A 461,373-nucleotide genomic window follows, 5' to 3' on the forward strand; every position below is an offset into this window, starting at 1 on the left:
TTACGACCAAAGAATGATGAAAGCGCAGGGAAATATAAAAGTACAGCAATCACTAAAGGAAACAGATATCTCAAGCCAATACTGGTACAGGTTGCCTGGGCGGCAAGCCGCTGTAAAGGCTCCTATTTTAAAGACAAATTCAACCGTCTAAGTATAAGAAAATCCTCGAAAAAGGCCCTGATCGCTATCGCACGAAAAATATCCGTTGTTGTATGGAATATCCTAAAAGACTTAACCCCTTATAATCCGGCACTACAGGTGATCTACGAACCAGCCAAACTAGATGCCAGGATACGGTATCACCAAAAAGAAATGGAACGCATAGCGAAACTTAAACCATAACAATTTTTTGCGTAAAGGCCGGGTATCTTTATGGTGGCTAAAAGACCCCGTTTTTAAATTGGCCAATGCAAATGCCTATAAAAGGCTATAAGTACACAAGCATGAGTTAATGCCAGCCTTACGGCTGACCAAACTCGAAGAGGAAAATCGCAAAACCCAATGCGCAAGGGGACTGTATTATAGTTAATTTATAGAGGAAAAGATTCAGTATTTTAACACCGGTTTTATTATTTTTGCTATGGTTGGACCAATGAAATACCACTTCAAGAACACAACAATGAAATTAAGCCTATTGACTAAAGCAATTTTTACTATAGTATTCTTATTTTTAACAAAGAATAATATTTTCGCCCAAACCAAATACCAAAAGGATTTTTATGAGTTTTGGTCTGATATCAATAAACATTATGCTTATTTAGAAAGGCAAAATATCGACTGGAATAAAGTCAAAGAAATTTATTCTTCACAAGTAGAAAAAGTTACAAATGACAACGAGTTTATTCAGTTGCTTGAAAATACGTTGAATGAGCTGTACAATGGACATTCGTCGTTAAGCACAAATCTTAATACATCAAACAGGATAATCCCATCATGGTCCGACCTACGTGTCGAAAAAAATGGAAACAAATATTTAATAAAAGACTTAAGAAAAGGTTTTGGTGCAGATTTAGCTGGGTTAAAAATTGGTATGCAAGTAACTCTTTTCAACGGAAAAGCAATCGATGAACAGTTAAAAAGTTTCTTACCTCGATTTACAGATCATTACAGTCCAAAGATGTATCAGTATGCTTTAGATATGCTTTTTGCGGGAACTCATGATAAGAAACGCGTGATTACTGTCGTTGAAAACGGCGAACGTAAAACATTTGAACCGGTAAGCTATGGCAATCGGAATGAATTGTTGTATTATAAAATTATAAATGGAAACACAGCCTATATCAAAATCAATAATTCACTGGGAAATAATAACTTGATCGCTGAATTTGATAAGACGCTTGACAGTTTGATTTCTAATAAAAACCTTATTTTGGATTTGACTGAAACTCCTAGCGGTGGAAATTCAACGGTTGCGAGGGCCATTATGGGGCGGTTTGTCAATAAAGGTCTACCTTATCAAATTCACGAATTTGATGAGAAGGATTATGACACAAAACGACATTGGGTAGAGTATGTAAGTCCACGTAAGGAAATCTTCAAGGGTAATGTGTATATCCTCGTGGGACACTGGACAGGAAGTATGGGCGAAGGGATAGCTATAGGTTTTGACGCGCTTGATAGAGCGACAGTTATTGGCACACCTATGGCCGGGCTATTAGGCGCAATTTCAAACTTCCGTCTCACAGAAACAAAAATTGGATTCCAATTCCCAACGGAAAGATTGTATCATATCAACGGAATGCCAAGAGAGGATTTTATTCCCAAGATTTTGTGTGAAAATATCGAAGAAACATTAAAAAAAGCGAAGGAAATAGCTTGGTAGGTTAGATAGGAGATGATGGCTCAGTTTGCCTGAAAACTCATGGAGCAATGTTAGGATCAATGTGAACAACTAAAGAGTATATGTTTAGTGAAATTAATAAAACCTTTATCCTTCTTGTGCTTGTACTTGTTTCCAACTACAGCAAAGCACAAACCGGATATAAGAATTTAAATATACCTGCATCAGTTGAAGGATCTAACTTTTTTAATACGGATAAAAGGAATTGTATAACGCTTCCATTTGGGTATTCAAATATTTCAAAACAACTACCTGTCGATTCCGTATTGTCGGCTATGCAAGATCACCGTGGTTTAGGAAATCGCTATGCATTAAAATTTGATCAATCAATCAAAAACAATCTCGTAACGATACCCGAAGCATATGATGTTTCTTTTCCATTTGAGCAAGATATCGGCAAAGAATATAATCAGATTAAACTTGCCTCCAATTTCCTCCGTTATGGGGATTATTCGCTTCATTTTCTGGCCATTTATAACGCTGTCCGCTATAGTGAACCATTCATAGAAAAAATATATTTAATTTCAGTAAAGAATGGGAAGCCGTTTGATATAAGAAGAATTTATCTTCATCATGAGGGAGAAATGGGATTCACAGACTATACACTATTCTATATCGATAAAAATTTTATAATCTCATTGCGGGATTATGAATTTAATGAGAATCCCTTTAGGCAAAAACCTGTTTATCAATTTCAGCTCTTAAGCAACGGAACATTTGTCAGATACTATGATCAGAATGGATTATATAAAACAGATGAAGAACAGGGCTCAATTAAAAATCACCATAAAGAAGGAAAATGGATCGAATTTAAAACAAATCGGTTTGTGGACTTACAAGAATATCCATCATTTACAGATTCGTATACGTACTTGGAAGCAAAGTATAAAGGAGGTCTTCCTGATGGCGAATGGAAATGTTATAAATTATTGCAGGAATATAATGAAGAAACGGGGGAACCAATAATTAACACAAGAAAAAGAGGACCGTTGATTTATACTGAACTATACAAAAATGGATTATTGGAAAAACGAGAGTTCCATATTCTTGATAAGTAGCCCCTTCGTTATAAGTGATAAATATGTAACTTGTAGAAAAGGTGAAAAAGGCTCCGAAGTTCCTTCTTATTAGAACTTAAAATATGAAAATAATACTACAGTTGCTATGCGATTTGTAGTTTGTCAACAGTGGATCGAGCCCGAAAGAGGCGGAATAATACATGCAGAATATTAATTATGGAAATAATCATCAGACAAGCAAAAGAAAGCGAAATCAATGTGTTAATTGAGTTTGAACAAGGGATCGTTGAAGCGGAACGACCTTTTGATAACACATTAAAGCCAGGCGAAATTCATTATTATGATCTCCTCGAATTGATCAAGTCTAGGGAGGCTGAAGTCCTTGTTGCAGTTGTTGACGATCAACTTGTCGGATCAGGATATGCGAAATTATTGGATTCAAAACCTTATCAAAAGTATGAAAAGTATGCTTATCTTGGTTTTATGTACGTTAGGCCAGAATATCGAGGTCAGCGTATCAACAAGATGATTTTACACCGATTGATCGATTGGGCAAAAGAAAGAAATATCTCGGAAGTAAGACTTCAGGTTTATGAAGAAAATACCAGTGCAATAAAGGCCTATGCAAAGGCAGGATTTAAACCAAATCTTCTGGAAATGCGTATGGAAATCGATGACAGATAATAGTGAAAATCCAATGAGATAATATCTATAACAAGTAAAAAAGACTTCTTTTAAAACTTTAAAAGAAGTCTTTTTTTTATTGGTAAGGCATTACACACTCATTTTAAACCGATTTATTCGTTGTTATGCTCAATTTCGGCAATGATTTCTTTGGCAGATTTAATCACCTGATCATTCAGCTGAATAATCATATTTGCTTGAGATGCTGCATTGATAAGAATCCCTTTTACTTTTGGCGATGCGTTAATTGCTTTGTACATTAAATCAGGATTGATATTTGCATTGGGAACGGAGACCAGCTCATCTGCGAGATTAAAAACCAATGAGTTATAGTAGGTTTGCCAATCGTCTTTTGATGGTACTACGGTTTGATAATATTCCAAAATTCCTGTTTTTAATTTTCGATCCTTAATGAGACCGATTTTTCCACTAGATCGAAATCCTTCATAATTTCCAGTATTTCTGATCTTAAAGGTCGGATTAAGGTTCATCTTAATACGGTCATTTGGGTTGACTTTCACCAAGCTATCAATTTTTTGTTGGTTTAATTCCCCGTAAAATTTACATCCTTCCGCTGTGTTCGTTAGGTAGGAATTTTGCTTTTCTAAGTCGTGGACATCTTTTTCGAGATCGACTTTTAGGTCCTCCAAAAATTCTTTTACTTCTTGTTGTTCATGCCTATGCTCACTCCAACCGTGAAGCCATATCGAAAGTGATACTGCAAAAACGATAATGAAGATCTCAATGGATATTTCTTTCAATTTTTCGGTGAGACTATGCTTTGGCTCCTTTGCGGTTTTATAAATTTTCTTCGTGTGCTTAATGATCTCGTCTTGTATTTTACAGCTTTAAGTTAATATAAAGGTGATTTGTTAAATATTGGTGCTAATACGCAAAGATGCAAAAGTTTGGTAAAACACACAAATTAATAACTTATCTATTACCTCTTTTATGGCAGAAAACACCTGTCAAATTGTTTTATCGGGTATATACCATGGATTATACTAAATAGTGACTGGTTTAGAACAGAAAAATTCCGTATATTTAGGTTCGTAAATTAACTGAAAATAGACTTTATATTATGAGAATTCGGGCAGGATTGCTAGTAGTGGCTCTTACGCTTCCTTTCTTCGTTTGTGGGCAAAATCGCTATCAAATTAATGGCACAATACCCCCACTGCAGGATGGTGCTAAAGTATTTTTGATCTACGAAATAGAAGGTAAGTCTGTCGTGGATTCCACTTTTTCCAGAGGAGGAAATTTTTCATTTTCGGGAACCGTAGACTATCCTGTTTCATCATCGTTATATCTCAATAAAAATCCATATGTAAATAGACCAGCTCGCAACGAGCAAATGGATTTTTTTCGTTTTTACCTTGAGCCTGTGACTATGGAAATGCGAGCAAGCGACTCCTTGAAGAACATTGTAATTAGCGGGTCTCAAATTAATCTCGACCAAGATGCTTTAAAAAAAATGCGAAGCGTTGTAGATGATAAATTTACAGCACTTAATAAAGAATTTTATGCACTTTCAGCTAATCAACAGAGCGATCCTAAAGTACGGGAAGCTTTTATTGATCGGGAAAAGGGATTAATGGATGACCTGTATAGCGTTCATTTAGCATTTGCTCGCCAACATCCATCGTCTTACCTTAGTTTAATCAGTTTATCCTTTGTTGCTGGACAGGAGAAATTTATAGAAGAGGTTAAAGGGATATACAGCGGTTTAGCGGAGGAGCTCAGAAGCTACCCTTTGGCCAAAGAGATACCCATGCAATTAGAATCGTCGATCAGGACGAAAGTTGGACAGATTGCCCCCGATCTTGAACTACAAACGCAAATGGGTACGAGTCTAAAACTAACTGAATTCCGAGGAAAGTATCTATTAGTAGACTTTTGGGCTAGTTGGTGTGGACCATGCCGTGAGGAAAATCCAAATCTTGTAGCGCTTTACAATAAATACAAAGATTCGGGATTCGAGATCTTAGGAGTATCCCTGGACAAGGCGGCTCAACGCGAACAATGGATGAAAGCAATTGCAGATGATAAGCTCAGTTGGCCACAAGTATCTGATTTAAAAGGTTGGGATAGCCAAGCAGCAAAAAGTTATGGCATAAATTCCATACCAGCAAGCTTCTTATTGGATCCCACAGGAAAAATTATATACCGCGACCTCAGGGGAAAAGATTTAGAAGAAAAGTTAAAGGCGATCTTTTCCGATAAAGACGATCATAAATAGTGCGTTTAGTAGTGTGTCCGATAAGCCGTATTAAGACTGGAGTATTCTTGTTAGGCCCGGAACGTAAATGCAAAATGTACTAAGAAGAAAGCTGGTAATAAATAGGCTGATCAAATCACTGATTCATCTAATCTGTAAATAAATTCCTCGATTTCGATTTGGCGTGCATTAGCAAAACCTCGGTCTGTACCAACCTTAACAAAACCACAATTTTCCAGTACTTTTTGAGAACCGATATTATCGAAAGCGACACGCCCATAAATCGGACGGCTTGTTTCAAATGAAAGAAGTTCTTTAAGCGCCTTTGTTGCAATTCCACGTCCCCAGAATTTCCGGTCAATCCAATAAGTGATCTCAGCATCACCATCAATAACAAACTTCGCAATACTTCCTACAATTGTCCCATCAACCAGAATCGTTTGATTGTTTATACTTGGCTCATTGAGAAATTTAGCATATTTCTCAAGGTAAGCTTCTTTGTCTGAAGAAGTACTTGAGGTAAATGCGGCGAGATAATTTGCTTCTTCATCAAGCTGAAACTGATAATGTGTTTCTAAATCCGTGTATACTGTCGGTCTAAGTGTAAGTTGAAAGTTGAGGGCATCCATGCTTTTTTAGTTCGGTTTATTCCCAAATATAGTAATAAATACACTATTGTTTAAACTCGCCTCAGGTATATGTGGATATGAAGCAAAAAACAAATTCTATCGTCTTCGAATTGGGCGTTTATATCTTTCCAACCTATATTGTCATTGACCGAGATGGCAAGATCATCTTTAGAGATTCATCCGAGGGTCTTGCCCGCATAAAAGATATTTTACTAAAATAATGATTATAATAGGCCAAAGTTATTATAATCGTTGTGGTAGTAATAATATCTATCGCTTAAAAAGATCAACCATTTGGAACTGCAGTAAGTATGAATATGAAAGTTTTCATCAAAGCCAACTCAAAGTCCAGCTGAGGAAAAGCCGAACAAAGGTAGAAGTTGGTCAGGTCAAGAGCCTTTAAATTTAGACTTCTCCTTTTATCGAAATTTAAGTGGGTATGATGTTCCTTCACTGAGCCCATACGGGGAGAGATGTAGATACCTCGATTCCTAAAGCATTATCTTGGTATTTAAACACAGTTTCAGGTACTATGTGGTTTTCGCTTATATCCACCCCCTTAACAGAGGAAAAGAGATTTAGATGTCTTTTCACAAGCGGCATGGTATGAATATATGAACGGGTTATTTTGTCAGGGTCGGAGTCGCAACTACTATTTTTCTTAGCCTTAGACCTCGCTTGGCATATGTACATATTATCGGTGTAAAAAAAGATCATTTCAATCTTATTTTCAGGATACAAGGCTTTAATGTCTTGTAGCATTTGAAGATGCACCTTATTAACGATATTGACCTCAACAGCAAAATCTTCGTCATGACTCAGCAGCCCCAACAGCTGTTCCTCAAATCTCCGATATCCATCTTTTAAACCTAGTTCAGCATAGCTTTGAACAAAGAGATTTGGGTCAAGTATCTTAATCCCTTCTGGGATGAAATACTGACCACAAGTACTTTTCCCAATGTAAGGGGGACCGGTTATCACATATATTGTCGCCATGATCAAATACTTTGAATCGTGCCATCGCGATGCTCTTCAACCATTTGCCCATCCTTGTTATAAACCAATGGCTGTTCGCGAGAAAATAAATAGGAACGAATGCTCTTTTGCAATTCTTGCCTCCATTGTATCTTTTCATCCGCAGACATAGTGAGCGGATCTTTTTTCATCTTTCCAGTTTTGACAAGTTCTTCTTCTTGAATTATCCTTTTCATTTAAAACTTAATTAACATTAGCTTGTACGATTAATTAAATATAAACATATATTAATATATTATAAAAAAATATTAATATAAAAAACGCCAATAATTTGATGAATTGACTTTTGATTGGCAACAAGATCCATTAATAAAAATTGACTGATGTTGTTAATTCTCTTGATCAAGAAAGCCTACGAAAGAATTATACAGTTCATAGGTAAAGTTATGTGCCTACTTCAATATCTTAAGGTAAAATTTAGACAACTAACAAAATGTAGAGCGATAATGTAAAACTTTCGAACTCATTAATCTAGCTCAGAATCTCGTATTCATAAACGACTCTCCAGTCACCGGATTTGGCTCTTATTACACGTGGGATTTTGTAAGATGAAGTTCTCATAAAACGTTTCCTCCTTTGGTTTGAATTTGGATCATGTACAAAAGTTGTGGAGGGGATAAAAAATAATTAGATATTTGTGCTTTGATATTTATACAGATGCACGAATCTTTCAACGCGTTAATGCCCTTAATTATTCCCGAAGGAGTTTCCGATTATTTTGAGATGACCCACTATTCCAAAGAAGAAAAAAGACTGGATATCTTTCTGGAGGAACTCAATAATACACCTGAAGAATATCAAGGCCAGAAGTTGATTTCCAAGGGGTTTTTCGAACCCGTTACCCTTCAAGATTTTCCTATCCGTGGCATGCAGGTCTATCTTCATGTCAAGCGCCGCAGGTGGCTCAACCAGGATACCGATAAAGTAGTCTACAGAAATTGGGAACTAGTAGCCAAAGGGACGCGCATCACACAGGATTTCGCAGCTTTTTTAAAAGGTATCAGCGGACAACCAGGCTCATAGCATTCAGACCATCAGTTCATTCTATGGGATATCAGCCAGTAAACTAAGGAGATACTACCGCAATAAACTGAGCGGTTTCCAGGATTGGGAGCATCGCGAAAATGCGCGAGATGGATTGACCTTCCCACAGAATGTCAGCGGCCATCTTTCTATTGACGAGACCTGCCTATCCCATGGCGAGCTCTATACCGTTGTCACCAATAAAGAAGCACGGGGCAAAAAAGGGACCATTGTAGCCATACTGAACGGGACAAAATCAGAGAACATTATCCCGATCCTTCAAAAGATCCCACAGAGATTACGAAATAAAGTTCAAGAGATAACGCTTGATTTAGCCGGTAATATGGGATTGATAGCCAAAAGATGCTTTCCCAATGCTGTTCAGGTAATAGACCGTTTCCATGTTCAGCAACTTGCTAACGAAGCGCTTCAGGAAATAAGGATAAAGCACCGCTGGCAGGCCATTGACTATGAAAATCAGGCAATTGACCAAGCACGAAAGAATAAGGAAACCTATTTTCCGGAAGTCCTATCCAACAGTGAAACCATCAAACAGTTACTTGCAAGAAGCCGATACCTGCTTTATAAAAGTGAACATAAATGGACTTACGAGCAAAGAGAAAGGGCTGCTGTACTCTTTGAGCGATATCCCGATATTGAAAAGGCGTACAGGCTATCCCAAGAACTCTCTTGGATATTCAACACCACCATAGATAAGATCTACGCCTTTACAAGGTTGGCAAAATGGGCGGATAAAGTGGAACAGGCCGGCTTCAAGTCATTCAACACCGTCTCCAGAACCATAAATATCCATCACAAAAAAATATTGAACTACTTCGACAACAAGAGTACAAATGCTTCAGCAGAATCTTTCAATGCAAAGATAAAAGCTTTCAGAAGTCAGTTTAGAGGTGTAGGTGACATCAATTTCTTCCTGTTCAGATTGACCAAATTATTTGCGTAGTCCACAGGTTTTGAAACTGATCCTTGAATTTGGTGCTGTTTTTGGTGCTGGTATAATACTTAAAACAGAAAAACCGTTTTTAACAGTGTTAAAAACGGTTCGTTTTGCGGAAAGGGAGGGATTCGAACCCTCGATACAGTCATCCCGTATACAGTCTTTCCAGGACTGCTCATTCGACCACTCTGACACCTTTCCGTGTTTCAGTGCACAAATGTAGTAATTTTTTAATTTATTGCAACCTTATTCGTATTATTTACCATCCAATTTATTATATTCTATTGAGCCTAAGCCTATTGTTTTTATTTTTTAATGAATAAAACTTATTCCTTATTTTTCGGAATGACAAATAATTATTTCGACATAAAAGGGGAGGTCCTTGAGATAGCGCTAAAACGCACCAAGGAACGAATTACAATGATAGAATCTGCTTTGGAAACCGCACGGGATTCAAGTAATGACGATACAAAAAGTAGTGCTGGAGACAAATATGAGACGTCACGTGAAATGATCCAACAGGACATTAATCGCTACCAGAAACAACTCGTGGAAGCCAATAAAGATCTGCAGCAACTGATCAGTATAGAATCATTATCAAATGATGTAATTGATGTCGTCAGATTAGGAACACTTGTTCAAACCAATGTTGGACTATATTTGATCGCCACAAGTATCGGAGCTGTAAAAATAGGGACCAATAATATCTTCGTTATCTCGCCTGCATCTCCAATTGGACAACTACTTATCGGGAAAAAAATAGGTGATAGTTTTGTTTTTAATAACGTTAATCAAAAAGTTATTGCAATTTACTAGGTGATGAAAATACCGAAAAATTAAACAATATGCCGACGCATCTGTTCTTATTTAGTACAGAAACAAAGAATGACATGAAATTCAATAGTTTACTTTTAATCTTCTTGCTTGGTGCTGCACTATTTATTCACTCTTGTAGATCGCCCGAGTCGGACGAAAAACTAAGATCAAAAATCGAGACAGCGTTGGAAACTACTGCGGGCATCGGAGTCGATGTCGAGGAGGGTAATGTAACCTTGAATGGACAAATAGGTTCAGACTCTCTCAAGCAGGACATAGAAAACAAAACAAAGCTAGCCGGAGGAGAGGATATCAAATCCATTCACAACAATATTGTCGTAAATCTTCCTGAACCAGAAGATGCCCGTGAAAAATATCATGAAATTTTGGGCGGCGCGATAGATTCTACCTTAACACGAGATGTTAACCTTGTTCTGGAAGATTTTCCGACCATTACAGCACAGGTTAAAGAAGGGATTATAATTGCAACGGGTAATCTTGAAAAATCAAAAATAGATACACTCAAGAAACGATTGGAACATATCAAGCCCAAAGGTATTGATATAAAAGGGGTCACAAGCCGATAGCCTAAGAAAAAAAGAAGCTACCGTCAATTGGCAGGCAGCTTCTTTCATTTCTTCATATGTTTATTTAATACCTAAGTTAAGCATTTTCTATTAAATCTCGTATAGCAACAGAAGCTATTGCCCCACCAAAAGCCGCTGGTAGATAGGACATGGTGCCATAAGCGGACTTTTTAAAATTACTCCCATCGGTATACAATAATGAATCCTTGTTTGGAAGTTCGGTTGAAAATGCCACTTTCACTCCATCACGTATACCATGTTTGCGCAATTTCTTACGGATATGTTGGGCCAACTTACAATTATAAGATTTACCGATATCAGCAATTTTTATTTTTGTCGGATCCACTTTGCCACCGGCACCCATTGAACTTACAAATGGTATATTGGCTTCTAACGCCCTCCGAATGAAAAATAGTTTCGGTGTAATACTATCAATGGCTTCCACACAATAATCTGGCGCCAAATCTAATAAAGCGGGTATCTTTTCTGGAATGATAAAATCTTGTATTACGGTTAAATCCAATTCAGGATTAATGGCCAACAATCTTTCCCGCATAATTTCAGCTTTTGCTTCACCATGATTAGTTGCCAAGGCAGGCAATTGTCTATTACGGTTAGACGGATCCACTGTGTCTCCATCGATAATGGTCATTTTCCCAACTCCCGCTCGGCATATAAATTCCGCAGCAAAGGATCCAACACCACCTAATCCCAAAACCATCACATGTGAATTTGCCAATTTTTCAACCGCTGATCGACCTATCAATGCTTCGGTACGTGACAGCCAACTTAAATCTTTCATCTATCTAAATTTGTTTTTTTATATTTTCATGAAACCTTATAGCTATCCGACAACGTGAATAAACAGACTATGATGGCCTCACTTATTAAATACTTTCTTATAATTTTGGTATAAAGCCCGCTTTAGCTCCTCCAACTCGATCGATCTGATCCGAGCTACGTATTGATAAAGCGTAGTAATTTCTACGGTCGTATCTGTATCCGTTTCTAGAAACAATTGACTGAGTGAAATATTTTCCAAAAGCTCGTCTTGACTTCCATTTAAACAATGTCCACCTATTGAAAGATAGTACCCCTGATCAATTAATTGCCGAGCTAGTGTCCAATTTTTCCGATAGCCATGGAAAACAACAGCTTCGTTAAAATTCACTTTTTTTAAACAACTGACAATCTCCTGAAAAGCTCGAACACAATGAATAATCAACGGTTTTCGATAAACTTGAGCCAGTTGAACCTGTCGATCAAAGACCTGCAGCTGCTGGATGAGGGGAATAGCAATATTTTTATCCAAACCGCATTCGCCTATCGCCAAAACTTGAGCCTGTTTTAATCCTCCTTTCATTAAGGCTAAAGCAAGTTCAGAAGTCCCGTCTATATACCATGGATGTAACCCTATGGAGCAATCTGTTTCAGTGATTTCTTCAGCATGATTCAATGCGATATTCTTCACCGAGAGAATCGCGCGCTCTTTGATCGGATAATTCCGATGAGTATGTAGATCGATATAAGGAACTTGTGGTACCAATGGGACAAAGGTCGAAAAAATACTTGAAGCAAAAAATATTCTCTACAAATTTAGTATAGTTTTATTCTTTCAACTTTGCATCTAAAGCTTCAAGGATGGCGGAAGCTTTCAAAAGGCATTCTTGATACTCCTGATCTGCAGCAGCCTGATTGGTAACTGCTCCACCAGTATGAAAGGAAAGGTACCGTTTTTGTTTATTATACAGCAGTGAGCGGATGACTACATTAAAATCGAACTCATCATGTACAGTGTCAAAGTATCCGATAGACCCTGCATAGATACCTCTCTTTCGAGCTTCAAGCTGATCGCAAATTTGCATAGCTGCAATTTTAGGAGCACCTGTCATCGAACCTGCAGGAAAGGTATTTCTAAATACATCCACATTGGCGACTTTTGGGTCTTGCATGCAGGTAATGGTAGAAATCATTTGATGCACTTGTTCGAAGGATTGAATCTCAAAAAGGCGAGTAGCCTCAACTGTTCCAGGAAGAGCACTTCGTGTCAAGTCATTACGCACCAAATCAACGATCATCACATTTTCCGCAATCTCCTTTTTTGACCTCAACATATCAGCTATAATCTGTCGGTCCTCTTCCGGGCTTGTTCCTCTTCTAGCTGTCCCTTTAATCGGTTGAGAAATCAGCTTTCCCTGCCTTTTCGCTAAAAATCGCTCCGGAGAAGCACACATGATAAAATGATGTCCTACTCTGAAGAATGAACTAAATGGGGTAGGTGATAGGCTATTTAATTGATGATAAACTTCGAGCGGCGAGATGTCGGCGTTCTCCGCATAAAATTCCTGACAAAGGTTAACTTCATAAATGTCTCCACGTTGAATATGCGCTTGCACATCTTCAAATGCTTTAACGTATTCACTTTTTGTCCAACGCGATTGTACTTGCACTACGATTGGAGCTGCTAAAGGAATCTTCGTATCGGAAATAGCTTGATAGATTTTAACTGGATCTTCAGCCTCTATATGCACTTGATTTGCCGTCCATCGGAGCGTAATCGCTGGCACGAAGAAATAAGTTTCCGGAAATTCGAGCTGATCCTTTCCCGTTGTCTGTAATTCCTCTATCTCATTCTTGAGGTCGTAGGATAGAAATCCAGGGATAAACTGAGATTGATGTAAATTCAAAAATGTATCGAGCTGATCAAATACATTTTCATTTGCACGGAAGGAGAATAATGCCTTGACAGCCAAAACTTGCTCATATCTTCCCCATTGATCGGACATCCCATTACTATTAAAGAAAGAAATTTCATCAAATTGCCCCGACCAATGCAGGGCTTTTTGATGAAATTTATCTTTAGAATCGAGAAGATCAAAACTTTCGATCCGCATAGTTTATTTTGATAAAGCTAATGTTTGTTTACGATCAGGACCTACCGATAGGATTGTGATAGGTACTTCAAGAGCTTTCTCTAAATAAGAAATGTAATTTTTTAATGCTTCAGGTATCTCCTGTTCAGACGTTATACCAGTCAAATCTTGTTTCCACCCATCAATTTCTTCCAAGATAGGTTCGGCTTGATGTGTGATGATTTCATAAGGCATATAATCAATCACTTCACCATTATATTTATAATGTGTACATGCATAAATTTTGTCGAAGGTATCCAAAACGTCGGCCTTCATCATAATCAAGTCTGTTACGCCATTAAGCATAATAGCATATTTCAAGGCAGGAATATCAATCCAACCTGTACGGCGAGCACGACCAGTAGTTGCTCCAAATTCATGACCTAATTGACGTAATTTTTCGCCAGTTTCATCGTGAAGTTCAGTAGGGAAGGGACCACCACCTACACGAGTCGCATAAGCTTTAAAGATACCATATACCTTGCCGATTTTATTTGGTGCAATACCTAGGCCTGTACAAGCTCCGGCTGTTGTGGTATTCGATGAAGTTACAAATGGATAAGAACCAAAATCAACATCCAACAGCGTACCTTGCGCGCCCTCAGCCAACACACGTTTGCCTTCTTTCAGATATTGATTCACCAAATGCTCTGAATCCACATGTGGGATAGATTTAATGAATTCGATAGCATCTAAAAATGCCTTCTCTTTTTCACTGAAATCAGGTATCTCACCATAGTGCGAAAGAATGCTTAGGTGTTTTTCTTTCAACTTTTGGTAACGCTCTTGAAAATCCGGAAGTGTCGTATCACCTACACGTAAACCATTTCTACCGGTTTTATCCATGTAAGTTGGACCGATACCTTTCAAAGTGGATCCAATTTTTCCTGCACCCATTTTTGATTCTGAGGCAGCATCCAATAATTGGTGTGTAGGCAGGATAAGGTGTGCTTTTCGCGCTAAAACTAAATTGCCTTTACCCACCGGATCAAAACCAGCTGTCTTCAGGTTGTCTAACTCTCTTTTTAAGATAATCGGATCGATAACGACACCATTACCAATAAGATTTAGTGTACCTTCATTGAAGATACCAGATGGAATTGTGTTGAGTACGAATTTCTTGTTATCGAATTCCAACGTGTGTCCGGCGTTAGGGCCGCCTTGGAAACGAGCGATTAAATCGTATTTTGGACAAAATACGTCTACGATTTTACCTTTACCCTCGTCACCCCATTGTAAGCCCAAAAGCACATCAACTTGCATAGCTTTTAAAGTATAGTAATTAAAATGTTATTAATAAAAATAGACTCTATTTAAAAATAAAATGTTCAGGAATTTTCCCCTGAACATTCCTGAACAAATGTACTATTATATTTAAGAAAATATAAGATTAATTTGAAATAGCTTCGTGAGCGACGGTCTCTTCTTTTTTGTTCTTAAGTTGACAGTCTTGACATACACCATACAAATTGAGTGAGTGGTGCTTAATATCAAATTTTAAAAGATCTCCCATGAGACTCTGAATTTGGTTGATACGTGGATCACAGAATTCAACAACCTTATTACATTCAATACAGATCACGTGATCGTGTTGTTTGAACCCATATGACTTCTCAAATTGTGCCATGTTCCTTCCAAACTGGTGTTTTGTAACCAAGTCACAAGAGACCAAAAGTTCTAGGGTATTATAAACTGTAGCACGACTGACACGATATTTCTTGTTCTTCATATGGATATACAAAGACTCTACATCAAAGTGATCAGTACGTGAATAAATCTCTTCCAAAATCGCATAGCGCTCTGGTGTTTTTCTTAGATTTTTATTTTCTAAGTAGGCTTCAAAGATTTTTTTTACAGTTGCAAAATTTTCAGCTTGATTCATAGTAAAAATATTCTTGTACAAATTTACCAATTAAGATTGATATTTCCTCTATTAAAAATAGTGCTTAATAGTAGTCGCCTTAGCGTAATTTTCAATCCAACGGTTGGCTACTAATTTTCCGATTCATATCGATTGACACCTGTTATCCCCCTGACTTGCTTTAAATTTCTCATCAAACTTTCAAGCTGAGCAGTATCATTTACATACACCATAATATTACCATCAAAAATACCTTCGTTACTTGAAATTGATAAGGATCGAATATTAACAGCAAATTCTTGAGAAATAACAGTTGTAAGTTTATTTACTAATCCTACATCATCTATGCCAACGATATGTAAACCTGTCAAAAATGCAGAATCCTTTGTAGAAGCCCAGCGTGCTTTTAAAATTCTATAGCCATAATTTGCCATCAGCTTGGAGGCATTTGGACAGCTCGTACGGTGAATTTTTATACCATCATTAACTGTCAAAAAACCGAAGACATCATCACCAGGAATAGGATTACAACAGGGTGCTAAAGTATAATCAACCTTCTGCATATCATCGCCGATCAAGATCGTGTCGAATTCTTTCTTATTTATCTTTTCAACTAGCCCACCTATATGGGTATTAAATTGATTTCCTGATGAAGAACTTACATTAATTTCAACCGCTTTCTCATGCGCAACATATTCTCTCAGTTGCCTGATATCAACAATGCCCTTGGCAACATTATAGAAAAGGTCCTGCGAACTGGGATATTTTAAAAAGTTGGCAATTTTGTTAATATTATCCGTATTGTAAGTAACTTTTAGCGATTTCAACTTACGTTCCAAAATTTCTTTCCCATCTTCCGCTACTCTTCTCTTTTCTTCTTTTAGAGAAGATCTGATTTTGGATTTGGCTTTCGCAGTCACAACAAAATTCAACCAATCCTCTTTAGGTGACTGCTTGCTTGATGTAATAATCTCTACCTGATCTCCATTTTGCAAAATATGGCTTAAAGGAACAAGTTTGTGATTTACTTTGGCGCCAATACAACTTGCACCGATATCAGAGTGAATCTCAAAGGCAAAATCTAAAGCAGTGGCATTGTTGGGGAGTTGAATCAGTGTTCCTTTGGGGGTGAATATAAAAATCTCATCGGAGAAGAGATTCATCTTAAAATCATCCACAAAATCCATCGCATTCTGATCTGGACTGCTTAAGACGTCACGTACTTTTTTGATCCATTGATCCAAGCCAGAATCTGAATTTGATTCTTTGTACTTCCAATGTGCTGCAAATCCTTTTTCGGCAATTTCATTCATCCGTTTGGTTCGAATCTGAACTTCTACCCATTGCCCTTTAGGCCCCATCACCGTAGTGTGTAAGGACTCATAACCATTTCCTTTCGGAGAGGAGATCCAATCCCGAAGACGGTCGGGGTTAGGACGGTACAAATCAGTGACAATAGAATAAACTTTCCAACATTCTGTCTTTTCTTTCTCATCCACAGCATCTATTACAATACGTATAGCAAACAAATCATAAACCTCCTCAAAAGGAATCGATTTTTTTCGCATCTTATTCCAAATAGAATGGATTGATTTAGGTCGCCCAAATACGGACGCCTTAATACCCTGTTCCTCCAATATCTCTTTGATTGGACCAATAAAATCGCCTATAAATTTTTCACGCTCAGCTTTTTTCTCATTCAGTTTTCTAGCGATAAATTTATAGGTATCCGGATCAGTAAATTTCATCGAGAGATCTTCCAATTCGGATTTTATCGCATACAGCCCAAGACGATGTGCCAATGGCGCATAAAGGTAGCTTGTCTCTGAAGCAATTTTCAGCTGCTTATCCCTGGCCATAAATTCCATGGTGCGCATATTGTGGAGCCTATCTGCCAATTTAATGAGAATTACACGAACATCGTCGGCCAATGTGAGCAACATTTTCCTAAAGTTCTCCGCTTGCATAGAGCTGTTTGGATCGAAAATTCCTGAAATTTTGGTAAGCCCATCGATAATTCGGCGAACTTTCTTACCAAACATTTCTTCAATTTCATCCAGAGTAACATTGGTATCTTCAACTACATCATGGAGCAAGGCGCATACAATAGATGTCGTCCCTAAGCCAATCTCTTCAGCAGCAATTTGGGCAACAGCAATTGGGTGATAGATGTAAGGCTCCCCTGATTTACGTCGCATCTCTTTATGACTATCCAACGCCAAATCAAATGCCTTGCGGATCTCTTGCTTGTCCCCGCGTTGTAAAGTTGGTTTACAGGCGCGTAACAATGCTCGGTAACGTTTCCTTATCTCTTTGTTTTCTGCTTCAATATCAATCACATAATCTTTCATAAACGTTGCAGGTAAATGATGTTTTTTGAGTAAATTTGTGTAATTTAGTTATTGTATTCTTGAATACTAATTTTCAAGCTAACTATTTTGTAATAAATCTACCAAAATATTATAGCATTGACAAATTAAAAAGCGTTATATAATTGCCCAAATGAAGACGATATTATTTTGTTTGCTATTCCTCACAGCGACTCTGTCCGGATGGGCGCAGTCTCAATCACTCACTCTTCCTTTGTATGGAGAGGGGGCACAGGAGACCGTAAACAGTTATATGACAACAACCTTGGCAAACGGAGAGGTATTACCCTGGTTTCCGATTCCACAGGTCACTGTTGTGGCCAAAAGGACCTGGTCAAGTGAAGAAGCACGAAGAGAATATCTCCGCTTTAGAAGAAATGTCCTCAAGGTTCTTCCTTATGCAATCTATGCGCAAAAAAGATATGATCAACTTGACAGAGACCTAGCGCTGACTTCGGACAAGAAGGAACATAAAGCATTGGTTGAAAAATGTGAAAGTGACGTAAAACAGATGTTTGACCGAGAAATCAAAAATATGACTATTTCCCAAGGCAAAATACTCATTAAATTGATCGATCGTTATACAGGACATACCGGCTATGAAATGGTAAAGGAAATGAAGGGTGGGATTTCCGCTTTTTTTTATCAGGGAGTCGCGAAAATATTCGGTCACAACCTAAAGTCAACTTATGACCCAAAAGAAGACTTTGCCATTGAAAATATCATTAGGGAATTTGAGAAATCGAGACCCCAACCTGTCATGTGACCAATCAAACTAAAACCAGATGAAAACAGTATACGACTTTGACGCACTTCAGTTTAATGGTAAAAAAAAATCTCTCGCTGATTTTGAAGGTAAAGTTTTACTCATCGTCAATACTGCTAGTCAATGCCTCTTTACCAGACAATTTAAATCGCTCGAAAAACTCTACCAAAGATATAAAGACCAAGGTTTCGAAATCCTGGCATTTCCGGCAAATAATTTTCGTAACCAGGAACCATTAACCGGTGGTACGCTAGAGACATTCTGCCGGATCAATCAACAGGTGAGTTTCCCTATTTTTAAGCGTAGCCACGTTATCGGCGAATACACAACACCCTTATACAGTTTTCTTTCAAGCAAAGATCAGAATGGACATATTAACAGTAAACCTTCCTGGAATTTTCACAAATACCTGATAAACAAAAAAGGAGAGGTCATTGATTTCTATTATCCGACTACTTCGCCATTATCAAGTAAAATTTGCCGCAATATCGAGCGTCTTTTACAAGAGTAACCCATAAACTGCTTACCTTTGCCGCGGCTTTCACAACGTCAATTTAATCGTATATCGACTCAGGAACAATAGTATATTGAAGCTGTCTATAGCATCTCAGTAAAATTGTTCGTTGATTAAATGGAATGATTTGTCATTGAAGAGCCAAATAAAAAGAGAGATATCATATGTTAAAATTAGATCTACTTATCATTGCTGTACATCCTGATGATGCTGAATTAGGCGCAGGTGGAGTAATGGCAAAATATGTTGCTGAAGGAAAAAAGGTTGGAATTGTTGATTTGACTCAAGGCGAGCTTGGCACACGCGGCACAGCAGAAACCAGGGCTCAGGAAGCGAAAGATGCTGCCGAAATCCTAGGACTGGCCGCTAGAGAGAACCTGGGCTTAAGAGATGGTTTTTTTGAAAATGCCGAAAGAGAGAAAATGGCAGTAATAAGAGCTATCCGCAAATATCAACCCGAAATTATTATTACAAATGCCATCACAGACCGCCACCCGGACCATGGAAGAGCGGGGCAGATGGTCAGTGAAGCTTGCTTTCTTGCTGGCTTGAGAAGAGTGGAAACTTTTGATCAGGACAATGTTCCTCAGGAGGCCCACCGCCCCCGATTGGTACTGCAATTTGTACAGGATTATTATATAAAACCAGATGTTGTTATCGATATAACAGATTATTACCATGTTAAAGAAAAATCCGTTTTAGCCTATAAAACTCAATTTTACACAGGAGAAAACGTAAATCCTGATGAACCACAAACCTACATTTCCAATCCGGATTTCATGGAATCAACTGCTGCCAGAGCCCGAGAATTTGGACGATATATCCAAGCGAAATATGCTGAAGGATTTACTTCCAAGAAGATACTTGGCGTTGATGATTTATTCCACCTGAAGTAGGAAATAGAGTCTATCTGATACCATGATAAAATAAATGCGGGAGTATTCCTATTTTAAACCTGAATGCTCCCGCATAATTTCTTAAACGAAGTTACGGACTGATTTGATGGAAACAATATCGGTCATATGCTGATTTTGCTAATGTTTATCCCAACAAAGCAATCGTCTTCACAATTATAGGGAAGATATCCCACAGTAGAAATTAAGCCTTTGGCTTATTCTTTTTATCAGCCAATCCTTATTGCTTTCTCATAAACTTCATCCAGCGTAGATACTTCTTAACCTTCTAGGAAATAAATCCCTTTACATACTGTTTTGTGATTTCATTCTGCGGATTCAATAAAACCTGTTCCGTCGGTCCAAACTCAAGAATTTCTCCACCATAGACAAACAGAATATAGTCAGACACCCGTCTTGCCTGCCGTAAAATATGCGTTACCAATACGATGGTATAATCTTTCTTCAATTCAATTAGTAATTCCTCAATTTTAGCAGTTGAAAGCGGATCTAACGCTGATGTCGATTCATCTCCAAGTATAATCTCAGGTTCTACAGCCAAACCTCTTGCAAGACAAAGCCTTTGCTGCTGACCGATGGACAATCCGCTAGCGGAATGTCCGAGACGGTCCTTGACTTCGTCCCATAACGCCACATTTCGCAATTGCGTTTCCACAATTCTGTCCAACTCCTTTTTGCTTCGAGTACCATGTATGCGAGGACCGTAAGCCACATTATCATAGATCGACATTGGTAAAGGATAAGGTTTTTGGGATAAAAGTCCCATTTTCTTACGGATATGTGTTACTTCAGCATTTCTACCATAAATATCCTCACCATTAACAAGTACAGATCCCGTTATTTCAACCCCCTTGGTATCATCTACTAATCTATTGAGTGTCTTTAAAAGCGTCGTCTTTCCGCAACCTGAAGGACCAATAATCGAAGTTACACTATTGTTAGGAAGGGCGAGATTAATATTTTTAAGTATATGTCGGCCGTCAATATAGACATTAAGATCCTTGATTTCAATGTGGGGATTGCTCAAAGGACTTATTATCGACGATTTTTTTGTTTCGATTGAAGGATATGAGTGCATACTACAATAATTAAAATAATGATTGTTAAAACTAAAGCTGAAGCATAAGCGCGCCCCTGAACTTCAGGAATAGGACTACTTAGCTGAAAAAAAATGGACAATGGCAACGTTGCCGCTGGTTCATCAATATATTTTGGAAGATTGTCACTAAAACCTGTTGTCAATAAAACGCCCGCAACATCACCAATAGCACGCCCAAAAGCAAGCAAAATCGCGGTAAGAAGCCCTGATCGGATGCTTCTTAGCATGACCTTAGCCAATTCCCAGCGTGTGGTCCCAAGGGAAAGAGTGACATTCTTTAAATCGTCAGGAATTGTTTTTATCAATTCATCAACCGTGCGAACCACAATTGGAATGGTTAACAGTGTCACTGTAATAATTCCCCCCAATAACGAAGCTCGAATACCTAAATAAACCATAATACCAAAACCAACCGCTCCATAAACAATAGAAGGAACACCATACAAGACATCAAACAACAATTTAGCAAGCTGTGTCACTTTTGATTTCGCCCCCAAATAAACGTTAAGGTACAACGAAATCGGAATACCTATAATTGCGGACAAGGCTGTCGCTACACCTGCTAGATAGAGGGAGCCCAAGATTGCGTTCAAAATCCCACCTTCCTTTCCAATATAAAATCCACCTTTTGGCAACTGGCTAACCATCTCCCAACTGAGATAAGGAAGCCCTTTATACAAGATGGTTCCTACGATAAAAAACAAGGAAGCAGTCACGGTTATCCCAGAGAGATGCATAAAACCTTTCGCTACTTTTTCACTCAATAACCGTCTTTTCGTATTATCCATGCTGAGCTCCTTCCAGTCGTCTCAATATAAGACGAGATATTAAATTAAAAACAAATATGATCACAAACAGCAACAACGCAGAGAACATTAACGCAGATTCATAAAGTGGAATTGACATCATTTCCCCGAAATTATTGGCTATTAATGCTGGAATTGGGTATCCGGCATCAAATACCGAAGTAGGGACTTTTGCAACGTTGCCACAGACCATCAACACCGCTATTGTTTCACCAAATGCCCTCGATGTTGACAAAACAATTGCAGCAACAATGCCAGGTCTAGCCTTCTTCAGAATAACATGCTTAATGGTATCCCATTTTGTTGCACCTAAAGATAGCGAAGCCGCTTTTAGCTCATAAGGTATCGTTTGCAGCACCTCCACCATAATGGAAATCATAATGGGAAAGATCATCACTGCCAATACAATTCCACCGGCAAGCACTGAATAACCCGATGTAACAACCCCAAAGATGGGAGCGATATACAGCTGAATTAAAGGTACAATAAACAATACCCCCCAAACACCATACAGAACCGGCGGTATCGCTGCTAAAATATTGACCAACGGAAACATCATATTTTTTAAGGCATCCGAAGCATATTCAGTCAAATAAACCGCAGTCAGTATACAAAGCGGAATCGCAATAATAAGAGAAATCAAGGTAACAGCAAGCGTACCTGCAATAAAAGGCAAAAAGCCAAACGATCCTTTCATTGGTGACCAAACCTTGTCGGTCAACAGTTGAAAGATATTACTGTATTCAAATAACGGAATCGATTTTATAGTTAAACCAATCGCAATAATCACCACAACTGAAAGTGAAATCAGTAGCAGGAGCAAGGTGGATCGCTTGACCAGAGAATCTTTAACGAGACGAGTATTTAGCATGCTATAACTTATTAAGTTCTTCTTTTATCAATGTTTCATTTAGTGGGACATAACCATTCTCAAGGAGTTGCGATTGCGCCTGTTTTTGAAGCACAAAAGAAATAAATTCTTTCAAGAGAAGGGATTCGGTCTTATTGCGCGTTACAAAAGTTAGTTCTCTTGAGGGGGGAGCTGGGTATTTTCCTGTAGCGACGGCCTCTGTCAAATTAGATAGAGTGCCATAAAACTGCTCATCATCCTCAATGTGCCCATTTTTATTGAGATCCAAAGGAACAACCGCAATACGATCAAACACGTTATTGGTTTTCAGATTATAGACGTAGTTAATGTTATTGAATCCAATCCCGTGAGTATCATCTTTAATGGCCTGAGCAATCCCAGGGTCACCAAAAATGCCAATACCTTGCAGATCCTCCTGCTTATGACCAAAAAATTTAGCCCATGTTTCAGCTGCTCCGGCAGCATCCGAACGTACATAAACGTTGATAGGATCCGCCGTAAACTGAGGATCAATTTCTTTCCAGGTCTTAAACTTTCTATTTACAAAAATATTCAGCAATTCTTCGCGGCTCAGACCACGCTTCAAAATAGCGGAATAATTAGGGTTACCGGGATTAATCGTACAGATAACAGCGTCTTTAGCAACAATAACTGGAACAGCCCCTTTTTTTATTTCCTGCTCGTGTAGGTCTCTCGACACCATTCCAATATCAACCATACCTGTCAGAACATCGGCGATTCCTTTTCCAGCACCTCCCGCTGAAATATTGAAACGAACATTAGGGTGTATTTTTTTAAAATCTTCACTCCAAACTACAGCTAAAGGATAAAGGGCAAAGGCACCGGACAAAGAAATATTACCTTCAAAACCATGTTCCTTACTATAACCATTTTTGACTTTTCGCGCACAGGAAGTCATTTTAAATACGATTACATAGCTTAAAATCAAGATTATAAAAAACTTTCTCATCATTACACCTAAAAGTCTACAGGTTTTATATATTAAATTTTATAGGGCAAATATATATTAATTTGGTAGATATTATAGAATATTAAAAAAATATTTTTACATTTGACATCGAGAAAAGAATACTAAATCAATAGATTTTATTTGTTATATGCAAAGCTTCCGCACAGAATTAGAAAATCCTATCGTGGAGAAGGAAATTATCGAACTTGAAAAAAAGATTCGATTGTTCCACGAGGGCAAAATTGCCGACGAAAAATTTAGATCGTTGCGTTTGGCTAGGGGGGTATATGGACAAAGACAACCTGGAGTTCAAATGGTTCGTATAAAGCTTCCGTTTGGAAAGGTTACGTTTAAGCAATTGAACAAAATTGCAGCAATATCAGACGAATACGCAAGCCGTAATCTGCACCTGACCACACGTCAAGATATACAGATTCATTACGTTAGTCTTGACCGTACACCAGAACTTTGGTCCAAATTGGCTGAAGACGATATTACATTACGCGAAGCTTGTGGAAATACAGTCCGTAATGTCACCGCTTCTCCAAGTTCGGGAATCGATCCAAAGGAGCCATTTGATGTTTCGCCATATGCTCAGGCGACCTTTGAATATTTTTTGCGCAATCCAGTATGTGCGGAAATGGGACGAAAATTCAAAATGTCATTTTCTGCCAGTGATGAAGACACTGCGTTTTCCTATATTCATGACCTTGGTTTTATTCCAAAACTAAAAATTGTTGATGGTGTGGAAGTTCGTGGTTTTAAAGTGTTATTGGGTGGGGGATTGGGATCTCAGCCTTTCTTAGCATCAGTGACAAGCGAGTTTTTACCAGAAGATGAATTGATCCCTTATATCGAAGCGACACTTCGTGTCTTTGATCGTTATGGTGAAAGAAATAACCGAAATAAAGCTCGATTCAAATACCTTATTCAGAAACTAGGGTTAGAGGAAGTGCTAAGTTTAATTGAAGCCGAGAAAATCGCCACGAAGGTGAAAAGCTATCCGATCGACCGAACCAAAATCGAACAGCCAATACCACCGGACGACAATCAGCTATCAACGATTAACCTAGATAGTGATCTAAATTATCAAGTTTGGAAGGGCACCAATACATTCGAACAAAAACAAAAAGGATATTACGGTGTCTATGTGCGGGTATCCACCGGTGATATAGGTACAGATAAAGCACGCGCGTTGGTCGCAGGTTTGAAGGATTTGGTCGCGGACGATATCCGTATCACACAAAACCAAAGCCTACTGCTAAAATACGCAACAGAGAAGTCACTGCCACATATTTATCAACTACTTAAATCGTTGGATCTAGCGCAGGTAGGTTTTGGTAGTACTGCTGATGTAACAACTTGCCCTGGTACGGATACCTGTAATCTAGGCATTTCAAACAGTACTGAAATGGCGCGGGTTATCGAATCTTATATCGCCGAATTTCATCAGGATTTTGTCTTTAATCGGGATTTAAAAATCAAAATTTCGGGTTGTATGAATTCTTGTGGCCAACATGGTCTGGCACATATCGGCTTTCATGGTAGCTCGGTTAAAGCGGAGGGCAAAGTGGTCCCTGCAGCCCAAGTTATGCTTGGTGGCGGGACAATTGGTAATGGTGAAGGACGTGTTGCCGAGCGTATTATTAAAGTGCCGACAAAAAGAGTCTTGCATGTTGTAGAATGGGTGCTGAATGATTATAAAAAAAATGCGGAAGCAAATGAAAACTTCCATGCTTACTACGACAGACAAAGTAAAAATTACTTTTATAATCTTTTAAAGCCTCTATCGGATTTGACCAATCTTGCTGAGGACGAATTTGTCGACTGGGGACATGAAGGAACTTTCCAAACGGCAATCGGAGTTGGCGAGTGTGCAGGCGTGGTGATTGACTTGGTTGCTACGTTGATCTATGAGGCGGAAGAGAAATTACAATGGGCAAATGAAACATTTCGGGAATCCAAATTCTCGGATGCGATTTATCATGCTTATAATGCCTTTGTACAAGCAGCAAAAGCCCTACTATTGGATAAAGGGATTAGCGCCAGCACGCAAAATATTGTAATCAACGAATTCCAAACACATTTCGTGGAAACAGGTGAATATAATTTTGAACAAACGTTTCCAGAATTAGTTCTACAGATTAGTAAAAATGAACCAACGGAGCATTTTGCAATCAACTACCTTCAGGAAGCAACGAAGTTTATCAATGAAGTCTATCAACGGAAAAATTTAAAACCAGTATTGGTATAGGAGGGAATAGGTATGTCAATAAAAGCAAAAGTAACATTGGTAGGAGCAGGCCCTGGTGATCCGGATCTGATCAGCCTAAAAGGCATCAAAGCAATAGAAAAAGCAGATGTCATTTTATACGACGCCTTGGTGAATGATGAACTACTGGATTATGCACAGGCTGAATGCATCAAAATATATGTTGGAAAACGAGCCGAACAACTCTCTACTTCACAGGATGAAATCAATCGCCTTTTGGTGGATTATGCCTTAAACTATGGCCATGTTGTACGTCTAAAAGGTGGTGATCCCTTTGTTTTTGGCCGTGGTGGCGAAGAAATTGACTACGTACAGCAATATGGTATTGAAACTACCGTTGTGCCAGGTATTTCCTCCGCAATTGGACTTACCGGACTACAGCAACTTCCATTAACTTACCGGGGAATCAGTGAGAGCTTTTGGGTCATCACAGGCTCCAAATCGGACGGTTCACTTTCAACAGATCTTTATCTGGCGGCAGAATCCAAGGCCACTGTCGTTGTCTTGATGGGATACGGAAAATTGGCAGAGATCGTGGAAATCTACCGCCAAAGAAATCTTCATAATTTACCAATAGCCTTGATTCAAAATGGTTCATTGCCTAATGAAAAAGTTGTACTAGGTACTATCGATAATATTCTTGACGAATCAACAGAGAAAAGGGTCGGTGTCCCAGCGATTATTGTAATCGGCGAGGTCGTTGCCAAGCATCGTTCATTCCAACACATTAAAGAAAAAGCTTTAGCTTTATAGATATGAACCAGCTATTTCCAATATTCGTCAAATTGAATCAAATTGACACCTTACTTGTTGGAGGCGGGAAAGTTGCATTGGAAAAATTTCAAGCTTTAATTTCCAATGATGAGGGATTAAAACTGACCATTGTGACTCGGGAAATCATCCCGGAATTTAAGGAGCTATTACAAAATTACACACAAATTCAGCTCCACATGCGTCCGTTTAGACCAGACGACCTTACGGACAAACAACTTGTTATTGCAGCAACCAATAACATGGAGCTCAACGAGCAGCTGCGTAATTTAACAGGGCAAAATAACATACTGTTTAATGCCGCGGACAAACCCGAATTATGCGACTTCTACCTGGGGTCCATCGTAAAGAAAGGCGACTTGAAAATAGCTATTTCCACCAATGGCAAATCACCGACGATTGCCAAAAGGGTGAAGGAACTATTAAATGACTTGTTACCTGAGGAAATTGACGAAACACTATCACTCATGAGTGCTTATCGAGAGCAGCTTCGAGGAGATTTTGAATACAAAGTAAAGCAGTTGAACGAGCATACCAAAAATATATTACGTTATGAACGTTAAGGAAATTAAAGAAATTATTGGCGAAAAAAAAGGAGTGGAGCTCTTACAAACAATAGCCTCACTATTTCCTAATGAGGTAGTTTTTTCAACCTCTTTCGGTATTGAGGATCAAGTAATCACGGAATGGATCGGTAAAAATAATATTAATATCGACATATTCACACTGGATACTGGAAGACTGTTCAAAGAAACCTATTCCCTGTGGAGCCGCACCTTGGAGCGTTATCAGTTGCGTATTAAGACATATACTGCGGATACAACATTGTTGGAAGATTTTATCAGCAGAAAAGGTCCAAACTCCTTTTATGAGTCGGTTGAGAATCGGAAGGAATGTTGTAGGATAAGGAAAATTGAACCTTTACAACGCGCGATTAAAGGGAAAAAAATTTGGGTAACGGGCATCCGATCAGATCAATCCATCAATCGCCACGACATGGACTTTATCGAATACGATGAAACGAACCAAATCATCAAAATCCATCCTTTATTTGACTGGACTTTTGAGGAAGTTAAAAATTATTGTAAAGAGCAATATATCCCGTACAATGTGCTACACGACAAGGGTTTCCCAAGTATCGGTTGTCAACCTTGTACAAGAGCAATACAAGAAGGAGAGGACTTCCGCGCTGGTAGATGGTGGTGGGAAGATCAAAGTAAAAAAGAATGTGGTTTGCACGCCGTTAAATCATAAAATAGCGAAGTAGAAACCCAAATTCATTAAAATCAAATTTTATTATTTCAGAGAATGGACTATTTAGATCATTTAGAAGCGGAAGCAATATATATTTTAAGGGAGGTAGCCGGACAATTTGAAAAACCAGCGCTATTATTCTCTGGTGGTAAGGACTCCATTACACTTGTTCACCTAGCAAAAAAAGCATTTAGACCTGGTAAATTTCCTTTTCCACTAGTTCATATTGACACTGGTCACAATTTTCCCGAGACAATTACGTTCAGGGATTCATTGATTGAAGACATAGGAGAAAAACTTATCGTTGGTTATGTTCAAGACAGCATTGATCAAGGAAAAGTCGTTGAGCAAAAAGGAAAAAATGCAAGTCGGAACGCCTTGCAAACAGTTACCTTACTCGATACAATCGCAAAACATGGTTTTGATGCCTGTATCGGTGGCGCACGTCGGGACGAAGAAAAAGCGCGTGCTAAGGAAAGAATCTTCTCCGTGCGTGATGAATTTGGACAATGGGATCCGAAACGCCAAAGACCTGAGCTGTGGAGCATCTTTAATGGCAAAATAAACAAAGGCGAAAATGTACGGGTGTTTCCTATTTCAAACTGGACCGAGCTCGATGTTTGGAACTATATTAAACGTGAACAGATTGCATTGCCATCGATTTATTTCAGCCATGAACGGGATGTTATTACCCGCAATGGGCAACTGATGGCTGCTGCCTCATTCTTAAATATCGATGCAGATGATATCATAGAACGCAAATCTGTACGTTTCAGAACTGTAGGCGACATGACTTGTACAGCAGCTGTAGATTCAACAGCAACGGAGTTAGATGATATTATCGCCGAAATCAAGGCCTCAACGGTAAGTGAACGTGGCGCTAGAATGGACGATAAGGTATCGGAAGCAGCCATGGAAGAACGTAAAAAACAAGGATACTTTTAATTCAAATCAAATACCTGATATTGACAACAATGAATATATTGAAATTTATAACGGCCGGTTCTGTAGATGATGGTAAAAGTACCTTGATTGGCCGATTACTATATGATACAAACTCCATTTTGGACGACCAATTGGAAGCTATACAGCGTGCCAACCGGAAAAATGACGATGGGACGGTAGACTTGGCCATATTGACTGATGGACTTAAAGCTGAACGTGAACAAGGCATAACAATTGATGTAGCCTATAAATATTTCCAGACTGAACACCGAAAATATATTATAGCCGATGCTCCAGGACATATCCAATACACCAGAAACATGGTAACTGGAGCTTCCAATTCAGATCTCATAATCATTCTGGTTGATGCACGCAAAGGCGTAATAGAGCAAACAAAACGTCATTCTTTCATAGCCAAATTATTGGCCATGAAACAAGTCTTGGTCTGCATAAACAAGATGGATATGGTCGATTATAGCGCTTCTGTTTTCGAACAGATCAAGGCTGATTATTTAACTTTAGCTAACAATCTCGGACTTAAGGATATTGATTTCATACCTGTTTCAGCCTTAAAAGGAGACAATATTGTCCATAAGTCAGAAAGAATGAGCTGGTATGCAGGCGAATCTTTATTGGATTACCTGGAAAATGTAGAAATTCACGAACAGGAAGTAGCCAGTTGGAGGTTTCCCGTCCAATGGGTTGTAAGACCACAAACCGATGATTTACACGACTATAGAGGCTATGCAGGCCGAGTACTAGGAGAGGGGCTGACGGTTGGTGACCAGGTTATTGTTTATCCAGCAGAAACATATAGCACAATTCAAGCGATTGAATTAAACGGGCAACAACTTCAACGGGCTGAAAACGGACAATCTGTCATTGTACACCTCAGTGACGATGTCGACATTAGTCGCGGCGATACCATTGCAAGTGTAGAACAGCCGCCAAAGTTTGAGCGCAATATTCAAGCAAACTTATGTTGGTTCGACAATAAGCCTTTGGATACTTCGCAAGTTTATCTTGTCCAAAGCCACAGTAAATTAACCAAGGTTAAGATTGTAGATGTGTTATACAAATTTGATATCAATACACAGGAAAAAATATATAATGATCCAATCAAACTAAATGATATTGGTCGAATAGCCATTAAGTCCGCTGAGAATCTAGTATTTGATCTACAGCAGGAAAATCCGGCAAATTCTCAAGCGATTGTTATTGATCCACGGACAAATCTAACCGTTGGTGCTTTAATGATTCAGGCAATCGATTAATATTTTTTTAAACGTAAATATTCAACCTAAATATTATTCAAGGAACTCAGGCATTGTTTGGGTTCCTTTTTTTTATGAAGTTGAACTTATACACCACAGAATCTATTTTAAAGAACCAAGCTTAAAGATCAACTGTATAGAGAGGGCACACTCGGATATTTACTATTTAACATAATATAAATTATAATCACCAAATATATAAAGAAAATAGGGGTCATCTACATTTATCAAATAGTCAGAAAAAAGAGCTAAACATTAAATATTCATCAATTGTAATGAGTATTCATAGCTATTTTATCAAAAACGAAAATGATTCTATCTTTTAGATTTAGTTTCGAATAAAATACTGTTAAATGGTCATTATGCCTTCATTTCGCTATTGATTAGTCTGTTTGAAATAATTTTAAAAAATATGAAATTTCATTAAAAAAGACCAATAATTGTAAATAATTAACAAATATTGGTTTTTTATTAAAAATTATATAAATTAGTGCCAGCCAAAGGGAAATTTTACTAATTAAAACATGTCAAAAAACTTTAACGAGTTCATTTCAATCGTTGAGAAACGCAATCCAAATGAACCAGAATTCTTACAAGCTGTAAAAGAAGTTACTGAGGATTTATTTCCTTATATTACTGAAAATCATCCTGAATTTTTCGACCAAAAAATTCTCGAAAGACTTACTGAACCTGAACGTATTATATCTTTTCGCGTAACTTGGTTGGATGATAATCACCAAGTACAGGTAAATCGTGGTTATCGTGTTCAAATGAACAGTTCAATCGGTCCATATAAAGGTGGCCTTCGCTTCGCTCCTTCTGTCAACCAAAGTATTTTAAAATTCCTCGCTTTTGAACAAGTATTTAAAAATAGCTTAACAGGACTACCAATTGGTGGTGGTAAAGGAGGTTCTGATTTTGACCCTAAAGGTAAATCAGATAATGAAATTATGCGTTTTTGTCAAAGCTTTATGACAGAACTTTATCGTCATATTGGCGCAGATACAGATGTTCCTGCAGGAGATATCGGAGTTGGGGGACGCGAAATAGGCTTTTTATTCGGTCAATTTAAACGACTTCAAAACAATTTTACAGGGGTTCTAACGGGCAAAGGTGAATTATGGGGTGGATCATATATTCGTCCTGAAGCTACCGGCTATGGGCTCCTATATTTTGTTGACTGCATATTCAGATATCAAGGAAAATCTTTACAAGGTAAAGTAGCTACAGTATCTGGTGCTGGCAACGTAGCCTTTTACGCTGTTGAAAAGGCTGTTCAACTTGGCGCCAAAGTAATTACTGTATCAAATAGCTTGGGCACACTTTACGATCCTGATGGTTTTAATGCTGAAAAAATGGCATTTGGGGCTACTTTGGGAAGAAACCTCGATCAATATCCTGCTCGCTATCCAAACGCCAAATTCTTACCTGGTCAAAAGCCATGGCAATTTAAATGTGATATCGCTCTGCCATGTGCAACACAAAATGAATTAGAAGAATCGGATGCTAAAGCGCTTGTAGCAAATGGTTGTATCTGCGTAGCTGAGGGTGCAAATATGCCTTCTACTGCAGAAGCTATTAAAGTTTTTCTAGATGCAAAAATCAGTTTTGCACCTGGCAAAGCTGCGAATGCTGGTGGTGTTGCTGTCAGCGGCTTGGAAATGTCTCAAAACTCAATCCGTACACAATGGTGTACAGAAGAAGTTGACAATCGCTTAAAAACCATTATGGAAAGCATTCACGAAACTTGCTTGAAATATGGCCAAGACAGTGGATTCGTTAATTATCTGAAAGGTGCCAATATTGGTGGTTTTATAAAAGTCGCTAACGCGATGAAAGCACAAGGTATCGTATAACACGCCTTTTTCTAATCATATCATAATCCTGAGCGCTCAAATGCATTGCATTTGGGCGTTTTTTTATACTTTTATGCTAATTTTAAAAAACACAAAATTTAAATGAGATTAATAGCTGAACTCCCCCATCCCGATTGCAAGATTTCAATCTTTGGTATGAATCAAAAATTCATTATTAAATTTGAACAAGGAAACTTAGAACAATCTTATAAAATTGCAGAAATGGATATAATTGGAGGTGTAAATGGGGTCTTTGATTTACTTGACGAAGAATTTCTGAAGAGTGTGATCGATCAATTCGCATTGATGCGCCAATCTTTTAATAGTGCTTATAGTAGATACGAATAAAAAATCCATGCTGAACTATATATATTTTGTGGCATTTTGGGCCTGTCAAATTATTTCATCTATCCTGTTTAAACTTGGCGGGATACATCCAAAGTATAAATGGACAACTTTAATTATAGGAAACATTATTCTTTTATCAGCAAGTTGGTTTCTTGTGCAGTTATTTAAGAACGTCTCTCAACCTATCGTAATAGCCTTATGTTCTGGTGGCACATTTCTGACTGTCCAATTGGCGATGGCGCTATATTTTAAAAGTTCATTGAGCTGGCAGCAGGTACTGGGTATGTTTGTCATCATTTCAGGTATGGTTTTGATTACTTTCGGAGGTAAAGAAACGACTTAAGCTACAATGAGGTTAGTTATAGATGTGTTTATTTGTTATAATAAAACTCATCTATAACTAATGAACCTGCCAATTGTTGGTTAAAACGATCTAAATCGGTCATTTTCCCAGAAATATCATACATTACTTCTAACTTACCACTAATCTTTTCAATAACACGCCTGGTAGCTTTAATCTTAAAATCCAATGCCAATTGTTCAAACTCATGTAAGTGATAAAACTCATTGGAACTAAACTTTACGTGTAGAGAACGGACTAGGTAGTAACGAGCCAAAAGAATTTCGATCCGCTGAAAAAGCGCGAGTATTACCACCATAAAAACAGCAAAGGAAATCGCATAAACCAGTTGCCCCAATCCGGCAAACATGCCAATACCAGCTGTCGCCCAAATAACGGCCGCTGTTGTGAGACCACTAACCGATAGTTTGCCTTTAAAGATCACACCAGCACCAATAAAGCCTATACCAGTCACAATATTTGCAGCAACGCGATCAGTACTATTGCCAATAAACAAACAGGAAACAATAGTAAACATCGCCGAACCGAAACAAATAAGCACTACCGTCCGAAATCCAGCAGATTTATTCCTATACTCACGTTCAAAACCAATTAAACTCCCACACAGAATTGAAGTGAGAGCGTTTAACAAAGGCTCACTAGTCAAAAAGTTAATGATATTCTCCATACCGAACTTTACAGAAAGATGAAACACGGAGCTTCGAACATGCTCAGCTCCATGAAATTAAGACTATAGATAAGCGTAAGTTATACCATCGCCCCCACGATCTTGATGTTCGTCCTCAAAACGGCTTACATGACTATATTTACGAAGGTAATCGCGAATAAATTTGCGCAAAATACCATCACCTTTACCATGAATAATTTTTAAGGACGGATAACCTATCATGACGGCCCGATCCAAAACACGTTCTAATTCATGCAGTGCGTCTTCTGTGCGCATTCCTCTTAAATCAAGTTCTGGCTTGAAATCAGCTACACTGCCAGAAGATAATGATCTTGATAGACTTTTTGCAGACTTCTTCCCTTCCCGCCCTTCGAGTTTAATCACATTCTTTCGCTTTTGAACAGTGCGAAGTTCCCCCATGGCAAGAATAAGGTTGTTCTTTGCAATTTCGACAATCTGCGCTTCAGCACCATTATCTATAATCTGTACCCAATCCCCAATATTTAATATGGTAGATTCAGGCGTTTTTTCTTTGACGATTTGCTTCGCCGGTTTTTGCTCTTTGGGAAGAACAGCTTGAAGTGCCTGATCCAAATTGCTGCGCAACTCACGAGTTTTCTCTTTATCCGCTTTTGCAGATTTGATCTGCGCTACCGTATTTTCGATTAACTTATTCGAACTTTTGATAATCTGTTGCGCTTCCTCTTTCGCCTTTTTCAAAATTACGCGCTTATTTTCTTCCAAATAACTTTGTAATTCCAAATACTCCGATTTAATCAACTCCAGTTCCTTCTCGCGCTTATTAATAGCAACCTTTGTATCAAATACCTCTTTCTTTTCTCGCTCAAGATCGATCAATAATGTATCTACCTTCTTCTGTTGAACACCAATTTTACTTTTAGCAGATTCCAAAATATCCTTACCTAATCCTATTTTCTGCGCGATTTCGAAAGCATAAGAGCTTCCTGGCTTACCAATTTGTAGGATATACATCGGTTTCATCTCGCGATTATCAAATAACATTGAAGCATTTTCCAGACCTGTCGTATTGTTGGCAAAAACTTTGAGATTTGAATAGTGGGTGGTCACAACTCCCCTGATTTGTTTTTTGTTAAGGGATTCCAATACAGCCTCAGCAATAGGTCCGCCAAACAAAGGGTCGGTACCGGTTCCAAACTCATCGATCAGTACCAAAGTACGTCCATTTGCAAATTCCGTAAAATATTTCATTTTGGACAGATGAGCACTGTATGTACTCAAATCACTTTCAATGGATTGATCATCGCCTATATCTGCAAATATCTGCTTAAAAACACCGACTTTACTTGTCGGTTCCGCTGGTATTAATAAGCCCGATTGCACCATGATTTGCAAAAGACCAACCGTTTTCATACATACCGATTTTCCGCCGGCATTAGGACCCGATACAACAATAATACGTTGAATATGATCAATTTGAATGTTTAAAGGAACAACAGTATGATGCTGATTCAGCAATAGAAGCGGATGTCGACCATTGACCAAATTAATTTCAGCCTCCTTCGATAATTCAGGCATTTCTGCCTCAATATCCAAGGCAAAAAGTGCTTTCGCTCGCACAAAATCTACTTTGGTTAATAGGCTGTGATAGGAAAGCAAGAGCGGAATATGTGGCCGGACCTTGTCCGTTAGTTCGACTAAAATACGGATGACCTCACGCCTACGTTCAAACTCCAGGTCCCTAATTTTATTATTTAACTGAAATACTTCTTCAGGCTCTATATAAGCAGTTTGCCCCGTAGCGGACTCATCATGAATCAAACCTTTGAGCTTTCTTTTATTTTCCGAAAGAATAGGAATACAGAGCCTTCCATCCCGTATCGTCAGATTCCCATCCGCTGTCCATCCGCTGTCCTGTGCGCTCTTAAAGATACTATTGATACGTTTTAGGGCCTCCTGTTCCGCCCGTTGAATTTGTTGGGTTATTTCCAACAGTAATCGGGAAGCATTATTTTTAAGCTTTCCACGCTCGTCAATGACCATTTCGATATCGCGAATAATCCCCTTCTCGATCGGTAAATGCTCAAACAATACCTCTAAATATGGATAGAGACCTTCCCGTTCATTAAAATAACGGATAATAGCGTAAACAGTCTTGAGGGATAGTAATACCCGAAAAAATTCATCCTCGAATAAGAACGCGCCCTCTACTCGAGCTTTCTCGATAATGGATCTAAGCGGAAAGAAATTTTCAACAGGAAATGCGCCATCATTCATCAGAAGATCCTTAAACTCGCTGGTCTGTCTTAGAAATCGGTCGATTTGGTCAAACCGGGTCTGAGGTTGAATTTTTTCAACTAGCTCACGCCCAGGCTCGCTTAGGCATTTTTGTTTTATTTTATCTTTTATCTCGGAAAACCCGAGTTTATCAATTGCATTTATTGGATATACCATAGAAATTATATTCTTTGATGGTTAAAGTTCCGTCGGCGGCTTGATGTGACGCGGCGGCGTGAGAATTGGTCTTTTTTCCAATTCATTTGTTGGTAATTGTGGCTCCACATGGTTTTGTACCACAAGAGTATCCTTGACTGAAGTACCAGGTGTTTTCAGTTGGGAAACCGTATCTTTCTGTGGAGAAGGCGATTCAATTGGTAAATTTGAATTACCGACCGACAATTGGTTCATGAGATAGCCGTTCATGTTTATACCAGTCTTTGTTTGAAAGTTCGTATTAAACAAGGAAGAAGCTTCTCTAAAGTTGAATTTCGTCTTATTTGGCAAATAATGTATAAGTGCTGCAATTCGTTCCTGATAAGACTGTTGTGCACGCATAACGCGATTGGTGCTATCTTGAATACGCATATTCTGGATTGAATCGCGCGTTCGAATTGAATCTTGCTTTTTCCGTTCTATATCGGCGTAAACCTTATTTTCCTTCGTTAAATTATCCTCCACTTTTTTATAAATCGCAGACATCACTTCAGCATCCTTACCATAATAGTCTAAGTTCTTTCGAAAAGAAACCGAATCCAATCCATATTTATCAAAGGTCACTTGATACAAAGGCAACATTACTTTACGTGCGCTGTCAATGGGCAAAATATTAAGATAGGAGTCTGTCAGTTGAATTTCGGTCAATGCATCCACAAACTTACTTTGAGGGATAATATCTTTCCCCCCAGTTCCGATACAAGAACCAAATAAAAAAATCACTGCAAGTAGATTCAGTATTAATCGTAGCATTTCGTAGTTTTGTACAAATTTACAAAAAGCACCGACATTTGGCGCTTTTTACATCATCAAAACTATATCGGAAATGAGTATTGCTCGTAATTTAGAAGCGTTAAGATTGGAAACCGAGGCTGTTGGGGTACAACTTGTAGCAGTTTCAAAAACAAAATCCAATTCGGACATTATGGAAGCCTATGAGGCAGGACAGCGTATATTTGGTGAAAATCATGTTCAAGAATTAGTTGAAAAAGCAGCACTTTTACCTAAAGATATTCAGTGGCATATGATTGGTCACCTTCAAACTAATAAGGTTAAATATATTGCACCATTCATCAGCTTAATTGCGTCAGTTGATTCATTAAAATTATTAAAAGAGATTAACAAACATGCGCAGAAAGCGCAACGTACAATCGACTGTTTGTTACAAGTATATATTGCAGAAGAAGAAACAAAATTCGGTTTCGACCATGCTGAACTAATCGAACTTCTTCGCGACGACGAGTTTCTTGAATTAAAAAATATTCGGATCTGTGGCTTAATGGGCATCGCATCCAATACAGATAATGAAAAAGTCATTAAAGCCGAATTTTATGAGTTAAAAATGTTATTCGATGGAATTAAGGTAAGTTTCTACCGGAAGGAAGAGTATTTTAATATCCTATCCATGGGAATGTCTTCAGACTATAAGTTAGCGATTGAAGAAGGTTCGACAATGGTGCGGATTGGAAGCACAATATTTGGCAAAAGAGTAATCAAACACTTCAAAAACAATGATTAAAACAACGATACGAGAGGCAATTGAAAGTGATTGCACCCAAATGCTCGAGCTAATTAAAGAATTGGCTATTTTTGAAAAAGCACCGGACGAGGTCACCGTGTCGCTTGAAGAATTTAAAGATGCAGGATTTGGAAAGAATCCCGTTTGGGGTGCATTTGTTGCCGAAGTGGATGGCGAAATTGTCGGAATTTCATTATATTATGTCCGATATTCAACCTGGAAAGGTAGAAGACTCTATTTGGAAGATTTGATTGTTACCGAAAGAATGCGAGGTTTAGGGATAGGCAAGCTGCTTTTTGATAAAACTTTAGCTTACGGCAAACAGTGTGGATTTCATGGCATGGTGTGGCAGGTCCTCGATTGGAATGAGCCAGCTATAAAGTTTTATGAAAAATATAAAGCAAACTTCGATGCCGAATGGATTAATGTGTCAATCACGTATTAAATAACGAGAATCATCAATTCAATGCGATTTTACTTTTTTTTAATAGTATTATTTATTAGCTGCGTTCTGTCCGCTTGCAGTGACCACAAAAAGGCCGCTATAGCGAAACAGCCCACAGACACACTTTCCTATAGTCAAAAAATCATCGATGAGCATAGTAATTATTTTCTAAAAGAAGATGATCGCTTGGACACAACTTATTTTCGCGCAAAATACCCGATTTTCCAAGAAAATAAAATCAATACCCTCATATCAAGTATTGTTCATCTTGAAGGCGACACAAGCATGGCAGATGCAGCACATCGCTTTATAAATTCATACAACGAATATGTGGAAGACAATAATGGCAAATCTACATCAACCTGGAGTCGGGATCTACAGATTGATGTGATCGTCAATACGCCTGTTTTCTTGGGTGTAAGAACCAAACAAGAGGAATATACTGGTGGAGCGCATGGGGACCATTTCACGCTGTACTCCAATTTTGATCGTCAATCTAACAGTGCAATTACAATCAATGATATCATTCAGGAAGAGAACAAAAATAAATTCGTTCAAATCGCCGAGCAATACTTCCGTAAGCAAGAAGGATTAAATGCTGATGATTCCCTAAATGGAAAGTACTTTTTTGAAGACGGTAAATTTTCTTTGGCCGATAACTTCACTTTTGAAAAAAACGACATCCTGTTTTACTACAACGTATACGAAATCAAATCTTATGCTGAAGGAAATACTGAATTACGTATTCCCTATACAACATTTAAACATCTGATTTCAGAAAAAGGATTACACTATATTAATAGTATCAACTAGCAATCAACTAAACTAATAAATAAATGCAGGTTTTTAAATTTGGGGGTGCATCAGTAAAAGATGCTGAAAGTGTCAGAAATTCGGCGCGGATTATTTCTAAATACAAAGGCGACGCCTTGTTAGTCGTCATATCCGCCATGGGAAAGACAACAAACCTTCTAGAGAAATTGACCAAAGAATATTTTAACAACACGGGGAACCAATTTCAGACACTTGAAGAGGCGAAAGCATTTCACTTTCAAATCCTTCAAGAATTATTCCCTGAAGCTGAACATCCTATATTTGATGAGATTTCCAACTGCTTTGTGGAGATCGAGTGGATTTTAGAGGAAGAACCTCAAGATTCATATGATTATCTTTTCGATCAAATTGTTTCGATGGGTGAACTTATCTCCACCAAGATTGTTGCAGCCTACGTTGCATTCATTGGTGAAAAGGTAAAATGGCTAGATGCACGAGATTATATATTTACGGACAACACCTATCGCGAAGCTGTCGTAGACTGGAACAAAACGGAAGAAAAAATCCGTGCCGAACTGCCAGCCATCCTAGACGAGTATATTGTAATTACGCAGGGATTTTTAGGTTCTACCTCTGAAAATTTCACAACCACTTTAGGCCGTGAAGGTTCCGATTACTCTGCGGCAATTTTTGCTTCTTGTCTAAATGCCGAAAATGTAACTATATGGAAAGACGTTCCAGGTGTACTTAATGCGGATCCGAAGTGGTTTGAGAAAACCGAGTTGATTCCTGAGCTATCTTATACCGATGCTATAGAGCTTACCTATTATGGGGCTACGGTTATTCACCCGAAAACAATCAAGCCGCTTCAGAATAAAAAGATCGCATTAAATGTGCGATCCTTTGTGGACCCTGACTCACCTGGAACAATGATAAAGAGTACAAACCAAACTTTACCTGTGCCCTCCTTCATCTTTAAGGTGAACCAGATTTTTATTTCCATCTCCCCGAGGGATTTCTCATTTATCGTTGAAGACAATCTGAGAGACATCTTCAACCTATTTCATGAACATCGTATTAAAATTAATATGATGCATAATACGGCGATCAACTTTACGGTTTCCGTCGATGATACTGGAAAAAATCTAGTCGACTTAATTAACGAACTGGAGCAAAAATTCAAAGTCAGGTATGAATCTGGGCTAGAACTCATTACAATCCGTTATTATAATCAAGAAACCATTGATCGCGTTTTGGTTGATAAAGAAGTTATTAGCGAACTAAAGGATACCTATACTTGCCAACTTCTCGTTAAGAAAATATAAATGAACACATTAATCCTTCAAGAGGAGGCTCAACAGTTTTTAGAACGAAACAAACTGGAGTCTCCGACTAAAATCGCTTTAAAAAAATCTCCTTTTGAAGGAATATCATCTTCCGAGCTCGCGGCACAACTCGATGGTAGACAACGGGCGAGCGGCAAAATTCCACTATGGGCCGAAACAGCAGGGATTTACTTCCCCACCAAACTCAATCTCGAACAATGTTCTTCCGAGAAAACCGGATTATTTAAAAGTTCACTCATCGAAAACAACAGCCATTTAATTGATGCTACCAGTGGCTTCGGTGTTGATAGCTTTTACTTCTCTAAACGGGCAAAGCAAGTAACATCCTGCGAACTCAATCCCGAACTCGCTGCAATCACCCAACATAATGCAAAGATATTGAAAGCAGAAAATCTTCAGATCATTGCGGCAAATGGAGTTGAATATATACTAAACGATCCAAAGAGAAGATTTGATTATATCTATTTGGATCCTTCAAGAAGAGTTCAAAACAAAAAAGTGTTTCTACTTGATGAATGTGAACCTAATTTGGTTGCCTTGCAAGATGAATTTTTCAAACATACCAACAAAATAATAAGTAAGCTAGCTCCACTATTGGATATTTCTGCAGCAATACACATGCTGCAACATGTTAAGGACGTTTATGTCGTCTCTTTGCAAAATGACTGCAAAGAACTTATCTTCGTGCAGGAGAAAGGATACGAAGCTGAACCTTGCATCCACGCGGTCAGGTTATATCAAGAACAACAGCAGATTATATCTTTCACTTACGAAAATGAACGTGCAATTTCAAATGACTACAGTAGGCCGCTATCCTATTTATACGAACCGGATGTAGCTCTCTCCAAAGCCGGAGCATTTAAGACTATTGCCGAAGTATTCAACGTAAAAAAACTCCATAAAAATACCCATCTCTACACCTCCGATCAAAAGATCGAAAATTTTCCCGGTAAAACATTCATCATCAAACAGGTGGAATCATTTACAGATTTTAAGAAAAATAAAAGAGCATTGAATTCCGATATCATCGCCAAAAATTTTCCCTTGAAGACCGAAGAGATCAAAAAGAAATTTAAAATCAAAGACGCTAGTGATTCGTTCACATTTTTCACGACAACCGTGAATGATCAATTTAGTGTCATACATACACAACGCATTTTAGAATAGACATTTTCATTACAATTGTCGAATAACTTCTCCGTAATTTTAATGCATGGATAAAATAGCGTTATCAGCATTGGACTTGGCTCCGATCAAAAAAGGAGAAAATACAGCAAGCGCGTTGGCTCGCACCGTAAAAATAGCCCAACATGTAGAAAAATTAGATTTTGAAAGGATATGGGTTGCCGAACATCATAATATGGAATATATTGCCAGTTCAGCAACCTCACTCCTCATACAACATATCGCATCAAACACCAGTTCTATACGCGTGGGTTCTGGTGGGATCATGTTACCAAATCACGCTCCTTTAGTCATTGCAGAGCAATTTGGAACATTAGAAACCTTGTTTCCCGGGCGTATTGACCTCGGTTTGGGACGTGCACCGGGCACTGATCAATTGACCGCAATGGCTTTGCGCAGAAACAACTTGAATACAGCCTTTCAGTTTCCACAAGAGGTAAAAGACTTACAGCGCTACTTCAGTGGAGACAACTACGACGCAAAAGTACGTGCGTTTCCAGGAGAAGGATTGGACATCCCACTCTATATCCTCGGGTCAAGTACCGATAGTGCCTATTTAGCTGCTAGCTTAGGTCTTCCATATGCTTTTGCAACGCATTTTGCTCCGGCACAGTTTGCCTCAGCAAGCATGATCTATCATCAAAATTTTGTTCCTTCTAATACCTTAGAAAAACCATATTTCATCTCTTGTGTCAATGTTATCGCTGCCGATAGTACGGAAGAAGCCAATTTCTTAGCAACAAGCTTCTATAATCTATTCGCTGGTATTGTGACAAATACCAGAAGACCACTTTCAGAACCTACTCAAGAGGTAATCTACAAAGGCATTCCCGCGATAGAGCAAGCTGTGCAAAGTATGGCTTCCTGTGCATTTATTGGCGATGGCCCTAAAATCCTTCCCGAAATAGAAAAATTCGTAAACGATCACAAAGTGGACGAGATCATGGCGACTTCCTATATCTTTGATGATGAAAAGTGTCTCCATTCATTATCATTGTTGAAAGAAATTCTTACTTAAGAATCCAAACTACTTTATATACGGTGAATTTTATATATTTAAGCAAAATTCACCGCATATGAATGTTTTTTTTTCCTTCAGCCTGATATTGGGTTTGCTCTCCCTGCAGGCATGTTCAAACCAGACAACAAAACAACAGCAAGATCGACCTGATGCAAAAATAGTATCAGACAGTTTAGCGGTATCGACTGTGGATGACACAACATCCTCTATTTACCAAAAAGCAGACCCTGCTAAAGGTCAGATTTTCCTTGTTCGTAGTTACCGTATCTGGGAGAAGGAAGATCCAACGGCTGTCTTAAATAAAGAATGGTATGATCTTTACAAAGAAAGTGGACAATATTACTTGGCAAAGGCGGATTATGTGATTAAAGATGGTTTTGACGAGTGTGCTCCGGTACCGTCTAAGAGTGTCGAATCACGCAGAAATTCATTGTTATTCTTGAAGTTAAGCGGACTTAAGCCTGGTCTCATTGAACATGTCAAAATAAATCAAGCCGAAATCTGGCCAAAAGAATCTGTCCAGTATACTTTTAAAAACCAAAAAGTTGCCCTCAAAGCAATGGGTGATATTAGATCGACTGAAGTGCAAACCGACGAAAACGGTCACGAGAAAGTATTTCATGAGGTTGCCAATTATAAACTCAACTATAGCGCAACCAATGGAGGTAAAGAAAAGACACTTTTCCAGGTAGATCAATATGACCATGTATTTATGAGGACATTATTTGTTGGAGATATTGACCGGGATGGCGCGCTGGATTTTATTTTTTCCAATCCAAGGAATTATGAGGAAGAGGCACTATTACTGCTGCTTTCCAATCATGGCAATCCATTGATTTTTGATGCAGAAGAACAGTTTGATTGTTAATAGAACTGAAATGGGAAAAATAAACTATTACCTACATCGAATGCAATCCATTCATAGGGCAATGATTTCGGTCTGTATTTTTTTATTGATCTACTTCATCTCTCCCATTAAAACCATCCCCTTGCTCAATTTAATGTTGTGCTGGTTTGGTTTTTGTCTTGCCTACGTTTCTATATCTTGGTATACATTCTACACCACACCTATTTCTACCATTGCGCGCAAAGCACAGCAAGAAGATGGTAGCCGTCTCTTTGTATCCCTTTTTATTATTTTAGTGACCATAGGCTGTTTTATTTCAGTATTAATGATTATCATATCAAGTAAGGATAAACAGCTGAATGATGCTTACATTATCATTATTTGTATGCTGGCTATGTTGGCTTCATGGATATTGGTTCACACCATATACACCTTTCATTATGCGCGATTATACTACGAACATCACGCAAATGGAGCTGGACTGGAGTTTCCAGGAGATGACAATCCAGATTATTTAGATTTTGCTTATTTTTCATTTGTGATGGGCTGTACCTTTCAAGTATCTGATGTGGAAATATCGTCAAAAAAAATAAGAAAAGTAGCATTATTTCATGGCCTCCTCTCCTTTGCTTTAAATACGTTTGTCGTTGCATTGACCATTAACATCATTTCTGGATTGATCAATTGAGATTTTGGCCAAAAAAGCTTATTTTAGCACAAAAATTACACACATGAAGTTGTTTAAGCCTTTAGTCTCGCCCGTTTTATTCGTTATCTTATTTATCTCGTGTAAAAAAAATGAAAATACAGGTGGTGCTGCGGACGCTTCCGGCAGCTTTATCGGTCGTGTTAAATACCAAGGCAATTCCATTGAAGTGGACCGGGATAATCGCCTGATACGGGTGCTTCGTGATGGTACCGATACTTATAAAATTGAGTTTTTCACAGGCATCCCAAATATTACAGGCGTTCGATTTGATAAAACCAATGATAGCACTTGGACTTCTACTGATACAACACTCTTAAAAGACGTGAAGATCGAAGGAAAGTTGCTGAAAATTAATTATCAATCCAATAGCCAATCTTGGGTTGTGGATAATGCAGTACGTAAATAATAATCAATCTAAATTGTCATATTAACTTCATTTTCTGTTTGAAAATTATCTCTTTCTCCCTATATTTAGGTAAGCATAAAGGAAAAGAGAAATGAAAAAAATAAATAAATTAGGTGCAATTGTATCTGTGTTTGCTATTGCCATTGCTTTGAGTGCATTTAGCTTCCAACAGGAAAAACCTAAAGAAGAACCAAAACCGACTAATCTCAAAGTTCTTCCCAAAAATATCTCCCACGATGAATTAATTTCCACTATGAAGGAATTTAATGTCGCATTGGGTGTAAAATGTGGTTTCTGTCATGCACCGTCGAAGGAAGATCCCAAAAAAATGGATTTTGCGAGTGATGATAACCACAAAAAAGAGATTGGACGAGCGATGATTAAGATGACCCAAAAGATAAACAAAAAGTATTTTAATCGAAGCTGGGATAGCTCGCCTGCCAAAGCTATTTCCTGTAAAACCTGTCATGGCGGAAAAGAAGAACCAGAAATGGTCTTAGCAAAAAACTAATCAAACCACATATTCATGTAACACCATAATACGCTGTATTGTGGTGTTTTTTATTTCTATTACATTTTAATGGAAAAAAGTTTTAGAACCAGAAGAATAAGACCATTCATTTTGGAAATGAATAAGGAACCGCGCGAAACTACGGATCATACCGAAAGTTTGGGGGGTAAAGTTTTTAAGCATACAGTTTCATTACTCTATATAAGAAGAATGTGGTGTCTCTTACGCCACGAAAGACACTCCTGAAAGCTTTGAGCTTTGCATTGAAAGATTCTGCTGAAGCATTGGTGCTTCTGTTGTCGAAGTAGTGTAGGATATATTGATGATGTGCCGCAATGGATCTTGCTACGCTCTCAAAAGAGGCGATGCCCGCATTCTCAACCTGATTATGCCACAGTCCCAGCTTGGTAAATGCTATCTTTTTGTCTCTGCATTTATTGAATATGTCACCCAGGGCAATTCCAAGGTCATAAGCGAGCTTTAGTTTGGGAAACCGTATGAACAACTGTTCAGCTCGGTGTTTCTGGTTTTCGGACCATCGGCCTGGATGCTTGAACAAGAGGTGTCTGGATCTAGCCAGTAGCTGTTTGAGCGTGTCTCCATTAGGTAACAACTCGGGTTCATATGGGATTCCTCGCTTTCGAGATTCCATTATCTTCTTGCTTTCCGCATCCAATACTTCCCAACGATACCTGATACGGAGTTCCTGCACTGCATCGTAAGCTAACTTTTGGACATGGAACCGATCGACCACACGCCTGGCATTCCTGAAACATCTACGGATTGCCTTAGCCATGTTCGGTGCCATATCCATGGTCACCTCCTTTACCTTATTCCTTGAACGTAAAGGTATTCGCTCAAGAACAGTCATGATATCCTCAGCCTTTGTGCCCCTGATAGTTGCCAAAATCGTCCCTTTACGCCCTTTTGCCGATTTACTGCTAACAATGGTATATAATTCACCGTTGCTAAAACTGGTCTCATCGATGCTCAAGCGTTCGGAGATATTCCCGGGAAAAAGAGTCCATCGCTCTGCATGTGGCTTTTGGCCCCAATCATGGAAGTCACTGAGATGGTTCTTGTATTGATCCTGAAGTTGCTTGCCGTCCATCTGGAAGAATAATCCTACCAATTGGGCACTTACAGGATAGTTATCCAAATATCTTCTTTAAAAAAAGCCCGAATTCAGTTGTCATTCGGGTACCTTCACGGACCAGGTTCCAATCTCTTGTGATAATCTGTCCCGTATCTAAGACTGTTCAGCGACGACGGCGGATATGTAATGTAACTTTCTGACCTCTAATGGGAAAGTCGGAAATCTCTGTAGAAGGCATAAAGCCCTTTGACTCCAGCTTGCTGTTCTCATAGCCTGTTGGAGAAATATTAAGCTCGTCTAAATAAATGTGGAGTTGATTGTCAACCTGATCGACTTCTAAAATCTGAAAGTATTCTAAAAGCCCTTCGGGCATCAATAGCGATAGTAATTTACGTTCGGCGTCTTGCAAGGGATATCTGTATTAAAGATGCTAAACTAGGAAATTTTTGATATTCCCCCAAGAAGTCTGCTTGGTCCGAAACTAGGATCATGTACAAAAGTTGTGGAGGGGATAAAAAATAATTAGATATTTGTGCTTTGATATTTATACAGATGCACGAATCTTTCAACGCGTTAATGCCCTTAATTATTCCCGAAAGAGTTTCCGATTATTTTGAGATGACCCACTATTCCAAAGAAGAAAAAAGACTGGATATCTTTCTGGAGGAACTCAATAATACACCTGAAGAATATCAAGGCCAGAAGTTGATTTCCAAGGGGTTTTTCGAACCCGTTACCCTTCAAGATTTTCCTATCCGTGGCATGCAGGTCTATCTTCATGTCAAGCGCCGCAGGTGGCTCAACCAGGATACCGATAAAGTAGTCTACAGAAATTGGGAACTAGTAGCCAAAGGGACGCGCATCACACAGGATTTCGCAGCTTTTTTAAAAGGTATCAGCGGACAACCAGGCTCATAGCATTCAGACCATCAGTTCATTCTATGGGATATCAGCCAGTAAACTAAGGAGATACTACCGCAATAAACTGAGCGGTTTCCAGGATTGGGAGCATCGCGAAAATGCGCGAGATGGATTGACCTTCCCACAGAATGTCAGCGGCCATCTTTCTATTGACGAGACCTGCCTATCCCATGGCGAGCTCTATACCGTTGTCACCAATAAAGAAGCACGGGGCAAAAAAGGGACCATTGTAGCCATACTGAACGGGACAAAATCAGAGAACATTATCCCGATCCTTCAAAAGATCCCACAGAGATTACGAAATAAAGTTCAAGAGATAACGCTTGATTTAGCCGGTAATATGGGATTGATAGCCAAAAGATGCTTTCCCAATGCTGTTCAGGTAATAGACCGTTTCCATGTTCAGCAACTTGCTAACGAAGCGCTTCAGGAAATAAGGATAAAGCACCGCTGGCAGGCCCTTGACGATGAAAATCAGGCAATTGACCAAGCACGAAAGAATAAGGAAACCTATTTTCCGGAAGTCCTATCCAACAGTGAAACCATCAAACAGTTACTTGCAAGAAGCCGATACCTGCTTTATAAAAGTGAACATAAATGGACTTACGAGCAAAGAGAAAGGGCTGCTGTACTCTTTGAGCGATATCCCGATATTGAAAAGGCGTACAGGCTATCCCAAGAACTCTCTTGGATATTCAACACCACCATAGATAAGATCTACGCCTTTACAAGGTTGGCAAAATGGGCGGATAAAGTGGAACAGGCCGGCTTCAAGTCATTCAACACCGTCTCCAGAACCATAAATATCCATCACAAAAAAATATTGAACTACTTCGACAACAAGAGTACAAATGCTTCAGCAGAATCTTTCAATGCAAAGATAAAAGCTTTCAGAAGTCAGTTTAGAGGTGTAGGTGACATCAATTTCTTCCTGTTCAGATTGACCAAATTATTTGCGTAGTCCACAGGTTTTGAAACTGATCCGCTTTTATCTTTGCATTGAAAGATTCTGCTGAAGCATTTGTACTCTTGTTGTCGAAGTAGTTCAATATTTTTTTGTGATGGATATTTATGGTTCTGGAGACGGTGTTGAATGACTTGAAGCCGGCCTGTTCCACTTTATCCGCCCATTTTGCCAACCTTGTAAAGGCGTAGATCTTATCTATGGTGGTGTTGAATATCCAAGAGAGTTCTTGGGATAGCCTGTACGCCTTTTCAATATCGGGATATCGCTCAAAGAGTACAGCAGCCCTTTCTCTTTGCTCGTAAGTCCATTTATGTTCACTTTTATAAAGCAGGTATCGGCTTCTTGCAAGTAACTGTTTGATGGTTTCACTGTTGGATAGGACTTCCGGAAAATAGGTTTCCTTATTCTTTCGTGCTTGGTCAATTGCCTGATTTTCATCGTCAATGGCCTGCCAGCGGTGCTTTATCCTTATTTCCTGAAGCGCTTCGTTAGCAAGTTGCTGAACATGGAAACGGTCTATTACCTGAACAGCATTGGGAAAGCATCTTTTGGCTATCAATCCCATATTACCGGCTAAATCAAGCGTTATCTCTTGAACTTTATTTCGTAATCTCTGTGGGATCTTTTGAAGGATCGGGATAATGTTCTCTGATTTTGTCCCGTTCAGTATGGCTACAATGGTCCCTTTTTTGCCCCGTGCTTCTTTATTGGTGACAACGGTATAGAGCTCGCCATGGGATAGGCAGGTCTCGTCAATAGAAAGATGGCCGCTGACATTCTGTGGGAAGGTCAATCCATCTCGCGCATTTTCGCGATGCTCCCAATCCTGGAAACCGCTCAGTTTATTGCGGTAGTATCTCCTTAGTTTACTGGCTGATATCCCATAGAATGAACTGATGGTCTGAATGCTATGAGCCTGGTTGTCCGCTGATACCTTTTAAAAAAGCTGCGAAATCCTGTGTGATGCGCGTCCCTTTGGCTACTAGTTCCCAATTTCTGTAGACTACTTTATCGGTATCCTGGTTGAGCCACCTGCGGCGCTTGACATGAAGATAGACCTGCATGCCACGGATAGGAAAATCTTGAAGGGTAACGGGTTCGAAAAACCCCTTGGAAATCAACTTCTGGCCTTGATATTCTTCAGGTGTATTATTGAGTTCCTCCAGAAAGATATCCAGTCTTTTTTCTTCTTTGGAATAGTGGGTCATCTCAAAATAATCGGAAACTCCTTCGGGAATAATTAAGGGCATTAACGCGTTAAAAGATTCGTGCATCTGTATAAATATCAAAGCACAAATATCTAATTATTTTTTATCCCCTCCACAACTTTTGTACATGATCCATAAAAGCTTTCAGAAGTCAGTTTAGAGGTGTAGGTGACATCAATTTCTTCCTGTTCAGATTGACCAAATTATTTGCGTAGTCCACAGGTTTTGAAACTGATCCGAAACTAGGATCAAGCTGAATTCTTGGGGGGAATGTCAAAAATTTCTTAGTTTAGCATCCTTAATACAGATATCCCTTGCAAGAAGCCGAACGTAAATTACTGTCCCTATTGATGCCCGAAGGGCTATTGGAATACTTTCAGATTTTAGAAGTCGATCAGGTTGACAATCAGCTCCACATTTATTTAGATGAGCTTAATATTGCTCCGACAGGCTATCAGAACAGCAAGTTGGAGTCAAAGGGCTTCATGCCTTCCACTGAGATTTCAGACTTTCCCATTCGAGGCCAGAAAGTTACGCTACATATCCGCCGTCGTCGCTGGACGGTCCTGGATACCGGAGAGATCATCACAAGAGATTGGAATCTGGTGCGTGAGGGTGCTCGAATGACTACGGAATTCGGGCTTTTTTTAAAGAAGATATTTGGATAATCATCCTGTAAGCGCCCAATTGGTAGGTCTGTTCTTCCAAATGGACGGTAAGCAACTACAGGATCAATACAAGAACCATCTCAGTGACTTCCAGGACTGGGACCAAAAGCCACACGCAGAGCAATGGACCCTTTTTCCTGATAACATATCGGAACACCTGAGCATCGATGAGACCAGCTTTAGCAACGGTGAACTTTACACGATCGTAAGCAGTAAATCAGCAAAGGGCAGGAAGGGAACCATATTGGCTACCATAAGAGGGACAAAGGCGGAAGATATTATTGCTGTATTAGAGCGCATTCCACTTAAACTAAGGAACAAAGTTAGGGAAGTAACGATGGATATGGCCCCCAATATGGCAAAGGCTATCCGTAGGTGTTTCAGAAATGCCAGAAGGGTTATCGATCGGTTTCATGTACAAAAACTTGCTTATGATGCTGTTCAGGAACTCCGTATCAAATACCGATGGGAAGTCTTAGATGCAGAAAGCAAAAAAATAATGGAATCGCGAAAACGGGGTATCCCATATGACCCCGAGTTGTTGCCTAATGGTGATACGCTCAAACAGCTATTAGCTAGGTCGAGACACCTCCTGTTCAAGCATCCAAGTCGATGGTCGGAAAGCCAAAAACGCCGTGCAGAACTGCTGTTCATCAGGTTTCCCAAGCTAAAACAGGCTTATGATCTTGGAGTTGCCTTAGGTGACATCTTCAATAAATGCAGGGATAAAAAAGTTGCTTTCACAAAGTTAGGACTGTGGCACAACCAGGTTGAGAACGCGGGTATTGCTTCATTCGAGAGTGTCGCAAGATCCATTGCAGCACATCATCAATACATTCTCCACTACTTCGACAATAGAAGCACCAATGCATCCGCAGAGTCCTTCAATGCAAAACTCAAAGCTTTCAGGAGCGTCTTCCGTGGAGTAAGGGATACAACATTCTTCCTGTACAGAGTGATGAAATTGTATGCTTAAAAATGATTACCCCCCAAACTTTCGGTATGATCCAATTCTTGGGGGGAATGTCAAAAATTTCTTAGTTTAGCATCCTTAATACAGATATCCCTTGCAAGAAGCCGAACGTAAATTACTGTCCCTATTGATGCCCGAAGGGCTATTGGAATACTTTCAGATTTTAGAAGTCGATCAGGTTGACAATCAGCTCCACATTTATTTAGATGAGCTTAATATTGCTCCGACAGGCTATCAGAACAGCAAGTTGGAGTCAAAGGGCTTCATGCCTTCCACTGAGATTTCAGACTTTCCCATTCGAGGCCAGAAAGTTACGCTACATATCCGCCGTCGTCGCTGGACGGTCCTGGATACCGGAGAGATCATCACAAGAGATTGGAATCTGGTGCGTGAGGGTGCTCGAATGACTACGGAATTCGGGCTTTTTTTAAAGAAGATATTTGGATAATCATCCTGTAAGCGCCCAATTGGTAGGTCTGTTCTTCCAAATGGACGGTAAGCAACTACAGGATCAATACAAGAACCATCTCAGTGACTTCCAGGACTGGGACCAAAAGCCACACGCAGAGCAATGGACCCTTTTTCCTGATAACATATCGGAACACCTGAGCATCGATGAGACCAGCTTTAGCAACGGTGAACTTTACACGATCGTAAGCAGTAAATCAGCAAAGGGCAGGAAGGGAACCATATTGGCTACCATAAGAGGGACAAAGGCGGAAGATATTATTGCTGTATTAGAGCGCATTCCACTTAAACTAAGGAACAAAGTTAGGGAAGTAACGATGGATATGGCCCCCAATATGGCAAAGGCTATCCGTAGGTGTTTCAGAAATGCCAGAAGGGTTATCGATCGGTTTCATGTACAAAAACTTGCTTATGATGCTGTTCAGGAACTCCGTATCAAATACCGATGGGAAGTCTTAGATGCAGAAAGCAAAAAAATAATGGAATCGCGAAAACGGGGTATCCCATATGACCCCGAGTTGTTGCCTAATGGTGATACGCTCAAACAGCTATTAGCTAGGTCGAGACACCTCCTGTTCAAGCATCCAAGTCGATGGTCGGAAAGCCAAAAACGCCGTGCAGAACTGCTGTTCATCAGGTTTCCCAAGCTAAAACAGGCTTATGATCTTGGAGTTGCCTTAGGTGACATCTTCAATAAATGCAGGGATAAAAAAGTTGCTTTCACAAAGTTAGGACTGTGGCACAACCAGGTTGAGAACGCGGGTATTGCTTCATTCGAGAGTGTCGCAAGATCCATTGCAGCACATCATCAATACATTCTCCACTACTTCGACAATAGAAGCACCAATGCATCCGCAGAGTCCTTCAATGCAAAACTCAAAGCTTTCAGGAGCGTCTTCCGTGGAGTAAGGGATACAACATTCTTCCTGTACAGAGTGATGAAATTGTATGCTTAAAAATGATTACCCCCCAAACTTTCGGTATGATCCCGAAACTACGCTAAGCTAAGTATAAAAAATAGTCAGTAAATAAAAAAAGCTTCTCGATTGAGAAGCTTTAGTACCCGGAGCCGGAGTCGAACCGGCACGGTTTCCCACTGGTGTTTGAGACCAGCGCGTCTACCAATTCCGCCATCCGGGCATATCCGTTTGGGATGATGCAAAAGTAAGTAAAGTTTTAATTATTCCAAATCACTATACTGATCATTTTTAAAACTCATTGAAAATGAATGAGAAAATTTTAAAAAAACTTTTCATTGCCCTATAGAACGATTGAAAACGACCTTTTTTACGTATTTTTAATCAGAAAACAATCAAATGATCATGGAAAAAGTAAAACTCGGAAACAGTGAAATTGAATTCAAACCTCTTGTTTTCGGTGGAAATGTATTTGGCTGGACCGTCGATGAGAAACAGTCTTTCTCCCTGTTAGATGCTTTTATCGATATGGGATTCAGTCTTATTGATACATCCAACAACTATTCACATTGGGTGCCGGGACACAGTGGGTCAGAATCAGAAACAATCATTGGCAAATGGATCAGCAAAAGAGATATTCGCGATAAAATTCAGATTGCAACAAAAGTCGGCGGACGTCGAATAGACAATAGTAAACCTAATCTTAAAAAAGAGTATATTATTAAATCTGTGGAAGATTCACTCCTGCGATTGAATGTAGACACAATCGATCTTTATCAATCTCATCACGATGATCTGACAACTGGAATCGATGAAACACTGGAGGCTTATCATCAACTGATACAGAATGGAAAAATAAAATGGATCGGTGCTTCCAACCTAAGTCCAGAACGGATTTCAGAATCCCTTCGTATAGCCGAAGACCACAATTTACCGTATTATATCGCTATCCAGCCCGAATATAACCTTTACGACCGGATGAAATACGAAGAGCAGTATGAACAATTGGCCCTCGATAATCATCTTGGCGTCATCAGCTATTATTCACTTGCCAGTGGTTTTCTGTCGGGTAAATACCGCTTTATTGATGACATCAAAGGTGCCAAGCGTTATGACGCACTAAAAGACAAGTTTAACACCCGCGGCCTGCGCATTTTAGATGTTTTGGCTGAGATAGCACATACACAACAAGCTAGCATGTCAGCTATAGCATTAGCCTGGAGTTTACACAGGACTTCAGTTACAGCGCCTATAGTGAGTGCAACTAGTATCCAGCAGCTCGAAGAACTTAGCAGAGCTATAGAAATCAAGCTGACACCGGAAGAGTATTACCTCTTAAACCAAGCAAGCGATTACTAGACCAAAAGCACAAAAAAAACAATCTAGTATATTGAAAATAAGAACATTAAAAATATACTAATCAAGTTACCAAATAATATTTGGCTATACGGTATAGGAGAAAGTGAGCTGTTCTAAAATAAAGAAAACAGATGATTTAGATAACGAATATAAACACCTGTTTTTCAACAACTTTTTCCCAGCCCGAGGCAACTTATCTTATTTTTTCATTCAGCAAGGATAAAATGGAAACAGGCACCATCGCACTGATATCTCCTCCATTAAACCACACGTCTCTAACAATGGATGAAGAAATATGTGCCTTTCCAGATCTACTCATTAAAAAATAACTTTCAACATCATTATTGAGCAACACATTATTTTGAGCAACAGCATTTTCAAATTCAAAATCATTGGTATTTCGGAGCCCACGCAATATAAAACGTGCTTTAACTTGCTTACAGAAATCTACTGTAAGACCTTTATATTTATGCACCTCAACCCTACTCACATCGTTAAAAACACGGCTAATTGAATCTACCCGTTCGTCGTGATCTAACATTCCTTTTTTATTGGCGTTATAGCCCACTGCAATAATAATTTTATCAAATAGCGGCATTGCTCTCTCAACAAGATCTTGATGAGCTAATGTAAAGGGGTCAAAAGAGCCCGGAAAAACAGCAATTTTCATATTAGATAGTCTTAGCGTAAAAAGAAAATGATGAATACCCGTATTTTCTAGTTTCTATAAAATTTGGATGATCTTCCATTTGTCTTGTTGACGGATGCTCAACAACAAGGAGCCCATGTTCATGCAGCAATTCCTGTTCAAAAATTAATTTTGGCAATTGTGGCAATTTAGGAATATCATAAGGTGGGTCTGCAAAAATAAAATCATAGGTATTCTTACAGCTGGCAATAAACTTAAATACATCGGCTTTCCTTGCTTTAATTTGCTCCAGTTTCATCTTCCCGGCTGTTTCATTGATATATTGCACGCATTTGAAATGAAGATCTATTGCATCTACTGATTCCACATCCCGCGATGCGAGCTCAAAACTAATATTTCCTGTTCCTGCAAAAAGATCCAGACACTTTAAACTATCAAAATCCAGTCGGTTCTGTAAAATATTAAACAGCGCTTCCTTAGCGATATCCGTGGTTGGCCTCACAGGTAAATTGGTTGGTGGGTTCAGCCTTAAACCACCTAAACGACCTCCGATTATTCGCATAGTATAGAATCAAACAATACATTATACGGGGCCAAATTTGACTCGATCTCGCTATCCGCCAATACGACTTTTGTCTTCAAATCCAATATTTCGATATCACCCGCATAAGTAGAGATACGTTTATAATAGGATTCATTTGGAATTTCTCCTGAAAGGAGCACTTTATTGATGGAGTCCCCTAGATTGAATTGTGTTAAAATATTAAGGACATAGTAGCTGATATCATCAAGATTATGAATTTCAAAACTATTATAAAGCTGAAAAACCCCGTTTTTAAACAGATAAAAATCAACTGTATTTTCAGCTACAAAATGAAGCCCCAGCACACTCCCTCTAATAGATACACGCTCCTGGGCACGATCAAGCACAACCGCAAATTCGGGAAGTATAACAGCATCAGGAAACAACCGCTTCCACCTATTTAATAAAAGCCCATCAAACTGGTATACAGCAACTAAATTAAGATTATCTAAAGAATAGCTAAATGTATTTTCAAGATCAGTTGTACCTAAAAACTGTAGGTAATCGCTGATATTTTCGCTCAGAAAAAATTCTTTTGGAATAAACGTAAAAGTTTGATGTGGTATCACAACGCGGACAAATCGAAACGGAAGGCTCATAATCCGTGTGGCATCAAAAATTGGCTCCTCAGACGGATACTCGATCAAAATCGGTGCGATCGACTTTTTATCAACCACCGCCAAGACATCCTTCTGAAAGCCAGCCTTGACCAAAAGATTGTACTCCGGTAAATAATGAATATTAAATTGTTTTGAAATATAATTCATTCGCTGAATTGTAAAAATTAAAACTTCTTAGAGCAAAAATAGCTTTTTCTAGAGGATAAGACAAACCTTTTAAATAACTTTGAGGGTGTTCATCAAAAATCTGTTAATACAGCAATTCCCATGGCAAGCCACCGAACAGCAGTTGGAGGCTTTCGAATTATTGCAAGAATTTCTTCTCGCTTTTGACAAGCAATCCTGCTTTGTACTTAAAGGATACGCTGGTACGGGAAAAACAACATTAATTTCGGCGCTGGTTAAAGTGCTGCCTGCATTACGGAAAAAGGCTATTCTGCTGGCACCAACAGGCAGGGCGGCAAAAGTGATCACCTATTATTCTGGTCGCAAAGCACTGACAATACACAAAAAAATATACCGAAAAAAATCTGCTGTATCATTTCAGCTGGATTTCACCTTGGCGGAGAACCTGCACGAAGACACTTTATTTATCATCGATGAAGCTTCAATGATATCCAACGCACCTGTGAATGCATTTTCGGCAAGCCTGTTGGACGACTTGATCCGTTATGTACAATCGGGGAAGAACTGTACCCTATTATTTGTTGGAGATACGGCTCAATTACCTCCTGTAGGACTCCTAGATAGTCCTGCCTTAAACCCAAGCTATCTCGAAAGTGAATTTCATCTTTGCGTTTATCCTTTTGAGCTAACCACGGTTGTCCGCCAATCCAAAGACTCCGGTATATTGTACAATGCAACCAAAATACGCGAAGAGATAACCTCGGCAGAAGAAGATCAAGACGACTTCCCTTTTCCAAAATTCATAACAAAAGGATTTAAAGATCTTTACAGAATGACAGGTGAACGGTTAATCGAAGGTATAAACTATGCATATGACAAATATGGACTCGAAAATACAATGATTATCTGCCGTTCAAATCGATCTGCAAATTTATACAACCAAAATATAAGGAACCGAATTTTGTTCCGGGACGAGGAACTGACGGGCGGAGATTATATTATGGTTGTAAAAAACAACTACTTCTGGTTACAGGAAAACAACATGGGCGATGGATTTATTGCAAATGGCGATATGGCCAAAGTACGAAAAGTAAGTAACATCCACGATCAGCATGGATTTCGATTTGCAGATGTCACATTTGAATTTGTAGACATTGACGAAATAGAACCCATCACCTGCCGCGTTATCTTAGATAGCCTCTATACAGACGGCCCCAATCTGCCCTATGAAAGCCAAAAAGCTCTCTACGAAGAGATTGCCTTGGATTATGCCGATATCATGGATAAGAAGGACAGGCTCGAAGCAATCAAAAAAGACCCTTATTATAATGCGCTTCAGATTAAATTTGCATTTGCAATTACCTGCCATAAAGCACAAGGCGGTCAATGGCCAATCGTGTTTGTTGACCAGGGCTATATAAACGATGATATGTTGGATCTTGAATTTTTAAGATGGTTATACACTGGGGTTACCCGAGCAACAAAGGAACTTTTTCTGGTCAATTTCAATGAAAACTTCTATCCATCATAGGATTATTACACGAATCATTCGCAAAAGAACCTAATAATAGATATTTTTACGTTCAGAACCATTATTATACAATTATCTATATTATTAATGCATAAGTACTACTTAATCCTAGCGGCGAGCTTATTGCCCTATGTTAGCACTGCACAACAGGCGAAGGAAGCCCCTATAAAGTCAAATTATCAGCTGGCTGCAAAATTCTCCCCTGAAAAATTAAAGAAAATGATTTTTTCGACCAGCATCAAACCAAATTGGATCAATTTTTCCGATCGCTTTTGGTATGATTACGCAAGTCCGCAGGGAAGAAACTGGTACATTGTAAACCCTGCGCTGAAAAAGAAAGAACTTCTTTTCAATAACGACAACCTCGCCGCACAAATTACTAAAATCGTTAAAAATCCTGTAGATGCACAACATTTGGAATTACAGGGCCTTCGATTTACCAAAGATGAGAAAAAATTGAGGTTTCAGATTCAGAGCACCAAAGATACGGTGAAATCCAAAGATGAAATACAAAAGCTCAAGAATAAGTCCGATACCACCAAAAAGAAACTATTTTATCTGGAATATGACTTAGCAGCACAGTCTGTGGTAGAAATCAGCGACTCGACAAAGGTAAAACCGCCATTGGGTTGGGCGACATTCTCGCCTGACACCAATACAGTCTATTTTGCGAAAGATTACAACTTGTATTGGATGGACAAATTCAACTATCTTAAAGCGGTAAAGGATGAAAAAGACAGCACCATTGTTGAGCACCAGATAACAAAAGACGGGGTGCAATATTATGCTTGGGGCGGTGATGAATATAGCACAACTACGGGTGAGGAAAAAGATAAAGACAACGATACTAAACGCAAGCGGGTATGGATCAGCTGGTCTCCGGATGGACGTTATTTTACCTTGACCAGAAAGGACAACCGTTCTCTAAAGCCCTTATGGGTAATCAATAATGTTGGCTCATCCCGGCCGACACTTGAAACTTATAAATACCAAATGCCAGGCGAAGTCGATTCGACAGAAACTGAACTATATATCTTCGACGCGGCAGCAAAAACTCCACGCCGCATCAATATAGCTGCGTTTAAAAATCAGACCGTCTCTACCTGGACAAAAACACCGGATAAAAATTCTTATAAAGAGGATTATTTTACCAACTATTGGCTGGGCAATAACGAAGAGTTTTACATTTCACGCTCTAGCCGCGACCTGAAACGAATTGATCTCCTAAAGGTCAATATAAATGGTACGGTAAACAATATTATCCAGGAGCGTTCCAATGTATATTTGGATGTTCAAAAACCATTCCTGATCGAAAACAAGAAGCAATTAGTTCATTGGTCGGAAAGAGATGGCTGGGGCCACTACTACCTCTACGACACAAATGGAAAATTGATTAATCAAATTACAAAAGGAGCTTTTCATACGGAGGAAATTACCGGTTTTGACCCTGCTTCCGGAACATTATACTTTACAGCATCGGGACGTGAGAAAAACGAAGACCCCTATTATCTACACCAGTACAGTATAAATACAAATGGCTCCGGAATTAAATTATTGAATCCAGGAAACTTTGACCACCAAGTGGAAGTGAGCGAATCTTCCCGATATTTTGTCAATAATTCCTCCAGAGTAAACACGACTCCTGAATCCGTCTTATACAATAGCAATGGACAGAAAATAATGACACTGGAAAAAGCTGACCTATCCTTGCTATTTGCTGCAGGTTACAAATTTCCAGAACCTTTTAAAGTGAAAGCTGGGGATGGCACCACGGATCTCTATGGGGTCATGTACAAACCATTTGACTTTGACAGTACCAGAACTTATCCAATTGTGGAATATGTATACCCTGGGCCTCAAACCGAAGCTGTCAATAAATCCTTTGGAAGAAGCATGGACAGAATCGACAGGCTAGCGCAGTTTGGCTTTATCGTCATCACAGTTGGTAACCGTGGTGGACATCCTTCACGCTCGCAATGGTATCATACCTATGGATATGGCAATCTGCGCGATTATGGTTTGGAAGATAAAAAAGTAGCGGCGGAACAGCTCGCAGATCGTTATAAATACATCGACATTAACCGCGTTGGTATAACTGGTCACTCCGGCGGTGGTTTTATGTCCACAGCAGCGATGCTTGTTTACCCTGACTTCTTTAAAGTTGCGGTGTCTGGCGCCGGAAACCATGAAAATCAGATTTACAACCGCTGGTGGAGTGAGCGTCATCATGGAGTGACAGAAAAAGTATCCGCTAAAGGCGATACAACATTCTCCTACCAAATCAATAAAAATACAGAGCTCGCAAAAAACCTAAAAGGCAGACTACTTATCGCTACCGGAGACATTGACAACAATGTGCACCCGGCAAATTCAATTCGCATGGTAGACGCATTGATCAAGGCTAACAAAAGATTTGATTTCCTGCTATTACCTGGACAAAGACACGGTTTTGGCGATATGACGGAGTATTTCTTCTGGAAAATGGGCGATTACTTTAGCCAATATCTATTGGGTGATTCCAAGATGAACGAAGTTGACATGACTGAAATGAATCGAGAAAAACCACAAAAATAACGGTTAAATGACCTACAATGAAAAATTAGCATTTTTATCCGTTACCTTGAGATCTTTCGAGGTAACGGATTTTTCTTTGGAGATGCTCCAAGGAATAACCCTGGCTGATCTGCTGAACATCTCCTTAGAGAAGGATAAAAAGGTTGCCTTTCGCGCCGCATGGGTATTTGAAACCATCGTTTTAAAGAATACAGCGTTGCTAAAATCTGTTCTCCCGCAATTCTTGAACAATTTAAAAAAACAAAAAAACTGGAGTTGTCTTAGAAGCTATACTAAAATTCTATTATTTTTAACGTCTAAAAAAAATAAAGAATATACACTTCAAAATGAGATAGAAGAAGAAATTATCGAGCATTCCTTCCAATGGATGATCGAACCTGCATGTCCTGTCGCTGTATTGGTCAACTGCCTGGACATCTTAAATAACCTACGAAAAAAGTACCCTTGGATACATGAGGAGTTACAGGCTCAGATAAGCTATTTTCAACGAACAAAACCGAGTCCAGCCCTAATGAGCCGGACCAATAAAATTATTCAGCAGAAAAGTTAAAGTATCGTTTCTATTCGCGATTAAAACAATGTATTTCCTTTCGAGTGATTGACACGGCCCAAATGCTTATAAGCAGCCTCTGTACATTCGCGACCCCGCGAGGTCCGCATAATGTATCCTTCTTGAATCAGAAAGGGTTCGTAGACTTCCTCAATCGTACCTTCATCCTCCCCAACTGCTGTGGCTACAGTTTTTAAACCGACAGGTCCACCTTTAAATTTGTCTATAATAGTCGTTAAGATTTTGTTGTCCATCTCGTCTAAACCATTTTCATCCACATTAAGCGCGTGCAAAGCATATTTCGCTATTTCTTTATCGATGCTTCCGTTACCCTTTATCTGTGCAAAATCCCGTGTACGGCGCAGTAAAGCATTGGCTATCCGGGGTGTACCTCTGCTCCTTCGTGCAATCTCATAGGCACCTTCATCAGAAATCGGTGTGTTTAAGATATGTGCCGAACGCAACACGATAGTTGTTAGGAGTTTCGCATCATAATATTGTAGGCGCGAATTAATTCCAAAGCGTGCACGCAAAGGGGCTGTCAAAAGTCCTGAGCGCGTTGTTGCCCCGATCAGGGTAAACGGATTAAGGGAGATCTGCACAGACCGTGCATTCGGCCCTGTTTCCAGCATAATGTCGATTTTAAAATCTTCCATTGCCGAATAGAGATATTCTTCTACTAAAGGGCTTAAACGGTGGATCTCATCGATAAACAAGACATCCCCTTCTTCGAGATTTGTCAATAATCCTGCAAGATCACCCGGTTTATCCAATACAGGTCCCGAAGTAATTTTAATGCCAACACCCATCTCATTAGCAATGATATGGGATAACGTCGTCTTTCCTAAGCCTGGGGGGCCATGTAGCAAAACGTGATCCAGCGCCTCGCCTCTTAGCCTGGCTGCCTTCACAAAAATATTGAGGTTCTCTAATATTTTAGCCTGACCTGTAAAATCTTCAAAAGCCTGAGGCCGCAATGCCCGTTCAATATCACGATCTGTGTTGCTCAGACGCTCTGGATTTGGATCTAAATTCTCGTTCATTGTAGCGATCTTTTAATTTCTCTTGTACCGCTTTCCGATACTTCCTAATTTCAATTGGATAACTCCAAAAAAAGCTTCCTTAAAGATACTTGTGCTCATCTTTGATGTGCCTTCGGTCCGATCTGTGAATATAATGGGTACTTCGACTACATCAAAGCCATATTTTATGGCGGTGAATTTCATCTCAATCTGAAAGGCATAACCCACAAACTTAATTTTTTCAAGGGGGATTGTCTGAAGGACTTCTCTGGTAAAACAAACAAACCCCGCGGTCGCATCCTGGATATTAATTCCGGTTATAAAACGAACATATACCGAAGCGAAATACGACATCAACACCCGGCTCATCGGCCAATTGACTACATTCACGCCTTTGATATAGCGCGAACCTATACTCATATCAGCACCAGCCACACAAGCCTGCCGTAAACGAAGCAGATCCTCCGGGTTGTGACTGAAATCTGCATCCATTTCAAAAATATATTGGTAATGTTCGCGCGATAGCGCCCATTTAAATCCATGGATATATGCCGTTCCCAACCCCAGTTTCCCGATCCGTTCTTCGATAAACAAACGGCCGTCAAACTCATTAAGCTGTAAATTCTTAATGATGGTAGCCGTTCCATCCGGGGAACCATCGTCTACAATTAAAATATCAAATGCCTGTGATAAGGAAAAAACTTTGCGAATGATTTTTTCAATATTTTCCTTTTCATTATATGTTGGAATGATAACTAAACTATCCGTCACTTTTTTATATTTAAGACCAGTAAAGGTAATCATTTGCGTTAAATTCTAATGCAGGAATTCGATGAAATATACGGGATAATCAACATTGCTCCACTGAAAAAGCAGTAATCCCTTCAAGCTCAAACCAACACATCGGAATCATAAATAAACGACATTCAGTAGATTGCCCGCTAAAAAAAAGAAAAGCCCGTTACTTTGGGAGTAACGAGCTTTCATTAACCAATTATAAACTTAAATTATGAGACTGCAAATATGATTAAAATTGCGCTCATTTACAAATTTATTTGCGTTTTCATGCAACATTTTCAATACAATACACCTTTTAAATGTGCTAAATCGTTTATAAAACATGCATACTACCGCAGATTAGCGATCTACCTCACCCAGAACAATATCAATAGAGCCCAGGATCGCAATCAAATCAGCGATCAGCACGCCTTTTCCAATTTCCGAAATCACCGATAGGTTATTAAAACTCGGCCCCCGCGACTTTACACGCAATGGAATATCTGATTTATCTTTTGTGACAAAGTAAAAACCCAATTCTCCTTTCGGATTTTCAGCACGGACATAATAATCCTGCGCTTTCAAATTTACTTTTTTCGGAACCAGCGCTCTCGGATCGAATTCAGCTGTACGTTTAAAGTCTTTCTGTAATCGTTCAAGACATTGCTCAACAATGCGAACAGATTCCTTGACTTCGTCTACCCTAACTTTATAACGGTCCCAGCAATCGCCGATTGCGCCCATTTCTCCTTTTCCGACAGGTATCTCAAAATCAATTTCTGGGTAAACCGAATAGCCATCTATGCGTCGTAAATCCCATTTTATTCCTGAAGCCCGAAGCATAGGTCCCGATACACCATAATTTATCGCAACGTCAGCAGGAAGTATACCTATTTTAGCCGTACGGGAGATAAAGATTTGATTCTGAGTCAATATCTCATCCAGTTCGACCAATTTAGGTTTGAAGTAGGTAATAAATTCTGCACAGCGCTCTTCAAAGCCTACAGGCAAATCATAAAACAAACCGCCTACCCAGATATAGTTGTACAACATCCTGGAGCCAGAAGCCCACTCGAGCATATTCATAATGTGTTCACGGTCACGGAAGCACCAAAGAAACGGCGTTGTTGCACCGATATCAATACCATATGTTCCAATAGCAATCAGGTGCGACGCAATTCGGTTGAGTTCACAGACCAGTACACGGATATACTCTATCCTTTTAGGTATTTTACGATCAAGACCAAGCATGCGTTCGACACCCATCACGAAAGCATGACTATTATTCATCGAGGCGAGGTAATCTAGGCGATCAGTAAAAGGAATTGTCTTTGCGTAATTTAACGATTCGGCATGCTTGTCAAAACAGCGGTGCAGATAACCCAAATGTGGAACAACCTCTTTCACAATCTCTCCGTCAGTAATCAGCTGAAGCCGGAGCACCCCATGCGTTGATGGATGCTGAGGCCCCATATTTAACACCATTTCCTCACTGGATATCGTTGTAAGGTGTTTTTCATACCGCACTAATGCCTCTTTATATTTTGGATTCGCCATTTCGATCAATTAATATGGATGCCATGATATGTTTCTGCCTCTTGATAATCCTTGCGCAGAGGATGCCCTTCCCAATCGTCGGGAAGCAGAATCCTTCTAAGGTCCGGATGTCCCTCAAAATAAATCCCCATTAGGTCAAATGCTTCGCGCTCATGCCAGTCTGCCGTACGCCATACCGAAGTAAGCGAAGGAATCTCTGGTAATTCGTCCAGCGAACGATTACCTGACAGCTCAACTTTTAAGACCAAACCGTGTTGATAAGGCAATGAATTGAGATGGTAGACAACGGTAAAATGCGTTTGATAGTCCACCGCAGTAAGATTGCTCAAAAAATCAAAATACAGCCCCTCCGTATCCCGCAGGAATAAACAGACGGCTACGATATCCTCCTTATCAACAAATAATGCTGGCTGCAGCCCATTGCGATCTTCATTAACAATAATTTGGGTTCCAAATCGGGAAACAAGCGTCGATTTAATTTCGTCAAATGTCATATTTATGGGGCTATACGCGTAATCGTCCAGGAGTCGGACACTTTTTTGTAAACGATACGATCATGCAGCCGGCTTGCACGTCCCTGCCAGAACTCGAAATAAATCGGTTTCAGCAGATAGCCACCCCAATGTGATGGTCTAGGTACAGTGTCGATTCCATTATATTGGCGTTCGAGTTCTTCCACCCTGTTTTCCAAAAAACTGCGGTTTGGAATTTCGTGGCTCTGCGGGGAAGCCAGTGCGCCGATACGGCTTCCTTTAGGTCGTGATTGAAAATATTCATCCGAATCGGCCCCACTTACAAAATCAATAACGCCTTCGATTCGGACCTGCCGTTGCAATTCAGGCCAGAAAAACAATAATGCAGCATGCGGATTAGCTTTCATCTCCTCCCCTTTACGACTCTCATAATTTGTAAAAAAGACCAAACCTTCTGCGACAATATCCTTCAATAGAACAACTCGCGAGGACGGCAAATGATGGGAAGATACGGTTGAAAGCACCATAGCATTGGGTTCGTTCACCTCGCTGTGGATAGCCGCATCAAACCATTTTTTAAACTGGTGGACTGGATCTCGATCCACATCCGATTCAGATAGGCTACCTAATACGTAATCCTGTCTGATTGCTGCAATATCTTTATGTTGAATGGACATAGAAACCTATTTTTATGTCCTACAAACTTACTAAAATCATTGCTTTTTCTCTATAAAGTTAGTAGAAATTGACAAAATCCCAATTTTGGCACAAATCTCGCATAGTTCTAATTAAAAAAGATTAGATCAACAACTCATTAAAATACGCGCTATATGTTTACCGAACTTGATCCTCAAAAAGGAAGTTTACTAATTTCCGAACCGTTTATGTTAGACCCTAGATTCCTCAGATCCGTGATATTGCTATGTGAATATCATACGGAAGGATCGCTCGGGTTTGTTTTAAATAATCAAACCAATGTTCGCATTGGCCAATTATTGGAATCTATACCGGATTGCAATTTCCCCATCTATGTGGGTGGCCCCGTGGCTCAGGAAAGCCTCTTTTTTGTACATAACCGTTTTGATTTGTTGCTGAGTGGCGAAGAAGTTGCTCCTGGGATCTATTTTGGTGGCGATGAAGAGAAGCTTATCGAAGCCATCCAGACGGATAGCATAAAAGCTGACGAATTAAAATTCTTTATCGGCTATTCGGGATGGTCTGCAGGTCAACTTGAGGCTGAAATTAAAGAAAATAGCTGGGCTGTACAGAACAAATACCACCATCAGCTTATTTTTGAAGGGAACGGTGAATTGCTATGGAAAGATGCCATTATTGGACTTGGCCCCAAATATGCACATGTTGCCAACTTTCCGCAGAGCCCTAGTTTGAATTAGGCTAAGAGGCTTTCGATTGCTGACAGCCTACTACAAGATCCTTTTAACGAAATACACGCACTTATGACAAAATAGGACGTTTTCTGCCATCATGTCTTATAGGAGGTATTTGGAACATAGATTGTATGTTGTAAACAAATCATAAATTTAAAAAATAGCGACATAAAAATTATGAATCCAGAAAAAGGTAGTATTTCAATTCACACGGAGAACATATTTCCCGTAATCAAAAAGTTCTTATATTCCGATAATGAAATTTTCTTGCGTGAACTGGTATCTAATGCCGTTGATGCTTCTCAAAAAATCAAACGCCTGGCTTCTTTAGGTCAATATCAAGGTGAAACAGGTGAATTGATTGTAGACGTAAAATTTGATGAAGCTGCCAAAACCATCACTATTTCCGACAATGGTATTGGTATGACAGCAGAGGAAATAAAAAAATACATCAACCAGATCGCTTTCTCCGGAGCGACAGAGTTTATGGAAAAATTCAAAGAAGCAAATGATGCAAACGAAATCATTGGCCGTTTTGGTTTGGGCTTCTATTCCGCATTTATGGTGGCCGATACGGTGGAAATCGAATCCTTATCCTATCAGGATGGAGCAGAACCAGCCCATTGGACTTGCGATGGTAGTACATCTTACGAAATCTCTACAGGCACAAGAACCACACGTGGTACTGATGTCATTCTACATATTAACGAAGAGTCCACTGAATTTTTAAGTCAGGCACGTTTACAGAATATTTTAGATAAGTATGCTAAATTTCTTCCCGTTCCAATCCGTTTTGGTACAAAAACAAATTCTGAGCCGGATGGTGAAGACGAAGAAGGAAAACCAAAATACAAATCTGTAGAGGTAGACAATATTATCAATAATACTTCTCCAGCATGGACAAAGTCACCGTCTGAATTAAAAGATGAAGATTATTTGGCATTCTACCGCGAGTTATATCCTTACTCCATGGATGAGCCTTTGTTTTGGATTCACCTCAACGTAGATTATCCATTCAACCTGACCGGTATCCTTTACTTTCCTAAAGTTAAAAATGAACTTGAGATCCAGCGTAATAAAATCAAACTTTACTCGAGACAAGTGTTCATTACCGACGAAGTGAAAGATATTGTTCCAGAGTTCTTGATGTTACTTCACGGTGTAATCGATTCTCCAGATATTCCGTTGAACGTTTCCCGTTCATTTTTGCAGGCGGACAGCAACGTTAAGAAAATCAATAGTTACATCACCAAAAAGGTGGCTGACAAATTGAACGAAATATTTAAGACTGACCGCAAAGGCTTTGAGGAGAAATGGACGGATATCGGCTTATTTATCAAATATGGTATGCTAAGCGATGAGAAATTTGCTGAAAAAGCAAATGACTTCTGTTTGGTAAAAAATACGAAAGACGAAAGTTTCACCATCAAAGAGTATTACGAAAAAGTCAAAGATATCCAAGTAGATAAAGATGGAAACATTATCTACTTATATACGCATGATGCTGCTCAACAAGATGGATTTATCCAAACTGCATTAAACAAAGGTTATGATGTACTGACACTCGATGGTCCACTAGATACGCACTTTGCGGCTTATTTGGAGGAAAAGGGTGGCGAAAAGGTGCAACTGAAACGTGTAGATGCTGACGTTATCGATAAATTGATTCAGAAAGATGAAAAGGTCGACCTGGCTCTTTCGGAAGAAGAATCTAAAAAAGCGCTGGAAGTTTTCGAAAAGGCAATTTCACGCCAAGATATGAAAGTTGAAGTTGATGCGTTAAATGAGGGTGATCTGCCTGTATCGGTAACGATTGATGAATTTATGCGCCGGATGAAAGATATGGCTAAGACAGGTGGCGGTATGAATTTCTATGGTTCATTGCCCGACAATTATAAGGTAACTGTTAACGGTAACCATCCACTGATCAAAAGAATTTTATCAGCATCGGACGAAGAAGGCTCTAAACTAGCAAAACAGGCTTTTGATTTAGCACTCTTATCCAGAGGTTTATTGTCTGGAGCCGATTTAACATCCTTTGTGAAGAGAAGTGTAGAAATGATATAAGGGCAATCCTTTTACTAAGAAAAAGCGGTTTCGGTAATAGAAACCGCTTTTTTTTAGTAAAAATTGGAAGCAAATGGTAGCCTTGGTAGTAGCGAATTGCATATCAGCACTGCTATGGACGGGTTACGAGGTTTTTTATTAAAATTTAATAAACTAATCTTCACCTAGTTGGCTTTAAACGCTGTTTTTTTTCAGTCAAATATTTGGAGGGAATAGGGTTTAATCGTACTTTTGTATCATCAAAATCACGGTAGGTATAGCTCAGTTGGTTAGAGCACTAGATTGTGGTTCTAGGGGTCGTCGGTTCGAGCCCGATTACTTACCCAAAAAGGCAGATCAAATGATCTGCCTTTTTTAATTTGATAAGTTCTCAGCCAACTAAACAAATGGGGGATCAAGGGATCAAGCTGAATTCTTGGGATCAAGCTGAATTCTTGGGGGGAATGTCAAAAATTTCTTAGTTTAGCATCCTTAATACAGATATCCCTTGCAAGAAGCCGAACGTAAATTACTGTCCCTATTGATGCCCGAAGGGCTATTGGAATACTTTCAGATTTTAGAAGTCGATCAGGTTGACAATCAGCTCCACATTTATTTAGATGAGCTTAATATTGCTCCGACAGGCTATCAGAACAGCAAGTTGGAGTCAAAGGGCTTCATGCCTTCCACTGAGATTTCAGACTTTCCCATTCGAGGCCAGAAAGTTACGCTACATATCCGCCGTCGTCGCTGGACGGTCCTGGATACCGGAGAGATCATCACAAGAGATTGGAATCTGGTGCGTGAGGGTGCTCGAATGACTACGGAATTCGGGCTTTTTTTAAAGAAGATATTTGGATAATCATCCTGTAAGCGCCCAATTGGTAGGTCTGTTCTTCCAAATGGACGGTAAGCAACTACAGGATCAATACAAGAACCATCTCAGTGACTTCCAGGACTGGGACCAAAAGCCACACGCAGAGCAATGGACCCTTTTTCCTGATAACATATCGGAACACCTGAGCATCGATGAGACCAGCTTTAGCAACGGTGAACTTTACACGATCGTAAGCAGTAAATCAGCAAAGGGCAGGAAGGGAACCATATTGGCTACCATAAGAGGGACAAAGGCGGAAGATATTATTGCTGTATTAGAGCGCATTCCACTTAAACTAAGGAACAAAGTTAGGGAAGTAACGATGGATATGGCCCCCAATATGGCAAAGGCTATCCGTAGGTGTTTCAGAAATGCCAGAAGGGTTATCGATCGGTTTCATGTACAAAAACTTGCTTATGATGCTGTTCAGGAACTCCGTATCAAATACCGATGGGAAGTCTTAGATGCAGAAAGCAAAAAAATAATGGAATCGCGAAAACGGGGTATCCCATATGACCCCGAGTTGTTGCCTAATGGTGATACGCTCAAACAGCTATTAGCTAGGTCGAGACACCTCCTGTTCAAGCATCCAAGTCGATGGTCGGAAAGCCAAAAACGCCGTGCAGAACTGCTGTTCATCAGGTTTCCCAAGCTAAAACAGGCTTATGATCTTGGAGTTGCCTTAGGTGACATCTTCAATAAATGCAGGGATAAAAAAGTTGCTTTCACAAAGTTAGGACTGTGGCACAACCAGGTTGAGAACGCGGGTATTGCTTCATTCGAGAGTGTCGCAAGATCCATTGCAGCACATCATCAATACATTCTCCACTACTTCGACAATAGAAGCACCAATGCATCCGCAGAGTCCTTCAATGCAAAACTCAAAGCTTTCAGGAGCGTCTTCCGTGGAGTAAGGGATACAACATTCTTCCTGTACAGAGTGATGAAATTGTATGCTTAAAAATGATTACCCCCCAAACTTTCGGTATGATCCAATTCTTGGGGGGAATGTCAAAAATTTCTTAGTTTAGCATCCTTAATACAGATATCCCTTGCAAGAAGCCGAACGTAAATTACTGTCCCTATTGATGCCCGAAGGGCTATTGGAATACTTTCAGATTTTAGAAGTCGATCAGGTTGACAATCAGCTCCACATTTATTTAGATGAGCTTAATATTGCTCCGACAGGCTATCAGAACAGCAAGTTGGAGTCAAAGGGCTTCATGCCTTCCACTGAGATTTCAGACTTTCCCATTCGAGGCCAGAAAGTTACGCTACATATCCGCCGTCGTCGCTGGACGGTCCTGGATACCGGAGAGATCATCACAAGAGATTGGAATCTGGTGCGTGAGGGTGCTCGAATGACTACGGAATTCGGGCTTTTTTTAAAGAAGATATTTGGATAATCATCCTGTAAGCGCCCAATTGGTAGGTCTGTTCTTCCAAATGGACGGTAAGCAACTACAGGATCAATACAAGAACCATCTCAGTGACTTCCAGGACTGGGACCAAAAGCCACACGCAGAGCAATGGACCCTTTTTCCTGATAACATATCGGAACACCTGAGCATCGATGAGACCAGCTTTAGCAACGGTGAACTTTACACGATCGTAAGCAGTAAATCAGCAAAGGGCAGGAAGGGAACCATATTGGCTACCATAAGAGGGACAAAGGCGGAAGATATTATTGCTGTATTAGAGCGCATTCCACTTAAACTAAGGAACAAAGTTAGGGAAGTAACGATGGATATGGCCCCCAATATGGCAAAGGCTATCCGTAGGTGTTTCAGAAATGCCAGAAGGGTTATCGATCGGTTTCATGTACAAAAACTTGCTTATGATGCTGTTCAGGAACTCCGTATCAAATACCGATGGGAAGTCTTAGATGCAGAAAGCAAAAAAATAATGGAATCGCGAAAACGGGGTATCCCATATGACCCCGAGTTGTTGCCTAATGGTGATACGCTCAAACAGCTATTAGCTAGGTCGAGACACCTCCTGTTCAAGCATCCAAGTCGATGGTCGGAAAGCCAAAAACGCCGTGCAGAACTGCTGTTCATCAGGTTTCCCAAGCTAAAACAGGCTTATGATCTTGGAGTTGCCTTAGGTGACATCTTCAATAAATGCAGGGATAAAAAAGTTGCTTTCACAAAGTTAGGACTGTGGCACAACCAGGTTGAGAACGCGGGTATTGCTTCATTCGAGAGTGTCGCAAGATCCATTGCAGCACATCATCAATACATTCTCCACTACTTCGACAATAGAAGCACCAATGCATCCGCAAAGTCCTTCAATGCAAAACTCAAAGCTTTCAGGAGCGTCTTCCGTGGAGTAAGGGATACAACATTCTTCCTGTACAGAGTGATGAAATTGTATGCTTAAAAATGATTACCCTCCACAACTTTTGTACATGATCCCAAATGCTCCTTGACCAGCTACCCATCATCCGAACAAGCTTCAAAGGCAACTTCTTCCCTTTTACAGTTCAGGCACAGGATCCATAAGCCCTGGATGGCGCGGATCATAAATAGCCACAGCAACTTTAGAGTCCGCACAACCATAATATAAAAACCATTTTTGTTTAAAAAAGACCAATCCTTCGATAAAAACCGTTCCATCTATATATTGTCCACTTTTTTCGAAAGATTCCATGGGGCGTAAAAACGGAACATCCATTCGAGCCAATACGCTTGTCGGATCTCGTGGACTAAATAAAACCTGTCCAGCGGAATAGGTATTTTTATTAAAACGCACATCCCCTTTCTCAGCATGATTCTTACCATTGTATAGCAATACAATTCCTTTATCAGTCAAAACTGCTGGAGGACCGCACTCTGTCAACGAACTATCAAAGTAACCATCCCTCGGCGAAATGAAGGCTTTCAGTGTACCTCTATTATCTGTTACGGGTTCCCAGTCAATCAAATTATCGGATGTGGCGCCATAAACACCATGTTCTCCCCAGTACAACCAATATTTCCCATTGATTTTAGCTATAACCTGTTTGTTACCTTTCAATGTAGTCACAATAGAAGCCGATTTATGCGGTTCATTGACTAGAGTGCGCCTATTTCTCGAGTTCTTAAAAATAGGACCGTATTTAGTCCAGTGTTTCAGATCAGTGGATATTGCTACACCAAGCCGCGGTACCTTTCGGTTCCATTGGGTATAAAATAGCACAAAACGCCCATCCTCAGTCTGTGCTATCCGAGGATCTTCTGTCCCGCCAGGCCACTCGTTATCTTGCTGCTCATCAGGCCCCGGATAGAATATAGGCGTTTTCAGTCGTTCAAAATGAATACCGTCAGCACTAGCTGCTAACCCCAATCGGGAGGTCCGGTGGCCAATAGCTTTTCCTGTCCGATCTTCTGCACGATAAATGACATAGATACTATCTCCCCTTACTACTGCAGCAGGATTAAAAGTGTCGTTGTCCTCCCATCGAATTTCTTTCTTCAGCATTGGATCATAAAATACGGAACTCGTATCGGGCTCAATAATTGGATTGACACCTTTGGGCCGTTCAAAGCCTCCTAATACCCATTGTTCTTTTTTAAGCTTTCCAGCAGGCTGCACGCTGCAGCCGCATAAAAAGACGAACAGAATAGAGCCTGCAATTTTTACGATAATATTCATATTTTAATTGATTTCTATGGTTTTACATGTAGTAGCAAACAACAGCCTGTAAAAGTGAAAATTATAAATTGGTTACCACTGAAGAGCGATCGAAACTATTATTGATCATTCACAAATATAATGCTAATAGAAAAAAGTACCGCAAAAACAAGTTCAACAAAATTGAATTGGGATCAAAACTAAAAAACACAAATAAACAATTCAACGATAAATAACTCGAAATATTGCAATATATCGCAATACTACAACGATTATAATGACAAATATTGCAGCATATAGCACAAAAACACTACATTTATAGCATGATATCCAAAGAAGAACGTCACGATTTTATATTAGTTAAAATCAAAAAGGAAAGGAAATTAGTAATGACAGAGTTAGCGGCCGAACTTGGTGTCTCTGAGCATACCGTCCGACGTGATCTTAAAGAACTATCTGACGCTGGCTTGCTCCGCGCTATTCGAGGGGGAGCCACGTTACGGTCAAACTTACCATTCGATATATACTACCGAAATAACCTTGATGTTATGGAGAAACAAGCCATAGCAGAAAAATCGATCACACTATTGAAAGATCATCAAGTCGTCTTTTTTGACGGTGGCACAACAACACAGGCAATTGCTGGCAACATTCCAGATAGCCTAAACCTTACTGTGGTCACACATAGTCTCCCGATAGCCAATATACTTGCAAACCTCCCAAACATCAGCTTGATTTTCGCGGGTGGCGCTTTCTGCAAATCATCTCTTACGATGCAGGGACAGCAAACTATTTCTACCTTTGAAGAAATATATGCGGATGTCAGCTTCATAGGTGTATGTAGCCTGGACCCCTATCGTGGACTTACGGCAAGAACTCGCGAAGAAACAGCTATCAAAAGAGTACTATGTAAAAATTCAATGAACATTGTTGCTGCCACAACGAGCAATAAGCTCGATACCCTGGCATCTTTTCTAACATGCCGCGCATCTGATATCAGTTATTTAATTACAGAAAAGGATCCTTCTGATCGCATTTTGCAGCCTTATGTCGAACAAGGTATTACAATTTTATAAGTTTACCATTTATGAACAATCTCAAACAGGAAGCCGCCAAAGCTGCTCTTCAACTTTTAGAACCTGATCAATTCATTGGACTAGGTGTTGGATCAACAATAGCTTATTTCATTGAATTAATTGCCAGTAGGGTCAGTTTTAAATCCAGCCTGAAATTTACATCGCCTTCTTTGGAAACCAAAATACTGCTCCAAGAAAATGGTCTTATTTGTATTGATAACAGTACCATAGCAACGCTGGATTATTATTTTGACAGCTGTGATCAGGTGGACATTCATTTAAATGCGTTCAAAAGTGGCGGCGGCGTACATACAGGTGAAAAGATTATGGCGAATATGGCAAAGCAATTTATTCTCTTGGTCGATGGCGCAAAGATGGTCGATAAACTGACCACAAAATATCCGCTATGTGTTGAAATTATTCCCGACGCCTGGCTATCGGTACTTAAAGAACTAAAATCAAGCTATTCTTCAGCGATATCAAACATTGTATTACGAAAATCTGAACAAAAATCGGGGCCTCTACTATCTGAGAGAGGTAATTTCCTGGCAGACATTTATTTTTCTAAACTGCCTGATATTTTTGATTTGAATAAACAAATCAAACTCATTACAGGCGTTGTAGAACATTCACTTTTTTATCAACTGTGTTCGGTATGTCTTCGAGCAACAGAAGATGGCGTAACACATCACTTTGCAAACCGCATTGTAGAATCGAACACGGACAAAAAAAGCACGCAATAGCATTAAATTTTATATTGAAGTCCAACAAGTAGCAAGACTGCGCTAAAATATTTTAAATCAACATGAAACACACTCAAATTAACACAGGAATACTAAGTTTTGGCATGTCAGGACGTGTTTTTCACGCGCCATTTATACATACCAATCCACATTTCAATCTCAGCGCTGTTGTAGAACGGTCGAAAAAAAACGCACATGAATTTTATCCGGCAATAAAAAGCTACGATAATATAACTGAATTACTAGCGGATGAAAGCATCGAACTGGTCATTGTGAACACACCAAACTATACCCATTTCCAATATGCAAAAGACGCCCTAGAGGCAGGAAAACACGTTTTGATAGAAAAACCTGCCGTTGATGATTCTACACAATTCGATACGCTTCTTGCCATCAGCAAAAAACAAGGAAAAGACTTATTTTTCTATCAAAACAGACGATATGATAGTCACTTTTTAGACATTAAAAAAGTGATCGAAAGTGGAGAATTAGGAAAGCTGATTGAAGTGCATTTCAGATTTGATCGCTATAAAATGGAATTGGGACAAAAATACTTTAAGGAAGATACGCAGTATATTTCCAATGGTATCACTTATGACCTAGGTCCGCACCTTATTGATCAGGCAATCTCACTTTTTGGAAAACCGGTTAAATTTACCAAGACAACATCCATCAACAGACCCGATTCTAAAGTTGCAGATTATTTTCACTATCATCTTTATTATCCAGCTGGACTGAACGTGTATTTAACAGGCAGTTTACTTGTCGCCTCTCCGCAGCCCGCCTTTGTCTTACATGGTACAAAAGGGAGTTTTATCAAGAATATGACGGATGTGCAAGAACAGCAATTGCTAGATGGTATGTTGCCCGACGATCCATCTTATGGCCTTGAGCCAGCCGGCCTCGAGGGAAAACTTGTTACGATAGACGTATCAAATCAAAAACATGAGTCTTTAGTAACGCCACATACAGGAGATTACAATCAGCTGTTTGAAGCCATTTATGAAAGCTTAAGAAATAATATCGATTACCCTATTAAAGCGGATCAGATTAAATGGCAGATTCAATTGCTTGAAGCTGAAAACACCTAAGTTTTTAAACAATCAAATGGCAGCACGGTTCAAGAAAAATAATAGGTGCTGCCATTTTTAATTTGATTCCCAAAGGCATTCGTCCGGTTCAATATGGATCATCACATGACCAAGATCAGGAATATGCGCAACCAAGTGGTCTTTGAGTTTATGCGCCAGCTCATGCCCTTCTCTTACCGTAATTTCACTATCGACAATAGCGTGCAGATCGACGTGATATTTAGCCCCCGATTTGCGGACAAAACATTTTTCCGTGGCTTTTATCCCATATACTTTTAATGCTTCTTGCCGGATATTGTCAATGACCTCATCGTATACATTTTCATCCATGATCTCGCCAAGCGCCGGTCTGAAAATATGGTAACAGTTATAAAGTATAAATCCAGCGGCAAATAATGCCGCGTAGTCATCCGCATTTTCATATCCCTTTCCGAGCAACAATGCAATAGATATCCCAATGAAAGCTGCAACTGACGTTATCGCATCGCTTCGATGATGCCAAGCGTCTGCACGAAGTGAAGAACTATTAGTTTCTTTACTTTTCTTCATAACGATCCTATAAGAAATCTCTTTCCACACAATGATCCCACCCAGAACAAATAAGGTCCAAGGCTTTGGCAGGTCATGTGGCGTTCCTATATTCTCAATACTTTCATAAGCGATTATGGTTGCAGAAACAATAAGAAAACCAACGACAATAAATGTAATGAGTGGTTCTACCCGACCATGGCCATAAGGGTGATTGTCGTCGGCAGGTCGTTGCGCATATTTTAAACCGAGGAGCACTAGAAATGAAGAGAAAATATCTGCCGTTGACTCAATTGCATCCGCTATCAGCGCATAAGAGTTTCCAAAGAAACCAGCTAACCATTTTAATAATGCCAGTGATGCATTACCTACAATACTAAAATAAGTCGTTCTGACTGCAGTCTGCTCTTGAAGTTCGGACATAGCTATAAATTAACTTGACACCGCGAAAATACTGTTTTTCTTTTCAAATTCTATTCTCCAGCTATAGAAAATAGTGATCACAACCTTCGAGCTTTAGCTACCGCTCGCGATATCCTCCAATGCTTTTTTTATCTCAGGGGCCCCATAGTCACGGCTTCCTTCCAGACGCTCTACGATCTTACCCGCTTTATCCAAGATAACCGTTGTTGGTATGGACTGTCCTAAGAATTCTGCAGGAATTTCACCCGCTGCTATGTAAAGTGGTAGATCATACTTGTTTTCGGCCATGAATGCTGAAGACTTTTCCATGTCGCCATCAATATCTACCATGAGAAAAACGATATCTTTATTATCTTTAAGCGATTGCCTAAGCTGGTCAATAGAAGGTAGTTCATGAATACATGGGGGACACCAGGTCGCCCAGAAATTAATAAACACGACCTTACCTTTTAAAGCACTTAATTGAAGAACCTTACCCTCTTTATCCTTAAAAGATAACTCCTGCGTTGTGGTTGCAGTGTCAGCAATAGCTTCAGCAGGTCCCTCTACCTTTTCGGCCTTGGCCTCATTTTTAGTGCCTGTGTTTCCACAGCCAAAAAATAAACTGGTCGATAAAGCCGCAAGACCAAAAAAAATAATTCCTTTATTATACCTAATATTCATCGTCTTCTGTTTCATTAAATTATGCTATTTACAAATATATTACTGTCCACCAATCGCGGAGACCTCGTCTATCCAATCCTTCTGGGAGAAATTTCTCAAAACATTAGCTAATTTAACCTTAATTATTCAAGACCACAAGTATTACACACAACTCCACAACATAAACCATTGATCAATAACAAAATAAGCAACAATAAAAAAAAAATAACAAGAACTTTTCCGACATTTAAGCGCGTGAACATATCGTTGATCAAAAGACAATTAATTGAATACACCATGAATCTCCCAGCAAATCATTTCAAAAAATGCGTATCAATATGTTTCCTGTTATTCATCACCATCCAGCTTAATTTCGGACAATCCAACTCAACTAAATTCAACAAACTATATCAGCTAATAGCATCAAAAGATTTCTTCACTGCCCGCGACCTGTTTAGGGTAAATAAACCTTTCTTAAACGCCAATGAGCAAGTTTTTATTTTGGCAATACTCGATAACGCCTTTAACAAACCCATCGCTTCAAACAAAAAAATAGCACTATTGAGCGCAGCAACAGAAGAATTACCCGACACACTGCGACTAAAATTATGGCGTGTTCAGGAAGATAATTTTGTCAAACTGAAAGATTACGCGGGGGCAAAACAGACAATCCAGAAAATCCTACTCGACTTCGATCCTTTGCTGTCAACAGATACAAGAGCGGATCTCAGAAACAATCTAAAAATCTGGTCAGCACTTGAACATGTGCGGCCACAGCTTATAGAGATCAACGCCGATACCCGTCTTAAAATGACGAAAGATAAAGCCGGGTTGAAGAATCTAACACTAACAGTCAACGGCGATACGGCAAGTTTTATATTTGATACCGGAGCAAACCTATCGACAGTCACAGAGTCCGTGGCCAAACGTCTTCATATCGATCTTATCCGTGCAGATATTGATGTAGACGCCGTTACCGGTGTTTCTATCAAAGCCGATTTGGCCGTTTGTAAACAATTAAAACTTGGTAGCATCAACATTTCAAACGCAATATTCCTGGTTTTCCCAGACAGCGCACTTTGTATCCCGCAAATTGGCTATCAGATCAATGGTATAATAGGCTTCCCTGTTATTGAAGCACTGCAAGAAGTACAGCTTACACAGGATGATTTTTTTATTGTGCCCAAGATACCTACAGTTTCATGGAAAGCATCAAATCTTGCAATAGATGGGTTATCACCGCTTATTGCCATTGACGGAAAGCACTATACTTTTGATACAGGAGCTGAAAAAACAATCCTTTATGCACCATTTATCCAATTTAATTAACAGAAAGCTAAGTTCGGTTTAGTCTCATCACAATACCCCATAAAAAACCCCTAAAGGTTGGAGAAAACTTTTAGGGTGTTTTTATGGGGTTCTATAGATTTATTGAACAATTAGGCGGAGCAGGCCGTGGCATTAAAGCCCTTCTTTTTGATAATTTCAATGATTTCTTCCTCCGAAACGCCTTCAGCTTTTACAGTCAGAATTTTGTCTGCATTTGTGGTGTCAACATTCCATTCATAGATACCGTCTACACTATCCAGATCAGCGCTTACTTTGGACACGCATCCCCCACAAGTAAGGTTTGTTTTAAATTGAAATTCTTTGCTTTCCATGTTATTTAATTTTAATGTTATTAATCTATTTAATTATCTATACAAATATCCCTTTAATTCGATGGGTTGTACTTACAGTTTTTCTATTTTGTTTTGCAATATTTACCGTTTAAGATGAGGTCTAGACCTCAACCATAGTTAGCTATTTTTTCCAGCGAAGTCGCAAGCTATTACTGACAACACTTACACTACTCAATGCCATTGCAGCTCCAGCTATCATCGGGTTTAAAAGGAAACCATTGAATGGATACAGAATACCTGCAGCGAGGGGAATCCCAATTAAATTATAAATAAACGCCCAGAACAAATTTTGTTTAATCGTCGCGACCGTTTGTTTCGAAAGTCGAATGGCCTGCGGTATCTTCGTCAAATCAGATGAAATAATTGTCATTTTTGCTACATCCATTGCAATATCACTTCCCTTCCCCATTGCAATACTGACATCGGCCGTTGCTAAGGCTGTACTGTCATTAATACCGTCCCCAACCATAGCGACCACCTGCCCTCTTTGCTGCAATTCTTTAACAAAATCAGCTTTGTGCTCTGGCAATACTTCCGCTTTGTAATGCTGAAGACCTGTTTCCGCGGCAATGGCCCTAGCCGTAGCCTCGTTGTCACCAGTCAGCATATATAGCTCAATGCCCATGGCCTGCATCTCCTTGATAGCACGCACAGAAGTTTCCTTAATCCGGTCCGCAATGGCTATTACCGCTAACGCAGTATGACTGTTGGCAAACCAGATCACTGTTTTGGATTGATTTTCCCACTGGGTGCCATGTTCCATCAAATCCGTCGGAATTGTAATCCCATTCTCATCCAACAACCTGCGATTACCTACAGAGTACGTTTCGATTCCATCACTGCCTTTAACACCTTTCCCAGTAATACTTTCGATAAAGGATATTGGAGTAGCTTTTACATCTTTAAAATACCCGACTACAGCTTCTGCCAATGGATGCTCTGACTGTTTCTCCAGGCTCAACAAGATACCTTTCAAACTATCCTCATCATTTTTCCAATAAAGGTCAGTGACCACAGGCTTTCCTTCCGTAATGGTGCCGGTTTTATCCAAAACAACTGTATTTACCTTTTTGGCCAGCTCCAGACTTTCCGCATCTTTAATTAAAATACCCTGCTCAGCTCCCTTACCCACTCCAACCATGATTGCTGTGGGAGTTGCTAAACCTAGTGCGCAAGGACAAGCAATAACCAAAACCGTTACTGCCGCCATTAAACCCTGTACCAGATGGTTTTCTCCACCTAAAGTAAACCACAGTAGAAAAGTTAAAATAGCAATACCAATGACAATAGGAACGAATACAGCAGCAATTCGATCGACCAGTTTTTGCACAGGGGCCTTGCTTCCTTGTGCATCCTGTACCATTTTAATGATTTGGGCAAGCATTGTTTCCCGGCCAACTTTTGTAGCTTTGAACTGAAAACTGCCCTTCTGGTTGATCGTCCCTGCAAATACCTGCTCATTGCCCATTTTTAAAACAGGGACCGGCTCTCCGCTTAACATACTTTCGTCAACATAGGAATTTCCGCTGATAACAACCCCATCAACGGCGATCTTCTCCCCTGGTTTCACCAGAATAATATCGCCAGTATTAACGGCTTCTATAGCGACCTGACGCTCTGTTCCATCCGATTGAATGACCATCACCGTCTTAGGCTGCAGGCCCATTAGCTTTTTAATGGCGGATGAGGTGTTACCTTTAGCCTTCTCTTCCAGTAGTTTACCCAATAAAATAAAAGCAATGACGACTGAGGCGGCCTCAAAATACACATGTGCATGCAAGCCACGCTGATGCCAAAATTCAGCAAAGAGCATATTAAACATACTAAAGATGTAGGCTATTCCCGTGCTTAACGCAACAAGCGTATCCATATTGGCCGAACGATGTTTTGCCTGTTTCCACGCGTTGACAAAAAAGTCCTTGCCCAGCCAAAGAACTACTGGCGTGGAAAACAGCCACATAATAGGATTTGCGTACGGCATATCCATAAAGAACATACCTATCACGACCACGGGAAGCGAAAGTATTACTGCCCATCGAGTTTTGATTTTAAGCTTACGGAATTTCTCGGCGTGAATAGCCTCCAACGTTTTCTGCTGAGTAGATTCATCTTCGATTAATAAATCATAGCCACCAGCCTGAACCGCTTTCTGGATTTTTAAATGATCCGTAATATTAGGCAAATACTCCACCGTAAGGTTTCCTGTTGCAAAATTTACAGACGCATTGACAACCCCTTGTTCATATTTCGCCATACTTTCAGCGCTACTGGCGCAGGAGGCACAAGTCATCCCAAGAACTGGAAATGTTTTGGTTAATGTAGAAACACCATAACCAAGATCTTTGATCGTTTTTACACTGCTAACAACGGCTTCACTATCCTTCGGTACGATAGCAGCTCTGTGGTTATTCAATTCCACCCGATAGCTCGCTAGGCCTTTAACTTGGGCTAGTCCTTTTTCGACAATTGATGCACAATGTTCGCTTTCAACATCTTCTAAAGGTAGATAAACCGTATCCTTATAAATATCTGTCGCCATAACTTATTGTTTAATTTTACACAACAAATTTGGCCACAAATAAGATTAAAGTCATTACACAATTAAGGAATTGATTTGTAAAATTTACTCGATAATAAAATACGAAAGGTCAAGCTCAATGGAAAAATCATATGGAGAACTCTTCTTTAGCTTTCAATTTTCTCAACAAAACCATAGATAATGTAATCACCCCGTTCTTCGAGTTTAATCTTTTCCATTCCACTCCAGCCGGATGCACTGGTATCTTCATCGATAAAATTTTGAATTCTGTCAAATGCGACACCGATCTTTGTTTTCCCATCTCCATAGATTTGATATCTCGCAGAGGTCTGCCAGCTTACTTTTTTTCTAAATAACCGTAAACCTTCTCTTTTCAAAAAACCATACATTTCATTAGATAAATTCATATTCTCATTTGTTTTACGCGCCCACACTACTCACCTATTTTTTTGGTAGATGCTTTTTTGGTTTAAGGAATTACCTCAAGCCCTCTCGTTGGTTTATCTATTTAAGCTACATGGCTTTAATGGCTAAAGAAATGGTTTTTTGATGCTAAAATAGACGAATCTAAGATAACGAACCAGATGGAATACTACAATGAAGCTACTGCTGTTTCATCGTACTCAAATGCTATTTCGTCGAATTTTCCAATAGCATACGATGGACCTTCTTTCAATGCTCATTATAATCTGGCAGACTATTCGAACAGCATCTAATACACGGCGAACAGAAATAGGAACAGGCGCTATTTTTTCGTCGAATAGATTCTTTAGTTCGTCCGATTCATTTTCAATTCTATCGATATTTTTCGTTGTTCTTTTCCATAGACAGCACATTTGTTTACAATTTAAACGTATAACTATGGAAAACATTGAAAATTTTTTAGCGGAGGATTTTGTATTGGATGTACAAACTGTCTGCGTGGTCGAACCGATCTCATTTTTTGATTTTGATGATATGGAACTGGTAACTATTAAGACAGTTGCATCTTCAAAAGTAATATAAAAGAGGATAATGCTGTGAAGGCGTTCTGGTAGGCGCCTTTACAGCAATCGTCTTTATTGACTACTAAATAAAAAAAGAACCGAGTATATGACTTCACCCAAGCTTAAATGTATTCTCATTGAGGATGAACCCCTGGCGACAAAAAAGATAGTTGAATACATTCACATGTTTCCAGATCTTCAATTGATAAAGATGGTTGAAGACATTGAAAATCCAGCATTATTTAGTCATGATCTAAAATCTGCAGACATCCTATTCCTCGATCTCATTGTTAGCGGCGGTAATATTAATACACTTGCCGAATTGATCGCTGATATTCCTATCCTGATCATTACGTCCGCTGTGTCACGCTGGCATTATCCGGAATTTATCAAAAACAGAAAGCATTTTGCGCTACAAAAACCAATTTCGCCCGAAATGTTTCAGTCCAGTATAAAACAAGTCATGCAATACTAGTCCTACTAATTCATGTCTTTATTCCACTTATCCGATTACTTTCTTCTGCGTACGCCGCTGCTTCCAGCTGCATTTGCCGTTGATCTTTTAACGATTAAAGAGAGACATGAAATAGAAGAGAAACTGCGTCATTTGTTTCAAAATGAGCAATTAAAAGAAGCCCTATTTCTGGCAAGCCCAGCCTTCTCGGTAGAAGTTCAAAAATAGCTTGAATACAAGAAAGAGAGCAGCTCAAAAATGATCGCTTCACTACTCAAATATGCGATTAGGATGAGCACCAGAAGTACGCCTTTCGGTTTATTCGCAGGGGTATCTTTTGGAAATATTGCCGTCTCCGAAAAAAAGGTATCGTTAGTTAGGACTAATGCGAATAAAGCTGTATTAAAACTGGACGCCACCATTTTGACAGGAATTATTGAACAGCTATCAAAAGACAAAAGAATTTACAGTCAACTCTATTATCGTATCAATCCGACCTTATACTTAGATGGTAAATATTACAAATATTATCAAAAAGTGAAAAATGGGAAGAAAGGACAGCATATCCTGAAACGCATAAGGCTTACCCCAGTTTTGGATCGAGTCATCCAATACTTTGAACGTAATAAGAGAACCAGCCACTATCAATCGTTAATCGATCTGCTGCAAGGTCTTGGAGCATCAACAACCCATGCGCCCCTATTCGTCAATAACCTCATCAGCCTTGGAATCATATCTTCTGAATTACAGCCCAATGTAATTGGCCGAGGTTATCTGGATAGCCTGATAACGACGCTTGAAAGAGTGGATAAGGCGGAAAATTATTTAAATCCTTTATTAACGATAAAAAGATGGCTTCATAGTTCTCAATCTATCATTGAGACCAGAACCGCCATCCTTAAATTATTGCAGCCTTTGGCTCCAGATCTCGATATGACCAATTCGTTACAGGGGGATCTCCTCATGGGGATGGAAGAAAATAATTTATCAGATACCGCATTAAATCACATAAGAGATCAATTTCAGGATTTACTACCACTTTGCAGCCAGGCTAAGTTAACAGATTTTGACCAGTTTAGAGCTGCGTTCTCTGTTAAATATGAAGATAGAATGGTCCCGCTAACGACAGCTCTAGACCCCGATATTGGGATTGGTTACGGACGTCAAGAAGGTGTTTACAATATAACGGATGAAATACTCGGGGATGTTAAAAACATCACTCCGACGGGCGAAAAAAAATATGGGGACCACCATTATCAAGATCTGGTCATTGAAAAATTTGTAGCAAGTGTAAAAAATCAATTCACCGAAATTCGGCTGACCGGCAAAGATCTAGATCATATCGCTAAACAGCGTAAACGAACAGTTCATACTATCCCTTCTTCATTCTATGCCATCGGCAATCTCCTTAGAAGTTCATATCAGGAAAATTTATTCTTCAATCTAGGTACTATTGGTGGTTCGTCATCAGGAAACTTAATTTCCAGATTTGCACATTTGGATGAAGAATTGCATAACAAATTAAAAGAATCGGCCAACAAAGAGCAACAGCAGTTTCCCAATGCAATACTTGCCGAGATTTGTCATTACCCAGACAATAATGCTGGTAATATAATTTATAGACCTGCGCTGCGAAAGACATCAATTTGTCTAAGCCCAACAATCGACGAAGAACAAGAGCAAATTGATGTTAATGACTTATACCTGTTCCTTAAAGAACAGCGTCTAATCTTGTGGTCCAAGAAATTCAATAAAATGGTTATCCCCCGTTTGACGACGGCCCACAATTTTGAACAAGGTATGAATATTTACAAGTTTCTCGCAGATTTTCAGTTCCAAAATAATAGGTTGGATCTTTCCTGGAATTGGGGAATTATGAAAGAGCAGCGGAGGCTCCCAAGAATAAGCTACAAAAATATTATCTTGTCTAGAGCCCAGTGGCGAATTCAAAAAATAGCGAAATACCCCAGCAACCCTCAGGCTTTCATAAAAAATATACAAGCGGAGTTAGCAATCCCTGCAATGGTCATCATCAGCAGCGGCGATAATGAACTGTTGATAAATTTAGACAATCCTTTTTGCATAGAAATCATATTGGATCATATGTGCAAAAGAGAGACCATATTAACCGAATATATCCTGAATGACTATTCATCAATAGCCAGGGATAAAGATGGACATATTTTTGCCAACGAAATCATTATTCCAATAGAATCACAACAGGAGACTTTCACAAATGAATCAGCTCCGCAAGACAATAACCTAAAAAGATGCTTCCCTTTGGGCAGTGAATGGCTTTACGCCAAGATCTATTGTGGTTTACATTTTGCAGACACCTTGTTAAAGGAAGTTTTCCCCATTATCGTAGCCACAATTAGTCAACAAAATGTCCTAAAAAAATGGTTTTTTATACGGTACAACGATCCATCGCCCCACATTAGGTTTAGAGTTGAGCTTTCAGATCCAAGCCAGTATTATTTCGTTATATCCACGCTTAATACCCTACTGGAACAGTTTATTAAAGATGGCCAGATATCAACGCTATCCTTTGACACTTATACACGGGAGATTGAACGCTATACCCCATTTTGTATGGAACTTAGTGAGGAGCTATTCTATCAACAGAGCGAAACGGTACTGAAGGTTATTCAACAAAGTACTTCAATCAATGATCGATGGCGCCTGGCTTTCGAAAATATTGAGTCGCTATTAGAAGCTGCAAAATTTACACTGATCGAGAAAAGAGATTTCTGCCTACAGATGAATACCCTTTATCAGCAAGAATTTGATAATAATAAAAACCTTTGGATTCATCTCAACAATAAGTTTAAAGAGAAAAAAGACTGGTTCGACAAACCTTTAGACAACCTAGAAGAATCGAAAAAGAAACTAAATGCACTTCAATACAGCATATTTAACACCTTACAGAGCCATAACGAGCAAGATGAATTCAAGTCGGCTCGGACATCGTTACTATCAAGCTACATTCATATGTTTATTAATCGATTGTTCATGTCTGATCAACGCTTACATGAACTTGCCGTTTACCACTTTATGCTTGGCTATTATAAAATGCAAATTGGGAAACAGAAAGAACGTATGAATCCGATAAATTATAAGAGTCCCATCTTCGCGAAAAGTTGATTACGATATTGTAAACCTATACCGAGTTCTGTCCCATTTTTCAGAATGACTTTACTTGCCTCAACACCCTTGATCTGTTTGATATTGACAATATAGGACCGGTGCATACGAGCAAACATATCCCAAGGCAGTTCTGCTTCCATATCTTTCATGGTAGACAGCAACGTTTGCATACCTTCTAACGTATAAATTTGAATGTAATCCCCCCAGGCTTTTAGATAGAAAATATCCGCCGGATCTATAAAAATAGTTTTGTTCCGATCCTTTATCTTAATAGCCTTTCTTTCACCCTGTGGGCCCCTTCTAGAAAACAAAATTGCCTTTTGGACTTTTTCAATTGCCTTGATCAAGCGCTCTTCCGTCAGGAGTGGCTTTAAGATATAATCGATCACATCCAGCTCAAATCCATCGACCGCATACTCATAATGCCCAGTTATAAAAACAACAAATGGTGGATGAGCAAGTCCTTTGAGAAAGGTAATTCCGTCCATTTCAGGCATATCTATATCCGACAAAATGAGATCTACCTCGTGCTGCCTTAAAATGTCAATTGCTTGCAATGGGCTCTCGAATACACCCAATACTTCGATCAGGCCTAATTTGGAAACTAATTTCTCCAGGCGACCTCTCGCAATAGGCTCATCTTCAATAAGGATAGTTTTAATTCCATTCATAAGTACTTCGCAACCCGTTGCTTTGGTGCTACGGCTCTGTTTCCGAATGTAAAGTTACAACAAGATTAACACTAAATACACCCTCCTGCGACTTTATTTCCAAATTGTGATTATGAGGATAATGAAGTTCCAGTCGTTTTTTTACATTTTCTATCCCTAATCCGCCGATATAATTTTCTGGTTTTGAAAGTTCTCTATACGCATTAGCCACGTGCATATATACCGTATCATCCTTCACCTTAATGTCTATGGATATCCATCCCGCCGAAGAACTTAGCCGAGGGCCGTGTTTGAATGCATTTTCTACAAACGGAAAAAAGATCAAAGGAACCATCATGCAGTTTTCGTCATCAGCTGCTAAATTTAGACTGATCTGCACGGTCTCGCTATAGCGTAACTTTTCCAATTCAACATAATCTTTTAGCAATTGAAATTCGCGACTAATTTCTATCCTGGGTTGATTACTTTCATGCAGTAAATACACCATAATACTACTTAAACGCATCATATTTTCGCCGCCTCTTTCATCATGATCGGATACCAGCACATAGATACTATAAAGTGTATTAAGTAAAAAATGTGGGTTAATCTGGTATTTTAGAAAGGCAAGTTCCAACTGGACATTGTTCAATTCCAGTGCTGAATTTTTCAATTCGAGTTTCATTTTTGAATTTCTGACAGACATAAATGCCTGTACAATTTTTACAGTCAATGGCAGCGCCACCAAAAAAATAAAATCCAACAAATAATCGCTAATGGAAGAAAGACGAAAAGCACCAAAGATTCCTTGACTTAATATTATTTCAAGATAGCTTGACAGGCGAACATCTGGTGTTAGATATTTCAACGTTAATAGGGCAGCAAAGTAACTTAGAAACGACCACCAGGCGTAAATAAACAACAACCATAATATACATAATACAAACTTCCCTGGAATAAACCACCGCGGAATGATGATATATGCTGTCACATAAAATATTGTCAACAAAGAAAAGACGTCCTTTACAAACAAAATCCAGGAATTATCAATATCTATCCGCTGATAGGAAATGAATTGCATTCCCAAAACCAAAAACCAAAAACCAAAAACACAAATGAAGAATAATACGTTTCCCCGTATTGTAATTTTGGAAAAACCTGTTCATAGATAGCATACTTTTCAATAATATCAGTCTAATATAATGATATCCTTTAGTTTGTGGTAGTCTGACTTTTCAAGTGATAACGCAAAAAGACATTTCTGCGACAAAAAACAACAACCTTTAACGCTAACAATCTGAATATATCCCTATTAGGATCTGAGCAAATCAAAAAAACAGAAATACGCACAAAACAATAAAATTGTAACAAATATATTGCTTTAAAATGAATATGATTTTTAGCGTGCCCGCAACAGCTCGTTCATCCAGCAAATAAAGTAATTTGCTATATTATCAATATAGAAAAGCGTTATCTATAATTTCAATTTAGTTGGTAATTTTCAAAACTTACCTAATAAGGTAAATATAATGCGTAGCAATCACTAAAATATTTATTTACAAACATAAGTTGTCCATAAATGAACGATTGGTGGGGTTTGCAAAAAATTATTGCGATCTTCCGTATATTTAATTTTATAGAACCCACATAAACAACAATTAGATGTCAACTACTTTTATGCAGCTTTGGTTATATAATAACTGGGCCAATACAGCACTACTGGATAAACTGAAAAGTGAAGGCGAAAAAGTACCTCATTCTTGCAAACGGCTCTTTAGCCATATTGTCAATGCTCAGATTATTTGGTTAAGTCGATTAACTGGTGAAAAACCGCCTGTTGGTGTTTGGGATGAGCACAGTATCATTGATTGCCAAAGGTATCACGATTTAGCTTCAGAAGGATTTGGGCAGCAGATTCAGCGCAGAAATGATATGGACGATGAAATTGTCAATTATACAAACACACAGCATCAGGATTTTCATAATAAGGCCAACGACATTCTGTTACACGTCTTTAATCATGGCACCTATCACAGAGCGCAAATAGCAAGCGAAATGCGAAAAAATGGGATTGAGCCTATCAACACAGATTATATCACTTTTGTTCGCACATAACAGTACTGTAATCAGACGCTACTGTAGTCTGATTACAAACAAAGTAGTTTATTGAACCGCCGATTTGTTCCAAATGATAAATATAAAATTTTGATCTAGTCAATTCGACCTATCCTACACATCCTGTAATTGGCGGACTAGACCTTCTATAATATTGGAGAATACCTTAAATTTGAAACATAATGAGTTACAAACATATCTTTAAAGCGTCCTTAACTTGGAACCATCCTGAACAGCCAAGTGCTATGGGTTCAAAAATTTATACAAAGAGCCATCACATCGCGATCGAAGGGAAAGCTGACCTGCAAGTTTCCGCAGCAAAAGCATTCAAGGGTGACCCCGCATTGTACAATCCGGAAGATTTGCTACTTAGCAGCCTGATTTCTTGCCACATGATGTCCTATTTATACGTCTGCTCGAAAAATAGCATCGAGGTTTTATCCTATACGGACAATGCTATCGCTACCCTTGAAACGGATGGAGATGGAAGTGGTCGTTTTACAGAAGTTACATTACACCCCGAGGTTCTCATCACAAATGAATTCCAGATAGAGCTTGCTTTATCGCTACATGCCCAAGCAAATAAACTGTGCTTTATTGCGAATTCATGTAATTTCGATATACAACACCGTCCCAAATGTAAAGCCATCTAGTCAAAAAAAAGCCGGCACTTTTACGATGTGGGATTGCCCATCAATCATGTAAACACACGAAAAAAACTAGTATCCTCTACTATAGCAGCATAACGTACAAACACGTATTGAATGCTTCTCAACAAAAATGGGATTAGCATAGAACTTATTGAAAGAAAAAAGCCCCCTAATATCGGTTTGTTAACACAACCGAAAATATAACACGCAGCACAAATTAGTAATTAAATAACAAACAAGTTTTTAAGGATTTCATTACTTTTGAATCATGATGGAAAATTCCAAGAAAAAAGCAGCAATCGGATTCATATTTATTACACTACTAATCGATATTACGGGTTGGGGAATCATTATTCCCGTTGTTCCAAAACTTATCGAGGAATTGATTCATAGCGATGTCAGTGAAGCTGCAAAATATGGCGGCTGGCTTGGCTTTGCCTACGCTTTCACACAATTCATCTGTTCTCCCGTCGTTGGTAACCTCAGTGATAAATATGGCAGAAGGCCAATTATTTTGATCTCACTTTTTGGGTTTGCTGTAGACTACATCTTTCTTGCCCTCGCGCCAACTATAGGTTGGTTATTCTTAGGACGCGTCATCGCCGGATTGACAGGTGCCAGTTTTACAACAGCAAGTGCATATATTGCCGATATATCTACAGATGAAGATCGGGCAAAGAACTTTGGCTTGATAGGCGCTGCATTTGGTCTAGGCTTTATCATTGGCCCAGTTATCGGCGGTCTACTCGGTCACTATGGTGCCAGGGTTCCCTTTTATGCGGCCGCAGGACTGTGTATGCTAAACTTCCTGTATGGCTATTTTATCTTACCTGAGAGCTTAGATAAAGAAAAACGTAGAGCTTTTGAATGGAAACGCGCAAATCCAATTGGATCCTTTAAGTTTCTTGGAAAACATCCAGAAATATCCGGATTAATCGTTGCCTTAATTTTAATCTATATCGCAGGCCATGCAGTTCAAAGTAACTGGAACTTCTTCACCATGTATAAATTCGACTGGACAGAAAGAATGGTGGGTATCTCATTAGGTGTTATTGGATTATTGATTGGATTGGTTCAGGGTGTTTTAATTCGATGGACAACACCCAAACTTGGTGAACAAAAAAGCATTTTCTATGGATTGACCCTGTATGCCATTGGACTACTGTTATTCTCATTTGCAAGCGAAGGATGGATGATGTTCGTCTTCCTTATCCCCTATTGCTTGGGTGGTATTTGTGGACCAGCTCTTCAGTCTGTTATTACCAAAAATGTCCCCTCAAACGAACAGGGTGAACTTCAAGGTGCACTAACGAGCTTAATGAGTGCAACATCGATTATTGGTCCACCAATGATGACAAACCTATTTTATTATTTCACCCATGACAAAGCACCATTTAAATTTTCTGGCGCGCCGTTTTTCTTAGCTTTTATCCTGATGACGATTAGTGTGATCATTGTCTATAATACTTCTCGCAAAAGAGAAATCAGCAAATAAATCTTTAAACCTGATTGATCAGTCTGCACTATTTTCATCTATCTTCCTCTGAAACTCAACTGGCCTATGCATCGAAGAACTGCATAGGCCAGTTGAGTTTTAGAGCTTTGACTTTAAACGGCTCAAGGTCTCCTGTGAAATATTCAGATAGGAAGCAACTATTTTATTGGATAGCCTTCTGACAACCATTGGATTTTCATCCAACAATAAACGATATTTTTCAAGGGCATCTTGCATTAAAAATGACATCAGACGCTTTGTATTTGTTACATAGGCAATTTCCAAATAGATACGGTAGAACTTCTCCCATTGTGGAATAAGGTCCAACAAATGATAAAAATCCTTATGATTGATATAGTAGATTTCAGTAGGTTCCAAAGCCTGAATAAATTCTTCGGACTCTTCTCCTGTAATAAAACTGACTAATGCGGTTGCAAACTGATTCTCAAAGGCAAAGTAGCGTGTTGCTTCTTGTCCAGACTCATTAATAAAAAAAATACGTAAACACCCCTTGGTCACGAAAAATGAGCGTTGGCTTATCTCACCATTGGCCAACAAAAACTCATTTTTCTTTAGCTTTAAAGGTTTAAAATATGAGCGTATTAGATGTAATTCATCTTCCGTTACCGTAATTTTACTCGTGATATAGGATATCAATGGCTCATCCATTTTAATTACTGTTCTAAATTAATTTCCTGCAAAACTAATAAAATTAGATTAACAGTAACTAATTCAAGAACTAGATCGGCTCATTTAAATTCATAAGTTCACTTTCTGCATGCCCCGCTCTCCAGTATGCGCAGGCATATAGGTCGTGTGAAGTTCTCCCTTTTTCCTCCCGAAAGTGATGCCGTAATTCTTTCACAATGGCATACTCCGCAGCAATAATGATATAACTCGATTGATCATCCGCCCTAAAGTCGGCTTTCTTAACATATTCAGCGAGATTACTCCCTTGTTCTGGTGTCTGATTATAAATAGCTATATCGGATTAATAGCTGGTGTAATCTTAATTGACCTGGGTTTACAATCAATGCATATCAGCAATCAATCTGCTTTCTTTGCCTTAAATCTAGGGGCAACCAACCGACTAAATACAGTCTATATGTTTAGTTACTTTGCGGGTGGATGATTGGGTAGTTACTTGGCCTCGCTCGCCTGGAAATACTTTCAATGGAATGGCGTGATATTGACAGGCTTTTGTTGTACACTACTGGTTCTCATCATCCATATCTGCTACGACAGACGGCCAAAAAACTTTTCTTAGTGGTGCCGAGCTATTGCGATAGTCTCATTTTATACCAAAATACACTATGCCCCTTCGGGAATTTTATACATTAAATTCGGGATAAGGAAAACCCTTTCCTTTTTCACAGAAAAATTTTAAACTCCGGAAAAATAGCGCCCAATCAAAACTGCAGGAAGCAAATTCCGCACTATAATTTGCCCAGCCATCATGGTGAAACAGCAGCATACATCCCTTTTGCTGAGGTTCAAGTTCAAAGGTCAGTGTTGTTCCAATCCATTCCTCAAATGCCTTAACACAGCGCCACTCGACCCTGGAATAAGGCTTTAGCGAAATAACTTCCATATTTTTAAAATAGCTGGGACCAAATCCAAAGCGCAGGATCGCACCAATCTCCGGCTTTGCCTTCGTATCTGGTGTCCACCAGCCTGCTAGTCCTTCCGCCGTTGTAAGCGCCTTGTAAACAGTCTCTACAGGAGTTTCAATCAACAGTCTATGGTAGATACTTTTTGTCCCAGGATCATGTGGTATGCGATTCTCTTCCATAGCCCCCAGCGCTATTTCCTCCTTTGGAGTAGGCTGTCCCAGCCCCATTAAAATCAATTGTCTTAGGCTGTCCATTATATAATACGTCCAGGCATCATGACATACCTGATAACATTCCATCTGGGAATTAAGCCCACGATGAGTGAAATGTAATGTAGTTGTACCCGCATCTTCCACAATATCGAAGATAATGGAACTATTAGTCCATTCCCGTTCATCCTGGGTGAATTTAAAATAGTTTTCGAGGACCTGCCAGACTACTTTACGATCTGTTTCCATCGTTTCTATCCGTATTCGACAACGATGTACGTCCTGATAATGATATATAAACTCATCATGCAAAGCAGCGGTTGGCCCTTCAATATTTTGAGACCACCATCCGCGGACATTATTGATTGCTTCAAATACGCGTTTAGCACCTGCTTCAACGGTAATGCTTATTTTAAAATCGTCCTTTTTCATCATTCATCGTATTTTATAACGTTAACTCATACTTCTTATATTCCTATACCTCAATCGAATCAAATATGTAAATCTGAACATCATGAACATGAGGTGCCAAGATTCTCCGGTCAACTGCACAAGCCTTTCCTTGTTCAGACGCAAATGCTATTTTAATCGCTGCTAAACTTTCAAAATATAAAGTTCCAATACAATACACATCGTCGTGTCCAGTCGTAGACATAATTCCACCTTTGGCCACTTCATAACGAATAAGTCCCGGAAGCGTTTTTGCCAAGGGAATATGTATCTCAAAATAGTGATTGTCAAAAAACTCCCTATTCGTAGGAGTCTTGTATATTGCGATCATTCGTACCATCTTGTGGTATTAATTTAAATTTATAGATCAAATATAGCGGACTTCAAAACACAAAAAGGGGTGTAAAATAGACATTCTCAGCGGTTGATTTAGACAAGTCGTTTCGGTATATTTGAATAGCATCAAATAAGCGTATTATCGTTTATTCAATCTTATAAACTTTCAACATGAAACATCTAACGATTTTAGTTCCAGACAGTCAGACAGGCCCTAATACCATATCGTGCATTGTTGGAACATACCATGTATTCACAGAAGCGAACCGCTATTACGATCAACTGAACAGGGAACCTATATTTAATATAGAATTGGCAGGAGTTTCCAAACAGAGTAACTTTGTTAATGGATTATTAACGGTCATGACGCAGAAAGATATCGCTACAATTCAAAAGACCGACCTCATTATTGTACCCGCTGTCATTTCCAATTTTAGTGCGATAGAAGCTGGTAATAGCATGCTCTCAGCATGGATATTAGACCATTATACCAAGGGAGCAAATGTTGCAAGCATTTGTACCGGCGCATATCTGCTCGCATCCACGGGGCTTCTGGATAACAAAAACTGCTCTATCCACTGGAAATCAGCGGCCAATTTTCATAAGCTCTTTCCAAATTTCAACTTAAAAACAGAACAAATTATTACTGATGAGCAAGGAATCAATACCAATGGTGGCGGTTATTCCTTCCTTAATCTCCTCCTTTACCTGGTCGAAAAGTTCTACGACAGACAGACGGCTATTTATTGCTCCAAAATATTTCAAATTGATATTGCCAGACAAACACAGTCCGATTTTATGATCTTTAATGGTCAAAAATCACATGGAGATGAAATGGTCATGCGTGCACAGGACTATCTCGAGAATAACTTTTCAGAAAAAATTTCCATGGAGAAATTATCTGAAAAATTCACTGTCGGACGTCGGAATTTCGACCGTAGATTTATTAAGGCGACAGGCAATACGCCCGTGGAATATCTTCAACGGATAAAAGTAGAATCGGCAAAAAAAGAGTTGGAAAGCTCGAGGAAAACGGTAAATGAAGTGATGTACACTATTGGATATACAGACATCAAGGCTTTTCGCGAGATATTCCGTCGGTTTACAGGACTCTCTCCCCTTGAATATAAAAACAAGTACAATAAAGCAGCAATAAAATAGTACCAAACACTCTGCGGCTATTATCTTCCTTCTTTGGGAGAAGGCCTTATTGTTGCCAATGAACAAGCTGCAGGAATGGCATTGTTAAAAATGTATTTAATGCAAAATTCCAAAGTTGTGCTGCCGAAAGAGAATACAGCTGCCGTTTCCTTTCTATTGAACCAAGGATATCCAATAAAACGCCAGGCCAAGCGCATGTACCTGGGTGAAAATATCGATGTTAAATTTCAGTCCATCTTCAATAGAATTGGTGGAAATCTAGGGTAACACCAATTCTATACGTTATATTTTTAAAACCGATAGCAAATTTCATGACAACATAATGGACGCTACGAAAGCTGACCTACCGCATCCTCAAGAACCTTTTTGGCAACTACAGCCGGTTGCTTTTTGCTTCGTTGGATATAACATAAGGAAATTACGATTCCTAAAGCGGCCATAACCGCACCAACCAAGGCCGGAGAAGCATAACCATAGCCTTGATTAATGGGTACACCACCTAAAAAGGCACCCAATGCATTTGCAATATTAAAACAAGCAGGTCCTAAAGAAGCAACCAACATTTCAGCATCACTTTTTACCGAGTTAAGCAATAATAAGGTTAACGAAGGTACCAGCGCAAAAGTTGTGACTCCGGTTAAAAAAGTCATCACCAAGGATACCCAAACGTTGTCAGACAGCCCGTAAATAACCAACATACATAAAATCTGAACCACCAGTACGGCTACAACCACCTTTGTTGAAGAAAAAGCGTCCGTCAACTTCCCTCCGATCAAATTCCCAACAAACATACCTAATCCAGCCAGGACCATAATATAAGGCAGGTATTTATCAGCAATACCAGACACTTCAGTCATCAGCGGGGCTATATAACTTATCCAGGCAAACAACGCTCCTGGAGCTACTGAAAATAACAAAACCATAAACCATACATTCACATTCCGAAAAATGCCAAAGTCCTTCCAAGGATTATTTTTAGGTGCTGCTTTCATCTTAGGCATCCACAACTTTAAGGCTAACATGGTCAAAATACCGACGATAACAATCAATAGAAAAGTATAACGCCATGAAAAATGATGTCCAATATAGGTCCCCAATGGAACCCCAAATAAATTGGCAACTGTCAATCCGGAAAACATCGTCGCTACAGCCTGCGCTTCTTTACCAGGATCGGCCAATCGACTGGCAATAACAGACCCTACTCCGAAGAAAGCGCCATGTGGCAATCCCGAAATAAAACGCGAGACTAATAAAAGACCATAGTTTGGAGCAACCACAGACAGTCCATTAAATAGGGTAAACAATCCCATGAGGATAATCAAAGTCTTAAGTGGCGAGAATCGATTCATAAAAACCACCAACAGTGGGGCACCGATAACTACACCTAAGGCATAAGCTGTAATGAGATAACCAGCTTCCGGAATTGAAACTTGCAAACTTTCGGCAACGTCCGGTAGCATCCCCATCATACTAAATTCGGTAATTCCTATCCCTAATCCCCCCAGTGCAAGTGCTAATAAACTCTTCTTCATATATAAGTGAAATTATTAATAATGCAAATTTCTATCAGAATAATTTAATAAACAAATCATTTAAATAGTACAACCTATCATTAAACTAATAGCACCGTCTTTGTCTCAATGAAAACACCTATATTAGCCTGAGGTAAAGTCGTTCAGCATAATACATTCAAACCTTAACCATGAAACTGCATCATTATATACTTACTTTCACCTTGTACACCCTTGTACCTTTTTGGGCGTTGGCCCAAAAAGGCCATGCAAAAAAGCATCCAAATATTGTATATATCATGAGTGATGATCATGGTTATCAAGCGATAAGCGCTTATGGTTACGGACTGAATGAAACGCCCAATATTGACAGATTAGCAAAAGAAGGTGCCATTTTCACATGTGCGACCGTGACAAATTCCTTATGTGCGCCCAGTCGGGCTGTACTCCTCACTGGGAAGCACAGTTATATGAATGGGAAAATTGATAATGAGGCAAAATTCAATTGGAATCAGGACAACTTTGCCAAGATTCTCCAAAAAAACGGGTATCAAACGGCATTAATCGGTAAAATCCATATGGATGGCCTACCCCAGGGATTTAACCACTCAGCGGTACTTATTGACCAAGGCGAATATTATAATCCAAACTTTATTATCAATGGTGTAAAACAACAAATACAAGGCTATGTATCGGATCTTACCACCGATATGACCCTAGATTGGATCGCTAAAAGAGATACCAGCAAACCTTTCTGTGTGCTCTATCATCAAAAAGCGCCACACCGAGAATGGCTACCGGCTTTGCGACATCTTCAACAATATACGTCAAAAACCTACAAAGAACCGAATAATCTATTCGACACCTACGAAGGAAGAGGAACTGCTGCTAAAACCGCTGAAATGAATATCCTTAAACACATGAACTGGGCTGGTGACAACAAGATACCTCCTGCGCTAATGGATGAATTGGGACTAAAAGAATATCTATCCTGGGATAAAGCTGCCTTCAATGGAAACCTAGGAAGAATGACTGCAGCGCAGCGCGCAACATGGGATTCCATCTACAACCCAATCATGGCAGATTTTAAGATGAAATATCGCAACATGTCCAAAGAAGACCTGATGCGCTGGCGATATCAACGCTATATGCAGGATTATCTGGGTACCGTTGCTGCGGTGGACGAAGGTGTCGGACGTCTATTGGAATTTTTGAAAGACAATGGACTCGACGAAAATACAATTGTCATTTACACCTCAGACCAAGGGTTCTATCTGGGTGAACATGGTTGGTTTGACAAGCGTTTTATGTATGAAGAATCGCTCCGAACCCCCTTATTGATCCGCTATCCAGCAGAAATTAAAGCTGGCCAATCCTCAAAAGCACTTGTTCAGAATCTTGATTTTGCCCCCACAATCCTAGATTATGCAGGACTTGCAATCCCGAAAGATATGCAGGGAAAATCTTTTCGTGGTCTACTCAATGGAAAAGAAACACAATGGCGCGATGCCGTATATTACACCTATTATGAGTACCCTTCCATTCATATGGTAAAACGACACTATGGAATTCGTACCGAAAGGTACAAACTGATCCATTTCTATTATGACAAAGATGAGTGGGAATTATACGATCTAGAGAACGATCCACAGGAAATGCAGAATGTATACAATGTACAAGCATACCAAAAGATACGTGAAGAAATGCATCATAAACTGGACGAAGCCCGAGCCTACTATAAAGATTCCGATGAGAACGACAAAAAGTTCTTACCGACGGTAAAATAATAATTTACTGGCTTAGTAGACCAGTAAATTATTGTTGTTAAAAACCGAAACAGGGTTGAGTTTGAAGTAACGTCTCAAGATACGTCTAACGTCTCTGTTTTCCGCTTTGAAGATGATGGCTTCTCGCTTTTTCTTTTCGCTATATACACGCTTATTGCAGTAGCCAAATCCTTTATACCGACCATCCAACAAGTAAACAAGTCCCTTTTCTTTGGGATTACGTCCTAAGAGCTCCAAAAATATCTCGCCCATCGGAAGCTCCGAAGAGGCTACAAATTCCTGCACTCTTCGATTATAGTCTTCTGGAAGCTCCTGCCCAATACATGCCCCTTTGCAGGTCTTCAACATATATTGAAAACAATGTTTCGTATACGTCTGTAATTTGTTTATTTTTTGGCAGAGCTGATAAACTTCCACAATATTGAATAATTGCTCGCGCCCCTCTTGGTAACTCGAAAAGGTCATCAGCTCTTCTCGCTCGGGATCAAGCGCCTCAACTTGAAGAACTTGATAGCCCGATGGGTTCACTGCTAGATAAAGGCCAAATCCGTAGTAGGTTCGACGCTGCGCCCGATTATAATAGGGTTGATATTTTTTGATCAGGTCAGATTCATGCAATAGCGCTAGTAATTCATGACCTGTCAGTTCAAATCCAACTCTGCAGGCTGCTCCTTGGATTTTGCGTTCCTTAAAATCTGTGCTTCTAAAATGCTGCAATAACCTATTTCTAATATCGATACTCTTGCCGACATAAATTAGCACGTCATGCTTATCATAAATATAATATACGCCGACTGCAGAGGGTACTCCTTCAAGCAATTCGGCAATTTGCTCTTTCGTCATCACTTTAACTCCAGGTAATACCTTACAAAGGTAATTTAAAAAATAGGCTATTCACTTCGTGGACCTACACGTTCAAATATACTAATATTTTTAGTATTTTAAATAGTAGCGAATAAAAATAGGAATACACCCGCCCTTCATTTCGTCCAATGAAAAGGGCGGGTGTAAGTTAGCGCCAGTTGTTAAAATTTCATTTTTTGAATTCTAATGGCATTCAATATCGCAATTAACGATACGCCAACATCGGCAAATACAGCCTCCCACATTGTTGCCAAACCTCCAGCTCCAAGAATCAACACGATTCCTTTGACTATAAAAGCAAGGCCAATATTCTGATAAACAACTTTTTTCGTTTGTTTCCCAATGCGAATGGCCATTGGAATCTTCGAAGGTTTGTCATCCTGTATCACGACATCTGCTGTCTCGATCGTCGCATCACTGCCCAGTCCACCCATCGCTATTCCAACATCACTCAATGCAACAACCGGAGCATCGTTAACACCATCCCCAACAAAAGCAACAGATTCGTTTACCCCCTTTATTTCCTTGACCTTATTCACTTTATCTTCCGGAAGAAGGTCGCCATAGGCCCGATCTATTCCAAGTTCCTTGGCAACATAGGCCACTACCGTCGTCTTATCCCCGCTCAACATCGTTGCTTTTACACCGAGCTTATGCAGTAGCTGAATTGTAAGCGCGGCATCTGCTTTAATGCTATCAGCGATGGTCATGAATCCTACAAATTTACCGTCCAACGCGATGGCAATGGTCGTATATACGATACTATTCGGATCGATATCATAGGCTACATTAAATTTGTCCAGCAATTTAAAGTTACCCACCAGCAACTCTTTGCCTTCAGTAATTCCTTTTAATCCATGTCCGGCGATTTCTTCTATATTATGGAGATTAATAGACTCGTCGATCGCACCTGCGTATTCCCTAATCGCTGTTGCAACTGGATGGCTGCTATGGCTCTCTATTTTATTGACGAGCTTTAAAATTCTTGCCTCGTCGTAACCAGCCTGTAGCTTAATTTCCTGCACCTTAAAAACGCCGGCAGTCATTGTTCCGGTTTTATCCATCACCACATGCCGGATATCTGCCATCGCATCCAAAAAATTACTGCCTTTAAAAAGTATACCATTTCTACTCGCGGCACCGATTCCACCAAAATACCCCAAAGGGATTGAGATGACGAGTGCACAGGGACAGGAGATCACTAAAAATACGAGTGCTCTATACAACCAGTCGCTAAATACATATTGATCGACAAACAAGTAAGGCAGGAAGCAAATTCCAATAGCCAAAAACACAACAATTGGGGTATATATCTTAGCAAATTTGCGGATAAACAGTTCCGTAGGTGCTTTTTGAGCTGTTGCGTTCTGTACAAGCTCAATGATTTTACTCAGTTTGCTATCTTGATAAGCTGTTGTCACCCGAATTAGGCTCACCGTGTTCATATTAATCATTCCTGCCAGCACAACATCACCTTTCATTTTTGTGTCTGGCTTGCTCTCGCCAGTCAGCGCAGCAGTATTAAATGCGCCTTGTTCAGAAAGCAATTCACCATCGAGCCCGAGCTTTTCGCCAGGTTTCAGCTGAACAATCGCTCCGATACCTGCGTCTGCGGCTTTGATTACTTTGCTCTTTCCATTCTCCAAAATGGTCACTTCATCCGGACGCTGATCCAGTAGTGCCTTAATATTACTTTTAGCTCTACTCACCGCCAAGGTCTGAAATACCTCGCCTACGGCGTAAAATAACATCACCGCTACAGCTTCTGGGTATTCTTTGATCGCAAAAGCTCCTATCGTAGCGATACTCATTAAAAGAAACTCCGAAAAGATTTCCCCTTTAGCAATACTCTTTAGGGCATCTCTGATTACAGGATACCCAACAGGTAGATAAGATACGATATACCAGCCCGAACGAACCCAATCCTTAAACCATGTTTGTGCAATCCAATTATCCATCGCTATTGCCGCAATGAGCAAAATAAAAGAAATTAGCGCGGGTAGAAATAACTGCATCTGACTAGCCCCTGCCGTTGAGTGATCGTGACCGTCCTCATCATGGCTATGATCATGACTATGACTGGAAGCTGGAGCTTTCCCAATAAGGTCTTCAGCCCCCGCCTGACTATATATTTTTTCTGTCTGTGTACAACAAAGCTGTCTGCCTTGTGCATCATAACTATGTTGATGTTCCATAACATGCTTTGATTATCTTAACAAATACTGTCAATTAATGTTCGTGCCCACCTGTATTGCTCATTTTAGCATTGATAAAAAAGGCACCCTTTACAACAATTTTCGTTCCGGCAGGAACTTCGGTAACCGGGGTAATCGCCGTATATCCCAAAGCAGACACGCCTTTTTGAATCTCTATTTTTTCAAAATTGATGTTTTTAGCCTGTTCTTCGCCATGCTGCCCAGCTTCTTGCTCATTTTTATGCGCATGTTTTGCTTCACCTTCATCGTGCGCATGCCCGTGATCGTCGTGCCCTTCTTCATGCTCCTCAGGTTTCTTGTCTGTCTCCACAAAAATATAATACTTGCCGTCAGCCTCCACGATTGCATCATTCGGAACAGCCGGAGTCCGTACATTATTGACACCGATCATACCCGTGATGTTCATCCCATCAATCAACCCTACTTTGCTGCCCACAACCGTACTGTGCACAGCGATGGTCTTGCTATCATTTTCAAAGGAAGATCCAATCGTAAAAACTTTGGCGGTATAGGTCTTATCCGGGTTGTTGGTCAGTTGAAAGTTGATTAGCTGTCCGACTTTAACCAAAGGTAGATCCTTTTCAAACACCTGCAGATCCAAATGCAACAGACTATTATCGACAATCTCGATCACTGGCGAAGAGACATCTACATAACTCCCAATTTTCGCAAAAACATTACTTACTGTTCCATTGATAGGGCTTATTACGGCTAATGAGGTCCGCATATTAGAAAGATTCACGCTATTGGGATTAATGCCCATCAATTGGATCTGTTGTTGCAAAGAGGCCTTTCGAGCCCGTAAACTGTTGAAGTCTGCTGTTGCTGCCTGCAGATTTTTCCGTGCGCCCGCATTACCTTCATTGAGTTCCTGTTGCCTTGCCATTTCTTGTTCAGCTAAGGTAATCTTACTTGCAAGGGATACATATTCCTCCTGCAACTGTACAAACTGGGGGTTGGTGATCGTAGCGATCACCTGCCCCTTGCGTACGTGATCACCCAGCTGCACGTTTAATGTCTTTACAACACCACCGTAAAGCGCCGTTGCATTCGCTTTATTGTTATTGGGGACACTTAAAAGTCCATTGGCCTTGATTGTAGCCGTTAGTTCCTTATCTTCAATACCTCCAAAAACGATGCCCACAGCTTTTATTTGCGCAGCACTCAGTACCGCTACAGTAACCGGACCTTCCTCATGCCCCTCTTCGGATTTAGGCGCTTCCTTTCCCTCCGGTTGACCTTTAGGCTCCGACTCATTAGAACCGCAACCGTAAAAAACAGTAACGGCTATACATACGATAAATATCTTTATGAAAACTTTCATTGCTGACTTATTTGTTATTGAAGTAATTATATTGAATTGCTGATTGATTATACTGATTGAGGACTTCTAAATAATTCTGGCGAATCCCAATGGCCTGACTTAAAAATTGACTTAATTCAGCAAAATTGATCTCCCCTGTCCTATAACCCAAACTAGCCGCCTTAATGATGGCATCAGCTTGTTTTAAACCCGAAGACTCGTAAAATTGTAGTAACGCACTATTCTTGTCAATTTCAGCAAGTGCATTCCCTTTATTTGTCTGGAATACCTGCGTCTCATATTCCAACTTACGCTGTTGAACTTCCATTTCAGCGTTGGCAGCCTTCACTTTACTTTTATACGCGCCTAGGCTAAAGACCGGAAAAGATGCGGAGACCGAAAATCCCGATAAGGGATCCTTGGCTCCCCAAACACGTTGGGAGAAAAAACGACCCGAGAACTCAGGCTTATTTGTATTTTTCTGAACACTGATATTTGATGAAGCGATATTTACATTTTGCTGCTGCAAAACAAGTAAAGGATGGGCTGTTTCCGCAGCTGGACTGGCATTCACGACGATCTTCTCCAAGGGCTGATCCAAAGGGAGCATCCACTCGTTACGGTCCAACAAGAGCATAAGTTGCTGTTGCTGAATGACAATGTCCTTTTTGTTTTGAACAAGCTGCGCCTGCAGTTCCTTCAGTTTTGCCTCAGCTGCGATCTTGTCCAGCGCAGCCACGTCACCCGTTCTAAAGCGAAGTTCAGTTGCTTTGAACATGGCTGTATAGATGCTATCCAGCTCCATATACAGCTTTTGGCGATCCTGGAGATACCAAAGTTGAAAATAGGCTGTCCTTACGTCTTTGGTAATTGCAGTTTTTAATACATCCGTATTTAAATTCGCATATTTTAGTTGTTGTTTAAAATACTCCTTGCGCGCGGCATAGAGCCCGGGCCAGGCAATACTTTGTGTTATACCAATTTTCAATAAGCCGGCCTTATCCGTAGGACGGTAATCTTCATTTTCTGCAAAAATACCGGTCTTGGGAATTTCGGTCGCCGTTTTAACATTGAAACCAGCGCCTACGATTTCAGCCTGGTTGATCTGAAACTGACGATTGCTCTTCAGCGCAGTTTCCACAGCTTCTGTAACAGAAATGCGCTCTTGGCCAAACACCTGAGATGCCAAGGCCATAAATAAGAAAGCAAGTACTGTAACAAAGGTCTTAACACCCCTACTTCGTTTCATATTCAATTTAGAATTAAAGATTATATACAATAAAGGCAGCACAAACAACGTCAGGAAAGTTGCCGTTATCAATCCGCCAATAACAACCGTTGCCAAAGGTTTCTGAACCTCAGCACCAGCACTTGTACTTATTGCCATCGGTAAAAAGCCCAGGGAGGCCACTGTCGCTGTCATTAGTACAGGACGTAAACGGGTCAAAGTACCCTCTTTAACACGTTGAAAAATATCATCGACACCCTCTTTTTTCAACTGATTGAATGTCCCAATTAAAACGATACCGTTGAGTACGGCCACACCAAACAAGGCAATAAAACCAATACCGGCACTAATACTGAAAGGCATGCCGCGCAACATCAATGCAAATACGCCGCCAATAGCGCTCATAGGAATTGCAGTAAAAATTAACGTGGCTTGCTTAAAGGAATGGAATGTGAAATACAACAGCATAAAAATAAGCAATAAAGACACTGGTACAGCAATCAGCAGGCGCGAACTCGCTTTTTGCAAATTCTCGAACTGACCTCCGTAGGTGAAATAATAACCCGCGGGAAGTTTTACATTTGTAGCCAATTGTTGCTGAATATCCTTTACTACGGTTTGAACATCACGTCCTGCCACATTAAATCCAATCACAATTCTTCGTTTACCAGCTTCGCGACTGATTTGGGCCGGCCCCAATTTATAATCAATGGCAGCAACCTGAGAAAGCGGGATCTGCGTACCCGTATCTGTAGGAATCATCAGATTACGAACGTCATCAATACTGTTTCGGTGCGTTGTATCTAACCTGACGACCAGATCAAAGCGACGTTCATTTTCATAGATCTGTCCCGTACTCCGACCGGCAAAGGCAGTACTCACCACATCATTGACGTCCTGAATAGTCAATCCATAATTTGCGATACGGGTGCGGTCATAAACGATATTAATTTGCGGGAGACCCGATACACGCTCCACCTGTGGAGGAGTTGCCCCTTGAACAGATTGAATCTGAGCGGCAACCACATTGGCGTAAGCGGCCAGTGAGTCGATGTTTTCACCGAAGATCTTTACAGCAACATCCTGACGGATACCCGTCATTAACTCATTGAAACGCATTTGAATAGGTTGATTTTTCTCAAAGAAGACACCCGGAATTACTGCTAGCTTCTCCAGAATAGCACTCCCCAGTTCTTCATAAGAACGGCCCGACTTCCACTCTTTTTGAGGCTTCAATACCACCATAATATCTGTCGCTTCAGGTGGCATAGGGTCTGTCGGCACCTCCGCAGCTCCTGTTTTACCGACAACCATTTTCACTTCATCGAACTCTTTGATAATCCGGGAAGCCTGCATAGAGGTTTCAATACTTTGCGAAAGCGAGCTTCCCTGAGGAAGTATGCAATGGAATGCATAATCGCCTTCCTGCAATTGTGGAATAAACTCGCCCCCCATATTCTTAAAAAAGAAGGCCGACAAAGCAAAAATGGCAACAGTTAAACTCACGATCAGGTATTTAAACCGAATGGCTTTTTGTAATAAAGGCTCATAAATACGTTGCAGTCCTGCAATCATCCGGTCACTCAACGTTTTCTTGTCGCTGTATTTTTTCGGCAGAAACAAAGCACACATCATGGGGATATAGGTTAACGAGAGAATCAATGCCCCGAAAATGGCAAACCCAACTGTTTGCGCCATTGGACGAAACATTTTCCCTTCAACACCCACCAATGTTAAAATTGGAATATAGACAATAAGAATAATAATCTCACCAAAGGCTGCACTGGTACGAATCTTTGAAGCAGACTCAAATACCTCATGATTCATTTCGGCCTGGGTCAATTTCTGGGTTGACTTTCGTAAGCCTAAGTGATGTAGCGTAGCTTCCACCACAATGACGGCTCCGTCCACAATCAAACCGAAATCTATCGCACCCAAACTCATTAAATTGGCGCTTACGCCGAAGACGTTCATCAGTCCAAGTGCAAACAGCAGCGCCAGTGGGATCGCCGAAGCAACGATAAGACCTGCCCGCAAGTTCCCAAGAAATAATACCAGGACAAAAATTACGATCAGGGCGCCTTCAATCAGATTTTTTTCAACGGTACTGATCGCACGCCCAACGAGATCTGTCCGGTCCAAATAAGGCTCTATGACCACATCATCAGGCAAAGACTTTTGAATAGTCGGTAGTTTTTCTTTCACACGATTGACCACCTCATTGCTGTTTTCACCCTTTAGCATCATGACAACACCACCCACAGCATCTACCTCACCATTGTATGTCAAGGCTCCATAGCGCACAGCATGACCAAACCGTACATCTGCAACATCTTTTACATAAATCGGTATAGACCCTGATTTTCGGATAGCGATATTTCTGACATCTTCCAAAGAGGTCGCCAGTCCAATCCCCCGGATAAAGTATGCATTCGGTTTTTTATCAATATAGGCACCACCTGTATTTTGATTATTTTTCTCTAAAGCAGTAAATATCTCAGGGATCGTGATATTCATCGCTTTAAGTCTATTCGGATCAACAGCTACTTCATATTGTTTAAGCTCACCACCGAAACTATTGACCTCGGCAATTCCAGGAGTTCCATAAAGCTGACGGGCAACAATCCAATCTTGCATGGTTCGCAAATCTTTTGCGTTGTATTTCTTTTCGCTTCCCTTTTTGGGATGGATAATATATTGATATACTTCTCCCAATCCGGTACTTACTGGAGCCAACTCAGGTTTACCAATACCCTGTGGAATCTGATCCACCGCTTCTTTCAAACGCTCACCGATCAGCTGACGGGCAAAATAGATATCTACATCATCATCAAAAACAACGGTAATGACAGAAAGACCAAAGCGTGAAATACTCCTGATCTCCTCAATTTTGGGTACAGTTGCAATACTTTGTTCAATTGGAAAAGTGACCAATTGCTCTACTTCCTGTCCGGCAAGAGTTGGACAAGAGGTAAAGATCTGGACTTGATTATTGGTAATATCGGGAACGGCATCTATGGGTAGTTTCGTCGCACTCCATGCCCCCCAAATGATAAGCAACAAGGTCATTAAACCGATAACGATCTTGTTCTTAATGCTAAATTTTATAATATGATCTAACACAATATACGTGATTAATGCTTAAATAATAGCTCGTTAGAATATCTTCAGCGCTTGTCGTAATAAAATACAACAAACGGATTCCGAGCACAAAGCTGAATAAAGAACAGCATAGCGCGCTCTATCAGATTTGTTTTTAGAATTTTTACGAAAAATTAAGCATTAACTTTCGGCGGCTGCCAGATGCTTCCAAAATAACTGGAAACAATCGCTGTATTGTGTAAAGGATTACGATTATCAAAATAAATTGATACCGGGACACCATCTATCTGCGGAAATTGATAGGCATAAGCCGTTATATTTCCACTGCAACAATTGCAATAGCAGAAAATAGAACAGGCATCAGATGCATCATCACTATGGTTATGCGTTTGGTTTAATTGTGTTTCCATAGCAGTCTGCTCACAGCGATTGCTAGAATCACTGCAGGGAACAAAAGAAAGTCCCATAATATAGGCTATCAATATGAAAACAATTAACCTCATGAATACGCAAATCTAAAAAAAATAAATCATAATCTCCCCTTAACATCGGAAATCTATTGATTCGCATCATCTCCAGTGCCTACTATAAAATAAAGAGACAGGCGCTCTCAACCGAGCGTTTTTTTTATCCCCCCTAGGCCTCACAAAACCGCACAATCCTACACAGCACTACTACCCGACACACGCATTAATTATAAGTAAATTATTATTCAAATAAAACGAATTGTAATTAACAGAAAAACGCACAAAACATGTTTAAACAGTGTTTTATACACAAAACAACACTATTGTAGATGTTTCTCTACAAGAAATATAAGATAACATAAATACAGCATATTAAGTAAAATGCTATTTATATAATTGCATCGATAAAAAACAAAAGCAACAAAAAAGCAATGGTATACCACATTTTAAACACAAATAGGCATACAACTGCAAGAGTTTTTGCGACACAAATCAACAACGAAATCAAATAATCAAAAATCAATAACAAAACAAAATGTCAATTAACATGAATCTAATCCCCCATCGCCGACTGACAAACCTGTTCATGCTAGGCTGCAGTGCTTTTGCACTTAGCCTCTACTCATGTAACAAAAGTGGAGAAAACACCACATTAACAGGAGAAACTGTCGTTAAAATCAATCTATCGGGCGTAGAAGCTTACAATGAAACAGACAACAATGCTGTTCAAAAGCAAGCATCTGCAAACGCTTCGCATTCATCAAGCAATGCACCTGATGTACAGGAAATGACTGTACCGTTAGAAAACGGAGGCTCGGTTGACGTTGTCCTAACAAACAATTCAGCGGTTGCAAAAAGCCTCGTTGCTTCATCCAACCCCAAACTAGCGGCTGTCCAAACACAAGAGAAGCCATTGGACAAAAACGTCAAGTATAAAGTTGTTGTCTATGACAACCAAGGAGCTTACGTAACAGAAAAGGATTATAGCTATGGGGAGGAAGCTACTGCCGCAGGCATCGCTCTTGACGCTGGAAAATCATATACGTTCATTGCTTATTCGATCAATAGCACAACAGTATTACCGGGTATTAACAATCGAAATACACTGTCCGCTGCCAGCTTAACAACATAAGTGACGACTTAATGTATTACACAGGCACATTAACGTTAAAAAATGGTGTAAACAATTTAAATGTTGTATTAAAACACAGATTTAGCCAAATCACCACAACATTGACCATGGATCCAAGTATGACCGGAGCCATCACTCAAATAGGGACTGCAGTATTAAAACCTAGTCACAGTAGTGCAAATTTGAAATTTTCAGACCAAACATTAATATACAATGGCTTGAACAACGCAGGTGTGACTACGCAATTCCCGGCTTTAGGAAATGGCTTACGTACTGTAATTAGTAACCCAGCGATATTGATCCACCCCACAACTAGCAACGGAACATTGATGCTCGGCAGTCTAACCCTTGATGGTGAGACCAAAACAAACATCACCATTCCAAATGTTAAAATCAATCCCGGACAAAAATACGATCTGAAACTTAACTTCAGAACCTGTACACAAGATGTAACCAGCAATGGTTTGGACTGGAGCTATCCAGCAACAACATCGGGTGGCAAAACCGGTATTATGAAAGACGGTAAGTTCTATGCCAATGGAACTGCCATTGACAGAAGCTTTACCGCTCCAGCAGCAGACTATGGTTTTGTTTTCGACATAACCGAACTGGACAATGCATTCAATCTGGAAGTAAATGGTGTCAAATTAGCAAAACAGGAAATTCAATTTCAATCAAATGCGGTTGCCTCTACGCAAAATATCCAATTTTTCGACGGGAGCAAATATGCAGGCAACAATATCGAAACGGGCAAAAGAATTGACGAAGTGTACAACATGAAAGGTACCAGTACAAATCCGCTGGTTAAGGTCGTGATTAGCAGAGCTGGTCAGGTAACCATGTTTGGTAGCAAAACATCCGGCGGTCCTTTATATGAACTTAAACTCGTGAATGGCAACAGCTTCAACACATTTCCTTGGAGTGCAACACAAAGCAATATCGTGAAAGTAACCCAACTTGTTGATGGACGTACTATTATCAAGGGTGTAGGTCCTGGAAAGAAAAAAATCCCTTGCCAATAATCAATAAATAGATCAATTGACCTATTCCTTTAAGCAATAATCATATTATATTGTTCTGGTTTATGGCAGATCATCCGATATACTAGGTTGTCAAAAATATTCCCTTTCATAAAACTTCTGTTGAATCGATAGGTATATTCATTAATATATTCCTGTAGATCTCCAACGTGATGGTACATTCCTCTCAACCAGCTTTTAAAGGTCATGATAACCCTGTGTAGTTCTGGGAAGTTCTCACCTTTCTTACCAGATTTGACACGCTCCATATTTTCGAAATCTTTCAATATCGGCTTATAACCTGTCCATTTGTCGGTGGTCACCTTAGCCTGTGGCTCTATGTTTTGCTTCATGAAGCTACCTAAGTTGATCGCATCGGCTTTGTCTATCACCTTGGCGTAAAAGCGCGAAACTCCGTTGCCTTTCTTTTCTATAGCAACCACCACAAGCTTCTTCTTTCCTTTTTTACGTCCTTTGGAATTTTCATCCTGACCGCCAACAAATGTTTCGTCAACTTCCACAACTCCACGCAAAGGAAATTTACCGCTGCTCTCCATCGCTTTCATCTCTTTGCGTTTGAATAACCATGCTACTTTTTGCTTGATCCCTAACTTCCTGCCAAGCTCGGTACTGGCAATACCCTTTTTGTTTGTACTTATGAAGTATACTGCGTAAAAGGCTTTAACTAAAGGAAACTTAACCTTATGGAATAGGGTGCCTGCTGTAGGAGATTCCAAATAACGGCAGCGATTGCACTGACGGTCATGCTCTTTTATTCCCTTGCAAAAACTCCCGTAACCACATTTCTTACATTTGTAACCATCTTGCCATTTCAAAGCCGATAAATAAGCTAAACAATCAGCATCACTGCTAAATTGCGACTGAAAATCGAACAAACTCAACTCTTTTTCTTTATTGCCTACCATACCTAAATTTAATCACCTAAAGATAAGAAAACTAAATTATTTAGCAAAAGGATAGGTCAATACCAGAAAAACCATAAATGCAATTGGAAAAAGTATCCAGCGTTCTTTGATCTCGTCGCGACGTTCCTTATTCAAGAGCGCCAGCAGACCGACCAGGCAGGAAAGGGTAGCAATGACAAGAATCAACCAACGTTCCGATCGTGAAGGTTGAAGCACGAGGTTATCTAATCCGGCTAAAATAAAAAGGGTCAGAATGGAAAGCCATATCGCCATCCAATACCCTGTTATTGCCGGTCTAAAAACGAGGGATAAAAAGACCGAGGCAACAGTCAATATGGTGATCGTAAACACAAAAGGTGGTGCGGGAAATATAAATTGCATGACGCACAGTCCGATGATTAACCCACTCAGAAGCGGTCGGTGCAACAACAGACTTGACTGAACCGTATTTTTATCGTTGATCCTCCCGCGCAATACATAAACATAGGAAACGACGACCAGGGTTGCCAGAAAAAAGAAAAGCAGTTTTCCCAGATGCGCTCTCAAATAATAGAAATAGAGCCATTTGCTTTCACGAATGAGAAGAAGAGGATTTCATTCATCGGTCGCTCAAACTTACTTGGGACCCAAATATTGACAAAGTTGCGAGCTATCGTTCGGTTAGAGAGCCGGTTCTGGAAGTAGAGCACCTCCTCCATATCCGATTCCAGCCGTGTCAGCTCGATATTAATTTTATTCTGCAGTTCGTGGACACTGTTGATCCGCTCTGCCAATTTCAGCGTAATGGGTGAAATCTCCCTTGCGATCACCCGAATCCTGTCCATATACCGGGCAAGATTAGCAGAATCCTTGGAGATGACAAAAAGTGCGGGGTCATTGCTCAACGAGTCGAGATCCAATTGATAATTTGTGATCCTATCCTGATAACGGTCCATATCGCGTTTTAAACTCCTTACCTCTATGGAAAGTGCGTTCAAGATGTTGAAGGTCACTGTAAGATTACGCGATGATTGGGCAGAACCCTTGTTTTCAAAGACACCATCTTTTGCAATATCATGTAAGACGATCAGCTCCTTCAGCTCCTGGTCCACGTTCAAGGAATCGAAACCTTTGCGCAGAAAGGAACGCGATTGACTCGCTAATAACTTAATATCCTCCAATACCCGATTTTGGCGGATGGCTGCACGGTCCATTTCCAAATCCCGGACACTCCTTTTAGCCGATTCTTTAAAAAATCGTTCCGTCTTGGCGACAAATCCCTGCTGAACAGAATCTTGGGGATTACCAAACAGCCCCCGTGAAAACAATATGATGAAGAAACATGCTAAAAATTTCCTGCGCATTGCCATTGAAGTTTATTTTTTTCCTTTAGGTATTTAAATTGTACTATGAACACCTAAATGTACATATATCGCTTTAATATTGTTTCATCATCCTTCATTTAACAGCAAGATATTTTATAGTTACCCACCCCTCAATTCGATCTTTCACAAAGCCAAAGCCGCTTCGGTCAAAACGCGATCAGTAGCCTAAAAACACGTCCGGGATCATTCAACCATGATTCCAAGGCCAATTGTGCATCCTTCGCCCGATAAATAGCCGTTATCAGTTCTTCGATCGGGCAGGTTTTCATTTTCAAGTAATTCATTACCGCAGCAAAATCCTTTGCCGTGGCATTGCGCGACCCGCTGATATCCAGTTCCTTTTTGACAAAAAACTGTGTATCAAAAGGAATCGCTTCCTTTGCATACCCGATATACAGCACTCTGCCTGTATATGCAGCGGCAGCAATGGCCGCCAGGTATGTTTCCTTTCGGCCAACGGCTTCGATAACAACATCAGCTCCCATGGACTGAGTCAACACATCCAACCTCGCAAGCAGATCTTCCGTAGCGCTATTAATCGTATACTTTGCACCTAGTTTTTTCGCTAGTTCGAGCTTTTCAGTACTCACATCGACAGCAATGACTGTAGCTCCCCGTAATGCTGACCGAATGATCGCCCCCACTCCGATCATACCACATCCAAATACCAATACAATATCGCCGTCTGTTACCGATGCTCGGTCAACGGCGTGGAAGCCCACACTCATAGGTTCCACAAGAGCCAATTCTTTGGATGAAAGCTGTCCCCCAGCGATGATCTTTTCAACAGGTAAGACAAGATATTCGGTCATGGCGCCATCGCGCTGTACACCCATAGTCTCGTTGTAACGGCAAGCGTTGGGCCTATTATTTTTACATGCGGTACAAACACCACAGTTGGAATACGGATTTACTGTAACTTTTGTACCAACCTTAAGATCAGTTGTCACATTAGTCCCCAATTCCACGACCGTTGCCCCAATTTCATGCCCTGGTATGACCGGCAAATTGACCAATGGATTCAACCCCCGAAAGGTATTCAGATCTGAACCGCAGAATCCAACATAGTCTACCTAAGACCGTTGCAAAATAATGTTGATATTTTCTGATCGGTTATTTTTGCTTTTTTTTGCAGTTTTTTCCGATTTGGATTCGGAAATCTAGTTGCGTTTTCTTGAAAAATCCTCTTTTTGAGGCCTTTTCAACTGCTTAATTTGTGTTTTTTATTGCATTGAACACAAGTATCCCAGGTGATCTGTAAAGATTGTACGCCATGGCTTCCATTAGATTTTGTGTATGCATTTTGGCGATCACCTTATACCTTGCACAGCTTGAGTTGAACCATCGCCGGATGCTCCCGAAGGTCCGTTCAACTTTGAACCTGATCTTGCCGATCAGTTTGTTTCTTAACTTCTCTCTTTCGGTTAACGCTGTTCCTTTCTTTGCCTTATGCAAGATCCTGCTTTTTAGCTTTCCTGATTTGATCAATTCCTCATTTTTAGAGGAACGATATCCCTTGTCAGCATAGATATGGATGCCCTTTGGAAGGTCAGCCGAAGATATTACCTGTTGAAGATTGGCAATTTCATTTACATTTGCTGGAGTGGTTACCACGCCCAGAACCAGGCCTTCTGTATCGGTGACATAATGCTTTTTATAGCCATAACCTGTTTTCCCAGCCTTCTTTATCCAACGAGCTTCATGGTCAACACCCGGGCTCTCTTGTTGGATCAATAACTGTTCACTATTCTCTTTATCCAGCTCAGAATCTTCGCGAGGATGTTCACTACGGTCACTTTCGATCTCGTAAATAACTTTGCCTTTTGGTTTTAGCGGAGAATCAACAATACTGGCATCAACGATAGCTCCACGTTTTACCAATATTTTATGTTTATTCAACTGCTTGTTCAGCTCCTTGAATAGATTCTCATAAACACCCTTTTCTGTCAGCGAGCTGCGAAAACGGCTAATAACACTGTGATCGGGAACCGAATCGTCCAAACTGATGCCAACAAAGCGACTAAAGGAGATACTGTCGTTTATACGGTCTTCTACTTCGTAGTCACTCAGACCATACCAGGTCTGTAGAAGTGTCATTTTGAAGAGGACAAGACCAGAATAACTAGGGCGTCCCATTTTGCTTTCCCCTTTGTGGTAATGCTTGTTGATAATATTTGAAATCGGATGCCAATTTACCAATGTATTGATCTGATCGAAGAATTCCTGCTTGATTTTCCGTCTTTGAACCATGTAATCAACAAAGCTAACTTTTTCTGTCTTTTCCATACCTTAAATATAACGAAAATCAACAAGAAACAAATTAAAAACTTGAATATCAATAAAATAAAAACCAAACACTTTTGCAACGGTCTTGGTCTGTATATCCAGCTTCTTACCCAGGTCAAGAGCTACCCAGGCCGGTCCTTGATTATTTTTGGCCCGCCATAGTGTTCCATTGTTGTTGTCGACTAAGAATGCAGGCCTAAAATCTGTATTGTAGTAAGAGGAGGCCTTCACCGTTTTCCCAAAAGCCAAATCGACTGGCCCTGTAACTGTTGGAAGCAAATCTGGCACACCAGCATGTGTGGGCCGCACCGGCTCAATATCGCCGTCAGGCCTAAAGAATAGCTCGTCCATGGCAACCTGACGGTGGAAGCCACCCCCAGCATGTGGATTGTTATGCCTGTGATAGACGATGAAATAACGATTATCCTGTTCAAGAATACTATGATGTCCCGGACCGTGAATACTGCCATCCTCGTTTGTAATCAATATCGGATTGGCCGATGGATATTCAAAAGGTCCCATGGGACCGATTTTACTTTTAACATATTGCACACGATAAGTACCATCTTCACAATGCCCCGAGGAGTACATCAGGTAATAGATGCCCTTACGCTTAAACATATAGGGCGCCTCAAAAAAGTCCTTTGCCACCGTATTGGGAATCAATGCTGTTTTTTCGAACGTTTTCATATCCCTGTTGAGTATCCCCACCCCACATCCATGATCGGGGTAGATTCCCCAGATTCCCCAAAATAGATAGATGCGACCATCATCATCCCGAAAGGTTTGCCCGTCCAGGGTAATCACACCTGGAACCATATAGTTCGGGATCATCGATTTGCCACCGGCTACCAAAGGTTCCCATGGGCCTGTGGGGCTGTCGGCCACCGCCCCAAAAATTTCTACAGGCTGACTATAATAGAGGTAATATCGTCCGTCGTATCCCTGCGTCATATCAGGAGCCCAGTACCAGTGCGTATTGGGCCAGTTCATGGGTTGAATGGTCCAGTTCTTAAAATCCCTGGATGTCCATACCTGTGATGGCCCTGCTCCCCAGCCATTACCATCGGTGGTCGCATAAATATAATACGTATCCGCAATTTTCTTGATGCTCGGGTCCGCAAAATACCCGGGCAGCAGTGGATTCAATACATTAGGCTGTTGGTAGGGTTTCAACGGCTGTGCCACCAGCCCTGTAAGCGACATAACCAGTACAGCCAAAATAGCGAAAGAAAAATAATGTTTCATGATAACACAAAGTTTACAGGTACATAAAAAACGATATCGCCATTCAATTGACTTTATAACAAATAAAATCTACGATAAATGTCTATTTAACATTAAATTTATAACTTAGATCATCGCATTACAAATTTTGAGGGCTAATAGGTTAAAAATGGGCTATTGAAGGTTAAAATCTACCCATAAATCGAGGGTACAATCCTTCATCTTTGTAAGAACAATGATCATCGGCGTATTAAATGAGCAATAACATGTCTAAAATGAATCTTAAAAAAAGCTATTGGATCCTATTTGCGCTCGTATTCACACAGTTGCCAAGCAGCGTATATAGTCAACAGGACGAACACCCCGTATGGAAAGCAGTCAAAGCACAGCAAGCCACTTTAGGTGTTGAAGAGGGTGCCAAAAGCTTTACCCTCAAAAACCTCCATGTAGCTATCCTCAATGCATCGCAGACGCTATCTTCTTTTCGCCCCAACGGCAGCGAAAAAGATTTTGACTATACACCTGTTGAGCTCCTGAGCAAAAGAGACCGCAATAAGTTTTTTCATATCGGTGATATCAATATCAGTTTGCGCCGTCAGGGTGATACCCCCTGGACTTCCTACTCATCGGCGGCAGACCGTAAGCATGTCATCCCGATAAATCCCGCTAAAAACGATCTTGCAAGTGCAGATATCAGCCCTACGCTCAACAATATTCCGTTGAAGGTTGTACGCAGCTGGCGAGATGACGGAGGCGATCTGATCCTGAGTTTTGAGGTTTCAAATCCCAACGATTATCCCATCGAAATCGGCGCGCTGGGTATCCCACTTCCCTTCAACAACAACATGGATTGGAAAAATCTCGATCAGGCACATGCACAGAATGTCTTTTTCGATCCCTATATCGGCCAAGATGCGGGTTATCTACAGGTCAACCGCCTACATGGCAATGGGCCGAGTCTGTTGGTATTGCCCTATAAAAATGCAGGCTTTGAAGCCTACAATCCGCTCAATACAGACCCTACCCCCCGAAGTATTACCTTTGAGGGATTTCATGAATGGATGATCCACAGTAAGGCCTATGCCGAGACTGATTGGAAAGGCGTAGAACAATGGAATACACCGACTTCTACCCTCTTGAAACCACATGAATCAAAGACCTTTGCCTTAAAATTTGTCCTCGCACCAAGTATCCGGCAAATTGAATCGGAGTTATTGAAAAACAATAGGCCTGTCGCTGTTGGACTTCCCGGATATGTTGTCCCCATGGACAATCCCGCCAAACTCTTTGTTAAGCACAACAAAGCGGTCAAAAGTGTCAGTGTCTATCCCGAAGGTGCATTGACGCTGACAAAAAAAGGAAGCACAGCTCAGCAATGGACCGAATACGAAGTGAAGGGCAACCGTTGGGGACGTGCACGGCTTACCATCAACTACAGGGATGGCATTACGCAGACGATCCACTATAAAGTAATCAAATCCGAAAAAGAAGTTGTACAGGATCTGGGCCATTTCCTCACCACCAAGCAGTGGTATGAAAATGACAAGGATCTCTTTGGCCGTTCACCATCTGTCATATCCTATGACTATGAAGAACAGCAGCCCATCACCCAAAATAGGAGCGCCTGGTTTGCAGGCCTCAGCGATGAAGCCGGAGCAGCAAGCTGGCTTGCCGCCCTGATGAAACAAGTACTGCAGCCCGATCAACAGGAAATAGCCAAATTGAAACGTTTTGTCAATGAGACCCTATACGGTCATATCCAGCATAAAGAAGGCGACAAGGAATATGGTGTTGTCAAAAGCCTTTTTTATTATGAACCAGATTCAATGCCAGCCGGTACCTATCGTTCGGATATCAACTGGAAAACCTGGTCTGCCTGGCCCAAAAAGGAAGCCGATGACATTGGACGATCCTACAATTATCCACATGTTGCGGCAGCACATTGGGTGATGTACAGGCTCGCCCGCAACTACAACAATCTGGTCAATGAGGAAACCTGGGACAAGTACCTCGAACGGGCTTACCAGACCAGTATCGCCATGGTCGAAAAAGCGCCTTATTACGCGCAGTTCGGTCAAATGGAAGGCAGTATCTTCCTTATCGTCCTCAATGATCTCCGTAAGGAAGGATTAACAACGATGGCCGACAAGCTTGAAGCCGCCATGCGCAAGCGAGCAGAGCATTGGAAAACCCTCAATTATCCATTCGGGAGTGAGATGCCATGGGATTCTACAGGTCAGGAAGAGGTATACCTCTGGTCGCGCTTCTTCGGCTTCGACGAAAAAGCTGAAGTGACGCTCAATGCCATCATTGCTTACATGCCTACCGTGCCGCACTGGGGTTACAATGGCAGTGCACGCCGTTATTGGGATTTTGTCTATGGCGGCAAGCTCTCCCGTATCGAGCGGCAGCTGCACCATTATGGTTCGGCCCTCAATGCCATTCCTGTCCTTACAGCTTATCGCGACCATCCGGACGACTTCTACCTGCTCCGTATCGGACATGCAGGTATGATGGGGGCCTTGGCCAATGTCACAGCCGATGGCTTTGGCCCGGGAGCGTTCCACTCCTACCCGTCCACACTAGCCAATGACGGCATCTCGGGCGATTATGGAACCGGCTTTTATGGTTATGCCGTAAATTCGGGGACCTACATTGTCGAACATTCCGAATTTGGCTGGCTGGCTTTCAGCGGTAATCTAAAAACCGAAAAACAACAGGTCAAGGTTGCCCTGACTACAGCCTCCAAGGGACGTGTCTTCCTGGCAAAGGAAAACCTTTGGTTGACCACAGATGCCGGAGAAATTGTTGAATTATATTACGATCAAAAGGACCACAGCGTCACGCTGATCTTCAATAATGAAGCAAAACAAAACAGCGCAAATATCCTGCTCAATGTAAATCCCGAAAGCCATTATGAGGTGGAAGGAATAAACAAAGATCCGTTGAATCGCTATGTAATACCCCTATCAACAAAAACGGTAAAATTGAAAAAGCTGAAGTAGAAGAGATCCACACAACGGCCTACCAAAACCTCGCCTATATCTACACCAGCATCCATGCGGGAAACATAAGTGATCATAAGACACAAAAAAATCGGGCTTTCATTTAGATGGAAGCCCGATTCAAAACAAAAGGCTATTTTTTTACAGCACTATTTAGCTCAGCAGTTTTTGCTGAAATGCAAAACGGATCAGATCGGCCGTATTTTTGCTTTTGGTTTTGTCCATCAGGTTCTGACGGTGTCCTTCGACAGTCCGTTTGCTCAAAAAGATTTTATCCGCAATTTCTACAGCCGTAAACCCCTGTGCTATGAGTTCCAGTACGGCAAATTCCCGTTCTGTGATTTCATACTGCGACAGCCGTGAAGTAACATCTACGGCCCCACTATTCTCAGCATCAAAGTTTTCCATAAACCGTAAACCGAAATTGGTCATCAGATATTTATGCCCATGCGATAAACGTAACAATCCAAATAAGATTTCATCATAATCCCCACCTTTAGATAGATACCCGTCTGCGCCACTCCGAAAAGCTTCGGCTACATCAACCGGATCTTCAATCATGGAAAGCACAGCAAACCTAAGATCAGGATATATTTTTTTGGCCATTCGGATGAAACTCACACCATCCATGCCCTGCATATTCAGGTCCGTTAAAACCAGATCCGGCAATGCATTTTGTTCAAGATAGATTAATGCATCCTCTGCACTGTCTACTTCTCCTACCACCGAAAGCTTGTCGTGGGTATCAATAATCAAGCGTATCCCATTTCTTACAAGTCGATGGTCATCAACTAAAAGAATTTTAGTCATTTTTCCTCCAATCCTACTAAGATACTTTATTTTTTTAAATAAGTTAATTTTTTAATACTATCCAGTTAAAAAAAAGTAGTCCATTCTACTTGACCTTGCGCCATATTTTTTCGTTTCCTACCTGATCATAGTTGGGTGCCAGCGCAGAGAAGCGCAGCGTCTCTTGACTGCCTAAGGCAAGGTAACCAAATGTCTCGAGGCTTTCATCAAAGAGCGATAATACCCTGGCCTGCAGCTCTGTGTCAAAATAGATCAGCACATTGCGACATAGAATCAGCTGAAAAGCATTAAAAGAAGCATCATTCACCAGATTGTGCGAAGCAAATACAATGCGTTCCCGCAAGGTGGGATTGAGTTTCACCCAGTTATAATTCGCGGTATAGTACGATGAAAAATCAGCTTTACCACCTGAAAGCTGATAATTTTCGACATAGGATTTTAGATTTGCCATCGGGATGACGGCCTTCTTTGCCTGCTCGAGCACTGAGGGGTTGATATCGGTGCCATAGATCAGTGATTTGTGCAAAAGATTCTCTTCTTGCAATAGAATTGCCAGTGAGTACGCTTCCTCACCTGTTGCGCAGCCCGCTATCCAGATGCGGATAAACGGCGAAGTGCGCAATTTGGGAAGAATTTCATGACGCAGATTTGCGAAAAAGCTTGGATCACGAAACATTTCGGTCACATTCACGGTCATCTTTTCAACAAATCGCTGCACATATTCCCGATCGTGAACAACGCGATAACGCAGTTCGGCGAAACTCGTAAAATTATCCAGCAGGCAAAGCTGGTTGATCCGCCGCGACAAGGATGCTTTCGTATAGTGGGTAAAGTCGTAACCATAGAGACGCTCCACATCCTCCATCAGGATCATGACCTGCTCTTGGCTGACAATTTTTTTCCCTGTGGTCATCCAGCAATTTTTCTTATCATCTGCACAAGCAGTTCAATGTCGATCGGTTTCGAGATATAGCCATTTGCTCCTGCAGACAGGCATTTTTCACGATCACCGGTCATAGCTTGTGCCGTTACGGCGATGATAGGCAATTCACTTGCATTCCATGATTGACGGATCAACTTGGTGGCTTCATAGCCGTCTATCTCGGGCATCATCATATCCATGAGGACAAGGCCTATGCCGGCATGATCCCGTAACTGAGCAAGTCCCTCTTCAGCAGACAGGCAGCCTATCGCTTGAAAACCTCTTGACTTCAGGGCCAATTTCAATGCAAATATATTGTTCTGATCATCGTCGATAATCAATATGATTTTGTTCTTATCCATGCAGTTTTAGTATCCCCCTATTGTCTATATATAACACCTTACTAATAATAGATCCATACATCATCCTTATATACCTATTATCCATACATCCATACGCGAAGTAGGGACAAAAGCTGATCAATATCCACCGGTTTGGATATATAATCAGACGCTCCTGCGGCAATACATTTTTCCCTATCGCCCATCATTGATTTGGCTGTAACAGCAATAATGGGCATGTTTTCGTAGCGCTGATCTTTCCGGATCGAAGCAATGGTTTCGTAACCATCCATTTCGGGCATCATCATGTCCATCAGGATCACCGCTACATCCGGATTATCTTCCAGCTGTTTCAGCGCATCTTTTCCGTCCGTTGCCGGGACCACGGTCATCTGATATTTTTCGAGCGCCTTGGTGAGCGAGAAGATATTTCGGATATCGTCGTCCGCTACAAGCACCTTTTTACCCTGCAGAACATCCTGCAAAAAGCCAAGTCTACCCGGAGATTTGGTAGAAGGACCACTATTTTCCTCTACGAGATGTAAAAATAAACCCACTTCGTCCAAAATACGCTGATAGGAATTAGCCGTTTTTACAATAATAGAATCCGCATACCGTTTTAATTTCATTTCCTCTACCTGCGAAAGGTTCTTACCGGTAAAAACAATAATCGGCAAATTTTCAAGACCCTGATTTCGTTTTACAGCTTCCAATGTCTCGTAACCAACCCGGTCTGGAACCCCCATATCAAGTATCACACAGTCGGCAGTGTCTGAGCTCAGCGCCACAATGCTATCATCTACGTTGCTCTTGATCTCCGAGGCAATGTCAAAACTTCCGAGGAAGAGCGACAGCGCTGCCGCATGTTTGGGATTTTCTTCAACAATAAGTACTTTTTTTGGATGCCGCGTGAGGGCATCTTCTATTTTACGGAACATATCACCCATCTGCTCCAATGCCATTGGTTTATTGATAAAGTCTATGGCGCCCTGCAGCAGACTTTCTCTCTTAACCTGTAAAGAAGACATAATATGCACCGGTATATGTCGAGTCTTGGGGTTTTCCTTGATCTCAGCCATTACCTGCCAGCCATCTTTGAGCGGAAGCTGAATATCCAGCAGAACGGCTAGCGGCATATAACGGGCCACCATCTCAGCCGCGATATCACCACGGACGACCACGATACCCTTGTAGTTTTGCTGGCGCGTATATTTCAGCAGAATCTTTGCGAATTCAATATCATCCTCAACAATCAAAATGAAGCGGTCGCCTGCGACGATACTATCGCGATCATCAGGAATATCGGCTGGGATAGGTATCTCCAGTGTCTTTTTGGCAGGCAAGTTCACTGTTTCCGAAGTCTGCACTCCAGCTGTAGATGCTTCTTCAGCGAAGTCTAGCTCTATCGGCAACAATTGCACCGTGCCGAAAGCAGCTGGCGTGGCATCCGAAATCTGCTCCGGAAGGATGAGACGGAATACACTGCCTTTATTTTCTTCACTATCCAACAAGATTTCGCCTCCGAGCAGACGCGCCAGTTCCCGACTGATCGAGAGCCCCAGTCCAGTACCGCCAAATTTGCGGCGCGTCGAACCATCAGCCTGTTGAAAAGCTTCAAAAATCAGATGCTGCTTGTCTTTTGGTATTCCTATTCCCGTATCGCGCACTTCAAATACGATACGGTGTCTCTGCGACTGTTCGCGGTCAATATGCAAGGTAACCTTACCCGAAGCTGTAAATTTGATGGCATTCGACAATAGATTACGTAAAATCTGATCCAGGCGCTGCTTGTCTGTTTCGAGCTGCATCGGCAAACCCTCCGCGGCGCTCATTCCTAATCCGAGCTGCTTGTCGGCGGCGATTGGTGCGAACATAGCCGTCAGCCCGTTCAATATATCGGCAAAAAATACAGGCTGTACATCCAGATCCATTTTTCCGGATTCTATTTTGGAAAGATCCAGAATCTCGTCTATCAAGGTCAGCAGGCTCTTTCCCGAACTCTGGATCACAGCTGCCGATTCCATCTGTTCTTCATTCAGGTTACCATCCGAATTTTCGGCCATCAAGCGTGAAAGTAACAGAATTGAATTGAGCGGTGTACGCAGTTCATGCGACATATTGGCCAAAAATTCAGACTTATAGCGTGTACTCTGTTCAAGCTCCGCCGCCTTTTTCTGTATTTCCTGATTGCGTTCGGCAATCTCCACATTTTTATCTTCCAGCAATTTTGAGCGCTCTTCCAATTCACGGTTAGACTGCACCAATTCTTCCTGCTGTACGCGGAGTTCCTCTTCCGAAGCCTGCAGCTTATGGGTATGCATCTCGAGGCTCGAATTAAGCGATTCCAGTTCGGTATGCTGTGCCTGCAATTCTTCGGTCTGTGCCTGCGTTTCTTCCAATAAATTCTGTACTACCAGCCTGGCTTGGGCCGCCGCAAGTGTCGTACCCACCTTTTGCACCGCATCCCTAAAAAACGCCAGCTGAATGGAAGAAAAAGGTTGTAGTGAGCCCAGCTCCATCACACCGATACATTGGTTACCATCAAAAACAGGCAAGATAAAAAGGTTGTTCACCTGCACCTTTCCGCTGGCAAAACTGATAACATAGCTGCTATTCTCGAGGTTTTCAAATAACTTTTCTTTCTCGTCTTTAAAGACCTGACCGACCATGCCTTCTCCTGGAGCGAAGCGATTATGGTCGGGATTTTCGAGTCCATAGGATCCCCTTAAGACAAGTTCATCCTGTTCCATCAGGTAAATGGCACCATTGACACAGTTGCCATATTTTGTTAGATGGCCGAGCGTAACGGCTGTGAGCTCTTCCTGCTGTTTATTACCCATCAAGAGGTTGCTCAGCTGGGTTAGTCCGGCCTGATGCCAATTGTTATTACTGAGTTCTTCAAATGACGTTTTGAGCGACCTGGCCATTTCGTTGAGGGATCCCGTCAAGCTGCCCAGATCATCCTGTTCGCCATCCTGAATCTGCATTTCATAATTGCCGGCAGCAATCTCCCGCGCTATGCGCTGGGTAATGCTCAGTCGGCGCTGGATCTCTTCATCCTTGCGTTTTAGGTCATTCTGCAACTCCTCGCGCTTAAAGAAATCTGCCCTGAGGCGGAAGTAAAAAAACAGTGTAATCAGCAACGAAACTGCCGCAGCCAATAAAACAAATATGGAGGTGTAGCCCGAAGAGCGTGTAAGCTCATCCGAACGTCGATTGAGCAACGATTCTTCTTTATCTATGATTTTGCTGATCAGCAAACGGCAACTGTCCATATAGGTTTTGCCTTCTTCGAGCTGGGCAACAGAGACCATACCACCTCGTTTTTTGATGTTCACCAAATTCTCCAATCGATCCAGTCGAGACTGAACAAGTGTTGACAGGGTATCAATCACCTGCTGCTGCGCTGGATTATCAGCCGTAAGATCGTGCGCGCGGCTCAGCGATTGAGGCAAGGACTGAAGACCATTTTTGTAGGGATCGAGAAACTTTTCCATCCCCGTCAGCAAGTACCCACGCTGGCCCGTTTCTGCATTCTGCAAATCCTGTAGAATTTTATTGACACGGCTCATGACCCGGCGGCTGTGGTCAACCATCGTACTATTGTGGATCTGCTTACGGATACTCACATAAGAAGCCGTTGAACTCGCTAACAGGATCAACAGTGAAATTCCAAAACCTACCTGCAGGTTTCTTAAAATAGTTTTAGGCATGCTTTTCAACAATTGAGTTAAGACAATGCCAACTGATGGTCTAGATGGCCGCCAAATATAGCAATAGGGAGCTTAAATTAAATCCCGTGTCGCCCGGCCCCAACCATCTTACCGTATTTTAACAAAAACTTACGTATTTATCCCCCTTCAGCAATCTTGCTGGCAATGATAGCCGAGGTAGCGGCGCAAAAATCTAGGCCCGAATAATCCGGATTATAGCCGCCCATGTAAGGTACAGCCATCATGAAAAGACGTTGACTGGCGTTACTGTTGTGATCTACCAGCCGGAAGCTGTCGTCTATCTTTACCCCGGGCACCTGCAAAAAAATGGCACCATCCGGAGCTACAAACATATGGTCGTTGCCTGCCAGCATTTGTTCTTTGGCCTGTTCCACTGAACGAAATCGCAGGTAAGCTGGACTGACATTGCCATTGTCGACTAAACTCTTGAAAGGAAATTCTTCAAAGTTCAAGGGGCGCTGTCCTACACAGTCCACAAATGTCTTATAATAGGTTTTTACTTCTATCCCAGATTCATCGGTATAAAAATAGTTAGCGCCGCGGTCGCTCGCAGGTTCAACCCGACTGTCCGTACCCACATTGACCACTTCCAGCCGACCAGCATCGTGTAGTGCGAGGAGCTCACGACTGGAACTCTGCGGCACAAAAGCGATGACAATGGAAATCAACGGCATCAGTACTTTTTTTAAACGCAGCATATCTTCGGCAGACATATATTTGGCCGGGTAATTCAGGGTAAAGCTCAAGGCAGAAAGCACTTCTTTCCAATAGATAGACTGACGCCTTCTGATAGATTTCAGCGCTTGTTCGTGCTCTTGGCGAAATCCCTCGAAGGCATCTTTCTGTTCCCTTAAACTGAGTACTGCTTCTACAAAGTCTTCCAGGCTGAGCTTTTCCACGATCGCATAAAAGTCGGGATCCTTTTCTTTAAACTGCGCTTTAAAATTACGATCGAACAGAAAATCCAACGACACGAAACCTTCATTTTCAAGTCTGTTAAGCATGAGTTCCTCTTTGGAGATCAAGAGCTTGTTGGCTAGGAAAGGTTCTTCCTGATGGAATCGGATCGCAGGCAGAAGACCACTGCGGGTATGCATCAATAACTTAAAATTTTCACTTCCCGGGTCGATCTGATATCTTAACTCACCTGTCTCCAGCGCCTCAAAAGACCCATTGTGGCGTGCCAGTGTACGGATAGCATCGATTGCCGTGAGCGAAGCGCCACGTAAGCCTACTGCATGATCTGTTTTTAAGGCGAGCTTTGACGGTGGATAGGGTGATTCAAAATAATGCTCTACATTGCCCTCATACCTGGTTGGCCATTTATGTCCGGTACAGATGACTACCTTGTCTACGATATAGGTATCGGTGCTGCCCACCGTGATTTTAACCTGCGCTTGGCCTTCGAGGTCAATAATATCAGTAACCTGGCTAGCGAGGTGAACCTGTGTTTCAATGCCCTGTTCATCCGCCATCCGCTTCAACAACATAAACTGCTCCGACAGGTAGCGGCCGAGGAGCAGCCGTGGAACCACTTTGTAGCGATTAAAATCGTCCACATCGATTCCATAAGTACGGAGCGTGGCCTCCGATAGGGATTGAACATAATCCTCAATCGTCGTGACCAATGCGGGGATTTCATGATCCGATACATTAGTTAGATGCTCAGGTGTAGCACCTTCGTAGCTGTAAGGCATTCCTGCCCCCAATTGTTTTCGGGATTCGAAAATAGATACCTTGAGACCGGCGATATTCCTTTCGATCAATCTTTTGTACATAAACAGGCCACTGGGTCCACCCCCGATAATGGCTACATGAATGTTTTGTTGCATAGTTTTCGTTGCCTGCCTAGTGGACAGTATTCGGTTTTAAGAACAAGGATAAATTGCAGAAAGTTTTAGACAGATTTATTCCCCTGCAATAAAAAATGGGATAAATACGGGCTACGATTTAAATACCTGAATCTCGAATTCTGCAAACGATCATGCAACGCCTGCTGTTTTTCGAATAAACAAAAATGATAACAAATAACAATATTATGGAAAACAACATCAACAATCCGGAGATCATCAACGATATTATCAAAATCAACAACGACCGCATCGAAGGTTATAAAAAGGCAATTGATCTAGCAACCAGCCACGGCTTGGATAGACTAGTACCAACATTTCAAAAATTTATCGGACAGTCGGAAGAATTTATAGCCGAATTGACACCTTATGTTGAGCTTGAGGGCAAAGAACCGACAGACAGCACTATGCTGAGCGGTAAGCTTTTCCGCGCCTGGATGGGAATAAAAGTAAATATTACGGGAGATGACGAAAGAAGTCTGCTAGAAACCTGTGAGCAGGGCGAAGATGCATTCAAATCGACCTATCAAACAGCTTTGGCTGAAGGATCGGAAGAGCTTTCGCAAAATGTGCATAGTTTGATCAACACGCAGCTCAGCAAGCAGCTTGAAGCGCACAATATCATTAAGATGCTGCGTGACAGCAAAACCATCTAACTTTAAATTGTAATTTTCTTTTTCACAAAAAATACCGAAGTGTATATTGCTTCGGTATTTTTTTATGTTTAGACTTCATCATTGACTCATCTTAGCCAAGAATGTAGCGCCGCCTTTGCTGATTGCTTCCATTTCTCCCGAACAGAGATTCCAGTCGACAGATTTCCTGCTTGGCTATGTACCGAAATATGATACAGACCGGGCTAAACTTACCTTAACGCTGCGTCAATCGTATACACCGTGGAAAATTAAACTCAATAAACAGTTTACTTATCATCCCTTGCGTACCGGTGCTTATCTCAATACGACATTGGGTAAACAATTTTGGTATAAAGAACCTGACAAATACCCGAATAGCTATTATCGGTTTTCGACCAGGCTACGCATCAATATCTTTGTAGGACAGGACTTCAGTTATAAAATAAAATCCAGCAACTCTTATTTTGAAGGCGTAAAATTCTATTATGATCTTCATACCAGCGATCTTTACCTCGTTAGCGCCGTACAGAAAAAGTATCTTAAATTTGATGATTATATTGGCCTCGGCCTAGGTGTCAAGCTACAGATTAGGAGAAAATAATGCACAAGAAAGGCTAGATCGATATCGATCTAGCCTTTCTGTTAAAATACAATCAACTCACTAACTTACTTAAGGTATCATTTAAACAAAAGCTACGGTCAAAACGTTTTAGAATTTACGGTCTGTACGTTTAATACCCCCTCTTTTAAACCTTTGCATTTCGCCTTTATCTGAATCTTTCCCGATTTTTCGCCTGCCTGAACAATCAAGGTAAGCTGTCCATTGAATAAATGCATCTGCGGTTTGTGAAAAGCTTCTAGATTCGTTGGATCACCGTTAGCCAAGGCTTTAAATGTACCATCGCCAACTACGTCAAATTGGATCAGTTCTGCGGCCCGTGGGCAGAGGTTACCCGCTTTGTCCACTGCTTTGACACGGATGTAGGCTAATGCACGGCCATCAGCAGAAATGGAATCATGAACTGCATCCATTTCAATCCTGAAGGGTTTTCCCGCCGTCCGGATTATTTTTTCGGCCGCTGGTTTTCCAGATTCATCGTAAGCTACGACTTTGACTTCTCCGGGTTCGTATACCGTATTCATCCACATGAGGCGGTAACGCTCCTGTAAAGAAGCCTTACTCTTGCGCTGTATTCCCTGACTTTTCCCATTGATAAAAAGTTCGGCACTTGGATAATCTGTATACACGAAGACAGGGGTTTCTTGTCCCTCACGCTCAGGCCATGTCCAATGTGGAAGTATATGCAGGGTATGCTCATTTCTATTCCATAAACTTCGGTACAGATAATAACGGTCTTTGGGAATGCTCGCCAGATCAATAATACCGAACATGGAACTATGGTTGGGCCAGGCATCTGTATCGTAAGGGGAAGGTTCGCCAAGATAATCAAAGCCTGTCCAGACAAATTGCCCCATGGTCCAATGATGATCTTCCGCCAGGGCAAAATCCTCATCCGGAAGGTTGGACCAAGAGCAATATTCCATATCGTAAGAAGACGACTGATGATCGGAATACAACATATCACCTTTTTTTAGCACCGGAAATTTATAAACGCCCCTTGAGCTCACTGTTGATGCCGTTTCCGAACCCAACACTAGATTTTGGGGTAATCGGGCATACGCGTCTTCGTAACGGTGCGCGCGATAGTTTAATCCCGGAACATCCAACAGACTAGCAAAACCATTTTCCAGCACACAGCTTACCTGATCCATACCGCAGGTCACTGGTCGGGACGGATCCTCACGATGGCATATATCCTGTAAAAACGAAGCTACTTTATAGCCTTCAGCACTGCATTGTGTGGGCACTTCATTTCCAATGCTCCACATCACGACAGCAGGGTTATTTCTAAAATGACGAATCATGTTGACCATATCCCGTTCGGCCCAATCCGCAAAAAATCGATGATATCCATTTTTACATTTCGCAATATCCCATTCGTCAAAAGGTTCAATCATCAGCATAAAGCCCAATTCGTCACATAAGGCAACTAATTCCGGAGCCGGCATATTATGTGCCGTACGAATGGCATCGCAGCCCATATCTTTGAGTAATTCCAATTGATAACGAAGAGCCGAAACATTGATTGCAGCCCCCAATGGTCCAAGATCGTGATGATTACATACACCCTGAAACTTTCGGATTTTTCCATTTAACATAAATCCCCGGTCGGCAATAATACGTACCTCCCGAATCCCAAAACGGGTTTCAAAACTGTCTGTCAATTTACCGTCTACAAATACTTGCGTGGAGGCCCGATACAGATTTGGATGTTCGGGGCTCCAGAGAGCAGGGTTTATCACTTCAAGATTTTGCACGAAAGGCTTGCCATAATTTAGTTTTTGTTGGTTTTCCTTCTGCGCAACCACCTGTCCCGCCGCATCCAAAATCGCAGTTACCATTCGTACCAACTTGCCATCGGCATTCTTTAAACTGGTTTCAAGCTTAACTGAGGCTAGACTGTCCGATACAAAAGGCGTCGTGATATACGTGCCCCAAACAGGTACATGGATCTTATCCGTCACGATTACATGCACATTGCGATAAAGTCCAGCACCGGGATACCAGCGTGATGACTGCGCTTTATTTTCCAACCGCACAGCAACTGTATTATTCATCCCGTCCGGATGTAGCAATTCGGTCACATCACAATGAAAAGCATTGTAACCGTAGGGCCAAAAGCAGGCTTCCTTTCCATTAACATAGACCCGGGCTTCACTCATTGCACCATCAAATTTCAGGACCACGCGTTTATTGACGGGATTGAATTGTGGAATATCAAAGTTGGTACGATACCAACCCACCCCCACATAAGGCAAACCGCCAGTGCGGCCCGTTTTTACTGTTGCCTTTTTCTCTCCATTTTGTGTCACTGCAACATCCTGCAGATCGTGTGACCGGTCAAAGGGTCCGAAAATAGCCCAATCATGCGGTACAGTGACCTTCTTCCAGGCCTTATCATCCAATGCTGCTGATTCCACATGAACAACCTCACCCTGAAAAAAACGCCAGTTTTTCTCCAACAGGAAGGATTGGCGTGCTGACTGTCCGTGCGAATTGCCCGGAACAAGTAGGAATAAAAGAAACAAAAAATAAGTTGTACGCAGTAATAATCTCATCATCAATTCATGTGTTTATAGTCTACAGTTCATTTTTTTCATTGTCATTCAGCGGCTTAAATATACTTTATTTAAAAGCATTCAATGCTTTTGTTGGGCGCCCATTATTGTCAAATGCGCCTAGGGTATAGCCATTCCACCCACCATACGCCAAAGGCTCCCAATAGAATATACCCAGTACTTTCTGATCGGGCACGCTATTGACCGCGTTGAAAAGATCCTTTAACCATATTTCAGCACTATCTGCTTCATCCCAGCTCATCCCCACCTCGCAGATCATCACTTCCGAATTGTATCGAGCAACCATATCTTTGATGTTACTGATGCAGGCCGCATTGCGCTCTTCCCAGTTTTCTGGGGTCGGATAAAGTGACATGCCAATTACATCCCATTTCCCACCGTTGTTTTTCAGACCGTCGAACATCCAACGAAACAAGTCATTGTCAAATCCATTATGCAGATGTACGATCACTTTTGCTTCCGGAAACACCGCTTTTACCGCATCATAGCCGGCATTATTCAATGTGGCATAATTAGCCATACTGACAGAGGCTTTTCCATCTTCCCAAAGCATCCCATTGCCCGTTTCATTACCGACCTGCACCCATTCAGGTGAGATACCGCTATCTTTTAGCAATTGAAGAACCTCCGTTGTATGATCACTAACAGCCTTCTTTAACCCATCAAACGATAAGCTCTTCCATGCGGCAGGCTTTGTCTGCTGTCCCGGATCCGCCCAGGTGTCACTGTAATGAAAATCCACCATAATACGCATGCCCAGATGATGCGCCCGACGAGCTTTCACCAGTACGTCATTCTTGTTGCACCAGCCTTGTTGGGGATCTACCCAAACACGCAATCGTACCGCATCCATGCCCAGTCCACGCAAGATTTTCAGCCCATCCACTGCGCTGCCTCCTGCATTAAAAAATTGCACACCTGAGGCTTCCATTTCAGTAATCCAGCTCACGTCCGCACCTTTTGCCAAATGTGTTTTAGGTACATCCACCTGAAGATTATCTTTGTCGTTGCAGCCAGATAAGCCCAAACACAAGCTTATCAGGGCCAACATTATTTTTATTTTTTTCATCCGATTATTTCATTTAAGACCCCGTCCCTATCTATATTATTCCACATGATATTTGAATTGTTTTGGATCGCTTAGATCAAGAATCAAGGTATGTGTACCGATCTTATTATAAGCGAAGCCAGTTCCATCGGCCGTATACAAAGCACAGTTTCCATCGCCCTCTGCTGCGCCAAAAAACCAAGTCCAGCTGCCATTGATCAATACCTTAATTCCCCATTGTTCGGCTGCCGTTGTCGTGATGGTTGCTTTCCAAACCTTCGCCGTCTGGTCATATACCATTGGTGTTGCTGTCGCACTCCAACCATTAAAATCGCCCGTTACCGTCAAGGATTCTACGGAAGTTTCTTTCCAGGCCAACTTATTGACATCGGCTGTCAAGTATAAGTATCCACCTTTACTCGTCCAGCAATTCCAGCGATCAGCTCCACTATACAAAATATATTGGCTACCATCCAGGGGATAAGAACCATAGATGAGCGGTGCACTCGCACTTTCCGCATTGGTTAAATAAAAATTATACCATTGGTCGAGACGCACAAAACCGTCATAAAAACCATCTTCCTTTCTCGAACACAGTTTCCATGGAAATTGCGTAAACTCTTTATTAGATAGGTAGAGATAGGCAGCATCCTCCACGGGCTGATAAGCGGTCACAGTCAGGGCGATCACATTACTGTAGAGCCAATCTGTATTGGTTCCCAATCGTGAAGCAATACGGACATAAAACACGTTCTTTTCATCGGGCAAAAATCCCATTCCCGTGACAAGGTTATTCAATTGTTCATGCGTATAGCTGAGCGAGCTTGCTACCTGCTCGATACTTTTGGTGACAGCAGAAAAAGATGGATCAGCAGCAATTTCTATTTTATTTTTTAAAGCCGACTGCGCCATTGGTTCATCGCTGGCCAAAATCGCCTCATCCCAGACAAGCTGCAGGGCCACGGCCTTGCGGTCAGTAGATTTTAAGACCAGTTCTGTTGTACTGCTGTACAATACCGCAGGTTTTATCCCACTGACAGCCGGTGTCCCGCCCTCCTTTTTACAGGCAACGAAAAGCAACACCAGGATATAGAGTGTTAATTGTTTCATAGGTATCATTATCTTTAAAAGTCCATCTGGGAATACCTGGATACCCTCCGCAGCATGTGTGCTCAAATAGCCGTATATCCCCATAGATTTAGTTATTAATGCCAGCCAGCGCTAGTAGCCAGGATTTTGGATCAAATTCGGGTTAGCACTCATATCAGTGGTTGGAATCGGATACAGATTGAATTTTGCATCCACAGAGCGGCCGTTCATGTCACCGCCTTTCCATTGCCAGAGGTAATCGCTACCGTTAAATTTCCCAAATCGAATCAGGTCTGTGCGACGCGTACACTCCCAAAACAGTTCACGCCCGCGTTCTGCTAGGATAAAATCCAGTGTTAGCTGCGCCTGGTCAATGGCTCCGGCCGAATTACCATACCCCCGCTGACGGATACTGTTTACCAACCTGATCGCTTCCTGTATACTTCCTCCGCCACCGCGCAGTACAGCCTCAGCATACATTAGATACACGTCGGCCAAGCGGATCATCGGGAAATCAGTACTTACCAAACCTTCATCTGTGGTATAGCTGCCATCATCTTTCAAATTTGTAAACTTAACAAGCCCATATCCCTGGCTCGAGGCAGCGGGGTCTTCGACATCTAGGGACTGGCCGTTTTTCCAAAAATCACCTCTTTTGTCTTCCACCTGAAAGAGTGCCACAAATTCGCGAAGTGTACGAAAACTATTCCAGCCGGAAAGCACACCGTAATCCGATGATTTCATGCTTCCAACAATAGGGCCGTTGACAAGATACGTTGTCGCACCCCATGTCGTTGTATGCGCTACATCGGCCTCTATCGGGAAAATAATTTCATTGGTCCGTTTATCATTATCAGCATTAAATACCTGCTTATAGTTCGCATTTAAGGAATATCCAGCATCAATCACTTTTTTAGCATAATTCAGACATTCCGCATTTCGTGCTGTACCCGTATAGACCTGCGCATTCAGATAATTTTTGGCCAATAGGGACCAGGCCGCAGCACGGCTTACCCGGCCATACTCATTTTGACGTGCTTCCGGTAAGATCGTCTCGATCTCAGTCAATTCTTTTTCAATAAATGCAAAGAGATCAGCTCTTGTCATCCGTGGTGGAAAAAATGCAGCAACCGGGTCCTTTTCAGTCACAAAAGGAACGTTCCCATAAAGGTCCATGGCATGACTATAGGCCAATGCACGCAGAAAACGCGCTTCGGCTGCAAACTCCAAAATTTGTGTCTGCTCGGCCGAACTAAAAGTCGCCAGCTTCTCTGTTGTTGCATTCCGTAGAAATTCATTACAGATGGCTACCGTATAATAGATCCGATAATACATGGCATTGACCCAGGTATCGGAAGCTCCCCAGGTCATATACTGGATATCGGTCATATTGTCGCCTCCGGCCCATGTATAGATCACTTCATCAGTCGGTACCTCCTGCAAGTTAAAGTACACCCGAAGGTAACCCCAAGAGGCCGTGCTGCCCGCCATATCCGGATCGGCATCACCACGTCCATTGCCCGCAACGGCAAATGAGGCATACAATTTAGCAAGTACTGCCCGGTAACCATCCACAGAGGTGTATACCGACTCCGAAGTAGTTTCTACAGTGGGATACTGGTTTAAGTCTTTTGTACAGGATTGTAGCAATGCGATTATACTCAACAATCCAAAACAATATCTTTTTATATTTTTCATCGCTATATAAGTTTTCTTTTTTGAGGGAGCCATTAAAAATCCATATTGAGACTCAAGGAGAAAGTTCTTGAGCGTGGGTAGAACGAACTGTCGAAGCCACTCGGAACCTCAGGGTCCATGCCGCTATATTTGCTCACAATAAAAACATTCTGAGCTACCGCACCCACACGTAGATTGGAGATCTTACCCACCTGACCAAAATTATAGTTCACCGACAGGTTTTCCATCCGAAGGAAGGAAGCATTTTCGACGTAATAATCCGAATAATACTGTCTGGTCTGGAATTGGGTATTCAAGTAATCCCGATGTAAGTTGTTGATCGACGCATCCACATATTGAACTGTTTCCCAAGCACTAAGATTCATTTTGGTATTATTGAATACGTAGTTACCCAAATTTGCGCGTAGTGTCGTTGCTGCTGTCCATTTTTTGTAAGTTAACTGCGTATTGAAACCAAAGAGCCATTTTGCCGCGGGCGATTGATAGCGGTATAAGTCTTTTTCGTTGATCGCTCCATCACCATTCAGATCCGCATATACACCTTCTAGCGGCTTGCCAGCCTCATTGTACAACTGTTTGTAGACATAAAACATGTAAGGCTGATGCCCCGTTGTCAGAATCTGTATACCACGGCCACTGACATTCGGTCCCACATAAGTTCCCACGGCATTGGCATCCTGCACCAAAGCTATATTGGTTACTTTTGTATGCTGATTAGTCGCATTGAAATTGACTTCCCAGCGCAAATTATCCTTTTGTATGGGTACGGTATTCAGTTGAAATTCGAAGCCACTACTTTCGACATTACCTACGTTGATAGTCGCGTTCTGATCAAAATTGGTTCCTGCGGCTACAGGCACATTGGCCAATAGATCATGTGTTTTTCTTGTGTAATAGTCAATTGCACCAGACAGCCTGTTTTTCCAGAAAGCGAAATCCAGGCCGTAGTTAAATGCTTTGGTCGTTTCCCAGCGTAAGTCCCTATTGTAAACCGATGGTCTATACACCAGATGGTACTGATCGCCGAAACGATACTGTGCATAGGCTGTTCCCAAATTGTATACCGGCAAATATTCGTAATTTCCGATTCCTTCCTGCTGCCCTGTAACACCGTAACTCGCACGGAGCTTTAGATCGTCCAGGAAAGAGATTCCTTTCATGAAAGACTCCTGCGAAAGACGCCAGGCCAAGGCGACTGACGGAAATGTTCCCCAACGATTTTCGGGGCTGAATCGGGAAGTTCCATCCATACGGACCGTAGCGGTTAATAAATAACGGCTATCGTAATTGTAGTTGATCCGTCCGTACCAGGAAATCAGGGTATGTCTTTCGTCAGATGCAATAGCAGTCGAGCGTATATCACCAGCTTCGTTATAGTATACGATAGGTGGCCGTCGGGCACTCCAATATTGATAATCGTGGCCTGCTGTCACGTCAATTGTACTTTTAATTTCCGGGAAGAACTTATTATAGTTTAGATAGCCTGTAAACAATTTATTTTTAAGCGTCTGTTCATAACGGTCAAAAGCGCCTCCGATCGTAAAATTATTGGCCGCACTTGCCGGAATAAGATTCGATCCATTCCCTTTGGCATAGTCATATCCGAGTGTTACGTGCGCTTTCAATTCAGGCAGCAGATGGAATTTATAATCGAGGTCAAGGTTACCCACGGCTCTATTGACTGTACTACGGTGTTTTTCCTGCTTGAGCAATCCCAGTGGATTGAGGTTTGCACCTGTTGCCGGAAGACCGGCATTATCCAAACTCTCGTAATAGCCACCATACGCATCTGCCCCAGAATAAATCGGTTGCGTAGGATTAAACGCTACAGCAGACCATATCGCGTCGGTATTGGCAAAACCGTTGTTGTTATGGGCACCTTTAACATTTAAATTTACGGTCAGGTGTTTATTAAAAAAAGTGGGATTTAATACCAAAGCGCCCGTCACGCGCTCCGTTTTGTCGGTACGCAAAGTCCCTTGCTGATTATAATAGCCCACCGATGTACGAAAAGGCAAGGTTTTACCGATCTTTCCCTGTAGACTTAAGTTATTATCCGTCCCGATGGCATCCTGAAAAACCTCAGACAGCCAATCTGTTGAGGCATTGCCCAATAATGCCTTTTGGGCAGTGCTCCCTTTGGTATTGATGAGCGAGGCAAATTCATCGCGCGACATCATATCAGCCACTCCCATAGCCTGCTGCATGGACACGATTGAAGAGAAAGAAAGCCGTAAAGCATCTCCTTTACCCTTCTTTGTTGTTATCAATAATACCCCGTTTGATGCTCGGGATCCATATATTGCTGTCGATGACGCATCTTTGAGCACCGTCATGCTTTCGATATCATTCGGGTTGATCAGACTTAGAAAATTGCCACTATTGCCACTAATACCACCAGTCTCTAGCGGTACCCCATCCAATACGATCAATGGATCGTTGCTGGCACTCAAGGAGGCTCCCCCACGGATACGTATCGTACTCCCGGAAGAAGGAGAACCGCTGTTGGACATCACCTGCACACCAGCTGTTTTTCCATTGATCAGCTGTTCGGGAGAGCCGACAAGTCCACTGTTAAAATCCTTGCTTCCAACCGTATTTACGGCACCGGTTAGATCCTTTTTTGTTGTGCTACCGTAACCTACGATGACGAGCTCTTCCAGCACATTTCCCGCAGGCACCATACTGACATCCACGGATGTTCCCCCTACCACCGTCAAGGTTTGGCTACTGTAGCCTACAACAGAAAATAGAAGTTGGGATTTACCCTTGGGCAATGAGATACGGTACGAGCCATCACTCGCTGTTGAAGTGCCCACCGTAGTTCCGGCCACCAATACTGTAACACCTGCCATCACCTGCCCTTGCTCGTTGCGGACCACTCCACGGACATCCTGTTGTTGCATCGACCTGATCCACTTGCTTTCCCCTTTCGTTGCAGCATAAAGCTGCGTTTCCCCAAGACAGGATAGCAAGGACAAGCCCAATAAACTTGTTTTAAATGCAAAACCCTTCATTGTTTAAAATTTAGATGTGTTTATAATTGTTTTCTTTCCCTTTATTATATTTTTTGTATTCCTTACCGCTTTATTAAGCATTCCCCTAAAAAACGCCGTCGTTTTTTCAGGTCGTCATCCTGCTCCAAATCTTGATCTTTATAGCCTGACGGATTATTATCCATGGCCTAATGATCCGTGGAATTATGCAGCTGCATCGCTATTCGAGCCATATCGCAGCTATAGATAGTGCCACCCCCTCCATCTTTTCGCCTGAAACGATTAGTTTTTCGATATCCCTTTTGTCAAATTGAACCTGAACCGTGGGCTTAAAAAACCGCTCAAGAAATACAGGGTAAGGAGCAGGTAGCAAAGCCGTAGGCACGAGTTTTAAGTCGGCTAGATCCATACGGACCACTGTTTCGCCGGATGCCCCAATAGCTATATTATCCACATAGGTATACCCTTTTTTTGTCACAAACCCAGCATTCAGCAGCGGATTTCCACCCTCATGTTTCAAGAGTATACAGAGCTTTGTGGCAGCAGCGATACCCGCAGGCCGTTCAGCAATTGTCGATTTGATATCTTTTACCCAAAAATACTGTACCCCCGAATCCTTGGCATGAAAAGTATAGGTCCAAAAAGGAACTTTACTGAGATCATGATGCTCCCGTTGCGCAGTTATGTAAGCCGTTTCTGGAATAGCGAAAGTTTCCAAAGAAGACACTTTGGACAAGGACTCAAAAAGCGCTATAGATGCACGATGCTCATTTAAACCCACCGTCCAATAACTATTGACACGATAATTCCAATCCAGCGGGGCTCCCTTCTGATTGTCTGGGTAGGTGATTTTTTCACCACCCACAAACACAGTAGCTGTATATTTCAATTCATTGCCCACTAATAAGGATGCCGGCATGTCCGCTTCATAGGTACAGTTATCTTTGGAGATCAACTTGATGTAGGGATTATGATCTTTCCAAAACGAAACCTGGTCCGTTTGTAGAATAATGGAATCGGGCTGTTTTTCAAAAACATAACGGAACTGCAATTTGGTAGAGCGCCCTTTTTCCAATATTTCGGGCTGCTGGTGTATCAATAAAGGCTGCTTCAGCGCTTCAGTTTTTGGCGCGTAATATTCGCCCAAATAGCCATTTTTCCAGGGCGAGGAAGCTAGCCAGCTATTTTTCAGCTGGAGATTCTTACGTTTTAACAGATATACTCCAGGATTAACGCTAAAACTTGTTTTAGCGACTGAAATAGCTTCATCGGTGTCATTTTTCCCTACCAGTGACCGGACGGTAAACAGGTCACCTAGATCAGGAATCCGAATATCGATCGTCTGTGACCGATACAGGATATGTACCACCTCCCGATCGAGCGATGGCTTAGCAAAAGGATCAGCGATTTTTTCTGCATCCGGCATAACCTCCAAACGCCATAGACCATCTTCCAGACGATCTAAAAAATAAGCACCGGATCCACCGTACTCCACCACAGGTGATGAACCATGACCGGCAATATGTTGCAATTTCGTTGGATTTAAAGGCCTTACTGTCGTATTATTGGTGTAAAAATACTTATCCTGCGCATTCATCAAGGAGAGATCCTGCTCATAACTGACGCTAAAATCGCCAAATAGGGTGTCTTGAGGATACTGTTCAAATTTTTTATTTCTTGGTATCGTATAAGCTACCTCCGCAGCGATCATGGTACTCAGTGCTTTTGCCGGGGTATAAGCCAAATTGAGATAATGTGTCTGATATTCGGTATTGTAGGCTGCAATATCCATCGGATCGTAAGCAAACTGAGTGATCCACTGAAATCCCGCCGAACGAAATGTGCGGCTCATTGCGGGATGCATGTAGCTGTAGAGATTATCAGCAGGATCATATTCGTAAACCGCCTTCGCTTTGTTGGCAAAGCCTTTCAAGTTTGAAAAAGGGATATCGTACTGATCAATGTAAGGAAGAAAATTCCCCTGGCGCTCCCGTCCAGCAACCAGTCCCACAGGATACCATTGATAGGTTGTCCCTTGGATATCAGCATCAAAATAAGCCTTAACATGTTCCATATTATGACTTACATTGTAGAAAATCGGTTTTTTGTTCCCACTTTTCTTCATGGCCTTCACCATTTGACCGATATAGTCCGACGTTGTCTGAATGGCACCTGTATGGCAAGGTTCATTATTTATTTCAAAGCCTATGATATAAGGATCCGTCTGATAAGCATTTCCGGTATAGGGGTTGACATGATGAAGTAATTGGGTAATGTATTTTTCCTGTGCAACTATCGCCTGTGGATTAGCATGAACTGCACACTTGTCATAATGATACGTAAATGCATCTGTATTTATATTTCTTTCTGGATAACCATTACCAAAATTGGTCATTCCCGTAATCAGGATCCTAATTCCTCTTTCCTGAAGTTTAAAGAACAGATAGTCCAATAGATCAAGGTGTTCATTGTTGATCAGGTTACCATTTTTATCGGAGATTTCTACATCCCAAATATGGATACGATAAGCATTATATCCCAAACGGGCGAAGTGGTAAACGTCGCGATCAATAGCCTGCTTTCGATCGAAGCCTTTATCGTGCAAAGCCCGAAAGGCATGGGCAAAAGGAACGGTATAATTGACGCCATAAAATGAAGCTTCAGCGTTGGAGTCGGACCAGCGCATGACACCTTCACGGTCGACAAAAACTGTAGGGATCTTTTTAATCGCCTTCGATTGAGCGTAAGAATTGACATAGCCCAAAAGAGCAAAGCAGCATAAAATAATTACACGCATGGATTGTATCGATTTATAATTTTTTGGTTATTACTCTTACAAACCTATCAAACGTGATTATTTTTTAAGGCCACATATCGGACAAAGAACAACACAAATTGGACATCCTCAACCACCCAACACAACAAACAGTACTAAAAATCAGTTATTTACAAATAACCCTCCATATACACCTTTGGTGACATCCCAAATTCCGATTGAAAGCATTTTGAGAAATAAGAAGCATTGGAGAATCCGACCATATACATCACCTCGGAAACTGTAAACTTTTTTTGCTGTAATAACAGCGCTGCTTTTTTGATACGAATGCTGCGTATATACTCCACCGGTGTATAGCCTGTTAGTTGCTTAATTTTACGATAGAGTTGTCTGGCGGCGACATCCGTGAGCTCACTGAGCCGCTGTACCGAAAATTCCGAATCGTCCAAATTTTCTTCGATCAGCTGTGTCACATTGGTCAGGAATTTTTCATCCGGTGAATTTACAGCTATTGCTTCTGTGGGTTTACTGATTTCGTCGATACGCAACTGAGCGACAATCTTATCTTTCCTATCCAAGAGCTGCAATAGCTGTATCTGGAGCAAGTCCAGATCAAAAGGTTTCGCCATATAAGCATCTATGCCGACGGCAACCCACTCGCGTCTGATCAGCTCATCGTCTTGTGCTGTCAGCAAAATGATCGGAATAGTTGCCGTCACGATATTTTGTCGTAGTTTTTTCACCATTTCAATTCCCCCCATATTGGGCATCATAGCATCCGTGAGAATAATGTCGGGCACAAAACTATGTCCGTCGATCAAGCGAAAGCCCTCGCTACCATCACTCACAATGCGGCAATCGTAATGCGACTGCATGGCATTTCGTAAAAAATCAGCGAGTTCGGCATTATCTTCGACGATCAGTAGCTTTCGTTTAGCCCCTACCGATATGCTATCGGTCGCATCCTTATCGTTTACATGGTCATGTTTCCAACTAAGCGTTACGGCTGTGCCCTTTTGATCGCTCGCTATATCAACGCTCCAGCCCAACTGCTCACAATAACTTTTGACCAGGTACAGACCAACGCCCGTGCCCTGTACAGCACTCACTTCTTTCAGGGAAGAACGATAGAATTTGCTGAAGACATAAGGTAGGTCTTCAGGTGCTATACCAATTCCCGTATCCCGAACGACAAGCTTGACATCCGGACCAATTACTTTCAGCCGCAGTTCCACGCCACCCTCCGGACGATTATACTTACAGGCATTAGCAATGAGGTTGTTGAGAATCGACCCCAATTTGGCTACATCGGTCTGTATAAAAAAGCTCTCTACATCGGCAACAAAGTCAATATGGACGGTACTGTACTCAGGTACCTGCTGCCAGTCAGTGATAATTTGCCTGCTATAAGCGACCAGATCCACCTGAGAGGTAAGCAAGCCCTGCAAGGGCGTCTGCTGCTGCTCGACCTGATCAAAAGTCATTAATTCCTGAATGAGATGGCTTATTTTTAAGGCATTTCGATGAACACCGTCCAACTGCTTCTTTTTGTCACTGTTTTTTGTCTGCCGCATCATTTGGCTGACAGGAGCCAAAATCAGACTTAGCGGGGTTTTAAGCTCATGCGACACAGCTGTCAGGAAGTCCATTTTCATCTTTGTGAGCTCAAGTACCTTCCTCCGTTCGCGCCTTTCCCATTTTAGCGTACTGCGAACCCTGAAAAAATTGACGACCCAAAATAGCAGGAAAATAACAATGAGGGCGTAAGCAGTTTTGGCCCAATAGCTTGCGTACCATGGATAACGGATCTGAATATGGTAGGTATAAATCTTCGACACAACATGACCGGCGACATCCACTTTAGCCAACTGAAGGTCGTAGTTACCCGAACTTAAGTTGGACAGGAGCACTTTGTTATCACCCCGTTCCATCGGAATCCAGGTTTCATTTTTTCCTTTAAAAGCATAAGCTAGGCGATAGCCTAAATAATTTCCATAATCCAAATCGGAAAATTCAAGCCGAAGGTTATTCTGATCATGCGCCAAAGCAATCTCGTTTTTATACCGTAAACCATAGTCGTAATTACCGAAACGTTCATTATTGACATACATTGCGGTGAGCACAATCTTTTTGGAACCATCCAGATCCGCTTGCTCATTTTGCGCGGGCAACAGGACCAGCTCATCAATTCCGCCCAGCACCACTTCCTCCCGCTCTTTATCGTAATACATCGAGGATATCCTTTGCCCGTATCTTAATAGTTCCGTTTTTAAACTCTGCTTATTAACCTGCCACACTCCAGTACTCGTTGCCAGCCAGATGTTTTCTTTGACCTCGGCCATGGCAGTTACTTCTCCTTTACCAACAGGATCAAAACGAACCAATGTATTTTTCCCGTCCGGAGCAATACGCCTCAATTCGCCATGTTCCCCTACCCACACCGTATGCTGTCCATCCTTCAGCATAAAGGTCGCCTGATCCAATGCATGCCCAGCGCTGTCTTTGAGCTCCGTTATTTTCCCTGTGGCCACATCAATGCTACTGATCCCCTTATTATAGAACAGCGCTAAGATCTTCCCCCTTCCATTGTCAACGATCTGATTGGCAAAATCTTCCAGAAGACCGTCAGCTTTACTGAAATTACGGCTTGCTATGACCGGGCCCGTCGCCTCCAATAAACGGCTTCGGTTGACGAAAAATATTCCCCCCATATAGGAGGCCACCCAGAGATTATCCTGTCCATCTTGCAAGATGTCGTACGACCATTTCGCATTTCGTCTTCCACTGGCATCGACAATTGTAAAGGTTTTAAACTGTTTCGTATGTGCATCAAACACATTGACGCCACCGTCTGAGGCTATCCACACCAATCCCGTATGATCCTCAAATATATCCCGGATACGGTTGTGTGCCAGACGATAGGTCTTGGCATCCATACGGTACCAGCTGCTTTCCGTATTCTTGTCGTCCAGCCCACGTACACGGATTAAACCATTATCGCCTCCCAACCAATACCAGCCATTGCGATCCTTGTTAATTTTATAAAAACGGTTGCCATCGCTGCTCGCTGTCAATTGATAGATCGGCAGTATTTTTTCCACCTTGCGGTTAGACCATAAGGAAAATCCCAGATCGGTACCCAGCCAGATATTTTCCGACCGATCCTTAAAGATACTCCACACGATGTTATTGGCCAGCGAGTTTCTATTGCGGGAATCATGTTTGATCCGTTTGACCAACTGCTGATCCAGCTGATACGTAAAAAGACCATCATCCGTACCGACAAGCAAGGTGTTGGAATCTTTGGAAGCCATCGCTTTGATGGGATGGTTTTGTAGTACCGGAGTCTTCTGAAGCGTATAGCTCTTCGTATTATAGCGATACAGGCCGTATTCTGTCCCCACATAGGTACTTGCCGATTCCGGAATAGAGAATATAGAATTCACAAATTGATTACTACCCGGCCTATAATCTGGGAGCGGTAGAGGCACAATATCTTTTTTCGATGGATTTAATTCAAAAAGTCCATTATATGTACCGATTAAGATTCTATCGCCCACCTTTTCCAGTGCATACACGGCGGTTTTTGATTTGTTCTTTGGAAATAAATTCTGATAATCGATAAGTTTACGTGTCTTGGTATTATAGCAATACAAACCACTTATTGAACCGATCCACAAGGTATCGCCAACAAGGAGCAAAGACCTGACATCTCCAGGTCCCCCTGCCGGAAAAGATTCAAATCGGTCGAACTGATAGTTATAGAGCAGCACCCCCTGCCCTGTCCCCAATGCGAAATGTTTATTATCGATCAGTGCAATGCAGTAAACGAAAGTCTGAAAAGGAGATTTGGTCCCCGTGAGCGGCTGCAGCGCATAGCCATCATAATTAAATAACCCATTGTTACTTCCCAGCCAAAGCATCCCCAAGCTATCCTGTGCAAAAGAGTGGACTGTATTTGCATTCGTTCCCAAGGAAATATTGCGAAAAGAGGGATAATCCAGCGATTGCCCGAAAACAGCCGTACCCACGAAGGAACAGACAAGTAACCAATAGAAATAAAGAGATTGCATTTTTTATAAGCGCTATACCACAAACTTAATTATTTCAAATGGAATAGCACTTATCCAATCAATCTTCTCAAGCGGAAATAGCATTCTGTAACAGTAGCAAAATTTGCCTGTTTTGTATCTGCTGCACATGAAGTGAGCAGTAACAAAATAAAATATTTGACCTATTCCTTTAAGCAATAATCATATTATATTGTTCTGGTTTATGGCAGATCATCCGATATACTAGGTTGTCAAAAATATTCCCTTTCATAAAACTTCTGTTGAATCGATAGGTATATTCATTAATATATTCCTGTAGATCTCCAACGTGATGGTACATTCCTCTCAACCAGCTTTTAAAGGTCATGATAACCCTGTGTAGTTCTGGGAAGTTCTCACCTTTCTTACCAGATTTGACACGCTCCATATTTTCGAAATCTTTCAATATCGGCTTATAACCTGTCCATTTGTCGGTGGTCACCTTAGCCTGTGGCTCTATGTTTTGCTTCATGAAGCTACCTAAGTTGATCGCATCGGCTTTGTCTATCACCTTGGCGTAAAAGCGCGAAACTCCGTTGCCTTTCTTTTCTATAGCAACCACCACAAGCTTCTTCTTTCCTTTTTTACGTCCTTTGGAATTTTCATCCTGACCGCCAACAAATGTTTCGTCAACTTCCACAACTCCACGCAAAGGAAATTTACCGCTGCTCTCCATCGCTTTCATCTCTTTGCGTTTGAATAACCATGCTACTTTTTGCTTGATCCCTAACTTCCTGCCAAGCTCGGTACTGGCAATACCCTTTTTGTTTGTACTTATGAAGTATACTGCGTAAAAGGCTTTAACTAAAGGAAACTTAACCTTATGGAATAGGGTGCCTGCTGTAGGAGATTCCAAATAACGGCAGCGATTGCACTGACGGTCATGCTCTTTTATTCCCTTGCAAAAACTCCCGTAACCACATTTCTTACATTTGTAACCATCTTGCCATTTCAAAGCCGATAAATAAGCTAAACAATCAGCATCACTGCTAAATTGCGACTGAAAATCGAACAAACTCAACTCTTTTTCTTTATTGCCTACCATACCTAAATTTAATCACCTAAAGATAAGAAAACTAAATTATTTAGCAAAAGGATAGGTCAATAGATCAATAATCTGAAAAACTAAAACTTGCTGCGTATAACATAAAGAAACAGCAAGATAAAAATAGATAATATGGAAAAGAAATTAGCATACATCGCCCCCAAAATTAATACAACGACAATCGAACTTGAGCAAGGTATTGCAGCTGGTTCGGCCTACGCCAGACCAGAAGATGCCAACAGCGGTAAAGTAAACGAACAATGGGAAGTAGGATCAACAGGTAATAGAAATATCGACTGGTAAACTATTTACAACAGTAAACAAAAGGAAGGGGCTATCCATGTGGATTGCCTCTTCCTTTTTTGCAATTTTATAATACAGGATCGTGTCATCCCTATTTATACTCAAACCTTTAGCGTACCCAAGTGCAGGCTGTCTGTATTACCTCCACCATAACTCTCGATAAAAAAGATATATACCTCATAGGTCGCTTCCTTTCTATGTTTTGGAATTTCAACATTTTGTTTGCCAGACATTAAGCTGCTTTTCAACTCGTTTGTCACAATTGGATATTCACCTCCGTTATCCGCTGCATTATATAGGATTAAGAACGAATCATAAGATCCCGTGTCAAACTTTTCCTCCAGATAGGCATCAAATTCCCAGGTGACCTGAAGCACTTGATTTTCTTGATCGAAATCCATTGTGTAGGAAGTAATGGGATTGGGGCTTCCTTTGGCAATCTTAAATTTCGGCCAATCAATCACAAAACCGTCTTCTTCCCGGATAAGTGCTTCGTTCAAATTATAAGACATCGCGACATCGTATGCCCGTTTAGGATAGCTGTACGCTTTATACCCCATATTGATGATCGGTTTTAATTGGCTAATATGTGACCTCACAATTTTGAAGCGTTTTCTACTCAGCAATTGCTCAGGAGTCGGCTCCCGTTTTTTAACGCTAGGGAGAGATCGTACATAATTTCCCGTTTTAGTCGACACAAATACAACAGAACCTGCTTTCCCGGAAACAGTTCCATTTACACCATTTTTGATGATTGCCATAATTGATTGAATATGTTATAGATAATAAAGATAAACATTAATACGGAAACATAAGCATACCAAATTATAATAAATAACAGTTTTCAATCAATACTTAGACAGTAATTAGTCACTGTTTATTCAGTCGACACTGAGCAAGCACTGAATAAGCACTGAACGAGCACTGAATAAGCACTGTTTAACAGTAAAATTTGGCTACCATCTGTTGCATCTAAAAACTAAAGGAGAAAAGGTAAAAGCAGATGACCTTTCCTGCGAACCTATAAAGCAAAAAAAATGTCTCCTACATTTGCTTAATACAAACATAAGAGACATCTTCTTCTTTTTATCGTAGGCCTGATTGCCACCCCAACGCTGGATCGAAAACTCGACCTACTGCTGCAGTTAAAGGACAGCCTGCAGACGTTTTGGAAAATCTTCAATCTTTGAAAGACTCAATTGCTTCATAACTTGAAACAAATGCGTCTTAAACATATTGATTGTATGCTCCCCACCTTCATTGCCCAATGCGCCAACGCCATACATAAATGGTCTTCCCATAAAATTGAAATCTGATCCAACTGCATGTGCGCGCGCAAGGTCAACCCCCGATCGAATACCACCATCTAACATGATTTTTATCTTCTTTTTATATTCTGGGTTGCTCGCCAAGTGGATCAATGAATTGATCGAAGATTCACTTGCATCGAGCTGTCGTCCACCATGATTTGATACAATGACTCCATCAACACCCAATGCGATGGCAGCCTGCATATCTTCATCGGTGGCAATCCCTTTAAGCACTAAGGGCCCTTTCCAAAGATCCCGAATAGCTTTAATTTTCTCAACATCAACTTTACCTGTAAATGTTCTGTTCATAAACTGTCCCAGCTGCGCTAAATCAAGTCCCTTTTCCATGTAAGGCTTCAATGTTGCAAAAGAAGGAATTCCATGCTTTAATGTTTCTATCCCCCAAGTCGGGCAGGCAAAGGTTTGTAAGATATTGGCGATACTCATTTTAGGCGGCATAGACAATCCGCTTTTTATTTCACGATAACGTAGTCCAAAAGCAGGTACATCCACCAGAACCACCAATACGGGACATTCAACAGCCTCCAGACGTTTAATAATATCATCAAGCAACCTGTTTTCCGTAGGATGATAGAGCTGAAACCAGGCTTTCCCATCAGATACCTCGGCAATACGTTCAATACTACTTGTTGATACTGTACTCAAAATATAGGGAATATCATTTTTTGCTGCCGCTTTCGCAAGAATTTCCGGCGCATTCGGCCACATCAATCCCTGAAGTCCAATAGGCGAGACACCAAAAGGTGCACTGTAACGACGACCGAATAATTCTACAGATAAGTCTATTTCTTCACTCGCAAGCAGATATTGCGGCTTCAACAGAATATTATCAAAATCATTCTCATTTCTGGCAAGGTTCAATTCTTCATTTGCTCCTCCGGTCAGATAATCAAATGCAAATCGGGGAATCCTTTTCTTCGCTTTAATCTTTAGATCTTCAACAGAAGGATAACGTGTATTATATATAAATTTCTGGCTCATGATTGATGTATTATTTATAAACAGCCTATGACTGCGCGCCAAACTTAGAAAAATTGCATTTCAAATGCAAGCTAATTGTAGCTAATATAAAAAAATCTGTCATACATTTCTGCGATACCCCAATTCAGCACCACCACTTACAGGTAGATTCACCCCTGTGATAAAGCGTGCGCGGTTTGACAGTAGAAACACACAGGCATCGGCAATGACATCGCCCTCAGGACAGTATCCCAGCAAATGAATATCTTTCAAAAAGTCAAAAACCTGTGTTGGATGTGCTTGCTCCAGTGTCCATTTGTTGAGCATGGGTGTCATAACAGCTGCAGGCATAACCGAATTGAGACGTATACCGACAGGTGCATAATCTATCGCCATAGATTTTGTCAACGCGTTGATAGCACCCTTTGTGGCAGCATATGCCGCATGGTTCTCCTGTCCAATATCCCCTACTAAACTGCTCGTATTTAGAATACAACCAGCAGATTCCTTTAAATGAGGATAGCCATACCGTGTAGTCAGAAGAACACTTTTCATGTTGGTTTCCAGCAATCTTGTCCATTCATCGTCCGTAGTTTCATGCAAAGGCTTTGCTGGGCTTGCCAGACCAGCATTGTTATGGATTGCATCCAGCCGCCCAAAAACAGCAACAGTCTTTTGGATGGCCAAATCAACTTCGCGGGCTTGCGTAACATCCGCACAGATACCGATATGTGGCGCACCGATCAGTTCGGCTGTAGCATCTACCGATCCCTGATCGAGACCAATAAAAGCAACCTTTGCCCCTGCTTTGACATAGGCTTTTACACATTCCAAACCGATCCCAGCACTTCCCCCTGTAATCAATATTATTTTATCTTCTAAGGTTTTCACGTTTTTATTATTCTTGTATTTAGCATCAAGTTCCAAAGAATCGGAACAAATTAAAAATTAGTTGAAAATTACATATAAAATCACGACAATAGCTAACAGCAATGCAGACAAAATACGGTAATTCCCGATACCCGACCAGGCTTTTCCCCGAAGTGGATCCACGGGGTTCTTCCAGTACAAATCCCGACTTTGTGCAGTATGCTGCACGGGATACTTATACGATAACAAAACCTGAAGTAACATACAGATCAAAAACAGATAGAAAGCCATCATCATAAATGGTGTCTGCCCTACCCACGAGTCAGGTAGCAGCTTATTCAGCAAAAATACGGCAACCCCCAAAACAGAACCTATCCACAGGGTAAGTTTTGCAGCTGTTGCTGATGCTCCTTTCCAAAAAACACCTAAAAGAAACACGCAGGTTATTGGTGGTGCAATATGAGCAATCACATCATTTATGCCATAAAAAATACTCTCATAGCGATCCAATAGTGGTAAAAGAGCCAGGGAAAATCCCATGGCAATAACTGCGGCAATTTTCCCGATACGAATAAGCTGTCCATCGGAAGCAGCAGGACGTCGCTGTTTAAAGATATCGTAACTCACCATGGTCGATATCGAATTTAGTGCACCCGATATCTGACTCATTAAACCCGATAAGAGCGCCGCTACCAACACACCGATCAATCCTGAAGGCAAAAGTTGCGTAATCATGAGTGTATAGATACCTTTTGAATTGACCTGCCCTTGATGGTCTACGCCAAGACTGCTTAAATCCAATTGACCTGTTTTAAACAGCGTATACGCAAATAGCCCCGGAAGCACAAAAATAAATACAGGCAAAATTTTCAGAAAACCACAAAAAAGGGCACCCACACGTCCATGGTTTTCGTCCTTGGCTCCTAAAACGCGCTGAACAATGGTCTGATCGGCACACCAGTACCAGATGCCTAAAATCGGATAGCCAAACAATACGGCATACCAAGGCATTCCACTTCCATCGTTGCTACCACGGAGCATAGAAAGACGATCAAGGGCATTATCCTGCGCCAGAACAGCTTTCATCGGCATCCAACCGCCCATCTTGTCAAAAGCTGCAAAACTGATAATAAAAGCCCCTGCAAGCAACACAATTGTCTGGATAGATTCCGTCACCACAACAGCGCGCAGCCCACCCAATATCGTATATATTCCAGTTATCACACAGATTACCGTAACACTCAAATACATATTAAATCCAAAAAGTGTTCGTAGCACAATCCCTCCGGCCAACATCGAAAAAGCGATATGAATAACAATGGCCGATAGTATGGATATAAACGTGAGCCAATCTCTGCTGGAACGATCATAACGCCGTTCCAGAAAGTCAGGCAAAGTTCTAACACCCGATTTGAGGTAAAATGGCACAAAAAAAAGCGCCAGTAAGATTAAAGTAAAGGCAGCCATCCATTCAAAGTTGCCGTTAAGCAAGCCTGTATCAAATCCGCTCTGTGCCAAACTAACCAAATGTACGGTTGAAATATTAGTTGCAAAAAGCGCCAACCCAATCGCTGGCCACCGAAGTGTCTTTCCAGCCAAAAAATATCCTTCAGCGCTTATTTCCTTCACTTTCTTAAATCGCCCTGATCCAGCCAATATGCCGACAACCAAAATCAACACAATATAAAAGATGGCGATACCTAAATCTAAATTTCCTAACATAACGTCAACTTATAACAAATCACAACTGCTTCCCACATCCATTGGGGTACGGTACACGCCATTCGCTATAGACACAGGATGTACAAAATGAGACTTTAGGTGTGGAATATGCTCCAAAAACAAAGCCTCGTGCCCAAGGCTTATATGGTTAAACAAAACAAGATGCTGATGAAGCTGCCCCATATCACCGACATGCGGTACAACAGGAATATTGTATTTCCGACAAAGTAGACTCACTGAAATAAACTCGCTCACGCCGCCGACCCGAACAGCATCCACCTGTACAAATCCCGCCGCACCCATTTGAAGGTAATTTTTAAACAAAATGCGGTTCGGCACATGCTCACCCATGGCAACTTTTATCGGCGCAATGCGCTCGGCTAAGCGTTTATGCCCGACAATGTCGTCGGGATGTGTCGGCTCCTCTACCCAAAAAGGATTCATCTCCTTAAGCTCTTGACAGATGGATAGCGCCTGAGGTAGCGTCCATTGCTGATTCGCATCGAGCATTACTTTAGCTTCATCACCCGCAACCTCCCGTACAATATGCGCACGACGGATATCCCGTAATGGATCTTCACTACCTACTTTGAGTTTCATTGCGGAGAAACCGTTATCTAAAGCACGTTTACAATTCTCCCGTACTTTTTCATCAGAATAGTTAAACCAGCCTACTGATGTATCGTAGCCCGCATAGCCCTTTTCAATAATGTCCATTCTTTTATGACCAGTTGAGATAGTCGACTCCAACAGGCTGATGGCTTCACCCTTTGTAAACTCATCTTCCAAATAGGAAAGATCCAACGTATTGACAATCTCTTCAGCGCTGAGGTCGGTTAACAGCTTCCAAAGTGGAACTCCTCTCGTTTTAGCCCAGAGGTCAAAACAGGCATTTGTTACCGAAGCTAGGGCCAGATGAACGATACCTTTATGGGGACCCAACCAACGAAATTGCTGTTCGTTGCTCAACTTATTAAACAATTGACCAAAATTTGCCATAAGATCTTCAATTGGAATCCCTTTCAATCGTTCGGCATAGAAAGCTGCAGCACGACAGACCAGCTCATTTCCTGCTCCCAGTGTAAAAGCCAGACCTGTGCCTACGCGCCCCTTATCATCTGCCAATCGAGTCACAGCATAAGAATAGATCGGATCCTTGTGTATCGCATCACTGCCTGCACCTGTAGCCAAAGGAAATCTTCGATCCTGAATATCAAACGTCTTTATCATAAAATCTTAACGTGCTTATTTTTAGTATTTAGGTTAATCTATTTTGAATTATAACTTTAATTTCTCTTTTAATTTGCGTAAAATGTCAACATCCGAATCCTTTATGCGTCCCATTCGATTGGGACCAACGTTTAAGATCAGGATATTGTCTTGCGCAGTTGCCGTCCGATAAATCCCCGCAAGCTCTTCCAAAGACTTATACTTCTTGTCTGTGGTATTATAGAACCAGCGTTCTCCAAGTACCACTGTTGTCTCAAAAGGCATATAGTAAGTGTGCCCCTGTGCCATAAAAAGCTTAGGGTCAGGATCGACCGGAAGATAAGGGTCGCCTAGCCTAAAGTCACTTGGAAAATAACGTATTGGGTAATAATTCTGCTGGTCTTTCGGCAAAACAATGTGTTTGTCCGTATTCTCAGGCGATCCGATGCTCCAGTTTATACCAATTTGACATCCAGGAACCTTTTTCTTGATTAAATTATAGATCTCCTGCGTGGGCCATCGATAATTCTCTTTTTCCCAGCCTCCATCCAGCCAAAGCTCAACGATATCCGTATACTTTTTGGTCATATCCACCAGCTCATTGAGCTGGTTCAACATATATTGATTATAGGCTGCATCTGCAGACCTGTCTTTAATATTGGGGTTCTGCTTTCGGTCCCATAAAGAATAATACAAGCCGAGTCGCATTCCCTGTTTGGCGCATTCTTTAGCCAGCTCCAGTACAACATTTGTTGCGTTCGAAGAGTTCGCTACATCATAATCCGTATACTTGCTATCCCATAAACAAAAACCCTCGTGGTGTTTCGTTACCAAAATCATGTACTTCATCCCGGCTTCCTTTGCTGTCGAAACCCATTGTTTAACCTCAATTGCTGATGGAGCATATGTGCTGGCGGGTTTAGATCCGTCTGTCCACTCCTGATCATGAAATGTATTCATGCCAAAATGAACGAACATGCCATATTTTCGGTCAATCTGCGCCCGCTGATATGCATTGGGCCGTACCGATGGAACAGGTACAATAGCCTTTGTTTGAGCACCGACATGTATACCTAAAACAGCGAGTGCCAAACTAAATAATATTTTTTTTCTCATGGTTACATTCTATTGGTTATTACAGCGTTTATTAATTTTATTTCTTTAGTCCGTATGGAATACCTCCGTCCTACCAGACCAAATCTCCCCTTTCTCCTGTGCGTCGGCCAAGGGTTGCTGACAAGGATCCGTTTCCTTCCACCAGCGCTGTGTCTCAGGATCGGAAGCCATTTTTTGCATATCAAGCTTGAAATTTTGTCCTGCATATTCAAAATAGCTGAAAAGAAAAAATTGACCATCTATCTCCTTCAAAAAAATAGAATAATTGCGGATATGACATGCCTTGATCTTTCGAAGTACTGTGGGCCAAACTTTGGCATGAAGCTTTTTATAATACGCTACTTTCTCGGCTTTCAATCCTGTTATGGATGCATAGCGAGTCACGGAGCGACTGCTCTCTGTAGACCGGAAGGCTGTTGTACAGAGTACGACCAAGACGATCACAAGGATGTAAGGATACAATTTAGGATACATAAGTTCTGCGTTATTGTATAATTATACGTAGTGGTATAGTACTACTAAATTACGCGCTTAGCAGGACGGAGACTACTGCTAGATTGCTCATTTCTCCCACTATATTAACAATTTTACACATGTTTACTTATTTTTAAGGCAAAATAGGCTATATTGCCTGTTCTTAATTTAAAAATAACCAAACACATGAAACCTGTTTTCGCCAAAATTTTGGAAGGTGCAGCTATCACCACTTTTGCGACCAAAGATGTGCAACGCCCATTCTTCTCAACCGAATTTCATTTTCATAGCGCCTGCCAGATGACCTATATTGTGGAAAGTGAGGGAAAGCGGATTATTGGCGACAATGTGAGTAACTTTGTTTCCGATGAACTTACTTTTGTAGGACCTGATCTGCCACATGTCTGGCACAATAACACTATAAATTGCGCAGGCTCTACCATTGCGGAGACAAAAACTTCCCGTTCTTTAGCCTTGTATATAGAACCTAAATTAATGATTAAACTTTTAGGGCATTTCTTTCAAACACACAAAGTCGAAACCTTCTTTTCAGTCTCCAAACGCGGTCTCCTATTCCGTGGCGCAACAAAGGAACAATTGAAGGTAAAGCTAAAAAAGATCGTACAGCTGGATTATGGCTTTGAAAAAACTATTTTGTTACTAGAGATTATCGAATTGATGTTATCGACAGATGAATTTGATTACATTTCCAGCGCTGGATACACCCACAACTATAGCCCTATTGACAATAGTAAAATTGACAGCATCTTTAAATTCGTATTTAACAACTATACCGGAGAAATTCAATTGGATCAAGTGGCGCAGCTCGCTAATATGTCAAAACACTCCTTTTGCCGTTATTTCAAATCCCGTACGCAGAAAACCTTCGTCCAATTTGTCAATGAGGTTCGCATCAGTGAATCCTGTAGATTGATTGTCGAAAACAAGCATCAAATCACACACATTGCTTATGCCTGTGGCTTCAACAGCCTTTCAAACTTCAATAAAATTTTCAAATCAATTAAAGGGATCACGCCAAGCCAATATAAGTCCCAGATATGTTAGAAAAGCGTCAAAACAAAGTTGCACTAATCAAAATTGACACGACCAAGATCTACACTAGCAGGACCATTCAAAAGCTTTCCATTCATTCCGAACCGTGAACCATGACAAGGACAGTCCCAGGACATTTCGGATGGGTTCCAGCTTACTGTACACCCCATATGCGGACAGACTGAGTTTACAGCATGCAACTCCCCTTCCATATCCCGACAAATAGCCAGTTTTCTCTCCCTATAGTGAACAATTTTACCTTCCGCTGGCTGTAAGCTTTCGACCTCCTTCAGCGATTCAGCCGAAAATTTGTCCATGATAAAATGTTTTGCAGCATTGACACCTTCCGATAATACCTGCTGTGCGCTCGCAACAGGTTTGATGCGGCTTGGTGACAGCAGTTCAGCCAGCGGATTCTCCTTTCCTTCCAATAAGTCAGGGATCACAAGTGACGCCATTGATCCAAATGTCATTCCATTACCGCCATAACCGGTGGCTATATACACATTATTTTCATTTGGCATACTGCCGATAAAGGGTAAGCCATCGGCTGAATCATAATATTGCGACGACCAACTTGCAGTAAGTTCATCATAGTCGAAATGCTGATCAACCCAAAGTTTTAGGTCGGCAAAATGTTGCTCTGTTTGTTGGTCGTCGCCAGTTTTATGATCAAAACCACCCACGATAAGGTAATGTTCTTTATCAGATCGATGATACCTAAAATAGTGGTAGGGATCATACAGATCCGCAGCTTGTCCCAATGCTTCAGGTTCCCCATGAAGCTTTAACGTCAGGACGTAACTTCGATAAGGTGCCAGTAAAAAATTGAATCTGTTTTTGCCTGGTGGCACATGGGTAGCCCAAATGATATTCTTTGCCGTATAAACCTCTTTTCCACTCAGCTTCAATTTGACCCTTCCATCTTCATTGCTATAGGTTTCAATTCCTCGACCCGTCAGTATTTCGCCGCCCTCACGACGATAGGCTTCGATCATGCCCGCAATATATCTCATGGGATGAAATTGTGCTTGTCCCTCAATGCATATTGCTTTTTCGAAAGGTATATCAAAAGGTATGGTTTCGACATAATGGGTAGGCAATCCCAATTGCTGATGGGCCGCGTAAATTTGCTCAAGCTGCTCGTTCTGTCCAGATTCTGCGCTAAAGAGAAAAAAGTCACATGTCGAATATGCACACTGTATGGAATATTTGGAAATGTTATCTTTTATATAATCTAAGACCTCAAGCGTCGCATTCAGAAGCAGCTGATTGGGATCCTTTCCAAAATTTTCAATAATCTCATTGTAAGAAGCGTCATAAAAGTTATTGATATGGGCGGTGGTTCCTCCGGTTGTGCCAAACCCTGGATTCTCCTTGTCCAACAGTAGGCATTTTATGCCTCTATTCTGAAGTTCCTTGGCCAATGTTACACCAGTTATACCCGCCCCCACAACAATGGTATGGAAATCTAAAATGGCAGGGTCAGTCGAAAAATTTTCAATGTCAACATCCTGCCAAAAGCTCTTGTTCGTTCCGTCACGCTTCATAGTCATTATATTAAATTCAAAGAATCAGTCTTTGCTTTATTGCAAATACAACACGTCCAAGATAAGAACCATGCTATTCCACTTTCGTTTTAGCGGTTAAATACGTAAAAAAAAGAAGAAGTACGTCTTCCTTTGCGCCCCCAAACCAATGTATAAAATAGGCTGTTCCTTCATGAAATAACGAAGTGCTTCATTGCACCTTTAACACGATATACATTATGAAAATAAATGCGAAGGATTACGTCAACTCCATTTTACCGAGTTGGATAAAAAATAAGAAAATAATTATTACTGGCGGCACCACCGGGATTGGCCGGGCGACCGCCCTACTTTTAGCCGCGATGGGTAACGATATTTTAATTTGCGGCCATCATCAAAACCAGTTGGACGATACGCTCCGTGATTTTAATCAATTGGAATGCACAGGTAAGATGGAAGGGATTGTAGTAGATCTGGCGACGGAAGAAGGCATACACATGCTCTCAGGACATTTGACGAACAATATGACCGTTTGGATATTCTCATCAATAATGCGGCTATAGCCTTTCAGTCGGTTAAGGACGGAAGTTATTCGGATCAGGCCTACCTCCTTCGCACGAATGTGCTGGCCTATTTGGCTTGTACCCAAGCCGCGTTGTTACGGATGGAACCCCGCGGAACAGGACATATCCTCAATGTCGGATCAATGAGTGCAGATGTACGCGAAGCGCAGAGTTCTGTCTATGTCTGCTCGAAAGGAGGTATTCAAGCATTTACAGAATCGTTACGGAAGGAAGCCAATCCCAAGGGTATCCAGGTGTCGCTTGTTGAACCTGGATCAGTTGGAACAGATATGCAACCTTTTTCACCGGAGGAGCAGCAGGAAAAAATTGATCATTTAGAAATGCTCTATGCCGAAGATATCGCGCGTACCATAGCTTATATCCTATCTCAACCACTACGCACTTCCATCGTGCATACACAGGTTAAACCTTTGAGACAAATCATATAAGTCATCTGCGATTTTATCAACAAGAAAACAATTCCACTTAGTTGAACGTCCTTAAAAAAATTTGTGTCATGAGAAAAAAGAAAAACTTGTTTGAACGATTCTCAAACTGGGCAACGCATGCCACCGGTAGTTCAGCCGCATTTATTATCGCAACTTCGACGGTGATCATCTGGGCCGTGAGCGGCCCCATATTCAATTATTCTGAAACCTGGCAACTGGTCATCAATACAGGTACGACCATTGTTACTTTTCTAATGGTATTTCTCATTCAAAAATCCCAAAACAAGGATTCCAAAGCAATCCACCTGAAACTCAATGAACTGATAGCGTCCCATGAAGGCACAAGCAACCGAATGGTCAATCTGGAAGACTTAAGTGAAGAGGAATTGGATCAGCTCGCTAAGTTTTATGCGCACGTGGCGAAGCTCGCTCTGGAAGAAAGGGTTCTCACCTGCACACACTCTATAGATGCCGCAAAGGAAAACCATGATTATAAAGTAAAGGTTCAAAAAGAAAAACACAACCGCTCAGCAGATAAAAGACCGAACACCACGGACTAGTATTCAGCTTATTGATGATAAAAAATCCCCTTGAAGGGGATTTTTTTTGTCATGCTGTAATCGCTAATTTTTAGGGCTGTCCACCGCCGCCCGCGGCCCCATAAATTTGTCCGTTCGCATAACTTGCGTCTGCCGCAGCCAATTGCACATAGATTGAAGCAAGTTCGGCGGGTTGCCCCGGACGTCCCATGGGGGTATCACCTCCGAAATTCACCAGCTTTTCCTGCGTAGCACCACCACTCACCTGTAGTGCAGTCCAAATTGGACCGGGAGCCACGCCATTGACCCGTATACCCTTTGGACCAAGCTGCTTGGCCAATGACCGAATATAGTTGGTGGTCGCAGCTTTTGTCTGTGCGTAGTCATACAAATCTTCCGAGGGGTCTGCGGCCTGTACCGATGTTGTACCGATAATTACAGCTCCAGGTTTAAGATGAGGCAAGGCTGCCTTAATAAGCCAGAAAGGTGCATAAATATTGGTTTTCATCGTGGCATCAAATTCCGCAGTGGTGATATCCAATATCGATGGTTTTGTCTGCTGCCGCGCCGCGTTGCTGACCAAAATATCCAGACCGCCGAGTTGAAGTACGGCGTCCTCAATCAGCCGAATACAAAACTCTTCTTTACGGAGATCTCCCGGAATAGCGACTGCCTTTCGGCCCGCCGCTTTTATCAAAGCGATGACTTCCTTCGCATCTTTCTCTTCCTCGGGCAAATAGTTGATGGCAACGTCGGCCCCTTCTCGTGCGTAAGCGATAGCTGCTGCACGTCCCATTCCCGAATCGCCCCCGGTGATCAATGCTTTGCGCCCTTGGAGCCTTCCTGATCCTTTTATAACTATCCTCGCCATGATCCGGCCGGGGCTCCATTTCACTGCAGAGTCCAGGCCAAGGTTGAGACTGGCTCTTGAACGGCGGTTTTGGGTATTCTTTAACCGGATTGACCGGTCTGTCTTGGGTTTGGCCCGCTGAGCGATCGGGACTTCCAATGATACTCAATGCCAAGATTCCAGAACCTATTTTACCGATAGCAGCTCTTCTTCCCATATTATCTGAATACTTCATAGCTTTTTTCGTTTTTGGAAAAGGCCCAATGAAATTGAGCCTTTTATATTTATTCCACAGATGTGTTTTTACAAAAAATGCACGTTAATCATGTCCTTCAGTTTTCACAATCTTGTTATAGATGCCCAATAGAAGGAACGGTGCAGCCCATTGGCCTACAAATAGGGCGTTTTTATCGTTCGACATGCATTTTAATGCGGCAGATACACCCATCGCCAGCAATGCTGCGCCTAAAAATACGGTGGATGGTAGTTTAGAAGTTTGATCTTCTATCTTTTTGGTGATTTCACCTTCGTTTCCTGTATTTAATGCCATAACTTAAATTTTTGATTTTTTAATAGTGTTCACGCTAGGTCTATTGTACACTTATTCAGCTTTTGAATTGAGATTTGTATCGGCCAGCGCGCTAAGATCTTCATCACATTTCTTTTCTTCACCCAGTGTTTCAAGTAGTAATTTTAAGGCATCCTTATGTGTTAACACTTTCGCAAAAGCCGCCAATGTGCCATAAGTGGCAATTTCGTAATGCTCCACCTTTTGGGCGGCAGCAATAATTGCTGCATCGCGGACAGATCCAGCTTCTGTTTCTTTCATAAGGCTTTCCGCCTCTTCAAGTAGCCCCGCCATAGCTTCGCATTTTTCGGCTTTTGCTTTCACTCCGATAAGCTCAAAACATTGCTCTAGGCGATCCACATGTGTTTCCGTTTCTGTCAGATGTTTAATAATAGCAGATTTTAATTGTTCTGAACTTGCATTTTTCTCCATCTTAGGAAGTGCTTTCGTCAGCGCTTTTTCTGCCCAATAAATATCCTTTAATCCATCCTCAAATAATTCGGCTAGATCCTTCGCTGCCCCCGCTTCGGCAGGTACTTTTTTTCCTTCTGAATTAGCGTTTGAAGTGTTACCTGATTTTGTGCTTGTTTTACTTTTTTCTGCTGTTGCTATTGTTGTTGCCATAATACTAAGTTTTTATGCTCAAACGAGCGGTTCGTCAAATAAACAGCTCTCAAACTTTTTTCGTTCGCCAGAACTGTGTAAATCCTGCAAATCACGCATATACCACATTTTATAAGTAAAAACACGTTTTTCAAAAATTTAAATGATAGCGAACAACAACGCTATAATTAACGTACAAATCATATGACAATGCGTACTAACACAGTTAACGATCTGGCAACAACAGTGGTTCATCAACAAACGATTATAAATTAAACGCAGTATGAATAAAAAATGTACAGTTCAGGATGTCCGTCCAGGTATGGCCATCCTCGCTTTAGCGATTGTAGCACAATCAGGCCCCCAAAATCTACCGAACGATATTCCGGAAGAGCATGAAGAAGAACTACCGGAAAATACACCGGATCAGGAACCCGAAATTGATCAGGAAGATTTGGAAACGGATGAAGAATTAGACTTCGCAGTTGATGCAGAAGAACCTGAAATACCCCGCCAGGATGATTTCGGTTTCGATGAGGAAATTGGTTCAGCAGGTGAAGATGAATTTTCAGAAGAAGATGAAAGAGATGAAAACGAGGGTGCTAATGATGCGGAAGGGCTGCCTACGCAACCGGTGACAACACCTTCTGATTTAGATGCAACACCCCTATAACGTGGACAAAAAAACAGAAGAACCCCGCTCTTTTTCCAGTGTCGGGGTTCATTGCGCCCTATCCTATCTTAATAACTTTTTCTGAAAACCAAAACGGACAAGTCCCGCCGTATTCTTCGAACCCGTTTTCTCAATTAATTGCTGCCGATGGCCCTCCACGATCCTTTTGCTCAAAAAAATTTGATCAGCTATTTCCGCATTTGTATGTCCTTCCGCAATCAATTCCAATACAGACAGTTCGCGTTCAGAGATGTCGTATCGTGCCATTATTGCTGTACGATCAATATCCAACTGCGCATACTTTGATAAGTTTCGGATCAAATCAATACTTAATGCTGCACTGATATATTGTTGCCCACGTTTTACCTGCTGAATTCCGAATAAAATCTCTTCTACATTGGAATCTTTCGATAAATAGCCATCAGCGCCAAGATTTAAAACCTCCTGAACAATCTGGATATTGTCTTCCATAGATAAAACAATGATTTTTATGGCTGGATAATGTTTTTTTACTTCTTGTATAAACTGAATGCCATCCATTACCTCCATATGGATAACAGTCAGGATGATGTCCGGTTTGGCTCCCTTGAGAAATTCCAGGGCTTTTTGACCATTCTCCATCCCCGCAATTACAGTTATATCTTCTTGCGCCTCTAATATTAATTGGAAACCGGATCGTACTAACGTATGGTCATCTACCAAAAGCAACTGTGTCATAGCTATCTGTTTTCTTTCTTTTTCGTTTAGTGATTGATTTTTGAACGAAACAGCTTTCAAGCCAAAAATGTTTTAAAAAAAATAGCTCTTGGCAAATGCATACATAACATCAACGGAAAGATTTTGACCGCCGCCGCATTCTTTTTTCTGGAAAGGCGTGAGAGATGTCTCTGCTAGAGCATATAAATAATTGAAATCGCGCTATTCTTCCACGAGGGAATTAGTACGATATGTGTGCGTAAGCACCACAATTTTTGCTTTAAATACGCAAAATAGGCTCTTTTCAAACGCTACCTTCCTCGCCGCTGTTCACTTGAAAACACAACGAAAGAAGAACATATGTTTACATCCATCATTATTGGCATCGTCTTTATTTTCTTAGCATCCTATATCGTCATCAATTATAGAAGAAAGGGAAATAATACGCGAAACAGAAAAAATCGTTAACATTTAAATAATAGTATCATGAAAATCATTTTAAAAACCCTGGGAATATTACTAGCCACCCTCGCCTGTATAGTTTTCGTTCAGGCGCAAGACAGTAATCCCGCTCAGCCACAGTCTGGAGATCTGGACTTTGCCAGCAAAGCCACGGCCAGCAACAATTTCGAACTGCAGGCGGCAAGCATTGCTCTTGCTAAATCGCAAAACCCAACGATCAAACAATATGCACAGATGATCACTGATGACCATACCGCTGCAGGAAATGAACTATCGACCATTGTAAAAAATAAAAATTGGCAGCTGCGTACGAGTGACGATCAAAATTATAAAGCCATGATCGACCAACTCAATAAGGCCGACACAGCCAATTTTGACCGCGTTTACACTGATCTGATGGTTAAGAGCCATCAAGATGCAATTTCACTTTTCAAAGATGCAAGCGCAGGCACAGCAATTACAGATGCTGACCTGAAGAAATTTGCCACCGATAAAATTCCGGCGTTCGAAAAGCACCTTGATCAGCTTAAAAATTGGCAACCTTCAGATCCTTCGATAAGTGACATGCCCATTACACCAAATGCGCCATCCCCAGCAATCAAGAATAAGGTACCAAAACCGACATTAAAATAACAACATATTTTTTCCAATAATTCACTCCGGAGGACAAAGCCATTACGGCTCTGTCCTTCGCTATTTCTTACATCACATGGAACAGACATTCGACTACATACACGAACTCCTTAATAGACAAATGGCGCTACGTGCCAAAATTGAAGAAAGCCCTATTGCAGGCGAAATAAAAATGAGCTATGGACGGGATTTTTATCAGGAAGAAGTGCGCTCCATGGGGCTAGCGATGATTCGCGACGGCTGGGATATGGAGGGCGAACAACTGATCCTCGATTTTGTGCATGAACACTATCCGATGCGGGTTAAAGATGAACTTACCTGGATTAATAAAATGATGCATTACCTAGCGGCTGTTACCGACACCTTTATCGATAATCTACATGCCGAGGGCTACCGTTTTTTACAGGGAAATGTAGACATGCCCAATGAACACGCGATATTCTACCCAGTCCATGAACTAGATGCATTCGGAAAATTATCCCAAGAACTCGGAATGAATACCCTCGTAGATCTGAAAATACCAAATCAATTAGAACAGTTGCAAGGTTGGATCTATTATCGTTCGGGAAGTAACTAATTTTGTTTAAGCCGAGGTAACTTTTGAATCATGAAGTGCGGCTTCGGCTTTAACTTGCTCAAGAAACTTACTCCTAAACCATTCAATCTGTCGCACGTTCTGTATACCTACCTGAATTGATACAACATAGGCATCGGCTGTAATATCCTTTGTTAAAATCTTCATGGGCAGGCTTCTGTCGATCTCCTTAAAGCTAGTAATGGTATCTTCCAACCACTTTTTCCACTCTTCGATGCTGCGTGCCGTAACGATGGTCAACTGAAGATTCAGACGGATATCCGATTCTTCGAACGTCCAGTTGACCAGGCGACCGGAAAGGAGATCTCCATTTGGTATAATAACTTGGGCCCCTTGGTCTGTTAATAAGGTGCTCGATCGGATACCCACCTGCATGACCTGCCCTTTTTTATCAGCAAGTTCCACATAATCTCCCACTTTAAACGGACGTTCAAATACCAAAATCACACCTGAAACAAAATTGTTGATAATATTCTGCAGGCCTAAACCTATCCCCACACTTAATGCACCGACAATGACGGTCAGCTTGTCAACTCCCAACCCCAGAATACGTATTCCTATGAGGAAGCCAACAATAAAAATGACAACACGCACGAGCGGTAATAAGGCTGTTCGACGCTGATTTTTTTTCGCGTCGGGCTGATCAAGAAGGTCTTTTAAATTTTTTTGTATCCAATTTGCTGTCCATATGACTGCAAATGCTAAAAGCACATCGCCATACGTATAATTAACACCACCAATGGTGTGGGTATTATTTAACAAGCGATCCCCAAGTCGACGAATTTCACTTGTGATATGCAAGGTGTTGGCCCAGATAATAATGACCAATATACCCGCAAATAGGCCAATAATACGACGGAGTGCGGCAAGTATCTTCTGCTTATCAAAGCGATTTATAAAACGGTCTTCTTTCGAATTTTCATAAGAGTTGAGTAAATCATGAGACAGCATGTCGCGGAATGCATGCAGGGAGAATGCTTGCAATAGCCCTACAGCTCCAGCGATACTGGATGTACGGGCCAGATTTAGAAAACCAAACAGATTAAATATAATGGCTGCCATACTGATAATTAGCAGTAACCATCGTGAAAAGGGGCGCAGATAATCAAAAGGTATTTTTCCGTCGACCTTCCGCCCGAGGTGCCAAAGCAGGCAAATACCCGATAAATTGATCAACATGACAATAATTCGCGACATCCAACCTGTATCCAGCACTAGATTGCTGGCAAGTACCAATAGATAATAAAAAAATACATACTGCATCATCTTCAGATGCTGATTGGATAACTCCGGGCGAATCAAAAGATATAGAAAGCCGAAAATAAGCAGATAGCTCAATTCGAGCACGATCACGGGGATTCTAAGGGAAGTCAGTGGCAGGAGAATAAGGAAAAAGACCGCAAACTTGAGGACAGGAATCCACCACGGTTGATTGCGATGTAAGGGCAATGTCTCTTCGGCCCCTATGGCACGTCTGCGCATCTGATAAAGCCAATAAAAATAAATAAGGCTCAGTAGGATAAGGAGGAAACGACCATCCCAGGCACTATCGTAGTAACGCTGCGATAGTCCATCCTGCTCCAAGTTCTTTTGTATTATACTTTTCCAGTGATACCAAAAGGTTCCTTCTTGCGCTGCCTGAGTCACATTCTGCTGCTGCTCGGCCTTGTCGCCAAGGTCTTGCATGTCCAACAGGAACGATTCAATATCACGTTCTAGTGTTGCGGCACTATCTTGCACCGCCCGCCATGAGTTGGCCGTGGAGTCCTGGGGCACCGTTTGCTTGCGCAACACCGTAACTTTTCCCTGTAGATCATGCACAGCGGGTTTAACCAGGCTGATATACTGCTGTACTTGACTGGGCACGAGCCGACCATCATCCGGCCGCTGCCAGGCGACTCCTCGCTTTACACTGTCCAATCCAGTATAATAACGATCAACCTGCTCACGCCATTGTTCCAAAAAGTTTCTCGCCGAGGCCAGTGGATTACTCGGCAACGAATCAAGAATACTGACCGAATCCTTCGATCGCTGAACAGAATCGGCCTTTTGTGCGTGCACCGTATAAAAAAATAGGCTAAGCTGGATGACCAAGCTTAGCCTTAGCATGGCGCAAATTATTGGGCCCATAATCTTTTACGTTTTAAATTTGTCTTTATGTTTAATCGGGTTTAGCCGGAGAAGGCTGCCGCTGCAAAGAATCGGTGCTGTCCCGGCCAAGCGAGTCATTTATACCAACACCAACCTGCCCATCATCGGGTGTATTGGAGGAATCATAGCTGCCGTTTGCCTGATTGCCTTTATTGCTGCTATTGCCGCATCCCCATAGTCCAAGGATTGCCAATATCAATAAACTAATCTTTTTCATATGTTTTGAGTTTAAGTATGAAATTATTCGAAAAGTGAACAGTGCAAAAAAAACAATGGTTCTCTTTAGTTCGCATTTAAGTAAAAATATCTCCCTATCGTAGAAGTACGCAACAGGTCAAACGTCTACAAACACGTGTTCATGTTACTCAACGCTGCCTGTTCAATCCTCACCTTTAGTTCGATCCAAATTGTCCAATGGTACAGCTTCCTGTACGGTCCCAGCCTTATTTTTAGTCGTATCTTTTCCACGGCTACGGTGAATATTGTCTAATGGTAGACCATTCTGGTTGACCGTTGTATCTACTTTCTGTTCCTTTTCGCTACTTTTGGTTCTATTATCGCAAGATGTTGCTGCCACAGCTGCGAATGCGATGGCCAAATACAAATATTTACTCATAGTTTTTACCTTTTATTATTATACCTTTTATTATTATTCGTTACCCCTTCCCCGTTTCGCTATGTGGAGCATCAACGGGCTTTGATTCAGGTGATCCTTTTTGACGTAGGAAAATGGTGAATACAACAATGGCCAAAACAGACAAAAATTCACTTTGCCAGTTCTGGAAAGTTTCAAACCAAAATTGAGGCATAATGAGGTACGTCCATGCGTCATCTACCGGTAAACCTTCAAGCCGCTGTTCGGTGTTGTGCTGTCTCCAGCTTCCATAAAAGTGCATAACCCAACTCGCCAAAAAAAGTAGCGCAAAGCAAATGAATAGCGATGAACTATATAATTTCAACAGCCAGCCACCTTTTCTAACAGGATAAGGGGTATTCGGGCCGGGCTGCGGTTCACGGTCTACCTCTTCTTTTTCCCCTATTTTTTTTGATTCAGCAGAGCCCCATTGGCGTAATCCCACCGTCAGAATCACATACATCGCCATCTGCAGAAATTCACTCTCAAAATTTTCAAAAGTTGCGGATGTAAAATGTCCTGTGCCCAAATAATTAACGATATCCAGCGGTGCCTGATTGGCCTCCAGCAACTCTTCATTATGTACTTTCCAACCCGTAAAACATTGCATGCCTAGGGAAAAGACAAAAAGCGCTGCAAACACCAGGCTTAGGCCATTACGATAAAAAAAAGAATAATTTTTCTTGTTTTCCATAGCAAGATTTATTTTATTATTAAGTACATATAACTTCAATAAAAACTTAACTATTAAGTATTCATGCCTTTTCCTTGAGTATAAAACTTATTCGCCCATTCGGCTCCATCAAAGCCATATCCACTTCATCGAGGTGCTTACTATTTGTCTCTAACCGCAAGCTCGTCAGTAGATCAGTACGGCTTACCCCCAACCGGTCCATTTGATCCCATTGGATTTTACCGTTCTTGTATAAAACAGCGGGCTTACCTTTTACCATATTACCCAAATAGGGAAGCCTGGCCGATACCTGGGCTAGGATTTTATTGACAATAATCATCACGAAGCCGGCAAACACGGTTGACAGGAATGGCGAAGCGCCAACTATTCCCCGCGCTAATACCGCACCTAGCATAATAATGATGACGAAATCTACTCCAGACTTTCGGCCGAGAATTCGAATTCCGCCCAATCGAACCAAAAAAAGTGCGATGATAAACATCATAAACGCACGCGCCCCCATTTGTATCATCGTCAGGTCTTCACCAGAGCCAAAAAAACTGTCCATATTTTTATACCGTTTAGATCGTTGTTATACGCCCATCTTCATCATGAAGCAATGTGCTCTTTATTTATTTCAAAATAGCCTACTTTATCTCAGAACATCGGTAGGAGCCTTCCCTGTTCCCTCATTTTTCAAATTGAGTACTTTTACCTATTCAACAGGCGGATAATACGTTTTCATCGACAGTCAACAAACTACTGCATTTAATTGACTGTCTTTAAGAAAAGCAAACGATATGATTCATTTAGATAATCCACCTGAAGATTGTCTCGCCTTCTTTCAGGATACATTGCGGCTGCTCCAGGATAGCGGAGCTCAATTTATGGTGGGCGGTGGTTTAGCCATGTTTCACTACACGGGGATCATACGGCCTATTAAGGATATGGATATCTTTTGCAAAAGCAGCGAATACCCAAAAATTCTTAAACATCTTGCCGCTAATGGTTATGAGACCGAATTGACAGATGTGCGATGGCTCGCCAAGATTTACAAAGACCCCTATTTCATTGATATTATTTTCGATAGTGTTAATCACAATTGCACTGTTGAGCAGGATTGGTTTGACAGAGCACCTGAAGGTACTCTTTTTGATGCTGATGTACGTTATGTACCAGCAGAAGAGCTAGTATGGTGTAAGCTATATGTACAAAACAGAGAGCGGCATGACAGCGCTGATATTAACCATATTTGGCTAAAATATGGAAAAAGTTTGGACTGGAACCATTTAATAATGCGAATGGATCAACATTGGCACCTCTTGTTGGCTCAAATGCTCATCTTTCAGTTTACTTATCCGCATGACTATCGCGATATTCTCCCAAAAGACTTATTTGATGAGCTCATTAAACGCGCAGCGGATCAATATGAATTGCCTCCTTGTTTGGAGAAAGTTTGTCTGGGACCCTTGATAGATCAAACGCAATATGAAATTGATATTAAAGAATGGGATTATAAGTCATACACAATAAAAACTGTTTAATATGAACAAGAAGACAACCATAGCCGCATTGGGCGATATACATATGAATGCAAACCAGCACGGAAAATGGAAAACCAAATTTGAGGAGATTTCGGAAAAGGCTAAAGTCCTTTTACTTTGCGGTGATCTAACGGATACGGGGGATGAAGAAGAAGCAGAATTACTTGTTGCTGAACTCCAATCCATTAAGGTTCCAGTCATCGCCGTACTGGGAAATCACGACTATGAGAAAGGACGACAAAAGCAGATCCGCCAAATTTTGACAGACAGTAAAATTACGGTCTTGGATGGTGAAGCTATCGTGATCGAAAATATTGGTTTTGCTGGCGTAAAGGGCTTTGGCGGTGGTTTTGACCGTTATATGTTATCAATGTTTGGTGAAGATGCCATGAAAAGTTTTGTGCAGGAAGCTGTAAACGAATCGTTGCTTTTAGATCGAGCTTTGGCGCGCCTCGAACAAGAACATGCAGACATAAAAAAAGTTGCCTTAATGCATTACGCGCCCATTGCTGAAACCGTTTTAGGTGAGCCCGAGCAAATTTATCCTTTTTTAGGGTCAACGCATTTAATGGAACCTTTGCAACGGCGTAAAGTAAGTGCTGCCTTCCACGGGCATGCGCATGCGGGAAAATTCAAGGCCCTGTCCCCTTCTGGAATACCGATTTACAATGTGGCAGTGCCCGTTTTAATGGCCCAGCATGGAAGTGAAGCCGGCTTTGCATTCATTGATATTTAGCATTATTTTTTACTCGTCCGAAATTGCGTTATCTGATGCATTGGTTTTTCGTTTAACAATCTGCTTGAGTTGGGTATGAAGCGTGATAATATTCCCCACAAGTAGGCTTTCTTTCAATCCGGCACGAAAACGTTTTTTCATAATACGTTTGACAAGCTGTGGACTTACTTCGCCATTTTCCTGTACCTTTCCAAGCCAACGAAGCGATATAAATGCCAGAAGTGCGGCAATAAGGAATAGAAAATTCCATTCATGCAGATAGATCAGTTTGGCGATAGTCTGGAGGTTGGGACTTTTCCAGGAGATGCTAATCTGAAGCTCGCGAGTTGCAAAATAATCAACTAACAATCCTCCTAAAATAGGTCCCAAGGCTGTAAAAAACGAAGCGACCATATTTTTTACAGTGATATAGACAATTGCATCTGTCTTGGGAGCGAGTTTCAGGCCAATGTTTGTGAGGGCGAGATTAATGCCTCCAGTGGAGATTCCCGTCATGATATGCAGAAATAGGAGTAAAAGTAAATTGGGCAATGCACGCGAATAGATTCCGACAAATATCCATAATAAAATGCAACAAATGTAAATGGGTGCTGTGAGGTAGATAATACTTTTGTTACTATAACGATCCGAAAGGTTTCCCCATAAGCGTAGGCCCAGGACACTGGCTATCTGACTGACAACAGTAAGCAGGATGACTATTTTCATCGAAAGCCCCAATGTTTTTAACATAAAGACCGTAAAAAAGGGTATCGCTAAATTAATCGCCAACAACCAAGCCGCATTGAAGATCAATAAATTTTTAAAATTTTTATTTTTAAGCGGCTGTAGCAACAAACTTCCCAAATGTCCCCCAGACATCTGTTGTTTGGGCTCTTTGGCCTGTACCAAAAAAAAGGCACCAACTGCTCCTATAGCCCCTGCGATTAAAAAGTATATGCCGTAGAGCTTTGGTAGTTGCATTACGGCATGATTGGTATAATAGTCAACTAACGCTGCGACAATGATGCTAACTGTAATATTCGTCAATTGCATGATGCCCGTGCGCTTGGAAAAATAAGTACCCAAACGTTCCTCAGGAACGAGGTCTTTAATCCAGGAATTCCAGCCTGCGCCACCTATCGCGCTGAGAAGGTAATGGATGAACATAAAACTGAGCAAGGTCGTAAAAGAGAAATCGACTTCCCGCCACATTAAAAGCCCAACCAGGACCAAAGGCATTTTTGCAAGAAATACAGCGAATACGGTTATTACTTTCCGATTCGGGTAAATCTGCATGACGAGAATGGTCAACAGCTGGGCAAGATTACATAAGGTTGGAAAGGCCGCCAACAGTCCCAGCTGAAAGTTACTTGCTCCCATCAACAAACCTGCTCCGACCAAAATAACACCGCTGCTCAAACAGACAACAACCTCTGAACATACACCGTCTATGATGACCATTCGGAGGCTTTTGTCAATATCTTGTGTTTCGAGATGATGTACCGGTCTGAGATCCATAGCCTTTTCTCATGTAACAGCTGCTCCAGGATGTTAGTTCCCTTAAAATGAATTAATGAGCTTAATACGTTCGGCGAAGTACTTCCAACATACAATTGGGTATTAGTCCATCCAACCAAGTCGTTACCACAGCCGTTGCATTAAGCAAAGGTTAAAAGCGCGTTTCCTTCTGCGAAATTGAATCGCTAAAAACGGCGTTTTTCCATTGTTGAAATTAAAAATTGTTTATGACACACAAACCACGCGTATTAACATGGCATATCCATGGATCGTACTTGTATTATTTATCCCAAGGTGACTATATCTTATATATTCCATATACGCCCGAAAGAGGACCTCGCTATGGCGGACGGGGAACAACCTTCCCTTTTGGCGACAATGTGATTGAAGTTCATGCCGGCGAAGTGCGTAATCTCGACCTAGATCTTATCCTTTTTCAATGCGATGAAAATTACTTGGAAGATCAATATCTGATCCTGTCTGAAGTGCAGCAACAGTTACCTCGTATCTATATTGAACACGACCCGCCATGGCAGCATCCCTGTGATGAAGTTCATCCAGTCACCAATCCAGCCGTTACACTGGTGCATGTGACACACTTCAACCAGTTAATGTGGAAGGCAAATATTCCGGATGTACGTGTCATCACACATGGTGTAGATACACACGATGTCGCTTACAATGGTCGATTGGAAAAAGGGATTGTCGTTATCAACAACCTTCCCTCCCGTGGACGCATGCTAGGTAGCGATATTTTCAAGTATGTACAAAAGCAGGTACCATTAGATCTCATCGGAATGGGTAACGAACCCTATGGGCTTCGTGAAGTGCTCCATCCGCGCCTACCCGAATTTATTAAAGACTATCGTTTCTTTTTCAATCCAATACGGTACACAAGTTTGGGCTTAGCAATCTGCGAAGCTATGATGGTGGGTCTTCCCATCGTTGGATTGGCTACCACAGAGCTTTCTACCATTATTGAAAATGAAAAAACAGGCTATAACGGCTTAGATATCGAAGAGCTCATCGCTAAAATGAAAATGCTGCTGAATAATCCCCAACATGCACAGCAGCTCAGTGTAAACGCACAGCAGAAAGCAAAAGAGCTTTTCGACATAGTTCGATTTGGACAACAATGGGAGAATTTAATTAATGAAAAAATTCATCAATATATACTATCATGAAAAAAAGAATAGCTTTTATTAGTGATCATGCCTCACCCTTAGCGACCCTCGGAGGTAAAGACAGCGGCGGCCAAAACGTTTATGTTGCCGAGGTTGCCATGCAGCTCGCTTTGATGGGCAATCAAATAGACATCTATACGCGATGTGAGCATCCAAGCCGAGAAGGGGTCGTCCTCTGGAAACCAAATACAAGGGTCATTCATATTGTCGCAGGCCCCAAAGATATACTCCCAAAGGAAGAGCTTTATGGACATATCGATGAATTTACCGCCCATACAATCGAATTTATGACCGCTAACCAGCTGAGCTACCAGTTGGTACATGCGCATTTTTGGCTGTCGGGTATGGTGGCCATGGAAATCAAGAAACAACTGCATATCCCCTTTGTTATTACTTTTCATGCCCTAGGTGCGGTGCGCCGCTTACACCAGGGGGGCTCAGACAAATTTCCGAAAATTCGTGAAAAAATTGAGAAAGATATCATTTGGGCAGCCGAACGCGTCATTGCCGAATGCCCAAACGATCTGAAGGACTTGATTCAACATTATCAGGCGCCACAGGATAAAATAGAAATTATTCCCTGTGGTTTTAATCCGGCTGATTTTCATCCAATAGACCGCACCGAAGCAAAGGAAAAGCTTGGACTTGATTCCGCGTACACCTACATTTTGCAACTTGGTCGCATGGTGAAACGAAAGGGAATAGACAATGTGATCGAAGCCTTTTCCCATGCGAACCATGCGCTGCCCGAATTGCGGCTATTGGTCGTTGGTGGAAATCTGACGACAGCGGAAGACCGCGCAGAATTTGATCGTCTGCATCATCTGTGTATCGAGTTAAAAGTGGAAGATAATGTCATTTTCACGGGACAACAGCGTCGTGATCTGCTTAGGTACTATTATGCTGCAAGTGAGCTTTTTATCACCACGCCGTGGTATGAGCCATTTGGGATTACTCCGCTGGAATCCATGGCCTGTGGTACGCCCGTAATTGGTGCCGATGTGGGCGGTATATCGTTTACGGTAAGGCATGAAGATACCGGCCTTTTGGTAGCGGCACAACAACCACAACAATTGTCTGCTGCGATTGTTGACCTGATAAATAACGACCGTAAACGATTGAAATTTTCTGTTAATTCTCTACGCCATGTTAAATCCTTTACGTGGAAAGTGGTCAGCGAAAGTATTGCGCAGCTTTATGCACAATGTTTGCCTCAGGATGCCGAAAAAGAAACAATTACGCAGATCAGGCAGAGCTTTTTGGGTTCCTCAAAGACTTTCGAAAAAGCGGCAGAATCTTTGGCGCTTGGCATAGCCAGGCTGTCGTCCAAAATGGTCTCTGTATTGCATGAAGGTAAAAAAATCATGATCTGCGGCAATGGTGGTAGTGCCGCGGAGAGCCAGCATTTCGCTGCCGAGCTCGTGGGTCGATTTGAAATACCACAGCGTCCCGGCTATCCGGTGATCTCGCTTAACGCTGATGTGGCGGTTCTCACCGCATGGGCAAACGACTTTGGCTACGAAAGCGTATTTGCAAGACAGGTACAGGCACTTGGGCAACCAGGAGATATGCTGATCTGTTTAAGTACAAGTGGCAGCTCGCCCAATATCCTAAACGCATTGAAAGAAGCCAGTAAAGCTGGGGTCATTTGTGCAAATTTGCTGGGAAAAGATGGTGGCGAGGCCACGCAATTCGGAGATCATAATCTCATAGTTCCTTCCGATCACACGGCCCGTATTCAGGAAGTACAGCTACATATTATTCACCAGCTCTGCGCACTGGTGGAACAGCGGATGGCAAATCTGAGCAGGAAAAATGAACACTTCGTTATACATAATAAATTGATCGCATCATGATGGAGAGCGCTGTATTTCTGGATAAGGATGGAACGCTGATTAAGGATGTTCCCTACAACGTTGATCCCGCACGCATCGTTTGTTATTCCGACATTTTTGAGCCTTTAAGAGGGTTACAAAAAAGGGGCTATAAGCTCATTGTTATCAGCAATCAGTCGGGTATAGCCCGACGTTATTTTACAGCTGAAGATTTGGATGTCGCTTTTTCAGCATTGCACGAACTACTCCGCTACGAGCACATCCAATTAGACGGTATCTATTATTGTCCACACGGCGATGTCATGGACGAACCGCAATGCTCCTGCCGTAAGCCTTTACCCGGCATGCTCTACCGGGCAGCCAAAGAGCTGCACATAGATTTAAAAAAATCTTGGATGATCGGCGATATTTTAAGTGATGTCGGCGCCGGCCGTGCGGCAGGCTGCAGGACCATATTGGTAGACCGAAGCAAGGAAGAAAGGAAACAGGAGCGAATTTCTGATCCTAAATATACACCAGATTTCATCGTAGATGATTTTTACGGATTGGCTCAACTTATCAACTCAGAAAAAGTAGATTATGAAAGATATAGCATTAAATAAACTTGTCGAAAATGGTTTTGACAATCCAAGGGTCCTTGTTTTGGGAGACTGCATGCTGGATATTTATCTAGATGGGGAATGCAAGCGGCTTGCTCCCGATGTCGCCGTACCCGTGCTCGATGTCCAATCCGTAGAACATTGCCTTGGCGGAGCCGGGAATGTGATCACGAACCTCAGCAATATGGGGGCCGTCGTGTCGGTCGTTAGTCTGTTGGGCGACGATAGCAGTGGACAGACAATAGCACGCAGTGTGCAGCGGCAGGGAATTGACACGGGTGGCCTGCTCTATAATAAAAATTGTCAGACACTAACAAAAACACGATTACGTAGAGATGGACACTGTCTGCTGCGTTATGATATTGGTCAGAAGTATCACTATAGTGTAGCGCTGGCCAACCAGTATCTGACAGCGGTAAAAAAAGCCCTTCAACATGTCGACATTGTTTTTATTGCAGATTATGGAAAAGGTAACATCACGGATGAGCTCATTGTGCTGCTCGCCGAAGAACAGCAGATTGAGCCCAAAATTATTGCCATAGACAGCAAAGATTACGACAAGTATGCATGCCTAAATCCCGACTTAATTAAGCCCAATTATGACGAAGCAAGAAAAATCCTGAGCCAGGAAGAAGAGGATGACCGCCTAACACAAGCATCGAAATGGCCCGAAAGCCTAGCTGCCTTGTCTCAGGCGAACTGGGTGGCACTTACCCTCGATAAAGATGGTGTTATCCTCTTTAAAAAAGGTGGTTCAGCAAAGCACTACCGGGTTCCTGCTTTAAAAGAAGGAAATTTCTCCGGCGCTGGCGACACCTTTCTGACCGTGCTTTGCTTGGCTTACTATAATAAACTTGATGCGGATATTGCGATAGCACTGAGTATAAAGGCAGCACAGATCGGTATACAAAAAAATGGTACAGCACATTGTAGCTGCACGGAATTAGCCCAGCGCCTTACGAACAAAGATGATAAATTAATTACCGACCTGAATCATCTTGAAGCACTATGCGATGGACTTCGGAAAGAAAATAAACTCGTATTCACCAACGGTTGTTTCGATATTTTCCATGCCGGCCATGCCCATTACCTCGGTGCAGCTAAGGCACAGGGTGATATTTTGATTGTCGGCATCAATACAGACGAGAGCATCAGACGTTTAAAAGGAGCAACAAGACCTGTCAATTCGCTTGACGATCGAATTGAAGTATTGCGGGCGCTTGGAGCTGTAGATTATATTGTACCGTTTGGTGATGAATTATCGGACAACCCTATCCCGATCATCGAAAAGGTTAAACCGCATATCTTTGTAAAAGGTGAAGCATACCAAAATAAAGAACTGGCCGAACAAGGGCTACTGCAAATACTAGGGACACAACTCGTGTTTATTCCGCATGTCCATCAGCAGTCGACTACTAAAATCATTCAGCGGGTGAAGGAAAAGGACAATCAACTGTTAAAGAAAATCAGCTAAAATGGGGACTTGGAAAGATTGTAAAAACATGTTGATCATTCGCTTAGACAATATGGGCGATCTGATCATGAGTAATGCAGCGCTTCAGGAAATTAAATCAGCGAATGGAAATTGTAAAATCACATTACTTGCGTCAGAAATGGCTGTTCCCATTATCCCCTACCTAGGCACTGTCGATGACTATATACAATACGATGCCCCTTGGATGAAATTGAGCTCGCATGACACGGTTGCTTCGACTGAAGCATTGATTAAAACCATTAAAAACCGGCAATTTGATAGTTGTATTATCTTCAACGTATACAGCCAAAATCCAATGGCTTCGATCATGTTGGCATATCTAGCGGAAATCCCCTACGAGCGGCTTATATGCGCGAAAATCCCTATACGTTGCTTACCCATTGGATACCAGACAAAGAACCTTTGTTTGAGGTACAGCATCAGATAGCACGTGATCTCGAACTGGTTAGACTGCTTGGCATCAGCCGGTCGATCAATCGATTACCGAGCCTAATTGTACCCCGAGGTCAATTATCGAATTTAATTCCTTTACGTGGGGGGAAACAGATTATTGTCAATTGTGATGTTTCGGAGCAAAAAAGACGAATTCCCCGTGCTGTCGCACAACAATTGACGCGGCAGCTGCTTGATTCAGCATTTCAGGTCATACTTGTTGGCAAGGAATACAACGATTACCTGAGATCATGTTTTTCAGAACTCGAAAGGGAAAATCTGATTAACCTTATTGGAAAGACGACAATTGATGATCTCCTACTCCTCGTAGCACATGCAGATGCTGTGCTCACGGTCAACACGGGCGTTGCTCATATTGCCTGCGCGCTACAAAAACCAACGTTGGTTCTTTACGCTCAGACAAACCCGCAGCATATCCCATGGTCGCAGGATACTGACTTTATCCTTTACCCCGTCGACCCTGCTCTGCGCTCCAAAAATACGATTAACAGCTTTGTCGATAAGCAGAATGGATCATCTAGAATGACACCGTTAAGTGTTGAAAATATCATGGATAAATTGAATTCATTACTTAAGCATTCCTCCCAAAAACAGACAGCGCCGGAAGGACCCGTCTGATCTCGCGTACAATATGCTCTATGGCGATAGGTTTGGTCAGATCAAAAGTGGTATGCAGTGCTGTGTTGAGTGGCCCCCAACGCTCGGGCTCACCATCTAAACTTATGACCACACTTTTTGCTTCTAAGGCAGCGGCAATATGGGATATTCCTGTGCAGTTGCATACAAGTAAAGTCGATTCCTTCAAAAGACAGCCAAGCGTACCCAAATCAAGTCTGGAACAGAGGTTAAGCACAGGTCCTTCAAGTAAGCGCTGCAGTTCATTGACCAAAGATTCTTCAGCACTTACCCCAGTCAGGATAATCTGATATCCCATTTGCTGCATTAAGGTCGCAAGAAATCCGAAGTTTTCAATAGGCCAGCGTCGTTTGGCGTCCCGACTGCCCACATGGATAATAACGAAAGGATAGTTTATTTCAGCTTTTATTTTCCTATAGGCCTCCCAATCCTCGGGAAATAAGGGGAAATACATTGTACGATTTGGAATTTTTAAACCTAGAAATTCCATAAGAGCTAGGTGCCTGTTCACCTCGTGAAGCTTTCCTGGATAAGTCATCCAGTCGGGGTTGTCAATTGAAGCTCTTGGTTGAAATCCTACCAGTCGCTTTGCCGCAAAATTCTGTAAAAAATCATTCACCACAGTTCCATCTCCCTGCATCTGAATCAGAAGGTCAAATTTTTCCGCTTGCATCTGCTTGACGAATCGTTCAAGATTGTCGGGATTATATGCAATTTCGGGAAGCTGCGGATGCCCGGGAAAATCCACATATTCATCGATGCAATCAAAGCGTTCCATCAATGTACGCATATAGGGCAAGCCGATAAAGTAGAGCTTGGCATTGGGATAATGCGACTTCAATGCCCTGACGGCGGGGATGGAACACAGGAGATCGCCCAGCTGAAGGGCCCGAAAAATAGCTATCTTAAACATACCATCGATTTTAAGGATAGACAACCCCCAAAGAAATACGGTTTGATTTATTCCTTTTTATCAATCAAAACGCTTTTCCTACGCTAAATCATATTATTTCAAACCTTCGCAGATTTACATCCGTTCTCTTGAAGTATAGAAAGAACGTAAATAAAATTAGTGATATGGAGAATTTAAAGAATAAGCGGATAGCGATATTGGTCGCGGATGGATTTGAAGAAATTGAACTGACTAGCCCAAAGGAAGCCTTGGAAAATGCAGGCGCCAAAACAGACATTATATCACCGGCTGAAGGAACAGTGCGGGCAAAAAATGGAGATGAATGGTCAAATGACTATCCTGTCGATGTTGCTCTGCAGGAGGCAGAAGAGAATCGATATGACGGATTGCTGCTACCAGGCGGGGTCATCAATCCTGATAAATTGAGGACGAATAAAACGGCTATTGCATTGATCAATGCTTTCTGGGAACGGGATAAACCGATCGCAGCCATTTGCCATGGACCTCAATTACTGATTAACGCGGATCTGGTGCGTGATAAAAAAATAACGTCCGTTGAAGCCATTCAAATGGACCTGATTAATGCAGGCGCATTATGGGAAGACAGCGAAGTGGTGGTTGACGACAAACTTATTACAAGTCGTACGCCAGACGATCTGCCCGCTTTTAATAAAGCCATCATTAAAGCGTTTGCGACAGAAAAAAAGAACAAAGCGTAGTAGTACAGTTTCAATAACGTATAAAATCGGCCAACCTTTAGATCTTGTAACATGTTCAGCATATAAATAACACATAAAACAGTATATTATGAATACAACAAAAAGTTCAAGCCATACGACTGCCAAAGGGCAATCGCAAAGCAGCAACGCTAACAAAGAAAAAAAATCAGCGACAACAACAGGAAAAAGTGCTTCAGCGTCTAAAGGATCGCAAAACGGAAGTTCTGATAAAACCAAAGCTGAACTCTTGGAAATGGCAAAGAAAATGGAGATTACCGGGCGTCACGATATGACGAAAGATGAACTTGCTAAAGCCATTGAGAAGCAGGGCAAAAAATAGAAATGTCATTCACGGACAAGTGCCGATTAGTCCTGAAAATAGATACAGATTTTCAGTTAGAAACTAAGCTTAACAGAAAGACCCGCAATTTTAAATGCGGGTCTTTCTTATTTCTTCCTTTCTTTTGGCCTATCTGTAGGATCATTGGGCATCTCGTTCAACTGATCCACCTGCGGGTCTACTCCGGCCTCGGCATCGCCCTGATCCTTATCGCCTACATCTCGCAGTGTCTCTCCATTTACACCTAACTTGACCTTTTTCTTTTTTTCCATTTCGGTTCCGACGACGCGGTTTTCATTTTTTGTTGCCATATTCCTCTATTTTTTGTTTTTATTGTTTAATCAATGTAAGAGCATGTGATGAAAACCGAAGCTGACAAGACCAGCTGTATTTTTTGTATTCGTTTTCTCGATCAGTTTCTGTCGGTGCCCTTCCACTGTACGTTTGCTCAAAAAAATACGCTCTGCAATTTCGCCGTTGGTGTATCCCTGTGCGATAAGTTCCAAGACATGCAATTCGCGCTCTGAAATATCATATTTTAACAAAACACGATTTAGGTCTGGAGCCCTGTCCGCAAAGTTTTTATAATCGTTAAGGCAGGAAACACTTAAGGAACCACTGATATATTTTTCTCCTTTGGCAACCTGCCGTATACCAAAAAGTACCTCATCACAACTACTATCTTTCACTAAATAGCCATCTGCTCCTGCACGCAATACATCTGCGGCAATGTGTTTGTCATTTTCCATCGTCAAGGCAAGGATTTTTATATCGGGGTATTTCTGTTTAACGAAATCAATGAGAGCTATCCCGCCCATTTCACCCATATTAATATCCGTAAGGATCATATCTGGTGGCTGATCGACATTCAACACATCCAAAGCTGCTTCAGCACTTTCAACATCAGCCAAAACAGTAATGTCATCTTGCGTTTCTAAAATCAGCCGAAAACCACTTCTTACCAAATGATGGTCGTCAACAAGCACTATCTGAATCATAGCTATCTGTTTAATGAACTTATGTACTTCTAGGAACAGCACCCAATTGTAAAAAGTTTTTTACAATTTAATTTATCTAAAAAATAAAGAAAATAAGATTGATTTTCTTTTTCTATCATAATAGCAAATTTAGAAACCGAAACGCTTTTGACTTGAGCTTTGTTCTCCTACTAAGTGCATGCAGGTGGCAGGCCATCATTAAACGATAGATAATATGAAAAACTCAACAAAATTAATTGCCGTCAGTCTATTATGCTTAGCAGCCTATGGATGTAACGGCGCTAAAACTGATGATCAAAAATCACAGGAACTGATGCGTGATTCCGTTCCCAACGATACCACGACGATACAATATCGCGACACCACATCTGCCGAATCCCGTGGAGAAATCCCGCCGACACCACAGCCGGATACAACGACAAAAAAATAAAACGAATGTAACTTGGCTATTGTTCTTGGCTTGATAATAGCATAATTATGAAGTCCTCCCGTCGTGAGATGGCTGGAGATTAGATTTATTGTAGAGAGCTAGACAATGTAAACATTGTCTAGCTTTTTTATTTGGGCACTATTCGAAGGTCAGATTGATTTTCGAAAATCCCAATCCCTGTAAGAGCGGTTTAAAAACGGTGGTTGCATTGGCCTTGGTCCGCTGCAGGATATCCGATTTCTTTACATCATCAGCAACAGCTTTTTCTGCAGCTTTATAAGCTTCATCCACGAGCTCTGCTTCGCGCAAGAAAGCCATTTTCGTATCATAGACTTTGGACGCCTCGTGGTCGATCTTGATGTAACAAATTTCAGGAGCCGGCAATTTGATGGAGACCGAATCCCCCAAAACCGTGATATCTTCCGGACTAAGTTTCGTCAGATTCACACAGCCTACAGCATCTGCTTTCACGATGAGTAATACACTTGCATCCGGTAAAAAAGTGTTCACGTTTTTGTGCTCCACAACATCACTGTAGCGGTATTTAACCAATTCCAGTTTTCCCATGGCTTCAATGCGATCCACCAACAGCTGATGTTTGCTTTCCACTGTCGGTCCGCTGTTATATTTATGATACACAAACCAAGCGCCCACTGCCAAAATGGCTACGATAATTAAAAATTTTAAAAATTTTCCCATAAACTATACTATACAAATTAAAGACCAAGCTGCTCATTTAGGTATTTAACCTGAAAATATTACCTCAATATTATTCTCTAGGTTCACTGAACGGGCATACTTGAAAATTATACCTTTTGATAGACAATTGTTTAGTTAAAAAGTTTAAAAAACATTTGGAACATATGAGCTATAATACTACTTTTGTGACATCAAAATCACGGTAGGTATAGCTCAGTTGGTTAGAGCACTAGATTGTGGTTCTAGGGGTCGTCGGTTCGAGCCCGATTACTTACCCAAAAGGCAGATCAAATGATCTGCCTTTTTTGTTTCTAGTCCCGTCTGTTTGCTCCCGTCTGTTAGGATCAGTTTGGATCATACCGAAAGTTTGGGGGGTAATCATTTTTAAGCATACAATTTCATGGATCATACCGAAAGTTTGGGGGGTAATCATTTTTAAGCATACAATTTCATCACTCTGTACAGGAAGAATGTTGTATCCCTTACTCCACGGAAGACGCTCCTGAAAGCTTTGAGTTTTGCATTGAAGGACTCTGCGGATGCATTGGTGCTTCTATTGTCGAAGTAGTGGAGAATGTATTGATGATGTGCTGCAATGGATCTTGCGACACTCTCGAATGAAGCAATACCCGCGTTCTCAACCTGGTTGTGCCACAGTCCTAACTTTGTGAAAGCAACTTTTTTATCCCTGCATTTATTGAAGATGTCACCTAAGGCAACTCCAAGATCATAAGCCTGTTTTAGCTTGGGAAACCTGATGAACAGCAGTTCTGCACGGCGTTTTTGGCTTTCCGACCATCGACTTGGATGCTTGAACAGGAGGTGTCTCGACCTAGCTAATAGCTGTTTGAGCGTATCACCATTAGGCAACAACTCTGGGTCATATGGGATACCCTGTTTTCGCGATTCCATTATTTTTTTGCTTTCTGCATCTAAGACTTCCCATCGGTATTTGATACGGAGTTCCTGAACAGCATCATAAGCAAGTTTTTGTACATGAAACCGATCGATAACCCTTCTGGCATTTCTGAAACACCTACGGATAGCCTTTGCCATATTGGGGGCCATATCCATCGTTACTTCCCTAACTTTGTTCCTTAGTTTAAGTGGAATGCGCTCTAATACAGCAATAATATCTTCCGCCTTTGTCCCTCTTATGGTAGCCAATATGGTTCCCTTCCTGCCCTTTGCTGATTTACTGCTTACGATCGTGTAAAGTTCACCGTTGCTAAAGCTGGTCTCATCGATGCTCAGGTGTTCCGATATGTTATCAGGAAAAAGGGTCCATTGCTCTGCGTGTGGCTTTTGGTCCCAGTCCTGGAAGTCACTGAGATGGTTCTTGTATTGATCCTGTAGTTGCTTACCGTCCATTTGGAAGAACAGACCTACCAATTGGGCGCTTACAGGATGATTATCCAAATATCTTCTTTAAAAAAAGCCCGAATTCCGTAGTCATTCGAGCACCCTCACGCACCAGATTCCAATCTCTTGTGATGATCTCTCCGGTATCCAGGACCGTCCAGCGACGACGGCGGATATGTAGCGTAACTTTCTGGCCTCGAATGGGAAAGTCTGAAATCTCAGTGGAAGGCATGAAGCCCTTTGACTCCAACTTGCTGTTCTGATAGCCTGTCGGAGCAATATTAAGCTCATCTAAATAAATGTGGAGCTGATTGTCAACCTGATCGACTTCTAAAATCTGAAAGTATTCCAATAGCCCTTCGGTCATCAATAGGGACAGTAATTTACGTTCGGCTTCTTGCAAGGGATATCTGTATTAAGGATGCTAAACTAAGAAATTTTTGACATTCCCCCCAAGAATTCAGCTTGATCCTCGGGATCAGTTTCAAAACCTGTGGACTACGCAAATAATTTGGTCAATCTGAACAGGAAGAAATTGATGTCACCTACACCTCTAAACTGACTTCTGAAAGCTTTTATCTTTGCATTGAAAGATTCTGCTGAAGCATTTGTACTCTTGTTGTCGAAGTAGTTCAATATTTTTTTGTGATGGATATTTATGGTTCTGGAGACGGTGTTGAATGACTTGAAGCCGGCCTGTTCCACTTTATCCGCCCATTTTGCCAACCTTGTAAAGGCGTAGATCTTATCTATGGTGGTGTTGAATATCCAAGAGAGTTCTTGGGATAGCCTGTACGCCTTTTCAATATCGGGATATCGCTCAAAGAGTACAGCAGCCCTTTCTCTTTGCTCGTAAGTCCATTTATGTTCACTTTTATAAAGCAGGTATCGGCTTCTTGCAAGTAACTGTTTGATGGTTTCACTGTTGGATAGGACTTCCGGAAAATAGGTTTCCTTATTCTTTCGTGCTTGGTCAATTGCCTGATTTTCATCGTCAAGGGCCTGCCAGCGGTGCTTTATCCTTATTTCCTGAAGCGCTTCGTTAGCAAGTTGCTGAACATGGAAACGGTCTATTACCTGAACAGCATTGGGAAAGCATCTTTTGGCTATCAATCCCATATTACCGGCTAAATCAAGCGTTATCTCTTGAACTTTATTTCGTAATCTCTGTGGGATCTTTTGAAGGATCGGGATAATGTTCTCTGATTTTGTCCCGTTCAGTATGGCTACAATGGTCCCTTTTTTGCCCCGTGCTTCTTTATTGGTGACAACGGTATAGAGCTCGCCATGGGATAGGCAGGTCTCGTCAATAGAAAGATGGCCGCTGACATTCTGTGGGAAGGTCAATCCATCTCGCGCATTTTCGCGATGCTCCCAATCCTGGAAACCGCTCAGTTTATTGCGGTAGTATCTCCTTAGTTTACTGGCTGATATCCCATAGAATGAACTGATGGTCTGAATGCTATGAGCCTGGTTGTCCGCTGATACCTTTTAAAAAAGCTGCGAAATCCTGTGTGATGCGCGTCCCTTTGGCTACTAGTTCCCAATTTCTGTAGACTACTTTATCGGTATCCTGGTTGAGCCACCTGCGGCGCTTGACATGAAGATAGACCTGCATGCCACGGATAGGAAAATCTTGAAGGGTAACGGGTTCGAAAAACCCCTTGGAAATCAACTTCTGGCCTTGATATTCTTCAGGTGTATTATTGAGTTCCTCCAGAAAGATATCCAGTCTTTTTTCTTCTTTGGAATAGTGGGTCATCTCAAAATAATCGGAAACTCCTTCGGGAATAATTAAGGGCATTAACGCGTTGAAAGATTCGTGCATCTGTATAAATATCAAAGCACAAATATCTAATTATTTTTTATCCCCTCCACAACTTTTGTGCATGATCCTCTGTTAGCGCCACATAAACCCGCCAATACGGAAAAAGCGGAGCAACTTGTTGATCACGGTTAAAGCAGGTTTTTTAATCTTCCATTTTAATCCATCGAATCCTGTGGGAGCCGCGTTGAAATCTTTCACTGTCGCCGCCCCTGTTTTCATATGGATCGGCGCTTCATCCCTTCGAAGTTTCTCCACCACCAGGATGCTATCATAGTAGTGTAGAGAGCCTACCGAACGCGTAAATCCGTTGACCTTCAATCCACGTTGCTCAGAATGGTAAGCATTGATGTAATCAATAAAATTTTTACTATACTCTATAAAAGTACCGTTCCTTTTATGGCCACCACCATAAAATACCTGATAAGATGTATGTAAATCTTCACAAAGGTATACGCCATTGTCTTTCACATGATCAAAAAGCTCCTCAAATGTCACAATCTGTTGTTTCATCGTATGGCCACCATCATCAATCAATATATCGATCGGCGGAATAGACTCTTTTACCTGACGCAGAAACTTTCGGTCGGACTGCGAACCAATAAAGATCTCGACATTTTCTTCTTCGAGTTCCTTACAGTGCGGATTGATGTCAATACCATATATTTTAGCACGATCGCCAAAATAGTTCTTCCACATCTGCAAACTTCCACCCTGAAAAACCCCAACTTCCAACACCACGATCTCTTTGCCTTTGAAACGACTAAAATGTCTGTCGTATATATCGAAATAATGCATCCATTTATTGATTAGCTTCGCATTATTATTTCGGAAATAAGTTTCTAACTCGTTCATGTCCTTCGGTCTATTTAAGGGGTTCTGGTTTTTTATGCGTTGAATTTATTGAAATATAACGAAAAAAGCAACGATATATTTTTCTCCAGTCGAATTTTAAAATTCAATTTTAAAACATTCAAATTATTTTCCTACATTTACATAACTAGTTATATAATTACTTATAATACGATGGAACTATTTGAAAAAACAGGAAAAATAGCCTTAGGTAGCAGATTGCGCTACATGGCTTCCAACATCACAGAAGAAGCCGCCCGGATACACGAGCTTTATCAGATTGAATTTGCACCCAAATGGTTTCCCGTATTCTTTATTTTATCTGAAGGTGATTCCAAGACAATTACTGATATAGCAACAGAGATTGGCCACTCCCAGCCATCGGTCACTAAAATCGTTAAAGAAATGATCGAAGCGGGCCTACTTGAAGATAACCTTCGCTCTATGGATAAACGGAGAAATATGGTTGGATTGAGTAATAAAGGAAAAATGCTATGGGAAAGAATGAAAATTCAATGTATCGATATCGATCGTGCCATTGATGGGATTATCCAGGAAGCTACGCACAATCTATGGGAAGCTTTAGCGGAATGGGAATTTCTCCTTCAACAAAAATCCTTATTAAAACGGGTGCAAGAGCAAAAGAAAATGCGTGAAAGTAAGGATATCAACATTTTGCCGTACAATCCAGCCTACCGCTTAGCATTTAAGTCCTTGAATGAGGAATGGATTTCCACCTATTTTGAATTGGAAGAGGCGGACCATAAAGCACTTGACAACCCTGAGGAGTATATTTTGGCGAAAGGCGGCAAAATTATGGTTGCTCTTTATAATGACAAGCCCGTAGGTGTATGTTCACTTATCAAAATGAATCATCCCGATTTTGACTATGAATTGGCAAAAATGGTGGTTTCCCCAACAGTGCAGGGCAAAAATATAGGCTATCTTTTGGGAAAAGCAATTATTGAAGAAGCAAAGACTCTTGGGGCTTCAAAACTGTTTCTCGAGAGTAACACCATTTTAAAACCTGCGATCAATCTCTATCACAAGTTAGGTTTTCAAAAAATCAATGGCTTTCCAAGTACTTATCAACGCTGTAATATCCAGATGGAACTGGATTTAAAAAAATAGCCCTGAGAAGCAGAAACATACACTGGAATGAGTCAACTCAGATAAACGAATGAATGCTTCCTTTTTTAGGGAAGCATTTTTGTTTAATTAATTTTCAAATAAAAGGTGATACTTTTCGCGAAATTGGTACATGTCTATAAATGATATTGCTATGCAACAATTGATCAATTCAAATCGAACAATAGACCGGCAGTTGCTCTTTATGAACTTGTATAAAAGTACATTTCCTATCGTGGCTAAGTACGTCAGTCGCATGGGCGGTAATTTAGATGAAGCCAAAGATGTATTTCAGGACGCTTTACTGGTGTATTATGAAAAGATACATTTAACAGAAACACCACTAAACAACGCTATTGGTTATTTGTTCGGAACAGCCAAAAATCTATGGCTTAAACGGTATGGTCAATCCAGCCCAAATCTCCCCCTAGATCAAGTGGATATTGCTTTGACAACCGAAGAGTCTCCTTCTAGCGCAAGGCTGTTTCGCTTTTTGGAGATTGCCGGGCGCAAATGTTTAGAACTTTTGAAAAGCTTCTATTATGATCAAATGTCCCTGCAAGAAATTGCAGATGAATATGGCTATTCGGGCGTAAGGAGCGCCACTGTACAGAAATTCAAATGCCTGGAGAAAGTTAGAGAATCCGTTAAAGAAAAATCCCTGGTTTATGATGACTTCATGGAATGAAACCCAGCAGATAGAAGCATATATCTTTGGAATGGCTGAACCAGAAGAAGCGTTGCTTTTTGAAGCGCAATTGGTATTGGACGAAGAATTGGCACACAAGGTTATTGCGCAACAAAAAGCTTATGGAGCTATTCAGCAATTTGGGCGCAAACAATTAAAAACTGAAATTGAAGCCATAACGCAAGCATTATTTACATATCCTGAACATGTCTCTTTCAGAAAAAAAATAATAAAGTTATTTCGCAAATCCTAAATTCTTAACATCATGACGATTGACAAAAATGAGTTCCGCAAATTTGCGGTAGGGCACTGCTATGTCCAAAAAGATCTGGTGGATCATTACATTTGCGGTATCGAGCAATCCCGCATGCCGCTTGCCATGACTCCATATATCACCGAAGAACGCGAATTGCGCGTATCACAGATGGACGTATTTTCCAGATTGATGATTGACCGTATTATCTTTATGGGTGCTGCCGTAGAATCCAACATCGCCAATATCGTACAAGCCCAGCTGCTATTTCTTCAATCTGTTGATCCCAAAAAAGATATACAATTGTATATCAACTCTCCTGGCGGCGAAGTTTATGCTGGATTAGGTATTTATGATACGATGCAATTGATCAGTCCTGATGTTGCAACAATCTGCACCGGTATGGCACTCTCTTTTGGCGCGATATTACTCTGTGGCGGCGCCGCCGGCAAGCGTAGCGCCTTGCAGCACGCACGGGTGATGTTGCATCAACCGCTGGGCGGTGTTCAAGGGCAGGCATCTGACATTGAAATTACAGCCAATCAAGTGTTGAAAATAAAGAAGGAGCTGTACGATATTATTGCCAAACATAGTGGACAAAGCTATCAACGTGTACATGATGTTAGCGACCGGGCTCACTGGATGGTTGCTGCAGAAGCGAAAGAATTTGGAATTATTGACGACGTACTGATCTAAAAACAACCATTAAATTTATTGACAGTTTCGAACGGACTATTGACAGACTATTGTCAATAGTCCGTTTAATTTTGTTATCAATAAATTTAGATCATCATGAAATTAACATCCATTCGGCTGATTGCAAATGACATCCAGCAATCCATCACATTCTATGAAGAAATCCTGGGCCTCACCGCGCAATGGTTTACACCAGATTTCGCTGAAGTTTCCACCAGTTCGATTACCATAGCTATTGGAAGTACGCGTACGATGCAAATGTTTAGCGACAGCCCCACAATATTTGGCAACACGGCCCCCATTATTATTGAATTTTTAGTAGAAAATGTAGATCATGAATATATTCGGATCAAAAATAGTGCTTCAAAAATCGTTCAGAAGCCGACAACAATGCCTTGGGGCAATCGCTCATTGCTTTTTTGTGACCCCGATGGTAACCTGCTTAACTTTTTCACGCCACTGAGCCCTGAGGCCATCAAGAAATTTGGTTTAGACGCTACTAACTAGTCTGCTCATCGCACAAGATACTAACATCGAATATAGTATCTTGTCTTCATTAATTGACATTTAACAGCTATTCAGCTCATGGCCCTCATTAAAGATATATATACACGGGAATTCTATCAGTTTATTGCCGATCAGTTCCACCGCGTTGATAACAATTTTAACAGAGAACAGTTTATCAAACGTGTTTTTGCAGGCAGTTTTCATGAAATGGAATGGAAACAGCGCACAAAACATAGCACAGCGGTCTTGCATGAATTTATGCCGACCTCCTTTCCTGAAGCAGCGGCCTTACTAAGACAAATTGTGGAACATCTCCTAAAAACGAAGCATCCAGGAGGACTTGAATATGTTATTTTTCCAGACTATATCGAAACTTACGGCATCGAAGATTTTGAAACAGCTGTACAGTCATTTGAAATCGTCACGAGATTTATCAGCTGCGAATTTGCCGTTCGTCCATTTATTATCAACTATGGATCTCGAATGATCGCGGAAATGGAAAGGTGGTCCAAAAGTCCACATGCTCAGGTACGACGCCTTGCAAGCGAAGGATCTCGACCCCGACTCCCTTGGGCGATGGCAATTCCATCGTTGAAAAAAGACCCTACTCCTATCCTGTCCATCCTACAAAACCTCCATAATGATTCATCCGAGAGCGTCAGAAGAAGTGTAGCCAACAATCTCAACGATATCGCTAAGGATCATCCCCATCTTGTCTTGGGTATTGCCCAGCAATGGAAAGGTATCAGTAAAAATACAGATGCTATCATCAAACATGGCTGCCGTACCTTACTCAAACAAGGTCATCCAGCAATTCTAAACTTTTATGGACTGGATAGTAGCGATTTCGATGTTACCAATCTCAGTATTCATACACCGGCTGTTAAAGTAGGTGAACATCTTATTTTTTCTTTTGAAATCGAGAATGGAAGCAGCACCGCTAAATCACTACGTCTGGAGTATGGGTTATACTATCAAAAATCAAATGGCCAGCTATCTCGAAAGGTTTTTAAAATTAGTGAACGAATTTATCAGGGAGCTGAGATAAACCGTATCGAGCGAAAGCAATCTTTTAAATTGATTACCACCCGGAAATTCTATGCAGGGAAGCATAAAATCTCCATTATTGTCAATGGGCGAGAAATGGTCCAACAGGAATTTGAGCTATTGCACATTTAATGGGACATAAGAAACAAACGAAGGGCTTTCGTGTTCTACTAGAAACAATAGAATATGCGCTCTCAGTGATCATATCTATCGTTTTATGCCCATTAAAATTAATCACGCCGAACAGCAGAGTATGCATAGTACCAATGAATACATCAGCATTGAAAACTACCTGAAGATGATAGACTATTTTTATTACATGATGCGTCACTACGACGATGAAAAGATTTAACCATGGACAATCTTCGCAATTACATTCACACATTGGTTTATTTTTCAACAAACACATATAAGAAATATGAAAACAGACAATAACGCACTCTTGGAATTCGAAAAATTTATGGCTATCCGATTGAAATCCTCAACAGATTTTGTGGAGGGCCATTTTGACTCTCTTAAAGACATTTCTGTCTCGAATGAGCCGGCAACAATTTTTCCGCCCAATGGAATATACATCTCTGGGGTATCCGAGGTCAATGATTTTAATCAAAAAGGAGCTTCCAATTTCCTTCCGGGTGCAGATAACAAATTTGAAGTGATCCATCAAGATGCATGTGATTCGCTAGCTTACTGGACGGGTATACAACGTTCGACAGTCAACGTAAAAGGGAGAGATACAGCAGTGATTTTCAATCTCAGAATCACCGAAATCTTCAGAAAAGAGCAAGGCAATTGGAAGCTTATGCATCGACATGCCGATAAACTGGCCGAATAATCGAGATGGCTTAGCAAATCGTCAGATAAAACGGCTGTGTGCAGCAAACCACTAGAGACTATTTAAGCTATTGCGCATTGCAGCATTTACCTAATGATAGTTCATTAAATAAACAATGGCGACTATCTAACGTATCCCTTTTGTTACAAAAGCAATTCACACAAACGATTGCATTGAATAATTTTCGTTTAATTTAATTGTATTTATAAAATTAGAGTCAACAATTAAATTTAACTTATGAGATATCCCAAATTTACACTACTGCTTTGTGCAGTATTGGCAAGCTTTCTGTCTTGCAAAAAAAGCGATGTGCAAACCAATTTAGAAGAGAAATTATCGCTCCGTGCTGCATCCCCTGGAGCAAGTGGATACGAAGTTCCCTTAGGTGGTAATGCCTTTGTTACTTCAGCACCTTCCGGTGCAGTTGAAGTCATCAATAGCAATGGCCTGGCAAACTGGACCAATGCCAATAGTGTGATCAGTACCTATGCCAAGGTCCCCCAAGCAGGCGCTTTGCGTGTTAAAATAAGGGCTAAAGTGTTACCTTCAGGCGATAGCAGTACGGTGAAGTTAACGATCAACGGTGTAAGCAAACAAATCAAACTTAAGGGTGGAACCCTACAGGATTACACTGTTGGTACCTATTCGCTAAATGCGGCGGGTTATATAAAAATGGATCTTCAAGGTGTATCCAAGTCAGGTGGTTACTTTGCGGATGTATCCTACTTGATTTTAGATAGTTCGGCAACGAATGGCACAGTAATTTATAGTGACAATAATGTAGATAATACCTACTATTGGTCGCGACGGGGTCCATCCTGCCATTTGAGTTATACCATTCCAACAAATCAGCAAGTTTCCTATTATTATAACGAGGTGAAAGTCCCCGCTGGAGAAGATAAAATAGGATCTTACTTTATGGCAAATGGCTTCGGCCAAGGATATTTCGGAATGCAGGTCAATTCAGCGACAGAGCGCAGAATATTATTTTCTGTTTGGAGTCCATATAGCACCGATAACCCATCACAAATACCTGCAGAGGACCGCATTACATTAAATAGAAAAGGTGCAAATACCACGACAGGAGAGTTCGGTGGCGAAGGTTCTGGCGGACAAAGCTACCTCAAGTTTAATTGGACTGCCGCTACTACCTATAAATTTTTATTAAAGGGAGAACCTGATAATAATGGAAGTACTGATTTTACAGCATGGTTTAATGATCCTTCGACCAATACTTGGATACTCATTGCAAGTTGGAAACGTCCCAAAACAAATACTTATTTAACAGGATTTCATAGCTTCCTCGAAAATTTCAACGCCGACAACGGCTTTCTGGGACGTTCGGCAGAATATAGTAATCAATGGGTTCGAACATCTGCTGGAACTTGGCTGAAAGTCGTGGAAAGTACCTTTACGGTTGATGCAACCTATTCCAATAACCAGCGGATAGACGCCATTGGCGGAATAACCGGGAATAGCTTCTTCCTGAAAAATGGTGGTTTTTTCAATACTGTCGTAAATCCTGGAACGAAATTTACACAAGCAGGTACTGGCACAGCACCTTCAATAAATCTAACAACACTGCCGTAATACGCATGTTTACAGCAAATTATTAGTAGTTTATATTCCATGTAAAGGGGCAATACGTTCAAATGAAGTATTGCCCTTTTAAAAACTTAACCTTGTGATATTTACATAACAATTCGTACCTTTCACTAACACTTTAATAAAATTAGCTAATCCCCCGCCTTGGGCAGGTTGTAAACCCAATGCTTTTCCGAATACCGACGATAGATTCCAGCATCAAGAACGATTAACTTGTTTATGAATATACTATCCAAACCCTTATTTATCCTATTGAGCACCCTGTTGCTAATTAATAGCCTTTCATCAAACGGACAGTATCTTTCACCCATCAATACTGACCATAAACTTAAAAACCAACTCGATACAATTGTAAACTGTTCTGTTGTTGATTATCTTTCCAACAACAATACATTTAGTGTGTCTATTGGGATTTATATTAAAGGGCACAAAACAACCTACACCTACAGTAGAGAAAAGTTACCAAACGCCGATAACTATTACAACATTGGATCGGTGGCGAAAACCTTTGTCGGCGCTCTACTTGCGCAAGCGGTCCTTGATAAGAAAATCAACCTCGATGATGATATCCGTAAATACTTGCCAGGGGTTTATTCCAATTTACAATACCGCGGCCATGGAATCCGCGTTAAGCATCTAGCAAATCATACTTCTGCCCTTCCAAAGACTTTCAGATCGCTACCTACCAAAGTTGTCGATAGTTTAAGGGGGCTCACTATTCCGGAACAGGTAGACTATCTTGGAAAGTACAGTCGTGACAACCTATTGGATGATCTGAGGAAAGTCAAGCCCGACACCGTCCCAGGTACAAAGTTCAGTTACAATAGCACGGCTGTGGTGGTACTTATTGCGCTATTGGAAAGTAGCTATAAAGATTCCTATGAACATCTTATCAGCGCATATCTGAAGGGACACCTCGGTATGCATTATACAGCGCCCTATTTAGATGAGTCACAAATAAACGACGTTGTACAGGGCCATGACAATAAAGGTCAGCCTGTTCCATTTGCGAATTTGAGCGGGTTTTACTTTGGCCCCACAATGAATTCAACGATCAATGATATGTTGATCTACATCGAAGCCAACCTCAAACTAAACGATAGAGCCCTTGGTCTAACACATCAACTGACTTATGGAAAAGACGATGGATTTGGTATGGGGCTCGGTTGGATGATCAATCGTGATGAACGTGGGGTTCGCTATTTCTATCACGATGGAAATACTAAAATAGGCTACAATACCTTATGTGTGCTGTATCCCACAGATGATTATGGTATCGTTATTATGGTCAACGACAACATTGATCAACGCAAGGTCAGTGAACTTGAAAATGACATTAGACATCAGTTATTACTGTATGATCGGCGACAGGTTCAGCCTTCATCTTCAGCAGAAAAGAAGGATTAAAATTAAGTTATCATCACATCTGTCCTAAATAAATTTTAGGATTGGATTTCTGTGGTACAGGCATAGCTTTTTTCATCATTTCGATATTGACCCCTATTTTTCAATCTGCGAAGATCTTTAGCTGTCCCTTTTTTCCTTTTATAGGCGGCCTGAGAAAGGGATCATCTATCCATTGCCAGATGTTTATTTTCACGAAGATATTCATTCTGATGAATGCGACCAGATTGGACAGGTTCCAGTCATATTTGGCCTTTTTTTGTAAGTATTTTAACAGTAATATGCCAATGAGTGAAGTCCAGATCTGGATCATCACTGCATTTTCAGAAGTCCCTATGAATGTCGATACTTTTAAGCGCTGCTTTAGATGCTTGAAGAAGACTTCGATATGCCAGCGTTGTTTATAGATGTTTGCCACCAAAGAAGCCTTCCACTTCGTATTATTGGTCAAAAAGTGGTACTCATTGCCAGTGGTGCTGTCCCAAAAGTGGATCAGGCGTAACGGCTTGCCGTTGTATTTATTGCAGGCAGCACCGGATAGCTCAATGAGCTCATCCTTAAGGATCCCCTTTTCCATGAGTGCTTCACTCTGATAGGACTTGATAACCTTGTACTTCATATTAACTTTACTCCTGGTAACGAAGTAACACCCCCTGCTGTCCAAATCCCCAAGCCAGCTGTAATCCACGTAGCCACGGTCCACTACCACCACGCTTCCCTTGGAAAAACTGTAACTACCGGCTCGCTGGCTCTCATGTACTTTTCCATCGGTAATCTGCATAAAAACAGGTAGGCAGCCATCATAATCCAAGACAGTGTGCAGCTTTACGGCACCTTTGGTGCTGCGAAACTTTGCCCAGTCAAATACAGATAGACATAAGGGGATGATGCTTGCATCCATCAGATATACTTTACGCTTTAGCTGAACAAGATCTTTGCGAAAATGCGTATCCTTTTGCCAAAGCCTTTCCAAAACAGAGAAATAAAGATCTTTGAAAAGTTCATGGGTACGGTGTGTGTTGATATAGGATATATTAGACTTACTTGGAGCTCTTACTACACCTAAGTGGTTCAGATTACCAGTGGTACTGCGTAGACCGTTACTAATATCACGGACCGAATCTGCCGAGGAAAAATGACAGAAAAGCATACTGACTAGATGCGTCCAGCTGTTGATCCCTTTCTGATGTTTGTCACTTTTGTGCTTTGAAACCAAATCTTTGAATAATTCGCGGTCGATAAGAGATAAAATCTGACTAAAAACATTTAAATTTATCATGGCGGTGTGTTATAATTTTGTGATTTAAATATAGCGATCTCGCTATATCAAAACACCGCCATTTTTTAAACGTTTAGGACGCAAGTGATATCATATACACCATCTTTTACTACAGGTAAAACTTTACCTTCCAATAAATGGGCAATCTTCTCTGATCGGGAGGCGAGCCAGGTTATCAACCTATAGACGGAAATTACACCTATAAAAACAACGATCGCATGAAAAATCGGTATATCTTCTTGAAACATTGGATCTCCCGCAGCTGAGCCCAAACTGATAATAATCGCAACCTCAAAAAGCGTTAACTGCCGAACTCCCCTTCTACCCGAGAGCCTTAGAATTATCAATATTAAAAGAAACATTATTACTGTTCTCGCACCTATTTCAACAAGAAAGGAGCTTTCCACCCCATCAGCAAATATTTTTTGTATATCAATCATAACCTTTTAAAAACACAAAATCTTAATGTGGTCCCACCACAGTCAATCCTAAAACATTTCTCCGGTTGCAATAGTTCATCACTCGGCAAAAAACATATATAAATTACATATGTGTCCTAAATAAATTTTAGGATTGGATTTCTGTGGTACAGGCATAGCTTTTTTCATCATTTCAATATTGACCCCTATTTTTCAATCTGCGAAGATCTTTAGCTGTCCCTTTTTTCCTTTTATAGGCGGCCTGAGAAAGGGATCATCTATCCATTGCCAGATGTTTATTTTCACGAAGATATTCATTCTGATGAATGCGACCAGATTGGACAGGTTCCAGTCATATTTGGCCTTTTTTTGTAAGTATTTTAACAGTAATATGCCAATGAGTGAAGTCCAGATCTGGATCATCACTGCATTTTCAGAAGTCCCTATGAATGTCGATACTTTTAAGCGCTGCTTTAGATGCTTGAAGAAGACTTCGATATGCCAGCGTTGTTTATAGATGTTTGCCACCAAAGAAGCCTTCCACTTCGTATTATTGGTCAAAAAGTGGTACTCATTGCCAGTGGTGCTGTCCCAAAAGTGGACTAGGCGTAGCGGCTTGCCGTTGTATTTATTGCAGGCAGCACCGGATAGCTCAATGAGCTCATCCTTAAGGATCCCCTTTTCCATGAGTGCTTCACTCTGATAGGACTTGATAACCTTGTACTTCATATTAACTTTACTCCTGGTAACGAAATAACACCCCCTGCTGTCCAAATCCCCAAGCCAGCTGTAATCCACGTAGCCACGGTCCACTACCACCACGCTTCCCTTGGAAAAACTGTAACTACCGGCTCGCTGGCTCTCATGTACTTTTCCATCGGTAATCTGCATAAAAACAGGTAGGCAGCCATCATAATCCAAGACAGTGTGCAGCTTTACGGCACCTTGGGTGCTGCGAAACTTTGCCCAGTCAAATACAGATAGACATAAGGGGATGATGCTTGCATCCATCAGATATACTTTACGCTTTAGCTGAACAAGATCTTTGCGAAAATGGGTGTCCTTTTGCCAAAGCCTTTCCAAAACAGAGAAATAAAGATCTTTGAAAAGTTCATGGGTACGGTGTGTGTTGATATAGGATATATTAGACTTACTTGGAGCTCTTACTACACCTAAGTGGTTCAGATTACCAGTGGTACTGCGTAGACCGTTACTAATATCACGGACCGAATCTGCCGAGGAAAAATGACAGAAAAGCATACTGACTAGATGCGTCCAGCTGTTGATCCCTTTCTGATGTTTGTCACTTTTGTGCTTTGAAACCAAATCTTTGAATAATTCGCGGTCGATAAGAGATAAAATCTGACTAAAAACATTTAAATTTATCATGGCGGTGTGTTATAATTTTGTGATTTAAATATAGCGATCTCGCTATATCAAAACACCGCCATTTTTTAAACGTTTAGGACGCAAGTGAGTTATCATTAAAAAAATATGTTTTTATTTTTAATTCAATAAAAAATAAAATTAAAATAAGAGAAGTAATAATAAATTCTCCCAAAATATTATTAATTTTCGGAAACTAACCAATGTGGAAATCGGTGAATGTTTATTTTTTTAACTAAAGAAAGGAGGCAAACAAAACAACGACAATGAGAACCGCTTGAAAAACCAAGCACAATTAAATTAATGATTCATTCACAAATCTTAAAAACTAAGTTATGTTAAAATTAACCAGTCGCCGGAACAGACTTTATGCTGTTTTGGCCGTAGTTTCCACATTTTCTATTTTACTTGCCAAAAAACTTCATTAACTCCTGAGAGTCCAGAAGCACAACTGAACAAAAAAGCTGCTGTATCCGCGCAGGCAGGAGCTACAATTGCAACATTAAATTGGGATCAAACCTATCAAAAGATTGATGGATTTGGTGCATTCGGAGGCCGGATTGTTCCATTCTTTGAATCCGCAAAAAGAGATAGTATTCTGGATTATTTATGGGGAGGCAGTGGATTGAAACTGAATATCCTTCGTGGAAAAGTACTTCATACCTATCCTTTTAATCAACAGACCAAGGTCGTTACCATTAAACCGGCAGGAGTTTCGATTGACGTAGACCCCAACAGTGCGACTTATCAGAATTTGACAGCAGATGAAAAAGAACAGCTTGGACAGGTCTGGATCATCAAGAAAGCAAAAGAAAGATTCCAAGTTCCCTTCGTTATGGCAAGTACCTGGACTCAGCCCTTATACATGAAGACCAATACGAGCAGTATTTCCGCGAAATGGTTTAATGGACTTAATTTTAATACTTCTTCAACAGCTTTCGCGCGCTACCTGACTGGATTTGTAAAATCATTTCAAAATGAAGGAATTACAATCAATGCTATCTCTCCTTCAAATGAGCCTGAAAATGTCTTTTCAGACTGGGATGCTTCTTATTGGGACGCTTCGCATTTGGGACAATTTATTACCAACAATCTCCGTCCAGAATTAAACAGCGCTGGTCTACAATCCACCAAGATTATATCTTCCGAAAATGCGGCCTGGGGAACTGCCGATAATTTCCTCTCCGGTATGGACAGAAGCAATGTCGACATCCTTGCGGGGCACGGCTACGTTGAAATAAGTGGCATCATCACTGGTCAACGTGGGTTTAACCAGAGTCCGTCCATGTGGAATTTTAGTATTGGTGGTAAACCAATGTGGGTAACAGAAGCGTCCGATGATGGCGGCAATTATGACAGTGGCATTGAAGGCGGCTTGAAACTGGCCGTTAATATGCACAAACTACTGGCGGATTGTAACGCCAATGCCTATGTGTTTTGGCTAGGGATGCTGGCATTTCAAAATAATGAGGCGCTTATTTGCACAAAGAGTAATGGTTCTTTGGAGTTTCCAAAAACGTATGATGTGATGGGACATTATTCCAGGTTTATCAAAGCAGGTTATATGCGTATCAATGTAGCGGTTCAAAATGGAAATGGCTTATTGATTTCGGCTTACAAAGATCCTCAATCAGGTAAGTTTGCCTTAGTTGTCACCAACACGGGTACTGCAGCTGTTCCATTGGATATCAACCTCACAGGTTTTGCAAGCGGCGCGCTGAACAATTACCAAACCACGGCAAGCAGTTCTGGCCATTGGGGTAACGTCGGAGCTGTAACACCAAACAGCTCAGGTGTCTATTCCTTAACAATACCTGCTAAAAGTATAAGCACTTTAGAAGGCAACAAACTTTAATTTGTTCATCATACTGAGGGAGCTGTCCTCCCTCAGTGTATTGTTCAAAACACATATTCTAGTTCTAAATTTTGTGCCATTGCCTGTTTCCCTTTATCTTGAAAACTTAACTTTCCATAGCATCTGAAGATATGCCTTCGAAAGCATAAAAATTTGAACGACTTCTAAAAATAAGAATTTAAAGAACAAAATCCAGCTGGCTTTCGTTCTTTAAAAAATCAATTCTAAATCATTAGGAGATATAATGTTTAAAAAACAAATTGAAGAACGCACCTGTTCTTTCCGAACTAAAATATATTCCAATATCTTTGCTACCTATATTTTGGAAAAACTACTATGAAATTGCGCTACCTTACGATGCTTACTCTTGGGATATGTACTATCTCTGGATTAAAAGCACAAGAAAAATCAAATCTTATCAAACTAAATCTTTGGCCCCTATCTGTCGGAAATATTGCATTGGAGTATGAAAGATCGCTCAATGAGCACCTATCGATCAATGGAACGATAAGTTATCGTCCAAAAACCAACTTACCCTTTAAATCCCTATGGGAATCTGTTTTTGATGATGATAATAATATTTTGGGTGAAGCTAAATTAGGCGCTTTTTCCATTACCCCCGAAGTACGTTTCTACCTCGGGAATAAAGAAGTGTTAAAAGGATTCTATATCGCGCCCTTTGTCAAATACGCCAATTACAGTGTACACACAAAGATTACCGTCGATGAATCAAATTATCACCGTGAAGTACCTCTATCGGGCAGCTTAGATGCTTTTACCGGTGGGGTAGCTTCGGTAACCTATGGAAACTTGGACAAAACATCTATTTAGACTGGCGCATTGTCGGTCCCGGTTATGGCTTCAACAATGGAAAGTTCGAAGGGAAAACTCCATTAAATGCAGACGAACAACGCGAAGTAAGGAGACAACTGGATGAATTTGATAGTAATCTCATGAAAATCAAAAAAGAAGTAAATGCCGATGGCGTAACACTAAGCACTAGCGGACCGTTTGCCGGTATTCGCACCGCATTATCCATAGGCTACCGGTTTTAATTACAAGATCCTACGTTCCTCGTATCATCTTTTCCAATAAGCGCACAATGGTGCGCTTTTATCCATAGCAATCGCTAAGGATCCTTTGTGCAGTTTTCATTCCAGTTTCGGGAAGAAATAGATCAACTATTTAGTAAATACCCAAGGATTTCTATCTTTGCACAACAAAAAACCAGAATATTTAACTAATTAATAACGATTATTTCGTCGCGAGGTTGGTAGCAGACTGGTTTAAACCTAATTTGATTATGTACGCCAATTTTCAAAGTCAGCTAAAGTCTACAACTAAAACCGCCATTATCTTGGTGAGCACTATTAAGGAATAACATCCCTATCGCTAGTTTTTTAAATTAGATTATGCTCACGGGCATACTTAAGCATTTATCCTATGGTTTGACATTCTGCTTTTGCCATCATCTTCCTGCGATGTGCAACAACTCTGTGTGGGCTCAAAAAGGTTTAAAAAGCAAATAAAAGACCGTTTATTATCCTATAAAAAAGCAATGGAGCGAGACCTGAGCTATTGACCTCTTCTTGCTCCATTGTTTTCTTTAAATGATGCTGGATTTTATACAGTTATTCGATCCCGGATTCTGGTAGTTTCAGCAATCAAATCCACTTAGTCTTCTATCCGCTATTTAGAATGGCCCTTGGGAGGTGTTTCCAGAATTTTAATAAAATGTGCCTAATTTTATCTTTAATATCATTTTCTCCAAATACTCTTGCTACCTTTGTTCTTCAAATTAAATTAACATGCCAAAAGAGACAAGAACAGGGCTTTATCAGGGAATCATCGAAAAAGATGACAACGGGAATTACTTTTGTGGTCCCTACCTACTGGATTATCAGACCGTAGAAACTTACTATAAATTGGGCGATCGCGTTAGTATCAAAACCATTATCAAAAATACAAGCCGCAAGAGTATGGAAGCTTATCCGCAAAAATCAGTTAAATTTTCCTATGCGTCAGAGGATCATGGAAATGATTAAAACCCATTTAGATTGAACAATATAAATAACAAGGCCAGTTCTACAGAAATGGCCTTGTTATTTTCAAGATTGTTTTTGACGCGAGGCGAAAAACAAAGCCTCTGATTTTTGGTAAATCAAGAGGCTTCAACATAATCAAATGGATCGATTACTTTATAAAATAGGTATATTTTTTTTCAGCATAAAGAATGTACATTCAATAACTTATCTAAATGATGCATCTAAAATTCATTTTCCATAAAAGCTATTCTAAATTCACATTCTTTTTGAGCGATTCAACCCGTCGTCGCTACCATTTAGTGTAAGTGCCATTACTGATTTACGCTTCAAATATAAAAAACTAGTTTAATAGCGTCCGAGCGGAGATAATTGCTTGTGTCTAATTTTCGTTGAAATAGCGATTCAGTACGATGAAATTAAAGAGCGAAGTAAGGCGATATATCTCGATAATAAAATTATATTTGCAAAAAAACAATTAACCAAGCAATGAATAATAAATGTCTTAATTGCAATTGTGCGATAGAAACCAATTTTTGCGGCTATTGTGGACAAAAAGCTGCAACGCACAGAACACGATATTAATGCCGTAATCAATACCATTGGATTACGCAATCTAAATTATATTGGAATTAATATATAAGTATACACGAATCACTAGCCAATAAGGTCTTATGCTACAAAAACGATCAAGTTTTTTTCTACAATTTGGTATTCTATTAAATTTAATTACATGTAATTTTTGTTTTGCACAAAGACACAAATACGATAATAGACGAATAGATAGTGCAACATTTGTTGAAACTAGAACAATATTAAGCCAGTTAAGCACGGATCAATATGAGAAAAGGATATTCACCAATGAGTTCGTTACAATACCTTACCGGCTTCTCTTACCAAAAAATTTCAATTCAAAAAGAAAATATCCTGTTGTCATTACATTTCATAATTCATCTAGAATGGGTAGTGACAATGAAAACCAATTAGAGCATTTGGCAAGAACCTGGATTAGAGAAGATATTTATACAAGGTTCAACTGTTTCGTTGTTGCCCCACAGTTTGAAAAGCGTTCATCAATCTACGAATTGAATAAGAATGGTATACTTGAGGCAAGACCTTCAAGAGATGCACGGCAAATTTTAGAATTGATAGAAAATATTGAAGACGAGTTTAAAAATATCGATAAAAATCGAATTTATCTCGTCGGTTATTCTATGGGAGCGTCAACAGCACAAAACCTCATGAGCCTGGCCCCAGAAAAATTCGCAGCAATGATTTCTATCGCCGCTGTACCAGATCTATCTAATATCAACGCACTTGTTCATAAAAACATTTGGCTTATCCATGGTCGAAAAGATATAGAGAACCCTTATATTGGAAGCGAAGATTTGTACAAAAAGCTGCACGGAAATCGTAAACTCAATTTCACAACTTTTAAAAATTTACAGCATAATAATATTGTCATTCCGTTTCTACTAACGGACGAGCTCCAAAAATGGTTATTCACTAAGCATAATTAACTTAATTGGACTAGTACCGAGTCTTCAGGGCAATAGGTTGTAATTCCTCATTCGGTATCTGAGGAACATATACGGTCTGTCCTCCCCTTTCGTCGATCAACAAGGCCAATAAACTACTGATGTCGTCGATCGTGTCCAATCCTATAGGGCTGTCTACTATCGCTATATCCCGATCCGAAAGAATCTTTACGGCCTGATGGAAGCTTTCTTGAACCACTAAGATATCCCCGCGGCCGTCCTGGCAGGCGCGATAGATTTCTTGAAGATCAGTGATCACTAAGCCCTTGCCCACAGCTGCTTCCAATTCTTTAAAGTAGTCCTCATTTTTTCGTACAAGCTCCTGTTTCATAAAATTCCAAGAACGGCTCTCCAACTGATGTGTTTCAATGTTGTTATAATCAATAGGCAGGTATCCGTAATAGACCGAGGGGCGATCTGCAACCTGTAAGAGCTTGCTATAGTTATCTTCTGTACAGAAAACGAGCGTGACAATCCTCTCTCCACCAATAAATCGTAAAAGGGCTTTATCAACCCGATTAAGATATTCCCTGAGAAGATCATCAAGATGTTTGGCATCACTGCTCTTATCCGGAAAAGTATTATGGAATTGATTTTCGGGAATCGGGAACTCTTCGCTACTGATATCCTCAACAATACGACCATTGGTGGCTCGAAAAAGGTGGACACCGCTTTGCGAAAGGAGCATCACAAGATAACTGGTTTGACGGCCAATCTCCTTCACCAACGGGCGTACTGCAAATGTATTGCTGATATGGACTCCTTCTTGGTTTGTCTCCCAAGAGGACTTGAAAACTTCACTGATGGTATCAGAAACGAAAATATGAAGACTTTCAAGATTATAATTGATATCGAGCTCTTGATCTATTTTTTCCAATTTTTCGATCAGACCAGCAATATCTTTCTGATCATGTTTATCCAACAACCTATCAATCGCTTCTCTTTTAAAATTTTTGATTTTTATGCGATCACTGAGATTATCAGGATGTGTTCGATGGGTATTAACAGAAATGGTGACACATAATTCATCCTGAACCCGAATAAGCGTTTGCAAAAGTTGTTTTTCGAACATTACCATAAAGAAATACGTTAAGAAATAAATACAGTTATATGTAACAACAATTGCAGGAAGCTTCTTGTTTGGATAAAATTGAAGTGAAACAGTTTCCGAGAACTTATCTTCAAAAAATAATACATCCCCCTGACAGTTATGCTAGGTAAAAAAGCATCTACATGAAAAATATTTTTATCGCGGAGTGACAGGTTGTGTCGATCTCCAACACTCCTGTAGATACGATAAAACTGCCATTGAAGAAGTTGATTTTGATATTCTGATTGACTTTACCACAGCGTTTATCGCAAAGGAAAATGTTCTCTTTCGAGGAATAAAAGCTAGACAATTGAAGCCTAGCTTTTATTTATAGTTGTCGAAACAGTTAATTTAAGCGGTAAACTTTGAGCTGTTTTTGCAGCTTTTTACGTACCATGTGAATTCTGGTCTTTATAGTGCCTTCTGGCATATTAAAATAGGAAGCGATTTCATGGTATTTATAACCATCTAAAAATAAACGGAAAATTTCATAATTTTCGGGCGTAAGACTGGTCATCGCTTTTTCGATGTCTTCGGCCATAAATTTATTGATCCCTTTATTAAGTTCAGACGTATTGGTACTTTCTAAGGCAATATAATTATCCTGAATTTCCGTCACCCGCTTGGCTTTTCTATACTTATTAATATACGTATGCTTCATAATCACATATAGCCAGCTCATTAACTTCGGATGCTGCACAAAGTTGTCTATGGACTTCAATGCCCTTATCCAGGTTTCTTGGATCAAATCTTCCTTTTCATCCGGATCAGCTGTAAATTTAGCAGCAAAATGATTAAGCAAACTTCTTTTTTCGTTGATGAGTACATTTAAATTGTAGTTGTTCATAACTTATCCTCTTTCTTTTTTCAACTGATTGTTTAAAATGGTTTTACATGAACAGAGGTAACAAGAAGGATGCTAGATTTGAAGTTCCATTTGCGCCAAAAAATAAATAGCAGCGTTGAGGGTAGAAATACGTTTTCCTATTTTATAAAGCTAATTAAGCAAAGTTTAATAGCTTTTTGACATTTATTTTAAATAATGATCAAAAAATAAGCAACTAATAAAAAAAGATAATAAGGTATCACTTGCGTCCTAAACGTTTAAAAAGTGGCGGTGTTTGGATATAGCAAAGTTGCTATATTTAAATTGCAAAATTATAACACACCGCCATGATAAATTTAAATGTTTTTAGTCAGATTTTATCTCTTATTGACCGTGAATTATTCAGGGATTTGGTTGCAAAGCACAAAAGTGATAAACACCAGAAAGGGATCAACAGCTGGACGCATCTAGTCAGTATGCTTTTCTGTCATTTTTCCTCGGCAGATTCGGTCCGGGATATTAGTAACGGTCTGCGCAGTACAACTGGTAACCTGAACCACTTAGGAGTAATAAGAGCTCCAAGTAAGTCTAATATATCCTATATCAACATACACCGTACGCATGAACTTTTCAAAGATCTTTATTTCTCTGTTTTGGAAAGGCTTTGGCAAAAGGATACGCATTTTCGCAAAGAGCTTGTTCAGCTAAAGCGTAAAGTATATCTGATGGATGCAAGCATCATCCCCTTATGTCTATCTGTATTTGACTGGGCAAAGTTTCGCAGCACCAAAGGTGCCGTAAAGCTGCACACTGTCTTGGATTATGATGGCTGCCTACCTGTTTTTATGCAGATTACCGATGGAAAAGTACATGAGAGCCAGCGAGCCGGTAGTTACAGTTTTTCCAAGGGAAGCGTGGTGGTAGTGGACCGTGGCTACGTGGATTACAGCTGGCTTGGGGATTTGGACAGCAGGGGGTGTTACTTCGTTACCAGGAGTAAAGTTAATATGAAGTACAAGGTTATCAAGTCCTATCAGAGTGAAGCACTCATGGAAAAGGGGATCCTTAAGGATGAGCTCATTGAGCTATCCGGTGCTGCCTGCAATAAATACAACGGCAAGCCGCTACGCCTAGTTCACTTTTGGGACAGCACCACTGGCAATGAGTACCACTTTTTGACCAATAATACGAAGTGGAAGGCTTCTTTGGTGGCAAACATCTACAAACAACGCTGGCATATCGAAGTCTTCTTCAAGCATCTAAAGCAGCGCTTAAAAGTATCGACATTCATAGGGACTTCTGAAAATGCAGTGATGATCCAGATCTGGACTTCACTCATTGGCATATTACTGTTAAAATACTTACAAAAAAAGGCCAAATATGACTGGAACCTGTCCAATCTGGTCGCATTCATCAGAATGAATATCTTCGTGAAAATAAACATCTGGCAATGGATAGATGATCCCTTTCTCAGGCCGCCTATAAAAGGAAAAAAGGGACAGCTAAAGATCTTCGCAGATTGAAAAATAGGGGTCAATATCGAAATGATGAAAAAAGCTATGCCTGTACAACAGAAATCCAATCCTAAAATTTATTTAGGACAGATGTGATAAGGTATTTATTTACTGCTGAAATGTTAGAAATACGTTTATTCTGCGTTTTAGCATTTTATATTCAAATGAACATTGTATATAGTTGTTGAGAAAACGGAACATCCTATTGATCGAAATACGATATAAAAGCAAACTATCACTCTTCGAATGCTGTTCTAATAAAAAAATCAAATTATGGGAAATCTATTGTACATCATCGCCGTTATATTGGTCATCATTTGGGCGATAAGTTTTTTTGGAGGTTATGCTACGGGGAATATCATCCACGTGTTATTGGTCATTGCCATTATTGTCGTTTTATTACGTGTCATTCGTGGTGCTGCTTAAACTGAACTCAAAAGATGAAACAAAGCCGAACATAAATTACGTTCGGCTTCGTTTGTTTTGAAGATTTACAAACTCGCTATTGATTCCATGGCAAAAAGAATAGTGTGATATTGTCGCTAAGTCTATGTTCTTCATTTGTAACTGAGGTAAGAATAATACCTTGACATTTTAATTAAGCTTTTCAAAACATCGAATGAGCGCAAACGTTTCGGTTCCCAGTTTTGTTCAAATTAAAAAGGAACGCCAGGAAGCATTTTTGCCGATCCCATTTAACGCTTTTTACGATATAAACTGAACCACTATGACACAAAACTCAGAAATCATGATTCATGCTGCCCGACTGGGCAATCTCGAAGTCTTACGTGAATTGATCAATCAGAATACCGATGTAAATACACGGGATGGCAAAGGCTATACCCCATTGATCATTGCCTGTTATAACAATAAGTTGGCTGCAGCCCAATTACTATTGGAAGCTGGTGCCGATGTAAATGCACAGGATAACGGTGGAAACACAGCCCTGATGGGTGTTGCTTTTAAAGGTTATCATGATATTGCCAAATTATTAATCGGTTATGGCGCAAATTTAAACCTGCAACATGGGAACGGTGGCACCGCGCTGATGTTTGCAGCCATGTTTGGTAGAAATGAGGTACTTAAGCTTTTACTTGACAATGGTGCAAATACCAGGCTACTCGATACCCGTGGCTTGTCGGTGTTAGACCTCGCCGCGCAACAGGGAAATGATACCGCCCTCACACTGCTACAGCATTAGTATTTATTTAAATAGGATGGTCCATAAATATGCCCCAAATAGTATAAAACTTTTTGGGGCATATTTCTACATTGGATATTATTTAGATACTACGCAGGCACTTTGCGCGATTTTTCCCGCTCCCAAAACCGGTGTTGGGCAATTGCTTTAATGAATTTATCCACTAAGGACTTCGGATCCTGATCAACTATGATTCCGTCATCAAGTACAGTCTCCGCTGAAAACTCTTGGTATACCTTGCTAAAAAAATAGGTCGCTTCCAAAACCGGACTTGCCTCGACATCCGCGGCAATTGCTTTACAGTGTTTAAATGCTTCATTTAGAAAATGGACAGCATCGGCATTGGACTGCAGTGTAGCTACGCTATCCTTTCCTCCGGGTATATATATGGCGTCATACAGCACCGATGCTCCCGTTAAAAAGCTTTCTTCAACAGGGATCTTCTTGTTGTCCGTGCCCGTAACCTCCCCGAGCTTAGGTGCAATAACATGGACAATTCCACCCGCAGCCCGGATCGCATCTGCCACGGCCTGAAATGATTTCGTATCTACTCCATCGGCAGCAAGCACGGCGATCTTTCGACTCTTGATCGTATCTTTTATCGTATTTTGCATACTTAAAGCCGCCGATTTTTTTAATTGCTCCTTGACTTGAATAGGCTCATAATCGGAAGGATCGGCATCTGCTGGGATGCTTTTATTAATCGGCTTTTCAACTTCTTTTTGCACCTGTAATCCCAAGGCAAACGCAACTTCAGCTGCCAGCCCCTGATCGACCAGCGACAGTATACCGATCATGCGCTGCCTTACCGAAACGGCCTTCACTTTACCCAGCTCAAAACTGAACGCATCTACAAGATGATTTTTTTCCGGCTCAGACTGACTATTATAAAACAGCCTTGCTTGACTAAAATGGTCGCGGAAACTATCGCTCCTAGCCCGCACTTTTCTGGCATCAATACGCTCTTGATAGCTTTTAAAACCACCATCTGCCTCGCCTACCTGCGCAGGATCATTATTCCCCAATGAATTTGGTCCATAGCTCGTCTTACCTCGATCAATCCTTTGCCGCATAAATCCGTCACGCTGATTGTTGTGCGAAGGACAGATGGGCCTATTAATCGGAATTTCATGAAAATTAGGTCCACCTAAACGAATAAGTTGGGTATCTGTGTAAGAGAACAATCGCCCTTGCAACAACGGATCATTTGTAAAATCAATTCCTGGCACAATATTGCCAATATGAAAGGCAACCTGCTCCGTTTCGGCAAAGAAATTATCGGGATTTCGATTTAAAGTCATTTTTCCAATAGGCTGAACAGGCACCAACTCCTCAGGAACAATCTTCGTTGAATCTAGCAGGTCGAAGTCATACTTAAATTCGTCAGATTCGGGAATGACCTGTATGCCGAGTTCCCATTCTGGAAATGCACCGTTTTCAATGGCGTCCCAGAGATCCCTTCGATGAAAATCGGGGTCTTTACCGGATATATTTTGAGCTTCATCCCATGCGACTGAATGAACTCCAAGCAGTGGTTTCCAATGAAACTTAACAAAGTGCGATTCGCCATTGGAATTGATCAACCGAAAAGTATGAACACCAAATCCCTCCATCATGCGGTAGCTTCGCGGTATTGCTCGATCACTCATCAGCCACATGATCATGTGTGTCGACTCAGGCATTAAAGAAATGAAGTCCCAAAATGTATCATGGGCAGAAGCCGCCTGTGGAATTTCATTGTCGGGTTCGGGCTTGACAGCGTGAACAAGATCGGGGAACTTCATTGCATCCTGAATAAAGAATACAGGCATATTATTACCCACCAGATCGAAATTACCTTCTTGTGTATAAAATTTGACAGCAAAACCACGAACGTCGCGGGCAAGATCCGTCGACCCCCTCGAACCAGCAACCGTAGAGAAACGCACAAACACTGGGGTTTCAGTTTCGATATCATTAAGAAAACCCGCTTTTGTCCATTCAGCTAAAGGCTTGTATAGTTTGAATACGCCATGCGCGCCCGAACCTCTTGCGTGTACAACACGTTCGGGAATGCGCTCGTGGTCAAAATGTGTGATCTTTTCTCGGAGAATAAAATCTTCCAAAAGCGTAGCGCCCCGATCTCCAGCACGCAGCGAATTTTGGTCATCATTGATCTTGACTCCCTGATCAGTGGTCATTTGCTGTCCTGTGGCGTCCGCCGTATGTGGTCTTAGGGCGTTGACCTTTTTATTTTCCACTGGATCAACTTGTTCAGTCTTCAATTCTTTTTTTTTCATTATAATCGATTTTTGGGTTTAAACATCGTTTGTCGTATAAACTTTGAAGAAAATTCAGCTATAACTTTTGCATATCCATCTGGACGGGCAATATTCACCATTTCATATAGGAACTTTTCCAATCGACTAATCGTTTGTTTTAATTCTAAAAGTGTTCTTAAATTTTCTCTCCAAGAAGATCGGATGGCCCATTAATAAGGGAAAGTATAGACTGGATGAACCTTGTTTAAAGTAGGTACGGCGGATAGCAACTCTACCGCTGTTAAAGGTTGCTGCTACGTTCAAACAAAAAAAGGAGCTTTAGGGCTCCTTTTTTTGTTTGAAGAATTTTTATATGTCTATCAGACTTTAAATGTTATACAAAAAGTTGTACCTATATTAAGCTCGCTATCGACGGTGACTTTTGCCTCGAGACGATCTACGATGCGTTTTACAATAGAGAGCCCAATTCCCGAACCTTCAAATCCCTGCGAGTTCGGCAAGCGTTTAAAAATATCGAATATATTACTATCATCCTTAATATCCATTCCGATACCATTGTCTTTAATATAGTAGTTAACGAAATGTCCCTGCTTTTCACTATATACCTCGACTCTCGGGCGATCTTTTTTACTGCTATATTTTATGGCATTGCTGATCAGATTTAAGAACAACTGGTATAACAGTGTTCTTTCCCCTAAAATCGGCAAAGTTTCTCCCAAAACAAACTCAAGATGGGCGCTTTCAAACTGCTGCTTACAGCTTTCGAGAATGTTAAGAATTTTATTCCGTGGATCGATCAGTTCCGTTTTGAAGGCAACATAATTCGATTGCGTTAGCTGATACACCTTGTCCATCATTTCAGTGATCAGCGCGGTAGCATCCATAATATTTAGTGCCATTTTGCGTAACATATCCTTCGGAAGATCATCTTTCATCAACATCATCTGGGCAGCAAGCTTTATCGATGAAAGTGGATTTTTAAGATCATGGGTTAATGTATAGCCAAATGTATCCAAGGCATTGTTGGACCTGACAAGTTCTTTATTGAGCTGAGCAATCTCTCCGCCGCGCTGGGCAATAGCTTGTTGGGTTATTTGTGCGACTTTCTCCATAAAAGAAAGCTCGGCACGTTTCCACTGGATAGACTTGCCTTTCATCTTTTCACGCCAAGCTTCAAAAGATGTCCGTGGAGATGGAAATTCAACTTTCTTTTCAGGATCGTAATGATATATTTTTTCGGGTTTTCCAGCCCATACATCTTCGTAAACATGTTCTCTGCGGAATAAATAGATGTGCCATTTATTGCTGGGAAGGATATTTATCCGCAAAATGCCAGGCAATATAACCGGTTGCGGGGGGGGGCACTGTCACCATAGACAAAGTTTGATGTAAAAAATAAATCATTTTGCCCTTCTTCTTCTATAAAGCGATCGATCTCACGCAACTGCAATTCAGTGGGTACATCGCCCCAACTTTTAGAACCCCGGTCGTGCTTGATCATTAGTCCATCTGCGCCCGCAATTTCTAGAATTTGTGGTGCAAAGCGTTCAAGCACAATTCCAATATCGCTATTAACTAATAACTCAGACTTCAGATCACGTTCCATAACACCCATAATGGTTTGTGCTACCAGGTTTTCTTTTTGATGTTCTGAAAGATAGTAGTTTATAGCGTATTGCGTTAAAAAAGCGCATAAATGACGTTGGGCGAGATCAACATTCAAAGGCTCGCTATTCTGGCACGCCACCAAGCCCCAAAGTTTTCCTTCGATAACGATAGAAAAACTGGCACTGGCCCGTGCTCCTGCGTTTTTAAGATATTGTAAATGTACTGGAGATAATGCTCTGAGGCTACAGCGTGTCAAGTCTACCTCAGCAGCCTCCAAACCCTGTATAGCAATAGTCGGACCATCAACATCAGCTACGTGGCGCGCAAGAAACTTCACATAGAGTTCTCGTGCTTGTGCCGGAATATCAAATTCCGGATACCGGTACCCCATCAATGGGGTCATTCCATCTGCGATGGACTCTGCAATGACCTGTCCGCTATTGTCCTCCTCGAAACGGTATACCATAACTCGGTCAAAACCAATAATCTGACGGATCAGTACAGTCAATGATTGCCAAGCATTGCCATGACGTTCTTCAAGGTACTTCGCATAATAAAATAATCGCGTCGCTTTTAAATGATTTTCATTACAGATTTCTATTTCAAGGTATGTCCGCTCGTCGTACTGGTAAATACTCAGGTAATAGTCTACATTTTTAATGCGGATACGCTCCACAAAACGTGTAAAGATCTCTCCTCTAATTTGCGTTTCAATCTCTTTAAGATTCAACTCCTTTTCGGACGATAGCAATGGTAATAGCTGAGCAATAGAGCGTCCGAGGTTTTCCTTCATGGGAATATCAAGAACGATAGTTAAGTTTTCACTTGCGGCAATACATCCGCTCTCATCAAAAATACAAAGGAAACCGAAAGACTGGATCTTACCGCATAGGTGGATTTTCTCTTCGTGACACTCCAGTTGACGCATAGTTTGCTAGTTTTTAATCATTTAATTCGCTAATAATAGGAAATTCTCGAAAGAGATAATTTGCCATACATTATAAATCTAGCACCCCTCTTCAAACATGTCATATCTTAGGCTAAGATAAAAAAAAATTGCGACGAATAACAGATCAAACGTTTGTTTAAAATTTATTCTGAATAGCTGGTCGTTCAAACCACTGGTATTCAAAACCATAAGCAATTGTTCCTTTTAAAAATAAAAAAGCTAGGTTGGAAAGGACCTAGCTTTTAAAACTTTCTTCACGACTGGACAAGCCGTATTTAAATAAGGAACAATACTTTTAACGAAGTTGTTTGAATAATTTGTTTTTATCTTTTAATAGCTTTCATTCCTGAAGATCAACTCACTTAAATCTTTCCAAAACGATCTATTTCGAAGTGTAAGCATACCCTGACCATGGTAATAAGGAACAGTCCTGCACTGCAACAGCGTCAGTCTCTGCCAAAAGGTCGGCGTCCGGTACACTGGTATCAAATGACAAGGTCCATTGCACAGCTGCTGGTAGATTGACATGTTGTAAATGAGCTGAAAAGTTCATCAGGATAATCATTTGCCTCTCCTTTTGTTCCACATAGATACTAAGTACCTTCTTATCACAGAGGCACTCAGTCCTGATATCACTTCGTTGCATATTTTTTAACAACGGATTGCTTTTCCGAAATGCGATCATCGATTTATAATAGGACAACTGTTGCTGATATGGTTGCCTGTTCAATTCGTCCCAATCCAACACAGCTTGCCTAAATATTGTTTCATCCTGTGGATCGGGAACCTCGTGATCTGTGAGAAAATCTTCAAACTCCCGCTTGCGGCCCTCCCGCACCAGCTCTACCAGCTCTGGATCACTGTGACTGATAAAATACGGAAAAGGTCGCACTGTCCCCCATTCTTCGCCCATAAATAGTAGCGGAAGATAGGGCGACATGAATACAGCAAAAGTCATAAGACGTGTTATTTCTCTGGCGTAAAGCGAGGCCGCACGATCACCCAGCATCCTATTGCCGACCTGATCATGATTCTGACTGAAAACAATGAAGCGATCGCCCGGAATACCCGCCGTATCTGTTCCAAAAAATTTCTCGCGATGGAAAGAATAGTTCCCATCAAAAACATAGGCCTTCTCGTAGGCTTTTGCCAGATCTTCCACGCCATTAAACTCCCGATAATAGCCCTTTTTTGGTTCGCCTACGGCTACGCGTAAGGCATGGTGAAACTCATCTAGCCACTGCGCATCCATCGCAAAACCATTTTTTGCCAAGGGGTCTAAAAATCTTCTGTCGTTAAGATCGCACTCAACAAAGAGATATCGATTTTTCCCTGTTTTAGCGATCACATTATCCGTTTCCGCACGGATTTCCTGAAGGATGTGAATTGGACTGAAATCCTTGATCGCATGTACTGCATCCATGCGCAGCGCATCAATGTGAAAGTCTTCAAACCACATCCGTACATTGTTGACTACCAAATCCCGCTGTCCGTGACAGAAACGGTCGTCATAATTGAGTGCATCGCCCCAGGGCGTTCGATATTTCTCAGTGAAATAAGGACCATGCTGCGCAAAATAGTTTCCTTCGGGGCCCACATGATTATAGACCACATCGAGAATTACAGCTATACCAGCCTCATGACAGGCATTAACTAGCCGTTGCAATTCGGAAGCGCCACCATAAGAATGCTGTACCGCGAATGGAAATACGCCATCATAACCCCAATTTCTCTCTCCGGGAAATTGAGCGATCGGCATGATTTCGATAGCAGTTATTCCCAAATTTTTCAGATAAGGAATCTTTTTGATAACTCCATCAAAGTCATGGGACGACGAGAATGTACCGACATGAAGCTCATAGATGATAAAATCTGATTGTTGCGGCGGCTGATAGTCTTGATCGGTCCATGAAAAAGCGAGGTCTACAGCTTGAGACGGTCCATGAACACCTTCCGGTTGTGAACGAGAAAGCGGATCAGGAAATTCGTTGTCGTCTACCCGTATTCTATACAAATCGCCCGCACGGATTAGATCACTTTCGGCATACCAATAACCGTAGGCTTGCTGCTCTAGCGGTATTTCGACACCCATATTATAAAGCATGCAATAGACATTCTTTGCATTTGGCGCCCATACGCGAATCTCCCATAGCGCACCATTGTATTGAACTCCTAATTGTCTAATTCCTGTTTTGCTCATAATCCAGTGGTCGCTCTATTGTGATTGAAATAAAAGAATCGAGCGCGAGGGAACTAAAACCGTATCCCCAGCTGGAAACTCCCCAAAATCACCTATCCTATCGCTATTCGTATCTATGATCTTATTCCAGGAAGCCCCATAGATTTCACTAGGGAGTTTATAGGCGACATCTTCCCAATGGGCATTAAATAAAAGGTAAAAATTGGCATCCACTATTTTATTACCAGCGGTGTCTACTGATCGAATTCCCTGACCATTGAGAAATACAGCAAGGGAACGGGCATAATCCTCCTGCCAATGATGATCATCCATCTCAGATGCGTCTGGGAGAAACCATACGATATCCTCGACACCCGTACCACGAATGGGTATACCTTGAAACCATTTACGACGGCAGAATACAGGATGTTCACGGCGAAAATGAATTAATTTTTTAGTAAAATCCAATAAAGTTCCATCCACGCTGGTCCAGTCCAGCCAAGAGATCTCATTGTCCTGGCAATACGCATTATTGTTGCCTTGCTGTGTTCTGCCCAGTTCATCGCCAGCGACGAGCATAGGCACACCTTGCGACAGGAACAAGGTCACCAGCATATTTCGTTTTTGTTTTTGTCTTAGGCTATTAACTGTAGCATCCTCTGTAGGTCCTTCGACCCCGCAGTTCCAGGAGCGATTGTGACTTTCACCATCTTGATTATCCTCGCCATTGGCTTCGTTGTGCTTATCGTTATACGATACAAGGTCATGAAGTGTAAATCCATCGTGTGCAGTAATAAAATTAATGCTGGCGGAGGGTGTTCGATTATCTCCCCTATATAAATCGGAGGATCCTGTAAGGCGATTGGCAAATTCAGCAATCATGCTATCTGCCCCGATCCAATAATCTCGGATACAATCACGGTATTTTCCATTCCATTCGGCCCAGCCAGCAGGAAATTCGCCAACTTGGTAGCCCCCTTCTCCGATATCCCAAGGCTCTGCAATGAGTTTGACCTGTGAAATCACCGGATCTTGATGAATAACGTCAAAGAATGAACTTAATTTATCGACCTCGTGTAACTCCCGTGCCAATGCTGATGCCAAATCAAAGCGGAACCCGTCAACATGCATTTCTTCAACCCAATAGCGCAGACTGTCCATAATCAGACGTAATACATTGGGTTGACGTGTATTTAAGGTATTGCCAGTTCCGGTAAAATCCATATAATACCTTTGGTCTTCCGCCAAGCGATAATAAGAAGCGTTATCAATTCCTCTAAAAGACAGTGTTGGCCCCATTTCGTTACCTTCGCCGGTATGGTTGTAGACAACATCGAGGATCACTTCGATACCGGCATCATGTAAGGCCTTGACCATTTTTTTAAATTCCATAACCTGCTCGCCATGTGTACCTGAAGCGGAATAGCGCACATCGGGAGCAAAAAAACCGATGCTATTGTATCCCCAGTAGTTAGTGAGTCCTTTGTCCTTTAAATGACGGTCAGTCAAAAAATGATGGATCGGCAACAATTCGACGGCAGTAATACCCAGTTCTTTCAGGTAATTTATAGCAACAGGATGTGCCAAAGCAGCATAGGTTCCTCTTATTTCTTCGGGAATGTCAGGATGTGTCGCTGTAAAACCTTTTACGTGGGTTTCGTAAATCACACTCTGATGCATCGGTACCCGCGGCGGACTGTCGTTCCCCCAATCAAATTTGTTATCAATAACAACAGCTTTGGGAACAAAAGGAGCGCTGTCTGTTGTATCTAAACTCATATCATCGTCTCCAATAGTGTATGCAAATAGCGCATCATCCCATTGTACAGTACCTGATATTGCTTTTGCATACGGATCAATCAACAATTTATGGGGGTTAAAACGGTGTCCTTGCGATGGATCGTGCGGACCATATACCCGATAGCCGTAGCGTTGTCCTGGCTTAATTCCCGAGAGATAGATATGCCACACTTGGTGCGTCTTCTCGGTTATTTTAAATTTTGTGACTTCCTCCTCATCGGAACTAGTATAGAGGCAAAGTTCAACAGCTTCAGCATGTTCGGAGAAAAGGGCAAAGTTAACCCCTTCCCCATCGTAAGTAGCTCCTAATGGATAAGGGCTTCCGGTATAAATTTTTGTTTCCATCTGTATGTTTAACGGTTGTATAATTTCGTGTAGTAAGCTAATTTCTCCTGGTGGTTTGCTGCAAATGCCCCTTTTTGCATACGCCATACCCAATTGCCAGCTGTGCTGGCGGGACGGTTCATGCGGCAAGATCCATCAAGATTCAGGATATCTTGCATCGCGATAATAACGCTGTCTGCAACGGATGCGTGGAGTGAACGTATGAGGACATCATTTAGATTTGTATTTTCAACGATTTGCCCATAGTAATTATTGATCCTTTCTTTGCCCGCTCCATCGAGATCTTGATTAAACCAAGACAGCGAAGTATTATTGTCGTGGGTGCCCGTATAGGCGACAGTATTGCGGTTATATTGATGCGGGATATGAGGTGAATGGGGCATATCGTTGCCAAAAGCAAATTGTAATACGGCCATTCCCGGAAAATTATATTCATTACGTAGCTGATATACCTTAGCGTCTATGTCACCAAGATCTTCGGCGATAAAAGGCATATGATCCAACGAAGTTTTCACATGATCAAAAAAATCCGATCCAGGCCCTACAACCCAGCTTCCATTTTTTGCGGAAGTTTCTTCATGGGGCACTTCCCAATAGGAAGAAAATGCTCGGAAATGGTCAAGCCGTAACGTATCGAATAGCGTACAGTTATGTGACAAACGTTCCACCCACCATTGATAACCATCTTTTTGAAGTGAGCTCCAATTATAGGTTGGCATACCCCATAATTGACCGTCGGCGTTGAAGTAATCGGGTGGTACCCCCGCAACATGATTTATAGTACCGTCTGCTTTTAATGAAAAGTACTGCGGATTGACCCACACATCGGCAGAATCATAGGCAACATAAAATGGGATATCGCCTATAAACCTAATCCCATAATCACGCGCATAGTTTCTTAACGCACTCCATTGCCTAAAAAATAGGAACTGAAACCATTTTTCCTGTTGCAATTCATCTGCAAATCGAGTGGCGAAATCTTCCAGCGCTGCGCTATCGCGAAGCTTATAAAGCGCTGGCCATTGATACCATGGACGATCGTCATGTCTATTTTTCAAAACTTTGAAGAGTGCATAATCATCAAGCCAGGAAGATTCGCGGTCTACAAACTCGGAAAATTCTTGCGTAGGCTGCGCTGGAAGACGATGGAATGCCTTTTCAAGGAGCCGATATTTTGAGCTGTTTATTTCCGCGAAATCTATTGTTTGCAAGCCCTTCTTTTTCAAGGTCTTCAATTCATCCTTATTCAGCAAGCCAAATTTTAATAATTCCTTTAAATCGATGAGTAAGGGATTTCCAGCCCTGCTGCTTAAGGTGCTATAAGGCGAATAACATTGTGCTAAGTCTGTAGGCCCCAATGGAAGGATCTGCTACCAGCTTTGGCCTCCACGTTGGAGCTGTTTAACAAAACGGCGAGCTTCATTCCCGAGATCTCCGATCCCATAAGGTGACGGTAATGAGCTTATATGCAACAATACACCGGAACTCCTTTTCTGAGTGGAATCTTTATATTTTAAGATCGCCATGGGAAGATCCTTAAAAATAGCATTGATAGGAATTTCTGTGCCTTCGCCACTGCTATCCATCAAAACATGCTGCCAAGTCACTGAACGATGAGTTAAAAGCTGAACTTTTGTATCGGACCAATCAAATGAACAGGGCACAAATTTTGCGATTTTACCAATAGCGGCAAGATGTAGCGGTAAAATCACCACTAACCACTCATCCCCTGACCTACGTGCGAAAGCCAATATATGTTTCAGATATCGACCAGTCACCTTCAGTGGAATATAGCTGCTATCCGGTGCAAGTGTATGATCGTCCTTTCTCAGTTTCACCAATTCCTTTACCAACCAAAGTTTTATTCTTCCATCGTGTCTATTTCGCCATAAAAATGGAATTCGCTCTTCTTTGGCTGTCTCTTCGATAGTGTCGAGGAGACCTTTATTTAATTCATAAGCTATAGGTCGTCGGTTGTCGGGATCAACAAAGCTATAGTTCCAAAGTTCTGATCCCTGATAGATATCGGGTATACCAGGACAAGTAAACTTTAAAATTTGCTGAATAAGTGAATTCAATATCCCATAATCAGCGACTGCCTCAATAAATTGATAAAAGCTCGTAAAAAAAGGACGGTCTTTGTCCAGCAAAAAAGAAGCGAAGTCCCGAACTGAAGCTTCATAAACTAAATTTGGATTCTCCCAGCTTGAGCGTTCTTTACCTTCGCGAAGGTATTTCACCAAGTAGTCCAAGAAACGTTTTTCAAATGCTGCACATGCCTTCGCATCCTGTTTCTCCATTGGATAAGAGGAGACCAAAGACTGGTAGATGAAATATTCATCATTTGGGTGCGGAATGTCCTTTCGATATTCATTCCAGACCACATCCTGCCAAATGCGCAGTTGTTTTACCCACTTTTGCGCCATAGCAGTCAGGACCAAAAGGCGGCTCCGTGAATCCTCCCCCCGCTTGGTGTCGTGTGTTGAACTGGCGTTGATTGACAGTGGCCAATCTTTTTGCCGATCCTGCATAAATCGGTGAAATTGCTTGATACTAAGCCCTAAATTCTGTGGATGGTCACCCACTTCATTATGTCCAATAAACCGGTTGTAGGTGTACATCAAGGTATCTTCTACCCCTTTTGCCATTACTGGCCCAGTCAATTGCATGCAGCGGAGAAAGAAATCGGCCAAAGCAGTTTGGTTCGGCGATTGATAAGCTACCTGCGCTTGCTGAAACTGATTTCGAAATTGATCGACCAGCTCTTGGTCGAGCTCGGGGTTCTTCATCAACTTTTCAAAAAGTGAAGACACAAGTTCGAAGTTCGTTATTGACAATGGAAAGCAATCATCATAAAGCCGATAGACCGGAAAAAGTGCAATAAAGGACTTTAAAATGTCCTTTAGCGCATCCCGCTTCTCTTGGTCAACAACACCCAGAAGTGATGCTAACGATTTGGCAAGATTGTCGAGCTCTCCCTGCATCTGATCTGTAAGAATCTTACATTTTTTTGCATATTGATCTTTTTTAATTGATAAGCTTTCGCCAGTAACTTTGCGATAATAGTTATTCAATATTTTCTTTCCCGACTGGCAGGAACATACATTATTACAAACTGATAAAAAATCATAGCCCGTTGTTCCCTGTATAGGCCAGTCGACCGGGAGATTCTCTCCTTTCTCCAGTATCTTTTCAGCGACGATATACGTTTTCGGACCGATATATTTTCTCAAATTGTAGAGGTAGGCTGTGGGATTATAAAGTCCATCGATATGATCAATGCGGAGTCCATCAATCAGCCCCTCGTCAACGAGTGTTTTGATTAGCTCATGAGACTGCTTGAATACTTCTTCGTCCTGCACATTTAAACAAATTAGTTCGTTGACCGTAAAAAAACGTCTATAATTTATTCGTTGATGTGTATGCCACCAAGGACAAAGCTCATAATTCTGACTAGTTACCAATTCAAGAATACGATCGGGATCCGCATTAAAGCGTTGCAGCGTAGACGTAAGTATCTCGCCTGAGAGACCTTTAAAGATGTGTATTCGCAACTGCTTCCACTCTTCGTTATCTCCATTGGCTTGAGCGGTATTTATCTGAACCAAAAGGCCGCTAAAATCGGCTTGTGTGTCCCGTAAATAATCGCCCAATATAAAGCCATAAGATTCTGGTGAAATTGGATAAACATTTCCTTGATAAGAAAGTCGAAGACTATCATCGGAAGAAACGACTGTAATTTCATTGTCTGATATTGCTTCATCCAAAGTCTTTGCTAATATAGGTACCATTAATTTTCCCTGCTCAAATAAATTAGAACTATAGCAGGTATCAAAAAAACGGCTAAATGTTGATGACTGTCCAAATTCCAGCAAATCCATGAGCCATTCGTTCGCTGGATGAAATGCCATGTGATTTGGAACGATATCCTGAATCCATTTGATATTGGATTCTCTTAATTGTTTCTTAATAGCCCTGAGCTCGTCGAGTGTACCTAATTCTGGATTTATCTGATGCATATTAACACCGTCATAGCCATGGACACTCCCCGGCGTTGATTGTAAAATAGGTGCAGCATAAATCGTATCTATACCTAGATTAAGCAGGTAAGGAATTATGGCTTTAAAATCAGCAAAGTTAAACGCTTTATGAAATTGAATTCTGTAGGTTGTATTTGGCTTATTAATGGATACATTTCTATTCGTCTGCATAGTGCTGGATTTCATTTTAGTTCAGAACGCTAGCCAGCCATTTTAGTTCAATCGTTTTTCAAAAAAGGGAAGTTGAAATGAGATGGAAGGGGGTTGAAAATAATAAGGCAAAAAAATAATTTAAAATTAAAACGAATCTTTCTGAGCTGCGTTCTACCTGTACTTCTTCAATAATTGCACACTTGCGTCCTAAACGTTTAAAAAGTGGCGGTGTTTGGATATAGCAAAGTTGCTATATTTAAATTGCAAAATTATAACACACCGCCATGATAAATTTAAATGTTTTTAGTCAGATTTTATCTCTTATCGACCGCGAATTATTCAAAGATTTGGTTTCAAAGCACAAAAGTGACAAACATCAGAAAGGGATCAACAGCTGGACGCATCTAGTCAGTATGCTTTTCTGTCATTTTTCCTCGGCAGATTCGGTTCGTGATATTAGTAACGGTCTACGCAGTACCACTGGTAATCTGAACCACTTAGGTGTAGTAAGAGCTCCAAGTAAGTCTAATATATCCTATATCAACACACACCGTACCCATGAACTTTTCAAAGATCTTTACTATTCTGTTTTGGATAGGCTTTGGCAAAAGGACACCCATTTTCGCAAAGATCTTGTTCAGCTAAAGCGTAAAGTATATCTGATGGATGCAAGCATCATCCCCTTATGTCTATCTGTATTTGACTGGGCAAAGTTTCGCAGCACCAAAGGTGCCGTAAAGCTGCACACTGTCTTGGATTATGATGGCTGCCTACCTGTTTTTATGCAGATTACCGATGGAAAAGTACATGAGAGCCAGCGAGCCGGTAGTTACAGTTTTTCCAAGGGAAGCGTGGTGGTAGTGGACCGTGGCTACGTGGATTACAGCTGGCTTGGGGATTTGGACAGCAGGGGGTGTTACTTCGTTACCAGGAGTAAAGTTAATATGAAGTACAAGGTTATCAAGTCCTATCAGAGTGAAGCACTCATGGAAAAGGGGATCCTTAAGGATGAGCTCATTGAGCTATCCGGTGCTGCCTGCAATAAATACAACGGCAAGCCGCTACGCCTAGTCCACTTTTGGGACAGCACCACTGGCAATGAGTACCACTTTTTGACCAATAATACGAAGTGGAAGGCTTCTTTGGTGGCAAACATCTATAAACAACGCTGGCATATCGAAGTCTTCTTCAAGCATCTAAAGCAGCGCTTAAAAGTATCGACATTCATAGGGACTTCTGAAAATGCAGTGATGATCCAGATCTGGACTTCACTCATTGGCATATTACTGTTAAAATACTTACAAAAAAAGGCCAAATATGACTGGAACCTGTCCAATCTGGTCGCATTCATCAGAATGAATATCTTCGTGAAAATAAACATCTGGCAATGGATAGATGATCCCTTTTTCAGGCCGCCTATAAAAGGAAAAAAGGGACAGCTAAAGATCTTCGCAGATTGAAAAATAGGGGTCAATATCGAAATGATGAAAAAAGCTATGCTTGTACCACAGAAATCGAATCCTAAAATTTATTTAGGACACATATGATAATTGCAGTTTAAATTATTATAATATGAAAAAAATAGGAATTACGTTTTCCGCTTTTGATCTGCTTCATGCAGGTCACATTAAGATGCTCGAAGATGCCAAAGAACAGTGCGACTTTCTGATTTGCGGTCTGCAGACAGATCCAACTCTGGATCGTCCAGAAAAAAACAAGCCGACACAATCGGTATTTGAACGCTATATGCAATTAAAGGCATGTAAACATGTGGATATGATTATCCCTTACGCTACTGAGCAGGACCTCGAAGACGTTTTACGTTCATACAAAATACATGTTCGCATTTTGGGTGATGAATATATGGATAAGGCATTTACAGGCAGACAGTATTGCGAAGAAAAAGGGATACGACTTTATTTCAATAGACGGGAAAACAGGTTCTCGAGTTCGTCTTTGCGGAGAATAATTGCATCGAAGGAAAACACTAGTAAGGGCGCCGTGGTCAGTATAAACGATGGGGCTAATTACGCGTTAAAGCGCATAAACGCATAAACTAATAGTAAAAATATGATTATAGGTATTATTTTCGGCGTATTTGACATGTTGCATGTAGGCCATATCGTTGCGCTACAGGAAGCGAAGAGTCAGTGTGATTATCTCATTGTGGGACTTAAAACTGATTCAAATGTACAGGAAGCTGATGGCCATGACACGGCTCAGACCATGGTCGAAAGATTCATCAAATTGGAAGGCTGTCAGTTTGTTGATTAAATCATCCCTTTTGAATCGGATCACGACATTACAGATATGCTTCAGTCACTACCTGTCCACAAATTCTTTATAGGGGAAGACTATAAGATGGTTGATTTTTCAGGCAGAGATTATTGTATTTCAGAGGGAACTGAAATTTGTTATACCAAGAACAAAAACCGATTTTCAAGTCAGTCGCTTCGAAAAATTGTGAGTGAAAAAGAAATTGAGAAGGCGGAAAGGAGTTTTGGCGCAAGTTTAAAATGCCATTCCGCAAATATTATTTCAACTACACCCCAATAAAGGAGCAATGAAATATAGATACTGCAGGCTTGTAAACAACAACAATATCGTTCGTTATGGAAAAAATCAATATCGGTATTATTACGAGTTTGAGAAAGCAGTTGTTTGCCTATCGCATCCTTTTTTCTGAACATATACAAAGTCCCGCAAGGGTTGTCCTGGAAGCAGCATCTCTTGAATCTATTAGCAGCAATTCTCTCATTCATGAAAAGCCTGAATTGCTGCTGCTCGATTATCGTTTGGTATTTAAAGATACCGCCCTTTTCTTTTCGCTTCTAAATAATCGCTATCCAAACCTGATCGTTATTGTTCTTGTGGATCAAACTCAGCTAAAAGAAGCGAAGCGATGTCAACGGTTTGTTGATGCCTATGTAGCCCCAAACATAGAGATTCTCCAGCTTTTTACACAGATTAGGGATCTAACAGTACGCTCTCCCTTCATGAACGCACATTAGTATAACAAGTGATGGCTCCGTTTTTTAATGAAACTACCTGAGATAAGCGTATAAATAACGTGTACTTTGGGGCATTACCGAGAAAATTCCAATCGCAAAAATTTAATACGGTTTTAAATCCTTAGCTGATTATGTTGGCGCGACTCACACAGCGAATATAACATACTGATAATGAGCAGTCATAACCAATATTAAGTAGTCGTTCCTTAACAAAACCCACTATTTAATTTATTTTTAAAAACAGGATTAGAAAACAGCATAATTTGTATCTTATAAAATAAGAAAATAATTTTCTGTTTCAGTAGTTCCATCATTTTCTTCATGTTCCAAGCGGTTGCAGCTAGTAATGCATTGATTTGTGGTCCCGTTTCTCCCATGAAGTAATTTTTTGCCAGCCTAAAATCGGTTTTTAAATGTCCGATGATAGGTTCTATTGCCGCTCTGGTTCTAAATTTTTTGCGCTTTGTCTGCTTTTGATAAGCAGTGTCTTTTTTTCTTGGAGTGCTTGGGATGGAGATTTTCACGCCCTTTATTTCTGATTTTCCTCTGCCACCTCTATCGTAAAGGAGTTCTTTTGGGAGCTTTTGACCACCGGTTTCCATCTGTTCCAAAAGTGGTTCTATGGTGTGACCATCGTAAGGAGTTTGCAAAAATGCTTTAATCCCGAGAATGATTTTCTTGCCTTTGTTGGCGGTGGTTATCAAACCTACCTTATTCCCAAATTCATACTGGCTATGCGCTTTTCCTTTGGCAATACATCGGGTAAAAGGCTTGTGAATGCTGTAAATTTTATCGGCATCGTTTCTTTTTTGTGTGACAACCTTGGTGTACAATGTCATTAAATCTTTATAAAATTCTTGCTGTTCTGAATTAAAATTCCGTTGCAATTCACGAATCAGTCTCATGGCGATGGTTTTGAGCTGTCTTTGAGATTTCCTTGCCGCTTTTGCCCGCTTGGGATGTTTTCCGTTGTAGGTGTTGCGCACCATTTGTTTGCTGACTTTTGTGTAGCGTTGTCTTTGTTTTATGCCTTCATTTCCGGCTATTTTGTTGCAATAATCAATCACTTTTTTGCACAATTTTGCATCGGTAGGAAAAGAGGTATTATTCTCCTGAACGGTAGTATCGGACAAAACAAAATTTGAGGTGTTCGTCTTGGCATCGTGCATTCTTACGCTGTAGGCAAAGATTTTTTCGATACCTTTTTCGCCAATTCTTTTTCGGAAATGAACAAAATTACTCGGGTCACAAGGAAATTCGTGTTCAAAGAAAACCCTGCCACAAAAATGCTGCATATAAGGATTCATGATCCAGGCTTTTTCCAACGTCTCATCGCCCAAATTATACAAATGTTTCAGTAGCAAACAACCCACCATAAACCGAATCGGATGGCTCGGATTGCCCACTTTGGAATACAAGGGCGAAAATTCTTTCTCAAAATAATTCCAATCTATTTTTTCTGAAAGTAGAACAAGTTCATGCTCGTGGTCAATAAAATCCACCAACATTGGGCGAAATAATTCTGGCTTCTTTTCTGGATTTTTCCCCAACATATTTGCAAGGTTTTAAAGCTCTAAGATACAAATTCTTGCAATAAAAAACAAGCTATTTTAAATCCAAAATACTAATAATCAGTAAATTATAGGTGGTTTAAGGAGAGACTAATTAAGAGCGTAGGTCATGATATGTAATAACATCTTTTTCTTTTCCTTAATAACCAGTCTGCTGTTGATATCGTGTAATCATCAAACTCCTCAGAAAAAAGCTTCCCATCATATGGAGGAGGCCGAACATAAAGCAGCGGCAGCCAGTGAACAGGCTATAGCGAGAGCTGAAGCTGCGGCAGCAAAGAATACCGAAGCAGTCATTTATGCAAATATAGCTGCTGCTAACGAGGCTGTTGCTGGGATTCCAGCTCCAGCGTTGTCCAATAAGGAAGCTGAAAGGATATACAACAAACTCGGCAAAATCATTGTCGATCGAATCAATGCAAAGACAGCAGTAGAAGCGATGGAGAAAGAACAAGCCATCGCTCGAATTAAAAAAGATGTTTTGGAAAATTTAAGGAATGGCAAAATTACCCAAGCTGATCATGACGGTATAATGGGCTATTTAGAAGATAGCATCAAAGCCGCCAAGTCAGTTATGTAAGGCGCAATCAGCGAGACAAAACGACAAACTTATGATAAATTCAATCGAACAATCGTGTATAGAAGCCTGTTGGCAATGTGTTACTGCTTGCCATACCTGTGCGAATGCTTGCACAAAAGAAAGTGACCTTCAAGCCATGGCAAAATGTATTGCATTGGATATGGAATGCGCAGTCGTTTGTAAAGCAGTGGCCGAACTTCTTGCTATGGAAAGTTACTATAGCCGACGACTTATCAAGACTTGCGCTGAATTATGTACACTCTGTGCAGAGGAGTGCTTTATGCATCCCCATGAACATTGCCAGCACTGTGCTAAATTATGTGAACTTTGCGCAATTGCGTGCAACAAACTAACTGCATAAAATATAGTGGTGTAGATTTCAAATTTCCTGATGGGGCCATCAGGAAATTTTTAATTCAAAATACCTCTTTCAAATGCAAATTTGACCAAATGAGCTGTATTTTTTACGCCCGCTTTATCGATTAAGTTTTGACGGTGTCCTTCAACTGTACGCTTGCTTAAAAATATCTTATCGGCAATTTCAATATTCGTGTATCCTTCTGCAATTAATTTGAGTACTTCAAGCTCTCTATCGGAGATATCAAAATCTGTCTGTAGTTCTCCTGATACCTGTGCATAGCTTTGTCCAGAGCGAACTTGGTCCAATAGTATCATTGCGATTTCCTCGCTCATGTATCGTCCCCCATTTGCGATATGATTTAATCCAAAAAGCAATTCGTTATAGCCAACGTTTTTAACCAAATATCCTGCAAGACCAGATTCAAATGCTTCAACAACGTAATTGATCTGATTCAACATGGACAGTATTACTACTTTAATGGACGGATAATGTTTTTTTAATTCATGTAATAGTTCAATACCATCCATTTCCTCCATGCTGATGTCTGTTAAGACAATATCAGGAACAGGATTAGAATTTAAGAACTGAAGAGCCTCCTTTCCATTCGACGCCTCTCCAACAACTTCAAATCCATCTTGCGATTCTAATAGTAATTTTATTCCGTTACGTACAACCATGTGGTCTTCAACCAATAGGATTTTTATCATTATTCTTTTTTTAAATAGTTAATATAAGTAAAATACCTGTTGCCGGCGTATGATTCATAATCCGTGCATTATAGAGTTCAGCAATCTTCATCAAACGCATTGGACTATGTTCATGTTTTATTGTTGACAGCGATTTCTCCTGGCTAAAAAAAGGTGACACTTTAATTAAAATCTCAAATTCAATCACCTGCACCGAAACTGAAATAGCCTGTGAAGGAATCTCATCATTTAAATACTGGAATATAGCCGTAAGTAACTTAAACAGCTGAACTTGTGCCCCATGATGCAATTCTCTTAAATGCGGATCTAGCAAGGTGTCAATTGTAAAACCCGATCGTTTTCTATAACTCGCCACAGCCTCATCAACTGCATGAAAAATGCCAAGATCATTCAGTATCGGATTGTAGAGCAATACAGCTTTATTACGAATCTCCATAACCAACGTGTTTAATGAATCACGTAAGCAGCGTAATTCTTCAAAATCACCATAGCGATTTGTAAAATTCTGAAGAGATATACGCATTCCGTAAAGTTCCTGAGCCAATTCATCGCGGAAATACCGTCCTATTTTTCCAATATCATCTTGTTGATTCCTAATAATCGATTTATAAAAGTCTTCTTGACTACCATCCCATACCTGCTTTAATTCCGAAGGCTCTTTGAGGCTCTCCAATCGTTCCATGGGCTCTTCTGATAGCTCAAAATATAGTTTTTTGTTTTCGTCCCCCATATTGTTTTTCATTACATGTCATAACTAATAACCATTTAAACGTATCAACAGTTTTAAATATTCACATCTATTTAATCATCAAAAATGTACTTATTAAAACACTACGTATAAATACGTCCGACAAAAAGAAAAAAGGGGGAAATGAGACAGGAAAACACTTGTTATTAATGCAGAATAACGCTTAGCATCAGCCTGATAGCTGAATAGTTATTCTGGATAAAGCATTGACTAACTGATTGTTAAAATAAAACAAGTAATAAATCGGCTTGATCCATTCAGCGTCAACGCATTTCCTCTTAATTATTTTCTAGCACCTTAATTGTAGTGATATAGCCAAGATAGACACTTAAAACTTGATAATATGGAAAATTTAACAATCGATCAACTGTTTAAGGAAAAAAGACCTACATTAAAATATTTGGCAGCGCAATTTACAAACGATCCAGATGAACGAGAAGATCTGGTTCAGGAGACCATGGTAAGGTCATTGGGATCTATTGAAAAATTCCTGAAGCATCCAAAGTTGATGTCTTGGCTCTATATCATCATGAAAAATACATATATTAACCAATATACTCGAAATAAACGATTGGAGAATTACCGCAATGAATATGTAAGTATAGGTTATCATAATGAAATAACAACCAATCGCGGTGAAAATAATTTTATAGCCTCTGATATACAACACGCACTCAATAGTTTATCAAAAGATTACTATAACGCCTTTGCAATGTTTTTGGAAGGATTTAAATATTATGAAATTGCAGAGCATCTGCAAATCCCGGAGGGTACGGTCAAAACACGTATACATATGGCCAGGAAAGCACTGCAAAAACAGCTAAAGATTTATTCAAAAAGTATTGATTAAAAAATGGTCTCTTTTCAAGATAAAAAAGCAGGTAATTACCTGCTTTTTTATCTTATTTCCCATTACTTAGACCTGCCTATGCTTCAACTGCATTTTACCCTAGCGGATATCCTAGTTATTCATTATATTTAGATATTTAGGGAACAACTTATTGATTTAATAGATTGAACATCAAAAATTATGAAAAAACAGATAATCACTTTATTTTTTATATGTTTGAGTGGCATTATGGTAGTATTGTCCTGTGATCGGGCAGCAAAAGAAGGTGAAAATAGAATTCGTGTCAGTGGTGAAGGAAAGATTAGGATAATGCCCGATCAAGTCACTTTGACAATCAATACGGCATTCACAAAACCAAGGATGGTAGACGCTGTTAGAGAGACTCAAGCAACTGTCGATACGGTCATTGCATTGCTCCAAAAATACGGCAATAAAAAGGAAGACATTAAAACAAGCAGCGTATCAGCAAATAAGGATTATCAATACATCGGAAATACCAATAAATTTATTGGGTATCAAGCACAACAAACAATCGATTTTGTTTTACATGATTTATCGAAATTTACAGAATTAACAGGCAAGTTGTTAGAGACCAAAATAAGCGGAATAGGCTCCATCTCATTCGATCATTCCAAAGCAGACAGTATTTTAAGAGAAGCGGATCTTATTGCTTATGATGATGCATTAAAATCTGCAAAAAAACTTGCATCTCGGGCAGATGTCGAAATTGGCAAACTGCTGTTTTTGTCGAACGACGGAAGCGCATCCAACCAATCGACGCAGTTTAGAACAGGGATGGCGTTAGAAACATTCAACAAGGGTTATGGCGGCGAAGGATTTAAAGTAGCCCCCGAAGTTTTAGAATTTAAAAGGACAATATATACGGAATTTGAAATTAGATAGCTCAAAAATTGGGATTAAGAATCTACGCCAATTAGACATTCTGGTAAGATCGTACTTACGGATAAAACTTGCTTAGAATTAGCATACGGCTAAGTTAAATACCATGATTCATCGCGGTGTTTTTTTCGTATATTTCCTCTATAAATTAACTATAATACAGTCCCCTTGCGCATTGGGTTTTGCGATTTTCCTCTTCGAGTTTGGTCAGCCGTAAGGCTGGCATTAACTCATGCTTGTGTACTTATAGCCTTTTATAGGCATTTGCATTGGCCAATTTAAAAACGGGGTCTTTTAGCCACCATAAAGATACCCGGCCTTTACGCAAAAAATTGTTATGGTTTAAGTTTCGCTATGCGTTCCATTTCTTTTTGGTGATACCGTATCCTGGCATCTAGTTTGGCTGGTTCGTAGATCACCTGTAGTGCCGGATTATAAGGGGTTAAGTCTTTTAGGATATTCCATACAACAACGGATATTTTTCGTGCGATAGCGATCAGGGCCTTTTTCGAGGATTTTCTTATACTTAGACGGTTGAATTTGTCTTTAAAATAGGAGCCTTTACAGCGGCTTGCCGCCCAGGCAACCTGTACCAGTATTGGCTTGAGATATCTGTTTCCTTTAGTGATTGCTGTACTTTTATATTTCCCTGCGCTTTCATCATTCTTTGGTCGTAATCCGACCCATCCGCTCAGTTTACCGCTGTTTTCAAAAACTTTCATGTCTGCGCCGGTCTCGGCGATGATCACAGCGGAACTGATACGGCTAACGCCGGGAATCGTCTTTAGCAAGGCACTCTGCCGTGGAAAATCACGCAGGCAGATAGCTTCAATCTTTTCTATATACTCAGCAGACTGCTTGATCAACAGGTCGTATTCAGCTTTTGCCATCTGCAGGTTGAAGCGGTGGTGCTCCTTCATGCAGCCGGTTAGTGCTGCTGCCAGCTTTCCGTTTTCTTTGTTCTTCTTACTGGCATAGACCAGTTTGCTTAAACGTACGGCATCACGCTCCCCGGCTATCAGGGCATCAATGACACTCAGCATACTTTTCCCTCCGATATCACTCACAAGACTACCCAAACGGATTCCGGCCTGTACGAGGATATTGTCCATTTTGGTAAGCATACGGACTATCCGCTGCTGCAACTTGCTATAGGAACGGGTGTAGCTCCTGAGTTCCTGTATTCGCTCACCGGGCACAAAACTCCCGCGAAGCATATCTTTGTGAAGTAGCTGGGCAATCCACTGTGCATCCTTTACATCGCTTTTGCGGCCGGGCAGCTGTTTGATTAAAAAGGGATTCACCAGCATCAGATCAAAGCCCATTTCAGAGAGAATATTCCAGACCGGGATCCAGTAAATACTGGTACTCTCCATCGCTACTCGGAGAACACCCGCAGCCTTCAAGTAGGCTCCCAACTGTCGAATGCCCGTACTGAAGGTTTCGAAAACCTCCACATCCGAATAATGCTTCCCATTAAATACCGCACAAAAAATACTATCTTTATGCACGTCAAGTCCTGCTGTTTTCATATAACTTTTTTTTTCAACATAAAGATAAGCAGCGGGACTTGATTTGATTGCGATAGCTCTCGCCAATTTTTATCCGCTTGTGTGTAATCGGAAAATTAAATGTAAATTTAACACATAGTTTATATACAGTTCATTTTCGTTTCGTTACTTTATCATACAATAGTTCAATGTAATCAACGGAGTAATGTATCTATTATGAAAACGATAAACTATTTTTTCCAGCGAATTATATTTAGGATCTTTCTAGGTCGATTCAGTTCATTCTATTCACCCTTGAGATTCCACAAGACCTAATTGTTTTTAAACGGCATTGAGGTCCGATAATTTTATTTTATAAATGCTTTTAACCAAAGATGCTTTTGGCAAAGATTTTATTTGGGGAGTGTCTACAGCTGCCTATCAGATCGAGGGTGCGCATGATTTACATGGCAAAGGTTCTTCTATTTGGGATATCTTTGTACAAAAAAGGAACCGTATATTTCAAAATCAACATGGTAATGAGGCTTGCGATTTTTATAATCGCTACGTCCAGGATCTCCATCTAATGAAAGGAATGCATATTCCTAATTATAGATTCTCCTTATCATGGAGCCGTATTTTCCCGGGTGGAATCGGTGAAGTAAATCAATCAGGTTTGGATTTTTATGATCGATTGATCGACCTATCGCTCGAACTAGGGATCACCCCTTGGGTTACCTTATACCATTGGGATCTTCCCCATGCATTAGAAAAAAAAGGTGGCTGGGTGAACCGTGATGTAAAAGATTGGTTTGGCGAATTTGTTTCCAAATGTGTGCATACCTACGGTGATCGTGTTAAAAACTGGATGGTTCTCAATGAGCCTACCGTATTCACTGCCGCAGGTTATTTCTTTGGCGTGCATGCTCCGGAACGAAAAGGTCTGGGTAATTTTTTGGCCGCCGCGCATCATGCGGCATTGGCACAAGCACAGGGATGTCGAATCATCAAATCGATCCAGCCCGACAGTCAGGTTGGAACTACATTTTCATGTTCTCATGTCGAACCATTCACATCGAGAGACAAGGACATTAAAGCAGCAAAAAAAGCAGACGTATTACTCAATCGTCTGTTTATAGAACCTCTCTTAGGAATGGGCTATCCTACTCAGGAGATTAAAATACTGAATAGAATTGAGAAGTATATTAAATTTAATGATGAAAGAGACCTGAAATTTGATATGGATTTCATTGGGATACAGAATTATACGCGGGAGGTTATACGATACGCCATGTTCGTTCCTTATCTCCAAGCAAAAATAGTATCCGCAAAAGAGCGTAAAGTTGATTTAACTGAAATGAACTGGGAGGTTTACCCAGCGTCCATCTATCATATGCTCAAAAAATTCAGTACCTACCAAAACATGCCGCCTTTAATTGTTACCGAAAACGGCGCCGCGTTTCCGGATAAAGCCGAGAATGGTATAGTACATGATCCTAAAAGAGTTTCCTATTTACAGGAAGCATTGCAACAAGTTTATCGTGCGAAACAGGAAGGTATAAATGTCAAGGGCTATTTTGTATGGACTTTTCTTGACAACTTCGAATGGGCTGAAGGATATCGGCCAAGATTTGGACTGGTGTATGTTGATTTCAAAAATCAACAACGTATCATCAAATCCTCTGGGCATTGGTATGCGGACTTCTTAAAATAAAAAAATTACTTTTTCTCACCATGATGATAAATCAAATTCGTGATTTTTAATAAAATTACCGCTACAAGTATTGCCCCAATAATGATACATACGCTGATTAATGAATTTCGCCCGTTATCAGCAAAAATATAGATTGCGCATACCGCCAACAGACAGGGCAAAGCAAAAACAATCAGCTTGATCCAATAGACACGATCCTCTTCCTGGAGGATCCTTTCGGTGGTTACCGCATGAATAAGATCGGCCTTATTTTTTCTAAAATACGTAAGAATGAGCTCTATCTCTTCCTGTCGAAGTTCGCGGGGGCGGACGATCTGTTCTTTTAATATGATAAGTAGATTTTTGTGATCGCGTTGTACAGAGCGAATATCTGCCATTTGAAATCGCTTTTTATAGCCCATGGGATTTATTGCATAGCCAAGACCGTTGCAAAAGTATTTGGTTTTTATTTTATTGATATTCAATTTTTTAATTTGTTTCTTGTTGATTTTCGTTATATTTAAGGTATGGAAAAGACAGAAAAAGTTAGCTTTGTTGATTACATGGTTCAAAGACGGAAAATCAAGCAGGAATTCTTCGATCAGATCAATACATTGGTAAATTGGCGTCCGATTTCAAATATTATCAACAAGCATTACCACAAAGGGGAAAGCAAAATGGGACGCCCTAGTTATTCTGGTCTTGTCCTCTTCAAAATGACACTTCTACAGACCTGGTATGGTCTGAGTGACTACGAAGTAGAAGACCGTATAAACGACAGTATCTCCTTTAGTCGCTTTGTTGGCATCAGTTTGGACGATTCGGTTCCCGATCACAGTGTTATTAGCCGTTTTCGCAGCTCGCTGACAGAAAAGGGTGTTTATGAGAATCTATTCAAGGAGCTGAACAAGCAGTTGAATAAACATAAAATATTGGTAAAACGTGGAGCTATCGTTGATGCCAGTATTGTTGATTCTCCGCTAAAACCAAAAGGCAAAGTTATTTACGAGATCGAAAGTGACCGTAGTGAACATCCTCGCGAAGATTCTGAGCTGGATAAAGAGAATAGTGAACAGTTATTGATCCAACAAGAGAGCCCGGGTGTTGACCATGAAGCTCGTTGGATAAAGAAGGCTGGGAAAACACGTTATGGCTATAAAAAGCATTATGTCACCGATACAGAAGGCCTGGTTCTGGGCGTGGTAACCACTCCAGCAAATGTAAATGAAATTGCCAATCTTCAACAGGTAATATCTTCGGCTGACCTTCCAAAGGGCATCCATATCTATGCTGACAAGGGATATCGTTCCTCTAAAAATGAGGAATTGATCAAATCAGGAAAGCTAAAAAGCAGGATCTTGCATAAGGCAAAGAAAGGAACAGCGTTAACCGAAAGAGAGAAGTTAAGAAACAAACTGATCGGCAAGATCAGGTTCAAAGTTGAACGGACCTTCGGGAGCATCCGGCGATGGTTCAACTCAAGCTGTGCAAGGTATAAGGGGATCGCCAAAATGCATACACAAAATCTAATGGAAGCCATGGCGTACAATCTTTACAGATCACCTGGGATACTTGTGTCCAATGCAATAAAAAACACAAATTAAGCAGTTGAAAAGGCCTCAAAAAGAGGATTTTTCAAGAAAACGCAACTAGATTTCCGAATCCAAATCGGAAAAAACTGCAAAAAAAAAGCAAAAATAACCGATCAGAAAATATCAACATTATTTTGCAACGGTCTTAGCCCTTATAATCGCTGTTTTCGGGACATAGACAAGAGAACTCAATGGCATTTAAAGAGAAGATAATATCAGTGTGATCTTGACCAATCTCTCTAAATTTTGATATGGCAAGTTTAACGGTTGCAAATAATGCACACTGAAGCACAAACAGACCAAAAGACAGATGAAAAATCCAGGACAAAAGCAATGCAACAGCAATAAATCCAAAAATAAACCAGCTCATATTAGACAAAATGTCAACCTTACGTCGTATTATTAACACAAAAATTGTACACATTACAGCTGGGATACTTGCTTTCCAATCCCAAAATATACTGACAACACCCAGCACTGAGCATAGCATATACATCAGCAGTTGAAAATAATCTGATTTCCGTTGGAAGTTGGTTCTCTTAATTTCAATGTTGTTTTCCACTACCTGCTCGAACAAAATGAAAAAATGTTTAACATAATATCTCTCTGATTGCATAAATATAAATATCTTTAATTAATATATATGTAAAAAATCAAAGCGTATCGTATGAAGACTTTTCAGTTTAAATCACATCAGGTTAAAAAGGGCTTAATCTTTGGATTAATTTATTTAGTTGTTGTATTTATACTATGTTATATGATCTTCGGTGGTATAAATGGGATGGCCGATGCGGCAAATAATTTTGGTTCGGCGAAGGGCTTGGGGATATTGGTTGCGGTTGTTATCATTGGTCCACTCGTCGTCATCTTGCAATTAATCAATCCCAAGATTGAAGTACAAGTTGACAGTGCGAACTTATCTATCAGGCAGCAGAAAAAAGAGGATAGCATTATTCCACTGAAAGAGATCTACATCATGGAAATAAACCATGCTTTGGTTAACCAGCTTCAGCTGTTCGATCAAAATAGACAGCTACTCGCTACAATACACCCCCAAAACGACACAAATGTCATTTTCTCCATCGCTAGTGCAATAGCACAACAGGGTAGATTTGTGAAGACAAAGGGGAACAAAAAGATCTTTGGAAATCCTGTTGAAACAATTTCCTATTCCAGGCAATAAATTTGGCATCGATATACGAAATGAAAAGCGCGGCAAAAATTCAGTATTTGGTCCTAATGGTGACAACTCTACTCTTGGGTTTAATCTCACGTAAAATATCTGTCATACCGCCTATATGTGGCGATGTGCTTTATGCCATGATGGTGTATTGGTTATCACGCTTAATATTTATTAAAAAATCACTGTTCTCCTACTGTATCATTACCATTCTATTCTGTTTTACCATTGAATTTTTACAACTTGTCCAATTGCCCCTATTTTTATGGATAAGGAGCAATTCACTTTTGCGCCTCGTATTTGGACAAGGATTTCTCTGGTCAGATTTAAGGGCTTATTTCCTGGGAGCGCTTGGAGCTGCATTTCTTGATTATCTTAAAGATCATTTGCTAAAAACAGACCCTGCGTTGTGAACTGAATAGACCTATTTTGTCGTTTTGGCCCCCATATCGATGCCCATCTTTTCATAAGCAACATCATTCGGCTGCCAAAGCTCTATTTTATTTCCTTCAATATCCATGATATGAACAAATTTGCCATAGTCAAAGGACTCGATCTTATCAAGTACCGTAACTCCCTCCTTCTTCAATTGATCGATTAGAAGTTCAATATCGGCAACCCGATAATTGATCATAAAGTCTTTGTCCGAGGGACCAAAATAGCTTGTACTCTCTTTAAAAGGGCTCCATTGCGTAAATCCTTTTTTCGTACTATCAGCACCCTGATACCACTCAAATACAGCGCCGTAAGAATTTGTTGCCAGTCCCAGATGATCGGCATACCAGGCCCTTAATTTTTTAGGATCTTTGCACTTGAAGAAAATTCCGCCTATACCAGTTACTCTTTTTAACTCGACAGGTCGGTTCAAATTGCTCATGGTATTAAAGGCGTACCCCATTCCAAACGCCAGCGAAATACTCGCAACAAATACGACTCTTTTCATAATTTGATAAGGATAAATATTTATTTCTACCTCCTCTCCCAAATTTAATCATAAGTTTTGAAAAAACATTTACAGTGCAAAACAACATATTCTTTTCTTATACGCTCAGAATGTTATATTCATAGCTTTTATCCCATTTTTTTCCTGCTCAGATTGTTAAAAAACGATATTGTATTTATACATTTGACTCGGTCAAGATTCATTTATCATCCTGGTAATGCGTTTGACGTACTTAGTAAATAGCATCTGAAGTAAAAAACAGCGTTATGTATAATTTTAAAAACGATTATTCCGAAGGGGCGCACCCCCGCATTTTAGATAAACTTATTGAAACAAATCTGATACAACAAGCCGGCTATGGCGAAGATGAATATGCTAAAGCAGCAAAAAGCATTTTGAAGAAAAAGATAGCGAACGAGCAAGCTGTTGTTTACTTTTTATCTGGCGGAACACAGACCAATCTACTTGTGCTATCCTTTCTCTTACGTATCCATGAAGCCGTAATTAGCGCAAAAACGGGGCACATATCGGCCAATGAAACTGGCGCTATCGAAGCAACTGGACACAAAGTCATTACTGTCGAAACACTTGATGGAAAACTAACGCCGAAGGATATTACAAAAACGTTAAAGGAACATGCACTGGCACCACATGTCGTAAAGCCAAGAATAGTGTATATTTCCAATTCGACTGAAATTGGCACGATCTATACGCTGACAGAATTGGAAGCACTTTATGTATGTTGTCGAGAACATCATCTTTTACTTTATCTGGATGGAGCTCGGTTGGGGCATGCTTTGATGGCTGAAAACAACGATCTAACACTGAAAGACATTGGAAATTATGCTGACGTATTCTATATTGGCGGGACGAAAAACGGTGCGCTTTTAGGTGAAGCCGTAGTGTTTAATAAACCCGAATTGGCACTGGATTTTGACTATGCAATCAAGCAGAAGGGCGCTTTGCTTGCCAAGGGCCGGGTTTTATCCATTCAGTTTCTCGAGCTCTTTAAAGATGATTTATATTTTGAACTAGCGCAAAAAGCAAATTCCTACGCTATGCGGATCGCTCAGGTGATCAAAGAAAAAGGCCATTCATTTTTGACAGACTCAACCACTAATCAAATTTTCCCGATTTTACCCAAATCTGTCATAGAGACATTGAGTCAGAAATACCAGTTTTATATTTGGAAGGAAATAGATAATGATTATGCTGCTATTCGCCTGATTACCTCCTGGGCCACCGACGAGGAGCAGGTTGCAAGTTTTATGGAGGCCATATTGAAATCTTAGTGATCCTGCCTCTAGGCTTATCAATCACTCCTAAATGAAAGCGTCCAATAGGTATGTTGTACCCATTGGACGCATCCGATAAAATGAAAAAAATTAGTCTTTAGGTTCCAACGCTTTCCAAACAACCGCTGCAACTGCAGCACCCACGAGCGGCGCAACGATAAATAACCATAGCTGAGACAAAGCTTGCCCCCCCGCTAAAATGGCAGGACCAAATGAACGTGCGGGGTTAACGGATGTACCCGTTACAGGGATAGCAACGAGGTGGATTAATAGCAGTGTAAAACCGATTGCAAGTCCAGCCATTGTACTGTTACCTACTTTAGAGGTTGTCGCTAATATCACAAATAGAAAAAGAAACGTTAACACTGCTTCGATCAGAAAGGCAGAAGCAGTACCATACTCGTTTTGATAACCCTTTCCCCATCCGTTGGAGCCATAGGCCCATTCACCTGCAGTAAAGCCGGCCAGCTGTCCACTCAAAATCTGTTGAAGAACAAATGCTCCCAAAAGTGCGCCAATAAATTGAGCAATGATATACACAATTGCATCCTTAGCAGACATTTTACCCGCCAATAATACACCAACCGTAACGGCAGGATTGATATGACAACCTGAGATTCCTCCGATCGCATAAGCAAAAACCACGACCGAAAGGCCGAAGGCAACTGCAATACCCAAAAGGCCAAGGCCAGAAAGTCCAGCTGTGGTATTGGCCCCTGCAATAGCGGCAGCTCCACAACCAAAAAGTACCAAACCAAATGTTCCAATTAGTTCGGCAACAAATTTTTAAGATGTTTTAATTTCCATATGAATCTGTTTATAACTTAGTTAACTCTAATTTAATCATTTTCCGTATTAAATTAAAGCACTAAAAAATTTATTGTAGAACAATATCCACACACTATTAAAATCAGTTCTATAGATACATCTTCAACATCAGTTTATCCATATTTCATCACAGGCTATAAGCGCGTTCCGTTTCGGATGATACCTCCATTCAGGTAATTTTGCTAAGGGCTCAGCATAGACTCGAATGACCTTAACACGGTCGTTTATCAAAGCTCGATAGCGAACCTTCTCCACTGTATAATCTTCCTCCTGAGATTCAAGTTTCCTCAGCAGCACATCTTGAAAATCTTCGCCATTTTTGGATACCGAAATGCGGACTTCCTTTGGTGAAAATATCCAATGTCGGACATCCTTTAGAAAATTAAGCTCAATTGTATCGATGTGTTTTTCCTGTTCAAAATCAAACGTAATATCCATCGGCTCCCCATTCCATAGCAACCAGTTGTAGCTATAATCCATGTATCCTGGGACACTATCGGAGAGGGTTTCCAAACCATTGGCAGGGAAGGAAGGATCGAATGGATTTTTCAGTTTTATACTTGCTTGTGAAGCTTTGTTCGTTCTGACTCCAGCATTGAATATTTCGCTCCATTCTTTTGCATAAGCATCAGGTGACGCCCCCCCTTCGGCAAGTTCTATTACCCCCAGCCTTTTGGCGTCTTTAATAAATTGAGTGACTTTACGGCTTACATTAGGTCTTACAACCCAATGGTCGCCGTCTTGCTCAAAGATACCATGCTGATGCGGACCATAGAACCGTGCTTGTTGCAAGTAGGTGTAATCCAAGCCTAAACCGACACGTCTAATACGCGATTCTAATAAAGGATTTCCTTCACTTGCAATTTCAGCTTTTTCTAACAATGTACTGTATTGATCCATAGCTTCGGGACTCAAAAAATCCTTTCTATTATCAATTGGATTTCCATAAATCGACAAAGCGGAGGAAGCTCCAGGCAAGTGATTTCTTCGCAGATCGAGATATTTCTTAATAAATGGCGCAGCCTTACCATAATAGCCCTCAATAAATTCATCTGTCAATTGCTCTTCTGAACGACCATCTGTATCCCAGGCAAGGTTAGCCAAAATATAAGCATTTAACTCCGCCATATCACTATAGGTCGCTCCGCCACCTTGTAAGAATACCCCTTCTACCCCTTGTCCTTTCAAATATTGCATGCTTTTCTGCATCGTTCCTTGAATGGGGAATGGGGCAAGATAATTGGTAAACTGAGTCAAATAATCCCATACAAACACATGCTTCGCTTTCGATTTCCAAGCGCCCAATTGTCTACGGAAAGTTGCTGCAGAATATTCACTACTGATATCATTTTTCCGAAAAGCATCGATATTACTTAATATAACCGAAACATTATCTGCGACGCGAAGATGCGCTGGAGCATTAGCCGATTCGAGATACGCCAGCGTCGTAAATTTCTTGTCTGGAAATTTTCCGGCCACCCTATTCACAAAGTGGATCAAGGAGCCCTGTGCTCCTCCTTCGCGCTTATCAATGGCTTGGCAAAGATCGCAAGTACAGCTTCCAATGTCGTCATTGGCTGCTATGGACCAATAGATAGCCGTTGGATTTTCAAGCATCCTTTTCTTAAAGTAAGCGACTGTATGAGTAAAAACTTCTTCATTGGAAAGACAGAGCTGAATCGGTTGGCGCTTCTCATCATACAGCGCGTAATATTCCGGATGATCTTTAAAGTAAATCGATGGTGGCAATATTTTACTGAAGGTATGGCCCCAGTCCCCCCATCTATCTTCCAAATTATGTAGGCCATACCAGTCCATGTACTCCTGATCCAATTCCACAGGGAAATAAACTTCTCTAAATTGAAAATTAGGCTTTGAAAAGATTTTTAAATCGGCATCCACATATAACGCAGTACACTTTGGAACATCGGTACTTTCTTTACCTGTATACCACTTTCGCCCACCAATAACATCCCTGACATAACGGTACGCCGCAAATATTACACCTCTACCACTTCCTTTGATGTAAATATTTTTTCCTACAGCTTCAATCGAATAACTGTCTTCAGGGGACGCATTTGTTATTGGGCTTCTTTCCAAAATAATGGCATGTGTATCATCAACTTTGGCTTGTATTGCAAAATCTACACCTGTGCTTTCTTTTGTAAAGGTGTTTATCACCGCAGCAGCTTTTTGTACAACAGGATCATTTGCATCCGCCTGGATGACATAATCCGTTTTCCCATTGTCCACCAATACCATTCTTTCCTTACCCTGAACTATCGTTACCAAAGACAATAGACCTAACATAAACTTCCACATCATATTAAAAATATCTCCTTAATGATAGATTTAGATCATACTGGTTCATAAATCTATTTTCAGCAACTTTGTAATAGCTCCAACCGCCCATGAGTGTAAAACCCCAAGCATCTATGCGATGTTGCCAGCCTGCATTAATTGATCGGGATAAAAAATTGAAACGGTTGTTTAGGAATTGATAACGCGATGGATCATCTGGCGAAGTCCCCACATTACCGATTAGTGTGACATAGGAATCCGGTTTTTCACTGTTATAATAATGTCGGATCGCGAGGGAGTAGGCTTGGTTCCATCGCTGTTCATCACGTAACAAAAATCCCCTTAAATAGACAAAAGTTGGCCCAAAATATCGGCCTGCCGAAGCGACAAGTCCGTAATTATTTGTATTGTCATTTGCACGAACATACCTTCCTCCGAAATCGAAGAGCCACAATCCCGCTTCCCGATATAGGCTATAAGATGCGCGCCATGTTGGAAAAACACTACCATCAGCCCAAGCTATCTGGTGATAGGCATATATATTTTTACTGTAGTTAAGCCAAGCATCCAAACCGACCTGATAACCTTTCTCACCACGTCTATTCCCGTAATTAAACTGTCCGATAAGTGTATTTTTCTCCCCTAATTTTTGGCCATATTCCAGACCTGAAATAAAGAAATGTCCATTTGGCCGATCTTGCGAACTTTGCATATGATTTGCTCCAATATAAAACTTATAAGGCATATTCTCGCGGTAAACTTTGGTCAAATGCTGATATTGTACATTTTCTGGCATCTTCGCTACCAGCTGATTCATATAACCCAATGCCGTTGAATAATCTTTGTTTAGTGCTGCAATGTTTGCTAATTGTTCGGTAACAAAAATCGAACTGTCACCTCTGCTCCATAAAGTTTCGAAATCAGTCTTCGCTTTCCCGTATTCTCTATTCGTCATAAAAGCACTTGATCGCAGGTATAAGAAACGATTGTCTGCAGGATCAACATGTTGTATACTGTCCGAATAAGCCAATGCTTGAAATACATCTCCCTTTTCGACGAAATTCCGTCCCCTTTTATACCAGATATCGATGCACGCATCACGGTCACGTGTTAACTTCCTATGTTCAAATTCGCTATACAACCTGATGATTTCAGCGTCCATCGGAAACCGTTTACGTGCGGATTGCCAGGTAATCGTTGCTTTTTCAGGCTGATTAGAAGACTCATATAGTGCAGCTAATGAAAGATACGCATCTCTGTAGCTCGGCTCGCTCGAAACCACTGCTTCAAAATAGGGAATCGCCCAGTCGGCTCGCCCCATCTTCTGATAGCTCAATCCCAAGATATACCTAAAATCCGTGTATTTAGGATATTTTGATAATACGGTTTGGCTCAATGCAATGGATTCCCCCACTCTTCCTGCTCGCAGGTAGCCAGCGGCTTTTGGAACCAAGCTGTCAACGTCGTATGTTTTATTTTGCCAGTTAACCTGTGCATGTACAACTTGCGACAAAAATAGCAAACAAAAAATTAGCGCAGATAGGATTAATTTTTTCATTTTTCTACTTTTTAATGTGATCAGAGGGCAAAGGAGTTAAGGTGCCTTTTCGCGTCATTTCCCCCCAGGCATGCTTTTTCCCAAAAAGTTCTTGGACATAGCCCTTAAGCGAGCTATAAACGATAATGGGATGATAAACAAATGGTTCTATAAATGCGGTGAGGCATAACCTTATAATATCTTTTCGCCGTTTGTAATATTTATAGACATAATTGTCCAGTAAAATGGAAAAACTTGTCAGAAAGACCGAAAACATATAGACGAAGATCAATAAAAGAATAGCCATTGGCCAATTAATGCCATGTGTTAGGATGAGGTAGATATAAAAGAAAATACCTAAAATCTCCATAATAGGGGCAAAAAATTCGAAAATGGCATTGTATGGAAAAACGATGAGTCCAAACCTTTTGTACTTTGGATTAAAAAAGGCCTTACGATGTATGCGCATAATTTGCATCAAACCCCGCGCCCAGCGTACACGTTGACGCGTTAACATCTTGAGGCTGTCAGGCCCCTCAGTCCAACAGAGCGTCTGCGGAATATACTTGACCTCGTATTTTTGGTTATTGTCACACATGGTCATACACATTCTGGTTACCATCTCCATATCCTCGCCCAAGGAATTAGAATCATATCCGCCCGCAGCAATGAGAATCTCTTTATCAAACAATCCCAATCCCCCAGAAACATTGGGAATACAGTTAAGGTAATTCCAGCCCATTTTACCCAACAGGTATGATCGAATGTATTCCATTTCCTGAAAACGGGCCAATATGGGTTTGGGTAATGCAGCTTCCACCAACATACCGGAATCCACATAACTGGAGTTTGACATCCGTAGTGTTGCGCCCACAGCGATTACACGTTCCTTCGAATCCAGTACAGCTTCGATTAATTGAACCAGGGTGTCATTGGCGAGCACACAATCCACATCGGTATCTAAAATATAAGGAAAGGAAGCTACATTAATTCCAGCATTTACCGCATCGGCATTACTACCCCCATTTATTTTATCAACGATCGTTAGTCGTTTATGAGAGATGTCCCTGGATTTGTAGATTGCTTTAATCTCCTTACATGGCACCAAATAGTCAACCAAAAAGTCTACCTGGACCAGATCAAACTCTTTAATGAGCTTCTCAAATGTATCATCTTTACTGCCATCATTCACAATAACGACCTCGTATCTGGAGTAAAACAGTGTCATCAGCGAACGTACATTGTTCACGATTGTAACCGATTCATTATATGCTGGTGCGACAATACTTACCCCTGGAGCAATTTCAGACTCCATTAATGTCTGCACACGTCGGGAATTTCTCTTCCGAAGATTCTTCCGGATCGATATGGATGACATCCGAAACAACATGACGTATACAATCAACAGCAAGAGACAATAAAATCCGAAAACAAATTCTATTGAAAATATAAAATGTTTCATATGCAATACTTTTGTGTTATGGAACCAAAAGCTAGCAATCTATATATAGTGAACCATAGGGTGACTAACATAACGTATAAGCTTATAATCGTCCAAATTTTCAGCAGTTTCAATTTTACGTAAACTTGATGCACTGTAAGGCTTTTGCGCGAGCAGGGAACGATAAGCGTGTTTTCGTAGTGCCAATACTGTACTTTTATCGTTGAAGATGTTCTCTAAAAGATCGATCGATTTTCCTTGACCAAGACGCCCCAATGCTTTTACAATCTCTATCTTGACATTTAAGGGCTGCTCGATGGTGTAAAAATCCACTAACCGACTTTCGCTATCTCTCGCCAGGAGTTTGCCCAATGAGTTGATCTCTTTGTGTAGCGTTTTAGCATCCTGAGCTGAAACGATGAGCTGCCATAATTTTTTTTCATCCAATTGCTGGTAATAGACCATGAGGTCCATCATAAGGCTATTGATTGAAAAAGATTGAGCGCCGTCCAGCCATTGAGAGAACACGTAAGATCCCACATAATCGGTTGAGACAATTGTTTGATAGATATCAAGTGCATCCAGGTCAGTAATTCCTGCAATACCAGAAAAAACCTGATCGAAGGATATTTCACCCCGCACCTGCAAAAGATATTTAAAGGCCGCTACCCGAATTTCAATGCGTGGGCTACTCATCAGCTGCATCAAAACCGCATCCTGGATTTCGACCTTCATCAATGCTAAATCGGCCAAAGATCTTACTGTGGCTGCCACATGGTGGCTCTCGTGTCTTATTTCGTATTGCGCTTCTCTATCGAAGCCCAATTCATTAAATAAACTCCGCATATTTTTTCCTTTCTCTCCACCGATAGTAAAAATATATTCATGCAATATTTGACGGACCACTTTCTGAATGATCGGCTTATGAAGATCCAACGCTAGTTTATCCACCGGATAATGGCTATTCCTATTATCAATCAAAATGTGTTCATAGATAAAATCTCGCAATACAGGATATATTTTAGCATGATATAGGCGATACCGATAGTCGCGATAATAAAAGATAGCAATACCGACAAGACAGCTTACCCAAAATAGAAAGCTCAACACAAGCGCTATCGTAACCAAAATAGGCCAACCCTCACCCTCAAAAAAGGATCGGATGCTATGAATCGTATGTTCTATTTTACTAAGCATGACCTATTCTTAATCGTACACGGGATATCAGTTCAGACGGCGAAATAGGTTTTTTGATATAATCGTTGGCTCCTACTTCGAAACCTTCAACAATGCTGTTGTCATCTCGATAGCCTGAAATAATAATAACGGGCACCTGGTTATTCGTACTGCTTTTCCGAATGCGATCGATTATTTCGTAACCATTAGCAAAGGGTAATGCCAGGTCTGTTATGACCAAATCAATGGTTTCATCCGAAACCAGCGAAAGGGCTTCTTTACCGGACTTTGCCAGTAAGAGGTCATACCCTTCTCTTACAAGAACAAATTGCATTGTGCTCAATAGAATTTCATTATCTTCGATCACTTGCGTCCTAAACGTTTAAAAAATGGCGGTGTTTTGATATAGCGAGATCGCTATATTTAAATCACAAAATTATAACACACCACCATGATAAATTTAAATGTTTTTAGTCAGATTTTATCTCTTATCGACCGCGAATTATTCAAAGATTTGGTTTCAAAGCACAAAAGTGACAAACATCAGAAAGGGATCAACAGCTGGACGCATCTAGTCAGTATGCTTTTCTGTCATTTTTCCTCGGCAGATTCGGTTCGTGATATTAGTAACGGTCTACGCAGTACCACTGGTAATCTGAACCACTTAGGTGTAGTAAGAGCTCCAAGTAAGTCTAATATATCCTATATCAACACACACCGTACCCATGAACTTTTCAAAGATCTTTACTATTCTGTTTTGGATAGGCTTTGGCAAAAGGACACCCATTTTCGCAAAGATCTTGTTCAGCTAAAGCGTAAAGTATATCTGATGGATGCAAGCATCATCCCCTTATGTCTATCTGTATTTGACTGGGCAAAGTTTCGCAGCACCAAAGGTGCCGTAAAGCTGCACACTGTCTTGGATTATGATGGCTGCCTACCTGTTTTTATGCAGATTACCGATGGAAAAGTACATGAGAGCCAGCGAGCCGGTAGTTACAGTTTTTCCAAGGGAAGCGTGGTGGTAGTGGACCGTGGCTACGTGGATTACAGCTGGCTTGGGGATTTGGACAGCAGGGGGTGTTACTTCGTTACCAGGAGTAAAGTTAATATGAAGTACAAGGTTATCAAGTCCTATCAGAGTGAAGCACTCATGGAAAAGGGGATCCTTAAGGATGAGCTCATTGAGCTATCCGGTGCTGCCTGCAATAAATACAACGGCAAGCCGCTACGCCTAGTCCACTTTTGGGACAGCACCACTGGCAATGAGTACCACTTTTTGACCAATAATACGAAGTGGAAGGCTTCTTTGGTGGCAAACATCTATAAACAACGCTGGCATATCGAAGTCTTCTTCAAGCATCTAAAGCAGCGCTTAAAAGTATCGACATTCATAGGGACTTCTGAAAATGCAGTGATGATCCAGATCTGGACTTCACTCATTGGCATATTACTGTTAAAATACTTACAAAAAAAGGCCAAATATGACTGGAACCTGTCCAATCTGGTCGCATTCATCAGAATGAATATCTTCGTGAAGATAAACATCTGGCAATGGATAGATGATCCCTTTCTCAGGCCGCCTATAAAAGGAAAAAAGGGACAGCTAAAGATCTTCGCAGATTGAAAAATAGGGGTCAATATCGAAATGATGAAAAAAGCTATGCCTGTACCACAGAAATCCAATCCTAAAATTTATTTAGGACAGATGTGATCTTCGATAACAAGAATTCTCTTTTTTTCGTTCTCCATAGCGGTAGATTTTTAGTTTTTCACGGTGAGACAAAGTTTCGAAAAAAAAAGAAAATGTCTTGTAGATTAACAACTACAGGTGGATTTAAATAATTTAAACGCAGGTTTTAAGGATTGTTATCTCTTAAATGACAATATATTGACATAGCTTATTTCGTGTTTATTGTTAAACAACTAAACTAGTATGTAAAATTTCAACTTCTTCGATCAAGGAACGAATGATATCTGCAGTAGAAAGTTCACTGTAAGAATGTATCGATTGTCCGGTCCAAATGTTGATAAAATCAGCATTTCTATTTATCCTTGCTACTCTTCTTAATTCGCCTGTGAGTTTATTTTGATAAGGATAGGGCAAAATCTTTTGAGCGGCTTCTAAAGCTTCAATGAATTTATTTTTTATACCTCTGGCGTAGCGCCCTGAAAAGCTCCTCGTTAATACGATGTCTGATTCATTAACGCCTGAAAGACGCGCTTTTTCAAAGTCCAGGAGCGCGCTCTCCTTAGATTTGAGTAATAAACTACCCACCTGGAAGCCACTTGCACCTAAGAGCTTTGCAGCATGCAATGTACTAGCGTTGTATAAACCACCGGCATAAATAAGGGCAACATGGACATGCTCTTTTACCTGCGGTAGTAGTGAAAGTCCGCCAATCGCCGGTATTGGAGTCTCGTCAAAACTTCCGCGATGTCCCCCTGCTTCTAGTCCCTGTACACAGATGATGTCAATGCCAGATTCTTCCAAAGCGATTGCTTCTGCCACCGAGGTGCATGTACCAATAAGAGTAACATCATTGTCTTTCAATCGTTTTATACTTTCTGTATCCAAATTTCCAAACGTAAAACTCACAACTTTACACCGATGGGTGATGATTACGTCAATCTGTTCCCTGTAATCGGTCAAATGGATACTATCAAGCTCGGGTAAGGTTACTTTCAAGTCGTGCTGCGCGGCTAATTGCTCCACGAAAGTTTTTGTTTCACTATACTGTTTCCTTAAATCGAATGAAACCTTGGGAATATTATTGACAAAAATATTGACCGCGAAAGGCCGCTTTAGATTTTCGGCAGTCAAACGAATAAGTTCGCTGCAACGTTCTGGCGGCAGATCACCCAAAGATAACGAACCGAGCGCTCCAGCACGCGAGGCTGCAATGACCATTTCTGGTGTCGTAACACCAAACATTGGAGCTTGGATAATCGGATATTCAATACCTATTGATCTTGTGAGTTGATTTGACCACTGCATATCGGGACAATTTAATAGTCTTAAAATTTGTATAACGATCGATGTAATGCGTCTAATTTAGCTTATTTTTTGTTAAATGATGTGATAACTATTGGGAAACATCCTACAACGGAAGTTCCAAATAAGCTATTTATACTCACATCTGTCCTAAATAAATTTTAGGATTGGATTTCTGTGGTACAGGCATAGCTTTTTTCATCATTTCGATATTGACCCCTATTTTTCAATCTGCGAAGATCTTTAGCTGTCCCTTTTTTCCTTTTATAGGCGGCCTGAGAAAGGGATCATCTATCCATTGCCAGATGTTTATTTTCACGAAGATATTCATTCTGATGAATGCGACCAGATTGGACAGGTTCCAGTCATATTTGGCCTTTTTTTGTAAGTATTTTAACAGTAATATGCCAATGAGTGAAGTCCAGATCTGGATCATCACTGCATTTTCAGAAGTCCCTATGAATGTCGATACTTTTAAGCGCTGCTTTAGATGCTTGAAGAAGACTTCGATATGCCAGCGTTGTTTATAGATGTTTGCCACCAAAGAAGCCTTCCACTTCGTATTATTGGTCAAAAAGTGGTACTCATTGCCAGTGGTGCTGTCCCAAAAGTGGACTAGGCGTAGCGGCTTGCCGTTGTATTTATTGCAGGCAGCACCGGATAGCTCAATGAGCTCATCCTTAAGGATCCCCTTTTCCATGAGTGCTTCACTCTGATAGGACTTGATAACCTTGTACTTCATATTAACTTTACTCCTGGTAACGAAATAACACCCCCTGCTGTCCAAATCCCCAAGCCAGCTGTAATCCACGTAGCCACGGTCCACTACCACCACGCTTCCCTTAGAAAAACTGTAACTACCGGCTCGCTGGCTCTCATGTACTTTTCCATCGGTAATCTGCATAAAAACAGGTAGGCAGCCATCATAATCCAAGACAGTGTGCAGCTTTACGGCACCTTTGGTGCTGCGAAACTTTGCCCAGTCAAATACAGATAGACATAAGGGGATGATGCTTGCATCCATCAGATATACTTTACGCTTTAGCTGACCAAGATCTTTGCGAAAATGGGTGTCCTTTTGCCAAAGCCTATCCAAAACAGAATAGTAAAGATCTTTGAAAAGTTCATGGGTACGGTGTGTGTTGATATAGGATATATTAGACTTACTTGGAGCTCTTACTACACCTAAGTGGTTCAGGTTACCAGTGGTACTGCGTAGGCCGTTACTAATATCCCGGACCGAATCTGCCGAGGAAAAATGACAGAAAAGCATACTGACTAGATGCGTCCAGCTGTTGATCCCTTTCTGGTGTTTATCACTTTTGTGCTTTGAAACCAAATCTTTGAATAATTCGCGGTCGATAAGAGATAAAATCTGACTAAAAACATTTAAATTTATCATGGCGGTGTGTTATAATTTTGCAATTTAAATATAGCAACTTTGCTATATCCAAACACCGCCACTTTTTAAACGTTTAGGACGCAAGTGATTTATACTGTATATTTATGGTATTCTATTACGTAACAAACAATTTTATGAAAATCGCCTTCTTTTCGACTAAACCATACGACAAATTATTCTTTGGACAGGAAAACAGCGCTTATGGATTTCAGTTTAATTTTTTTGAAACGCATTTAGGTCCACATATTGTCAATGCTATTGAAGATGAGAAAGTGGTCTGCGCATTTGTCAATGATAAACTAAACCGACAAGTGATTGAAGTACTTGCTCAAAAAGGTGTCGAACTGATTGCATTACGCTGTGCTGGTTTTAACAATGTTGACCTGGAGGCGGCAAAGGAGTTTGGCATTCAGGTATGTCGGGTCCCGGCTTATTCCCCAGAGGCAGTTGCAGAGCATACAATAGCAATGTTATTGACATTGAATCGTAAAACCCATAAAGCCTATAACCGCGTAAGGGAGCAAAATTTTGCATTGAATGGCCTTTTAGGATTTAATCTTCACCAGAAAAAAATTGGCGTTATTGGAACGGGGAAAATTGGAAAGGCCTTTATCAAAATTGCATTGGGATTTGGGGCACAAATAATTGCCTATGACTTATATCCCGATCAGCAGCTTACAACACAGGGTGTCAATTACAAATCATTGGATGAGCTCTTTAAAGAATCAGATATCATTTCACTTCATTGTCCCCTAACCTCCGAGAACCACTACCTCATCAATAGCGAGTCATTGGGGAAAATGAAAGACGGCGTTACTATTATTAATACAAGCAGAGGCAATCTGATCAACACCCAAGATGTCATTAAAGCACTCAAAGAACGAAAAATTGGTTTACTGGGTATTGATGTCTATGAACAAGAGGAAAAGTTGTTTTTTAAAGACTTATCGACAACAATTATTGAAGATGAAACAATACAATTATTGATGAGTTATCCGAATGTCTTAGTGACGGCACACCAAGCTTTTTTCACCACAGAAGCATTAACCGAAATTTCGCAAAGAACACTAAGGAGCATCTCAGACCTATCAACCAAAGGAATCACTGACGCCGAGGTCATGCTTTAACAAGACTTCCCATCAAATTTATTTTGAGGTAGCGCTATTAGCAATGTTGTGGCTAAATGCACCTTTTAAAGAAACAGAATGGATGCAAACTGTTGTATCATCGGTACAATTGTCTCATTAGGCATCAGCAAAAATGAGTAGCGAAAGGGAATATAAACTAAATGCCTATCCCCTTTCGCGTTTGTAATCACACCACCACTCATCAAGTCTTTCAATGACCGGCAGTAAAGTTTTACCTAATTCGCTAAGTTTATACTCCACACGTGGTGGAGATTCAGCATAAATCTGTCTACATAAAATACCATCACGTTCGAGCTCACGGAGTTGAACGGTCAAGGTCGTTTGCGCCAGATCTTCCATTTCCCGCCGTAGTTCTCCAAATCTTTTGGGGCATTGTTTGGCAACAGCCTTAATGAGCAAAACTTTCCATTTTCCGCCAATTATCTTAAAAATTCCGTTGACATCACACCAGGCTCCAAAATTTTCACTTTTTTTTTCCTTCATAATCTCCTCATACTGACCATTAGTTCATAAAAACATACCAAGTACATCATTTATAACTACTTGATTGCAAAAAATATCCAAACTATTTTTAATCGTAAAATTATTAAAAACTTTCTATATGCGCTTTCAAATTAAGGATCTACTTCATATTTTCCTCCTTTCAACGGGTATATTTCTTTTCGTCATCGATCTTTTTATCATTAATGTTTCTCTTCCCACGGTTCAACATGCGCTACATCTACGCAATAGTGATACGCAATGGATCATAATACTATATATCATTGGTTACACAAGTCTTCTAATCAATGCAGGGAATGCCGGAAATCATTATGGAAAGAAGAAATTATATTTAATTGGCATGGCTGGTTTTACAGTAGCCTCTCTTTTATGTGGCTTAGCCGATAATCTTTACATTTTATTGGCCGGAAGATTGATCCAAGGGATTAGTTCTGGATTGATGGTTCCACAGGGTATCGCATTGATCACCTTACGTTTTGAAAATCCCGAGAAGAGATCAATGGCATTGGGTATTTATGGGAGTATAGCAGGCATCGCTTCTGTCATCGGTCAATTATTGGGCGGAATACTTCCCGACCAGACCTGGATACATGAAAGCTGGCGTCTTATCTTTTTAATTAATGTTCCCATTGGGGTGGTCGCCTGCTTTGCTGTCTATCGTTATACAGCTAACGATCAAGTCTACGTTAAATCCGCTGTTTCTTTTAAACCAATGGTAACATTATTTACGCTTTTAATGGGAATAATTTTTCCATTAATCATGGGGCCTGACTTGAAATGGCCAATATGGTCACTGCTGGTCCTGGGAACAACGCTTGTTTTTGTCCAGCTATTTCTAAAAAAACAGCGTAAATTAGAAAAGATGGGCTATCCTAGCGTACTCAATTTCACCTTATTCAATAATCGGGTTTTCAATTTGGGTCTGCTGGCCGCATTAGCCTACTATATGGTACAGGACGCTTATTTTATCATAAATTCCAATTACCTTCAAAATCAAAAGAATTATACAGCAACAATGACCGGAATTGCCTTTGTTTATCAAGGTATAGGTTATGTATTGGCAAGCGTTATGGTCAGCAAGTTGGTACAGCGTCATGGAAAAATTGTGGTGCTTTATGGATTAGGCATCATGATTTTGGGATTTGTTGCACATCTTTTCATTTTTAATAGGATGCTTTTAAATAACTACCAGATACATACCCTGTTCTTTTTTTACGGCATTGGTTGCGGTAGTGTACTACCTGCATTAATGACTCTTGCCTTAAAAGACCTCAATGAAAAATTAATTTCCGTCGGATCTGCCATCTATCTTACGATACAACAATTATCAATATGCCTGGGAATCACATTTATCGTCGGTGTATTTCTACATCAAAAAGAAAATAAATTTTTCATTTGGCAGCATATTTCATCAGCTTATGGTTACTCGATCGCACTATCGGTCATATTGCTCTTATTTGTCCTAGGTTTTATAGCTTATTTACCTTCACAAAAGGTAAAATAGCAGGTAATTTGTATGGGGTTTAGCTGATTTATCCTATTTTATATAAGGGTTAAGGCCCCTAATTTGCTGCCTTATATTTGTTCACTAAAGCATAATCATAGGGTATGCGCATACTCAAGGGACCAGCTTCCCACAAATCTGAATCAGGGGACAAGTAAAAGTCATAAGCATTACGCAGGAAATTTTCCCCATCGGGTGCTTCTTGCCATTTTTTCTGCGCTCTATTATAAAGTAGTATCATGCAACTCACGCAAGTTCCCTTATCTTTCATGGCCAGGTTTTCATAACACTTCCCTATTTTTACACTTAATTTTTGTTGAATAATAAGGTCCGTCAACCGTCCTTTGGTAAGGTGAATTAAAGCAAGCTGTGCATCTTCATCCGTTGGCGAATGTTTTGCGGGGTTCAATCGGCCGAACTGAGCCTGATATATTCGTGCTATTTCGGCCTGCTTCACATCCATTGGTAAGAGATTTGTATCTACGGGATGGAGGTCTTCAACATCGTCCACCTGGGTGGCTCCAACACTTAAGGCGATATTTTGTTTGGATGTGTCAGCAGCTGAGCTTTCATTTTTATCGAATAACTGCGTAAGTTCTGAAATATGATGTCCTATTTGATTAAAACCAACAACGTAATTTAAGATAACAAAAGCAAATAGTGCAAGGACAGAAAAAATAAAAAGTGCCTTCCAAATACTGGTCCGGCCATGCTCATTTGTTTCCACTTCCAAAAATGTAGATCTTTTGTGATCTGCTCTGTCAGCATCGTCACGATGTTCAACCCGGTCATAATCACCTAAAAATAAGTCTTTACCATCAAAAAGATCAATATGATCTTCTTGAAACATTTGCACTATATCCCGGGCAGCTTTATACTTTACATTTGCCCCTGTAGCAACCAAATCAATTGCGGCATTAACATCGCCCTGTTTAATTAATTCACGAATAGTTGCTTTATCAATTTCGATTGTATTTACGAGAATATTCTTAGTCATACCGTTTAATTTCTATGGATTGCTTCGCTATCGATTAGCACTGAACCATTTTAGATCAAAAATCAGATTAATAAATGAAAGATCAATGAAAATTTCTTCCCTTATGAAAAATACCTGCAGCATTGTCGCCATCTGTTGTCAGATCTTTTAACAAACCTGACATATCAAAGCATCGTTCTGCTATTACATGAATAACCTCTCCTTCAACTTGAATTTTACCCGCGACCATCAGGAGTTTTGCGCGAAGAATTTCTTTTCGATATTTTTCAAATACAGTACTCCAAACGACAATATTTGAAAAACCAGTATCATCTTCAATGGTGATAAATAAAACACCTTTAGAGGTTCCTGGTCGTTGTCTAACCGTAATCAATCCGCATACTTTCACAGGCATATCATTTTGTATCAAGCCCAATTTTGCTGTGGGCACTACATGGAGAAGATCGAGCTTTCCGCGCAAGAAACTCACGGGATGTGCTTTAATGGATAGCGAGGTCCTTGCGTAATCAGCCACAACATGCTGGCTTTTTGTTAGCAATGGTAATTCAATTTGCCCCTCCATGATACTTTCAGATGCTTGGCCTTCAAATAATGCAATCGGCCGATCACCCAATGCTGTAATTTCCCAAAGCGCTTGCCGACGATCAATACCTAATGATGTAAAGGCATCTGCATCAGCCAATTTCTCCAACGCAATAAGAGATAGTCCAACATCCATCATACCAGTAATGGATGAATAGGCAGACTGCCGACCTTGAGTCAACACAACGGCCTCTTCCCTTGAAAATCCTTTGATCTGACGTAAACCCAATCGAAGAGCATGTGGTTTTCCAATTTCTCCCTCTAAAGTATTGTCCCATGAAGAATGATTGATATCAATAAGACGTACTTTTACGCCATGTTTCTGTGCATCAATAACAATTTGAGCAGGTTGATAAAAGCCCATGGGCTGACTATTGAGTAAGGATGCCGCAAAAATATCAGGATAATAATACTTAAGCCATGAGGATACATACACCAGTAAGGCAAAAGACGCTGCGTGACTCTCTGGAAAACCGTAACTCCCAAAACCTTCCAATTGCTTAAAAACTCGATTAGCAAATTCTTCCGTATAGTTTTTCTTTACCATACCATCGACCATCTTTTTGTGAAAAGTCGACACCTGCCCTTTGGCTTTGAATGTAGCCATGCTTCGGCGCAATTCGTCGGCCTCTGCAGGAGTAAATCCCGCAGCAACAATGGCAATTTCCATGGCCTGCTCCTGAAAAAGGGGGACGCCCAAGGTTTTTTCAAGAATGGTTTGCATCTCTGTACTTGGATAATCGACATCTTCCTCTTTATTTCGCCGACGCAAATAAGGATGCACCATATCGCCTTGTATTGGTCCAGGCCGTACGATAGCCACCTCAATAACCAGATCATAAAATTCGCGCGGTTTTAATCGCGGCAACATCGACATCTGGGCCCGGCTTTCGATCTGGAATACACCTAGAGTATCTGCATGGCAGATCATATCGTAAACCTTTGGATCGTCTTCTGCCCCAATATCAGCCAGGGTAAGCTCTTTTCCATAATGCTTTTTAGCGAGATCAAAAGCTTTGCGAATACAGGTCAACATCCCCAAAGCAAGTACATCAACCTTTAGAAAGCCGAGTGCTTCAAGATCATCTTTATTCCACTCGAGATTTGTCCGATTATCCATGCGGGCATTTATTAAAGGACAAAGCTCATGCAAATTACCTTGCGTAATAACAAATCCGCCTGTATGCTGCCCCAATTGACGTGGAAAGCCAATATACTGATGTGTCAATTCGAGAACTTTTCGCAAATGTTGGTCTTCAGGATTAAAGCCCTGTTCAACCAAACGTTCCAAATTGATATAATCGTCCCAATGGCTACTCACAACTCCTGCTAAACGCCCTACAGCATCCATGGAAAGTCCCATAGCCTTGCCAACATCACGTATAGCCCCTTTGGAGCGTACCTGTGTGACAGTTGCTACGATAGCAGCACGATTGCGTCCATATTTCTCATAAATATACTGGATGACTTCCTCACGGCGCTCATGTTCAAAGTCGACGTCTATATCTGGTGGTTCCTCTCGTGCATCGGACATAAATCGTGCAAACAAAAGCCTATATTTTGACGGGTCAACAGAAGTAATACCTAAGCAGTAACATACGGTTGAATTTGCTGCAGATCCACGCCCTTGGCATAAAATTCCCTTTTCCTTCGCAAATCGAACATAATCATACACCGTCAAAAAATAAGAAGCATAATTTTTGCGTTCGATAAAATCAAGTTCCATTTGAATCGTTTCGCGAATTGCATCCGGGATATCTCCGTTAAATCGTTTACTGGCACCTTCCCAAGTTAAATAACTTAATTCTTCCTGTGTGGTCCGACCATGAGATGATAATTCATCTGGATAGATGTATTTCAAATCATCTAAGGAAAAACGACAAGCATTGGCAATTTTTACACTCTGTTCTACAGCTTCAGGGTACAGTCTAAACAAGCGTTCAACTTCAGTTATTGATTTTAGATAGCGCTCTGCATTGGGATATAAATTAAATCCAGCCGTATGTATCGTGCATTTTTCACGAATACAGGTTAAAATATCCTGCAATTCACGCCTTTCGGGCACATGATAATATACATCACCAAGTACAACAAGAGGAATGGCCAGGTGTTCACCCAACTGATTTATTCTAAACAATAATTTAGCATCATCACCACGATAGAGTTTTTTTATTCCTAGATTAAGACACCCCTGTAGACGCTGTTGACATTCCTGTACAAACGCTATAAATGACTGCTCAAGCTCAAAACCGACCACTAGTTTTTCAGGTGGACAAATAATGAATACAATCCCCTCAGCATATTGAAACACATCATTTTTGTACAATTCGCATCTTCCTTTTTCCGTCCTTAGATTTCCAACAGTTAACAATGTTGAAAGCCGTCCGTAAGCCTCTTTATCTGTGGGGTATGCCAATAAGCTTGGCCCATCCTGTAAATCTAGACGACAAGCAGGAATCAGTCGTATACCGGCTTTTTTTGCAGCCATATGTGCACGGACGATTCCAGCAAGGCTATTGCGGTCAGTTACTGCAACGGAATTATACCCCAATCGCGCCGCTTGCTCGATCAGTTCTTCCGGATGAGAAGCACCTTCGAGAAAACTAAAATTACTTGTTATCTGTAATTCACAATATACCATACACTAACCTTATGCAAAAAAACCATGTATAAACCATTGATCTGCCTGTCCGTCATAATGCCCGGCACGATATAGCCAAAAGCGCCGACCTTGCAGATCTTCCACGGCATAGTAATCCCGATGTTCACCAGGATCAATCCACCATTCGCGTTCAATACGTTCGGGGCCATCTGCTTTCCTTATAGTATAGGTATCTCCCTTATAACGGAACAGTATGGGTGGATAGTCGGGTATGGGTGCTGTGACTATAATACGTTCAGGGATCTTCAATAGTCGTGTTGGACGTGGCCTTGCAGTTTGCCAGTCAACAGCTGCAACCTCATCCATTTTAGCCGCTATTTTCATGGATCGTTCCGGCCAGTAGTGCGCAGATGGCACATAGCGTGAAATCTCACAATTGGCGTCCCTACTTTTCAAGCGATCTAACAGTTCGGTAACTGTCGGGTTTTTGAGGCCAATTCTATTGTTCCAAAGATTTTCCTGAATAGGATCTGCGATTTCAACTTTTGAAACCTCCAAAGTAAATAATTCAATCCCCAATGCCGGTTCAATCTGTGGAATCTTTATGGCAAATAATTGAAGGATATGTTTGACCTGGGCAGTAGCACGATTAGTCTCAATGCTGATTGTCTCTAATTTCCCATCCACGCGGTGGCAATTCAATTCAGCTGCACGTAATCCTTTCCCCTCTCCCGACAAACGTTTACACAACTTGTTTAATAACTCTTCCAGCGCCAGTTCAATACCGTGTGCTGTACAGATGGGTTCGAGACAAGGTAATCGCTCTTCATACGGTAAATTAGCTTTTATAGGAAGAACAAATTCATCTTCCAGCCCCATGGCCTGATCCAGTCGAAGTAATAGGCTGTCACCAAATCTTCTACGCAAGACTGAACGCGGCATTTTTGCAAAACTTCCTATTGACTGTAGTCCAAGCGATTGCAACCTTTTCAATTGAACCTCTTCCAATCGTAGTGCTGCAGGGTGCAAGGGAAAAAGTGCCTCTGACTGCGCCTGTTCATTTATAATCGTATTTTCAGAACCAAAATGTGTGATAGCCCATGCGGCCCCAATGGTATCAGCAATGCCCATGCGCACAGTATAACCATGTTGTTTAAATTGAGAAACAATACTTGTTAAGTAAGTTGCCTCTCCACCCCAAAGATGTGCACAACCACTTATATCGAGCATAATTCCATCCGGCTCATCCAATGAAACCCATGGTGTATACCTTATGCACCAATCTGCTATGGAATGGAGTAATTTTTCAGCCAATCCAGCTTGCTCTTTGATGATTTTAAGTGATGGAATAAATGCCCGTGCATCTGCTATAGCCATACCTGCATGTATCCCCGCTTGCTCTGCAAATGCGTTACACGCACTAACGATTAATTTTCCTTGCACAGCGACAGACAAAACAACAGGAACATCCTGCAAATGTGGCTTACAGACAGTAAGCCAATCTGTTTTTAAGTAACGAAACCAAAGGGACGCAAATCTTTTTTTCATGGCTAGCCTAAATTTTGATAATTATAGGTCCAATCTGTGATCTGCACATCTTTTTTGAGGAATGTTCTAAATCCTTGTGGAGACCAGATAATTTGTCCTTTGGCTGGATTACCATTTCTTACCTTAAGCAGCTCTACTTCCCAACAGGGGTAACCAATACCAGGTAATCCATCATCCGATTGACTAGGTAAAGAAGTAACCTTCCAACGTGCAGCACAACTCGTCGCCAACAAGATCTTGGGGTTATGTTGAAGTATAAATCCTGTCACCCGGCTTTTTTCTACGGCAAGTTGAAGGCGCCTTGACTGAATAAAATCCAGCTGATGTATTTCAGCCAATACGGCTGTTATGCCATGGCATTTCAACGCTTCTTCCATTGCCCATAAAACATCTCTTTCCCGTTTCATGGAGACAAAAACAATCGAGGCCGGATCAACTCCAAATGATTTGATAGCAGCAGGAAATACCGTTTGAATAGAGCCTATCCAAATACAAATCCCATCATTTTGCATCAGTTTTCCAAGCAAAGCACCAATAAATCCACAGGAAGCAGCACTATCCATGCGGTTAAAGCTAACAAATTCATGTATAACACCTTTGGGAAAGATTCCATTTGGAAAAGCTTTTTCCAAAGGCCCCAAATCTATAGCGCATTCATCATTCAAACTTTGAGCTACTCCCTGCCACGACAGTAAGTCTTTTTTAAGTTTGCTAATCAAAGCTTGTTTATCATCTAACATCATAACCCCTCCTATTTAATAGTACATACAAATGTAATACTAAATATTTTAGTATTAAAGACGAAAGCTATATTTTTTAGCAAATAAACACAGTGCTAAAACGGAATCTTTACTATTTCAATTCTTATATATCATTCAAGAATTGTTGGATGACATCTTTTTTTCTGGTCGCAACAGGAATCATTTTACCATCAGACATTTCTATTTGGCCATCCTTGAAATATTTTTTAATATAATTGGCATTGATTAAATAAGATTGATGACAACGAATAAATTCAGATTCAGGAAGCATCGTTTCAAAATGCTTAAGGACTTTTGAAACCATCATCGGTTTATTGTCTTTGATATAAAATGTAGTATACCCTTTATCTCCATGACAATAAAGAATATCATCAATATTCACGATCTGGGTATATTCAAATGTACGAAGCGCTATCTTACGAGGTCTACTTGGAGATTTCAGATAGCTTTCGGCCATACTTAATTGCATGCTATTGAACTTAAATTCCGTATTTTTTTTATAACATTTTTCAATAGCTTCCATAAATTGTTCTGGGACTAATGGCTTTAATAAATACGCAATGGCACCTATATTTAGGGCTTCTATGGCATACTGGTTAAATGCTGTTATAAAGATGGTATTAATATCCAATTTCAGTTCTGAAAGGAAGGATAAACTGGATCCGTCTTTCAATTGAATATCGGCTAAAATAAGATCTGGATTAGATTCAAGCAATTCACGTTCTGCCTGGGCAATAGAGGGACTATAACCTACTATCTGAACATAGGGTATCGCATCTAACAGAGACTTAATATACAGATAGATGTTATGCTCGTCTTCAAGAATATAAACTTTCATAATTTCACGTATTTAATTAAAATATAAAACAAGTGGGATATAAATTTCTACACGATATCCACTTTTATCCTCTTTATAATTGGGTTTTATTTCAATCCTTGCTTTTTGCTTTGGATCAGTAAATAAAAGTTCAAGACGCTCTTTGGTAATCACCTGTGAAAGAGATGTCTTGTGCGCATTCTCTTTTTTATCTGTGCGCATTCCCCAACCATTATCACTGATAACAATATGCAATTGATCTGCTTGCTGATTAAAAAGAATTTGTAACTGTCCGCGATAATTTAAATTTTTGAAAGCATGTTCAATAGCGTTTTCAACAAACGGCTGAATCAACATGGGGGGAATCATGACATCGTCCACATCCAAATTACCGCTCTCAATTTCAAAATCAAATACATCTTGATAGCGCATCTGCTGTAAAAGTATATAATTCTTTAATGATTTAATTTCTTGATCCAAAGAAATATACTCCTCCCTATTTAATTCGAGTATATCACGAATTTGACGGGACAACAGGATGAGGTATTGATTTGCTTTTGCTTTTTGTTCACTACTGATCAAACCTTGCAAATTAGCTATAGCATTATAAATAAAATGCGGATTAAGCTGGTTTTGTCGTGTCTTTTGCTCTAAAATTAATTGTCTGTTTTCGGCAACTATACGCTGATTAATATTTTTCAACAACTTTTGTTTATTCCGATAATAAATGAAGAATGCAATACTAAAGATCAGCGCAAATAAAATAACAAAAATCCAACGCTGTTGGACCATAATCTGATGGTTGAAGGCATTTGTTGTTTTTAAAAGCTGAATAGCCTGGTCCTTTTTTTCAGTTTCATATCGTGTATTGATCTCATTGATACGATCATTTTCAATACTTTTTGTGCTATTTTTATAATCCTGATAGGCTGAATCTAAGGTAAAATAAGCCCGTTCATAATCTCCTTTTAATGCGTGTGCTACTTGTAGATTCTGGTAATAGAATAATTTATTTTGCTTGCCTTTATGTGTTTTGATAAACTGCAATCCAGCATTGAAATAATAGATCGCCGAGTCCACTTGATGATTATTCAAAAAATTTTTTGCCAAATTCGCATACGCATAGGCATTGAGCGCCTTGCTTGAAGATAAATAATTAAAATACTTTTGGGATGCCTCTACTGCTTTTCGACTATTACCTATGCTAAAAAAATACTGCGCCTGTAAATTATACATGCGCATAATAATAGCAGAATCAGCCGTTTTATTTGCATAATATCTGCAGCTATCCAGTGTTAATTTTAATTTCTCAAAATCATGCAATTCAATATACTGTATAAATTTAATCTCCTGATAGGCCTGTGCAACATGTGGGTCGGATCTGTTGGGATGATAATAATACCACGACTCGTTATCTTTGAGTGCCTGGTTATAATCAGCGCGGCGATAATTTGCATTGGCCAATAGATTAAAAAAAAGAAAACTAAACCTACTTTTATTTGCTAATGCATATTCTTTCGCATCGATAATTTGTTCCATGATGCCAATAGTAGTCACATCATTAAAACTAAAATTAGCTCTTATTTTAAAGTAATCCTTCAGAACATGCAAATCGGGAGACATTGTTCTCCCATCAAGGTTTTTCAGCGCAATTTCTATTGAATCAATTTTATCATCCAACAAGTAGTTATACGCCAAAAAAATCCAATTATAGCCAGAAATATTAAAATATCTATCCTTAGCAAACTCCGTTGTCTTCTTTGCTATAATAGATTGATCCCTAAAATCCTGTAGAGCGAGAAATTTTAATAATGTGTCCTGATAGGTTAAATCAAGTGCCTTATCTTCAGTATGCGCATTATTTCTAGACGTCTGACGGTCACTTTGATAACAAGAAAGTAACTGTGCCATTAGCACGAGAGATAAAAAACAAAAAGTAAATCTTGTCAAATTTCGTATCATCAGAATATAACTATCTGTTTAAATTTACATGAAGGTCTTATATTTTTCCATTACCTCCTTCATTAACTATAATAAGCTTTCACAAGATATCAACAGCTATAAAAAAATAGGCAAGGCACTACTATCCATATCATGTTATCTATTGTCGAATATCGGAATATTATCAAAAAAACCAATATATACTTTCAAAAGTATTTAACCCCACTGATACTTATGTTAATATTCTTCCTCAGTAAAAACACCGAGTGCAATTATTGATCGCAGATAGAGTTAATTTTCTTTTACTTCCTACAAACATACAAATTGGTCAACAATGAAAACTTACTATTTAATAATCGCAATATATGACTCAATATTTGCATCGATAAAGAGAATTTCGTTTTTTTATCAAAACGTGTAACGAAATAGCCATACCACATACTTATATCATAAAGCATCACGCTAAAACGTAATATGGTAAATAGCCTAATCTTTACTTACATAAACTGGACTATAGATAGTGATATCTTTGTTATTCCACTTATTGAACACCCTATTCGCTGGTACGGACTATTTTGGTTATTGGGTATTGTATTATGTTATAAGATATTAGGATCATTATTTAAGAAAGAAGGTCGGCCACCCGAGTTTTTAGATCAACTAACCATTTATATTGTTTTTGGTACTGTCATTGGCGCTAGACTAGGGCATGTATTATTTTACGATCCCGGTTATTACCTCAATAATCCCTTAAAAATATTAGCCATATGGGAAGGTGGGCTGGCAAGCCACTGTGGCGGTATAGGCATACTAATCGCAATCTATTTATTTGCAAAAAAACAGCAACTTCCTTTTCTCTGGCTTGCAGATCGGATTGCTTTGGTCGTCCCTTTAGCTGGTGTTTGCATTCGATTGGGCAACTTAATGAACTCTGAAATGATTGGCACAGCAAGTAGCTTACCTTGGGCCTTTGTGTTTACCCATATCGATACTATCCCCCGGCATCCAGCACAGCTTTATGAAGCCTTATTTTGTCTCTTATTATTCGTATTGTTATATCGTTTATGGAAAGAAAACAAGCTTCGACGTAACAATGGAAACTATTTCGCCTTGCTGTTGGTTTTGCTGTTTTCGTTCAGGTTTTTAGATGAGTTTTTGAAAATCAATCAAGAGCATTTTGAAGACTCCTTATTGATCAATATGGGACAGCTGCTTAGTATACCCTTCATTCTTATTGGAGCTGGCCTATTTATTTTCAATCGTTGTCGAGAAAGAATACCGAATATAACGTAATAGAATGCGCGGACTTCCAATAATAGCCCGCTACGTCATGCTCACCAAATACAGAAATGGTTATCATGATTTTTTTAATAAGCCATGTTGAAAAGCATATTTTACTAATTCCGCGGTATTTTTTACCCTTGTTTTATCTATCAAGCTCTGCCGATATCCTTCAACAGTACGCTTACTCAAAAAGATTTTATCTGCAATTTCTAAATTTGTAAAACCGTCAGCGATTAACTCTAATACTTCTAGCTCGCGATCGTTTATTTCCAGATCGAGGATGATATTCGAGCCCGCATCCCTATAAACTTGACCGGAAGAAACTTGTTCAAGCAGGGCTATACTAATTTCTTCGCTCATATAGCGTCCGCCTTCAGCGACATGCTTTAATCCAAAAAGTAATTCATTGTAACCTATATTTTTCAACAGGTAGCCCGAAAGACCATGTTCAAAACCTTCAACAACATAATGAATTTGATTTAGCATAGACAATATCACAACTTTGACCAATGGATATTTTTGACTGATGATTTTTAAAAGCTCCATCCCGTCCATATGCTCCATGTTTATATCAGTTAAAACAATATCAGGAGCTAAACCATTCGCCAATATAGACAGCGCTTCTGCACCATCAGATGCCTCGCCTATCACCGTAAATTCACCCTGGGATTCTAAAAGTAGTTTAATACCATTCCGTACGACCATGTGATCTTCAACCAATAGTATCTTAACCGTATTCATCTTCTATGGCATTTAAATAAAAACTTTCAATTCTATTTTCTTCCAAACTTATACTGCAACGATAATTTATCATATTCGCTATTTGAAATCACTTGCGTCCTAAAAGTTTAAAAAGTGGCGGTGATTGGATATAGCAAAGTTGCTATATTTAAATTGCAAAATTATAACACACCGCCATGATAAATTTAAATGTTTTTAGTCAGATTTTATCTCTTATCGACCGCGAATTATTCAAAGATTTGGTTTCAAAGCACAAAAGTGACAAACATCAGAAAGGGATCAACAGCTGGACGCATCTAGTCAGTATGCTTTTCTGTCATTTTTCCTCGGCAGATTCGGTTCGTGATATTAGTAACGGTCTACGCAGTACCACTGGTAATCTGAACCACTTAGGTGTAGTAAGAGCTCCAAGTAAGTCTAATATATCCTATATCAACACACACCGTACCGATGAACTTTTCAAAGATCTTTACTATTCTGTTTTGGATAGGCTTTGGCAAAAGGACACCCATTTTCGCAAAGATCTTGGTCAGCTAAAGCGTAAAGTATATCTGATGGATGCAAGCATCATCCCCTTATGTCTATCTGTATTTGACTGGGCAAAGTTTCGTAGCACCAAAGGTGCCGTAAAGTTGCACACTGTCTTGGATTATGATGGCTGCCTACCTGTTTTTATGCAGATTACCGATGGAAAAGTACATGAGAGCCAGCGAGCCGGTAGTTACAGTTTTTCCAAGGGAAGCGTGGTGGTAGTGGACCGTGGCTACGTGGATTACAGCTGGCTTGGGGATTTGGACAGCAGGGGGTGTTATTTCGTTACCAGGAGTAAAGTTAATATGAAGTACAAGGTTATCAAGTCCTATCAGAGTGAAGCACTCATGGAAAAGGGGATCCTTAAGGATGAGCTCATTGAGCTATCCGGTGCTGCCTGCAATAAATACAACGGCAAGCCGCTACGCCTAGTCCACTTTTGGGACAGCACCACTGGCAATGAGTACCACTTTTTGACCAATAATACGAAGTGGAAGGCTTCTTTGGTGGCAAACATCTATAAACAACGCTGGCATATCGAAGTCTTCTTCAAGCATCTAAAGCAGCGCTTAAAAGTATCGACATTCATAGGGACTTCTGAAAATGCAGTGATGATCCAGATCTGGACTTCACTCATTGGCATATTACTGTTAAAATACTTACAAAAAAAAGCCAAATATGACTGGAACCTGTCCAATCTGGTCGCATTCATCAGAATGAATATCTTCGTGAAAATAAACATCTGGCAATGGATAGATGATCCCTTTCTCAGGCCGCCTATAAAAGGAAAAAAGGGACAGCTAAAGATCTTCGCAGATTGAAAAATAGGGGTCAATATCGAAATGATGAAAAAAGCTATGCCTGTACCACAGAAATCCAATCCTAAAATTTATTTAGGACACATATGATTTGAAATAAAAAAGAAACAGACTGCAAACAAAATAAAGATACAACTTTCTATCCAGTCTACTGTCGACATGATGAGTTCACATTAAACAGCCCACAGGATCAACTGGCAAATAAAATAGTGGATTTCATCCCGTACGACAACTCCGGTCATTTATGGATAGAGCGAAAACTCATGAGAAAGGAACAATATTTGTATGCTATTAAATCAAGCTATAGCGATATCGCTTTAATCAATACTTAATTTTTGCTATGTTATGATATGTTCAGATAAAGATATTTTAGCCGTTCTCACCTCTTCATTGGATGCCTGCGCAATTTATGATAGTGCAGAACTCCATATTTCTTATGCAAGCACTAACATGTTAAAACTTTGGGGTTGTGATCAGCGTATTATTGGGCAGTGTCTTGAAAATTGTCTTCAACTAGAAGATTTAACACCCTATATCCCCCTCCTGAAAAATGTCTGGATAAACGGAAAAACTGCGGTCATTGAAAAGATAAGGATTAAACTCAAAACGGAAAATCAGGCTTCACTAGGTTATACGCACACTTTTGAATATCATCCGCTCATCGATGAAAAAGGTGAAATTTATGGCATATTTAATCAAATTAGACTGATACCTGAAAATGAAGACAAGTACCCACAAACGCAGGAAAAAAATACCATTGAACGAAAATTGCTACAAGATTTATTAACTCAAAAATATCTTATAGCAGGAAAACACTATAAGAGCCCAACGAATAATTACACCTTGTCATCTAAACATACTGAAGATCTCAATGAAAAACTTAAGGGGGCACTCAAGAAAATCATTGAGAGTGAAGAACATTATCATTTTGCTTTACAGTCGGCCGAGATGGGAACATGGACCTTAAATTGTAAAAATTACTTAGTAAATTGGGATGAACGGACTCGGGAACTCTTTGGGTTTGCGAAAGGTGAGTATGTTCCATACAATGAAGTCCTTAAATATATTCATCCAGAAGATAGGAATAGAATCGATCAGGAAGTCAAAAAATCACTGACTTATCAAAACAAAGGTGTTTATGACGTACAGTTTAGAACCATTGGAGCACAAGATCTTCAGTTACGGTGGTTGCACTGTAAAGGAAGAGTATACTTTGACCAAGACCAACAACCCGAATGGTTTGCAGGTACCGCTATAGATATTACCACCCAGCATCAAGAACACGAAAAGCTTGAAACAATTCATCAACTTATCGCCAAAAGAGATCAACAGTTCAGAATGATTGTTGAAGCCGCCGGTATTGGTATCTTTTCTATTGACATGGAAACCAAGAAAATGGAACTCAATGATCGCTGCCGTGAATTATTTGGCTTCCACCAGCATGACAACATAAAAGAAGCTGACTTTTTCGCCCAAATTCTACCTCAGTATAGAAATATCATTCAGCATGTTTTTCAGGAAGTAACACGCAAGCAATCGCTTTTCGATTGTCAATGTGAGATAAAAGATAAAAAAACGGGTAAGATAAAATGGTTAAGGTCAATAGGCGGAAGTCAATTGGAATCGGATACAACAAGACACATGATCTATGGCGCCATAATAGACAACACCAATGACAAGGAAGAAGAAAGGAAAAAGCTCGATTTTATTAGTATCGCAAGTCATGAACTCAAAACACCTTTGACCTCACTCATTGCCTATATCCAATTACTACAAGCCAAAGAAGGTACATTGAGCAGCGAAAAGCGCATGCAATATCTCCACCAATCGAATGAGCAAGCAACGCGTATGCGTGGCTTAATCGACGGCTTTCTAAATGTTACTCAACTAAATGAGGGTAAGTTAGTACTTCGCAAAAAGACATTTAACGTTTGTTCTTTACTCGATTATATTCAAAATATCTATTCTTTAAAATCTGTCAAGCACTTCATTCATTATTCAGGAGCAATAGATTCGAATTTGGAGATTATCGCCGATCGTGATAAAATCGAACAAGTGTTAATCAACTTCATGGATAATGCCATTAAATATTCGCCCAGTAATTCAACAATTACCCTGCATGTGGCTATACATTCAGGTTATTTTGAAGTCGAGATCAAAGACCAAGGAAAAGGCATCAATCATAAGGATCAAAAACAAATATTCAATAAATTCTATCGTGTAAATGACGATGCGGACCGTTATGCATCGGGATTTGGCATAGGACTGTTTATTTGCAAAGAAATTATTCAAAAACATCAAGGAGAAATTGGGGTCGACAGCCAGATCGGCCAAGGGTCAACCTTTTGGTTTAAAATTCCGGTCGGTGCATAACGCTAGGGATTTTTAACAAAAATTTCCAATAGCAAAAAAAAGCAACAGCTGTAATCAAATCACAACTGTTGCTGAAACGCTTATTCTATAACCTATTTCTTTTTCAAATCGGCTCCGGCAATATCTTCCCATCGATAATAATGGAATGTTTTATCATCACTCATAACAACAAACAAGCCATGTTTGAAGGTTTCATTTAAATTAGAAGAGGTAGTTTCTGAACCATCACTTTGTGTTGCCATAACCGGTACACTCTTCAGATATTTATGTTCGAAAGGATTGCTTTTGGTTCCTTCCCGACTAAAAACCTGAAAACGATTTGCACCCTGGTCCGACACCAAGATATATCCAGTACTGTCGGTCACTTTATAAATCGAAATACCTTCATGATCTTCTTTAAAACCTGTTGTAGCAAATAATGCCAACTGTTGGTTTCCCTTTGCTGGATCCGCATAGTATTGTTTTACGCCAATTTGTTCGTCCGAATAGTAAATATACCCAAGCTCATTGTCCACCGCTATTGCCTCAATCTCTTTCTTTCCACTAAATGAACCAAATTTGCGAACCAGTGTAGCTTTTACTGAACCAGAGCCATTATCCTCCAATAAATATTGTCCCAAATAGCCTTCTTTTGGTCCATTTTTTCGCCCAACAATAGCATAGATCTCTCCTTTTGGAGAAGTATATAGAGCAATCCCCATTAGATCTCTGAATTCAGGTTCAGTTTCACCAACAAACATATCTAATCCCCCTTGATCGATCGGCTTCATGTCAGGTAGTGAAAAAATACGCAATTTATGGGTCATACGCTCTGTTGTGACAGCGATATCAACAGGTTTCCCCCCCAATACCAAACCGTATGCTACATCAACGTTGTTTGGTCGTTTTAAATTGGAAACCACTTTTTCTTTGACCGTTTTACCCTGTAAATCGTACACGAATAAAGCTCCATCGGCATCTTTATCCGTTGCTATAATCAGACTCTTGCTCGGATCGTTCTTATTGATCCAAATTGCAGGATCATCCGAATCATAGCGTACAGCATCGGTCACAATAACAGGTTTAACTGAGTTTACCGTATTTGTTTGCGCATTTTTGCATGCTATTTGAAGCAGGGTTGATGCTCCCAAAGTTAGTGTTAGTATTGTTTTTAAATTTGTCATTATATGAAGTAAATTAGAATTTGGAACCAAATGCCCCAACATAAGCTGCAGGCTGAGGAGAATTATATGTTAGGCCGTTTGACATCACAAGGCCACTCGTAAAATGGGGTTTAAAAGCCAAAGTACCGGCCTTTAATGCAGGTGAATTCCCTTGAAGATGAAAATCCCAGGTTGAATCAAATACGTAATTGTCAACCGATGTTTCTAAAGGATAAGAAACAAATTTAGGATTATTCTCCCCTGCCACTTTACCTCTAACATCGTTAATACCGCCTACAATATCATTTTTACCGACCTGAAACTGATCTACAGTCAATTGACCGTAACCATAATACCAATTATTACCTGACACAGAACGGCTATCTTCTGGTTTTTTAGGATCACGCTTGACTCCAAAACGTGTATTGGCAAAAAGATTATTATAAATTTCTGCTCTGACAGAGGCCTCTAACCATATGGAACCTCCTTTGGCTGTAGGTCTGCGCCACCCTGTATTGAGCATGGTATTATTGTAAACAATAATATAAGCCTGAGGTGTACGGTCTCCCGAATTGGATAGTTTTAATGCATTGGTATTTACACTATACACGAGGTTATAAGCGACATCTGCAAGACATCCGGATTTGAAATTCATCGCTTCTCCACCTGTCACTCCATTAGAAAAGAAACGATTGTTAGCGAAAATGATTTTTCCTCCTTCAATATACGTACAGTCTTCGTGAAAATGACTTACAGTGCTATTTTGAACAACTAGCTTTCCGTTTGGATTTGAGAACCACAAAGCTGGCAAAGCTTCACCAGACACTTTTTTATACAAGCCCATTTTTACAGAAGTCGACGCATCCGATGTAATTGCACCACCATATTCAATGACGGTATTGTCCAAAACAAGTTCCTGGCAGCTTGGAGCGGCTAAAATTCCTCCCCATAACTTGCCAAATTCATTCGTCTTCGTCTTATACCCATCTTCAACTGTAAACTTTACAGGATTTTCAGCTGTACCTAGTGCATACAAATTACCCAAAACAACAATTTCAGGCTTATTGACAGAATCCATCAATACGGTTACACCTTCCTCAATCGTCAGGCTCTTGCCTTCGGGAATAATAATATCTCCCTTGATATGCTGCACACTCCCTTTGCTCCACACACCGGATACCTCACCTATAGCACTTCCATCAGCATCAGAAGTATCAACATCAATATTTGCTTTTTCACAGGCACTTAGCACCACAATAAAAAACGCTAGAAACGATAAAATACATTTATTTTTCATCTGTATATATTTAATTTTTAATGATGAAGCAGATTTCACTTATCCAAAATATTGGCTTTCCAAAAAAGTGAAAGCTTCACCGAAACAAACTGTTCTTATTTAACGTCGCACATGTTCAGATTAAAACATGCCCTGTTTTACGCGGGTCTATTATTTACTAAACGAATAACGTAAACCAAGGATATAGTTCTGCCCATACAAATCCCTTCTAATCAATGTATTTCCGCCTTCAATAAGCTTTTCGGCGATCTTCTCATTTTCGGGATTTGTTCCTTTCACATACAATTCCATTGGTGTATTCAAGATGTTGTTAGCTTTGGCAAAAATGGCCCAGCCAGCTCTAAACTTCTTCTCAATAGAAGCATCTAACTGAACAAATCCTTTTTGCCATAAATCATCGTTCAAAAATTGCGACACTGTATTGATTCGTGAGCCGGTATAAGATCCAGCTAACTGTCCTTCCCAGCCATTATTAGCATCTTTGTAAAGTAGCGATAGATTGGCCACATGTGCAGCTTGCCCATATAGCGGCCTCGTTTGATCCACGATAATCGCTTCAGGGTCCTGTGTGGTTTCATTGATTCGACGTGACATCTTGGCGGTCGTTATACGTGAATGTGTATAGGTATAATTGGCCTTAACACCAAATTTTTGGATATACTTGATATAATCAACCTCGAGACCAAAGTTGTTGGCGTTACCAAAATTACCGGGGGTGTAGTATACATCCTGATTACGAACCTCATCCGGTTGAAAGGTATATTCAATTGGGTTTTTGATTTTCTTGTAAAACATACCCACAAGAAATTGAGAGGAAGCTTCAGGGAATAATTCATACCTTAAATCGAAGTTATCTGCTAAGGCATGTTTTAAATCTGGGTTTCCTTTTTCTAAAAACTCTTCATTAACCACACTTGAGGGTACAATTTCATAAAATCCAGGTCGGTTTAACGCACGATAATAGGCCGCATGAAGCTGTTGTTTTTCGTCCAAATGATATTTCATGGTCAAACTTGGCAGCCACTCTGTATAAATTTGAGATCCTTCTGGTCTTTTTTCTCCTGCAGGAAACAATAATTTATAATTCTGATTGGTATGCTCCATCCGGATACCACCGATCATCTGCCATTTGTCATTCTCATAATTGAACATGCCGTACAATGCTGTTGTCTTCTCACCGGCGTCGTAAGTTAATGGATTTGCGACCGCTCCAGTAGGATTGGTAACAGTCAAATTGAGATCGGTATAGCGCTGAAAATCCACGCCGTATTTATACTTTGCCTCTTCTGCCGAAGCTGGTGATAAGTTGTAGTTATTGTAAAAACTACTACGCTGTTTATCACGATACAAACCTCCGGTCGATAGCTCCAGCTTACTGTTTTCCATTGGAACTTTATAAGCTACATCCCAATAGCCTGCATGATCATTATCGGTATTCCGCTCCCAACGATAGGTTACAGGAGATTTATTCACGAGAGAAGTCCTTTTACGTTCAAAATTTTCTTCTACTCCATCCAAACTGATCATCGTATTTTGCGGTAATTGATTGCGCGCTGAAGAAAGCACACCTGACCAACGGACATTCAGACGATTATCTAAAAAATGATGATCCCCCTGTAGTGTACCATTGTAGATCTGTTGCTGTGTTTTTCGGCTTCTTGTCACATAGGTCAGTTCGGCTTTACCAATACTGGGATCATACTGGCCATTATATATCGTATTTACAGCATCACGCAATTGCATGTTATTTAAATTCACATACATTTGATAAAAGCTAATCCGATGATTTGGATTAAATCGATAGTCGATCTTGTTATGCAAACCTAAGCGTTGTTGCTGTTCATCATATTGACGATCACTCTGCTCAGTAATTACCGCATTGGGATTTACGCCAACGACAGCCGATTTGTAGAAAATAGAACGACTACCTCGATGTAAATTTTGATAACTCGCACCCAAAATAACCCCCAATTTATCATCCAAATACCGATTGCCTATTGTCAAATTGCCTACAAGGTCTGGAAGGGGCTTTTTATAGGTATAATCTAATGCCCCCTTATTAAAATCAGCAGCGGTTGCATTGTAATTCTTCCCATGCTGTTCGTAGGGAGATTTAGCCGAGGTTCCGCCTGTTGAAAAGCTTCCAAAATCACGATTAAAATAACGTTGGCTGTAGCCTGTTGCCAAATTTGCTTGAAGCAATAATTTAGTCGGCGCCGATTTCATAACCATATTGACAACTCCACCCACCGCGTCGGCTTCCATATTTGGTGTTAGCGACTTATAGACTTCTAAGCGTTCCAACATATCTGAAGGAAATAAATCCAAAGGCACATAACGGTATTTATTATCCGGACTTGGAACCTTTACACCATTCACTAAAGTGGTATTGTAACGTTTATCCATCCCCCTCAGAATAGCATATTGTCCCTCGCCATTCGAATTTCTTTCTATAGATACACCCGAAACACGCTGCACAACATTTGCAACGGTGATATCCGGAGAAATCTCTATTGCACGCGCCGAAACAACATTCATAATTTGTGACGCATTCTTTTCCAAACGCCTTGCACTAGGATCATCATCCCCCCCATTCCGACGTCCTTTTATGGTTACTTCCATTAATGTCTGTTCCGTAGACGTCAGCTGAAAAATAAAATGAGGTGTATTTTCTTTTTGAATTTCGATTTCTTTAATTAATTCGGCATAGGCCATATGCTTGATATGAACCCTATCCACACCTGCAGATAATCCTTTGAATTCAAACGAACCATCCAATTGTGTTTTGGTCGATAGCCCACGCTGTTCCAAGAATACTGTTGCACCAGCAATAGCTTCACCAGTTTGACCATCCAATACCTTACCTTTGATTTTGGTCGCATAAGCAGCGCTGACCGAAATACTGGAGGCAAGTAATACCGTTAAAAAGTTTTTCATTTTGCTTAGATTATTATGAATCTTTGATTGTTGTCGCAAAGATGGCAGCCAATTTTAATCACACAAAATATCTAGCGTTACAACAAGGAAACAAGGTAAAAAGAGCACTATACAGCAAGGAAACAGAAAGATTTAAAACGCTAATAAACAGTAGTTTAAAAACAAATTACACACCATTAACATTCTATTACTCCTGTGTTAAAAAATTATGAAATACCAACGAGATAACCCGCTAGATCCTCTCCTTGTTCCAATCTTAATTTTTTTCGCAATCGATGTCTGGCAACACGAAGGCTATCTTGTGATATGCCCAATAGGACGGCAATCTCGATATTATTCAAATTTATTTTAAGCAATGCTATTAATCGCATATCTGCGGCCGTCAAATCTGGAAATCGCTGAATAAGTTTTTCAAAAAAGCTGTGATGCACCTTTTCGAAAGTTCCCATAAATTCTTTCCAATGGATGCCCTGTGTGATATTTTCATTGATCTGCAACACCAACTTCTGCATTTGTCGTTTTTGATCCCTGCGTTCGTCCTTAACCATTCCTTTTAATTCATCACGAAGTTCTTCCAAAAATTGATTGTTACGGATTAGATTTAAGGTATGGGATGTCAATTCCTTTTGCTTGAGCGACAGTTCTTGCTTGAGCTGTTTATCTTCAAGTAACTGGTTTTTAAGGGCTACTTCAGTCAACTCACGTTCGGCCTCCTGTTTTCGCGATTCGGCGATCTGATTTTTGATCTTAATTTTCTGGCGACTATACAATACATAGGATAATACAATTAACAAAATTAAAACCACAATTGTACCCCACAGCATGATTAAGTTGATTCTTTTTGTCACCTGTAATTTTTCAATCTCCTCAGCTTTTTGGTTCATATCGTAGAGCGCCTGAAAAAAAGCTGTATGTCGAGCACCATCTACGCTATACAGTTCAAGCACCAACTTACGGCTCTTTTCGGCATAAAAATATGCGCTATCCATTTGGCCACGCAAGGCGTATGTTCTACTCAAATCTTTTGTCGTAGCAGCCATTTGATACACATCACCCAAATTTTCCGCCATCTGATAAGCCAATTGTGTCAATTTGATACTTTCCGGATATTTATTGGTCTTTCTAAAGATATCGCCCATATTATTGATGACCACAATTTTTCCATAATTGTCTTTTGTTTCCGTATAGAGCTTACTTGCTTTTTCAAAATGAAGAAAAGCGCTGTCATACCTTGCAAGATCTTCATAAATACTGCCCAAATTTTCATGGATCTTGGCTTCTCCATTTTTATTACCCACACTGCTATAAATGGACAAAGCAAGATGCTGGTAGACAAAGGCGGAGTCGTAGTTCGCTTCCTTTTCAAATAAATGACCTATATTCCCTAATGTACCTGCCTCTCCATTTTTATCCCCCTCTGTTCGGAAAGAATGTAGCGCCTTGTTAAAATAAACTTTCGCTACATCATGTTGTTTGTTGAAAATATTGAGCTCCCCGATATCACTCCAATTCGAAACAAGATGCTGTTTTGAATTTAATTGCGTATAGATTCGATCGGCTTGAAAATAGTAGTCCTGCGCCTGTCCATAATGTCCCTGATTGACACATAACCATCCAATCGCCTGTAAACAATTGGCTTGTAATAATAAGTCTTTATCCGTAACAGCTTTTGCATAACGTTTTTTGACGAGCATAATTGCAGAATCAGGATGGTTTTGACTTAATCCTCTAATATCCTTAAAGGATTCAACCTGCGCAGTACCCGGGTGACACAAAAAAAGCTGTATAAAAAAAAGTAGAAACAAAATAATTTTATCAGAAATCCTCATATTTAACGTAAATAATCGAATTGCAAATGTACATGAAACATGTTAACACAATATTAAATCACATAAAGCAATACGAGTTTTAACATAAGGAAGGCTGACTTATTTTTATCCGCCAAGCTCAACGATATACTATTAAAAAAGCCCTTTTATTGACGATACACATCAATAAAAGGGCTTGAAAATAGACAATCCCAAAACCGGTTAATTACCCGATTTCAATTCAATGAGCGGAGTGATCCGTTCTAATATATCAAATGCCACCTCTGCCATTTTATTACCTTTATTGTCCAATAACGGATTAACTTCAACAATTTCAAAACAAATCACCTTTCCAGATCGGATGATCTCTTCTAAAATCAACACAATCTCCCTTGGCAAAAAACCCTTAGGTACTGGTGTTCCCGTGCCATCCGATATCAATTCACTATCCATGCTATCCACATCAAAAGAGATATAAATCATATCACATGCTTCTAGGATTTTCAATGCTTCAGCCACACAATCGGTTATTCCGCGCTGTCTCGTATCTTCCACACGATAGTTCTTAATGCCAAGTCGTTCAATGACCAGATCTTCCGGTTCTTCCGTATCCCTTACACCAAAATAAATCAAATGATTGGATAGTATTTTACCTACTGGGCCAGCTATTCGTTTTAGTTTATTCCAAAATTCTTGTGTCGATTCGTCTATTTCATTGATTTTACATGGGATATTATCCTCATTCAACATCGCCGCTAAAGGCATTCCATGCATATTACCAGAAGGTGTTGTGTGCGGAGAATGAATATCGGCATGCGCATCTACCCAGATTACACCGAGTTGTTTATCGGGATAAGCGGACTTTATACCACTGATCGTCCCCATTGCGGAGGAATGATCCCCTGAAAACACCAATGGAAAATTGCCGGAAGATAAGCTATCTTCAACGGTGGAAGCTACTTGTTTGCATTGTTCATAAATCTGCTGAATATGTTTCGCAAAAGGATGATTATCATTCTGATAAATGGAGCTATTTCGAGTCGGCACATCAACAAATGGATAGTTAATGAAATATTGACTTCCTTTATTAATTGCAGCTATCTCGATGGCGTCGATGCCCAGATCTGAACCCCTAGTCCCTGCTCCTATATCCGATCTGTTTTTGATCAATTCAATCATTTTCTCCATACACTATTTCAAATTAGTCAACGATCGCTCAATAATCCCTAAGCAAGTCTCGACTTGCTCTTTTGTAATAACCAGCGGCGGAGCCAATCGAATTTTGTTACCATGTGTAGGCTTCGCTAAAAGTCCATTTTCTTTAAATTTGAGACAGATATTCCAGGCCAAATCACTTTCTTCATCGGCATCAATTACAATGGCAGTCAAGAGCCCCTTTCCGCGCACTTCTGTAATTAACGTGCACTTAGCAGCAATCTGACGCAATCCATCCAAAAACAATGCCCCCATCTGAAACGCCCGTTGCGTCAAATTTTCATCCCGCACAACATTTAGCGCTTCCATAGCTACTGCACAAGCTAAGGGATTCCCGCCATAGGTAGAACCATGTTCGCCCGGTTTAATACACAACATAATGGAGTCATTTGCCAACACTGCCGATACCGGCAATACACCACCTGATAAAGCTTTCCCTAAAATCAGAACATCTGGTTTGCTTTGACTCTGCGCATCATCAATATCATAGGATGCCAACATACTTCCCGTCCGAGCAATACCGGTTTGGATTTCGTCTGCAATAAACAATACAAGACCGTTGCAAAATAATGTTGATATTTTCTGATCGGTTATTTTTGCTTTTTTTTTGCAGTTTTTTCCGATTTGGATTCGGAAATCTAGTTGCGTTTTCTTGAAAAATCCTCTTTTTGAGGCCTTTTCAACTGCTTAATTTGTGTTTTTTATTGCATTGGACACAAGTATCCCAGGTGATCTGTAAAGATTGTACGCCATGGCTTCCATTAGATTTTGTGTATGCATTTTGGCGATCCCCTTATACCTTGCACAGCTTGAGTTGAACCATCGCCGGATGCTCCCGAAGGTCCGTTCAACTTTGAACCTGATCTTGCCGATCAGTTTGTTTCTTAACTTCTCTCTTTCGGTTAACGCTGTTCCTTTCTTTGCCTTATGCAAGATCCTGCTTTTTAGCTTTCCTGATTTGATCAATTCCTCATTTTTAGAGGAACGATATCCCTTGTCAGCATAGATATGGATGCCCTTTGGAAGGTCAGCCGAAGATATTACCTGTTGAAGATTGGCAATTTCATTTACATTTGCTGGAGTGGTTACCACGCCCAGAACCAGGCCTTCTGTATCGGTGACATAATGCTTTTTATAGCCATAACGTGTTTTCCCAGCCTTCTTTATCCAACGAGCTTCATGGTCAACACCCGGGCTCTCTTGTTGGATCAATAACTGTTCACTATTCTCTTTATCCAGCTCAGAATCTTCGCGAGGATGTTCACTACGGTCACTTTCGATCTCGTAAATAACTTTGCCTTTTGGTTTTAGCGGAGAATCAACAATACTGGCATCAACGATAGCTCCACGTTTTACCAATATTTTATGTTTATTCAACTGCTTGTTCAGCTCCTTGAATAGATTCTCATAAACACCCTTTTCTGTCAGCGAGCTGCGAAAACGGCTAATAACACTGTGATCGGGAACCGAATCGTCCAAACTGATGCCAACAAAGCGACTAAAGGAGATACTGTCGTTTATACGGTCTTCTACTTCGTAGTCACTCAGACCATACCAGGTCTGTAGAAGTGTCATTTTGAAGAGGACAAGACCAGAATAACTAGGGCGTCCCATTTTGCTTTCCCCTTTGTGGTAATGCTTGTTGATAATATTTGAAATCGGACGCCAATTTACCAATGTATTGATCTGATCGAAGAATTCCTGCTTGATTTTCCGTCTTTGAACCATGTAATCAACAAAGCTAACTTTTTCTGTCTTTTCCATACCTTAAATATAACGAAAATCAACAAGAAACAAATTAAAAACTTGAATATCAATAAAATAAAAACCAAACACTTTTGCAACGGTCTTAATACATTGTATTTTGTACATAATTGTCTCACGCGCATCAGATAATCCTCATCAGGAACGACAATACCCGCTTCGCCCTGAATTGGCTCAACGATAAAACCGGCGATATTTTTATCTGCTTTGAATAACTGTTCTAGCGCATCAACATCATTATAGGGAAAGAGTACGATGCCATCTAAAAAGGGACCAAATTCATGTGTTGCTGTGTTATCATTGGATGCCGATATAACAGAGATTGTCCTACCATGGAAATTGTCTTTGGCAAAGACAATTTTCGCTTGATTGGCTGCTACACCTTTCACCTGATAGGCCCATTTACGACAAAGCTTCATTGCCGTTTCTACCGCTTCAACTCCCGAATTCATCACCAAAGCCTTATCAAATCCAAATAACTGACAAAGCATTTCTTCAAAATCGCCCAATTTATTATTATAAAATGCTCTCGATGTAAGTGTCAATTTCGCAACTTGCTCTTTTAAAGCATCTATAATTCGCGGATGGCAGTGTCCCTGATTGACAGCAGAATATGCAGATAAGAAATCAAAATAAGATTTTCCATCAACATCCCACACCACGACTCCTTCAGCTCGTTCCAATACGACTGGAAGAGGATGGTAATTGTGCGCTCCATATTTTTCTTCTTTGGCAATGAACATCTCGCCCTTACCATGTTTAGCTACTGTACTCATAATTCAGATTTTTTCTAATACTAACAAATATACAATATTTACTTTTTTATTGACTGAAAAATAAAATTTAACACTAAATTAGCATAAAAATATTAAAATTAACTTTTAAACCGCTTTCTACAATGAATAGTATCGATGATTTTGATCTACAGATTTTAAAATATTTAGACGAAGATGGACGGATGGCCTACTCTGCAATAGCAACAGCTATGGGCGTATCCAATACGATGATCCATCAACGAATCAACCGATTGACGGAACAAGGAATACTGGCCGGTATAAAGCCTGTATTAAATGAAAAAAAGCTAGGCTATGATTGGGGTGCTTTTACAGGGCTAAGTCTAGAAAAAGATCATGACTCGAGCCGAATTATTGAAGAACTTAAGAAAATACCAGAAGTTACAGAATGCTATTACATTACGGGCAATTACACGCTATATGTAAAAATTATTGCTAAAAACCACGAACATATGCGACAATTACTCTATGAAAAAATCGATAGCATTCCAGGAATTGCAAAAACAGATTCCCTTATTGAATTAGGCTGTGCTTTCAAACGTAATATTATATTCTAGTACAATAAAACATTCATGGGATCCTGAACCTCTATTTCAGGGTCTCCACACTACTTACCTATATTTGCCAATTCTTCTTCTGTCCAGTAGATCAATTCGCGCAAAACATATACATTTTCATAGCTTCCCAATCCATCGATGTAGTCCCACAAATCACCTTCAACCTTCACTGGTCTTCCATGATGAAGTATATCATACCCATTATCTAACCAATTTTGTATCTGCTCTTTATCCATCGTTATTAAAACTTATTGTTAATTATCTTTAAAATGACTATATCAAATATAATATATTTTACGATGGCTACCCAAAACTGTTTCAAAGAAACAAAAATTTCAACAACTTTTTGACATCGTGTCTATCACTCTTCAAGAAGTTCTCGTGCTAATTGACAAATTTTAAAAATAAAAAAAGTATATTCGTATAACATCAAATATCATTATTATGGCAGATTTTTTCTATGTTGGATTAGAAGGTGAAAACGAATTGCTCGAACTGGTGGCTGTATCTACGATTCAATCCCTCCTCTATTTTCAGGATGCCGATCAAGAGGATTTTACAACAATAAAGACCGCTATTGATCAAAATTTTATTGTCGAAGAAGATCTAATCACTGTAGCAGACACCCTCCGATTGGATCAATCTATTGTGCGCTTTACTCCGGGCAAGCCCAATTATAAAGATTAATTGCATGCTCAATCATACGGGTAAATAACTATCAGTAAAGCAATTAAATCAAGATAATTAGTAAAGAAAATAAGTAAGGAAATAATGAAGGTAGTTTTAATAGGTGGTTCTGGCGCTACAGGAAGAGCGCTCGTTCAATTGATGTTAAAATCTAAGGAAATTACGGAAATCGTTGTGCTTTTAAGACGTGTCTCGTTTGAGGAGCACATTAAATTGAAACAGGTTATCGTAGATTTTGAAAATCTAACGGATTTTGAGCAAGTGATACAGGGCGATGTCGCAATTTCCTGCCTTGGCACCACATTAAAAGACGCAGGCAGTAAAGATGCACAATGGAAAATAGATCATGATCTTAATTTGCAATTTGCGGCATTGGCTAAAAAAAATGGTTTTCCTACCTTTCTCTTATTATCGGCTGTTCTTGCTGATCCTGCATCAAAAATTTTTTATAACCGCATGAAAGGAAGCCTTGAACAGGATGTTAAAGCACTTGATTTCAATCGGCTGATTATTTTCCAGCCTGGAGGATTAATCCGACCAAATACAGATCGCTTGGGTGAAAAAACAGCCATAGCTGCCCTTCGTATCTTTAATACAATAGGATTATTCAAAACATACGAGCCTCTTTCAGTAGAACAAGTTGCTATGGCAATGTTACAGGCGATCAATCATTACACAACAGGCATCCATACTGTAACAGTGAAAGATATCCAGAAATTAGCAGCAGAAACCAGTTGAAACAAGTAAAAAACAATTCATAATATTGAATTAACAGTAAGCTAATCCTAAGGCTGTAATTTGTGTTTTTTTAAAATAACAACCATTCAAATGAAAAAACACGTTTTATTTCTGTTCCTCCTCGTTTTTGTACATGTTTTCCCCTCTTTTGGCCAAGAAGCAAAATACATTTTTTACTTAATTGGTGATGGCATGGGCCTCAACCAGGTTAATCTCACCGAAATTCATCAAGCTGAAGTACAGCATAAAGATAACCCAATCCCACTTGTGTTTACCCAATTTCCTCATGTTGGATTTGCCTCCACACATTCACTCTCCAATGGCGTAACGGACTCAGGCGCTGGAGGTACCGCTTTAGCCGTTGGAAAAAAAACCAAAAATGGCGTTATCGGTATGGACAGTACGGGAACAGTCGCCTATAAGAGTATAGCTTATGCCGCAAAGCAAAAAGGAAAGAAAGTCGGTATTATTACAAGCGTCAGCATAGACCACGCTACCCCAGCTTCATTTTATGCACACCAAGCAGACCGCGACATGTATTATGAAATCGGTAAAGAAATTGTCACTTCGAATTTTGATTTTTTTGGCGGATCCAATTTTCTCAAACCCGAAACAACATTTGATCATAAAAAGGCGCCATCGCTTTTCCCCATATTAGAAAAAGCCGGCTATAAAGTGCTTAAAGGAAAAGATGCTTATGCACAACTACCAAATAAATCAGATAAGATCATATTGATGAATTCAGATGGCAGCCCTATAGATGCCCTTAAATATGCCATAGACCAAAAGCCAAGTGATTTAAAACTGGCAGATATCACATCTGCAGCTATCACTTCACTGCATAAAAATAATACAAATGGTTTCTTTTTAATGATTGAAGGTGGAAAAATTGATTGGGCATGCCATGCAAATGATGCGGCTACAACGATTCAGGAAGTGTTGGATTTCAATAACTCCGTACAACTCGCCTATGATTTTTATAAAAAATTTCCAAATGAAACACTTATAGTCGTTACAGCGGACCATGAAACAGGAGGATTAGGTGTCGGTAATGGAAGTTCTTCGCTGAAAACAAAATTCTTGTCCCACCAAAAAATCTCGCATACAGAACTTTCGAACGCAATTGCCAACCTTCGTAAGAATAATCCAAATGCAACATGGGACGATCTCAAGAATCTCATTGCCGCTCAAACAGGTTTATTTTCCAAAATTACAATCCATGAAACTGATCGTAGTGCTTTAGAAGCTGCCTATCAAAAAAGCTTTGTCGATCATCAAAATGAAACCGCAAAAAGCCTTTACGCAAGCGACGACAAAATAGCCGCATTGAGTATTTCAATCTTAAATCGGATGGGATCAATAAGCTGGGCCTCTAACAACCATTCGGCCGCCTATGCACCGGTATATGCGATCGGTGTTGGCTCCGAACAATTCAATCAGAAAATGGATAACACTGATATACCAAAGAAAATGGATCATGTACAAAAGTTGTGGAGGGGATAAAAAATAATTAGATATTTGTGCTTTGATATTTATACAGATGCACGAATCTTTCAACGCGTTAATGCCCTTAATTATTCCCGAAGGAGTTTCCGATTATTTTGAGATGACCCACTATTCCAAAGAAGAAAAAAGACTGGATATCTTTCTGGAGGAACTCAATAATACACCTGAAGAATATCAAGGCCAGAAGTTGATTTCCAAGGGGTTTTTCGAACCCGTTACCCTTCAAGATTTTCCTATCCGTGGCATGCAGGTCTATCTTCATGTCAAGCGCCGCAGGTGGCTCAACCAGGATACCGATAAAGTAGTCTACAGAAATTGGGAACTAGTAGCCAAAGGGACGCGCATCACACAGGATTTCGCAGCTTTTTTAAAAGGTATCAGCGGACAACCAGGCTCATAGCATTCAGACCATCAGTTCATTCTATGGGATATCAGCCAGTAAACTAAGGAGATACTACCGCAATAAACTGAGCGGTTTCCAGGATTGGGAGCATCGCGAAAATGCGCGAGATGGATTGACCTTCCCACAGAATGTCAGCGGCCATCTTTCTATTGACGAGACCTGCCTATCCCATGGCGAGCTCTATACCGTTGTCACCAATAAAGAAGCACGGGGCAAAAAAGGGACCATTGTAGCCATACTGAACGGGACAAAATCAGAGAACATTATCCCGATCCTTCAAAAGATCCCACAGAGATTACGAAATAAAGTTCAAGAGATAACGCTTGATTTAGCCGGTAATATGGGATTGATAGCCAAAAGATGCTTTCCCAATGCTGTTCAGGTAATAGACCGTTTCCATGTTCAGCAACTTGCTAACGAAGCGCTTCAGGAAATAAGGATAAAGCACCGCTGGCAGGCCATTGACGATGAAAATCAGGCAATTGACCAAGCACGAAAGAATAAGGAAACCTATTTTCCGGAAGTCCTATCCAACAGTGAAACCATCAAACAGTTACTTGCAAGAAGCCGATACCTGCTTTATAAAAGTGAACATAAATGGACTTACGAGCAAAGAGAAAGGGCTGCTGTACTCTTTGAGCGATATCCCGATATTGAAAAGGCGTACAGGCTATCCCAAGAACTCTCTTGGATATTCAACACCACCATAGATAAGATCTACGCCTTTACAAGGTTGGCAAAATGGGCGGATAAAGTGGAACAGGCCGGCTTCAAGTCATTCAACACCGTCTCCAGAACCATAAATATCCATCACAAAAAAATATTGAACTACTTCGACAACAAGAGTACAAATGCTTCAGCAGAATCTTTCAATGCAAAGATAAAAGCTTTCAGAAGTCAGTTTAGAGGTGTAGGTGACATCAATTTCTTCCTGTTCAGATTGACCAAATTATTTGCGTAGTCCACAGGTTTTGAAACTGATCCAAGAAAATCGCTACAGCAGCAAAACTTGGTTTGGACTAAACAAAAAAAGATCCCCAAGAAATCTTGGGGATCTTTTTTATGAGCCTCTTATCGGAATCGAACCAATGACCTACTGATTACAAGTCAGTTGCTCTACCAGCTGAGCTAAAGAGGCTTTTTAAAGAAGTTTAATGCATGTTGCTTAAAAGAGCCTCTTATCGGAATCGAACCAATGACCTACTGATTACAAGTCAGTTGCTCTACCAGCTGAGCTAAAGAGGCGTTACTTCTTTTCAATCTTACAACGTCTGACCGTTTTAAGATGCTGCAAATATCGAAAGCTTAAACCAAAAATGCAAGTCGATTTCAAGAATTTTCTACCCTGCTAAGCCAATTATTTAAAAATCAAGCGCATTATTTTTAATAACTGAAAATTTGTCATGATTCAATAAAAAATATTGCCATTTTTTCCGAAGTATGGCTTAAAACCTGAATGGCACTTCAATTGTTATAACCAATATGTATTAACGAAACTTTAAATAAGACAATAAAAATGAATTTTAACAACTATACAATTAAAGCCCAAGAGGCTATACAAAAAGCTTCCGAAATTGCGGCAGGCCATCAACAACAGGCCATTGAGACCGCGCATATTTTAAAAGCTTTACTCACCGTGGATGAAAATGTTGTCAGCCACTTATTAAAAAAATTAAATGTCAACCTCAGCTATCTCGGCACTGAACTTGACAAACAAATTGAAGGTTTTCCGAAGGTTAGTGGCAGCAATATTTATTTAAGTAGTGATGCCAACAATGCACTTCAGAAAGCACAGGGCTATCTCAAAGAATTCAATGATGAATTTGTCTCGGTAGAGCATTTACTATTGGGTATCCTGGCAACTTCTGATAAGACCTCAACATTACTTAAGTCACAGGGCGTTACAGAAAAAGACTTAAAGACCGCCATAAAAGAATTGCGCGGAAACAGCCGGGTAACTGATCAAAATGCGGAGGCCACCTACAATGCTTTGGGAAAATATGCCCGAAATTTAAATGAATATGCCGAATCCGGCAAATTGGATCCCGTTATCGGCCGTGATGAGGAAATTAGACGGGTGATGCAGATACTCTCCCGTCGTACCAAAAACAACCCAATACTCGTTGGTGAACCTGGGGTTGGTAAAACGGCTATTGCGGAAGGTATTGCTTACAGAATTATAAAAGGCGACGCGCCTGAAAACTTAAAATCTAAGATTGTATTTTCCTTAGATATGGGCGCTTTGGTTGCCGGAGCTAAATATAAAGGTGAATTTGAAGAACGTCTAAAAGCGGTTGTAAAAGAAGTTACCGATTCCAATGGAGACATTATACTCTTTATCGACGAAATCCATACATTGGTGGGTGCTGGAGGTGGTGAAGGCGCCATGGATGCGGCTAATATCCTCAAACCAGCTTTAGCTAGAGGTGAACTACGCGCAATTGGAGCGACAACCTTAAACGAATACCAAAAATACTTTGAGAAAGATAAAGCATTGGAGCGCAGGTTCCAGAAAGTTATGGTTGAAGAACCTGACACGCAAGATGCCATTTCCATTCTCCGTGGCCTAAAAGAACGCTACGAAACACACCATAAGGTACGCATTCTGGATGAGTCTATCATTGCTGCAGTGGAATTATCACAGCGCTATATTGCCGATCGTTTTCTACCAGATAAAGCGATTGATTTAATTGATGAGGCAGCATCCAAATTGCGCCTTGAAATGGATTCTGTACCGGAAGCTGTCGATGAGCTTGAACGTCGTATCATGCAATTGGAAATTGAGCGTGAAGCTTTGAAACGTGAAAATGACGATAAAAAAGTCGCAGAACTGTCGGAAAGTATCGCTAATCTATCTGCAGAAAGAGATACGTTGAGAGCATCGTGGCAAGAAGAAAAGAGTCTTGTTGACAATGTCAATCAAGAGATTGAGAATATTGAAAACTACAAACTCGAAGCTGAGCAGGCCGAGCGTTCCGGAGACTATGGAAAGGTAGCAGAACTTCGTTATGGACGAATTAAAGAAGCGCAAGAAAAAGTGGACAAACTAAAGGCTGAACTCGCCGAAAAACAAGAAAGCAAGCGTATGCTCAAAGAAGAAGTTACTTCAGAAGACATTGCTGATGTTGTTGCAAAATGGACGGGAATACCTGTGAGTAAAATGATTCAATCAGAACGCGAAAAATTACTGAATCTAGAGGAAGAGCTTCATAAACGTGTCGCCGGTCAGGATGAAGCAATAGAAGCTATTTCCGATGCCATTCGTCGATCACGTGCTGGATTAAATGATGCGAAACGACCAATAGGATCGTTCATATTTTTGGGGACTACTGGAGTCGGAAAAACCGAACTTGCAAAAGCACTTGCCGAGTTCTTATTTGACGACGAACAATCCATGGTTCGTATTGATATGTCGGAATATCAAGAACGACACGCAGTGTCTCGTTTAATCGGAGCGCCTCCGGGATATGTCGGCTATGATGAAGGCGGACAGTTGACTGAAGCAGTCCGAAGAAGACCTTATTCTGTTGTTTTGTTAGATGAAATTGAAAAAGCTCATCCCGATGTATTCAATATCCTATTGCAGGTATTGGATGATGGCCATCTTACAGACAACAAAGGTCGTACGGTAAACTTCAAAAACACCATTATCATTATGACCTCCAATACGGGGTCAACCATTATACAGGAGAATTTCAGTCATCTGACCGATGATAATAGGGATGAAATTATCGCCAAAACACGCAATGAGGTCTTCGATCTTTTAAAACAGTCGATTCGCCCCGAGTTTTTGAACCGTATCGATGAAGTGATTATGTTTACGCCATTAAGTCGAGACGAAATTGGAGATATTGTTCGTTTACAATTTGCACATGTTCAGAAACAGCTGGCCGAACAAAATATATTCATTACGGCTTCTGATGAAGCAATGGATTGGTTGGCACAGCTTGGTTATGACCCTATTTATGGGGCTAGGCCACTAAAACGTGTTATTCAAAAACGAATTTTAAATGAATTATCAAAGGAAATTTTATCCGGAAAAGTAAATCGCGATTCGATTATTCGTCTGGATGTATTCGACGGTAAATTTGTGTTCATCAATAAACAAGAACAATAAAAAAAAGAAGGTCCGATAGTACTATCGGACCTTCTTTTTTTTATTGCTAATTTTTAAACATTTAACCTGTAATACCTAAAGCTTTTAACAACTTGTTTACATCGTCTTCGCCGTCCAAATGCTGTACCAAGACTTTGGTTTTTGCATCATAGATATAGAGCGAAGGGTAATTGCTTGGCTTAAATTTTTCAATAAATTGAGTTCCAGCATCAAACAAGAATTTGACATTTGGAGCACTTTTCAATGCCTTCGCATGCATATTAATAAATCCATCGACATAAGGCTTGTCATTCATGGAAATAAAATAGAAGGATACATTCTTGAATTTGGACAAGTGCTGTGCGATACCAGCCCCCATTTTCTGACAATGGCCACAACCCGGGTCGTAAAAATCCAGCACAATATAGCCCGATTTTGGAAGCTTGTCCGAATTAAACTTGTTAGCCTGATAGACCTCATCAAAAGTAAACGATGGAAGTGTTTTGGGTGCCTGTGCAAAAACAGGTTGAAATAAGAAAAATACACTTACAAAAAATAGGGAACAAAGGAACCTCATGTTAAAGAAATTTAAACCAACAGTGACTATTCAATTAATTTTAATCAATAATACTTAAAAATGCGCTTCAGTCAACTATTATTTTAGTTTTTTTACAAAAAATCCGTAAGTTTGGGCTAATTTTTAAATCGATCAAATCTATTAATACTTATTAATCGTGAAAAAACGAATTGCTATTTTTGCTTCAGGTTCAGGGTCCAATGCTCAAAAAATAATGGAACATTTCAAGTATTCAGATGAAGCTGAGGTTGCCTTGATTTTATCCAATAACCCTGATGCTTACGTTATTCAGCGAGCCGACAATTTTGAAATACCTGCACATATATTTGATCGTGACGAATTTTACAAAACCGACAACGTTGTCAATATTCTTAAAAACTTAAATATTGATCTGATTGTTTTGGCAGGTTTTCTTTGGCTCGTTCCCAACAACCTTCTGAAAGCATTTCCAAATCAAATTATAAATATACATCCTGCTCTCCTACCAAAATATGGTGGCAAAGGTATGTATGGTGACCATGTACACAAAGCCGTTTTGGCCAATAAGGAAGAGGAACATGGCATTACGATCCACTTCGCAAATGAACATTTTGACGAGGGGGAAATTATATACCAAGCACGATTCAAAGTGGATCCCAACGATACTTTAGACATTATTAAATTTAAAGGGCAGCAACTCGAACATCAGTACTTCCCTAAAATAATTGAAAATCTTATCAAAAAAATGTAAAAACAATTCTATTATTTAGAATTGTTTTAAACAAATTGTAACTTTGTATTATGAACGAAGTTATTGAATCTGTGTTGGAGATCGATGAATCAGAAAATAAAGCCGGGTTGTTTCAGTTTCGGAATACGGCTATGAACCCTTTTTCTGACTTTTCTTGTGCCTGCTTTAAAAAGTGTTGCAAAAAATATAAAGAAGGCAAACGCTGTAAAAAATGTCCGGGACGAAAAAAATAGCTATTTGTTGACTACTCTTCCAGGTAGTCTAAATCTTTATCAAAGCTTTCTTCTAACTGGGTCAACGAATAAATTGCTATACCCGAAAGAACGACAACCATTGTAATTGCTGCTGGCACAATTCCAAATGCATTTACTAGAAGTCCATATAGCATTGTTGACGGAATGAGTGCACCCCGTACAAAATTGGGGGCCGTCGTTGCAACAGTTGCTCTGAGATTTGTACCAAATTGTTCCGCTGAGATAGTCACAAAGGTTGCCCAATACCCTACTCCTAAGCCCATTATAAAGGCAAGACTTAAAAACTTTGTCGCTGTAATACCATCACTCAATAAATACCATAGTGAACTTCCAATGATAATTAATTGACATATAAACACCACTTTTTTGCGGGATTTTAAAATCTGTGCGAATATTCCTGCCAGTACATCCCCGATAGAAATACCGATATAGGTAAACATCACCCCTTGACCAGCACTCAGTGTACCTCTAGCCCCCAAGGCCTTGCCGATTTCCGGAGCCTGTGTAACCAAAACACCGACAACAAACCAGATTGGAAGGCCAATACAGAGACAGTTAACATACCGTTTTAACCGGCTTTTATTTGTAAAAAGCATACGGATATCCCCTTTCACAACACCCGATTTATCTTGATCCTTAAATAATCCTGATTCAAAAGAGCCAATGCGCAACAGTAGCAACAGTAAGCCCATTCCGCCTCCGACAAAGTAGGCCGTCCGCCAGTCAAATTCTTCCGAGACAAAATAGGCCAATATAGCGCCTAAAACACCGACACCGGCAACCAACATGGTCCCATAACCACGTTTTGATTTATGCATACTTTCAGAAACCAAGGTAATTCCCGCCCCCAGTTCTCCGGCCAATCCAACGCCCGCTATAAAACGAATAATACCATACATAAGCACATCATGTACAAAACCATTTGCAATATTCGCTACAGAGTATAAAAGAATCGATCCAAAAAGCACTTTTAAACGTCCAAATTTATCCCCTATAATCCCCCAAAGAATTCCACCCAACAGCAAACCGCCCATTTGCATATTGAGCACAAATTCACCTTTTACCCGCATTTCTTCCGCAGGGACTCCAATATCAGTGAAGGACTGAATACGAACTATGGAGAAAATAATCAAATCGTAGATATCGACGAAATAGCCCAGTGACGCAATCATAACCAGTAACCATACTTTCCTGCTGGATTGTTTTTCTTTTATTGTTGACATTTTAGGTTTTTTGATCTGTAAAAATACCATAGTGAAGCTATAAAACCAAGATTTCGAAAAATAATCCGACACATTGTTTTATTTTTGCATCATGAGATATAGTCCACTTGCCTTAACATGGCTATTACGTATTTACCCACCATTTCTATTTCAGGGAATCTGGGTTAAAAAAATTAGCCCCGGCTTCCAAGGCGCCAAAGTAAAAATTTATAAGACACCATTCAATATCAATACCAACAAAACATTATTTGGTGGAACGATCTTTTCTGCAGCAGATCCAATATTCCCCATCCTCATTGATCAGTATCTTCAAAAGATTGGTTTTAAGAAAACGGTGGCCTGGTTAAAATCATCACAGATCACCTTTAAGAAACCTGGCAAAACCAGCGTGGAATATTCTGTGCAACTCTCCGAGGAAATCCTTGAAGAATGTGCCCATATTATCCGCACAAAAGGCAAAGTAGTAAAGGATTTTACGCTGGAAATTAAAGATAAGTCTGGCGATCTCTGTGCCACGGTACGTTGTGAAACCTATATTCGTGACCTGAATTTTACATTCCCTTCCAGAAATCGAAATATTGAGCCATAAGAAATTAATATATTTGTCCAATTACCAAAAAACAAAAAACATGAATAAAATCGCGTTTGTAGCTATCGCATCCTTGGCAATAGCAGCATGTGGAACTCAGGGAAATGGTGCAACAGGTGTAAAAGCCCTGCAAGATTCAACTATTAAGATACATGATGAAATTATGCCTCAAATCGCTCATTTCGATCGCGATGCTGTTAAGATAGATTCTATTTTGGCAAATTTAAAAAACCTAAAAACAACTAAGGCTGATTTAGACACCAATTTAACAAGAAAAGAGCTAAGTACATTGAAAGCTAATTTAGAAAGCGCTACAGACCATATGATGGACTGGATGAAAGGATATAACCCGGATTCAACAGATGTTAAATATTTTGAAACAGAGCTTCAAAAAGTAAGTGATATGAAAAAGATATTTGATAGTGTTTCTAAAGAAAGCCAAGACAAATTAAAGAATTTTTAAATCCAAAAATTCAAATAACGCAGTCCGCCCAGCTTTAGATTAACATTAAATTGTTCGTGTAAAGATGGGATCAAGCTTAACAAACAAAACTATTAAACACATGAGATCCATAACTAAATTTTACTGCGCAACTGGCCTTTTACTCGGTTTATTTTCCTGTAAAAACAATAGCCAGACAAGCTTACCCATCTATGGCGAAAGAGAAGCTGTAGAAAAAACAGTTGATGGAAAACAAATCGTAGATACAGTCTATCATACTATTCCGCCTTTTAAACTGCTCAATCAGGATAGTACAATGATTTCAGACAAAGATTTTGAGGGTAAAGTATATATCGCCAACTTCTTCTTTACCCATTGTCCAAGTATCTGTCCGACGATGAATCGCAACCTATTAAAGATATACCAGCAATATAAGGATAATGAAGAAGTTCGTTTCCTGTCCCATAGTATAGACTTTAAATATGATCAACCCTACGTACTGAAAGATTATGCCAATAAATTGGGCGTAACCAATAATCATTGGCAATTTGTTTCGGGGACTAAAGCAGAAATATATGGTCTAGCCAATCAATACCTGGTTTATACCGCTGAAGATAAAAATGCACCTGGGGGTTACGATCATCAAGGGTACCTTGTCTTAATAGACAAGGATAAAAGAATTCGGGGTGCCTACGACGGTACAAACGATGAGCAAGTAAAAAAATTGATGAACGATTTACCTTTACTCTTGAGTGGGGTTAAAAAATAACATGCGTATTCTCTTAACAACAGGTATAACGATCGGGGTTATTTTATCGATCTTGATTGGCTGTCAGCAGGAAGTTGATATCAAAACGGCACAATATGCGGTTAATGGTCAAAAGGTATACCGGACACATTGTCAAAATTGTCATGGAGAGAAAGGCGAAGGATTGGGAAATCTCTATCCTCCCCTAACCGATACCACCTTTCTGCAAACGCATCGTCAGGAGCTTGCTTGTATCATCAAGCACGGGACTTCCGGAGAACTTGAAGTAGCAGGCAAAAAGTTTAATAATACCATGCCCGCTTCAAATCTTTCCGCAATTGATATCGCTTATGTATTAACATATATCAATACCAAGATCAACAAAGGAAAGAATCTGTATCCTTTGGAAGAAGTGGAGAAAAGTTTAAAAAATTGCAAATAAAAAAAGCGTTGGTTTTATAAAACCAACGCTTTTTTTATTTGCAACCGCTCCACCTCCTTTAATAAAGACCTTCAGGCTAATTTGCAAGCGAAACTCATGCTACAACCTTGACCTTCTTGATGGTACCTCCCCTCCATGCATCAAAAAAAAATAAAAAGTTGAAAACAATTTCACCTTTTTTTCCTTATTGTATTATTGGTTCAAATCGTTTTATATTTATTGATTTATAACAATATTCTGACATTTTGGATCCAAATTAATCGTTAATTTTGCAACCGAATGAACGTTCGATTGATGAATTCCAATGAAAAAATTGCGGCAGTACTTGCCAGCACACTAAAACTTATACAAACAAACGGCTTCCATGGAACGCCGATGAGCAGAATCGCACAAGATTCTGATGTAGCAATAGGAACTATCTACCATTATTTTCCATCGAAAGATGACCTAATCTTTGCACTGTTCAAACATTGTAGAACATTACTGAATGATTACATTTTTGATGGAATAAAAGATGATTTCGATTATAAAGATTCCTTTGTTCATATCTGGCGCAACTTTGTCAAGTTCTATTTAGAAAATGGGCATATCTTCAGTTTTTTTGAACAGTTTTTTTCCTCGCCTTATTACGAGAAAAACAAAGCTGAGATACAAGAACCTGTAGGTGGACAAAATAAAGTTGTTGATTTTTTACAAGAAGGCATTGATCGAAAAATATTGAAACAGGTAGACGTCCATCTTTTGGTAGCCAGTTATATTGGTGTAGCCTTATCGACTGTTCACAGTATCAAATTTAAAGATCTCAAATTCTCTGAACAGAATATAGAAGATTTAATTGGGATTATTTGGGATGGAGCTATTAATAGAGAAAAAAATAATTAATTACATATATGAAGTTTAATAGAATCGTTTATTCCTTGGCGGCCCTGTCGCTTTTGAGTAATACAGGATTTGCACAACAGCAATCTGAAAACTTGCCGGCAAATGCAACACTTCAGCAGCTGATTGATTACGCCTTACGTAATCAAATCTCTGTAAAACAAGCACAATTGGACGAGGCCATCGGTGAAAAAGATATCGACATCTCCCTTTCAGGCTGGTACCCCCAATTGGATCTAAAAGGAAGTTATAATTATAATGTCATTGTTCCATTAGCAAATATTGGCGGGAATAATATCAAAATGGGGCAGAACAATGCGAGTGCCTTAACGCTTCAAGCAGACCAACAGATCCTTAATCCAGAGCTAATGCAGGCGAAAAAAGCCGCTGAGCTGGTACGTCTCGGTAATAAACAAAATACGGAGAACAAAAAAATAACAGCTGTTGTGGAGGTCAGTAAGGCCTATTATGACATCCTGACGTCGGAAGAGCAGATCAAGATTGTTCGCGAAAATATTGCTCGCCTTCAAAAACAATTGAAAGATGCAAAGTCACAATATGATGTGGGTTTAGTTGATAAAACCGACTATAAGAGAGCGCAAATTGCTTTGGCAAATTCGAATGCTGACGAGAAAAGAACGGTTGAGCTTCGTAAATATAAATACGAATACCTTAAACAATTGCTAGCTTTGGATAAAAGCAAAAATTTGACGCTTTCATTTGATAATAGCAGTATGGAATCAGAGATTCTACTTGATACAACTGCAGAAATAAGTGTTTCTAATCGAATTGAATTCCAACAATTGGAAACATCGAAAAAGATTCAACAGTTGAGCACACAGTATTATAAATGGACATATTTACCAAGCGTAAGTGCTTTTTATAATTACGCATTCAACTATAGAAATGATAAATTCAGTAAGCTTTATTCCGATAATTTCCCGGGTTCAGTAGCTGGCCTAAATGTTTCTTTTTCAATTTTCGACGGATTTAAACGTAAAAAACAAATTAATAAATCCAGATTGCAGGAAGAAAGAATAGACTGGGACTTCAAAAATTTAGAAAACAGCATTAACACAGAATATTCGTTGGCAAAGGCAACCTATAATGCGAATTTAAATGACTGGAAAACAGCTAAAGAAAATGTGGATCTCTCCAAAGAAGTATACGAGACAATCAAACTTCAATATGACGAAGGTATCAAAACTTACCTCGATTTAATGACAGCAGAGACTGATCTCAAAACAACACAGCTCAATTATTTGAACTCCCTTTATGCGCTATTGTCAAGTAAATTGGATGTTCAGAAAGCAGTTGGGGCAATCCACACAAATTAATCAATAAACGGAAACTAATACAAATCATGAATAAAAGACAATTATTATTCGCTTTCTTCCTTGGGACGGCATTAGTATGGACCTCTTGTGGAAATAAAGATGCAAAAAAGCAAGGTGCAGCACAGGCTCAGGCTGAAAAAGTTGTCCCTGTCAGCTTTGGTGTCGCATCACATGAGACTGTTACAGGTACAATCAGTTATCCAGCAACAGTCAAACCGTTGAACGAAGCAGATCTATATGCGGAAGTAAGCGGCTATATCACAAAAATATATGTTTCTGACGGTGCAGTAGTTTCCGCAGGGCAAGCTCTTTATGAAATTGATGGAACACGCTACAACGCAGCTGTCCAACAAGCTAAAGCAAGCTTACAGGTCGCACAGACTGATTTGGACCGACAAAAAAGAGATTTAGCACGTTACCAGACATTGGCCGATAAAGATGCGATTGCGAAGCAGGTTTTTGACAATGCCAAATCGAGTGTTGCTGCTGCGCAGGCACAGGTTGAATCGGCTCGCGCTGCATTAGTTACTGCAAATACAAATTTATCCCGCTCAACCATACGCGCACCATTTTCGGGTACAATTGGTATCTCACAGGTACGTTTAGGTGCTTTGGTGAATCCAGGTACTACCCTGTTGAATACCTTGTCTTCAACCAGTCCAATTGCTGTTGAGTTTCAGGTAAACGAAAAGGATATTGCCAAATTTACCCAATTGCAAAGCAGCCATTCCTCTTCGGACCTTTCTCTTTTATTGCCAAATGGAAGCACTTATGAAGGCAAAGGAACGATCACAACCATTGACCGCGCAGTTGACCCTGCTACAGGAACAATCAAAGTGCGGGCTACTTTCCCGAACAATGCCAACGAATTGCGGGCTGGTATGAATATTACGATGAATGTATCAACAACCTCGGCTACAGAAGAAGTTGTTGTACCTTACAAAGCGGTCTTTGAACAGCTCGGGGTATTTAACCTTTATGCGGTGAATGATAGCAGTAAAGCCGAAATACGTCAAGTAAAATTAGGTATTAAAGCTGGTGATAAAATTGTGATTAAAGAAGGTGTCAAAGACGGTGAAAAGATTATCGTCGACGGTACCATGAATGTCCAAAATGGAGTTAAAGTAGTTGATGCTGCTGTCGCTGCCCAACAGGCTGCCAAAGGGGCACCTCAAGGAAAATAACACCATTAATTTTTTAAAGAGAATCTAAAAGATATAGAATGATTTCAGAAGTATTTATTAAGAGGCCAGTTACCGCAATCGTTATTTCGATATTGATTTCAATTATCGGGATCATTGCAGTATCCACGTTGCCAATTAGCCAGTATCCTTCTATTGCACCTCCAACAGTAACGGTTACGGCCAATTACACCGGAGCTGATGCACAGACGGTTGAACAAACCGTGACAACTCTTATCGAGAGTCAGATCAATGGTACACCTGGCATGATTTATATGTCGTCCAATAGTACGTCAAATGGTCAAGCAACAATTACGGTGACATTTGAAGTAGGTACGGATATCGATATTGCGACCTTAGACGTACAAAACCGTGTGGGAATCGCCGAACCAGCCCTTCCCGAAGCTGTGAGACGTCTGGGAATTACGACCCGTAAAGCCAATAACGATATCCTGATGTTGGTTGCCTTAACTTCACCAAAAGGAACGAGAGATGAAAATTTCTTGGCCAATTACAACAACTTATACGTTAAAGACGCGCTCTTACGTGTGAAAGGTGTCGGTGATGTAACCGCTTTTGGGCAACCATTTTCAATGCGTGTATGGCTAGATGCAAATAAATTGGCTAATCTAAGCATGACTCCGGCCGATGTATCAACAGCGATTGCGGAACAAAACTCTCGCATACCTGGTGGTAGTGTGGGTGGACGTCCACAAGAGTCTTCGACAGTATTTGAATACCCAATCATTACCGATAGCGACCTTTCAAATCCAGAAGACTTTGAAAACATCGTTGTAAAAACCAACAAAGATGGATCTATCGTACTTTTAAAGGATGTCGCACGTGTTGAACTGGGTCAATTTAATTATGGTACATCATCTACCGTAAATGGTATGACCTCATCTGCGATGATGATTAACCAGACCCCGGGAGGAAATGCCGTAGAATCTGCAGAAGGTATTGTGACAGCATTGGAAAAATTAAAGAAATCTTTTCCAACTGACGTAGATTATACCATCAGTTACGAGACAGTTTCGGTAGTAAATGCCTCAATTTCTTCGGTTATCCATACCCTAGTTGAAGCATTGATCCTGGTAACAGTGGTGGTATTTTTCTTCCTTCAAAGCTGGAGGGCAACATTAATCCCCGTATTGGCAATTCCGGTATCCATCATCGGTACATTCATCTTCTTCCTGATGTTTGGCTTTTCGGTCAACAACCTGACCATGCTCGCCTTTGTATTGGCCATTGGTATTGTGGTGGATGATGCCATCGTTGTGGTGGAAGCTGTCCAGCACTATATCGACCATTATAAGCTGGATGCAAAAGAAGCGACACGTCGTGCCATGGGCGACATTACCGCGCCGGTTATTGCAATTGCGTTAATTTTGGCAGCCGTATTCGTTCCCGTAGGTTTCATCCCTGGAATGGTCGGTAAATTGTACCAACAATTTGCCATCACGATCGCTGTGTCCGTTATGTTATCTGCATTTATTGCACTTTCGTTAACACCCGCATTATGTTCAATTTTATTAAAGCCTACAGCCGTACATGAAGGTGCAAAAGGATTGAACAAGTTTTTCTATAAGTTTAATATCTGGTTCGAAAAAGTTACCATCAGATATTCGAATGGTGTAAAACAAGCAATCAAAAAAGCACCACTGGTGTTGATTATTCTGTTGTGTATTTTTATCGGAACCGGCTGGATGTTTACAACCAAACCGACAGGGTTTATTCCTTCCGAAGATGGCGGTGCATTTTTCGCCGGTATTACATTGCCGGAAGGTTCTTCTTCTGCGCGTACCAATGAAGTTCTTAAAGAGATTGAAGCCGATCTACACAAGACTTTCCCTGAAATCAAGTATGTTACCGCAATTTCTGGTATCAATATCCTAAACCGCGCGTTTAAATCCAATGGAGCAACAGTGTTCGTTTCTCTTAAACCTTGGGAAACCCGTACACGTACTGCAAACGATATCGCTGGAATGATTATGGGTAAATACATGGGTTATACCAAAGCACGGGTATTGGCGGTAACACCGCCGGCAATTCCAGGTTTAGGTACATCTGGAGGTTTCTCTTTGCAAGTACAGGATTTACAGACTGTAAATATCAAAGATTTCGAAGCAACAGTCGGCAAATTCTTGATGGCAGCCAACCAACGTCCGGAAATTGGAATGGCCTACACGATGTTTAATACCAATTCTCCAAACTACAAATTGGAGGTCAATCGTGAACAGGCAAAACGTATGGGCGTGCCTATCTCAAGTATTTATTCGACAATATCATCCTATTTGGGAAGTAGCTATGTCAATGACTTTACAAAGTATGGTCGTAGTTACCGTGTCGTGATACAAGCTGATATTCCGTACCGTATGAATATTGAAGACATCAACAAATTGTATGTCAACAATGTTTCAGGAAACCCTGTACCGATGGGTACACTGGTCAAGTACGAATTAATGACAATGCCTTCAATCATCAACCACTACAATATCTTTAGAAGTATCGAGATTAATGGTAGTTCGGCTCCCGGTTTCTCATCTGGAGATGCATTGAAAGCTTTGCAAGAAGTGGCTGCACAAACATTACCAGAAGGTTTTGACTACCAGTTCTCCGGTCTATCTCTTCAAGAGATGCAATCCGGGTCAAAGACCATCCAAATTTTTGCCTTATGTATCCTGTTTGTGTTCTTACTATTGGCTGCCTTATACGAAAGTTGGTCTGTACCTTTCTCCATTTTGTTATCTGTACCACTAGGTGTATTTGGGGCTATATTAACCCTAACATTAATCCCTACATTGGATAATAACATCTATGCACAGATTGGTCTGGTCACCATCATTGGACTTGCTGCTAAGAATGCGATTCTAATCGTTGAGTTTGCTAAGGAACGGGTTGATATTGGGATGAACCTTTATGAAGCGACATTAGATGCTGTAAAATTGCGTTTACGACCAATTATCATGACGTCCTTTGCCTTCATCTTGGGGATTATTCCATTGATGCTATCCCATGGAGCTGGAGCAATTTCTCGCCAAACAATCGGTTGGACGGTATTTGGTGGTATGACTGCAGCCACACTCCTAGCGATCTTTATCGTTCCAGTGCTATTCGTTGTGATTACACGTATGGCATACGGTAAGAAAAAATTGGCTGAATTAGAAGCTAATTTCGATGAAGAGAAAGCGAAAAATTTAAGTTCACACTAATTATACGCTGCCTCTGTGAAGAATCCACACGGAGCTAACAGCAAGAAGCCTTTCCTTGTAACAAGGGGAAGGCTTCTTTTTTGCTCGTCCAATTATATTTTTTTATTTTTACAGCTCACTATTAAAAGTATATGTCACCTGAATCACAACGAAAATTTGAATTACTAAACCTTCTTGCCGAATCCTATGACGCGCTATTATTTGATGTCGATGGTACCCTGGCTGATAATATGGATGCACACAAGCAATCATATAAGGCTGCAGCTCAACAATACGGGGTCGAGTTGGACGTCAATTTGATTGATGAAACTGCCGGATGGCCCACTGTGGCTGTTGCAGAGGAAATCAGCAAACGCTATGGCGTAGATTTCGATTATCAAGAATTTTCAACACTAAAGTCTACCATTTTTCGAGACGAGTATGTTTTCAAGACTAAGCCTGTAGATTACGTTGTTGAACATCTAAAATATCAGAAAGGTAAAAAACACATCGCTGCCGTTTCAGGAGGAACCAGAACAACCTTATCCATGACCTTAACCACCATTGGTGTATGGGATGATTTGGAAACACTGGTTTGTGCTGGAGATACAGCTGAGGGAAAACCTTCACCCCAACCCTTTCTTTTGGCAGCGGCTCAATTGAATATTGCTCCGGAAAGATGCCTGGTCTACGAAGATGGGATTCCAGGAGTTGAAGGTGCGAAAGCCGCAGGAATGGGTTGGGTTCGCGTTGATGAAATTTAATAAATCCCGATTTGCAGACTATAAAAAAAGCCGCAGTAAACTTCAAGCTTACTGCGGCTTTTTTATAGCATTATGCTATTTAAAAACTAGTAATTATTTTCACTCCCCCGTTGCTATAGTTCAAATCGGATGATTTCAAATTTCCGATTGGAGCTTTATAATAAGGCTCTACAGAAATGGATAATTTTCCAACTTTCTGTTTCCGACCAACTGAAAAATTAATAAAGCCGTTCACACCTTTATCATCAACATTTTTGTCTTGGGATTTTTGTCTGTACTCCGTATTATTTGTTTCATAGATCGTTGCCCGTTCCTGATCCAATACACCAACATAGGATACACCGACTGAGGTATAGAAATTCTTGTTGATCGCATATCTAACATCCAATGGGATATCAACTGTTAGGATTTTACCTGAAACCCGTTCATTACTCTTTGCATCTTTTGCATCTGCTGCCCGCATCGCAAAGGAATTATTCAAATTCGATTGAGAAATATAATTTGGCGCATCTGCATTAAGAGAATTTGATCCCATTGCAGGAGTAATGGGTGAATTACCCGAAACAGCTCCATAATGTTGAATGGAAGCTCCTGAACGAAGACTTACCTTACTCGAAATATTATAAGCTAGTGCGACCCCGCCCCCCAGCGTTATACTTTCTGACGTAGAGGCAGGTGATACAAAAGCGCCCATTTCCCATTTCTTATCTTGGTTAACGTTCGTGTGTACAACACTATTCCTTGCCCCCCCTTGTTGCGCAGCATACAATTGTGATAGTTTTGCAGCATCGCGTTGTGTTTGATTAACAGGCGACATAAACCCTGAATTGGCCGAAGCAATAACGGCACTATTCGTTACAGTGGTATTTGTTGACGCGCTTACTCGTTCCACTTCACTTTCCGTTAAACCAACCTGCGCTGAAAGTGAATTATTTTTCAACTGCATGGACTGCAGCCTTCTTAAATCGGCTGATACAGCCACATCGTGGCCCCGCATTAATTGCCCAGTACTCAATACCAAGTGGTGATTGTCTAAATTTTCAGTTGAATGGTCCGTTGGCACAGAATAGGTATAGGGCTTCTTCGCCGATAATACCTCTGCACTCACAATCCTATCGCCCGTAACATCCGATAACGAACGCTGTATCGATTCCTTTAAATCCTTATGATCACCTAAAACATCTTCGCGTTCCGGCAGATGTGTTAAAACGACAGCAGGTATATCAGTCTCCACATTCGTCTTTAGCCCCCAATATCCTACACCAAAACACAATAACACAGCCGCAGCAGCACTCCAATACTTCCAATTAGAGGAACGATGTGCTGAAACGCCATAATTTGAGGCAAATTTCTCCCAGGAACCTTCTTTATAAGGTAGTTCATGGTCTTTTAATTGTCCAATGATCTCTTCTATCAATTCCTTTTTCTTATTGTCTTTCATCGTAACAACAATATTTATCTTATTTCTTGAACTACGCCTGTATAATCCAAGTATAATTTTCTAAGTTTTTGTTTCGCTCTAGTCAGATAAGTCCTTGACGTACTATCTGGTATGTTAAGCATCTGGGCAATTTCATCATGTGAATACCCCTCAATTTCATAGAGATTAAAAATAGTTTTTTGAATTTCAGGGAGCTGATCGAGCAGCCGCATAATCTCATTGACCTCCAGTCGACTGTCCAATTGTACTGCCGGTGTATGCATATCCCCTTCTCCCAAATCTTCAACCGAATAAAACTGCTTTTTACTTCGTAAAAAATCAATCGAAATATTGGCAGCAATCCGTCCTATCCATGCTCTAAACGATTTTTCGAGATTTTCATCTTCAATATCCCTATTAAATGATTCCAATTTTCGAAATACCCGAACAAAGCTTTCATTCACGAGCTCTTCCGCGTCCACATCCTGTTTTACATAACGAATAATAATAGCCATGAGATAACCATAATACTTCTTATAAACGAAAGCCTTGCCGTCTTCACGATCGCGCAAGCAACGCTCTAAGGCATCATGTAAAGATGATAGCTTCTTGTTATAAAAATATGACCGAATTATACCCACTTAAACCATTTAATTATTAAGTTTCAAACTTAGACAAATCGCCTTTCATATGCAATCAATAACACATGCTATGTAAACAATCTATCGAATTCTCCCCTTCATTATGAACGTTTTTTTCGAGGAGATAACGAAATTAAAATTATAAAACTCAAAATCAAATAGTCGAATGTCCCCTTGTAATAATATCACTATTTAACTATTTTTATCCCATATAACGGAATGCCATTTCCTTTCGCTACAGCGTTTTCAAAAAAAATCCATAAAAAGAATTGAAAAAAATGGCTATTTTTGCGTGATTTTCACATTTTAAATATTATTCATACCGAATGAGTACTGTATTATCCGAACAGGAACAACTTAGAAGACAAGCGATGCAATCGTTGTTGGATATGGGAATTGATCCATTTCCAGCAAACGAATTTGTCGTCAATGCACATGCTGCTGATATTTTAGAAAATTACGATAGAGATAAATTGAATTATAAGAACATTACCATTGCTGGACGTATCATGAGTCGTCGCGTGATGGGTAGTGCTTCATTCTTTGAAATTCAAGACTCTACCGGACGTATTCAAGCTTATATTAAGCGTGACGATGTATGTCCTGATGAGAATAAAGACCTATACAATGTCGTTTTCAAAAAGCTATTGGATATCGGAGATATCGTTGGTATCAAAGGCTATGTCTTCACAACACAAACCGAGGCTATTGCAGTACACGTAGAAGAACTTACCGTTTTATCCAAATCGCTACGTCCCCTACCTGTCGTTAAATCTGCAGAAGGTAAAACTTTTGATGCCTTTACAGACCCAGAGCAACGCTATAGAATGCGTTACGTGGATTTGATCGTAAATCCAAGTAACAAAGACATATTTATCAAACGTACGAAGCTTTTCAATGCGATGCGTCAGTTCTTTAACGACGCGGGGTATATGGAAGTAGAAACACCTGTCCTACAATCCATTCCAGGCGGTGCTGCAGCACGTCCGTTTATTACACACCATAATGCTTTAGATATTCCATTATATCTTCGTATCGCCAACGAGCTTTATTTAAAACGACTAATCGTTGGTGGATTTGATGGTGTATACGAATTTTCTAAAAACTTCCGTAATGAAGGAATGGACCGTACCCACAATCCAGAGTTCACCGCAATGGAAATTTATGTAGCCTATAAAGACTACAACTGGATGATGGACTTTACAGAACGTCTGTTAGAACATTGTGCCTTGGCTGTAAACGGTACGACTGAAGCTACCTTCGGCGAACATAAAATTGACTTCAAAGCACCGTATAAACGGATATCGATGACAGATTCCATTAAGGAATTCACTGGATTTGATATTACTGGAAAATCTGAAGACGAAATCCGTATTGCCGCCAAAGGAATGGGCATCGACGTAAACGAAACCATGGGTAAAGGCAAACTGATCGATGAAATTTTCGGTGCAAAATGTGAAGGAAACTACATCCAACCAACATTCATTACAGATTATCCAAAAGAAATGTCTCCTTTAACGAAGAAGCACAGAGATAATCCTGATTTAACCGAGCGTTTTGAGCTGATGGTTTGTGGAAAAGAGATTGCCAATGCTTATTCAGAGCTTAATGATCCAATTGATCAACGCGAACGATTTGAAGATCAATTACGCCTTTCTGAAAAAGGTGATGATGAAGCCATGTTTATTGATCAGGATTTCCTTCGTTCATTGGAATATGGAATGCCGCCGACCTCTGGACTTGGAATCGGTATGGACCGTTTAATCATGTTCTTGACCGATAATGCGTCAATCCAAGAAGTTCTTTTCTTCCCACAAATGAGACCTGAAAAAGTCGCCAAAGTAGCAGAAGTGAAAGATTATGAGGAACAAGGTATTCCTGCAGCCTGGGTTCCTGCCTTACAAAAAATGGGCTTTACAACCATTGAAGCTTTAAAAGAAGCGAATCCGAACAAGGTTTTTAATGATCTTGGTGGTATGCGTAAAAAACTGAAACTAGATATCAATATGCCAACGAAAGACGAAGTATTTGCTTGGTTCAATTAAATCGGTATCTATACTCGCTAAAAAAGCTGCCTCAATAAAATTTGAGGCAGCTTTTTTTGTTTAGAGTGATCTTGTAAAAATGTTTACAATGGTCCAATACGACCCACAAACCCCGAGATTCCTTTCTGTAGTATCTCCGATCCTATTAGATTTGTATAATCCGCTCATCGGCCTCTATATTAACAGGGAGATTACAGGGGGTTAACAGGGGGTTAACAGGGGTATAACAGGGGTAAACCCTTGTTAACCCCCTGTTATACCCCTACAATAAGTATGGTAAATCCCCGTCAATTCAGAAGCTGTTAAGAGGATAGCACGATGCTATCCAACGTAATGCTGCTAAAAAGACGCGCTATGCATTTAAGCACAGGATGTAGAACACAATTGTCACCAATATATGACTCCCGTCAATTGGAGTCATTTATTATATTTACATATCGTTAACTAAGTCAGTTTTTAGCATATGAAGAATATTCTCGCGCTTGATGGTGGTGGTATCCGGGGTATCATTCCTGCAATGGTTCTTGTCGCTCTGGAAGAGAAGTTACAAAAGCAGACCATGGATCCCAATGCACGGATTGCTTCCTACTTTGACTTTATTGCAGGTACAAGCAGCGGCGGAATTCTGACTAGCATTCTTTTGTATCCGGAAGAAGGCAATCCCGCTCATCCGAAATTTTCTGCGCGAGATGCATTAAATTTATTTGTTAATCATGGTACTGAAATTTTCAACGCTTCCAAATGGCGACGCTTTTTAGGTGGATTTGGTCTTGTCAGCGAACTCTACTCCTCCAACACATTATCAGACGTTTTGGATGAGTACTTTCAAAATGCACGATTGAGCCATCTTATCAAACCCTGTATCATCACTGCGTATAACATTGAATTGCGGAAGAATCATTTTTTTAGACAACAAAAGGCAATTACGCACGGGGAAGCACGGGATTTCTACCTTAAAGATGTCTGCAAGGCTACATCTGCTGCACCCACATTTTTTCCTGTTGCAGAGATCTATTCGCTTTCAAAAACAAGATACTCTTTGATTGATGGCGGTGTGTTTGCTCAAAACCCCTCCATATGCGGTTTACTTGAAGTTTTAAAGGCTTTTAACAGCACGCAGATAAACGACATGTTTATGGTATCCTTAGGTACGGGAATGTCAAAAACAGCTTATAATTACGAACATTTTAAGAAGAAACTTGCTATACAAATCGGTCCTGCTTTAGTTGACATTATGACAAGTGCATCTTCCGAGAGTACCGAGTTTTTTATTCGGCAACTATTTCAAAGTAACGGTAAGCAACAAAATTATCTCCGCATAGAACCAGCCAATCTATCGAGCATCAATGCATCATTGGATGCAGCCTCGCCCAATAATATACAGAAGTTGATCTCCTTATCCGATAAAATGATCAGTGAGCATGAGGATACATTGGATTATATCGTTGCGCATCTCATTAAAGAAAAGAGTCAAAATAAGAAGAAAAATCCATGGAGCCAGTTGATGGATAAGTTCTAAAAGATTACTTTTACGCATATTTTAAATCTATATGGCATTAAACTACGTTTGGGTTGCATTTTTCTTAATCACATTTGCCGTAGCCCTTGTAAAACTAATCTTTTTCGGAGATACGGAAATCTTTCAGCAAATTGTAAATTCAATCTTTGACAGTGCAAAAACAGGAGCAGAAATCTCTTTAGGACTGATCGGCATGATGAGTTTTGCACTTGGGATTATGAAAATTGGCGAAAAAGGCGGTATGATCAATATCTTCGCAAAAATCGTGGGCCCTTTTTTCCATAAACTATTCCCAGAGATACCCAAAAATCACCCTGCGCTTGGTTCTATTCTTATGAATTTCTCGGCTAATGCACTAGGATTAGATAATGCGGCAACGCCATTGGGGCTTAAAGCCATGAAAGAACTCCAGGAGCTCAATCCAAATAAGGAAACAGCTACCAATGCACAAATCATGTTTATTGTGCTCAATGCATCTAGCTTAACCCTCTTGCCTATTTCAATTATGGCTTATCGGAAAGAAGCTGGTGCACCAGATCCTTCAGATGTATTTCTGCCAATTCTGATCGCAACCTTCTTTTCCACATTGGTGGCATTAATTCTCGTTTCCATCTACCAAAAAATCAATTTATTTAACCGTGTAATTCTAGGATACCTGGGAGCAATGGGACTATTTATCGGTGGACTACTTTATTACTTTTCGGGACTGCAACAAACAGAAATTGAAATATTCAGCAAGGTATTCGGCAATCTTATTTTATTTAGCTTATTTACCTCTTTTATAGGTTTGGCTCTTTTCCGTAAAGTGAATGTATACGATTCATTTATAGAGGGTGCCAAAGAGGGCTTCGAAGTCTCTGTAAAAATAATACCCTATCTCGTCGCGATGCTTGTTGGTATCGCTGTATTTAGAGCATCAGGAACCATGGACTATATGGTCGCTGGAATTTCCAAGGCTATCGCATTATGTGGTCTAGATACATCGTTTGTAGACGCTTTACCTGTAGCCTTTATGAAACCGCTCAGTGGATCCGGTGCACGCGGACTTATGGTCGATTTGATGAATGCCAAGGGGCCAATGGACTTCGCTGCCAGGGTTGCTTGTGTTATTCAGGGATCAACAGAAACTACTTTTTATGTCCTCGCAGTATATTTTGGTGCTGTGGGAATTAAGCGTACACGGCATGCATTACCATGCGCATTATTAGCGGAATTAGCGGGTGTAATCGCAGCAATAATTATCTCATACATATTTTTTAAATAGTATACAAAACTGACCGAGAAAGGTTCTGTATTTAGATTTGAACCGATTCTTTTACATATAATTATATACTGATGAAAAAAACAATTGCACTAATAGCCCACGACGGCAAAAAACCTGAAATGGTCGCATTTGTCAAAGACCACCAGGAATTATTGGAGCGCGCCAATATCATTGCCACAGGTACTACGGGCTCTTACGTCAGACAGACAGGCTTGCCTGTGGAATTGAAATTGAGTGGCCCCATGGGTGGTGATGCACAAATCGCAGCTTTAGCGGCCGAAAGAAAAGTTGATGGTATTATTTTCTTTCGCGATCCACTAGGAAAACACGCACATGAACCAGATATTCAAATGCTCATGCGTGTATGTGATCTTTATAATGTCCCTTTGGCAACAAACCCTGCAACAGGAAGCCTCATCATTGAAGGGCTATTAGAGGACGTTGAATCATAATTTTAATCGCTTATGGACAATGAAGTAATTGTTTCAATAGGGAAAACACCCTATACAACTACCGTACAATACGGCAAGCATCAAATAACGGTTGATGAACCTGAAGATGTAGGCGGTGAAGATCAGGGCATAAACCCTACTCCACTATTACTATCCTCTTTAGGGAGCTGCAAAGCCATCACAGTCAAAATGTATGCTGACCGCAAAAACTGGCCCCTGGAAGAAGTGCTGGTGCGTTTATCTTATGAGGTACAAACAAGTGAACAGCAACAAACGACCTATATACAATGCTTTATTAGCTTTAAAGGAGATTTAGATGAGGTTCAAAAGCAGCGTTTGTTTAAAATAGCTGAAAAGTGTCCTGTTCATAAAATATTATCAAATCCTATTGTAATAACTTCAAATCATTTATAATGTTTCTTGGGATAACGGATAACACTATTTATATTTGTCCGCGCAAAAAAGACCTTTAATTTCGATAGAATCGAATAGTAAAGGTTTACTTGTCCTGCAATATAGATATTTGTAATAAAAATAAAGCAAACGATGCAATTGGATCCGCAAATAGCAATAGACTCGCCTTTTAGATCGATCAAACGGGAAGATTGGAAAAATTTAAACGGGAAGGTATTGTACAATTTCAGTGTCGAAGACCTGGAAAATCTACATGCACTGAATGAACCTTTGACAAATCAGGAAATAGAAGAAGTCTACTTTCCCTTAAGTCATCTACTTGAGATTCATATTGATCGTTTCCAGAGCCTTCACCAGCGTACAAACCGGTTCTTTGGCAAAGAAGAGAGCAAACTGCCTTATATCATTGGTATAGCTGGGTCGGTCGCTGTCGGAAAAAGTACTACTGCCCGGGTTTTGCAGCGCGTCCTAAGTTTACTCCCATCCAAACCGAAGGTTGATTTGGTGACCACAGACGGTTTTCTATACCCCAACCAACAACTTATCGAACGCGGTATTCTAAACCGAAAAGGCTTTCCTGAAAGCTATGATGCCAAAAGATTGATTCATTTTCTTTCAGCAGTGAAATCAGGGGCTCCAAAAATTGCGGTACCAGTATACAGCCACTTGGTCTATGACGTCTTGCCAGACGAGCAGCAACAAGTGATTGAACAACCCGACATCCTAATTGTAGAAGGCATAAATGTATTACAAGTCAATTCCCAACGACCACGAAAGGGACATAGCGTATTCGTTTCCGACTTTTTTGATTATTCAATCTATGTACATGCCAGCGAGAAAAATCTTATTGAATGGTATACCAATCGATTTGAATCACTGCGTGCTACGGCATTTCAAAATCCGGCTTCATTTTTCCATAAATATGCAAATATGACAGCTGATGAAAGCCATACCATGGCTGTAAATATCTGGAACGAAATTAATAAGCCCAATCTACTTAAAAACATTTTGCCGACTAGATATCGCGCGGATCTCATTTTAGAAAAAGGAAGCCACCACTTTGTTAAAAATGTCAAAGTAAGAAAGATTTAACCCTGCATTCTTGTAAACTGGAGGATTTCATTTAATATGTTGCTCTGGACCTGTTGATGTATTTTGTTGCTGGACGAGATTGTACTAACCTCAACTTTATACTTGATATAGTCTTTAGTCATATCGGCGACCTTAATTGTAAAGCCCTGGGAATGGTCTAAATTTGGATTTTTCTGAAATAATGGACTTAAATACTGTTCCAATTCCGCCACTGAAAATGAGCGATCAATCGGTAATTCAAACTTTACAACAATTTTATTTGACTTTTGAGAAGTCTTATTGACCAACGTCGCTGTAAACACCAAATTATTGGGAATCATCACAGCATCATCATCTTCATCGCGCACAACCAGATTGGCCAATGTGATATCAACAATTTTCCCCTGATATTCACCTATTTTTATGCGATCTCCTACGGAAAATTGATCCGAAAACATAATAATTAAACCGGATATCATATTCGTGATATATTCTCTAAAAATTACCGCAATTGCCATTGCGACAATTGTCATGCTGGTGATAAAATCTTTTGGATTAATACCAACCGCTATCATTAGGCTAACTATAATAAAAAAAACATTACCTACTGTAGCTACACGTGTAATTCCGAGCACAAAATTACCCCGGACAACCTGCTGTTGATTTCGACTGTTGTATAGTTTTACAAGGATAAAATGACCGATTGAGATCAGGACACTAGCTGTTAGAAAAGTATTTAAGCCGTAAGCCATATTCCGGATGACCTCCCGCTGCATATAAAAGGTTTCAAATTGAACAAATGATGCCGTTAACGCAATCAGCAGTATAATTCGTACAATAAAAGAAATTGAAATTGGTTTTGTCATTTTTTACACAAGCTTAAGTTGTCTGTCTAGTCAAATTTTAATGTCCTCCCATTCGCTATGCACGATAGTTCATGTAAAACGGCCACAAACAGGCTTGCTAAACTAAACAATTTTACTTTACGTAAAAAGCATTATCAGGAAATAGCTATCTTTGCCTAAAGACATTACATGCTATTAAATGAAGGAATCGAACGTGCAAACTGAACTTAACGTAAGCGGAATGCATTGTGCAAATTGTGCTATTTCAATCCACAAATACCTAGAAAACAACGGCGCTAAGGATATCTACGTCGATTTCGCCTCAGATGAAGTGAAATTTTCGGAGATCCCCCTGGAACAAATACCTGTGCTAGTCAAAGGTATCGAGTCTTTGGGTTACAAAGTTATTTCGGGTAAGGATAAGAAGCCTAGCTTTTGGAAATCTATTGATTTTAAGTTCCTTTGCTGCCTCATCTTCACCATACCCCTGTGGAGCCACATGTTTATGGACTTACCCATTCTGCATGATCCGTATATCCAACTTGCGCTATGTGTCCCAGTTTATATTATTGGTTTTTCCTATTTTGGAATCAGCGCATTCCGTTCCATCTGGAACAAAATGCCCAATATGGATGTACTCATCTTTGTTGGATCTACAGCTGCGTTTAGCTATAGCCTCATTGGAACATATTATAATCTAGGACATGATTACCTGTTCTACGAAACATGCGCAACAATTATAACATTGGTATTTTTGGGTAATGTCCTCGAAAAAAGAGCCGTTACCAAAACCACATCAGCAATCAAAGAGTTGGTTAAATATCAAGATATACCTGCTATTAAAATTGAAGACGACCAAGAAGTAGAGATATTAGCCCGAGACATTAAATCAGGTGATATTTTAAAGGTAAATTCCGGAAATCAGATACCTGTTGATGGCGATATTTTGGAAGGACAGGCTTGGGTGGACGAATCTATGCTAACCGGAGAAAGTCTACCTATTGAAAAACTCAAATATGATGCTGTCATTGGTGGGACGTTACTAACTGAAGGAAATATCAGAATCGTGGCGACCAAAGTTGGGTCCAAAAGTGTACTGTATCAGATTATTCAATTAATTAAAGATGCGCAAAGTAAAAAGCCACCTATTCAAAAATTCGGTGATAAAGTAGCCGCTTATTTCGTCCCAATCGTCGTTACGATATCATTTTTCACTTTTTTTATTACTTACTTTATTGCACAATTACCGCTCCAACAATCCCTCATGAATGCGATAGCTACACTTGTTGTATCTTGCCCATGCGCCATGGGGTTAGCAACACCTACAGCTGTCATGGTTGGTCTAGGAAGAGCTGCAAAAAAAGGCATACTGATCAAAGGCGGAAGCACCATTGAGGAGATGTCCGATCTCAAACAGATGGTATTTGACAAAACGGGCACCTTAACAACTGGCGATTTTAATATCAAAGCGATTCAGACCTTTGGTATTGAACAATCGCAGGTCGAATCGATCATAGCACAATTGGAGAGTTATTCGAGTCATCCGATTGCCAAGTCGATCCGAAAACAACTCAAGGAGATAAAATCTTACCGCATTATCTTCAAGGAAGTCAATGAAATAAAAGGGAAAGGGATATTTGCTACAGACACAAATGGTAATAACTATTCCATTTGCAATGCAAAACTTGGTGAAAAGGATTACTCCAATCGCTATGATCTTGCCTTAACAATCAATGGCGTTGTAATTGCTGGCATTGTATTGGAAGATCAGATTAAGCCTTATGCAAAGGAACTCATCCAGTACCTCAAAGATAAAGGGATACGCCCTATTCTTTTGAGTGGGGATCGACAAAGTAAATGTGAACGCACAGCACAAAAGCTTGGTATTGCTGATGTATACTGGGATAAGTCGCCAGAAGAAAAACTAGAGATATTGTTCAAGCTCAAAAAGAATGGTCCTACCGCAATGGTTGGCGACGGTATCAATGACGCTCCGGCATTAGCTGCTGCCGATGTTGGCATCTCGCTCGGTGATTCGACACATATTGCTATTCAATCGGCAAAGGTGGTTTTATTAAACAATGATCTCAAATCCATTGAAAAGCTGCTAAAGATTGGTCACCATACCCTATTGACAATAAAACAAAATCTATTTTGGGCCTTCGCGTACAATATTGTGGCCATACCGCTTGCGGCTGTGGGCTTTCTCGGACCTATGCTTGCAGCCTTAAGCATGGCCTTTTCAGACTTAATTGTCATAGGCAATTCGATTCGGCTCCGTTTTAAAAAAATCAAATAAAAACGATACCCCATAAGTACCAAGACAATCCATAAAAGATTGTCTTTTTTGTGTATATTAGGGCTTAAATCATTCGCTTTTGAGGTTAAATTTTTGTAACTTCGCATGCGTAGCAAGCCAGTTTACAGGGCTTGCTTACTAGTTTTATTGAAACCAAATTCATATGGCTGAAGAAACAGAAAACGACAACAATCTTGTTCCGGCAAACGACCGGATTATCCCAATCAACATCGAGGATCAGATGAAGTCTGCCTACATTGACTATTCCATGTCTGTCATTGTATCAAGAGCACTTCCTGATGCCCGTGATGGCATGAAACCAGTACACAGACGTGTTCTTTATGGCATGCTGGACTTAGGGGTTACCAGTGGCAAGCCTTACAAAAAGTCTGCCCGTATCGTCGGTGACGTATTAGGTAAGTATCACCCACATGGTGATTCGTCCGTTTATGACACCATGGTTCGTATGGCTCAAGATTGGAGTTTACGCTACCCTTTGGTAGATGGTCAAGGTAACTACGGTTCCATTGATGGCGATCCACCTGCGGCGATGCGTTATACTGAGGCAAGATTAAAGAAAATTGCCGAGGAAATGCTATCCGATATCAACAAAGATACTGTTGATTTCCAAAATAACTTTGACGATTCCTTACAAGAACCAACAGTCCTTCCTACGCGTATTCCAAACCTCCTGGTAAATGGAGCTTCGGGTATTGCTGTAGGTATGGCTACAAATATGGCTCCACATAACCTATCTGAGGTTATCGATGGTACAATCGCTTTTATTGATAATCGTGATATTGAGGTTCCAGAATTGATGCAGCACATCAAAGGCCCAGACTTCCCTACAGGCGCATTGATCTACGGCTATGCCGGGGTTCAAGATGCTTGTAATACGGGACGTGGCCGTATTGTCATGCGTGCAAAAGCTGAAATAGAGGCAACCAAGTCTGGAAGAGAGCAGATTATTGTTACCGAAATTCCCTATCAGGTGAACAAGGCGAATATGATCGAGCGTACAGCCGAACTGGTTAATGAGAAGAAACTAGAAGGTATCTCTGCCATCCGTGATGAATCGGACCGTACGGGTATGCGTATTGTGTACGACATCAAACGTGATGCAAATGCAAATGTTGTTTTAAACAATTTGTTTAAATATACAGCGCTACAAACTTCATTTTCAGTAAACAACATTGCTTTAGTTAAAGGAAGGCCAATGCTGTTGAATCTGAAAGATATGATTCATGAGTTTGTGGAGCATAGACATGATGTAATCGTTAGACGTACACGCTATGAACTGGCAGAAGCTGAAAAACGTGCTCATATTCTAGAAGGGTATTTAATTGCTTTAGATCATTTGGATGAAGTCATCAAATTGATCCGTAACTCGGATACACCAGAAGATGCACGCGTTGGATTAATGGAGAAATTTGGCCTGTCCGACCTTCAGGCTCGCGCGATCCTCGATATGACCTTACGTCGTCTAACAGGACTGGAACGTGATAAGATTAAAGAGGAATATGCTGAATTGATGAAAACAATTGACTATTTGAAATCGATATTGGAAGACGAAGAGCTTCGTATGAAAATTATCAAAGACGAGTTGATTGAAATCAAGGAAAAATACGGCGACGAACGTAGATCTCAGATTGTACACTCTGCTGAAGATATGCGTATGGAAGATTTTATTGATGATGAAGAAATCGTTATCACAATCTCCCACAATAGTTACGTAAAACGTACTCCATTATCCGAGTACAAACGCCAAGGCCGCGGTGGTCGTGGATCAATTGGCACAAACACACGCGAAGAAGATTTTACCGAGCACATCATCACAGCCTCAGCACATAATTATATGCTGCTATTTACAGAGGCAGGTCGCTGTTTCTGGTTGCGTGCATTTGAGATTCCTGAAGGAAGCCGTACTTCTAGAGGTCGTGCCCTTCAAAATATCATCAATGTTCCAAAAGAAGAAAAAATCAAGGCCTTCATCCTGGTGAAGAACTTGAAAGACCAAGAATATTTGGAAAACAACTTCATTATTATGTGTACAAAAAAAGGTACGATTAAGAAGACGTCGTTGGAAGCCTATTCTCGTCCAAGAGCAAACGGTATCAATGCCATCAATATCAATGAAGGCGATCAATTAATTGAAGCTTGTTTGACTACTGGAAGTAGTGAAATTGTCATGGCTCTCCGTTCTGGTCGAGCAATTCGTTTCAATGAATCTACAGTTCGTCCAATGGGCAGAACGGCAACAGGTGTACGTGGTATCACCTTGGGAGCTGAAAGTGACGAAGTGATTGGCATGATTAGTGTGAATGATTCGGAAACTACCGTGTTGGTCGTTTCTGAAAAAGGATACGGAAAACGGACAGATATCGAGGATTATCGCGTAACGAATCGTGGTGGTAAAGGTGTGAAAACAATCAACGTTACAGATAAAACAGGCAAACTCGTTGCGATAAAAGGCGTTACAGACAACGAAGATTTAATGATCATCAACAAGTCTGGTATTGTTATCCGTATTGCTGTGGAAGAATTAAGAGTAATGGGACGTGCAACACAAGGTGTAAGACTCATTAATTTAAAAGATAACGACGAGATCGCTTCTATTACGAAAGTCGATCGTGAAGAAGAATCTGAAGAAGAGTCTGAACTGACCGAAGAGTCAACGGAAAATGGCGATTCGACTTCTGAAGAAAACACGGACTCAAACGAAGAATAAATAGTCTAATGAAAAACTTACTGATATCATTGTTAATATCTGCAAGTAGTTTAACTGTTGTTGCCCAATCCAATCTGAAAGAGGGCAGCAACAGTTTTGCTTTATATACCAAAACTGGCGAATTTAAAAATCTTGAAAATGCGCGAAAGTTTGCAGACGCTGCCTTCCAATCGAAGAAAGATTCGGCTTCCGTCAACAATAATCTTTTAAGAGCATTGGTATATAGCTCCTTGGCAGTTGCAGATTCAACAAGGAAGCAGCCATATAAAATGGATCCTATCGACGTATCCATCAAATCACTTAAGCTTCTGGATCAAAAAAAAGCACGTCGAAACTTTCCTGCAGAGATGGACTATATTCGTCAAAATCTTGCTGGAGCTATCTCCTATCAGGGAGCTTTGGCTTTAAAAGATGGTAAGTTTGACAAAGCGTATAAAGCTTACCTTCGAATAGATTCACTTGGCTTCAAAAATAATGATCTCAAATATAATCTGGCCGTACTCTCGGGCAAGAATAAAGATTATATGAATTCGATCAAATATTATGATGAACTCATTAAAAGTGAACATCCAAAACCTAATTACTTTCTTGAATTGGCACAGATTTATTCGCTCGGAGGTACTAAACAGGATGTCTTGAACGTTCTTGAAAAAGGACATGCTATATTTCCTGAAAATAAACAGATACTTTTTAGACTAATTGATGTGTATTCTGCCAATAATTCTTATGACGCTATCTTAAATGTCATTGCTGATGCCATTCGTTTAGAACCTGAAAATGTCAAACTGAACTATATTGCGGGCTATTCTTATGAAAACGCCAATGATATAAAACGAGCGAAAGAATATTATAATAATGTATTGCGGTTGGATCCGAATAATTATGAATCTAATCTTGCATTAGGATTAATCAATCTGGAAACTTTATTAAAGGAACCTTCCAACCAAGATATACAAGAGTTGACCATCGAGTATCTGTTGAAGGCAAATGAGATTAAGCCTTATGATGTCAATGCGCTTAAAGCTTTGGCTAAATATTATAAGCTTATTGATGACGCATCACAATTAGACAGAGTGAATTTATTATTGAATCAATTAACAGTTAAATAGATATGAATTTAAAATCTCTATTATTATTAGCAGCAATAGGTACTGTATCTACCTCAGTTTCTTTTGCGCAGACGGGTAATGTTAAAAAGGCTAAGTCAGCCCTAGCGAAATTCCAAGAATTGAAAGACGCTGGTACAGTTCAATTGGGTATCTCCAATTTGAAATCGGCGAAAGAAGCTATTGACGCAGCTGTTGTCAATGACAAAACAAAAGATAATGCTGAAGCATGGACGGTATACGCATTGGTGAATGCAAATCTATCAACAATAGATAAGTCATCTGAATTAGCGAAATTAGCTGAGGACGGAATTGCCAGAGCAAAACAGCTCGATACAGATGGTGCAAATAAAGCGAATATTACTGTTGCAGAACAAATTCTAGGACAATATAACTTCAATTTGGGTGCAGAAGCCTATCAAGCACAAAAATATGCTGAGTCTTACAGCTCCTTTACAAAAGCATTGACATACCTTCCTGGAGATACATTAGTTACTTATTACAGTGGCGTTGCAGCACTATCAAACAAAGATTATAAGAATGCTGTGGAACGTTATAAAGAACTAATTCCAAGAAAAGATTTCTCTTCGCATAAAACGATTATGGTCGATTTACCCAAATTGTACCTCTCTATGCAAGATACGACTTCAGCACTTGAATATGCAAAAAAAGCAGCTGAAGCTTATCCAGATGACAATGCAGCAATGACTCAAAACATCGAATTGAATTTGATTACAGGTCACGAAAAAGAAACAATTGATGCCATTACTGCACAATTAGCAAAAGATCCAAACAATAAAAGCTTAAATTATTACTTAGGTATTGCCCAATCTTCAGCGAAAAATGAGGATGCAGCAGTTGCAGCATACAAAAAGGCTTTGGAAATCGACCCTAACTTTTTTGAAGCAAATACAAATTTGGCGATCACGTTGATGAACAAAACACGTGAAAAATTAAATGTTGTTAATAATAACAGAAAATTGACGCAGGCACAATATGATGCAGAATTAAATAAGATTAAAGCAGAATTAAAGCCAGTGCTTCCGTACTTAGAGAAAGCAGTTTCTTTGCAGCCCAAAAATGTAGATGCTTTAACGAATTTAAAGAATTACTATATTTTTATGCAAGACGAAGCTAAAACTGCCGAAATCAATGCTAAGATCAAAGAAGTAGAATAAAAAAATAAACTTTCATAAAGAAGCCCGCATAACAAGATGCGGGCTTTTTTATGAAAGTCTTTTTTGTGTTAAGCTAAAATGGCAATCAACTCAATCTGAAATATCAACGTACATTCCCCTCCTTTTCGAGGTAACAATTCTTCCTTTCCATAAGCCAGCTTTGGTGGAAGACACACTTCCCAGATTGACCCAACGGGCATCATTGAAATCGCTTCTTGCCAACCGACTATGAGTTCATTGATATAAAACGTTTCGGGACGCTTCCGCTTATAGGAACTATCGAATACAGTTCCATCTAAAAGCTCACCTTTATAATGGCAGATAACCTTCGCTGACTTTTTGGGAATCTGCCCCGCCCCTTTTGTTAATACCTTATAGTGCAAACCCGATGCACATACAACAGCACCTTCCTGTTGTGCATACTTTTCCAAAAAGACCTTTCCAGCCTCCAAATTCTTTTCCGCAAGCGCTGCTAAACTTAACTTATTTTTCTTTCTCTGAACCAAAACTCAATTGATTAAAATTCAATATTGCTAATTATTTATGATATCCTCAAAATAACAGCTTTTTCTCCTTTTTACGAAAAAAGGCCGGGTTTTTGTTCAATACTGTACCTTTATCATAGTAGCTTTGCATCTAAGGTTTTCTCGAAACTAAAAGCCTTACTCACAGGACAGTTTTCCTTCGCTTTATGCGCTATTGTTTGAAACTCAGCTTCGGTAATCGTTGGGACCTTTCCTTTCAGCTCCAGTTCGGACCGTACAATTGAACCATTTTCGAAAACAATTGTCGACACTGTCGTTAATTCCTCGGGAACAAAACCAGACTCAGAAAGATAAGCGCTCAATTGCATGGTGAAACATCCAGCATGCGCTGCTGCCAATAATTCTTCGGGATTTGTCCCAATACCATTTTCAAAACGTGTCGAAAATGAATATTGCGTATGATCCAACGCTGTACTGTCTGTAGTCAGACTACCTTTTCCTTCTTTCAGATTGCCATTCCATTGGGCTGTTGCTTTTCTTCTCATGTTTTCTACGATCAATTATTCAATTTAATTTTTCCTATGTCAATTTCTCCTGTCGCGTTTCTAACTTTTCAGGTATCTTTTATAGAACAAATAGTCGATCAAAAAGTTGTACACTATTGAATAAATTGATGTCGCATTTTAGATAGTGCTTACGTTAACAGTTGTATTAAAACTAAACTCATGAATAAACTACTGTACCTTTTTATCTTTGTAATTGCGTTCACTTCATGTAAAACTCGTCAAGTCAAAGAACAGGCTTTAATACAAGACTGCCCTGAAGAGAAGATTGTTAATAAAATCCCCGGTCCTCCAGTAAAGGGTGAATCTGAAAAAGTTTACTATATCTATCAAGGCAAAAGAATTTCACCAAAACAGTTTGATCAAGAATGGCTCGAGAAAAATTGTGATATTAAAGAGACAGTTGTTTATTGATTTTATTTCTAAAAACAAGCATAAAGACGTAATTTCGCCTAAAATTTTTTATAATGACAATTTCTCTTCGGGAGGTCAATCAAAAGATTTTAGGCTATGTCTCTTTAACTTTCCTTGGTTATTTCACAATCGGCCTATCGCTTGCAACCCTTCCCATCTTTATTCATCAAACTTTAGGATTTAATACAATTATTGCAGGATTGGTCATTAGTGTTCAGTATGTTGCTACATTCTTACTCCGCGCTTATGCAGGAAAAATTGTGGACACCAAGGGTCCCAAGATTTCAGTTTTGCGCAGCATGTTATTTTTTGCATTATCTGGACTCCTTCTGCTCCTTGTTTTCTTATTTAAATCACAGCCTTTTATCAGTTTAGGGCTTCTGCTTGTTACCCGTTTGTTTACTGGAATTGGAGAGGGTCTGGTGGGTGCGAGCCCAATAAATTGGGCATTAATGGAACTCGGCGATGAACATGCCGCAAAAGCGATTTCTTTCAACGGAATAGCCAGCTATGGTGCATTGGCTATTGGTGCCCCCTTGGGTGTTTTGATGGTGGATCATATCAATTACGAAGCTTTGGCTCTACTGACCAGTGCAGTTGGCCTCCTTGGTTATTTTTATTGTCGCGCTAAAACACCCTACCAAGTGGCACGAAAAAAGGCTGAAAAAGTGAGTTTTAAACGTGTATTGCTTTTAGTAGCACCTTTTGGAATCTGTCTTGCTTTAGGAGGTCTAGGCTTTGGCAGCATCTCCACTTTTATGACGCTTTACTATGAACATTTCAATTGGCAAAATGGCGCAGCTTGCTTAACTATATTTGGCGTATTCTTCATTTTAACACGGCTTATTTTCAATAAGGTTATTGACCAATATGGCGGACTTAAAGTTGCTTTAGTGAGTCTTTTCGTTGAAACATTAGGTCTCATGGTTATCGCCGTGGCTATTGATCCATTATGGACTCTATTGGGCGCAGCATTAACGGGTTTTGGCTTCTCACTGGTATTTCCAGCGCTTGGTGTCGAAGCCATTAAGCGGGTAGATCAAAGTCAACAAGGCTCTGCTCTCGCTGCTTACGGACTATTTATAGACATTTCACTAGGTATCACAGGCCCATTAATTGGCTTTGTGGCCAATAATATGGGTATGACAGCGATATACCCATTTAGTACCATTATGGTCTCTATTGGTTTTGCCGTTGTTGGCAACCTACTCTATCAAAAACGGCGGGAGCTGACACCATAGTCTCCTAAACATATAAACATAGCATCAAAGATATACCTACAAAAAGAGCGGATAATGTTTACACATTCTCCGCTCTTTTTGTAGGTATATCCGTTAAAATTAACCTTCAATACTAGGTACACCAACAACTTCATTGGTATCAGCGTTGTAATCGATACCGTCGAAATTAAAACCGAACAAATTGAAAAACTCGTTACGATAACCTTCAATGTCTGAAATTTCGGCTAAATTTTCAGTTGTTGCTTTCTCCCATAATGCTGCAACTTCAGCCTGAACATCTTCACGCATTTCTAAGTCATCAACACGGATACGACCTTTGTCATCAAGCAATACCTTTCCGTCAGCGGTATAAAGTCGCTCAGCAAACAAACGTTGCATTTGTTCAATTGTACCTTCATGAATACCTTTTTCCTTCATGACTTTATACAATAAAGAAATGTATAAAGGAACAACTGGAATAGCTGAACTTGATTGCGTAACCAAGGCTTTATTCACCGATACATAGGATACACCATTAATATCGCTCAAAATCGCGTTTATGGCAGGTACTGTTCCTTCTAAATCATCCTTTGCACGACCAATCGTACCATTGCGGTAAATTGGATAAGTAAGTTCAGGACCTATGTAAGAATAGGCAACTGTTTTTGCTCCTTCAGCTAACACACCAGCAGCTTTAAGATCTTCGATCCAAAACTTCCAGTCTTCTCCCCCCATAACAGCTACAGTATTCGCAATATCTTCTTCATTTTCAACAGGCTGAATGGTAATGTCTGAAATTACACCTGTATGAAAATCTACCGTTTTGTTGGTAAAAGGTTCTTGTATTGGTTTCAAAACGGAAGCGTGTGCTACGCCAGTTTTTGGATGCGTACGACGTGGTGATGCCAAACTATAAACCACTAGATCAACCTGTCCTAGATCCTTTTTAATAAGTTCAATAGTTTGTTTTTTCACTTCGTCCGAAAAAGCATCGCCATTGATACTTTTGGCATATAATCCCGCCTCATGGGCTTCTTTCTCAAAAGCTGCCGAATTGTACCATCCAGCAGTTCCTGGCTTGCCTTCAGCTGCAGGTTTTTCAAAAAATACACCGATTGTAGCAGCTCCAGAACCAAATGCTGCAGAAATCCGAGAAGCAATACCAAATCCAGTAGAAGCACCGATTACCAATACTTTCTTTGGACCATTCGCGATCTCACCTTTGGATTTCACGTATTCAATTTGATTTTTAATGTTTTGCGCAGCCCCTTGTGGATGCGAGGTTAAACAAATAAAACCTCTAGTTCTTGGTTGTATAATCATCTTGATTAATTTTCTTACTACTTGTTTTATTGATTAGGCAAAATAAGGAATTTTAAATGAGAAAATCGCGATAAAAATCAATTAGTTTTTGTTTCATTTCCATTTGAACGGACATTTGCTTACTTTCACAAAGTTAAGTATACATCGCACTCCTTTTATTTATGCCAATCCAATTTACAATAAAAAAGAATAAAAAAATGCACTTTTTTTAGGAACGCTAGCTGCATTATTTTTTGCCAACACCTTCGTTCTAAACCGAATTATGGCAGTCTCCGGTGGAAGTTGGCAATGGACAGCGTCTTTACGTTTTATTTGGATGCTTCCAATCTTACTTATCATTGTTGCCATAAGAGGAAACCTCATCGATTTACTCAAAGAAATCAAATCTAACCTTTGGCAATGGCTTCTTTGGAGTACGATCGGATTCGGGCTATTATATGCAACCCTTACCTATGGCGCAAATTATGGCCCATCTTGGCTCGTAGCTAGCACCTTCGAATTCACCATTATAGCCGGCATGTTTATTGGTCCGCTACTTGATAAAAAAGGGCAACGAAAAAGCATTTCAAAAGCTTCACTCCTCTTCTCCATCCTTATTTTTTTAGGTATTCTTTTGATGCAAATTTCAGAAGCTCAGTCAACTTCCTTAAATACAATGCTATTGGGAACCATCCCAGTGTTGATCGGCGCTATTGCCTATCCATTAGGTAACCGTAAAATGATGAAAATATCGAACAATAGATTGGATGCTTTTCAACGTACACTCGGTATGACACTCTGTAGTATGCCATTTTGGATTATCCTGAGCCTATTTGGCTATTTAGATAATGGTCTACCCACTGATAGTCAACTTTTCCAAACCTTTTTAGTAGCCATCTGTTCGGGAGTAATTGCCACACTTTTATTTTTCTCAGCTACCGATTTCGTTCATCAGGACCATAAAGCATTGGCAGCTGTAGAGGCAACACAGGCCATGGAAGTCATTTTTACGTTGGTTGGCGAAATTCTTATCCTGCAGGCGGCGCTTCCGAATGTATATTCCTGTATTGGTATTGTCATGGTGGTCATTGGCATGATTCTACATAGTCGCACAAGTTAATAATACCCTCACCTTTCATCTACGTGTAATGTTCGGCTTATTTTACTCAGGTTTAAACTATTGGCCATTGCTGAGAAAATATCATAATAAGTTCCTCTATGTTCGTATAGATCTTCATGTTGCCCTTTCTCCACCACCATTCCCTTTTCCATAACCACAATGGCATTGGAATCGATGATCTGAGAGATACTATGGGAAACGATAATTACTGTACGGTCTTTCTTTATGGCATCCAAACTATTTTTAATCTGTTCGGTCGCGATGGCGTCCAAATTAGCCGTAGGCTCGTCGAGAAAAATAATCGGTGGATTTTTTAAAAATAAGCGGGCTATGGCGATCCGCTGCTGTTGGCCCCCTGATAGTGACTGCGCATCTGAATCGTAACCTTTGGGCAGATCCATAATCTGCTCATGAATATAGGCTTTCTTGGCTGCTTCAATAATTTCTTCCCTAGAACTTCCCATCTTACCATACTCAATATTTTCAAAGATAGTCCCTTTAAAAATATGATTACGCTGCAATACCATACCGATATGTCGACGGAGAAACGCTGTATCATACTTTGCCAGATCTACCCCATCCAAAAAAATTTGGCCGCTGCTAGGTTCATAAAATTTATCCAATAAGTTGATAATCGTGCTTTTCCCGGCCCCACTCAGCCCCACTAAAGCTGTGATTTCATTCGGCTTGATCTCAAAATTCACGTCCTTTAAAGCAACGGTTCCATTTGGATATTCAAAAAATACATTCCGTAGGGCCAAATGTCCTTGAATATGTGCGGGCTTATAATCACCCTTTGATTCAATATGCTCGTCAGATTCCAAAATTTCGAAGAAAGATTCTGAATAGATCAGGGCATCGTTTACCTCATCATAAATACGGTGCAACTGACGTATCGGCGCCGAAACGTTATTAAATAACATGATATGAAACATAATCGCACCAATGGTAATCTGGCCAGATAGAACAAGATAAGCCGTTAAAACGATGATAATGACGACAGCAATCTGTTCGACAAAATTTTTAATGCTATCATAAAGAAAACTCGTTTTTCGAGTTTCCATTTGATTCTCCGTCATTTCAAATTGGATCTTTTCATGACGTTTAGCTTCTTCTGGCTCCCGAACGAATGATTTAATTACTAAAATTGAATCGATCAAACTAATGATCCGGTTATTTTTCGCCCCCCTGTAATTGCGCATCTGCCGCCTAAAGCCTGTCAACTTGGAGGCTTGAGTCTGACTAATATAAATTTACATTTAATTTTCCGATTACACACAAGCGGATAAAAATTGGCGAGAGCTATCGCAATCAAAGCAAGTCCCGCTGCTTATCTTTATGTTGAAAAAAAAAGTTATATGAAAACAGCAGGACTTGACGTGCATAAAGATAGTATTTTTTGTGCGGTATTTAATGGGAAGCATTATTCGGATGTGGAGGTTTTCGAAACCTTCAGTACGGGCATTCGACAGTTGGGAGCCTACTTGAAGGCTGCGGGTGTTCTCCGAGTAGCGATGGAGAGTACCAGTATTTACTGGATCCCGGTCTGGAATATTCTCTCTGAAATGGGCTTTGATCTGATGCTGGTGAATCCCTTTTTAATCAAACAGCTGCCCGGCCGCAAAAGCGATGTAAAGGATGCACAGTGGATTGCCCAGCTACTTCACAAAGATATGCTTCGCGGGAGTTTTGTGCCCGGTGAGCGAATACAGGAACTCAGGAGCTATACCCGTTCCTATAGCAAGTTGCAGCAGCGGATAGTCCGTATGCTTACCAAAATGGACAATATCCTCGTACAGGCCGGAATCCGTTTGGGTAGTCTTGTGACCGATATCGGAGGGAAAAGTATGCTGAGTGTCATTGATGCCCTGATAGCCGGGGAGCGTGATGCCGTACGTTTAAGCAAACTGGTCTATGCCAGTAAGAAGAACAAAGAAAACGGAAAGCTGGCAGCAGCACTAACCGGCTGCATGAAGGAGCACCACCGCTTCAACCTGCAGATGGCAAAAGCTGAATACGACCTGTTGATCAAGCAGTCTGCTGAGTATATAGAAAAGATTGAAGCTATCTGCCTGCGTGATTTTCCACGGCAGAGTGCCTTGCTAAAGACGATTCCCGGCGTTAGCCGTATCAGTTCCGCTGTGATCATCGCCGAGACCGGCGCAGACATGAAAGTTTTTGAAAACAGCGGTAAACTGAGCGGATGGGTCGGATTACGACCAAAGAATGATGAAAGCGCAGGGAAATATAAAAGTACAGCGATCACTAAAGGAAACAGATATCTCAAGCCAATACTGGTACAGGTTGCCTGGGCGGCAAGCCGCTGTAAAGGCTCCTATTTTAAAGACAAATTCAACCGTCTAAGTATAAGAAAATCCTCGAAAAAGGCCCTGATCGCTATCGCACGAAAAATATCCGTTGTTGTATGGAATATCCTAAAAGACTTAACCCCTTATAATCCGGCACTACAGGTGATCTACGAACCAGCCAAACTAGATGCCAGGATACGGTATCACCAAAAAGAAATGGAACGCATAGCGAAACTTAAACCATAACAATTTTTTGCGTAAAGGCCGGGTATCTTTATGGTGGCTAAAAGACCCCGTTTTTAAATTGGCCAATGCAAATGCCTGAAAAGGCTATAAGTACACAAGCATGAGTTAATGCCAGCCTTACGGCTGACCAAACTCGAAGAGGAAAATCGCAAAACCCAATGCGCAAGGGGACTGTATTATAGTTAATTTATAGAGGAAAGGTACAAAGGAATAACAGCCACTCCCACCAGCCCTACATATACATTAGCATAGAACATACAGATTAATGCTATGATTGCATTTGCAAACAAAGGCAGAATATCAATAAAGAAAATTTGGACTAAACGTGTCAACGAGCTAATACCGGCGTCTATTCGGGTAGCCAATTTTCCACTTTCATTATCACTTGAGGTATAAAAGGCTAACTTATAGGTTAAAATGCGGTTTACTATTGATTGAGAGAAGTCCCGTGCGATATAAATTCGAAGTTTCTCTCCGTAAAATTTCTGACCAAACTGAACAAAAGCGTATACTATTTCTTTAATTAACAAAATAATACTGATCATGCCGACTAGATACATGCCTTTTGATAAGGGTTCTTTGGCGACCATCAGATCATTAATCCGATCGACGGTATAACGTAAAATAAAAGCGTTTATTTGCGCAGCAAAAGACCCCACTACCGTTAATAGCAAGGTATAAATAATCAACTGACGATAAGGTTTGGCAAAGGGAACAATTTTTTTAAATAATTGCGGGATAGTCATTGAAATTGATTTTAATATAGAGGAAACAACTAATCTAGGGACATTGTTTAAATGAAAGCATAAAATCAATGTGATCGCAATGACGTACTACGACAAAAAAGGCGTATCGTTTCAGGATACGCCTTTTTAATAATTTATGGTAGCCGTAATATTAACCAAAAATTCGGTTTAATACTTTAGCTAGCCTCAAGCCACCTTTTAGCATACATTGCTCCATAATATCTTTGTTTTGATAAACATAGGAGTACGATAAATTGGCATTATTAGCTACGTCAGCGTAAATCTTTTCAGCCAATTGATTTGATTCATACAACCAGTTAGCGAGCTCTCCAGCCGCCAGCTGTTCATTCTCTTTTTTGTTATTCACATCTAAAACAGTTGCAAACTCGGTATAACTATACTTCTCATTGTCGACCAAATCACTATCCCAAACACGGTGAATATTTGATTTTTTTCCAAACCAGCTTACTTCAATCTTATTACCACCTTGATCCTCGGCACGGCTAACATGCATGGGTTGATGCGCATCGCCCAGAATATGGATCAAGAAATACAGGTTTTGCTTTTGTTGATCCATTGGAATAGTCTTATCTGCAAAGGATTTCTCAATACGGAACGCTGTCTTATACAGATTCTCATCAGCTGAATTTTCTAAACCCAATTGAAAATCGGCCCAGGGTAAATTTGAGTTTAAATTTATAAAATGAGAATTCCCCAGTTTTTTAAATTCAGGATTGGGATCTGATTTGATAAAATCCCCCCAGTTGGCCCAATAGGCCAGCTTTTGCTGTCCAATAATTTTTCCAATATTCTTTTTGGCTTTTTTAGTCAAATGGCGTTCCGCAATTTCAGCCACGACACGATGCCCTGTTGTCCCCCACGCAAATACCGAAGAAAGCTGAAAACACAATGCCATTGCCAGCAAACCCTTGATCATTTTTTTCATTAGATTGTTGTTTTAAATGATGACGAAGCTCCTACCTGTTAGAAAAACGCCGTTCGCTCCCACAAACTGGAGTTGAAAAGCGGAATCAGACCTGTAATAACTCATCTTACTATACTGAATGTTAATTATTTGAAAATATCGAACGTATACTTAGCCGAAGACCAAAACTCATCCAAAGCAATTATTCGAGGCTTAAAAAAAGAAATGAGCTCGGCCCAGTCATCCTCTTTAAAAACACTGTAACCGGTTAAGCTTGTATAGATCCGACAAATCGGCTTTCCATATTCGTCCATTCCATCCATGTCCCAAATCCACTCTTCTCCAAGAAGATCCTGCAACAATGCTTTAAACTGAAGAAATTGTTCTGTCATTAATGCCCTGAGCCCAGCATCAGGTTGGGACCATTGTATCGCAATAGTTGCCAGCTTCTTATCCGCATCCATTCTGAAGTATAAATGCTTAATACCTGTCTTATAGTTAATCCAATTTGCCTTCTCCCCATCTGCCGATGCATGTAAAGCCATAAATTGTCCAAACTTCGTCCAGAATAACTGTTTCAATTGTTTTATCTCTTCCCTTGAATACACCGATACAAATTTTTAGTCAACAAAATTAGTAAAATAGCTCGGTATGTCTAAACCTTGTTGGTATCAAAATTGTTGTTTTAACAATAAACATATTCGAAGATGAACATGGATAAGAAAAAATCACTGTTACTATTAACTGGCATAGCACTTGGGGCTGTGGCTTATAACGCCTTTAAACCTGTCGTCTCGCGACCTGATGTCGTGGATCCATTTGATTTGGATAAATATCTTGGAAAATGGTTTGAAATAGCCAGACTCGACTTCTATTGGGAAAAAGGCTTAAGTCAAGTTTCAGCAGAATATAGCAAAAATAAAAATGGCACAATACGTGTCAATAACCAAGGGTACTCCGAAGACAAAGAACGCTGGAAACAGTCTATCGGAAAAGCCAAATTTGTCAACAGCCCCAATGAAGGCGCACTTAAAGTATCGTTCTTTGGTCCTTTCTACAGTGGATATAATATTGTAAAAATAACGCCGGATTATAAATACGCACTCGTTTTTGGTGACAATCTAGACTATATGTGGATTTTGGGCCGTGAGACGGAGATTCCAGATAAAATCAGAAATGAATTTTTAACCTATGCCCTGCAATGTGGCTATGAAACCGGCGATCTTGTATGGACCAAACATTAGTCGAAGATCGGAGCTAATAGCGGGTAGTTTAACGTCTTATCCTGTGTGAGTACATCAGCTATATCCTCAATATCTTCCCGCGTGATTGCATTTCTGATACCTGCATTGTAGAGATTTACAAGGAATAGGGCACCCGCACGTTTTTCGTTGAGTGGCAATATTGAACTCCCGACATAAAAATTTAATACAGATACTGCATAATCACCAAACACGTTAAAACCGAAATCACCATTTTTCTGTAGGCAATAACGCATCATTTTTTCAAAATCAGAACGCAAAGTATCTTTAATCTCAGTAGTCATGAAAATCTTTTTAGAGGCACAGGTACTCGAAATAGCGCATAACATCATACACTTCTCTCCTGGCAGGACAAAAATGCAAAAAATATCCCAAACAATGTACCGCTAAGCAGTAGATTGTTTGGGATAAACTATGCGTTATGCTGCGACTAGGTTACAATGCTTCTGCATGTTGAGAAACATCCAAACCAAGCTCTTCATCTGTCTCTTCGACGCGTAATGGAGCAATAAGATCGGTGATCTTCAAGAGCACAAGTGAACCAACGAAGGCAAAAAATGACACGGCAAATAGTGCGACCATATGGACAAAAAACAACTTCGTTTCGCCAAAAAATATACCATTGTCCACAACAACAGGATTAATGTTATGATGGGCAAACACACCGGTAAGTACCATACCAACCATGCCACCTACCCCATGACAAGGGAATACATCCAAGGTGTCGTCGATACTTGTTTTACTTCTCAGATATACAACCAGATTACTAACCAACGCGCCAACCAAGCCAATGATCATCGCATGTGGAATACTGACAAAACCAGCTGCTGGTGTAATCGCAACCAAACCAACAACGGCACCGATACATGCTCCCATTGCTGAAGGTTTCTTTCCACGTATGATATCAACAAATATCCACGCCATAGCGGCCATTGCTGATGCTGTAGTCGTTGTCGCAAAAGCGTAAGCTGCCAAAGAATTTGCTCCACCAGCTGAACCTGCATTAAATCCAAACCAGCCAAACCACAAGAGTGCTGTACCTAATATCACGTAGCTTATGCGCGCCGGATTATGAATTTGCATTTTACGTCCTTTTAAATAAATCGCTGCCGCCAATGCTGCCCAACCTGCCGACATGTGCACAACTGTACCACCGGCAAAATCAAGAACACCAAATTTTGCTAATATACCTTCAGGGTGCCAAGTAGCATGTGCCAATGGCATATAAATAAAAATACTGAACAGAATAATGAATAGCATAAATGAATTAAAACGAATACGTTCCGCAAAAGCCCCCGTAATCAATGCTGGTGTGATAATCGCAAACTTCAATTGAAACATCGCAAACAAAACCAAAGGTATAGTGGGAAGCGCTCCCCAAGCAACATTCCCTAATGTACCTTTCATCATAAAAAATGTACGCGGATCACCGACAATACCACCGATATCATCGCCGAAAGCCAAACTGAAGCCAACAATGACCCAGAGGATTGTCATTAAACACATACATATAAAGCTTTGCATCATCGTTGAAATTACATTCTTCTTGCTAACCATACCGCCATAAAAAAAGGCAAGTCCAGGTGTCATAATCAACACCAATGCAGAAGAAGTTAACAACCAGGCCGTATCTCCCGTATCAAATTCTGCCTTGTTTAAATCAGACAAGTCGATGGACGGAAATACAAGTCCCAATACTCCCAAAAGAACTAGAACAATGAGTGGAATAATTTTTTTCATTTGTTTAAACTGATTAGTGTTTTCAATATATTAATAAAATTGTTAAAAAAATACAAGAACAAAACAAAAACCTACTTTCCCTTATAATTTTTTCAAATATAAAGTCTTTTTGTTAAAAAAATACTATGTTATTTTATTTTTTATGATTTTTTTTACATAATTTCACAAAAACAAACACAAAACCATAATTACCAATTAATTTTTAAACAAAAACCAATACAAAACAGACAAAACAAAAGAATTAAGCCTTAAAAAATTCAAACAAACCAAACTTAAACCAAAAAAAACATGAAAAAACTTCTAACAACCATCTTTTTATCACTATTTCTAATAAAAACAGCAACATCACAAGAAGAAACAAAAGAAAAAGGAATAGAAATATCCGGATCAGTGGATACTTATTGGAAATATGATTTTCAAAACAAACCTAACATCAACACCTATTTTACCGAAGACAACAACTCCGTCTCTATTGGGATGGTGGATTTGGCTGTAAAAAAGAAGTTTAAAAAGACATCATTTGTCGGAGAATTATCTTTTGGCCCCAGAGGGCAATATCGATCCATTATGAATGGCGACGGCCAGGCTGGCGACGACAAAAACAGTTTTCATATCCAAAATCTATATGTAGGCTATGATCTAACCGAGAAACTCAATCTTACTGCAGGATTCATGGGAACATTTGTGGGTTTTGAAGTAATATCACCAACCTACAACTTCCATTATTCAACTTCTTATTTATTCGGCGCCGGCCCATTTCAAGACGCTGGTTTAAAAGCTACGTATAGTTTCTCAGATAAAGTGGCTTTAATGGTCGGACTATTTAACGACTGGAATGTCTATCAAGATATGAACGGAGTTTCCCATGTCGGCTCCCAACTAGCCTATACCCCCAATGATAAAAGCAGCTTTTATCTCAATTTCCTGACAGGATCCTCTGCTGGCGGTAAAACCAATTACAGCTCTGGAACCTTGGTCGATCTCGTTGCTAATTATGATTTCACCTCCAAATTTTTCCTTGGTTTAAATGCTACAAATTATAAAAAGAGAGATGGTGGGGGTTACTCTGGAGTAGCACTTTACCCAAGAATTCATTTTTCAGAACATTTCGGCCTAGGATTACGCGAAGAGTTTTTCCAAACGCATAAAGAGGAAGAAAATGGAATCCCTAGTTCCAATATCCTCGCAACCACCTTGACAGCAGAATATAATTACCATGGATTCAAATTTATTCCCGAAATCAGAATTGACAAAGGAAATACCGAACGATTCATCAAAAACGATCTAAGCCCAACCAAATCTGCAGGACAATTTCTGTTGGCCTGTGTCTACAGTTTCTAAACAACATTGCATTACACATAAAAGGAAAGAGCAGGTTCCAGTGGAATCTGCTATTTTTTATTTTCACAGCGGTCTAGTTATGCTGCACAAAGCAATTATCGAACACTTATCGAAACATGCCGATCCATAATACGATCAGATTCTGGCGCATCGGCCTTATACTTAGCAAACTGTGAGCCGTACCCCTCTGCACCGATCACCTGTTTGGAAAGCTGCTCTTTACTCAGGTAATCCTTTACAGCCGTTGCCCGCTCAAGCGATAACTTTTTATTAAAATCCTCATTGCCCGTTTTGTCGGTATAGCCACCGATCTTAATATTAGCTGCGGGAAAAGCCTTTAATATCGCTGCAAGATTACTTAGTTGCACCTGACTTTCAGGAAGTACCTCGGCTGTACCTGTTTTGAAATTCAGGTTATCGAAATCAAACCAGGTATTTTTCAGGGAATCTTCACCCATCGATTTATAATCGGATTTTAAAAATTGGACCAAGTGATCCTCTATCCCGCCTTTAAAAGCAGCAAGTTTGACACCGTTTGGTAGGATGACCTCCGTTTGCTCGCGCTCGACCATACCGGAACCCGTTTTCATAGTATCTGACTCTACCGTTGTCTTATTTACACTGGTGTCGGTAGCACCGTCTTGCTTGCTTCCACTACAGCCTTTTCCAAATAAAAACCAAAGTGCAGCCAATACGACCAGGGCGATTAAAATCTTCCACCAACCGCCACCGGAACCGGTTCCAGCGATTGCCGCCCTGGACTCTTCCGCTCTTGGCAGTGACAAGGGCTCTTTATGTGCTTCCAGTTCATTTGCCGGATTAATGGGTATTGACTTATGACTATCCACCTCCTTAGCAACATCAGCAGGAATTGCATGTTCAGTCGCGGATTCTTCCGGCGCAGAAAAATGCGCACCATCAAAAAGCTTCCCAAAGGCGCCTAAGCCTAACCCAGCTGGAACAGCAGCAGCAAAAGCGGTTTTATTTTCCTCCAAAACATGACCGATACGATCAAAATCCCAATTTTGGCCCTTATTTGTTAGACTGGAGAATATCGCGGGCAAAGAAAAATTCATTAATTTCCCAATGGAACTGCCGTCATACCCCAAATAACCGGCAACAGTACTCAAAACAGTATCCAGACCGCCACCAAATATTGATCCCAATAAACCCTGAGCATTCTCGCCTTTCACAGCAGGATCCCCTGCGGGCTCATCTGCTTTGGTCACACGACCGAGAAGCTCGTGGAAATCAAAATTCGCAAAGTGCTGCTTAGCCCTTTCAAGTATCGCCGAAATCCCACTGCCGGAATCGGAATGTTGGCTTAAACCTAAAAACAAGGCGGGAATTGTTACATTCAAACCCTGCTTTACCCCTTCTTTATCCTGATTTAAAACTTGCCCTATCTGAGCGACGGCCTCTTCGTCAAAAAAGTCCTTCGCCCCTTTTAAAAGCTGATTTTCCATTATCTTTGTTTATTTATAGTTTATATAAAACTCTAACAAACAAAGGTTTAATTTGTTTACCCTACACGATTTAACGATCAAAATCACCCGAAAGCCATTTTGGTAGAACAAACTCGGATGCCAGGTGTGCCCATTGGTAACTTTGCCAATCAGCTCTACTGATCCACAGCACTTCTTCCAGTTCTTCATAAGGCTCAAATGCATGACGCTCTGCAAGTTTAATTAAATAGATATAGCCCACGACCACCGTATTTACCTCATTTACAGCCTGTGTACTGTGACTACCGATAAAGCTTATTTCCATTCTGCTCACATCATACCGAAGCTCCTCTTTCAGTTCACGAATTAAGGTCTGCTCCCGGCTTTCTTCCGGCTCTACCTTCCCTCCAGGTAGCTGAAAATAGCTAGACCCTTTTTTACGAACCATTAGCAAATCTCCTTCCGGAGCAAGCATCACCGCCGAGCAAATAACAATTTTGTCCATATCATTTATTTCAGAATCATTTATTTCAGATCACAAAACTAACTTTTTATCCATCATCGAAGAAATATCTCCCCCGCATTCAAGACAGCTCTTTAAAATAAAATTTTACCGCAATAAACGCCTTATCATTGAAAATCTGTTACAGTTCACAAAACGAATAGTAAGGTTTAACAGCAAATCTATTTCCTTCAACTGCAATAAAATTGCAAATAATAAACTAATTATCTAAGTTTAAGGTATAAAACGATAATCTATACTTCCATATATGAATCGAAGATTAACCTGTTTAATACTAAGCATATTGTTTCTATTGCCGGGATGCCAGCAGGACAAGAAAAACACAGCAAAAACCAATCAGCAAACTGAGCAGCAAAAACCTACTCCACCTAAAGAGCAGGTTGAGCAGAAAAAAATATTTACCGCTGAGGATATTACCTTAAAAAAAGAGCTGCTTTACAACAAATACACCCTGGAAGACAGCTATCCTTACAAAGACACCACACGCAGTTTTCAATGGGAAAAGATCAAAGAACGCCTGGCCTTTATCGAAAATTTTCAACAGACGCCATCGCTGTATGGGGTTCTACAGAATTATCAAAATGAAAAAGGCGAAGCCCCAACAATACAGAACTATAAACGGGACTCTTATAAACGCGTATCTGACAGTTTCAACGTCGAACGGTATCAAGCGGCACCACTCTACGATCTTAACAGCGCCAAAGCTGTTCGTTACGGTCGGGACGGCTGGCTCGTCCGCATACAAGGCCCCGACAGCATAGCTCGAATTCCGATTGAAGGGATTTCATTCGAAGGAAAATATACGGTTCCCAAAAGGTATTTGCGTGTTATTAGCGACACTGTGCAGTTCAAGATCATCAATGTCGTCGATGTAAAAAATCAAAATATCTGTACCTTGGAAAAAGTCGGAAACGAATGGTTTATCCGAAGCATGAACCCTGTGACGAGTGGTCGGCACAAACCTCCCCATGCCCAGGAAACACCAACAGGCCTCTTTGTTGTTCAGGAACACAAATCCAAGATGTTTTATTATGAAGACGGCACCAAAACTTACGCCGGGTTCGCGCCTTATGCCACTCGATTTACCGCTGGAGCTTATATACATGGAGTTCCAGTCAACAATCCCAATGGCAGCATTATCGAATATAGTGAGAGCCTAGGCACAACACCCAAGTCGCATATGTGCGTCAGAAATGCGTCATCTCACGCTCAATTTGTCTATAAACGGTCAAAAGACCTCGCTTCACTGGTCGTTGTTATTGATTAACAATATTTAACATTCTGTAAATCAAATATGTATTAACTTTAATAATTAATTTTGTAAACATCTACACAGAAAAGGGAGAAGAATGGGAAATACGTTTATGTTTCTTTTGATGGCACTCAATACAGCATTGTCCTCACAAGAAGAATTAAAAACAACAGATCAACAAACCACCAGCACTCATCGTATCAATGTCGAACGTCAACGCACCGAAGTTGACTCATTGTATGATGAAATGAATCTAGGCAAAGTATTAAAATACGAAGCGTTTCGTCAGGCAATGGAAGGCAGAAAAGAACTTCCGATCCACAACAGGGACATCATGACCGTCATTGACTTTTCATTGGCATCAACGGAAAAAAGACTTGTGGTACTCGACCTTGCGCACAAAAAAGTACTTTTCAACACACTGGTTGCGCATGGAAAAAATAGCGGAGAAAACTATGCCGTCAATTTTTCAAATCAACAGGAGTCACTTAAAAGTTCTTTAGGGTTCTTCACAACAGAAAACACGTACAACGGCGAGAATGGCTACTCCTTGGTATTAAATGGTCTTGAAGAAGGTATAAATGACAATGCAAAAGCAAGATACGTTGTGATGCATGGCGCCGATTACTGTAGCACAGGTACAATAGCAAGTTTAGGCAGACTCGGTAAAAGCTACGGCTGCCCCGCAGTACCAAGGGAATTTGCAGGCCCTATCATTAACACCATCAAAGATGGAACGTTGTTGTTTATTTATGCCGACAACTCCGAATATCTCACAAAGACACACTTGATCCATCAACCCAATATATTGATGGCACAATTTCAAAAAAGACCGCCTGCATTTGATCACGAAGGCTAATAAATAAAAAAAGCCTGATGGAAATACTTCATCAGGCTTTTTTTATTTATAAATTGTCTTTCGATACACCGCTACCGGACCAACACGACCCTAAGATTTATGCTTTTTCTTAAACTTCAACATCCAATTGTAAATTGCATCATCATGGAACAATCGCTCCACACTTCCATGCGTCCCCCCTTTTATCACATTTAAGCTCACATTTGCATCCGGATCTTCTCTTTTAATCGCATTCATAATTTTTCTGGACTCCGAAATTGGCACAGCACGATCAGCGGTACCATGATGAAGCCATATCGGCACCTGCGTCAGATTAGATGCATACTGACTCGATCCGCCGCCACATATTGCTACTGCAGCAGCCACCCTTTCAGGATATTTACCAGCCACATCCATGGTGCCATAGCCCCCCATACTCATGCCGCAAACGTAAATACGGTCGGGGTCAGCATTGTAATGTTCAATAACATAGTCAACAATTTCGATTACTTTGTCCGGATCCCATCCTCCCCGGGACTGTGGCGCAACAATTATCCCAGGTACCTCCTGCCCTTTGTTGATGGCATACAATACACCATAACGCTTTACACGATCTAAATTTGTCCCGGACAAACTTCTTCCATGTAAAAACACAAATACAGGTTGTTTTTCAGATTCCAATGAATCTGGTGCGACATCTTTCAATAAAAAAGGATAAGCAGTTTCTCCTTTTATAGCGTGTATTTCCTGCGCGTTTACGCGCATCAACAGCATAAAGAAAAAACAGATATACAGGTAAACTTTTCGCATATTTCTTGTCTATGACTAACTAGCGTAATTTTGGAGCACTAAAAATACAATTAAATGACTCTTATGACACGCATTTAACATGTTTTAACATTTCAATTGCGACAACATTACACTTTAGCACAACGCAAAGACGACATCCCATATTGGCCCCAAACTGATCATTTGGAAGATTCCATCCAATTATAGTTGCATTTCATGCCAAATTTATCTTAGTTTGTAACATTGCGCAAAATATCCAAGCTCTCACATGAAAATATTGCATACCGCCGATTGGCATTTAGGAAAACGATTGGACAGTTTCTCCCGGATAGATGAACAATTACTGGTCATGAATGAAATCGTTGATATCGCAGACCGGGAAAACGTGGATCTCGTGATCATCGCAGGAGATCTGTTCGATGCCTTCAATCCAGGTGTGGAAGCCATCGAGCTATTCTACCGAACAATCAAGCGTCTTACCAAGAATGGCATACGCCCAGTACTAGCAATCGCGGGCAATCACGATTCACCCCATTTGATTGACGCGCCCGATCCTTTGGCACGAGCGTCGGGCATCATCCTAATTGGGCATCCGCATGCTGTGGTTACCCCTTTCACAACAGATGGTTTCACCGTGTTACAGTCAGATACGGGCTTCATTGAATTGAGCTTACCGCAATTTGACTATCCGATTCGTATTCTTCATACAGCCTATGCCAACGAAATACGCTTAAAACAATATCTAGGCGAAGAGAAAGAAAGTAAATTAAATGAGGTCTTAGCAGCAAATTGGCAAAAAATAGCCAATACCTATTGCGATGATAAAGGCGTAAATATATTGACGGCACATCTTTACATGAATAAATTGGGCAGCCCACTTTTAGAGGAGCCTGACGGCGAAAAACCGGTCAAAATTGGCAATGCAGACTTAATCTATTCAGAGGCCATCCCACCACAGGTCCAATACACCGCATTAGGGCATCTCCACGGGTATAAAAATATCGGTTCTGTCGAAAAACCGGTGGTTTATGCATCTTCGCCTCTATGTTATAGTTTTTCGGAGGCTGGGCAAGCTAAATACGTCGCACTGGTCAATGTATCGGCCGGCGAGCAAGCAAGGGTTGAGCGCATTCCACTAACTCAGGGCAAACCGCTGATCCGAAAATCGTTCGACGATATTGAACAGTGCATATCCTGGTTGTCTGAAAACCCCGATGCTTTGGTGGAGCTCACGCTGAAATCAGAAACCTTCTTAAAAGCCGAGGACCGCAAGCGAATCTATCAGAGCCATTCGGGAATAATCTATCTCATTCCGCTCGTTAAACAAGATGAGCAAGCGCTTCTGGACAACAAAGAAATAAATCTTACACAAGACATGTCGACCTTATTCAACGATTATTTCAAATCCAAGAATGGCAATCAGGCGCCCAATGATGACATCCTTGATCTTTTTCGCGAAATCCTAAACTCTTAATCCATGATTCCATTAAAGCTAACTCTAGAGGGTATATACTCTTATCAAGAACGTCAGACGATCGACTTTACCGCGCTTTCTCAAGCGGGGCTTTTTGGTATCTTCGGTGCTGTAGGCTCCGGTAAATCATCGATATTGGAAGCAATTACCTACGCCTTATTTGGAGAAACGGAACGCCTGAATGCACGGGATAAACGCGCTTATAACATGATGAATCTCAAGTCCAATCGATCTTATATCGAGCTTGATTTTGTCAATTTTGAAGACCGTACATTTAGAATTACCCGCGAATTTAAACGTAATTCCAAAAATTTCGATGATGTAAAATCCCCCACCGTTGTACTCTACGAAAAAATAAATGAAAAATGGGTTCCACTGGAAAGCAGCAATACACAGCATATCATTGGATTAAGCTATGAGAACTTTAAAAGAACAATCATCATTCCCCAAGGGCAGTTCAAAGAGTTTATAGAACTTGGCGCCAAGGAACGGACGGATATGATGAAAGAGATTTTTCAACTGCATCGATTTGACCTGCAGGATAAAGTTTCCAACCTCTATAAAAAAAATCAGTCCGAACTGGATCACCTCAACGGTCAATTAATAGGTTTTGACGAGGTTACAAGCGAACAGATAGAAACGACCGAAACAAATCTCCAACTAGCAGTCGAGTCCTTCGTCGCCATTGAATCGGCGTACAAGTCGCATCATGAAAAGTTCTTAAGGCTCAAAAAACTCAAAGAGGATGTCTTAGAGCTTCGTACGGTAAAGGCGCTCTTTCAGCAATTGCTAGAACAAAAAGGTGAAAAAGAGACCTTACGATTAAAGTTAAACCGCTTTGAGGAAGCGCAAACCAACTTTCTACATATTCTTAAATCCAAGGAAAAATTAGCACAAGAAGGCCTAATTGCACATAAAAGAGTAGAAACCGAAAAACAGAGACAGGCCGAAATTCAGCAGCTTATGCAGGAGCATTCCTCAAATCTCAATCTGTTGAAATCACAATACGAACAGCTGCCACAACGTCGTGTTCAGGAACTGGACCTTGAATTGATAAGCCAATTGATTACGTTTTCAAATGAAATTAAGAGTTTACAGGATCGGGCACAGAAGGGACGCAATTTTGTGCAGGAAACAAGAGCGCAACAACGACATTTTAAAGCCAAAATCCAAGAGACAGAAATTCAGATCGCTAGTCTAAAGCAATCAAAGCCTTCTGCCCATGAACTCATGGAGCTGGGCCAGTGGTACACCAAACAGCAGGGCATCCAACAACAGGAAGACGATCTAAACAAGCAGGCCATTGATTTAGAAACAAGTATAGCTGTGCTGAAGCAGGAACTCCAAGCCATTCATCCGGACCTCGAAAAATTCCGATCAAATCACCTCCTTGTAGTCAGTGCCCTCGAGCAAAAACTTCAGTCTCTCCAAGATGAAAAATCACATCTTCTCCTGCAGCAAAGGTTGACCCAATATGCAGAAAACCTTAAAGCAGGATCCCCATGCCCACTATGTGGAGCATTGGAACATCCTGCTATCAACCAAGGACAGGATATTTCCCAGGAAGTTGCCGCCAATGAAAAATTGATTGCCGAGACAAATGAAAGTCTTAAGCATCAACAGGACCAACAATTCCAAGTCGAAAAACTCCAGCTGCGCTTGCAGTCATTAAATGTTCAGCAACAAGATCTAAACACGAAAATTCAGCTGAATGCCAATAACAAAATTGCACATGCCCAGCAATTTACATGGATCGGCTATAGCGCTACGGATGAATCCAGCTACACATCAAATAAGCAGGAACTCGCCCGGATCGAAACACAGATAACAACAGTGGAGCAACAGCTTGGTGAGCATCAGGCTACACTCGCTTCCGTTGAGGAAAAGCTGGAGAAATACAATAAAGCACTGCATCAGTTTGAACGTGATGAAGCAAGCAAACAGGCCCAGATTGATCAAAATATCGGGAACCTGAAAGCGCTGCGCTGGTCTGATTATGAGATGCGGGAATCCGAAGCAGTTGAAAAGGAATATACTGCACTGAAAAGATCAAATCTGGATATTGAGCGCGACTACATTACTTTAAGCGAACGATTAAATGAGTTAAACAGTCAATTTGCAGCACAATACAGCTTGGTACAGACGATTGTTGAACAGCTTGCAGATATCCGTCGTGAAAGTCAAGAAACCGATGCTACAATCCAGCAGCTACTTGTGGCTTCACCCTTTGAAACTTTGGCAGAGATTCGGCAAATTCTTGCCGAGAATTTGTCTGTCATACAGATCCGACAAGAGCTTGAACAGTTTCAAATCCAGTTTGAAACTGTGAAGGCACAGATCAGTCAGTTGGAAAAGAAACTCGTCGACCAGGTATATGACGAGAACGAATTTCTTGCACAAGAAAAAATCCTGGATGAGAGCGCCCAACAATTGAAAGCGAGCACTGAGGCTGTTGCCCGACTTCAGCAGGAGCGCGATCAGCTAAAAATCGCCTACGCGAAAAAGGAAAATCTCCTGCAACAACAGGTAAAACTAAACTTACGCCATGACAATTTGAAGCAACTTTTTAATCTCTTTAAAGGTGCGGGCTTTGTACAATATGTTTCTTCGATTTACCTACGGCAGCTGTGTGATCATGCAAATATTCGTTTCCATCGCATGACCCGAAATCAGCTTAGCTTACAGCTGAACGACAACAATGAATTTGAAATTATAGATTATTTGAATGAAGGAAAAAGTCGCAGCGTAAAAACACTATCCGGTGGACAGGCATTTCAGGTCTCCCTAAGTTTGGCTTTGGCTTTGGCAGAAAGTGTACAGTCAAATTCGCGTGCGGCCAAAAACTTCTTTTTTATCGATGAAGGTTTTGGAACACAAGATATCACTTCTGTTAATATTGTTTTCGAAACGCTATTGGATTTACATAAGGAAAACCGGATCGTCGGAATTATTTCACATGTTGAAGAACTCAAAGAACGTATTCCAGTGTCCCTTTCGATAGAAAAGGATGAAGAACAGGGTAGCCAAATTTTTATCAATTAATTCCGTTTTATTTTGTAAATTAGTTATAGCGGTCCCGCTGAAAAAGCCTGATCGCTATAACCAACAAAAACAAAAGATTATGGGCTTATTTTCAAACAACAAAAAAGGAAAAGGGTCTCATCCTTTTTTTCATAAAGCGACCAAAGCAGTAGTCAACACGGCCTTTTTAGCTAAAGATTCCAGTCCATTAAGGACAACGCAATCCATGCTTTTTGTCAAACAATACGATATCCTAACGATCTTGAGGGAGGTTTTAATGCCGCAGAATCAAAACTAAATTCGCATAAAAAGGCTTATCTTTCCATCCAAAAGTGAACAATTGGTTTGGAGTCGCTGGATGCAAAATAGCGTCATTACCATTCTCATGGAGCCTCCTCATCCGACTGATCCGGGGACAAAAAAAAGAAATTCAAAAAATCATTGAAATTATAAAAAAGGAAGTTTAATTTAACAAGATAAAACTTTTCTAAAAAAATATTGTCATACGATAAATAACAATCGATAGACAGTATATTTGTCAGCTATATGAAGTACAAACAAATCAACAATAATTCCATCAATCAAATCATGCTAATCGTCATCATTCTGGCGATATGTATATTGATCTTTACAAGTCTATTCTACTACCTACCCGGTTTTCTGGGAGCACTTACCTTATACGTTCTTTTTAGAAAAATCAACTTTAAGCTAACTGAAGAAAAAAAATGGAATAAATCTTTCGCCAGTATTTTATTGATATTATTGACCATCATATTCTTGGTAGGACCACTCTATCTGTTAATCAACTACATGGTACCTCAGGTAACAGAAGTCATTAGCAACAAAGACGATCTGATGCACAAGTTTGACTCGATCAAAACCTACTTTAAAGACAGCCCTTATTTAAGCAATATTGATCTTTCAGATACTGCCTTAATGGGAGCGCTTCAAAAAGCAGCTAAATTCATACCCAATATTCTGAATTCCGTTGCAGAAGTGGGAGTCAATATATTGGTTGCTTTGTTTGTTTTGTATTTCATGTTGGTTAGCAGCAAAAAATTAGAACAAACCATCTATCAAGCGATCCCTTTCACCATGGCCAGTAAAGCCGAATTGTGGAAAGAGTTTGACATGATGGTAAAATCCAATGCAATCGGCATCCCGATTTTGGCCATGTGCCAAGGTATTGTAGCCGGTCTTGGCTATTGGTTCTTTGGCCTGGAAAGCCCTATCTTTCTAGGGATACTCACCGCTGTTTCCACTATAATTCCTATTTTGGGAACGATGGTGGTCTATCTACCGGCAGCGCTTTTTCTACTTGCAAATGGGCAGTCTGGAAATGCAATAGGTCTTGCCTTATACGGGATCATTATCATCGGGAGTATTGATAATGTACTTCGGTTTACCATATTGAAAAAGTTGGGCGATGTACATCCATTAATAACCGTGTTCGGTGTATTGTTAGGATTAAATCTATTTGGTATGCTGGGATTGATCTTCGGTCCGCTCATTTTATCCTGCGTTAGCGTACTCCTGAAAGTCTACAGTATTGAATTTGGACGAAGTACGCCTGAAATCATTCAATCTACCTCATTGACAGACACAAAGTCTACTCATGACAGCCCTGATATTATAGAATAAGGGCACTTCGAATAGGTAAAGTTGATTTGATCACAAATGCATCAATATCCAGTAAACTGTCATAAATGAGATTCAACGATTGATAATCCCTTTTTTTTCATAGTTTTGAATCATTAATACAATAGATTGTTCAATGCTTTCTACGCAGAATTTGACGATCTGTTAAGCATAAATATTAAAACGATAAAATCACTAAAACTGATTTAAAAGCAAACGTATTCTATGAATAAAAAGATAATCTTAGGAGTGACAGTGGCATTGGCTGCCGGAATTCTTTCCTCATGTAACAACAACAAACCGAAAACAGATCATACTGCAAATACGTCCCAGGAAGCCAGCGCTGAAAGCCATGACCATGCAGGTCACGATCATGCAGGCCATGACCATAGTCAAGCTGCACCAACGCAATCTTCCGACCCTGCAGCCATTCTCCCTAATTTCACATTTTATCAGCTTCGTTCGGGCATCCGTGTTACGCAGGAAAACGTTGCCAAAGACAAGAATACGGTTTTTATCCTATTTGATCCAGGATGTAGTCATTGTCAACATGAAGCTACGGAGCTAGAAAAGAATATTGATCGTATAAAAGATGTCAATATCTATTATATTTCCATGAATGACCCGGCATTAGTATTAGGTTTTTTTGACACATTCGCTCCTAAACTATCCAAAGCATCTAACGTAGAGGTATTGATTGATAAAGACCAAACGTTTATACAAACAATCCATGTGCCTTCACAGTTTCCGGCAAATTATGTGTATGGTGCAGATGGAAAGCTAAAAGCACATTGGGAAGGTGAAAAAAATATTAACGAAGCAATAAGCCAATTTCATAAATAATCTGAAATGCTAAACATAGCAATCAATGGATTCGGACGTATCGGTAGAAATACACTACGTAATATCTTTTTAAGAGGGGCTTTCGATGAACTGCAGGTCATCGCTATCAATGATCTGACAGACACCAAGACGTTGGCCCACCTATTTAAATATGATTCTGTACATGGTCCTTTTCCTGGTACTGTGACCCACGATGACCAACATATTATTGTCAATGGTCTTTCCATCTTGGTCACCAATGAAAAAGATCCGGCGGAACTGCCTTGGAAGGAGCTTCAGATTGATGTCGTCATAGAATCTACGGGGTACTTTACCAGTCGTGACAAAGCGTCGTTGCACTTGGAAGCTGGTGCAAAAAAAGTGATTATTTCCGCACCCGCACAAGATAAAGACATTCCAACAGTGGTATTGGGCATTAATGATCGTGTCATTGATCTATCTGCTTCGATTTTATCCAATGCCTCCTGTACAACAAACAATGTTGCTCCCCTAGTTAAAATATTGGATGAAAATTGGGGCATCAAAGATGGCTATATTACCACGGTTCACTCCATGACTGGAGACCAAAATCTTCACGACGCACCACATAAAGATTTAAGGAGAGCGCGGGCAGCATCGTCGGCGATCATTCCAACAACTACTGGTGCTGCTAAGGCCATCACCAATGTCTTTCCACATTTGCAGCATAAATTAGGGGGCGCAGGCATACGTGTACCTGTACTCAATGGCTCATTGACTGACTTTACCTGTACACTTGAGAAAGAAACCACGGTAGAAGAAATTAATAAAGCGTTCAAAGCTGCAGCAGAAAACGACTTAAAAAATGTATTATTTTATACAGAAGACCCCATAGTTTCGGTAGATATCATCAATAACCCCTATTCATGTGTATTTGATGCCCAGTTAACCTCGGTAGTGGGGGGTCTGGTCAAGGTTGTAGGCTGGTATGACAATGAATTTGGTTATTCTAATCGTTTGGTTGACCTCCTGATCAAGATCGACAAGCTTGTATAATCTAGCTACCCCTGCAGCATCTTACGATAGGTTCCGGTATAAAAAAAGCGTCCTTGCCAGCTATAGTTGACAAGGACGCTTTTTTCTTCACGCCTTAATTTTACAGTTCCCCTTCTACGCCCAAACCAAACAACGCAAAATCATATTTGACCGGATCCAACGGATCTAGTAGGCGTAGATTGGCCGTTAATTCCTGAGCTGTTTTCCAATTCACTTTATCCAATGTAATTAGACCAAATTTACGGGCAACACGCTCAACATGGACATCGCACGGACAGATTAGATCTTTTGGGGAAAGACGCTGCCAAATCCCAAAGTCTACCCCTTTTGTATCTTTTCTGACCATCCAGCGTAAAAACATATTGATCCGCTTGACGGTTGACTTCTGTGCTGGACTACTAATGTGTTTCCGTGTGCGAACAGGATAGTCAGGCAACGAAAAGAAATAGGTTTTAAAGGCATTCAGTGCCATTTCTAAGTCGACTTCTTCCCTGTTCTCCTGCCCTACGAGAAAAGCATCTTCTAAAGATTCGAAATGCTGATAGTGATGCTTAAAAAAAGAAACAAAATAAAGAATATCGGTATCATTGAACGTGCGGTGTTTAAATCCCAGTAAGGTTTTTAAATCCTGCTCTTGGTGATTGATGATATAATCGTATGGCGAACCATCCATTCGAGCCACCAGCTCGTTGCATTTATTGATAATCGTCTTTCTTTGCCCCCAAGCCATAATGGAAGCCAAGAATCCCATGATTTCAATGTCCTGCTTCGCTGAAAATTGATGCGGAATCGATATGGGATCATTTGGAATAAAACCAGGTTGATTATATTCATCAACTTTCTTATCCAAGAAATCTTTCAGATCAAAATCAACTGCCATGCTAATCCTTATCTTCCTGTCTGCAATATGCCTTTACAAATCTTTGCAATCAAGCCTGGACCTTCGTAGATAAAACCGGTATAAACTTGAATGAGACTGGCTCCAGCATCTAACTTCTCTATGGCATCTTTCGCCGAATGAATCCCCCCTACACCAATGATAGGAAATGCCTTGTTGGACTTTTCACTTAAGTAGCGAATAACTTCTGTTGAACGCTTGGTCAAAGGACGTCCACTTACCCCGCCCGCTTCATTAATCAGTTCCTGTTGACTCTTTAAGCCTTCTCTTGAGATTGTTGTATTCGTTGCGATGACGCCTGCAATTTGTGTCTCCAATACGATCTCGACGATATCATCCAATTGACTATCCGTCAAATCAGGTGCTATTTTAAGCAGAATTGGTTTCGGAGCTGTTTTAGCGACATTGAGGCTTTGTAAAGTATTTAATAGATGTTTTAAAGGTTCCTTTTCCTGCAAATCGCGTAAGCCTGGTGTATTCGGGGAGCTCACATTGACCACAAAATAATCCACGTAGTCAAACAATGCATTGAAGCAATAAATGTAGTCATTGACAGCTTCCTCATTAGGCGTCACCTTATTCTTACCGATATTCCCCCCTATTAACAATCCTTTTCGATCCTTTAGATTTTTCAATCTTGTGGCGGCAACGTCTGCCCCCTGATTATTAAATCCCATTCTATTGATCAAAGCTTCATCGGAAACAAGTCGGAACATCCTGGGTTTATCGTTACCCGGTTGCGGCTTAGGAGTTACCGTTCCAATTTCGATAAAACCAAATCCCAAATTAGTCATATCTGCAATATATTCCGCATTTTTATCAAAGCCAGCAGCAAGGCCCACAGGATTTTTAAATTTCAATCCAAAGACTTCGCGTTCCAAACGTGGATCTTCCACGGTAAAAAAAGCGTTCAATAATTGTTTGGCGCCCCAAATTTTTGAGAAAACATTCAATCCACCGGTCACTTTATGGTGAGCCGTCTCCGGATTCATTGTAAAGAATATAGGTTTGACTAATTTATACATAATCGCAAAGTTACTCAAAGAAGAAGAAATATTCATTACTTTTGTACTTTTGCAGTTGAAATGATATCAATAAATAATTTAACATTTGAAATAGGATCTCGCGCTTTATATGACGAAGCAAACTGGCATATAAAACCAGGAGATAAAGTTGGCTTGATCGGTGCCAATGGTACAGGTAAATCGACTTTACTTCGCCTTATTGTCGGTCAATATACGCCCACATCAGGAACGATTTCCATGGCGAAGGACCTTAAGATTGGTTATTTAAACCAGGACTTATTGTCGTACCATTCTGACAAAAGCATTTTGCATGTTGCCATGGAAGCTTTTGAGCGCCAAAATCAATTACATGCCGAAATCGAGGGTTTACTCCACAAACTAGAAACAGATTATTCGGATGACATCCTGAATAAACTAAGCGATAAACAAGTAGAATTTGAGGCCTTAGATGGTTATAACATCGAATTTAAGGCCCACGAAATCCTTGCTGGTCTAGGTTTTTCGGAAGAAGAACAAAAAAGACCATTGGCCACTTTCTCTGGAGGATGGCGTATGCGGGTTATGCTTGCCCGTATCTTATTGCAAACTCCGGATATTCTGTTACTGGATGAGCCGACCAACCACATGGACTTACCTTCCATCAAATGGCTGGAGAACTATCTGCAAGCATTTGATGGCGCCATTGTGATTGTTTCCCACGATCGATATTTCCTTGACCGCATCATCAAGAAAACGGTAGAATCACGTAAAGGAAAATTAACACTTTATGCAGGTAATTACAGTTTTTATCTTGAAGAGAAGGAATTACGGAATGAATTGCAGGCCAATCAGTTTAAAAACCAGCAAGCCAAGATAAAACAGGAAGAACGTTTAATTGAGCGTTTCCGCGCTAAGGCTTCCAAAGCCAAAATGGCGCAGTCGCGGATCAAAGCGTTGGATCGCTTGGAGAGAATTGACGATGTTGACGATGACAACCCTACAGTAAACTTCAGCTTTAAATTTTCAAAACCTTCAGGTCGTCACGTTGTGACGTTGGAAAATATTTCCAAGTCCTACCCTAACCTGGAGATCTTAAAAAATACCTCAGCAATTATAGAAAAGGGTGATAAGATTGCACTAATTGGTGCCAATGGTAAAGGTAAATCTACCCTCTTACGTATCGTGGCTAACGCGGATCACGAGTTTGAAGGAAAGGCAGAACAGGGACACAACGTTTCGCAAACATTTTTTGCACAACATCAACTGGAAGCCTTACATCTGGAAAATTCCATCCTTGCCGAGTTACAAACTTTTGCACCGAAGCATACAGAGACCGAATTGCGCTCCATTCTTGGATGTTTTCTATTCACCGGAGACGATGCTTTCAAAAAGATCAAAGTACTTTCCGGAGGCGAGAAATCACGTGTGGCTCTTGCAAAAGCACTAACCGCAGACGCGAACTTCTTAGCGCTCGATGAACCTACCAACCACTTGGATATGCAGTCTGTCAACATTCTGATCCAGGCTTTGCAGCAATACGAAGGTACATTTATCGTTGTATCCCACGACCGGTATTTCTTGGACAATGTGGCGAACAAAATCTGGTACATTGAAGACAAACAGATCAAGGAGTACCCAGGTACTTACCAGGAGTATGAAGAATGGGCTGCAAAACGCGTCGTGAAGACGGAGGTAAAAACCGAGAAAAAAGTCAAGGAAGAACCCAAAGTAAAGAAAGAAAAGCAACCACTTACGGAAGATAAGACACGTTTGTTGAGCAAAAAAAATAAGGAGCTAACGTCTTTTGAACAAAAAATTGAGGAGCAGGAAATTTTAGTCAAAAACTTAGAATCGAAGCTTGCCGACGAAGCTGTGTATTCGGATGCGACTAAGTTACAGGAAACTACACGTTCTTACAACTCAGCGAAGGCATTATTGATGCAATTCCAAGAGAGTTGGGAGCAGTTGGCGGAAGAAATCATGGAATTGGAAAATGATTAATTTTTTTGGCTTAAAATCAGCTTATTAAGCATTAAAGCGTGATTTTAAGTCAAAATTATTTGCAGGAATAGGATTAAAGCCCTACTTTTGCATCACTTCAAACAAGGAACGGTAGTTCAAAAATAAAGAAGTAAGATTCCGTAGCTCAGCTGGTAGAGCAATACACTTTTAATGTATGGGTCCTGGGTTCGAATCCCAGCGGGATCACAGAAAAAAGCTAATCGCAAGATTAGCTTTTTTTGTTTTAACAGAGTAGGATTCGAAAGATTAATGGCACTTACTTTGCCTTTTTCCTGTCCATCAATAACAACTATATTCTGTTTGCGGATATTTGATTCGGCTATTACATGTAATTTTTTGGAAAGCGTTAGATACAGCATAAAACATATGAAGGCGATTAGAATATCGGATATTTAATTAGCTATTTTTGTTTAACAACATTACCTTGGATGTTGACAACGTAGTTCATAAAATAAATTTGAAAAATGAGAATTGCCCTATTTGGCACGCACAAAGTAGGTAAAACCTCCTTAGCAGAAGAGCTTCTGGAAAAACTTCCCGGATACGCGCTGGAAGTAGAACCCTACTATCAACTGGAATCATTGGGCCATGAATTCCTTGAAGATCCCAGCGCTGAAGATTTCGTTGAACAATTTAACTACTCTGCCCAGTTAATTTCACAAAGTGGAGACAATGTAATATTCGATAGATGTGTACTCGACATCTTAGCTTATCTGCATATTCTTGATCCAAAGAAAAATATTCAGTTCCTTTTTGAAAAAGCCTTTGCTGTATTGGCCGAAATTGATCTTTTGGTGTTTGTCCCCATTGAAGAACCCGATTTGATACCTTGCCACAAGTCGGATCTACCCAAACTTAGATCTAAAGTTAATGATTTACTCCTCGATTGGATTGACGACTTCGGTATACAAGCTATTGAAGTAAACGGCACATTATCGAGTCGTAGTGACCAGATACTTGCAAAAATTAAATCCTAAGATGTTAGATTTTTATATTATCGATGATAAACAAGTAAAACCAGATTTTCCTGAAAAGGCAGGATTGGTTTTCGTTGGACAACTTGACGAAAAGACTTTCAGCAGTCTTCAGCAAAAAGGCATAATCGCTACACAATTTGACTATTATACGGATTTCAGGCTGAATACTGCTCTGATTAAACAAATTCAGCAAATTATATTAGACAAGGGATTCCAAATGGATACTGACATAAAAAGCTTCACTCAAATCCTTGACATTTCAAGTAACAAACAAAGTGGTTTAATTGCATATAGCGATTAAACATATCTTTTGCATGAAGCGCGGTCTCTCCTTCGCTAAAACGGATCGTTTGAGCTCCCTATAAAGTTCATAAACTCAATTTTGGGCTCAACAGCAAGGTTTTTATCTCTTTGTTCCTGAAAATCGACAAAGCTCGGTATTCTCAGTAATTGATCCTGTATCTCATTATTCTTATATTGGGAAATATGTACGAAAGTATTGCTTTCACCACCCTGCAAAATAGTATACAGGAATTGTGTTCCATCTAACTTCCTGAAATCTTTGAGAAAGCTTTCAATCATTTTTTTATTCGCATGTACATAGTCATCGCGAACACTATAGGTTACTTTAACAACAATCATTTCTTTTATTAATTTATGTTTATAAATGCACAGCGGGATTTTCAATGCACAAAGGGAGATTCTCGATTTCACGTAAACTGACGGTCGAAGAAAGCCTTTGTGAATTGGACAGCAAGATATGAAAAATTTGGGTCATTGGATCTCGGAATGCACGATCTATAAGAATATAAATACTGGCAGCTGTGTGTACCAGCAATAAAACTTGTGAATCCACATAAACGATTCGGTACAACACAAAAAATGAGACTAACCATCGGGATTTTGATACGATTTGATCAAATTTAAACCTGTTATTTCATTATTTTCACCCATTCAATAACATTTATAAACAGTTAGCAAGTCCATAGACATCTTCGAAATACGATCAAAAGCCATGAACAATAAAAACCTTTCTACAAAGCCACACTATCCCATTTTAGACGGACTACGAGGAGTCGCAGCGATTATCGTTGTAACCTTTCATCTCACGGAGCCATTGGGAACAGGACATCTCGATATCTTGGTCAACCATGGCTATTTGGCCGTTGACTTTTTCTTTCTTTTATCTGGCTTTGTGATCGGCTATGCCTATGATGATCGCTGGCATAAAATGTCTATTGGCACCTTCTTTAAACGCCGTATTGAACGCCTTCAGCCGATGGTTATATTAGGTATGACTCTTGGCGCGATAGGCTTTTATTTTACAGATTCTACAATCTGGCCACTTATTCACACCGTTCCGCTCTGGAAAATGCTTTTGGTAATGCTCATTGGTTATACGATTCTTCCCGTTCCCCTCTCTTTGGATATTCGTGGCTGGCAGGAAATGCATCCGCTCAATAGTGTCGGCTGGTCATTGTTTTTTGAATATATTGCCAATATTCTATATGCCATCGGTATTCGCAAACTATCTAAAACAGCTTTAAGCATTTTGGTCTTTATTGCGGCTGTGGCACTCGCCCATTTGGCGATCACAAGTCCTACTGGAGATGTTAGCGGTGGCTGGACATTAAATGCTGAACAAGTGCGGATAGGAATCACCCGCACCATGTACCCTTTTTTTGCGGGCCTCCTGCTCTCCAGAATAACAACCCCAAGTCGTATCCGACATGCATTTTTGTACTGTAGTATTTTAATCGCCATTGTGTTGTATATGCCTCGTATAGGCGGAGCAGAACAGCTCTGGATGAACGGGATATATGAGTCGGTATGCATTATCATTGTATTCCCCCTGATTGTTTACCTGGGGACAGGCAGCATATCAAGCAGCAGATTAGAAAATAAGCTCTGTAAATTTTTGGGTGACATCTCTTACCCGCTATACCTCGTACACTACCCTTTCGTCTATTTTTATGTTGCCTGGATCAGCAACAATAAGGATGTGACGCTTATAAAAGCTTTGCCTTATGCCCTATTGATTTTGGCGGCGAGTATTGCACTGGCCTATATCAGCTTGAAATGGTATGACGAACCTGTCCGCAAATGGCTCAGAAAGAAATTGGGCTAATGCATAAAAAAACTGCCGGCATAAGGGGGCAATCGCTAAAAATAGTGCTATTCCAATACTCCTGTTTAACGTTCCAGTATTCTCCGGATAGCCTGTTTTTCATGCAGTGACAACAAATTGAATTTCTCGGGACTAACAGTCGACTTTGCAGCAATGAACAGCACATTTGGGTAGTCAATGAGTTTTTCTTGCAATAATTTCGCTCGCTCCATGTGAAAATCAGAGGTGATCACGATGAAGAGATCTGGAGAGATCTTTTTGATAATCTCCTTTGATAGCATAAAATCTTCGTAGGTATTTGTGGATAGTACACATGGAAGTAAATCTTTCTCTGCGACACCTCTTTCCATAAGATAAGCTTGAGCATAAGTGCCATGCGGCTTTTCTGTCCGATTGAAATGTTCACCCATGCCTCCGGTGCATAAAATTGCAGTCCCCTCATTATGACAATAGAAATTATAGGCACATTCATTTCTATCTAATGCCATAACGCTGAGATTCCCCTTCTCATCATTGGGTGCGCCCAACAATAATATCAGGTTTTTAATTTTTTCCATACGATTTAATTATTCATACAATCAAATGTAATAAGACCTAGATGAAAACCAAGTAAGAAGTCGGTTAAATTTTATCCAGTTACTATTAATTCTTAATCATTTCATGCTCAAATAACATATGTGTCCTAAATAAATTTTAGGATTCGATTTCTGTGGTACAAGCATAGCTTTTTTCATCATTTCGATATTGACCCCTATTTTTCAATCTGCGAAGATCTTTAGCTGTCCCTTTTTTCCTTTTATAGGCGGCCTGAAAAAGGGATCATCTATCCATTGCCAGATGTTTATTTTCACGAAGATATTCATTCTGATGAATGCGACCAGATTGGACAGGTTCCAGTCATATTTGGCCTTTTTTTGTAAGTATTTTAACAGTAATATGCCAATGAGTGAAGTCCAGATCTGGATCATCACTGCATTTTCAGAAGTCCCTATGAATGTCGATACTTTTAAGCGCTGCTTTAGATGCTTGAAGAAGACTTCGATATGCCAGCGTTGTTTATAGATGTTTGCCACCAAAGAAGCCTTCCACTTCGTATTATTGGTCAAAAAGTGGTACTCATTGCCAGTGGTGCTGTCCCAAAAGTGGACTAGGCGTAGCGGCTTGCCGTTGTATTTATTGCAGGCAGCACCGGATAGCTCAATGAGCTCATCCTTAAGGATCCCCTTTTCCATGAGTGCTTCACTCTGATAGGACTTGATAACCTTGTACTTCATATTAACTTTACTCCTGGTAACGAAGTAACACCCCCTGCTGTCCAAATCCCCAAGCCAGCTGTAATCCACGTAGCCACGGTCCACTACCACCACGCTTCCCTTGGAAAAACTGTAACTACCGGCTCGCTGGCTCTCATGTACTTTTCCATCGGTAATCTGCATAAAAACAGGTAGGCAGCCATCATAATCCAAGACAGTGTGCAGCTTTACGGCACCTTGGGTGCTGCGAAACTTTGCCCAGTCAAATACAGATAGACATAAGGGGATGATGCTTGCATCCATCAGATATACTTTACGCTTTAGCTGACCAAGATCTTTGCGAAAATGGGTGTCCTTTTGCCAAAGCCTATCCAAAACAGAATAGTAAAGATCTTTGAAAAGTTCATGGGTACGGTGTGTGTTGATATAGGATATATTAGACTTACTTGGAGCTCTTACTACACCTAAGTGGTTCAGATTACCAGTGGTACTGCGTAGACCGTTACTAATATCACGAACCGAATCTGCCGAGGAAAAATGACAGAAAAGCATACTGACTAGATGCGTCCAGCTGTTGATCCCTTTCTGATGTTTGTCACTTTTGTGCTTTGAAACCAAATCTTTGAATAATTCGCGGTCGATAAGAGATAAAATCTGACTAAAAACATTTAAATTTATCATGGCGGTGTGTTATAATTTTGCAATTTAAATATAGCAACTTTGCTATATCCAAACACCGCCACTTTTTAAACGTTTAGGACGCAAGTGCTCAAATAAATTAAAATGTTACAAAACATTTTTCAAAGTTGATTAATCAATCGATTGACTAAACTAATTATGATAAAAGTTTATTTTTTTACACACCAATAAAAGATGCCTTATTTATATTTATTGATACACAATATAAACCATTATGAGAAAACTTTTAAATCTAATGCTTGCAACCCTCGCTTTAGGGGCTGCCTCCTGTAACAAGACCTTGGTAAATACCGAAGAAAGTGTCGAAACTCTAAAAGCAAAAACATCAACTAGCTCGGTAACAAATGAATGGAACAGTAATCCCTACAAGCTGAACGTCATCTATTTTGTTCCAAATGATGTTGATTCCATTCCCAACTTCAGAAAGCGTCTTAGCAAGATCCTTTTGGATGCCCAAAATATGTTTGCAAATAATATGGATCGCGAAGGCTTCGGCAGAAAATCCTTCGGATTAGATCTGCTCAATGACAGCCTAATTAACATCCATTACATCGCTGGAAAATATGGTAAAGCTACTTATCCATACTCAGGGGGTAGCGGCGCTGTGAAGGCAGAAGTGGACAGCTATTTTAATCAAAATCCGTCGGGAAAAAAAAGCGAGCACAATCTAATCATTATTCCAACCTACAATACAGATCCAGCCAATCCGGGAGGCCCTCCATTCTATGGCACTGGTACCAGCTGCTACGCATTAGATTATGTAAATTTGGACGCTAAAAACTTAGGAATAGGCGGTGATATTGGATGGAAAGCAACTGTATGGATAGGTGGAATGATTCACGAACTGGGCCATGGATTAAATGCCAGCCACAACAGAATGAACAAAACGCTAGCGCCAACTTTAGGTACCGCATTAATGGGCTCAGGCAATTCAACCTACGGAATATCTACAACCTCTTTGACCGGTACCACAGCGGCAACATTTAACAATAGCCAAGTATTCAGCCCTGTAGCAAGAAGTGACTGGTATGCTTCTGCATCTGCAGAAATAACATCCCTGTCATCAAGCTTTGTGAACAATAAGATTATCGTTTCGGGGAAATTTACAACAACAAAACCAGTCAATGACATTGTTGTTTGGCACGATAGGGAGCCTTTTGGAGTGAATAACGATTATGATGCCGTACAATGGGCTACAAAAATAATAGGCCAGGATAGTTTTCGATTTGAGTGCCCATTAGCTGATTTTTATGATCTGACAGGAAATTACGAAATGAGAATAGGATTTCTCCATGTCAATGGAAGCCGTACTACCTTAGGATACGCTTATAACTTCGTTAACAATATCCCCGATTTATCCAAGGTTGTAACCTATAAATTGTTACCGACCACAGGTTGGTCAATTGTAGCTAGCGATAGTAATGAGCCTGGATCACCGGCAAGCAATGTATTGGATATGAATAGAAGTACAGTCTGGCATACTCCCTGGTCGTCCACTCAAACTCCGCAGCCACATTTCTTCTCCGTCAATATGGGCGCAATACGTACCGTAAAAGGAGTTGCTTTCCGTAACCGCGACAATTTAAATGGAGCGATGAAAGATGTCAATATTTACTCAAGTACAAATGGCATAAGCTGGACGTTGATCAAAACGACGCAGTTGAGCAAAGTTGCTGGCTCCTGGATCAATGTCGATCTTAATACATCCATTAGCACCCAATACCTTAAAATAGAATCGACAAGTTCTTGGGGTGATTTCTTCTATTCTCATCTTGCAGATTTTGGTGCATATTAAAATTTAGATCGATAGAATATAGGGCCGATATCGCAAATAATATCGGCCTTTTTTAGCTTTGATCAACACCGAATAAGTGAGATTCATAATTGAGGTTAGCAAATAATTTTATATTTTTAGTAGATCATGCTGACTTTGACTTATCAATAAGCTAGAAAAAACGATCGAAATAATCACTTATCATTAAAATTAGGATGAATAGACAAGAACTGATCAAAACTTTTTCTGACAACCACTATACAGTTATTGCCTATATCCAGGCATTACCTGAGCCTCATTTTTCATATCGTAATCATGAAAAATGGACGGCTGGTCAGCAGCTAAAACATATTCTATTAACGCTTCTACCCTTTCCAAAGGTACTTCAGTCAAAAGATTACATAGCCCAAAAATTTGGATCCCTGCAACGCGTAACCTGGGACTACGACACGGTACGTAACAATTATCTCAAAACAAGCCGGCAAGCCCCAAGTCAATTTTTGCCTGAAGAAATCCTGCCCGCACAGAAAGAGGGTCTGATTGCGCAACTGGAAGAAGTATTAGCTACAATCAATCAGCTATTTGTACTGTACAATGAAGAGGAGCTCGATAGCCTGGTTTTACCACATCCTCTGGTCGGCAAACTCAGTATACGCGAAATGTTTTTTCTGATGAGCTATCATCCCCTACACCACCTGAATCAAATCAAGGAAAACTTGGTCTCATTCAATCAATGAGCCACACTTTATTCATCAGCTTTTCATCGAATCAGTGTTAATGGTATTGTCTATTCTCTTGTATGGACCATATCATATAAATCAAAGCCTTCAGCCCAATAGTCTTTATGGATTTCCCTTAGTATAAAACCATTTTTCTTATAAAATCCGAACGTGAATTGAGAGGTACCGACTTCGATCTTTTCAACCTGATGATGGGTGTACAGAAAGTCAATACGGTGATGCAATAGGTTTTTTCCAAAACCAAATCCGTGATATTTTGGATTTAAAAAACTCCAGCTCAAAAATCCTGTGCGCTCATCATCAGAAAAACCTACTCCACCGCCACCAATAATTTGCCCGTTAACCAGTGCAACAAAATACGTCTCCATTTCCTGGTCAAGATATTCTGTGAAATCGGCAACCTCGCTCTGTGCAAAGTACTTCGGTATATTCATATGAAGAATATCGATCAGCTTATTTCTGTCCTGAACATCATATTTCCTAATTTCCAAATACTTATCCATAATTGGTATGATTACAAATCCCTGTCTATTGTTAACTTACATTTCCTTTGAAGTTTATTAAATATAATAATAATTTAGTGTGTTTTTATTGCGCTATTTCCAAGCCCACCGATTGGCCGTATTTTTCCCAAGAAACATTAAAAACCATCGCTATTGGCTTGATTTTTGATTAATTTTTTGATTAATTTTACGGTCGCACTGCGGTAAGCAGATGATCATTAAATACCCAATATGCAAAAACCTCAAAAGGATATTCCGATTTTTTTTGAAGCATTAAATCAGATGCCGATTGCAACTGCCATTTATGATAATTCGAACCTCAATATCGCATTCGCCAACTCGCGAATGCTAAATATGTGGCGTACAGAAAACGAAATATTTGGACATTCCTTTGGAGAGGTTTTTCCGGTTTTTACCCAAGAAGGATTTACAGATATACTCCGTAATGTCTGGGAGAGCGGTGTCACCTACAAGGCATTTGAAACCCCTGCAACGATCATTGACCGTGATTTCAAGATCAAACGTTATTTTGATTTTGAATATAGGCCCCTCTTTGATAAGCGTGGCCGAACTTATTCCATCCTCCACACAGCCACAGATGTCACGCATAAGATACACGAAGAGAAACCTGAAGATCAAGAAAATATAACAATCAATCCCGCAACCAACCTGCGCATGATATCCTATACGCTATCACATGATGCTAAAAATCCTTTGGCTCTTGCTAAATTGGGCATAGGTGTGCTAAAAGAACATTTGGATATGCAGTCCAATAGGCGGCTCGAATTGTACGATGTCATTGATCAATCACTTGAAAACATTGCTGATATTATCGACAAAACGGTCGAACTGAGTCTTGCTCCAATTAACAGACTACGGAAACAAGCTCTTCGTTTAGATCTTACATTGCCCAATTGGTGCCGGGAAGCCAAATTATTATATCGTAGCCCACATACTGAACTTATCTTTGGTGACCTTTTTCCAGTAAACAGCGATCAAAATGCAATCTACCAAATCTTTACAAACTTGATCAACAATGCCGTCAAATACTCTTCGGCCAATAAGAAAGCAACGGTGCATATATATAGTGAAAAAGTAACGAACGGTGTGTTATATATCATCAAAGACAATGGTATCGGTATTCCGCAGCATGAACTCGAAAATATCCGCATGGAAAGACTCCGTGGTTCAAATTCAACGGATTACCAGGGAAAAGGCATCGGATTGTTTATCGTTCAGGAAATTCTTGAAAGACTCAAAGCGCAGATGGCCATCTTCAGTAAGGAAAACCAAGGAACCGAAATCCGTTTATTTTTCCCAAATTAATAAAGCGACATAGCCCTTTTATCTTCCTTTCATGGCAGATTTTGCCAATCTTAAACTGCTTTCAAGAAAAATCATTGTTGGACTGCTGATTTATGGCTAATTTTGAGTGTTTAGAAATTGTAAGCAAAATCAGACACGTCTCTATGAATCATTTTCGTAAATATTGGAAACTATTTTCCCATATTGGTGCACATCCGGGCATGTCATACATCGATTTCAAACGTGTGCACATGATAAATTTGATTGCATTGTTATGTTTATTTCCGACAATTTTCTTTTCAATCCTCAATCTTATCGACCACCGCTATGTTTTATCGGCGATTAATTTCTCCAATTCTATTTGTTCGTTTACGGTCCTTCTGCTTCAATATTATGGGAAACACAATATCGCGAAGGCAACACTATTGACAAGTAATTCTGTGTTTTTCTTCGCTGGGGCACTACTTTATAAAAATGGCGGCGAATATTTTTTATTGTGCACTTTGATTGTCTCGATGTTAATGTATGACAACCGAAAGATCCATATAGTCCTTTGTATTACGGTAGCTTTCCTGATTTTACTGTTATATTTGCTTCCTGATATACTTCCCCTGAGCCAGCAAGTTCCACGATCCAGATCTGTTTTCAATATTATCAATGCACTTGCTTTCATGGTCGTTGCGGTCAACTTCTTTCTTGATATCATCTATAAGAATATGAAAAAAATTGAGCAGCAACGCCTCAACTTAGAATCCATGAATCGGGACAAAGAAAAAATTTTTTCTATTATCGCGCACGACATCAAAAGTCCTTTTGCCAACTTGGAAGCACTGGTATTTATGTTTCGTAATCAGATGCTCGATAGTACGGCATCCCAGGAATATATCCAACAGATCTATCAGCAGATTACGCAGCAGAATCAAGCTTTGGATGATTTGCTGCAGTGGGGCAGCAGCAGTATGCAAGGTATGAATACTAAAGCATCACCCCAATTGATCAAACCTATGATACAACAAATTATTAAAGTTTTTAATGAGAACACACAATCTAAACAACTAAAAATCAACATTAATATACCTAACAACACGCAGATAATTGCCAATCGGGATCATACCATCATTATTTTACGCAACCTGATTAGCAATGCAATCAAATTCAGCTATGTGAATGGGAATATCAACATTTACACCAGCATGGATGAAACCTATACACATATTCATATTCAGGATGAAGGAATAGGGATTAACCCTTCGAAGTCTGCCGCACTTTTTAATGAAATTCAGCAAAAGTCCTTTGGCACAGAAGACGAGCCCGGATCGGGTGTGGGCCTAGTCCTATGCAAGGATCTTATTGAACGAAACAAAGGTGTTGTGAACATCCAAAGTACACCCAATAAGGGATCCGTTTTTACAGTTGGATTGCCATCCTGCCCCAGCCATAAGCCGCAAACCAAGATCGAAGTGCCTACATGCTGTTAACCCAAATATAGCTTTAGAAAATTTTTGATGAGATTATTTACTGTAGAAAAAACTTTGTGTGCTTCATCAATATAGGTTCATTTTTGTAGATTTACCCTTAATACACATTGACGCAAAGGAAATATGGAAGTAAAAGCCAATTATGAATATAAAATCATCGACACACCAGTTGGTCCTATACACTTAATCGCTACCGAAAAGGGACTTTCAGGTTTAGTTTGGGCGGACAAGGATTATATCCGCACAAAACTTCCTACAGCAACCTACAATGAACAGGCTCCAGTTTTAATACAGACAGAACTGCAGTTGAATGAGTACTTTGCAAAAAAAAGAAAGATATTTGATATTCCGCTTGATTTTCAGGGAACAGCCTTTCAGATCAGGGTCAGGGAAGTGCTTTTAGGTGTTTCCTATGTTACAACCAGGACTTATGGTCAACTGGCGCAGCAACTTGGCGACAGCAAAGCTGTCCGGGCCGTTGGTGGCGCGTTGAATAAAAATCCTATAGCCATCATTGTCCCCTGTCATAGGATAGTTGGCACCTCAGGCAAGCTTGTTGGCTTTGCCGGGGGCATTCGCAATAAGTCTATCCTGCTTGACCTTGAACAACACTATCAGACCCCAACACTATTCGATCTTTAACGCTGATTATTAGCCTTGGAGCACATCATTCCTGCGGCATTCCAATCATTTCAGGGAATCTTTGAATCGCCGATGAAGAGAAAAAAAATTGCATCTCCGCTTTTGTAATTAAAACTATATCTTTATGAAAAGAATTACACGGTCACTATGATAGAGAATACGTTTGGAATGGATATAATGCCTGAAAATGAACATGACAGACTGAATGCCCTCAGACGCTATAAAATAACTGGAACCCCTTCTGAAGCCAGTTTTGATGGAATTGCAAAATTAGCCACACAAATCTTCAATGCCCCTATTGCATTGCTCTCACTGGTGGATGCAGAATCTGTCTATTTCAAAGCAAATATTGGCATGGGCACCACAAAGGAAACGAATCGAGGGCAAAGCTTGTGTAGTCTAGCTATTCTGGACAAGAAAGTAACGGTCTTTGAAGATACACTGAAAGAAGATATCCTACTGACCAATCCAAATGTAATTGGTGATTTTGGACTACGGTTTTACGCAGGTGCACCACTTATTACACATGATGGTTTTATGATCGGTTCGCTTTGCGTCATCGACAAACATCCACGCGCTTTCACTGCGGCTGATCGACAGATATTAGAAGGTCTTGCTCGGACCGCAATGGATCAAATCGAGCTTCGAAGTTCTTCCATAGATAAAATTGATGAGCTTGAGGGTGTCAATATTACTATGGCAACCATGCAACAACGGCTGCTCGAGCTTAATGACGAGATGGAGCTTGCCAACGATGAACTTTATCGTACCAATAGCCAGCTCAACAAATCCTATGATTTGACAGTGCTGCTCAACAAAAACCTCAAAAAAAGCGAACGTCGCTTCAGATCCTTTATAGATAAAGCCCCAATAGCCTTTGCGATTTTAACAGGCCGTGAATTAGTCATTGAAGTTGCCAACGATATGATGCTCAAACTCTGGCACAAAACAGAGGTTATTCTCGGCAAACCACTAGCACAAGCACTTCCGGAATTACAGGGACAGCCTTATTTGGGTATATTGGATGATGTCTTTACTACTGGCCAAAACTATATTGGAGACACTGCCTACGCAAGACTTGAGTCTATGGGGGAATTGGGCGATCATTATTTTGATTTCACCTATGAGCCGTTGAAAAATGATGAAGGCGAAACGGAGTCTATTATTGTCATCGCCAATGAGGTTACGGAGCGTATCAAAAGAAACGAACACCTTGAAGCCCTCAACTATCAGTTGGAAATTGCACTAAAAGCTGGTGAACTTGGTTCTTACAATCGCGATATAAGAACAGGTAAAATGGACTGCTCGGAAACCTGTAAACTCAATTTTGGCCTCACTAAAAACGATCGCTTTGATTATGATGTCCTCATGCAAAGCATCGTCCCTGAGCACCGCGAAATGGTCTATCAAAAAGTTCAGGATGCTATCCAGAACAAGACCACTTATCACGCTGAATATCTCATCCGTTGGCCTGATGGATCGTTGCATTGGATCAATGCGTCGGGTCTTCCCAAATACGATGCAGAAGGTAATGCGACTCACCTCATTGGTGTAGTGGCGGATATCACAAAACGGAAAAATTATGAGTCACAAAAAGATGATTTCCTGGGCATTGCCAGCCATGAACTAAAGACGCCCGTCACGGGATTAAAGGGAACGATTCAACTGCTGGAACGATTCAAGGACAAAACCGGAAGTGACATCATTTCAAGACTTATTGATCAGTCTGCTGTCAATATCAAAAAGATCGTTACACTTGTTGACGACCTTCTTAATATGCATCGAATAAGTGAAGGGCAGCTTCATCTCGAAAAAACAACCTTCAAGGCATCAAAGATACTTACCTCCAGTTGCCACAATATCATATCCCAAGGCAACCATCAAGTTAATATTACCGGCGATCTCGATGCAGATATCTTTGCCGACGAACAACGTCTTGAACAAGTCCTTGTAAATTTTGTCAACAATGCCGTTAAATATGCCCCAGAATCGAGAGAAATCAATATTACGGTTGAACAGCTTCAAGATCGTATCAAAATAACCGTCAAAGATCAAGGTGAAGGTATTAATCCGGCAGTACAGCCTTTTATTTTTGATCGATATTATAGAGCTAATCACGAAGGTAAATCTTACTCGGGGCTTGGACTGGGGCTTTATATTTCCGCTGAAATAATCAAAAAACACGCGGGTCAGATAGGAGTTGATAGCACCGTGGGTTTGGGCAGTAGTTTTTGGTTTTCCATCCCACTCCCGACAGCAGAAAAATAAACGCAAAAGAGCCGGTTTTTACCCGGCTCTTTACTATCAAATCCTACGTGCTTATTATTGACAGACTGCTTACACTTACGTGTAGTAGTCCGGCATTTGAAAATAGACTTAGGCTATCTCCTCAACCGTCGCATCAGGCGCATTCTTCTTGACAGACTCAATACCATTTTCCATACCACTTGCACTTTCATACATCTCGCTGGTTCCAATAATTTGGCCATTGGTAGCTTTGAGGTTAAAGTAGTGCTTACCGTTCGTAGAAGTTTTACGATCAAATTTGTTATCGTCCTGAGCGTTCTTTTTTACAGATTCAACGCCATTTAAACAGTTGGCTTTAGTTGTATAACCTTCACTGCTTAAAATCACCTGTCCGTTTCCAGCTTTTAGATTAAACTGAAATTCTCCATTTTTCCGTGTTTTTACTTCAAATTTACCCATTTTCTCAATTAATTAAATAAATATGTGGTTATCGGAATTAACTTCCATACTAAAGATAATACTTTTCAATGTTTTTATTGTAAAACAACGATTAATTTTTTTATCATCAATAAGGCACATACTTCCTATACATCTGTTCTAACAGATTCAACGTCACAGTACGCAAGACTGTTTAATCTCTTAACGCGGTTAAATCTTGTGTAGGAGCGGGCAAATTCAGATTACTTATCGCCGTATAGACAGATTCATCGACTTTAAAACCCCATTTTCTAAAAAAATCCGAAAGATCTTTTTGTGCAATCTGACATGCCGATAGCATAAAATAGCGCATTTTTTCTGCGTCTGTTGAAACTGCAGGTCTGTTCTCGCGGGTAATTTTGCTAAGTTTGATGTAGAAATCATCACCAAATCCTAGCCAAATCTGATGAAACATAATCATTTTCAAATCATTATCCCCTGAATTAAAGTTGCGGTCCGCGATGTTTTTCTGAAAGTAAGTCGTCAATTTAGGCCAGGAATTATTGGCAGTCACCCGGTTTACCGGCAATCCAAATCCCCTTTCACTGGCTAGAGAATAGACATTCACGGTTGTTTCTGTCAGATTGCCCCAGGTCCAAGCTTTTTGGTGATAGGTATGCCCTACTTCATGCCATATTCCCCATCCATTTGTATTGGACAGGTATTTTGGCTGCAACATACGATAAGATAAAGCATCGGTAAAATAAATAGAAATACCGGCAGCCATATAACCACCTGCACTCGAATCTCTCACGGTAATCAGGTGTTTATTATATGGTATGGCATGGACTCCACTCGTACCATTCAAACCACTGATCCGATTGGAAAAACCAATAATTGAATCCAGTCTATCCACAATAAGCTGTTGATCTTCGTTCTTATACAGCAGCGCATCAGCAATTTTGGTTACCATAATGGTGTGATCTGACGAGAAGACGACATCCGGCACTGTATTTTTCAACGAATCCAATGTAGCTACCCATTGCTCATGGGTGGTAATTCCCTTTTGAAAGTAAGGTACCGGGATAAAGCCCTTGCCAAAAGAAAGCTCTATTTCTCCAGTTGTTGTGTAGTTATCAGCTGTATAAATCACATAAACCAAACCCCCGTATTGATCCACTGTGAACGTTTGCGTACCTGCCTGGAGATTAAAATACTGCCGTACTGGTCGAATATTGTCTCTAAAAGGCGTCCCGATCGCTAAGCGTGCCGCTGTAGTCCCCGAGTTGACTTTTACTTTTATCGTTATGGAACTGTTTGGTGCCACATAAAATCCGGTCATTTGCATCTCATTATGATTTGCTCGAAACTGAAGTCTATCAACCTCAGTTGCAGCCGAAGGACTTACTTTAAATCGTTGGACCGAATCCGCTATTGCTAAGGATTCTCCACTGGAGCCGTTCAGCAAAGTGTACATTAAGCTCCCATCCTTCCGACAGGAAGTGGTCATAGCGATCACTAAAATCGCGATTAAAGAAAACACGGTCTTTCTCATAATTTTTAAATAAAGTTTATAAATTGTATTAATTGTCCGCACTTCTTTTCGATCATCCTTCAAAGCCTCAGCGGCTGTTTCGAAGTTTTTATTTTTCTGATCGATTTATGGTTCATCGAAACTTGAAAACCAGATGATCCATGCAAAGAATTCACCTCACCTTCAGCAAAGTATTTTAGTTCATAATCTAAAAGCAAGATATAATATATTGTACAGAAAAATAATCAACCACTCCACATCAAACGTTTGCACAATCAACGAAAACCTTTTCGCTATGATGAATTTCAAATAATTATAAAGAAAATCTGTTTTAAAAAAATGATAAGAAACGAGTAACACCCCTATTCTCTACTGCTATAGAAGCTAGATGTTATTCAAACTAATTACACAGCCCCAACGCTATTCCCTCGAACACTACATCATAAAGGACTAACATGGCAGCACATGATCATCACATCTGTTACCATCAATAAAATTATATATCATTCTCTTGACGTAGATTAATCATTACGTGAAGTTTAAAAACTCCTAAAAAAAAGTATAACAAAAAGTTATAACCAACCTATTTTAATACTTAACTTTTAATACAGATAACAAACACAAACACCTATACTACAAAGAATAATGAACAATAAAATCATAAAAAATAGCAGTCAAAAATTAGAGTAAAAAAAGCGATTTCTCTGTTATTGGAATCAGGTTTTTATTCATCCGCCTATTTTTCCAGTGATAGTCTGCTGCAGGTTAGTTTTACCACAATCGGTGATAAAAAATTATAATTTTAAAAAGCGAATCGTTAAATTCGAAAAGTACACTATGAAATTAATACGCTAATTTTGCTTGCGTTCAAACAAGATTGATGGAACACTTAACCTAAACTATAGCCCTAGACACTATAGTGCGGCAATAACGAGCGATTATCTTAAAACATGAAAAACAACATAAAGGAACAAAACGAAACGTTAAATCAATTGGATCAAAATTCAGCATTGCTAGCAGAACACCCCATTCTAGTAGAATTTAAAAACCTTATTCACCAGTATCCTCAGAATCACTGGGACCTCCAATTCTACTTGAAAAAGCTCAATATATCAAGAATAGCGTTACATCGATTGACGCTTTCAAGTAATGAAACTTCACCCAGCACGATCGTCAAGGAAATTGTTGCAAGTGAGATTGCTAAAAAACTAGCTTCTACGGAGATTCCGATTAAAGAGTTGACTTCGTATTATGGTTTTAGTTCATCGGCATCATTAACACGGTTTATCAAAAAACATACTGGTCTTAGTCCGCGAAAATTTAGAGCATTAAACGCATTGGATTATGTTTAAACTTGCCCAGCGACTATCTCTCATTTCGATAGTTAAAAATTGAATATCTTTAGGTAAACCTTTTTATGATGTTTCATGATACTCATGCATTTACCAACATTTAATATTGATTCAATAAGGCTGCACAGTGAATAAAAATCAAGATAGAGCAGCTACTGCTTTTTGATAAGCTTGTAATTATTCAGCGATTCGTCCTTTTGAACAGTATACTGATCTTTGAGTTGCATCACCCAACCCTCACCCTCTATTCGCTGTCCTTCGATTTTAGTAGGCCTACTAACGGTTATTTTATCCCAATTGGGCGCCATGAGCGCCCCACTTTTGACATCTAGAATCCCCCAGTTATCGGCGATCCTTATGGTTGGATAAACAGTTCCCAAATCTGTGATTGGGAGGATATTTCTCGGATCAAAAGACACATTCATTTTCTCAAATTTAATGGTCATATGAGGCTGATCCACAAACAAGGAACGATACAATGCAATTTGCTTCTTTATTTTTTCCGCTCGTAGTTGTTCCTCTGTGAATATCTGTTTTCCATTATACTCCGCTGTAATGGCTTTTACTGTTGCTGCAAGATCTTTCGGAAGTTCAATGTTCAATTCGCGCATAAAGAATACAGTTAAATCTGTATTTACTGAAATCTTTTGATTCCAAAGCGGATCCTTTAAACTCATTATATATCCATAGATGGGCGTGGTATTGTAGGCAAAAGACCTTACATAAGTGGGGTTCTTGAAAAATCTGTCTATTACATCAATGAAATGTTTTTTTGTTTTTTCTTTATCTCTCCCACTGATCATTACTCCGGTATACTCTGCAATCCCTTCATTAAGTTCCAATTGATTTTCAATATGGGCAGAGCCTGGAAAAAGTGAATTTCGATACTTCCGAAAAATCAAAGCATCCTTCAAGTGCATTCGTTGTTCATCTTGCGCGTCTGAACAAACCGTCTTTTTAAGCGCCTCCAATTCTAAACGTAAGTATATCCGTCCATTCTCTTGATCGAGATGAGTACTTTCGCTGTTATTTTGAACAAATCCCAAAGCCGATTGTGCGGAATGAAACAATTCATGAGCCAACAAATTGATCCGTGCATAATAATCTTTAGATAAAGGCAACATAATCATCGCCCAAGTGCGACCATTCCACGTTAAAGACGTATTGGCAATATTTACACTGTCGGGCAATTTAGCAATATAGCTATTTTTATATTGCACAAACGAACTATCAGCACCAAAGTTATTACTAAATAGCTGTCGTGTCTCAGGGTTCACCAAAATAATATCATCATATAAATCTCTATTCCATAACGAATAACCAATTTTAGTTGCAGTTTTAATTTCACTAAAATATTGAACAATACTGTCTGGCTTTGTCTCCTTAGATTCTTGTCCAAGCGCTAATGCACTGAGCAAAAGATATAGAAACGTTATAGATATTTTCTTCATTAAACACTTGTGAAAACGGTTATAAATGATATTTTTTGGTTAAAAAGAGATTGTTAGAATTTGACAAACATCTTCTTTCTAATTGCTAAAAATACACATTATATCACTAAAATATCTATCATTAAACAAAAAAAAGCACACTTAATCTGTGTACTTTTTTGCTCAACATCGACGATGCTGTGTTTATACATCATTATAAAGACTCTTTGAACTACAAAGTATTCTTGAGATATACTGCTGATTCCAAGTTCAATCCATCGAGTCTGCTAATACCTGGTTGTTTTACAAATCCATTCTGTTCAAAAAGTCCTATCAACGAACTTTTTAAGGGTTCATTGATCCAAATCACGTCGTAGGTACTGCAGACGGCAAGACATTTGTTCATTAATGATGCCTCCATTTGCTGCAGAGCCTCATGCTGGCAGACACCGAAATCCGCGATTCTAATCACACGTTTACCTGCCAGGCCTTTCGGCTTCTGCCCTTTTGAGGTTATTCTTGCATAACCCATCGGCTGATCGTTAGCATATACTACCAGCCATTGATTTGACATACTGTTTATTTCGCTGACAAGGGTTTTGGAATTAAAACTATCAACAATGTAATTATCTAGTTCAGCTGGCTCCACTAAGCTGCCGAATTTTTCTAGGGCTAGAGTTTTGGTGAGCATTGACAACGCTTCAATTCCCTGCTCTGTTGCTACCGTAAATTTTGTGACTATATTCATATGTGCATCTACTATTAAATACACAAATGTACATGCTATCACTTGCTATTATTCGATACACATTGTTCATTTAGCATCAGTACAGGCTCCCACATAAATAACGACCTATATGCTGGATCGCTTCTATTCGTTTATCAGAAAACTTATTCGCGATGACCAACCTAAAATAATGTTCAAAAGTATTCGAAAAAGAGAACGTATAGCCCGGCGTAAATCTTGCACCAATTTTTTCACACTGCGCGTAAAAATCCGCCATATCTGTACTTTCGGGCATTTTAACCCAAAGATTATACCCGCCTACAGGTGTGATCACTTTGGTTTTTTCAGGAAAACTGGAAGCGATTAGGTTGGTGGCCAGATAGGCATTTTTTGCCAGTTGCATCTTCAGTGAACGAATATGCCGATCGTAACTGCTGCTACCGATCAAACGGTTTACGGTCTCCTGATTCAGAGGAGAAACTGTACTGCCCAATGCAAACTTGATCTGTTCAGCATCCTTCAGAAATCGCCCTGTGCTTAACCAGCCCAGCCGAATTCCAGGTGCCAGGGTTTTTGAATACGATGAATACGTCATAACCAATCCGCTTTCATCAAATTGTTTAAGTGTGGATGGTCTGCTCCCCTGAAAGTTCAGGTCACCATAGATATCATTCTCGATTACAGCAACATGATATTGATGAGCAATCGCCAATAAAGCAATTTTCTGTTCATCTGAAAGCAAAATACCTGTTGGATTATGAAAATTCGGTGTTAGGACGACTGCTTTAACAGCATTTCCTTGACATGCTTTTCTAAAAAAGTCTATATCAAAACCATCTTTAGCAAGAACAGGAATTTCAATGACGCGCAGTTTGAGCACCCGAATGACCTCTAACGCAGAAAATACGCATGGACTTTCCACAGCAACAATATCTCCGGCTTCACATGCAGCAGCCAAGGCGATATACAAAGCCTGTAAGGCACCATCTGTGATCAGCAATTCATCTGCATGCAGCAAGGTCTGATAGGAAGCCGCACGCCTGATAATATTATCCTTCAATTGTACCGAACCATTAGATGGATAATAGCGCAGTAACCCTGCCCCTTGTTCCCGAATGACCTGCTGCATGGTCCGAAGTAAAAGTTTTTGCGGAACAAGAAGATCCCCCGGGGCAGCAACATTAAATTCCGAAAAACCCCGCCCCACAGGTGACGCTGTTGTCAGACCAAGCCCTTGTTCAAAGACAGCATCCCTTACTACCGGTGGACGTCGACGCCCTTCCGGTTCTGCCAGCATTTCATTCTTCGCACTGACATAGTAGCCAGATTTCGGAACACTCTCCACCAAACCAATAATCATAAGGTACTCATAACCTGACTGAACAGTACTCATACTTAAACCATAGTAATCTTTAAACTCGCGTACTGAAGGCAGCTTTTGCCCCGGTTTATAGACTCCTGATTTTATATTTTTCTCAATTGCTTGTGTAAAAATTTCAAATTTATAGCTCTTCATCTGTATTGATCACTTTTACCTATACTGTACCTGTATCGCAAATTTAATCAATCTAAATTTGTCTAAAAAAGAAATGACAGGTAATTATCAAATCAACAGCCCCAGCGAATTACGTGCTCTTCCACAGGAGGTATTACCCGAATTAAGTCAGGAACTAAGAAACTTCCTCATTGACCATATTGCTACACATGGCGGTCATTTTAGTTCAAGCCTTGGAGTTGTAGAACTTACTATAGCAGTTCATTATGTATTTAACACCCCTAAGGATAAATTGATCTGGGACGTTGGTCATCAGGCTTATGTCCATAAATTACTCACGGGGAGAGCGGCTCGCTTCCATTCGAACAGACTTCTAGGCGGTATAAGCGGATTTCCTGTTATGGAAGAAAATAACTTTGACGCCTTTGGTACAGGTCATTCTTCCACATCCCTATCAGCAATTCTGGGTATGGCCTGCGCAGCCAGGTATAAGGGTGATAACAGCCGTCAACACATCGCTGTTATAGGCGACGGCGCCATGACTGCCGGCCTGGCATTCGAAGCTTTAAATAATATAGGTTTTGAACAGCCTAACCTATTGATTATATTAAATGACAATGATATGTCTATTGATGCCGGTACGGGAGCCCTACAAAACTATCTGACCGACCTGACCTCGGGGCAAGCCTATAATCAGTTCAAATCACAGATCAAAAAGCTGCTGTTACCCCATAAAGATCGGACACAATGGTCAATTGCTGCGATTAGAAAAATAGAGAAATTGATAAAAACAGGGCTATTTGCATCGAGCAATATTTTCGAGGCCTTAGGTATACGTTATTTTGGACCAGTGGATGGTCATAACCTCCACAAGCTTATCAAAATTTTCGAGCAGTTGAAGCATATCCCGGGACCCAAAATAGTGCATTGTGTAACACAAAAAGGAAAAGGTTTTGCACCGGCCATGTTAAACAAGGTGGAATGGCATGCCACAGGGAAATTCGACAAGCTGACAGGTATACGGTTAGAAAACCAGTTACCGCAACTCCACAACGAGACTTTTCAGCAAGTGCTGGGCGAAACGCTGATACAGCTCGCCCAACGTAATAGCCGTATTATCGCTATAAGCCCGGCCATGCTTTCCGGCAGCAGGCTGACTGCAATGAAACAGCAGATGCCTAACCGCGTTTTTGACGTTGGTATCTGCGAGCAGCATGCCATTACTTTTTCTGCCGGCCTTGCTGCTGATGGGCTACTTCCTTTCTGTGTGATTTATTCGACATTCTTACAACGCGCCTATGATCAGCTAATCCACGATGTCGCTTTACAGAAATTACCGGTCGTGTTCTGTATCGACAGGGCCGGTGTTGTCGGTCCCGATGGTCCCACCCATCAGGGGGCATTCGACATTGCTTTTCTCCGCTGCATACCCAACATCACCGGCGCTTCGCCCATGACGCTCACAGACTTTAAAAATTTGTTGTTCACGGCTCAGGACATCACTCTTGACGGACCGCTTGCAATCCGCTACCCAAAAGGCCCAGGTAGTCGAGAGAAGCAATCAGACAAATGTACAAGACTTGAAATTGGAAAAGGAAGAAGGCTTTGTTCAGGGCAAGACATTGCCATACTCTCTCTTGGGCCCGTTGGTCAATATGCACAGGACGCCTGCAACGAACTGCTCCGGGAAGGCATGCAGGTTGGGCACTATGATCTACAGTTCTTTAAACCGCTCGACGAAGCGTTATTACATGAAGTATTCCAATCATATTCCTATATCATCACTGTTGAAGATGGATGTATAGCTGGTGGAGTAGGAACTGCAGTGCTGGAATTTATGGCCGAACATGGCTACTCAGCGACCTTGAAGCGACTTGGCTTGCCCGATACTTTTGCAGTACAGGGTACACAGCAACAGCTTCACCAACTTTATCACTACGACAAGCAGGCTATTATCGCCACGGTGAGACAGCTATACACGGGTCCGCTCGAATCGGCAGGCTCAGGGTGTAGCCTTAAGCCGAACGAGTCTTCCCCAAACAGTTAACTTAGTCACAATAGTAGTGCTTAAACAATATAGATTAAACTATCATTTGGTCTGATCATAGGATGTAAACAGCATAGGACCAACCCTGTCAGACATTCAGCTTGCGAAGCTTTCCTAAAAGGTCTTTTTGTCAGGACATGCCTTTCATAGACTTACTTCGTCTTTCAATTGTAAAAAGAATCTATAAGAGCCAAAACTGCCTATATCTTCTAAGACAAACATCCAGAAAGGTACGGTGTTTGTGGCTTACATGAAAGAAACAATGTTGTTTCTTTCATGTAGCAATTCATACCATGAAACACTTATTCGTCCTCCTTGCTATAGCGACTGGCTTATTTCTAATCAGCAAGGTTTGCTTTTCACAAAAAGGGAAAGATTCAAAACCGTCAATACAAAATACTATGAATACTATAAATCAAAAAGATCATGTTGTCTATTTTGCCGGAGGATGCTTCTGGGGAACTGAGCATTTCTTTAAACAAGTCCGCGGGGTCACCGCAACCGAAGTTGGCTATGCCAATGGAAACCTTCAGCACCCTTCATACGCACAAGTTTCGACAGGAACCTCAGGTTTTGCCGAAACGGTAAAGGTAACCTTCGACCCGGAGCTTGTCGATCTAAAGCTTCTCGTAGACCTTTTCTTCAAAACAATTGATCCAACTTCATTAAATAAACAAGGCAACGATATCGGTACACAATACCGTACAGGAATCTATTATACCAATGCGGATGATGCCGCTGTTATCAAAGAACAAATAGCTGCTTTAGCAAGTCAATACAACAGCAAAATCGTGGTGGAAATAGAATCTTTACAGAATTATTATAATGCTGAAGCTTATCATCAAAAATACCTGGACAAAAACCCTGGCGGTTATTGCCATATAAGCCCTGATTTATTTAAACTTGCGCGAAATGCCAACCCCGAAAAAGCGAAAGCGGACGTTAAAAACACGTATAAAAAAGCAGATAAGGAGACCTTGAAGAAAGAGTTGACTCCATTGCAATACGATGTTACACAAAACAGTGCAACGGAGCGCGCGTTTGACAATGCCTATAATGATGAATTTAGGGAAGGTATTTATGTCGATATCACAACCGGAGAACCCTTATTTGTTTCTACAGATAAATTTGAATCGGGATGTGGGTGGCCCAGTTTTTCCAAACCAATTAGCGATAGCCTGATTCAAGAACACTCCGACAATTCGTACGGGATGCGCAGAACGGAAGTACGCAGCAAAACTGGTGATGCACACCTCGGCCACGTTTTTAACGATGGACCGGCAGATAAAGGTGGTCTACGCTATTGTATAAACAGTGCTTCACTTCGATTTATTCCAAAAGACAAGATGAAAGCACAGGGCTACGAAAAGTATTTGCCATTATTGGTAAAAAAATAGTCTGCAGCGCCTCCAACGAGGCGCTTGCCCTGAACATTTCAGATTCCTTCAAGCTAGCGTTATAATAACCTATTATTCAATGCAAAAACCAATACTTCATTCATGTTACTTACCCCCAGCTTTTCAAATAATTTTCGCCGATGAAATTTCACCGTATCAATGGAAACGAAAATTTTTTCCGAAGTTTCATGAATGGTCAGACCGCGATGATAAAAACGTAAAATCTCTATTTCACGTTCGGTAAGATTAATCTTTTTTTGGGAGTTCCATTTCCCAGTCAACAGATCCAATTCCCATACTAGATCGGAGTGCAGCTTTTCGATAGTCACGTTACCTGAAGATACGTTAGTGGATAAAGACACGATACAAATTGCTTTCCATATTTTCCCCTCTTCTGTCAAAAAAACAGGTGTCAGTTTATGATTAATTAAAATAAACTTGTTGTGTGCATTTTGTATCTGAAAATCATACGATATAACATAAAGCTTCCGTTCCTCGATGGGTATTTTTTCATAAAAGCTGAACCCCGCTTCATTAATCGTAATGAGCATCTGGAAATCATCGGATGGAACATATTTTTGATAAAAGCCATAGCCCATTTCCAGTACCTCTTTGGCTGTTAAACCAGCGAGAAACAGCGGGTTGTCTGAAACAAACTCAAAACTTTTAGCCTGGTAATCGATTAGATAAATACTCTGATAGGTAATCCGTGAGAAAGCTTTGACGAGCTCAATATAGCCATGGGTCTGCAGGATGTCCCTTTCTGAAAGACGATCAACAGTATTTTTTTGTGAAAATAGCGCGTTAAAATCCATAACGAAATTCTAAATGTCGAAGTTAAATAAAACTACACTCAAGTGTAGCTTTTATTTGGACAAACTGTAATACTTTTGGACAAAACAGCTAAAAAAATATAGCTAACTGAACGAAAAGCCGGAAAAAACATAAAACTATTTCTTACACAAATGCTTATTAACACTATTCAGATTCGAAATATTGGAATCGCCTTGGGGATCTTATTTTTTGGAAACAGCAATGCACAGCAGAAAATTGAGGTTCTAAATTTTGGGACATTTCACATGAGCTATACGCCTGATGCACATAAAGTAGAATTTGACGAAAAAGATCAAAAAAACAGAAAAGAAACATATCAAGTAGCCAAACTGTTGGCAGACTTTAAACCAACTATCATCTGCGTGGAAATCATTCCTGAAAAAAACGAAGAATTGAACGGCGACTACAGCTCTTTTATTAAAGATAAAGGACATAAAGCTAAGTTCGGTGGTGAAATAGCCATAATTGCATATGAAGTAGGCAAACTTGCAGGGGTAAAAAAAAATTATGGAATTGATGAACAGCAAACTGCTGCTTATAATTACAACATTGCAAATGAGTTGGAGAATCAGGTAGACAGTGTAACCTATAAAAGCTACATGGGAAAAATTATGCAGGAATTCGCCCATATTGATAAACTCTCCATTTTAGAAAAATTAAAGGTATTTAATCAGAAAGAGACCTTGCAAAAGTTTATCAATGTAAACGCTGATATCTTAACCTACAGCAGTACAAAAGGTAATTTTGAAGGAGCAGACGAAGCCAGTAAATTCTACCGAAGAAATCTACGGATATTCTCCAATTTAAATCAGATCCCGGTCACTGGGCAGGATCGAATTTTGCTAATCACGGGCGCGACTCACGCAGCTTTCCTTGGTGAACTTTTGCAACGGAGCCCCAAATACAAACTCGTAGAAGTTGCCGAATACCTTCAATAAAACCATCGGTAAGAAAAGACTCTTTTGGTCGACTTTCGAATGAAACAGATTAACAAACCTTAATTACTTAAATAAACACTTCAAAATGATAACTTGTAAAAACTGTGGCACAGGCATTACGTCAAAATTCTGTCCCGATTGTGGCCAACCTGCAATGCTAAAAAGAATAGACGCTCATTATATCACCCACGAAATACAACATGTGCTTCACTTTGAACGCGGCATCCTCTATACCATTCGAGAATTGGTGACAGCTCCGGGGAAGAATGTGCAAAACTACATTTCTGAAAATCGCAGCCGGCTGGTCAAACCTATTATTTTCGTTATTGTCACATCTTTAGTGTATTCTATTATTGCCCACTTTTTCCATACTGAAGAGCGCTATATGCAATCAATCGACAGCCATGGTATTGAAAGTAAACTCGTAATCACAAGCAACATCTTTCGATGGCTACGAGATCATTATGGTTATGCTAACATTATTATGGGGTTCTTTATCGCCCTTTGGACTAAATTATTCTTTAAAAAATACGGTTATAATCTTTTTGAAATCATCATCTTATTATGTTTTATTATGGGGATGACAATGTTAATTTATGCACTTTTTGCAATAATTGACGGTATCACGCACCAAAGTTTAATCCTATATGCAACTTTAGTAACTTTTATATATTACTCCTGGGCCATGGGACAGTTTTTTGATAAAGCTAAAAAGATCAACTATTTCAAAGCATTTGCCGCTTCAATAATAGGCTTTTTCTCCTATTTGGTCGTCATACTTTTCATTGGTATTACATTGGATATACTTATAAAATAGCAATTTTGTGACTGATGCAGACATGTATCTAAGAAGCCACCATCATCAATTGATGCGATAAATGGGATAAAGAAGATGTGACTCTTCATAATAAGGTGAATGTTTGTATATCCAATCCAGCTGCGCACTACTACTTGCAGCAAGTTTAGGGTTGTTCATCTTTTCGCGCTCAAAGGCAGATCTTAAATCTTTATTCTCCTTTAGAAGCTTGGCTGCTGTATCTTCAAAAACATAAGCTGAATAGTATTCTTTTTGTCCTAAGATCGCATCAAAGAAATTCCAATTAAAATAAGAGTCTATTGCTTCAGGTTCCAAGGTTTCCAGTAGAAACTTCACACCGTCCTGGTTCAAAGGGACCAAAAAATCACCGGCACTGAAGTTTACCTTGTTGGACTCCCGAAGGAGACTGGTGTCAAAATGTAAATAATGCCCCTCATATGGACTTGAAGTTGTCTTGAAATCCTTAATCCTATACTGTTCCACCGCAATAACAGAATCTTGTTTAAGCGGAATCATCTTGATTTGATTGAGTGTCAACAATTCAATAATTTTCCATTCAGACTGCGGAATGACATAATACGATGGAATCGTCACTTCTTTTATCGGAACATATGTATTATATAACTTAACTTGTTTTGAAAACTTAGCGTTTCTATCATACCACAACCTATCTTTCGAAGAAACGTCACTTGGTTTATATTTTGCCTCGAAGCCCTTAAATTCCAGCGATTCATATTTTGAGGAATCAAGCTTCCATGCTATGGCATATTTATCCCCTATTTGATATTGCTTTAGGTTTTCAGCTCTTTTTTGTTTAATCACCTTATAATTCTGTTCGATAAAATCCAGGTTACAACGCATATAGTCATAAGTCGCTTTGACACGTTCTTGATAAGGTTTCAACATATGTGTTTCCACAACAGTTCCGATTACATTAAATAGACTGGTGTAACCTGTTGCGTATCTTGGCGAATCCATAAAGGTTGGAAAACCTCCATCGGGCACATCGTTGTGGATGTTAACATAGGGAACAGACATAAATCCTTTCTTTTGGAGATCCTTGAGTAAGTTTTTTTGCATGTGGCTGTTAAAATAATTTCCCAAAAGGTTTCCTAGACGTTCTTTGTTTGTTGAGATATAGGTGAAGGTGTACTGATAATCGGCCCCATTGCTGACATGATTATCTATAAAAACATCTGGTTTGACCCATTGAAAAATTCGCTGAAAACTCCGCGAGTTTTTAGTATCTGTCTTCACATCTGTCCTAAATAAATTTTAGGATTCGATTTCTGTGGTACAAGCATAGCTTTTTTCATCATTTCGATATTGACCCCTATTTTTCAATCTGCGAAGATCTTTAGCTGTCCCTTTTTTCCTTTTATAGGCGGCCTGAAAAAGGGATCATCTATCCATTGCCAGATGTTTATTTTCACGAAGATATTCATTCTGATGAATGCGACCAGATTGGACAGGTTCCAGTCATATTTGGCCTTTTTTTGTAAGTATTTTAACAGTAATATGCCAATGAGTGAAGTCCAGATCTGGATCATCACTGCATTTTCAGAAGTCCCTATGAATGTCGATACTTTTAAGCGCTGCTTTAGATGCTTGAAGAAGACTTCGATATGCCAGCGTTGTTTATAGATGTTTGCCACCAAAGAAGCCTTCCACTTCGTATTATTGGTCAAAAAGTGGTACTCATTGCCAGTGGTGCTGTCCCAAAAGTGGACTAGGCGTAGCGGCTTGCCGTTGTATTTATTGCAGGCAGCACCGGATAGCTCAATGAGCTCATCCTTAAGGATCCCCTTTTCCATGAGTGCTTCACTCTGATAGGACTTGATAACCTTGTACTTCATATTAACTTTACTCCTGGTAACGAAGTAACACCCCCTGCTGTCCAAATCCCCAAGCCAGCTGTAATCCACGTAGCCACGGTCCACTACCACCACGCTTCCCTTGGAAAAACTGTAACTACCGGCTCGCTGGCTCTCATGTACTTTTCCATCGGTAATCTGCATAAAAACAGGTAGGCAGCCATCATAATCCAAGACAGTGTGCAGCTTTACGGCACCTTTGGTGCTGCGAAACTTTGCCCAGTCAAATACAGATAGACATAAGGGGATGATGCTTGCATCCATCAGATATACTTTACGCTTTAGCTGAACAAGATCTTTGCGAAAATGCGTATCCTTTTGCCAAAGCCTTTCCAAAACAGAGAAATAAAGATCTTTGAAAAGTTCATGGGTACGGTGTGTGTTGATATAGGATATATTAGACTTACTTGGAGCTCTTACTACACCTAAGTGGTTCAGATTACCAGTGGTACTGCGTAGACCGTTACTAATATCACGGACCGAATCTGCCGAGGAAAAATGACAGAAAAGCATACTGACTAGATGCGTCCAGCTGTTGATCCCTTTCTGATGTTTGTCACTTTTGTGCTTTGAAACCAAATCTTTGAATAATTCGCGGTCGATAAGAGATAAAATCTGACTAAAAACATTTAAATTTATCATGGCGGTGTGTTATAATTTTGTGATTTAAATATAGCGATCTCGCTATATCAAAACACCGCCATTTTTTAAACGTTTAGGACGCAAGTGATCTGTCTTAATAAAATCCCTATTTAAGTCATAGTGTCTTGCATTTCCACGAAAACCATACTCCTCAGGGCCATTTTGATTAGCTCTGGAAAAGCTCCCACGATTTAACATCCCACTCACATTGTAACTCGCCAGCGCAACAACAATAACATTTTGAGGTGCCTTTATCTTTCCTGTCGCCAAATCGCGCATGAGCATCATAGTCGCATCAATACCGTCTGGCTCTCCAGGATGAATACCATTGTTGACCAATAAAACGCACCTCTCTTCCCTAGCCACTTCCAGAGTCTTTCCAAACGGATTAAATACAACAACATCTATTGGTTTATTGTTATCGTCTTCTCCCCTTGTTTCATAGTGAATTGTTGTATATTTCTGTGCCAATTCCTGATAATATGCCCGCATTTCTTCAAAAGTTGCCGATTGATTGCCATTACCCCGTTCATAAGGTGTAAGTATTTGGGCATAACTTCTGCCAAAAAGCATGAAAGAAAATAATATCAGGAACTGTTTCATAAGATCAATTTAGGCTCCAATTTACGATAAACTTGTTAAAATGCGTAAGCAATCTCGCCCTTCTATTAAGAACGGCTTCCCGATAAAAACAAAATCCCTAAGAAATGTAGGGATTTTGTTTTTACTCTTTATCGCTATCTTATTTGCTGACCTCGTTTAATAATTCAATATCTTCCGTATCTAATTTAAGAGCCGGAGCCGCACATAACGTATCCAATTGACGCTCACTTGTAGCACTCACAATGGGAGCGGTAATTAGCGGTTTAGCCAACAACCATGCTAATGCTACAGTCGCCTGTTTTGTCCCATGTTTCTCGGAGATAACATCGAGCGCTTCCAGGACAGCTTTACCTTTAGCATCAAAATATTTTTTGATCCCACCGCCTCTAGCCGTTTTATCAAAGTCAGCTTCAGTACGGTATTTACCGGTCAAGAAACCTGCAGCAAGTGACCAATATGGAAATACACTCAAGCCGTACTTCTCGACCAATCCCGCATAATCTGTTTCAAAACCTGTGCGCTCTACCAAATTATAATGCGGTTGCAAAGCAACATATTTAGGAAGACCATTTTTCTCCGCAACATCAAAGCTTTCCGTTAACCGCGCCGGCGATAGATTAGAAGCGGCAATATAACGTACCTTGCCTGCTTCTATTAAGTCAGCATAAGCCGACAATGTCTCCTCCACAGGTGTTATGTTATCGTCAAAGTGGGTATAGTATAAATCAATATGATCTACTCCCAATCGTCGCAATGATTCATCAGCAGATTTCAAAATATGTTTCCTTGAGATATCATATCCGTGCTCCTTAGTCTCGGATCCAACTTTTGTTGCGATTACTATATTTTGACGGTTACCACGGCTTTTTAACCATTTCCCAATAATTTCTTCGGACTGCCCGCCGGTTCCATTCACCCACCAAGAATAGGTATCTGCCGTATCGATAAAATTAAATCCTGCTCCTACGAACTTATCTAGCATTTCAAACGATTTTTGCTCATCTAATGTCCAGCCAAAAACATTCCCACCAAAATTAATTGGAGCTATCTGCAAATCTGTGTGTTGTATTTCTACCTTTTTCATTGAAATTATCTGTTTATTGTTCCTTTAAATAAAAAATCGCTATGCAAGTATAGCTATAAAGCTAAAGTTACAGTATTCATCTTGAGCCACGACAGCATTCTTCACATCTAATTGTCAAAAAGAGTAAAGTACTTTACTGTAATTTAGTACGCAGTTACTATTTATTATACTAAATTGCAACAGGCTTTCGGCCGGATGATTGTGCTCATAGCCTAAAATGCCATCTTAGTTCTCATGGCCGACATCAATATGACGGGTCCTGAACATGTCCGATAAAGCTTTCAATAGATTGAACAGATTAAATTGACAAAACCCAATCTTCCATGATCCCAATAGTATATAGACCAGCAATGGAAAGTGATTTGATTTTTCTTTTAGATCTAAGAGCAAAAACCATGACCCCACATTTAATTGCCGCCGCGTTACCCACTACTACGGATTCACATCTACAAAGAATTAAATACAAATTTGAACATGCTGCTATCATTGAATATGACAATATCCCTATCGGGCTTTTGAAAATCGAGAAAGGACGGGCTCATATCGAGTTGATTCAAATACAGATCGATCCCCGATATCAAGGGAAAGGGCTGGGAAAAAAGATATTAAAAGATCTTATAAATGAGGCAATTTATGAAGGGAAGTCGATTTCATTACATGTGTTAAAAACTAATAAAGCGCAAAAGCTCTACTTTAGTCTTGGTTTCGAAATTATCGGAGAAGACGAGCATTCATATCATATGAAGTACTCAAACAAGGATAAGATTTAAAAAAACAGGTCGGCTCTTTAACCGACCTGTTTTTGCATTACTTTTCAATAGACGACATATCGATTACAAAACGATATTTCACATCACTATCCAATACCCTTTGATACGCCTCATTTACATAGTCGATATCAATCATTTCTGTTTCAGGTAGAATATTATGTTCAGCACAAAAATCAAGCATATCCTGAGTTTCCTGTATTCCCCCAATGCTGGAAGCCGTTAGGATCTTATTTCCCCCCATGATTGAGCGTCCATTAATTTCCATGGGCGCAGCCGGAATCCCCACGCAAATATAAACTCCTTTTGTTTTCAATAATGCAAGATAGAGGTTATAGTCATGCGGTGCTGATACGGTATCAATAATAAAATCAAAATACGATGAGAATTCTTTTATTTCATCGGCCTCATGCGTATTTAAGAACTTGTGTGCTCCAAGTAGAGCAGCATCCTCCTTTTTGCGCGGTGAATGACTTATCATTGTGACTTCTGCCCCCATTGCCACTGCAATTTTAACAGCCATATGTCCCAATCCGCCTAAGCCTAACACACCAACTTTATGCCCTTTGCTAACATTCCATCTTTTTAATGGCGAATAGGTGGTGATTCCTGCACAGAGTAGCGGTGCCACCTTTTTAATATCCAAAGATTCCGGCACATGCAGCACAAAATCTGCATCCGCAACAATATTATTGCTATAACCACCAAAAGTATAGCTGTGATCGTGCATCACATCTTTGCTGTTGTACGTCCAGACGGTCTTCTTTTCTGAACAGAACTGTTGTTGGTCTGACTTACAGTTATCGCATTCGCCACAGGAAGCAACCATACAACCGACACCTGCCAGGTCACCTTTTTTGAACTTAGTCACTCCAGGACCAACTGCACTTATCCGACCAACAATTTCGTGCCCGGGAACAATTGGGTATTGTGTACCACCCCACTCATCATGTACTTGATGAATATCAGAGTGACAGATCCCGCTGTACAAGATATCTATTAAAACATCGTTTGCACCAAGCTCTCTCCTTTCAAACTCCCAGTATTCAAGTGGAGAACTACTGTCTTTCGCCGCATAACCTTTCGACTTAATCATATTATCTTTTTTTATAGACCACAATTTGGATACGAAGATATCTTCGATCCCCTATTTACGTTGTGCTAAGTTAGCGGGTACCGATGACGGATAAAGAAAGGCAAACACAATATTGACACTGCGCAAACAAAAAAACAAGTTTAAACATAGAAGTATCCGCACAAGACCATGTATATTTGAGTTCATATAAATCACTTCAATGAAAAGAACCAGTCTAACGCTAGCAATTATTTGCTTAACATCAATGGCCTTCGCCCAAAAGATAAGCTACAAAGTGAACACGCAAAATTCGACGATCAAATGGAATGCGAAAAAAGTTGTCGGGGGACATGTGGGAACAATCAATATACAAGAAGGCACGGTACAGACAGAAAAAGGGAAAATTACCGGCGGAGGTTTTACCATAGATATGAATTCCATGGCTTGTACTGACGCACCTAAATTGACCGGGCACCTAAAAAATGAAGATTTCTTCAATGTGCCTACCTACCCTAGCAGCAAATTTGTCATCAGTAAAGTTGATAATAGCAAAGGCACTCCAATCATAACCGGTAATCTGACGATTAAGAATAAAACAAAATCGATCTCCTTTCCAGCAAAAGTCACCACAACTGCAGATGGACTTTCTGCTGAAGCTATAGGAGTTAAGGTAAATCGGCTGGACTTTGATATACAGTATCGTTCAGCAAGCTTTTTCTCCGACCTAGGCAATCGCGCCATCGATGATGAATTCACCTTAGATATCGTGCTTAAGGCTGTAAAGTAAAAACTTCGTAGGAGCCCTCTGTTAATACAGGCGGCTCTTCCTTCATTGAATAATCGCACCGAGAATCGACATAATTTACTCGAGCTGCTTTTACACACAGACTACTTAAGGCTGTGATGTCACCTCATACCGGCATGGAAAATCCAACAGTGCGGCACTTATTCTTCCTCAGAAATAGCGCATTAGCGCTGTGCTACAACATTAAACAAAGACTCTGTTAAATTAGATTTGATTCAAATTGCACTTAGCAAGCGATAAGATTGATGAAAGTAAAGTTTTAAAATTATCTTTAAACTCGCTAAAGTAAGGGTAGACAAATTATATATGGAGAAAATAAAAACTTTTCAACAGCACGAGCTTAATAGAATTAGAAAAAATTGGAGTGAAAGTGACCTCGCATTTGAAAAGTTGGGAAGATCTTCTAATATATCCGATTATTCGGATCGGGAGATCAATGAAATGCTGCTCGGTGTATATAAAGACAGTAAACACCTTATGGTCGATGAAGGCTACTTTATTGATCTCGCGAAAGCGCATAAAGCCAGTTGTATTTTGGTTGATGTATCCTATTCAAGACGTATCAAACCTGCTCCAAACAGCATACTTAATCTTCAGGATATCCGTAATTTTTACATTGAAGATTATTTTATAGAGACGAAAGAAGCATTCTCCAACAAAAATAAACATAAGATAACGGGTTATCTCAAAAAGATCGGCGGTATCAGTTTGGGTAAAGGGCAATACAATTATCTGTATTCTATTCCGAACGATTTCAAAACGTTTTTCGGTGATACACCGGCCGATCTGTTCTATCCTATACAACGTTATATCAACGGGTTATTTTTTGACGACGATTATCGAATTTCAGATTTTGAAGTCATCAGTAAGATTGTTATCAGTAAGACATAATTTCGATTGCCGGAGCAACCGCTCTTGGTTTCTTAATTGATAATCTCGCCATCATTCTGATCTAGTTTATCACGAAATTTTCCAAGTTCCTGAACACCTGGTTTTGCCCATTCAGCAACCTCACCTATAATTTTTAATGGAAATTCAGATCTATAGGAACGTGTCGGATTTCCGGGAAACTTCTGGTCCGTCAGATTAGGGTCATGCTCATAATCACCGGTAGGTTCAACAATAAATACCCGCTCGCTGCGCTCACCTTTTGCCAGGGCCGCTGCAAGTCCGGCCCCATTCATCATACCTGTAAAATAAATATGATTCATTTTGAAGTCGGCTTGATAGTTAGAATTGAAGCCTGGAACCAATAAGTCGCCGATTTGTGCATCTGCTTTTGTACCGTGATAAAAAGGTCCCTTATCAAAGGGAATGTTCTTATAAGAAGAGGCCAACCTAGCATATTCACTTGCCTTTGCTTCTTCTCCTAAACTTGTGTAACAGGCACAAATCTTCAAATACATTCCGGGCAACGCACTGGTAGCTCGATCATCACCGATTACCAATGCGTGATCTAAGGCTATGTGCAGCCATTTCAAAAGATCCGACACCGTTTTCTGCTGCCGGGATACAAAATAGGCTGCAATAAACTTCTCATGGTCATCGCTTGCCTCCCGATAACCCTCTGCAAAAAAGAACAGCGCTTCATCGTGTCTACCGTTTTCTTCCAATTGTATGCCTTTTAGGCAAAGTTTGACAACCCCGTTAAATGGTGAAAATTCCATCGTATAAATTATTATCTATTCAACCGAATATTATCCTCGATGTAGTTATAAGTGAATACCCTTAGTAACATCAGGACTTAAGCAAGGCTCTGTATGTAAAAAGCCAGTTATTAAGAATAACCGGCTCTTCAACAAAATTGTTCTCTTATTTTCAATATTTCTCGCTGGAATCCTGAGAACAGTTGACCTCCACAGAGCAGCTAAATTATCCAATAGTCGATCTCTTTAGAATGCAATATTGCCTTTGTGTATCAAGGAAGTCACCGGTGAAATACGAGAAACTGCTTCAGCGGAACAACTTGCATCAACAAAAACCATACTTGCTTCATCACCCACTTTCGGCCATTGTTGATTTCCATTATTGTCCAAAGGCAATTTGTAACGTGTCGCGAAAGCGAGTGTTCTAGATAAGCCGAATTCTGTTCCATAACCATAAAGTTCAGCAATAAGATTCGCTTTCTGCAGCATGTTTCCCGAGCCAAACGTATTCCAGTGATCCTGAATATTGTCATTTCCAATCAAAACCTCCACCCCATATTTCCGAAGTGTCGGAATAGGCATAATCATATTGCCAAAGGGCACAGAGGACACAATTCCTACCCCCGCTTCTGCGAGACGTGCCGCAATTTTTTCAGCTTCTACATTTGTGAGGCGACTAAGTGCAAAAGCATGGCTAACAAAAGCTTTCCCTTTTAATTGGGGGTTTTCCAATGTACGGTCGATCAAAAACTCGATTGTCTTCATACCACTTTCTCCCATTTCATGGAGGTGTATGTCAATTCCCTTATTGTTATCAAGCGCCAACTGTGTAATCTGCTCCATACTTTTTTCGATACTTCCGTCCAAAGAGTACGGATCTACTCCACCTATGAAACTAACAGCATCCAGTTTTGCAACATCCTTCAAAATGGGTAAAGTATCCGTATAATAGAGGCCATGCTGTGGAAAAGCAACCAGCTCCGCTTCTACCGTGTCTTTTTTCGATGCAAGTGCCTTTTCCAAATTTGTTAACGATTTTAGTCCAGATGTTGGATCAACATTGAAGTGTGAACGAATAAAATCAGTTCCGTATGCCTGCAGAAAATTCAGCATTTTGCCCGTTCTTTCGACGGAGGTGCTTAACCATTCTGGGATCATCTTCTGCTCATACGCGATCATATCTTTTACGGTATGCCGTGTTGGCGATACAGCTTCCCATGGCAGACCAAACAACATTTTATCCAAATGGGCATGCATATCCTTAAAAGCCGGCAACATCAAATGTCCTTTTGCATCGATCGCATTAGCATTTGCAGTATTTGGTTTGATTCCTTTGATCTTACCCTCTTCAACTTCTACACAGAATAAAGCCGTATTTGTGCTTATAACTTCCTTTCCATCAAACTCGAATCCTGTCTCAAGCCGTACGTTTTCTAAAATATATGTTTTAGCTTTCATATTTATTTTGATAATATTCTTTTTCTTGTTCTCTAAAAATTACCGGACAATAGAAACGGTATTATTTTTCCACTTTTATTATTCAGTATCACCAGAACAAAGGTCGCAATGATTCTCCCAGATCTTTTGCAGAATACATCTCGATACTTGAACAATTTATCACAGCGCCGACTTTTGCTCAACAGTATGCATAAGGTGAAACTACAACGAATGTGCTTTCAGCCAGCATGAGACCAATGAGAACGACACTTAAAATACACTGTAGTAATAAATTGTCCAACAGATGGAATGAAAACCACATTGTAAAAACAGCCTTAGCTACTATTTTTGTATTAGACAGCGAAGCTTCTTCGGCTTTATTGAAAAAATTACAGCACAATAAATTGATGAAAACAACTTTAATACTCTTGATAATGATGAGCATAACAAATTCGTGCCGATCGGCATTAACCGAAAACTCATATACTGAAAATCCGTCCAAGGAAGAGATTATTAAATTGGTCACCAAAAATGACTTACAGGGAGTGAAAAAAGCGCTAGAAAATAATGCCAACGTGAATAGTGAAGATACGAATAAACGTTCTATTCTACTTATCGCGACAAACAACGGAAATATTGAAATGGCTAAATTATTGGTAGAGTATGGTGCCGATGTCAACCTTCAGGCCGACAATATGGATAGCCCATTTTTATAGGCAGGAGCAAGTGGGCAAGTTGAACTCGTCAAACTTTTCTTAGATCACGGCGCTCGCTTTGATTTATTTAATCGATATAATGGCACAGCTTTAATCCCGGCTTGTGAACGTGGATATGTAGAAACGGTAAGATTATTGGCCAATACCAAAAATTTCCCTTTGGACCATGTCAATCGTTTAGGATGGACTGCTTTGATGGAAGCAATTGTACTCGGTGACGGAAGCAAAAAATATCAGGAAATTATTCAGATTCTAAAAGATGCTGGGGCAAAATTGGATATTCCGGACTTCAATGGCACAAGCCCTTTGCAACACGCAAAACAAAGAGACTTCAATGAAATTGTTAAGATACTAACATCAGAAATATAAAGGTTCATCTTCCATTAAATACTCAAATTTGAATAAAATTTCAAGCAGTATTTCACTATGCTATCTGATTTTTCATTCTCAATGGCTAGTTTTGCAATATGCAGCATAATATAATAGACAAAGTTGCTTTAATTAGCATTAAAGATAGGAAAATCCTGAGCGCACGTTCCAAGACTAAAACAAAATTTTACTTTCCTGGTGGTAAGCGAGAGAATAATGAATCCGATATTACCTGTTTAAAAAGAGAAATACTGGAGGAGCTTTCTGTGCACATCGTCGAAGAATCAATGCGCCTTTTGGGCACCTTTGAAGCAATCGCCGATGGACGAAATCAAGGTACGCTCGTAAGAATGATCTGCTACTTTTCTGATTTCGAAGGAGTATTGCATCCAGCGAATGAAATCGAGACATTTGAATGGTTAACCTATAAGGACAAACATAGGACTTCTGCCGTAGATCAGATTATCTTTCACCGATTAAAGGAAATGAACCTTATCGATTGATAGAACAGATGAGCGTTGTTTCTCATACCAAAATATCAGACAACGCTTTTCCGTAATGTAATAACCGTAATTTCAGGCCAAACACCTATCCGACCTTTTAGGCCGTGAAAACCAAAACCACGGTTGACATAAAGATATTTTCCTTGTTTTTGATAGAGTCCAGCCCACTGTTTATAAAAATATTGAATTGGACTCCATTTTAACCCAAATAATTCTATCCCAAACTGCATACCATGCGTATGTCCCGCCAGCGTCAGATGGACATGTTGGTTATAGTCCAAAGTAACATGATCCCAATGTGAAGGATCATGAGACATCAAAATTTTGAAGGTATCCGCGTCCAATCCAAGGGTTGCTTTAGCGAGATCACCATATTGATGGAACCCTCCTTTTCCCCAATTTTCAACACCAATTAACGAAATATGCTCACCTTGCTTTTCTATCGCTATCGATTCATTTAGCAGCAATTTAAATCCCATTTCATGATGAATTTCCTTAAGCCTATTCAAATTTAAGGCTTTTGATTCAACACTTTCCCATTGTACATAATCTCCATAATCGTGATTTCCAAGGACTGAAAACTTGCCCGAAGGAGCTTCTAATCGATTGAAGTCCAAAACCCAGGGTTCCATTTCGGAAGCCTTATTATTGACTAGATCACCCGTAAACAATACCAGATCACTGTTTTGTGCATTGGCTAATTCGATACCTTTACGTACCCTTTTGATATCAGATAAACTACCAGAGTGAATATCCGATAGCTGCGTAATTTTAAAACCGTCAAATGCCATAGGTAGATCAGGAAAACTCAATACTTCCTCCCGCACTTTATAGAAATAACGACCTTTCGTTAAACCGAAAAAAATAACCAATAATATGGCCCCCGCCAAAAACAATACAATCTCACTCAAAAATATACTACGTGGAGGAAAATAACGAAAAATACGCATCAGATCTTCAACAAATAAAAAGGGAACAGCAAGCAATTTTGGTATGAAAACAATTAAAAATGCCGTGATCAAACTTGTTGCTGTCTCCTGGACATCATACCCCGCTCTCCGTAAAAAAATTAAACTAAAAACACCAAAAAACAATAGGATATCGATGCCCCAATACATGTTGTGCCAAATTGAACCATGAATAACCGTGCTGAACGCCTGAAAAAAATAGATATCACCCAAAACAAATAAGAATAATATCAGTAAAAGTCTCTTTGCCATATTAACTAAAATATTGATTTTAAATTGCTAATGATATGCCAAAAGAGATTTTTCAACTGTTAAAGCCCCTATCATCGTAAATAGTGATGTACATGTGACAATTGAAACTTTTTGCACTCCAATCAATCAGAAAACCTCGCATAGTTTCCTCCAAAACATGTCAAGATGTCTGATTATCCCATAAATGATCCAACCGAAATGCTGCTTATTACTCCAAAATTCCAGTCTTTTGCATGCATGCTCTCATTTTTTGATAAGTACGCTCAATGTCTTGATCTAGGCCAATGGAAAACCTGATCAATCCATCGGAAATGCCCATCTTTAAACGATCTTCTTCAGGAATTTCTGACGACGTAGAACTACCTGAACAGGAGAATAGCGTCTTATAGAATCCTAGGCTGACGGCTAAATACCCTAAATTTTCAGCCTGCATCAGTTCCATTAATTCATTGGCTTTTTCGGTTGTTTCCACATCAACTGTCATTAAGCCCCCAAAACCATAGCTCTCATGCATCATGTTTTTCATTAATTCATGATCTCGATGCGACTGCAAGCCCGGATAAGATACCTTTAGTCCATCTTTCTCAAACCGCTCGGCAAGATACATCGCATTATAGCTATGCTGTTTCATCCGTATATGAAGTGTTCTTAAATTTTTCAATATACTCGCCGAACGTAAACTGTCCATCGTTGGCCCCAATAACATACAGGCCCCTGTGTTCACATTTTTTGTTTCATTAATAAACTCCTGACTTCCACAATAAACCCCACCGACAGTGTCACTGCTGCCATTGATAAATTTCGTTAAACTATGAATGACAATGTCTGCTCCCAAAAGTGTTGGCGAGATGGACAATGGAGAAAACGTATTGTCGACAATCAGTTTTAGCTTGTATTTTTTACAGATGGCCGAAAGTTTTCTTAAATCTGCCACATGCAATAAAGGGTTGCTCACACTTTCACAATACAGCACTTTTGTATTAGGTCTTATCGATCTTTCGAGTTCTTCGGCATCATTAATATCCAAAAATGTCGTCTCAATCTGGAAAGGCGGGAGAAAATTCTTAAGAAAGGCATAAGTTCCACCGTAGATTGTCCTACTGGAAATGATATGGTCACCACTTTTACATAGTTGTAAAAGAACTGTTGTAATCGCTCCCATCCCAGAAGATGTTACATTGGCCGCAGCGGTATCCTCCATTTTAGCTAAGGCTTGTGCCAAATACAAATTCATCGGCGACGAATGCCTTGAATAGAGATAACAGCCTTCCGCATTCCCTTCAAATGTGTCGAACATCTTTTTAGCGGAAAGAAAAGTATAGGTGGAGCTATCTGAAATAGACGGGTTCACTCCTCCAAACTCACCAAAGTATTGCAAATCTTGAATTTCATTTGCTGCGTTAAAATTTTCCATGTTTTTATCTTTAAAATTGAGATATTTCAAATTATATTACAAGTAATTTTACTTATCTTAGAATATAAATCTATTATACAAACAATAATTAGTTAAAATATCTAACTGATTTAAAACGAGCTAGTAAAAACCAAAAAAAAATCTATGCACTTCGACGAGATTGACCGTAAGCTATTGCGTTTTCTACAGGAAGATGCCAAACAAACGACCAAAGAACTCTCCTACAAACTGAGCTTGTCCGTAACAGCGGTCTATGAAAGAGTCCGTAAACTCGAAAATACTGGAATTATCGCAGGCTATGTCGCCATACTTGATAAAAAGAAAATAGCAAAAGATTTCCTCGTATTATGCCACGTAAAATTAACACAGCACAAAAAGGAGTATATCTTACAATTTGAAAAAGAGGTCATGAACCTTCAGGAGGTAACCGAGTGTTTCCACGTGAGTGGCGACTACGACTATATCCTAAAGATTTGTGTCCAGGATATGGCAGACTATCGCAGTTTTATGTTAACGAAGTTAACGAGCCTACAGCATATCGCAAGCACCCATAGCTCATTTATGATCGCTGAGGTGAAAAATACAATAGCAATAGATCTGTAAGAAAATTTAAACCAAAACACCATTTTTCGATGCAATTGCCTCCGGAAGATCCTCATCTCCCACCATTTGCAACACATCAATTTCTATGGTCCGACAAATCGAAAGCATAGGCACATCAAACATGAGTCCTCCAAAAGGATTTTCGGTATAATCGCCGACCAATTCCATCACAATATAAATCCATCCAATTACCACACAAAAAGGAATACTCGTCCATATCCCCCAGTCGCCCAATTTCGCAAATTCATTTACTAGGCCCAATGGGAGCAGAATGATGAGAATGACATTAAAGACAAATGCTGTACTGGCAAACTGTCTCGGTGAAGGAAATTTTTTGATTCTTTCTGCCTGACCTTGATAGTCGTAAAATTGATTCAGGCAATTCTGCAGTTGCGTTTGGTTAAAATCCGAAATGATTTGATCATTTTTCAATGCATTAACTTCCTTTGCTTGTTTAGAAATCAAATAAGTTGCAAAATTTTTATATGTGCTCTGCAGCTTAAACTCATCTGTAGAAAGGTATTTGCGTAAAAAAATCGATGTTCTACTGTAATCAGGAAAGCCAGCCTTTATCAGCCTGTTCCGTTTAACATTCATTGAACCAAAGTGTTTTTTCAAACTGATGTGCTCCCATTCTGTCGGGATCAACAACTGCTCACGAAAAGTGTATAGCCAAGCGATATGGCGATAGGCAATCCTTTTCCTCCGCTCCTCCAAATCGGTATGATCACCATCCTGGGTATCAAAGGCATATAACATTGCCGTGAAAGAACGACTTGAATTGACAATCCCACCCCAGATTTTCCGGGCTTCCCAAAGTCTATCATAGGCCTGATTATTCTTAAACCCGACATAAAAAGCCTCAGCGGTTCCGATCAAAGCCAATGGTACCCAGGGAATTATCATCCACTGCCAATTAAAAAAATAATAGATGACCGCCACCAGAGAGCACCAAAGCGTCAGCCATATTAAATGTGCACCCGCTAAATTAAATATTTGTCGATGATTAAAATACTTGGTTGTGATCATAAAAATTAAATATCTTCCTTTATTAAAAACGTTATGAAAGTACAATTTAAATTGTAACTGTCCAATACGCTAAATTGTTTTCGGCACGATGATATTTTATCCCGCTCATTTTTATAACAATAAACCTCGTCGCTTTATATGGCTTATCCCTAAATTTACTGGTTCCATCCCTAAAAGGTTCCCTTATATCCAAAAAAATTGAAATAAGCCACCAGCGAAACTAGTTTTGAATAATTATTCAAAATTTATGATCAAATTAATTACTTTCAGTCTTATCACCTTTCTCCTTAACAACTTCCTGTTCGCCCAAACCGCCATTGTTGGTAAAGTCTCGGATCAATATGGCGCGTCGATCCCCTATGCTTCATTATCCTTTCGCGCATTACATGTAAAGAAAGATTCTCTCATTGAAAAAATAACAGATGAACATGGAAATTTTCAGTTAACGCTTACCGAAAAAGAGACTTACCTCGTTTCAATTCGTGTGGAAAATGTACTCAGAACGCAGCAAAAAATTGAAATTAACGACCTTAAAGTCCCTCTAACATTCATTATCCCAAAATCACTACTATCCAACCTCAAATTAGATGAAGTAACAGTAAATAAGCGCAAACCAACAATACAGCGAAAAATTGACCGCCTCATTATGAATGTAGCACAAACCGCCAATGCTTCTGGAAAATCGGCTTTGGAATTATTTAAAATGGCTCCCGGGGTATTCGTTAACAATGGTCAAATCTCCATTAATGGGGTTGTAGGAACACGTATTCTTGTCGATGGCAAAAGTATTAACCTCGCGGGAAATGATCTCAGGAACTACCTTCAAACCTTGCGTTCCAACGATATCCAATCCATTGAAATTATCGCACATCCCTCTGCAGAGTTCGACGCAGAAGGCAGTGGTGGTATCATCAATATAGTGCTAAAAAAGCAAGATAAACAGGGCCTCAATGGTTATATTGGCAATGACTATGCAATTGGGCTTGGAAAATATGGTACGTACACTCCTTATGCAGGTTTGAATTATCGAATGGGTAAAGTTGGTTTAATGGCAAGTTATTCCCATAGCCGTGCAAAGTCATACGAGGAACTAAAACAACGACGAGATTTTCCAAATCAGGGATTATATCAGCAAGAAACGGAAAATACTCAGACCAACAAAAACGACCGTATACGGCTTGGTGCGACCTATGATTTCACTGGAAAACAATTTCTCGGACTATCCTACACCGGTCAATACAGCAGTTTCCTTGGACCATCCACGGCTCATTCGACAATTTTCTACCCCGATGCGGCAAAAAACATCCACTCGCAAGGTAGCTTTCCGTCCGAATCAAAATCCAACTACCAGAATCTAGGTTTAAATTATGTCGTGGAAACAGACAGTTTACATTCGAAATTCAGCGTTGTTATCGATTACACACACAATCAACGAAACGGAAATAGTATCAGCAATAGTGCCGATTTCGATGCTAATGGTAACATACGCAGTGATACTTTGTTCAGATTGGATTATCCCAGCGAAGCAAAAATTTTTACTGGCGACGCAAAGTATAATTGGATAACTAAATCTGGAAACAATTTATCAATTGGTGTAAAATCGACCGCAACAAATATCATGAATACCAATCAATACCAGGTCTTTCATCAGGCCTGGATGCCAATGCCTGCCCTTGATTTCCAGTTCGATTATGAAGAACGAATTTATGCTACCTATGCAAATTATACGGGAAAATGGGCCCAAATAGATTATCAATTGGGATTAAGAGGCGAGAAATCCAATATTCAAGGACAACTTTTAAGCGAGCAAAGGGACAAACTCGCACAGGACTATTTCAATTTGTTCCCAAGTATTTTTTTTAAGAAGAATTTAAACTCGCAGGGAAGCAATTATGTATCACTTACCTACAATAGAAGAATTAAACGGCCCTCATATTTTGATTTAAATCCCTATAAATATTATATAGATAATTATTCCGTACAGACGGGAAATCCCTTTCTGAAGCCGCAGTTTACAAATTCCCTCGAAATTAGTGGATTGTGGAAGGAAAAATATTATACTGCTTTGAACTATTCCCATACCAGAAATGCGATCTCACAAATTATACGCAATCAGGCAGAAGAAGAACTATTAACAGTTATTAAAGACAACGTTGGAACTCAAGGAGTATGGACAGCCACCTTGAGCGCTCCCGTTTCGTTACTACCCTGCTGGTCAAGTACGAACACGATTTTATTCACTCATACACGTTCAACTTCCCCCTATTTTAATTTAAAGAAAGCTTCTTTTTTATTACAGACAGAACAAGAAATTTCCTTTGGCAAAGGATATAGTATAAATCTGAATGCTTTTTACACCCCCCAAATGTTACTTGGAAATATTGTAACTAAAGCCATCTGCTCCGTTGATCTAGGGATCCAGAAAAAACTAATCAAAGATCAATTGGTTGCCAAGGCAAATATTAGCGACATCTTTTTTACCAATAATTATCGCGCGACAAGTTATTTTAACAATACTAAAATCTGGATAATGCACAGGGAGCAATCGCGTGTATGCTCCATTTCTTTACTATATAACTTCAGAACCGGCACTACCTTTAAAGCAAAACGAATGGAATCAAGCAGTATGGAGGAGAAAGGAAGATTATAAATGTACCACTATTTTTTATCTTTGCGGCTCAATGAGCCGCAAAACTGAACTATCTAAGGATTTATGAAACAATCTCGACTTAATCAATACATCACTAAAGCAGATACATTTTTCAGGAAGCAGGATTTCGATACTTTTTATACAACGAATGTACGTATCCTACTTCATTTTGGAATGTGGTTTACATTTACCCTGCTCCTGTTCAGCAACTACTATTATGTAACTGGAATATCCTCAAACCAGTCAATATTTTTGTCAACGCGTGTTTTATTGTCTTCTCTTGTTGTCTTTTATCTATTTTTCTACTTGGTTATCCCTTACGCGAGGAACTTAAATTTATGGATATTACCTCTCTTAACTGCGCCAGTATGTATTTTTATTTGGTTATTTATCAATAATTTGTTTTATGTGCTAGCTTACAAATATGGTTTTGATATTTCCAATTTGTATCCATTAATGGGCAAGGAAAAGGACTTCATTCCCAACCTGTGGTCCGTATTCAGCTTTAAAGCAGTGCTATTAAATGCATTGTCGGTTATCTATTCATTGTCACCTTTTTTCTTTACCAAAATATTAATCGACATCAGAAGAATAAATAAAGACCGAATGCGAATCCTAGAGCAGAAGTCAAAATTATTATTGGAAAATATTAGCGTAGAGAAGGCATTTTTAAAAGCACAGCTCAATCCACATTTTTTATTCAACACGCTTAACAACCTCTATCGTTTGACGCTAAAAAAAGACGACACAGCGCCTGAGGTCGTATTAAATTTATCCGAAATTATGGGGTATACACTATACGATTCGGATGCAGAATACGTCTCCTTAGCTAAAGAGCTGGATTTTATAGAGAATTACTTTTCATTGGAAAAAATGCGTTACCCAAAATCATATCAGATTGAACTAAATATAGAGGGGCGAGCGCATGCTCACGCTTTAACGATTGCTCCGTTATTGACCTTCACCCTTATCGAAAATGCATTTAAATATGGGCTGAAAAACGAGGAAGCATCCTATGTCATACTTACTATTCACATCAGCAAAGATCAGGTCACCTTTAAAATAAAAAATGACAAAGATGTATTCAATACCGTGAAAACGCCTAGCTTTACGGGTATCGGTATTAAAAATTTACAAAAGCGTTTACAATTAATTTACCCAAACCAAAGCGACCTTCACATCATAGATAGCTCCAATGAATTTAGCGTTGCATTGAATATCGCATTACAACATGATTGAAAAATATAGTTGCATCATCATCGATGATGAACCTTTAGGCATTGAACTTATTACGGATTTCGTCGAACAAGTACCTTTTTTGGAATTAAAAAAGACCTTCAGTAAGCCACTGGAGGCAATGGCTTTTCTGCAGGAAAATCCGATCGATATTGTATTTAGCGATATTGAGATGCCCCGCTTAACTGGTTTAGATCTGTTGGAAACGCTGGCCCAAAAACCTTACTTTATTTTTATAACTGCCCATCGACATTTCGCCATTGACGGATTTGAAAAAGGTGCCGTAGATTACCTCATTAAACCCATTCGATTTGAACGCTTTTTGAAAGCTGCAAATAGAGTAAAAGAACAAATATCCCCCCTTAACAATCTAAATACCAAACCAATAAAAACAGAACGAATTTTTATAAAAAGTGAAAATAAATTTATAAAGATTGTGCTTACTGATATTCTATACATTGAAGCTCAGGGAAACTATTTGAATATTGTCATGCATACCAGTGCACATCAAACCCTATCTACCCTTAAGGCGATGGAAGAAATTTTACATAACACCAGTTTCTTTCGAATTCATAGAGCATTCATTGTCAATACAGATAGCATACAATCGCTAAATGGAAATATAGTCCAGCTTTCAAATGGAAAAACTATCCCCATTGCGAGCAATAAAAAAGATCTCTTATATGCGCTTTTAGGATTAAATTAGATCGATTATAGACGATACGCATGCTGAAAACTTTAGTTGATCCCGCTATCAAAACAAGTATAAAGCACTATTGTATATTTTTATTCGTTTGATTAATTTTAATCTAACGGACATAAACAACTGCCAAACATAGAACGAGGATATGATGAAGATAAAAGCATTTACATTAAATATAGGTCTTTTCCTTTTTGCTGCAACGACTTTCGCGCAGAACAAAGCGGAGTTAAAATCATTGTTAAATAAAAACAGTGAATTTGTATTTCCGCAGACAATAGATAAAATAGCGGCTACATTAAATGTAAAAACAGTCTTCTATGAAGATGCCAACGAAGAAAAGTATGCAAAATGGATCACAAAATCCGGCTTGGAACTCTATAGCAATTATGGGGCTGATAAATCCGTCAATGAACTATTTTTTGATATCCCTGATGACAAGTTTCTGGTTGTCGAAGGGTTGCCTTTTGATCTTGCGATCAATAAAACAACAGTCAAGGAGGCGCTCTCAAAATTCAGCCGACACAATGTTAAAAAGGAAAAACTTGATGCTGGAAGCTCTTTTCCGGGTGGTACCAGACTGACGATGAAAACAGGAACACATTTTACCACTTTACTTTTCGATAGCAAAAATCTTTTAAAGTTCATAGGCTTGACAACCTCTTTAATTGACCCCGCTGCCAATTAAAGACAAGGGGTCAATATAAAATTTATTAGCTAGGTTGCCCAAGCATGATCACCCTTTTGATAAGGGAAATCGCCGTTATATTTCCCTGGGATTTTCACATAACGGAACACTTCCGTGGCGCCTAATTTTGAGCTAAAGAATGTAAGGAGTGTAAGCTGTTTAAAGAGTGTGAAAAATGGGGCAGTTCATTAGCTGCTTTCTTTTCATCGTAATCTTGTGCTTCCTTGTCCAAAATATCAACAAAAGCAGTTTGGTCTTTTTTGTCGAGTTGCTGAAAATTACGTCCGAATTCTTTCTTGGCACGTTCGTCAATTCCGGCTGTTCCAGTCAGAAAAACCTGCTGTTCTTCAAGTTTATAGCAGTCTCGCACTATAACGGGAATTTCAGAACCTACACCAGCTTCTTTCGCCCCTGGGGTAGTAGTTTTAGGAAGAATCGCCTCCGCGAGATCTCCCAAAAAATCGATTGATTTTGGATCAAAGAGCATTTCTATATCTTTCGAAGCAGACCTTTGGCATCCTTCCAAAAATAACGAAGCACCAATAACTGTTCCTCCCATGAGTATGGCTACACGTTGTATTGCTTCTCGTCTATTCATAACTATTGCACCATAAAATATTAAAGATTCCCTTTTTTTAACTCATTTACAGCAAAATCTACTGCTCTTGCTGTAAATGCCATATAGGTAAGCGATGGATTCACACAGGAAGAAGAAGTCATAAAGGCCCCGTCTGTCACAAAAACATTTTTAGCATCCCATACTTGATTAAATTTGTTTAATACCGAGGTTTTCGGATCATTGCCCATCCGTGCTGTTCCCATTTCATGAATTCCCTGTCCCATACTAAACCCGTTGTCGTAGGTTGTTACGTCTTTGACACCGATAGATTCCAACATTTCCTTCATTTCATGGCTTGCATCAACCCGTATTTTCCGCTCATTATCCTTAATCTCTGCATCTATAGCCAGTACAGGAAGGCCCCACTTATCTTTTACAGATGAATCCAATAGGACTTTATTTTCGTGATATGGAAGTATTTCGCCAAATGAAGTAAAACCTACTCCCCAGCTTCCGGGCTCGGCGATAGCATCTTTCCAAGCCCCGCCTACGCTCTTATTATCGACCTTACCTGACCATTGTCCCCTTGAAGCTCCGCCTTGATAGCCAAAACCACGTATGTAATCTCTCTTCTTGGTATCGCCAGCAATATTAGCAAATCGGGGTACATATAATCCATTGGCGCGTCGTCCAAAAATATATTTATCCTCAAATCCTTCAACTCTTCCCCCAGCCCCACTATTTAACATGTGATCCATCAGATTATGTCCCAATTCACCACTGCTGCTCCCAAGACCACCTTCCCATACATCGGTAGCTGAATTCATTAACACCCAGGTGGAATTTAAAGTCGAAGCACATACAAAGACAATTTTAGCAAAATACTCGTAGGTTTGATTCGTCTCCGCATCAACAATTTCTACTCCTTTAGCTTTCTGTGTATCCCGATCGTAAATAATGCTTTTTACAATGGAAAATGGTCGTAGGGTAAGTTTCCCTGTCTTCACTGCTGCAGGCAATGTTGCAGACTGTGTGCTAAAATAAGCGCCGAAATTGCAACCCAGCCAACATTTGTTCTGGTATTGGCAATTAACACGGCCATGGTGGGGCACTGTTATGTTGGCTACCCGGCCAATTATAAAGTGTCGTTTTCCCTGATAATGCGATTTCAATCGCGCAGCAAGATCTTTCTCCACAATATTCATGTCCATTGGTGGCATAAATTCGCCATCGGGCAGCACCGCTATACCGTCTCTATTACCCGAAATACCCGCAAATTTTTCAACGTGACTATACCAAGGTGCTATATCTTTATAACGTACGGGCCAGTCAACCCCATGCCCGTCTTTGCTATTTGCTTCAAAATCAACATCCGACCACCGATAGCTTTGCCGCCCCCACATAAGCGAGCGCCCACCAACGTGATAGCCCCGGAACCAATTAAAGGGTTTTATTTCCTTATATGGACTTTCTGTCTCATTAGTCCAAAAGTCGATGTTCCCTTCGTTCATCCATTGATTTTTAATTCCAAAAGGTAAGTAGTGCTGGGCACGATCCAAGGGCACCCGACCCCGATGCGGAAAATCCCAAGGATCTTTGTTTGGTGATGGGTAATCTTTGATATGCTCAATATTGCGTCCTCTTTCTAACATGATGGTTTTAAGTCCACGCTCCGTTAGTTCCTTGGCTGCCCAGCCACCTGTGATCCCAGACCCGATGACAATTGCATCATAAACATTATTTGCCATTTATTTATAATTGGTTTATTTGGTTATTACTCGAAGGGAAATTTCCCTCTCAAATCAAGCGCCACAAAGATGCCTGACAGTTTTACCTTGTTTAGACGATCCATTCTTATATTTTCGAAAGCGTAAGAATAGATCGTCTAAACAAGTTTAAGGTTTTTTTTTGATTTTATTGCAACCGGTTGCAAATTTTTGTAATATTGTATTAAACAAGCAGGTAGCTTGAATAACCAAATTATAATAGTATAAACGACAGACTGAGCCATTTCTTCAAACGAATTGGAATATTGATCTGTTTTGTACATAACATAGTCTTTTTCAAAACACAATACATATGACAACAATTAAAGGTCCTGCTATCTTTCTCGCACAGTTTATCGGCGATGAAGCTCCATTTAACTCCTTGGACTCAATCTGCCAGTGGGCTGCAGAGCTTGGCTATAAGGGAATACAACTACCAACCTTAGATGCCCGTTTTATCGATCTAGAAAAAGCAGCGCTCGATAAAAGCTATGCACTTGATCTAAAAGCTAAAGTACAATCTTTTGGATTGGAGATCACCGAACTTTCAACCCATCTCCAAGGGCAATTAGTGGCTGTAAATCCAAGTTTCGATGATCTATTTGATGCCTTTGCGCCACAGCATTTACATGGTAATCCTCAAGCACGACAACAGTGGGCGATCCAGCAATTAAAATATGCCGTACAAGCTTCCCACAACCTCGGACTTAAAGCGCTAGCAACCTTTAGTGGAGCTTTTCTATGGCCATTTATATACCCTTGGCCACAAAGACCAGCTAATCTGATCGAAACAGGTTTTGCTGAACTTGCAAAATTATGGTTACCAATTCTCGATGAATGTGACTTGTACGATGTCGACCTATGTTATGAATTACACCCCGGAGAAGATCTCCATGACGGTGCTACTTTTGACTTATTTCTCGAAAATGTAAATTACCACAAGCGGGCAAACATTCTCTATGATCCCTCCCATTTTGTCCTTCAATGTCTTGACTACCTTCAATTCATCGACATTTACCATGAGCGAATTAAAATGTTTCATGTTAAAGATGCTGAGTTCAATCGTTCTGGTCGTCAGGGCGTCTATGGTGGCTTCCAAAGCTGGCAGTCAAGAGCCGGTCGTTTCAGATCAATTGGTGATGGACAAGTGGATTTCAAAGCCATATTTACCAAACTCACACAATATGATTATCAAGGCTGGGCAGTACTGGAATGGGAATGTGCATTCAAAAATGCTGAAGATGGTGCACGGGAAGGCGCGCTGCATATTAAAGACTATATTATCCGTGTTACTGATAAGGCATTCGATAATTTTGCTGCCGTCGAAACCAATGATAGCCTTAACCGTAAACTATTGGGTTTGTAATTACAAAAGATATCGTCATTAAAAAATCAACTTTATGCGCAATACAAAACTAAAAATGGGCATGGTCGGCGGTGGAAAAAATGCATTCATAGGGGCGGTACATCGTATGGCTGCTGGAATTGACGGTCAGATTGAATTATGTTGCGGAGCACTGAGCGCTGATCCCCTTGTCGCAAGAGAATCCGCCGCGCTTTTAGGGCTTCCGAAGGAAAGGAGCTATGGAAGTTACCAGGAAATGATTGTCGAGGAAAGTAAACGTTCGGCGGATGACCGCATGAACTTTGTCAGCATAGTCACGCCAAATTTTGCTCATTTTGAACCAGCAATGATGGCTCTGGAACATGGCTTCCATGTCGTGCTTGAAAAGCCGATGACTCTGACAACAGAACAGGCCGAATTGCTCCAACAAAAAGTAGCTGAAACAGGATTAATACTCTGTGTTACATACACCTACTCTGCCTATCCGATGGTAAAACAAGCTCGTCATCTTGTCAAAGAGGGCCAATTAGGTTCGATTAGAAAGATTATGGTCGAGTATCCGCAGGGTTGGCTCAGTAAGATGATCGAAAATGGTCTTTCTCTGGCCTTTTGGCGTACAGATCCCGAAAAGAGTGGAAAAAGTGGTTGTATGGGCGATATTGGAACACATGCTGCCCACCTCGCAGAATATATTTCAGGTTTAAAAATCACTAAAATGTGTGCCGACCTTCAAACATTTGTGACCGGAAGAAAACTTGAAGATGACGGCAACATATTACTTGGATTTGAAAATGGAGCCACAGGCGTACTATCGGCATCTCAAGTTGCTGCAGGTGAAGAAAATGCGTTAAAAATTAGAGTATATGGTGAACTTGGAGGATTGGAATGGAACCAGCAGGAGGCAAATACACTCATCTTTAAACAGCTCGATGCGCCGACCCAGCTATTTCGTGCAGGTCAACAATACCTTTCACCAATCGCCAAACATAACATCCGTCTACCGGCCGGTCACCCCGAAGGATATATAGAAGCATTTGCCAATATTTATAGAAATTTTGCAGCCACGCTATTGACATCTATGCAAGGTATAGAGCCGCGAGAAGAAGATACTGATTTTCCTACCGTAGCTGATGGTCTGCGTGGCATGAAGTTCCTAGAAACTGTGATTGCCTCGGGAAAATCAACACAAAAATGGACCGATTTTATTCGTTAGATATATACTTACCATAAGTGGCCAATGTCATTTGCTATATGAACAAACGACATTGGCTGCACACTTTAATTTTTCTGTATTGACTGAGACATCTGGTTCAAATATCCCTCATAGTTTGAATAAGGTTCCTTGATCCTACCATTTGGTTTCAGATAAAGAAATCCTTCCTGATTATCCAAAATGACATTAAAATGGTTCAGAATCTGATTTCCGAATAAACTTGGTCTACCATTAGGCTTGGCCGGATCAGCGGCATTCGTCACAATATCTTTAAATTCAACACCAGCTATTGAAGCATTCAAACGGATAATCTTCCGGTTACTGATCATGGTAAGTGGCTCTAGATCGTCCCAATTGTGACCTATACTGGTAAAATCTTCACCTAACAACATCGTGCCATCACGGCCTGTATCAAAAAGGAACCAAAAATCAAATTGTCGTTGATTATGTCTAAAAGCAGCTTTAAACTTTGGTCGATTTTGTTCGTAAAATATCGGAAGCTTTGTATACTCCTTTGCTTTGGTGGGGAGATCGCGATGAATTACCAATTCCATTTTGTCATAATCGATTTCAATAATGTGATTTCGAAAGAAACTGTTACCTATAATAAGATCTTCAAAGGACTTCATATTACCGACCTCTGTCATTGACACATTTTTCCAGACCATAGACCCAATACGCAATTGATTACCTAGGCTTGTCCGCTCGCTATTGACCCCGTCGGTATTCGAAACTGTCGTAAACGATGAAAATGATAAATCCAGCTGCTTTGAGTTATTTCTATTGACAACACCTGTTCCTGCTCCTAAATCAAACTGTATCGCGACATTTTTCTTGTTAATTGTTCCATTCAGGAAAATCCTTGAGCCAATAAGACGAAAAGGTATTGGCATAGGAAACGGATCATTTTGATCCAATACAGGTAGATCAGGTGGTAGTTGAGCATTTATACGAATGTGACAAGAATCCGTCCCATTCAATAGTACTATAAAATCATACATCGCTCCGGGTTTAGTCATAACAGTTAATTCCTCCTGATCTGTTTTAAAAACGACTGTGCTTTCTTTCGTTGGAATATTCACGAAATAGACATCAGGGTTTGCTTTAGGATCTAATTTCCAGTCGACATGGCAATAGGTGCCGTCTTTAATACGGACTTTCTCAGATGAAGCTTTGATCAAAGGTATCCTATTTTGTGGAAAGACGTTCGTCATCGTAAAAAGAGAAAGAAAAATAACAAAGGTAGCCAAGGCCATATGGCTTTTCCTTTTTTGATAGTGTGTTTTCATAATTTTGTATTTTTTTTCAAGATCAAAGAAAAAAAATACCAGACGAAGAGTACACTTTTGCATCCCGACAATATCCCGACAGCTACCCGACAATTGTATAACAATCGCTATAAAATACTAATATCGGGCAAAATCCGTGCATTCTCACCTTTATTTAATCCGATCGCATTTCGCAGTATAACGATAATATTCATAAGAATCCAACATAGCGGAATAAGCAATTTCACATTGCTTTTAACACCTAGCCAATCGTTGAGCATAAAAATAACAAGCATCAGTAACACCGCGATTAAGGTAGATACGATTTGTATTGAGATTAACTGACGAACCTTATACGAATGCTGTTTTTTTAACAGCATGATTGCAATGGGCACCAAAACATTTAATGGAGGCAATATAGAAAAGGGTAAGGAAGAAAGATTGATAATCTTGATCCATGTGAGATTTTCGGATTCAGCAGGCATATCATATGCAGAAAACTCCGATTCGTCCACATGCAATGCCTGTGCAAGTGCACGAAGGGTGTAGCCCTTTGGTGGCTGCCCCGCTTCAATCCGCTGAATTGTTCTTACTGAAATACTTGATTTTTGTGCTAGTTCCTCTTGGGTTAAATTGAGTTTCTCACGTAATGATTGTAATTTATTCATAAACAATAGATCGATCTTACGACCAAATTTACAGAATTTGGCCGTAAAAATTCATCAAATCGAACGTTTATGGTTCCTTGGGAAAGTTAGCATCCTCTTCGGTAACCGTCTGCTCTTCAAGCGTTAAAGGAGCTGGAGGTATTTCGGTTACATTACGCTCAATTTCCTGCGTTTCAACGTGCACGGCATATTGCGAGGGTTCAATAGGGATTCCCATTACAGTGGCATACTCCCTTGTGTAGATTGCACCAAAATATAAAATGGCTGCTGTGTAATAGACCCAGAGAAGGATCAGCACAAATGAACCTGCCGCTCCATACGTATCTTGGGTTGCTGAATGCTCCAGGTAGACTCCAATTAAATAACGTCCCAATACAAATAAAATTGAAGTAAATAAGGCGCCCGCACGTACTGTCCGCCAATGTATATTGACATCCGGAAGCGCTTTAAATATGACACTAAATAACAAGAATATAATTCCGAAGGACAATGCAAAGTTAATCCCATCCATTAACATCACCGTTATGTCCGGGAAATAATGCTGTAGCTGATCTGTCAATGCTAATATTACACCATTTACAATCAATGTAACAACTAACAAGAACCCCAATCCAATTACCAAAGATGAAGACAATAATCTATCCTGTATCAATTTTAACCAGCCTTTTTTCGGCTTCGCCCTTACATGCCAAATCTTATTGATCGAATTCTGTATATCCCCAAAAACAGTCGTTGCTCCTAAAATCAATGTAATACCACTGACAAGCAATGCCAGGTTTGATTTTCCAGAAAGTTGCAAATTCTGAATAACCTCTTGAATCTGTCTTGCGGCACTGCTTCCCACCAATCCACGGAGTTCCAAGAATACTTTCCCTTCAATTGCATCCTCACCATAAAAAATTCCGGCTAAGGCAATCATTAAAACCAATATTGGACCAATAGAGAAAACAGTATAATAGGATAATGAAGCACTATACTTCATCGAATCCTCATTCAAAAATCCCGAGACCGTACTTTTTAAAATTCGCCAATAGGTTTTCACCTTACTTCTACTTTTAGTTCGTTTATCCATGTTCTTGTACTTTGTACTCAAGAACAAAACCATTGAGAAGCGAAGAAAGTTTGTAATTAGTATGTTTTAATGCGAGTAGTCCGCTATAGTTCCCTGGAGAACCAAGCGATTGTGGTCTACAACTTTCAGACTCAGCGTAATATCTGAAGCGATGGTTTTCAATAATAGAATCGGTGATATTTTAGCTTCATTTGGCCAATCTACCAAATGAACTGCAACATGGGATAGCTCAGCTGTCTTATTGTAGGCCACATTAAGTTTATCAATATCCTTTGACGTGGTCAGCAAACTAAACTCCTTATCTTGTTTTTGAAACCATTGATAAAATAATTTACTGGGGAGGAACCTGCGCATGTCGTTATCTCCACGCATGGCTAATCTTACTTCTGGAACTTTCGTTTCGTAGGGTGTTTTCTCTTCGATCGTTTCGAAATTTTCGTCAACCGCATAATTAATAATGGTATCTGTTTGAATGACCTTGTTTTTCAAAATTTCAATATCGACGTAATTTCCATCCAAATGTGCTATAATAGAATCAGCGGCTATAGGAAGTTCGCTAACTAATTGCTTTAGCTGATTTTTAAGTTGACTATTGGGGATATTGATCCAAGCTTTACCAATGTATTTTGAGGAAACGAGTTCTCTAACAAGATATTCCTTCGGAAAGCTCCAATCTGTTGAGAAAAACTCACCAGACACATCGAGATGGTCTCCTTTCAAATCAAGCTCGATAAAATTATCCGTTGAAATATCACTATAACGCAGTGATTTACCTGTCAATGTACTTGGACGGTTGATAAATTGTTCGATGGTAACCCGGTCATCTTTTGATTGAATTAACTGCAGCATTTCTTCTTTCTTTGTATCAAGATCAAAGCCTAGACTTAGCAGCAGGTCATCCCCTTTCCAGATAAATGCGATTTTGCTCGGTTGATGATAGGCATAGCTCACATCAGGGGCTAGATTACTTTCCACTGCACCAACCTGTATCACATCTTTTAGAAAGGTCAAAAATTGTTGCTTATCCTTTAGCTGAAAAAAAGCATAAAAGTTTTTGGGGTGGGGCTCCAAAGCAAAAAGAAATACATTCGCTTTGATATCAATTCCATTGTCTTTGAGTTTACTTAGTTTTTGACCAAAATCTTGCCCCTCTTTCGGCGCTGACTGCCATTTATTAAAAAACTGATTCAAAAGAATATCATCTAATGATACGGTCAACAAAGCCTTACTTCTTTTATGGACCAATGATTTGTAGGATTCTTGCTGTCGTAGTATGTAACCGCCCCAGGCAACGATCGCCAAAAGTACGAGGACAGCTATCGTCCAAAGTATTATTTTTTTAATCATATCAATTGAATCAGTAATTTTTGGTTGTTTATCTCCTAAAAGCTCCTCTGAAAGGTCCCTCAAGCTGAAAAAGTTATATTTCGCAGTATTAGGCGCTCTAAGAAAAACCTAGATTTGAAATTTTGTTCTGAAACAGATTCTATTTAAAATAGACCGATGAATCTTAAAATAGATCAATGAATCGAAGACCGAAACAATGTCTTCTCTTGAAATAGCGCAAAATACTAGTTTTCAACAATGCACTTGATACCTTCTATTTTAAATCAATAATAGCAAAAGTATCAAATGCCTGGAGATCTTTTCATCCCTGAAATCAGGGAATTGGGGAATTTAATTAGGTTTCCCGAATTAATCCGTATTCAATAGCCGATTTTACTGCAGCAGTAACACTTTTGGTTTGAAATTTCTCCATTAGATTCTTGCGATGGCTTTCTACCGTATGTGAACTGATAAACAATGAATCTGCAATTTGGTTTGTTGTCATTCCTTGCGCTACGAAAGTAAGCACTTCTTTCTCACGACGTGTCAATTTTGGTACTTGCTTAAGCCCCATTTCCACCTTCTTGTTCAAGATAGCCTGAGTTTTTTCACAGAGATATCTTCTTCCAACAAGAACAGCGGAAATGGCAGCAAGTATTTCATCACCATTTGCATTTTTCTGTAAATAGGCATTGGCACCCTCATTTAAAATGCTGTTGATCACTGCAAATTCATTGTGGACACTAAACGCAATAATTTTTAAATCCTTATTGCTTTCCTTCAGACCTTTAACCAAATCGATACCGTTAGCATCCGGTAGATTGATATCGAGCAGCAATACCAATGGCATATCAGTGGCAATACGATGGAACAGTTCAGTTGCACTGGAATACATACCCACTACTTCAAAATCCTCATGCGCATTTATAATGTTTTTCAATCCCTCAAGTAGCAAAGGGTGATCGTCTGTAATCGCTATTTTTATCATTTTTCCAAAAAGTTAAATCATGGGTAATTCCAATTCAATGGTTGTACCCGCTCCATTCTCCGACATAACCTTCATTTCCCCGTTTAGAAACGAAAGTCTTGATCGCACATTATGCATTCCTGCAGAATGCTGCAAATCGACACTTTCCATATCAAAACCCTTGCCATCATCTTCAATTGTAATGTGTAAACGTTTATTATGTGAAGAAAGCTGTATTAAAATGTTGGTCGCATTAGCGTGCTTCAACGCGTTATTCACCAATTCTTGAATAATTCTATACAAAGAAATCTCCTGTTCCGTACTTAGGGTTGATTCAAATTGTAAAAATTCACATTCAACTTGACATGTAGATTGACTCATTCGGCTTGCATAGTCTCTTAAAGTTTCTTTCAAACCATATTTTACGATTAAATCTGGCATAAGATTATGCGCAAGCCGGCGAAGTTCATCGACAGCCCCGTCCAGCAAATCAATGCTTCGATCGATTCCTACTTTCATGGTTTCTTGCTCCAAAGCATTTTTATTGATGGCTGATAATCCCAATTTGGTACTTGACAGTAAACCTCCCAATCCATCATGAAGGTCGCGAGCAAGACGGGTACGCTCTTTCTCTTCCCCAGCCAACATCACAGTCAGGTTTTTAATGGCATGTTGTTGATTATTCTTTTCTATCTCAAGCTCATGCAAATGTTCCTTTTGCTTCAATGCCTTTGAACGCTGCCAGTAGGCGTAAAATAATAATACGATCACAATCAAACAACTGATAAATAACCAGATATAGATCGAATTCATCCGTGACTTGAAAGCAATCTGTTTTTTGGAAACATCAAGCTCCTGTAAGCGTTGTTCATTTTCCAGTCGGCTTAATTGCAGATCCTGCTCCTTCTTATCCCGTTCGAGCTGCAATACTTTAAGTTGCTGGGTTCGATTCAGTTCATTTAACTTCAAATTCTCCACCAGTTGATGCTGCCTATCATTCAAGGCTTTCATCAACTTGATCTGCTGTTCCTTTTTCTCCCCTTCCAATCGAAGCCGCATTAACTTTTGGTTTTGCAGTTCACGCTCATACTTCAGCTCCAGCTGCTTTGTCTTATCGAGTTTATCCGAATTAAATGCTTTTTCAAATACATCTATGTAGCTTTTTTGATAATTGAAAGCCTCTTCATATTTACCTTCCTCAACACTTACTTCGGCCAGTCTGCTAAACAGGCTTAGCCCCACTTGATAATCGTAATGGGCCTCTCTTTGAAGATTGTACAGTGCCTGCTGCAGATATTTTTTCCCTTCCTCACGATGCCCCACTTTGAAAGACTCGTCAGCGAGGATACCATAAGCAGGTATTGTAATGGCATATTGCTCCGTTTCAGCAGCAATATCTAAAGCCTGTCTGGCGTAGGATATCGCTTTCTTACCGCCATTATCAGGATAAAACTCATGGTACAGATTCGCCAGATTAACCGAAACATACGCTAGATCAGTCGGATTAACCAAATGCTTCTCATTCTTATTGATCAAATTATAAGCCTCAAGATAGTGTTGTTCAGCTTTCCTCAATAAATCACGATCTGCATTATTCGATCTATACTCCTCTTCAAATAGATAACCAGCCTGCATGTAGGCGTCAAATAGGCTATTGACATTCTTCCCTTCTTTAGCCGTTTCTAACAAAAGAGAAGTATACTTTTCTTGAAAATCAAAATTGCGTTGGTTTGCATATATTGCTGTCAGTTCCTTATAAACGGCTAGTTTTCGAGCGATATTTGCGTCAGTCTGTGAAGCTTTCTCTAAAAATGAAATTGCTTTATGAAATTGGGAAACGGCTTCATCCTCCTTATTCTGCCTTGTCATAACCCATCCATCACAATAATACACATAACCTTTAATTCCATTATCCCGGACAATCGGTAGCACAGATTTAGCATGTTCTAAATAATACCGTGATTTTTCATATGCATGATCGTTAAAGCTGTTCATGGCTGCAATACAATTCAAATAAGCATAATATTGCTTGTCAGGATAATTTCTGGCCAGCTGAATATTATCATTAAGCAGTTGACTGGCCAGTACTTTTTCATTATTAAAATATAAGCCCTGCGCATATTTTCCAGTCAATACAAACCGCTCCTTGCTTCCTAAAGGAAGACTGTAATATGATTTCTTTAACTCTTGCAGCTGTTCTTGGGCAAGAATAGCACTACAAAAGCACAAAAAAACAAAAAATATTAGTATCGATTTCCAAAAAGTTCGAACATGCCCCATAAAATCAAATCTTCCGTCTAGCTATGTGAATTGGCCAAACTTAGATAAATTTACCCTTATACGCAATTCATTCTCTCGAAAACAACTTAACTTCTCGCTGTTATTGACCTAATTAACCGAACCTTACCAAACAAAAAATTGTACCTTTGTAACAATGAAGTACATCTATCTTTTTCTTGCCATAGCCGCTGAGATATTTGCAACCACTTTTCTAAAGAAGTCTGCAGGTTTTACCCTTATAAAACCTACCCTTATCTGTATTGTAGGTTATATTATTGCCTTCTATTTTTTAAGTATCACACTTAAATACCTCCCCGTCGGAATATCCTATGCAATTTGGTCTGGGGTTGGTATTGTAGCCATTACGCTGATTGGTATGTTCTTATTCAAACAGATCCCCGATACAGCAGCCATTATCGGCATGGTCTTGATTGTCGTTGGAGTCATTATTATTAATCTCTTTTCAAAAATGGGCGCACATTAGCTGATCTAAGATCTAAATTTGTACTTTTGTAACTTACATAAATAAAAGGATACGTGTCGTTAGAGAAACTAAAACTTAGCAAAAGATTGACTGCTACGATGACCGAACTCGGTTACCTAGCTCCAAAGGAAATTCAAAGTAGATGCATTTCCAGAATTCTTGGTGGACAGGATGTAATTGCCATCGCTCCGGAAGGTGCTGGCAAAACCACAACTTATGTCTTATCTACCTTGATGAAGTTGAAATTCACAACAGATGAAGCTCCGAAGTTTTTGATCTTGGCGCCTAATGAAGAACGTATCGGCGAAATTGTTGAGAGATTCTACCAATTAAGCAAAAATAAAGGTCTTCGCATCATTGGATTACGGGCTTCAGGTAGCATGGAAGAAGAAATCGAAGAACTGGTTGATGGAAAAGATATTGTTGTAGCTACTCCAAATCGTGCAAGAGCGATCTATCTTAAATTGGCCTTGAATCTCAACCGTATTCAGACACTAATTATTGATGATGCTGAAGAGATTATCAAACAAGGAATGCAAAATACAGTAAGGGAATTAGCCGAAAGCTGTGGAAAGGTACAACATTTGGTTTTCAGTACTGTTGAACACCAAAAACTTTATGACATGATCGACAATTTCATGAATGAAAATTGTGCCTCAGTCGAAATAGATGAACTTGAAAATGACACTGTCGACACCCTGGATCTATTATTATATCATGTTCCCAATTTCACAACAAAGATCAATTTATTAAATCTTCTGTTGCAGGATAAAGAAGTATTTCAAAAAGTAATCGTCTTTGTAAACTCGAAACTTACTGCCCAAAAGTTGGCCAGCAGTTTGTTCAGTAGCAATAAAGAAGAAATTGCTATCCTCAATCCATTGTTCTACGATGATTTTGGCTACGAGACCATGGAAGATTTCAAGGAAAATAATCAATCTCGTGTCTTGATTATTTCACGGGAAAATACAAACGATGTGGACCTTTCCGCTATTCCATTCATTTTTCAATTTGAGTTACCGAATGAAAAGGAGGAATTCTTAAATCATCTTGTTAAAAATGACGATAATGAAGAATCAGTCGTGTTGACTTTCACAACAGATCTGGAATTACCAATGGTCAAAAAAATAGAACAGGCCGTCGGTAAAAGAATGGATGTTTTGGAATTGCCTGAGGACCTTGCAATCTATAATCCCATCGCCGACAAAAAGAAAAAGTCGAGCAAGGAGGAAGATAAAGAAGATCTTTCCCGTGGCGGTGCTTTTCACCAAAAGAAAGAAAGCAATGCCAAAACCTTTAATTATGGGGGTGGTGAAAAGGCAAAAATGACGATGAAAATGAAAAAGAAATAAAAATAGAAAAGGGAAGTTTTAAGCTTCCCTTTTCTATTTTTATTTCTTGTGCTGACGGATGTATGCTAATCCAATAAATCTGTTTCATATACGATACACTATTATTGATTCAGTGAATTCCGAACGCCCATATCCAGAGCGTCTCCGTTAACAATAGCCTACTTTAGAATTTTTTTCAATAATTTAATATACGCATTTGCGATTCTTTCCATACCTTGATCATTTGGATGAGCATAGTCTACAGTCGAATTCAGATCCAGATTAAGCTCTTGGCTCGACAATAAGAAAAGCTGGCGAACCCCTTTCGATTGTAATTTTTCAAACGCAGCTTTCAGTACACGGCTACTTTGCTGATACTCTGCATTTTTATCTTCATTAAAGACTTCTGCTATACTTCCCGAACTATGCTGGGTCAAAATGATAGGCGTTGCGGGATGTTCTTTTCTTAAAAATGTCACCGCATGGACCAACAAAGAATCCAATTGTGTCTCTGTTAACGATTTCGAAATAGCCAGATTGGGAATACAATCGAGAATATAGCAGGCGGCATCTTCTTGGTTCATCATATTTAAAATAGGCTGTTCAAGTCGACCATTTCCAGAGAAACATAAATTGATCACTTCGTTATTAAATGCCCTTCCTACCTGACTGGTCCAAGCCAAACCAGGACGGCTTGTACAGGCCCCCTGTCCGATCGAGGTTCCATAGACAACAATGGGCTTTGCTGCTGTGGTATGAGTATACGTTAATTTAGCCGTATTTGGCACACCAATCTTTAACCACTTAACAGTATTGTAGAGCGGAAGATATAAGCGATAATTAAATTTTTCATTGCGCCCAATATTCTTCCACGTATAAGAAATAGTATCCGAAAAATCATAACTGCCATAAGCCCACTTCCATTCTTTCTTTACCGTATCATAAGCATAAAGATCCAGCCCACTAACACCTGTTGTTGGCATATGGGGCATATTTAAGCCTCCGGCAACTTGGTATTGAACTGTAATCTCAGGCGAAGAAGTTTGAAAGTCAATATAGAATCCTGCGCTATTCTTACCTAGCTCCCATACTGGTTTACGTACCTGACTTTCCAATTCATCGGGAAGTCTGTTGAAGGCCGAAAGCTTCTGATTCTCCAGCCTACCTTCCACATGCTTATCTTCTAGTGGAGAAAACCAACTATAACTCTCCTGCGCTTTGATGGCAGAAAAAGACAACAACAAAAACGCTGTCAATGCAACTTTTGAGAACATACAATAATTTAGCTTTAAGTTTGGTGTAATTGATTATAAAAAAGGAGCCTATTGGCTCCTTTCTATTGCGATTTATTTATTATACTATAAAATAGCTTGTCTAACTCGGACCAGTTTTTCCATCAAGCCTTCAAGTAAATCCAAATGTAACATATTGGCGCCATCAGACTTCGCATTTGCCGGATCAGGATGTGTTTCTATAAACAGGCCGTCGGCTCCCACCGCTATTGCAGCTTTGGCTATTGTTTCAATTAATGCTGGTTTCCCTCCTGTTACGCCAGAAGTTTGATTCGGTTGTTGTAAGGAATGTGTACAGTCCATTATCGTGGGCACGTTAAAAGAACGCATTTCGGGAATCCCGCGATAATCTACAATGAGATCCTGATAGCCGAACGTATTACCGCGATCAGTTAAAAAAACCTTCTCATTTCCAGATTCCACGATCTTATCCACTGCAAATTTCATAGATCCAGCACTCAAAAACTGACCTTTCTTTACATTGACCACCTTGTTCGTTTTTGCTGCTGCAACTAATAAATCAGTCTGTCTGCACAAAAATGCTGGAATTTGAAGAACGTCAACGTATGCGGCTGCCATTTCCGCCTCATGGCTCTCATGGATATCCGTCACCGTCGGTACACCAAAAGTTTTCCCAACTTTCTCTAAAATCTTCAACGCTTTCTCATCACCTATTCCCATAAATGAATCTAGGCGCGATCTATTGGCCTTGCGGTAGGATCCTTTGAAAATGTACGGAATATTTAGTTTATCTGTAATTGTAACAATCTTTTCAGCAATACGCAAAGCGATTTCTTCTCCTTCAATTGCACATGGCCCCGCCATTAAAAAGAAATTCTGCGATGTCCCATTCTTGATTTCGGGAATGTATTTGTTAATCATATAATTATAAAAAATTAATTGCCGAGTTCTGATAAAAATTTGATTCGCATCAATTGGAGATCCTCATAGCTATAATCATCTCCACCTAATTCTTTAAGCGCATCATTAATTGAATCAGTCTCTGCTGTCTTAAAATAGTCATATACCTCATCTTGACGATCCTCATCTATGACCTCATCAATAAAGTAATTGATATTGATTTTCGTTCCTGCGTTTACGATCGTCTCAATTTCTTTCAATATTTCTTCATAAGTTATCCCCTTAGCTGAGGCAATATCATCTAATGCAATTTTACGATCGATATTTTGAATAATAGACACTTTTAATGCCGATTTATTAGCTGTACTCTTAATGACAAGATCCACAGGTCTATCAATTTCATTCTCCTCAACATAGTCTTTGATCAAGGCAATAAATGGAGCACCAAATTTAATCGCTTTACCATTCCCTACCCCCTGAATCTGTTTCAACTCATCGATAGCAATTGGATAATGTGTACACATTTCTTCCAGCGAAGGATCTTGAAAGATAACAAACGGCGGCAGGGACTTGCCCTTTGCAATTTTCTTACGTAAATCTTTAAGCATACCCAACAAGACGGTATCTAAGGCCCCTGTACCCTGGCCTGTATCTTCCGAACTTGTATTATCCCCCCCTTCAATTGGACGATTCAAAACAAATTTTAGTTGATAAGGATTATCCAGATAATGACGACCAATAGCTGTCAATTTTAAAAGGCCATAATGATCAATATCTTTTTCGATAAAGTTATCAAGCACTGCCTGCCTAAGTAAGGATTTCCAATAAATAACACCTTTATCTTTGCCCTTTCCGAAAAGACGATGTTCATCATGTTTATAGGCGGATACGGGTTGGTTGTTTTGGCCGATCATGACGTTAATCACGTGATGATCATCAAATTTTTCACCCTGTTCTTGAATAAAGCCCAATACATCTTTTAAAGCGTCTTCGGCCTCAAAATATTCTTTTTCCGAACGACAATTATCACACATATTATTACAGCCCTGCTCGTCAAAATTTTCTCCAAAATAATGAAGAATCTGTTTACGGCGACATACTGCAGACTCCGAATAATCAATAACCTCTTTTAAGATCTGTGTGCCAATCTCACGTTCAGCCACAGGTTTATCTTTCATAAACTTGGTCAGTTTTTCAACATCTTTTTCCGAATAAAAAGCCAAGCAATAACCATCGCCCCCATCACGTCCAGCACGTCCAGTTTCCTGATAATATCCCTCCATGGATTTAGGAATATCGTGGTGAATCACATAACGAACATCAGGTTTATCTATTCCCATACCAAAAGCAATGGTAGCCACAATCACTTCGACATCCTCCATCAAAAATTTATCCTGTGTATCTGCTCTTGTTTTGGCGTCTAAACCCGCGTGGTAAGGTAAAGCTTTGATGCCATTTAGGTTCAAAACCTCACTGATTTCTTCTACCTTTTTACGGCTCAAACAATAGACAATGCCCGTCTTACCCGATTTGGTTTTGATAAAACGTACAATTTCTTTTACGACATCTTTTTTAGGTCTTACCTCGTAATATAAGTTGCTACGATTAAATGATGACTTAAATAAAACAGCATCAGTCATCTGCAAATTTTTACGAATATCAGACTGTACTTTAGGTGTTGCTGTCGCTGTAAGCGCAATAATAGGAATATTGGCCCCTATTTCATTAATGACCTGGCGTATTTTACGATATTCTGGTCTAAAATCGTGTCCCCATTCGGAAATACAATGCGCTTCGTCAACCGCTACAAATGACACGGTGATTTGGTGTAAAAAGTCCAAATTATCTTGCTTAGCAAGAGATTCCGGAGCGACATACAGCAATTTGGTCTTCCCAGCGATTACATCATCCTTAACCTTTGTAATCTCACTTTTATTCAATGAAGAATTCAAAAAATGAGCGATACTATCTTCGCCACCGAATGCACGAAGCTGATCTACTTGGTTTTTCATTAAAGCAATCAACGGAGAAATAACAATTGCAGTCCCCTCACTCATGAGTGCTGGAAGTTGATAGCAAATTGATTTCCCTCCTCCGGTTGGCATAATTACAAACGTGTCTCTCCGTTGAAGAATACTGTTTATAATTGCCTCCTGATCCCCCTTAAAAGTATCAAAACCAAAAAAATCTTGTAAATTGTCGAAAAGTGATTTTTCTATTTCCATTGCGCCTTGGGCAAAAATAAGATAGATAAATGAAGAAATAATCTTGAAAAATAATCTATTTTTGCAATCTATTCTAATACATAAAAGTAAGAGTATTTTTTGTGAAAAACAACTACGAAATAAAAAATATAGCTATTCAAGCTATTCAAGAAGAAGCCAAGGCAGTAGCTGCTTTAGCTCAATATATTGATGATGATTTTGTTACCGTTGTCGATCGTATTCTTAATTTGCACGGCCGAGTTATTGTAACTGGAATTGGTAAAAGCGCTATTATTGCTCAAAAGATAGTTGCAACGCTCAATTCGACAGGTACACCATCGATTTTTATGCATGCTGCTGATGCTATCCATGGAGATCTTGGTATCATCCAACAAAATGATTTGATTATTGCCATCTCTAAAAGTGGTAATACACCTGAGATTAAAGTACTTGTTCCCTTTTTAAAACAGACAAAGAATGTATTGGTTGCTTTGGTCGGAAATACAGATTCCTACCTCGCTAAAAATGCCGACTATATTTTAAATACCACCATTGAGAAAGAAGCTTGTCCCAACAACCTTGCACCAACTTCAAGTACAACTGCTCAGTTGGCAATGGGTGATGCGCTTGCCGTGGTATTACAAGAGTGCCGTGATTTCACGGATAAAGATTTTGCAAAATACCATCCAGGAGGAGCATTAGGCAAAAAGCTGTACTTAAGAGTCGGCGATCTATCCGATCAGAATGGCAAACCTAGCGTCCCGCAACAAGCCACAGTAAGTGATATCATCATCACCATAACACAGTTTAGACTGGGAGCTGTCGCCGTGTTGGATGATGAAAACATACTTGGCATCATCACAGATGGTGATATCCGTCGTATGCTGGAGAAACACACGGATTTAGCGACAATTACTGCCGCCGATATCATGGGAAAATCACCTAAAATTATCGATAAAGATGAATTGGCCGCCAATGCGCTCCATATTATGCGTGAAAACAATATCACACAACTATTGGTTTCCGACAAAGGAAATTACGCTGGTGTTATCCACATACAGGATCTATTGAAAGAAGGGATAATATAACTGTAATAAAGTTGTTAGATGTACAATAAATTGGCAATAAATATTAAATTTGGCATATCAGTTGTACTATTTTAATCGTAAAGTAATATTTTAGAAGCATGAAAAAGTATATAACAATCTTAGCAGTGATCATTTCCTTTATTGGTTTTTCTTCGATGCAAACAGGACAAGGAGAATTTAAATTCGAAAAAGAAACACATGATTTTGGTAAAATTCCTGCCGGCACGCCCGTTTCGTATAATTTCAAATTTTCTAACACCGGTAGCGAGCCAATTATCATTTCCAACGTGGTGCCTACCTGTGGATGTTCTGTAGCAGAATTTACAAAAACGCCAATCAAACCAGGAGAAAGTGGTACGATTAAAGTGACTTACAATGCTGCAGCAAAAGCGCCATTCACAAAGAGCTTCACGGTGCAGTCGAATACCAAGACTCCTGTAAAAACGCTATACATTAAGGGTATTGTAGAATAACAATTCCCATAGATAAAACGAAAAAAGCCACATTATCATGTGGCTTTTTTCGTTTTATTTTGGTTAGCTTTGCACTACTAATTTTAAAAAAACTATAATGCCAGTAATATCAGAAAAAGGGCTGAATATGCCTGCGTCGCCTATTAGAAAGTTGACGCCATATGCTGATCAAGCAAAAAAAGAAGGTAAAAAGATATATCACCTCAATATCGGACAACCTGATATCCAAACACCTGAAGTGATGCTTAATGCTTTGAAAAATATACAGTTCAAAGTGTGGGCCTACACACCTTCTGAAGGTACAGCCTCTTACCGAAACAAGTTAGCAGAATATTATAATAAGCTAAATTATAATATCGAGCCGACAGATATATTAGTAACAAATGGTGGTTCGGAAGCGATTATGATCGCTATGCAAGCCTGTTTAAATGAAGGCGAAGAGATCATCATTCCAGAGCCATTTTATGCGAATTACAATGGTTTTGCTTGTTCCTCCGATGTGGTAATCAAACCAATCATGTCCTATATTGAAAGTGGATTTGCATTACCTTCCATCGCCGAATTTGAAAAAGTAATTACCGCTACAACCAAAGCAATCTGCATCTGTAATCCAAATAACCCTACAGGTTACCTTTATTCCAGAGAAGAACTCGAAGCTCTTCGTGAACTTTGTCTAAAATATGATCTTTACCTTTTTTCAGATGAGGCTTATCGTGAATTTTGTTACGATGGCAGAGAGTTTATCTCACCAATGCATTTAGAAGGTCTCGAAAATAATGTCGTTATTTTTGATACAGTATCAAAACGTTACTCCGCTTGTGGTGCGCGTATTGGATGTATCATTACCAAAAACAAAGAACTATATCAGACAGCACTGAAATTTGCACAAGCGCGCTTAAGCCCATCCTTAGAAGGACAAATAGCGGGTGAAGCTGCTGTTGATACACCAGACAGTTACTTCGAGGCGGTATCCAAAGAATATACAGCAAGAAGAGATACCCTCGTAAAAGGGCTCAATGCCATTGAAGGAGTTTACTCTCCTAACCCGGGTGGAGCATTTTACGTCGTAGCCAAATTACCAATTGATAATGCAGATAAATTCTGTCAATGGATGTTGGAAGAGTTCTCTTACAATAACGAAACAGTTATGATGGCTCCAGCTACGGGCTTTTATAGTACAGAGGGTGCTGGAGTAAATGAAGTCCGCCTGGCCTATGTACTGAATCAGGATGATCTTAAAAGCGCTTTAGTTTGCTTAGAGAAAGCACTCCAAGTGTATCCGGGACGCACAAATTAACAATAAGATAACAGCACTTAAGAAAGGCGGAACATGCATGTTCCGCCTTTTTCTTTTTTCATGGTTCCTTCCCATAAACCCCTGTTCTATTTCTTTTTAAAAAAAAACAAAACAAAGTTTTGAAGCATCTTGTTCTTCTAATAGTAACAAAAGCGATTTCATATGGATAAATTGAAGAAATTCCAATTGATGGAAAAAATAGCGAGAGAATTAGAAGATGTCAGAAATAGCCAGCAAGCTGTTTTGGAAAAAATAGGCAAAATCGAAGTTGATAACATTGAACTCGGCGATAAAAATATCGAAAAAACAATTCCCGATATCTATCAACGTACAGCAGATAATTCAGATGCTATTAAAGCTCTTCTGGAATCTTTTCAAGATGAGACAGCAGAGTTTGGAGAAAAGAACAATGTTGGAAAATTATTGGAACAACAACAAATTAACAGTATAAAATAATGATATTCCAAACACAAAGAAGGTCGATTAAATAATCGGCCTTCTTTGTGTTTTATAATTGGACTTTTGCAGCCTTAGCTTTCAAATACTCTTCTTCAACAAAATGGAGCTGTTGTTCTGGTGTCAGATTAGAATTATCCAAAACAATCGCGTCTTCCGCTTGTCGTAATGGACTTTCCGCACGGGTACTGTCGATACGGTCACGTGTTGCAAGATTTTCCACGACTTCTTCCAACGTCACATCCTCCCCTTTTTCCGTCAACTCCAAATAACGTCGCGCAGCACGTACTTTAGGATCGGCCGTCATAAAAATCTTCAGATCAGCATCTGGAAAAACAGTAGTACCGATATCACGGCCATCCATAATAATATTTCGTCTGCTACCCAATTTTTGCTGCTGGGCAACCATGGCAACCCGGACAGCTTTAATTGCACTCACATCACTAACTTTATCAGAAATATACATCTGACGGATCTCTTCCGAAATATCCTCATCATTTAGATGGATCTCCGTCTTTATTGCATTTGGGATAAAATCAATATGGATATCTTTTAGTGCGCTTTCGATCGCTTCTTGATCATCCAGCGCTATTTTATGCCGGATAAAATAGAGTGTGACGGCCCTATACATAGCTCCACTGTCAATAAAGGCAAACTTCAGTTTTTTTGCCAAAGCCTTTGCCAGGGTACTCTTGCCGCAGGAGGAAAAACCATCTATGGCGATAATAAAATTGTGATGTCCACTCATTATTCGTTTCCTCCTATGATTACACCGGGACGATTGACCAAAGGAACCTTAGTCAGGTTACCATCCACAATGCTTTCGGGTAAAAAGATATATTTTTTATCGTAAATAATATTATCAATATAAAAACTCAACCAATATTCATTTGTCAACCCGAATACCTGTTCGTCAATCGCTTCAACACGATCGAACGATTTAGCTTCTATATTTCCAATAAAATGACGCAAAGTTGTTGTTGTTACTTGTCGGCCATCCTTTTCGCCATAACCTTTTGAGCTGATCAGCACATTCTGAATGGCAATGTTCTTGTCATTGATAACATAGACAGTCCAATTTTTTGTCTCCACCGTCTCACCTTCCAAAACAACGGCGATCATAATATCTTTGACAATATTTTCAGGCAAATCTGCTTTCATCCTTATTTAGACTTTGTAGTTTTTTTAGCTGGAGCCTTCTTTGCTGTAGCTTTTTTTGCTACAGTTTTCTTTTCTGTTGTTTTTGCTTTGGTCGCTTTTCCTTTCGGAGCATCCGCCTCAGCCCATTTCAGCACATCCGCATACGTGATTTTTTCGATCTCAGTTCCTTTAGGGATTTTCAGATTTTGCTTACCAAAACGAATAAATGGCCCCCAGCGTCCCTGCTCGATTTGAGCATCTGGATTTTCATCAAAAACCCGAATCACTTTCTCGATATCTTTCTGACGTTTGTCTTTGATAATCTGTATCGCCTCTTCTTCTGTTACGTCCAAAGGATCAACACCTTTTGGTAAGGAGTAAAACGATGAATTGTGACGTATATAAGGTCCAAATCGTCCAACCGCGACAGTCATTTCTTTATCTTCAAATAAACCGACTTTTTTCGGTAATTTGAACAATTCCATGGCATCCTCAAAAGTAATGGTTTCGATCATTTGTCCCTTCCGCAAGGAAGCAAAACGAGGTTTTTCTTCATCGTCGGGAGAACCAATCTGTACCAACGGGCCGAACTTACCAATACGAACCGAAACGGGCTTTCCGGAAACAGGATCGACACCGAGCTCACGCTCATTATTCGCACGATCTGCATTTACTAAAGTATCTTCTACTTCAGAATGAAAAGGTCCATAGAAATCATGCAACATTTTTGTCCATTCGGTCAGTCCATGCGCAATATCGTCAAATTCCTTTTCTACGTTGGCCGTAAAATGAAAATCCACAATACCGTTGAAGTGTTCAACCAAAAAGTCATTCACCACAACACCGATATCCGTTGGAAACATTTTTCCTTTTTCGGCACCGGTTATTTCGGTTTTTGTTACCGCTGTTAATTCGGCATCCTTTAATGTCAGTACACGGTAATCGCGCGATTTACCTTCACGCTCTTCCTTTACAACATAACCGCGGTTTTGAATAGTTGAAATCGTAGGGGCGTAAGTTGAAGGACGGCCAATTCCCAATTCCTCCAATTTTTTCACCAAAGCAGCTTCCGTATAACGTGCTGGAGGTCGTGTAAAACGCTCCGTTGCCGACATGTTTTTCAAAGTCAATGGCATACCAATGGCTAACGGTGGAAGAATGGCATTGTCACTATCTTCGTCCATCGCGTTGTCTTGATCGTCATCCAAGGATTCCATGTAAACTTTCAAGAACCCATCAAATTTCATAACCTCTCCCGAAGCATTCAAATCTTCGGTACGGGTTGAGATGTCGATCTTTGCCAATGTACGTTCAAACTCCGCCTCACTCATTTGGGAAGCAATTGCTCTTTTCCAAATGAGCTCATATAATCTTTTTTCGGATGCATCACCATCAATGGTGTGCTCAGAGAAATAAGTAGGACGAATAGCTTCGTGTGCTTCTTGTGCACCCGATGTTTTTGTTTTATATTTTCTGAGCTTATGGTACTGGTTGCCGTAAGCCGATTTGATTTCCTTTTCAGCAGCTTCAATCGCCGTATCACTCAAATTAACAGAATCGGTACGCATATAAGTAATTCGTCCTGATTCATACAGCCTTTGCGCCACCTGCATGGTGCGGGCAACCGAAAATCCAAGCTTTCTACTTGCTTCCTGCTGTAATGTTGATGTGGTAAATGGCGCCGCTGGTGAACGCTTTGCAGGTTTTGTTTCTAGATTTTTTACTGAAAACAGTGCTGCTTTACAATCTTCCAAAAATTTAGTCGCCTCTGCTTCTGTTGCAAAACGCTGCGGAAGTTCGGCTTTAAAACTATCTTTAACTTTTCCCGTATGAAAAAAAGCAACGATCTTAAAAGCCGCTTCAGGTTCAAATTTATTGATTTCACGCTCACGATCTACAATCAGACGAACCGCAACAGACTGCACCCGTCCAGCAGATAAGGAAGGCTTCACCTTTTTCCATAGAACCGGAGATAATTCAAAACCGACTAATCGATCTAGAACTCTTCGCGCTTGTTGTGCATTTACTAAGTTATAATCTATTTTACGCGGATTGTCAATAGCCTTCAGAATAGCTGGCTTCGTAATCTCATGAAACACAATCCTTTTTGTACTTTCATCTTTTAATCCCAAAGTCTCAAATAAGTGCCATGAAATAGCCTCTCCTTCGCGGTCCTCATCGGACGCTAACCAAACGGTTTCTGCAGCTTTAGCCAATTTCTTCAGTTCACTTACAACCGCCTTTTTGTCGGAGGGAACTTCATACTTTTGTTCAAAATTCTTTTCGGTATCAATTGCATCATCGGTTTTCACCAAGTCGCGAATATGTCCATAACTTGACTTGACCAAAAAATCCTTTCCTAAATACCCTTCTATCGTTTTCGCTTTCGCTGGAGACTCAACTATCAATAAATTTTTCGCCATCTAATTTGAGATTTGTGCAAATAAAGGGAATTCTGAAAGGAATGACAATAATTTCTTGCAAAAAAGACAAAAAAAATAGATTTCATGTCAACAATTAAGAAATTTATCCAAGGACAAAGGACCGCGCAACGGAGTTGAGCTCGACACAGAAACGCTGTCAGACCAAGCGAATTTGCCACTCCAACAACTTTGTTTCCGTCTATTTCAGACAAAAACAAATTCATTTAACTTTATTCGGTTTCGAATCAACCTTCATAAAGTTGCAAAATCAAATATTCGAAACAGTTAAAATACGTATAAGTAAAATATATATGTATATTCGCTTATTCAAAAGGGCAATATATAACAACTCCCCTATTTTGTTTAAATATTTTAATAATGAAAAGAAGTCTTCTCAGAATTGCCTTTTGGGGCACGTTATTACCATTTGTATCTTGTTCAGTTATGAAAGATTCAGCAAAATCAAATTCAGGCAATTTCCCTAAACTTAGTCTGGAAGCACATCGCGGCGGCCGCGGCCTATATCCTGAAGAGTCTATCGCTGCCATGAAAAATGCAATAGATCTGGCAAAGGTGACCACACTGGAAATGGATTGCCACATTACCAAAGATCGTAAGGTTGTTGTCTTTCACGACGATTATCTTAACCCAAAATTTGTATTGAAACCCAATGGCTCCGAAATTTCTGACAAGGATAAACCGCTGAGAATTTATGATATGCTTTATAAAGATCTGATTAAATACGATATCGGATCGAAATTTTATAAAGAGTTTCCTGAACAGAAAAAACAGGTTACGCGTATAGCAAAACTATCAGACCTTATTGACAGTACTGAAGCCTACGCAAGTGTAAAAAGGAAAGCGCCGATCTTTTATAATATCGAAGTGAAGAGTAAGGAAGATAAAGATGGTATTTTCCATCCAAGAGTAGAAGAATTTGTGGACCTTATGGTACAGGTAATCACCGATAAGAAAATTGCTTCACGAACCGTCATCCAATCGTTTGACAGTAGAGCTATTAAATATCTGCACAAAGCATATCCTCAAATCAAAGTTTCTTATCTTATTGATGCAAACTATACCAAAAGCGTTGAGCAAACAATTGCAGCTTTGGGCTTTACACCTTTTATTATAAGTCCGCACTATAAAATAGCTACACGCGATTTTATTGCACAGTGCCATAAAGCGGATATCAAGGTTATTCCATGGACAGTCAATACAAAGGACGAGATAGAACAGCTGAAGGCTGTAAAGGTTGATGGAATTATTAGCGATTACCCCAATTTGTTTTAACAAACACCTTGCTTGTTTCGCTTAGAATGAAAAAAATTGAGCTCTAGTTCATCTCAATGCCAGGAGAAACCAAGCCACACCAAAGCAAAGTACCTCGTTAATCACCTCAACTACTTTGCTTTGGTTTTGTTTTTTAATGCTTTGTCAATATATTCCCGTCCCTTTTGAACCAAAAATTCAGAGCGGTGATAATCCCAAAGGTTACAGATATTATAGGGAATATCCACCACCACATCGGGATGGTATAAATCAACAATCATACGGCTCATTTTCCTGCGCATCACATAGTACGAGGCTTGTAGAATATCCAAGGAATTCGAAGTCTTCGGATCCAGTTTTTTGATAACAGAATATTGTTTATCCGGTTTAGATTCCAGATTGACAGCAATGATTAAATTCTCTTTCTTGGTTACATGATTTATGGGCAATGGATTCAGTACACCACCGTCAACGTACACATGGTTCTCCTCCTCTACCGCTGTAAATACAGCTGGAATTGCAATCGAAGCCCGAATGGCATCATACATACTCCCAAAATCCAGCACAACCTCCTTTTCGTAGTTTAGATCTGTCGCAACGGCTTTAAACAAAATTGGAAAAGTCTCTATATTAGCATCGGGGATCACAGATTTCAAGGCATTAAACACCTTGACCCCCTTCATCATTCCTAGTCCCTTCCAGCTAAAATCCATCATATTAAAGACCGATTTCTTCGTCAGGCGCTGCATCCAATCTTCGAGAACATCCATCTTCCCCTGCGCATAAATACCACCGACAAGTGCTCCTATTGAACAACCTACCACCTCATCGATTTCAAAGCCCAGCTCTTCAAGCCGTCGAATAATACCAATATGCACAAGACCTCTTGCACCACCTCCGCCCAGGACAAGGGTAACTTTACGATTCAAAAAAGCTTTCTCCAACATAATTATACAAGTACATGAAACACTTGTTTACATCCAAGCAACAATGTAAACAGATAATCATCGTTATTATATGTATTTTTGATTACAATATACGCAGTAAAAAAAGAAATATGAAAATAGAAATTTGGTCGGACATTATTTGTCCATTTTGTTATATTGGCTTGACAAAGCTTGAATTGGCTCTTCAACAAACCGCAAGTAAGCCAGCCGCTGAAATCATCTGGAAATCGTATCAGCTTAACCCCGACTATCCCGAAGATGCTCCGGCAATGCCAACCTACGATTACCTCGTTCAAACGAAAGGCATGAGCATGGACGATGTTGTTGCAATGACTTCACAGCTCAGTGCGCAGGGAAAAGAGCTGGGTATTGACCTGAATTTTGAAAAAGCAATCGTTGTAAATACAAAAAAAGCTCATCGTCTGATCCATTTTGCCCAGGCGCAGCAAAAAGGCACTCAGATCAAAAAAGCCTTATTTAAGGCTCATTTCACCGATGGTCTCGATGTAAATAACAATGAGGTTCTCGTCACTATCGCAACGCAAGAGCAGCTTTCCGCTCAGGATGTAAAAAACTTATTGGAATCGGATGAATTTGCTTATGATGTTGCACAGGATATCCAAGAAGGTGTCAGCTTAGGACTCCGAGGTGTTCCTTTCTTTGTATTTGACAGAAAATACGCTATCCCCGGAGCACAGCCCATGGAAGTCTTTCACAATACAATAAATGAATGCCTGGCCGGTCAGCCTGCACCTCTTGAACGCAGAGGCGAAGAAGGCCCTTCATGTGATCCTGAAACAGGAAAATGTGAATAAAGAAAGAAAAAATTATTGTTTAATTTTACTATTTTCGCAAGCTTATAACGACAAACAAATTTGGTATAAATGCAGTTAACCAAACTAGAAATTAAAGGATTTAAGAGTTTCGGAGACAAGATCACGATCAACTTCAATGATGGTGTCACAGCGATTGTCGGTCCCAATGGATGCGGAAAGTCCAATGTGGTCGACGCCATACGCTGGGTACTGGGGGAACAAAGTACAAAGATGCTTCGCTCCGATAAAATGGAAAATATTATCTTCAATGGAACGAAAAATAGAAAGCCGGCAAACCTTGCAGAGGTTTCGCTGACCTTCAACAACAACAATAATATTTTACCAACGGAATTCTCTACAGTGACGGTCACCCGTAAGCTGTTTCGCAACGGCGATAGTGAATATCGATTGAATGATGTCAAATGTCGTTTAAAAGATATCACGGATCTGTTCCTGGATACCGGAGTTGGTGCCGACAGTTATTCGATCATCGAATTGAAAATGATTGATGAAATTATCAACAACAAAGATAATTCACGTCGCAACCTCTTTGAAGAAGCATCCGGAATCTCGAAGTATAAAGTTCGTAAAAAACAAACTTTAGCAAAGCTGAGAGATACTGAAGCCGATCTTTCCCGTGTGGATGACTTGCTTTACGAAATCACAAAGAATCTCAAATCATTAGAAAATCAAGCTAAAAAAGCTGAAAAATATACCTCCCTTAAAGCAGAATACCGCCAGAGCAGTATCGATTTGGCTTATTATAGAATTGCTGATTTTTCGACCGAATTAGAAAGACTTCAGACACAAGAATCCAAGGTTCAAAAAGATGCCGTCAATGCACAGCAAAATATTCTGAACGCGGAAACTGAACTCCAAATACTCCGCCAGACAAATTTGGAACAGGAAAAAAACCTTTCGGTACAGCAAAAGACAACACAGGAATTTGTCAATAAAATCCGAGGTTATGAATCGGAAAAGAAGATCAAAAACGAAAAAGTCAAAAATCTTCAAGATAAAGAAAACCGACTGAACCTCGATATCAACAGCGATAAACAACAGCTTAATCATGTCCTCTACACCATTAAACGACTGAATGAGGAATTGTTTGATGAGCAAAATAAACTCGATTCGTTAAAAACAAATCTTGAATCGGATAAAACCGAAGTCGACGAATTGAGAGGACAGCAACAATCTGCAAAGGGAAAGCTCGATATTTTTAATAAGAGCAATGCTGAATTACAGGCAAAAATATACAAATTAGAAAAAGATCTTGCGGTATTCACAATTCAGAAAGAAGCTCTTCTGCAAGAATCTGTTCGCAATAGTGTAGATACAGAAGCAAAAGAAGCCGAATTGCTGCAGTTCAATTCCTCTGTTATGGAATTGGAAGGCCGTGTAGAAGCACAGCAGCTACAGTACGATTCAGCAAACCAGCAGGAAGAAGAGCTCCAAGGACAGATTAATCAGTGCCAGGCAAACCTCGAGGAATTTAAGGCCCAGCTTGCCAAAGATCTCCGCCTGGTAGATGCCAAACAAAACGAATACAACCTCACGAAATCCCTTGTTGATAATTTAGAAGGTTTCCCCGATTCCATTCGCTTCCTCAAGAAAAATGCAGGCTGGAAAAAGCAGCCCCCACTCCTATCAGATGTCCTTTTCTGTCAGGAAGATTACCGTGTGGCTATTGAGAACTACCTAGAGCCTATTATGAACCATTATGTTGTCGAAACACAACAAGATGCCGTTCAGGCTATCCAACTATTGAGCGATGCAGCAAAAGGAAGAGCTAATTTCTTTGTTTTAGATGCCATAGTAGATTCCCCAAGCGCTGCCTCCGCACCAAATGACAATTTGATGTCTGCGTTAGATGTGATTAACGTAGACGAAAAGTACAAGGCTTTATGTACGATGCTGCTCCAGCAAGTCTTCATCCTTAAACATGAAAATGAAAAGGAGCTGGATGAAAAGCTACCTGCTCTAGGACAGGTGATTCTACAAAAAAATGGACGTTATTCGAAACATCATTTAGGCCTTTCGGGTGGTTCAGTGGGATTATTTGAGGGCAAACGTATCGGAAGAGCGAAAAATCTGGAAGTGCTATCCCAAGAGATCAAAACCTTAAATCAGGAAATAGCAAAACTTGAAGATAAAATAACGGCCGAAACAGCTCGTTTGGATGCACTGCGTGGCAATTCACAGAAAGAGTTAATCGATGAGCTGCGCTTTCAGCTCAATAGACTGAATAATGAATTAATTACCGTCAAAACAAAGCAAGAGCAATACCAAGCCTTCATCAATAACTCCCAGGCCCGTAAAAAAGATATTCAGGAGAAAATTGAAGGTATAGAATCGGATTTAAAAATTGCGGAGCCACAGCTTCAGGAGCTCCGTCTGGAAAAAGAACAGAGTATAGCCGAATTATCGACTTTACAAGATCAGTTCCATGAAATATCTGAGGTACTTAACGAAAAATCAACCGCATACAATCAAGAGAATATCGCTTACCATCAACAGTTAAACAAAGTTTCCAATATCACAAAAGATCTCGAATTTAGAGAGACGCAGAAAGATGATCACGAAATCCGTGTGGAGCGAAACAGTGCAGAATTAGTTGAAGTGCAGGAAGCTTTAAGAACAACCATTCCATTTGAAGATGAAGAAGATCAGGATCTTATTGCCATGTATGAGCAGAAGATCGCCCTGGAAGATGGTCTCAAAGAATTGGAAGACGGCTACTATGCAGATAAGCAGAAAATCAATAACCTCGAAGATGCTCTGACACAGCAGCGTCGTTCAAAAGAACAGAGTGACTTTCTTGTTTCAGAGATCAAAGATAAAAAAACGGGTCTTCAGATCGACCTCAATGCCTTGAAAGAACGTCTTTCTGTTGAATTCAACGTTGAACTGAAAGACCTGATTGACCGTGAAGATGTGCCTGAGATCACAGAAGATCAGACGACATTGGCAACCAAATGCAGTAAACTCAAGAAACAGCTTGATGAATTTGGAACGATCAATCTAATGGCAAAAGAGGCTTTTGACGAGATGAATGAACGCTATGATTTCATTAACAAAGAGAAAGCTGATTTAATCGAAGCAAAAGGCTCATTGATGGCAACAATAAAAGAAATTGACGATACCGCTCAAGTTCAGTTTATGTTTACATTCGATGCCGTAAGGAATAACTTCGTCAAGGTATTCCGTTCGCTATTTAACGAAGAAGACAGCTGCGACCTGGTGCTCACAGACCCAAGCAATCCGCTGGATTCAGACATCGACATTATTGCAAGACCAAAAGGGAAAAGACCGCTGTCTATCAATCAGCTTTCGGGTGGTGAAAAGACCTTGACTTCAACAGCCTTGTTATTCTCACTCTATCTTTCTAAACCGGCACCTTTTTGTATATTCGATGAGGTGGACGCTCCGTTGGATGATACTAATATTGATAAATTCAATAATATTATCCGGGATTTTTCCAAGAATTCACAATTTATCGTGGTCTCACACAATAAAAAAACGATAGCAAGTACAGACATCATCTATGGCGTAACCATGGTTGAACAAGGTGTATCCCGTGTAGTTGCAGTAGATCTAAGAGAAGTTGCTTAGTGAGCAACGAAATACACAATAAATAAGACGGACTCAGGGGATCTACACCCGGTCCGTCTTATTTATACAGATCAATTTAATTTCCTCTCGCCTTTAATGAAATTCTTTGCTGCAACATGCTGTGAATTTCCGTAAGCTTATTTCCTGTTGCAGATCAATATAAGGATAGACAGCAGACAGCTGATTCCCCCAAATAAATAGACCGACTGATAACCAAACGAGCCCGCGATCATTCCCGCCAATGGTCCTGCCAGTCCCAGCGACAAATCCACAAACGCAACATAAGCTCCAAGTGCTGTACCACGCATCTGCGGTGCAACTTTTTTTATGGCTAGCACACCCAAAGCCGGGAATACCAGGGAAAACCCTACACCTGTAAGTCCGCAGCCTATTATTGCAAGCATTTTGGATGTGGCAGTCCAGATCAGCGCTTGTCCCAGAACTTCGATAAACAATGATATCAAAGCTATTTTAAGACCGCCAAATCTATCTGGAAATGATGCAAAGAACACTCTGGTCAACACATAACATGTCCCAAAAACCATAAACGCCAATGAAGCCTCCCCCCAATTCATTGCCTTGAAGAACAAGGCAATGAAGGACGCAATACAGCCAAATGCCATGGAAGAGAATGCCAGGCTAAGCCCTTGTCCAGAAATCGCCCCTATCACCTTATAAAACGGTGTACGGATATGGTCTTTATCAATGGCTACAGCTGGCAGTTTTATCGTGGCTAGCCAGCTCATCATTGGCAATAATAACATAAGAAAACAGGCGGAAAGGTCTCCGGATACTCGTCCCAACCAAATACTTAGGGGGGCGCCGATAGCGATACCAGCATACATCGCAATACCGTTCCAGGTCATCACCTTTCCGGACTGCGCCGGTCCAACCAACCCGATGCCCCAAGTAAGCGCTCCTGTGACCAGAAAACTTTCTGCAATACCATGCATTACCCTGGCAAAAAGAAGCAATGCAAGCGCTGTACCGCTGCTAAATTGAAAAAAAACAGCTAAAACATAGGCTGATCCCGCTAGAACAGCTAAAATAGCGCCCGACATCTTGCTCTTCTTAGCACCCTTCGTATCGGTAATTTTACCCGAGTAAGCGCGTGTAAGAAGTGTCGCGAGCGATTGCAAACCAATAACCAAACCAACAATAAAACTGTCGTATCCTAATTTCTCCTCAACAAACTTCGGAAGTAGCCCCAAAGCAATTCCAATAGTCAAATAGACTCCAAATACCGATACAATAATGGGAATTATGGCTTTGTAGAAACCAATTGTTTGTCCTTTTTCTAAAATTACACTCATAAATTTTTTGTTTAACTATATTTCGAGTGCAAATATGCCGCGGATCAAAAAGCTAAACATTGACTCAAGTCAAAAAAAGAGTCTGCAAGTCAAAAAAGGAAGCTGAAAAATAAAAAGCCCAGAGTGGGGAACTCTGAGCTTTCGTTAGCCATATATTAACCTATTTTATGAAAAGTATTTGTAATGAAAACGCCACATTTTTGAATTCATTATAACAAGAATAGTCATTTAACATTTTTTAACGTTTAGAAGAGATTAATATTAAACTCTATTTGAGCGTGGCAAAAACCATAATTTTTCGTGTTCTTGTCAGGGATCCTCCGATCCTGTTCACAAAAAAAGCTCGAAGTGGGGAACTCCGAGCTAACCTAACCAATTATTAACCTAAATTTATGAAAAGTCTAATTTATACAAACAGCCTCTTTCGCTGTTTTGAATATTAAACGTAAACCATAAGCTTATTATTACGCAGCTCTTACGGATTTATGTGAAATTTGACATTTTTTAACAATTCAATAAGTAACTTTAGGAAAACGAACATATAAATAAATATCATATGGCAGAGTACGATTTAAATGAACTTCAGAAGATCCACGAAAACAAAGATGTTTTAAACTATCTGGAACAACATGGCATTCTGGAAATAAAAAAATTCAATGATGTTTACGATTATGAGAAAGAACTTTACGAGCTTCAAGTCAAGCTCTTAAAGCTTCAATATGAAATCATTGAAAAAGGAAAACGGGTCCTTATTATTTTTGAAGGTAGGGACGCTGCGGGTAAAGGTGGTACAATAGGCCGCATAACCCAATATCTAAATCCCAAAAAGGTACGCGTTGTTGCATTGCCCAAACCAACCGAAGAGGAAGCCGGACAATGGTATTTTCAACGATATATCAAACAGCTCCCTAATGCCGGCGAAATTGTGATTTTTGACCGTAGCTGGTATAACAGAGCTGTTGTTGAACCTGTATTTGGATTTTGCTCCAAGGAGCAACATGAGCTGTTTATGAACCAGGTCCCTGAATTTGAGAAGCAGTTAATCGATGATGGCATCATCCTTATCAAATTATTCCTGAACGTCAGCAAAGAAGAGCAAGCCGAAAGGTTAAAAGAGCGAAAAGAAGATATCCTAAAACAATGGAAAATCGGTGTGCTAGACCAGCAGGCACAGGAGAAATGGGATGTATATACGGGCTATATTGAGGATTTATTTAAAAAGACAAGTACAAAAAAATCGCCTTGGCTAGAAATCGCGAAAGATAATAAGAAAAAGGCTCGCCTGGCGTCCTTCAGACTTATTATCAATGCTCTTGTTGGAAGTGAACAGGAAAAAATAGATTCTTTCGTCACAAAACACGATTAAAGGTCTGTCGATTAGGAAAGGTACAATTATAACAAACAGGAGGAAAAGTATTTCCTCCTGTTTGTTATAATGGCAGAACGAATTAGGACACCAGAACTGTAGTTTCTATTTTAGGTCCTGCTGCGTGCACCGAGGGTGGCATCTCATCATTGAATTTTTCAAAATTCGAAATAAACAGCTTCGCCAGGCGTTTTGCCTGCATGTCATAAGCCTCGTCATTGTTCCATAAGCCTCGCGCATCTAAAATTTGTGCAGGAACATGCTCTCCACAGCTCGTTGGATACTCCAGTCCAAAAATATTGTGCTTGTTGAAGTGAGACTCCAGCAGTGAACCATCTATTGCTGCTCGAATTAGCGATCGCGTATAATTTAGCTTAATACGTCTGCCTATTCCGTAAGGACCGGCAATCCAGCCCGTGTTCACTAACCAAACTTTGATATTGCGATTTTGCTCTAGTTTTGAACGCAGCAAAGCCGCATATTTTGAAGGATGAAGCGGCAAAAATGCCTGTCCAAAACAGGTTGAAAATGCTGCTGTAGGCTCCTTTACCCCTACCTCTGTACCCGCGACCTTTGCTGTATAACCACTAACGAAATGATATACTGCCTGATCGATGGTCAACAATGAAATGGGAGGAAGTACACCAAAAGCATCTGCCGTCAGGAAAAAAATATTTTCAGGTTCACGACCAATACCGCTCATTTCGGCATTTTCCATAAAATCTATTGGATAGGATACGCGGGTATTTTCCGTCTTGCTAATATCGTTGTAATCAGGTCGATCAAATTCATCCAAAACAACATTTTCAAGCAGAGACCCAAAACGAATTGCGTGAAAAATCTCAGGCTCTTTGTCCTCCGATAAACCTACACATTTGGCATAGCAGCCACCTTCGAAATTGAATATTCCCTTTTCGCTCCATCCATGCTCGTCATCACCGATCAACTTTCTATTTCTATCAGCTGACAAGGTCGTCTTCCCTGTACCCGAAAGTCCAAAAAACAAAGCAGTCTCCCCTTCTTTCGAAGTATTCGCCGAACAGTGCATAGAAAGCACATTATGCTGAAATGGCAAAATAAAGTTCAATATTGAAAAAATACTCTTTTTAATCTCCCCTGTATAACCGGTCCCTGCAATCAGAACTATCTTTTTTGTAAAATCAATCGCAACAAAATTTTCGTTGATAATGCCATATTGATGCGGCTCTTCGATAAGCAGCGTCGGGGCAGCTAAAATCGACCAAGCAGGCTGAGCATCCAAATTTGGTTCCGGACGCAGAAACAGGTTATTGGCAAATATACTTTGATAAGCTGTCTCCGTAACAACACGCAAATCTATTTGATAAGCTGGATCAGCCCCTGCAGCACAATCTCTTACATAGATGATTTTATCACTTAAGTGAGCAGCTACTTTCGAAAATAGTGCTTCAAAATTAGCCGGAGACATCCGTTGATTGATCTCTCCCCACCAAACGCTATCTTTTGTTAAAGAATCTTCGACCAGAAACCGATCTTTTGGCGATCTCCCAGTAAATTTTCCCGTATCAGCAGCGAGTGCTCCCGTATCAGAAAGTCGACCTTCGTGATTTGCTAAGGCATGTTCGACCAATTCAGAAACAGGCAATTGATAAAATACATTTTTTGTACTATCAATTTTTAAATATTTCAAATCAGGCGCGTTTCCAATGTTACCCTTTTTCATATTTTTTGTTTGTTTTAAAATGTGCCCAAATTTAAAGGCATTTTTCGCTAAAAACAAAACTTAATTACCTAAAAATCAAGCTTATTGTACAAAAAACACAAAAACAAAACACTCATTAACAGCAACTTATAGAGGTAAAAAAAATTAAACTTTTTAGCATATTTTTTTAGCACATCAATTTATCACCATCAAAAAATATCACATATCTTTCGTAAATTGTTCCAAGCTTTACAAATATTAATAAGGTAAAAACAGATCATTAAAAGACATATCATCTGCGAATGAAATTACATGCTATAGAAACGGGATTTTTTAAACTCGATGGCGGTGCAATGTTTGGCGTTGTTCCAAAGAGTATCTGGAACAAAACAAACCCGGCCGACTCAAACAATATGTGTACCTGGGGAAACCGCCTGCTCCTCATCGAGGACAGTAATCGATTAATGCTGGTCGATACAGGACTGGGAGACAAACAGAATGAAAAATTCTTCAGCTATTATTATCTTCACGGCGATGCAACGCTGGATAAATCATTAAAAAATATTGGATTTAACAGAAGCGATATCACCGATGTCATCCTTACACACCTACACTTTGACCATTGCGGCGGCGCTATAGTGCGCGAAGGTGAACAGCTGGTTCCGGCTTTTAAAAATGCTCATTTTTGGAGCAATAGTGACCATTGGTCTTGGGCGACCGATCCTAACCCGCGCGAAAAAGCTTCTTTCTTAAAAGAGAACATTTTACCGATACAGGAGAGCGGACAATTAAAATTTGTCGAAGATCATCAAAATCCTTTTGGAAACAATATCGCTATCCGTTATGCACACGGCCATACAGAAGCTATGATGTTGCCACAGATACAGTATAAAGGCAAAACAATCCTCTATATGGCGGATCTATTGCCTTCGGTGGGACATATTCCCATTCCTTATGTTATGGGTTATGATGTCAGACCCCTCGTGACCATGGAGGAACGCAACAGCTATTGGAATGAGATCGTCGATAATGAATACATCTTATTTTTCGAACACGATCCCATACATGAATGCTGTACACTTCAACGTACTGAAAAAGGTATCCGGGTAAAGGATATTTTCAAACTAGGCGAGATTTAGCTGGTCTTTTTAAAGAAGATCAAATAGGATATGAAAAAGGATAAACAAAAAAGGCTACTTTGAAAGTAGCCTTTTTTTGTTTCATGAATATGTTTAGAATCTAAAGCCCAAAGCCCAATAATTCTCAAAAAACCATATTTGTTGGGATGCTTTATCTACCCCTCTTCTTCCTGTTGTACGAATGTTTGTTAAATCAGTCCAGCCCGTTTTGAAGTTCCCCTGAAGATAGAGTCCTTTATAAAAACGGTAGTGCAAACCAACTTTTGCCGAAGCACCATACCCCGCAATGTTCCAAAAGTGGTTGGCCCCTTCGCCAAAAAGATGCACGTCGGAACGAGGAATCAATAGACCTACATCCACACCAGATTCCATTGTCAGCACCTGTTGACCTTTGCGATTATTGATGATGTCATCATAACGCTCCAGACCTACTGAGGCAAAGTTATAACCATCTGTATGCTCAAATGTCAGCATAGCAGAGTCTACAGTAATCAATTCACCGTTATATTGACCGGCGCGGTTTCCCGTCGGGATACCAGGATTAGAAATCTCTTCACCGATAAAACCCGAAATTTTCACCTGCTGCGGAATATCGACCACATATTTCATATGGTCCCATCCCAATGAAATGGAATAATTATCCTTGATATAATAACCGAAGTGCAGATTAAATTGTGGAATAGTTAACCGGCTTGGATCAAAATACGTCGAACCAAATTTAGTTGGCCTATCACCCGCTTTTACATCATGGAGTATAAAGTCATAATTAGGACCCGTAAAATGAATATCTGATTTCGCGTAAGAAGAGAAGTTGTACCCCCAAAAGAAGAAGAATTTGCCCTTGTTACTTTCTGTTCTCAAATTTTTCGGTTTGAAAATGCTTTTTCCTATCTCAGGATTTTCTTGGGCAAATAAGGCAGAAACACTTAATGCAAGTGCTCCAATCGTTAAAAATATTTTTCTCATATCGGTGCTAAAAACGTTGGGCAAAAGTACCGGCATTCTATTTTATAAGCAAATAAAATCAATGGAAATTGGTAAAATATGACGAAGATCACAGAAATATCATTCGATTTAAAAAACAAACCTTCTTGACTTCTCAAGCACCGAGAGCAGTTAAAGCAAACTAGCAAGTTCTTTCTGTCGAATAACATCAGACACTTTCAAAAAAAAGCTGCTTCCCATTTCCAGGAAAGCAGCTTTTCATTTTATTTCTAAAGAATTATTATCCTTGATTTTTGCGGATGATATTCAAAGCTCCACCGGCTTTAAACCACTCGATTTGTTGCGCATTGTAGGTATGATTCGCCAAAATCTCTTCCGAAGTACCATCAGCATGATGTAACACAAGCGTTAATGGTTTACCTGGAGCAAATTCTGTCAGACCGATAATATCAATGGTATCATTCTCCTGAATCTTGTTATAATCGTCTTTGTTTGCAAACGTTAATCCCAACATACCTTGTTTTTTCAAGTTCGTTTCGTGAATACGGGCAAAAGACTTAACTAAAACAGCACGAACACCCAAATGACGAGGTTCCATCGCAGCATGCTCGCGGGAAGAACCTTCACCGTAGTTTTCATCACCGACTACAATTGAACCAATACCGTGTGCTTTATAGTCCCGCTGTGTTGCAGGAACAGGACCATATTCGCCTGTAAGTTGATTTTTAACGCTATCAGTCTTCTCATTGAAGAAATTCAAGGCGCCAATCAACATGTTATTTGAGATATTATCCAAGTGACCACGGTATTTCAACCAAGGACCAGCCATAGAAATATGGTCAGTAGTACATTTACCTTTCGCCTTAATCAATAGTTTCAACCCTTTCAAATCTGTACCTTCCCATGGAGCAAAAGGCTCCAACAATTGAAGACGATCAGAAGTAGGTGCTACATCAACCACCACCGAACTACCATCAGCAGCTGGCGCTTGGTACCCTGGGTCATCTACCGCAAATCCCTTTGTTGGCAACTCATCCCCCACAGGTGGATCCAGCTTCACTTGTTCACCCTTGTTGTTTGTCAAAGTGTCAGTTACCGGATTGAAACCCAAATCACCAGAAATCGCAATCGCTGCTACCAATTCTGGCGATGCAACAAAGGCATAGGTATTTGGATTACCATCTGCACGTTTTGCAAAGTTACGATTGAAAGAATGAACGATTGTATTTTTCTCTTGTTTATCGGCCCCTACACGATCCCACATACCGATACATGGACCACATGCATTTGTAAAAATTGTCGCATTGAGATCTTCAAAAGTTTTCAGCAAACCATCGCGATCAGCCGTAAAACGCACTTGCTCTGACCCTGGATTAATACCGAATTCAGCTTTTGTAATCAATCCTTTATCAACTGCTTGTTTTGCAATGGAGGCAGCACGGGATAAATCTTCATAAGAAGAGTTTGTACACGAACCGATCAATCCCCATTCCACTTGCAATGGCCAGCCATTCTTTTCAGCTTCTTCGCGCATGCGTGAAACTGGTGTATACAAATCTGGTGTAAAAGGACCGTTTAGAGAAGGCTCTAATTCAGACAGATTGATTTCAATTAACTGATCAAAATATTGTTCTGGGTCAGCATAGACCTCAGCATCCGCAGTCAAATGCTGTTTTATAGCATTGGCCGCATCAGCTACTTCGGCACGACCCGTAGCGCGCAGATAACGTTCCATCGATTCGTCATAACCGAAAGTTGAGGTTGTTGCACCAATTTCAGCGCCCATATTACAGATTGTTCCCTTTCCTGTACACGATAGCGACTCCGCACCTTCGCCAAAATATTCAACGATAGCACCTGTTCCGCCTTTTACAGTCAAGATACCTGCGACTTTCAAGATCACGTCTTTTGCTGCAGCCCATCCGCTGAGCTTACCTGTCAATTTTACACCGATCAGCTTAGGGAATTTAAGCTCCCAAGGCAAACCTGCCATCACATCACACGCATCAGCACCACCCACACCGATCGCAACCATACCTAAACCACCGGCATTCACCGTATGCGAGTCTGTACCGATCATCATACCGCCTGGAAACGCATAGTTTTCCAAAACGACTTGGTGAATAATACCAGCTCCGGGTTTCCAAAAACCGATACCATATTTATTGGATACTGAACTCAAAAAGTTGAATACTTCAGAACTTTCGCTTTTAGCACGAGCCAAATCTTTATCCGCACCCTCTTTCGCCTGAATCAGGTGATCACAGTGTACAGTAGAAGGAACTGCTACCTTTGGACGCCCAGCTTGCATAAATTGCAATAATGCCATCTGTGCAGTTGCATCTTGCATAGCAACGCGATCTGGAGCAAAGTCGACGTATGAAACGCCACGTTTGTAATCTTCAGTAGCATTGCCGTCCCAAAGGTGGGCATACAAAATTTTCTCAGATAAAGTCAAAGGTTTGTTAACCACTTGACGAGCCGCAGTAATGCGCTCGTCATATTGGCTATAGACCTTTTTAATCATATCTATATCAAAAGCCATATCTCTCTAATTTATATTGTTTAATTAAGTTACTAAACCCTAATCACTCATTATTTTGTTGGAATAGGCGCAAACTTTGTTAAGTTAATGCCTTCCACAGCAGCTTTATATTCTTCGATATTCGGAATACGGCCCAAGATCGCTGAAAGAACAACAACTGGAGTGGATGCTAATAAAGACTCCCCTTTTTTACCATCCCTATCTTCAACAACACGTCCTTGGAATAAGCGCGTTGAAGTAGCCATTACCGTGTCACCTTTAGCTGCTTTTTCCTGGTTACCCATACAAAGGTTACAACCAGGACGCTCCAAATACATAATATTCTCGTATTCAGTACGTGCGGTACTTTTTGGTAAAGCATCGCTAAATTCAAATCCAGAGTATTTTTGTAAGAATTCCCAATCGCCTTCCGCTTTCAGTTCATCAATGATATTGTACGTTGGAGCTGCAACGACCAAAGGAGCTTCAAATGTAACGACACCTTTTTGCTGTTCAATGTTTTTCAACATCTTCGATACGATTTTCAAATCGTCTTTGTGAACCATACAAGAACCGACGAAACCTAAGTCTACCTTTTTGTTTCCACCGTAGTACGAAAGGTCGCGAATTGTATCGTGTGTATAACGTTTGGAAACATCCGCATTATTCACATCCGGATCAGCAATCATTGGTTCTTCGATGATATCCAGATCAATAACAACTTCTGCATAATATTTCGCATTGGTATCTGGAGTTAAAGCAGGCTTAGCACCAGATTTAATTTCCTCAATACGTTTATTCGCCTTGTCAATTAAGCCTTGCAAAACGTTGTTTTTGTTTTCCATGCCTTTATCGATCATAATCTGGATACGGTTTTTAGCGATCTCCAATGATTCGATCAATGTATTATCCTGTGAAATACAAATAGAAGCTTTCGCCTTCATTTCTGCAGTCCAGTCAGTAAAAGTAAATGCCTGATCGGCTAAAAGCGTTCCGATATGAACTTCAATAATTCTGCCTTGGAAAACGTTCTCGCCAGCAAATTGCTGCAGCATCTGTGCTTGTGTAGCATGAACCACATCACGGAAATCCATGTGTTCTTTCATACTGCCTTTAAATGTAACTTTTACCGATTCTGGGATTGGCATAGAAGCTTCACCTGTCGCTAAAGCTAGCGCCACCGTACCAGAGTCAGCACCAAAAGCAACACCTTTAGACATACGGGTATGTGAATCACCTCCGATAATGATCGCCCATTCATCAATTGTAATATCATTTAATACCTTATGAATAACGTCTGTCATCGAATGATATACACCTTGAGGGTCACGAGCTGTGATCAATCCAAAGTCATTCATAAATTTCATCAGTTTTGGAATATTCGCTTGTGCTTTTTTATCCCAAACCGATGCCGTATGACAACCCGATTGATAAGCCCCATCTACTGTAGGCGAAATTACTGTAGCAGCCATCGCCTCTAACTCCTGCGCAGTCATCAAACCTGTCGTATCTTGCGAGCCAACGATATTCACCTTCACACGCACGTCAGAACCAGCATGTAATACCTTACCTGGCGTTACACCTACCGCATTTTTATTGAAGATTTTCTCCACTGCTGTTAGACCCTGGCCTTCAATTGTAATTTCTTTTGAAGGGGCAAATACTGCTGGCGCTTGAATACCTAAAGTTTCCGCTGCAAAAGTTTGGATCTTTTTACCAAAGACAATAGCATAAGAACCACCTGCTTTAATAAATTCCATTTTTTGAGGAGTCAAAGCTTTCGAAATATCGATTAGCTCCTGCTCGCCGTTATATAATTTTTTAGTCTTGGTATTAATTGTTAAGACAGTACCTGTAGTAACAGAATAAGCTTCTTCAAGGATTGGTTCATTTTTCTCGTTACGGATTACGTTGCCATTTTCATCCACTTTCTTCACCCAGTTTTTAAGGTCTATACCGATACCTCCGGTTACGTCCACTGTTGTCAAGAAAATTGGTGAGATACCATTCGTACCACCAACAATTGGTGCAATGTTGACAAAAGGAACGTAAGGGCTCGCTTGTTTACCGGTCCATAGTGCAACGTTGTTGACACCCGACATACGAGATGATCCCACGCCCATTGTTCCTTTCTCAGCAATTAACATAACGCTTTTACCAGGGTGTTGCGCCTGTAAGGCAACAATCTGTTGTTGTGCTTCAGGTGTGATCATACATTTTCCATGTAATTCACGATCTGAACGCGAGTGCGCCTGGTTACCTGGCGACAATAAATCTGTCGAGATATCACCTTCACCAGCGATAAACGTAACCACTTGAATTTCCTCAGCAACCTCAGGCAGTTTTGTAAAAAACTCTGCTTTTGCGTAGCTTTCTAAAATATCTTTTGCAACCTCATTGCCTTGTTCAAAAGCTTCTTTCAAACGAGTGGTATCCGCGTCATATAAGAAAACTTGTGTTTTAAGAACCTCAGCCGCCTGTTTTGCAATAGCTAGTTCTGTACCCAAAGCCAGGTCCAATAAAACCTTGATTGAAGGACCACCCTTCATATGTGACAACAATTCAAAAGCGAAATCAGGTGTAATTTCAGCAACAACTGATTCACCCAAAACAATTTCCTTTAGGAATTGTGCTTTAACACCCGCTGCTGGCGTAGTACCCGGCAACGTGTTGTAAATAAACAATCTTAAAGATTCAGCTCTATTTTCATTGTTTAAATCTTTAATCTGAGCAATTACCTCACTTAGTAATTCTGCTCCGTCAATAGGCTTAGGATGTAATCCTTGGCCTGCTCGTTCTACAACCTCTTGTACGTAATCGTTGTAAATACTCATAGATATCTATCTTTCTATTTTATGGGCAGCATAAAAACACCTATGTCTTTCTAAACCGCCATGTCTGTAATATAATTAAGCAAATACGCCATCTATCGGGTCCTCCCTGACAAATCACAAATTAGCCCTTCCACTTCATGTTTTGAAGCTGATCTATTTGTCGTAAATCAACTTGTATGACTAATTACAAAAATAGTGAAAATCCAACTTTAAACGCATGCATTCCATTTATTTAAATCAATTTGGAATTGTTCTAAACAGCATTTATGCAATCCTGCCATCTTTTTTTGAAATCCGCTATATTGTATTTATTTCTTTCAAAAAAAAAGGTGATTTATGTTATTAAATCACCTTTTCGTTTTATATACTATCTATAGTTATATCAATGTCTTTTAATGCTTTCACGGTTTCCAGAGGATCTGTCGCGTTGAATACAAATGAACCTGCCACCAGCACATCGGCTCCGGCTTTCAATAACTGTGCTGCATTCGCAGTCGTTACTCCCCCATCGATTTCAATCAGCAGACCATCATTCACTCCCTGTGCCATGGACCTTAGTTCCTGTACCTTGGCATAGGTATTTGGAATAAATTTCTGACCGCCGAACCCTGGATTGACCGACATAATACAAACCAAGTCGAGATCCGCAAGAACATCTTTTAAAAGTGCTACTGGCGTATGTGGATTCAATGCAACGCCTGCTTTACAGCCCAATTCTTTAATAGCAGCCAGTGTACGATGCAAATGTGTACAGGCCTCATAATGCACGGTAATGATTGCTGCACCCGAGTCTTTACATACCTGCAGATAACGGTCTGGATCAACAATCATCAAATGTACATCCAAAGGTTTAGCAGCATGTTTTGCAATAGCCTGCATAACTGGAAATCCAAAAGAGATATTTGGAACGAAAACACCATCCATAATATCAATATGAAACCAATCTGCCTCACTGTTGTTTACCATGATGATATCATCGTATAATTTTGCAAAGTCTGCAGCAAGAACGGATGGTGCAATTAGATGTGATTTTGTTGACATGTTGTATTTTTTTGCAAAGATAACAAGTATTTTTGGTTCATCACAGCGTTTACCCGATTTAATACCTATAAACGACAATTGGCTGAAGCTGCAGAAAATAATTATAATTACATTTGTATATTAACATGACAATAAAATACAGCTCACCGTGGGAAGACTAAAAATAAAATACAGAAGAGAATTAAATACAACGGAGAACCTCGTCCGAAAAATTGGATTAATACTTATCACCATTATTCTGATCTGTATATTCCTTCCCAAACAGCCTCGTTTTCGCTATGAATTCCAAAAGGGAAAAGTATGGAATCATGAGAATCTGATATCACCCTATAATTTTGCCATATTAAAAACGCAGGAGGAATTGAATGCGGACAAGAAAAGTATCTTAAACACGATTCAACCGATTTATAATGCCAATACGACAACAAGCAAAGAGCAAATTGATCAGTTCAACACGGATCTGGCCGAAAAGTGGCAAAGCAGCAAATTGGATACAACGCATGAAAATATAGTAGATTATAGAAATGCCGGTAATGCCATCTTAAGCCATCTTTATGGCAAAGGCATTCTGTCATTGAACAATCGGTTCCAGAACCGCAGCAATGACAAATCCCCGGCTTCCAAGCATTACAACTTTACACTGATACAGGACAAAGTTGCCAGCCAAAAAAACACGGCCGACTGTTACACCATCGAAAGCTCTTATGGTTATATGGATGAAATTATGCCCAAATTGACCAAGATAAAGCAAAAGAGCTGGCTGGAGGAAACTTTAAAAAATTACATTACCATTAACTACATCTACAACGATCAACAAACAGAAGCTTTAGAACAAAATGCCATTGCAAACATATCGGCTACGCGCGGTGTGGTCCAAAAAGGAGAACTGATCGCTGAAAAGGAGAAAATCATATCCAATGAGACGTACCAGAAACTCGAGTCGCTTCGTAAGGTATATGAAGATGAAGGCAAGATCAGCGGAAATCAAAATTATGTGACCCTTGGGCAATTTCTGATTATCTCGCTTGCCCTGTCTATTTTGATGGTATTCCTTTTTCTTTTCCGTAAGGACATCTATTTTAACAATAGGTTGCTGGTCATTATCATGATTGTGATCATTGGTATGCTCGCTGTCCTATCTTGGGCGATCAAAATCAAGATTCCTAATCTCTACTACATCCCATTTTGCGCCGTCCCCATTATTATTCGTATTCTTTTTGATACACGTGTAGCACTCAATATCCATCTGTTGATGGTTCTGCTTGCGGGGCTTTTTGTACCGAATAGTTTTGAGTTTGTCTTTTTACAATTTATGGCGGGCATTGTCGCGATCTATAGTATTAAAACATTAGTGAAACGGGAGCAGCTGTTCATTTCCTCGGCTATCATCCTCGGTACCTATTGGATTGCTTACATTGGCTTGGTCGTCACGAGAAATGGATCTATAGACACCATTTACTGGTCTGACCTTCTTCCCTTTTTCGTAAGTGTCATGATTACCTTATTAGCTTATCCAATGATCTATGCATTCGAAAAATTATTTGGTATTGTATCTGATCTAACACTCATGGAGCTTACCAATAGTAACTCCAAGTTGCTGCGTGAACTATCTTTTAAAGCTCCGGGAACATTTCAGCACTCCTTACAGGTGGCTAATCTAGCCGAAGCCGCTATCTACAAAATTGGCGGGAATCCGCTGTTGGTCCGCGCCGGAGCCCTGTACCACGATATCGGGAAATTGACAAACCCCCAGTTTTTCATCGAGAATCAGAAGACAGAAAAAAATCCGCATGATGAGCTTTCACCGGAACAAAGTGCGCAGATTATTATATCACATGTCATCAAAGGCGTCGATATTGCCAAAAAACATCAATTGCCTGACGTGATCCTTGATTTTATCCGCACACACCACGGAACGACGCGTGTTGACTATTTTTATAACGTTTTTGTCAAGAACAACCCTGACAAACTGGTTGACGAGTCTTTATTTACTTATCCCGGCCCTATTCCTTTTTCCAAGGAAACAGCTGTACTCATGATGGCGGATTCGGTCGAAGCCGCATCCCGTGCATTAAAAGAACCATCTGAAGAGTCTATCAATAACCTTGTCGATAAAATTATCGAACATAAATTGATGCGGGGGCAGTTCAATAATAGTAACATTACGCTAAAAGATATCACCGAATCTGCAGTTATTTTTAAGGCAATGCTCAAAAGTATCTACCATGTTCGGGTAGATTATGATTTAAGCAAAAAAACAATGTAATTTTAATTGTCAAACAACAAATTGAATTTCAAACGCTTATTGCAACGTTACATTTTTTTTGCATTTTTTTTAGTATTTAGACTTTGCAGAATCAAATAATTGCCTTATGTTTGCAATGTCAAAACGAGGAAGGGTGCCTGAGTGGCCGAAAGGAACAGTTTGCTAAACTGTCGTACTGGAAACGGTACCGCGGGTTCGAATCCCGCCTCTTCCGCAGACAAAAGCGCTTTCAGAGGATTCAGAAAGCGCTTTTTTTGTTTCTGGGCGGAAAGCAGCACCAAAAACGGATCATACCGGATCATGTACAAAAGTTGTGGAGGGGATAAAAAAGGATCATACCGAAAGTTTGGGGGGTAATCATTTTTAAGCATACAATTTCATCACTCTGTACAGGAAGAATGTTGTATCCCTTACTCCACGGAAGACGCTCCTGAAAGCTTTGAGTTTTGCATTGAAGGACTCTGCGGATGCATTGGTGCTTCTATTGTCGAAGTAGTGGAGAATGTATTGATGATGTGCTGCAATGGATCTTGCGACACTCTCGAATGAAGCAATACCCGCGTTCTCAACCTGGTTGTGCCACAGTCCTAACTTTGTGAAAGCAACTTTTTTATCCCTGCATTTATTGAAGATGTCACCTAAGGCAACTCCAAGATCATAAGCCTGTTTTAGCTTGGGAAACCTGATGAACAGCAGTTCTGCACGGCGTTTTTGGCTTTCCGACCATCGACTTGGATGCTTGAACAGGAGGTGTCTCGACCTAGCTAATAGCTGTTTGAGCGTATCACCATTAGGCAACAACTCGGGGTCATATGGGATACCCCGTTTTCGCGATTCCATTATTTTTTTGCTTTCTGCATCTAAGACTTCCCATCGGTATTTGATACGGAGTTCCTGAACAGCATCATAAGCAAGTTTTTGTACATGAAACCGATCGATAACCCTTCTGGCATTTCTGAAACACCTACGGATAGCCTTTGCCATATTGGGGGCCATATCCATCGTTACTTCCCTAACTTTGTTCCTTAGTTTAAGTGGAATGCGCTCTAATACAGCAATAATATCTTCCGCCTTTGTCCCTCTTATGGTAGCCAATATGGTTCCCTTCCTGCCCTTTGCTGATTTACTGCTTACGATCGTGTAAAGTTCACCGTTGCTAAAGCTGGTCTCATCGATGCTCAGGTGTTCCGATATGTTATCAGGAAAAAGGGTCCATTGCTCTGCGTGTGGCTTTTGGTCCCAGTCCTGGAAGTCACTGAGATGGTTCTTGTATTGATCCTGTAGTTGCTTACCGTCCATTTGGAAGAACAGACCTACCAATTGGGCGCTTACAGGATGATTATCCAAATATCTTCTTTAAAAAAAGCCCGAATTCCGTAGTCATTCGAGCACCCTCACGCACCAGATTCCAATCTCTTGTGATGATCTCTCCGGTATCCAGACCGTCCAGCGACGACGGCGGATATGTAGCGTAACTTTCTGGCCTCGAATGGGAAAGTCTGAAATCTCAGTGGAAGGCATGAAGCCCTTTGACTCCAACTTGCTGTTCTGATAGCCTGTCGGAGCAATATTAAGCTCATCTAAATAAATGTGGAGCTGATTGTCAACCTGATCGACTTCTAAAATCTGAAAGTATTCCAATAGCCCTTCGGGCATCAATAGGGACAGTAATTTACGTTCGGCTTATTGCAAGGGATATCTGTATTAAGGATGCTAAACTAAGAAATTTTTGACATTCCCCCCAAGAATTCAGCTTGATCCATAAAAAATAATTAGATATTTGTGCTTTGATATTTATACAGATGCACGAATCTTTTAACGCGTTAATGCCCTTAATTATTCCCGAAGGAGTTTCCGATTATTTTGAGATGACCCACTATTCCAAAGAAGAAAAAAGACTGGATATCTTTCTGGAGGAACTCAATAATACACCTGAAGAATATCAAGGCCAGAAGTTGATTTCCAAGGGGTTTTTCGAACCCGTTACCCTTCAAGATTTTCCTATCCGTGGCATGCAGGTCTATCTTCATGTCAAGCGCCGCAGGTGGCTCAACCAGGATACCGATAAAGTAGTCTACAGAAATTGGGAACTAGTAGCCAAAGGGACGCGCATCACACAGGATTTCGCAGCTTTTTTAAAAGGTATCAGCGGACAACCAGGCTCATAGCATTCAGACCATCAGTTCATTCTATGGGATATCAGCCAGTAAACTAAGGAGATACTACCGCAATAAACTGAGCGGTTTCCAGGATTGGGAGCATCGCGAAAATGCGCGAGATGGATTGACCTTCCCACAGAATGTCAGCGGCCATCTTTCTATTGACGAGACCTGCCTATCCCATGGCGAGCTCTATACCGTTGTCACCAATAAAGAAGCACGGGGCAAAAAAGGGACCATTGTAGCCATACTGAACGGGACAAAATCAGAGAACATTATCCCGATCCTTCAAAAGATCCCACAGAGATTACGAAATAAAGTTCAAGAGATAACGCTTGATTTAGCCGGTAATATGGGATTGATAGCCAAAAGATGCTTTCCCAATGCTGTTCAGGTAATAGACCGTTTCCATGTTCAGCAACTTGCTAACGAAGCGCTTCAGGAAATAAGGATAAAGCACCGCTGGCAGGCCATTGACGATGAAAATCAAGCAATTGACCAAGCACGAAAGAATAAGGAAACCTATTTTCCGGAAGTCCTATCCAACAGTGAAACCATCAAACAGTTACTTGCAAGAAGCCGATACCTGCTTTATAAAAGTGAACATAAATGGACTTACGAGCAAAGAGAAAGGGCTGCTGTACTCTTTGAGCGATATCCCGATATTGAAAAGGCGTACAGGCTATCCCAAGAACTCTCTTGGATATTCAACACCACCATAGATAAGATCTACGCCTTTACAAGGTTGGCAAAATGGGCGGATAAAGTGGAACAGGCCGGCTTCAAGTCATTCAACACCGTCTCCAGAACCATAAATATCCATCACAAAAAAATATTGAACTACTTCGACAACAAGAGTACAAATGCTTCAGCAGAATCTTTCAATGCAAAGATAAAAGCTTTCAGAAGTCAGTTTAGAGGTGTAGGTGACATCAATTTCTTCCTGTTCAGATTGACCAAATTATTTGCGTAGTCCACAGGTTTTGAAACTGATCCATAAAATGGTGTTGAAAAAATTAACATTTCTCATGAGCAATCAATTGCTCCAAAAAAGAAATCTGCCGTTCGTTTATTTTCTTCCTAGCTTCCGCAAATGTAAACCAACCTCCGCGATCTACTTCTGGATAAGTTTGCATTTTTCCGGATTTCGGCGGCCATTCCATTTCAAAGGTATTGCTTACCAGATCAGCAGGATCTATATCTCCTTCAATTGCCCAGCACTTAACTATTTTTCCTCCTTTCTGTTGAATAGCTTGTAGCGCAATAAAATTTCCGCTGGGAAGATAGCCTGTCTCTTCAATAAATTCCCTTTTGGCTGCTTCAAGTTCATCTTCATACAAATCGATTTCTCCCTTAGGAATTGTCCAAGAGCCTTCATCTTTTTTCGTAAAATAGGGACCACCAGGATGTACTAAGAAAAAATAAATTTCTAGCGCCTCAAATTTATACAATAACAATCCAGCACTGGTATTTATCTTTTTAGCCATTGTTGCTGCTATTCCGTAACCGAATCCATGTAGGGGCATGATCGCTGCTCTTTTCCCAGCCGCGAACATGGCGATCAATACCGCCTTCAATCAAACGATTCTGAATTGAAGGGCTTAATAGGATATGATCTATACGCAAACCGGCATTTCGACTATAAGCCTGACGAAAGTAATCCCAGAACGTATACACCTGCTGATCCGGAAAAAGCTGACGAATCGCATCCTGCCAGCCCGCTTCAAGAAGTTGACTGAAAGCCTCTTTAACTTCCTTTCTGAACAATGCATCGTCGACATATTTTTCAGGTTTATAGGTATCCATTTCAGTTGGAATAATGTTAAAATCGCCGATGAGTATCGCTGGAATATCCATACTAAGCAACGTTTTGGCCCGCTTAGCTAAGCGCTCAATCCACGTCAATTTATACTCAAATTTGGGCCCGGGAAATGGGTTCCCATTGGGAAGATAAAGACAGCAAATCGCGACTTGCTGGATCATAACCTCCAAATAACGGCTTTGAACATCTTCGGCATCACCTGGAAGCGCTCTAGAGATTTCTTCGATCTCATATTTAGAAAGAACCGCAACCCCATTCCAGCTTTTTTGACCGTGCCAAACGGCATGATATCCGATGGCATTAATTTCTTTCAGTGGAAAACGTTCCTGCGGAGATTTCAACTCCTGGAGGCATACAACATCAGGCGATTCTTCGGCCAACCAGCGAAGCAAGACTGGTAGACGCGCATTGATACCATTAATATTATAGGTAGCTATTTTCATGAACTCATTTTTAACTTAAATAAACAACCAAAGGAACCTCTTTATTGTTTGAAACTGCTAAGAAAAATTTAAGCGAGGAAAATTGAACATCTTTAGCAAAACAGCACTTATTTATGAAATTTGTATGGGATTAAATGACTATTTAAGTGATACGACGATAAATTCATTTCTCCAACGCTATAAATACGTATTTAACCTGTATTTTTCGGAAGTTCCTTAGCTACCCTACTCTATTTCTATTCAAAAACTACGGTTAAAGCTTCATAAACATCCTTTAGGTATAAATTTTGTTTCAATTACATCAAAAGAATTTACACTCAAATAGCGTACGGATATGGAAAATATTGAAAAGAAAGCAAAAAAAATAGGTTTGGAAAAAGGCTACTATTTATTGCTAATGGCCATTTTGGATCTTCCAGTTGAAGAAGTACAAAATACAGTAAAGGAGGGTTAAATCATATGAAAAAAATAGCAATCATCAGTACTTGTCCGCCTCAAGAATGTGGGTTAGCAACTTTTACGAAAGACCTTAAACAAGGTATGGAATTCGATCCTACTGTACAAATTGACATCATCGCTTTATCTAAACATGGATTAGAGGATTTTAATGAATCTGTACGCTTTGTCATCTTTCGGGATCGACTTGATAGTTATCATCAAGCAGCTCGTATCATCAATGAGGAATATGATTATTGTATTGTGCAACATGAATTTGGAATATTTGGTGGTGCCGACGGTATTTTCGTCACACAAATCGCCAACAATCTTACTATACCATTATTAACCGTATTTCATACTATTCTGCAAACCCCTTCATTGCAGCAGAAAGAAATTATGGAATTACTTCTGGAAAAATCTCAGGTGGTTGTCAGCCTATCGCCAAAAGGAGTAGAATTGTTAAAGGAGCAATTTGATTCGGCTCTTACGGATAAAATTAAAGTTATACCGCATGGCGTGCCACAGTTTGACTATAATCAGGGGTTAGCCAAGTATAGGTTGAATTTACAGCAAAACTTTGTGATGATGACTTTTGGTTTAATCGGAAGGAGTAAAGGGCTTGAATATGCCATAAAATCCCTGTCGGGTATCGATCTTCCTGGATTCAAATACTTGATTGTTGGAAAAACACACCCCAATGTGCTTGCCCATGAAGGTGAATCTTACCGATTCGAACTTCAAAATTTAGTTGATCAACTAGGTTTACAGGATAAAGTTGTTTTTATTGATAAATTCTTAACGGATGAAGAACTTAAAGAGTATCTGACAGCATGCGATATATACTTATCCCCATACCCTCACGAACAACAAATAAGCAGTGGAACCTTATCTTTTGCAGTAGGCGCGGGAGCTGCAGTTATCTCCACTCCTTACTGGCATGCCAAAGATCTATTGAAAGATGATTGTGGCATTCTCACCCCGTTTAACGACATAGAATCCATGCGTGGCAACATCAAATTATTGTATACCTCCCATCGACTACTCGCTTGGCATCGTTTCAAAGCACGCAGCTACGGAGAACAAACTGTATGGAAAAACGTAGCAAAAATGTATATCGAACTTCTAAATGGAGTAACAACACCGGTGAGATCTTTAATTGATTATGAAAAATACCTCTCTTTTGATTTGAAAAGAGAAGCTTAAAGTTAAAGGGCTGTCCGAGGAGTCTAACTTTTCAGGGCAGTGATTAACGTGGACAGCCCTTCTTTTTTACTATTTTATGTACATCCCCATCCAATTCAACAGCCTTTCGGGTAATCAATTCTCAAACGGATTGGCTTGACTTTTTACTTACCCTATTTAGTCGTAATAGCCTATTTAAAGTTTCGAATGCCTTTATGGTATAAATGGCCTGCGCTTCTTCCATTTTGACACTCGATTGAAGTTCGATTTTTTCGGTAGATATAATCTTGTCCTTTTCAGCAATTGAAATATAGGCGAACAATTTACCAGCTGATTCGGGCACCGCTGTTGCATATCCCGTTGTGGCAATAGCCCATGTTGTACCAAACAGGTTGCTTACTGCAAGTGCCATTTCTTCGGTAATTTTCGGAGATACGCAGTCGCATCTTTCGGCTTCCTTTGCATCCACCTTTAGGATTTTTATCTTAGCATTAATCGTATAGGTGGTCACTCCCCCAGCGAAAACTTCCATTGCTCCCTCCATCTGTGAACAGGCTAACTGCAACAATCCCGCTGTCACACTTTCAGCAACGGCAATACGATCTTTAGCATCTTTGAGATTTTGAGCGACTTCGCGCAGTAACAATTCTGGAAACTCTATTTTCATTATATATTAATATAAGGTCATCTACATATGAAGGCATTGCCTACGCTATCTTTATGCCACATGGTATATTTTAATCTCAGGATTATTGCTTATTAGTGGCTTTAGTGCAACGAGGATGATATTATTGTATAATTCTGTTGACAAAAAGGCCTCAGCATCTTCATAAGTATCAAAGCCATATAAGAGCTGTATATCCTCATCGCTGAAGAGTAACTCTTGTGTTTTCGCTCCTTTTATTTGTTCTCGAAATAAATCTTTGAACTTATTATATGTATTTGTCAATTCCCCCCTATTGGAAGAATTCATTTTTAACACAATTTGCAAATATGCTGTCGTCATTTTTTCTTATTTTTATTGTCCATAATGGTTTAAATTTCCCTGACCCGGTACGAATGGATTGGAATTGCCCAATCCAAATGTCTCTAAAAACCAAACAGCTTCTAACCAAAGATCGTTTGTAATAAATTAATATTCCTTCGTTATCTAAGCTAACTTTAGCATAAACATTTTAGATGATATGCATGTTAAGTAAAAGGACGATCTTTGCATACTAACATTGAGATAAAATCTATCAGCACATGATATATTCAAAAATAGCGCTGTCAACTGTACTTTTCGTATTAATGGCACTCACTTGTACAGGCCAGAGTTTTGATCGCCAACTGAGGAATCAAAAGGAAAAGACGCAAAAGGAATTTTTGAAGTTTATTACTGAAATAGGAAGTAAAATAACGGATTCGACCTTAACGACCGAACAGCAAAATGCATTATTTAACCCGATCGTTGCGTATGCTCATAAAGAACATACTGGCTTAACACGATTGCGCAAAAAATACTTTGAAAAAATACAGACTCCACCAACAGCACTTAATGCATTTATTTTTGATAGCAAGCCTCCTGAGGAACTGTCAAAAATGTTGGAAACCCCACAATTCACGACAGTAACCTTGCTACAGTGTTATCGACCTATCGAAATAGCGCGACTTATCAGCGGAATTATACAACCTATGATTTACCAACAATCGAACATAGGAACAAACGAATCTACAATAGCTTATGCCTTTGGAAATCAAGTCTTCGCTAAACAATTAAAGGAGGAGGTTTGGCAAATTTGGCTAGTAAATAAGCTTTATATGCTTAAGTTCAACCTTAATCTACAAACGATGGTTATCCAAAATTCGGAATATACGCTACCCAATAAAGTGGAATATTTACGACTTGGGATTCCGTTCGTGCCCCAGAAACCAGCCAATGAATTAGAGAAACTCTACCAGGAAATGGATGAAATACGCTGGAACAGCTATTCATCAACTTGGATACAACAACTCAGCCCTCAAGAATGGCAAGATACTATTGATAAGCGATTAGGTACATTTTACCTAAAAAATCAGCCCCACTTCATAAAAGTTCAAAATGAAATACTCAAGGATCTGGAAAAAGCAAGCAATTTGGATACGAACTGGCAAGAATTGCACTTATCTTCCGATGAAAATATACAATTGACAAAAACCTTAAAAAACCATATTTTGCAACCCGATGAAGTTGCACAGCAGCTATTTTCATTTTCAAACGGCATTATCCCCTTTAATCAAGATGTTGAAGAAATTGGAAAAAATGCGATGTCAGGGTTTTTACACTATATCGTTGGACATGAAAAAGACCAGGTGTGGAAAATTAGATCTTTAGGTTATTCCATTGCATTCGAATATAAGTGGGACCTAAAGCAAGGCCGGTTCTCTGAAATAAAAATCTTTCAGAGACCATCCTAGTGTAAATTTCCATTGTGGCTATACTAAACTTTTTTGAATTAGGTATCGATAAAAAATCAGTGCTGAAAACAAAGCCGTCTTTATGTTATCATTTTATGCTTGGCGCCCCATTTTTCCAACTGACACCAAATAGGGATAAGTTCTGCCGCAATTTCAGTCAATTGATACTCCACTCGAGGGGGCACTTCCGCGTAAGCAATCCTTTTAACCAGTCCTTGCTTTTCCAGCTCTTTGAGCTGCAAAGTGAGCATGCGATCTGTAATCCCTGTAATCAATTGTTTAATCTCACCAAACCGCAGCTTGCCATGCTGTAATTTAGCAAGTATCAACAGCTTCCATCGGCCACCGATCTTACATACAGCATACGCTAAATCACATTCAATAATATACTGTTCATTAATCCTATTGGTTGAATTTTCTTTTCGTTTTCCCATAATTTAAAATCTCTTTAATAGCATACAATCCACTGCAAATAGGGACAAATTTAAGACTTCTACCCTACATCTGTGGCACCACATTCGTCAATAATATGACACAAAGCGAAAGGAGGTTATAGCTCCAAAGCTAATAGTCATCAGCTTTGAAAATAATTTAAAACTGAAATTATGATTATGGAGAAAAACAGCTATTTTAGATTTGGTAATCCAATTATTCATTCCAAATATGCCAGATTCAATTTTAGACTTCGAATATGATCCAACAATTCTATGCCTATCTAAAAATTTTAATGCTATTCATTTTTTTAGATCTTCTAATATTTCTAAGAATACGGTCATTATCAACTTGGAAATCCAATCGAAAGCTACTGAACATAGTCTGGTGGTCTATCAGTATACTTTCCTACCTATCCATATTTCTTAATTTATTTTTTAGATGGACTAGTTTTGAATCTGCCTGTTTAGTATTTTTTCCAGTTTCGTTGCTATTGGGTAAGATAATCTGTCTTTTTTTTATTGGTATTGATGCGGTTGTGCATATTTTCAACGTAATAAACAAACGATTAAAAGAAACTAAATCTTTGCCGAAACAAATTGGAAATCTACCCTCCATAAAAAGATCAGATTTTATAGTCAAAAGTGGTCTCCTGTTAGCCAGTGTCCCCATCGTTGCACTTACACGTGGATTTGCCTTCAATTTGTATAAGTACCAGGTCAACCACCTCGATTTAATTTTACCTAATTTACCGAAATCATTTGAAGGAATTACTATAGCCCAAATTTCCGATATACATGCAGGTAGTCTATTTAATTCAACTGCTGTAAAAAGAGGGATTGACCTTTTGTTAGCACAGAACCCTGACATAATCTTTTTTACCGGGGACCTAATCAATGATTTTGCTGCTGAAATGGAAGATTATTTATCCATATTTGATAAAGTGAAGGCTCCATTAGGTACGTTCTCTATCCTCGGGAACCATGATTATGGAGATTATCATTTTAACAGACATCATTTCTTTGATCACAAGCATTTGACCAAACAACAAAACCTTTCAAATCTCAAATCCATTCATCAACAACTGGGTTGGCAACTACTTCTCAATGAATCGAAAGAACTCGTACTGAATAACGAAAAGATTACGATTATAGGCGTCGAAAATTGGGGCGCAAATAATCCACAAAATTATGGGAATATCGATCTGGCTATGTCTAAAGTAGATAAATCCTCGCCTATCAATTTGATGCTTTCACACGATCCCTCCCATTGGCGCGCAGAGATCCTACCCAAATATCCCACAATCGACGTCACTTTCAGCGGGCATACGCATGGGAGACAATTCGGCTATAACAACCCGAATTATCAGTGGAGTCCGGTCAAATATGCTTACCGCGAATGGGCAGGCCTGTACCGTGAAAAGCATCAGGCACTGTACGTAAATGTTGGCTTCGGTTATCTAGATTATCCAAGCCGAGTTGGGATACTACCGGAGATCACTATATTTCACCTGAAGAGTAAAGGTTAAAGCAAATTAAATACTATCCCTGATGGATTTTTCACCCAGTACATATTTTCGGGTAACTCATTAAATTCATCACAGATTTCAACACACTTTCTAATCGAATTTCCTATCGGCTGGTCTGAAATACCAAGAAGTAGCAATTAGAATAATGTATAATAGTGCCGGAGCCATTAAAGCGAAAGAATCTCCCGATGCAATATGCGAATACAAGGCACCAGTAGCCGTAAAGAAAATACCCGCATATGCCCATTCTTTCCAAAGTGGTCTTTTAGGCCAAAGCAAGGCAACCACAGCTAATAGTTTCCAGATTCCCAGTAAAGGAAGTATATAACTCGGATATCCCAAATGGTCTATATTTTGTATCCCACCTGCTCCTTCTGTTTGAATTTTAAAAATCTGTATGATAGCAGTTGACAATAACCCTACAGCCAACCATATGGTTGCTATCCAATAAATTATCCGATTTCTTTTCATAATGCGTTGATTTATTTATTATCCTGTTAATTACTTTACATTCCTAGCCACCTCTCCTATCTTCAACACCCGGTATTATCCTTGCCACCCAAGATAAAGCAGCTCTTTTACTAACCGTTCTTTATTATGTAGCTATTTGACTACAAATATAAATGTAGTTATGTAACTACACAATATTATTTTCACTTTTTTAAAGCGAGGCATTGAATACAACGGCTATCCTGATACCCCAATTAAACCTGCTAATTATTTTTTCATTTATTTGAGTTAAGATCAATCCGACGTCACATAGTAACAACAAAATAACCGTAGTTACTATTCATCGCTGCGGTGGGCCGGAAATTCTGGAAGGATGCCGTAACATTGTGGCTAAACAAGGAGTCTGCAAAGTAGGTGAAGCCGTCATCACAACTGCAGGCAAGCTAGCCGCTAAATATGTAATTCATACAGTTGGACCAGTGTGGAATGGTGTCATTACACCGTTTCTGATGGCCGATACAACACTTAAGCAGATCAAAATAGTATGTTTGACGATGATACCTTTCTACTGATCAATCAAATAGTAATATAAACCTAGCATAAAACTAAGACTACTCCGCTTCAAATTCCCATCTATATTCATAGGAAGGAACAGGCTTATCAATGTGTGGAAATTGCAGTTTTTTGAGTTCCCTAATATGTTCAAAATCTTTATTTAGAAGTAAATATATACCTGCGTTCTTACCTATTTCTCTTAATATTTCTGGGGTAATCTCTTTTTCTCGACTATTGGCAGATATGATCATTTTTACAAATTGCTTGCCCGATGAAGTTATATACGGGTTTAGCTTATAGGGCCCAGGAATACCAGTATTTTCGCGAGATTGTCCTGCCAATACATCATTGATATAGATAGCATAGTCTACATTTTTTATTTCATGGTAGAGAAAGTATGATTTTACGACCGAGGCTATTCCGCTATGAGCTACCTCAGCAACCTCATCATTTTCCCTATCTCCACCGCCATTGTTACACGACATAAACAACACAACACAGTACATAGCAATGACGATAATTTTTTTCATTTCGTATTTTCTCCTTATTTTTAAAACTGTCGCAATATTCCTTTGATAGCGATTCTAAGCCAATACGACCAACAAGTTAACAACCCAATTTAAGGCCTTAAAACAAGAAATTGCGGATGGCTATACAGCTTATTAAGATACAAATTAGTCGGAATAAAATGGGCTATACAGGTTATTTTTTTACAGGAGAAGTAAGAAAAGTGTAACCATATATCAACCTCTTGGCCGTATTTAAAAGAAAGAGAAACGTCCATCTTTTTAAAATTTCTTTATAAGTCACTAGAATTCAAGATATTTGGAAAAATAAACACCCTACCAGTATCTGTTTAAAACATTGGTTATCCAATAGCTGGATAACCTTTTTTGTGCAAGAAGCTATCCTGAAGTTGCCCCACTCTCAATATAGCATGTCGAACAGTATGCAAACACAGCTTCACGATCTGTCATCTATCTCGGTAAACTTTCGGGACGGCGCATACGATAAGAAGTTCCTGTGATGGCGTGCAAAAAGGCCTCAATATCTTTTATTTCATCTTTTGTCAGATTTAGGGGTTGCATCAATGGATCAGTTACAGGATAAAGTGGATCTTTTGCTTTCTGCTCAGCAGTAGCGGAATTCATCTGCATACCACTATTGTACATATTCAACAGACCGGTCATATTCCAAAACAATCCGTTGTGCATCCACGGATCGGTATTCATCACGTCACGTAGGGATGGTGTACGGAAACGTCCTACATCAGCAGGATCCTTTGTAATCTCGTATCGTCCCAGGTCCTGATATTTCCGTTTGTAATAGGTGAGACCAATATTGTGATACAGATCATCGGTAAAAAATTGACCATTATGACAATTCATACAGCGCGCTTTGGTGCGAAATAAATGAAGACCGCGCACTTCCTGATCAGACAACACTTTATAATTGCCATCTAAAAACTCGTCAAAACGGCTTCTTCTACTTGTTAATGTCCGTTGAAAAGCACTCAAGGCTTTCAGTACCTCCTGCATCGAATAATCGGTTTCGCCGAAAGCATCCACAAACAATTTGTTGTATCCGGGGATGGCCTTTAACTTGGGAATCAGTTTTGTCAATTCCATATCCATTTCATGATGAGCTTCAATAGGACCCAACGCTTGTTCCTCCAATGAACCAGCACGACCGTCCCAAAACAATTCCTTGCGTGCATACACATTGAGCAAAGATGGCGTATTACGCGTGCCTTCAAGATGATCATTACCAACTGGTACGGTAAGCTTGTCAGCCCAGGAAGTCTGGGGGTTGTGGCAGCTACTACAGGATATTTGATTGCTTCCCGATAGAATGGGGTCAAAAAAAAGATATTTCCCCAACTTCACATCAGGCTTTTCCATTAAAGAAAAATAACCGGTATCGATCTTGGGTAGGGACTTAAATTCATTCCAATGAGCCCCTACATCAATTGTTGGTTTTGGCCATTCGCTCACCGGCCGTCGATAATAAAGCTGTATCTCATCATCAAAGGCTTGCTGTTGATCTTTCATAGAAAGCAAACCCACAAAACCAACAATAGTGGCCAATACACAAAACTGCTTTTTCATTCTCTCTTAATTATGCTTATAAACAAGTACGATAACTATTTTAAAATATATAAGAAACCCCCAATTTACCCAGAAACCAATTTTTACCCGGTACACTTGACAACGTATAGTCTATCGGCACCAAATTACCCCTACACTGATAATGCATCTGGAGCTGTATGCTCCAATTGTTCTTTGCATGATGCGTGCCCCATACCCAGGACATATTCCAGCTATTACTTGGAGCGGTGTCGTAAAGATAATCTTGATACAGTATCTGCTTCCCAAAATCCCCTGTATTCAACTCAGATACGTAGAGATTATGGCTTGGTGACCATTGTTTAGTATAGGCGATTGTTCCTATTATATCGGCCGACTGGCCGAGCCGGAATGTTCGATTCAGTCCCAGTCCCAGTTTAACTTGATCAAATTCCATTTGGTTACCACTAACACCATCTTTTTTCTCGGTCTTATACATACCAGCATGGCCTTCAAACAAATACTGATGTACGGCTAATTGAGTTTTAAACGAAATTTCATGCCGACGATAGGTGTAGTTATTTGCTAGATAACTATAATTAAAATCCTGTCCATTTTCAATTTGTCCCTGCAGCGCTACTCTTAGCAATCGCTTACGATGCATCTGCCGGCTCCATAAAAAATCGATTGATCCGATATCTTTTTTATAGTCATTTAAGGACAAATAGGTCTGTTGTGAGTTATCATTTCGTCTGAATGATTGTTCTTCATTTAGATAGCGACTATTAAAATAGATCTTATTCCTATCATTGGGTTTCAGCAAGATATGCGCGCCGACGCCTTTACGGTGAATAATATCGTTGTAATTGATCTCTTTTAGTCGCTCACTCGCACTTCCAAAACCGTTCATCATCCAATTGACATACAATGGGTCTTCTGTATTGGTTGTATACTTGTCATTTTTATAGCCCACGTTGACCCGTTCAGAACCATATCCCCAAATACCAGCAATATGATAAGAAAATGTTGGCAGATTGTGACCAACACTCAATTCAAACTGCAGGTTCATATCTTTGATATCGCCTCTGGGATCATTATTGGAGTAGTGAGAGCCTAATCGATAATCGATGCCCAGGGAAATCGGGAGCTTAGCATCGAAGAATGCTCTTTGGATTCCCGCATCGAGCTTATAGGTCTCTCGACTGTATTTATTTTTTCGCAACGAACCAAAATACAATGGCGCATCGACATTCCATCGTGACTGATGGCGCAAAGCAGTACTGTCTTCTGCGGAGCGGTCATATGAAAATCTTCCCCAAAAGCTAGTTTTGCGCCAATCGGTCTTCCCTTCCGTATACAATTGGGATTGAATGAGCCCATCAGTTCCTTGCGCCGCCTTAAAGTCCCCTTGCCCCCTGCTGTGCCGAATACCAAATAGAGAAGATCTATTTTTGATTTCCTCAGGAATCCATACCCTATTTCGTATGGCCATATCATGCATTATTACAAATGATGGCTGATACCAATAGGTAAAAGCTGCTGTTGAATCTAAAGAATTAGACGTACTCTGCCCGAAGACAGCGTGGTGGGCTAAGAAAGCCCCCAAAAATAACATGATGTATCTCACACTTTTCATTCAGGTATTTTTTATAAAATACCAGCTTTCCAACGAAAAAGCTGGTATTGGGAATAACCGTTTTTCATTAATCACCAAATCCAAATGGATTTGCTTTTATCGCGATAAAATCTTCTGTGGAATTATTTGTATCTTTCCTCTATAAATTAACTATAATACAGTCCCCTTGCGCATTGGGTTTTGCGATTTTCCTCTTCGAGTTTGGTCAGCCGTAAGGCTGGCATTAACTCATGCTTGTGTACTTATAGCCTTTTCAGGCATTTGCATTGGCCAATTTAAAAACGGGGTCTTTTAGCCACCATAAAGATACCCGGCCTTTACGCAAAAAATTGTTATGGTTTAAGTTTCGCTATGCGTTCCATTTCTTTTTGGTGATACCGTATCCTGGCATCTAGTTTGGCTGGTTCGTAGATCACCTGTAGTGCCGGATTATAAGGGGTTAAGTCTTTTAGGATATTCCATACAACAACGGATATTTTTCGTGCGATAGCGATCAGGGCCTTTTTCGAGGATTTTCTTATACTTAGACGGTTGAATTTGTCTTTAAAATAGGAGCCTTTACAGCGGCTTGCCGCCCAGGCAACCTGTACCAGTATTGGCTTGAGATATCTGTTTCCTTTAGTGATCGCTGTACTTTTATATTTCCCTGCGCTTTCATCATTCTTTGGTCGTAATCCGACCCATCCGCTCAGTTTACCGCTGTTTTCAAAAACTTTCATGTCTGCGCCGGTCTCGGCGATGATCACAGCGGAACTGATACGGCTAACGCCGGGAATCGTCTTTAGCAAGGCACTCTGCCGTGGAAAATCACGCAGGCAGATAGCTTCAATCTTTTCTATATACTCAGCAGACTGCTTGATCAACAGGTCGTATTCAGCTTTTGCCATCTGCAGGTTGAAGCGGTGGTGCTCCTTCATGCAGCCGGTTAGTGCTGCTGCCAGCTTTCCGTTTTCTTTGTTCTTCTTACTGGCATAGACCAGTTTGCTTAAACGTACGGCATCACGCTCCCCGGCTATCAGGGCATCAATGACACTCAGCATACTTTTCCCTCCGATATCACTCACAAGACTACCCAAACGGATTCCGGCCTGTACGAGGATATTGTCCATTTTGGTAAGCATACGGACTATCCGCTGCTGCAACTTGCTATAGGAACGGGTGTAGCTCCTGAGTTCCTGTATTCGCTCACCGGGCACAAAACTCCCGCGAAGCATATCTTTGTGAAGTAGCTGGGCAATCCACTGTGCATCCTTTACATCGCTTTTGCGGCCGGGCAGCTGTTTGATTAAAAAGGGATTCACCAGCATCAGATCAAAGCCCATTTCAGAGAGAATATTCCAGACCGGGATCCAGTAAATACTGGTACTCTCCATCGCTACTCGGAGAACACCCGCAGCCTTCAAGTAGGCTCCCAACTGTCGAATGCCCGTACTGAAGGTTTCGAAAACCTCCACATCCGAATAATGCTTCCCATTAAATACCGCACAAAAAATACTATCTTTATGCACGTCAAGTCCTGCTGTTTTCATATAACTTTTTTTTTCAACATAAAGATAAGCAGCGGGACTTGATTTGATTGCGATAGCTCTCGCCAATTTTTATCCGCTTGTGTGTAATCGGAAAATTAAATGTAAATTTCCTCTATAAATTAACTATAATACAGTCCCCTTGCGCATTGGGTTTTGCGATTTTCCTCTTCGAGTTTGGTCAGCCGTAAGGCTGGCATTAACTCATGCTTGTGTACTTATAGCCTTTTCAGGCATTTGCATTGGCCAATTTAAAAACGGGGTCTTTTAGCCACCATAAAGATACCCGGCCTTTACGCAAAAAATTGTTATGGTTTAAGTTTCGCTATGCGTTCCATTTCTTTTTGGTGATACCGTATCCTGGCATCTAGTTTGGCTGGTTCGTAGATCACCTGTAGTGTGGAGTTGCTACATTTGACCGGAGACTTTTTTAAAGGAAAAATTTACAACTAAAAGAGTTAACAATTAAATTTGAGGCATGGGTAAGCGACCACGTTTTTTTGATTCAGAATTTAAAATCATGGCAGTAGAACTGTCGTACGCAAAAGGGACAGCAGCATCAGCAGCGAAAGAGCTGGGTATAAATGAGTCTATGCTGGGTAAGTGGCGAAGGGATTCCAGGTTCAATTCACGTATTGATGAGTTGAATCTGAGAATTGATCTCAATTCCAGTGACACTAGCAGGAATCTAGAACAGGAAAACAAGTTGTTGAGAAAGGCATTAAAAGATGCCACAATTGAAAGAGATATTTTAAAAAAGGCCATCAGCATCTTCTCCAAGGGAGACCGGAACGATATAGATTTATAGCAGATCATAAGGATAATTTTTCGGTTGGGAAGATGTGCAAAGTAATGCAAGTGAGCAGTAGCGGTTATTATGATTGGCAGAATAGAGATCAGGATATCTCCAAAATCAAAGCAAGGAAAGACCTTCTAAAAAAAATAAAGGCCAGCTATGACTCCAGTGACAGTACATATGGCAGTCCAAGGATTACCAAGGATCTACAACGACAGGGTATACAGATTTCACGCCCATGTGTAGCGCGGATAATGAGAAAGGAAGGTATCCAGAGTATCATCCGCAAGAAATGGAAGATATCAACAACAGATTCGAAACATAAATTCCCGGTATGTGATAATATTCTGAACAGGGACTTTCATGCCGATCAGATAGGCACTAAATGGGTAAGCGATATTACTTATCTGAAAACAGGTGAGGGTTGGTTATATCTCACAGCTGTAATGGATCTCGCTGATAGAAAAATTATTGGATGGACACTTAGTGAAGGAATGTCAGCAGAGCAAAACTCTCTTGCGGCATTAGAGAGGGCTCTAAAAGCCAGAAAAGTAGAAAATGGTTTAATATTTCATTCAGATAGAGGTGTTCAGTATGCGTGCAATGACTTTAAAGACAAGTTAAAAGCATTAAAGATCGATGTTGTTCAAAGTATGAGCAGAAAGGGTAACTGTTGGGACAATAGTGCAATGGAAAGCTTTTTCAAAACGGCTAAAAGTGAAAAATTCAACCGTTACAACTTTAAAACCAGGCAAGAGGCTAAGTTATGTGTGTTTAGGTATATTGAGGGTTGGTATAATAAAGGCAGATTACATTCAGCAATTGGGTATAAGACACCTGGTGAGCTAGAATTGGAAATGGAAAAAGCTGCTTAAAAAGTCTCCGATTTACTATTGCAATTCCAAATCCTAACTGATCCAAAATAACGGTACTTCCCAATAGGACTTTCTTATTACCATCAGTGATCTTTCCCCGGATGTATATCGACTGTGCATGCGCAACTGCAATTGTGTAAAATAAAATAAAACTAGTCCAATAGAGCTTTTTCATAAGTGAGAATAAAAGCGCACGCACAAAAAGGCACATCTATTTAAAATGATTCTAAACAGATGCAAATGTAACGTATTTTAACACAGTATTTCAAATTATTTTTAATAATTCTAAATAAACTACTGCATAAAAAATTAAATATGAACTAGAAAGACGCAAAAAACAGAATACTGACACGGATAATTTTTACTTCGAAATTGTGCGTAATGCTTTTCGAATAATGTAGTGTGTTTCCTTGGTATTACTTTCTTCTTCCCAACGATGACAAAGTGCTCTAACAAAACCAGGTTGGCTTTTGCTTGCGTCATTCAGCCAATTTGCGACGCTATCCCGAACATATTTTGAAGGATCGGATTTTAGCGGTTCTAAAATAGGCAAGGCTAGACTTGGTTCCTGCTTCAACCGATCGATGTGCTTACACCATACGCCCCTCGGTCGGGTTGACTCCGTAGCAAAACGCCTCACATTTTCATCCTTCTCCATCGCCCATAGGCTCAGATAGGTAATGCTCCTGTCCAAATCAAAAGCTATCCTATTACGGATGGCCATCCAGCTGATTTCTCGTACACCAAAATGTGTATCTGCAGCAAAAGGACGTATTGATGAAAGCAGTTCCTCAATTTCAAGCTGTTTATCATTTCCAATCGCGTAGGTCGCCCAGCAACGCACGAGATCTGCAGGATGATTGAATAATATTGTCAGGAAGGTATTATCACGATTTTGTGTGATCATGTCGAACAGCGCACGTCCGATCGTTTCATTGATGGAATTTACCGTCGGTTTCTGTAACTGCTCCAAAAGCAACAAGATTGGCTTTAAGTAGTGAATGCGCGCATTCTGCTGAAGAATGTGCGCAAGTAAAAGCCGTTGGTCAACAGCTAGCCACTCTACAAGATTTGCAGTTTCAATCTCACCGCGGTTCAGACTGGCTAGGCAGTCTATTGAAATATCAGCTGTCCGCCTTACCCCTTTACGTTGTACTTTGCTCATAGCTGTATGATTAACGCATCAATATTAGTCTTAGCTCGGGATTACAGTAAGGACACCAGTTGCCGCGGAAAAAGGCCACGCTAACCGTTCCATTCTCCAGAAGTTTTCCGAGCTCAATTTTGCTATGCAGCGAATTCATCAAACTAAAATTCGGGACCTTGTCCCCTATCTGAAGGCTCTTTTCGATTAGATCGCCAGACTGAAGATCCTGAATGGATCTGCCAAATATTTCCTTTATTTCAAGACGAAGATTAGCTAAATTCGCATTTAATTTAGCAATTTTGTGTTCTAAATTTTTCATGATGCTGTACGTTATTTCTGCAAAGTTTTAAAAGTAAATGCACAATCACAATACCGCATATTATTATCCCTATGGGGCAAAAAAGTCAATTTTATGAGTATAACAGAGAAAGCAATAAAACAAAAAATATGTCCATTGGAATTTGCCGTCAATGCGATTAGCGGGAAATGGAAAATTCCGATTGTCTGGCGTATCAATGAAGGGGAAAAACGCCCAAGTGAAATGCTTCGTGGTATTGCAACAGTTGATAGACGGGTGCTAAACCAACAATTGGCCGAAATGGTCAATGATGGTATTTTAAGTAAACAATCTTTCCATGAGCTTCCTCCCAGAGTGGAGTATTCATTGACACCCTTAGGGAAAAGTTTAGTGGAAGTACTCTGGAAATTAAATGCCTGGGGAGAACTTTTATTGGAAAATTCCAATAAAAATTAGCACAAAGGGGCAGATTCGAGCCACACACCGATGCGCTATTTGTACGAAATGCGTTCGCCCCAGCTACGACAGCTATTTACGAAAACTGCAAAACACAAAATGCTGTTTCGTGTCGAAGGGTGTTATATGGTCAATAGTCATACATTCAATTTTCCTAAAACATGTCTGGAATAAATCGCTTATTGATTGTGCTGAATACTGTTTAATAGTAATGCCACTACATTTCTTTGGCCCCTGTTCAGAAAAAGTTCCAACGACTAAAATACCTCCCACCGCAATTGATTGATCTGCGATTTTGATGTAACGATCAATCTCCTGGCGAACAGTCAAAAAATGAAAGGTGGCCCGATCATGCCAAAAATCATAAGTTGCGTCGGGAACGAAATCCAAGATATCCGAAACAATCCATTTGACTTTAGTCGCCTCATCCCCTAATCGCTTCTTCGCTCGTTCAATTGCAGCGTTGGATATATCCAATACAGTAATATCTTCAAATCCTGCTTTCAGCAAGAAATCAACCAGGAAACTGTCACCACCACCTATATCGATGATTTTCGCCTTTTTTGGAAGGTTAGCTTGCTCTACAAAATGTAGCGATGCTTCTGGATTGGGCTGGTACCAGCTCACTGATTCCAGCGGCTTGTTTTCGTATATGTCTTCCCAATGCTTCTTTCGATTAAAATTTTCCATCTGTCTATTGTCCTGGTAAAATTTGATGATTGATATCTAATGCCCTAAGGTTTAGGGCAAAATTTTTAGCTCCTTAAAGACTTTCCGCGTATCTCTTTGCGGCAGCGCGAGAAATCAGGACGATTGAACTTGCGGTCCTGAATAAGCCGCGTTGCAAAGAAATAAATCTTTTCTTTTTGCTCAACATAACCTATCCACCATCCGGTATTGATCTGATTGGCCATAGTCCATCCGTTTTAGACCAAACTGTACCCGCAATCCTGTCTATTCGAAAATATCCATATTTTCATCATAAATAGGGCTTTTCATATCCAGAAATTTCAACACACTGTGAAATACGTGATTTTGGGTCAACGTTTTATTTGGTTTCAACTGTTTTGAATGATCAGAAACCCAAACAATAAAGGGAATCTCGTATTGCTCTTTTGGTGCAATGCTCATCGGCAATCCGTGCATATAAAGGTTATTTTCACCCAGCGATTCGCCATGGTCCGAGACGAACAACATGGCACTATTATATTCCTTCAATTGTTTTAGATCCTCAATCAGATTATGTAAAATATAATCTGTATAAACAACGGTGTTATCATAAGCATTGATCAACTCTTCTTTAGAACAGTTCCCGAGTTCAACACTATTGCATACAGGTTTAAACAGCTCGAATTGAGCGGGATATTTTTTGCTATATGTTGGCCCATGGCTTGTACTTGTGTGGAGCACAACAAAAATTTTATCTTTTTTACTGGAGGATATTCGCTCCTTTAGACCTGTTAAAAGTACCTCATCGTAAGCACATCCTTCACCCTTACAATTTGTGGCAAGTTGATCATTTGTTTCATATTCTTTAATATGTACAGGTGGCTCCCCCCAATTACTTGTTCGCCAGATCACATCGACATCATTTCTATAGAGATAGTTCGGCAGGATTTCGTACAAATCATCTGTATTTTTATGCTCCAATATACATTTTACTCCTGCTGTCGTATAGGTGGAGCAAGAAGTTGCGTCAAAATGATAAAGATTGGGTGTTTTGGAAAGTAGCGGATTTGTATTCTTTTGATAGCCATATAAGGAAAAGTTATCCCTTCGAGCAGATTCACCAATAACAAGGACAACCACTGTCTTTTTGTGGTCAGTTATCTTCGCATCTGGCAATAAAATCTCTTTTTTATTTTTTTGATGTTCGTGAATGTAAAAACGCGAAATATTGACGGTATAAGACCACGGCATGGCAAGTGCGCCCAAAGTCTTCGAATTCTTGTCGATCCATAACCAATTAGTCGCATTGGCGAATATTAAAATAACGATAAATAATAGCGAAAGTGACGAAGTGATAAAGAACTTCTTTGGTTTATCCTTTATTATTTTTGCTTTAATAATGAAGATACTGGGAATAATACCGAGAAAAACGAGATAAACGATCAATTTCAGGGAAAAGAAACCGCTGGACTCGGAATAACGGGTATTCAAGATATTGCCGATCATGGTTTCATCCAAAATAACGCTATAGGTATTTACAAAATAAACGGCTACTGAATTGATAAGAAAGAACAACACAAGTATCGATTTCCCGAAGCGACGCGAGGCTGAAAAAAATAGATAAAGTACAAAAGCATTCATTACCAGCATCAAAACCATTAGACTGCCGATGAGAACAATGCCCCCAAAGCTTTTATAATCAACATTTTTAAAAACAAAAGTATAAAATGGAAAATGGAAGAATATAAAATTCAACACACTCATGAAAAGGACAAAATGAACTAGTTTTAAGCTATTTTTTAGCATAAACGGTAATGGTTTTATAAAGTGTACTAATTAAGCAGATAAATGTAAAATAAAATATTAGCAAATTATCATTAATTATTCTATTGACCAATACTATACTGAAAACGAGGAATAATAAAATGAAAATTGGATAATACCGTTGGTCGTTGACCCAATTCCATATTTTAAATTCCCTGCTAAAAAAAATTCCGAGCAGTCCCGAAACATATCCTATAATACAGCCACTAACTACATCTAATGGATAATGTGCTCCCAACGCGACGCGAGATAAAGCAAGCATTAACCCAATACATGTTAAACAAAAAAACCACATTATTTTATAACTCAATCGTTGCGGCATAAAAGCATACATGATAACGGTCAGCGTTGTAAATATCGTAATGGAATGGCCCGAAGGCAAGCTATTGTTACCAAGAAGCATCTTACCAGTAATCAAAAAACTCGTTTGATTAAACACCGCTGCAGGTCGAGGCACAGCAAATGCCACTTTTAAAACAATGGAAAAAAAAGCTGAAATTAGCGATGCTGATATCAATGCTTCCCATAATTTAGGCGCATATAATACAAAAACACTCAATAGTGACAGGCTAATTAAACAATCTCCAAACTGTGTAAAATTAGACTCAAGATTTGGATATTGTCCGAGGTAAGCATTTATTGTGAAAAAGCTATTCTTCTGAATGACCGTATAGCCATATACATTCAATGCATGATTAAAATAGAGAAATAGAATGAGCAGAACTAATAGAAGTATAGGTAGAAAGAACAAGGGTTTTCTAAGCCTAGCATAATTATGGGTTATCGTCGAATTCATATTCATCGTCTACTCGTCTTTTAATCGAGTAAAGAACGGTTCGAATTCTGTAGAAATTTAGAATTTTAAGCTTGAACATATTTTGTTTAATCTATTGGATCCCTTTGCCGTTAGGTCAGGAACGTTCTATATATTGATAAATGCCAAGTCTGTCCATATGCATGGCATATTTTGACGGGTGCGTTTTTTCCATTTGCCGGTATCTGTCGCTTGATATTTTTATTACGGATGTTGCCATGGACTGCGATACCCTCTCTGCAATAATTGAGTTGCTTCAGGGTCATTAATACATATTTTTTGCGTAGGATCATAAATCAGGGGCCGATTCAACTGCATAGACAAATTGGCTAATATGCAACTTGCGGTGGAGATATAGCCTTCTTCAAT

At 40.1% G+C, this 461,373-nt stretch carries 422 protein-coding genes, 8 tRNA genes and 7 pseudogenes (2 of these 437 only partly in view); 216 read left to right on the forward strand and 221 right to left on the reverse strand.

The window, feature by feature from the left end; translation table 11 throughout:
* The 4 genes from AACH28_RS02115 to AACH28_RS02130 form a co-directional block, all read left to right on the forward strand.
* Nucleotides 1–342 carry the end of an IS110 family transposase gene (locus AACH28_RS02115; RefSeq protein WP_341831097.1) on the forward strand. The gene continues 855 nt to the left of window position 1, outside the view, so 342 of the gene's 1,197 nt are visible here — the last part of the coding sequence; its start codon lies off the left edge, out of view; its stop codon occupies nt 340–342.
* 277 nt (nt 343–619) lie between these two features.
* The gene (locus AACH28_RS02120) at nt 620–1,822 is read left to right on the forward strand and encodes a S41 family peptidase (RefSeq protein WP_341832112.1); all 1,203 of its coding nucleotides are present in this window, start codon (nt 620–622) and stop codon (nt 1,820–1,822) included.
* Between the two features lie 80 nt (nt 1,823–1,902).
* Nucleotides 1,903–2,898, forward strand: a complete 996-nt coding sequence (locus AACH28_RS02125) for a hypothetical protein (RefSeq protein WP_341832113.1) — start codon at nt 1,903–1,905, stop codon at nt 2,896–2,898.
* A 177-nt stretch (nt 2,899–3,075) separates the two neighbouring features.
* Entirely contained in the window at nt 3,076–3,543 is a 468-nt protein-coding gene (locus AACH28_RS02130; protein ID WP_341832114.1) for a GNAT family N-acetyltransferase, read from the forward strand.
* Between the two features lie 113 nt (nt 3,544–3,656).
* Here AACH28_RS02130 and AACH28_RS02135 read toward each other — a convergent pair whose 3' ends face one another.
* Nucleotides 3,657–4,304, reverse strand: a complete 648-nt coding sequence (locus AACH28_RS02135; RefSeq protein ID WP_341832115.1) for a DUF6090 family protein — start codon at nt 4,302–4,304, stop codon at nt 3,657–3,659.
* Nucleotides 4,305–4,624: 320 nt separating this feature from the next.
* On the opposite strand from AACH28_RS02135, the gene AACH28_RS02140 reads away from it, so the two are divergent.
* Nucleotides 4,625–5,782, forward strand: a complete 1,158-nt coding sequence (locus tag AACH28_RS02140) for a TlpA disulfide reductase family protein (protein WP_341832116.1) — start codon at nt 4,625–4,627, stop codon at nt 5,780–5,782.
* Between the two features lie 110 nt (nt 5,783–5,892).
* Here AACH28_RS02140 and AACH28_RS02145 read toward each other — a convergent pair whose 3' ends face one another.
* Nucleotides 5,893–6,390, reverse strand: a complete 498-nt coding sequence (locus AACH28_RS02145; protein WP_070564113.1) for a GNAT family N-acetyltransferase — start codon at nt 6,388–6,390, stop codon at nt 5,893–5,895.
* 77 nt (nt 6,391–6,467) lie between these two features.
* Here AACH28_RS02145 and AACH28_RS02150 point away from each other — a divergent pair, with 77 nt between their 5' ends.
* On the forward strand, nt 6,468–6,611 hold the full coding sequence (locus AACH28_RS02150) for a hypothetical protein (RefSeq protein WP_341832117.1): 144 nt from the start codon (nt 6,468–6,470) through the stop codon (nt 6,609–6,611).
* A gap of 229 nt (nt 6,612–6,840) precedes the next feature.
* Here the strand turns inward: AACH28_RS02150 and AACH28_RS02155 are convergent, their stop codons facing one another.
* Both AACH28_RS02155 and AACH28_RS02160 read right to left on the reverse strand, forming a co-directional pair.
* On the reverse strand, nt 6,841–7,386 hold the full coding sequence (locus AACH28_RS02155) for a hypothetical protein (RefSeq protein ID WP_115048692.1): 546 nt from the start codon (nt 7,384–7,386) through the stop codon (nt 6,841–6,843).
* Nucleotides 7,387–7,388: 2 nt separating this feature from the next.
* On the reverse strand, nt 7,389–7,601 hold the full coding sequence (locus AACH28_RS02160) for a hypothetical protein (protein ID WP_046673369.1): 213 nt from the start codon (nt 7,599–7,601) through the stop codon (nt 7,389–7,391).
* 481 nt (nt 7,602–8,082) lie between these two features.
* On the opposite strand from AACH28_RS02160, the gene AACH28_RS02165 reads away from it, so the two are divergent.
* The gene (locus AACH28_RS02165) at nt 8,083–8,448 is read left to right on the forward strand and encodes a transposase (protein ID WP_149525777.1); all 366 of its coding nucleotides are present in this window, start codon (nt 8,083–8,085) and stop codon (nt 8,446–8,448) included.
* Nucleotides 8,449–8,563: 115 nt separating this feature from the next.
* Nucleotides 8,564–9,412, forward strand: a complete 849-nt coding sequence (locus AACH28_RS02170; protein WP_341831122.1) for a transposase — start codon at nt 8,564–8,566, stop codon at nt 9,410–9,412.
* 107 nt (nt 9,413–9,519) lie between these two features.
* On the opposite strand, the gene AACH28_RS02175 is transcribed toward AACH28_RS02170, so the two are convergent.
* A tRNA-Ser gene (locus AACH28_RS02175) sits at nt 9,520–9,607 on the reverse strand.
* Between the two features lie 114 nt (nt 9,608–9,721).
* On the opposite strand from AACH28_RS02175, the gene AACH28_RS02180 reads away from it, so the two are divergent.
* The gene (locus AACH28_RS02180) at nt 9,722–10,222 is read left to right on the forward strand and encodes a 3-oxoacyl-ACP synthase (protein ID WP_286882959.1); all 501 of its coding nucleotides are present in this window, start codon (nt 9,722–9,724) and stop codon (nt 10,220–10,222) included.
* Between the two features lie 74 nt (nt 10,223–10,296).
* A complete protein-coding gene (locus AACH28_RS02185) occupies nt 10,297–10,809 on the forward strand; it encodes a BON domain-containing protein (protein WP_159332942.1) in 513 nt (170 codons plus the stop codon).
* A gap of 76 nt (nt 10,810–10,885) precedes the next feature.
* Here the strand turns inward: AACH28_RS02185 and AACH28_RS02190 are convergent, their stop codons facing one another.
* From AACH28_RS02190 to AACH28_RS02215, 6 genes are all read right to left on the reverse strand, one after another.
* Nucleotides 10,886–11,611: a ThiF family adenylyltransferase gene (locus AACH28_RS02190; RefSeq protein ID WP_112374130.1), complete on the reverse strand. Its 726-nt coding sequence runs from the start codon at nt 11,609–11,611 to the stop codon at nt 10,886–10,888.
* A 78-nt stretch (nt 11,612–11,689) separates the two neighbouring features.
* Entirely contained in the window at nt 11,690–12,355 is a 666-nt protein-coding gene (locus AACH28_RS02195; protein ID WP_341832118.1) for a TatD family hydrolase, read from the reverse strand.
* A gap of 61 nt (nt 12,356–12,416) precedes the next feature.
* Nucleotides 12,417–13,703 (reverse strand): anthranilate synthase component I family protein, encoded by a 1,287-nt coding sequence (locus AACH28_RS02200; protein WP_336828719.1) that lies wholly within the window; start codon nt 13,701–13,703, stop codon nt 12,417–12,419.
* 3 nt (nt 13,704–13,706) lie between these two features.
* Nucleotides 13,707–14,984, reverse strand: coding sequence for an adenylosuccinate synthase (locus AACH28_RS02205; RefSeq protein ID WP_070564133.1), 1,278 nt, complete (start codon nt 14,982–14,984; stop codon nt 13,707–13,709).
* Nucleotides 14,985–15,111: 127 nt separating this feature from the next.
* Nucleotides 15,112–15,603 carry a Fur family transcriptional regulator gene (locus AACH28_RS02210; protein ID WP_046673375.1) on the reverse strand — a complete coding sequence of 164 codons (492 nt, stop codon included), beginning with the start codon at nt 15,601–15,603 and terminating at the stop codon, nt 15,112–15,114.
* A 110-nt stretch (nt 15,604–15,713) separates the two neighbouring features.
* Entirely contained in the window at nt 15,714–17,933 is a 2,220-nt protein-coding gene (locus AACH28_RS02215) for a bifunctional (p)ppGpp synthetase/guanosine-3',5'-bis(diphosphate) 3'-pyrophosphohydrolase (RefSeq protein ID WP_070564136.1), read from the reverse strand.
* Nucleotides 17,934–18,084: 151 nt separating this feature from the next.
* Here AACH28_RS02215 and AACH28_RS02220 point away from each other — a divergent pair, with 151 nt between their 5' ends.
* The 3 genes from AACH28_RS02220 to bshB1 all read left to right on the forward strand — a co-directional run bounded on the left by AACH28_RS02220 (nt 18,085) and on the right by bshB1 (nt 20,127).
* Complete coding sequence (locus tag AACH28_RS02220; protein WP_070564139.1) at nt 18,085–18,717, forward strand: DUF4294 domain-containing protein; 633 nt, start codon at nt 18,085–18,087, stop codon at nt 18,715–18,717.
* 19 nt (nt 18,718–18,736) lie between these two features.
* Nucleotides 18,737–19,228 (forward strand): glutathione peroxidase, encoded by a 492-nt coding sequence (locus AACH28_RS02225; RefSeq protein ID WP_070564142.1) that lies wholly within the window; start codon nt 18,737–18,739, stop codon nt 19,226–19,228.
* A gap of 167 nt (nt 19,229–19,395) precedes the next feature.
* Nucleotides 19,396–20,127: a bacillithiol biosynthesis deacetylase BshB1 gene (bshB1, locus tag AACH28_RS02230; protein WP_046673378.1), complete on the forward strand. Its 732-nt coding sequence runs from the start codon at nt 19,396–19,398 to the stop codon at nt 20,125–20,127.
* 286 nt (nt 20,128–20,413) lie between these two features.
* On the opposite strand, the gene AACH28_RS02235 is transcribed toward bshB1, so the two are convergent.
* From AACH28_RS02235 to AACH28_RS02250, 4 genes are read right to left on the reverse strand one after another with little or no spacing between them, the layout of a single operon-like run.
* Entirely contained in the window at nt 20,414–21,223 is an 810-nt protein-coding gene (locus AACH28_RS02235; RefSeq protein ID WP_046673379.1) for a phosphate ABC transporter ATP-binding protein, read from the reverse strand.
* Nucleotides 21,181–22,032, reverse strand: a complete 852-nt coding sequence (locus AACH28_RS02240) for a PstA family ABC transporter permease (protein ID WP_046673380.1) — start codon at nt 22,030–22,032, stop codon at nt 21,181–21,183. The genes AACH28_RS02235 and AACH28_RS02240 overlap by 43 nt, the downstream gene beginning before the upstream one ends.
* Complete coding sequence (pstC, locus tag AACH28_RS02245; RefSeq protein WP_286802054.1) at nt 22,025–22,921, reverse strand: phosphate ABC transporter permease subunit PstC; 897 nt, start codon at nt 22,919–22,921, stop codon at nt 22,025–22,027. Before pstC ends, AACH28_RS02240 begins: the two co-directional genes overlap by 8 nt.
* A gap of 1 nt (nt 22,922) precedes the next feature.
* Nucleotides 22,923–23,894, reverse strand: coding sequence for a PstS family phosphate ABC transporter substrate-binding protein (locus AACH28_RS02250; protein ID WP_341832119.1), 972 nt, complete (start codon nt 23,892–23,894; stop codon nt 22,923–22,925).
* A 145-nt stretch (nt 23,895–24,039) separates the two neighbouring features.
* On the opposite strand from AACH28_RS02250, the gene AACH28_RS02255 reads away from it, so the two are divergent.
* The 9 genes from AACH28_RS02255 (at nt 24,040) to AACH28_RS02295 (ending at nt 32,954) form a co-directional block, all read left to right on the forward strand.
* Nucleotides 24,040–26,145, forward strand: coding sequence for a HEPN domain-containing protein (locus tag AACH28_RS02255; protein ID WP_341832120.1), 2,106 nt, complete (start codon nt 24,040–24,042; stop codon nt 26,143–26,145).
* A 12-nt stretch (nt 26,146–26,157) separates the two neighbouring features.
* Entirely contained in the window at nt 26,158–26,916 is a 759-nt protein-coding gene (gene cobA / locus AACH28_RS02260) for a uroporphyrinogen-III C-methyltransferase (protein ID WP_286751882.1), read from the forward strand.
* 2 nt (nt 26,917–26,918) lie between these two features.
* A complete protein-coding gene (locus AACH28_RS02265) occupies nt 26,919–27,497 on the forward strand; it encodes a bifunctional precorrin-2 dehydrogenase/sirohydrochlorin ferrochelatase (protein WP_070564161.1) in 579 nt (192 codons plus the stop codon).
* Nucleotides 27,487–28,188, forward strand: coding sequence for a phosphoadenylyl-sulfate reductase (locus AACH28_RS02270; RefSeq protein WP_070564164.1), 702 nt, complete (start codon nt 27,487–27,489; stop codon nt 28,186–28,188). The genes AACH28_RS02265 and AACH28_RS02270 overlap by 11 nt, the downstream gene beginning before the upstream one ends.
* A gap of 54 nt (nt 28,189–28,242) precedes the next feature.
* The gene (gene cysD / locus AACH28_RS02275) at nt 28,243–29,133 is read left to right on the forward strand and encodes a sulfate adenylyltransferase subunit CysD (protein WP_070564167.1); all 891 of its coding nucleotides are present in this window, start codon (nt 28,243–28,245) and stop codon (nt 29,131–29,133) included.
* A gap of 29 nt (nt 29,134–29,162) precedes the next feature.
* A complete protein-coding gene (locus tag AACH28_RS02280; RefSeq protein WP_341832121.1) occupies nt 29,163–30,407 on the forward strand; it encodes a GTP-binding protein in 1,245 nt (414 codons plus the stop codon).
* Nucleotides 30,408–30,931: 524 nt separating this feature from the next.
* Nucleotides 30,932–32,263 (forward strand): NADP-specific glutamate dehydrogenase, encoded by a 1,332-nt coding sequence (gdhA, locus tag AACH28_RS02285; protein ID WP_070564173.1) that lies wholly within the window; start codon nt 30,932–30,934, stop codon nt 32,261–32,263.
* A 102-nt stretch (nt 32,264–32,365) separates the two neighbouring features.
* A complete protein-coding gene (locus AACH28_RS02290) occupies nt 32,366–32,611 on the forward strand; it encodes a hypothetical protein (protein WP_046673390.1) in 246 nt (81 codons plus the stop codon).
* A gap of 7 nt (nt 32,612–32,618) precedes the next feature.
* On the forward strand, nt 32,619–32,954 hold the full coding sequence (locus AACH28_RS02295) for a hypothetical protein (protein WP_231585243.1): 336 nt from the start codon (nt 32,619–32,621) through the stop codon (nt 32,952–32,954).
* 28 nt (nt 32,955–32,982) lie between these two features.
* On the opposite strand, the gene AACH28_RS02300 is transcribed toward AACH28_RS02295, so the two are convergent.
* The 3 genes from AACH28_RS02300 to AACH28_RS02310 form a co-directional block, all read right to left on the reverse strand.
* A complete protein-coding gene (locus AACH28_RS02300; protein WP_112374139.1) occupies nt 32,983–33,639 on the reverse strand; it encodes an MgtC/SapB family protein in 657 nt (218 codons plus the stop codon).
* Nucleotides 33,640–33,702: 63 nt separating this feature from the next.
* A complete protein-coding gene (locus AACH28_RS02305; RefSeq protein WP_341832122.1) occupies nt 33,703–36,072 on the reverse strand; it encodes an endonuclease MutS2 in 2,370 nt (789 codons plus the stop codon).
* 21 nt (nt 36,073–36,093) lie between these two features.
* Nucleotides 36,094–36,864: a DUF4296 domain-containing protein gene (locus tag AACH28_RS02310; protein ID WP_070564184.1), complete on the reverse strand. Its 771-nt coding sequence runs from the start codon at nt 36,862–36,864 to the stop codon at nt 36,094–36,096.
* A 73-nt stretch (nt 36,865–36,937) separates the two neighbouring features.
* On the opposite strand from AACH28_RS02310, the gene AACH28_RS02315 reads away from it, so the two are divergent.
* The 10 genes from AACH28_RS02315 (at nt 36,938) to AACH28_RS02360 (ending at nt 44,874) form a co-directional block, all read left to right on the forward strand.
* Complete coding sequence (locus AACH28_RS02315) at nt 36,938–37,630, forward strand: YggS family pyridoxal phosphate-dependent enzyme (protein ID WP_070564188.1); 693 nt, start codon at nt 36,938–36,940, stop codon at nt 37,628–37,630.
* Entirely contained in the window at nt 37,623–38,075 is a 453-nt protein-coding gene (locus AACH28_RS02320; RefSeq protein WP_046673395.1) for a GNAT family N-acetyltransferase, read from the forward strand. Before AACH28_RS02315 ends, AACH28_RS02320 begins: the two co-directional genes overlap by 8 nt.
* 21 nt (nt 38,076–38,096) lie before the next feature.
* A complete protein-coding gene (locus AACH28_RS02325; RefSeq protein WP_070564193.1) occupies nt 38,097–38,888 on the forward strand; it encodes a DUF3298 and DUF4163 domain-containing protein in 792 nt (263 codons plus the stop codon).
* Between the two features lie 23 nt (nt 38,889–38,911).
* The gene (locus AACH28_RS02330) at nt 38,912–40,174 is read left to right on the forward strand and encodes an aspartate kinase (protein WP_070564195.1); all 1,263 of its coding nucleotides are present in this window, start codon (nt 38,912–38,914) and stop codon (nt 40,172–40,174) included.
* A complete protein-coding gene (locus AACH28_RS02335) occupies nt 40,175–41,362 on the forward strand; it encodes a THUMP-like domain-containing protein (RefSeq protein ID WP_286751874.1) in 1,188 nt (395 codons plus the stop codon).
* A 46-nt stretch (nt 41,363–41,408) separates the two neighbouring features.
* A complete protein-coding gene (locus AACH28_RS02340; protein WP_286751873.1) occupies nt 41,409–42,398 on the forward strand; it encodes an LLM class flavin-dependent oxidoreductase in 990 nt (329 codons plus the stop codon).
* 58 nt (nt 42,399–42,456) lie between these two features.
* Nucleotides 42,457–43,269, forward strand: a complete 813-nt coding sequence (locus AACH28_RS02345; protein ID WP_341832123.1) for a hypothetical protein — start codon at nt 42,457–42,459, stop codon at nt 43,267–43,269.
* A 10-nt stretch (nt 43,270–43,279) separates the two neighbouring features.
* Nucleotides 43,280–43,936, forward strand: a complete 657-nt coding sequence (locus AACH28_RS02350) for a DUF1345 domain-containing protein (protein WP_341832124.1) — start codon at nt 43,280–43,282, stop codon at nt 43,934–43,936.
* A 43-nt stretch (nt 43,937–43,979) separates the two neighbouring features.
* Nucleotides 43,980–44,363 (forward strand): hypothetical protein, encoded by a 384-nt coding sequence (locus AACH28_RS02355; protein WP_286751870.1) that lies wholly within the window; start codon nt 43,980–43,982, stop codon nt 44,361–44,363.
* Nucleotides 44,364–44,454: 91 nt separating this feature from the next.
* Nucleotides 44,455–44,874, forward strand: coding sequence for a c-type cytochrome (locus AACH28_RS02360; protein WP_341832125.1), 420 nt, complete (start codon nt 44,455–44,457; stop codon nt 44,872–44,874).
* A 175-nt stretch (nt 44,875–45,049) separates the two neighbouring features.
* On the opposite strand, the gene AACH28_RS02365 is transcribed toward AACH28_RS02360, so the two are convergent.
* Nucleotides 45,050–46,033 carry a transposase gene (locus AACH28_RS02365; protein WP_236586037.1) on the reverse strand — a complete coding sequence of 328 codons (984 nt, stop codon included), beginning with the start codon at nt 46,031–46,033 and terminating at the stop codon, nt 45,050–45,052.
* 100 nt (nt 46,034–46,133) lie between these two features.
* Nucleotides 46,134–46,379, reverse strand: coding sequence for a hypothetical protein (locus AACH28_RS02370; protein ID WP_341832126.1), 246 nt, complete (start codon nt 46,377–46,379; stop codon nt 46,134–46,136).
* A 143-nt stretch (nt 46,380–46,522) separates the two neighbouring features.
* Between AACH28_RS02370 and AACH28_RS02375 the strand changes: the two genes are divergently transcribed.
* Nucleotides 46,523–46,888, forward strand: a complete 366-nt coding sequence (locus AACH28_RS02375) for a hypothetical protein (protein ID WP_341832127.1) — start codon at nt 46,523–46,525, stop codon at nt 46,886–46,888.
* Nucleotides 46,889–47,003: 115 nt separating this feature from the next.
* On the forward strand, nt 47,004–47,852 hold the full coding sequence (locus AACH28_RS02380; protein ID WP_341832128.1) for a transposase: 849 nt from the start codon (nt 47,004–47,006) through the stop codon (nt 47,850–47,852).
* On the opposite strand, the gene AACH28_RS02385 is transcribed toward AACH28_RS02380, so the two are convergent.
* Nucleotides 47,827–48,651: a transposase gene (locus AACH28_RS02385; protein WP_341832129.1), complete on the reverse strand. Its 825-nt coding sequence runs from the start codon at nt 48,649–48,651 to the stop codon at nt 47,827–47,829. The genes AACH28_RS02380 and AACH28_RS02385 overlap by 26 nt on opposite strands.
* 115 nt (nt 48,652–48,766) lie before the next feature.
* Nucleotides 48,767–49,132 (reverse strand): transposase, encoded by a 366-nt coding sequence (locus tag AACH28_RS02390; RefSeq protein ID WP_149525777.1) that lies wholly within the window; start codon nt 49,130–49,132, stop codon nt 48,767–48,769.
* A gap of 248 nt (nt 49,133–49,380) precedes the next feature.
* Between AACH28_RS02390 and AACH28_RS02395 the strand changes: the two genes are divergently transcribed.
* The 4 genes from AACH28_RS02395 (at nt 49,381) to AACH28_RS02410 (ending at nt 52,131) form a co-directional block, all read left to right on the forward strand.
* Complete coding sequence (locus AACH28_RS02395) at nt 49,381–49,734, forward strand: transposase (protein ID WP_286767917.1); 354 nt, start codon at nt 49,381–49,383, stop codon at nt 49,732–49,734.
* Nucleotides 49,727–50,710, forward strand: a complete 984-nt coding sequence (locus AACH28_RS02400; RefSeq protein ID WP_286767918.1) for a transposase — start codon at nt 49,727–49,729, stop codon at nt 50,708–50,710. Before AACH28_RS02395 ends, AACH28_RS02400 begins: the two co-directional genes overlap by 8 nt.
* Nucleotides 50,711–50,801: 91 nt before the next feature.
* On the forward strand, nt 50,802–51,155 hold the full coding sequence (locus AACH28_RS02405) for a transposase (protein ID WP_286767917.1): 354 nt from the start codon (nt 50,802–50,804) through the stop codon (nt 51,153–51,155).
* Nucleotides 51,148–52,131: a transposase gene (locus AACH28_RS02410; RefSeq protein WP_286767918.1), complete on the forward strand. Its 984-nt coding sequence runs from the start codon at nt 51,148–51,150 to the stop codon at nt 52,129–52,131. The genes AACH28_RS02405 and AACH28_RS02410 overlap by 8 nt, the downstream gene beginning before the upstream one ends.
* A gap of 104 nt (nt 52,132–52,235) precedes the next feature.
* On the opposite strand, the gene AACH28_RS02415 is transcribed toward AACH28_RS02410, so the two are convergent.
* Nucleotides 52,236–52,315 (reverse strand) — tRNA-Leu (locus AACH28_RS02415).
* 182 nt (nt 52,316–52,497) lie between these two features.
* On the opposite strand from AACH28_RS02415, the gene AACH28_RS02420 reads away from it, so the two are divergent.
* Entirely contained in the window at nt 52,498–53,451 is a 954-nt protein-coding gene (locus AACH28_RS02420; protein WP_341832130.1) for an aldo/keto reductase, read from the forward strand.
* 193 nt (nt 53,452–53,644) lie between these two features.
* On the opposite strand, the gene coaD is transcribed toward AACH28_RS02420, so the two are convergent.
* Genes coaD through AACH28_RS02435 form a run of 3 tightly spaced genes read right to left on the reverse strand, consistent with a single transcriptional unit; the run spans nt 53,645 to nt 55,450 of the window.
* Nucleotides 53,645–54,121, reverse strand: a complete 477-nt coding sequence (gene coaD / locus AACH28_RS02425) for a pantetheine-phosphate adenylyltransferase (RefSeq protein WP_341832131.1) — start codon at nt 54,119–54,121, stop codon at nt 53,645–53,647.
* 1 nt (nt 54,122) lies between these two features.
* Entirely contained in the window at nt 54,123–54,662 is a 540-nt protein-coding gene (gene rsmD / locus AACH28_RS02430; protein WP_112374789.1) for a 16S rRNA (guanine(966)-N(2))-methyltransferase RsmD, read from the reverse strand.
* Nucleotides 54,653–55,450 (reverse strand): DUF3822 family protein, encoded by a 798-nt coding sequence (locus AACH28_RS02435; RefSeq protein WP_341832132.1) that lies wholly within the window; start codon nt 55,448–55,450, stop codon nt 54,653–54,655. The genes rsmD and AACH28_RS02435 overlap by 10 nt, the downstream gene beginning before the upstream one ends.
* A gap of 85 nt (nt 55,451–55,535) precedes the next feature.
* On the opposite strand from AACH28_RS02435, the gene AACH28_RS02440 reads away from it, so the two are divergent.
* The 3 genes from AACH28_RS02440 (at nt 55,536) to AACH28_RS02450 (ending at nt 60,084) form a co-directional block, all read left to right on the forward strand.
* Nucleotides 55,536–56,960 (forward strand): AAA family ATPase, encoded by a 1,425-nt coding sequence (locus tag AACH28_RS02440; RefSeq protein WP_341832133.1) that lies wholly within the window; start codon nt 55,536–55,538, stop codon nt 56,958–56,960.
* A gap of 87 nt (nt 56,961–57,047) precedes the next feature.
* A complete protein-coding gene (locus tag AACH28_RS02445) occupies nt 57,048–59,534 on the forward strand; it encodes a DPP IV N-terminal domain-containing protein (protein ID WP_341832134.1) in 2,487 nt (828 codons plus the stop codon).
* A gap of 7 nt (nt 59,535–59,541) precedes the next feature.
* On the forward strand, nt 59,542–60,084 hold the full coding sequence (locus AACH28_RS02450; protein ID WP_070564232.1) for a hypothetical protein: 543 nt from the start codon (nt 59,542–59,544) through the stop codon (nt 60,082–60,084).
* Nucleotides 60,085–60,104: 20 nt separating this feature from the next.
* On the opposite strand, the gene ruvB is transcribed toward AACH28_RS02450, so the two are convergent.
* The 5 genes from ruvB to pdxH all read right to left on the reverse strand — a co-directional run bounded on the left by ruvB (nt 60,105) and on the right by pdxH (nt 64,590).
* Nucleotides 60,105–61,127, reverse strand: coding sequence for a Holliday junction branch migration DNA helicase RuvB (gene ruvB / locus AACH28_RS02455; RefSeq protein WP_046673408.1), 1,023 nt, complete (start codon nt 61,125–61,127; stop codon nt 60,105–60,107).
* Between the two features lie 12 nt (nt 61,128–61,139).
* Nucleotides 61,140–61,877, reverse strand: coding sequence for a polyprenol monophosphomannose synthase (locus tag AACH28_RS02460; RefSeq protein ID WP_341833099.1), 738 nt, complete (start codon nt 61,875–61,877; stop codon nt 61,140–61,142).
* A 366-nt stretch (nt 61,878–62,243) separates the two neighbouring features.
* Nucleotides 62,244–63,440 (reverse strand): NADH-quinone oxidoreductase subunit D, encoded by a 1,197-nt coding sequence (locus AACH28_RS02465; RefSeq protein WP_407073631.1) that lies wholly within the window; start codon nt 63,438–63,440, stop codon nt 62,244–62,246.
* Nucleotides 63,441–63,445: 5 nt separating this feature from the next.
* Nucleotides 63,446–63,934 (reverse strand): NADH-quinone oxidoreductase subunit C, encoded by a 489-nt coding sequence (locus AACH28_RS02470; RefSeq protein WP_312329460.1) that lies wholly within the window; start codon nt 63,932–63,934, stop codon nt 63,446–63,448.
* A gap of 2 nt (nt 63,935–63,936) precedes the next feature.
* Nucleotides 63,937–64,590, reverse strand: a complete 654-nt coding sequence (pdxH, locus tag AACH28_RS02475; RefSeq protein ID WP_341832135.1) for a pyridoxamine 5'-phosphate oxidase — start codon at nt 64,588–64,590, stop codon at nt 63,937–63,939.
* A gap of 153 nt (nt 64,591–64,743) precedes the next feature.
* On the opposite strand from pdxH, the gene AACH28_RS02480 reads away from it, so the two are divergent.
* From AACH28_RS02480 to AACH28_RS02510, 7 genes are all read left to right on the forward strand, one after another.
* Nucleotides 64,744–65,307 carry a YqgE/AlgH family protein gene (locus AACH28_RS02480; protein WP_293952811.1) on the forward strand — a complete coding sequence of 188 codons (564 nt, stop codon included), beginning with the start codon at nt 64,744–64,746 and terminating at the stop codon, nt 65,305–65,307.
* A 171-nt stretch (nt 65,308–65,478) separates the two neighbouring features.
* Nucleotides 65,479–67,368: a molecular chaperone HtpG gene (htpG, locus tag AACH28_RS02485; RefSeq protein WP_341832136.1), complete on the forward strand. Its 1,890-nt coding sequence runs from the start codon at nt 65,479–65,481 to the stop codon at nt 67,366–67,368.
* A gap of 250 nt (nt 67,369–67,618) precedes the next feature.
* Nucleotides 67,619–67,692: transfer RNA gene (locus AACH28_RS02490), tRNA-His, on the forward strand.
* 163 nt (nt 67,693–67,855) lie between these two features.
* Nucleotides 67,856–68,209: a transposase gene (locus AACH28_RS02495; protein WP_286767917.1), complete on the forward strand. Its 354-nt coding sequence runs from the start codon at nt 67,856–67,858 to the stop codon at nt 68,207–68,209.
* Nucleotides 68,202–69,185, forward strand: coding sequence for a transposase (locus AACH28_RS02500; RefSeq protein WP_286767918.1), 984 nt, complete (start codon nt 68,202–68,204; stop codon nt 69,183–69,185). The genes AACH28_RS02495 and AACH28_RS02500 overlap by 8 nt, the downstream gene beginning before the upstream one ends.
* Before the next feature lie 91 nt (nt 69,186–69,276).
* Nucleotides 69,277–69,630, forward strand: coding sequence for a transposase (locus AACH28_RS02505; protein WP_286767917.1), 354 nt, complete (start codon nt 69,277–69,279; stop codon nt 69,628–69,630).
* Nucleotides 69,623–70,606, forward strand: a complete 984-nt coding sequence (locus tag AACH28_RS02510; RefSeq protein WP_313262116.1) for a transposase — start codon at nt 69,623–69,625, stop codon at nt 70,604–70,606. Before AACH28_RS02505 ends, AACH28_RS02510 begins: the two co-directional genes overlap by 8 nt.
* Before the next feature lie 96 nt (nt 70,607–70,702).
* Here the strand turns inward: AACH28_RS02510 and AACH28_RS02515 are convergent, their stop codons facing one another.
* On the reverse strand, nt 70,703–71,860 hold the full coding sequence (locus tag AACH28_RS02515) for a glycoside hydrolase family 130 protein (protein WP_286751863.1): 1,158 nt from the start codon (nt 71,858–71,860) through the stop codon (nt 70,703–70,705).
* A gap of 302 nt (nt 71,861–72,162) precedes the next feature.
* Between AACH28_RS02515 and AACH28_RS02520 the strand changes: the two genes are divergently transcribed.
* The 3 genes from AACH28_RS02520 (at nt 72,163) to AACH28_RS02530 (ending at nt 74,749) form a co-directional block, all read left to right on the forward strand.
* Entirely contained in the window at nt 72,163–72,915 is a 753-nt protein-coding gene (locus tag AACH28_RS02520; protein ID WP_341832137.1) for a DeoR/GlpR family DNA-binding transcription regulator, read from the forward strand.
* A gap of 11 nt (nt 72,916–72,926) precedes the next feature.
* Nucleotides 72,927–73,658 carry a ribose 5-phosphate isomerase A gene (rpiA, locus tag AACH28_RS02525; RefSeq protein WP_070564256.1) on the forward strand — a complete coding sequence of 244 codons (732 nt, stop codon included), beginning with the start codon at nt 72,927–72,929 and terminating at the stop codon, nt 73,656–73,658.
* Between the two features lie 62 nt (nt 73,659–73,720).
* A complete protein-coding gene (locus tag AACH28_RS02530; protein WP_070564259.1) occupies nt 73,721–74,749 on the forward strand; it encodes a Gfo/Idh/MocA family oxidoreductase in 1,029 nt (342 codons plus the stop codon).
* Nucleotides 74,750–74,806: 57 nt separating this feature from the next.
* Here AACH28_RS02530 and AACH28_RS02535 read toward each other — a convergent pair whose 3' ends face one another.
* Nucleotides 74,807–75,700 carry a cation diffusion facilitator family transporter gene (locus tag AACH28_RS02535; protein ID WP_341832138.1) on the reverse strand — a complete coding sequence of 298 codons (894 nt, stop codon included), beginning with the start codon at nt 75,698–75,700 and terminating at the stop codon, nt 74,807–74,809.
* 93 nt (nt 75,701–75,793) lie between these two features.
* On the reverse strand, nt 75,794–76,378 hold the full coding sequence (locus AACH28_RS02540) for a TlpA disulfide reductase family protein (protein WP_341832139.1): 585 nt from the start codon (nt 76,376–76,378) through the stop codon (nt 75,794–75,796).
* Nucleotides 76,379–76,639: 261 nt separating this feature from the next.
* Between AACH28_RS02540 and AACH28_RS02545 the strand changes: the two genes are divergently transcribed.
* Complete coding sequence (locus tag AACH28_RS02545; RefSeq protein WP_341832140.1) at nt 76,640–77,671, forward strand: retropepsin-like aspartic protease; 1,032 nt, start codon at nt 76,640–76,642, stop codon at nt 77,669–77,671.
* A 110-nt stretch (nt 77,672–77,781) separates the two neighbouring features.
* Here the strand turns inward: AACH28_RS02545 and AACH28_RS02550 are convergent, their stop codons facing one another.
* The 3 genes from AACH28_RS02550 to AACH28_RS02560 form a co-directional block, all read right to left on the reverse strand.
* Nucleotides 77,782–78,003 carry a cation transporter gene (locus AACH28_RS02550; RefSeq protein WP_070564271.1) on the reverse strand — a complete coding sequence of 74 codons (222 nt, stop codon included), beginning with the start codon at nt 78,001–78,003 and terminating at the stop codon, nt 77,782–77,784.
* A 142-nt stretch (nt 78,004–78,145) separates the two neighbouring features.
* Entirely contained in the window at nt 78,146–80,563 is a 2,418-nt protein-coding gene (locus AACH28_RS02555; protein ID WP_341832141.1) for a heavy metal translocating P-type ATPase, read from the reverse strand.
* A gap of 146 nt (nt 80,564–80,709) precedes the next feature.
* A complete protein-coding gene (locus AACH28_RS02560; protein ID WP_139144941.1) occupies nt 80,710–80,970 on the reverse strand; it encodes a hypothetical protein in 261 nt (86 codons plus the stop codon).
* A gap of 177 nt (nt 80,971–81,147) precedes the next feature.
* Between AACH28_RS02560 and AACH28_RS02565 the strand changes: the two genes are divergently transcribed.
* The 5 genes from AACH28_RS02565 to AACH28_RS02585 all read left to right on the forward strand — a co-directional run bounded on the left by AACH28_RS02565 (nt 81,148) and on the right by AACH28_RS02585 (nt 85,147).
* Nucleotides 81,148–81,279: a hypothetical protein gene (locus tag AACH28_RS02565; protein WP_341832142.1), complete on the forward strand. Its 132-nt coding sequence runs from the start codon at nt 81,148–81,150 to the stop codon at nt 81,277–81,279.
* Nucleotides 81,280–81,424: 145 nt separating this feature from the next.
* The gene (locus AACH28_RS02570) at nt 81,425–81,568 is read left to right on the forward strand and encodes a hypothetical protein (protein ID WP_341832143.1); all 144 of its coding nucleotides are present in this window, start codon (nt 81,425–81,427) and stop codon (nt 81,566–81,568) included.
* 87 nt (nt 81,569–81,655) lie between these two features.
* Complete coding sequence (locus AACH28_RS02575) at nt 81,656–82,024, forward strand: hypothetical protein (protein ID WP_341832144.1); 369 nt, start codon at nt 81,656–81,658, stop codon at nt 82,022–82,024.
* A gap of 12 nt (nt 82,025–82,036) precedes the next feature.
* Nucleotides 82,037–82,231, forward strand: a complete 195-nt coding sequence (locus tag AACH28_RS02580; RefSeq protein WP_341832145.1) for a hypothetical protein — start codon at nt 82,037–82,039, stop codon at nt 82,229–82,231.
* A 30-nt stretch (nt 82,232–82,261) separates the two neighbouring features.
* Nucleotides 82,262–85,147 carry a lantibiotic dehydratase gene (locus AACH28_RS02585; protein ID WP_341832146.1) on the forward strand — a complete coding sequence of 962 codons (2,886 nt, stop codon included), beginning with the start codon at nt 82,262–82,264 and terminating at the stop codon, nt 85,145–85,147.
* Here the strand turns inward: AACH28_RS02585 and AACH28_RS02590 are convergent.
* Together AACH28_RS02590 and AACH28_RS02595 are read right to left on the reverse strand one after the other, a co-directional pair.
* Nucleotides 85,117–85,821 (reverse strand): LytTR family DNA-binding domain-containing protein, encoded by a 705-nt coding sequence (locus tag AACH28_RS02590; protein WP_341832147.1) that lies wholly within the window; start codon nt 85,819–85,821, stop codon nt 85,117–85,119. The two genes, AACH28_RS02585 and AACH28_RS02590, sit on opposite strands and share 31 nt — an antisense overlap.
* Nucleotides 85,822–85,849: 28 nt before the next feature.
* Complete coding sequence (locus AACH28_RS02595) at nt 85,850–86,791, reverse strand: histidine kinase (RefSeq protein WP_341832148.1); 942 nt, start codon at nt 86,789–86,791, stop codon at nt 85,850–85,852.
* Between the two features lie 671 nt (nt 86,792–87,462).
* Here AACH28_RS02595 and AACH28_RS02600 point away from each other — a divergent pair.
* The 3 genes from AACH28_RS02600 (at nt 87,463) to AACH28_RS02610 (ending at nt 90,060) form a co-directional block, all read left to right on the forward strand.
* Nucleotides 87,463–87,915, forward strand: coding sequence for a DinB family protein (locus AACH28_RS02600; protein WP_341832149.1), 453 nt, complete (start codon nt 87,463–87,465; stop codon nt 87,913–87,915).
* Between the two features lie 182 nt (nt 87,916–88,097).
* Entirely contained in the window at nt 88,098–88,568 is a 471-nt protein-coding gene (locus AACH28_RS02605; RefSeq protein WP_341832150.1) for an OsmC family protein, read from the forward strand.
* 265 nt (nt 88,569–88,833) lie between these two features.
* A complete protein-coding gene (locus tag AACH28_RS02610) occupies nt 88,834–90,060 on the forward strand; it encodes a TCR/Tet family MFS transporter (RefSeq protein WP_341832151.1) in 1,227 nt (408 codons plus the stop codon).
* 99 nt (nt 90,061–90,159) lie between these two features.
* On the opposite strand, the gene AACH28_RS02615 is transcribed toward AACH28_RS02610, so the two are convergent.
* The 4 genes from AACH28_RS02615 to AACH28_RS02625 form a co-directional block, all read right to left on the reverse strand.
* Nucleotides 90,160–90,729, reverse strand: coding sequence for a Crp/Fnr family transcriptional regulator (locus AACH28_RS02615; RefSeq protein ID WP_341832152.1), 570 nt, complete (start codon nt 90,727–90,729; stop codon nt 90,160–90,162).
* 70 nt (nt 90,730–90,799) lie between these two features.
* A complete protein-coding gene (locus AACH28_RS25465; RefSeq protein ID WP_407073638.1) occupies nt 90,800–91,045 on the reverse strand; it encodes an SIP domain-containing protein in 246 nt (81 codons plus the stop codon).
* Between the two features lie 345 nt (nt 91,046–91,390).
* Nucleotides 91,391–92,317, reverse strand: coding sequence for an SRPBCC family protein (locus AACH28_RS02620; protein ID WP_341832153.1), 927 nt, complete (start codon nt 92,315–92,317; stop codon nt 91,391–91,393).
* 40 nt (nt 92,318–92,357) lie between these two features.
* Entirely contained in the window at nt 92,358–92,672 is a 315-nt protein-coding gene (locus AACH28_RS02625) for an EthD family reductase (RefSeq protein WP_341832154.1), read from the reverse strand.
* A gap of 167 nt (nt 92,673–92,839) precedes the next feature.
* Between AACH28_RS02625 and AACH28_RS02630 the strand changes: the two genes are divergently transcribed.
* Both AACH28_RS02630 and AACH28_RS02635 read left to right on the forward strand, forming a co-directional pair.
* Complete coding sequence (locus tag AACH28_RS02630) at nt 92,840–93,829, forward strand: helix-turn-helix domain-containing protein (protein WP_341832155.1); 990 nt, start codon at nt 92,840–92,842, stop codon at nt 93,827–93,829.
* Between the two features lie 99 nt (nt 93,830–93,928).
* On the forward strand, nt 93,929–94,096 hold the full coding sequence (locus AACH28_RS02635; RefSeq protein WP_341832156.1) for a hypothetical protein: 168 nt from the start codon (nt 93,929–93,931) through the stop codon (nt 94,094–94,096).
* Nucleotides 94,097–94,158: 62 nt separating this feature from the next.
* Here AACH28_RS02635 and AACH28_RS02640 read toward each other — a convergent pair whose 3' ends face one another.
* Nucleotides 94,159–95,361, reverse strand: coding sequence for an MFS transporter (locus tag AACH28_RS02640; protein ID WP_341832157.1), 1,203 nt, complete (start codon nt 95,359–95,361; stop codon nt 94,159–94,161).
* 170 nt (nt 95,362–95,531) lie between these two features.
* Here AACH28_RS02640 and AACH28_RS02645 point away from each other — a divergent pair, with 170 nt between their 5' ends.
* Entirely contained in the window at nt 95,532–97,127 is a 1,596-nt protein-coding gene (locus AACH28_RS02645) for a sulfatase (RefSeq protein WP_341832158.1), read from the forward strand.
* 12 nt (nt 97,128–97,139) lie between these two features.
* Here AACH28_RS02645 and AACH28_RS02650 read toward each other — a convergent pair whose 3' ends face one another.
* From AACH28_RS02650 to AACH28_RS02670, 5 genes are all read right to left on the reverse strand, one after another.
* Nucleotides 97,140–97,970, reverse strand: coding sequence for a GIY-YIG nuclease family protein (locus AACH28_RS02650; RefSeq protein ID WP_341832159.1), 831 nt, complete (start codon nt 97,968–97,970; stop codon nt 97,140–97,142).
* A 182-nt stretch (nt 97,971–98,152) separates the two neighbouring features.
* Complete coding sequence (locus AACH28_RS02655; RefSeq protein ID WP_341832160.1) at nt 98,153–100,186, reverse strand: heavy metal translocating P-type ATPase; 2,034 nt, start codon at nt 100,184–100,186, stop codon at nt 98,153–98,155.
* A gap of 34 nt (nt 100,187–100,220) precedes the next feature.
* On the reverse strand, nt 100,221–101,531 hold the full coding sequence (locus tag AACH28_RS02660; protein ID WP_341832161.1) for an efflux RND transporter periplasmic adaptor subunit: 1,311 nt from the start codon (nt 101,529–101,531) through the stop codon (nt 100,221–100,223).
* A 7-nt stretch (nt 101,532–101,538) separates the two neighbouring features.
* Nucleotides 101,539–105,861 (reverse strand): CusA/CzcA family heavy metal efflux RND transporter, encoded by a 4,323-nt coding sequence (locus AACH28_RS02665; protein ID WP_341832162.1) that lies wholly within the window; start codon nt 105,859–105,861, stop codon nt 101,539–101,541.
* A 152-nt stretch (nt 105,862–106,013) separates the two neighbouring features.
* Nucleotides 106,014–106,343, reverse strand: coding sequence for a DUF6660 family protein (locus AACH28_RS02670; protein ID WP_341832163.1), 330 nt, complete (start codon nt 106,341–106,343; stop codon nt 106,014–106,016).
* A 511-nt stretch (nt 106,344–106,854) separates the two neighbouring features.
* On the opposite strand from AACH28_RS02670, the gene AACH28_RS02675 reads away from it, so the two are divergent.
* Nucleotides 106,855–107,439: a hypothetical protein gene (locus tag AACH28_RS02675; protein ID WP_341832164.1), complete on the forward strand. Its 585-nt coding sequence runs from the start codon at nt 106,855–106,857 to the stop codon at nt 107,437–107,439.
* Nucleotides 107,440–107,450: 11 nt separating this feature from the next.
* Nucleotides 107,451–108,461, forward strand: a complete 1,011-nt coding sequence (locus AACH28_RS02680) for a hypothetical protein (RefSeq protein ID WP_341832165.1) — start codon at nt 107,451–107,453, stop codon at nt 108,459–108,461.
* A 29-nt stretch (nt 108,462–108,490) separates the two neighbouring features.
* Here AACH28_RS02680 and AACH28_RS02685 read toward each other — a convergent pair whose 3' ends face one another.
* From AACH28_RS02685 to AACH28_RS02715, 7 genes and pseudogenes are all read right to left on the reverse strand, one after another.
* Nucleotides 108,491–109,384 (reverse strand): IS1595 family transposase, encoded by an 894-nt coding sequence (locus AACH28_RS02685; RefSeq protein ID WP_341831316.1) that lies wholly within the window; start codon nt 109,382–109,384, stop codon nt 108,491–108,493.
* A 36-nt stretch (nt 109,385–109,420) separates the two neighbouring features.
* On the reverse strand, nt 109,421–109,930 hold the full coding sequence (locus tag AACH28_RS02690) for a hypothetical protein (protein WP_341832166.1): 510 nt from the start codon (nt 109,928–109,930) through the stop codon (nt 109,421–109,423).
* Nucleotides 109,927–110,727 (reverse strand): hypothetical protein, encoded by an 801-nt coding sequence (locus AACH28_RS02695; protein ID WP_341832167.1) that lies wholly within the window; start codon nt 110,725–110,727, stop codon nt 109,927–109,929. Before AACH28_RS02695 ends, AACH28_RS02690 begins: the two co-directional genes overlap by 4 nt.
* Nucleotides 110,728–110,894: 167 nt before the next feature.
* Nucleotides 110,895–111,560, reverse strand: coding sequence for a zinc-binding dehydrogenase (locus tag AACH28_RS02700; protein ID WP_341833101.1), 666 nt, complete (start codon nt 111,558–111,560; stop codon nt 110,895–110,897).
* A pseudogene (locus AACH28_RS02705) lies at nt 111,534–111,809 on the reverse strand (alcohol dehydrogenase catalytic domain-containing protein); the annotation flags it as partial. The pseudogene AACH28_RS02705 and the gene AACH28_RS02700, both read right to left, overlap by 27 nt.
* A gap of 148 nt (nt 111,810–111,957) precedes the next feature.
* Nucleotides 111,958–112,980 (reverse strand): IS5 family transposase, encoded by a 1,023-nt coding sequence (locus AACH28_RS02710; protein WP_341833102.1) that lies wholly within the window; start codon nt 112,978–112,980, stop codon nt 111,958–111,960.
* Between the two features lie 57 nt (nt 112,981–113,037).
* Nucleotides 113,038–114,282 (reverse strand): family 43 glycosylhydrolase, encoded by a 1,245-nt coding sequence (locus AACH28_RS02715; RefSeq protein WP_341832168.1) that lies wholly within the window; start codon nt 114,280–114,282, stop codon nt 113,038–113,040.
* A 254-nt stretch (nt 114,283–114,536) separates the two neighbouring features.
* Between AACH28_RS02715 and AACH28_RS02720 the strand changes: the two genes are divergently transcribed.
* Nucleotides 114,537–117,266, forward strand: coding sequence for a DUF5695 domain-containing protein (locus tag AACH28_RS02720; RefSeq protein WP_341832169.1), 2,730 nt, complete (start codon nt 114,537–114,539; stop codon nt 117,264–117,266).
* A 153-nt stretch (nt 117,267–117,419) separates the two neighbouring features.
* On the opposite strand, the gene AACH28_RS02725 is transcribed toward AACH28_RS02720, so the two are convergent.
* From AACH28_RS02725 to AACH28_RS02745, 5 genes are all read right to left on the reverse strand, one after another.
* Nucleotides 117,420–118,076, reverse strand: coding sequence for a response regulator transcription factor (locus AACH28_RS02725; protein WP_341832170.1), 657 nt, complete (start codon nt 118,074–118,076; stop codon nt 117,420–117,422).
* 85 nt (nt 118,077–118,161) lie between these two features.
* The gene (locus tag AACH28_RS02730; RefSeq protein ID WP_341832171.1) at nt 118,162–118,989 is read right to left on the reverse strand and encodes a protein-glutamate O-methyltransferase CheR; all 828 of its coding nucleotides are present in this window, start codon (nt 118,987–118,989) and stop codon (nt 118,162–118,164) included.
* Entirely contained in the window at nt 118,986–119,360 is a 375-nt protein-coding gene (locus AACH28_RS02735; protein ID WP_341832172.1) for a response regulator, read from the reverse strand. Before AACH28_RS02735 ends, AACH28_RS02730 begins: the two co-directional genes overlap by 4 nt.
* A gap of 77 nt (nt 119,361–119,437) precedes the next feature.
* On the reverse strand, nt 119,438–123,052 hold the full coding sequence (locus AACH28_RS02740) for a response regulator (protein WP_341832173.1): 3,615 nt from the start codon (nt 123,050–123,052) through the stop codon (nt 119,438–119,440).
* 137 nt (nt 123,053–123,189) lie between these two features.
* Nucleotides 123,190–124,905, reverse strand: coding sequence for an FAD/NAD(P)-binding protein (locus tag AACH28_RS02745; RefSeq protein WP_341832174.1), 1,716 nt, complete (start codon nt 124,903–124,905; stop codon nt 123,190–123,192).
* A 206-nt stretch (nt 124,906–125,111) separates the two neighbouring features.
* Between AACH28_RS02745 and AACH28_RS02750 the strand changes: the two genes are divergently transcribed.
* Both AACH28_RS02750 and AACH28_RS02755 read left to right on the forward strand, forming a co-directional pair.
* A complete protein-coding gene (locus AACH28_RS02750) occupies nt 125,112–125,579 on the forward strand; it encodes a PA2169 family four-helix-bundle protein (protein ID WP_286766654.1) in 468 nt (155 codons plus the stop codon).
* A 115-nt stretch (nt 125,580–125,694) separates the two neighbouring features.
* Entirely contained in the window at nt 125,695–126,159 is a 465-nt protein-coding gene (locus AACH28_RS02755) for a hypothetical protein (protein WP_286710061.1), read from the forward strand.
* Between the two features lie 98 nt (nt 126,160–126,257).
* On the opposite strand, the gene AACH28_RS02760 is transcribed toward AACH28_RS02755, so the two are convergent.
* The 8 genes from AACH28_RS02760 to AACH28_RS02795 all read right to left on the reverse strand — a co-directional run bounded on the left by AACH28_RS02760 (nt 126,258) and on the right by AACH28_RS02795 (nt 143,502).
* Entirely contained in the window at nt 126,258–128,741 is a 2,484-nt protein-coding gene (locus AACH28_RS02760) for a DUF4982 domain-containing protein (RefSeq protein WP_313418639.1), read from the reverse strand.
* Between the two features lie 64 nt (nt 128,742–128,805).
* Entirely contained in the window at nt 128,806–129,828 is a 1,023-nt protein-coding gene (locus AACH28_RS02765; RefSeq protein WP_075993599.1) for a glycosyl hydrolase 53 family protein, read from the reverse strand.
* Between the two features lie 36 nt (nt 129,829–129,864).
* A complete protein-coding gene (locus AACH28_RS02770; protein WP_341832175.1) occupies nt 129,865–130,917 on the reverse strand; it encodes a DUF5111 domain-containing protein in 1,053 nt (350 codons plus the stop codon).
* A gap of 111 nt (nt 130,918–131,028) precedes the next feature.
* Nucleotides 131,029–132,594: a RagB/SusD family nutrient uptake outer membrane protein gene (locus tag AACH28_RS02775; RefSeq protein WP_341831648.1), complete on the reverse strand. Its 1,566-nt coding sequence runs from the start codon at nt 132,592–132,594 to the stop codon at nt 131,029–131,031.
* Nucleotides 132,595–132,626: 32 nt separating this feature from the next.
* Nucleotides 132,627–135,611 (reverse strand): SusC/RagA family TonB-linked outer membrane protein, encoded by a 2,985-nt coding sequence (locus tag AACH28_RS02780; protein WP_341831647.1) that lies wholly within the window; start codon nt 135,609–135,611, stop codon nt 132,627–132,629.
* A 199-nt stretch (nt 135,612–135,810) separates the two neighbouring features.
* Nucleotides 135,811–138,387, reverse strand: coding sequence for a hypothetical protein (locus AACH28_RS02785; RefSeq protein WP_341831646.1), 2,577 nt, complete (start codon nt 138,385–138,387; stop codon nt 135,811–135,813).
* A 149-nt stretch (nt 138,388–138,536) separates the two neighbouring features.
* Nucleotides 138,537–142,439: an ATP-binding protein gene (locus AACH28_RS02790; RefSeq protein WP_341832176.1), complete on the reverse strand. Its 3,903-nt coding sequence runs from the start codon at nt 142,437–142,439 to the stop codon at nt 138,537–138,539.
* A gap of 169 nt (nt 142,440–142,608) precedes the next feature.
* On the reverse strand, nt 142,609–143,502 hold the full coding sequence (locus AACH28_RS02795; protein ID WP_341831316.1) for an IS1595 family transposase: 894 nt from the start codon (nt 143,500–143,502) through the stop codon (nt 142,609–142,611).
* A 132-nt stretch (nt 143,503–143,634) separates the two neighbouring features.
* Here AACH28_RS02795 and AACH28_RS02800 point away from each other — a divergent pair, with 132 nt between their 5' ends.
* Nucleotides 143,635–143,805 carry a hypothetical protein gene (locus tag AACH28_RS02800; RefSeq protein WP_341832177.1) on the forward strand — a complete coding sequence of 57 codons (171 nt, stop codon included), beginning with the start codon at nt 143,635–143,637 and terminating at the stop codon, nt 143,803–143,805.
* Between the two features lie 101 nt (nt 143,806–143,906).
* On the opposite strand, the gene AACH28_RS02805 is transcribed toward AACH28_RS02800, so the two are convergent.
* The 7 genes from AACH28_RS02805 to AACH28_RS02835 all read right to left on the reverse strand — a co-directional run bounded on the left by AACH28_RS02805 (nt 143,907) and on the right by AACH28_RS02835 (nt 151,487).
* The gene (locus AACH28_RS02805) at nt 143,907–144,566 is read right to left on the reverse strand and encodes a DUF6266 family protein (protein ID WP_341832178.1); all 660 of its coding nucleotides are present in this window, start codon (nt 144,564–144,566) and stop codon (nt 143,907–143,909) included.
* 384 nt (nt 144,567–144,950) lie between these two features.
* Nucleotides 144,951–146,117, reverse strand: a complete 1,167-nt coding sequence (locus AACH28_RS02810; protein ID WP_341832179.1) for an alpha-hydroxy acid oxidase — start codon at nt 146,115–146,117, stop codon at nt 144,951–144,953.
* A 99-nt stretch (nt 146,118–146,216) separates the two neighbouring features.
* Entirely contained in the window at nt 146,217–146,987 is a 771-nt protein-coding gene (locus AACH28_RS02815) for an SDR family oxidoreductase (RefSeq protein WP_341832180.1), read from the reverse strand.
* Nucleotides 146,988–147,044: 57 nt separating this feature from the next.
* On the reverse strand, nt 147,045–148,688 hold the full coding sequence (locus tag AACH28_RS02820) for a sodium:solute symporter (RefSeq protein WP_341832181.1): 1,644 nt from the start codon (nt 148,686–148,688) through the stop codon (nt 147,045–147,047).
* Between the two features lie 9 nt (nt 148,689–148,697).
* Complete coding sequence (locus tag AACH28_RS02825; RefSeq protein WP_341832182.1) at nt 148,698–149,918, reverse strand: enolase C-terminal domain-like protein; 1,221 nt, start codon at nt 149,916–149,918, stop codon at nt 148,698–148,700.
* Nucleotides 149,919–149,966: 48 nt separating this feature from the next.
* Nucleotides 149,967–151,013 (reverse strand): alpha-L-fucosidase, encoded by a 1,047-nt coding sequence (locus tag AACH28_RS02830; RefSeq protein ID WP_341832183.1) that lies wholly within the window; start codon nt 151,011–151,013, stop codon nt 149,967–149,969.
* Nucleotides 151,014–151,058: 45 nt separating this feature from the next.
* The gene (locus AACH28_RS02835; protein WP_286767553.1) at nt 151,059–151,487 is read right to left on the reverse strand and encodes an L-rhamnose mutarotase; all 429 of its coding nucleotides are present in this window, start codon (nt 151,485–151,487) and stop codon (nt 151,059–151,061) included.
* A gap of 186 nt (nt 151,488–151,673) precedes the next feature.
* On the opposite strand from AACH28_RS02835, the gene AACH28_RS02840 reads away from it, so the two are divergent.
* Nucleotides 151,674–152,552, forward strand: a complete 879-nt coding sequence (locus tag AACH28_RS02840) for an AraC family transcriptional regulator (RefSeq protein ID WP_286751832.1) — start codon at nt 151,674–151,676, stop codon at nt 152,550–152,552.
* Nucleotides 152,553–152,575: 23 nt separating this feature from the next.
* On the opposite strand, the gene AACH28_RS02845 is transcribed toward AACH28_RS02840, so the two are convergent.
* The gene (locus AACH28_RS02845) at nt 152,576–154,090 is read right to left on the reverse strand and encodes an FAD-dependent oxidoreductase (protein WP_341832184.1); all 1,515 of its coding nucleotides are present in this window, start codon (nt 154,088–154,090) and stop codon (nt 152,576–152,578) included.
* 218 nt (nt 154,091–154,308) lie between these two features.
* Here AACH28_RS02845 and AACH28_RS02850 point away from each other — a divergent pair.
* Together AACH28_RS02850 and AACH28_RS02855 are read left to right on the forward strand one after the other, a co-directional pair.
* Nucleotides 154,309–155,081 (forward strand): annotated as a pseudogene (locus AACH28_RS02850) (SDR family oxidoreductase).
* Between the two features lie 68 nt (nt 155,082–155,149).
* Nucleotides 155,150–155,641, forward strand: a complete 492-nt coding sequence (locus tag AACH28_RS02855) for a low affinity iron permease family protein (protein WP_341832185.1) — start codon at nt 155,150–155,152, stop codon at nt 155,639–155,641.
* A 70-nt stretch (nt 155,642–155,711) separates the two neighbouring features.
* Here the strand turns inward: AACH28_RS02855 and AACH28_RS02860 are convergent, their stop codons facing one another.
* The 3 genes from AACH28_RS02860 to AACH28_RS02870 form a co-directional block, all read right to left on the reverse strand.
* Nucleotides 155,712–156,629, reverse strand: a complete 918-nt coding sequence (locus AACH28_RS02860) for an SDR family oxidoreductase (protein ID WP_341832186.1) — start codon at nt 156,627–156,629, stop codon at nt 155,712–155,714.
* 160 nt (nt 156,630–156,789) lie between these two features.
* Nucleotides 156,790–157,020, reverse strand: coding sequence for a hypothetical protein (locus AACH28_RS02865; RefSeq protein ID WP_046676326.1), 231 nt, complete (start codon nt 157,018–157,020; stop codon nt 156,790–156,792).
* A 51-nt stretch (nt 157,021–157,071) separates the two neighbouring features.
* Nucleotides 157,072–157,662 carry a ferritin-like domain-containing protein gene (locus AACH28_RS02870; protein WP_341832187.1) on the reverse strand — a complete coding sequence of 197 codons (591 nt, stop codon included), beginning with the start codon at nt 157,660–157,662 and terminating at the stop codon, nt 157,072–157,074.
* Nucleotides 157,663–157,924: 262 nt separating this feature from the next.
* Between AACH28_RS02870 and AACH28_RS02875 the strand changes: the two genes are divergently transcribed.
* Nucleotides 157,925–158,314: a hypothetical protein gene (locus AACH28_RS02875; RefSeq protein WP_341832188.1), complete on the forward strand. Its 390-nt coding sequence runs from the start codon at nt 157,925–157,927 to the stop codon at nt 158,312–158,314.
* 63 nt (nt 158,315–158,377) lie between these two features.
* Here AACH28_RS02875 and AACH28_RS02880 read toward each other — a convergent pair whose 3' ends face one another.
* Nucleotides 158,378–159,031 carry a response regulator transcription factor gene (locus AACH28_RS02880; RefSeq protein ID WP_341832189.1) on the reverse strand — a complete coding sequence of 218 codons (654 nt, stop codon included), beginning with the start codon at nt 159,029–159,031 and terminating at the stop codon, nt 158,378–158,380.
* 465 nt (nt 159,032–159,496) lie between these two features.
* Between AACH28_RS02880 and AACH28_RS02885 the strand changes: the two genes are divergently transcribed.
* Nucleotides 159,497–160,105 (forward strand): DUF4142 domain-containing protein, encoded by a 609-nt coding sequence (locus AACH28_RS02885; RefSeq protein WP_286769022.1) that lies wholly within the window; start codon nt 159,497–159,499, stop codon nt 160,103–160,105.
* Nucleotides 160,106–160,181: 76 nt separating this feature from the next.
* The gene (locus AACH28_RS02890; protein WP_286769021.1) at nt 160,182–160,682 is read left to right on the forward strand and encodes a hypothetical protein; all 501 of its coding nucleotides are present in this window, start codon (nt 160,182–160,184) and stop codon (nt 160,680–160,682) included.
* 6 nt (nt 160,683–160,688) lie between these two features.
* Here the strand turns inward: AACH28_RS02890 and AACH28_RS02895 are convergent, their stop codons facing one another.
* From AACH28_RS02895 to AACH28_RS02915, 5 genes are all read right to left on the reverse strand, one after another.
* Nucleotides 160,689–162,809: a mechanosensitive ion channel domain-containing protein gene (locus tag AACH28_RS02895; protein ID WP_341832190.1), complete on the reverse strand. Its 2,121-nt coding sequence runs from the start codon at nt 162,807–162,809 to the stop codon at nt 160,689–160,691.
* A gap of 52 nt (nt 162,810–162,861) precedes the next feature.
* Nucleotides 162,862–163,068: a hypothetical protein gene (locus AACH28_RS02900; protein WP_046676320.1), complete on the reverse strand. Its 207-nt coding sequence runs from the start codon at nt 163,066–163,068 to the stop codon at nt 162,862–162,864.
* 162 nt (nt 163,069–163,230) lie between these two features.
* On the reverse strand, nt 163,231–163,467 hold the full coding sequence (locus tag AACH28_RS02905; protein WP_313155808.1) for a hypothetical protein: 237 nt from the start codon (nt 163,465–163,467) through the stop codon (nt 163,231–163,233).
* Nucleotides 163,468–163,507: 40 nt separating this feature from the next.
* Nucleotides 163,508–164,179, reverse strand: coding sequence for a DUF6766 family protein (locus tag AACH28_RS02910; RefSeq protein WP_341832191.1), 672 nt, complete (start codon nt 164,177–164,179; stop codon nt 163,508–163,510).
* A gap of 61 nt (nt 164,180–164,240) precedes the next feature.
* Nucleotides 164,241–164,726: a DUF421 domain-containing protein gene (locus tag AACH28_RS02915; protein WP_112374749.1), complete on the reverse strand. Its 486-nt coding sequence runs from the start codon at nt 164,724–164,726 to the stop codon at nt 164,241–164,243.
* Nucleotides 164,727–164,958: 232 nt separating this feature from the next.
* Between AACH28_RS02915 and AACH28_RS02920 the strand changes: the two genes are divergently transcribed.
* Nucleotides 164,959–165,702: a nucleotidyltransferase domain-containing protein gene (locus tag AACH28_RS02920; RefSeq protein WP_341832192.1), complete on the forward strand. Its 744-nt coding sequence runs from the start codon at nt 164,959–164,961 to the stop codon at nt 165,700–165,702.
* 1 nt (nt 165,703) lies between these two features.
* Nucleotides 165,704–166,438 carry a metallophosphoesterase gene (locus AACH28_RS02925; RefSeq protein ID WP_070564402.1) on the forward strand — a complete coding sequence of 245 codons (735 nt, stop codon included), beginning with the start codon at nt 165,704–165,706 and terminating at the stop codon, nt 166,436–166,438.
* 9 nt (nt 166,439–166,447) lie between these two features.
* On the opposite strand, the gene AACH28_RS02930 is transcribed toward AACH28_RS02925, so the two are convergent.
* A complete protein-coding gene (locus AACH28_RS02930) occupies nt 166,448–167,935 on the reverse strand; it encodes an MFS transporter (RefSeq protein ID WP_286843900.1) in 1,488 nt (495 codons plus the stop codon).
* 227 nt (nt 167,936–168,162) lie between these two features.
* Here AACH28_RS02930 and AACH28_RS02935 point away from each other — a divergent pair, with 227 nt between their 5' ends.
* Genes AACH28_RS02935 through AACH28_RS02960 form a run of 6 tightly spaced genes read left to right on the forward strand, consistent with a single transcriptional unit; the run spans nt 168,163 to nt 174,119 of the window.
* Nucleotides 168,163–169,119, forward strand: coding sequence for a glycosyltransferase family 4 protein (locus AACH28_RS02935; protein WP_341832193.1), 957 nt, complete (start codon nt 168,163–168,165; stop codon nt 169,117–169,119).
* Nucleotides 169,116–170,975, forward strand: a complete 1,860-nt coding sequence (locus AACH28_RS02940; protein ID WP_341832194.1) for a glycosyltransferase — start codon at nt 169,116–169,118, stop codon at nt 170,973–170,975. Before AACH28_RS02935 ends, AACH28_RS02940 begins: the two co-directional genes overlap by 4 nt.
* Entirely contained in the window at nt 170,972–171,556 is a 585-nt protein-coding gene (locus AACH28_RS02945) for an HAD family hydrolase (protein WP_341832195.1), read from the forward strand. The genes AACH28_RS02940 and AACH28_RS02945 overlap by 4 nt, the downstream gene beginning before the upstream one ends.
* On the forward strand, nt 171,534–173,027 hold the full coding sequence (locus AACH28_RS02950) for a PfkB family carbohydrate kinase (protein WP_341832196.1): 1,494 nt from the start codon (nt 171,534–171,536) through the stop codon (nt 173,025–173,027). Before AACH28_RS02945 ends, AACH28_RS02950 begins: the two co-directional genes overlap by 23 nt.
* A 28-nt stretch (nt 173,028–173,055) precedes the next feature.
* Nucleotides 173,056–173,475: a hypothetical protein gene (locus AACH28_RS02955; RefSeq protein ID WP_341832197.1), complete on the forward strand. Its 420-nt coding sequence runs from the start codon at nt 173,056–173,058 to the stop codon at nt 173,473–173,475.
* A complete protein-coding gene (locus tag AACH28_RS02960) occupies nt 173,397–174,119 on the forward strand; it encodes a glycosyltransferase family 9 protein (protein ID WP_341832198.1) in 723 nt (240 codons plus the stop codon). Before AACH28_RS02955 ends, AACH28_RS02960 begins: the two co-directional genes overlap by 79 nt.
* Here AACH28_RS02960 and AACH28_RS02965 read toward each other — a convergent pair.
* Nucleotides 174,073–175,050 (reverse strand): glycosyltransferase family 9 protein, encoded by a 978-nt coding sequence (locus tag AACH28_RS02965; protein ID WP_341832199.1) that lies wholly within the window; start codon nt 175,048–175,050, stop codon nt 174,073–174,075. The genes AACH28_RS02960 and AACH28_RS02965 overlap by 47 nt on opposite strands.
* A gap of 164 nt (nt 175,051–175,214) precedes the next feature.
* Between AACH28_RS02965 and AACH28_RS02970 the strand changes: the two genes are divergently transcribed.
* Together AACH28_RS02970 and AACH28_RS02975 are read left to right on the forward strand one after the other, a co-directional pair.
* A complete protein-coding gene (locus AACH28_RS02970; protein ID WP_286843909.1) occupies nt 175,215–175,769 on the forward strand; it encodes a type 1 glutamine amidotransferase domain-containing protein in 555 nt (184 codons plus the stop codon).
* 88 nt (nt 175,770–175,857) lie between these two features.
* Nucleotides 175,858–176,109, forward strand: a complete 252-nt coding sequence (locus AACH28_RS02975) for a Rho termination factor N-terminal domain-containing protein (RefSeq protein WP_070564428.1) — start codon at nt 175,858–175,860, stop codon at nt 176,107–176,109.
* A 107-nt stretch (nt 176,110–176,216) separates the two neighbouring features.
* Here the strand turns inward: AACH28_RS02975 and AACH28_RS02980 are convergent, their stop codons facing one another.
* Nucleotides 176,217–176,420 (reverse strand): hypothetical protein, encoded by a 204-nt coding sequence (locus AACH28_RS02980; protein ID WP_070564431.1) that lies wholly within the window; start codon nt 176,418–176,420, stop codon nt 176,217–176,219.
* Between the two features lie 30 nt (nt 176,421–176,450).
* On the reverse strand, nt 176,451–177,107 hold the full coding sequence (locus AACH28_RS02985; RefSeq protein WP_341832200.1) for a response regulator transcription factor: 657 nt from the start codon (nt 177,105–177,107) through the stop codon (nt 176,451–176,453).
* A 214-nt stretch (nt 177,108–177,321) separates the two neighbouring features.
* Between AACH28_RS02985 and AACH28_RS02990 the strand changes: the two genes are divergently transcribed.
* The gene (locus tag AACH28_RS02990; protein ID WP_046676306.1) at nt 177,322–177,537 is read left to right on the forward strand and encodes a hypothetical protein; all 216 of its coding nucleotides are present in this window, start codon (nt 177,322–177,324) and stop codon (nt 177,535–177,537) included.
* Between the two features lie 138 nt (nt 177,538–177,675).
* On the opposite strand, the gene AACH28_RS02995 is transcribed toward AACH28_RS02990, so the two are convergent.
* Complete coding sequence (locus tag AACH28_RS02995) at nt 177,676–178,236, reverse strand: DUF4230 domain-containing protein (protein ID WP_341832201.1); 561 nt, start codon at nt 178,234–178,236, stop codon at nt 177,676–177,678.
* 202 nt (nt 178,237–178,438) lie between these two features.
* Between AACH28_RS02995 and AACH28_RS03000 the strand changes: the two genes are divergently transcribed.
* Nucleotides 178,439–178,512: transfer RNA gene (locus tag AACH28_RS03000), tRNA-His, on the forward strand.
* 159 nt (nt 178,513–178,671) lie between these two features.
* Here AACH28_RS03000 and AACH28_RS03005 read toward each other — a convergent pair.
* From AACH28_RS03005 to AACH28_RS03025, 5 genes are all read right to left on the reverse strand, one after another.
* On the reverse strand, nt 178,672–179,655 hold the full coding sequence (locus AACH28_RS03005; RefSeq protein ID WP_341831800.1) for a transposase: 984 nt from the start codon (nt 179,653–179,655) through the stop codon (nt 178,672–178,674).
* A complete protein-coding gene (locus AACH28_RS03010; protein ID WP_341832202.1) occupies nt 179,648–180,001 on the reverse strand; it encodes a transposase in 354 nt (117 codons plus the stop codon). The genes AACH28_RS03005 and AACH28_RS03010 overlap by 8 nt, the downstream gene beginning before the upstream one ends.
* A 95-nt stretch (nt 180,002–180,096) precedes the next feature.
* Nucleotides 180,097–180,945 carry a transposase gene (locus AACH28_RS03015; RefSeq protein ID WP_341832128.1) on the reverse strand — a complete coding sequence of 283 codons (849 nt, stop codon included), beginning with the start codon at nt 180,943–180,945 and terminating at the stop codon, nt 180,097–180,099.
* A 115-nt stretch (nt 180,946–181,060) separates the two neighbouring features.
* On the reverse strand, nt 181,061–181,426 hold the full coding sequence (locus tag AACH28_RS03020; protein WP_149525777.1) for a transposase: 366 nt from the start codon (nt 181,424–181,426) through the stop codon (nt 181,061–181,063).
* A 72-nt stretch (nt 181,427–181,498) separates the two neighbouring features.
* Nucleotides 181,499–182,278, reverse strand: coding sequence for a class I SAM-dependent methyltransferase (locus tag AACH28_RS03025; RefSeq protein ID WP_083295870.1), 780 nt, complete (start codon nt 182,276–182,278; stop codon nt 181,499–181,501).
* A gap of 171 nt (nt 182,279–182,449) precedes the next feature.
* Here AACH28_RS03025 and AACH28_RS03030 point away from each other — a divergent pair, with 171 nt between their 5' ends.
* The 10 genes from AACH28_RS03030 (at nt 182,450) to AACH28_RS03075 (ending at nt 190,441) form a co-directional block, all read left to right on the forward strand.
* On the forward strand, nt 182,450–183,406 hold the full coding sequence (locus AACH28_RS03030) for a helix-turn-helix domain-containing GNAT family N-acetyltransferase (protein ID WP_341832203.1): 957 nt from the start codon (nt 182,450–182,452) through the stop codon (nt 183,404–183,406).
* Nucleotides 183,407–183,557: 151 nt separating this feature from the next.
* Complete coding sequence (locus AACH28_RS03035) at nt 183,558–184,091, forward strand: sigma-70 family RNA polymerase sigma factor (protein ID WP_341832204.1); 534 nt, start codon at nt 183,558–183,560, stop codon at nt 184,089–184,091.
* Nucleotides 184,072–184,344: a hypothetical protein gene (locus AACH28_RS03040; protein WP_341832205.1), complete on the forward strand. Its 273-nt coding sequence runs from the start codon at nt 184,072–184,074 to the stop codon at nt 184,342–184,344. Before AACH28_RS03035 ends, AACH28_RS03040 begins: the two co-directional genes overlap by 20 nt.
* Before the next feature lie 12 nt (nt 184,345–184,356).
* Nucleotides 184,357–185,040, forward strand: a complete 684-nt coding sequence (locus AACH28_RS03045; protein ID WP_341832206.1) for an ATP-dependent Clp protease proteolytic subunit — start codon at nt 184,357–184,359, stop codon at nt 185,038–185,040.
* Nucleotides 185,041–185,136: 96 nt separating this feature from the next.
* Nucleotides 185,137–185,547: a VOC family protein gene (locus tag AACH28_RS03050; RefSeq protein ID WP_341832207.1), complete on the forward strand. Its 411-nt coding sequence runs from the start codon at nt 185,137–185,139 to the stop codon at nt 185,545–185,547.
* Between the two features lie 78 nt (nt 185,548–185,625).
* A complete protein-coding gene (locus AACH28_RS03055; protein ID WP_341832208.1) occupies nt 185,626–186,726 on the forward strand; it encodes a DNA alkylation repair protein in 1,101 nt (366 codons plus the stop codon).
* 85 nt (nt 186,727–186,811) lie between these two features.
* The gene (locus tag AACH28_RS03060; RefSeq protein ID WP_341832209.1) at nt 186,812–186,946 is read left to right on the forward strand and encodes a hypothetical protein; all 135 of its coding nucleotides are present in this window, start codon (nt 186,812–186,814) and stop codon (nt 186,944–186,946) included.
* Between the two features lie 66 nt (nt 186,947–187,012).
* Nucleotides 187,013–187,429 (forward strand): nuclear transport factor 2 family protein, encoded by a 417-nt coding sequence (locus tag AACH28_RS03065; RefSeq protein WP_341832210.1) that lies wholly within the window; start codon nt 187,013–187,015, stop codon nt 187,427–187,429.
* 237 nt (nt 187,430–187,666) lie between these two features.
* Nucleotides 187,667–189,019 (forward strand): DUF3472 domain-containing protein, encoded by a 1,353-nt coding sequence (locus AACH28_RS03070; protein ID WP_341832211.1) that lies wholly within the window; start codon nt 187,667–187,669, stop codon nt 189,017–189,019.
* A 234-nt stretch (nt 189,020–189,253) separates the two neighbouring features.
* Nucleotides 189,254–190,441, forward strand: coding sequence for a serine hydrolase domain-containing protein (locus AACH28_RS03075; RefSeq protein WP_341832212.1), 1,188 nt, complete (start codon nt 189,254–189,256; stop codon nt 190,439–190,441).
* A 100-nt stretch (nt 190,442–190,541) separates the two neighbouring features.
* Here the strand turns inward: AACH28_RS03075 and AACH28_RS03080 are convergent, their stop codons facing one another.
* The 3 genes from AACH28_RS03080 to AACH28_RS03090 form a co-directional block, all read right to left on the reverse strand.
* A complete protein-coding gene (locus tag AACH28_RS03080) occupies nt 190,542–191,717 on the reverse strand; it encodes an IS4 family transposase (protein WP_341832213.1) in 1,176 nt (391 codons plus the stop codon).
* A gap of 65 nt (nt 191,718–191,782) precedes the next feature.
* Nucleotides 191,783–192,157, reverse strand: coding sequence for a hypothetical protein (locus AACH28_RS03085; protein WP_341832214.1), 375 nt, complete (start codon nt 192,155–192,157; stop codon nt 191,783–191,785).
* A 192-nt stretch (nt 192,158–192,349) separates the two neighbouring features.
* On the reverse strand, nt 192,350–193,525 hold the full coding sequence (locus AACH28_RS03090) for an IS4 family transposase (protein WP_341832215.1): 1,176 nt from the start codon (nt 193,523–193,525) through the stop codon (nt 192,350–192,352).
* A gap of 448 nt (nt 193,526–193,973) precedes the next feature.
* Here AACH28_RS03090 and AACH28_RS03095 point away from each other — a divergent pair, with 448 nt between their 5' ends.
* The 4 genes from AACH28_RS03095 to AACH28_RS03110 all read left to right on the forward strand — a co-directional run bounded on the left by AACH28_RS03095 (nt 193,974) and on the right by AACH28_RS03110 (nt 198,939).
* A complete protein-coding gene (locus AACH28_RS03095) occupies nt 193,974–195,377 on the forward strand; it encodes a glycoside hydrolase (protein ID WP_407073639.1) in 1,404 nt (467 codons plus the stop codon).
* 336 nt (nt 195,378–195,713) lie between these two features.
* Nucleotides 195,714–196,208, forward strand: coding sequence for a DUF3575 domain-containing protein (locus AACH28_RS03100; RefSeq protein WP_341832217.1), 495 nt, complete (start codon nt 195,714–195,716; stop codon nt 196,206–196,208).
* A 977-nt stretch (nt 196,209–197,185) separates the two neighbouring features.
* Complete coding sequence (locus AACH28_RS03105) at nt 197,186–197,422, forward strand: hypothetical protein (RefSeq protein ID WP_070564469.1); 237 nt, start codon at nt 197,186–197,188, stop codon at nt 197,420–197,422.
* A 671-nt stretch (nt 197,423–198,093) separates the two neighbouring features.
* Nucleotides 198,094–198,939, forward strand: a complete 846-nt coding sequence (locus AACH28_RS03110; protein ID WP_407073632.1) for an alpha/beta hydrolase-fold protein — start codon at nt 198,094–198,096, stop codon at nt 198,937–198,939.
* Nucleotides 198,940–198,949: 10 nt separating this feature from the next.
* Here the strand turns inward: AACH28_RS03110 and AACH28_RS03115 are convergent, their stop codons facing one another.
* Nucleotides 198,950–200,035 carry a hypothetical protein gene (locus AACH28_RS03115; RefSeq protein WP_341832219.1) on the reverse strand — a complete coding sequence of 362 codons (1,086 nt, stop codon included), beginning with the start codon at nt 200,033–200,035 and terminating at the stop codon, nt 198,950–198,952.
* 358 nt (nt 200,036–200,393) lie between these two features.
* A complete protein-coding gene (locus AACH28_RS03120) occupies nt 200,394–200,894 on the reverse strand; it encodes an RNA polymerase sigma factor (protein WP_046676293.1) in 501 nt (166 codons plus the stop codon).
* Between the two features lie 326 nt (nt 200,895–201,220).
* On the opposite strand from AACH28_RS03120, the gene AACH28_RS03125 reads away from it, so the two are divergent.
* From AACH28_RS03125 to AACH28_RS03135, 3 genes are all read left to right on the forward strand, one after another.
* Nucleotides 201,221–202,396: an IS4 family transposase gene (locus AACH28_RS03125; protein WP_341832220.1), complete on the forward strand. Its 1,176-nt coding sequence runs from the start codon at nt 201,221–201,223 to the stop codon at nt 202,394–202,396.
* A gap of 264 nt (nt 202,397–202,660) precedes the next feature.
* Entirely contained in the window at nt 202,661–202,813 is a 153-nt protein-coding gene (locus tag AACH28_RS03130; protein ID WP_115048587.1) for a lmo0937 family membrane protein, read from the forward strand.
* A 301-nt stretch (nt 202,814–203,114) separates the two neighbouring features.
* Complete coding sequence (locus tag AACH28_RS03135; RefSeq protein ID WP_070560777.1) at nt 203,115–203,588, forward strand: ankyrin repeat domain-containing protein; 474 nt, start codon at nt 203,115–203,117, stop codon at nt 203,586–203,588.
* Between the two features lie 89 nt (nt 203,589–203,677).
* Here the strand turns inward: AACH28_RS03135 and AACH28_RS03140 are convergent, their stop codons facing one another.
* The 7 genes from AACH28_RS03140 to treY all read right to left on the reverse strand — a co-directional run bounded on the left by AACH28_RS03140 (nt 203,678) and on the right by treY (nt 216,941).
* The gene (locus tag AACH28_RS03140; protein ID WP_115048585.1) at nt 203,678–205,867 is read right to left on the reverse strand and encodes a catalase; all 2,190 of its coding nucleotides are present in this window, start codon (nt 205,865–205,867) and stop codon (nt 203,678–203,680) included.
* Between the two features lie 341 nt (nt 205,868–206,208).
* Complete coding sequence (locus AACH28_RS03145; protein ID WP_341832221.1) at nt 206,209–207,177, reverse strand: ATP-binding protein; 969 nt, start codon at nt 207,175–207,177, stop codon at nt 206,209–206,211.
* Nucleotides 207,168–208,385, reverse strand: a complete 1,218-nt coding sequence (locus AACH28_RS03150) for a GAF domain-containing protein (protein WP_341832222.1) — start codon at nt 208,383–208,385, stop codon at nt 207,168–207,170. The genes AACH28_RS03145 and AACH28_RS03150 overlap by 10 nt, the downstream gene beginning before the upstream one ends.
* A gap of 403 nt (nt 208,386–208,788) precedes the next feature.
* Nucleotides 208,789–210,606, reverse strand: coding sequence for a malto-oligosyltrehalose trehalohydrolase (treZ, locus tag AACH28_RS03155; protein WP_341832223.1), 1,818 nt, complete (start codon nt 210,604–210,606; stop codon nt 208,789–208,791).
* 15 nt (nt 210,607–210,621) lie between these two features.
* Entirely contained in the window at nt 210,622–212,730 is a 2,109-nt protein-coding gene (gene glgX / locus AACH28_RS03160; RefSeq protein WP_115048581.1) for a glycogen debranching protein GlgX, read from the reverse strand.
* An 8-nt stretch (nt 212,731–212,738) separates the two neighbouring features.
* The gene (gene malQ / locus AACH28_RS03165; RefSeq protein ID WP_341832224.1) at nt 212,739–214,088 is read right to left on the reverse strand and encodes a 4-alpha-glucanotransferase; all 1,350 of its coding nucleotides are present in this window, start codon (nt 214,086–214,088) and stop codon (nt 212,739–212,741) included.
* 12 nt (nt 214,089–214,100) lie between these two features.
* Complete coding sequence (gene treY, locus AACH28_RS03170; protein WP_341832225.1) at nt 214,101–216,941, reverse strand: malto-oligosyltrehalose synthase; 2,841 nt, start codon at nt 216,939–216,941, stop codon at nt 214,101–214,103.
* Nucleotides 216,942–217,207: 266 nt separating this feature from the next.
* Between treY and AACH28_RS03175 the strand changes: the two genes are divergently transcribed.
* From AACH28_RS03175 to AACH28_RS03190, 4 genes are all read left to right on the forward strand, one after another.
* A complete protein-coding gene (locus AACH28_RS03175) occupies nt 217,208–218,383 on the forward strand; it encodes an IS4 family transposase (RefSeq protein WP_341832226.1) in 1,176 nt (391 codons plus the stop codon).
* A gap of 112 nt (nt 218,384–218,495) precedes the next feature.
* Nucleotides 218,496–218,978 (forward strand): adenylyltransferase/cytidyltransferase family protein, encoded by a 483-nt coding sequence (locus AACH28_RS03180; RefSeq protein ID WP_046676287.1) that lies wholly within the window; start codon nt 218,496–218,498, stop codon nt 218,976–218,978.
* 15 nt (nt 218,979–218,993) lie between these two features.
* A complete protein-coding gene (locus AACH28_RS03185; RefSeq protein WP_341832227.1) occupies nt 218,994–219,197 on the forward strand; it encodes an adenylyltransferase/cytidyltransferase family protein in 204 nt (67 codons plus the stop codon).
* Between the two features lie 338 nt (nt 219,198–219,535).
* Entirely contained in the window at nt 219,536–219,934 is a 399-nt protein-coding gene (locus AACH28_RS03190) for a hypothetical protein (protein WP_341832228.1), read from the forward strand.
* A 206-nt stretch (nt 219,935–220,140) separates the two neighbouring features.
* On the opposite strand, the gene AACH28_RS03195 is transcribed toward AACH28_RS03190, so the two are convergent.
* Nucleotides 220,141–221,487 (reverse strand): IS5 family transposase, encoded by a 1,347-nt coding sequence (locus AACH28_RS03195; RefSeq protein ID WP_341832229.1) that lies wholly within the window; start codon nt 221,485–221,487, stop codon nt 220,141–220,143.
* Nucleotides 221,488–221,710: 223 nt separating this feature from the next.
* Here AACH28_RS03195 and AACH28_RS03200 point away from each other — a divergent pair, with 223 nt between their 5' ends.
* Complete coding sequence (locus AACH28_RS03200; protein ID WP_312905631.1) at nt 221,711–222,085, forward strand: hypothetical protein; 375 nt, start codon at nt 221,711–221,713, stop codon at nt 222,083–222,085.
* A 411-nt stretch (nt 222,086–222,496) separates the two neighbouring features.
* On the opposite strand, the gene AACH28_RS03205 is transcribed toward AACH28_RS03200, so the two are convergent.
* Nucleotides 222,497–223,153: a response regulator transcription factor gene (locus AACH28_RS03205; RefSeq protein ID WP_286751959.1), complete on the reverse strand. Its 657-nt coding sequence runs from the start codon at nt 223,151–223,153 to the stop codon at nt 222,497–222,499.
* Between the two features lie 10 nt (nt 223,154–223,163).
* Nucleotides 223,164–223,895: a hypothetical protein gene (locus tag AACH28_RS03210; RefSeq protein ID WP_341832230.1), complete on the reverse strand. Its 732-nt coding sequence runs from the start codon at nt 223,893–223,895 to the stop codon at nt 223,164–223,166.
* Between the two features lie 349 nt (nt 223,896–224,244).
* On the opposite strand from AACH28_RS03210, the gene AACH28_RS03215 reads away from it, so the two are divergent.
* Nucleotides 224,245–224,751, forward strand: a complete 507-nt coding sequence (locus tag AACH28_RS03215) for an RNA polymerase sigma factor (RefSeq protein ID WP_046673512.1) — start codon at nt 224,245–224,247, stop codon at nt 224,749–224,751.
* Nucleotides 224,752–224,931: 180 nt separating this feature from the next.
* Nucleotides 224,932–225,654: an SIMPL domain-containing protein gene (locus AACH28_RS03220; RefSeq protein WP_286751961.1), complete on the forward strand. Its 723-nt coding sequence runs from the start codon at nt 224,932–224,934 to the stop codon at nt 225,652–225,654.
* A gap of 332 nt (nt 225,655–225,986) precedes the next feature.
* Here the strand turns inward: AACH28_RS03220 and AACH28_RS03225 are convergent, their stop codons facing one another.
* The gene (locus AACH28_RS03225) at nt 225,987–227,183 is read right to left on the reverse strand and encodes an IS110 family transposase (protein WP_341832231.1); all 1,197 of its coding nucleotides are present in this window, start codon (nt 227,181–227,183) and stop codon (nt 225,987–225,989) included.
* A gap of 337 nt (nt 227,184–227,520) precedes the next feature.
* Here AACH28_RS03225 and AACH28_RS03230 point away from each other — a divergent pair, with 337 nt between their 5' ends.
* Nucleotides 227,521–228,855, forward strand: a complete 1,335-nt coding sequence (locus AACH28_RS03230; protein ID WP_341832232.1) for a GH1 family beta-glucosidase — start codon at nt 227,521–227,523, stop codon at nt 228,853–228,855.
* 5 nt (nt 228,856–228,860) lie between these two features.
* On the opposite strand, the gene AACH28_RS03235 is transcribed toward AACH28_RS03230, so the two are convergent.
* Complete coding sequence (locus AACH28_RS03235; protein WP_341832233.1) at nt 228,861–229,319, reverse strand: hypothetical protein; 459 nt, start codon at nt 229,317–229,319, stop codon at nt 228,861–228,863.
* 96 nt (nt 229,320–229,415) lie between these two features.
* Here AACH28_RS03235 and AACH28_RS03240 point away from each other — a divergent pair, with 96 nt between their 5' ends.
* On the forward strand, nt 229,416–230,438 hold the full coding sequence (locus tag AACH28_RS03240; protein ID WP_112374319.1) for an IS5 family transposase: 1,023 nt from the start codon (nt 229,416–229,418) through the stop codon (nt 230,436–230,438).
* Between the two features lie 133 nt (nt 230,439–230,571).
* Here AACH28_RS03240 and AACH28_RS03245 read toward each other — a convergent pair whose 3' ends face one another.
* Nucleotides 230,572–231,042: a hypothetical protein gene (locus AACH28_RS03245; RefSeq protein ID WP_341832234.1), complete on the reverse strand. Its 471-nt coding sequence runs from the start codon at nt 231,040–231,042 to the stop codon at nt 230,572–230,574.
* 51 nt (nt 231,043–231,093) lie between these two features.
* Here AACH28_RS03245 and AACH28_RS03250 point away from each other — a divergent pair, with 51 nt between their 5' ends.
* A complete protein-coding gene (locus tag AACH28_RS03250) occupies nt 231,094–231,609 on the forward strand; it encodes a hypothetical protein (protein ID WP_341832235.1) in 516 nt (171 codons plus the stop codon).
* Between the two features lie 56 nt (nt 231,610–231,665).
* The gene (locus tag AACH28_RS25470; RefSeq protein ID WP_407073640.1) at nt 231,666–232,019 is read left to right on the forward strand and encodes a DUF2809 domain-containing protein; all 354 of its coding nucleotides are present in this window, start codon (nt 231,666–231,668) and stop codon (nt 232,017–232,019) included.
* 11 nt (nt 232,020–232,030) lie between these two features.
* Here the strand turns inward: AACH28_RS25470 and AACH28_RS03255 are convergent, their stop codons facing one another.
* Nucleotides 232,031–232,549 carry a VOC family protein gene (locus AACH28_RS03255; RefSeq protein WP_286770710.1) on the reverse strand — a complete coding sequence of 173 codons (519 nt, stop codon included), beginning with the start codon at nt 232,547–232,549 and terminating at the stop codon, nt 232,031–232,033.
* A gap of 266 nt (nt 232,550–232,815) precedes the next feature.
* Between AACH28_RS03255 and AACH28_RS03260 the strand changes: the two genes are divergently transcribed.
* Complete coding sequence (locus AACH28_RS03260; protein WP_286843777.1) at nt 232,816–233,841, forward strand: low specificity L-threonine aldolase; 1,026 nt, start codon at nt 232,816–232,818, stop codon at nt 233,839–233,841.
* Nucleotides 233,842–233,934: 93 nt separating this feature from the next.
* On the opposite strand, the pseudogene AACH28_RS03265 reads toward AACH28_RS03260, so the two are convergent.
* From AACH28_RS03265 to AACH28_RS03290, 6 genes and pseudogenes are all read right to left on the reverse strand, one after another.
* Nucleotides 233,935–234,615, reverse strand: a pseudogene (locus tag AACH28_RS03265) (MIP family channel protein); the annotation flags it as partial.
* A 165-nt stretch (nt 234,616–234,780) separates the two neighbouring features.
* Nucleotides 234,781–236,997, reverse strand: coding sequence for a DUF4838 domain-containing protein (locus AACH28_RS03270; protein ID WP_341832236.1), 2,217 nt, complete (start codon nt 236,995–236,997; stop codon nt 234,781–234,783).
* A gap of 1 nt (nt 236,998) precedes the next feature.
* Entirely contained in the window at nt 236,999–238,531 is a 1,533-nt protein-coding gene (locus AACH28_RS03275; RefSeq protein WP_341832237.1) for a YaiO family outer membrane beta-barrel protein, read from the reverse strand.
* Nucleotides 238,532–238,535: 4 nt separating this feature from the next.
* Nucleotides 238,536–239,972 carry a glycosyltransferase gene (locus tag AACH28_RS03280; protein ID WP_341832238.1) on the reverse strand — a complete coding sequence of 479 codons (1,437 nt, stop codon included), beginning with the start codon at nt 239,970–239,972 and terminating at the stop codon, nt 238,536–238,538.
* A gap of 39 nt (nt 239,973–240,011) precedes the next feature.
* Complete coding sequence (locus tag AACH28_RS03285) at nt 240,012–241,148, reverse strand: HEAT repeat domain-containing protein (RefSeq protein ID WP_341832239.1); 1,137 nt, start codon at nt 241,146–241,148, stop codon at nt 240,012–240,014.
* Nucleotides 241,141–241,494, reverse strand: coding sequence for a response regulator (locus tag AACH28_RS03290; RefSeq protein ID WP_341832240.1), 354 nt, complete (start codon nt 241,492–241,494; stop codon nt 241,141–241,143). Before AACH28_RS03290 ends, AACH28_RS03285 begins: the two co-directional genes overlap by 8 nt.
* 84 nt (nt 241,495–241,578) lie before the next feature.
* On the opposite strand from AACH28_RS03290, the gene AACH28_RS03295 reads away from it, so the two are divergent.
* Entirely contained in the window at nt 241,579–242,754 is a 1,176-nt protein-coding gene (locus AACH28_RS03295) for an IS4 family transposase (RefSeq protein WP_341830984.1), read from the forward strand.
* 291 nt (nt 242,755–243,045) lie between these two features.
* On the opposite strand, the gene AACH28_RS03300 is transcribed toward AACH28_RS03295, so the two are convergent.
* Complete coding sequence (locus AACH28_RS03300; protein WP_341832241.1) at nt 243,046–244,125, reverse strand: nitronate monooxygenase; 1,080 nt, start codon at nt 244,123–244,125, stop codon at nt 243,046–243,048.
* A 223-nt stretch (nt 244,126–244,348) separates the two neighbouring features.
* The gene (locus AACH28_RS03305; RefSeq protein WP_103290968.1) at nt 244,349–245,524 is read right to left on the reverse strand and encodes an IS4 family transposase; all 1,176 of its coding nucleotides are present in this window, start codon (nt 245,522–245,524) and stop codon (nt 244,349–244,351) included.
* Between the two features lie 134 nt (nt 245,525–245,658).
* Between AACH28_RS03305 and AACH28_RS03310 the strand changes: the two genes are divergently transcribed.
* Nucleotides 245,659–246,651 (forward strand): 2-hydroxyacid dehydrogenase, encoded by a 993-nt coding sequence (locus AACH28_RS03310; RefSeq protein WP_286801979.1) that lies wholly within the window; start codon nt 245,659–245,661, stop codon nt 246,649–246,651.
* Between the two features lie 165 nt (nt 246,652–246,816).
* Here the strand turns inward: AACH28_RS03310 and AACH28_RS03315 are convergent, their stop codons facing one another.
* Nucleotides 246,817–247,155 (reverse strand): helix-turn-helix domain-containing protein, encoded by a 339-nt coding sequence (locus AACH28_RS03315; RefSeq protein WP_286801978.1) that lies wholly within the window; start codon nt 247,153–247,155, stop codon nt 246,817–246,819.
* A gap of 118 nt (nt 247,156–247,273) precedes the next feature.
* On the opposite strand from AACH28_RS03315, the gene AACH28_RS03320 reads away from it, so the two are divergent.
* Nucleotides 247,274–248,677 carry an MFS transporter gene (locus AACH28_RS03320; protein WP_286801976.1) on the forward strand — a complete coding sequence of 468 codons (1,404 nt, stop codon included), beginning with the start codon at nt 247,274–247,276 and terminating at the stop codon, nt 248,675–248,677.
* Between the two features lie 58 nt (nt 248,678–248,735).
* Here AACH28_RS03320 and AACH28_RS03325 read toward each other — a convergent pair whose 3' ends face one another.
* From AACH28_RS03325 to AACH28_RS03350, 6 genes are all read right to left on the reverse strand, one after another.
* Entirely contained in the window at nt 248,736–249,674 is a 939-nt protein-coding gene (locus AACH28_RS03325) for a hypothetical protein (protein WP_341832242.1), read from the reverse strand.
* 82 nt (nt 249,675–249,756) lie between these two features.
* A complete protein-coding gene (locus AACH28_RS03330) occupies nt 249,757–252,897 on the reverse strand; it encodes an error-prone DNA polymerase (protein ID WP_341832243.1) in 3,141 nt (1,046 codons plus the stop codon).
* Between the two features lie 9 nt (nt 252,898–252,906).
* Entirely contained in the window at nt 252,907–254,406 is a 1,500-nt protein-coding gene (locus AACH28_RS03335) for a DNA polymerase Y family protein (protein ID WP_341832244.1), read from the reverse strand.
* 2 nt (nt 254,407–254,408) lie between these two features.
* Nucleotides 254,409–255,149, reverse strand: a complete 741-nt coding sequence (locus AACH28_RS03340; protein ID WP_070563863.1) for an ImuA family protein — start codon at nt 255,147–255,149, stop codon at nt 254,409–254,411.
* Between the two features lie 121 nt (nt 255,150–255,270).
* On the reverse strand, nt 255,271–256,005 hold the full coding sequence (locus tag AACH28_RS03345; RefSeq protein WP_046673530.1) for a LytTR family DNA-binding domain-containing protein: 735 nt from the start codon (nt 256,003–256,005) through the stop codon (nt 255,271–255,273).
* Between the two features lie 12 nt (nt 256,006–256,017).
* The gene (locus AACH28_RS03350) at nt 256,018–257,895 is read right to left on the reverse strand and encodes a sensor histidine kinase (protein ID WP_070563861.1); all 1,878 of its coding nucleotides are present in this window, start codon (nt 257,893–257,895) and stop codon (nt 256,018–256,020) included.
* A gap of 504 nt (nt 257,896–258,399) precedes the next feature.
* Between AACH28_RS03350 and lgt the strand changes: the two genes are divergently transcribed.
* A complete protein-coding gene (gene lgt, locus AACH28_RS03355) occupies nt 258,400–259,218 on the forward strand; it encodes a prolipoprotein diacylglyceryl transferase (protein ID WP_341832245.1) in 819 nt (272 codons plus the stop codon).
* A 63-nt stretch (nt 259,219–259,281) separates the two neighbouring features.
* On the opposite strand, the gene AACH28_RS03360 is transcribed toward lgt, so the two are convergent.
* On the reverse strand, nt 259,282–259,950 hold the full coding sequence (locus AACH28_RS03360) for a response regulator transcription factor (RefSeq protein ID WP_070563855.1): 669 nt from the start codon (nt 259,948–259,950) through the stop codon (nt 259,282–259,284).
* Between the two features lie 176 nt (nt 259,951–260,126).
* On the opposite strand from AACH28_RS03360, the gene AACH28_RS03365 reads away from it, so the two are divergent.
* Both AACH28_RS03365 and AACH28_RS03370 read left to right on the forward strand, forming a co-directional pair.
* Nucleotides 260,127–261,302, forward strand: coding sequence for an IS4 family transposase (locus tag AACH28_RS03365; protein ID WP_341832246.1), 1,176 nt, complete (start codon nt 260,127–260,129; stop codon nt 261,300–261,302).
* 342 nt (nt 261,303–261,644) lie between these two features.
* Nucleotides 261,645–263,672 carry an ATP-binding protein gene (locus tag AACH28_RS03370; protein WP_341832247.1) on the forward strand — a complete coding sequence of 676 codons (2,028 nt, stop codon included), beginning with the start codon at nt 261,645–261,647 and terminating at the stop codon, nt 263,670–263,672.
* A 92-nt stretch (nt 263,673–263,764) separates the two neighbouring features.
* On the opposite strand, the gene AACH28_RS03375 is transcribed toward AACH28_RS03370, so the two are convergent.
* The 8 genes from AACH28_RS03375 to AACH28_RS03410 all read right to left on the reverse strand — a co-directional run bounded on the left by AACH28_RS03375 (nt 263,765) and on the right by AACH28_RS03410 (nt 274,611).
* Nucleotides 263,765–264,835, reverse strand: coding sequence for a phytase (locus tag AACH28_RS03375; protein WP_341832248.1), 1,071 nt, complete (start codon nt 264,833–264,835; stop codon nt 263,765–263,767).
* A 13-nt stretch (nt 264,836–264,848) separates the two neighbouring features.
* Nucleotides 264,849–266,111: a right-handed parallel beta-helix repeat-containing protein gene (locus tag AACH28_RS03380; protein WP_088161671.1), complete on the reverse strand. Its 1,263-nt coding sequence runs from the start codon at nt 266,109–266,111 to the stop codon at nt 264,849–264,851.
* Nucleotides 266,112–266,261: 150 nt separating this feature from the next.
* Entirely contained in the window at nt 266,262–269,048 is a 2,787-nt protein-coding gene (locus tag AACH28_RS03385; protein WP_088161672.1) for a TonB-dependent receptor, read from the reverse strand.
* 206 nt (nt 269,049–269,254) lie between these two features.
* Nucleotides 269,255–270,823 (reverse strand): tetratricopeptide repeat protein, encoded by a 1,569-nt coding sequence (locus AACH28_RS03390; protein WP_341832249.1) that lies wholly within the window; start codon nt 270,821–270,823, stop codon nt 269,255–269,257.
* 255 nt (nt 270,824–271,078) lie between these two features.
* On the reverse strand, nt 271,079–272,044 hold the full coding sequence (locus tag AACH28_RS03395) for an arginase (RefSeq protein WP_088161674.1): 966 nt from the start codon (nt 272,042–272,044) through the stop codon (nt 271,079–271,081).
* A 3-nt stretch (nt 272,045–272,047) separates the two neighbouring features.
* Nucleotides 272,048–272,620 (reverse strand): aminotransferase class III-fold pyridoxal phosphate-dependent enzyme, encoded by a 573-nt coding sequence (locus tag AACH28_RS03400; protein WP_341832250.1) that lies wholly within the window; start codon nt 272,618–272,620, stop codon nt 272,048–272,050.
* Nucleotides 272,621–272,758: 138 nt separating this feature from the next.
* Complete coding sequence (locus AACH28_RS03405) at nt 272,759–273,781, reverse strand: IS5 family transposase (protein ID WP_112374319.1); 1,023 nt, start codon at nt 273,779–273,781, stop codon at nt 272,759–272,761.
* Nucleotides 273,742–274,611 carry an aminotransferase class III-fold pyridoxal phosphate-dependent enzyme gene (locus AACH28_RS03410; RefSeq protein ID WP_341832251.1) on the reverse strand — a complete coding sequence of 290 codons (870 nt, stop codon included), beginning with the start codon at nt 274,609–274,611 and terminating at the stop codon, nt 273,742–273,744. The genes AACH28_RS03405 and AACH28_RS03410 overlap by 40 nt, the downstream gene beginning before the upstream one ends.
* 122 nt (nt 274,612–274,733) lie before the next feature.
* On the opposite strand from AACH28_RS03410, the gene AACH28_RS03415 reads away from it, so the two are divergent.
* Nucleotides 274,734–275,186: an Lrp/AsnC family transcriptional regulator gene (locus AACH28_RS03415; protein WP_088161676.1), complete on the forward strand. Its 453-nt coding sequence runs from the start codon at nt 274,734–274,736 to the stop codon at nt 275,184–275,186.
* Nucleotides 275,187–275,236: 50 nt separating this feature from the next.
* Here AACH28_RS03415 and AACH28_RS03420 read toward each other — a convergent pair whose 3' ends face one another.
* Nucleotides 275,237–275,422, reverse strand: coding sequence for a hypothetical protein (locus AACH28_RS03420; protein ID WP_046673540.1), 186 nt, complete (start codon nt 275,420–275,422; stop codon nt 275,237–275,239).
* Nucleotides 275,423–275,630: 208 nt separating this feature from the next.
* On the opposite strand from AACH28_RS03420, the gene AACH28_RS03425 reads away from it, so the two are divergent.
* The 5 genes from AACH28_RS03425 (at nt 275,631) to AACH28_RS03445 (ending at nt 279,481) form a co-directional block, all read left to right on the forward strand.
* Nucleotides 275,631–275,873 carry a hypothetical protein gene (locus AACH28_RS03425; protein WP_088161677.1) on the forward strand — a complete coding sequence of 81 codons (243 nt, stop codon included), beginning with the start codon at nt 275,631–275,633 and terminating at the stop codon, nt 275,871–275,873.
* 84 nt (nt 275,874–275,957) lie between these two features.
* Nucleotides 275,958–276,611, forward strand: a complete 654-nt coding sequence (locus tag AACH28_RS03430; protein ID WP_341832252.1) for an NAD(P)H-binding protein — start codon at nt 275,958–275,960, stop codon at nt 276,609–276,611.
* Nucleotides 276,612–276,701: 90 nt separating this feature from the next.
* Complete coding sequence (locus tag AACH28_RS03435; RefSeq protein WP_341832253.1) at nt 276,702–278,114, forward strand: alkaline phosphatase; 1,413 nt, start codon at nt 276,702–276,704, stop codon at nt 278,112–278,114.
* Nucleotides 278,115–278,151: 37 nt separating this feature from the next.
* Nucleotides 278,152–278,517 carry a transposase gene (locus tag AACH28_RS03440; protein ID WP_149525777.1) on the forward strand — a complete coding sequence of 122 codons (366 nt, stop codon included), beginning with the start codon at nt 278,152–278,154 and terminating at the stop codon, nt 278,515–278,517.
* Between the two features lie 115 nt (nt 278,518–278,632).
* Nucleotides 278,633–279,481, forward strand: a complete 849-nt coding sequence (locus tag AACH28_RS03445; protein ID WP_341831486.1) for a transposase — start codon at nt 278,633–278,635, stop codon at nt 279,479–279,481.
* 104 nt (nt 279,482–279,585) lie between these two features.
* On the opposite strand, the gene AACH28_RS03450 is transcribed toward AACH28_RS03445, so the two are convergent.
* Together AACH28_RS03450 and AACH28_RS03455 are read right to left on the reverse strand one after the other, a co-directional pair.
* Nucleotides 279,586–279,658: transfer RNA gene (locus AACH28_RS03450), tRNA-Thr, on the reverse strand.
* 34 nt (nt 279,659–279,692) lie between these two features.
* Nucleotides 279,693–279,765, reverse strand: a tRNA-Thr gene (locus tag AACH28_RS03455).
* A gap of 271 nt (nt 279,766–280,036) precedes the next feature.
* Here AACH28_RS03455 and clpB point away from each other — a divergent pair.
* On the forward strand, nt 280,037–282,637 hold the full coding sequence (gene clpB / locus AACH28_RS03460) for an ATP-dependent chaperone ClpB (RefSeq protein WP_341832254.1): 2,601 nt from the start codon (nt 280,037–280,039) through the stop codon (nt 282,635–282,637).
* 61 nt (nt 282,638–282,698) lie between these two features.
* Here the strand turns inward: clpB and AACH28_RS03465 are convergent, their stop codons facing one another.
* Nucleotides 282,699–283,193, reverse strand: coding sequence for a thioredoxin family protein (locus tag AACH28_RS03465; RefSeq protein WP_088161680.1), 495 nt, complete (start codon nt 283,191–283,193; stop codon nt 282,699–282,701).
* 157 nt (nt 283,194–283,350) lie between these two features.
* Between AACH28_RS03465 and purN the strand changes: the two genes are divergently transcribed.
* Nucleotides 283,351–283,923: a phosphoribosylglycinamide formyltransferase gene (gene purN / locus AACH28_RS03470; protein ID WP_070563826.1), complete on the forward strand. Its 573-nt coding sequence runs from the start codon at nt 283,351–283,353 to the stop codon at nt 283,921–283,923.
* A gap of 244 nt (nt 283,924–284,167) precedes the next feature.
* Here the strand turns inward: purN and AACH28_RS03475 are convergent, their stop codons facing one another.
* A complete protein-coding gene (locus AACH28_RS03475) occupies nt 284,168–285,400 on the reverse strand; it encodes an MFS transporter (protein WP_088163563.1) in 1,233 nt (410 codons plus the stop codon).
* A gap of 91 nt (nt 285,401–285,491) precedes the next feature.
* Here AACH28_RS03475 and AACH28_RS03480 point away from each other — a divergent pair, with 91 nt between their 5' ends.
* From AACH28_RS03480 to AACH28_RS03520, 9 genes are all read left to right on the forward strand, one after another.
* Nucleotides 285,492–285,989, forward strand: a complete 498-nt coding sequence (locus AACH28_RS03480; protein WP_070563819.1) for a PaaI family thioesterase — start codon at nt 285,492–285,494, stop codon at nt 285,987–285,989.
* A 40-nt stretch (nt 285,990–286,029) separates the two neighbouring features.
* The gene (locus AACH28_RS03485; protein WP_088161681.1) at nt 286,030–286,452 is read left to right on the forward strand and encodes a transposase; all 423 of its coding nucleotides are present in this window, start codon (nt 286,030–286,032) and stop codon (nt 286,450–286,452) included.
* Between the two features lie 100 nt (nt 286,453–286,552).
* Nucleotides 286,553–287,200, forward strand: a complete 648-nt coding sequence (locus AACH28_RS03490) for an SCO family protein (RefSeq protein WP_088163564.1) — start codon at nt 286,553–286,555, stop codon at nt 287,198–287,200.
* A 1-nt stretch (nt 287,201) separates the two neighbouring features.
* The gene (locus AACH28_RS03495; protein WP_088161682.1) at nt 287,202–287,621 is read left to right on the forward strand and encodes a cytochrome c; all 420 of its coding nucleotides are present in this window, start codon (nt 287,202–287,204) and stop codon (nt 287,619–287,621) included.
* Nucleotides 287,622–287,900: 279 nt separating this feature from the next.
* Entirely contained in the window at nt 287,901–288,503 is a 603-nt protein-coding gene (locus AACH28_RS03500; protein WP_341832255.1) for a TetR/AcrR family transcriptional regulator, read from the forward strand.
* An 8-nt stretch (nt 288,504–288,511) separates the two neighbouring features.
* The gene (locus AACH28_RS03505) at nt 288,512–289,837 is read left to right on the forward strand and encodes a TolC family protein (RefSeq protein ID WP_341832256.1); all 1,326 of its coding nucleotides are present in this window, start codon (nt 288,512–288,514) and stop codon (nt 289,835–289,837) included.
* 26 nt (nt 289,838–289,863) lie between these two features.
* Nucleotides 289,864–291,021, forward strand: coding sequence for an efflux RND transporter periplasmic adaptor subunit (locus AACH28_RS03510; protein ID WP_341832257.1), 1,158 nt, complete (start codon nt 289,864–289,866; stop codon nt 291,019–291,021).
* 38 nt (nt 291,022–291,059) lie between these two features.
* On the forward strand, nt 291,060–294,230 hold the full coding sequence (locus AACH28_RS03515) for a multidrug efflux RND transporter permease subunit (protein ID WP_341832258.1): 3,171 nt from the start codon (nt 291,060–291,062) through the stop codon (nt 294,228–294,230).
* A gap of 131 nt (nt 294,231–294,361) precedes the next feature.
* A complete protein-coding gene (locus tag AACH28_RS03520) occupies nt 294,362–294,973 on the forward strand; it encodes an HAD family phosphatase (RefSeq protein ID WP_153844589.1) in 612 nt (203 codons plus the stop codon).
* Nucleotides 294,974–295,052: 79 nt separating this feature from the next.
* On the opposite strand, the gene AACH28_RS03525 is transcribed toward AACH28_RS03520, so the two are convergent.
* Nucleotides 295,053–296,414, reverse strand: a complete 1,362-nt coding sequence (locus tag AACH28_RS03525) for a hypothetical protein (protein ID WP_341832259.1) — start codon at nt 296,412–296,414, stop codon at nt 295,053–295,055.
* Between the two features lie 14 nt (nt 296,415–296,428).
* Nucleotides 296,429–297,034, reverse strand: a complete 606-nt coding sequence (locus AACH28_RS03530; protein ID WP_075992756.1) for an RNA polymerase sigma factor — start codon at nt 297,032–297,034, stop codon at nt 296,429–296,431.
* Between the two features lie 326 nt (nt 297,035–297,360).
* Here AACH28_RS03530 and lysS point away from each other — a divergent pair, with 326 nt between their 5' ends.
* The 6 genes from lysS (at nt 297,361) to coaA (ending at nt 303,820) form a co-directional block, all read left to right on the forward strand.
* Entirely contained in the window at nt 297,361–299,079 is a 1,719-nt protein-coding gene (gene lysS, locus AACH28_RS03535) for a lysine--tRNA ligase (RefSeq protein WP_075992757.1), read from the forward strand.
* A gap of 463 nt (nt 299,080–299,542) precedes the next feature.
* Nucleotides 299,543–300,598: a patatin-like phospholipase family protein gene (locus AACH28_RS03540; RefSeq protein ID WP_341832260.1), complete on the forward strand. Its 1,056-nt coding sequence runs from the start codon at nt 299,543–299,545 to the stop codon at nt 300,596–300,598.
* Nucleotides 300,599–300,629: 31 nt separating this feature from the next.
* Nucleotides 300,630–301,862, forward strand: coding sequence for a nucleoside recognition domain-containing protein (locus AACH28_RS03545; RefSeq protein WP_075992759.1), 1,233 nt, complete (start codon nt 300,630–300,632; stop codon nt 301,860–301,862).
* A 71-nt stretch (nt 301,863–301,933) separates the two neighbouring features.
* A complete protein-coding gene (locus AACH28_RS03550) occupies nt 301,934–302,314 on the forward strand; it encodes a methylglyoxal synthase (RefSeq protein ID WP_046673562.1) in 381 nt (126 codons plus the stop codon).
* Nucleotides 302,315–302,326: 12 nt separating this feature from the next.
* Nucleotides 302,327–302,728, forward strand: a complete 402-nt coding sequence (locus AACH28_RS03555) for an OsmC family protein (protein WP_088161689.1) — start codon at nt 302,327–302,329, stop codon at nt 302,726–302,728.
* Between the two features lie 132 nt (nt 302,729–302,860).
* Nucleotides 302,861–303,820, forward strand: a complete 960-nt coding sequence (gene coaA / locus AACH28_RS03560; RefSeq protein WP_341832261.1) for a type I pantothenate kinase — start codon at nt 302,861–302,863, stop codon at nt 303,818–303,820.
* Here the strand turns inward: coaA and AACH28_RS03565 are convergent.
* Nucleotides 303,817–304,665, reverse strand: coding sequence for a mechanosensitive ion channel domain-containing protein (locus tag AACH28_RS03565; protein WP_341832262.1), 849 nt, complete (start codon nt 304,663–304,665; stop codon nt 303,817–303,819). The two genes, coaA and AACH28_RS03565, sit on opposite strands and share 4 nt — an antisense overlap.
* A 178-nt stretch (nt 304,666–304,843) precedes the next feature.
* Between AACH28_RS03565 and AACH28_RS03570 the strand changes: the two genes are divergently transcribed.
* From AACH28_RS03570 to AACH28_RS03585, 4 genes are all read left to right on the forward strand, one after another.
* Nucleotides 304,844–306,943 (forward strand): cation-translocating P-type ATPase, encoded by a 2,100-nt coding sequence (locus AACH28_RS03570; RefSeq protein ID WP_341832263.1) that lies wholly within the window; start codon nt 304,844–304,846, stop codon nt 306,941–306,943.
* A 163-nt stretch (nt 306,944–307,106) separates the two neighbouring features.
* Nucleotides 307,107–309,671 (forward strand): DNA gyrase subunit A, encoded by a 2,565-nt coding sequence (gyrA, locus tag AACH28_RS03575; RefSeq protein ID WP_341832264.1) that lies wholly within the window; start codon nt 307,107–307,109, stop codon nt 309,669–309,671.
* 8 nt (nt 309,672–309,679) lie between these two features.
* A complete protein-coding gene (locus tag AACH28_RS03580) occupies nt 309,680–310,780 on the forward strand; it encodes a hypothetical protein (protein WP_341832265.1) in 1,101 nt (366 codons plus the stop codon).
* 2 nt (nt 310,781–310,782) lie between these two features.
* The gene (locus AACH28_RS03585; RefSeq protein ID WP_075992766.1) at nt 310,783–311,955 is read left to right on the forward strand and encodes a lipopolysaccharide assembly protein LapB; all 1,173 of its coding nucleotides are present in this window, start codon (nt 310,783–310,785) and stop codon (nt 311,953–311,955) included.
* A gap of 68 nt (nt 311,956–312,023) precedes the next feature.
* Here the strand turns inward: AACH28_RS03585 and AACH28_RS03590 are convergent, their stop codons facing one another.
* Nucleotides 312,024–312,461 carry an FKBP-type peptidyl-prolyl cis-trans isomerase gene (locus tag AACH28_RS03590; protein ID WP_182331961.1) on the reverse strand — a complete coding sequence of 146 codons (438 nt, stop codon included), beginning with the start codon at nt 312,459–312,461 and terminating at the stop codon, nt 312,024–312,026.
* Between the two features lie 113 nt (nt 312,462–312,574).
* Nucleotides 312,575–312,985 (reverse strand): OsmC family protein, encoded by a 411-nt coding sequence (locus AACH28_RS03595; RefSeq protein ID WP_313188601.1) that lies wholly within the window; start codon nt 312,983–312,985, stop codon nt 312,575–312,577.
* Between the two features lie 180 nt (nt 312,986–313,165).
* Between AACH28_RS03595 and AACH28_RS03600 the strand changes: the two genes are divergently transcribed.
* Nucleotides 313,166–313,417 (forward strand): hypothetical protein, encoded by a 252-nt coding sequence (locus AACH28_RS03600; protein WP_088161696.1) that lies wholly within the window; start codon nt 313,166–313,168, stop codon nt 313,415–313,417.
* 53 nt (nt 313,418–313,470) lie between these two features.
* Nucleotides 313,471–314,658, forward strand: a complete 1,188-nt coding sequence (locus AACH28_RS03605) for an MFS transporter (RefSeq protein ID WP_341832266.1) — start codon at nt 313,471–313,473, stop codon at nt 314,656–314,658.
* Nucleotides 314,659–314,757: 99 nt separating this feature from the next.
* On the opposite strand, the gene fabV is transcribed toward AACH28_RS03605, so the two are convergent.
* The gene (gene fabV / locus AACH28_RS03610; protein WP_088161698.1) at nt 314,758–315,960 is read right to left on the reverse strand and encodes an enoyl-ACP reductase FabV; all 1,203 of its coding nucleotides are present in this window, start codon (nt 315,958–315,960) and stop codon (nt 314,758–314,760) included.
* Between the two features lie 262 nt (nt 315,961–316,222).
* Here fabV and AACH28_RS03615 point away from each other — a divergent pair, with 262 nt between their 5' ends.
* Nucleotides 316,223–317,059 carry a multidrug resistance efflux transporter family protein gene (locus tag AACH28_RS03615; RefSeq protein ID WP_341832267.1) on the forward strand — a complete coding sequence of 279 codons (837 nt, stop codon included), beginning with the start codon at nt 316,223–316,225 and terminating at the stop codon, nt 317,057–317,059.
* Between the two features lie 8 nt (nt 317,060–317,067).
* On the opposite strand, the gene AACH28_RS03620 is transcribed toward AACH28_RS03615, so the two are convergent.
* Nucleotides 317,068–318,312: an ABC transporter ATP-binding protein gene (locus AACH28_RS03620; RefSeq protein ID WP_341833103.1), complete on the reverse strand. Its 1,245-nt coding sequence runs from the start codon at nt 318,310–318,312 to the stop codon at nt 317,068–317,070.
* A 105-nt stretch (nt 318,313–318,417) separates the two neighbouring features.
* Here AACH28_RS03620 and AACH28_RS03625 point away from each other — a divergent pair, with 105 nt between their 5' ends.
* Entirely contained in the window at nt 318,418–319,614 is a 1,197-nt protein-coding gene (locus AACH28_RS03625; RefSeq protein ID WP_341831097.1) for an IS110 family transposase, read from the forward strand.
* A gap of 182 nt (nt 319,615–319,796) precedes the next feature.
* Here AACH28_RS03625 and AACH28_RS03630 read toward each other — a convergent pair whose 3' ends face one another.
* From AACH28_RS03630 to AACH28_RS03640, 3 genes are all read right to left on the reverse strand, one after another.
* Entirely contained in the window at nt 319,797–320,360 is a 564-nt protein-coding gene (locus AACH28_RS03630; protein WP_341832268.1) for an ABC transporter transmembrane domain-containing protein, read from the reverse strand.
* 151 nt (nt 320,361–320,511) lie between these two features.
* A complete protein-coding gene (locus AACH28_RS03635; protein ID WP_341832269.1) occupies nt 320,512–321,306 on the reverse strand; it encodes a S1/P1 nuclease in 795 nt (264 codons plus the stop codon).
* 125 nt (nt 321,307–321,431) lie between these two features.
* A complete protein-coding gene (locus AACH28_RS03640; RefSeq protein WP_341832270.1) occupies nt 321,432–321,866 on the reverse strand; it encodes a DUF4268 domain-containing protein in 435 nt (144 codons plus the stop codon).
* Between the two features lie 132 nt (nt 321,867–321,998).
* On the opposite strand from AACH28_RS03640, the gene AACH28_RS03645 reads away from it, so the two are divergent.
* Nucleotides 321,999–322,529, forward strand: a complete 531-nt coding sequence (locus AACH28_RS03645) for a lipocalin family protein (RefSeq protein WP_120334431.1) — start codon at nt 321,999–322,001, stop codon at nt 322,527–322,529.
* Here the strand turns inward: AACH28_RS03645 and AACH28_RS03650 are convergent.
* Together AACH28_RS03650 and AACH28_RS03655 are read right to left on the reverse strand one after the other, a co-directional pair.
* A complete protein-coding gene (locus tag AACH28_RS03650) occupies nt 322,526–322,831 on the reverse strand; it encodes a hypothetical protein (RefSeq protein ID WP_341832271.1) in 306 nt (101 codons plus the stop codon). The genes AACH28_RS03645 and AACH28_RS03650 overlap by 4 nt on opposite strands.
* Nucleotides 322,832–322,982: 151 nt before the next feature.
* Nucleotides 322,983–324,287 carry an ammonium transporter gene (locus AACH28_RS03655; RefSeq protein ID WP_341832272.1) on the reverse strand — a complete coding sequence of 435 codons (1,305 nt, stop codon included), beginning with the start codon at nt 324,285–324,287 and terminating at the stop codon, nt 322,983–322,985.
* A 288-nt stretch (nt 324,288–324,575) separates the two neighbouring features.
* Between AACH28_RS03655 and AACH28_RS03660 the strand changes: the two genes are divergently transcribed.
* On the forward strand, nt 324,576–325,628 hold the full coding sequence (locus AACH28_RS03660) for an outer membrane beta-barrel protein (RefSeq protein WP_341832273.1): 1,053 nt from the start codon (nt 324,576–324,578) through the stop codon (nt 325,626–325,628).
* A gap of 95 nt (nt 325,629–325,723) precedes the next feature.
* Here AACH28_RS03660 and AACH28_RS03665 read toward each other — a convergent pair whose 3' ends face one another.
* Both AACH28_RS03665 and AACH28_RS03670 read right to left on the reverse strand, forming a co-directional pair.
* Complete coding sequence (locus AACH28_RS03665) at nt 325,724–327,094, reverse strand: OmpA family protein (protein ID WP_341832274.1); 1,371 nt, start codon at nt 327,092–327,094, stop codon at nt 325,724–325,726.
* A gap of 70 nt (nt 327,095–327,164) precedes the next feature.
* Nucleotides 327,165–327,578, reverse strand: a complete 414-nt coding sequence (locus AACH28_RS03670; RefSeq protein WP_341832275.1) for an NUDIX domain-containing protein — start codon at nt 327,576–327,578, stop codon at nt 327,165–327,167.
* Nucleotides 327,579–327,843: 265 nt separating this feature from the next.
* On the opposite strand from AACH28_RS03670, the gene AACH28_RS03675 reads away from it, so the two are divergent.
* Nucleotides 327,844–328,863 (forward strand): L,D-transpeptidase, encoded by a 1,020-nt coding sequence (locus tag AACH28_RS03675; RefSeq protein ID WP_341832276.1) that lies wholly within the window; start codon nt 327,844–327,846, stop codon nt 328,861–328,863.
* A gap of 82 nt (nt 328,864–328,945) precedes the next feature.
* Nucleotides 328,946–329,707: a murein L,D-transpeptidase catalytic domain family protein gene (locus tag AACH28_RS03680; protein WP_341832277.1), complete on the forward strand. Its 762-nt coding sequence runs from the start codon at nt 328,946–328,948 to the stop codon at nt 329,705–329,707.
* Nucleotides 329,708–329,797: 90 nt separating this feature from the next.
* Here AACH28_RS03680 and AACH28_RS03685 read toward each other — a convergent pair whose 3' ends face one another.
* Entirely contained in the window at nt 329,798–330,496 is a 699-nt protein-coding gene (locus tag AACH28_RS03685; protein ID WP_341832278.1) for a prolyl oligopeptidase family serine peptidase, read from the reverse strand.
* Between the two features lie 247 nt (nt 330,497–330,743).
* On the opposite strand from AACH28_RS03685, the gene AACH28_RS03690 reads away from it, so the two are divergent.
* The 6 genes from AACH28_RS03690 to gap all read left to right on the forward strand — a co-directional run bounded on the left by AACH28_RS03690 (nt 330,744) and on the right by gap (nt 338,465).
* The gene (locus AACH28_RS03690; protein WP_341832279.1) at nt 330,744–331,949 is read left to right on the forward strand and encodes an exonuclease SbcCD subunit D; all 1,206 of its coding nucleotides are present in this window, start codon (nt 330,744–330,746) and stop codon (nt 331,947–331,949) included.
* Between the two features lie 3 nt (nt 331,950–331,952).
* Nucleotides 331,953–334,991 carry an SMC family ATPase gene (locus tag AACH28_RS03695; protein WP_341832280.1) on the forward strand — a complete coding sequence of 1,013 codons (3,039 nt, stop codon included), beginning with the start codon at nt 331,953–331,955 and terminating at the stop codon, nt 334,989–334,991.
* A 79-nt stretch (nt 334,992–335,070) separates the two neighbouring features.
* Nucleotides 335,071–335,268, forward strand: coding sequence for a hypothetical protein (locus tag AACH28_RS03700; RefSeq protein ID WP_341832281.1), 198 nt, complete (start codon nt 335,071–335,073; stop codon nt 335,266–335,268).
* A 248-nt stretch (nt 335,269–335,516) separates the two neighbouring features.
* Nucleotides 335,517–336,611 (forward strand): AI-2E family transporter, encoded by a 1,095-nt coding sequence (locus AACH28_RS03705; protein ID WP_341832282.1) that lies wholly within the window; start codon nt 335,517–335,519, stop codon nt 336,609–336,611.
* Nucleotides 336,612–336,833: 222 nt separating this feature from the next.
* Complete coding sequence (locus tag AACH28_RS03710; RefSeq protein ID WP_153844617.1) at nt 336,834–337,451, forward strand: redoxin domain-containing protein; 618 nt, start codon at nt 336,834–336,836, stop codon at nt 337,449–337,451.
* A gap of 6 nt (nt 337,452–337,457) precedes the next feature.
* Nucleotides 337,458–338,465 (forward strand): type I glyceraldehyde-3-phosphate dehydrogenase, encoded by a 1,008-nt coding sequence (gene gap / locus AACH28_RS03715; RefSeq protein WP_088161710.1) that lies wholly within the window; start codon nt 337,458–337,460, stop codon nt 338,463–338,465.
* A gap of 100 nt (nt 338,466–338,565) precedes the next feature.
* On the opposite strand, the gene AACH28_RS03720 is transcribed toward gap, so the two are convergent.
* Nucleotides 338,566–339,345 carry a TIGR02757 family protein gene (locus AACH28_RS03720; protein ID WP_341832283.1) on the reverse strand — a complete coding sequence of 260 codons (780 nt, stop codon included), beginning with the start codon at nt 339,343–339,345 and terminating at the stop codon, nt 338,566–338,568.
* Between the two features lie 8 nt (nt 339,346–339,353).
* Nucleotides 339,354–340,388: a quinone-dependent dihydroorotate dehydrogenase gene (locus tag AACH28_RS03725; protein WP_088163570.1), complete on the reverse strand. Its 1,035-nt coding sequence runs from the start codon at nt 340,386–340,388 to the stop codon at nt 339,354–339,356.
* A 60-nt stretch (nt 340,389–340,448) separates the two neighbouring features.
* Between AACH28_RS03725 and AACH28_RS03730 the strand changes: the two genes are divergently transcribed.
* The 4 genes from AACH28_RS03730 to AACH28_RS03745 all read left to right on the forward strand — a co-directional run bounded on the left by AACH28_RS03730 (nt 340,449) and on the right by AACH28_RS03745 (nt 343,667).
* Nucleotides 340,449–342,368, forward strand: coding sequence for an ABC-F family ATP-binding cassette domain-containing protein (locus tag AACH28_RS03730; protein ID WP_341832284.1), 1,920 nt, complete (start codon nt 340,449–340,451; stop codon nt 342,366–342,368).
* Nucleotides 342,369–342,502: 134 nt separating this feature from the next.
* Nucleotides 342,503–342,575: transfer RNA gene (locus AACH28_RS03735), tRNA-Lys, on the forward strand.
* 278 nt (nt 342,576–342,853) lie between these two features.
* Nucleotides 342,854–343,366: an ATP-binding protein gene (locus tag AACH28_RS03740; protein ID WP_153844621.1), complete on the forward strand. Its 513-nt coding sequence runs from the start codon at nt 342,854–342,856 to the stop codon at nt 343,364–343,366.
* A gap of 1 nt (nt 343,367) precedes the next feature.
* Nucleotides 343,368–343,667 (forward strand): hypothetical protein, encoded by a 300-nt coding sequence (locus AACH28_RS03745; protein ID WP_182331939.1) that lies wholly within the window; start codon nt 343,368–343,370, stop codon nt 343,665–343,667.
* A gap of 35 nt (nt 343,668–343,702) precedes the next feature.
* Here the strand turns inward: AACH28_RS03745 and AACH28_RS03750 are convergent, their stop codons facing one another.
* Nucleotides 343,703–344,008, reverse strand: a complete 306-nt coding sequence (locus AACH28_RS03750) for a hypothetical protein (RefSeq protein ID WP_153844623.1) — start codon at nt 344,006–344,008, stop codon at nt 343,703–343,705.
* Between the two features lie 373 nt (nt 344,009–344,381).
* On the opposite strand from AACH28_RS03750, the gene AACH28_RS03755 reads away from it, so the two are divergent.
* A complete protein-coding gene (locus AACH28_RS03755) occupies nt 344,382–345,494 on the forward strand; it encodes an acyltransferase (RefSeq protein WP_341832285.1) in 1,113 nt (370 codons plus the stop codon).
* Between the two features lie 65 nt (nt 345,495–345,559).
* On the opposite strand, the gene AACH28_RS03760 is transcribed toward AACH28_RS03755, so the two are convergent.
* Nucleotides 345,560–346,051: a YdcF family protein gene (locus AACH28_RS03760; protein ID WP_153844625.1), complete on the reverse strand. Its 492-nt coding sequence runs from the start codon at nt 346,049–346,051 to the stop codon at nt 345,560–345,562.
* Nucleotides 346,052–346,252: 201 nt separating this feature from the next.
* Nucleotides 346,253–347,428 carry an IS4 family transposase gene (locus tag AACH28_RS03765; RefSeq protein ID WP_341832286.1) on the reverse strand — a complete coding sequence of 392 codons (1,176 nt, stop codon included), beginning with the start codon at nt 347,426–347,428 and terminating at the stop codon, nt 346,253–346,255.
* 232 nt (nt 347,429–347,660) lie between these two features.
* Here AACH28_RS03765 and AACH28_RS03770 point away from each other — a divergent pair, with 232 nt between their 5' ends.
* Together AACH28_RS03770 and AACH28_RS03775 are read left to right on the forward strand one after the other, a co-directional pair.
* Nucleotides 347,661–349,241, forward strand: coding sequence for a discoidin domain-containing protein (locus AACH28_RS03770; RefSeq protein ID WP_341832287.1), 1,581 nt, complete (start codon nt 347,661–347,663; stop codon nt 349,239–349,241).
* A gap of 194 nt (nt 349,242–349,435) precedes the next feature.
* Nucleotides 349,436–349,957, forward strand: coding sequence for a DinB family protein (locus AACH28_RS03775; protein WP_341832288.1), 522 nt, complete (start codon nt 349,436–349,438; stop codon nt 349,955–349,957).
* Nucleotides 349,958–350,007: 50 nt separating this feature from the next.
* Here the strand turns inward: AACH28_RS03775 and AACH28_RS03780 are convergent, their stop codons facing one another.
* Complete coding sequence (locus tag AACH28_RS03780; protein ID WP_248931743.1) at nt 350,008–350,463, reverse strand: GNAT family N-acetyltransferase; 456 nt, start codon at nt 350,461–350,463, stop codon at nt 350,008–350,010.
* A gap of 231 nt (nt 350,464–350,694) precedes the next feature.
* Between AACH28_RS03780 and AACH28_RS03785 the strand changes: the two genes are divergently transcribed.
* From AACH28_RS03785 to AACH28_RS03800, 4 genes are all read left to right on the forward strand, one after another.
* Nucleotides 350,695–351,789, forward strand: a complete 1,095-nt coding sequence (locus AACH28_RS03785) for a PAS domain-containing sensor histidine kinase (RefSeq protein ID WP_153844628.1) — start codon at nt 350,695–350,697, stop codon at nt 351,787–351,789.
* Between the two features lie 230 nt (nt 351,790–352,019).
* Nucleotides 352,020–353,246: a HAMP domain-containing sensor histidine kinase gene (locus AACH28_RS03790; protein ID WP_341832289.1), complete on the forward strand. Its 1,227-nt coding sequence runs from the start codon at nt 352,020–352,022 to the stop codon at nt 353,244–353,246.
* Between the two features lie 123 nt (nt 353,247–353,369).
* Nucleotides 353,370–353,888, forward strand: a complete 519-nt coding sequence (locus tag AACH28_RS03795) for a methylated-DNA--[protein]-cysteine S-methyltransferase (RefSeq protein WP_341832290.1) — start codon at nt 353,370–353,372, stop codon at nt 353,886–353,888.
* Between the two features lie 147 nt (nt 353,889–354,035).
* Nucleotides 354,036–356,156 (forward strand): ATP-binding protein, encoded by a 2,121-nt coding sequence (locus AACH28_RS03800; protein WP_341832291.1) that lies wholly within the window; start codon nt 354,036–354,038, stop codon nt 356,154–356,156.
* 108 nt (nt 356,157–356,264) lie between these two features.
* Here the strand turns inward: AACH28_RS03800 and AACH28_RS03805 are convergent, their stop codons facing one another.
* Nucleotides 356,265–356,594 (reverse strand): YegP family protein, encoded by a 330-nt coding sequence (locus tag AACH28_RS03805; protein ID WP_075992803.1) that lies wholly within the window; start codon nt 356,592–356,594, stop codon nt 356,265–356,267.
* A gap of 172 nt (nt 356,595–356,766) precedes the next feature.
* Nucleotides 356,767–358,107, reverse strand: a complete 1,341-nt coding sequence (locus tag AACH28_RS03810; protein ID WP_341832292.1) for a M60 family metallopeptidase — start codon at nt 358,105–358,107, stop codon at nt 356,767–356,769.
* A gap of 929 nt (nt 358,108–359,036) precedes the next feature.
* Between AACH28_RS03810 and AACH28_RS03815 the strand changes: the two genes are divergently transcribed.
* Nucleotides 359,037–359,438, forward strand: a complete 402-nt coding sequence (locus AACH28_RS03815; RefSeq protein WP_182331930.1) for a helix-turn-helix domain-containing protein — start codon at nt 359,037–359,039, stop codon at nt 359,436–359,438.
* Between the two features lie 152 nt (nt 359,439–359,590).
* On the opposite strand, the gene AACH28_RS03820 is transcribed toward AACH28_RS03815, so the two are convergent.
* The 3 genes from AACH28_RS03820 to AACH28_RS03830 all read right to left on the reverse strand — a co-directional run bounded on the left by AACH28_RS03820 (nt 359,591) and on the right by AACH28_RS03830 (nt 363,111).
* On the reverse strand, nt 359,591–360,889 hold the full coding sequence (locus AACH28_RS03820; RefSeq protein ID WP_341832293.1) for a hypothetical protein: 1,299 nt from the start codon (nt 360,887–360,889) through the stop codon (nt 359,591–359,593).
* A gap of 211 nt (nt 360,890–361,100) precedes the next feature.
* The gene (locus AACH28_RS03825) at nt 361,101–361,616 is read right to left on the reverse strand and encodes an N-acetyltransferase (protein ID WP_182331926.1); all 516 of its coding nucleotides are present in this window, start codon (nt 361,614–361,616) and stop codon (nt 361,101–361,103) included.
* 76 nt (nt 361,617–361,692) lie between these two features.
* Nucleotides 361,693–363,111: a PLP-dependent aminotransferase family protein gene (locus tag AACH28_RS03830; protein ID WP_341832294.1), complete on the reverse strand. Its 1,419-nt coding sequence runs from the start codon at nt 363,109–363,111 to the stop codon at nt 361,693–361,695.
* A 58-nt stretch (nt 363,112–363,169) separates the two neighbouring features.
* Between AACH28_RS03830 and dxs the strand changes: the two genes are divergently transcribed.
* The 3 genes and pseudogenes from dxs (at nt 363,170) to msrB (ending at nt 366,534) form a co-directional block, all read left to right on the forward strand.
* A complete protein-coding gene (dxs, locus tag AACH28_RS03835) occupies nt 363,170–365,137 on the forward strand; it encodes a 1-deoxy-D-xylulose-5-phosphate synthase (RefSeq protein WP_341832295.1) in 1,968 nt (655 codons plus the stop codon).
* Nucleotides 365,138–365,538: 401 nt separating this feature from the next.
* Nucleotides 365,539–366,006, forward strand: a pseudogene (gene msrA, locus AACH28_RS25475) (peptide-methionine (S)-S-oxide reductase MsrA); the annotation flags it as partial.
* Nucleotides 366,007–366,114: 108 nt separating this feature from the next.
* Nucleotides 366,115–366,534: a peptide-methionine (R)-S-oxide reductase MsrB gene (gene msrB / locus AACH28_RS25480; RefSeq protein ID WP_349675893.1), complete on the forward strand. Its 420-nt coding sequence runs from the start codon at nt 366,115–366,117 to the stop codon at nt 366,532–366,534.
* 59 nt (nt 366,535–366,593) lie between these two features.
* On the opposite strand, the gene AACH28_RS03845 is transcribed toward msrB, so the two are convergent.
* Entirely contained in the window at nt 366,594–367,349 is a 756-nt protein-coding gene (locus AACH28_RS03845) for a response regulator transcription factor (protein WP_182331920.1), read from the reverse strand.
* Between the two features lie 150 nt (nt 367,350–367,499).
* Between AACH28_RS03845 and AACH28_RS03850 the strand changes: the two genes are divergently transcribed.
* The gene (locus AACH28_RS03850) at nt 367,500–368,306 is read left to right on the forward strand and encodes a DUF5694 domain-containing protein (RefSeq protein ID WP_341832296.1); all 807 of its coding nucleotides are present in this window, start codon (nt 367,500–367,502) and stop codon (nt 368,304–368,306) included.
* Between the two features lie 85 nt (nt 368,307–368,391).
* Entirely contained in the window at nt 368,392–369,123 is a 732-nt protein-coding gene (locus AACH28_RS03855; protein ID WP_227550078.1) for a DUF3667 domain-containing protein, read from the forward strand.
* A gap of 45 nt (nt 369,124–369,168) precedes the next feature.
* On the opposite strand, the gene AACH28_RS03860 is transcribed toward AACH28_RS03855, so the two are convergent.
* The 4 genes from AACH28_RS03860 to AACH28_RS03875 all read right to left on the reverse strand — a co-directional run bounded on the left by AACH28_RS03860 (nt 369,169) and on the right by AACH28_RS03875 (nt 373,326).
* Nucleotides 369,169–370,380 carry a hypothetical protein gene (locus AACH28_RS03860; RefSeq protein ID WP_341832297.1) on the reverse strand — a complete coding sequence of 404 codons (1,212 nt, stop codon included), beginning with the start codon at nt 370,378–370,380 and terminating at the stop codon, nt 369,169–369,171.
* A gap of 83 nt (nt 370,381–370,463) precedes the next feature.
* On the reverse strand, nt 370,464–371,639 hold the full coding sequence (locus AACH28_RS03865; protein WP_341832057.1) for an IS4 family transposase: 1,176 nt from the start codon (nt 371,637–371,639) through the stop codon (nt 370,464–370,466).
* Nucleotides 371,640–371,681: 42 nt separating this feature from the next.
* The gene (locus AACH28_RS03870) at nt 371,682–372,242 is read right to left on the reverse strand and encodes a hypothetical protein (RefSeq protein ID WP_341832298.1); all 561 of its coding nucleotides are present in this window, start codon (nt 372,240–372,242) and stop codon (nt 371,682–371,684) included.
* A gap of 139 nt (nt 372,243–372,381) precedes the next feature.
* Nucleotides 372,382–373,326, reverse strand: coding sequence for an aldo/keto reductase (locus tag AACH28_RS03875; protein ID WP_182331917.1), 945 nt, complete (start codon nt 373,324–373,326; stop codon nt 372,382–372,384).
* 323 nt (nt 373,327–373,649) lie between these two features.
* Here AACH28_RS03875 and AACH28_RS03880 point away from each other — a divergent pair, with 323 nt between their 5' ends.
* Nucleotides 373,650–374,096, forward strand: a complete 447-nt coding sequence (locus tag AACH28_RS03880) for an N-acetyltransferase (RefSeq protein WP_202883764.1) — start codon at nt 373,650–373,652, stop codon at nt 374,094–374,096.
* A gap of 37 nt (nt 374,097–374,133) precedes the next feature.
* Here AACH28_RS03880 and AACH28_RS03885 read toward each other — a convergent pair whose 3' ends face one another.
* On the reverse strand, nt 374,134–375,189 hold the full coding sequence (locus AACH28_RS03885; protein ID WP_182331915.1) for an NAD(P)-dependent alcohol dehydrogenase: 1,056 nt from the start codon (nt 375,187–375,189) through the stop codon (nt 374,134–374,136).
* A 199-nt stretch (nt 375,190–375,388) separates the two neighbouring features.
* On the opposite strand from AACH28_RS03885, the gene AACH28_RS03890 reads away from it, so the two are divergent.
* Nucleotides 375,389–375,955 (forward strand): YceI family protein, encoded by a 567-nt coding sequence (locus tag AACH28_RS03890; RefSeq protein ID WP_145326844.1) that lies wholly within the window; start codon nt 375,389–375,391, stop codon nt 375,953–375,955.
* Nucleotides 375,956–376,279: 324 nt separating this feature from the next.
* Nucleotides 376,280–376,864: a hypothetical protein gene (locus tag AACH28_RS03895; protein WP_182331914.1), complete on the forward strand. Its 585-nt coding sequence runs from the start codon at nt 376,280–376,282 to the stop codon at nt 376,862–376,864.
* Between the two features lie 32 nt (nt 376,865–376,896).
* Here AACH28_RS03895 and arr read toward each other — a convergent pair whose 3' ends face one another.
* Nucleotides 376,897–377,640: an NAD(+)--rifampin ADP-ribosyltransferase gene (gene arr / locus AACH28_RS03900; protein WP_182331912.1), complete on the reverse strand. Its 744-nt coding sequence runs from the start codon at nt 377,638–377,640 to the stop codon at nt 376,897–376,899.
* Between the two features lie 225 nt (nt 377,641–377,865).
* A complete protein-coding gene (locus AACH28_RS03905; RefSeq protein WP_182331910.1) occupies nt 377,866–379,077 on the reverse strand; it encodes an amidohydrolase in 1,212 nt (403 codons plus the stop codon).
* Nucleotides 379,078–379,313: 236 nt separating this feature from the next.
* Here AACH28_RS03905 and AACH28_RS03910 point away from each other — a divergent pair, with 236 nt between their 5' ends.
* The 3 genes and pseudogenes from AACH28_RS03910 to AACH28_RS03920 all read left to right on the forward strand — a co-directional run bounded on the left by AACH28_RS03910 (nt 379,314) and on the right by AACH28_RS03920 (nt 380,644).
* Nucleotides 379,314–379,772, forward strand: coding sequence for an ankyrin repeat domain-containing protein (locus AACH28_RS03910; RefSeq protein WP_341832299.1), 459 nt, complete (start codon nt 379,314–379,316; stop codon nt 379,770–379,772).
* A gap of 18 nt (nt 379,773–379,790) precedes the next feature.
* Nucleotides 379,791–380,141 (forward strand): annotated as a pseudogene (locus tag AACH28_RS03915) (ankyrin repeat domain-containing protein); the annotation flags it as partial.
* Between the two features lie 98 nt (nt 380,142–380,239).
* Nucleotides 380,240–380,644: an NUDIX domain-containing protein gene (locus AACH28_RS03920; RefSeq protein ID WP_159726523.1), complete on the forward strand. Its 405-nt coding sequence runs from the start codon at nt 380,240–380,242 to the stop codon at nt 380,642–380,644.
* A gap of 35 nt (nt 380,645–380,679) precedes the next feature.
* On the opposite strand, the gene AACH28_RS03925 is transcribed toward AACH28_RS03920, so the two are convergent.
* Nucleotides 380,680–381,864: a metallophosphoesterase gene (locus AACH28_RS03925; protein WP_341832300.1), complete on the reverse strand. Its 1,185-nt coding sequence runs from the start codon at nt 381,862–381,864 to the stop codon at nt 380,680–380,682.
* Nucleotides 381,865–382,072: 208 nt separating this feature from the next.
* Nucleotides 382,073–383,278, reverse strand: coding sequence for an aminotransferase class I/II-fold pyridoxal phosphate-dependent enzyme (locus AACH28_RS03930; protein WP_159726519.1), 1,206 nt, complete (start codon nt 383,276–383,278; stop codon nt 382,073–382,075).
* 144 nt (nt 383,279–383,422) lie between these two features.
* On the opposite strand from AACH28_RS03930, the gene AACH28_RS03935 reads away from it, so the two are divergent.
* The gene (locus AACH28_RS03935; protein WP_153844647.1) at nt 383,423–383,881 is read left to right on the forward strand and encodes an Lrp/AsnC family transcriptional regulator; all 459 of its coding nucleotides are present in this window, start codon (nt 383,423–383,425) and stop codon (nt 383,879–383,881) included.
* A gap of 6 nt (nt 383,882–383,887) precedes the next feature.
* Here the strand turns inward: AACH28_RS03935 and AACH28_RS03940 are convergent, their stop codons facing one another.
* A complete protein-coding gene (locus AACH28_RS03940) occupies nt 383,888–384,910 on the reverse strand; it encodes a bestrophin family protein (protein ID WP_153844648.1) in 1,023 nt (340 codons plus the stop codon).
* Between the two features lie 247 nt (nt 384,911–385,157).
* Here AACH28_RS03940 and AACH28_RS03945 point away from each other — a divergent pair, with 247 nt between their 5' ends.
* The 4 genes from AACH28_RS03945 (at nt 385,158) to AACH28_RS03960 (ending at nt 390,184) form a co-directional block, all read left to right on the forward strand.
* Nucleotides 385,158–387,560 (forward strand): outer membrane beta-barrel protein, encoded by a 2,403-nt coding sequence (locus tag AACH28_RS03945; RefSeq protein WP_341832301.1) that lies wholly within the window; start codon nt 385,158–385,160, stop codon nt 387,558–387,560.
* A 63-nt stretch (nt 387,561–387,623) separates the two neighbouring features.
* Entirely contained in the window at nt 387,624–388,799 is a 1,176-nt protein-coding gene (locus AACH28_RS03950) for a sensor histidine kinase (RefSeq protein WP_182331904.1), read from the forward strand.
* Nucleotides 388,792–389,502, forward strand: a complete 711-nt coding sequence (locus tag AACH28_RS03955) for a LytTR family DNA-binding domain-containing protein (RefSeq protein ID WP_202883763.1) — start codon at nt 388,792–388,794, stop codon at nt 389,500–389,502. Before AACH28_RS03950 ends, AACH28_RS03955 begins: the two co-directional genes overlap by 8 nt.
* 142 nt (nt 389,503–389,644) lie before the next feature.
* Nucleotides 389,645–390,184 (forward strand): hypothetical protein, encoded by a 540-nt coding sequence (locus tag AACH28_RS03960; protein ID WP_153844651.1) that lies wholly within the window; start codon nt 389,645–389,647, stop codon nt 390,182–390,184.
* A gap of 29 nt (nt 390,185–390,213) precedes the next feature.
* On the opposite strand, the pseudogene AACH28_RS03970 reads toward AACH28_RS03960, so the two are convergent.
* Nucleotides 390,214–390,782: pseudogene (locus AACH28_RS03970) on the reverse strand (gluconate 2-dehydrogenase subunit 3 family protein).
* Between the two features lie 20 nt (nt 390,783–390,802).
* Nucleotides 390,803–392,491 (reverse strand): GMC oxidoreductase, encoded by a 1,689-nt coding sequence (locus AACH28_RS03975; protein ID WP_182331902.1) that lies wholly within the window; start codon nt 392,489–392,491, stop codon nt 390,803–390,805.
* Nucleotides 392,492–392,822: 331 nt separating this feature from the next.
* Between AACH28_RS03975 and AACH28_RS03980 the strand changes: the two genes are divergently transcribed.
* Both AACH28_RS03980 and AACH28_RS03985 read left to right on the forward strand, forming a co-directional pair.
* Nucleotides 392,823–393,875: a sugar phosphate isomerase/epimerase gene (locus AACH28_RS03980; protein ID WP_182331900.1), complete on the forward strand. Its 1,053-nt coding sequence runs from the start codon at nt 392,823–392,825 to the stop codon at nt 393,873–393,875.
* Nucleotides 393,876–393,909: 34 nt separating this feature from the next.
* Entirely contained in the window at nt 393,910–395,067 is a 1,158-nt protein-coding gene (locus tag AACH28_RS03985) for a Gfo/Idh/MocA family oxidoreductase (protein WP_341832303.1), read from the forward strand.
* 65 nt (nt 395,068–395,132) lie between these two features.
* Here AACH28_RS03985 and AACH28_RS03990 read toward each other — a convergent pair whose 3' ends face one another.
* The 6 genes from AACH28_RS03990 to AACH28_RS04015 form a co-directional block, all read right to left on the reverse strand.
* Nucleotides 395,133–396,356, reverse strand: coding sequence for a retropepsin-like aspartic protease (locus AACH28_RS03990; protein ID WP_341832304.1), 1,224 nt, complete (start codon nt 396,354–396,356; stop codon nt 395,133–395,135).
* 107 nt (nt 396,357–396,463) lie between these two features.
* Nucleotides 396,464–397,003, reverse strand: a complete 540-nt coding sequence (locus AACH28_RS03995; protein WP_145326860.1) for a helix-turn-helix domain-containing protein — start codon at nt 397,001–397,003, stop codon at nt 396,464–396,466.
* A gap of 67 nt (nt 397,004–397,070) precedes the next feature.
* The gene (locus AACH28_RS04000) at nt 397,071–398,075 is read right to left on the reverse strand and encodes a YihY/virulence factor BrkB family protein (RefSeq protein ID WP_145326861.1); all 1,005 of its coding nucleotides are present in this window, start codon (nt 398,073–398,075) and stop codon (nt 397,071–397,073) included.
* A 66-nt stretch (nt 398,076–398,141) separates the two neighbouring features.
* Nucleotides 398,142–399,422, reverse strand: a complete 1,281-nt coding sequence (locus tag AACH28_RS04005; protein WP_341832305.1) for a hypothetical protein — start codon at nt 399,420–399,422, stop codon at nt 398,142–398,144.
* Between the two features lie 334 nt (nt 399,423–399,756).
* Nucleotides 399,757–400,389, reverse strand: coding sequence for a response regulator transcription factor (locus AACH28_RS04010; RefSeq protein WP_120334131.1), 633 nt, complete (start codon nt 400,387–400,389; stop codon nt 399,757–399,759).
* Nucleotides 400,390–400,401: 12 nt separating this feature from the next.
* The gene (locus AACH28_RS04015; RefSeq protein WP_341832306.1) at nt 400,402–402,597 is read right to left on the reverse strand and encodes a sensor histidine kinase; all 2,196 of its coding nucleotides are present in this window, start codon (nt 402,595–402,597) and stop codon (nt 400,402–400,404) included.
* A gap of 205 nt (nt 402,598–402,802) precedes the next feature.
* Here AACH28_RS04015 and AACH28_RS04020 point away from each other — a divergent pair, with 205 nt between their 5' ends.
* Entirely contained in the window at nt 402,803–403,132 is a 330-nt protein-coding gene (locus AACH28_RS04020) for a multidrug efflux SMR transporter (protein WP_075992835.1), read from the forward strand.
* A gap of 53 nt (nt 403,133–403,185) precedes the next feature.
* The gene (locus tag AACH28_RS04025; RefSeq protein ID WP_341832307.1) at nt 403,186–404,484 is read left to right on the forward strand and encodes a DEAD/DEAH box helicase; all 1,299 of its coding nucleotides are present in this window, start codon (nt 403,186–403,188) and stop codon (nt 404,482–404,484) included.
* A 158-nt stretch (nt 404,485–404,642) separates the two neighbouring features.
* Here the strand turns inward: AACH28_RS04025 and AACH28_RS04030 are convergent, their stop codons facing one another.
* The 3 genes from AACH28_RS04030 to recQ all read right to left on the reverse strand — a co-directional run bounded on the left by AACH28_RS04030 (nt 404,643) and on the right by recQ (nt 408,841).
* On the reverse strand, nt 404,643–405,737 hold the full coding sequence (locus tag AACH28_RS04030) for an SGNH/GDSL hydrolase family protein (RefSeq protein ID WP_341832308.1): 1,095 nt from the start codon (nt 405,735–405,737) through the stop codon (nt 404,643–404,645).
* An 84-nt stretch (nt 405,738–405,821) separates the two neighbouring features.
* Entirely contained in the window at nt 405,822–406,637 is an 816-nt protein-coding gene (gene kdsA / locus AACH28_RS04035) for a 3-deoxy-8-phosphooctulonate synthase (protein WP_070561091.1), read from the reverse strand.
* A 14-nt stretch (nt 406,638–406,651) separates the two neighbouring features.
* A complete protein-coding gene (gene recQ, locus AACH28_RS04040; protein ID WP_286767290.1) occupies nt 406,652–408,841 on the reverse strand; it encodes a DNA helicase RecQ in 2,190 nt (729 codons plus the stop codon).
* Between the two features lie 101 nt (nt 408,842–408,942).
* Here recQ and AACH28_RS04045 point away from each other — a divergent pair, with 101 nt between their 5' ends.
* The 4 genes from AACH28_RS04045 to AACH28_RS04060 all read left to right on the forward strand — a co-directional run bounded on the left by AACH28_RS04045 (nt 408,943) and on the right by AACH28_RS04060 (nt 412,134).
* Nucleotides 408,943–409,908, forward strand: coding sequence for a KpsF/GutQ family sugar-phosphate isomerase (locus AACH28_RS04045; RefSeq protein WP_341832309.1), 966 nt, complete (start codon nt 408,943–408,945; stop codon nt 409,906–409,908).
* 98 nt (nt 409,909–410,006) lie between these two features.
* Nucleotides 410,007–410,381 carry a DUF1573 domain-containing protein gene (locus tag AACH28_RS04050; protein WP_075992841.1) on the forward strand — a complete coding sequence of 125 codons (375 nt, stop codon included), beginning with the start codon at nt 410,007–410,009 and terminating at the stop codon, nt 410,379–410,381.
* 97 nt (nt 410,382–410,478) lie between these two features.
* The gene (locus AACH28_RS04055; RefSeq protein WP_341832310.1) at nt 410,479–411,678 is read left to right on the forward strand and encodes a pyridoxal phosphate-dependent aminotransferase; all 1,200 of its coding nucleotides are present in this window, start codon (nt 410,479–410,481) and stop codon (nt 411,676–411,678) included.
* Between the two features lie 162 nt (nt 411,679–411,840).
* On the forward strand, nt 411,841–412,134 hold the full coding sequence (locus AACH28_RS04060) for a hypothetical protein (RefSeq protein WP_070561096.1): 294 nt from the start codon (nt 411,841–411,843) through the stop codon (nt 412,132–412,134).
* A 52-nt stretch (nt 412,135–412,186) separates the two neighbouring features.
* Here the strand turns inward: AACH28_RS04060 and cmk are convergent, their stop codons facing one another.
* From cmk to topA, 3 genes are read right to left on the reverse strand one after another with little or no spacing between them, the layout of a single operon-like run.
* Entirely contained in the window at nt 412,187–412,882 is a 696-nt protein-coding gene (gene cmk / locus AACH28_RS04065) for a (d)CMP kinase (RefSeq protein WP_341832311.1), read from the reverse strand.
* Entirely contained in the window at nt 412,882–413,295 is a 414-nt protein-coding gene (locus AACH28_RS04070; RefSeq protein WP_046672862.1) for a hypothetical protein, read from the reverse strand. The genes cmk and AACH28_RS04070 overlap by 1 nt, the downstream gene beginning before the upstream one ends.
* A 2-nt stretch (nt 413,296–413,297) precedes the next feature.
* Nucleotides 413,298–415,697, reverse strand: coding sequence for a type I DNA topoisomerase (topA, locus tag AACH28_RS04075; RefSeq protein WP_120334123.1), 2,400 nt, complete (start codon nt 415,695–415,697; stop codon nt 413,298–413,300).
* Nucleotides 415,698–416,141: 444 nt separating this feature from the next.
* Here topA and AACH28_RS04080 point away from each other — a divergent pair, with 444 nt between their 5' ends.
* Nucleotides 416,142–416,990, forward strand: a complete 849-nt coding sequence (locus AACH28_RS04080) for a glycerophosphodiester phosphodiesterase family protein (RefSeq protein ID WP_341832312.1) — start codon at nt 416,142–416,144, stop codon at nt 416,988–416,990.
* A 110-nt stretch (nt 416,991–417,100) separates the two neighbouring features.
* Here the strand turns inward: AACH28_RS04080 and AACH28_RS04085 are convergent, their stop codons facing one another.
* Nucleotides 417,101–417,916, reverse strand: a complete 816-nt coding sequence (locus tag AACH28_RS04085) for a patatin-like phospholipase family protein (protein ID WP_120334121.1) — start codon at nt 417,914–417,916, stop codon at nt 417,101–417,103.
* Nucleotides 417,917–418,026: 110 nt separating this feature from the next.
* Between AACH28_RS04085 and AACH28_RS04090 the strand changes: the two genes are divergently transcribed.
* Nucleotides 418,027–418,731, forward strand: coding sequence for a DsbA family oxidoreductase (locus AACH28_RS04090; protein ID WP_075992847.1), 705 nt, complete (start codon nt 418,027–418,029; stop codon nt 418,729–418,731).
* 69 nt (nt 418,732–418,800) lie between these two features.
* Nucleotides 418,801–422,343, forward strand: a complete 3,543-nt coding sequence (gene smc, locus AACH28_RS04095; protein ID WP_341832313.1) for a chromosome segregation protein SMC — start codon at nt 418,801–418,803, stop codon at nt 422,341–422,343.
* Nucleotides 422,344–422,480: 137 nt separating this feature from the next.
* On the opposite strand, the gene AACH28_RS04100 is transcribed toward smc, so the two are convergent.
* Nucleotides 422,481–423,656 carry an MFS transporter gene (locus tag AACH28_RS04100; protein ID WP_341832314.1) on the reverse strand — a complete coding sequence of 392 codons (1,176 nt, stop codon included), beginning with the start codon at nt 423,654–423,656 and terminating at the stop codon, nt 422,481–422,483.
* A 556-nt stretch (nt 423,657–424,212) separates the two neighbouring features.
* On the opposite strand from AACH28_RS04100, the gene ppk2 reads away from it, so the two are divergent.
* A complete protein-coding gene (gene ppk2, locus AACH28_RS04105; protein ID WP_145326873.1) occupies nt 424,213–425,022 on the forward strand; it encodes a polyphosphate kinase 2 in 810 nt (269 codons plus the stop codon).
* An 82-nt stretch (nt 425,023–425,104) separates the two neighbouring features.
* On the opposite strand, the gene pckA is transcribed toward ppk2, so the two are convergent.
* A complete protein-coding gene (pckA, locus tag AACH28_RS04110; protein WP_341832315.1) occupies nt 425,105–426,724 on the reverse strand; it encodes a phosphoenolpyruvate carboxykinase (ATP) in 1,620 nt (539 codons plus the stop codon).
* A 281-nt stretch (nt 426,725–427,005) separates the two neighbouring features.
* Between pckA and AACH28_RS04115 the strand changes: the two genes are divergently transcribed.
* A complete protein-coding gene (locus tag AACH28_RS04115; RefSeq protein ID WP_145326875.1) occupies nt 427,006–427,842 on the forward strand; it encodes an MBL fold metallo-hydrolase in 837 nt (278 codons plus the stop codon).
* A 93-nt stretch (nt 427,843–427,935) separates the two neighbouring features.
* Here AACH28_RS04115 and AACH28_RS04120 read toward each other — a convergent pair whose 3' ends face one another.
* From AACH28_RS04120 to rpe, 4 genes are all read right to left on the reverse strand, one after another.
* A complete protein-coding gene (locus AACH28_RS04120; RefSeq protein WP_046672928.1) occupies nt 427,936–428,808 on the reverse strand; it encodes a hypothetical protein in 873 nt (290 codons plus the stop codon).
* 259 nt (nt 428,809–429,067) lie between these two features.
* Nucleotides 429,068–431,332, reverse strand: coding sequence for an aconitate hydratase (locus AACH28_RS04125; RefSeq protein WP_341832316.1), 2,265 nt, complete (start codon nt 431,330–431,332; stop codon nt 429,068–429,070).
* A 50-nt stretch (nt 431,333–431,382) separates the two neighbouring features.
* A complete protein-coding gene (locus tag AACH28_RS04130; RefSeq protein WP_341832317.1) occupies nt 431,383–434,145 on the reverse strand; it encodes a bifunctional aconitate hydratase 2/2-methylisocitrate dehydratase in 2,763 nt (920 codons plus the stop codon).
* Between the two features lie 360 nt (nt 434,146–434,505).
* The gene (rpe, locus tag AACH28_RS04135; protein ID WP_341832318.1) at nt 434,506–435,186 is read right to left on the reverse strand and encodes a ribulose-phosphate 3-epimerase; all 681 of its coding nucleotides are present in this window, start codon (nt 435,184–435,186) and stop codon (nt 434,506–434,508) included.
* 148 nt (nt 435,187–435,334) lie between these two features.
* Between rpe and AACH28_RS04140 the strand changes: the two genes are divergently transcribed.
* The gene (locus AACH28_RS04140) at nt 435,335–437,452 is read left to right on the forward strand and encodes an HD family phosphohydrolase (protein ID WP_088161752.1); all 2,118 of its coding nucleotides are present in this window, start codon (nt 435,335–435,337) and stop codon (nt 437,450–437,452) included.
* 127 nt (nt 437,453–437,579) lie between these two features.
* A tRNA-Ser gene (locus AACH28_RS04145) sits at nt 437,580–437,666 on the forward strand.
* 149 nt (nt 437,667–437,815) lie between these two features.
* Here the strand turns inward: AACH28_RS04145 and AACH28_RS04150 are convergent.
* Together AACH28_RS04150 and AACH28_RS04155 are read right to left on the reverse strand one after the other, a co-directional pair.
* Entirely contained in the window at nt 437,816–438,799 is a 984-nt protein-coding gene (locus AACH28_RS04150) for a transposase (RefSeq protein ID WP_286767918.1), read from the reverse strand.
* A 33-nt stretch (nt 438,800–438,832) separates the two neighbouring features.
* The gene (locus AACH28_RS04155; RefSeq protein ID WP_341832319.1) at nt 438,833–439,108 is read right to left on the reverse strand and encodes a hypothetical protein; all 276 of its coding nucleotides are present in this window, start codon (nt 439,106–439,108) and stop codon (nt 438,833–438,835) included.
* 146 nt (nt 439,109–439,254) lie between these two features.
* On the opposite strand from AACH28_RS04155, the gene AACH28_RS04160 reads away from it, so the two are divergent.
* Both AACH28_RS04160 and AACH28_RS04165 read left to right on the forward strand, forming a co-directional pair.
* A complete protein-coding gene (locus tag AACH28_RS04160; RefSeq protein WP_149525777.1) occupies nt 439,255–439,620 on the forward strand; it encodes a transposase in 366 nt (121 codons plus the stop codon).
* A gap of 115 nt (nt 439,621–439,735) precedes the next feature.
* A complete protein-coding gene (locus tag AACH28_RS04165; RefSeq protein ID WP_341831486.1) occupies nt 439,736–440,584 on the forward strand; it encodes a transposase in 849 nt (282 codons plus the stop codon).
* A 43-nt stretch (nt 440,585–440,627) separates the two neighbouring features.
* Here AACH28_RS04165 and AACH28_RS04170 read toward each other — a convergent pair whose 3' ends face one another.
* Nucleotides 440,628–441,098: an NUDIX domain-containing protein gene (locus AACH28_RS04170; RefSeq protein WP_070560792.1), complete on the reverse strand. Its 471-nt coding sequence runs from the start codon at nt 441,096–441,098 to the stop codon at nt 440,628–440,630.
* Nucleotides 441,091–441,876, reverse strand: coding sequence for an exodeoxyribonuclease III (gene xth, locus AACH28_RS04175; protein ID WP_286802575.1), 786 nt, complete (start codon nt 441,874–441,876; stop codon nt 441,091–441,093). The genes AACH28_RS04170 and xth overlap by 8 nt, the downstream gene beginning before the upstream one ends.
* A 459-nt stretch (nt 441,877–442,335) precedes the next feature.
* Here xth and AACH28_RS04180 point away from each other — a divergent pair, with 459 nt between their 5' ends.
* Nucleotides 442,336–443,517, forward strand: a complete 1,182-nt coding sequence (locus AACH28_RS04180; RefSeq protein WP_341832320.1) for a glycosyltransferase — start codon at nt 442,336–442,338, stop codon at nt 443,515–443,517.
* Nucleotides 443,518–443,638: 121 nt separating this feature from the next.
* On the opposite strand, the gene AACH28_RS04185 is transcribed toward AACH28_RS04180, so the two are convergent.
* On the reverse strand, nt 443,639–444,163 hold the full coding sequence (locus tag AACH28_RS04185; protein WP_083295736.1) for a CinA family protein: 525 nt from the start codon (nt 444,161–444,163) through the stop codon (nt 443,639–443,641).
* A gap of 51 nt (nt 444,164–444,214) precedes the next feature.
* Entirely contained in the window at nt 444,215–444,502 is a 288-nt protein-coding gene (locus AACH28_RS04190) for a hypothetical protein (protein WP_341832321.1), read from the reverse strand.
* A 239-nt stretch (nt 444,503–444,741) separates the two neighbouring features.
* On the opposite strand from AACH28_RS04190, the gene AACH28_RS04195 reads away from it, so the two are divergent.
* Nucleotides 444,742–445,932 (forward strand): hypothetical protein, encoded by a 1,191-nt coding sequence (locus AACH28_RS04195; protein WP_341832322.1) that lies wholly within the window; start codon nt 444,742–444,744, stop codon nt 445,930–445,932.
* An 80-nt stretch (nt 445,933–446,012) separates the two neighbouring features.
* On the opposite strand, the gene AACH28_RS04200 is transcribed toward AACH28_RS04195, so the two are convergent.
* Complete coding sequence (locus AACH28_RS04200) at nt 446,013–446,366, reverse strand: helix-turn-helix domain-containing protein (RefSeq protein ID WP_046676278.1); 354 nt, start codon at nt 446,364–446,366, stop codon at nt 446,013–446,015.
* 584 nt (nt 446,367–446,950) lie between these two features.
* Here AACH28_RS04200 and AACH28_RS04205 point away from each other — a divergent pair.
* Nucleotides 446,951–447,892, forward strand: coding sequence for a metallophosphoesterase (locus AACH28_RS04205; RefSeq protein ID WP_341832323.1), 942 nt, complete (start codon nt 446,951–446,953; stop codon nt 447,890–447,892).
* A gap of 90 nt (nt 447,893–447,982) precedes the next feature.
* Here the strand turns inward: AACH28_RS04205 and AACH28_RS04210 are convergent, their stop codons facing one another.
* The gene (locus AACH28_RS04210; RefSeq protein ID WP_236560186.1) at nt 447,983–448,363 is read right to left on the reverse strand and encodes a DoxX family protein; all 381 of its coding nucleotides are present in this window, start codon (nt 448,361–448,363) and stop codon (nt 447,983–447,985) included.
* A 317-nt stretch (nt 448,364–448,680) separates the two neighbouring features.
* Between AACH28_RS04210 and AACH28_RS04215 the strand changes: the two genes are divergently transcribed.
* Nucleotides 448,681–448,914: a macro domain-containing protein gene (locus AACH28_RS04215; protein ID WP_286769053.1), complete on the forward strand. Its 234-nt coding sequence runs from the start codon at nt 448,681–448,683 to the stop codon at nt 448,912–448,914.
* A gap of 39 nt (nt 448,915–448,953) precedes the next feature.
* On the opposite strand, the gene AACH28_RS04220 is transcribed toward AACH28_RS04215, so the two are convergent.
* The 4 genes from AACH28_RS04220 to AACH28_RS04235 form a co-directional block, all read right to left on the reverse strand.
* Nucleotides 448,954–449,427: a hypothetical protein gene (locus tag AACH28_RS04220; protein WP_341832324.1), complete on the reverse strand. Its 474-nt coding sequence runs from the start codon at nt 449,425–449,427 to the stop codon at nt 448,954–448,956.
* A gap of 447 nt (nt 449,428–449,874) precedes the next feature.
* A complete protein-coding gene (locus AACH28_RS04225) occupies nt 449,875–451,005 on the reverse strand; it encodes a cytochrome c peroxidase (protein ID WP_341832325.1) in 1,131 nt (376 codons plus the stop codon).
* Nucleotides 451,006–451,045: 40 nt separating this feature from the next.
* Complete coding sequence (locus tag AACH28_RS04230) at nt 451,046–452,599, reverse strand: DUF6850 family outer membrane beta-barrel protein (protein ID WP_341832326.1); 1,554 nt, start codon at nt 452,597–452,599, stop codon at nt 451,046–451,048.
* Nucleotides 452,600–452,931: 332 nt separating this feature from the next.
* A complete protein-coding gene (locus tag AACH28_RS04235; RefSeq protein WP_341832231.1) occupies nt 452,932–454,128 on the reverse strand; it encodes an IS110 family transposase in 1,197 nt (398 codons plus the stop codon).
* Between the two features lie 475 nt (nt 454,129–454,603).
* On the opposite strand from AACH28_RS04235, the gene AACH28_RS04240 reads away from it, so the two are divergent.
* Nucleotides 454,604–454,933: a transposase gene (locus tag AACH28_RS04240; RefSeq protein ID WP_115049898.1), complete on the forward strand. Its 330-nt coding sequence runs from the start codon at nt 454,604–454,606 to the stop codon at nt 454,931–454,933.
* Nucleotides 454,930–455,796 (forward strand): IS3 family transposase, encoded by an 867-nt coding sequence (locus AACH28_RS04245; protein ID WP_341833104.1) that lies wholly within the window; start codon nt 454,930–454,932, stop codon nt 455,794–455,796. The genes AACH28_RS04240 and AACH28_RS04245 overlap by 4 nt, the downstream gene beginning before the upstream one ends.
* 361 nt (nt 455,797–456,157) lie before the next feature.
* Here the strand turns inward: AACH28_RS04245 and AACH28_RS04250 are convergent, their stop codons facing one another.
* Both AACH28_RS04250 and AACH28_RS04255 read right to left on the reverse strand, forming a co-directional pair.
* Nucleotides 456,158–456,961: a DNA alkylation repair protein gene (locus AACH28_RS04250; protein WP_115048554.1), complete on the reverse strand. Its 804-nt coding sequence runs from the start codon at nt 456,959–456,961 to the stop codon at nt 456,158–456,160.
* A gap of 10 nt (nt 456,962–456,971) precedes the next feature.
* A complete protein-coding gene (locus AACH28_RS04255) occupies nt 456,972–457,262 on the reverse strand; it encodes a redoxin family protein (protein WP_070560814.1) in 291 nt (96 codons plus the stop codon).
* A gap of 93 nt (nt 457,263–457,355) precedes the next feature.
* Here AACH28_RS04255 and AACH28_RS04260 point away from each other — a divergent pair, with 93 nt between their 5' ends.
* On the forward strand, nt 457,356–457,697 hold the full coding sequence (locus AACH28_RS04260) for a helix-turn-helix domain-containing protein (protein ID WP_070560815.1): 342 nt from the start codon (nt 457,356–457,358) through the stop codon (nt 457,695–457,697).
* Between the two features lie 72 nt (nt 457,698–457,769).
* Here the strand turns inward: AACH28_RS04260 and AACH28_RS04265 are convergent, their stop codons facing one another.
* From AACH28_RS04265 to AACH28_RS04285, 5 genes and pseudogenes are all read right to left on the reverse strand, one after another.
* Nucleotides 457,770–458,387, reverse strand: coding sequence for a trans-aconitate 2-methyltransferase (locus AACH28_RS04265; protein ID WP_070560817.1), 618 nt, complete (start codon nt 458,385–458,387; stop codon nt 457,770–457,772).
* A 51-nt stretch (nt 458,388–458,438) separates the two neighbouring features.
* A pseudogene (locus tag AACH28_RS04270) lies at nt 458,439–458,620 on the reverse strand (class D beta-lactamase); the annotation flags it as partial.
* Between the two features lie 31 nt (nt 458,621–458,651).
* The gene (gene eptA / locus AACH28_RS04275; protein ID WP_159332925.1) at nt 458,652–460,172 is read right to left on the reverse strand and encodes a phosphoethanolamine--lipid A transferase EptA; all 1,521 of its coding nucleotides are present in this window, start codon (nt 460,170–460,172) and stop codon (nt 458,652–458,654) included.
* A complete protein-coding gene (locus tag AACH28_RS04280; RefSeq protein WP_312194615.1) occupies nt 460,159–460,878 on the reverse strand; it encodes a phosphatase PAP2 family protein in 720 nt (239 codons plus the stop codon). Before AACH28_RS04280 ends, eptA begins: the two co-directional genes overlap by 14 nt.
* 330 nt (nt 460,879–461,208) lie before the next feature.
* Nucleotides 461,209–461,373 carry the final stretch of a Gfo/Idh/MocA family oxidoreductase gene (locus tag AACH28_RS04285; RefSeq protein WP_341832327.1) on the reverse strand. 1,182 nt of this gene lie beyond the right edge of the window, so the window shows 165 of its 1,347 coding nt (coding positions 1,183–1,347); its start codon lies off the right edge, out of view; it ends in the stop codon at nt 461,209–461,211.

The organism is Sphingobacterium thalpophilum (assembly GCF_038396785.1).
In the GTDB taxonomy this organism is placed as follows: Bacteria; Bacteroidota; Bacteroidia; order Sphingobacteriales; family Sphingobacteriaceae; genus Sphingobacterium; species Sphingobacterium thalpophilum_A.

Coding starts and splice junctions, on each gene's coding strand:
- AACH28_RS02865 (WP_046676326.1), bottom strand. CDS start 157,020: ATGGCATTAAATACAGGAAACGAAGGTGAAATCACCAAAAAGATAGAA.
- rpiA (WP_070564256.1), top strand. CDS start 72,927: ATGAACAATCTCAAACAGGAAGCCGCCAAAGCTGCTCTTCAACTTTTA.
- AACH28_RS02720 (WP_341832169.1), top strand. CDS start 114,537: ATGAATCTTAAAAAAAGCTATTGGATCCTATTTGCGCTCGTATTCACA.
- AACH28_RS03255 (WP_286770710.1), bottom strand. CDS start 232,549: ATGAAAAGAGTCGTATTTGTTGCGAGTATTTCGCTGGCGTTTGGAATG.
- AACH28_RS02770 (WP_341832175.1), bottom strand. CDS start 130,917: ATGAAACAATTAACACTCTATATCCTGGTGTTGCTTTTCGTTGCCTGT.
- AACH28_RS02220 (WP_070564139.1), top strand. CDS start 18,085: ATGAAGACGATATTATTTTGTTTGCTATTCCTCACAGCGACTCTGTCC.
- coaD (WP_341832131.1), bottom strand. CDS start 54,121: ATGAAAATTGCTGTTTTTCCGGGCTCTTTTGACCCCTTTACATTAGCT.
- AACH28_RS03730 (WP_341832284.1), top strand. CDS start 340,449: ATGATATCAATAAATAATTTAACATTTGAAATAGGATCTCGCGCTTTA.
- AACH28_RS02625 (WP_341832154.1), bottom strand. CDS start 92,672: ATGGTACGAATGATCGCAATATACAAGACTCCTACGAATAGGGAGTTT.
- AACH28_RS04020 (WP_075992835.1), top strand. CDS start 402,803: ATGAAGTACATCTATCTTTTTCTTGCCATAGCCGCTGAGATATTTGCA.
- AACH28_RS04160 (WP_149525777.1), top strand. CDS start 439,255: ATGCACGAATCTTTTAACGCGTTAATGCCCTTAATTATTCCCGAAGGA.
- AACH28_RS03350 (WP_070563861.1), bottom strand. CDS start 257,895: ATGGCACAGTTACTTTCTTGTTATCAAAGTGACCGTCAGACGTCTAGA.
- AACH28_RS03410 (WP_341832251.1), bottom strand. CDS start 274,611: ATGAGTACAGTAGCTAAACATGGTAAGGGCGAGATGTTCATTGCCAAA.
- AACH28_RS03955 (WP_202883763.1), top strand. CDS start 388,792: ATGATTGAAAAATATAGTTGCATCATCATCGATGATGAACCTTTAGGC.
- AACH28_RS04170 (WP_070560792.1), bottom strand. CDS start 441,098: ATGGCTAAAAAGATAAATACCAGTGCTGGATTGTTATTGTATAAATTT.
- AACH28_RS02675 (WP_341832164.1), top strand. CDS start 106,855: ATGAATCTAATCCCCCATCGCCGACTGACAAACCTGTTCATGCTAGGC.
- AACH28_RS03795 (WP_341832290.1), top strand. CDS start 353,370: ATGGAAGTAAAAGCCAATTATGAATATAAAATCATCGACACACCAGTT.
- pdxH (WP_341832135.1), bottom strand. CDS start 64,590: ATGTCCATTCAACATAAAGATATTGCAGCAATCAGACAGGATTACGTA.
- AACH28_RS03115 (WP_341832219.1), bottom strand. CDS start 200,035: ATGGTAATGTTCGAAAAACAACTTTTGCAAACGCTTATTCGGGTTCAG.
- AACH28_RS03135 (WP_070560777.1), top strand. CDS start 203,115: ATGACACAAAACTCAGAAATCATGATTCATGCTGCCCGACTGGGCAAT.
- treY (WP_341832225.1), bottom strand. CDS start 216,941: ATGCAGACGAATAGAAATGTATCCATTAATAAGCCAAATACAACCTAC.
- AACH28_RS03185 (WP_341832227.1), top strand. CDS start 218,994: ATGATTATAGGTATTATTTTCGGCGTATTTGACATGTTGCATGTAGGC.
- AACH28_RS03940 (WP_153844648.1), bottom strand. CDS start 384,910: ATGATCACAACCAAGTATTTTAATCATCGACAAATATTTAATTTAGCG.
- AACH28_RS02345 (WP_341832123.1), top strand. CDS start 42,457: ATGAATGTTTTTTTTTCCTTCAGCCTGATATTGGGTTTGCTCTCCCTG.
- AACH28_RS03960 (WP_153844651.1), top strand. CDS start 389,645: ATGATGAAGATAAAAGCATTTACATTAAATATAGGTCTTTTCCTTTTT.
- AACH28_RS03855 (WP_227550078.1), top strand. CDS start 368,392: ATGATAACTTGTAAAAACTGTGGCACAGGCATTACGTCAAAATTCTGT.
- AACH28_RS03040 (WP_341832205.1), top strand. CDS start 184,072: ATGATGACTTCATGGAATGAAACCCAGCAGATAGAAGCATATATCTTT.
- AACH28_RS02420 (WP_341832130.1), top strand. CDS start 52,498: ATGGAAAAAGTAAAACTCGGAAACAGTGAAATTGAATTCAAACCTCTT.
- AACH28_RS02355 (WP_286751870.1), top strand. CDS start 43,980: ATGAAGTTGTTTAAGCCTTTAGTCTCGCCCGTTTTATTCGTTATCTTA.
- AACH28_RS02225 (WP_070564142.1), top strand. CDS start 18,737: ATGAAAACAGTATACGACTTTGACGCACTTCAGTTTAATGGTAAAAAA.
- AACH28_RS03660 (WP_341832273.1), top strand. CDS start 324,576: ATGAAAAAACTTCTAACAACCATCTTTTTATCACTATTTCTAATAAAA.
- AACH28_RS03285 (WP_341832239.1), bottom strand. CDS start 241,148: ATGCTTAGTAAAATAGAACATACGATTCATAGCATCCGATCCTTTTTT.
- AACH28_RS03215 (WP_046673512.1), top strand. CDS start 224,245: ATGGAAAATTTAACAATCGATCAACTGTTTAAGGAAAAAAGACCTACA.
- AACH28_RS02180 (WP_286882959.1), top strand. CDS start 9,722: ATGAATAAAACTTATTCCTTATTTTTCGGAATGACAAATAATTATTTC.
- AACH28_RS03485 (WP_088161681.1), top strand. CDS start 286,030: ATGAATAAAATCGCGTTTGTAGCTATCGCATCCTTGGCAATAGCAGCA.
- AACH28_RS03380 (WP_088161671.1), bottom strand. CDS start 266,111: ATGAAAAATAAATGTATTTTATCGTTTCTAGCGTTTTTTATTGTGGTG.
- AACH28_RS03435 (WP_341832253.1), top strand. CDS start 276,702: ATGAAAAAACACGTTTTATTTCTGTTCCTCCTCGTTTTTGTACATGTT.
- ppk2 (WP_145326873.1), top strand. CDS start 424,213: ATGGCAGAGTACGATTTAAATGAACTTCAGAAGATCCACGAAAACAAA.
- AACH28_RS03085 (WP_341832214.1), bottom strand. CDS start 192,157: ATGATTGATATACAAAAAATATTTGCTGATGGGGTGGAAAGCTCCTTT.
- smc (WP_341832313.1), top strand. CDS start 418,801: ATGCAGTTAACCAAACTAGAAATTAAAGGATTTAAGAGTTTCGGAGAC.
- AACH28_RS02295 (WP_231585243.1), top strand. CDS start 32,619: ATGCTGAACTATATATATTTTGTGGCATTTTGGGCCTGTCAAATTATT.
- AACH28_RS02810 (WP_341832179.1), bottom strand. CDS start 146,117: ATGAGCCAGAAATTTATATATAATACACGTTATCCTTCTGTTGAAGAT.
- AACH28_RS03605 (WP_341832266.1), top strand. CDS start 313,471: ATGACAATTTCTCTTCGGGAGGTCAATCAAAAGATTTTAGGCTATGTC.
- AACH28_RS03425 (WP_088161677.1), top strand. CDS start 275,631: ATGGCAGATTTTTTCTATGTTGGATTAGAAGGTGAAAACGAATTGCTC.
- AACH28_RS03585 (WP_075992766.1), top strand. CDS start 310,783: ATGAATTTAAAATCTCTATTATTATTAGCAGCAATAGGTACTGTATCT.
- AACH28_RS02875 (WP_341832188.1), top strand. CDS start 157,925: ATGAATAAAAAATGTACAGTTCAGGATGTCCGTCCAGGTATGGCCATC.
- recQ (WP_286767290.1), bottom strand. CDS start 408,841: ATGGAAATAGAAAAATCACTTTTCGACAATTTACAAGATTTTTTTGGT.
- AACH28_RS02830 (WP_341832183.1), bottom strand. CDS start 151,013: ATGAGAAAAAAAATATTATTTAGTTTGGCACTCGCTGTTTTAGGTATA.
- AACH28_RS04030 (WP_341832308.1), bottom strand. CDS start 405,737: ATGTTCTCAAAAGTTGCATTGACAGCGTTTTTGTTGTTGTCTTTTTCT.
- AACH28_RS03800 (WP_341832291.1), top strand. CDS start 354,036: ATGATAGAGAATACGTTTGGAATGGATATAATGCCTGAAAATGAACAT.
- AACH28_RS03925 (WP_341832300.1), bottom strand. CDS start 381,864: ATGGCAAAGAGACTTTTACTGATATTATTCTTATTTGTTTTGGGTGAT.
- AACH28_RS02685 (WP_341831316.1), bottom strand. CDS start 109,384: ATGGTAGGCAATAAAGAAAAAGAGTTGAGTTTGTTCGATTTTCAGTCG.
- fabV (WP_088161698.1), bottom strand. CDS start 315,960: ATGATTATACAACCAAGAACTAGAGGTTTTATTTGTTTAACCTCGCAT.
- AACH28_RS03705 (WP_341832282.1), top strand. CDS start 335,517: ATGAAGTACAAACAAATCAACAATAATTCCATCAATCAAATCATGCTA.
- AACH28_RS03385 (WP_088161672.1), bottom strand. CDS start 269,048: ATGAAAAACTTTTTAACGGTATTACTTGCCTCCAGTATTTCGGTCAGC.
- AACH28_RS02845 (WP_341832184.1), bottom strand. CDS start 154,090: ATGAAGCGTGACGGAACGAACAAGAGCTTTTGGCAGGATGTTGACATT.
- AACH28_RS04260 (WP_070560815.1), top strand. CDS start 457,356: ATGAGTATAACAGAGAAAGCAATAAAACAAAAAATATGTCCATTGGAA.
- AACH28_RS04240 (WP_115049898.1), top strand. CDS start 454,604: ATGGGTAAGCGACCACGTTTTTTTGATTCAGAATTTAAAATCATGGCA.
- bshB1 (WP_046673378.1), top strand. CDS start 19,396: ATGTTAAAATTAGATCTACTTATCATTGCTGTACATCCTGATGATGCT.
- AACH28_RS02885 (WP_286769022.1), top strand. CDS start 159,497: ATGAAAATCATTTTAAAAACCCTGGGAATATTACTAGCCACCCTCGCC.
- AACH28_RS03690 (WP_341832279.1), top strand. CDS start 330,744: ATGAAAATATTGCATACCGCCGATTGGCATTTAGGAAAACGATTGGAC.
- AACH28_RS03500 (WP_341832255.1), top strand. CDS start 287,901: ATGAACGTTCGATTGATGAATTCCAATGAAAAAATTGCGGCAGTACTT.
- AACH28_RS02390 (WP_149525777.1), bottom strand. CDS start 49,132: ATGCACGAATCTTTTAACGCGTTAATGCCCTTAATTATTCCCGAAGGA.
- AACH28_RS03505 (WP_341832256.1), top strand. CDS start 288,512: ATGAAGTTTAATAGAATCGTTTATTCCTTGGCGGCCCTGTCGCTTTTG.
- AACH28_RS03345 (WP_046673530.1), bottom strand. CDS start 256,005: ATGAAAGTTTATATTCTTGAAGACGAGCATAACATCTATCTGTATATT.
- AACH28_RS03525 (WP_341832259.1), bottom strand. CDS start 296,414: ATGAAAGACAATAAGAAAAAGGAATTGATAGAAGAGATCATTGGACAA.
- AACH28_RS04195 (WP_341832322.1), top strand. CDS start 444,742: ATGATATATTCAAAAATAGCGCTGTCAACTGTACTTTTCGTATTAATG.
- AACH28_RS03920 (WP_159726523.1), top strand. CDS start 380,240: ATGCAGCATAATATAATAGACAAAGTTGCTTTAATTAGCATTAAAGAT.
- AACH28_RS03670 (WP_341832275.1), bottom strand. CDS start 327,578: ATGGACAAAATTGTTATTTGCTCGGCGGTGATGCTTGCTCCGGAAGGA.
- AACH28_RS02840 (WP_286751832.1), top strand. CDS start 151,674: ATGAAACCTGTTTTCGCCAAAATTTTGGAAGGTGCAGCTATCACCACT.
- AACH28_RS04220 (WP_341832324.1), bottom strand. CDS start 449,427: ATGAAAAAAATTATCGTCATTGCTATGTACTGTGTTGTGTTGTTTATG.
- eptA (WP_159332925.1), bottom strand. CDS start 460,172: ATGCTAAAAAATAGCTTAAAACTAGTTCATTTTGTCCTTTTCATGAGT.
- AACH28_RS03510 (WP_341832257.1), top strand. CDS start 289,864: ATGAATAAAAGACAATTATTATTCGCTTTCTTCCTTGGGACGGCATTA.
- AACH28_RS03845 (WP_182331920.1), bottom strand. CDS start 367,349: ATGGATTTTAACGCGCTATTTTCACAAAAAAATACTGTTGATCGTCTT.
- AACH28_RS04200 (WP_046676278.1), bottom strand. CDS start 446,366: ATGGGAAAACGAAAAGAAAATTCAACCAATAGGATTAATGAACAGTAT.
- AACH28_RS02240 (WP_046673380.1), bottom strand. CDS start 22,032: ATGGATAATACGAAAAGACGGTTATTGAGTGAAAAAGTAGCGAAAGGT.
- AACH28_RS03180 (WP_046676287.1), top strand. CDS start 218,496: ATGAAAAAAATAGGAATTACGTTTTCCGCTTTTGATCTGCTTCATGCA.
- AACH28_RS02560 (WP_139144941.1), bottom strand. CDS start 80,970: ATGAATTTATCTAATGAAATGTATGGTTTTTTGAAAAGAGAAGGTTTA.
- AACH28_RS03495 (WP_088161682.1), top strand. CDS start 287,202: ATGCGTATTCTCTTAACAACAGGTATAACGATCGGGGTTATTTTATCG.
- AACH28_RS02470 (WP_312329460.1), bottom strand. CDS start 63,934: ATGACATTTGACGAAATTAAATCGACGCTTGTTTCCCGATTTGGAACC.
- AACH28_RS03325 (WP_341832242.1), bottom strand. CDS start 249,674: ATGACTAAGAATATTCTCGTAAATACAATCGAAATTGATAAAGCAACT.
- AACH28_RS02375 (WP_341832127.1), top strand. CDS start 46,523: ATGCACGAATCTTTCAACGCGTTAATGCCCTTAATTATTCCCGAAAGA.
- AACH28_RS02160 (WP_046673369.1), bottom strand. CDS start 7,601: ATGAAAAGGATAATTCAAGAAGAAGAACTTGTCAAAACTGGAAAGATG.
- AACH28_RS03540 (WP_341832260.1), top strand. CDS start 299,543: ATGAAGAATATTCTCGCGCTTGATGGTGGTGGTATCCGGGGTATCATT.
- AACH28_RS03720 (WP_341832283.1), bottom strand. CDS start 339,345: ATGGCAGTTGATTTTGATCTGAAAGATTTCTTGGATAAGAAAGTTGAT.
- AACH28_RS03805 (WP_075992803.1), bottom strand. CDS start 356,594: ATGGGTAAATTTGAAGTAAAAACACGGAAAAATGGAGAATTTCAGTTT.
- AACH28_RS02190 (WP_112374130.1), bottom strand. CDS start 11,611: ATGAAAGATTTAAGTTGGCTGTCACGTACCGAAGCATTGATAGGTCGA.
- AACH28_RS02870 (WP_341832187.1), bottom strand. CDS start 157,662: ATGGCAACAACAATAGCAACAGCAGAAAAAAGTAAAACAAGCACAAAA.
- AACH28_RS03490 (WP_088163564.1), top strand. CDS start 286,553: ATGAGATCCATAACTAAATTTTACTGCGCAACTGGCCTTTTACTCGGT.
- AACH28_RS03305 (WP_103290968.1), bottom strand. CDS start 245,524: ATGATAAATTTAAATGTTTTTAGTCAGATTTTATCTCTTATCGACCGC.
- AACH28_RS03695 (WP_341832280.1), top strand. CDS start 331,953: ATGATTCCATTAAAGCTAACTCTAGAGGGTATATACTCTTATCAAGAA.
- AACH28_RS03315 (WP_286801978.1), bottom strand. CDS start 247,155: ATGAAGGAAAAAAAAAGTGAAAATTTTGGAGCCTGGTGTGATGTCAAC.
- gyrA (WP_341832264.1), top strand. CDS start 307,107: ATGGCTGAAGAAACAGAAAACGACAACAATCTTGTTCCGGCAAACGAC.
- AACH28_RS02250 (WP_341832119.1), bottom strand. CDS start 23,894: ATGATGAGAAAGTTTTTTATAATCTTGATTTTAAGCTATGTAATCGTA.
- AACH28_RS02795 (WP_341831316.1), bottom strand. CDS start 143,502: ATGGTAGGCAATAAAGAAAAAGAGTTGAGTTTGTTCGATTTTCAGTCG.
- AACH28_RS02650 (WP_341832159.1), bottom strand. CDS start 97,970: ATGACGAAAGAGCAAATTGCCGAATTGCTTGAAGGAGTACCCTCTGCA.
- gdhA (WP_070564173.1), top strand. CDS start 30,932: ATGTCAAAAAACTTTAACGAGTTCATTTCAATCGTTGAGAAACGCAAT.
- AACH28_RS02290 (WP_046673390.1), top strand. CDS start 32,366: ATGAGATTAATAGCTGAACTCCCCCATCCCGATTGCAAGATTTCAATC.
- AACH28_RS03030 (WP_341832203.1), top strand. CDS start 182,450: ATGGAACTATTTGAAAAAACAGGAAAAATAGCCTTAGGTAGCAGATTG.
- AACH28_RS02645 (WP_341832158.1), top strand. CDS start 95,532: ATGAAACTGCATCATTATATACTTACTTTCACCTTGTACACCCTTGTA.
- AACH28_RS03035 (WP_341832204.1), top strand. CDS start 183,558: ATGCAACAATTGATCAATTCAAATCGAACAATAGACCGGCAGTTGCTC.
- AACH28_RS04130 (WP_341832317.1), bottom strand. CDS start 434,145: ATGAGTATTTACAACGATTACGTACAAGAGGTTGTAGAACGAGCAGGC.
- AACH28_RS02940 (WP_341832194.1), top strand. CDS start 169,116: ATGAAAAAAAGAATAGCTTTTATTAGTGATCATGCCTCACCCTTAGCG.
- topA (WP_120334123.1), bottom strand. CDS start 415,697: ATGGCGAAAAATTTATTGATAGTTGAGTCTCCAGCGAAAGCGAAAACG.
- AACH28_RS02450 (WP_070564232.1), top strand. CDS start 59,542: ATGACCTACAATGAAAAATTAGCATTTTTATCCGTTACCTTGAGATCT.
- AACH28_RS02970 (WP_286843909.1), top strand. CDS start 175,215: ATGGAGAATTTAAAGAATAAGCGGATAGCGATATTGGTCGCGGATGGA.
- lysS (WP_075992757.1), top strand. CDS start 297,361: ATGAGTACTGTATTATCCGAACAGGAACAACTTAGAAGACAAGCGATG.
- AACH28_RS02280 (WP_341832121.1), top strand. CDS start 29,163: ATGAATATATTGAAATTTATAACGGCCGGTTCTGTAGATGATGGTAAA.
- AACH28_RS02630 (WP_341832155.1), top strand. CDS start 92,840: ATGAAACATCTAACGATTTTAGTTCCAGACAGTCAGACAGGCCCTAAT.
- AACH28_RS02350 (WP_341832124.1), top strand. CDS start 43,280: ATGGGAAAAATAAACTATTACCTACATCGAATGCAATCCATTCATAGG.
- AACH28_RS02125 (WP_341832113.1), top strand. CDS start 1,903: ATGTTTAGTGAAATTAATAAAACCTTTATCCTTCTTGTGCTTGTACTT.
- AACH28_RS03200 (WP_312905631.1), top strand. CDS start 221,711: ATGGAGGAGGCCGAACATAAAGCAGCGGCAGCCAGTGAACAGGCTATA.
- AACH28_RS04010 (WP_120334131.1), bottom strand. CDS start 400,389: ATGATAAAAATAGCGATTACAGACGATCACCCTTTGCTACTTGAGGGA.
- AACH28_RS03430 (WP_341832252.1), top strand. CDS start 275,958: ATGAAGGTAGTTTTAATAGGTGGTTCTGGCGCTACAGGAAGAGCGCTC.
- AACH28_RS03310 (WP_286801979.1), top strand. CDS start 245,659: ATGAAAATCGCCTTCTTTTCGACTAAACCATACGACAAATTATTCTTT.
- AACH28_RS02945 (WP_341832195.1), top strand. CDS start 170,972: ATGATGGAGAGCGCTGTATTTCTGGATAAGGATGGAACGCTGATTAAG.
- AACH28_RS02880 (WP_341832189.1), bottom strand. CDS start 159,031: ATGACACAGTTGCTTTTGGTAGATGACCATACGTTAGTACGATCCGGT.
- AACH28_RS02930 (WP_286843900.1), bottom strand. CDS start 167,935: ATGGATCTCAGACCGGTACATCATCTCGAAACACAAGATATTGACAAA.
- AACH28_RS02635 (WP_341832156.1), top strand. CDS start 93,929: ATGCAAAATTCCAAAGTTGTGCTGCCGAAAGAGAATACAGCTGCCGTT.
- AACH28_RS03045 (WP_341832206.1), top strand. CDS start 184,357: ATGACGATTGACAAAAATGAGTTCCGCAAATTTGCGGTAGGGCACTGC.
- AACH28_RS03580 (WP_341832265.1), top strand. CDS start 309,680: ATGAAAAACTTACTGATATCATTGTTAATATCTGCAAGTAGTTTAACT.
- AACH28_RS04090 (WP_075992847.1), top strand. CDS start 418,027: ATGAAAATAGAAATTTGGTCGGACATTATTTGTCCATTTTGTTATATT.
- AACH28_RS03865 (WP_341832057.1), bottom strand. CDS start 371,639: ATGATAAATTTAAATGTTTTTAGTCAGATTTTATCTCTTATCGACCGC.
- AACH28_RS02335 (WP_286751874.1), top strand. CDS start 40,175: ATGAACACATTAATCCTTCAAGAGGAGGCTCAACAGTTTTTAGAACGA.
- AACH28_RS04100 (WP_341832314.1), bottom strand. CDS start 423,656: ATGAGTGTAATTTTAGAAAAAGGACAAACAATTGGTTTCTACAAAGCC.
- AACH28_RS02655 (WP_341832160.1), bottom strand. CDS start 100,186: ATGGAACATCAACATAGTTATGATGCACAAGGCAGACAGCTTTGTTGT.
- AACH28_RS04070 (WP_046672862.1), bottom strand. CDS start 413,295: ATGAAAGCAGATTTGCCTGAAAATATTGTCAAAGATATTATGATCGCC.
- AACH28_RS02325 (WP_070564193.1), top strand. CDS start 38,097: ATGCGATTTTACTTTTTTTTAATAGTATTATTTATTAGCTGCGTTCTG.
- AACH28_RS03930 (WP_159726519.1), bottom strand. CDS start 383,278: ATGGAAAATTTTAACGCAGCAAATGAAATTCAAGATTTGCAATACTTT.
- AACH28_RS02805 (WP_341832178.1), bottom strand. CDS start 144,566: ATGGCAATCATCAAAAATGGTGTAAATGGAACTGTTTCCGGGAAAGCA.
- AACH28_RS03680 (WP_341832277.1), top strand. CDS start 328,946: ATGGGAAATACGTTTATGTTTCTTTTGATGGCACTCAATACAGCATTG.
- AACH28_RS04085 (WP_120334121.1), bottom strand. CDS start 417,916: ATGTTGGAGAAAGCTTTTTTGAATCGTAAAGTTACCCTTGTCCTGGGC.
- cysD (WP_070564167.1), top strand. CDS start 28,243: ATGGACTATTTAGATCATTTAGAAGCGGAAGCAATATATATTTTAAGG.
- AACH28_RS02235 (WP_046673379.1), bottom strand. CDS start 21,223: ATGCACTCATATCCTTCAATCGAAACAAAAAAATCGTCGATAATAAGT.
- AACH28_RS03750 (WP_153844623.1), bottom strand. CDS start 344,008: ATGATTGTTGTTAAAGTAACCTATAGTGTTCGCGATGACTATGTACAT.
- AACH28_RS03565 (WP_341832262.1), bottom strand. CDS start 304,665: ATGACAAAACCAATTTCAATTTCTTTTATTGTACGAATTATACTGCTG.
- AACH28_RS03280 (WP_341832238.1), bottom strand. CDS start 239,972: ATGAAACATTTTATATTTTCAATAGAATTTGTTTTCGGATTTTATTGT.
- AACH28_RS03790 (WP_341832289.1), top strand. CDS start 352,020: ATGATAAATTTGATTGCATTGTTATGTTTATTTCCGACAATTTTCTTT.
- AACH28_RS02695 (WP_341832167.1), bottom strand. CDS start 110,727: ATGCGCAGGAAATTTTTAGCATGTTTCTTCATCATATTGTTTTCACGG.
- AACH28_RS03700 (WP_341832281.1), top strand. CDS start 335,071: ATGGGCTTATTTTCAAACAACAAAAAAGGAAAAGGGTCTCATCCTTTT.
- AACH28_RS03065 (WP_341832210.1), top strand. CDS start 187,013: ATGAAAACAGACAATAACGCACTCTTGGAATTCGAAAAATTTATGGCT.
- AACH28_RS04055 (WP_341832310.1), top strand. CDS start 410,479: ATGCCAGTAATATCAGAAAAAGGGCTGAATATGCCTGCGTCGCCTATT.
- AACH28_RS03360 (WP_070563855.1), bottom strand. CDS start 259,950: ATGAATACGGTTAAGATACTATTGGTTGAAGATCACATGGTCGTACGG.
- AACH28_RS03340 (WP_070563863.1), bottom strand. CDS start 255,149: ATGATGTTAGATGATAAACAAGCTTTGATTAGCAAACTTAAAAAAGAC.
- AACH28_RS04235 (WP_341832231.1), bottom strand. CDS start 454,128: ATGAAAACAGCAGGACTTGACGTGCATAAAGATAGTATTTTTTGTGCG.
- AACH28_RS02340 (WP_286751873.1), top strand. CDS start 41,409: ATGGATAAAATAGCGTTATCAGCATTGGACTTGGCTCCGATCAAAAAA.
- AACH28_RS02980 (WP_070564431.1), bottom strand. CDS start 176,420: ATGGCAACAAAAAATGAAAACCGCGTCGTCGGAACCGAAATGGAAAAA.
- AACH28_RS02610 (WP_341832151.1), top strand. CDS start 88,834: ATGATGGAAAATTCCAAGAAAAAAGCAGCAATCGGATTCATATTTATT.
- AACH28_RS03850 (WP_341832296.1), top strand. CDS start 367,500: ATGCTTATTAACACTATTCAGATTCGAAATATTGGAATCGCCTTGGGG.
- cobA (WP_286751882.1), top strand. CDS start 26,158: ATGTCAATAAAAGCAAAAGTAACATTGGTAGGAGCAGGCCCTGGTGAT.
- AACH28_RS02765 (WP_075993599.1), bottom strand. CDS start 129,828: ATGAAAAAAATAAAAATAATGTTGGCCCTGATAAGCTTGTGTTTGGGC.
- AACH28_RS03975 (WP_182331902.1), bottom strand. CDS start 392,491: ATGGCAAATAATGTTTATGATGCAATTGTCATCGGGTCTGGGATCACA.
- AACH28_RS02820 (WP_341832181.1), bottom strand. CDS start 148,688: ATGTTAGGAAATTTAGATTTAGGTATCGCCATCTTTTATATTGTGTTG.
- AACH28_RS02185 (WP_159332942.1), top strand. CDS start 10,297: ATGAAATTCAATAGTTTACTTTTAATCTTCTTGCTTGGTGCTGCACTA.
- AACH28_RS03820 (WP_341832293.1), bottom strand. CDS start 360,889: ATGAAGAAAATATCTATAACGTTTCTATATCTTTTGCTCAGTGCATTA.
- AACH28_RS02900 (WP_046676320.1), bottom strand. CDS start 163,068: ATGAAAAAGATTAGTTTATTGATATTGGCAATCCTTGGACTATGGGGA.
- AACH28_RS03780 (WP_248931743.1), bottom strand. CDS start 350,463: ATGGATAAGTATTTGGAAATTAGGAAATATGATGTTCAGGACAGAAAT.
- pckA (WP_341832315.1), bottom strand. CDS start 426,724: ATGAAAAAGGGTAACATTGGAAACGCGCCTGATTTGAAATATTTAAAA.
- AACH28_RS03635 (WP_341832269.1), bottom strand. CDS start 321,306: ATGAAAAAAATGATCAAGGGTTTGCTGGCAATGGCATTGTGTTTTCAG.
- AACH28_RS02825 (WP_341832182.1), bottom strand. CDS start 149,918: ATGATAAAGACGTTTGATATTCAGGATCGAAGATTTCCTTTGGCTACA.
- AACH28_RS03655 (WP_341832272.1), bottom strand. CDS start 324,287: ATGAAAAAAATTATTCCACTCATTGTTCTAGTTCTTTTGGGAGTATTG.
- AACH28_RS02620 (WP_341832153.1), bottom strand. CDS start 92,317: ATGATGAAAAAGGACGATTTTAAAATAAGCATTACCGTTGAAGCAGGT.
- AACH28_RS03775 (WP_341832288.1), top strand. CDS start 349,436: ATGAATAGACAAGAACTGATCAAAACTTTTTCTGACAACCACTATACA.
- AACH28_RS03875 (WP_182331917.1), bottom strand. CDS start 373,326: ATGAAAAAGGTAGAAATACAACACACAGATTTGCAGATAGCTCCAATT.
- AACH28_RS02730 (WP_341832171.1), bottom strand. CDS start 118,989: ATGACCACAGGGAAAAAAATTGTCAGCCAAGAGCAGGTCATGATCCTG.
- AACH28_RS02300 (WP_112374139.1), bottom strand. CDS start 33,639: ATGGAGAATATCATTAACTTTTTGACTAGTGAGCCTTTGTTAAACGCT.
- AACH28_RS02780 (WP_341831647.1), bottom strand. CDS start 135,611: ATGAAGGGTTTTGCATTTAAAACAAGTTTATTGGGCTTGTCCTTGCTA.
- AACH28_RS02910 (WP_341832191.1), bottom strand. CDS start 164,179: ATGGAAAACAAGAAAAATTATTCTTTTTTTTATCGTAATGGCCTAAGC.
- AACH28_RS03020 (WP_149525777.1), bottom strand. CDS start 181,426: ATGCACGAATCTTTCAACGCGTTAATGCCCTTAATTATTCCCGAAGGA.
- AACH28_RS03815 (WP_182331930.1), top strand. CDS start 359,037: ATGAAAAACAACATAAAGGAACAAAACGAAACGTTAAATCAATTGGAT.
- AACH28_RS02715 (WP_341832168.1), bottom strand. CDS start 114,282: ATGAAACATTATTTTTCTTTCGCTATTTTGGCTGTACTGGTTATGTCG.
- AACH28_RS03440 (WP_149525777.1), top strand. CDS start 278,152: ATGCACGAATCTTTCAACGCGTTAATGCCCTTAATTATTCCCGAAGGA.
- AACH28_RS03785 (WP_153844628.1), top strand. CDS start 350,695: ATGCAAAAACCTCAAAAGGATATTCCGATTTTTTTTGAAGCATTAAAT.
- AACH28_RS03110 (WP_407073632.1), top strand. CDS start 198,094: ATGCTACAAAAACGATCAAGTTTTTTTCTACAATTTGGTATTCTATTA.
- gap (WP_088161710.1), top strand. CDS start 337,458: ATGCTAAACATAGCAATCAATGGATTCGGACGTATCGGTAGAAATACA.
- AACH28_RS03985 (WP_341832303.1), top strand. CDS start 393,910: ATGCGCAATACAAAACTAAAAATGGGCATGGTCGGCGGTGGAAAAAAT.
- AACH28_RS03245 (WP_341832234.1), bottom strand. CDS start 231,042: ATGCAATCAGAGAGATATTATGTTAAACATTTTTTCATTTTGTTCGAG.
- AACH28_RS03755 (WP_341832285.1), top strand. CDS start 344,382: ATGAACAATAAAAACCTTTCTACAAAGCCACACTATCCCATTTTAGAC.
- AACH28_RS02445 (WP_341832134.1), top strand. CDS start 57,048: ATGCATAAGTACTACTTAATCCTAGCGGCGAGCTTATTGCCCTATGTT.
- AACH28_RS03950 (WP_182331904.1), top strand. CDS start 387,624: ATGAAACAATCTCGACTTAATCAATACATCACTAAAGCAGATACATTT.
- AACH28_RS03945 (WP_341832301.1), top strand. CDS start 385,158: ATGATCAAATTAATTACTTTCAGTCTTATCACCTTTCTCCTTAACAAC.
- AACH28_RS02750 (WP_286766654.1), top strand. CDS start 125,112: ATGGAAAACAACATCAACAATCCGGAGATCATCAACGATATTATCAAA.
- AACH28_RS02330 (WP_070564195.1), top strand. CDS start 38,912: ATGCAGGTTTTTAAATTTGGGGGTGCATCAGTAAAAGATGCTGAAAGT.
- AACH28_RS03230 (WP_341832232.1), top strand. CDS start 227,521: ATGCTTTTAACCAAAGATGCTTTTGGCAAAGATTTTATTTGGGGAGTG.
- AACH28_RS02200 (WP_336828719.1), bottom strand. CDS start 13,703: ATGCGGATCGAAAGTTTTGATCTTCTCGATTCTAAAGATAAATTTCAT.
- AACH28_RS02210 (WP_046673375.1), bottom strand. CDS start 15,603: ATGAATCAAGCTGAAAATTTTGCAACTGTAAAAAAAATCTTTGAAGCC.
- lgt (WP_341832245.1), top strand. CDS start 258,400: ATGGTAAATAGCCTAATCTTTACTTACATAAACTGGACTATAGATAGT.
- AACH28_RS03630 (WP_341832268.1), bottom strand. CDS start 320,360: ATGACTATCCCGCAATTATTTAAAAAAATTGTTCCCTTTGCCAAACCT.
- AACH28_RS03475 (WP_088163563.1), bottom strand. CDS start 285,400: ATGTCAACAATAAAAGAAAAACAATCCAGCAGGAAAGTATGGTTACTG.
- AACH28_RS04255 (WP_070560814.1), bottom strand. CDS start 457,262: ATGAAAAATTTAGAACACAAAATTGCTAAATTAAATGCGAATTTAGCT.
- AACH28_RS03105 (WP_070564469.1), top strand. CDS start 197,186: ATGCCAAAAGAGACAAGAACAGGGCTTTATCAGGGAATCATCGAAAAA.
- AACH28_RS03615 (WP_341832267.1), top strand. CDS start 316,223: ATGGCAGTCTCCGGTGGAAGTTGGCAATGGACAGCGTCTTTACGTTTT.
- ruvB (WP_046673408.1), bottom strand. CDS start 61,127: ATGAACGAGAATTTAGATCCAAATCCAGAGCGTCTGAGCAACACAGAT.
- AACH28_RS03205 (WP_286751959.1), bottom strand. CDS start 223,153: ATGATAAAAATCCTATTGGTTGAAGACCACATGGTTGTACGTAACGGA.
- AACH28_RS03150 (WP_341832222.1), bottom strand. CDS start 208,385: ATGCGTCAACTGGAGTGTCACGAAGAGAAAATCCACCTATGCGGTAAG.
- AACH28_RS03550 (WP_046673562.1), top strand. CDS start 301,934: ATGAAAAAAACAATTGCACTAATAGCCCACGACGGCAAAAAACCTGAA.
- AACH28_RS03545 (WP_075992759.1), top strand. CDS start 300,630: ATGGCATTAAACTACGTTTGGGTTGCATTTTTCTTAATCACATTTGCC.
- AACH28_RS02140 (WP_341832116.1), top strand. CDS start 4,625: ATGAGAATTCGGGCAGGATTGCTAGTAGTGGCTCTTACGCTTCCTTTC.
- AACH28_RS03195 (WP_341832229.1), bottom strand. CDS start 221,487: ATGTTGGGGAAAAATCCAGAAAAGAAGCCAGAATTATTTCGCCCAATG.
- AACH28_RS02530 (WP_070564259.1), top strand. CDS start 73,721: ATGAAACACACTCAAATTAACACAGGAATACTAAGTTTTGGCATGTCA.
- AACH28_RS03125 (WP_341832220.1), top strand. CDS start 201,221: ATGATAAATTTAAATGTTTTTAGTCAGATTTTATCTCTTATTGACCGT.
- AACH28_RS02555 (WP_341832141.1), bottom strand. CDS start 80,563: ATGGCGACAGATATTTATAAGGATACGGTTTATCTACCTTTAGAAGAT.
- AACH28_RS03270 (WP_341832236.1), bottom strand. CDS start 236,997: ATGATGTGGAAGTTTATGTTAGGTCTATTGTCTTTGGTAACGATAGTT.
- AACH28_RS02935 (WP_341832193.1), top strand. CDS start 168,163: ATGACACACAAACCACGCGTATTAACATGGCATATCCATGGATCGTAC.
- AACH28_RS04230 (WP_341832326.1), bottom strand. CDS start 452,599: ATGAAAAGTGTGAGATACATCATGTTATTTTTGGGGGCTTTCTTAGCC.
- AACH28_RS04125 (WP_341832316.1), bottom strand. CDS start 431,332: ATGGCTTTTGATATAGATATGATTAAAAAGGTCTATAGCCAATATGAC.
- AACH28_RS02535 (WP_341832138.1), bottom strand. CDS start 75,700: ATGTCCGAACTTCAAGAGCAGACTGCAGTCAGAACGACTTATTTTAGT.
- AACH28_RS02515 (WP_286751863.1), bottom strand. CDS start 71,860: ATGAATATTATCGTAAAAATTGCAGGCTCTATTCTGTTCGTCTTTTTA.
- AACH28_RS03480 (WP_070563819.1), top strand. CDS start 285,492: ATGAGATATAGTCCACTTGCCTTAACATGGCTATTACGTATTTACCCA.
- AACH28_RS03175 (WP_341832226.1), top strand. CDS start 217,208: ATGATAAATTTAAATGTTTTTAGTCAGATTTTATCTCTTATCGACCGC.
- AACH28_RS03745 (WP_182331939.1), top strand. CDS start 343,368: ATGTTAGATTTTTATATTATCGATGATAAACAAGTAAAACCAGATTTT.
- AACH28_RS02955 (WP_341832197.1), top strand. CDS start 173,056: ATGTTGATCATTCGCTTAGACAATATGGGCGATCTGATCATGAGTAAT.
- htpG (WP_341832136.1), top strand. CDS start 65,479: ATGAATCCAGAAAAAGGTAGTATTTCAATTCACACGGAGAACATATTT.
- AACH28_RS03555 (WP_088161689.1), top strand. CDS start 302,327: ATGGACAATGAAGTAATTGTTTCAATAGGGAAAACACCCTATACAACT.
- AACH28_RS03070 (WP_341832211.1), top strand. CDS start 187,667: ATGAGATATCCCAAATTTACACTACTGCTTTGTGCAGTATTGGCAAGC.
- AACH28_RS02310 (WP_070564184.1), bottom strand. CDS start 36,864: ATGCTACGATTAATACTGAATCTACTTGCAGTGATTTTTTTATTTGGT.
- AACH28_RS02435 (WP_341832132.1), bottom strand. CDS start 55,450: ATGAATTATATTTCAAAACAATTTAATATTCATTATTTACCGGAGTAC.
- AACH28_RS02585 (WP_341832146.1), top strand. CDS start 82,262: ATGATCGCTTCACTACTCAAATATGCGATTAGGATGAGCACCAGAAGT.
- AACH28_RS02265 (WP_070564161.1), top strand. CDS start 26,919: ATGAACCAGCTATTTCCAATATTCGTCAAATTGAATCAAATTGACACC.
- AACH28_RS03570 (WP_341832263.1), top strand. CDS start 304,844: ATGAAGGAATCGAACGTGCAAACTGAACTTAACGTAAGCGGAATGCAT.
- AACH28_RS02145 (WP_070564113.1), bottom strand. CDS start 6,390: ATGGATGCCCTCAACTTTCAACTTACACTTAGACCGACAGTATACACG.
- AACH28_RS02905 (WP_313155808.1), bottom strand. CDS start 163,467: ATGAGTAAATATTTGTATTTGGCCATCGCATTCGCAGCTGTGGCAGCA.
- AACH28_RS02575 (WP_341832144.1), top strand. CDS start 81,656: ATGACTTCACCCAAGCTTAAATGTATTCTCATTGAGGATGAACCCCTG.
- AACH28_RS02915 (WP_112374749.1), bottom strand. CDS start 164,726: ATGGACAGTTTTTTTGGCTCTGGTGAAGACCTGACGATGATACAAATG.
- AACH28_RS03595 (WP_313188601.1), bottom strand. CDS start 312,985: ATGAGAAGAAAAGCAACAGCCCAATGGAATGGCAATCTGAAAGAAGGA.
- AACH28_RS04180 (WP_341832320.1), top strand. CDS start 442,336: ATGAAAAAAATAGCAATCATCAGTACTTGTCCGCCTCAAGAATGTGGG.
- AACH28_RS04210 (WP_236560186.1), bottom strand. CDS start 448,363: ATGAAAAGAAATCGGATAATTTATTGGATAGCAACCATATGGTTGGCT.
- AACH28_RS03275 (WP_341832237.1), bottom strand. CDS start 238,531: ATGAAAAAATTAATCCTATCTGCGCTAATTTTTTGTTTGCTATTTTTG.
- AACH28_RS03880 (WP_202883764.1), top strand. CDS start 373,650: ATGATCCCAATAGTATATAGACCAGCAATGGAAAGTGATTTGATTTTT.
- AACH28_RS02995 (WP_341832201.1), bottom strand. CDS start 178,236: ATGGGAAAATTTTTAAAATTTTTAATTATCGTAGCCATTTTGGCAGTG.
- AACH28_RS02960 (WP_341832198.1), top strand. CDS start 173,397: ATGCGCGAAAATCCCTATACGTTGCTTACCCATTGGATACCAGACAAA.
- glgX (WP_115048581.1), bottom strand. CDS start 212,730: ATGGAAACAAAAATTTATACCGGAAGCCCTTATCCATTAGGAGCTACT.
- xth (WP_286802575.1), bottom strand. CDS start 441,876: ATGAAAATAGCTACCTATAATATTAATGGTATCAATGCGCGTCTACCA.
- AACH28_RS03515 (WP_341832258.1), top strand. CDS start 291,060: ATGATTTCAGAAGTATTTATTAAGAGGCCAGTTACCGCAATCGTTATT.
- AACH28_RS03995 (WP_145326860.1), bottom strand. CDS start 397,003: ATGAATAAATTACAATCATTACGTGAGAAACTCAATTTAACCCAAGAG.
- AACH28_RS04185 (WP_083295736.1), bottom strand. CDS start 444,163: ATGAAAATAGAGTTTCCAGAATTGTTACTGCGCGAAGTCGCTCAAAAT.
- AACH28_RS03330 (WP_341832243.1), bottom strand. CDS start 252,897: ATGGTATATTGTGAATTACAGATAACAAGTAATTTTAGTTTTCTCGAA.
- AACH28_RS03055 (WP_341832208.1), top strand. CDS start 185,626: ATGGCCCTCATTAAAGATATATATACACGGGAATTCTATCAGTTTATT.
- AACH28_RS02520 (WP_341832137.1), top strand. CDS start 72,163: ATGATATCCAAAGAAGAACGTCACGATTTTATATTAGTTAAAATCAAA.
- AACH28_RS02255 (WP_341832120.1), top strand. CDS start 24,040: ATGCAAAGCTTCCGCACAGAATTAGAAAATCCTATCGTGGAGAAGGAA.
- AACH28_RS03760 (WP_153844625.1), bottom strand. CDS start 346,051: ATGGAAAAAATTAAAAACCTGATATTATTGTTGGGCGCACCCAATGAT.
- AACH28_RS03190 (WP_341832228.1), top strand. CDS start 219,536: ATGGAAAAAATCAATATCGGTATTATTACGAGTTTGAGAAAGCAGTTG.
- AACH28_RS02580 (WP_341832145.1), top strand. CDS start 82,037: ATGTCTTTATTCCACTTATCCGATTACTTTCTTCTGCGTACGCCGCTG.
- AACH28_RS04005 (WP_341832305.1), bottom strand. CDS start 399,422: ATGATTAAAAAAATAATACTTTGGACGATAGCTGTCCTCGTACTTTTG.
- AACH28_RS03650 (WP_341832271.1), bottom strand. CDS start 322,831: ATGACTACTGAGATTAAAGATACTTTGCGTTCTGATTTTGAAAAAATG.
- AACH28_RS04115 (WP_145326875.1), top strand. CDS start 427,006: ATGAAATTACATGCTATAGAAACGGGATTTTTTAAACTCGATGGCGGT.
- AACH28_RS02305 (WP_341832122.1), bottom strand. CDS start 36,072: ATGGTATATCCAATAAATGCAATTGATAAACTCGGGTTTTCCGAGATA.
- AACH28_RS03220 (WP_286751961.1), top strand. CDS start 224,932: ATGAAAAAACAGATAATCACTTTATTTTTTATATGTTTGAGTGGCATT.
- AACH28_RS03810 (WP_341832292.1), bottom strand. CDS start 358,107: ATGAGAAAGACCGTGTTTTCTTTAATCGCGATTTTAGTGATCGCTATG.
- AACH28_RS03120 (WP_046676293.1), bottom strand. CDS start 200,894: ATGAACAACTACAATTTAAATGTACTCATCAACGAAAAAAGAAGTTTG.
- AACH28_RS03365 (WP_341832246.1), top strand. CDS start 260,127: ATGATAAATTTAAATGTTTTTAGTCAGATTTTATCTCTTATCGACCGC.
- AACH28_RS02745 (WP_341832174.1), bottom strand. CDS start 124,905: ATGCAACAAAACATTCATGTAGCCATTATCGGGGGTGGACCCAGTGGC.
- AACH28_RS03130 (WP_115048587.1), top strand. CDS start 202,661: ATGGGAAATCTATTGTACATCATCGCCGTTATATTGGTCATCATTTGG.
- AACH28_RS03725 (WP_088163570.1), bottom strand. CDS start 340,388: ATGTATAAATTAGTCAAACCTATATTCTTTACAATGAATCCGGAGACG.
- arr (WP_182331912.1), bottom strand. CDS start 377,640: ATGGAATTTTCACCATTTAACGGGGTTGTCAAACTTTGCCTAAAAGGC.
- AACH28_RS02895 (WP_341832190.1), bottom strand. CDS start 162,809: ATGCTAAGGCTAAGCTTGGTCATCCAGCTTAGCCTATTTTTTTATACG.
- AACH28_RS02760 (WP_313418639.1), bottom strand. CDS start 128,741: ATGATGAGATTATTACTGCGTACAACTTATTTTTTGTTTCTTTTATTC.
- AACH28_RS02150 (WP_341832117.1), top strand. CDS start 6,468: ATGAAGCAAAAAACAAATTCTATCGTCTTCGAATTGGGCGTTTATATC.
- AACH28_RS03335 (WP_341832244.1), bottom strand. CDS start 254,406: ATGAAAAAAAGATTTGCGTCCCTTTGGTTTCGTTACTTAAAAACAGAT.
- AACH28_RS03885 (WP_182331915.1), bottom strand. CDS start 375,189: ATGATTAAGTCGAAAGGTTATGCGGCGAAAGACAGTAGTTCTCCACTT.
- AACH28_RS02205 (WP_070564133.1), bottom strand. CDS start 14,984: ATGCAAGTTGATGTGCTTTTGGGCTTACAATGGGGTGACGAGGGTAAA.
- AACH28_RS02270 (WP_070564164.1), top strand. CDS start 27,487: ATGAACGTTAAGGAAATTAAAGAAATTATTGGCGAAAAAAAAGGAGTG.
- AACH28_RS03935 (WP_153844647.1), top strand. CDS start 383,423: ATGCACTTCGACGAGATTGACCGTAAGCTATTGCGTTTTCTACAGGAA.
- AACH28_RS02950 (WP_341832196.1), top strand. CDS start 171,534: ATGAAAGATATAGCATTAAATAAACTTGTCGAAAATGGTTTTGACAAT.
- AACH28_RS02130 (WP_341832114.1), top strand. CDS start 3,076: ATGGAAATAATCATCAGACAAGCAAAAGAAAGCGAAATCAATGTGTTA.
- AACH28_RS03100 (WP_341832217.1), top strand. CDS start 195,714: ATGAAATTGCGCTACCTTACGATGCTTACTCTTGGGATATGTACTATC.
- AACH28_RS04080 (WP_341832312.1), top strand. CDS start 416,142: ATGAAAGATTCAGCAAAATCAAATTCAGGCAATTTCCCTAAACTTAGT.
- AACH28_RS02315 (WP_070564188.1), top strand. CDS start 36,938: ATGAGTATTGCTCGTAATTTAGAAGCGTTAAGATTGGAAACCGAGGCT.
- treZ (WP_341832223.1), bottom strand. CDS start 210,606: ATGAGCAAAACAGGAATTAGACAATTAGGAGTTCAATACAATGGTGCG.
- AACH28_RS02540 (WP_341832139.1), bottom strand. CDS start 76,378: ATGAAACAGAAGACGATGAATATTAGGTATAATAAAGGAATTATTTTT.
- rpe (WP_341832318.1), bottom strand. CDS start 435,186: ATGTCAACAAAATCACATCTAATTGCACCATCCGTTCTTGCTGCAGAC.
- AACH28_RS04050 (WP_075992841.1), top strand. CDS start 410,007: ATGAAAAAGTATATAACAATCTTAGCAGTGATCATTTCCTTTATTGGT.
- pstC (WP_286802054.1), bottom strand. CDS start 22,921: ATGCTAAATACTCGTCTCGTTAAAGATTCTCTGGTCAAGCGATCCACC.
- AACH28_RS02785 (WP_341831646.1), bottom strand. CDS start 138,387: ATGCGTGTAATTATTTTATGCTGCTTTGCTCTTTTGGGCTATGTCAAT.
- AACH28_RS03025 (WP_083295870.1), bottom strand. CDS start 182,278: ATGAACGAGTTAGAAACTTATTTCCGAAATAATAATGCGAAGCTAATC.
- AACH28_RS03770 (WP_341832287.1), top strand. CDS start 347,661: ATGAGAAAACTTTTAAATCTAATGCTTGCAACCCTCGCTTTAGGGGCT.
- AACH28_RS02670 (WP_341832163.1), bottom strand. CDS start 106,343: ATGAGGTTAATTGTTTTCATATTGATAGCCTATATTATGGGACTTTCT.
- AACH28_RS03075 (WP_341832212.1), top strand. CDS start 189,254: ATGAATATACTATCCAAACCCTTATTTATCCTATTGAGCACCCTGTTG.
- AACH28_RS03370 (WP_341832247.1), top strand. CDS start 261,645: ATGATATGTTCAGATAAAGATATTTTAGCCGTTCTCACCTCTTCATTG.
- AACH28_RS03600 (WP_088161696.1), top strand. CDS start 313,166: ATGAATAAACTACTGTACCTTTTTATCTTTGTAATTGCGTTCACTTCA.
- AACH28_RS02775 (WP_341831648.1), bottom strand. CDS start 132,594: ATGAAAAATATAAAAAGATATTGTTTTGGATTGTTGAGTATAATCGCA.
- AACH28_RS02740 (WP_341832173.1), bottom strand. CDS start 123,052: ATGCCTAAAACTATTTTAAGAAACCTGCAGGTAGGTTTTGGAATTTCA.
- AACH28_RS03710 (WP_153844617.1), top strand. CDS start 336,834: ATGAATAAAAAGATAATCTTAGGAGTGACAGTGGCATTGGCTGCCGGA.
- AACH28_RS02550 (WP_070564271.1), bottom strand. CDS start 78,003: ATGGAAAGCAAAGAATTTCAATTTAAAACAAACCTTACTTGTGGGGGA.
- AACH28_RS03825 (WP_182331926.1), bottom strand. CDS start 361,616: ATGAATATAGTCACAAAATTTACGGTAGCAACAGAGCAGGGAATTGAA.
- AACH28_RS02700 (WP_341833101.1), bottom strand. CDS start 111,560: ATGACCGAATATCTTGTCTTACCTGTTGAAAAGATCATCGCTGGGGGA.
- AACH28_RS03140 (WP_115048585.1), bottom strand. CDS start 205,867: ATGAAAAAAAAAGAATTGAAGACTGAACAAGTTGATCCAGTGGAAAAT.
- AACH28_RS02360 (WP_341832125.1), top strand. CDS start 44,455: ATGAAAAAAATAAATAAATTAGGTGCAATTGTATCTGTGTTTGCTATT.
- AACH28_RS02965 (WP_341832199.1), bottom strand. CDS start 175,050: ATGTTTAAGATAGCTATTTTTCGGGCCCTTCAGCTGGGCGATCTCCTG.
- AACH28_RS02725 (WP_341832170.1), bottom strand. CDS start 118,076: ATGACTAAAATTCTTTTAGTTGATGACCATCGACTTGTAAGAAATGGG.
- AACH28_RS03295 (WP_341830984.1), top strand. CDS start 241,579: ATGATAAATTTAAATGTTTTTAGTCAGATTTTATCTCTTATCGACCGC.
- AACH28_RS03890 (WP_145326844.1), top strand. CDS start 375,389: ATGAAAAGAACCAGTCTAACGCTAGCAATTATTTGCTTAACATCAATG.
- AACH28_RS02920 (WP_341832192.1), top strand. CDS start 164,959: ATGATTCATTTAGATAATCCACCTGAAGATTGTCTCGCCTTCTTTCAG.
- AACH28_RS04155 (WP_341832319.1), bottom strand. CDS start 439,108: ATGCCCGAAGGGCTATTGGAATACTTTCAGATTTTAGAAGTCGATCAG.
- AACH28_RS03765 (WP_341832286.1), bottom strand. CDS start 347,428: ATGATAAATTTAAATGTTTTTAGTCAGATTTTATCTCTTATCGACCGC.
- AACH28_RS02680 (WP_341832165.1), top strand. CDS start 107,451: ATGTATTACACAGGCACATTAACGTTAAAAAATGGTGTAAACAATTTA.
- AACH28_RS02735 (WP_341832172.1), bottom strand. CDS start 119,360: ATGGATAAGAACAAAATCATATTGATTATCGACGATGATCAGAACAAT.
- AACH28_RS03870 (WP_341832298.1), bottom strand. CDS start 372,242: ATGAAACAGTTCCTGATATTATTTTCTTTCATGCTTTTTGGCAGAAGT.
- AACH28_RS02545 (WP_341832140.1), top strand. CDS start 76,640: ATGAATCTCCCAGCAAATCATTTCAAAAAATGCGTATCAATATGTTTC.
- AACH28_RS03415 (WP_088161676.1), top strand. CDS start 274,734: ATGAATAGTATCGATGATTTTGATCTACAGATTTTAAAATATTTAGAC.
- AACH28_RS04060 (WP_070561096.1), top strand. CDS start 411,841: ATGGATAAATTGAAGAAATTCCAATTGATGGAAAAAATAGCGAGAGAA.
- AACH28_RS03895 (WP_182331914.1), top strand. CDS start 376,280: ATGGAGAAAATAAAAACTTTTCAACAGCACGAGCTTAATAGAATTAGA.
- AACH28_RS03210 (WP_341832230.1), bottom strand. CDS start 223,895: ATGAAAAACAATATGGGGGACGAAAACAAAAAACTATATTTTGAGCTA.
- AACH28_RS02480 (WP_293952811.1), top strand. CDS start 64,744: ATGTTTACCGAACTTGATCCTCAAAAAGGAAGTTTACTAATTTCCGAA.
- AACH28_RS02835 (WP_286767553.1), bottom strand. CDS start 151,487: ATGTATCCTAAATTGTATCCTTACATCCTTGTGATCGTCTTGGTCGTA.
- AACH28_RS02570 (WP_341832143.1), top strand. CDS start 81,425: ATGGAAAACATTGAAAATTTTTTAGCGGAGGATTTTGTATTGGATGTA.
- AACH28_RS03300 (WP_341832241.1), bottom strand. CDS start 244,125: ATGCAGTGGTCAAATCAACTCACAAGATCAATAGGTATTGAATATCCG.
- AACH28_RS25470 (WP_407073640.1), top strand. CDS start 231,666: ATGGTGACAACTCTACTCTTGGGTTTAATCTCACGTAAAATATCTGTC.
- AACH28_RS04120 (WP_046672928.1), bottom strand. CDS start 428,808: ATGAGAAAAATATTTTTAACGATTGGAGCACTTGCATTAAGTGTTTCT.
- AACH28_RS02565 (WP_341832142.1), top strand. CDS start 81,148: ATGGAATACTACAATGAAGCTACTGCTGTTTCATCGTACTCAAATGCT.
- AACH28_RS03250 (WP_341832235.1), top strand. CDS start 231,094: ATGAAGACTTTTCAGTTTAAATCACATCAGGTTAAAAAGGGCTTAATC.
- AACH28_RS02615 (WP_341832152.1), bottom strand. CDS start 90,729: ATGGATGAGCCATTGATATCCTATATCACGAGTAAAATTACGGTAACG.
- AACH28_RS03375 (WP_341832248.1), bottom strand. CDS start 264,835: ATGACAAATTTAAAAACAATACTAACACTAACTTTGGGAGCATCAACC.
- AACH28_RS02155 (WP_115048692.1), bottom strand. CDS start 7,386: ATGGCGACAATATATGTGATAACCGGTCCCCCTTACATTGGGAAAAGT.
- AACH28_RS03090 (WP_341832215.1), bottom strand. CDS start 193,525: ATGATAAATTTAAATGTTTTTAGTCAGATTTTATCTCTTATCGACCGC.
- AACH28_RS03625 (WP_341831097.1), top strand. CDS start 318,418: ATGAAAACAGCAGGACTTGACGTGCATAAAGATAGTATTTTTTGTGCG.
- AACH28_RS03910 (WP_341832299.1), top strand. CDS start 379,314: ATGAGAACGACACTTAAAATACACTGTAGTAATAAATTGTCCAACAGA.
- AACH28_RS03905 (WP_182331910.1), bottom strand. CDS start 379,077: ATGAAAGCTAAAACATATATTTTAGAAAACGTACGGCTTGAGACAGGA.
- AACH28_RS04000 (WP_145326861.1), bottom strand. CDS start 398,075: ATGGATAAACGAACTAAAAGTAGAAGTAAGGTGAAAACCTATTGGCGA.
- AACH28_RS02660 (WP_341832161.1), bottom strand. CDS start 101,531: ATGAAAGTTTTCATAAAGATATTTATCGTATGTATAGCCGTTACTGTT.
- AACH28_RS03675 (WP_341832276.1), top strand. CDS start 327,844: ATGAATCGAAGATTAACCTGTTTAATACTAAGCATATTGTTTCTATTG.
- AACH28_RS03320 (WP_286801976.1), top strand. CDS start 247,274: ATGCGCTTTCAAATTAAGGATCTACTTCATATTTTCCTCCTTTCAACG.
- AACH28_RS02120 (WP_341832112.1), top strand. CDS start 620: ATGAAATTAAGCCTATTGACTAAAGCAATTTTTACTATAGTATTCTTA.
- AACH28_RS02640 (WP_341832157.1), bottom strand. CDS start 95,361: ATGAAGAAGAGTTTATTAGCACTTGCACTGGGGGGATTAGGGATAGGA.
- AACH28_RS02590 (WP_341832147.1), bottom strand. CDS start 85,821: ATGAATGGAATTAAAACTATCCTTATTGAAGATGAGCCTATTGCGAGA.
- AACH28_RS02925 (WP_070564402.1), top strand. CDS start 165,704: ATGAACAAGAAGACAACCATAGCCGCATTGGGCGATATACATATGAAT.
- AACH28_RS04225 (WP_341832325.1), bottom strand. CDS start 451,005: ATGAAAAAGCAGTTTTGTGTATTGGCCACTATTGTTGGTTTTGTGGGT.
- AACH28_RS02985 (WP_341832200.1), bottom strand. CDS start 177,107: ATGATTCAGATAGTGCTTGTTGACGACCATCATTTGGTAAGAAGTGGT.
- rsmD (WP_112374789.1), bottom strand. CDS start 54,662: ATGCGAATAATCGGAGGTCGTTTAGGTGGTTTAAGGCTGAACCCACCA.
- AACH28_RS02600 (WP_341832149.1), top strand. CDS start 87,463: ATGTCAACTACTTTTATGCAGCTTTGGTTATATAATAACTGGGCCAAT.
- AACH28_RS02465 (WP_407073631.1), bottom strand. CDS start 63,440: ATGGCGAATCCAAAATATAAAGAGGCATTAGTGCGGTATGAAAAACAC.
- AACH28_RS03420 (WP_046673540.1), bottom strand. CDS start 275,422: ATGGATAAAGAGCAGATACAAAATTGGTTAGATAATGGGTATGATATA.
- AACH28_RS03080 (WP_341832213.1), bottom strand. CDS start 191,717: ATGATAAATTTAAATGTTTTTAGTCAGATTTTATCTCTTATCGACCGC.
- AACH28_RS03260 (WP_286843777.1), top strand. CDS start 232,816: ATGTATAATTTTAAAAACGATTATTCCGAAGGGGCGCACCCCCGCATT.
- AACH28_RS04190 (WP_341832321.1), bottom strand. CDS start 444,502: ATGACGACAGCATATTTGCAAATTGTGTTAAAAATGAATTCTTCCAAT.
- kdsA (WP_070561091.1), bottom strand. CDS start 406,637: ATGATTAACAAATACATTCCCGAAATCAAGAATGGGACATCGCAGAAT.
- AACH28_RS03645 (WP_120334431.1), top strand. CDS start 321,999: ATGGATAAGAAAAAATCACTGTTACTATTAACTGGCATAGCACTTGGG.
- cmk (WP_341832311.1), bottom strand. CDS start 412,882: ATGAGTGGACATCACAATTTTATTATCGCCATAGATGGTTTTTCCTCC.
- AACH28_RS02975 (WP_070564428.1), top strand. CDS start 175,858: ATGAATACAACAAAAAGTTCAAGCCATACGACTGCCAAAGGGCAATCG.
- AACH28_RS02215 (WP_070564136.1), bottom strand. CDS start 17,933: ATGAAAGATTATGTGATTGATATTGAAGCAGAAAACAAAGAGATAAGG.
- AACH28_RS02320 (WP_046673395.1), top strand. CDS start 37,623: ATGATTAAAACAACGATACGAGAGGCAATTGAAAGTGATTGCACCCAA.
- clpB (WP_341832254.1), top strand. CDS start 280,037: ATGAATTTTAACAACTATACAATTAAAGCCCAAGAGGCTATACAAAAA.
- AACH28_RS03465 (WP_088161680.1), bottom strand. CDS start 283,193: ATGAGGTTCCTTTGTTCCCTATTTTTTGTAAGTGTATTTTTCTTATTT.
- AACH28_RS02165 (WP_149525777.1), top strand. CDS start 8,083: ATGCACGAATCTTTCAACGCGTTAATGCCCTTAATTATTCCCGAAGGA.
- AACH28_RS02800 (WP_341832177.1), top strand. CDS start 143,635: ATGGAAAAGAAATTAGCATACATCGCCCCCAAAATTAATACAACGACA.
- AACH28_RS02990 (WP_046676306.1), top strand. CDS start 177,322: ATGAAAAACTCAACAAAATTAATTGCCGTCAGTCTATTATGCTTAGCA.
- AACH28_RS03685 (WP_341832278.1), bottom strand. CDS start 330,496: ATGCGAAAAGTTTACCTGTATATCTGTTTTTTCTTTATGCTGTTGATG.
- AACH28_RS03060 (WP_341832209.1), top strand. CDS start 186,812: ATGCCCATTAAAATTAATCACGCCGAACAGCAGAGTATGCATAGTACC.
- AACH28_RS03740 (WP_153844621.1), top strand. CDS start 342,854: ATGAGAATTGCCCTATTTGGCACGCACAAAGTAGGTAAAACCTCCTTA.
- AACH28_RS04250 (WP_115048554.1), bottom strand. CDS start 456,961: ATGAGCAAAGTACAACGTAAAGGGGTAAGGCGGACAGCTGATATTTCA.
- AACH28_RS03990 (WP_341832304.1), bottom strand. CDS start 396,356: ATGAAAACACACTATCAAAAAAGGAAAAGCCATATGGCCTTGGCTACC.
- AACH28_RS02605 (WP_341832150.1), top strand. CDS start 88,098: ATGAGTTACAAACATATCTTTAAAGCGTCCTTAACTTGGAACCATCCT.
- AACH28_RS03395 (WP_088161674.1), bottom strand. CDS start 272,044: ATGGAGAAAATGATTGAATTGATCAAAAACAGATCGGATATAGGAGCA.
- coaA (WP_341832261.1), top strand. CDS start 302,861: ATGCAATTGGATCCGCAAATAGCAATAGACTCGCCTTTTAGATCGATC.
- AACH28_RS02855 (WP_341832185.1), top strand. CDS start 155,150: ATGAGAAAAAAGAAAAACTTGTTTGAACGATTCTCAAACTGGGCAACG.
- AACH28_RS03520 (WP_153844589.1), top strand. CDS start 294,362: ATGTCACCTGAATCACAACGAAAATTTGAATTACTAAACCTTCTTGCC.
- AACH28_RS03830 (WP_341832294.1), bottom strand. CDS start 363,111: ATGAAGAGCTATAAATTTGAAATTTTTACACAAGCAATTGAGAAAAAT.
- AACH28_RS04265 (WP_070560817.1), bottom strand. CDS start 458,387: ATGGAAAATTTTAATCGAAAGAAGCATTGGGAAGACATATACGAAAAC.
- AACH28_RS02790 (WP_341832176.1), bottom strand. CDS start 142,439: ATGCAATCTCTTTATTTCTATTGGTTACTTGTCTGTTCCTTCGTGGGT.
- AACH28_RS03980 (WP_182331900.1), top strand. CDS start 392,823: ATGACAACAATTAAAGGTCCTGCTATCTTTCTCGCACAGTTTATCGGC.
- AACH28_RS03050 (WP_341832207.1), top strand. CDS start 185,137: ATGAAATTAACATCCATTCGGCTGATTGCAAATGACATCCAGCAATCC.
- AACH28_RS03665 (WP_341832274.1), bottom strand. CDS start 327,094: ATGGAAAATCAGCTTTTAAAAGGGGCGAAGGACTTTTTTGACGAAGAG.
- AACH28_RS02890 (WP_286769021.1), top strand. CDS start 160,182: ATGGAACAGACATTCGACTACATACACGAACTCCTTAATAGACAAATG.
- AACH28_RS03225 (WP_341832231.1), bottom strand. CDS start 227,183: ATGAAAACAGCAGGACTTGACGTGCATAAAGATAGTATTTTTTGTGCG.